Raw genomic sequence first — 395455 nt, 5'->3', positions numbered from 1 at the left:
CGTCAGCTCGTGTCGTGAGATGTTGGGTTAAGTCCCGCAACGAGCGCAACCCTTACCCGTAGTTGCCAGCGCGTCATGGCGGGAACTCTACGGGGACTGCCCGGGTTAACCGGGAGGAAGGTGGGGATGATGTCAAGTCCTCATGGCCCTTATGTCCAGGGCTACACACGTGCTACAATGGGCGATACAAACCGTTGCAAAGTCGCGAGATGGAGCTAATCGGAGAAAGTCGTCCTCAGTTCGGATTGTAGTCTGCAACTCGACTACATGAAGGTGGAATCGCTAGTAATCGTGTATCAGAATGATACGGTGAATACGTTCCCGGGCCTTGTACACACCGCCCGTCACATCACGAAAGCCGGGAGCACTTGAAGAGGGTGAGGTAACCGCAAGGGGCCAGCTCTCAATGGTGAACTTGGTGATTGGGGTGAAGTCGTAACAAGGTAGCTGTAGGAGAACCTGTGGCTGGATCACCTCCTTTCTAAGGAGAGTCGCTTTTAGGAGCGACGAAAGGTCAACGCTTCCGATCGAAATTTCTATCCGGTTTTTAAAGACGCTCGGTCAATCTTTGACGAGCGTGCTTGGGCGTCTGGAAACGGGCCCGTAGCTCAGCTGGGAGAGCGCCTGGTTTGCATCCAGGAGGTCGTCGGTTCGATCCCGGTCGGGTCCACCAACGCCCGCTGAGGCACAAACTGGGGCCTATAGCTCAGTCTGGTTAGAGCGCACGCCTGATAAGCGTGAGGTCGGTGGTTCGAATCCACCTAGGCCCACCATTTATGCAAGGTTTGAGTTGAGTTGAGGCCTTTCGAGGTTTGAATCCAGCTCAAGGCTGACTCAAGGGTCAGTTGCCGGAAGGCAGAGTTGTTTGACAGTCAAATAGAAGGAATAGAGAAGGGTGATCCATGGCGTTGAAGTGACGCTGTGGGCTTAAGGCGAGGCAAGTTTAGCGAAATACTCTTAAGGGTCGAAGTCAATGTAATTCATTGATGGAAGGCCAAGTTACAAAGGGTTGACGGTGGATGCCTTGGCAGATGACAGCGATGAAGGACGTGGTAAGCTGCGAAAAGTCTCGGGGAGTTGCACGCGAACGGTGATCCGGGAATGTCCGAATGGGGAAACCCGTCTGGGTGAAAGCTCAGTCATCTCTCAGCTGAATTCATAGGCTTTGAGAAGCGAACGTGGGGAAGTGAACCATCTCAGTACCCACAGGAACAGAAAACAACAGTGATTCCGGGAGTAGCGGCGAGCGAAACCGGAAGAGCCCAAACCTCTTACGTGTAAGCGGCAGGCGTTGCGTAAGGGGGGTCGTGGGACCTACAGGTTGAGGCTGCCCCTCAACACAGAGTTACAAAACCTCTAGTTAGCGGAACGGCATGGAAAGGCCGGCGATACAGGGTGATAGCCCCTTATGCGAAAGCTACGAGGACTCTGAGTGGTGTTCCCAAGTATGTCGGGGCACGAGAAACCTTGACAGAATTTGCCGCGACCATGCGGTAAGGCTAAATATGTTCATCTGACCGATAGTGAACCAGTACCGTGAGGGAAAGGCGAAAAGAACCCCGATGAGGGGAGTGAAATAGAACCTGAAACCGTCAATCTACAAGCAGTGGAACCACCATGGTTTATCCGGTGGAACCGCGTGCCTTTTGCATAATGAGCCGGCTAGTTATTTTCAGTGGCGAGGCGAAGCCGAAGAGGCGGTGCCGTAGGGAAACCGAGTCTGAATAGGGCGACAGTCGCTGGAAATAGACGCGAAACGGGATGATCTATCCTTGACCAGGATGAAGTCCGGGTGACACCGGATGGAGGTCCGAACCAGTGTGGGTTGAAAACCGCTTGGATGAGTTGAGGATAGGGGTGAAAGGCCAATCAAATTCCGTGATAGCTCGTTCTCCCCGAAATAGCTTTAGGGCTAGCGTCGGATGTTTCGTCGTGCAGGTAGAGACCTGAATGGACTAGGGGGCTTACCAGCTTACTGAATCCAACCAATCTTCGAATGGCACGCCGTGAAGTCCGGCAGTCAGACTGCGGGTGATAAGATCCGTAGTCGAGAGGGAAAGAACCCAGATCGCCAGCTAAGGTCCCAAAATACATGCTAAGTGGAAAAGGATGTGGATGTGCTTAGACAGCCAGGAGGTTAGCTTAGAAGCAGCTATCCTTTAAAGAAAGCGTAATAGCTCACTGGTCAAGCGGGTCTGTGCCGACAATTCAACGGGGCTAAAGCATGTTACCGAAGCTGCGAACGTAAGTGGTAGGGGAGCATTCCCTACGTCTGTGAAGGTTGACCGTAAGGACAGCTGGAGACATGGGAAGAGACTCTGTCGGCATAAGTAGCGTAAAGACAGGCGAGAACCCTGTCCGCCGTAAGACTAAGGTTTCCAACGCAAGGTCAATCCGCGTTGGGTTAGTCGGACCCTAAGCCGAGGCCGAAAGGCGTAGGCGATGGAAGGCTGGTTAATATTCCAGCACCATGAGCATCTCGTTTGTACGATGCAGGGACGCAGGAAGGTAGGGACGCAGAGCTATGGAATGTTCTGCGAAAGGATCCAAGGGTGGTGCTTAGGGAAGTCCGGGCGCCACGAGCCCAAGGTTTCTGACGAAAAGTCCTGATCCTACACTGCCGAGAAAAGCTGCTAAGGAGAGGTGCTTGTGTCCGTACCGCAAACCGACACAGGTAGTCGAGGAGAGAATCCTCAGGCGTTTGAGAGAACTCTGCTGAAGGAACTCGGCAAATTAACCCCGTAACTTCGGGAGAAGGGGTACCACGGTAGGGTTCATAGCCCGAGGTGGTGGCACATAAATGTTCCAGGCGACTGTTTAACAAAAACACAGGTCTCTGCAAACTCCAAAGAGGAGGTATAGGGGCTGACGCCTGCCCGGTGCCGGAAGGTCAAGAGGAGCGGTCAGCGCAAGCGAAGCTGCGAATTTAAGCCCCGGTGAACGGCGGCCGTAACTATAACGGTCCTAAGGTAGCGAAATTCCTTGTCGGGTAAGTTCCGACCTGCACGAATGGCGTAACGATCTGGAAACTGTCTCCAGCAGAGACTCAGCGAACTTGTAGCACCGGTGAAGATGCCGGTTACCCGCACTTAGACGGAAAGACCCCGTGCACCTTTACTACACCTTGACATTGAGGTTGGCGTTGGACTGTGCAGGATAGGTGGGAGGCTATGAAACTGGCTCGTTAGGGTCGGTGGAGCCACTGTTGAGATACCACCCTGTTCAACGCTGATCTCTAACTCGCACCCGTGATCCGGGTGGAAGACAATGTCAGGCGGGTAGTTTGACTGGGGCGGTCGCCTCCTAAAGCGTAACGGAGGCGTACGAAGGTTCCCTCAGGCTGTTTGGAAATCAGCCGCAGAGCGCAATAGTATAAGGGAGCTTGACTGCGAGTCAGACACGACGAGCAGGTGCGAAAGCAGGTTATAGTGATCCGGTGGTCCCGAATGGAAGGGCCATCGCTCAACGGATAAAAGGTACGCCGGGGATAACAGGCTGATCTTGCCCAAGAGTTCATATCGACGGCAAGGTTTGGCACCTCGATGTCGACTCATCACATCCTGGGGCTGAAGCAGGTCCCAAGGGTTCGGCTGTTCGCCGATCAATAGTGGTACGTGAGTTGGGTTCAGAACGTCGCGAGACAGTTCGGTCCCTATCTAGTGTGGGCGCAGGAGATTTGAGAGGACCTGTCCTTAGTACGAGAGGACCGGGATGGACTGACCTCTGGTGTTCCAGTTGTGCCTCCAGGTGCAATGCTGGGTAGCTAAGTTGGGAAGTGAGAAGCGCTGAAAGCATCTAAGCGCGAAACACCCCTCAAGATGAGATCTCCCTATGAGACCCGTGGAAGACCACCACGTTGATAGGTCGCATGTGTAAGTCCGGTAACGGATTTAGCTGAGCGATACTAATCGGTCCACAGACTTGACCTTTCATCAATCAATTGCATCAACTTCATAACCCTCGAGCGCTTAACCGCGCCTCGCCCAAATCCCTTCTCACCCTTCTACCCCTTCGTCGTGGCTTTTCCCCAAGGGTCACACCCGTTCCCATCCCGAACACGGCAGTTAAGACTTGGAGGGCCGATGATACTGCGCCGGACAGGCGTGGAAAAGTAGGTCGCTGCGACGTTAAAATCAGACGGGTCACCCCACCAGGTGACCCGTTTTTCATGTTGAACCCCCGCATCCGCGGGGGTTTTTGCGTTCCACGCCGGATACACTGGAAGTTCCGCGTGGAGGAACTGATGAGTAAAGGTGTTTACACCTTTGGGGGGAACCGCAACGAGGGGGGCGCAGCCATGCGCAACCTGCTCGGTGGCAAGGGGTGCAACCTGGCTGAGATGGCCGGGCTGGGCATTCCGGTGCCTCCGGGATTCACGCTCACGACCGAGCAGTGCGGCGCCTACTACACGAATGGCCGGCAGCTCAGCGAGGGGCTCAAGGCCGAAGTGCTCGAAGCCCTGAGGTGGCTGGAGGGCGTGCGTGGATGCGGTTTCGGTGCCGCCGAAAACCCCCTGCTCCTCTCCGTGCGCTCCGGTGCCCGGGTTTCCATGCCGGGCATGATGGATACGGTTCTCAATCTCGGCCTGAACGACCGCACGGTCGCGGCCCTGGAACGGGCCAGCGGCAATGCCCGCTTCGCCTGGGATTCCTACCGCCGCTTCATCACGATGTACAGCAATGTGGTGCTGGGTGTCGAACATTCGCTCTTCGAGGCAGAGCTGGAGCGCGCCAAGGAGCGCTCGGGCAAGCACCAGGACACGGACCTCGATGCCAGCGACTGGAAGGGTCTGGTGGCGGCCTTCAAGGAAATCGTGCTGGAGGAGACCGGCCAGCCCTTCCCGCAGGAGCCCATGGATCAGCTCTGGGGCGCCATCCGCGCCGTGTTTGAGAGTTGGAACACGGCCCGGGCCATCACCTACCGGCGCCTTCACCGCATCCCGGATGACTGGGGCACAGGCGTCAATGTGCAGAGCATGGTCTTCGGCAACATGGGTGACGACTGCGGCACCGGCGTGGCCTTCACGCGGGATCCTGCCACGGGCGAGCGCCTCTTCTACGGCGAGTACCTCATCAACGCCCAGGGCGAGGATGTGGTGGCCGGCATCCGCACGCCTCAGCCCATCACGCGGGCGCAGGCCGAAGGCACGGGCCTGAAGAGCCTCGAGGAGGCGATGCCCGCCTCGTTCACGGAGTTGGATGCCACCTGCCAGCGCCTGGAACAGCACTTCAAGGACATGCAGGACATCGAGTTCACCATCGAGCGCGGGAAGCTGTACCTGCTTCAGACGCGCAATGGCAAGCGCACGGCCATGGCCAGCATCCGCATCGCCATCGACCTGGTGGACGAGGGCCTCATCGACAGCCGCACCGCGCTCAAGCGCATCGATGCCGATAGCCTCTCCCAGCTGCTGGCGCCGGTCTTCGATCCCAAGGAGAAGGACCGCCTGCGGAAGGAGGGCCAGCTGCTGACGAAGGGCCTCAACGCCGGGCCAGGGGCGGCCACGGGTCGCATCGCCCTCACGGCCGAGCAGGCCGAGACGATGGCGCAGGAGGGCCCCGTGGTGCTCGTGCGCGTGGAGACGAGCCCCGAGGACATCTCGGGCATGGTGGCCTCCCAGGGCATCCTCACGGCCCGGGGTGGGATGACCAGTCACGCGGCCGTGGTGGCCCGAGGCATGGGCAAGCCCTGCGTCTGTGGCGCCTCGGCGCTGCAGATCGATCTCGTCCGCGGCGTGGTGCTGGTGGGTGGCCACGAGCTGAAGGCCGGCCAGGACTGGATCTCCATGGATGGGTCCACCGGCGAGGTCTTCGCCGGCAAGCTCAGCGCCCATCCCTCCGAGGTCAACCAGGTGCTGGTCGACAATCGGCTCAAGGCCGAAGACAGCCCGCTCTACCAGCGTTTCGCGAAGATCATGGCCTGGAGCCACGAGGCCAAGCGCATGAAGGTGCGCACCAACGCCGACACGCCGCACGATGCGGCCGTGGCCCGCGCCTTCGGTGCGGAAGGCATCGGACTCTGCCGCACGGAGCACATGTTCTTCGAAGGGGATCGCATCCTGGCGGTGCGCGAGATGATCCTGGCCAACGATGTGGAGGGTCGCAAGAAGGCTCTGGTGAAGCTGCTGCCCATGCAGCGCGAGGACTTCGAAGGCCTCTTCACGGCCATGAACGGCCTGCCAGTGAACATCCGTCTGCTGGATCCTCCGCTGCACGAGTTCCTGCCCCAGGACGAGCCGGGCCAGAAGGAGATGGCCGAAGTGCTGGGCGTGGACCTTGGCACGGTGGAACGCCGCGTGACGCAGCTCCACGAGTTCAACCCCATGATGGGCCATCGCGGCTGCCGCCTCGGCATCACCTTCCCGGAGATCATCCGGATGCAGGTTCGGGCCATCGCCGAAGCCGCCCTGAATGTGACGGCCCAGGGCATCAAGGCCCTGCCGGAAATCATGGTGCCCCTCATCGGCACCGTGCGCGAGTTGGCCTACACCAAGGCCGAGATGCTCGACGAGATCGCCCAGGTGAACCAGGAGCGCGGCAGCCAGTTCGCGTGCCCCATCGGCACCATGATCGAGATTCCCCGCGCCGCCATCACCTCGGACAAGATCGCCCAGGAGGCCGAGTTCTTCAGCTTCGGCACCAATGACCTCACCCAGATGGGCTTCGGCTTCAGCCGCGACGATGCGGGCACCTTCCTACCGGAATATGTGGGGAAGAAGATCCTGGAGGACGATCCCTTCCAGAGCCTGGATCAGGAGGGCATCGGCGAGCTGGTCCGCATCTCCTGCGAGAAGGGCCGCGCCGCGCGCCCCGGGATCAAGCTCGGCGTCTGCGGCGAGCACGGCGGCGATCCCCGCAGCGTGACCTTCTTCCACCGCGTGGGGCTGGATTATGTGAGCTGCAGCCCTTACCGCGTGCCCATCGCCACCCTGGCCGCCGCCCAGGCCGCCCTGGATTAGGGGCCGCTACAGGAACGCCACGGACTGCGTGGCCGTCGTCACGATGAAGCACCGCTCGTTGTTGGATCGCGGATCGGCCGGGAGCAGGAAGAACCCCGGCCGGTCCGGCTGATAACCCTGGGTGGTGCCCACCAGCACTTCCCCGTCCTTGAAGGTGACCTGGACCTTCCGCCCCGGCGTCGGCGCGAAGGGGGGGAAGTCGTTGGTCTTGTGGTGGTCCGGATCCCCCTCCAGGCGCCGGACGAAGTACACCGCCTTGAGGTCGGGGACCTTGACTTCCTGGGGCTTCGCGCCGTGGCCGGTTCCGGCGAGCAGAATGTGGAAGAGGTTCTTGGTCGGAAGGAAATCGCTGGTCTGGCCCTTCAGGGTGGTTCCATCCAGGAATCGCGCCACCACTTGGTTCATGGGAGTCTCCGCATCGCTTGAGTCCGGGGGAGGGGCCACTGTTTGAATGGATGCGCCAAAATTACAAGCAATCACCTTCGGCTGCAAGGTTTCTGCCTGTGTGAATGCGATGGCAGGCAGGCGCTCCGCCACCGTGGCGACGGGGATCCCCGCGATGGGTTCGGCGGGAAGCGCGATAGAATCACCCTTTTCGAGTGATGACATGGCCAAGACCGCGACCAGGACTCCATCCGATCAGCCCGAGATCATCTATTCGATGATGCGGGTCAGCAAGATCTACAACAACAAGCCGGTCATCAAGGACATCTCCCTCAGCTACTTCTATGGTGCCAAGATCGGCGTCCTGGGTCTGAACGGCTCCGGCAAGAGCACCGTGCTGCGCATCATGGCGGGCGTGGACCACGACTTCAACGGCGAGGCCGTGCTGAGCAAGGGCTACACCACGGGCATCCTGGACCAGGAACCCCAGCTCGATCCCGGCAAGACCGTGCGGGAGATCGTGGAGGAGGGTGCCGCCGAGAAGGTGGGCTGGCTGAAGGACTACAACGCCATCAGCGATCAGTTCGCCGATCCCGATGCGGACATGGATGTGCTGCTGGCGAAGCAGGCCGAGCTGCAGGATAAGATCGACGCCCACGATTGCTGGGATCTGGATTCGCGTCTCGAGCAGGCCATGGATGCTCTGCGCTGTCCCGACCCGGACACCAAGATCGCCGTGCTGTCCGGCGGCGAGCGCCGTCGCGTGGCGCTCTGCCGCCTGCTGCTCCAGGAGCCGGACATCCTGCTACTGGACGAGCCCACCAACCACCTGGATGCCGAGACCGTGGCCTGGCTGGAGAAGCACCTGCAGGACTACAAGGGCACGGTCATCGCCGTCACCCACGATCGTTATTTCCTGGATCATGTGGCGGAGTGGATCCTCGAGCTGGACCGGGGCGAGGGCATCCCCTGGAAGGGCAACTACTCCAGCTGGCTGGAGCAGAAGCAGGGCCGGCTGGCCCGCGAGGAGAAGTCGGACCAGAAACGGCAGAAGACCCTCGAGCGCGAGCTGGAGTGGATCCGCATGTCGCCCAAGGGCCAGCACGCCAAGAGCAAGGACCGCATCGCCAACTACGAGCGGCTGGCGGGCGAAGAGGGCCGCCAGAAGGAGCAGGAGCTGGAGATCTACATTCCCAGCGGCCCCCGACTGGGCGATCTCGTGGCCGAGCTGAACGGGGTCTCCAAGGCCTACGGAGATCGCGTGCTCTTCGAGAACCTCAGCTTCGCCATCCCCCGCGCCGGGATCCTCGGCGTCATCGGTCCCAACGGCGCCGGCAAGTCCACGCTCCTGCGCCTGCTCACGGGCCAGGAGACGCCCGATGCCGGCACCATCCGGATCGGAGAGACCGTCCGCATGGCCTATGTGGATCAGCTGCGCGCCAACCTCAACCCCGACAAGAATGTGTTCGAGGCGGTCTCCGGTGGCTACGAACAGATTGAGCTGGGCGGCAAGCTCATCAATGCCCGGGCCTGGCTGAGCCGCTTTGGGTTCTCCGGCGATTCCCAGCAGAAGAAGATCTCCGAGCTGAGCGGCGGGCAGCAGAACCGCCTGAACCTGGCCCTCACCCTGAAAAGCGAATCCAACCTGCTCTTCTTCGACGAACCCACCAACGATCTGGATGTGAATACGATGCGCGCCCTGGAGGAGGCCATCGAATCCTTCGCCGGCAGCGCCGTCTTGGTGAGTCACGACCGCTGGTTCCTGGACCGCCTGGCCACGCACATCCTGGCCTTCGAAGGGGACTCTCAGGTTCAGTTCTTCGATGGGAACTACAGCCAGTACGAGGAATATCGCAAGGATGTCCTGGGTCTGAAGCCCTTCGATCCCCACCGGATCAAGTACCGCAAGCTGACGCGATGAAGGCCGATTCTGCTTCGGCCTCGGTCTTGGCCCCGGCCACCCGTCTGGCCCTGCTCTCGGTGGGAGCCGATCTCATCCTGGGCGGAGCCGCGCTGGGTCTGGGGCTTTCGGAAGGCCCCATCGCCCTGTGGGGGTTCGGCGCCGCCTCCCTCCTGCAGATCCCACCGGCCCTGAGCCTCAGGGGACGCATCCTCGATGGCCTCGGCAACCGGGGGCTCGATCGGGAGCGGCTGGTCCTTCGGGCCCTCAGCCACCTCCTGCGGCTCCTGGCTCTGGGGCTCGCCCTGGCTGCGATTCTGGCGCTTCGGGAGGGCCCGGGGATGCGGGTCGGTTTCTCGGTCCTGGGGGTGGCCATCCTGGGTCTCGCCTTCCAGGCACCCCTCTGGGTCGCGAAGCGGCGGCTGGCGGGCGTCCATCCGGCCCTGGGGTGGGATGCCGACCGCACCCGTGCCTTGCTGGAACAGGCGACTCTGCTCCTGGTGGGCGGCCTCCTGAGCCACTGGTTCCCCTGGGCCGATGCCATCACGGGCCTGGCGCTGGCCCTCCACCTCTTCATCCAGGGGCAGGGCCTCGCCAAGGGCACCACCCTCCAGGCCGCCGCCTGCGGCGGTTGTGGAAGTGGCTGCGGCTGCGGCTGATGCGCGTCCTGGAACTGTTCTCGGGGCTTGGAGGCTGGCGCTGCGCCCTCCGGGACCGGGGCACCGTGGCCGCCGCCTACGATGTGAGCGAGGCCGCCAATGCGACCTACGCTCTGAACCACGGCCACCAGCCCACGCCCCGGGAACTGGCCGCGGTGCCACAGCAGGAGCTGGCCGCCCATTGTGCCGACACTTGGCTCATGAGCCCGCCCTGCCAGCCCTTCTGCCGCATGGGGAACCACCAGGGCTTGGAGGATCGGCGCTCGCGGGCCTTCCTCCACCTGATGGACCTCTTCCGGGAAGCGCCGCCGGATCATCTGGTCCTGGAGAATGTGGGCGGCTTTCTGGGCTCGGATGCCCATGCGCTGCTGTCGGAGCGGATCCGGGCCCACGGCATGCACCGGTTGGATCTCGAGGCCTGCCCCAGCCGCTTCGGGCTGCCCAACCAGCGGCCCCGCGTCTTCATCGTGGCCTCGCGGAAACCCCTGGAACCGAGGCCGCTGCCGGACCTCCCCCCGCGCCCCCTCGCCAGTTTCCTGGATCCGGAGGAAGACGAGGGGCTGTACCTGGATCCCGACACCCTCGCCCGCCACGGCCACGGCATGGACCTGGTGGAGCCCGGGGACCAGCGCAGCACCTGCTTCATCGGCGGCTATGGCCGTCGCTTCGTGGGCAGCGGCTCCTTCCTGAAGACTGCGCGTGGCGTGCGCCGCTTCTCACCCTCCGAAGCCGCCCGGTTGCTCGGGTTGCCCGAGGGCTTCCGCTTTCCTGAAGCCGTGTCCCTGGAAGTCCGGTACCGGCTGCTGGGGAACGGCCTGTCCATTCCCGTCGCGGCCTGGACCCTGGATCATCTGTAGAATCACGCCATGAGACTCCTGCTGTCCGCCTTCGCCCCCGAACTGGGCTCCCTCGCCGGGGATCCGCCCGCGGGCTGGGAAACGGCCACTGTGGGCGTGGGCGCCGTGACCGCGGCCGCCGTCACGGCCCGCCTGCTGGCGGCGCGAAGCCCCGAGGCCGTGCTCTTCCTGGGCACCTGTGGGCGCTACGATGCCCGTCTGGGCCTGTTCGAGGAGCTGTGGGCCTCCCAGGCCATCGCGACCTCGCTGGAGGAACTGCGCGGGGGGGCCTACCGCCCCGGGATCGAGCGGGTCCGCTGGGATGCCACGCTGAAGGGGCCGCTGCCATCCCAGGGGGTGGCCGTGCCACCCGCCATCACCAGAACCTTGGAAGGCGCGGCCCTGCTCGCTTCCGTGGCGCCGGTGGAGCACCTGGAACTCACCGGCATCTTCGCGGCCTGCCATGCGGCGGGCGTGCCTTGCGCCGGGGCGCTGGTGGTGGTGAACGATGTGGGGCCGGAGGCCCAGGCCCAGTGGACGGCCAACCACGCCGAGGGCAGCCGGCGGCTGGTGGACCGCCTCAGGGCGTCGGGCTTTTTCGCAGGGGCGTGAAGGCCGTCGCACCTTCGCCGGTTTCGATGCGCCAGCCTCCGGCCTGGGCGGAGACGCGAAGGCCCTGGGAGGGGCCCGTGATCCAGGGGATCAGGCCCTCGCGACGGAAGGTGGCCAGCGTCTCCGGGTGCGGATGCTCGAAGCGGTTGTGGAAGCCGGCGGGGATGAGGACCACCTCGGGCTTCAGGGCCGCGACCCAGGCGGGGTCCGAGGCGTTGCGGCTGCCGTGGTGTCCGGCCTTCAACAGGCGATGGGGGAAGGGGCCGGGGTCGCCCAGGTCCAGGAGGTCCCGCTCCTGGGTGGCCAGGGCATCGCCCATGAGCCAGAGCTCCCGGTCCCGCCAGGTGACCCGCAGCACCACCGATTCCATGTTGGCGTCCGGCAGGGCGAAGGCTGAGGAAGGCCAGCAGACGCTGAAGGCCGCTTCGCCTCGGGCCCACGCATCGCCTCGCAGGAGACCCGCAGGATCCGCGCCCGCGGAGGGGCGGAAGGGGAGCCAGGGATCCTCCTCCTCCGCCGTGACGGGCACCGAAGTGGCGGCCAGGGGCCAGAGCCGGGACAGCGTGGCCCAGCCGCCGGCGTGGTCCCCGTGGGCGTGGGTGAGCACCAGGTGGACGGGCTCGCGCACGCCGCGCCGGCTCAGGACGCGGGCGAGGCGGCGGCCGCTCCAGGGCCCCGGACCCGTGTCGATCAGCGTGGCCCCTCCTCCGGGCACCCGCAGGAGCAGGGCATCCCCCTGGCCGATGTCCACGGATTCCAGGGACAGGGTGGCCGGCGCCCGGCCCGTGCCGTGGAAGCCGAGCAGGCCCAGCGACAGGATCACAAGCCCCACGGTCAGGGCCCGGGTGCGCCTCAGGGTCCCCTGCCGGTGGGCGAGGGTGAGCCAGCCCAGCGTCAGCAGGAGCCAGGGCCAGAGGACCCCCGTGGCCAGCGGCGCGATGCCCGTGAGGGCCGGCACCAGCCGATCGCCCATCCAGGTCAGCAGGGCGGCGGCGCCCTGGGTGACCCCCGGGACGGGCACCAGGATCAGGGCCAGGCAGACGGGCGTGAGGAAGGCCACCAGGGGCAGCACCAGCAGGTTGGCGAGGATGCCCCACCAGGGCGCACCCCCATGGAGCAGCGCCAGCAGGGGCAGGGTGGAGAGCCAGGGCGCGGCCAGCCGCCCGAAGGGCAGGGCGAGGCGGCCCAGCATCGGGGAGGCCAGGCCCGCCAGGGGCTCGGCGCCCCAGAGCAGGCCCAGCAGGGCCCACCAGGCCAGCAGGAAGCCTGGTTCTGCGCCGGCGGCGGGATGCCCCAGCAGCCAGAGCAGCAGGGCCAGGTGCAGCCCGGCCACCGGCGGCAGCTTCCAGCCGCTGCTGCGTCCGAGGGCCCAGGCGACGCCCATGAAGAGGCCGCGCCACACCGGCGCGGAAAAGCCCACCAGGGCCGAGTACAGCAGCCCGGCCGCGATGGAGCCGGTGGCCGCGCCGTGCAGGCGCAGGCGTCGCCACAGTGCTTCCAGGGCCGCCATCACCAGGGTCACCTGCAGGCCTGAGACCACCAGGATGTGGAGGGTGCCGCTCTCGGCGAACACGCTGAAGTGGGCCTCGTCCGCCGGGGGGATGCCCAGGGCGAGCGCGCCCCACAGGTCCCTGGCGGTGGGGCCCAGGGGCAGGGCCTCGAAGCGCCGCCGGGCCAGGGTCTGAAGGCGCAGCAGAAGCGAGGGTGCAGGCGGGCCGGTCGCCTCCATCAACTGGGCCGAAGACAGGTGGATGCGCCGGGGCGCTTCGTCGCTGCGGGCCCGCCAGAGCGGGCGCTCCGCGAGGAAGACCGGCGCGGGCTGGATGGGACGCAGGTCCGCGCGCAGGCGCACCGGCGTGCCGGGAGCAGGTGGGGGAAGCTCGCCCTCGGCGGGCACCGTGAGGGGCAGGGCGAGGCCGCGGAGGGTTTCCGGTGCGGACAGCTCGAGCTGGGTGCGCAGCCGTTCGCCCTGCAGCGTCCAGGGGGCCGCGATGCGGCCTTCCACGGCCAGGAAACCCGAGGGCAGGGCGGCTTCCCAGCGGGCCTTGCGGGCCAGCCCCAGGAAGGTGAATCCCGCCAGGCCGAGGGCGAGGGGCACGATGACCCATCGGCGCTGCCGGAGCAGGGGCAAGGTGAGGGCCCAAACCAGAGCGCCGAGGGCGACCCAGCGGCCGGCGAGCTGACCGTCCCAGCGCTCCGGGACCAGCCATGGCACGGTGCAGGCGGCCGCCAGGGCCCAGGCCAGGGGCCAGAGCGAAGCCCCGGACAGGCGCTGCCACAGGCTGGATCTGGAAAGCATGGGGTGAAGTCTATCCAGACTGTCCAAACCTTGACAGGGGGTTCCGGCCTGGGGAACCATTCAGGTATGAATCCAGCCCGGGCTCTGCTGGTGGACGACGATCCCACCATCCTCGAGGTGGTGGGCACCCTGTTATCCCGCCATGGGCACGAGGTGGTGGGCACCGGCTCGGGGCTGCGGGGCGCTCAGTGCCTGCGGCGCGAGCACTTCGACCTGGCGGTGGTGGACCTCATGTTGCCGGATCTGAACGGCCTGGAACTGGCCCGTCAGGCCGTGGCCAATCCCGACACGGTGGTGGTGGTGCTGTCGGGTTCGACTTCCGTCGAGACGGCCCTCCAGGCCATGCGGATGGGCATCTACGACTATGTGCCCAAGCCCTTCCGGGCTGAGGAACTGGAGCACACGCTCCTGCGGGCCATCGAGAAGTCGCAGCTGAACCAGGAGAACAAGCGGCTCCGCGAGCAGATCCAGCACAAGGAGCCCGGCCCCCAGATGGTGGGCCGGTCCGAGGCGTGGCAGCACCTCCAGACCCTGCTCCGCCGGCTGGCGCCGTCGCCCTCCACGGTGCTCATCACCGGGCCTTCGGGGACCGGCAAGGAACTGGCGGCCCGCGCCATCCACCAGTGGAGCCCCCGGGCCCAGGGCCCCTTCGTGGCCATCCACTGCGGGGCCATCCCGGAGACGCTGCTGGAGGACGAGCTCTTCGGCCATGTGCGCGGGGCCTACACGGACGCCCGCACCGACCGCCCGGGGCGTTTCCAGCAGGCCGAGGGCGGCACCCTCTTCCTGGACGAGATCGGCACCATGCCCCTCAGCTTGCAGGTGAAGCTGCTGCGGGTGATCCAGGAGCGGGAGTTCACGCCGCTGGGTTCGGCGCGTACGGTGAAGGCGGACTTCCGCCTGCTGGCGGCCACCAATGAGGATCTGAGCGCCCTGGTGGCGGAAAAGCGGTTCCGCGAGGACCTCTTCTACCGCCTGAATGTGATCCCCGTGCAGCTGCGGCCGCTGCGGGAGCACCGGGACGACATTCCGGTGCTCGTGGCCCACTTCATCCGCAAGTTCGCCCGGGAGCTGGGCCTGCCACTGAAGCAGGTCGAGCCCGCCGCCCTGCAGGCCCTGGAAGCCTATGGCTGGCCGGGCAATGTGCGTGAACTGGAGAACGCCGTGGAGCGGGCCATGGCACTGGGCTCCGATCCCGAGCGGATGCTGCTTCAGGACCTCCCGGCGGCCATCGCCGGCATCCTGCCGACGGCGGCCTACCCGCGTCTGCCCCAGCACCAGGGGCTCGGCCGGTTCCTGGAGGACCTGGAGCGCCACCTGGTCCTCGAGGCCCTCCAGGCCACCGGCTGGAACAAGAGCGAATCCGCCCGCCGCCTCGGCATGCGCCGCACCACCCTGCTGCACCGCCTGAAAGCCCTGGGTATTCCGCTGAACCCCATGGATGAAGCGGAATCGGCCCTGGCCCAGGAGTCCCACGATGCGTGATCCGAGAGGCGCGGCACTGCTGCTGCTGTTGGCCTGCGGGTCGCTGGGGGCCTGGTCCCCGAGGGTCCATGAGGCCCAGACGGCCAAGGCGATCCGGCTGCTGCCCAAGCGCATGGCCACGCTGTTGCGGGCCCACCCCCAGGCCCTGCTGGAGGGGGCCCGGGGGGTCGCCAACGACCAGCCGCCCACGGTGGAGGAGGTGGAGGCCCAGTTCCGCACCATCCTTCGCCTCAGCGAGGAGCGCCGCCGCCCCGAGGACATCGTCCGTGACCTGGGCGTCCTGGCCCATCTGGTCCAGCTGCTGACGGATCCTTCGGCCAGCGAGGGCATGAGCCCCTTGCGGGAGAGCTTCGAAGCGTATGCCGACGAGCACATGGCGCACCTGCTGGTGACCCAGGAGCCGTACTGGGCGGTGGCCGGCGGCCTGGACCCCGTTCCGGCCCTCCGGCGTTTCCTGGCCACCAAGCAGGAGCGGAACCGGCGCCTCCGGGAACATTTCGACGAAAATGCTGGTCGCCGCATCGGTCCCTGGGACGACTTGTCCCTTCCCTTCGCCCAGATGCAGCTGGCTTTTTCCAATGGCGTCCACGCCACGGCCAACCTCTGGATCCTGGCTTGGCGGGCAGCCGGGGACCAGTGGGAGATTCCGCCCGCGCCTGATCCCGCGAACCCGAAAGAACCCTCGATTCGCTAGGCGAATCACGACTTTCAAGCTATCTTTCCAAGCATTCCCTCTGGAGAAAGTCATGGGCACCTATACGCGCCTCGGGTCCTATCTGCTGGCCTCAGACCTGGCTAGCGATCCTTTCGGCGCGATCCATCGGGCCGTCGTCATCACCGGCAGCAACTTCGACCGCCACGCCCTGGTGCGGACCTTCTCGGAGGAGATGTTCCAGGCGGGCATGAACACCCGCTTGTCCGAAGCTGGCCGCGTGGTGCCCCTGCTGGGCGGCGCGCGCATCTACGGGCTGGGCTACCGGGTGGAGAGCGGCAAGGCGCCGCATGTGGCCTGGGACTATGTGCCCGGCCGCAGCCTCGCGCAGCTCATTGAGAAAGCCCGGCAGGAGCAGATCCCTTTCGGCGTCGATCATGCCCTCACGGTGATCCAGGGCGTGGCCCAGGGCATCGTGCAGATGCAGGCCAAGGGCGCCAGCCACGGCGTGCTGAGCCCGCACAGCGTGTGGGTGAGCTTCGAAGGCGCCACCCAGATCGTGGACGCCCCCTATGCCGCTCTGGCCAAGAGCATGCTGGCCAAGGCCCCCACAGCGAAGCGCAAGCTCGCACCCTACCTCCAGGGCCCCGAGAACGATGCCCTCCAGCAGGATCTGTTCGCGCTGGGCGCCGTGCTCTACGAACTGCTCACCTTCGAGCAGCTGCCCCTCGGCGGCGACTTCCAGACCCTCCTGGACAAGGCCACGCTCAAGGCCGCGCAGGAGGAGGCGCCCCTGCCCGCGGAGATCCGCGCCTTCCTGGGCCGCCTGCTGTTGGGCCGTCAGCCCTTCGCCACGGTAGAGGCCTTCAACACCGAGCTGGAGCGGGTGCTCTACGACGGCGAGTACAGCCCCACCACCTTCAACATGGCCTTCTTCATGCACACGCTGTTCCGGGAGGAGAACGACCGGGACGCGCTGGCCATGAAGGCGGAGCAGGGGGACAACTACCTGGCCTACACCGCCGCCGGCGAGACGCTGCGAAGCGGCGCCACCCGCGTGGAGCATATCGACGGGCACGCGGCGGAGGAGGCCAACCAGAAGAACAAGACCCTCCTCATCGGCGGCGGCCTGGCCGCGGTGGTGATCCTCGGTCTGGGCTACATCCTCTTCGGCCGCCCCAAGGTCGATCCAGCCATGCAGAAGCAGCTGGCGGAACTCCAGCTCCTGAAGGTGCAGATCGAGCAGCAGAAGTCCGACCTCGATGCCAAGGCCAAGGCCGAGACCGAGAAGACCGCCCAGCTCCAGAAGCAGCTGAGCGAAACGAAGTCCGTGGAAGAGAAGGCCCGGATCCAGAAGCAGCTGGACGAGGCCCAGGCCCGCAAGCTTGAAGTGGAGCGGCAGCAGAGGCTGGCCGAGCAGAAGCTGGCCGAGCAGAAGGCGGCCGAGCAGAAATTGGCCGAGCAGAAGAAGGCCGCCGAGACCAAGGTGGCCGCCGCTCCGCCCGCGCCGGAGCCGCCCAAGCCCCAGCCCATGCAGGAGGCCCAGCGGCCCGCCGCCGTGCCCACCCAGGTGCCCACGCCCCAGACCGCCGCGCCCCAGACCATGGCCCCGGCCGTCAACAACGACCAACCTGCCCGCGTAACCAGCCAGATCGCGCCGGCCTTCCCCCTCCGGGCCGTCCAGATGCGCTGGGAGACCAACCTCGACCACTTCGTGCGGCTGAAGGTGTTCGTGAGCGAACAGGGCCATCCCCTGAAGGTGTCCGTGATCGAGGGCGTGTCTGGTTCCTACGGGTTCGACGAGGCGGCCATCGAGGCGGCCAACAAGTCCTCGTTCAGTCCCGCCGTCCGCGACGGCAAGCCCGTGCGCGGCTGGACGCCCGAGATCGTCTACAAGTTCCCCAAGCGACGTTGATACGCTCCGGGGGGACCGCCTGCTCGCTTCGCTCGCGATGTCCCCCCGAACCCCCGCTTTCCGGGTCGGGGGAACCCCGCCCCGGAAAGCCTGTCAGCTAGCGAGTAGGGACTGCGCCGCCTCGTTGGCCAGGCGGTCCACCCGCTCGTTCTCCGTGTGGCCCGCGTGACCCTTCACCCAGCGGGCCTCCACATGGTGCCGGGCCAACTGGGCGTCCAGCGCCTGCCAGAGGTCCGCGTTCAGGACTGGCTTGCCGTCGGCCTTCTTCCAGCCGCGCCGCTTCCAGTCCTTCAGCCATGAGGTGATGCCCTTCACCACATACTGGCTATCGCTCTGGAGCAGCACCTGGCAGGGCTTGGTGAGGGCCTCCAGGCCGCGGATGGCGGCCATCAGCTCCATGCGGTTGTTGGTGGTGTCGGCCTCGGGGCCGGAACCTTCCTTTTCCTGGATCCCCGTGGCGAGGTGCACCCTCAGCAGGTACCCCCAGCCACCGGGGCCGGGGTTCCCAAGACATGCGCCATCGCAGTAGAGCTCGATCTTCATCCCACCAGAGTAGGGGAAGCGGCCGCCACTTGTGCCACGGCCTTGCGGAGCAGCTCCACGCCCAGGTCCAGATCCGGGGTCGTGAGGTTCATGGCGGGGCGGAAGCGCAGCCCCTTCACGCCGGTGGAGAGGATCATCATGCCCAGCTCGTGGCCCTTGGCCACCACGGCATTGCGCAGCTCGGGGCTGGCGATGTCCATGGCGCAGAAGAGGCCGCGGCCTCGGGGGTTCGCGGTGAACTCGGGGAAGTCGCGGTGGATCTCCTGCAGGCCCTTGAGCAGGCGCTCGCCCTGCTTCACGCCGTGCTCCAGCAGGTGCTCCTCGCGGATGACCTCGATGATGCGCGTGCCGCGCACCATGTCCACCAGGTTGCCGCCCCAGGTGCTGTTGATGCGGCTGGGTACCTTGAACACGCTGTCCACTTCGTCGAGGCGCCGGCCGGCGGCGATGCCGCAGGTCTGGGCCTTCTTGCCGAAGGCGATGATGTCGGGCTGCACGCCGAACCACTGGTGGGCCCACCACTGGCCCGTGGCGCCGAAGCCCGTTTGCACTTCGTCGAAGATCAGCAGGAATTCATGACGGTCCGCCAGGACCCTCAGCTTCGCCAGGAATTCGCCCCGGAAGTGGTTGTCACCGCCCTCGCCCTGGATGGGTTCGATGATCAGGCAGGCGATGTCGTCGGGATTCTGGGCCACGGCCGCTTCGATGGCAGCCACGGCTTCGGCCTCCGCGGCCTCGATCTTGGCGAGGTCCATGGGGAAGGTGAGCTTGGGGTTCGGCACGCGGGGCCAGGGGAACTTGGGGAAGTACTGGTATTTCCGGGGATCGGCGGTGTTCGTGAGGCTGAGCGTGTAGCCGCTGCGGCCGTGGAAGGCCTCGCGGAAGTGGATGACCTGCGAGCCCTTCTCGCCCCTGCCCGCCGCCAGGTTCTTGCGCACCTTCCAGTCGAAGGCCGCCTTCAGGGCGTTCTCCACCGCCAGGGAGCCGCCGTCGATCCAGAACAGGTGGGGCAGGTAGTCAGGCGCCGCATGGGTGCCGAAGGCCTCCACCCACTCCGCGAAGGCCGTGGTGTAGATGTCCGAGTTGGCGGGCTTGTTGACGGCGATTTCGCCCAGGCGCTGGACGAAGGCCGCCTCCCGTAGGCGGGGGTGGTTGTGGCCCAGGGGGGTGGTGGCGAAGAAGGTATAGAAATCCAGGTACTTCCGGCCGTCCCGGGCATCCACGATCCAGGAACCATGGGATTTCTCCAGGTCCATCACCAGGTGGAACCCGTCCACCAGCATGTGGCGGCCGAGGGTGTCGAAGACAGTGTTGGGATCGATGTGAGGCATGGACATGGCGGACCTCGGGAAACAGTTCAGTGTATGTTTGGGCCTGAAGCGGAGACACGCATGATTCCCTGGATAGCGGTTCAGGAAGCGCCTCTGGACGCGATGGCTTTACGAAGTGTCATGGAAGACCCCCATGCCGGCGCCCTCGTGCTCTTCGAAGGCCGGGCGCGGGATCACCACGAAGGCCGCCCCGTGCTGGAGCTGGCCTACGAGGCCTATGTGCCCATGGCGGAGAAGGAGCTGGGCCTCCTGCGCGAAAAGGCCATCGAGCGCTACGGGCTCACCCGCTGCGCCGTCCACCACCGCATCGGCATGGTGCCCCTCACCGAGGCCGCCGTCCTCGTCGTCACCAGCAGCGCCCACCGCGCCGAGAGCTTCCAGGCCGCGGCCTGGATCATGGACGAGATCAAGCAGCGCGTGCCCATCTGGAAGCGGGAGCGATACAAAGACGGCTCCGAGAGCTGGGTCGAGTGCACGCACCGGTTCCAGATGGAGCCCTGAGACGGGGCGCCAAGGCCTTGTCGCCGCGGGCCCGCTTCAGAAGCTGTAGCGGGCCTGCAGGGCCAGGACCTGGATGCGATTGCGGTAGGTGCCGGAGAGGTTGCCGCGGAAGAAGTCCGGGTTGCCGGGGCTGCCCGCCTTGAGATTCAGGGTGGAATCCTTCACGAAGATGTAGCTGTAGCCCAGGTCCAAGGCGAAGGCCTTGCTGAAGGCGTAGCCTGCGCCGGCACTCAGCCAGGTGCGGTCCGCGTCGGGAATGCGGGGGGTGCGGTAGGCGTCCGAGGTCGCCGCCTGGTCCCTGGCCAGGCCGGCCCGGAAGGTCCAGGTGTCGTTCGGCTTCCAGGTGGTGCCCAGGGACAGGAACCAGGTGTCCTTCCACTTCTCCTCGGTGACGGAGGTGCTCTGGCCCGAGGCGAACTCGATGCGGATGTCCTGGAAGCAGCTCCAGAAGGTCCGGGCAGCCTCCGCCTGGAGGCTCAGGCCCGGGGTGACCTCCCAGGCCGCACCCAAGGAGGCGGTGGCGGGCTGGTTGGCCCGGGGGGTGGCTCCTCCATCCTGGAACGCCGCCTTCAACGCCGCGGGGACACCCTCGTAGTGCACATCTCCCTTCAGGGCGAAGTCGATGCGGGAGTGGTAGGCCGCGCCGAGGCGCAGATCCCGGGTGGGCTCAAAGAGGACCCCCAGCTTGTAGCCGTATTTCCACTGCTTTCCCGTCACCTTCACGGCGCCGTCCTGGGTTCCCGGAATGTAGCCGGGGATGCGAAGGGCCGCGCCCACCGCACCGAAGTCCACGGCGTTGGTCAGTTCGGCGTCCACATACCGGGCCACCACGGCAGCGCCCAGGGACCAGCGGGAATCCACGCGCCAGGCCAGGCTGGGGGCGACTTCCACCACCGTGATCTGGGACTTGATCGCGTGGTACCGGCCGATCCAGTTGGCTTCGTACTCGCTGCCAAGACCGAAGGGGCTGTTCAGGGAAAGGCCCAGCTTCAGGTCTGGGCTCGCGCTCCAGAGCGCGTAAGCGACGGGGAGGACCGCCTGGCGGCCCGCATCGCCACCCGCGGTGCCGCTGACCGGGCTGCCGCCCAGGGGGGTGGCCCTGGAGGCGGAACCGCCTTCCAGGCGGGCTGAGGGGGTGATGCTGCTAAAGCCCAGCACGGCCTGGTTCCCTTCGAAGCGGGTGAGGGTGGCCACATTGAAGAACATGCTGCCGATGTCGGTGCCCCCGGCGCTGATGCCGGCGTAGGCGTTGCCCTGGGCGCTGGGGCTCTGCTCCCGCAACTGAAAGCCCGATCCCAGCAGCGTTCCGGCCGTGGAGCCGGTGATCAGGAAGGCCAGGAGGGTGCGGGAAGGGCGAAGGGGGCAGGCCATGGGAACTCCGGGGGTGGGACAGGGGGAACGGCGGGCCTTGCCGGTGGATGAATGGGGTGCGATGCCCCTTCATGCGAGGCTTTCCGGGCTCGCGAAGGGCCAGTATCCCGGAATTCCAACAGGCGCATAAGTGCGGATTTTGATGGATTAGCCTGTATGTGACCAATGCCGACGCCGCCTTGGCGGAATCGGCCCCACCCCGGGGGCAGGGGTTGATCTCGGGTTGTTTTTCGCTAAAAATTCGCCATACTTGGATCCCCTCTGGAGGTTCCGGTGCTGGCGATGTGGGTTCCCGAACTGCCGTTCCAGCTGGCCTGTGGACGGGATGGCGCCTTGCGGGACCGGCCCTTGGCCTTCCTGAATCCCGAAAGCCCCCGTTCGCCCACCCTCTGGTTCGTGAATCGCCTGGGCCGGGCCGAGGGGTTGGCCCCGGGCCTGCCCCTGGATCAGGCCCTGCGGGTGGCCCCGGGCCTGCGGGTGCTGGATCCGGCCCCCCAGGTGTGGTGGGAGGCCCAGGGGAGCCTGGGCGACTTCCTCCAGCACTGGACACCCCAGGGGCAACTTCTGCGTCTGGGCGAAGCCCTGGTGGAGCTCCAGGGCACCCAGCGGATCTTCGGCCCCCTGGCGGATACCGCCGCGCGCATGTGCCGCGAGCTGACCGACCGGCACGGCTGGGCCAGCCACGGAGGGCTCTCGCTCAGCGCCACCGCCGCCCAGATCGCCGCCCACGCCGAGCATCACCTGGAGTGGGTGGCGGACGGTGCCGAGGCTTCCTTTCTCAGCCCCCAGTCCCTGCGTCGCCTGTCGGACCTGGCGCCCCGCACCCGGGACCGCTTCCACCGCCTGGGCCTCCGCCGCTTCGGCGACCTCCAGCCCGTACCCCTGCCCGTGCTGGCGGAATTGACGAACGCCACGGTGGCGCCGGACCTGCAGGCCCGTGTCCGCGGCGAGGACCGGCCCCGACTGCCCCTGCTCACGGAGCGCCCCGGCCATGCCCGACATGGCTGGCGCCTCCAGCCCCCCTGCCTGCCCGAGGAAGTGGCCCTGGCCGCCCGCTGCCTGGACTGGCTCTGGTCCGATGCCCGCCACCCGCGCCACCTGACCCTGCGTTGGTGGGATGTGGATGGCGAGCCCCACGCCTGGCACGCCGCCCCCGAGGATCTGACGACGCCGCCCTTGGTGCTGGCCCGCCGCCTCCAACAGGCCTTCCTGGCCCTGGCCACCCGTCGTCTCCTCGTGCGTGAGGTGGAGCTGCGTCTGGCCTGGGGCCTGGGTCGCGCACGCGCCCTCTTCGAGGATCCGGCGCACCAGCGCCTCGAACGCCTCGAACCCACCCTCGCCCGTCTCCGCCGGCGCTTCCCGGACAGGGCTGTCCTGCCGGGGTGGATGAAGCAGGGCGCCTGAGAGTCCCATGTTCGCCCTTGGCATCTCCGATTTCTCCATTGGTGAAGGCGTCTACCCGGCAAAGCAGCTCCTTTCGCTGGCGCGCCAGCTGGGCTACCGCGACCTGGTCTGCTGGGACCGGGGCGTGGCGGGCTATCCGAAGCTGCGGGGAGTGCTGGAGTGGATCCACGAGGCTCGGAAGCTGGAGGGCCTGTCCCCGGATCCCCGGTGGACGGGCTTCCGCCTGCACCTGGGCAGCCGCTTCACCTGGCGGGGGCACGGCTACGGCGCGCTGCCCTTCACGGATGCGGGCTACGCCGCCCTGAACCGCCTGCTCTCGGCCCAGGCCCATGACGCGGCGCCGGGGTCGGAGATTCCCGGCCTGGGCGCTCCCGAACCGCCGCAGGACTGCGTGCTGCTGGCCGAGGATCTGGCGGGGCTGGATGCCCTGCTGCGGGAGGGGCTCTACGGCGCCCTGCTGGCCCACCCCCGCCGCGCCCAGGAGGCCCGCAAGGCCCTGGCGGCGGGCCTGGAGGTGGTGGCGCCCCAGGTGCTTCGGTTCCGCACGGCCGAGGGGCTGGAGATGCACCGGCTCAAGCGGGCCATCGACCAGCAGGCCACGCTCGTCCGCACCGAGGCCCTGTGGGACCCCCTGGATGCCGCCGTACCCCGCGCCGACTGGGAGGCCCGCTTCCCCTTCGGCGAGCCCGCCGTAGCACGGGCCACGGCGGCCGTCCTGGAGCGCATCTCGGGCTGGAACATGCACTGGGGGAAGTGGGTGCTGGCCGACCCCCTGGGCCGCGAAGGCGCGGACCTCGACGCCCTCCTGCGGGAGAAGGTGCGGGCGGGCGTAGCGGCGCGGTTCAAGCATCCAGACGGCGAGGTGCTGGTCCGCATGGAGCGGGAGCTGCAACTCATCTCCAGCATGGAGTTCGCCCGCTACTTCCTGCTGGTGGAGGACATCGTGCATGCCGCGCAGGGTGCCATGCCCCGCATCTGCGGCCGGGGCAGCGGCGCCGCCTCGCTGGTGAGCTACGCCCTGGGCCTCAGCAATGTGGACCCCGTGGCCACGAACCTCATGTTCGAGCGCTTCCTCACGAAGGAGCGCAAGGATCCGCCGGACATGGACATCGATTTCGCCTGGGACGAGCGGGAGGATGTCATCCAGAAGGTGTTCGAGCGCTACGGCCGCAACCGCGTGGCGATGGTGGCCAACCACGCCTTCTTCAAGGCCAAGGGCGCCCTGCGGGCCGTGGCCCAGGCCCATGGGCGGCCCGACAGCGAGCTCAAGCAGCTGGCCCGCTATGTCCGCGGTTGGGAAGGGGGCCTGGTCCGCGCCGCCGAGAACCCCGCCTGGGACACGATCCTGCGCCAGGCTCTGGCGCTGAAGGGGCACTTCCACCAGTTCTCCGTGCACCCCGGCGGCACCGTCGTCACGCCCGGTCCCTTCTGGGAGCACGCCGCCTTCCAGCCCGCGCCCGCCAAGGACAATGTGTCCACCACCACCTGGGACAAGGATGGCGTGGAGAACTATGGCCTGGTGAAGATCGATCTCCTGGGCAACCGCAGCCTCGCCGTCATCCGCGATGCCTACGAGGTGCTGGGCGACCGCGTGCCGAAGGATCCCGGCACCCACTCGCGCGGCGACGCCGACACCCAGGCCCTGCTGGCCCGGGGCGACAGCATCGGCGTGTTCTATGCCGAAAGTCCCGCCACGCGGCAACTCCAGCAGCGGGTGCGGAAGGGCGGCTTCGAGACACTGGTGATCCACAGCAGCCTCATCCGCCCTGCCGCCTATCGCTGGGTGGACCGCTATGTGAAGCGCAGTCGCGGCGAGGAGGCCTGGGAACCCAGTGATCCCGTGTTCAACCAGCTGCTGTCCGAGAGCTATGGCGTGCTGGTCTACCAGGAGGATGTCATCAAGGTCTGCGTGGCGCTGGCGGGCTGGAGCCACCACGAGGCCGACCAGCTCCGCAAGCTCTTGGGCCGGTCGGACTGTGAGGAGAAGCTGCCCTACTACGAGGCGCGGTTCCGCGGAGGCTGTGCCGTGCAGGGCGTGCAGCCTTCAACCGTGGATGAGGCCTGGGACATGATCCGCACCTTCCGAGGCTACTCCTTCTGCAAGCCACACTCCGCCAGCTACGCCCAGGTGAGCTTCGAGAGCGCCTGGATCAAGGCCCACCACCCGGCGGCGTTCTTCGCATCGGTCATCACCAACCAGGGCGGCTACTACCCCGCCATCGCCTACCTGGGCGACGCCCGCCGCCACCGCCTCGTGGTGCGGGGGCCCGATGCCAACGCCTCCGCCTGGGCTTTCACGGCGGAGGGCGACCAGGCCTTGCGTGTGGGCCTCATGCAGGTGCAGGGCGCCCTGGCGAAGGAGGTGGAGAAGCTGCTGGAGGATCGGGAACAGCGTGGCCCCTTCGCGGATCTGGACGACCTGCTGGGCCGCGTGAAGCCCTCCGTGACCACTGCCGAGGCCCTCTGCGCCGCCGGGACCTTCGACCGCTGGGCGCCGGATGGCGACCGCACGCGTCTCATGTGGGCGCGGCTCGGTGGCGTGCCCTCCGGGGTGCGCCCACGCCCCACGGACGCCTTCGACCGCGCGGACCTGGAGCTGCAGACCATGGATCTCACCCTGGAGATCCACCCCGCCGCCCTCTCCCGGGTGCGCAAGGGCGGCGGGCCCGACCGTGTGGCGGATGTGGGTCAGAGCAAGCCCGGCCGCGGCCTGAGCTTTTGGGCCCTGGTGGTGGCGGACAAGGAGGTGCGCACGGAGGGGGGTGACCGCATGCAGTTCGTCACCTTCGAGGACGACACCGACCTCTGCGAAGCCGTGGCCTTTCCCGATGTCCTCAAGCGCCGCCAGCGCCCCTTCCGGGTGGGGGAGGTCGTATCCGTCCGCGGGAAGACAACCCTGCAGGATGGGTTGGCGGTGTTCGAGGTGGGGTGATCAGAGAAGCGTGGCGCGCTCGTGATCCCAGACCCTACGGGGTCTCCTTCAGGATCGTATAGGTCGATGTGGCTCCTGTCGTCAGCGAGTCCCGCCCAAAGATGGTCACCCGGCCCGTGTCATCAAAGGCGAGGGCCGGATTCCGCTCGTAACCGATGAAGCGGGGGCTCAAGGCGAGGGGTATCCAGGTGCCCTTGGAGAAGAGGTAGAGAAGGCGGTCGGTGGACGCGTTTGCGAGCAGGGCGATCCGGGACCGGTCGGCGGAGAGAGCAATGTCCCCGTCGTAGCGGAGGCCGAAGACGGAAGCGGCCCCCAGTCGATACGGCGATTGCCAGGTGCCGGTGACCTTTTCGATGCACATCAGGTCCACATCCGGGAGTGGAGGGCCGCTGGGTGCGATCCGGTCGAAGACGAGCAGGGCGCGATCGGGGGCAGGGAACACCAGCTTGCTGAAGGCTCCGCTGCTGGGTTGGGTGATGGGAAGAAGTGAGGAAGTCCAAGTGCCGTCGGAGGCGCGAGACAGTTCGAAGCCATTTCCGTCGGAGCCCCAGATGACGACATGAGGGTCATTCGACGGATCCATGGCGAGCGTCACCCGGTTGTAGGACTGGGCCGCGAGGACATTCAGCGATTCATCGAGCCAGCCTGAGCCGCCCTTGTGGATGTAGACAAGAGAGGTGGTCGACGGTCGCTGTTCCTGGCTTTCATCGAGGAGGAGGTGAATCTGCCCGGACGAATCCAGCTCGAAGGCATTGCCACTGGAAGCAAAGGCGGAGCCGGTGAATACCTTCCGAGTGAGGATGGGCTCGGACTGCCATTGGACCCCGTCGTGCCACTCGTGGATCAGGTCGAACTCCACCCACAACCCGCCCACTGGCTTCAGCGACACGAAGTGGGGATGGTCCGAGGCATCGAATCGGACATAGGGATAGAGCCACAGGGCTCCCAGGGCTGGATGCGCGTCCCAGGTGGACCCGTTGAAGATCCGCACTCCTGGGGAAGCCTTGTCGTCAAGGCTCAGGCAGGTCGTTCCATGGCCTGACCGGAACATCCAGGTCGCGGTCGGAAGCGACAGGACCTGGGCCGACACCATGGGCGCATTGGGAACCTGGTACTGAGCCTGGGCAATCGGGGACCAGACGGAGGCTGTCGCGGTCTTTGTTTCGAGATAGTACTCGTAGGTACCGGGAGTGTTCAGGGCATCCACAAAGGTGCTGGAAGTTGGCGACAGATGCGCGATGTCCGTGACGAAGGTGGACGCGTAGCCATTCCCCGATCCCGGGGACCTCCACACCACAATCTCCGTGGCGAGGCTGCTGCGGTTCTTCCACCCGAGATGGATACCGTCCGCTTGAGCGGTGGCGGAGAAGGCGATCACGGAGGAGACCGGTATGGGAGGCGCGGTGGTCAGCGCCGGAGCGCTTGAAACCGTGCCCTTGGCATAGGTAACCCGGTAGGAGCAGGTGGTGCCTTCCACGAGATCCTGATCGAGGAACGAGACTGCATCGGCACCGAGTTGTGCGAGAGGCTGCCAGCCGCTGAAGCTGCCATCAGGGTTCAGCAAGGCCCTTTCAACCCGGACGGCATCCGCTGCCAGGGAGGCTTTCGTCCAATTGATGAATAACCCTCCCCGAAGCAGGGCCGCCGTCACCTGGGAAGCGGGGCGCAGACCCCTGAAATAGGGAACGGCATTGGTGTACTCGTATTTGACGCCGCCACGAACCGCGCACATCCGGAATTGGAGATCCAGCAGCTCGGGTGTGCTCGGGTCGAAAGTCAGGATGATGCTCTCCCAATTCCCGGGGAGGATGTCGTTCGTCAGCGATTGGAAGGGGCCACCCGCCACGCTGGCCTCGAGCAGGAAGCCGTCGTAGGTCGCGGTGGGTCTGACCCAATCCAACTGGATGATGTCGAAGCCCGAGCCTTGCTTAAGGGTCAGGCTAGAGGCAAAGGTGACGGGTTGCTGCACCTTGGCGGGAGCAGCGGATCCCCCGGACCCGCCGCCGCACCCCGACAGGGCCGACAGGAAGAGGACAGCAGCCACGGCCACCAGCCATTCTTTCAAACCCGCGAGACTCGAGAGCAAGGGCCTAGATGGACGCATGGTGAAGGCTCGGGAGAAAGAAGGTGGTAAGGGCGCGGCCTGGCGGACCGTGAACTAGGGTGTGAGGCAGCCCGCTCATGTCACGGTCTGAGCCGCTCCGCGTGGGAGGTGGAACCCAAGAGTGCAGGGGTGCGGTTCAGGCATAGAGGCGAAGATCTGATTTTATGGTCCCACGAGTGACGAAGCAGGGCCAGAGACCCACCCCTGGAATCGCACGGGTCGTCCCTGTGCCCTTCTCGATCCTGGAGGCTTCGGCCCAGGATTCTCTCCGGAGGTGTTCCATGCGTCGCATCACCTTAACCCTTCTGGGAATCGCCCCCGCGCTCGTCGCCCAGGCGCCGCCACTCACACTTCCCCAGGCCAGCCCCCAGGCGATGGTCCGCCAGACGGTAGGGGTGACGGAACTTGAGGTGTCGTATCACCGCCCTGCGGTGGCGGGCCGCAAAGTCTGGGGTGGGCTGGTGCCCTACGGTCAGGTCTGGCGGGCCGGGGCCAACGAGAATACGGTCGTGGCCTTCTCCACCCCCGTCCGCGTGGGCGGCACGCTGCTGCCCGCGGGCCGCTACGGCCTCCACATGGTGCCCACGGCCACGGCCTGGACGGTGATCTTCAGCAGCCAGTCCCACGGCTGGGGAAGTTACGGTTACACGCCGAAGGAGGACCTGGCCCGCATGACGGTGACCCCCGTAGCCGCCGAGCCCACGGAGCGCCTGGCCTTCACCTTCGACGACCCCACGGAGATGGGCGTCACCCTGTCGCTGCGCTGGGAGAAGCTGCGGGTGCCCATCCCGCTGGCGGTGGACACGAAGCAGGCCGTGGTCCAGAGCCTGCGGGACCAGTTGCGGGGCCTCCACCAGTTCTTCCCCGAAAGCTGGAGTGCCGCCGCGGGCTGGTGCGTCCGCAGCGAGGTGAACCTGGATGAGGCCATGACCTGGGCGGACCGCTCTCTGGCGCTGAAGGAGACCTTTGCGGGGGCACGCGTCAAGGCCGCGCTGCTCGAGAAGAAGGGGGACACCCAGGGCGCCGAGGCCCTGCGGGCGAAGGCCCTGGCGAAGGCCACGGAGCTGGAGGTCAACCAGCTGGGCTACGCGCTGCTGGGACAGAACAAGGTGGATGAGGCCCTGGCCCTCTTCCAGCGGAATATCCAGGATCACCCGGACTCCTGGAATGTCTACGACAGCTTGGCCGAGGCCTATGCCCTCAAAGGCGACAAGGCCCAGGCCATCGCCAACTACCGCCGGGCCCTCGACAAGGTGAAGCAGGAAGACCAGCGCCTTCGCATCCAGGGCGAACTCGACAAGCTCAAGTAGGCGGGGTGGAGGGCATGGCACACGGGGCGCGCCGGTTTGCTATGCTCCGGCCCATGCCTCGCGCCATCTTCGCCCTCCTGTTGCTGCTCGCCGCCCCGGCTTTCGCCCAGGAACCTGCTCCAGAACCCCTGGGCGTGGCGCTGGAGAACCACCCCTATCCCCATCCCGTGCGCTTCTTCCCGGTGACGGTGGAGGGGCAGGACCTGCGGATGGCGTACATGGATGTGGCGCCAACGGGTCCCGCCAACGGCCAGGCGGTGCTGCTGCTCCACGGGAAGAACTTCTTCGGGGCCTACTGGGCGGGCACGATCCAGGCTCTATCGGCGGCGGGGTATCGGGTGGTGGTGCCGGACCAGATCGGCTTCGGCCGGTCACCCAAGCCCGACCTCCACTACAGCTTTGAGCTGCTGGCGCAGACCACGAAGGCCTTGCTGGACAGTCTGGGCGTGGCGAAGGTGACGGTGGTGGGCCACTCCATGGGCGGCATGCTGGCGGTGCGCTACGCGCTGCTCTATCCGGCGGCCACGGTGCGGCTCGTGCTGGAGAACCCCATCGGCCTGGAGGACTACCGCGTGAAGGTGCCCTTCACCAGCGTGGACGCCACCTACAAATCCATGCTCACGCCCACGCGGGAGGGGCTGGACCGCTTCTACCGCACCTACTTTGCCACCTGGAGGCCCGAGTTCGGCCTCTGGGCCGACCTGGCGTGGCGGGCCACGCTCAGCGGCGAGTGGCCCCGGGCGGCCAAGGCTTCCGCCCTGACCTACGACATGATCTACACCCAGCCCGTGGTGCAGGACTTCCCGCGCCTCACGGTGTCCACCCTGCTGGTCATCGGGCAGGCGGACCGCACGACGCTGGGGCGCGGGGCGCTGACGCCCGAGGTGCTGGCCACGCTGGGCCGCTATCCCGAGCTGGGGCGCCGCGCGCAGGCCGCCATCCCCGGTGCGAAGCTCGTGGCGCTCGATGGCGTGGGCCACATCCCCCACCTGGAGGCACCGGAGCGCTTCCACGCAGCGCTGCTGGCGTTCCTGAAGTAGGCGGGCAGGACCTCGGAGGCGGAACCATGAAGATGGGGCGGGGAGCCGGGAAGATCCTCATGGCCCTGCTGGTGCTGACGGCGGCCTGCAGCCGCGCGCCGCGCCCCCTGCCGGAGCGGACCTCGCCGGAGCGGCCCAGGGGCGTGGTCGCGCGAGCCCTCCCCCGCCTGGGCTACACGCTGCAGGCGGGCGCCTTCGCCAAGGTGGAGAACGCCGCGCGCTTCGCGGAATCTCTGCAGGCCCAGGGACTGGAGGCCACCTACTACGCTTCGGGTGAAGGCCTCTACCGGGTGCGCTTCGGTGACTTTGCCACCCGGGAGAAGGCGCGGGCCAGGGGCGAGGCCCTGACGCGCGCAGGCGTGATCGAGGCCTTCTGGGTGGTGGCGCCGGACGGTTCGGCCCCGGGGGCTTCGGGCCGTCCGCAGGTCCACCCGACGGACGAGCGGGGCCTGCGGGCCAGTCTGGTGGAGACCGCCCGGGGCTACCTGGGTGTGCCCTACCTGTTCGGGGGCACCACGGAGCGGGGGTTCGACTGCTCCGGCCTCACGGGGGCGGTCTACCGGCTGAACGGGCTGCGGCTGCCGCGCTCATCCCAGGCCCAGTTCGAGGTGGGCAGCCCGGTGGATCTGGGGCAGGCCCGGGCAGGCGACCTCCTGTTCTTCGCCCCGGGGGGTGGGCGGGTGAGCCATGTGGGGCTCTATGTGGGGCAGGGGGCCTTCATCCACGCCCCCTCGGCCGGGCGCGGGATCTGTCAGGATCAGCTTTCGGACCGCTACTACCAGAAGGCCTTCGTGGGGGCCCGGACCTATCTCTGAGAACTGGCTCTAGAACCGACCCCAGAATCGGGGTTTGAGCATCAATTGCGATTGGCTGTCGATTTTTTGAAAATTGGATGCAGAACCGGCCTATACTGTGGATTGCCCGTCAGTCGTGCGGGCAGAACAAGCGTTGCAGCCTCGCCTGGAAGGAACAATGCATCTACATCCAGGACAAAGAACATAGGTAGGCAACATGGCTCAGGGAACCGTCAAGTGGTTCAACGCCGAAAAGGGTTTCGGATTCATCACCCCCGATGACGGTGGTGCGGATCTGTTCGTTCATCACTCCGCGATCGAGACCACGGGCTTCCGCACCCTGGACGAGAATCAGCGCGTCAGCTTCCAGGTTGGTCAGGGCCAGAAGGGCCCCCAGGCGACCAACGTCAACAAGCTGTAATTCATACTGTTCAACATCGGACCGGCCTCCTTCGGGAGGCCGGTTTGCTTTTGCACCCCGGGATCCTCCTTTTGGCATCCCTTTGGCGGTAGTCCTCCTGTCCCGGTCGCTGGCTGGGCGAGAGGTGCCTAATGGACTCCGGATACTATGTCGCCGCTGGCAGCTTGAAGGCTCGGGCCTTCCAGCTGGATGTGGTGGCGAACAACCTGGCGAATGCGGCGACCGTGGGCTACAAGCCCGATCAGCCCTTCTTCGCCGTCTTCAACAAGGCCGCGGGCAGCGGGCGGAAGCTGCCCCTGAGCGGCAGCGTGAACGATGGGGTGGTGTTCGGGGAGACCGGCGTGGTCACCACGCAGGGTGCCCTCCGGGCCACCGGCCGTTCCCTGGATGTGGCCATCGAAGGCAACGCCTTCCTGATGGTGCGCACCCCCGGTGGAGACCGGGCGACCCGGGATGGCCGCCTCCAGATGGGCCAGGGGGGACAGATCCAGGCCATGGACGGCAGCCCATTGCTGGGCAAAAACGGCCAGCCCATCACCGTCGACCCCAAGAACGGCACGGTCTCCATCACGGCCGACGGCACCGTCTCCCAGAAGGAGCAGGTGCTGGGCCAGCTGGACTTGAAGGCCTATGAGAAACCCGGTGCCCTGAAGCGCACCGGCGCCCTTCGCTTCGATCCTGCCGGGGCGGCGGAGGCCCCCGTCACGGGCACGGTCACCCAGGGTCACCTGGAGCAGAGCGCCGTGGATACGGCCTCCACCATGGTCGAGATGATCCGCCTGAACCGGCTCTTCGAGCTGAGCATGAAGGTGGCCTCGACCCTCACGAACGATCTCGATTCGCGCTCGATCAACGATGTCGCGATCACCCGCTAGTCCTCAGTCTTCAACAATTTCAGTGAATTGACCGGGAGGTTCTCATGATGCGAGCGATGTGGTCGGCGGCGGCGGGCATGAATGTCCAGCAGTACAACATGGACACCATCTCCAACAACCTGGCGAATGTGAACACCACGGGCTTCAAGAAGGCCCGGGCGGAGTTCCAGGATCTGCTCTACCAGACCGTGAACCTGGCGGGCACGAACTCCAGCACCAGCAGCACGATCCCGGCCGGCATCCAGCTGGGCCACGGCGCGAAGCTGCAGAGCCTCATGCGGCAGTTCAGCACCGGCAACCTGCGCCAGACGGCCAACCGCTTCGACATGGCCATCGAGGGCGACGGCTTCTTCCGGGTCACCCAGCCGGACGGCACCCTGGCCTACACCCGGGATGGCGGCTTCACCACGGACCAGAACGGCGCCCTGGTGAATTCGGCGGGCTACCTGCTGGATCCCCAGATCACCATCCCCCAGGACGCCCTGAGCGTGACCATCGCCGGGGACGGCACCGTGAGCGTCACCCAGCCCGGCCAGACCCAGCCCCAGCAGGTGGGCCAGATCACCCTGTCGCATTTCGTCAACCCCACGGGCCTGAACCAGTTGGGCCGGAACCTGCTGCAGCCCACCCTGGCCAGCGGCGAGGCCATCGACGGCACGCCCGGCTCGGACGGTCTGGGCACCATCAACCAGGGCTTCCTGGAAGTCTCCAATGTGGATGTGGCCGAGGAGATGGTGAACATGATCATCGGCCAGCGGGCCTACGAGGCCAACTCGAAGACCATCCGCACCGTGGACGACATGCTCAGCCTGCTGAACAACCTCAAGCGGTAGATCTCATGCGTACCGCGGCCCTGCTCCTCCTCGCGCCGGCCCTGGTGGCTCAGGCGCCCGTCTCCCCGGCCGAGCGCCTGGCCGATGCGGCCGTGGCGTTCGCCCAGGCCGAGGCGGCCAAGCTGGGCGGGGCGCACACCTTCAAGATCGCCCAGCCTCCCCGGGTGCCGGTGGTGCGGGCCGGGGCCCTCACCTTCGAGCCCTCCCACCTGAGCAAGCGCGAGCCCCTGGGCCGGTTCTTCGTGGTGGTGGCCCTCAAGGTGGACGGCGAAAAAGTCGGCATGGCCCGGGTGGATCTGGATGGCAGCTGGGTGGGCACGGTGCTGCGCGCCAAGGGGGACCTGGCCCGCAAGACCGAACTCTCCGCGGACCAGGTGGAGTCCAGCCCCTTCGAGGGCGTGCCCCCGGAGGGGGCCCTGACGGCGATTCCCGAGGGTCAGCGCCTCATGCGCTCAGTGATCTCCGGGAAGATCCTCACCCGGGCCGACCTGGAGCCCGTGCCCCTGGTCCAGTCCGGCGACAAGGTGCGCCTGACGGCCACCCACGATTCGCTCAGCATCACCCTGGACACCACCGCCCGCAGCCGGGGCGGCCTGGGGGACCGGGTGCGCCTGGAGGCTCCCGGGGCCCGGCGGCAGGTCACCGCCGTCATCACCGGACCGGGCGAGGCTAAGCTCCCGTAGGCCCCAGCCAGGGCGGGGCCCCGCACTTATTCCCTTGGCCGGAAAGGGCCCGGGCCGTATTCTGATCCCTTGCGCAAGGAGGAGCCCATGGCTCACGAGGGTCACGAACACGGACCGGACTGCAACCACGATCACGACGATTCCTTCGAGATCGAAGTCGTTGAACTCGAAGACGAGAATGGCGAGAAGGAAGAGTTCGCGATTCTCGAAGAGCTCGAGTTCGAAGGCCGGAACTTCGCCATCCTCGCGCCCCTGGCCGAGCTGCAGGCCCAGGAAGAGGGCACTGCGGATCCCGAGGAGGGCCTGAGCCTGGAGATCTTCGAGGTCAAGGACGACATGTTCACGCCCCTCGAGGACGAAGAGCTGGCCGAGCGCCTCATGAAGCACCTCGACGAGCAGGAAGCCAAGCTCAAGGCCGAGGAAGAGAAGGACTGACCGGAGGCAGAACGCCGGCATGGCAAGGCCCCCATCCGGGGGCCTTGCCATGTCTCGACTTCTGGCCAAACGGGGTGCGCTGATGGTCTAGAGCGTACCCTGGAAGAGCGAGAAGACGGCCCCCTGCGGATCCGCGATGACGGCGAAGCGACCCACCTTGGGGATGTCGCGTGGGGGCACCCGGATGGTGGCGCCGAGGGCCTGGGCCTGGGCGGTCCGCTCATCCACATCCTTGACCATGAAGTAGATCATCCAATGGGAGGGGATCTCCTTCCAGGCCGGCCCCCAGTGCTCGGTGATCTCCATCATGCCGCCGAAGTGGGTTCCCTCCAGCACCCACTCGAAGTAGGGCATGGCGGGGTCGCTGGGCGGCTTGGCGGTCCAGCCGAAGATCTGCGGGTAGAAGGCCTGGGCGGCCTGGGCATCCGTGGTGGCGAGTTCGGTCCAGCAGAAGGCGCCGGGTTCCATGTACGCCGAGGCGCCCTTGTGGTTCCGGGGCTGCCAGATCGCGAAGACCGCGCCAGCCGGATCCTGGATCACGGCCATCCGTCCCTCCTCCATCACATCGAAGGGCCCCGCGAGAATCTGGGCACCCAGTTCCCTGGCCTTCGCGGCCGTCGCGTCGGCGCTGGTGACGGACACATAGGAGAGCCAGTTCGGGGGGACTCCGTGTTTGAGCTGCTCCTCGCCCTGGGCGCAGAGACCCGCCGCCTGCCGGTCCCCCAGGGAGAAGATGGCGTAGTTCCCCATGGAGCTGGGGACCTCGCGGGCGCGCCAGCCGAGCAGATCCCCGTAGAAGGCCTGGGCGGCCTTGAGGTCGGTGGTGGCCAACTCGGGCCAGCAGAAGGTTCCAATCGCGGGAAGAGTGGCCTGGGCCATGATCACCTCCGGAAGTGGGGCCCCAGCATGAAGCGGTTCTCCGAGAGGGACAATACGCAAAAAGGATGAAGGCCGAATGCGATTCACAGGTGTTCAATTTCAGGGCGGCCCCTCGGCCACCACGGGCCTCCGGGTTTCAAGCCGCCCCTGGCGTAAGCTGAACCGATGCTGAACGACCCGATCCTCTTCCCCGGCCGGATCCTCTTCCTGACGGAAGATCCCGCCGCGATGGCGCGTCAGCTGGCTGGCGAGGACCTGGATCCTGCCGAAGCAGGCCCCCTGCGGGACCAGATCAGCACCGACGAGATCACGCCGGCCTTCATCTGCTACCACTTCGACGAGAAGCTGGGCGACTTCCCCTACCTGGGCCTGAAGTGCGGCGAGGTCTTCCCGGTGAAGGAAGGCTCCGTGCGCGCGGGCGGCTTCGCCGTCAGCGTGGCGGGCCGGCGCCGGGGCAAGGGCAGCAGCCGGGAGGCCAGCCCCTACGCCGAGCTGTGCGCGGGCCTCCGCCTCGTGATCGCGGAGAGCTTCGAGCGCATCTACCGTCAGAACGCCCAGAACCTGGGCCTGCTCACCAGCACCGACTTCGGCCTCATTCCGCGGATCCGCCGGGGCGAGGCCATCCCGCTCGCCGAATTCACCGAGGGCCTTGATTCCGTCACGGCGGAGATCGTGCGCCGCGGCGGGCTCTTCGCCTACAACGCCGCCCGTCTGTCCGGAGAGGTGGTGCCGCCCCTGCCCTCGCATGGCCCGCGCCCCATGACCTATGCCGAGAAGCTGCTGGCCCGCCACGCGGTGGTGGACGCGGCGGCCGGGCAGGTGGGGCTTCCGGCGGTGAAGCCCGGCGACGGCCTCTTCGTGAAGGCCGACTGGCGATTCAGCCATGAGTATGTGACCCCGATGGCCGCCCGTTTTCTGGAGAAGGCCCTGGGGCCCGGGGCCGCCCTCCGGGATCCGGCCCGCATCCTGGCCTTCCGGGACCACCTCACCTTCCTGCACCACAGCATGAAGGCCGAGCACCGGGCCCTGGGCCTGCTGAAGGTGGCCGAGGGCCTGAAGCCCGCGCAGGAGGCCTTCTGCGCGAAGCATGGCATCCGCCTGCACGGCGAACTGCCCGACGGTTCCGGCAGCGAGGGCATCTGCCACTCGATCATGACCGAGCGCTACGCCTGTCCCGGCCAGGTCGTGGTGGGCACGGACTCGCACACGCCCCACGCCGGGGCCCTGGGCTGTCTCGCGTTCGGCATCGGCACCACGGACATCGCCTGCGCCTGGGTGACGGGGGATGTGCGGGTCACGGTGCCGCCCACGCTCCGCGTGCGGCTGGAGGGCAGGCTGCGTCCCGGTGTCTCCGCCAAGGACCTGGTGCTGCACCTCCTGGCCCAGCCCTTCATCCGCGAGGGCGGCGCCATCGGCCATGTGGTGGAGTACCAAGGTCCGGCCCTGGCGGACCTCGACACCGACGAGCGGGCCACCCTCACCAACATGGCTGCGGAGATCGGCGGGTTCACGGGGCTCATCGCGCCGGATGGGGAGACGGTGCGCTTCGTGCAGGAGCGCCGCGGCGTGGACCTGGTGCTGGAATCCTGGATGGTCGGCGACGAGGGGGCCGATTACGCCCAGACCCTCACCGTGGACTGCGGGGCCCTGGGGCCCATGCTGGCCCGGCCCGGCGACCCGGGGAACGGGGTGGCCCTGGCGGACCTGGGCGAACCGGTATCCATCGACATCGCCTACCTGGGCAGCTGCACCGGCGGCAAGCGCGAAGACCTGCACAGGGCCTATGAGGTGGTGAAGGCGGCTGCCACCGAGGGGCGGCGGGTGCCCGAGGGCGTGCAGTTCTTCGTCCAGTGCGGCAGCGAGGATGTGCGCCGCCATGCGGCTGAGCAGGGCTGGCTCGCGGCTTTCGAGGCCGTGGGGGCCGTGGTGCTGGGCAGCTCCTGCGGGGCCTGCATCAACGCGGGCCCCGGCATCTCCACCCGCCCGGACCAGGTGACCATCAGCGCCATCAACCGCAACTTCCCGGGCCGCAGCGGGCCGGGCCGGATGTGGCTGGCCAGTCCGGCCACCGTCGCCGCCAGCGCGCTGGCAGGGCGCATCACGGGGCCTTGAGAAAGACCGGCTCAAAATTGTCGGGGAGCCCGGTAAGGTGGCTGGGTAGACCCCGGGGCCCAGGCGCGCCGGGCCACCCGCCGGAGATCCCCACTGATGTCATCCGTCCGCCTTTGTTCTCTGCTCCTGTCCTCGAGTTGGCTGTGGGCGGAAGTCCCGATTCCAAGCCAGGGCGCTCCCATCTCCACCCCGGCCCCCAAGGTTCCGGAATCCGCTCCGGCGACTTTGGCCATGGGTTCCTCTTCGGATCCTGATCGCTTCTCCAATTTGCCCCGGCTGCTGCTGGACGATGCGGGGCATGTCGTCAGCGCCCCGGTGCGCTGGGACCGCTCGGACTGGGTCGCGGTCGGAACGGGCGCCGCGGCGGTGGTGGGCGTGGGTCTGCTGCTGGACCGCTCGGCAGACCGGTTCATGGCGAACCACGCCACCGCCTCCTGGGATCGCGCCGCCAAGGATGTGCAGAAGCTCGGGGGCACGCCCAGCGTGCTGATCGCCGGGGGCACCTACCTCGCGGGAGTGGCTTTCAAGGATCCCGAAGTGCGGGCCACGGGCATCGACACCATGGTGACGATGGGGCTCGCCCAGCTCCTGCTCACGATTCCGCTGAAGACCGTGGCCGGGCGATCGAGGCCCAACGAAGGCAAGGGCACCCACGACTTCCACCCCCTGAACGGCGGGGCGTCCTTCCCTTCGGGTCACACCACCCAGGCGTTTGCCCTGGCCTCGGTCATCTCCGAGCACGCGGACCGTCCCTGGGTCTCCGGCCTTTCCTATGGGCTGGCAGGGCTGGTGGGCCTGTCGCGCGTGGAACAGCGGCAGCACTTCCTGTCCGATGTGGTGGCGGGGGGCCTGATCGGCACCTTCGTGGGCAAGGCGGTGGTGGCCCACAATCAAGCCCTGCGGGCCGATGCGCGCCGGAAGGTGTCCATGTCCTTCTCGCCCATCTTCCAACCGGGCGGCTACGGCGTCAGCGTGGCCATGGTGTTCTGACGGCCATCGACCAGACGAAGGCCAGGAAGGTCCCCACCGCGGTCAGGCTGAAGACGAGGACGGCGCCGGCGGCGCAGTCCTTCGAGATCTTGATGGCGGGGTGGATCTCCGGATGCAGATGATCGAGGGCGTGTTCCAGGGCCGTGTTGAAGAGTTCGGCGGCGAGCACCAGGCCGCAGTTGAGCAGCAGCAGGGCCCACCAGATCGCCGGAGGGCGCAGGACAACCAGCAGTGCCATCACCCCCACCGCCATCAGGCTCTGGAAGCGGAAGCTGGCTTCCAGCTGCCAGGCCGTGCGGATCCCCTGGAGGCTGTACGAGAATCGCTTGGGAAACGGCTGGTTCTTCATGCGGTCCTTGCCGGAAACGATCCATTGTGACAGCGCCGTTTCCCGAGCCTAGCGCTTCTCTTTCAAAGTATGTGAACCTGAGAAATCCGCGGGTCCACCCGTTTTCCCGAGAGTTCTTCGATGCCCGACCCCGTCGCTGCCGCGCGCTACCGTGCCCTCCTGCTGGGGGGTCTTGCGCGCGCAGGGGCGCCGGTGCCGGAGCGAGGCACCAGGATCCTGGTGGTGGACACGGCCCGCCAGCACCTCGGGCTTCTGGAGGATGGCCGGCTTTTGTTCGAAGCGGTCATCTCCACGGCGAAGAACGGCCTGGGCTGCGAGGAGAACTCCTATCGCACGCCCACGGGCTGGCACCGCATCCAGGCGCGCATCGGGGCGGGGGCCGAATCGGGGGCCGTCTTCCGCAGCCGCGTGGCCACGGGTGAGGTGTGGCGGGGGGAGCCGCGCGACGAGGATCTGATCCTGACCCGGGTGCTCACTCTGGATGGCTTGGAGGAGGGTTGGAACCGGGGCCCGGGGCGGGATTCGCTGGCGCGGTTCATCTACCTGCACGGCACCAACCAGGAGTCTCAGCTGGGCTCGCCCGTCTCCCACGGCTGCGTGCGTATGGGCAATGCCGAGGTGGCCGACCTCTTCGAGCGCGTGACGGAAGGGGACCTGGTGCTCATTGCCGAGGATCTTCCCGGCGACGGTCTGGGCCTGGGCCGCCTGCATTTCGCGGGCGTGGCGGGCAGCGGCATGAGCGCCCTGGCTCAGTTCGTGGCCCTCAAAGGCGGGCGGGCCAGCGGCAGTGATCGCAGCTTCGACCGGCTCCAGCGGCCCGAGGCGCGGGCCCAGCTCGAAGCCCTCGGTGTGGCGATCCATTCCCAGGATGGCTCGGGCCTGGAAGGCGATTGCGCCGCGCTGGTGGTGTCCACCGCGGTGGAGGAGGAAGTGCCGGATGTGGTCGCGGCCCGGCGCCTGGGGGTACCGGTGATCCACCGCTCCGAGCTGCTGGCGCACCTCGTGGCGCGCTACCGCACCGTGGCCGTGACCGGCACGAGCGGGAAATCCACCACCGTGGCCATGATCTTCGAGATCCTGCGGGGCGCGGGCCGGGATCCTTCCGTGATCACAGGAGGCGAGCTGGTGGCGCTGCAGCGCGAGGGGCGCTGGGGCAATGCCTGGGCGGGGACCTCCGATCTGCTGATCATCGAGGCCGATGAAAGCGATGGCTCTGTGGTGCGCTACCACGCGGCCGTGGGCGTCATCCTGAACCTGCAGCGGGACCACAAGGAAATGGGGGCCGTGGCGGAGATGTTCCGCACCTTCCGGGCCCAGCTGCGGGAGACCGTCGTGGTGGGCGAGTCGGAGAACCTGCACGAGTTCGCCGAAGGAGGGATGGTCTTCGGCCTCGGGTCCGAGGCCGGCCTCCGCGGGGAGGCCCTGCAGCTGGCGCTGGAAGGATCCTGCTTCAGGGTGCAGGGCGTGCCGTTCCGCCTGCCGGTGCCGGGCCGCCACAACGCCGAGAACGCTCTGGCCGCCCTCGCGGCCTGTCACGCCCTGGGCGTGCCCCTGGCCGCCATGGTGGAACCGCTGGCCCGGTTCCAGGGCGTGGCCCGGCGGTTCCAGGTGCTGGGCACGCGGCGCGGGGTCACCGTGGTGGATGACTTCGGCCACAACCCGGCCAAGGTGGCCGCCTCGATCCGCGCCGCGCACCTGCGCGTGGGGGCCGCCGGTGGTCGCGTGCTGGCGGTCTTCCAGCCGCACGGCTACGGTCCGCTCAAGTTCCTCCGCGCCGATTTCGTGGAATCCTTCGCCGCGGAACTGGCACCCGGCGACCGGCTCTGGTTCCTGGAGGTCTTCTACGCGGGGGGCACCGCCGCCCGGGACATCAGCTCTGCCGAGGTCGTGGCGGACCTCACGGCCCGCGGCGTAGCTGCGGCGTTCGCGCCTTCACGGGAATGGCTGGCGACACAGCTCTCCGAGGGAGCGCGGGCGGGAGACCTGATCCTCATCATGGGCGCACGGGATCCCTCGCTCACCGCATTAGCGATGAACATCTTGCAGGATCTTGAACGATCTGACCCATCTCTGAGGCGAGACTAAGATGTTCCTCGTTCCACTGAGTGTCTGCGTGCAGGTTGCGGATCAGCCTGCCAAGCGTGCCGATGCTGCGGCTGCCAAACTCAATGCCTATCAAGTGAGGGAAACGCCGGGAGTCATTCAGGGCGCGTGGAGGCTTGCTTCTGAACCAGACGCTCCAAGGTACAGATCCTATCTCTACATCACCTTGAGCCACTATGTTCACTTGCCCTACGACAATGTGTACCCCCCGTTTGGGTGGCCCTTGCCGAGCGAATACGGCCGAAGGCTCCGGTTCAATACGCTATCCGGCCGCGAATGGAACTTCCTTGAAATGGGCTGGCTGCTTGATTGGCGGGAAGGGCGGATGAAGCTCTTGGATGATGTGACTTTGGAAATCCGGAGCTGTCGGTCGGATTGGAACGGGGGTTCAGATCGCCAAGAAACGGTGGAAACCTACAAGCGCATCTTGCCTCGCCCAGGTCCGATCGGTTGGGATTTCAGCGTGGGTGAGACACTTCCCCCTGAGCCTCTCGCGGGTAAGTGGGAAGCCGTCGAATCGAACGGGCCAGGACAACTCCTGGAAGTGGAGAAACGGTTTGCCGAGTCGATCAACCGGACGGTGATCCGGTTCACGCCGCGCCAACCTTGGGGGGATGCATCTGGGATGTCTGAGATCGTTTGGACAGGTGGTCGGTTCGTCCCATGGGGTTCCGGTCGGTGGTGGTTTCGGACAGGGTTGGGCCAGGTACAACAGGACGCACTGTTTGAGCTCGGGGCGGAAGGAAGTCTTCGTATCACAGGGACACCGCGTGGGAATCAGCCCCCATCCACAGAACCACCGTCTCAACCTCGCACCTACCGCCGCATCGATTAGGGAGGCCAGCCCTTCGCCCCTCCTCCTGGGGCACTCAGAATGCGAACTCGAAGATGAACTTGAGGGTCCATCGCTCTGACGCGGCGGTGAGCCCGCGGCCGAGACCCACATTGAACACGAGAGGGGCGTGGTCCACATCGAGCGTCAGGAACAGGCGCTGGCTCTGCTCGCGGGAGAGATCCACCTGATTCAGCAGGCCGTGGTCAAGGTAGAGCTCCAGCCCCGGAGCGGCGGTCTTCCACCGGGTGTAGGTGGCCTTCCAGGCCGTGGCGAAATCCGGGGTGCCGCGCCCCTGGCCGTCGGACAGCGGCCAGGTGAAGACCGGGTTCACGGCCAGGAGCCAGTCCTGGCCCTGGATGCCCGCGAGGCCGCGCAATTCGGTCTCCCAGCGCAGGTCGGAGAAGCTGCGGTTTGTGCGGGCCACCTCAAGGTTCAGGCCGAGGAAGGGCCCCGCGGCCTCCTCACCTGCGCCCCGGATGGGCAGCCATTTCAGGCGGAATTTGGGCCCCGAGAACCGGTAGTGGTGGTCCGTGTCGAGGGCCGTGGGCAGGTAGAGGCCGATGTCCAGAGAGGGCAGGAGCCCGTACGAGATCTCGGGGGTGAGGTTCCAGGACCCGTTGAAGGGCAGCCCAGGCGGCGCCTCCTTCGGTCCCTGGAGGATCCGGTTGAGGTGCAGCTCCAGCCCCACTTTCCCGGGTTTCTGGATGTCGTTGGTGTAGACCTGGATCTCGTCTGCGAATCCCTGGGAGCTCAAGGCACTCCCAGGCAGCAGGAGAAGGCACAGCGCCAGGGGGCGGGACCACGCACGGAACATACGACCTCTCGGATGATCGCTAGAAAGTAGTCGAGACAGGTATTTCGTGCCAGGGCTTTTCGGGACCCGCCGCACCGAAAGGGGGCTCTCGCCTACACTGGGACCATGACGCCTTCGACCCTCCGCGCTGTCATGGCCGCGCTCCGCAAGCCGGAGACCGGTTGTCCCTGGGACCTGAAGCAGGACCACCAGACCCTGGCCCGCTACCTCCGTGAGGAGGCGGCGGAGGTGCTCGACGCGCTGGCGGCGCACCGGCCCGGGGATGCCGCCACGGAGGCCCACCTCTGTGAGGAGCTCGGTGACCTCTGGCTGCAGATCGCCTTCCACGCTCAGCTGGCGGCGGATCGCGGCGCCTGGGATCTCCATGAGGTGGAGCGGGCGGTGGTGGAGAAGCTGGTGCGCCGGCACCCCCATGTGTTCGCCGAGGTGGAGGTGGCGGGCGCCGAAGAGGTGCTCAGCAACTGGGCCGCCATCAAGCGCGAGGAGAAGGGGCTGGCGCCCGAATCGGAGCCCCGACTGCTGGAGGGCATCCCGGCTTCCATGTCCCCCATGGACGAGGCCCTGGAAATCGGCCGGCGCTGCGCCAAGGTGGGCTTTGAATGGCCCGATCTCGAAGGCGTCCTCGACAAGGTGAAGGAGGAGGTGGCCGAGCTGCAGGCCGAATCAGACCCCGTGCGCGTGGAGGAGGAGTTCGGCGATGTGCTCTTCAGCCTCATGCAGTGGGCCCGGAAGAAGGGGGTGGATCCCGACGCCGCCTTGCGTCGCCAGATGATCCGCTTCAAGGGGCGCTTCGAGTCCGTGGAGGATGACGCCCAGGCCGCCGGCGGCTGGGACCATCGCGATCTCGATCAGATGGAAACAGCCTGGCAGGCGGCGAAGCGGAAGGCGAAGCCATGATGGCGCTGCTCGCCCCGCGAGGTGGAACCCCGCCGCCGCCCGCCGTGCTGCTGCTCATTCCGGTGGTGTTCCTGGGGGTGTCCTGGCTCACCAACCGGCTCATGGGCCTTCCGGCCCTCTACGCGGCCTTCCCGGCTGATCCCACGGATCCCATCGAGAGGAACCTGGGCTGGCAGCAGATCGAATTCGGGGCCCTGCGGGGGCACTCGCCCATCTCCCTCAAGGTGGGGCGGCGCTGCCTGCACCTGAAGCAGCCCTTTCCCTTCCAGCCCGCCTGGTGGCAGGGGCCGGCCTCCATCCCCTGGGACCAGATCCGGATCGAGAAGGAGGCGAACGCCTCCACCTGGGCCTTCATGAGCGCCGCCGAGTTCCGGCTGGGGCCGGAAGGCCGCCTGATCCGCCTGCGCGGCAGGGCCGCCCGGCGGCTCCAGGACCTGGTGAAACGGCGTCAGGAAGGCGGTCCGCCCGGGGAGGGGCCGATCCGGCCTCGCTGATATCCATGAATAAGGTCGCGCCGCGAGCGCAGCGACCGATCAGTTGAGGTTCAGCCGCAGGACACCCCAGGCGGAGGCGGTGTAGAGAACCCCATTGCGGAGGGCGAGACCCGAGCCGGTGAAGTTCAGGGTGTCGGGCGTGTTGAAGACCGGAACCCGACAGGCCACGCCGCTGGAGGAGATCTGCAAGGGCCCCGGCCCGCCGATGTCCTGGACGAGGATGCTGCCGTTGCGGTCCACGGCGATGCCGGAGGGGGCGTAGAGGAGCTTGCCCCCATCAGCCGCGCTGGCGCTGCCCGCACTGCCCAGGGTGAACCGGAGGGTGGTCACCCCCCCCTCGGGACTGACTCGGCGAATGGCGGCATTGCCGCAGTCCGCCACGAAAAGGATGCCTGATGGATCCACGGCGAGGCCGTAGGGACGGTCGAACCTCGCCGAGGTGCCGGTGCCGTCGGTCAGTCCGGCCTGCCCGGCGGCTCCGGCGAGGGTGGTGACCAGGCCGTCGGGGCCCACGCGCCGGATGGCGTTGCCATCCGTTACATAGAGGTTGCCCTGGGCATCGGCGGCGAGTCCCGCGGGGGCGGTGAACCGGGCCTGGGAGCCCAGGCCGTCCTGCGTCCCCGTAAGGCCGGCGGCGCCGGCCACCGTCGTGACCTGCCCGGCGGGCGTGATCTTCCGAAGGGTCGCGTTCAGGGCATCCGTGACGAAGACATTGCCGGCCCCGTCGACAGTCGTGCTGACGGCCGCGCCGAACAGGGCCTGGGAGGCCGGCCCATCGAGGGCTCCGCTCTGGTTGGGAACTCCGGCGTAGGTGCTGACGGTACCAGAGGGGGTGATTTTCAGGATCGTGTTGTTGCTGGCCGGGAGGAAGGCATTGCCTGCGGCGTCCATGCCGAAGTTCACGGGACCGAAAAGGGCGGGCCTTCGCTGGCCCACCAGGGTGGTCACCTCGCCATCGGGCTTGATGGCGCGGATCGCACTGTTCTGGTAGTCGGCGACCAGCACTTGCCCCGTGGCATCCACGGTCAACCCGGAGATGGTGGAGAACCTGGCCGTGGCCCCGGGACCATCGATCCAGCCCAATTTCCCTTCCGCACCGGCGAAGATCGAGACCGCGCCCGCCGGGGTGATCCTGGCGATGGCGTTCTCTCCGCCCACAAACAGGCTACCGTCGGGGCCGAGCGCCAGGGCGTTGGGATTCCAGAGGGGCAGGGTGGTCGGCCAGGGGGCGCGGGTGGTGACGACCCCTCCTGGGGTGATCGACCGGATGGCCCCGTTGCCGCTGTCCACCACGAGGAGGCTGCCGGAGGCATCCACCACGAGCCCGCTCGGCCGGAGGAACCGGGCCGAAACCCCGGTCCCATCGATGCGTCCCGTCATCCCGGGCGATCCGGCGAGGGTGCTCACCTGCCCCTGGGGCGTGACCATCCGGATGGTGTGGTTCCCGGTGTCCGCCACATAGATGTTCTCGGCGGCATCCACGGCCAGGCCCCTGGGACCGTTGAAGAGGGCCGAGGCCCCCACGCCATCCGCGCTTCCCACCTGGTCGGGAACGCCCGCCAGGGTGGCCGGCGCGCCCCCGGGCCTGAAGCGGCACAGCGAGGATCCCACGAAGAAATAGACATTCCCGGAGGGCCCCATGGTCATGTACGACGGACCTCCCTGGGGCAGGGCAGGGAGCGGCGTCGACACTTGGCCCTGGGGCGAGAGCATGCGGATGGCCCGGTTCCCGTAGTCGGCGATGAGCAGGTTGCCGGAGGGGTCCGCCACCACGGCCGAGGTGTAGTTGAACCTGGCGAAGGCCGCGGGTCCATCGACGACGGGTGCATTGGGGATGCTCGCCAGCAGGCTGGCGGAACCGGCGGTCGCCGGAAAGACTGTCAGCGTGCAGGTGGCGCTGACGCTCCCGCCGGCATTGCTGGCCGTCAGGGTATAGGTGGTGGTCTGGTTGGGATGAACCCAGCAGGTGGAACCGGTGACGGTTCCGATCCCCTGGTCGAGGGTCAGGCTGGTGGCCCCGGTGACCTGCCAGGCCAGCTGGGCCGAAGAGGAGCCACCGAGAAGGTAGGAGGGCGCGCGGAAGGAGCTGATGGTCGGGGCCGGCGTCGGGGTGGGGGCGGCGGCCTGGGTCCCGCCGTTCCGGCTCCCGCAGGCCAGTGCCGCGGCCAATAGAAGGCCCGTCGCGATCAGGGCCAGGGGTTTCCCGAAAAGCCGGCGGCCCTTTTCAGCCTGGATGGTCCAGCAGGAGAGGACGGTCACCATGGACATAGCGGCTCCGGGACAGGGGGAAAGGCCGGAACAGTATAGGCGACTGAGCTCGTCGCGATAGGGTCACACCGCGTCGGCGATGGCCTTGCCCATGTCCGTGGTGCGGGCCTGGCCGCCCATGTCCGGCGTACGAAGGCCGCTGGCGAGGACCGTCTCGATGGCGGCCATGACTGAGGCGCCGGCCTCGGGGCAGCCCAGGTGGTCGAGCATCATCGCCCCGGCCCAGATCTGACCGATGGGGTTGGCGATGCCCTGACCGTAGATGTCGGGCGCCGAGCCGTGGACGGGTTCGAACATGGAGGGGAACTCGCGCTCGGGATTCAGGTTCGCGCTGGGCGCGATGGCGATGGTGCCCGTGCAGCCGGGGCCAAGGTCCGAGAGGATGTCGCCGAAGAGGTTGGAGCCCACCACCACATCGAACCAGTGCGGGTTGCGCACGAACTGGGCGCAGAGGATGTCGATGTGGAACTGATCGACCTTCACTTCCGGGTAGGCCGCGGACATGGCCTTCACCCGCTCATCCCAGTAGGGCATGGTGATGGCGATCCCGTTGGACTTGGTGGCTGAAGTGAGGTGTTTCTTCGGTCGCGACTGGGCGATGTCGAAGGCCACCTTCAGGATGCGATCCACGCCCTGCCGCGTGAAGACGCTCTGCTGCACGGCCATCTCCTGATCGGTGCCTTCGTAGAGCCGGCCGCCGATGCTGGAGTACTCGCCTTCGTTGTTCTCCCGCACCACCATGAAGTCGATGTCGCCCACCTGGCGGCCCGCGAGCGGGCAGGGCACGCCGGGCATGAGCTTCACGGGACGCAGGTTGGCGTACTGGCGGAAGCCCCGACGGATGGGGATGAGCAGGCCCCACAGGGAGATGTGGTCGGGCACGCCGGGAAAGCCCACGGCGCCGAGGAAGATGGCATCGTGGCGGCGGATCTGGTCGAGGCCGTCTTCAGGCATCATGCGGCCGTGCTGGAGGAAGTGCTCACAGCTCCAAGGGAATTCATCCCATCGGAAGCGAAGGCCGTGCTTCGCGGCGGCGGCCTCCAGCACGCGAATGCCTTCGGGTACCACCTCTTTGCCGATGCCGTCGCCGGGGATGACCGCGATCCTGAAATCACGCATGGCGTCCTCCTGTGAAGAAACCTGCAAATGTATCTAATTGGTGTGCGAATGCGGTGGAATCGTAGCGCAGATACCTCTTCACACTATGCGACTCAGGGGTAGACTACGCACCGAAATCCCACCCCATCCTAACCATGGAGGCTCCTTATGAGCCATGAACCCGTTTCCGGAACGGCCCCAGCCGGAGGTTCGTCCGGCTGGCAGGGCGCCAGGCTGGTGCCAACCCTCGCGACCGCCCTCCTGGGTCTGCTCCTGTATTTTGGATTGCCTCGCCTGATGTCCGTGCCGGATGCCAAACTCTTCGCGGGCCAGCCCGCGGCGGCTAAGCCCGCTCCGGGAGCGTCCGTCAAGCCCCCGACCAAGCCTGTTTCGGCGGTGGCTGCGCCGACTCCGGCATCGGCCCAGATGCCGACCCCGGCCAAGCCACTGACCAAGGCTCAGCTGGAGGCCAAGGTGAAGGTGGAGGCCGAAGCCAAGGCCAGGGCCGAGGCCGAGGCCAAAGCGAAGGTGGAGGCCGATGCGAAGGTGAAGGCTGAAACCGAGGCCAAGGCCAAAGGGGATGCCGAGACCAAGCGGAAGGCCGACTGGGTGAAGGGGCTGCACCTCTTCGCCATCTTCGTCACCACCATCATCGGCATCATCGTCAAGGCGCTGCCCATGGGGGCGGTGGCCATGATCGGCATCGCCGTGACGGCCCTGACGGGCACCCTCGGCATCGCGGATTCCATGAGTGGCTTCTCGGATGTGGTCATCTGGCTGATCGTGCTGGCCTTCTTCATCTCCCGCGGTTTCATCAAGACAGGCCTCGGCGCCCGCATCGCCTATACCTTCATGGCCCTGCTCGGCAAGCGGACCCTGGGACTCAGCTACGGCCTGGCCGCTACGGACCTGGTGCTGGCGCCGGCCATTCCCAGCAACACCGCCCGGGGCGGCGGCATCGTCATGCCCATCATGGCGTCCCTGGCCCGGGCCTACGGCAGCAATCCGGGTGACGCCAGCGCCCGGAAGATGGGTTCGTTCCTCACGCTGACGGCCTACCAGGTGAACTGCATCACGAGCGCCATGTTCCTCACCGCCATGGCCGCCAACCCGCTGGCGCAGAAGCTCGCGGGCGACCTCAAGGTGAACATCACCTGGGGCGGGTGGGCCCTCGCGGCCCTGGTGCCCGGCGTGGTGGCCCTGCTCCTGGTGCCCTTCCTGATCTACCGGCTCCACCGCCCCGAGATCACGGAGACGCCGGAGGCCGTGGAGATGGCCAAGGGCCACCTGCGCGACCTCGGGCCCATCAAGCGCCAGGAATGGATGATGCTGGGCGTCTTCGTGATGCTGCTGGTGCTCTGGATCTTCGCGAAGCAGCTGGGCGATCTCAATCCCACCACATCTGCCCTGGCGGGTCTCGCGGTGCTGCTCCTGAGCGGAGTTCTGAACTGGGAGGACATCAAGGCCGAGACCGGCGCCTGGGACACCCTGGTGTGGTTCGCGGCCCTCGTGATGATGGCCAGCTTCCTCAACAAGCTGGGCATGGTGCCCTGGTTCAGCAAGACCATGGGCGGCATGGTGGCGGGCAAGGGCTGGATCGCCGCCTTCCTGGTGCTGGCGCTGGTCTACTTCTACAGCCACTACTTCTTCGCCAGCAACACCGCCCATGTGGCCTCCATGTACGCGGCCTTCCTCGGCGTCTCCATCGTGGCCGGGGCGCCCCCGGTGCTTGCGGCCCTGGTGCTGGCCTTCTTCAGCAACCTCTTCGCGGGCATGACCCACTACGGGACGGGGCCGGCGCCGGTGCTGTTCGGAACGGGCTATGTGGAGCTGGGCACCTGGTGGCGGACGGGGCTCATCGTGAGCCTCGTGAACATCCTCATCTGGGTGGGGCTCGGCGGTCTCTGGTGGAAGGTGCTGGGGCTCTGGTAGGTTTTCCCCCTACGAAAAAGCCCCGCGGCCGCGGGGCTTTTTCGTAGGGAAACAGTTCTCAGCCCAGGATCTTCGACAGCCCGTAGGCGACGCAGGTCGAGACGCTGACCCCGATGAGGCCGGGGATCATGAAGCTGTGGTTGAGCAGGTACTTGCCGATCCGCGTGGTGCCGGTGCGGTCCATGTTGATGGCGGCGAGGTCGCTGGGGTAGAAGGCGAAGAAGAAGTAGGCGTAGCTGGCGGGAATGAGGCTGAGCAGCAAGGGGGTGGGCAGGCCCAGGGCGTAGCCGAAGGGCAGCATGATGGTGAGCGTGGCGGCCTGACTCTTCACGAAGGCGGACACGGCGAACATGGCGAGGGCGAAGGTCCAGGGGGCCACCTGCACCATGGTCTTGATGTTGGCCACCAGGTAGCTCTCATTGGCCTTGATGAAGGTCTCGCTCATCCACGCGATGCCGAAGATGGAAACGACGGCGATCATGCCCGCGATGAAGACGCTGGAGCGGGCAATGTCGGGTGCCTTCACCTTGGTGGCGAAGAGGATGAAGGAGCCGAAGGCCAGCATGATGATCTGCACCACGGTGGTCATGGGCACGACCTTGCCGTTCACCAGGGGCAGGAGGCTCGGCTTCATGGCGATGAGGATGATGGTCAGCACGCCGGCGAAGAAGAGGCCCACGGAGAGTTTCGCGGTGAAGGGGATCTCCATGCCCAGGGTGGTCACATTGGCGTCCAGGGCCTTGGCGAACTCGGGGTCCTTCATGCGCTCCAGGAACTCGGGATCCTCGTCCAGCTCCTTGCCGCGGTTGAAGCTCCAGGCGGCGGCGGCCAGCACGCCGATGATGCCGGCGGGCAGGGTGATGCGGATGATGTCGAAGAGGCCCACGGGATGGCCGTTTTTAGCGGCCATGGCCAGGAAGGTGGTGACGGCGGCGGCCACGGGGCTGGCGGTGATCCCCATCTGGGAGGCCACGCTCGAGATGGCCATGGGCCGTTCGGGGCGGATCCGGGTCTTCAGCGCCACATCGGAGATGACCGGCAACAGCGCGTAGACCGCATGCCCTGTGCCGACGCAGACCGTGAGGAAGAAGGTGGAGAGGGGCGCCAGGATGGTCACATATTTGGGGTGGGCTCGGAGCAGGCGCTCCGTCAGCTGCACCAGGTAGTCGAGGCCGCCCGCGACCTGCAAGGTGGCCGAGGCGGTCACCACCGCGAGGATGATGAGCATCACATCGATGGGGGGCGTGCCCGGGGCTACGCGGAAGCCGAGCACCAGCACGGCCACGCCCAGGCCGCCGATGAGGCCCAACGCCACGCCGCCCTTCCGGATGCCCAGGAGGATGGCCGTGAGCACGAGTACGAACTGGATCCAGAACATGAAGGCTGGGGACATGGTCTCGTTCTCCTTTGAACCAGGCCTGCTGAAACCTGGGACGGCTGGAATCGTAGCAGACGAGTAGGTAATGAATGGAGCGAGTGGCCGGTTTTTTTAGTTGAAAAACCCCAGATGGGTCGGTTCCGGCCCCGACCGGACCGTGTCATCAAGGTGGTCCTATAGGTCCGCCCCGCCAGGTAGATCGGCCAAATAGACCCTCGGGGCAGGTTAGGATGACCCTTCAGGATGGCCTGCCGTGAATGCCCTTCCCTTCCATGTCGTCACCCTCACCCACCCGGTCTGGGACGAGGCCTTGGCCTGCGCGAAGCGCCTGCCCGGAGACGCCCTGCCGGAGCTGCGCCTGGACCTGTTCCCCGAGGCGGACCCCGAGGCCCTGGTGGACGCCTTGAGGCGCCGCTGTCTGGTGACCTGCCGCCGGGTTTCCGAGGGGGGCCGCTGGCCTGATGAGGACGAGGAAGGCCGCCTGGCCCACCTAACCCAAGCGGTGAAGGGACGCCCGGCCTGGCTGGACCTGGAGTGGGACCTGCCCGTACCGGTGGAGATCCAGGCCGCCCGGACCCATGTGCGGCTGCTGCGCTCGATCCATGTGCCGCCCGGTGTCTTCGACCTCGAGACCCGGCTCCAGCACCTGCCGGAAGGCGAGGCCTTCAAGTGGGTGGGCTGGGCGGACCGTCTGGCAGACAACGCCCGCCTGCGGCCCGCCCTGGCCTGGGCCCGGGACCGCGGCTTGGCCCTGTCCGCCTTCCTCATGGGGCCCAAGGGCATCCCGAGCCGCGCCCTGCAGGGGGCCTGGGGCGGGGCCTTCACCTATGCCGCGCCGGATGATGGCCCCGCCGCCGCCCCGGGCCAGCTCCCCCTGGCCACGCTCCAGGCCTGGCGCTGCGCCCGCCTGCACCCCGGACACGGTCTCTGCGGCGTCATCGGCGATCCGGTGCTCCACTCCCGGGGCCCGGCCTTCCACAACCCGCGGTTCCAGCGGGCCTTCAAGGATCTCCTCTATCTGCCCCTGGCCTGCGGAGAGGCCGGGGAGGCGGTGGCAGCCCTGGAGGCCCTCGGCGTCCTGGGTCTGAGCATCACGGCACCCCTCAAGCTCGACCTGCCGCAGGCCCTCGGCCTGGAAGGGCCCCTCAACACCCTCTGGCGGCGGGCGCCCGGCGATCCCTGGCAGGGCGCCAACACAGACGCGGAGGCCTTCGGACAGGCGCTGTCCAGCCTCGTGCCGGGGCCCGTGTTGCTCCTCGGCGCTGGCGGAGTGGCTCGCACCAGCCGCGCGGGCCTGGAAGCCGCCGGTCGGCCCGTGCTCCAGGTCTCGCGTCAGCGGCCCGTGACGACCCGCGAAGTGGCGGCCTTCGGCCCCGTGGGCCTTGTACAGGCCACGAGTCTGGGGATGGCGCCAGAGGATCCGGCGCCCTTCGGCGATCTGCTGGAAGCCGCCCGGCCATCCGCCCGCTGGGCCGTGGAGTGGATCTACAAGGAGGACACCGCCTTCGCCCTCTGGGCCCGGGAGGCGGGTCTGGCGCTGGTGGAGGGGAGCGCTCTCTTCGAGGCCCAGGCGGAGGCGCAGAGCCGGCGGTTCATCGAAGGCTGCGGGGGGGCGCTCTAAGTCACAAGGAGCCGATACCTGATAGCGTCTACCCATGGATCTGCTGCTCGTCGAGGACAAGGACAGCTTCCGCCGCCTGCTGACCCAGGCCCTCGAGGGCTCGGCTTGGTCGGTGCGGGCGGTGGCGGATCCGCAGGAGGCCCTGCGAGCCCTGGAGGCGGCGCCGGCCCATGTGCTGGTGACCGACCTGCGCCTGCCGGGCATGAGCGGCCTGGAGCTGATCCGGCGGGCCCGCCAGCTCCAGCCGGGCCTGCGCGTGGTCCTCATGTCCGCCTTCGGAGAGCCCCGCGACATCGTGGCGGCCATGCGGCTCGGTGCCGACGACTTCCTGCCCAAGCCCTTCGACCTGGATGCGTTCCTGGCTCTGCTGGACCGCCTGCGGGCCCTGGTGGGTGCGCCACCTCCGGATCCGGCCGAACCCTGGATCGCCCACGGCGCGCCCATGCAGGCCCTGGAGAGCGCCCTGGGGCGGGCGGCCGCCACGGCCCTGCCCGTGCTCTTCCGCGGGGAGCGCGGCGCTGGCAAGAGCCGTTGCGCCCGCCGGCTCCATGCGCTGCGTCATCCGGTGGCACCCTTCCTGAGCCTGGCCGCCGGGACCCTGGGGCCCGAGGGGCCGGATCCACGCACCCTGCAGCTGCTCCAGGGCGGCAGCCTGTACCTGGCGGACCTGGCCCACCTGTCGCGGGAGGCCCTGGGGCCCCTGGTCCGGGCCCTGGACGGCCCCCTTGGAACGGGGTTGTGCTGGATGGCCGGCGTGGACGCCGAGGTCGCGTTGCCCCCGGACCTGGCCCAGCGCCTTGGATCGCTGGAGCTGAAGGTTCCCCCGTTGCGCGAGCGCCGGGAGGATCTGCTGGTCCTGGCGCGGCTGTTCCTCGCGCGGGCCGCGCGGCGCGAAGGCCGGCCGGAGCCCTGGCTGGAGCGCGCCGCCGAGCGCCAATTGCTGGATTACGCCTGGCCCGGCAACCTCCGTGAGCTGGAGGTGCTGGCGGGGCGGACGGTCCTCTTCTCCGAAGGGCCCGTCATCCGCGCCTTCCCGGATCTCGGGCTGGACGGGGCGCCCTTGCGCCTGCCCTGGCCGGCGCCCGGAACCCTGGAGGTCATGTTGAAGGCCGTGGCCCGATCGGCGGAGGGCGAGCTGCTGCGGAAGGCCCTGCGGGAAGCGGGCGGAGAGCTCCCCCCGGCGGCGGAAGGGCTGGGGCTGACGGTGCGAAGCCTCGCCCAGCGCTTGCGGGAACATGGCATCCCTCTGGAAGATGGAGATCCCGACTCCGTGCCCCGGAAGGCCCCATGATCCAGGATCCGCCCCAGCCTCCCCCCGTCCTCGCCCCCCCGGTGCGTTCACCCGAAGGCATCCGTCCGGCGGCCCGGGCGGGGCTCGCCGCGCTGCAGGCCGTGGTCGTGGGCAAGGAATCCCAGGTCCGACGGGCCTTCGCGGCCCTCCTCGCCGGGGGCCATGTGCTGCTGGAGGACCTGCCGGGCGTGGGCAAGACCACCCTGGCCAAGGGGCTCTCGCGCATCCTCGGCGGCAGCTTTCAGCGGGTGCAGGGAACCAACGACCTGCTGCCCTCGGACCTGCTGGGGGTGCACCTCTGGGACGCCAAGGAGCAGTCCTTCCGTTTCCAGCCGGGGCCCGTGTTCTGCCATGTGCTGCTGCTGGATGAGCTGAACCGCATCGGCCCCAAGACCCAGAGCGCCATGCTCGAGGCCATGGTGGAAGGGCAGGTGACCCTGGATCGCAGCACCCATCGCCTCCCCGACCCCTTCTTCGTCATCGCCACCCAGAACCCGCTGGATCATGCGGGCACCTTCCCCCTGCCCGAGAGCCAGCTCGACCGGTTCTCCTGCGCCCTCCATCTCGGTTATCCGGACCGGGAGGCGGAGCGGCGCATCCTCAAGGGGGAAGCCGGCTCGGAACGCCTGGACACTCTGCACCCCGCCCTGGATCTCGAGGGCTGGAAGCAGGCCCGCGCGGCGGTCCGGGCCGTCCGGGTGTCGGATGCGGTGCTGGATTATGCTGAGCGCATGGTGGACCGCATCCGCACCGGAGGGGGTTTCTGCTCCACTCGCGCGGCCAAGCACTGGCTGGGGCTGGCCCAGGCCGAGGCTTGGTTGGAGGGTCGCGACTTCATCACGCCGGACGACCTGCAGAGCACCCTGGCCGACACCATGGCCCACCGCGGCAGCCTGGACGAGCGGCGCCTGAGCCGCAACGACCGGCGCGAGCAGTTGGCCCGGCTGCTCAAGGAGCTGCCTGTGGGGTGGGCGGGATGAGAGGGGATGACACGGTCGGCCAGCTCCTCCATGACGCGCGCATGGCCAAGGGGTTGTCGCGCGAGATCCTGGCCCTGGAGCTGAAGCTGCCCATCCGCCACATCGAGGCCATCGAGGCCGACGATTGGGCGGCCCTGCCGCCGGGCCGCTCCCGCCCCCTGGCCCGCCAGCTGGCGGAGCGCCTCGGCGTGGACCTGGAATTCCACACCGACGCCTTCCAGACGGTGCCCGGCGCTCAGGAATGGGCTCCGCCGGATCCACGGCAGGAGCGCCTGGAGCGCGTCGTCATGGGCCTTTTGACCGCGGCCTCGGTCCTGGTGGTGCTGTGGCTGGTGGTCCCTGGCCCGAGCCTGGGGCGGAAGCCCTTGCCCAGCTACCTGTCCGCCCTGCCCAGGGCTGCGCTGCCGCCCCCTCCTCCGCCTTCCACCGCGGCCTATCCGGTGCTGGGCGAGCTGCTGCCCGAGGCCCCCCTGAACGAACAGGGCGTGCTGATCAGCCTCCGGTCCATGGACACCTGCGAGGTGCGGCTCGAACCCCTCCCCGAATCCGGCGAGCAGGCTCAGACCCACACCCTTCGCGTGTCCGAACCCTGGCGGCTCCGGGTGAAGGGGCCCTTCGCGCTGGTGCTCGACAACGCCGGGGTGGTGAATGTGGAGGTGGCGGGTCTGCGGATTCCCCACGGCCAGAATGTGGGCGAGGCCTGGACTGGCCGCTTCGACGCCGAGGGCCGCTGGCTCCGGCCGTCGCCGCCGCCGACCGAGCCACCCGAACCCGCGACCCCCGATGATGACGAGGACGGACCCCGGCCATGAGCATGCACCCCATCGTCGAACGGTTCCTCCAGGGCACCCTCCCCGAGCCCATGGTGGTGGCCCTGGTCGGCGGGAGCCTGCCGGTCCCCGCCAAGGACCTGCTCCAGGCCCTGGCCCATGTGGGCCTGGAGGAGACGCCCCACGCGGCCCGGGCCCTCGGCTTTTTCGCCACCATGCCCGAGTCCATGCTCGCCGGCCTGCTGCTGGAGCCCGTGGAGCCGCCGCGGCCCCTGCAGCTGGTGCTCTGCCACCGCAAGGAGCCGGCCCTGCTCGAGGCGGCCCTCCTCAACCCCTCGCTCACCTCGGAGATCGTCGAGGCCTCGGTGCCGAGCCTGCCAGGCTCCGTGCTCGAGATCGTGCTGAACAACCAGGTGATGTGGATCGAACGCCCGCACATCCTCGACCTGCTGGAGGAGCACCCGGAGGGCGAATATGTCATCAAGCGGCGGGTGAATGAATACCGCTACGAAGTGCTGCGCCTCATCCCCGAGGAGGTCAAGAAGGACCGCCTGGAGATCATCAACGAGGTCGAGGCGGGAAAGCTGGACCGGGCCTGGTCCGAGCTGCCCCTGCCCAAGACCAAGTCGCAGGAGGAGGCGGACGCGGAGATCGAATCCGAGGAACAGGCCGCCGAACGCCGCCTCCTCGCGCAGAAGCCCCTGGTGCACGAGGATGGCCAGGAGATCAACCTTACGGTCACCCAGCGCATCACCAAGCTCAGCACCAACCAGAAGATCATGCTGGCCATCAAGGGGGGCAAGGAGGAGCGCGCCATCCTCATCCGCGAAGCCAACCGCCTCATCCAGGTCAATGTCATCCGCAACGGCCGCATCACCGAATCCGAGATCGCCTACATCGCCCAGATGCGCACCGTGAACGAGGAGGTGCTGCGCATCATCTCCAACAGCCGTGAGTGGATGAAGAAATACCCCATCACCAAGGCCCTGGTCATGAATCCCCGCACGCCCCTGCCCGTGGCGATGACGCACTTCAAGCGCCTGATCGACAGCGACATGAAGCTGCTGATGAAGGACCGCAATGTGCCCGAGCTGATCCGGCGCGAGGCCAAGCGCCTGGTGGAGATGAAGGCCCACGGGAAAGGGTAGGGCGCGGGGGAGGATCCCTCGTCGGCTCCGAAATCAGAAGGCCCCCAACCGGGGGCCTTCTGATTTGGAGCGGGCGATGGGGATTGAACCCACGACATCAAGCTTGGGAAGCAAAGAGTCGCATCGGGTAAGCAGAAGGTTAGATCGAAAAATACGCTGTAAATAAAGGATTTAACTGTTAGTATAAGCATTTTGAGTAGACTAGGGGTTGCCTTGGGTGCTTCGGGGAGTAGACTGGAGTAGAACGAGAGGGGCCGGGGGGCACAGTGGGGAAACCGCACACAGGTAGATCATTGGATCCGAACCGTCCAAACCGTCCGGAGCGTCCGGAATCTAGCAATGACGCACCTTTCGACGCGGACGGTTCCTGGACGGTTGTGGACGGTCTGCCCGCGAGTGTCCATGGCCCCACGCGAACCCAAGGCGCAGCCCGTAAGGCCAAACTGTCTGATGAGGTGATCGCAGGATTGAGGCCAGAGCCGCGTAAATACTATGTTTGGGACCTGAAGAACAGCGGCCTTGGGGTGCGGATCGGAGTCACGGGGTTGGTGGCTTTCGTTTTGAAGGTCAACCTTCCCGGCCGCCGCTCGAAATGGATCACGCTCAAGGCGAAGACATTCCTGGAAGCCGTGAAGGAATACCACCTCAAGCTGGCCGACTACGGAAAGGAAGTCCTAGCTCCGGAACATCGCGCGGACAAGCTTTGGCAGGATGTGGTGGATGATTTCGAGACGGAACACCTCCAAACGGTGAAGTCCACAACGGCAAGCACCTATCGGTCCGCGCTGAAACACATTCGAGAGGCCTTCCGGGATAGGTTTCCCCGCGGCATTGGGTATCAGGATCTCTGGAAGTTCCATCGGAGCATGGAGGAGAACCCCCGCCAGGCGAATGTCTGCATACGGCTTTCAGGCATGATCTTCGACCGATGTGAGTTGTGGGGCCTCCGGGACCGGGGCACCAATCCCCTCGATGACCTCCGCCGCGCGAAATGGAAGCCCTACCCGGAGGACCGCCGGGAGGTGGAGCTGAGTGACGACTATTTGGAAAAGCTCGGGGGAGCGCTCGAGAGGATGGAGGCCAGCGGGAAAGAGAGCCCGTATCCCATCGCCGCGGTGCGCCTGCTCTTTTTCCTGGGAAGGAGGAAGAGGGAAGTTCTGGATCTGGAGTGGACTCAAATCGACTTGAAGACGCGGACGATTCGCTGGAAGGACACAAAGACGGGGGCCGCCTCCGCCCCGCTAAATGACGCAGCCTGGGAGGTGATCAAGTCCCTTGACCGGATCGAGGGGAACCCCTACTTGCTGCCAGGTGAAGGCCGGAAGGCACCCAAGGGCCAGCCGAGGAAACCGGCGCCCATTCAGGACATCACCAAGTTCTGGAACCGGCTCTTGAAAGAGGCTGGCATCACGACCGTCACGGATCGCAACGGGATTGAACGCCGCCCGTATCGCCATGATCTCCGCCATGCTCACGGGGACACCGCCGCGGGGCTGAATATGAGCCAATCCGCCATTGCAGCGCTTCTAGGCCACAGTCAAACGAGCACAACGGACCGCTACTCCAAGCCCCGGACTGATAAGCGCCTAGAAGCTTCAAACACGGTTGCCGGGGACCTAAAGGGGAAGCTGCGGGGGAAGCGATGAGTTCAGCGGAAATTGATAGTCACGAGAACTTAATAGCGTCTCTTATGGGGAAGCCTCTTCTCCAACATCCCAAATTTGGGCCTTTTGGGGATTTGGATCACCTCAGTAGAGCCTTAGAAATGCTTGGCCCTCTCCATGACCTCAAGTCCGGACCCCCCTCTCGTTTGGGAAACTGGGTCAATCCTCTTATGTGGACTAAGCAAGGCATGAGAGGGCGCCTTTGGACAATCGCTCAAAGATTCAATGAGGCCATCACCGTAGAAAATCAAGTTGGCCCGTGGAGCAAAAAGAGAAGAAGGGGGGGCTGGCGGCTTCACGCGGACAGATGTGGTCAGGTGAGGTCTTCCGCCACAGACCTTATAGGGGCATTGGGCCGTCTTCAGGATTGGGAGAAAACGACCCTCGCCATGGGAGCGATAATGCCTCCATTCCCGAGCTCAAAAAAGGGACTTGATTCCTTTGTTCAGCAACTCAGTTGGGTTGTAAAGGTTGCCGAGTACATGGAGGCTGAAACCGAGACGGGCCAGGGGAATCCCTATGTGTTTATGCATGGGCCTTTGTCTCTCCGCTTGGCAGTTGACCTTGTAAATCTATGGAATAGCCACCCGGATGGACGAAAGGCGATGGACTCGAGAACAACCGAAGGGCCAATTTTCCAATTTGTATCGACCATTACTAGGTTTGCACTTCCTACAGATAAAAAAATTCCAACGACTGATGCCGTTAGAGATGCTATTCGAATTATCAAAAATGGAGATCCTCAACCCTATCCGCTATTTGGGACCTCACCATATTTTGGAGTTGATTGGGGCGAGTCTTACATCATCAAAAAGCGTCAAGCTGAAGTCCTTAAACAAAGTGCGACTTCGCCGCCGTGACTGAATCACGCCAAGGGCTGAAACTCACTTCATGAGGTTTGAATCACTTCTACCAGCAACAAAGCGGACGGGCCAACACCGCCAAGTATCGAACCCGTCCACACCATCCCCTAACAGGAGGCACCCGAATTATAGGGCCTCCACCTCAAAAAGGAGGCCAATCATGGCCGACGAATCCACCACCCCCGCGCTGGAGCTGCCCAAGGCCCAGCGTCACCTGACCGACGATGAAGCGGTCATCTTCCTGGGCCTGAAGAGCAAGGGAGCCCTCCAGCGCCTCCACAAGCTCAAGATTGGCCCCCCCTGCGTCATGTTGAGCGCTCGCCGCCGGTCTTACTGCCTGGCGGATCTCCAAGCATGGGCGGAAGCCCGCAAGAACGCGAACTGAGAGGGGACAGACATGGGAATTAAGAAAGCCGCCCCCGCCGGTAAGCCCTCGGCCTACAAATTCGGCAGTTTGCCCATTCCTGAATCAGCCCGCCACCTTGCCGACCAAATGGTGGAGGTAGTGAAGCAGGGCCGAAGTCAAACGGGAACCCAGGAAGCTGCCGCTAACGATCAGCGTTGGGCCTGCTATTTCCCGAGCGCTATCAGCCTCGGCTGGACGCCCGAAGATGTTCACAACAACACCAATGGGGCATTGAACTACCTCGACCGTGCCAACCGCCTTTTCGCCATCGCTGCAAGGTTGGCCGAAGGGAATCCTGGCCTCTGCGAGCTACTCCTCCACGCTTCCGCCGAACTCCGGGCAGGCATGGACACCCTCCAGATGATCCACGGTTTTAATTTCGACCTCGAGGTGGATGTATGAGCCGCATCTACTTCGATCCCGACCCCAAGGATCTGGCCCGCTGTATCACCGCCTGGTGCCGTTCCTGGGACGGCAACGGGGATCCCGCCTGCCAGCCCTCAGCGAGCCTTTCCCGTGCCTACCGGCACGAATCCGGTCAACTGCGCGTCGAACTTCGCAATGCGAACGGGTTCCTTGGCGCATTCAGCGTGACTCCTAAGCGCGTGTCCTTCCTGGGGAAGGTGATGGAATGACTCGCCCACACACTGCCCCTCGATACGCCTGGAGATCCTGGGGTGAAATGCCCGATGAGGATCTGGTGATGATGCCCCGCGCACTGGCCCTCGATCTCGTGAAGGCCCTTAGCATCATGCCTTTCGCTAATGACGCGACGGGAGAGGACCACCAGGGGATCTCCTATGAGCAGAGGTTTTTAGCCCACCGCGAGCGCCTTGAACGGGTGGTCAATACGATCACGGCGCACCTAGCGGATGAGGGGCTGTCCCCTTCCGCAGACCTCATCCTCCGGGCCGTGGTCATCGCCTATGAAACCGCCCCCGAAATCGCGGGAAAGGCGCTCCAGTGACGCCCTCAGCCGCTAGTTTCGCCATGATTCTGCCCCACGGTCTGGAGCAAGCGTATGGCCTCAGATCCATGGGTCAGCTTGCCGAGCCTGGGGGGGATCCGGACTCCGCAGCCCGCCTCCTCCTGGAATTGCTAGACGCCGTTGAGGTGGGCCAATGACCACCACGCTAGAGCAGGAGGTTTGCAGGCTCCAGGCCCTTCTCTCAGACCGGGAAGACGAATGCCGCGAACTGAAAAGTGAGGCGCGGGCCAGCAACGACGAATACCAGTCCATGCTCCGAATCATTGAGGCTGATGATCGGCTGGCCCAGGCTCACGCCGAGGTCAAGCGGTTCGCGGAACTCAACCGGGTCCTCCAGGTCAGATTGAACGGGAAGATGACTGAGGCCGCCGAGCTGATGAAAACGGCGAAGCACTGGATGAACAAGGTCAAACGGCTTGAGAAGAAAGGCGAGGTGTCCCGATGAACCCGGCGCCTCTTCGCGCTTCATTCTTCAAACATGCCCGGGACCCCATCGGCTCGCCTTGGGTCGGTTCCTGGCCCACTCTCCAGGCTGCGCTGGAGCGGACTTTCGCACCTCAACCCGGAAACCCTGGCGGGGACCCCAAGCGGTCCATGCCGGCCATTTCCGGGGCCTTCTACCCACAAGGAAAGCCGCGGGGCAGAGACAATGCGCTTGGGGTTTCCCTGCTGATCCTGGATTTCGATAACTCACGAGAAGAGCCCACCGGAGAGTTCTACGCCGACTCTAATTCGGGCCAGCCCACAGGGCGCCCCAAGGTCCGGAAGGTCTGCATAGACGATCCCGTCACCATGGAGGAAGTCACGGCCGCCCTTGAACGCGCCGGGGTGGCCTCCGTTACCTGGACCACCTGGTCATGTACACCCGAGCATGAGAAGTTCCGCGTTGTAGTGCCTCTGACTGAGCCCGTGCCCATCGATCTTTGGGAACGGGCCGCGGATTTCGCATTGGGGGCCTGTGGCTTGGCTGTGTTCCGCCGGGGGCTTGACCTCCCGGTGTTGCATAACCCCGCTGCCCTGGCCTTCTTGCCTGGAAGTCCCACACCGGAGGCGATCCGTAGGTCCCGAACTTCCGGAACCCACCTATACATTTCTCCCGACGAGCTGCCCGCATCCTGGGCGCCCGCCCTGGCCCCGTGGCAGGCGGAGGTAATGGAATCTCGGGTGGCCGAATGGAGCCGCGGGGAGCGCTGGTTCCAGGCCTACCGCGTGGACGGGCGCCCGGTGGATTTCATGCACCTAGATCTCGTTCCGATTCTGGAGGCCCGCGGGGTGAAGGTCGGCCCGCCCCGACCATTCAAAGACGGGACCAAGCGCCGCGCGCGGTGCCCATGGGCCAGCGAGCACTCAGGAGGTGTGGACGATGACAGCGCCGTGTTAATCCACACGCCGGGCACCTGGCCCACCTTCAAGTGCAAACACAGTGGGCATCAGCATATGGGGCTTCGGGATTTGATCGAATGGGCTTGGGGGAAGCCGTGAGGAAAAAGAAAATCGAAGTTCCGCAGGGGGAAGCCCGGGCCAAAGAATCCGCGCGTCAGAAGGCGGTAACCCTGGCCCGCACTTCCGGAGAGTTCTGGCATACCCAGGGCGATGGCCCCCCCCAGGGGTTCGTTAGCTACAAGCGGAATGGGCATACAGAACATGTGGAGCTGCGGACCACTGCGGGCCGGATGTGGCTTAGTGGCCTCGTATACCGAATGGCGGGTGAGGCTCTATCGAAGCAGGACCTAGACGGGGCTCTGGACAGCCTGGAGGCACACGCGATCCACGATGGCCCCAGGATCCCTGTCCATATTCGAGTGGCGGACTTAGGGGACCGGATCTATCTGGACCTCGCAGACGATGAATGGCGAGTGCTGGAGATCACCGGGAAGGGTTGGAGGGTGATCCCTGGTGAACAAGCACCTGTCCGGTTTCGCCGCCCTTCCGGGACCGGAGCACTTCCCGTTCCTGTTCGTGGTGGATCCCTGTCGGACCTTAGGGAGTTCATCCACACCGACGAACCCGGGCATGTCATGACCGTTACCTGGATTGTGAGCGCCATGACAGACAGGGGACCCCAGCCCGTATTAGTGGTGGGGGGGGAGCACGGATCAGCTAAATCGAGCATGACCCGGGCAACCCAGGGCCTTGTGGATCCGCGTAGCGGTTCTCTGCGCTCTGCCCCGAAGACGGACCGGGACTTGGCGGTGGCCGCGGATAACACCTGGATCATGAGTTTCGATAACCTTTCCAAAATCTCCGCGGACCTGGCGGACGGGTTGTGCCGACTCTCAACGGGTGCCAGTTTCGCCACGCGCCAACTCTACGCCAACCGCGAAGAGGCTATCTTTTCCGCCCGGCGCCCCGTGATTCTCAATTCCATTGTGGATGTTGTGAACCGCGCGGACCTACAAGACCGTGCCGTCCCTGTTCACTTGTTGCGCATTGATCCCTCGGAACGCCGTGAGGAGGCAGAGTTCCTCGCAGCCTACGAGAAGGCCCGCCCGGGGATTCTAGGAGCGCTCCTGGATGTATTGGTGGGGGCGCTGCGGCGCTGGGATTCGGTGAAGATTGAGGAACGCCCTCGCATGGCGGACTTTTATCGCCTTGCCCTCGCTGCTGAGCCCGATATGCCGTGGGCTCCAGGGACCTTCAAGGCTTACTTTGACGAGGCCCGTGCCGAGGCCGTCCACAATGTTCTGGAATCTGACCCCGTGGCCCAGGTGCTCCTCCTCGTTCTTGAGCCCACGAAGCGATGGAAGGGTAGCGCTTCAGACCTTCTAAAGGCGATGAACAAGCTACGCCCAGCGGGTGCTCCAGATTCGACTTGGCCTGCCACCCCGACAGGGCTTGTGGGCAAGCTTCGACGGCTTGCCCCAGCGCTCAGGGAAGATCGGTGGATCGTTCACCTTGGCCTTCGGGATAACACGCCTTCTAGGACTCGCTACATCGGCATAGCGCCATTGGATGAGATCCAGCCCCAGGCCGACACCCTGCACTTTGACCGCGGGTATGCCCGCCATGATGCCGAAGCTAGGGCCATGGAAACATTCTTTGGGCTTGCGTCATGACCCCGCCCTCCAAGAGGCAGACCCCGGAATCAGTGGTGCTCAAGGAAGTGATGGCCTATCTGATGGCCTGCAACCTCGGGACTGTCATCCGGAACTCTGTGGGCATGGTCATGGCGGGGCATCGCCGCCCTGTTCGATTTGGCACCCCAGGGCAGGCAGACATAACAGTCGAACTCCACGGCGATCCACGGGCCGTCCATGTCGAATGCAAGGCGCAGGGCGGGAAGCTCTCAGACAAACAGGTGGCTTGGCTGGAGGACCAGCGCAGGCGCGGGAATGTCTGCATCGTGGCCTTCAGTGTGCAGGATGTGTATCAAGGCCTTACTGACGCCGGGTTCAAGGTGCCCATGCCCAGCCTGCGGGGTGCCGCATGAGTGCGATTCTCGATCACCTGATGGAACGCATGCGGGCCGAATTCGTGGCGGCAATGCCCGGTGAAGAGGATCGGGCACCCATTCTTGCGATTCTGGCCTTTACCGTGTCCCGTGAAACGCTGGCCGGGCATCGTGTCCCGCCTATGGATCAGAAGATCCGCCCGAACAACCGGGCACGGATTCTGGAGCTGCTGAAACAAGGGGTTCGCCCAGCCATGGTCGCCCGCCGGGTGGGGTGCCACCGGGGAACGGTTTACAAACTGCGATCTAAACAGGCCGCTTAAAAATTCTGTCGCGCAGTGAACCGCTACGGCGACAAGCGCGACCGAGGCTTGATGAATAGGAGGTCGCACACTATGCGCACCGCAGGACAAATTCAGGATCTTTCCACCCGCCTCGTAAGCACTTCTAGCCGCCTCGTCAGTGAAGTGCAGGCCCGTGTAGACAAGATCGCCGCAATCAAGAATGCAGAAGGCCGGACCATGGATTGGATTACCGACGAACTCGCCAAGGTGGGCGGATTCCCGGCGATCCAGGCCCTTCACGCCCAGGTTGAAATCCTTCAGTCCGACCTGAAGCTGGAAGAGGAAGCCTGGTCGAATCTTGGTCAGGTGCTCCGCCTCGCTGCGATGCCCGATGGTGCGACCCAGGAGCGAGCCGCCGTGCTGAGCCTGCTCCGCGAAGAGGCTGAGGCCCTGGAGGCTGACCCCTCCGCCCTCCAGGCTGCTCTGGAAGATGCCGCAGTCGGGAAGGATTGGGAGCGCCTTTACGCCCTCTCGCTGGGCCGCCTCGATGCCAACGGTTCGCCGCTTCCCGCGTGGACTGACAAGATCCGAGGCATCCGGTTTGATGCGCTGGATCTTACGGGCCAGGAATCCACGATGGAATCCTTCTATCGCGCCAAGGTGGCTTATCTGGAGGCGGATTTGGCCTTCAGTGATGCGAAAGGCGAGGCTCGAAACTACACCAACGAAATGTTGCTGATCCGGGCCGCTGGTGACTATGAGCGAGCCAAGTTTGATCGTCGCGAGCGATTGCTGAGAACGCCTGCCGCTGCCCTTGCCGCTGCGGAAGCTGAACGGACCGAACCTAGCGCCCGGTTCCAGCGGATCGAAGCCCAGCCCGGAAGCTACGGCATCTTCGACACCCTGACTGGATCGGCCCGATTCGTTGGCATCGAGGAAGGCCCTGCCTACCTTGCCCAGCTTAACGACCCCACCCAGGCCCGCTAATGCGCCATGTCCGAACCGATAACCCCTGGCGACTGATCCTCGGCACCGCTGCACTAGCCGTTTGGATGCTGGCCTGCCTGCTGGTGATCCGATGAAGTTCCCATTCCAGAAACGCCCACTCTCCCAGGATCAAAAGCTCCAGAAGGCTATCCGGAACCTTCCTGCGGGTGGGCGGTGCCTAGTCGTGTTCGAGGGAGAGCGCGTGAGCCCTGAATACACGCGCCACCCTGGGGATGTGGAGTTTGTCATCGTGCGCCACTGGAGGCCCGATGATCAGCCCATCCAATGGCCCATCGAAGCGGAGCCGGGATACCAGCGCCCTGTGAACTGGCGGGAACTTGAAGCCGCTGCGGACAAGAAACCCGGATACGCGGAGTTTGTTTATGAGTGAGGCCCAACGAACAATCCCGGTCATTCTCTACGGGGATATGCGTAAGAAATTCGGCAAGCGGCACGACCTCGCCGTGAACTCACCTGCCGAGGCCATCCGTGCCCTGTGCATCACTAGGCCCGGATTTGACGCCTACCTTCGGGCGCGCCTTGACCATCCATTCCGTGTCCTGCGAAGCGAGGAAGCGCTAGATGAGAAAGGTTGCCTCGCCCCTGTCGGCAGGACTGATGTGATCAAGATCGTTCCAGTCGTTGCGGGTGCCGGTAGTGACGACTTCGGAAAGATCCTACTTGGCGCGGCCATGATCGGCCTTGCCATTTGGAACCCCATGGGCTGGGCCGCTATTGGCTCCGCAGGTGCCTGGGGGCTATCCGCCCTGTCCAACATGGGAATAGCAATGGTGCTGGGTGGTGTGGCGGGATTGCTTGCTACCACGCCCCATGTTGCCAACGCAGGGCTGGACGGATCGAAAAACGAGGAAACCTTCTCATTCTCTGGCCCAACCTTGACCACAGGCCAGGGTGGTGCCGTGCCAGTGCTCTACGGGACCATGCGGATTGGTGGGCATGTAATCAGCTTAGGCATTGACGCCGCAGGCGGTGAACCGGGAGGCATTGCCCGCCACACCTGGCAGGTTGGCGGATTCGACATGGAGGTTTGCGGCACCGCCGATGACGGAGCCCAGCATGGCAACGGGGATTCGATCCCGTGGATGTGGGCGAAGGCTGAATAGGATTGATGCCGCGATGACCATGCCTAGAACCCATGCCCACCATGCCCTGCTAGAAGCCCGGAAACTGGCCTCTGGTGACATGGAAGCTATTCGTCCTTACCGAATGTCTATGACGAACCGGGAAATCAGAAGTTCATCGAATGAAACGCAGGGCTGTCCGACTTCGGCCACAGGTCTCTATTCCCGAGTCCGCGAAGCACCAATTCAACGCTTTGTTTCAGGATCTCATCGTCTGAGGGTGGCTGAATTCCCAAAGCCTTTCCAGTGGCCGCCATGGCCGCACGCGCCGCAATCCGCGAGGCAAACACCACTGACGCAGCCTGCATTACCTGAAGCTTCTGTTCCAAATTCATTCTCGCCTCCTGGAAGTCCAGGGGCACCCTACGCCGAATCACTGAGGAACACCGGCAATACCTCCCGAACGGTGCAAAAAGGGCGACGAACGGAAAAGGTCCAGATGAGAAGAGACTCAATCCTTGCACAAGGGCAAACACGATGGACCTAGCAACGCTTCAAAGTAACGACACACGCACTCTGAAACCGACTCTTCCGATAAATGGGCCACCCGGGAATCCCGCTACAGGGAGCGATTGGCGAGGAACTAAGGGATGACCAAACCCAAATCCCAGCCGCCTGTGACCCGCGAGGTTCGACCTCCAGGGAAGCCGGGGCCTGCGAAAATGGTGATCAACGCAAAGGTCGTTCAAGCCTTAGCCGCAAAAGGGTTATCACATCAGCAGATCTGTGATGCGATTGGGATCAATGTCGCCACCCTCACACGGCGCCGGAAAGAATCAGCCGAATTGGACGATGCGATAAAGGCGGGGCAGGCTCGCGGCATCGCTGTCATCACGAATGCGCTGTATCAGCAGGCCATCAAAGGCAACACCTCCGCGGCGATCTTCTACCTGAAAAACCGTGCGGGATGGCGTGATCGGGTAGAGGTCGAAAATGAGTTTGTATTGCCCGCGCCGTTGATAATCTCCGTTCCAATTGAGACGGAACCCAGGGATATTACCCCCTCAGCTTTCGATAACGGCAATTCTGTCACCTCGAAAAATTTTCCTAAACAGTTGAATGTCAAGGTTTAGAGACACGGCGGTTTCATAATGCGACTGAGATCCAACAAGACTAGTAAGAATCCGCAAAAGGGTCAGAACGGATTACAAGCGGGAATCACACTAACCCCGGCTCAAGCGAAAATCTTCCAGTCTTCGGCTCGATTCAGGGTGGTGGTGGCGGGGAGGCGGTTTGGGAAGACTCATGTCGCTCTGACCTACCTCCTCAAGATGGCCTGCGATCCAGCATCCAAGGGCCTTGTGCTCTGGTATGTTTCGCCCACCTATCGCCAGTCAAAACAGATCGCGTGGCGGCTCTTGAAGAACCTTTTGCCTGTGGGGTGGGAACTCCGCACCGATGAAACCGACCTGTCCATTGAGTTGCAGAACGGCTGTGTCATTGCTTTGCGGGGTGCCGACAATCCAGACTCCCTCCGCGGCGTGGGGTTGGATGCCGTGGTCCTAGACGAGTTTCAGGACACGGGCATGGAGGCTTGGAACGAGGTCATCAGACCCGCTCTAGCGGACCGCCAAGGTTCCGCCTTGTTCATGGGCACACCCAAGGGTTTCAACTGCCTCTACGACCTCTGGAACGCAGCGCAGGCCCGGGACAATTGGGAGGCCTGGCAGTTCACCACCGCGGACGGGGGCAGGGTGCCCCTAGAAGAGCTGGAAGCGGCTCGGGCGGAGATGGATGAGCGGACCTTCAAGCAAGAGTTCCTAGCCTCGTTTGAGTGCCTTGGTGGGCTCGTCTATCAGAACTTCGACCGCAAGGTCAATGTGAGGGCGGACCTGGCGGACACAAACGGGACGCTTCTAGTGGGCTGCGACTTCAACATCGCCCCAATGTCTGCCGTGATCGGCGTGAGGGCAGGGGATCAATTCCACATCCTGGACGAACTGGAGATCAACAACGGCAACACTCAGCTAATGGCCGACGAACTGCTGAGGCGCTACCCCAAGCGACGAATCCATGCCTACCCCGACCCAAGCGGGAACGCGCGGAAGACGAGTGCTCCGGTAGGTCAGACCGACTTCAGCCTACTTAGGGCCGCGGGATTTCAGGTGATCGCACCTGACAAGGCCCCCATGGTGGTGGATCGGGTGAACTGTGTGAATGCAGCATTCAAGAACGCCGCGGGGGACTCAAAGTTGTTCATCCACCCCCGCTGTCGTTCACTGATTCGATGCCTTGAAGGCCTGACCTACAAAGAGGGAACGAATGTTCCTGACAAGGGCCTTGGGCTTGACCATTTGGTGGACGCGCTGGGCTACGCAACCTGGGATCAATTGCCCCTGATTCGCCGGGTGGCCGCATTCCACCCCCTGAATTTCTAGGCATGATGAATGCAATCTGGAGGTAGACATGTCGGACAATCTCATTTTTGTGGCCTTCATCGCTTCGGCGTTGACCATCGCCTGGGCAATAGCGTTGCTAGTAGCCGTCTGGAAGGTTCGGGATGCCCTTGTGGATGAGGACTACCCCGTGGTGGACCTGGAGGGTGGTGGCGTGTCCTACCGGGTCAAGGTGAGCCGGATCCGAGGGCGATTCGGCGCTACCTATCAGCGGAAGGACGGGGAGCCTGTCACCGTGGAGCCAAGGTTCAAGGATCGCGGAGCGGTAATGATCTACATCCGGAAGGCCGTCACATCCGCCTAGAGGTTCGAATTGGTCAATTCATGACCAATCGGTGAGCGTAGACTGAAGATACAAATCAAAAGCACTCGTCTCCGGGCGCATGAGGGGGTGGCATGAGGAACTTAATTGCGATAGCGCTACTCATCACACAAACTCAACAGCCCATGGCGTTTGATGAAAAGGATGGAATCCGGATTGAAATTTCAAAAACGGACAAACTAAGCACCAAAGCGTGTGAGTTTTATTCGGTTATATTCGGCCCCACCCTTCACGAATACAAATCAATCACCGTAGTAGCTTCCATCGCTACTGGGGCAGATTCTTGGGTAGATCTTCCCAAGGTGGAGATTGACCTTCCGTTGGAGAAAGGGAGCTGGTGGGTCAGGGGCGAAGAGGCTGATGTAGCGAAGTGGACTGGCGCAGCAAAGATTCGTATTGTCGGCACCAAGATTAAGCCCGAAGCGATTGAGTCAAGGAAGGCCGCCCTCGAGGCAAAGAGGGCAGAAGCCGAACGGCAAACCCTCATCAAAAAACAGCCAAGGGGCATTCAAAAGCTGCTGTTGGATCGGAAGATCAAGCTGGGGCTCACGAAAGAGCAGGTCCTACTCTCCTGGGGACATCCCAATTCTGTGGTCACGACTGTTAGCGCCCAGGGGTTCACCCAACAGTGGATCTATGGGTTGGGCGAATACATTTATTTCAACGGGGACCGGGTGACTTCCTGGCAAACACATCGTTAGCCACCTAGCTGCCCACAGAACGCAGCACCCATTGAAGGGCTCAGGGCTCACCCCGAAGCGGGGGTTTTCCACGGGGGACATGGGCCCGCGATGCCAATAGTTTTGGGATTATCCGAGAGGCTTTCTCTTGGCTCTTGTCTTCTTTGGCGGAGGGTCGGGCATCGCCAGTGCCTCTGACTCCAAGCGCATTAGGTCCGTTTCAACCTGGAGGCTTGAGAAAATTTGAATCACCGGGAATTTCGCCTGCTGTGCACGAAGCCGAGCCAGTGTTTTTCGTGCGACCCCAATACGGGAGAGTCGAGTGGCCTTGTTCTTTGATGTAGCAGCGATTCGGAGTGATTCGTTTACAACATCCACCATGCGCTGGGCTGTCATCCTCACGATCTCAATATCGCGCTCGGATAGGAGGAGTCGCGCAGAATTATTTTTGACTGCGGGCCTCCGATTGGGCTTAGTCAACGCTTTGAAGAGGGCCCCAAACATTCCCATCTGAATCCCGTGTGATGGGGGAATCCTACCGCCGATTGCCTAGACCATGGCATCCCCGCTACGCCCAAACGAAAAACCCCGCCGGGGAGCGGGGTTCGAGAGGGGCGGAACATGGGGTTTGTCCGCCTTTTGAAAGTATAGGCGCATCGAAGAACCGCGCCAATACTGAATCTGCGCCATCTAAGGAATGAGCGCTGGACACTCTTCTGGACGGTTCTGGACACTCTCAAAACACAAGCGTCCAGGCCTAGAACCGCACCAACGCTACATTCTGGACATTGCGGACGGTCTGGACGGTTCTCCTACATTTCAAAAGTGAAGGAAGAAAGAAGAGGAAAGTAGGGCCACCCGCCGGGGGGCAAACACCCCTTCGGAGTAGACGATGAGTAGAACAGTCACCCCTTGACGCAAATCAGCCACTAGTAAGTGGCTGATTCTATTGGAGCGGGCGATGGGGATTGAACCCACGACATCAAGCTTGGGAAGCTTGCGTTCTACCACTGAACTACGCCCGCGGCAGGCCATCATCCTACCGCAAAGGCCCCGGGTGGGGCCAGTCCAGGCTCAGCCGAGGTAGGCCGCGATCACGCGCTCGTTCCGGCTCAGCTCATCCGGGGTGCCCTCGACGACGATGCGCCCGCGTTCCATGACATAGGCGTAGTCGGCGACCTCGAGGGCGCTCTTGGCGAACTGCTCCACGAGGAGGAGGGTGATGCCCTCTTCCTTGAGGCGGCGGATGGTGCGGAAGACTTCCTGAACGATGACCGGTGCGAGGCCCATGGAGGGCTCATCCAGCAGCATCACCTTGGGACGGGCCATGAGGGCGCGGCCGATGGCCAGCATCTGCTGTTCCCCACCGGAGAGGGTGCCGGCGGCCTGCCGCGTCCGGTCCCGCAGCCGGGGGAACAGGTCGTAGACGCGATCCAGATCGCCTCGGGCCCTGGCCCGGTAGCCGAAGAACCGCGGCAGGCGGCTGTAGGCGCCCAGGAGGAGGTTGTCCTCCACGGAGAGCGGGCCGAAGACCTTCCGGCCCTCGGGGGCGTGGGCGAGGCCCAGGCGGGCGATGCGGGAGGCATCCAGGCCCTGCACCTCCTGGCCGTCGAGCACCACGCGGCCCCGGCCCGGCTTGAGGCCCCCGGAGATGGTGCGCATGGTGGTGGTCTTGCCCGCGCCGTTGGCGCCGATGAGCGCCACGAGGGTGCCCTTTTTCACCGAGAGCGTGGCCCCCGTCAGCACTTCGCTGGCGCCGTAGCCCGCATGGAGATCTTCCACTTGCAGCATGGATCGCTCCTTCAGGCGGGCAGCGGCTCGGCGCCGGCCGCAGTGTCAGTGTCGGTCTCGGGTTGCGGGGGCTGGCCCAGGTAGGCCTCCACCACCTTCGGGTGGCGCTTCACCTCGTCGGGCGTGCCCTCGGCGATGACCCGGCCGCCGTCGAGCACGGTCACGGTGTCGCAGAGCTCGCTCACGACATCCATGTGGTGCTCGATGAGGAGGATGCTGATGCCGCGCTTGTGGATCCGCTTGATGATCTCGATCAGCTGGACCACATCGGGATGGGCCAGGCCCGCGGCGGGTTCGTCCAGGATGAGCAGGTCCGGCTTGCGCGCCAGGGCCCGGGCCACCTCCAGGAAACGCTGGGCGCCGTAGGTCAGGTCCTTGGCCCGGGTGAGGGCTTGATCTTTCAGGCCGACCCGGTCCAGGAGGCAGAGGGCATCGGCCTGGGCTTGCCGCTCCTCGCCCCGGGCGAGCCCCAGCAGCACCAGGGGCAGGGGGCTGCGGTACACCCCCCGGAGCGCCACCATGACATTTTCGAGGGCGGTCAGCTCCGCGAAGAGCTGGAGATTCTGGAAGGTCCGGGCGACGCCGGACTTCGATACCCGGAAGAGGCTGCCCGAGGGCAGCGCCGTCCCGCGAAGCAGGATGCGACCTGCACTGGGCGTGTAGAGCCCGGAGATGACATTGACCACGGTGCTCTTGCCGGAGCCGTTGGGTCCGATGAGGCCGTGGATGCTGCCGGACTTGATGGCCATGGAGAGGCCATCCACGGCCTTCACGCCGCCGAAGTGGCGCCGGAGGTCTTCCAGCACCAGCAAGGGTGCGCCATCGGCCGGGCGGGGCGGCAGGATGGCCTCGATGTCCGAAGGCTCGGGCAGGGGGGCGTGGGGAACCCGGAAGAGCTTCGCCAGGAAGATGGCGAGAAAGCCCATGAGACCTTCGGGCAGGCCCACCACCACGGAGAAGAGCATCAGCGCGAAGATGGCCTTGCGCCAGTCCTCGGTGTTCTCCACGAAGAACCCGCCCACCACAAGCAACCCCATGGCCGCCACGGGGGCCAGGGCCTGGAAGGGACGCGTGGTCTTCTTGATGAGGCCCCGCAGGCCCGCCGCCAGGGCCATGGCAAAGCCCAGGCCCGAGAACACCTGGAAGAGCAGGCGGTTGGAGAGCAGGTTGGGCAGCAGGACGATGACGGAGGCGCCCACGAAGGCGCCCCAGAGGCTCTTGCGGCCACCCAAGACCACGCCCAGCAGCAGGATGATCATCAGGTCGTAGACGAAGCTCTGGGGCTGGAGGTACTGGAAGTTGAAGGCGTAGAGCCCGCCCGCCAGGCCGCCCAGGCCCGACCCCAGGGCAAAGGCCGCCACCTTGTGGCGGTAGGTGCCCACCCCCATGGCATCGGTGGCGATGGGGCTGTCACGCAGGGCCTCGAAGGCCCGGCCCCACTGCGAAGCCAGCAGGTTGCGCATGAGCATCCACACCACGGCCAGCAGGGCCATGCAGAGCCAGTAGAAGAGGGGGGGCGTGAGGGCGTGGCCCAAAACGGGAGGGCGAGTCAGGCTCAGGCCCTGGGCGCCGCCCGTAAGGCTTTCCAGCTCGTTGAGCGCCGTGGTGCTGAGGGCCGCGAAGCTGAGGGTGGCCAGGGCGAACTGGGGGCCTTCCAGGCGCAGGGCCGGCAGGGCCAGCAGGCCGCCCAGGAGCAGCCCCACGGCCATGGCGGCCAGCAGCGCCGGCGCCATGCCGAGGCCCAGCTTGGTGACGACGAGCCCGGCGGTGTAGGCGCCCAGGCCCAGAAAGGCCACATGGGCGAGGTTCACCTGGCCGAGGTAGCCCACGGTCACATCGAGGCCGATGAGCAGGATGCCGTAGATGGCCAGCAGGGTGAGGAGGCCCAGGGCGTAGGGGTTCACCACCAGCAGGGGGATGGTGGCCAGCAGGGCGAAGACGATGAGCTCGGCGCCGCGGAGGAGGAGGATGCGCTTCATCGTCACACCTTCCGGATGGTGGCTTTGCCGAACACGCCCGTGGGCCGCACCGCCAGGGCGAGGATCAGCAGGACGAGACCGGGCGCCTCGCGCCAGCCGCTGCCCAGGTAGAAGCTGGCCAGGCTTTCCAGCGCACCCAGGAACATGCCGATGAGGACCACGCCGAAGCCCGAATCCAGGCCGGCCACCACGGCCACAGAGAAGGCCTTGAGGATCAGCGCCGAGGCCATGGTCGGCCCCACCGTGGTGATGGGGGAGACGAGGATGCCCGCCAGGGCCGCCACGGCGCCGGACAGTCCGTAGGAGAGCATCACCGTTCGGGTGGCGGAGATGCCCATCAGCTCGGCGGCGTCGCGGTCCGCGGACACGGCCTCGAAGGCCTTGCCCAGGAGGGTGCGGCGCTTGAAGAGCTCGATGGCGCCCATGATGGCCAGCACACCCACGGCCACGGACAGCTCCAGCCGCGTGACATCCACGCCTAGCACATGGATGGGATCCGCCGAGATGGGGGTGGGGAAGGGCCGGTCATCGCGGCCCCAGATGTTCTCGGCCGCCGAGAAGAAGAAGAGGCCGATGATGATGCTGAGTAGGATCCAGCCTTCGCTCTTCTGCTCGAGCGCGAGCCGCACGCCGGCCCGCTCGACCACCAGGCCGAGCACGGCGCCGAAGAGCAGGCCGCCGGGGATCATCAGCCAGTAGGGCAGACCGAGGTTCGTGAGGGTGAGGCTGAAGAAGGCCGACACCATCACCAGCTCGCCCTGGCCGAAGTTGATGCTCTTGCTGGTGGCGTAGGTGAGCTGGAAGCCGTAGGCGATGAGCGCGTAGACCAGGCCCATCAGGGCGCCGCTCACGGCCATCTGTCCGATGATCTGGGCATTCATGCGGGCCTGCCTCGAAAGGAGAGGAGGGAAAAAGCGGGGGGCCGAAGCCCCCCGGTTCGCGGGTGCGGAAGCTACTTGGTCTTGGCCTTGCCTTTGACCTTGGCGGGCGTGGCCGTCATGGCGGACTTGCGAAGGCGCTCGCGGTCGGCCTCGTTGCCGAAGACCACGCGGCCATCCTTCACCATGCCCATGACGGTCTGTTCACGGCGGAAGGCCTCGTGGGTGGTCACATCCGCAGGATCCCACTTGGTGTAGGGGTGGTTCCAGGTGGCGATGACGCCCACCACGGGCTCCTTCAGATCCTCCAGGGCCTCCTTGACCTTGCGGGTGTCGGTGGAGCCGGCCTGCTTGACGGCGGCGGCCATGAGGTAGACGGCGTCATAGCCCTGGGCGGCGGCCACGGGCGAGGGGATGCGGCCCACCTTGAAGGTCTTGTGGTAGCCGTCGATGAAGCTCTTCGCCTTGGGGGTGATGGGCTCCTCGATGAAGGTCTGCGGCATCAGCGTGCCGTTGCCGTTCTTGCCGGCGTTGTCGATGTAGTTGGACATGGAGAGCGTCCAGCCGCCGATGAGGGGGGCCTTCATGCCGATCTTGGCCTGGCCGTTGGAAATGGCCGCCAGCTCAGGTCCGATGCCCCAGATGAGAATGGCCTGGGCGCCCGCGGACTTCGCCCGCAGCAGCTGGGCGGTCATGTCCTTGTCGCCGATGTTGAACTTCTCCTGGGCCACCACGGTGAGCTTGTTGCCCTGCTTCTTGATCTGGTCCAGCATGTCGTCGCGGCCGGACACGCCGTAGTTGGTGGAGTCGTAGACCACGGCCACCTTGGTGAACTTGCGGTTGATGGCCTCCTCCACGACCATGGCCGCCTGGATGCCGTCGTGGGCGGCGAAGCGGAAGATGGAGCAGTCCTTCACGCCGGCCTTGCTCCACTGGGTCATGGAGGCCGATCCGGCTGCGGGGCAGATGATCTTGGTGATGCCCTTCTCCTGGAGGTGCTTGTCACCCGCCATGCAGACGCCGGTGTTCACGGTGCCGATGACGCCCGTCAGGTCGCTCATGGCGGCCAGTTCCTGGGCGATGAGGGCGCCCCGCTCGTTCTTGGCCTCGTCGTCGCGCTCGATGATCTCGATCTTCATCTTCTTGCCGCCCACCTGGATGCCTCCGGCGGCATTGATCTCGGCGATGGCGAGCTTGGAGCCGTCCCGCGCAGAGGTGCCCATGGGCGCCGAGCCCCCGCTGAAGGGGCCGGTGAGGGCGATCTTGACGGTGTCTCCACCCGCAGCCTGCAGGCCGAAGGCGGCGGTCAAAAGTGAGACGAAGAAGGTCTTCTTCAGCATGGGTCCTCCCGGGGGGAGATCAGGTTGGAGTGGCTTGGTGGCCGCAAGCATAGCGGCCCCCGCCCGCCCTGGGAAGGCGCGCCGGTTCCTTCCACGCCCGTGGCAAGGCGCGACCACCTACCTGGGCTGGAGGGTCTCGAGTCTGGTGCGCACCCAGGCCAGCAGATCCTCGCCGCCCGCCACGCGCTGCTCGGCGATGAACAGCGGCATCCCGAGGGCCCGGGCGTGGGCCTGGCCGAGCTTGACCGCGTCCTTCTCGGTGCACACGAGCCAGGCGGCACCTTCCGTTCGCGCCTGATCCTGAAGCCGCGCCAGTTCGGCGGGCGAGGGACCTCGGTGGTCGGGAAAGCTGCGGGAGCCCACCCAGGCCACCCCGGCCACCAGCAGGTCGGCATAAAAGGCCTCGGGATGGCCGAGGCCGCACCAGGCATAGGCGGGACCGGCCACCGGGGCGGGGCCGGGCAGGGGGAACCGGGTTTCCGTCCCCCACGCACGGAGGGCGCCGAGGGTGAAATCCACCCAGAAGATGGGACCGCCACCGTAGCGGGACCACCAGGCCTCCACCGCAGCTCGATCCTTCACGCGGCCCGCCCGTGTGACCACCAGCGCATGGGCCCGGCGGGCACTGTCCATGGGCTCGCGGAGGTCGCCCAGGGGCAGCATGCGGCCATCACCCCAGAGACGCACACCGTCCAGCACCAGCAGATCCAGGTCGCGATGGAGGGCCCGGTGCTGGAAGCCATCGTCCAGCAGGAGGCAGCGCAGCCCCGGCCTCTGAGCCAGGGCCCGGAGGGCGGCCGCATGACGCTTGCGCCCCACGACCACGCGACCCGGATCCAGGCGCCGGGCCATGAGCAGGGGTTCGTCCCCGGTCTGCCGGGGATCGGAATCCGCCTCGACGCTCATGGGATCGATGTCCCGACGCCCGCCGTAGCCCCGGGAGAGCACGGCATTGGCCCACCCCGCCGCCTCCAGGCCCTCGGCCAGAAACAAGGTCAGGGGGGTCTTGCCGGTGCCGCCGGCGCTGAGGTTGCCCACGGACACCACGGGCACCCCCGCCCGCCCGGCCCGCTCGGGGTGGGCATCGAAGCTGCGGTTCCGTGCGCGCACCACCCTCCCGTACAAAGGGGCGAGCGGAGCTGCCAGATGGCGCAGAATGGACATGGATCCAGGTTAGCGGAGGGACAGGCATGAGCGAGGGCATCCTGCTGGAGAAGGTGGCGCGGGGCGTTCTGCTGCCCCAGACAGAGCGGGTGGCCCGCCTCGAAGCAGCCCTTCCCCAAATCCTGGCCGCGGTGGCGGGGGAGACCGGCGAGGTCGCGCTGGAGGCCACCCTGGCCTGCCTCCTGTGGGAGGCCCTTCCCCAGACCAACTGGTGCGGTTTCTATCGGCGAGTCGCCGAGGGGATGCTGGCCGTGGGTCCTTACCAGGGGGGCATGGGCTGCCTGCGCATCGCCTTCGAGAGGGGCGTCTGCGGGGCCTGCGCGCGCACCGCCACCACCCAGCTGGTTCCGGATGTCCACGCCTTCCCAGGCCACATCGCCTGCGACGACGCCACCCGCAGCGAACTCGTGATCCCAGTCATGATCGGGGGGCGCCTGGAGGCGGTGCTGGACCTGGATTCCCCCCATCCTGAGGGTTTTTCCGGGGCCGAGGCCCGGCTTCTGGAAGGCCTGCTGGCCCGGACCTTTACCGGTGCGATGAAGGGCTGAGGTTCACCCGCCCGGGGGCATGGGGTAACCTAGGACACTCCCCGGGACCTTCATGGCTGAACCCAGCTTCATCGATCAAAGCAAGCTGCGCTTCCGCGAGGGCGAGATCGTCTTCCGCAAGGGGGAGATGTCCCAGCAGATGTACATCATCCTGGCGGGCAAGGTCCGGCTCTATGTCTCAGAGGAGCCCAAGGGCGATTGGGCGGAAGAGCTGTCCAAGGGGGACTTCTTCGGTGAGGGCAGCCTGCTGGAGGCCCTTCCCCGTCAGCACACGGCCCTGGCCCTGGAGGACTCGGACCTCATCGCCATCAACCGCGGCACCTTCCTGCGCATGATCCGCCAGAACCCGGAAGTCTCCGTGAAGATGATGCAGCGGCTGGCCCAGCGGCACCGGGAAGTGGGCGAGCGCCTGGAGGCCCTGGACGCCCAGCGGCCACAGAAGGCCCCTGGTGGCCCGGTGGCGAACCTCATCTCCGTGCTGGGCGGCAAGCCCCACCCGATCCTGTCCCATGGGTCGCTCATCGGCCGGTTCGACCCCACCACCGGCGTCCACCCCGACATCGACCTCTCGGAGGAGGACCACAACCTGAGTGTCTCCCGGCGCCATGCGCGCATTCTCTGCGAGCACGGCCGCTACTTCCTGCTGGAGGAGCCCGGCGTGGCCAACGGCACCTTCGTGCGCGGTGAGCGGATCCTGCCGGGCGAGCCCCGGGAACTGAAGCACGGCGACCGGGTGGGTTTCGGCATGGTGGTGCTGTTCTTCGAAAAGACCTAACTTTTCCGCGCAGCGGAAAAGGGAAGGAGGAGCCGATGGGTACGGACCTGCATGTGGAACTTTGGCGGGATGAGCATGGGGGCATCCGGGAGTTGGTGCAGTTCGGGCTGGATGAAATCGGCGGCGCTTGCGTCATCCGCGAGCGGAACAGCCTCGATGCCCTGGACGGGGATGTCAACGAGGGCGACACCGTCGTCGCCCGCTTCGGCGATCCGGAAGATGCCCGGGACTTCCTGCGGGACGAGGGCTTCGAGCCTGTGTAATCGTGGATGGGCAGGAGGTGATCGATGCATTCGTTGTTCAACCCGACGGACCGGGACGCCCTGGCTCGCCGGATTGCGGAGCTGGGGCCGGATGCCCCGCGCCAATGGGGGAAGATGGATCCCGCCCAGATGCTGAGGCACTGCGCCATCGCCCTGGGCGATCTCCTGGGTGAGCGTCCGGTGAAACAGGTCTTCCTCGGCAAGTTGATCACGCCCCTGATTCGTGGCCAGATCTTCGGGGACAAGCCCTTCCGCCGCAACTCCCCCACCGACCCGATCTATGTGGTGGCCGATGCCCGCGACTTCGAGGCCGAGCGGGCCCGGTTGGCCACCCTGATCGACCGCGTGGTCCAGCTTGGCGCCGCGAAGACCGAGGGCATGGTCCACCCCTTCTTCGGGCGGCTCAGCGGCCCCCAGTGGGGCCAGCTGATCTACAAGCACTTCGACCATCATTTGAGGCAGTTCGGGGCCTGATGGTGTCCGGGGGGACCGGCTGCTCGCGGTGCTCGCGCTGTCCTCCCCGGAGCCCTCTTACCTCGACCGGGCATAGCCCGGCCTCGGCGTCCGGATCTTTTCCCATCCGCAAAATCGCCCGGCGGAAGCCGGGCGATTTTGCGGATGGGAACGGGGCTTAATTGGAGCCGATCCCCATGGCCTTCGCGGCCTTGGTGAGCTCGGGGACGACTTCGAAGAGGTCGCCGACGATCCCATAATCCGCCAGCTTGAAGATGGGGGCCTCGGGATCCTTGTTGATGGCGACGATGAACTTCGAGCCGCTCATGCCGGCGATGTGCTGGATGGCGCCGCTGATGCCGCAGGCGATGTAGAGGGTGGGGCTCACGACCTTGCCGGTCTGGCCCACCTGCATGCTGTGGGGCAACCCCCAGCCTGCGTCCACGGCCGCCCGGGAGGCGCCGACGACGCCCCCCAGGGCGTCCGCCAGATCCTCGAGGATCTTGAAATTGGCACCGTCCTTCATGCCGCGGCCTCCGCTGACGATGACATTGGCTTCGCTGAGGTCCACCTTGCCGCTGGCCTTGGCGAGGATCTCCTTCACCACGGACTTGAAGTCGCTGGCCGGCACAGCCAGGGCTTCGGTGGTTCCGGCAGCGGCCTTTTCGGCGGCGGGGAACACATTGGGGCGGGTGGTGGCCACCTGGACGGCGCTGGCGAAGGAGGTGGTGGCGAAAGCCTTGCCGGCGTACACCGGACGGACGGCCTGGAGCTTGCCATCGACCATGGACAGGCCGGTGACATCCGAAGCGTAGCCGGCGCCCAGGCGGGCGGCGGCGCGGGGAGCGACATCCTTGCCCACGGCGGTGGCGGCGGCGAGGAGCACGGTGGCGCCCTTGCTCTTCACGGCCTCGGCGAGGACGGCGGCGAAGACATCGCTGGAATAGGAGGTCAGGGCCGGGCCTTCGGCGGTGAGGATCACATCGGCGCCGTACTTGGCGGCCTCTGCGGAACCCGCGCAGGAGGCGCCGGCGAAGAGGGCGCCGAGCTGCTTGCCGGCGGCATCCGCCAGGCGGCGGCCCTCGCTGAGGACCTCGAGGCTGGGTTTGCGGATCTGGCCGTCCTTCAGTTCACAGAACACGAGAATCATGGATGTCATCCTTTCGAATCGGATCAGTCGGCAGAGGGGTGGGCGGCTAGAAGACCTTGGCTTCGTCCTTGAGGGCCTGGAGCAGGGCCTGGGCCTGGGCGGCGGCATCGCCTTCCAGCCTCCGACCCGCGGGCCGCTCGGGGGGAAGGGCCAGGGCGCTGATCTGGGCGCCCGTGGTCGCCGGGGCGGCATCCACTTCCTCGATGGTCTTCTTCTTGGCGGCCATGATGCCCTTCAGGCTCGCGTAGCGGGGTTCGTTGAGCCCCTTCTGCGCGGTGATGACCGCGGGCAGTGCGCCCTCGACGATCTCAGTGCCGCCCTCGATCTCGCGCTCGGCCTTGAAGGTGCCCTCGCCGAGTTCCAGCTTCACGACCACATTCGCCTGGCCGATGCCCATCAGCTCCGCCAGCATGGGGCCCATCGCGGCGTTGTCGCCACCGAGGCCCTTGTTGCCGCAGAGGATCAGATCGAAGCCCTTGTCCTTCGCGTAGGCGGCGATCATCTGCGCCACGGCGAAGGCATCGCCCTGGCCGTCGCCCTTCAGCAGTACGGCGGTATCCGCACCCAGGGCCAGCGCATTCTTGAGGACTTCCTTCACGGAATCACCGCCCACGGAGAGGGCGACCACTTCCGCGCCCTTGCCTTCCTTGATGCGGATGGCCTCTTCGAGGGCGTACTCGTCGTAAGGGCTGGTGATCCACTTGACATCGGCAGGATCGAGCGAGCGCCCATCGGCGGCGACCTTGATCTTGGTCTCGGTATCGGGGACCTGTTTGAGGGCGACGAGGATCTTCATGGGCGCTCCCTGATGCGTCTTGGACGAGCCGGCAGTGGGCCGGCGCAAAAGGGCATTCTAGCGCGAGGAAAGGCTCCACCCCGGTGGGCTTTATCGTTTCTTTGTGCCAGGAATCACCCTTGTCTCCGGGTAGGCACAGTCACGCTTCGAGCCTGGTCCCGGGCATTGTCCCGAGGTAGCATCCGCCGGTGTTCCGGTATGGTGGTCAGATCATGCGCGACCTCACGCCGATCTTCGATGGAGCCCTGGTCCTCACGGGAGGCGGAACCGGCGGTCACTTCTTTCCGGCGCTGGCGCTGGCGGAGGGAGCCCGCGGCCGGTGGTCTGACCGTCCGATCGCCTTCGTCGGTGCGCGCCGCGGCATCGAGGCCCGGGAACTCCCCGCGGGCCCCTGGCCCCATCTACTGTTGGATGTGGAGGGATTCCTGGGGCGCTCGCCCCTGAGGGCGGCGAAGTCCGCCTGGAAGCTGTGGCGCGCCATGGCGCAGCTGAAGTCTTTGTGGCGCCGCGAGCGGCCCTGGGCGGTGATCGGCACAGGCGGCTACGGCGCGGCCCCGGCCCTGCTGGCGGCGCGGGCCCTGGGCATTCCCTTCTTCCTGCACGAAAGCAATGCGGCGCCGGGCGCTCTGGTGAAGCTCGTGGCGCCGAAGGCGCGGCGCGTGTGGTGCGGCCTCGAGGCCGTGCGGCCGATGCTGCCCGGAGCGGACTGCCGGCTGGTGGGCACGCCGGTGCGCGGGGCCTTCCTCCGGGACTTCCGGCGGGCTCAGGAATTGACCGCGCCTTTCCGGCTGCTGGTGCTGGGCGGGAGCGGCGGTGCGCGAGCCATCAACGAGGCGATGCTCGCCATCGCCCCGTCGCTGCTGGAGGCCCATCCGGAGTGGGAGATCCTGCACCAAGTGGGGGCCGCGGAGGCCGGGCGGCTGAAGGATCGCACCCGCCATGCCCGGCATGTCATGGTCCCCTTCATCGCCCGCGTGGACGAGGCCATGGAGTCGGCCAGTCTCATCGTGAGCCGCTCCGGGGCCAGCACCTGCGCAGAGCTGAAAGCCGCAGGCCGGGGGGCCATCCTGGTGCCCCTGCCCACCAGCGCCAACGACCACCAGCGCATGAACGCCCTGGCCCTGGCGCAAGAAGGCCGGGCCACCGTCGTCGAGCAGGCGGCAGACCTCGCCGCGCGGCTGGAGGCGGCCATCTTGCTACGGATGGGGGATGCGGCGATGCGACACGCTCTGTCCAAGGCGCCCGAGCCCAACCGGGCCGTGGACCTTTGCCTGGACGACCTGGCGTCCTACCTGGGCTGACGCGGTTCAGCGGCCCAGGCGACGGCGACGGAGATGAAGTAGAGGCCGAGGAGGACCACGCTGAAGAAGATGGTGGTGACGACGACATCGCCGGGGGTGAAGAAGGCGCTGAAGATCAGGATGGCCATGGTGGCGTGGCGCCAGTACTTCAGCATCAGGCGGGCGGTCACGATGCGGAATTTCGCCAGGAAGAAGAACAGGACGGGCAGCTCGAACATCACGCCGGTGATGAGCGTGGTGGAGATGAAGAGGTCGAGGTAGTCCGAGACATGGAGGTTGGCGCGCAGTCCCGCGGCGGCGGCCTCCTGGAAGAGGATGTCGCCCAGGAACTTGAAGGCCTGGAAGTAGGCGAAGGCCGACCCGGCCAGGAAGCAGCCCGAGGTGACCACCACGAAGGGGATGACGAGGCGGCGCTCCTTGGGCAGCAGGCCGGGCCGGATGAAGGCCCAGAGCTGGTAGAAGAGGAGCGGCGCGGCGAGGAAGGCGGCGGCCCAGAGGGAGAGCCGCATCATGCTGAAGAAGGGCTCGGTGAGATCCGTGAAGGCGAAGGGCTGGAGCTCGGCGGCGGCCTTGCCGGTCTGGCGGGCCATGGCGTCGAGGAAGGGCTTCTGGGCCCAGGTCCAGAGCTTGAATCGGAAGGCGTAGGTCGCCGCGAAACACACGGCCACGATGAGGAGCGAGCGCACGATGCGCACCCGCAGCTCCTGCAGGTGCTCCCAGAAGCTCATCTTGTCGGGCGGCGCGGCCGGAAGCGGCATGGTCCTCTGGGTGGGATGAGGGGGAAAAGGGACCGGCCTCCCTGGGGAGGCCGGTCAATGAAGGGCCTTCAGGCCTACTTCTTGTCCTTGTCGGAGGTGACATCTTCCTTCACGGAATCCGTCAGCTCCTTGCTGGCCTTCTTGAACTCCTGGATGCCCTTGCCGAGGCTCTTGCCCAGTTCCGGCAGGCGGGAGGGCCCGAAGAAGATCAGCAGGGCGATGCCGATCAGCAGGATTTCCATCATTCCGAGGTTGCCCATGGGTGCGCTCCGAGTCGGGTGGTGCGGTGTCAGGGTTTCAGATCGGCCAGGGATACATCGCCGGGAAGATCGAGTTCCATTCTAAGCAGAGCCTGCCCGTGGGTCTTGCCCTGGGCATCGGTTTTCACGCTTTCGCTGCCGCCGCCGCCGAGCGAGTCATGCAGGATGAAGTTGATGGCCTTGAGGTTAGGCACCTCGAAGCGTTCAATGCTGCCTTTGCATATGATTGAAAAGTGATGCTTGACGCGCTCCGCCGTGAGCTCCCTTTGGAGGAGCCGGTAGCCAGCCTCCGTGTAGGCGATGACGCCCACATTGGAGCCGTCCCCCTTGTCGCCGCTGCGGGCATGGGCGATGTCTTCGAGCCGGATGCGGGTCATTTCCCCTCCACGGCCCGGCGGCCCAGGGAGTGGTAGGTCCAGCCCTTGGTCTGCATGGCTTCGGGTCGGAACAGGTTGCGGCCATCGAAGATGCGGCGGGCCTTCAGGGCCTGGGCCACCGCCTCCAGGTCGGCCTCGCGGTACTCGGACCATTCCGTGGCGATGAGCAGGGCGTCGGCGCCTTCGCAGGCGGCCAGCGGCGATTCCGCGTAGCGCACCTTGTCGCCGATCTTGGCCTTCACGGCCTCCATGGCGGCGAAATCGTGCACCACCACCTCGGCGCCCAGGTTCACCAAGCCATCGATGAGCTCCAGGGCCATGCTTTCGCGGATGTCGTCGGTGTTGGCTTTGAAGGCCAGTCCCCAGAGGGCGAAGCGTCGGCCCTTCAGCGGGGCGGGGACGCCGGCCTGCACGCCGAAGTGCGCCTTCACCTTCTTCAGGAGCACCTGCTTCTGATGGCGGTTGGCTTCTACAGTGGCGGCCAGGGTCATGAGGGGGTGGCCCTGCTCGCGGCCCACCTTGAGCAGCGCCTGCAGATCCTTGGGGAAGCAGGACCCGCCGAAGCCGGGGCCGGGGTTGAGGAAGGCGGGGCCGATGCGGTGGTCCGCGCCGATGGCCGTCTTCACATGGTCCACATCCGCGCCCACACATTCCGCCAGGTTGGCGATCTCGTTGATGAAGCTGATGCGCAGGGCCAGCATGGCGTTGGCGGCGTACTTGGTGAGTTCGGCGCTGGGGGGATCCATGCGGAACCACTTGCCGCCGCTGCGGTCCAGGAAGGACTGATAGAGCCCCTTCATGATGGTCTCGGCATGATCCGAGCGGCAACCCACCACCACACGGTCAGGCTCCAGGAAGTCGCCGATGGCCGAGCCTTCCCGCAGGAACTCGGGGTTGCTCACCACCTCGAAGGCGCGGTCGGTGTGGGCGGCGATCTCGGCATGGACGCGGGCGGCGGTGCCCACGGGGACCGTGCTCTTGTCGACCACGATCAGCGGCTTGGCGTCCTTGGCGCGGAGGGCCATGGCATCGCCGATCTGGCCCGCCACGGCCAGCACATACTTCATGTCGGCGCTGCCGTCTTCGCTTTGGGGGGTGCCCACGCAGATGAAGGCCGCGTCCGCGTCCGCGATGCCGGCCTTGAGGTCCGTGGTGAAGCGCAGGGCGCCGGAGGCCAGGTGCTTGGAGAGGAGCTCGTCCAGGCCCGGCTCGAAGATGGGCGATTCACCCCGGGAGAGGGTGGCCACCTTGGCCGCGTCCACATCCACGCCGAGAATGCGGTGCCCCGCTTCGGCGAAGCAGGCCGCCGCCACCAGCCCCACATATCCCGACCCGATGACCAGTACCTGCATGATGTCCTCGCGCAAAGCATCCAGTGTAGCTTGTTATCATTTGGGGGAGGAGACAGCATGGCGATCCTGGCGGCACCCACGGGCAACGAGGTCAACCTGCTGGAGGTCATGCTGCATGCGGGGCCGGTTTCCAAGACGGTGCTGGCGATCCTCGCGACCTTTTCCCTCCTGAGCTGGGTGGTGATCATCCGCAAGGCCCTGCTCTACCGCCGCAGCCGGGCGGTATCCGAGCAGTTCCGCGGCGCCTTCAAGCGCGCCACCGATTGGCGCGAGCTGAAGCAGCAGGTCGAGAAGTTCGCTCTCAGCCCGCTCGTGGGCCTGTTCGTGGCGGGCTACGGCGAGGTGACCTACCAGCTGCGCCAGGTGGGCGCCGATGGCCGCCCGCAACTCCGGAGCATGGAGGCCGTGGAGCGGAGCCTCCAGCGGGCCAGCGTGGTGGAGATGGGCCGTCTCGAGCGCTCCCTCGGGGGCCTGGCCACCGTGGCGGCCGTCAGCCCCTTCATCGGCCTCTTCGGCACGGTGTGGGGCATCATCGATGCCTTCCGCGGCATCGGCGCCACGGGCAATGCCAATCTGGCCACGGTGGCGCCCGGCATCTCCGAGGCCCTGGTGGCCACCGCCATCGGCCTGGTGGCGGCCATCCCCGCCCTCATGGCCTACAACTTCTTCCAAGGCCAGCTGAAGCAGTTCCAGACGGAGCTGGACGACTTCTCCCTTGAGTTCATCAGCCTTTCCGAGCGGAACTTCACCTGAGAGACCACCGGCTTCCGCTCTCCCTGGATTGGGAGGACTGGTTCCAGCTCTGCTGCCCGCCCTATGACCAGCCCGAGGCCCTGGACCGCTTCGAGTGCCGGCTGCCGCTGGCCACGGAACGGTCGCTGGCCTTCTGTGCGGAGCTGGGTGCTTCGGCCACCTGGTTCTGTCTGGGGGACCAGGCTGCGCGCCATCCAGCCCTGCTGCGGCGCATCGTGGCGGAAGGCCATGCCATCGGCCTGCACGGGCTCACCCATCGGCGGGCCTTCGAGATGAGCCGCGCCGAGTGGCGGGCCTCGGTGCGCGACGGCAGGGCCCTGCTGGAAGACCTGTCGGGTCAGCCGGTGGTGGGCTACCGCGCCCCTGAGTGGAGCCTGCGGGGTCCGGCTGCGGACTGGTGGCAGGACCTGCCGGAGCTCGGCTTTCGGTACGACTCCAGCCGCGTGCCGCTCTCGGTCATCGGGAATCCGCACTGGCCCCGCCGTCCCCATCGCCTTCCCAACGGGGTGTGGGAGCTTCCACCCCCGGTGCTCTGGTCGGGGCCGCCCCGGTCGCCGCTCTGGGGCTGGGGCCCCCGGGTGCTGCCCTTCAGCCTGGTCCGCCGGGCCCTGGAAGCCCTGGCCGCCGAAGATGCGGGTACGCCCCTCGTGCTGCATCCCTGGGAACTGGACGAGGGCCAACCCGACCTGCCCGGCGCCTCGTTTGGCCACCGGTTCGCGCACAGTGCCGGACTGCGGGGCCACGCGGGCCACCTGCGGGACCTCTTCGCGGGATTCCGCCTCACGACCCTCGAAGCCTGGGTGGAGGTCCGATGACGGACGCGCCGATCATCCTCCTCGCGCCCTCTGAAGAGAAGGCCCCCGGTGGAGCCCAGGGACATCTTGCGGAGACTGCCGCCCAGCGATGGGTGCGGGAACGGCTGGTGGCGCTGGCGAAAAAGAATGATCCCGAGGCCCTGTGGAAGGCCTTCGATGTCAAAGAGCTTGCCCTGGCCAAGGCCCGGACGGAGGCCCTGGCCCTGGCGGGCGCCGTTCCCGTGCTGCCGGCGCTGGCGCGCTACACGGGCGTCGCCTTCCAGGCGCTCGATGCGGCCACCCTGCCCGCGGAGACCTGGGCCCAGGTGTTCATCCTGTCCAACCTGCGGGGTCTGGTGCGCGGCGACGAGCTTCTGCCGCCCTACAAGCTCAAGGCCGGTGCCATTCCCGGCCTCAGGGCCCACTGGCGGAAGGCCCTGCCGGCCCAGGTGGCGACGATCCCCGCCGGGCCGCTGTGGGAATTGCTGCCCGGCGAGGTGGCCGACCTCCTCAAGGGCTGGGCACGGCCCCGGCACACCGTGGAGATCTTCGATGCCCGCGGCAAGGCCATCAGCCACTTCTCGAAGAAATACCGGGGCCTGGTGGCGCGATGGATCCTCACGCACCGGCAGGGGGACCCGCGCAAGGTGCTGAAGGGGCGGATTCCCGGCTGCCAGTGGACCGGGATGGATGAGAACGACCGGGGCGGCCTGGCCCTCCGGCTGGTGGTGGAATCATGAGCGATGCCTGCAACCAGACCCCTTTCTGGCAGCGCCAGCCGCGGCTGCCCCTGGAGATCCACCGGTTCCTCCAGGACCGCCTGGAGGCGGCGCTGCACGATCCGGAAGCCCGCCAGGCGCTCGTCTGGCCGGTCATCCTCGGGGCCCCAGGACTGCGGAAGCTCCATCCGGCGGGCGTTCCGGAAGGAGAGCTGCTGGTCCATGCCGCCCGGATGCTTGGCGCCCTGGGCCACCACGATCCGCTGGCGGCCTGGGAGACCCATCGTGTGACCTGGCCGGACACGGCGGAGGGCGGCCCCGAGGGGTGGCGCCCGGCCGCGACCTGGGGGGCCTGGGGGCCCCTGGTGAGCCTGCGCTGCGGCTGGCAGCTGGCGGCGCTCACGCCGCTGCCCCTGGGCGAGCGCTATCCGTTGGCCTGTGGTGTCTCTCTCTTCAACCATGGGCTCTACCATGAGTGCCATGACGCCCTGGAACCCCTGTGGGCCGCGGCGGAGGGCGACCTGAAGGACCAGCTCCAGGGGCTCATCCTCCTGGCGGGGGGCTACCACCATCTCCAACTCCAGAATCCCAGCGGTCTGGTGGCCCTGTGGGAGGAGGCCCTGGGCCGGCTGGAGGCGTGCGGGGGCCGTGTGGTCACGCCCTGGGGCGATGTGCGGGCCGAGGCGGCGCTGGACCTGACGGCCCGACGGCTGGACCATGGAAAGCGCATGATGGACGATGCGGACGAGGATGCGCTCTTCGGGCTCCTGTGGGCCCTGGACCGCCCCACCTGGGAGCTGGCATGAGCAAAGCGGCCGATCTGCTGGTCCTGGGTGCAGGCATCGCCGGCTGTTCGGCCGCCCTGCGCGCGGCGGATCTGGGCATCTCCGTGGTGCTGGTGGCCAAGGATGAGCTGGGCGGGAGCAACACCGCCTGGGCCCAGGGCGGCATCATCGGGTTGGCGCCGCCCGAGGAGGGGGACTCCGCAGACCTGCTGGCCGCCGACATCGAAGCCGCCGGGGCGGGTCTGTGCCGGCCTGAGGCGGTGCGGCTGCTCGCGGAAGAGGGTCCGAGGCTCTGCCGTGCCTTCCTGTGGGAACGGCTGGGCGTGCCTTTCGACCTGGGGACGAACGGGACCCCCGACCCCACCGCCGAGGCCGCCCACAGCGCGCGGCGCATCTACCACGCCAAGGACGCCACCGGGCTGGCGATCCAGACCGCCCTCAGCGAGGCCGTCCGGAAGCATCCGAACATCCAGGTGCGGGAGCATCTCTGCCTGGTGGATCTCATCACCAGCCCCCACCACTGCGTCAGCCCCGTGCGGGTGTACGAGCCCATCCGCGTCCACGGCGCCTACCTGTTCGATGCGGTCACGGGGGAAGTGGAAGGGGCCCTGGCCCGGCGGACCCTGCTCGCCACCGGCGGCCTCGGATACCTCTACCTGCACACCACCAATCCTCCGGGCGCCACGGGCGACGGGCTCGCCGCGGCCTACCGGGCCAGTGCCCGCATCGTGAACTGCGAATACCTCCAGTTCCACCCCACCACCCTCTATGTGCCCGGCAAGCCCCGCACCCTGCTGACCGAGGCTCTGCGCGGCGAAGGCGCGCGGCTGGTGAACCGCAAGGGCGAGCGGTTCATGACGAAGTACGCCCCCGAGCAGCTGGAGCTGGCGCCCCGCGATGTGGTGAGCCGGGCCATCTTCCAGGAGATGGCGGCCAGCGGGGAGCCCTGTGCCTTCCTGGACCTGGCCCCCCTGGCGGCGAGGCTGGATCTCGACGAGCACTTCCCCACGGTGATGGCGGCCTGCCGCGCCGAAGGGATCGATCCCCACCGCCAGCCCATTCCCGTGGTGCCGGCGGCGCACTACTTCTGCGGAGGGGTGCTGGTGGACCTGGATGGCCGCACCAGCCTACCGGGCCTCTTCGCGGCCGGAGAGGTGGCCTGTACGGGGCTTCACGGCGCCAACCGCCTGGCCTCGACCAGCCTGCTCGAAGGTCTGGTTTGGGGTTTCCGGGGCGCCGAGGCGGCCGCCCGGGAGCTGGCCGGTGCTTCGGAGCCGGACCCCGGGGACCTCGCCTCCTGGCGCACACCGGAGACCTCGCAGAAAATGGATCCGCTGCTCATCGACCAGGACTGGGGCCTGATCCGCAGCACCCTCTGGAACTACGCGGGCATCGTCCGCACCAAGGCTCGGCTGGAGCGGGCCAAGGCGGATCTGCACTATCTGGCCCACCGGATGGAGCGCTTCTACCACGAGTCCAGCCTCAGCCGGGAATTGTTGGAGCTGCGGAGCGGCATCCTCTGCGCCCGTCTCATCCTCAACGCGGCCCTGCAGAACCCTGAAAGCCGGGGCTGCCACTACCGGGTGGATTGACCCTGTGGATGGGCCGGGCCAATTGATTGCGGAATCGGGGACAATGAGGGCATGACGCTGTCCGTGTTCGACCTGTTCCGAATCGGCATCGGACCCAGTTCCTCCCACACCGTGGGACCCATGCGGGCGGCGCGGCGATTCGCCCTGGCCCTGGAGGGCGCGGGCCTGCTGGAGGCCACGGCGGCGGTCAAGGTTGAACTCTTCGGCAGTCTCGGCGCCACGGGGAGGGGCCACGGCAGCGACAAGGCAGTGATCCTCGGTCTCCTGGGGGAGACCCCGGAAGGCGTGGACATCGAGGCCGTGGAGGGCCTGCTGGCGAAGGTCCGGGGGGCGGAGCGTCTGGCGCTGCTCGGCCGGCGCGAAGTGACCTTCCGGGAACCCGACCACCTCCTCCTGCTGCGGAAGAGTCTGCCCTTCCATCCCAATGGCCTGCGTTTTTCGGCCCTGGATGCCAGTGGGGCCGTGCTGCGGATGCAGGTCTACTACTCCGTGGGAGGCGGCTTCGTGGTGGAAGAAGGAGCCCTGAACCCAACCCCATCGGGGCCGGAGCCGTCCCATCCCTTCCACACGGGGGATGAGCTGCTGAAGCGCTGCCGGGAGACGGGGCTGAGCGTCAGTCAGCTCATGCTGGAAAACGAGCGCACTTGGCGCTCGGAAGCCGACATCCGGAAGGGTCTCCTCGACATCTGGGCGGTGATGCAGGCCTGCGTGCGTCGGGGATGCGCGACCGAGGGCGTGCTGCCGGGCGGCCTGAAGGTGGCTCGCCGGGCTCCCGCGCTCCATCGGCGTCTGACGGAAACCCCCGAAGCGGGTCTGAAGGATCCCCTCACAGCCATGGATTTCGTGAGTCTCTACGCCCTGGCGGTGAACGAGGAGAACGCCGCCGGGGGCCGTGTGGTGACGGCGCCCACCAACGGCGCCGCAGGCATCCTCCCCGCCGTGCTGCACTACTACCGGCGCTTCGTGCCCGGCGCCACAGACGACGGCGTGGTGCGCTTCCTGCTCACGGCGGGGGCCATCGGCGCGCTCTACAAGGAGAACGCCTCCATCAGCGGCGCCGAGGTGGGCTGCCAGGGGGAGGTGGGCGTGGCCTGCTCCATGGCCGCCGGTGCGCTGGCCGAGGTGACGGGCGGGACGCCGGACCAGGTGGAGAACGCGGCCGAGATCGGCATGGAGCACAACCTGGGGCTGACCTGCGATCCCATCGGCGGCCTGGTGCAGGTGCCCTGCATCGAGCGCAACGCCATGGCCAGCGTGAAGGCCATCAACGCCGCGCGCATGGCACTCTATGGGGATGGCCACCACTTCGTGAGCCTGGACAAGGTCATCCGGACCATGCGCGATACCGGTGCCGACATGAAGAGCAAGTACAAGGAGACCGCCCGTGGCGGACTCGCGGTGACCGTGCTTGAGGCCCCGCTGGACTTCACCGTCAACCTTCCGGAGTGCTGATGCGCCGATCCGCTGCCCTGCTGCTCACCGTTCCCGCCCTGCTCTCGGGGCAGCCCGCGGCCCTGGACGGGGGCCGGCTGGAGCCCACTTGGTTCGGCTCGGGCGTGACCTTCCAGTCCTCGAAAGCGCTCGGGTTCCAATGGCTCAAGCCCGGGCTCGACCTCCGCCAGCGGACCCTCCGGCTCAAGGCCTGGGAGCCGGCCGCCTGGGTGCTGGGCAGGCGGGCCCTGAAAGACCAGGCCTTCCTGCAGCGGGTGGAGGATGCCCTTCCCGGACATCTGGAGAAGGGGCTCCGGCGCGGCCTGAAGGGGAGCCTTCCCGTGTCCCCGGCCGGCGGGGATCTCCACCTCATCGCCCGGGTGGCAGATGCCGTCGGTCAGACCGATGACTACATGTCCATGGGGGCGGTCGTCCTCTCCTTCGACCTCAAGCTCGTGGATGGGGACACGGGAGAGCTGCTCGGTGCCTTCCACGACACCCTCGAGGGGACGAACCCCGAGGCCATTCCCGTCCGGTTCGGGCGCTGGTGTGAGGACCTGGGGCGCATGCTCGGCGGGTTTGCGGCTCCCCCGGCGGTTCCCTCGGCGATCCGTCTGGAGGCTCCGAAGCCGGTCCAGGCGGCTCCGCCGCCGCCCGCCTTTGACCTGGAAGGTGCCCTGCGCCGCATCGAAGGGCTCAAGCGCGACGGCCTGCTCAGTGAGGAGGAATACCAGGCCCTGAAGAAGAAGGCGGCCGACCGGGCGAAGTGATCACACCGGCCAGGCGCCTGCGCCCTGCCGCACCAGGATGGGCTCCTCTCCGCAGAGGTCCACGATGGTGCTGGGGACTCCCAGCGGCTGTCCACAATCCACCACCAGGTCGAGGGCGTGGCCAAGTTCCTCCTCGAGTTCCCAGGCGGTGTTCAGCACGGGCTGATCGGGCAGCGCCGCGCTCGTGGTGATGATGGGTTCGCCGAGCATCGCCGCCAGGGCCCGGCAGAACGGGTGGTCGGGGATACGGAGGCCCACCACCTGCTTGTTCTGGAGGTACCGCGGCACCTCACGGCTGGCCGGCAGGAGCACCGTGTAGGGGCCTGGCAGCATCTGTTTCAGGATTCGGAAAGTGGGCGTCTCGAGGTGGCGCGTGTAGCGGCAGAACATCTCCATGTCGGAGCAGAGGATGGACATGGGCTTCTTGGGATCGCGCCCCTTGAGCAACTGGATGCGGTCCACGGCCTTCTTGCGCGACACGAGGCAACCCAGGCCGAAGAGGGTGTCCGTGGGGTAGGCGATGACGCCGTCGCGCTGCAGCAGCTCGACGATCCGTTCGAGGTGGCGCACCTGGGGGGTCTCGGGGTGCAGGGTGAGGATCATGGCGCCCCCAACTGGTCCCACCGGGCCCGGCCTGCGGAGGGATGGTCCTGGGGCCGCTGGAAGAACCGTTCGGCCAGGGTCGCGTCCAGGTCCGCGCCAAGGCCGCTGCGCTTGGCCTGGAGGGCCAGGAGGGCCAGGACCGTCAGGCTGTCGGTGATCTCCCCCGAGAGCACGCGCCGCACGCAGTCCGCGAAGGGTTCGCGGTGGAGCATCAGCTCCTCGTCGTCCTCCGCGTGATGGCCCGCCGTGGGCGTGAGGCCCGTGGCGAGGAAGAGGAAGGCCTCCTCTTCGGTCGAGGAGTTGCTCGTGTGGAAGAAGCAGAGGGGTTCCCACACCTGGGCGGCGAGCCCGGCCTCCTCGGCCAACTCGCGGCGGATGGCTTCGAAGGGGCTCTCGGCCGTGTCGCCGCCCCCTTCGGGAATCTCCCAGGAATAGGCCTCCAGGGGATAACGCCACTGACCCACCAGCACCACGCGATCCGTTTCATCCAGGGCCAGGACGCCGCAGGCGGTGCGACGGAATCCGCAGACGGCGTAGCGGCCCTCGGCGCCCTTGCGGTGCCGGAAGCGGTCCTCGCGGACGCGGATCCAGGGCGAATCGTACACGAACCGGCGCTCGAGGACGGTGTAGGGGTCCGGATGTTCGGGCCGGGGCAGGGGTTTCAGGTCCATCTTCTGAACATAGCAAAACGCCCGCTTGCGCGGGCGTTTTGCGAAGTGGTGAAGGCCTACCGACGAAGGCCGAGGCGCTCGATCAGGGTGGCGTAGCGCTCCTTGCTCTTCTTCTTGAGGTAGTCGAGCAGGCGTCGGCGCTGGCCGACCATGATCATGAGGCCGCGGCGGCTGTGGTAGTCCTTGGTGTGCGTCTTGAAGTGCTCGGTCAGGTCATTGATGCGCTTGGTCAGGATCGCGACCTGGACCTCGGGCGAACCCGTATCCGACTCATGCTGCTTGTAGTCGTCGATGATGATCTTCTTCTGTTCCACATTCAGGGCCATGGTGGCTCCTTTTCGGGGGATCGCCCGTCACCCGAACCCTCAGTCCCGTACCGAAGGTGGGTCGAATCTGGAGGAGGCCAGATGCCTATTGCTTTTCAACGACCATTCTTTTTGCCGACGACGCCGACGAAAAAATGGTGCGGATAGAGGGACTCGAACCCCCACGTCTTGTGAACACTAGTACCTGAAACTAGCGCGTCTACCAATTCCGCCATATCCGCTTGAAAGAACAACCCGGGGCCCGAGGGATCCGGATGTGCCGAACTGCAAGCCTAGCGCGGTTCACCGGCGGAGGCAACAGGCATTCTCACCACTCCCGGTAGGGGATGCCGTTCATGCCGGTTCCCTGCGAGAGGCTGAAGACATCGTAGACATGCCCGCCACCCCAGCTGGTGCTGTTGGCGTCGTCATTGGTGTTCCGGAGGCCCCACTCGGCCTTGCCGGTGAAGGGGTCGACGGGGATGCGGCGCAGGAAGCGCACCTTGCGGCTGATGGACCCGGCGGCCGGGACGCCTTCCACCAGGATCTCCAGGCTTTCGGGATAGAAGTTCGCCTCCGCGGGCGGCGCCTTGATCTTCTGCTGCTCGGCCTGCTTCTTGTAGTCGTCGATGGCCAGGCGCATCTCGCGCAGGGCGCGGCGCAGCTCCAATTCATGCTGGCGCTTGAGGCCGTTGCGGGCCAGAGGCACCGTCACAGAAGCGAGGATCAGCAGCACCGTGGCCGTGATGACCAGCTCGAGGAGGGTGAACCCGCGCTGGCGGCTCACTGCACCGTCACGAGGGCGTTGGACCAGCGCCCGGAGATGGGGAGGTTGCCCACCAGGAACTGACCGCTCTGGATGAGGACCGGCGCGTTTCCGGCGGTGAGGCCCTCCAGCACGAGGGTGGCCAGGAGCCCGCTGTCGACGCCGGCGCCATTGCGCTTGAAGGTGATCTTCAGGGCGCCGTCCTTGCCCGGGAACTGCTCCAGGCTTCCGCCTTCGCCGGTGATGAAGTCGCCGGGGGTGACTGCATTCAGACGGAGACCGGCCGGCAGGCGCAGGTCCATGGAGCCGGAGCTGAGGCCCTTGCCGCCGCTGACGGTGAGGCTGATCTGCACCCGCTCACCGGCCTTGATCTCCGAGGCCACGGGAGACATGAAGATCACCAGGTCCGAGGCCGTGGGAGGGCGCGGTTCCTCGATGGGCTTCTTGTCCTGGATGGCGTCCACCGGAGGGGCCGTGGGATTGGAAGGTGCGGCCGGATTGGTGACCGGGTTGGTGGCCGGGGCAGTCGTTCCGCCGGCGGGACCCGCGGCCGGCGCCGCAGTGGCGGGGTTCGCCGCGGCGGGATCGGTGGCGGGGGCCTTCTTGACGGCCTTGGGCGTGAAGGGACCTGCCTGGGCGGTCGCATCCTCGGGGTTGAAAGCCGACATGTCCTGGTCGCTGATCACGGGCTTCCGCACCAGTACGGCCCGGATGGTGAGGATCACATCGGTCTTGGCCTTGCTGTTGCGCGTGTTGCCGGTCAGCCGCCCGATGAACGGAATGTCGGCGAGGCCCCAGATGCCCTGGAGGCTCTTCTGTTCCTCGTCCTTCAGCAGGCCGCCGAAGATGGCCGTCTCGCCGTCGCGCAGACGGGCGGAGGTCTTGATCTCGCGCTTGCCGAGGTCGGGGCGGCCGGGGGTGGAACCGGACTTGAGGGTCGTGACCAGGCTCTCGATCTTGAGGGTGATCTCGCCGTTGTGGTGGACGCGCGGCTCCACCTTGATCTTCACGCCCACATCCTCGTAGGAGAACGAGGTCTGACCCACGCCGCCGAGCAGGGACGAGGCGTTGGCGGTGCCGGTCGTTCCGGTGGTGGGCAGGGAGAGCTGGCTCTGCGTGGTGGAGATCTTCTCGCCGATGTTGACTTCGCCGGTCTCACCGGACAGCACCCGCACATTGGGGCTGGCGACCAGGCGCGCGTCGCCGTTGCCCTTGAGGAAATCGAGGGCGAGGTTGGGGAACAGCACGCGGATGTCGGCGGTGTGGATCTTGGTGAACCCGGAGTTGGTGTTCATGCCGGAGGTGTTGTTCACCGTGGTGGCGCCCATGCGGTAGGTGCCGGAACTGTCAGAGGCGTTGATGACGGGCAGAAGGCCGATCTGCTCGAGGCTGTTCTCGGTGACTTCCATCAGCTCAAGGTAGACCATGACTTCGGCCTTGGCCTTGTCGAGGCTGCGGATCACCTGGTCGACGATGGTCAGTTCCAGGGGCTTGGCCTTCACGATGATGGCGTTGAGGCGCTTGTCGATGATCACCCGCAGCTGTGGATTGATGGTGTTGAGGACCTGGCGAACATCGTTGGGGTCGGCGTTCGCCAGGTAGATGGTCTTGAGGATCTGGTTCTCGTAGGCCTCGCGGTTCTGCGGCGTGGATTGGAAGACCATGATGGTGTTCTTGTCGATCACCTTGTAGAACAGGTCGTTCTGCAGCATCAGCGTGTCGAGCACCCGCTGGAAGGCCAGGCCCCGCAGGTCGATGGAGATGGTCTGATCCACGAAGGACTTGTGGGGGATGATGTTCACGCCCGAGGCGCGGCTCAGGGTCGCGAAGATCTCCTTCAGGCTGGTGCGGCGGCTGAAATTCAGGTCGATGCCTTCGATGGACCGGGGATTGAGCTGCACGGCGTTGGCGGCGTCGGCCTTGGCCTTCATCAGCTCGAGGTCTTCCAGGGCATCCGCCTCGGCCCGCTCCCGGGCGGCCTTCTGCTCCAGCTTGATGAGCCAGTCCTGGGCGATCTGGTTGTCGGGGTCCAGCACCAGGGCCTTGCGAACCTCCATCAGCACCGTGTCGTTCATGCCCCGCCCTTCGGCCTGGCGGGCCTGGGCGAGGTGGGTCTCGGCGGCGCGCTGGGAGGCCCGCTTGATGCCGATGCGGGCCTTGGTGTTCGAGGGGTCGCTCCGCAGCACATCGCGGTAGGCGACCACGGCCTCGTCGTAGCGGCCCTCGTCGAAGGCCCGGTTGGCCTTGTGCAGACTGCACCCGAGGGTCAGCAGGAGGGCTCCCGCGAGGATCAGGGCGTTCCGGAAGGGGGCGAAGGAGGGAATCGGCATCGGGGGCATCCTTCGGATCAGAATTGATTGACGGGGGCGCCGCCGGAGGCCTCGCGGGCCTCCAGGACCAGCCGCAGGTCCGGGTACTTGGTGTTCTGGAACTCAGCGCGGGTATCGAGGATGGACACCAGCTTCCAGCGTTCCTTGAGGATGGTCCCCTGGAGCAGGGTCACGGGCTCTTCGCCCTTCATGAAGGCTCCGACGAGGCCCGAGGGGCTGCCCTTGAAGAACCCCAGATAGCGGAGGTCCTGGGGCCGCGCGGAATATTCCGCGGCCTTCTCCTGCGCCAGCCGCTGGCGCTCGATCTCTTCTGGCGTGGGGGGCGGCGGGGGCGGGGGCGGCTTTACCTTGACGGGCGGGGGTGGGGGCGCCTCGAAGAGGAAGAGGTCGCGCTGCACCTTGGCGCCGGGAGGAAGCTCTCCCGCCTTGTCCAAGGCGGCGAGATCCGGCAGGCGGCGCAGCCCCTGCATCTGGCGGGGATCCAGCGCGACGGTGGTCCTGGCGGCGGCCGTCCGCCGCGCACGCGGGGCGTCCGGCGCGAAGAAGGAATAAAGGGCGTAGCCGATGACCAGCACGAAGCCGGCGAGGGCCGCCTGCGTCCGGCGGTTGCTGCGCAACTCCTGGGCCATGGCCCGGAAGTCGAAAGCGCCGGTGGGCGCGGGGGCGCTCATGCCTCTTCCTCCCGATCCGGCGTTCCGGCCTTGCGGAAGGCGCGGAGCACGATGTCGAGCCGGGCCCCTTCAGGGCTCTCCTCCAGGCGGCCGTCGCGCACGGCGAAGGGCAGGCCGGAGCCTTCCAGTTCAAGCATGAAGGCCTTGTGGCTGGCGTAGACGCCGATGGCGACGAACTCCACATCGATGGCTTCCAGGTCCGTGCCGCGGGAACCTTCGCGGCTGGGCAGGCCGTACTTGATGGTCTGCAGGCGCAGGCCGTGTTTCTGGGCAAGCTCATGCAGCTGCTTGCTGAGGGTCCACTGGAGTTCGCCGGCGGAGCCCCGGGGCAGGCGGCTCTCGAGGTCGGCGAGGGTTTCCCGGCCCCGGCGGATCCGGTCGGCCAGCTGCTGGAGCTCCTTGAGCCGCTGCACCTGCTGATTCCGGTTCAGCTCCGCTTCGCGCTTGGCCCTCAGCTTCTGAGCCAGCTGCTGGGAGGCGTCGGGCAGCAGAAAGAAGGCCACGCCCAGGCCCAGGGCCAGCCCCAGGCCACCGATGGCGAGGCGCAGGCGGCTCATGCGGAGGGGGCTGCTCATGGGAGGGGCCTCTTCGGGATGCGGGGTTGCCGCCGGGGCCGGCGGGTCTCTTCCTCCTCGTCGGTGGGCGGGGCGGGGCGGACCTGAAGCTTTTCAGCCGCACCCTGGGCGGCCGCGCCCTGACTCAACGCAGGCGAAGGGCGCCCCTGAACGGGGCCCTGGGGACCGGGCTTCGCGGCGGGAGGCGCCGCAGTGGCGGGCCTGAGCCCGGTGGGGATGGCGGCCGGAGCGGCGGGCTTGGTGGCGGTCTTCACGGGTTTGAACTGGAAGGGCGGGGGCACGGTGGCGGCCGGAAGGCTCAGCTCGAAATCCCAGCCTCCACCCTGCCGCTCCGATTCCCGCTCGAGGATCACCTGGGCGAAGACGGGCGCTGCGCGCAGCGCATCCACGAAGGCGACTTCGGCCTGCTGGGTGCGGGCCTCGGCCTTCAGCTTCATCACCACCTGCTGGCCGCTGCTGCGGGCCCGTTGGAGGCCCTTCAGGCGCATGTCGGGAACCATGCACTGCTCCAGCTCGGCGGTGACCCGTGACCAGGGCAGGCTCCGTTCCAGGAGGATGCGCTCGGCGACCTTCCAGCGGGACTGTTCGCGGGCGGCATCCATGTCCTGGAGGGAGGTCTGGAGCTGCTGTTCCTGCTGGGCCGCGCGGCGCGTCTCTTCGGCGAAGCTCACGGCGTCCCGGCCCGCGCGGCCCGCCTGATGGTAGGCCCGCCAGGTGAGGCCGAGGGAGCCCAGCAGGGCCACCGTGCCCAGCCCCAGGGCCGCCCAGCCCAGGGTCTGATGATGCTGCCGCCACCGGCTGGGCCGGGGGGCCAGATTGAGGTGAAGGACGGGAACGGCCATCAGGGCGCCTCTGCCATGGCGAAGCGGTCATCCAGGATGCGGGTGGGGATCCCCGCGTCCGGCCAGCTGGGCGCGCCCCAGACATGGAGGCTCTGTGGCGTCCGGGATTCCCGCTGGAGGAAGGCCGCGCTGGGGGCGATGCGTTCCTCGTTCCAGCCCTGGGGATCCAGGGGTTCGCTCCACTGGCGGAGCAGGCAGAGCGTCCGGCCCCAGGCGACCAGGCTGCCGGCATAGCGGTTCCCGCCCGCGGGGCTCAGGGAGAGGAGCATGCCGGGCAGGTCGAGGGTGGGGGCCAGCAGGTTGTAGAGGTGCAGCCAGCGGGGGGTGATGGCGTGGAGGTTCCGGTCCAGGCGCAGGCCCAGCTGGAGGAGGGAGTCCCGGAGGTCTTCGCGGATGCCCGAGGCCAGCCAGGTTCCGGGCTCGATCTCGATGGCCTGGACGAAGTGGGGCTCCTCCAGGGCCAGGGACTGGCTGAATCTCCAGCGGAAGAAGGCCTCCTGGGCCTCGGCGCCCCGCGGCAGCTCCGCCTGGTCCCTCAACAGCACGGAGGGCGTCCAGAGGTCGTCGACCACCCAGCGCGTGGGCCCCAGGGGCAGGGCGGCCAGGGCCTGGGCCAGCTGGTCCTCCGTGGGGAGGCCGGCCAGGGGCCGCCGATGCGTTCCCGCGGCGAGGCGATGGGCCTCCAGCCAGAGGAGGGAAGTCTCCGGGGCTTGCAGGAAGGGCAGTCTCACGACCTTGCTCCCAGGCTCACGGGCATGGTGGCGGGCTGGCAAGCCTCCGGCCCGACATCCGTCGTCGGGTCGGGCACGGGGTCTTGGAGGGGCTCCACAAGTGACTCCTGACTGGGGCAGAGGGAGAGATCGAGTCTACCGGGCCTGCCCCGGTTTCCCAAGGGGGCCAGACAAACACGAATGGTATGGAATGATGGGGGGAGATGTTCCCCACTGTCACCCCCGGAGCGCTGACCGCGTGCGCCTGATCTCCCTCGAACTCCACGGATTCAAGTCCTTCGCTGATGCCCAGAAGCTCAGTTTCCCCGGCGGCATGACGGCCGTCGTGGGGCCGAACGGCTGCGGCAAGTCGAACATCTCCGACAGCCTGGCCTGGGTGCTGGGCGAGCAGCGGGCCTCCATGCTGCGCGGGGCTGAGATGGCCGATGTCATCTTCGCGGGCACCGCCCAGCGGCGGGCCACGGGCCTGGCCGAGGTGAAGCTGGTCCTGGAGATGCCCGATCCGGCCCTGCCGGGCTCGACCCGGGAGGTGACCATCTCCCGCAGGCTCTACCGCGACACCGGCAGCGAGTACCGCATCAACGGCCGCGAGGCCCGGCTGAAGGATGTCCAGGACCTGCTGCTGGACACGGGCATGGGTACCCGGGCCTACAGCTTCATCCAGCAGGGGCAGATCGACCTCATCCTCAGCAGCAAGCCCAAGGACCGGCGCCTGCTGCTGGAGGAGGCCGCCGGCATCACACGGTACAAACTGCGCCGCGCCGACGCCGAGAAGCGCCTGGACGAGACCCGGGCGAACCTGCAGCGCCTCGACGACATCCTCTATGAACTGAACAAGCAGATGGACTCGCTCCGCCGCCAGGCGGCCCGGGCCCGGAAGGCCAAGGAACTGGACGAGGAGATCAAGGTCACCCAGCGCATCCTGCTGGCCGGCAAGGTGGTGGAGCTGGAGGCGGCCAAGCGGCGCCTCCTCGACCAGCTGGATCAGACTGAGCGCCGGGTGGCGGAACTCACGGCCCAGGTTTCGGAAAAGGCTTCGGAAGTGGAGGCCCTGCGCCTCTCCTTGGACGAGCAGCAGCAGGCGCAGGCCAAGCGCACCAGCGCCATCCTCGGGCTGGATCAGCGTCTGCAGCTGGCGGACCAGGAGCGCAGCTTCCAGGAGGATCGCCGGAGCGAGGCCCAGGGGCACCGGAGCCGGTTGAGCGAGCACATCCAGGCCCTGGCGGCGCGGCTGGCGGAATCCGGGGATTCCTTCACGGCGCTCGAAGCCCAGTTGAAGGAGGCTGCGGACCGCCTCGGTCAGCGGGAGGCTGACCTGGCCAAGGCCGAGGAACTCCTGGCCCTGGCCCAGGGTTCGTTGCGCCACGAGGAAGCGGAGCTTCAGGCCCTGCGGGAGCGCAAGGCCGAATCCCAGAAGGAGGCGCTGGCCCGCCAGAAGCAGCGCCTCGGATTCCAGAGTCAGATCGCCCAGCTCGAAGGCCGGCTGGATGGCCTCAACCATGAAGAGTCGGTGCGTGCCCCGCGCCTGGAGGCGCTCCAGACCGAGGCCGGCCAGGTGGAGCGGACGCTGGAGGGCCTGGTCGCCCAGCTGGAACAGGCGGAGGAGGCTGCGCTGGACCAGCGCCGCCGGGCGGATCAGCTGGAGGAAGTCCAGCGGGCCCTGGCCCAGGATCACCACCGGGCCGAGGCCGAACTGGACGCCGCGGAACGGCGCCTGCGTCAGCTCTCGGACCTGTTGGCCAAGAGCTTCGGCGATGAGGCCATGCAGAAGGGACTCACCTGGCTCCGCGAGCAGGGGGCCCGGCCGCGGGCCCTGGTGGAGCTTCTCACCGTCGATGAGGCCGTCCGGCCGGACCTGGAGCGCCTCCTGGGGAGCTGGCTCCAGACCCTCGCGGTGGAGGCTTCGCTGGTTCAGCGCACCGCCGAGGCTCCGGGCCATCTCCTGCTGGCCCTCGACGGGGTGCAGGCGGTTCCCGCGCTGCCCGAAGGCTGCGAGCCCCTGAGCGCCCATCTCCACTGGGCCGGCTCCGAGCGGCCCCTCGGCCGGCTGCTGGATCGCGCCTTCCGTTGTTCGGACCAGGCCCTTCCGGCCCTGGCCCTGGCCCATCCGGACCTGGCCTTCGTGTCGCCGGGCGCCATCCGCCTGCCCTTCGGCCCCGTCCAGTTGGGCGTGTCCGCGCCGGCAGCCTCGCCGCTCAAGCTGCGCGTGGAGCAGGAGGAGGCCAAAGCCACCCGCGAGGCCCTGCTGGACCGCCTGGAGGACCTGGAGGCCCGGCGCGCCAGCGGAGGCGACGAGACCCGGGCGGCCCGGGAGCGGTCCGTGGAGATCGACGAGGATCTGCGGGTCCTGCGCCGTCGTGCGGACTCGCTGAAGGCCCAGAGGACGGGGCTCCAGGCCCAGCTCTCGGAGATCAACGCCGCCAGCGAGCGGGCCGACGCCCTGTGGGAACAAATCGAAGGCGAGATCAAGCGTCTGCAGGGCCTGCTGCGCGACCTGGAGGCGCATCCCGAGGAAGCGGGCGACGCTGCCCTGGATGAGGCCATCCATCAGGCCGAGACCCTCGTCCGCGAGGCCCGTCAGCGACTGGACGGGCGCCGCGATGAGCGCCTGGAGGTGGCCCGGAGCCGCGATGCGGCTTGGGCGGAGCGCGACGGTCACGAACGCCACCTCCAGCTGGCCCAGCGGGGTCGGTTCGACCTGGAGGCCGAGCGCCAGCGCCTGGAAGCGGAATCCGCCGACCAGGCCTCGCGGGTGGAGGCCTGTGTAAAGCGCCTGGCGGAGCTGGAATCCGAGTCCCAGGAGCTGCTGCGGGAGCGGGAAACCGTTCAGGCGCAGGCGCAGGAGGCCCAGCCGAAGCTGGAACTGGATCAGGAGGCCCTGCGTGTGCAGGAGCGGGGCGCCCGCGAGTTCCAGGAGGCCCTGGAGAACGCCCGGGCCCAGCACCAGGAAGTGCTGATCCATGGGGCCCAGGTGCAGGGCAGCCAGGAGGCGCTGGCCAAGGAAGTGGAACTGGCTCTGGGGCTGGAGATCCCCGCCTTCCTCGCCGGCATCAGCGAGGCCGAGCGCGAGGCCTGGGACGAGGGCGAGCTGGTGCACCAGACCCGCCTCAATGAGCTGCACGGCCGGCGCATGGACCTGGGCGGCGTGAACCCCCTGGCCATCCAGGAACTGGAAGAGGCGGAGACCCGCCTGACCTTCATGAATGAGCAGCGGGCGGATGTCACCGCCGCCATCGGGAACCTGGAATCCACCATCCAGGAGATCAATGCCACCAGCGAGGACCGTTTCCGCGAGGCCTTCGACTTCGTGAACAGCCGCTTCCAGGAAGTGTTCCGGGAGGCCTTCGGCGGCGGCAACGCCCATCTCAGCCTGGAGGATCCGAAGAACCTGCTGGAGTGCGGCATCGAGATCACGGCCCAGCCCCCCGGCAAGACCGCCAAGGCGCTCACCCTGCTGAGCGGCGGCGAGAAGGCCCTCACGGCCATCTCGCTGCTCTTCGCCATCTTCCACTTCAAGCCCAGCCCCTTCTGTGTGCTGGACGAGGTGGACGCGCCCCTGGATGAGGCCAATGTGGGCCGCTTCGCCGCCATGGTGCAGAAGATGAAAGCCGACACCCAGTTCATCGTCATCACGCACCAGAAGCCCACGATGGTCGCCGCGGACACCCTCTATGGCGTCACCATGGAAGAAGCCGGCTGCTCCCGGCTGGTGAGCGTGCAGCTGCGGGAGGCCGAGGCGCTGGTGTGACGAAACGCTTGTGCTGGGGCGCTTTCGCCCCTCTTTCCACGCCGCTCAAGGGCTTTTTGGCTGTCAATGCGAAAGAAAGCGAAAATGTGGAAAACCCCGGTTCCGGTTCGCTCGGCAGATTCTGCTAATGTCGTCAATATAAGTATTGAATATAAACAAGATGAATAGATTGTATTTTCGCTTTCCGGGCTAGGGAAATCCGTCTTTCGACTGGATTTAGACCCTCCGGAAGGCCCCAATCCACAGGCTTTTCCACAGGCCCTCGAGACAGCTTCGTAACTAGCTGGAAAAGCTCGTGTGACAGCAGCGTGACGAAACTGGATCAGCCTTCCATGCCGGCTGCGAGGAATTCCGGCCTCAGCCATTCCCGCAGCGTCTCTTCTCCGACGCCGAGGCTGGCGAGGTGCTCGGTGGCCATCTTCAGGCTCTGGCCTTCGTCGCTGCAGATGAGCAGGCGCTGCTTCCAGGCCTCGATGGCCCGGCTGCGCAGCTCCGGTTCGCCGTTGTCCATGCGCTTCTCGAGGACGAAGCCCAGGTTGTTGGCGGCCTTGCGGTGCTGGGGCTCAAGCGAGAGAGCCTTCTCGTAGGCCTCGGTGGCCTCCTTCCAGCGATCCGTGACTTCCAGGGCCACGCCCCGGGCGTTCCAGACATCGGAATCCTCGGGGGCCAGGGCCATGGCCTGATCCACCATCTTCACCTGATCCTCGCGGCGGTTGGCGAAGCGGTAGACCTCGGAGAGGCCGAGGTAGGCGCTGTACTCGCTGGGGTCGAGCTCGAGGGCCTGGAGGAAGGCCTGCTCGGCGGCCGGGCCCTGCCGCGTCTCCAGGAGGGCGTAGCCGAGCTGGACCTGGAGGTCCGCGGCGTCGGGCTCGCGCATGAGGGCCTCGCGGTAGCAGCGGAGGGCATCCTCCCAGCGCGCGTCCTCGCGGGCCATGTCGCCCAGGGCGGCCCAGGGATTCGAGGCGTCGGGGTCGGTCTCCGTGGCGAGGGAGAAGTAGGACAGCGCGCCATCGCGGTCGCCCATGTCGCGCTTCAGCTCGCCGAGCAGCGCCTGGGCCTCGGCCATCACCGGGGCCGGCGGCGCCAGGAGCATGAGGGTGTGCAGCTGGCCCTGGGCCAGCTCCAGGTGCCCCTGCTCGCTGAAGATCTCCGCGAGGATGAAGTAGCTGGCGGGATCGCAGACATGCAGGCTGCGGGCCCGCTGGATGCAGCGGAGACCTTCGGCGAGATCGCCGCGCTTGAGGAGCAGTTCACCCAGGGCATGCCAGCCCCAGTAGTAGGCGTCCTCGGCCTGGAGGGCCGCCACCAGCTGGGCCTCGGCGCCGGTCCAATCGCCCAGCTGCTCCATGGCGATGGCCAGGAGACGGAGGGTGCGCGGATCCCGGGGTTTCAGGCTGAGGGCCTTCAGGAGCCAGCCCTTGGCCTCCGCAGGGTGGTTGCGGTGCAGCTGCACCAGCCCCGCAAGTTCGAGGGACTTGGGATCCTCGCCTTTCTGCGCGAGGGCCTGTTGTAGGGCGAGTTCGGCGCCATCGAGATCCTGGAGCAGCAGGCGCAGGTACCCGAGGTTGCGGAGATGGCCCGCGTGGCCCGGGTGCTCGTCCCGCAGGGATTCCAGCTGGCCCAGCAGCTCGAGCCCCTCTTCTTCATTGGTGTGGTCGCTCAGGCAGAGGAGCCGCTCGAACCAGGCTTCGGCATGGGAACGATCCTCGGCCAGGAGCTGGTCCAGGATCTCCCGGGCCTCCTCGTGGCGGGCGCGTCCGTTCAGGGCGCGCGCCAGGGCCATGCGCTCGTCGAAACCGGTCCCGATGGCGGTCTTGAGGGCCGTCAGGCCGGGGTCCAGCAGCTTGAGCCAAGGGCGTACCATGGGATGCCTCGTGAGGGAGTCCAGGGTATCACCCAAGGGCAGCGGCGAGTCCGTCGCAAAGCTGACGCGCCATGGCCTCGCGGGTCTCCACGGTGGCGGATCCGAGGTGGGGCAGCAGCACGGTCCGGGGCGCCGTCAGCCAGCGGGGATGGACCTGGGGTTCGCCGTCGTAGACATCCAGGCCCACGCCGCCGAGGCGGCCCGTTTCGAGCAAATCGATGGCGGCGTTCTCATCGAGGATCCCGCCGCGCGCCGTGTTGAGGATCACGGCGCCGGCGGGCAGCTGTTCCAGCGCGGCGCGATCCAGCAGTCCGCGGGTCTGTTCGGTCAGGGGGCAGTGGAGGGACAGCACGGCGCTGCGGGGCAGCAGGTCTGTCAGGGGCAGGCGCGGAGCCTGGCCCGTGCCGAAGTCCACCTGGCCGCCGTGGCCATCGCGGCTCCAGAAGAGGGGCGTCATGCCCAGGACCTGGACCCGACGCGCGAAGGCCAGACCGATGGGGCCGCTACCGAGGATGCCGCAGTCCTTGCCCGCGAGGCCGGTACCCAGCAGCTGATCGGGGGCCCAGCCCTGCCAGGCTCCGGATCGCACGAGCGTCTCGCCTTCCGCCAAGCGGCGGGTCAGCGCCAGCAGCAGGGCCAGGGCGAGGTCAGCGGTGGCATCCGTCAGCACGCCCGGCGTGTTGGCCACGGGGATGCCGCGGGCCTGGCAGGCGGCCACCGGAAGATGGTTCACGCCCACGGAGTAGGTTCCGATCACCTTGAGTCTGGGCGCGGCCACCAGGTCGGCTTCGGTGATGGGCTCGGAAAGCACCACGACCAGGGCTTCGGCTTCGGGCAGGGCTGCGTTCCACTCCGGCGACCGGAAGGGTGCCAGCTGCAGCCCGGGAAAGCGGGCTTGGAGTTCGGCCAGGGCCGGGCCGGTCAGCGAGGGCGTGGCAAGGAGGCGGGGCTTCATCGCTGCAGGGCCTTGAGGGCCTGCCGGATGGCCTCGGGCAGGGCGGGCTTCGAGGCGCGGAGGTCCGCCACCACCGGCAGCACCACCTCCTCCTTGAACCCGAGGTTCGTCAGGGCCGAACGCAGGCTCCCCTCCCAGGGATCGCCCGAGGGCGTGCCCACGAGGCCGTCCAGGCCCGTCAGGCCGCCCATCTTCTCGGACAGCTCGAAGCACATCTTCTCGGCGGTCTTCTTGCCGACGCCGGGAATGCGGGTGAGGGTCTTCACATCCCGGCCCCTCAGGGCCTGCACCAGATCCTCGAGGGACAGCGCGCCCAGGGCCGCCAGGGCCATCTTGGGGCCCACGCCATCGACCTTCACCAGCATCCGGTAGAGTTCCCGCTCCTGGGGCGAGGCGAAGCCCAGCAGCCCGATCTCGTTCTCGCGCACCAGGAGTTCGGTGTGCAGCACCACCTGAGCCCCAGCCTCCGGGAGCAACCCATAGGTGGACAGGCTGATGGCGGCGGCGTAGCCCACCCCCCCGCATTCCACGAGGGCCAGGTTCGGCAGCTTCTGGATGAGTTCTCCGCGCAGGCGTCCAATCATGCCTTCAGCATACAAAAGGGCGACAAGCGGCGTCCGTTTGTTTGATGATGACTTGGCGGGCTTTCCGGCTCGCGGCGCGGTGCATCGACCGGCATCGACCGGCCATGGCCCACAGCGAGCCTCGCAGCCCGGCCCCCCGAGGGCGAGCGCATGCCTCCTGTACCTCCCACCCATCCGCCATCCGACCTCGATCTCGATGGGTTCACCGGCCTCACCGAGGCGGAAGCCATGCTCCGCCTGCAGCGCCTCGGACCCAACGAGCTGCCGTCGCGCGAGAAGCGGGGGCTCCTCGCCATCGTCTTCGAGGTGGTGCGCGAGCCCATGTTCCTCATGCTGGCAGCGGCGGGCATCCTCTACCTGCTGATGGGAGAGCCCCAGGATGCCCTGATGCTCCTGGGCTTCGTCTTCGTGGTCATGGGCATCACCATCGTCCAGGAGCGGCGGACGGAGCATGCCCTGGAAGCCCTCCGCGATCTCTCCAGCCCGCGGGCGCTGGTGATCCGGGGGGGCCAGCAGCGCCGAATCCCCGGCCGCGAAGTGGTGCCTGGCGACATCCTGGTGGTGGCGGAAGGGGACCGGATTCCCGCGGACGGCCTCCTGCGCGCCGGCATCAACCTGGCGGTGGACGAGTCCCTGCTCACAGGGGAATCCGTCCCCGTGCGGAAAGCCGCGTCCGCGGATGCCCAGAGCCTGGACCCTCCGGGTGGGGACGACTCATCATCCCTCTTCTCCGGGACGCTGGTGACGGCGGGGCAGGGGGTGGTGGAAGTCCTCGCGACCGGCCCCCGCACGGAACTCGGGAAGATCGGCAAGGTCCTGCAGCAGGTGGAGCCGGAGGCGACCTTCCTGCAGAAGGAGACGGGCCGCCTGGTCCGGACCTTCGCCCTGGTCGGACTGAGCGCCTGCACCCTGGTGGTGATCCTCTACGCCCTTACCCGGGGCGGCACTTCCCAGGTGTGGAAGGAGGGCCTGCTGGCGGGCATCGCCCTGGCGATGGCCATGCTCCCCGAGGAGTTCCCCGTCGTGCTGACGGTCTTCATGGCCCTCGGCGCCTGGCGCATCTCCCGCAGCCGGGTGCTGACCCGGCGCATGCCCGCCATCGAGATGCTCGGCGCGGCCACCGTCCTCTGCGTGGACAAGACCGGAACCTTGACCCTCAACCAGATGACCCTCAAATGCCTGAGTGTGGACGGCCAGGCCCAGGACCTGGCCGGAGCAGGGTCCCAGCTCCCGGAGTCGGTTCACGAGCTGATGGAATACGCCATCCTGGCCAGCAAGAAGGATCCCTTCGACCCCATGGAGCGCGCCCTCCACGCCGCGGGGAAGCAGTGGCTCATGGAGACGGAGCACCTGCACCCCGACTGGTCCCTGGCGAAGGAATACCCCCTCACGCCGGGGCTCCTGGCCGTGACCCACGCCTGGCACTGCGGCGGAGACCAGGTCACGGTGGCGACCAAGGGCGCCCCCGAGGCCGTGGTGGACCTCTGCCACCTCCCCGCGGAGCGGCGGACTGAGATCGAGGGCTGGGTGGCGGACCTGGCTTCCCAGGGACTGCGCGTCCTGGGCGTGGCCCGCGGCCGCTACGGGGCGGCGGACTTGCCGGAAGGTCACCACGACCTGGAACTCGCCTTCATCGGCCTGCTGGGCCTGGAGGATCCCGTGCGGCCCGCGGTGCGGGCCGCGGTGGCGGAATGCCGGACAGCGGGCATCCGCGTGGTGATGATCACGGGTGATTACCCTGCCACCGCCCAAAGCATCGCCCGGCAGGCGGGCCTCGCCCACTCCGAGAAGGTCATCACCGGGCCCGAGCTGAACCAGATGAGTGATGAGGCGCTGGCGGAGCGGATCCGGGATGTGGATGTGTTTGCCCGCGTGGTGCCGGAGCAGAAACTCCGGCTGGTCACTGCCCTCAAGACCAACCGCGAGGTGGTGGCCATGACCGGGGATGGCGTGAACGATGCCCCCGCCCTCAAGGCCGCCCACATCGGGATCGCCATGGGGGGCCGCGGCACCGATGTGGCGCGGGAGGCCGCGTCGCTGGTGCTGCTGGACGACGATTTCTCATCCATCGTGGCCGCCATCAAGCTCGGACGGCGCATCTTCGACAACATCCGCAAGGCGGTGGCCTTCATCCTCGCCGTGCACATCCCCATCGCCGGGCTGTCCATGCTGCCGGCGTTCCTTCCCGGCTGGCCGCTGCTCCTGCTGCCGGTGCACATCGTGTTCCTGGAACTGGTGATCGATCCCTCCTGCTCCCTGGTGTTCGAGGCTGAGGAGGCGGAAGCCGATGTCATGCAACGCCCACCCAGGGATCCCCAGGAGCGGCTGTTCAGCCTGACATCCATCGGCCTCGGTGTGCTGCAGGGAGGCACGGCCCTGGCGGCCTGTCTGATGGTGTATCTCCTCGCCCGTCTGGGCCATGGCGAGGGGGCCGCCCGTGCCCTGACCTTCGCCGCCCTGGTGGTGTCCTTCCTGGCCATCATCCTGGCCAACCGATCCTGGACGCTCAGCCTCCTCGGCAGCCTGCGAAACCCCAATCCCGCCCTATGGTGGGTGATGGGAGGCACGAGCGCATTCCTGCTCCTGGTGCTGACCTGGCCCTTGGCCCAGCGCCTGTTCCACTTCGCTCCGACCCACGGCAGGGACCTGTGGCTGGCCTGCGCGGCAGGTTTCGCCAGCATCCTCTGGTTCGAGGCGTTCAAATGGTTCCGCCACCGGGGACTCGCCGCATCCCCGGCAGGAGGCTGATCCATGTTCGGATGGAGCAGGCCCTTCTCCCTGACAGGAACCCACCCGTGAACCGACCGCAGGCTGCCGACCCCCTCGACCCCATCCTTCCCGCGCCGGATCGCACCCGCGATTCCATCGCCGCGGTGGTGGCGGGGCTGGCCCGTTCGGGGAGGGCAGGCGAACGCTGGCTGGGCGGGTATGCGGGGAGGAAGGTCCGGATGGATCACCTCTATGAAGCGGCCCTGCCCTTGATACCTGCGGGGACGAAGGTCCTTGATCTGGGTTGCGGCGTGGGCCTCCTGGGCCTGCTGCTGGAGGCGCGGGGATTGGGGAACGAAACCTTCGGCATCGAGTGGGACCGACCCAAAGCCCGGTTCGCCCGGCGGTTGGCCGAAGGGAAACCTGCGATCCGGGTCGTGTGCGGCGACCTGTGGACGGAAGCGTGGCCCGAATGCGCCGTGGTCTCGGCGCTGGATGTCCTCCATTACTTCGCTCCGGAGCGGCAACGGGCGCTGCTGCTCCGCATCGGCGCGCACCTCCCCGCGGGTGGCCGGCTGCTGCTTCGCGTGATGGATGGCCGTGCCGGGGGGATGGCGAGGGTGACGAGGTTCTGCGAACAGCTGGCGGTCGGGTTCGGATGGAATCAGGCGCCGAGCGTGCACTGGCGTTCCCTGGCCGAGGTCCACGGGGACCTCCGGGAGGCCGGGTTATCCATCCTTCCGGCGCCCGGGGGAGGCGACCATGGATCGGGGAATTGCCTGCTGGTCGGAGAGAAGCCGGGAACCCCTCAGGTGCGCTTCGGTTGACCTTCAGGGCGCGGGGGGCGATCGTTCTTCCTTCCTCCGATCGACCGAGATCTCGACGGCGATGGCGGCGGCCTCCTGGGCGGCCACGCCCTCGGTCCGGCGCTCGTATTCCTCTTCGGCAAGGTCATCCCGGGCGCGGAGCACCACATCAGCGTCTTGTTCCTGCTCACCTGGCAACTCGACGCGCAGTTCCTCGATCAGCATCATGACGGTCGCGGCCACGGGCAGCGCGAGCAGCGCCCCCAGCAGCCCCATCAAGGTTCCCCCGGCCATGAGCGCGAAGAACACGACGGAGGAGGGCAGGCGGAGCGCCTGGCCATAGATGCGGGGGATGAGCACGCGGCCCTCGAATTCCTCGTAGGCGAGCATCATCACCAGTACGATGACCGCGGCCGTTGGGCTGTGGCTGAGGGCCACGAGGACCGCCGGGACCACGGAGAGGATGGCGCCGATATAGGGCAGGACATCGGCGATCCCGGCGAAGACCGCGAGGGCCATCGCATTCTTCACGCCGCAGGCCGTCAGCAGGACGAAGGTGAAGGCGCCGATGAGCAGACAAGTCACCAGCTGTCCGCGGATGTAGGCGCCAACGATGGTTTCCAGGTTCAGCATGACCCGGGAGAGGCGGATGTGATGCGTCCGGGGCACCATCGCGAACAGGCCGCCCCGCAGGCGATCCCGGTCGACCATCATGTAGAGCGCCAGGAAGAGGGCGCTCATGCCGTAGGCCGCGATCTCGAAGAGACGCAGCGAGTAGGAAAGCGCGGTGGCGCCCACCTGGCTCCAAGGCGCGCCGTAATTCAGGTTCCTCAACCAGGTCGCGAAGGACGCGCTCAAAGGGTATTGGGCGAGGTGGTCCGCCAGGCTCGCGCGGAAGGCCGGCTCCCGCTCAAGGAGCTCCGTGGCCTGGGCCACGAGCGACGGGATCGTCAGGGTCACCACGAGGACGCCCACCGTGAAGAGCGCCGTGAAGACGATTGCGATGCCCAGGCCGCGCCTGACCCGCCTGGATTCCAGCCACTGCACGGCAGGGCTGAGGGTCCCCATGATGAGCAGGGCGACGACCAGCACGAGAATGACGGGCCACAGCCGGATCAATCCCCAGCACGAAAGGCCCAGGAGGACGAGCTTCAGCAGGGTGGTCGAAGAAACCTCCAGGCGCAGGATGCGCGGCCCGGGTCCCGGTGACGGCTTGGGGTCCGATGCACTCACGGCGTCACAGACAGAACGAGGATGGAGGGTGCCTCTCGCGGAGGCCGTGCCCGGCCAAGCCAGGTCCTGGCGTTCTCATGGAAACGCAAGGCGATCAAACCCGCGGGGTGGATGTCGGTCACGAAGCCCTCGTTGGGCGGGGGAGGCGCGCCCGATGACCCGAAAAGGGTTCACACGGGATTTCCTCGAATCCGCCGGATTCCATGGAGTTCAAAGCAGCTTCCGTTCCGAACTCGAGGAGCCTTGTAACTGGTTGGAAGGGCGGTGCTAATCCGCATATTCGAGAGTCCGGCCGAGGTGTGCCAGGGCGTCAGTTCCATCAAATTGGAAGGGCCTTCCGCTCAATTCGAAGGGCAAGGCCGTGCGCTCCGTGGCCTGATGGTTCCGATGGGGGAGATCCTTCGTCTTGAAGGAGGCTACCCATCAACTTGATTGGACCGAGCCCGGGATGGAGCAGATTTGTATCATATAAGGTATTTATAATAAATAAATTATGATGTGGCCCAAATCGTGCGACTCCAAGGTGCGGATCTTCTGCAAAGAGCGGAGGCATCCGGTGGGCGTGGATCGCATGATCGCTCCCATGACCCTCCTTCCTGCGCGGCAGGAGGAGGTGTTCCAAGTGGACAAACTACCGAGGAGAAGCGATGAGTAACCATGTGCTGGTTCCTGCGTTTTCATTGCTCGTGCTTACGGGGTGCATGGTGGCGCCCAGGCAGGGCGGTGGATTGGAGATCGTTCCCATCCTGCCGGTGGTCGTGGAAGTCGATTCCGACAACTACTACGCCCAGGGCGGATACCACTACTTCTACACCAGTGACCGCTGGTACTACGCGTCTTCCCGGAATGGCGAGCGGCGGGAACTGCCCCGGTCCCATTGGCCGAAAGAGACCCGCCACCGCGGCTGGGATCGACACTAGGCGCATCGGATGGACCGGGATCGCGGTTGGCCTGCCAAGGTCTGATCCACGGTCCCGGTCTGTTCGCGAGGTCGGTTCCCGGTCGGATCTGCGAACGACGATGGATGGTCGGCCTGGAGCTGAGTCGTCGCGTCAGATTGATCGGCTGGGCGGTCATTTTGGTCGCTCCGCAGCGGGCCCGTGTTGATGTAAATAATATAAATCTTTATTAATCAGTTTTTACATCAAGGAATGGAACCTGCTTTACTACCGGGGTCGGGCCTCCACGCACTGTGGTTATCTGGCGAATCCCAAACAGGCAAGCCAATGTCCCGGAAATCGAGGCACCAGGTCTTGCCGCACTCACCGATGACTCTTTCCGGTTCTCTCTGCGGCGACGGAGACGGGCTGTGGGAAAGGGGTATGAGTCGGTGAGGTGCCGCTCGCACCTTCGGTCTCGCGATCCGCAAGACATTTCGCGGTTTCCCCGAGGTCGGCCGTGCGCATTACCCGCCATGAACCCATTTTCCCGAGCCTGGTCATTCCCTTGGCTGAGGGCTTGGCGCAGGCACGGATGAAGCGGCTGTCCAGGTCCAACGGTGCGTGGGCGTGGCAGAAGCCCGCCTGGAGGGCCGAAATCGGGTCGCCCGACTCCCGGGGGAGGGCGACATGCCTCTGAAAGGGACGATGAGAACCCTTCTTTCCCTGGCCGGCGCGAGCCTGCTGGTGGCGCTGCTGGTGGTACCTTCCTTCTGGGCGTTCCGTGAGATCAAGGCGGCCACCCGTGCCCGAAGCCAGGCCCACCAGGCTGTCGTCCACGCAGAGAAGCTGCTGACGACCCTGGGCGAGGTCGACACCGATGTGCGCAGGGGTCTGCCGGCGGGTGCCGGGGCCTCGTCAGAGCTGCAGAAGGCCGTTCGCGAGGATCTTCGCGGCCGCTTGGGGGTCCTTCGCGGGCTGACTCGGGCCCCCGCGGCCCTGGCCCACCTGGAGGCGGCGTTGGCCTCGGTCGAGGCCCCCTGGGCCGAGCCCTCCCAAGCGGCCGCAAGAGGCGGGGACCACCGCAGGGGGCGGACTGGGGCCGTCGCAGGCAGCGGCCCGGGCACCCGGTGGACAGATGCCCTTCGCTCCGAAGCAAGGGCCTACCTCCAACTCGAGGAAGGCGAAGTGGCGACCCATGACGCGGAACTCCAATCCGGCCTGGCCGCCCTCTTCGTCCTCCTGGTTCTCGTCAGCCTCTTCATGATCCTGGCGGTCCTTGCCTTGGTGGTGGCGGTGCATCGGCAGACACAGCAGCGGATCAAGGGGCTCGTTCATCTTGAAACAAGACATCTGCTCCAAAAACAGGTCGATGCGAACAACCGACTGCAGCAGGTCAATGCCACCTTGCAGGAGAGCGAGGAGAAGCTCGTCGTCACCCTCAACTCCATCGGCGACGCGGTCATCGCCACGGATGCCGAAGCCCGGGTCCGGGTCCTCAACCCCGTGGCCGAACAGCTCACCGGCTGGACCATGGCCGAGGCCGTCGGCCATCTGGTGGATGAAGTCTTCCACATTATCAACCAGGAGACCCGCCAGCCCTCGGTGGCGCCGGTCCTGGAAACCCTGGCGCATGGCACGGTGCAGGGGTTGGCCAACCACACCCTGCTGATCGCCCGGGACGGCGGGGAATGCGCCATTGCCGATAGTTGCGCGCCCATCCGCGACCGCGATGGGCGGGTGGTGGGCGCCGTGCTGGTGTTTCGCGATGTCTCCGAAGAATATGCCGTGCAGCGATCCCTGCACGATTCCGCGGCCCTGATCCAGACGATCCTGAACGCCGTGGTGGACGGCATCATCACCCTTAAGGCCCGGGGCGGGATCATCGAGACGGTGAACCCAGCCGCCGAGCGGATGTTCGGGTATGCCGCCAGCGAACTCATCGGCCAGACCATCAGCGTGCTGATCCCCGAGCTGGATCGGGATCAGCCCTCGGGCTCCCTGGAGTATTTCAGTGCCAGCCACGAGGCCCGGGCCGTCGGCCTCGGTCGGGAGGTCCTGGGGCGGCGGAAGGATGGGCAACTCTTCCCGCTGGAAATCGCCGTCAGCGAGATGCAGCTGGGCGGTCAGCGGTATTTCACGGGCATCCTGCGTGACATCAGCACCCGGAAGCAGGCGGAAGAAGCCCTGCTGAAGGCCGGAGCCCTGCAGAATGCGATCTTCAACAGCGCCAACTTCTCAAGCATCGCCACTGACGCCAAGGGCGTCATCCAGATCTTCAATGTCGGCGCCGAACGGATGCTGGGCTTCTCGGCTACGGAGGTCATGAACAAGATCACCCCGGCCGACATCTCGGATCCCAAGGAAGTGATCGCCCGCGCCGAGGCGTTGAGCCTGGAATTGGGCACCCCGATCTCACCCGGCTTCGAGGCCCTGGTGTTCAAAGCCTCGCGCGGCATCGAAGACATCTACGAGCTGTCGTACATCCGGAAGGATGGCAGCCGGTTCCCGGCGCTGGTCTCGGTCACGGCCCTGCGGGATGCCCAGGATGCCATCATCGGCTACCTGCTCATCGGCACCGACAACACGGCGCGCCAGCGGGTCGAGGCCGAGCGGGCCCTGCTCGATCAGGTGCTTCAGGACAAGAACGCCGAGCTGATGAGTGCCAAGATCGTCGCGGACAAGGCCAACCTCGCGAAATCCGAATTCCTTTCCAGCATGAGCCATGAGCTGCGCTCCCCACTCAACGCGATCCTGGGTTTCGCCCAGCTGATGGATTCCGAAACCCCCCCGGCGACACCGCGCCAGAAGGCCAGCATCGACCAGATCCTGCACGCGGGATGGTACCTTCTGGAGTTGATCAACGAGATTCTCGACCTGGCCGTGATCGAATCCGGGAAACTGTCGCTCTCAGAGGAGCCCGTTTCACTGGCCGAGGTCATGCTGGATTGCCAGGCGATGATCGAGCCACAGGGGGCGAAGCGGGGCCTCCAGATGACCTTCCCCCAGTTCGAGGCTCCGGCCTTCGTTCAGGCCGATCGAATTCGATTGAAGCAGGTTCTCATCAACATTCTCTCGAATGCCATCAAATACAATCGTCCAGACGGAACGGTCACCGTGGTGTGCACGACGACCACCCCCGGCCGCACCCGCATCAGCGTGAGGGACACGGGGCTCGGGTTGCCCCCGGACAAGCTGAGGCAGCTCTTCCAGCCGTTCAACCGTCTGGGGCAGGAACAGGGCGGCGAAGAGGGCACCGGCATCGGCCTCGTGATGAGCAAGCTGCTGGTCGAACTGATGGGGGGTTCAATCGGCGTGGAAAGCCGGGTGGGGGAAGGCAGCCTGTTCTGGTGTGAGCTGGATTCCGTCGCGGCGCCCCGCCTTGAGGAGGGCAAGACCGGTCCGGGAACCGTGGTGCGGGCCCCGATCCACCCTGAAGCGCCCCTGCGGACGCTGCTGTATGTGGAGGACAACCCCGCGAACCTGAGCCTGGTGGAGCAGATCATCGCGCGTCGGCCCGACCTGCGCATGGTGAGCGCGGGGAATGGCACCCTCGGCATCGAACTGGCGCGGAAGGATCAACCGGTCGTGATTCTGATGGACATCAACCTGCCGGGCATCAGCGGCATTCAGGCGTTGAAGATCCTTCAGGAAGACCGCGAAACCAGGCACATCCCGGTGGTGGCCATCAGTGCCAATGCCATGCTCGGGGATATCGCCAAGGGCCTGGAGGCGGGATTCTTCCGCTACCTCACGAAACCCATCAATGTCACAGAGTTCATGGCGACGATTGATGAGGCCCTGGACCACGCATCAACCCGACCGAGGCACTCATGATCACTCCCAGGGACATCCTCCACGGCAAGCTCCTGATCGTCGACGATCAGGAGGCCAATGTGCTGCTGCTGGAGCAGATGCTGCGGAGCGCGGGGTACACTTCCATTTCCTCCACCATGGATTCGAGCAAGGTCTGTGAGCTCCACCTCATCCACCGCTACGACTTGATCCTGCTCGATCTCCAGATGCCCGGAATGGATGGCTTCCAGGTGATGGAGAACCTGAAGGAGATCGAGAGGGACAGCTATCTGCCTGTGCTCGTGATCACGGCGCAGCCGGCCCATAAGCTGCGGGCCCTCAAGTCCGGCGCCAAGGACTTCGTCAGCAAGCCGTTCGACCTCGCCGAAGTGCTGTTGCGGGTCCACAACATGCTTGAAGTCCGCCTCCTGCATCAGGAGTCGAAGCGGCTGTACGACCGGATCGCTGCGGAGCAGAAGGTCTCGCAGCGGCTCCTGATGAATGTGCTGCCCACGGCCCTGGCAGCTCAGCTGGCGGCGCATCCCGAAGCCACATCAGGGACCTTCGCGGAGCTGGTCACGGAGAGCTACGCGGAAGTGACGGTGCTGTTCGCCGACATCCTGGAATTCACCAAGTTCGCCGAGGGGGTGGGCGCCGAGGTCCTGTTGGGAGTACTCGAGGACCTCTCCACCCGTTTTGATGATCCGGACGGGCGGTCCCGCCTGGACGAGGGCAGGACCATCGGCAACGCCTATCTCGCCTCCGTCGGGCTGTCGGATGCCGTGGCCGAACACACGATCAAGGCCTCGCGGAAGGCCCTGAGCATCGTCGAGGCCGTGGATCACTTCAACGCGCACAGCCGGTACAAGCTGAAGCTGCGCATCGGCCTCGACCTCGGCGCAGAGGTCTCCAGCACCGTCAGCAGCCGCAAGGTCACCTACGACCTATGAAAGGGCCCGACCCAGCCCTGCGGCGCCCCTCAAGGTGTACCGGGATCAGCTGCCGTGTTGGGCCGAGCGGCTGCTTCCGATCAGGCCGTAGCTCTTGAGCTTGCGGTAGAGCGTCGCAGAGCCGATCTGAAGCTGCTCGGCGGTCCGGGTTTGATTCCCGGCATTCAGGGCCAGGGCCGCGAGGATGTATTCCTTCTCGACCTCCTCCAGCGGCTTGACGGAGCCATCGAGGGCCACGGGAATGGGGCAGGCCCGCCGGATCTCCTCAGGCAAGTCCTCGAGCTCCACGCGGGGCCCCGGCGAAAGTGCGACGGCCCGTTCCATGACATTCTCGAGCTCGCGCACATTGCCGGGCCACGCATGGCGGAGGAGCTGATCGGCCGCGGCCGGGGTCAGGCCCGAGATCTTGCGCTTCATCCACAGCGCGGAACCGGCAAGCAGCACCCGGGCCAGAGGCAGGATGTCATCCCGGCGCTCCCGGAGGGGCGGCACATGCAGCTCCACGACCTTGAGCCGGTAATAGAGGTCCTGGCGGAAGTTGCCATCCATGACGCCCAAAGCCAGATCCCGGTTGGTGGCGGCAATGATGCGCACATCCACCTTCCGGTTCTTGTTCTCGCCGACCCGCCGGATTTCCCGTTCCTGGAGCGCGCGCAGCAGCTTGACCTGCATGCCGGGAGAGACTTCGCCGACCTCATCCAGCAGCAGGGTGCCGCCGTTGGCCGACTCGAAGAGGCCCGGCCGGTCGTGGGTCGCCCCCGTGAACGCGCCGCGCGCATGGCCGAAGAGCTCGCTTTCCAGCAGCGTTTCGGCAATGGCGCCGCAGTTGACTGCGATGAAGGGGCCGGCCGCCCGCGTGGACTCCTCATGGACGAGGCGGGCGACCCGCTCCTTGCCCGATCCGCTTTCTCCCGTGAGGAGGACCGTGGAATCGACCTTGGCCACGCGCCGGGCCAGATCCACGACTTGCCTCATGGCCAGGCTCTTGGCGACGATCCCGAGGATCGGCTCATCCCCCTCTTGGGCCACCGCGACCAGCGCCCGGCGATGCTCTTTGATTTTTCGCTCGGCGGCCTTCAAGGTCTCGGTGACGCGGTGGATCGACACATCGAGGCAATCTGACAGGCGATTCTTGTCATAGAAGCGCAGTTCTTCGGCCCGCGCGTCACCCCACTCCTCCCGGGTGCGCCCGAAGAGGTGGCAACCCGCGTCCCCCTTGCCCTGGCAGCGGTCTTCGAGGACGAAGACCTCCTGGCCCGCGATCCGGCTCAAGTACCCGCTGATGAGACCGCAGATGGTCCAGCACATGGGGGCATCGGCGCGGCCGAAGTGCAGGAGGTGTTGTTCCGCCTCGTAGGAGGTCAGGAGCATCATCCCCTCCTTGGAAAGGGGATCCCTGCTTTCGGACCCGACGCCGAAGAGGCCCCCCAAGGTGTGGATGCGGTTGCCGGCCCGCCGCCATTGGTCATCGTCGTCCCACTTGAATTCGGTCTGGAGGGCTTCGGCCATGCGCCAGCCGTGGGCGAAGCCGAACTGGGTGAGGACCACGCGCGCGGCCATGAGGCCGAAGTTCTCGACGAGGTACTTGCGGAGGAGCCCCATGGCCACGGCATCGAGGAGGATCGCCCGCTGCCCCGCAAAGCGGATCACCCCGCTCTCTGGATGCAGCTCCAGCAGTTCCTTGTGGTCCAGATCATCGGCGCGCATGGGTGCCCTTCATCCTTCGGACTGAAGGAGCAGTCGTTCATCTTGATGGAGAAGGTTAGCACGCTTATCAAATCGAAATAATTTAAAGGCTGAATTAATTGATGTAAGCAATTGGCTCGAAACCTGCCCAGAAGAACTTCAGATGAGGAGTTCCCTATTGAGCCTTCTAGAGGCATTGATTCGAGGCGTCGTTTTCTGGACCGGCATGTTGACGGGCGCTGCCCTTGTGGGTTCCCAGTCCGGATGCGCCCGCCTGCACACGCACTTACCAGCCCCGGGACTCCCATCGCCCCGGTAGCCGTCATGGCTGTCGGTCTGAACGGCTGAGACCGAACCCCCCGAATGACATCCATCCATCGCGTCGATGACTCCCGCCCGCTGGCGGGGGTGGGGCGCCTGACTGAAGTCGTGCACGACGCGTCCATGCAATGCATGCAGGACGCGAATCCACCAAAAGGAGTACCCAAATGAACAGAGTCGAAAGTCTACTGACGCGGTCGATGGTCCCCATGGGATTGCTGCTGATCGCGCTGGCGGCGGGATGCCGAGGGGGCGACCCCATCCTGGGCGGTGGCAGCCTGGCTGCCAATCTCCAGGCTGCGCCCACCGTGACTGCCGTGGCCCCCGTCAATAACGCCACGGCCGTGCCGGTCAACAATACGGTCATCACGGCCAGCTTCAGCGAACCGATGGCCCCGATCACGGGAACGGCGACCTTCACGGTGACCGCCGCCAGCCCGGCGGTGTCTCCCACGGGCACCGTGGCGCTGGACGCCACCAACCGGATCGCCACCTTCACGCTGGCGCCCGCCACCACGCTGGCAAACCTGACGGTCTATACCGCGACGATCACCGGCGCCAAGAGCCTCGCGACGGGCCTTCCGTTGGCGAGCCCCTATGTCTGGCGCTTCACCACGGGGATCGCGGTGGATGCGACCCGCCCCCGGGTGACGCTGACCGTTCCCGCGACGACCATCCCGGGTCCGACGACCGCCGTTCCCACGAATACGGCCATCACCGCCACCTTCACTGAAGACATGGCTCCGGCTTCGATCAGCGCCGCCAGCTTCACGGTGACGACGGCTGCGCCTGGTGTATCCCCCGCCGGCAGCGTGAGCTATGCCGTGGGTGCCCGGACCGCGACTTTCACGCCTTCCACGCCGACGACGCTGGTCGCCGGTACCACCTACACGGCGACCATCACGACGGCCGCCACGGATCTGGCCGGCAATGCCCTCGCGGGCAACCAGGCCGCTTTACCTGCCGCCAGCAACTACATCTGGACCTTCACCACCGCGGCCCTCGTAACGCCGCCGCCGACCATCACCCTGACCAACCCCGCGAACCTGGCCACGAATGTGGCGGTCAACAGCTCGGTCAATGCCACCTTCAGCAAGGCCATGGACCCCTTGACCCTCACCACGGCCACCTTCACGGTCCAGCCCACCGGCCCGCCCTTGGGTTCTTTGGTGGTGGGTGCGCTCACCTACAATGCGGTCACCCAGATCGCGACTTTCACTCCCACCAGCCCCCTGGCCGCCAGCACCTCCTATACGGCCACGATCACGGGTGCCAAGGACCTGTCCGGCAATGCCCTGGTCGCTGGACTCGCCTCCAATCCCTGGACTTTCACCACGGGTACAGTCGCAGCACCCGGTGGCGTTGCGCTGGGTTCGGCCGGCACCTTCGGCATCATGGCGACTGCAGCGATCACCAATACCGGTGCCGGCACGCTCATCAATGGGGATGTGTCTCTGGAACCCGGAACCTCCAATGGGCTGCTGCCCGTTCAGGTCAACGGCACCATCCACATCAATGACACCGTCTCGCATCAGGCTCGTATCGACCTCCTGGTCGCCTACAACTTCGCCAAGAACCTGCCTCCCGGAACCACCATCTCGGCCGGTGCCGACCTGGCGGCCGTCTATCCTCTCGGCGTGCCCCCCGGAACCTACACCTCGGGCAGCACGATCCTGGTCTCGACGCCTCTGATTCTCGATGCGGGTGGCAACGCGAATGCCGTCTGGGTCTTCCAGATCGGCTCCTCGCTGACCACCACGGCCAGCGTGTCGCTCGCCAATGGGGCTCAGGCCAAGAATGTGTTCTGGGTACCCACCCTGGATGCGACGGTCGGCGTTGGAACCATCTTCTACGGAACCATCGTGTCGGGCCGGGATGTCACCGCCAAGACCGGCTCCGTGATCAACGGCCGGATTCTGGCCGGTGCGACGCTCGCTGGAACCATCGCCTTGGACACCAACACCGTCAATGTCCCCGCGCCTTAATGGGCCTTCCAAGAACATTCATCCTTCCTAGGAGAAAGTCATGAAGTTATCTAAAATCTCAGGGATGCTGGGCCTGGTGGCACTCGCGATCGTGGCCAGCCCGCAGGCCATGGCTCAGGATTCGGGTTGGTATGCCGGGTTCAATGTCGGCCAGAGCAAGGCGAAAATCGACGATGCCAGGATCATCAAGGGCATCGTACCGGCCGGGTTCGTCGTTACTTCCATCCACGATGACGACAGCAGCACGGGCTTCAAGGTCCTGGGCGGGTATCAGTTCAACCGCTACTTCGCCTTTGAAGGCGGCTACTTTGATCTGGGCAAGTTCGGCTACAAGGCGACGACCCTGCCGGTCGGCACGCTGAACGGCGAGATCAAACTGAAAGGCTTCAACTTCGATGCCGTGCTGAGCCTGCCCTTCACGGAGAAGTTCTCCGTGTTCGGCCGGGTCGGCGTGACCAATGCCGAAGCCAAGGACGCCTTCTCCGGAACGGGCGCGGTGATCGTGCTGAAACCCAATCCCAGTGAACGGGCCACCAATATCAAATTCGGCGGGGGCCTGCAGTACGATTTCACCAAGTCCTTCGGGATGCGCGCCGAAGTGGAGCGCTACCGCATCAACGATGCCGTCGGGAACAAGGGTGACATCGACATGGCTTCGATCGGGTTCCTCTTCCGGTTCGGCCGGGGCTCCCATGCCGCTGCCCCCTATGTGCCGGCGCCTGAGCCCACCGCCTACGCGCCTGAGCCCTACCTGGCTCCGGTCCCGGTGGTCGTCCCCGCCCCGGTGGCCCGGACCCAGCAGTACTGCACCATCCTCGATATCCAGTTCGAGATCAACAAGGACGATATCCAACGCGAAGAATCCGAACGGTTCGCCGTGATCGGGACCTTCCTGGCGAAATACCCCGACACCACGGTGGTCATCGAGGGCCACACCGACAACATCGGAGCGACGGATCACAACCTCGCGCTGTCCAAGCGCCGAGCGGAGAATGTGGTGACCTACCTGGTCGAGCAGAACCACATCGATCGCTCCCGGCTGACCGCCGTCGGATACGGGGATACCCGCCCCGTGGCGGACAACAGCACGGAGGAAGGTAAGCGGCAGAATCGGCGCATCAACGCCGTGGTTTCCTGCGTCACGGACATCGAGGGCCTGAAGGTGGCCCCCGCCAGGATGACCATGGCCATGGAAATCGAATTCGACCCCTTGAAAGACGAAGTCACGCCGCAGCATCGCGAGGATCTTCGCCGGGCGGCCAATTTCCTCAAGGCCAATCCCTCTGTCACAGCGACGGTGGAAGGGCACGCCGGCAAGGTCGCGGCTACTGATGCCGAGGCCATGGCCATTTCCAAGCGCCGGGCCCAGAACGTGGTGAATTACCTGGTCGACAACTTCGGTGTCGAGCGATCACGCCTGACGGCCGAGGGTTTCGGAAAGACGAGGCGCTTCGCCTACAGCACGACCCTTGAGGGTCAGCAGGAGAACCGCCGGGTCAACATCATCATCAACTACCCCAACACCACCAAGCGCTAGAAGCAGGCCGGGATCATTGAACCGCCACGCCCCAAGGGGCAGAAACGAGAACGAACCATGCGACACATCCAACTCAATCCCCGCGCGGCCCTCATGGCCACCATCGCGCTGACTGCGGTCGGCCTCCCCCTCCGGGCCGCCGACCAGGACCACAAGATCGAGTCCTCCGCCAGGAGCAGCTACAACTTCATGACCTACCTGAAGGACGACAACATCAAGGTGGCCTCCAGCAAGGGCGTGGTCACCCTGACGGGCACGGTTTCCCAGGGGTACCACAAGGCCCTGGCTCAGGACACCGTGGAAGGCCTCGCTGGCGTCAAGAGCGTGGTCAACAACCTCATGGTGGTGGGCGATCAGCCCCCCGAGCGCTCCGATGGCTGGGTGACCATGAAGGTGAAGGGGGTTCTGGCCTTCCACAAGAATGTCAGCGCCAGCGCCACGGAGGTGAACACCAACAACGGCGTTGTCACCCTCAGCGGCAAGGCCGACTCCGAAGCCCAGAAGCAGCTGACCACCGAATACGCCATGGATGTGGAAGGCGTCACGGAGGTCCGCAACAACCTCGTCGTATCGAAGGGGGCCCATCGGACGCTGGGGGCCAAGGTGGATGACACCTCCATCACGACCCAGGTGAAGACGGCCCTGCTGTTCCACAAGTCCACCCATGCCCTGGCGACCAAGGTGACCACCAAGGACGGCATCGTCACCCTCCACGGGGAAGCCAAGAATGCCGCTGAGCGTGATCTGGTGAGCAAGCTCGCCGAAGACATCAACGGCGTGAAGAGCGTCCACAACCGGATGACCGTCAAGTAGTCCGGGCCTTCAACCCCGGTCCCCCGCCACCGCGGGGGATCGGGCTTCACCCCCTCAGAAGGAGGAACCATGCTGTGGACCATCGCCGTCATTTTGATCGTTCTTTGGGCCCTTGGCCTCGTCAGTGCCTACACGATGGGGGGCTTCATCCACATCCTGCTGGTGCTGGCCATCGTCGTCGTCCTCGTCCGGGTCATCCAGGGTCGACGAGTTCTCTGAAGGAAACCTGCATGCCCGAGAACCGCCGAACCTACGAAGGCAGCCTGGAAGCCCAGTTGGAACAGTGGAAGGATGACCTGGCGCTTCTCAGGGCCAAGGCCAGCCGGGTGGGAACCGATCCCGCCCAGTACGAGGAATCCATCGCTGCCATTCAGCACCAGCACGATACGGCCAGCTATCACCTGAGCAGCCTGAGGGGTGCCAGTGATGGCGCCTGGCAGAGCGTGAAGGCCAGCACTGAAACAGGTTGGATGGAATACAAGGCGCTCTAGGATCCAACCTTCGAATCCGCACCCACCCCCTCGGTCATCGCCAAGGTGGGGCTCCGTTCGCCCCGACCTGGATGACCTCCCCACGGAGCCAGACATGAGCAAGCATCAAGCGCGAGCCAGACACATCATGTTCGATGAAAAGACCACGGATGAATTGGTGGTCCTGCTGAACCAGACCCTGGCGGACACGCTCGATCTGGCTTATCAGACCAAGCAGGCCCATTGGAATGTGAAGGGCTACAACTTCTACGGGCTCCATTTGCTGTTCGACAACCTCTACGGTCAGTTGAGCACCTATGTGGATGACTTTGCCGAACGAGCCGTCACGATCGGCGGCCAGGCCCTGGGCACCCTCCGGTCTGCCAGCAGCCGATCCCAGCTCGACGAGTACCCCTTGGATGCCCTGGGCAGCAAGGCCCATGTGGATGCCCTGGTGGACCGCTACGGTGAGTACACCAGCCGGGTACGCCAGGCCATCCGCAAAGCCGAGAAGCTGGGCGATCCCGACACCGCGGATCTATACACCTCCGTGAGCCGCGCCATGGACAAGGCGCTCTGGATGCTCACGGCCCATCAGGAAGTCTGACCCGTTCCGGAGGCTGCCATGCCCCTCGCCCTTGAGATCACGCTCATCCTGGTATTGCTCGCCCTGGCGGTGGGACTGGTGCCGCTGCTCATCCAACTGCGCCGCACGGCCAAGGGCCTGGATCTCTTCCTCTCGTCCACGAGGAAGGATCTGGCCCAGATCGCTGAGGATGTGCACGCCTCCAGGTTGCGCATGGATCACCTGGCCGGATCCCTGGCTGTTTCCCTGGGCGATCTGTCCGCCTTCACGAAGTCCCTCGGAGAAGTGGGGGGAACCGTGAAGGAATGGCATGCCCGCTTTCGCACCACCTTGGAATCCGCCTCCCGCACCATCGGCGGCGTCATCGGAGGGCTCAGCACCGTGCTGGCCTTCTTCAAGAGCAAGCCAACCTCTCACGAACCTGACTAGGACCATGACCATGACCGAATCCAAGACTTCTTCCTACGGCCCCACGCTTCTCACATTCCTCGCCGGTGCTGCCGTCGGCGCCGTGGTGGTGGCCCTGACCACGCCCAAGACCGGTCCCGAACTCCGCGGGAACCTGAAGGACCTCGCCGCCCGCGCGAAATGCAAGGCAGGGGCGCTGGCCGATGAGGCGGGCGATACCTGGGATGACCTGAAGGGCAGGACGACCCTGGCGGCCAATGACCTGAAGCGTGGCGTGGCTGACGCGGCCAGCGACCTGCGGGGCTGATCGATCGAACATTCTGCCGCATGGCCCTCGCCATCCGGGTCCGGAGGCGTGGGCTGACCCATTCATGGACCCTTTGAAGGACCTACACATGATCATGTGGAAAACGATCCCATTCATGACCGCGCTCCTGGTGGCCCAAGCGGGCACTCCGACCGCGGCGCCCACTCCTTACCTCAATGCCGCCCCCTCTCCGCAGGCCCAGTCCACGACGGTGCCCCTGTACCGGGTGACGGTCGTCCAGGGTTCCGCCAAGGCCATCAACTACCGGAACCTGAAGCACTCCACGGAGATCGACCTCCTGGGCACGGTGCTCGTCGCGAACGCCTCCGGCGAGGCCCGGGTGAAGAGTGAAGACGGGGCGATCCAGATCACCGCCAAGTTCAAGAATCTCCCTCCGGCCTCGAGCTTCGGCGGCGAGTTCCTCACCTATGTGGTGTGGGGGATCTCCCCCGAGGGCAACGCCACGAATCTGGGAGAGCTCCTCCTGGAGAGGGGTAAGGGCAAGATCAAGGTCACCGAGAAGCTTCAGACCTTCGGTCTCATCGTGACCGCCGAACCCTATTTCGCCGTCAGCCAGCCCAGCAATGTGGTCGTGATGGAGAATGCGATCCGCAAGGGCTCGAAGGAGCAGTTCGAGTTCATCGACGCCAAATTCGAGCTGTTGAAGCGGGGTCAGTACACCCTGAACCTCGACGCCATGGCGCCGTTGGCCATGGATGAGAAGACGCCGTTCCATGTCTTCCAGGCCCGCAATGCCGTGCGGATCGCCCGTGCCACCGGGGCCCAGGCCTATGCCTCCGAGGCGTTCGGCAAGTCCGAGAGCTACCTCGCCCAGGCTGAAATCAAGGAGGGCGGCAAGAAGGCCCGAGTCATGGCGGCGAAGGAAGCCGTGCAGAGGGCTGAGGATGCCCGCCTGATCTCGGTCCAGAAGCAGAATGTGGAACGGCTGGCCCTGGAGCGACAGGGTGCCCAGGACAAGCTGGATGCGTCCAAGCGGGAGACCGCCATGGCTGCCGCCGCCGAGGATGCCGCCCTTCAGAAGACCCGCCAGGCTGAGCTGGAGAATGCTGGGCTCAAGGCCAGGAACGAGGGGCTCCGGGCCAATAACGAGGGTCTTCGGGCCAAGCTGATGGAGCAGCTCAATGCGGTGCTTCAGACCCGGGCTACGGCCCGCGGATTGATCGTCAACATGTCCGGCGTCCTCTTCCAGAACGGGAAAGCCACCCTGCTGCCCGCCGCGCGGGAGAAGCTGTCGAAGATCGCGGGGATCCTGTCCACCCACAAGGGGCTGAAGGTCGAAGCGGACGGTTTCACGGACAGCAACGGCAGCGATGCCCTCAATCAGCATCTGTCGGAACAGCGCGCCAAGAACACGATGGATTTCCTCGTGAGCCAAGGTGTCGCCAGCGATTCCATCACCTTCAAGGGATTTGGGAAGGAAAGCCCCATCGCCACCAATGAAACGGCTGCGGGCCGGCAGGAAAACCGGCGCGTGGAACTGGTCGTATCCGGCGACGGCATTACCGGACAGAAGAGCGCAGGCCTCTAGGTTCCGCGGGTCCCTTCCGGATCCAAGTCATTCACCCTCCCTCCGACCCACCCGTGAAGATCCAGGCGACTGGCATGGCTTCACGGGTGGACGCACCTTACCTCTGGGCCCCGCATTCATCCGGGATGCGTCTCTGAACCATCCGACGGGGCCTTGCTCTTGAACGATCTCACCAACCATCAATGAGACCACGCCCTGGTGCGTGAAGGACCGCAGGGAGGACCCATGCTCAAGGAAATCAATGGCATCCAGATCGCCTATACGGATGTGGGGGAGGGGTCCCCTCTGCTTTTCGTCCACGGCTTCCCCCTCAGCCGGGGGACCTGGTCGAAGCAGGTGGCAGGCTTCAAGGCCCATCACCGGGTGATCGCACCGGACCTGCGGGGTCTGGGAGAAAGTGCCTCGAGCCCGGGACCGGTGGCGATGAGCCGCTTCGCCGAGGACCTTTACGCCCTGATGCAGCGACTGGCCACGGGGCCGGTCGTCCTCGTCGGCCACTCCATGGGCGGCTATGTGGCCCTGGCGTTCGCGAAGGCCTACCCCAAGGCGCTGCGGGGACTGGTGCTGGTGGGCACGAAGGCTGGCAAGGATTCGCCCGAGGCGGCCGCTGCGCGGCGTGCCACGGCAGAAAAAGTACGGGCGGAAGGCGTTTCAGTGGTGGTGGATGCCATGGCCCCCAAGATGCTCTCCCCCGGCCATGACGATCCGGCCATGGTGTCCTTGGTCCGCGGGTTCATGGCCGGCTCCAGGCCCGAGGGGGTCATCGGGGCCCTGCAGGGGATGGCGGATCGGCCCGACGCGACCGCCTGGCTCGAGCAGATCCGAGTTCCCACCCTCGTAATCACCGGCACCGACGATGCCATCATCCCGCCCAGCGAATCCGCAGCCCTGGCGCAATCCATTCCTGGCGCCAAGCTCCAATCCATTCCGAAAGCCGGTCACCTCGTGGCCTTCGAGCAGGCCGAGGCCTTCAACGCGGGTTTGAGCAACTGGCTGACCTCCGAGAAGGCCACCCAGTGATTCCGAGAGCCTTTTCCAGGGACCCGGTGTGCCCGCTGGGCATCCTTTCGATCCATCGGAGGCACCATGCATGAACCCCGCGAGATCGCCTCTCGCCTGATGGGAGTGTCCTTCGAGGCCCTGGACGAGCGGGCCAAGAAGGTGGCGAAGCATGTGGCTGGTCGAAAGCACATCGTCCGGAACATTTCGGATGAGCTGGAGTCTGGCAGCACCTTCGGCCAGCGGGCCGCCGACGCCGTGGCGACCTTTGGAGGCTCCTGGACTTTTGTCGGCCTGTTTGCCGCCATCATGCTCCTCTGGGTCGGGCTCAACGCCTTCCTTCTGATGAGCCGCGGCAAGACCTTCGATCCCTATCCCTTCATCCTCCTCAACCTCTTCCTGTCCATGCTGGCGGCCATCCAGGCCCCGGTGATCCTCATGTCCCAGAACCGCCAGTCGGAGAAGGACCGGATCCACGCCGAGCACGACTACGAGGTGAACCTGAAGGCCGAGCTCGACATCATGCTGCTGCACGAAAAGATGGATCTGCTCCGGGAGAAGCAATGGGAGGAGCTGTTGGACCTCCAGAAGGAGCAGCTCAAGCTCCTGGCCCAGATGACGCCCGGCGGGACGCCTTCACCATGACCATGGCGGTCTACCCACCGCAGGCCGCGGCCTGGGAGGTGCCTCGGGGCCGGAGCCATGTGGGGAACAGCGTTCGTCCGCCGTCTTGGGCGCGACTCCTCCTCGTGACCGGCCTCCTCCTCTCGGGCTGCGCACGCCTGCCTGAAGTGAACTACCGCAAGGCGCCGCTCGAGGCCCCGGCCACGCCCAGTGTCGTCGACGGCCAGGGGACCCTCAGCGACAAGGACGCTGCTTCGGTGCTCGCCCGGCGTCTCGGGCACTCGCGGGTGAATGCCAGGGTGTTGGCCGGGCTTGAGGAGGCCGCCACGGGGCGGCCGCTCATCGCGGGCAACAAGGTGACGCTTCTCTTCGACGGTCCCAAGACCATCTCGGCGATGATGGCGGCTGCATCCGAAGCCAAAGACTCGATCAACCTGGAAACCTATCTCTTCGACCAGGACCCCCTGGGGATGAAGTTCGCGGAATTGCTCATCGCCAAGCAGAAGGCCGGCATCCAGGTCAGCATCATCTACGACTGCGTGGGCACCCTGGGAACGCCCCAGGCCTTTTTCGACCGCATGCAGGAAGCGGGCATCCGGTTGCTTCCCTTCCAGCCCGTGAGCCCTCTCCACCGTCCATGGCGCTGGCGGATCAACAACCGCGACCACCGGAAGATCCTGGTGGTGGACGGGAAGGTGGCGTTTGCCGGGGGTGTGAACATCACCGAGGCCTATTCACGGGGGTCGTCCTTCCGGTCCCGTTCCCGGCCCATCGTGGCGGCGGGGTGGCGGGACACCCATATCCAGATCGAGGGCCCGGCCGTGGCCGCCCTGCAGTGGATGTTCCTGGACAACTGGGCCAGCCAGCAGGAAGGGAATCTGCCCGAGCGGGACTATTTCCCCGAGCTGCCGTCCATGGGGGACAAGGTCCTGCGTGTGCTGAAAAGCCAACCGGGCAGCAACCATGAAATCTTCAAGGCGTATCTCCTGGCCATCCAGGGCGCGACGAAATCCATCCACATCACCGCGGCCTACTTCATCCCGGACGCCCAGATGTTGAAGGCGCTGCTGGGCGCTGCCAAACGGGGCGTGGAGGTGAAGATCATCCTGCCCAATATCTCCGACAGCTGGCTCTCCAGCCATGCCCGGCGTTCCTTCTACGCCCCGATGCTGAAGGCCGGCATCCGGGTCCACGAGCTCAAGAGCTCGGTTCTGCATGCCAAGACGGCGGTGATCGACGGCGGCTGGTCCACGGTGGGATCCACCAACATGGACATGCGGAGCTTTCTCCACAACAAGGAGGTGAACATCATCGTGTTGGGAGACGGCTTCGGGCGGGAGATGGAGGATGCCTTCCGCGAGGACCTGCGGGATTCCCGCGAGATCACCCTGGTGCAGTGGAACGACCGGCCCCGGGGGCAGCGATTCAAGGAGTGGTTTGCGCGCCTCTTTGCCTACTGGCTCTGAGGCGGGCGGGGTTCCAGATGCCCATATCGCTTCTTCACTTTGAAGGTCACCATCCTTCAACTTGATGGAGTAGCCCCGCGCGTCGCGCTGCCATTGTTGGCATTAATCAAGTTATATAAAGACTAAACAACTGGCACGAATCGCGCTCTTGTCTGGGGGCATATGGGAGGTGAAGACCATGAAGGCATTCGGGCTCATCAACATCGGGATCCTGCCCTTGCTCCTCGAAGCCATGACGCCGGTCTATGCCCAGCGGGAACCGCGCGAACAGGAGCCCCGGCGGCCCAATCAGGAACAGGAAGCCAGGCCCGACAAGCAGCGACCGCAGCCTGCGGCCGCGAGGGAATCCTCTCGCCAGAGGCCGGAGCGGCAGCCGCAGGAGTCCCGACCGGAGCGAGCGCAGCCGCAACCAAGACCCATGGCGCAGGAAAACCCCCGGCGTCCGGTGGATCCCATCCCTGATCGACGGCCTCGAGCGGGTACACCCGTCCGTCCCGATGAACCGCGCCGTTCACCGGCTCCCCAGAGTCGGGGCGGCTACGAGAGTCAACACCGGGGAGCCTGGGGCGACCGTCGTGCGCAGGATTGGCGGGCCGAGCACCGCAGCTGGCAGCAGCGGGGCGGCTACTCCGGCTACCGGATTCCCGAGGATCGGTACCGCAGCTATTTCGGTTCCCGCCATGGGTTCCGGATGTTCAGCTTCCCCCTGGTGGTGGTCGGCGGCTACCCCCGCTTCCAGTTCGGAGGACTGTGGTTCAGCGTCCTGGATCCCTGGCCCGAATACTGGTCCGAGGATTGGTACGGCCGCGATTATCTGTACATCGAGTACTACGGGGGCGGCTACTACCTGCGCAATCGCACGCATCCCCGAGATCGAATGGCGCTCACGGTGTTCATCAACTAGACCCTGCCCGAGACACGCAGCCATGGCTGAGAAGCCACGGCACGGCGGCCCGAGGGAGCGCGAATGGGATGGGAACACCCCATCAACCTGATGAGTCCCGTCGCCTCGGGCCCTCACGCAACCGGGACAAGACCCGTGAATCGTTCAGGTCAGGACGACAACACGGCACCTGCACCATCAACCTGTGGCCAAGGAGGCCTTCATGAACAACCGTTTGGCAAGATTGGCTCTACCCGCCGTGCTCGCGGCCTTCAGTTGCATGCCCGCGTCTGCCCAGATCAGGATCGGCGTGGATCTCGGAGCCATCCGCATTCGGGTCGCCCCGGATGCTCCCCCTCCGCCTCAGCGGGAAATCCGGATGGAGCGACCCAGCCGGAACCATATCTGGATCGCGGGCTACTGGGATCGCCAGGATGACCGCTGGGCCTGGGCCCCCGGCCGCTGGGAACAGCCGGGTCAGCGCGGTTCCAGGTGGGTCAAGCCCCGGTACCAGCCCGAATCTGGAGCCTACCGTTACGAGCCCGGACACTGGTCCCACCAGCGCATGGAAGAGGGCGAGGACTACAGCCGCTGGCGCAATGAGCGCGGCCGTGGGCATGGAAAGCACGGCGATCATGACCGGGATCGCGGGCGGGACGACCGCCAGCGCGACCACTAGGGATCCTGGCATCGACAGGCACGAACCGGACAGGGCAGGGGGATTTCTCCCCTGCCCGCTTTTTTGGGAGCGCGCCGATGGAAAACAAAAAGCCCCTTGATGTCTCAAGGGGCTCATTGGTGGACCTGATCAGGATCGAACTGACGACCTCTGCATTGCGAAAGCGAAAAAAAGGTGATAGGCGAATAATGTCGGAAGGCTTAAGAAACAGATAAAACAGGAACATAGTAGTTTATCTTCCGTTTGCATATTATACGGTTTGGGACTACCTTTTGAGCACCGTTTGAGCACGGAACGGGAGGGCTCAGGATGGCTAAGACCAAGCGCAGCGCCAAATTCGACACTTCAACCGCCCGCAAAAAATTGGCTCGTGGGAAGGTGCATCAGGAGCCCCTGAAGGATGGGCAGTATCTCTGCTACCGGAAACCGGAGAGCGGGGCCGCTGGTTCCTGGTCTGCCCGGTGGCGGTATGAGGGGCAGATCCTCCAGACCAAGCTGGGCGCAGCCGATGATCACCACGCCTCGGATGGGGAGACGATCCTGAGCTACAAAGAAGCGCAGGATAAGGCGAAGAAGTGGTTTCAGGAACGGACAGAGCAGGCCCTTGAAGGTGAGGGCATCACCATTCAAAAAGGCCCCTACACCGTGGCCCAGGCCGTCGCCGATTACCTGCGGGAGATGAAGAACAAGGGGCGCAAGTCCATTGCCACCTCGGAGAGCTACGCGAAAACACACATCATTCCTGCCCTGGGTGAGATCCCCCTGGCGAAGCTGAACAAGCGCAAATTGGAAGATTGGCTTTCATCGGTGGCCGCGAAGCCTCGAATGAAAACCGGATTCGGGATGAGCGAGGCCACTGAGACCTGGGCCAAGAAACCGACCGAGGATCAGCTTCGAGCCCGAAAGAACACGGCGAATCGAATCCTCTCGATCCTGAAGGCCGCCTTGAATCTCGCCCTCAGAAACACCAAGGTTTCGAGCCATCGAGCGTGGATTCACGTTGCCCCGTTTGAGTCCGTGGTGAAGTCTCGCGTCCGGTTCCTGAGTCAGGAAGAGGCCCAGCGCCTTGTGAATGCCTGCCCCCCAGACTTCAAAAGCCTTGTGCAAGGTGCCCTCCTGACGGGAGCCCGATACTCCGAACTGGCAAGGCTTCAGGTGCGGGACTACAACGCCACGGCGGGAACCATCCTCATTGCCGAATCGAAAAGCGGGAAGTCCCGTCAGATCGTCCTGACGGATGAAGGCCGATCCCTACTCGACGGGCTGTGTGCCGGGAAGGTAGCCGATGCAGCCGTGTTCCAGCGCGACACCTGGAAGCGGACACTTCGGAAGGATCTGGGCTCATCCTGGGGGCACTCAGACGCCGCAACCTTCATGGAGGTCTCCTGCAAGGCCGCTAAGGTCGGATCGGTGCGCTTCCATGAACTCAGACACACCTATGCCTCCATGCTCGTGAACGCTGGATGCCCCTTGGTCTATGTCGCTGCCCAGCTTGGCCACGCTGATACCCGGATGGTCGAAAAGCACTATGGGCACTTGGCCCCGAATGCCCTTGCTGATGCCGTGCGAAAGCTGATGCCAGACCTGGGCTTGGTGAAGCGCCCGAAGGTTGCGGGCCTGAAGATCAAGACGGGGGGTGCCTCGTGACCCCTGAGCAGCGCCTTGAAGCCTACTTCCCGCAAGCCCTGGCCATCCTGGGCATCCCTGCCGATCCCCGCGCCTGGACAGACTTTGGAGAGACCCAGGCCCGTGCCTTCGCTGCCTTGGAGCTTCCCCGCCGCCACGCCCGCCAAGATGCTGCCCAGGATGCCGGGGAGCCCCCGCGCCTGGAGCGTGATGAGGCCGCGAAGGTGGCCCGCCTTGCCCGTGATCTACGGGAAGCCCTCCAGGATGCAGGCCCAGACCTTCAACGCTCCATCGCGGGCCTGTGGGAGGGCCGCACAGGTGGCAGAGAGGGTGCCACCTTGGCCCAATGGGCACAGGCCGCCCCTGCGTTTCCCGCTGCCCTGACGGGTGGCCTGGAGGCACTGGAGGGCATCGCACGGGACAGAGCTGAACACCTGCGGGGGAGCATCGCCCGTCAGCACAAGCCGGAGACCCCGGATGCCGCCCTCGTGCGGGAAGCCCTGGCCCTGGCCAAGCGGTGCAGGGTGAGCCAAGAAAAGGGGCTTCAACTGGCCCGCCTCGCGTTCGAGGCCAGCACGGGCAAGGCCCCCAAGGGTGAGGACTGGGGCCGATCTGCGAAGCGTAGGCAGTCCGTCAAGTGACGGAACCTCGCCTCTGATCGCAGGTTTCGACACTTCCAGAGACAGACGGCGGAACACAACCTCTGAGCATCGCGGATGACACCGCTACCGCCCGGAGGAACACATGAAAGCCGCTACCGTCCCAACCCCTGAGCCGTCCCTGGTTCCCGAACGATTGATGACCCTGAAGCAGGTTGCAGACGGGCTCGGAGTCACCCTTTCGACTGTCTACGTCCTGCGAGGCCGTGGCGAGTTTGAAGTGGTGAAGGTCGGGGCCAAGGCCGCCCGTGTCCGTGCAACTGAATATGCCCGCTACATCGGCACCCTGAAGAAAGGGTAGGCCATGACCCCCGCGCCGACTGGGCAGGAGGCGCAACAGAACGACGCGACGACCTCGGGACCGACCACCCCTCTTGCCTTCTTCAAAGTCTGGACACTTGAAGTCCAGGGTGATCCAGCGTTTCAGGCCATGACAGACGCAGACTTGGGCTTCCTCATCCGCTGCAAGTGCGTTGCCGCCCGGAGCGGGGGATTCATCCCAACCGATGGGAAGGCGCTTGGAAGGCTGCTCTCAAGGCGCTCTGATCATGCCCTTAAGAGCCTGTCTAGGGTGGCCTTCCTCTTCGCTGAAGATCCATCTAGACCGGGCTTCCTGTTGATCCCAAGCGTCCTTTCCGAGGTGGCCGCATACGCCAAAAAGTGTGGTGCCAACAGGGAAAACGGCAAAACAGGTGGCCGCCCACGGAAAAACCCAGTGGGTTCCTGTGGTGAAACCCAAGCGGTTTCCAATAAGAAGAACGAAGAAGAAGAAAAGAAAAAGAATCCCCCAAAGGCCCCCAGGGGCACCCGGAAGGGTGAGGTGATCGTCACCTTCCTCCGAGGGGATGAATCCGCTTCTGCTTTCGAGACGACCTGGAAGTCCTGGCCAGCTTCAAAGCACGTTGACCGTGACGGCAACGAATCCATGCGAGTGAAGCGCGGGGATCGCATGGCCGCTGAAAAGTGCTGGCAGGCCATCGTTGATTCAGGAGAGGCCACGCCTGATCAGCTTCGCCGGGTGGCCGAACTCTACGTCACGAAGCACCCCAAGGTGGCCGAAGGCTTTGTTCAGCACGTCAGCACCTTCCTTGCACCTGCCGGTGGCCGTTGGGCCGAAGGTCTGCGAACTCTCCGGGCCTTTGAACATCAACAGGCCGCGCCCCAACCCGAATCCGCCATGCCCTGAAAGGAGCCGCCATGCGAAGCACCGGAACACCCGTTCGAGTCTGCCGAGAACCCGCCCCCCTGATCCTCTCTCGATCCGAGGTGGAAGCCCTGCCACTGAATCACCCCCGCCGCCCTGAACTGTTGGCACAGATCGAGGCCAAGGAAACCGCCGTCAACGCCGCGCACGCTGCCCGTCAGCCCAAACCCTAACCCGGCGCAACCCCGCGCCATCACCGAAAGGAACACCCCATGAAGTCACTCTCTTTCCTCCAGGCCATCCGCGCCGCCGCAAACAAGCTGGCCCTGCAAGCCGAAGAACTCTACGGCACCGTGCAGGGGCAGGCCGAAGTCATCAAGAACAACAACAACCTGTCCACCCTGGGCAAGAATTCCCAGCTTGAGAACCTGTGCGGCCCCACCCGCGACAAGCTGGGCTTCATGCTGGGGCAGGTCCAGGAACTCAAGGCCGAGGCCGAGCCGGAGCGCGAATTCTGGCTGAACAAGGCCCTTGCCTTCCGCAAGGTATTCATCGAAGAGGCCCTGTTCAAGAACCCCACCCTCGTCCTGGCTCTCCAGCAGGAAGCCGCTTCCCTGCCCGCTGACGCCCTCATGCTCCATGCCCGTGATGCTGCCGATACCGAAAGCTGGCTCCGCGTCTGGGCTCTCTCCATCCGTGAGCCCCAGGCCGCCGAACTCTTCCCGACTGCCAACCGCGAAGCCATGGCCCTGCTCGAACTCATTGACGGGCATGTCGCCATCGTTGAACGCGCCTTCCGCATGGTGAAAACCAGCCTCATGGATGCGAACACCTCTGGCGTGAACCTGCCCAGCCATAACGCCGCCATCGGGGAAGCCCGCCGAATCAACCGCATGGTGGCTGCCCAGGCCGTCCTGAGTGGCAACTGACCCCCACTTGCCCCCACTTGCCCACGAGGGGGCCGCGCCCTCTCTTCAAAGTCCGAACGCTTGAAAACATGCACCCAAGGGCCGAAACGCCCGCCCCGCCTGGATCTTCGGCCCTTGGGACTGCATCAAACCGCCCTTAGCTGTCGCGTTTCTGCACTCAAACCGCCCTTGGAGGCCCCCAAATGACACGGACCCCAGCGCCCAAGCAACCCATCCGGGGCCGCAAGCTGGCCACCGCCAAAGACGCCATGAAGGCCACCGCCTGGGCTCTGCGGTCCCTGGAAGCCCGAAAGATCACCCCTACCGCCGCCGCGTCCTACTTCCGAGGGGTTGGGATTCTCTTGAAGGCCCTGGAAGTGTCCGACATTGAAGGCCGCCTGAACCGACTGGAAGAACTCGCCAAGCTGGAGAACCCCGATGCCTTCTGAGACCTTCACCCCGCGCCCCCGTGCAACCCTTCGCCGTGGTCCCACCGGGGCCATCATCGCCGCCTCGATCAAGGTGCATCGCCGCCCTGGTGAGAGTGCCGCCGCCTTCCAATGCAGGCTCCAGAGGGACTTCGGCGCGGTCATGGAGGCCCACCGGGAGCATGAGCCCCTGGCCCCGATGCCCGAAGGGGACTTCGGCGGGGAAACCCCTTCAATCCCCACCGCGCCCGTCTGCAAGGTGGAAGGCTGGATTCGGAACGGATTCAACGCCATCCAGGGTGCCCGCCTGCGAACGCTGGGGCCGAATGGCCGTTCGTTCGAGGTGATGATGCGCGGCATGGATGAGATTGGGGGCCTGTATGGGTTCCTCAATCGCCTCCAGGCCGAACACAACGCCCTGATCCCACAGGATGCCTTTATCGAGGCCCTGGCCCGGTTCTCCTGCCACGAGGATGAGCCGTGACCTACCGCGCCCGCCTTCATCGCCTGGAGACCATCACCCGCCCCGTCTGGGTTTGCGCCTTCTTTCCCGCTGGGAGTGCCGAGCCCACGAGTGCCCACGCCTTCGATGGGAAGCAACGCCACGAGTCATTCACCCGCGCCGATGGTGAGTCTGTGGAAGCCTTCCGGGGCCGCCTCCAGTCCAGAGGGGCAGACCTTCGCCGCGCTGATCTCATGGCCCGCGCCTTCGCCGCTGTGATGCAGGGGGGCTTCATGGACCCCGAACCCGACCCCGACCCGGAACCCGAAGAGGTGATGCCGTGACCTATCCGCCCTGCGAACTTTCCATCCGGCGATCCTGGAAGCTGGAAGCCGAAGGCGGGAACCACGCCGAACAGGTGGACCGCGCTGCCCTGGCCCTCATCCAGATCATTCGGGAGGATGCCGAGCCGGGAGACTTGATCTTCTTGAGGTTCAAACGCTCGAACGGGTTCCCTGAAACCTTGCGCCTTGTGGTTCAGCATGGGCCGCGCCTGCTCTGCCCAGCCCACCCCCCGGAACTTGGTGGGGACACCGTTCGCCGTGTCCAGGCCGTCTATGGGCTCAAGTCTGTGATTCACTTCGCCGCTACCACCTGACCATCGGCCCTGGGCATCGTGAGCCCTGCCCAGGAACCGTGCCCCCCTCCAGACCTGCCCCTGGAGGGGGGTTTCTCTTTGTAGGCATCCAGAGGCCCCAGCGGACCTTCCCCCCTGCGTCAATTTGCCGTGTCTCACCCTCTTGGGGTGTGATGGTGGCCCCGATGGGGTCAACTGGCCTTAAATCGCCTGCTAGGCCCATTCCTGGGCATAATTCCGCCATGTTCCGCCATCTTGCGGGAACACCTAGACCCAGCATCGGCGCGGGTTTGGCCTAGAGAATGGCCCCTTCAGGCACCCCAGAGTAGGGCAGGGGCTCGCCTGTCCTGATGGCCGCTTCCACCCGATCCCAAAGGCCGCCGTCCCACGAGACGAAGCCCCAGGGGTAGAACAGGCAGGCGAACCGCGCCTCGTAAGCCTGCATCAGGGCTTCCATCTCCTGCCCGGTGCGCTCTCTCGTGGCCCCTTGGTTCGACACTCTGCCCCCCCTTTGGTGAACAGGATATGCCCGAAGTCACCCGGCACCATCCGCGTCGATCTGGGACCGGGTTTTGAGCACCGTTTGAGCAGGAGGCCGCGCTCAAAAAAATGATGCCGCTTAAAAACAAGTAGCCCCCTGATTTCTCAAGGGGCTTTTGGTGGACCTGATCAGGATCGAACTGACGACCTCTGCATTGCGAACGCAGCGCTCTCCCAGCTGAGCTACAGGCCCATGAACCTTTAGTCTAACGGGCCGGCATTCGGCGTCAATGGCCGACCGGCGGGGTGCCGGCCGGCCATGGGCACGGGGACCTACATCAGGGACTGCATGATCTCGTTGAGGGTGGCCTCGCTGGGCTTCAGCTGGGCCTCGCCGAGGCTGTTCAGGGGCTCGTCCACCAGGTTCAGCACCTGGGGCAGGGGGGGCTGGGTGGGGTTGATGTAGAGCAGGCCCGTGAGGAACTCGCCCTTGGCCATGGACTCGTGGACGGCCTTCATGGCGCCGAAGCGATCCGTGGGGTCGTAGCCCTCGTGCGTCGCCTTGATGGCGACCTTGGAGCCGTCGGGGAAGGTGACGATCTCGGTCTGTCCGGCGGGGATCTCCACATCCTCGACTTCGGAGTACTGGATGAAGCCCAGGTCGTGGAGGGGAAAATCGTGGTCCTTCACATGCTTGTATGAACGGGTCGAAGCATCGTGGTTGTTGAAGGTGACGCAGGGACTGATGATGTCGAGCACCACGGTGCCTTCGTAGGCGAAGGCGGCCTTGAGGATGGTGTTCAGCTGCTTGGGGTTGCCGGAGAAGCACCGGGCCACGAAGCCGCAGCCCAGCTCGATGGCCAGGGTGCAGGGATCGATGGGCGGCAGGTCGTTCACGGCGCCGCTCTTGAGGTGGGAACCCTTGTCGGCAGTGGCGGAGAACTGTCCCTTCGTGAGGCCGTAGACGCCGTTGTCCTCGATGATGTAGATCATCGGAATGTTGCGCCGCACCGCGTGGACGAACTGGCCCATGCCGATGGACATGGAATCGCCGTCGCCGGAGATGCCGATGTTGATGAGGTTCCGGTTGGCCAGCGAGGCACCGGTGGCGATGGAGGGCATGCGGCCGTGGACGCTGTTGAAGCCCCAGCCCTGGTTGATGAAGTAGGCGGGTGTCTTGGACGAGCAGCCGATGCCGGAGTATTTGGTGACACGGTAGCCTTCGAGGTTGGACTCGAAGGCGGCGTTGATGATCTGGGCCGTGATGGCGTCGTGGCCGCAGCCCGCGCAGAGGGTGGACTTGGAGCCCACATAGTCCTGCTTGGTGAAGCCGAGCTTGTTGGTCGGAGTGGCCGGAGGGTTGGGAGCGGAAGGGGTGGCGGTGGTCATGGTCGGCTCCTTACTTCTGCTCGAAGGCGGTGATCTGATCCACGATGCACTTGGCGTCGATGGCGTGGCCGTCGTAGTGGAGGACGCTCTTGAACTTGGTGGCGTACTCGGGATAGGTTTCGCGGAAGAGGTTGGCCATCTGGCCATCGCGGTTCTGCTCGACGATGTAGATGACCTTCTTCTCCTTCACGAAGGCATCGACCTCGGCGGTGAAGGGCAGGGCGCGCAGGCGCAGGTAGTCCGTCTTCAGACCGGTTTCGGCCAGGATGTCCTGGGCCTCGATGACGGCGGGATCACTGGAGCCGAAGGCCAGGACACCCTTGTCGGATCCCAGGTTGCGGAAGACAGGGCCGGGCACATGGGTCTTGGCGGTCTCGTACTTCCGCTTCAGGCGGTCCACCACGGCGAGGTAGTCCTCGGGCTTCTCGGAGTACTGGGCGTAGGCGTTGTGCCCCGATCCGCGGGTGAAGTAGGCCCCCTTGCCGCCGGGCGTGCCGGGCAGGGAGCGGTAGCAGATGCCATCGCCGTCCACATCCTTGTAGCGGCCCCAGTCCTGCATGTCGGCCAGCTGCTGCTGGTTGAGCACCTTGCCCCGGTCATAGGGCTTGGTGGGGTAGGCGAAGGGTTTGGAGGACCAGTTCTGCATGCCGAGGTCGAGGTCGGTGACGACGAAGATCGGCGTCTGGAAGCGCTCGGCCAGATCGAAGGCGTCGTAGGAGAACTGGAAGCACTCCTCCATGGTCCCGGGGTAGAGGTTGATGTGCTGGGTATCCCCGTGGCTGGCCTTGGCGCAGAGCTCCACATCGGACTGCTGGGTGCGGGTGGGAAGGCCGGTGCTGGGGCCCGTGCGAGCCACATTGAAGAACACGCCCGGGGCCTCCACATAGTAGCCCATGCCGATGAACTCGCTCATCAGCGAGATGCCGGGGCCCGCGGTGGAAGTCATGGATCGGGCGCCGGCCCATCCCGCCGAGAGCACGACGCCCGCAGAGGCGAGCTCGTCCTCCATCTGCACAATGGCCACGGTGGACTTGCCGGTCTTGGGGTCCTTGCGGTACTCCTCGGCGTATTCGATGAAGGTCTCGACCAGGCTGGAGGCGGGCGTGATGGGATACCAGCCCACCACGGTCACGCCGGCAAAGAGCGCGCCCAGGGCGCAGGCCTCGTTGCCGTCCACGATGATGAGGCCCTGGGTCTTGTTGTCGCGGATGACCTTGATGTGGTCCTGGTCCTCGAGGTTCTCCATGGCCCAGTCGTAGCCGGCCGTGCAGGCGGTCTGATTGAGTTCGACGGCCTTGGCCTTGCCCTTCAGCTGCTTGGCGATGGCCTTCTTGACCTCCTCCATGTCGATGCCGAGCAGGCGGGCGGCCACGCCCACATAGATCATGTTCTTCACCAGCTTGTGCAGCTTGGGCTCGGGGCAGGAGGCCGTCACGAGCTTCTGGAAGGGCACGGGGATGTAGGCCAGGTCGCCGCGGAGCTTGTCGAGCTGCAGGGGCTCATCGTAGATCACCAGCGCTCCGGGATCGGCCTTGGCGATGTCGTCCTTGGCGGTCTCGGGGTTCATCAGGATCAGCATTTCGTTGCTGGCCTTGCGGGCCACATAGCCCTTGGCGCTGGCGCGGATGGTGAACCAGGTGGGCAGGCCCGCGATGTTCGAGGGGAAGAGGTTCTTGCCACTGACGAGCACGCCCATCTGGAAGATGGCGCGCAGCAGAACCGTGTTCGCCGTCTGTGAACCCGATCCGTTGACCGTGGCCACCTGGATGGAAAAATCATTGATCCTGGTTTTCGCTCCTCCGGAGGCGGCAGGGGCGGCGAGGGTGGCAGTCATAGGACTCCTTTCTCATCGGGGCAATGGCGACGAAGAGGGCGTAAATGCTTGGCCCGCCACGCCATCGTCCAGTATGGCAGACGCTCCCAGGGCCATCCAGGAAAGGTAATGAAAGGGAGGATCGGACGGGTCTGAAATAAAGCGAAAAAAAAGGGATTGACGACCCAGGGATCGGCTCTTACCTTGGAGCCATGAAAGCCAGTGACCTCACCAAGCGACAGCAGGCCGTGCTGAAGTTCATCCGCACCTTCGTACAGGCGGAAGGACGCAGCCCCACGCTGGCGGAAATCGCCAAGGGGGTGGGTTCCAGTGCGGTGTCCACCATCCACAAGCATGTCCAGCACCTCATGGACAAGGGTTTCCTCGTCCGCAGCCACGGCAAGGGCAACAACCTCGTGGTGGCCGCGGGCACCGGGACCGAGGGGCCCGCGCCGCGAAGCGAGCGCCCCGAGCCGGTACCCGCCATGAAGATTTTCCCCTTCTGCGGCGATGTGGCCGCCGGCTCGCCCATCCTGCCGGAGAGCCGGGCTCTGCCCATCGAGGTGCCCAACAGCATCCACCGCCAGCGGGATGAACTCTTCGTCCTGCGCGTCCGGGGCGACTCTATGGTGGACGATGCCATCCTGGACGGCGACCTGGTGGTCCTGCAGCGCAAGGGCGAGTACCGCAACGGGGATCGGGTGGTGGCCCTCATCGACCGCGAGGAAGTGACCCTCAAGGAATTCCGTCGGGATGCCAAGGGCGTGTGGCTGATCCCCCACAACCCCGAGCTCCAGCCCCACTGCTATCCGCCTCAGCGCATCGACATCCAGGGGCTGCTCGTGGGTGTCATGCGCAGCTGTTGACGAAACGCCCCCGACGAAACGCTACCGGCAATACTCGGCCGGCGGAGCCTTGATGCTGGCTACCGGGGCAGGCGATCGCGGATGGCTGCGCCCATCGCCGCCGTGCCCAGGTCACCCCCGAGGTCCCGGGTTCGGGCGCCGGCTTCGAGGGCACCCGCCACGGCCGTTTCCAGCGCACCTGCTTCCGGCTCCCAGCCCAGGTGCCGGAAGAGCAGGGCGGTACTGAGGAGCATGCCCACGGGATTGGCCAGGCCCTGCCCGGCAAGGTCGGGAGCCGAGCCGTGCACCGGCTCGGCCAGGGCGGCGCAGCGGTGGGGCCGGTGCGGGGCCCAACTCAGGGAAGGCGCCACGCCCATGCCGCCGACGAAGGCCGCCGTGAGGTCGCTGATGAGGTCGCCCAGGTAGTTGTCCGCCGCGATCACGCCGAAGGGGCCTGGATCCTGCACCAGCGCACAGAGCAGGGCATCTGCATGCATGCCTTTGGCGGGCACCTCTGGGAAGGTTTTCTGCAGGTCCTGGAAGACGCGCACCCAGAGTCCATGGCCGTGCTTCAGCACATTGGCCTTGTGGGCCAGGGTCAGGGCGCAGCCACGGGTGCGGGCGCGGGCGAAGGCGGCTTCCAGGAGGCGCCGAACGGCTGGTTCCGTGTGCACGGCCAGGTCGATGGCCCGGCCCGGCTCCGTGGAACCCTGCAGGCAGTAGGGACCCTCCGTGTTCTCGCGGAAGACCTCAATGTCGAGGGTTGGGCCGCTTCCCGGCACCCAGGGCTTGCAGGGGCGGAAGTTCACCGTCAGGTCCAGGCCCTGGCGGAGGCGCAGCAGGATCTCCTCCGCATGGCGGCCGTCTGGCACCCGCGGATCCCCCACGGCCCCGAAGAGAATGGCGTCGCAGCCATCGCGCAGTTCGGCAAAGGCGGAGCTCGGGAGGGTCTCTCCCGTGCGGAGGAAGTGGTCCGCGCCGTAGGGGAGGGGCTGGGTCTCGAGGTTCCGCCCCCGGGATCGGGCCCAGGCCAGGCAGGGAATGGCCTCGGCCATGACCTCTCGGCCGACGCCGTCGCCGGGGATGAGGGCGATGCGAACCATCTTGTCCAAGGCCAGAACTCCCATCGAAGAGCCGATGGTGCCACACTCCACCATCTTCCTGGAGGCTCGCATGGATCGGGGATGGAGGGCTGGCATGGGAATCATCGCGATGCTGGGGCTGGCTTCAGCGGCCGAGGTGGCGGAAGGGACCAAGGCTCCGGCCTTCGAGGCGCGCGACCAGCACGGGGCTCTGGTGCGCCTGGCGGACTTCCAGGGGAAATCGGCGGTGGTGCTCTACTTCTATCCCAAGGACGACACGCCGGGCTGCACGGCCCAGGCCTGCAGCCTGCGGGATGGCTTTTCGGCGATCCAGGCCGCGGGCGCCGTCATCCTGGGCGTGAGCGCGGATACCAGCCAGAGCCACCAGGCCTTCGCGGAGAAGTTCCACCTGCCCTTCAGCATCCTGGCGGACCCCGACCGGCGCATCATCGAGGCCTACGGCGTGAAAATGCCCCTGCTTGGATTCGCCAAGCGGGTTACTTTCCTCATCGACCGGCAGGGCGTCGTCCGGAAGGTGATCCGGGACATCCGCACGAAGGACCACGACCAGCAGGTGCTCGCCCTCCTGAAGGGAATGCCCTAGGGCCGGGAAATCCTGCATTTGCATTGAGCCCGGATGGATTTCCGGGCTAAACTTTTTTCTACCAAGAGGTTCAAGAATGGTGTTCTTCAACCACGCCACCCGGCAGATGACGGCGAAAATCGTCTACTACGGGCCCGGCCTGTGCGGAAAAACCACCAACCTCAACACCATCTACGGCAAGACGAGCCAAAAGGCGCGCGGCGAGATGGTGAGCCTCAACACCGAGACGGACCGCACCCTGTTCTTCGACCTGCTGCCGATGGATGTGGGCATGGTGGGCGGCTTCAAGACCAAGCTCCAGCTCTACACCGTGCCCGGGCAGGTGTTCTACAACAGCACCCGCAAGCTGGTGCTCAAGGGCGTGGATGGCATCGTCTTCGTGGTGGACAGCCAGGTGCCGATGCTGGATGCCTGCCGGGAGAGCTGGCAGAACCTGGAGGAGAACCTCCGGGAGCTGGGCCTGGATCTCCACGACATCCCCGTGGTCTTCCAGTGGAACAAGCGGGACCTGAAGAATGTGGTGTCCGTCGAGCAGCTGGAATCGGTCTTCAATTCCCGCGGACTCCCCAGCTTCCAGTCGGTGGCTTCGGATGGCACCGGTGTGTTCGAGACCCTGCGCGGCGTCACCAAGCTCGCCCTGTCGCACATCAAGACCCATGTGCTGGGCGAGGCCCAGGCGCCCAAGGCCCCCGCGCCGGTCTCGCTGGCCCAGCCGGGCGTGGAGGCGCTGACCCTGTCGGACCTGCCCTCGGTCACCGACCTGCTCGACATGGAGGCCCCCGCCCAGGCTTCAGCCTCTGGAAGCGTGCCGCTGCCCGACGAAGACGACGACACGGGCCTTTACATCGAGGCGCCCCACTTCCTCGACGCCCCCCCGCCGGCGGAGCCGCCCGCGGCGGATGACAGCATCACCTTCCTGTCAGGGGATGAGGCGGATGACCTGTCTCCTTCCTCTCTGGTCCTGGATGAGGAGGAGATGGAAGTCCTTCCCGAGATCGAAGCCTTGCCGGCCTCCGAGCCTGTTCCACCGACTCCCGAGATGCCGCCGGCTCCTGAGATGGCACCGGCTCCTGAAGCTCCGGCTCAGCCCGTCCCCGTTCGTCCGGCGGCCCATTCCACGGCCCGTCCCGCCCCGAAGGTGGATCCGTTGGCGGCCCTCGCCTCGCTGAAGGTGGAGGCCCGGCGCCCCACGCTCCGGCCCAAAGCTGCGGATTCCAAGGACGCCATCTCCTCCCTGATGGGTGAGCTGACACAGGTGGGGCGCCAGGGCGCGCCTTCGGTGCTGCGGCTCGAGGTTCCCCCCGAGACCGATGGCCAGGAGGTCGAGATTTTCGTGCAGGTGCGCCTCAAGGGGCAGATGGTGGCGGAAGGCCAGATCCATCGTCCGGCTCCCGCCAAGGGCAGCACCGCCAAGCTCAGCGTCGAGCTCAAGCGGGGCTGAGATGCGTGCGCTCGCCCTCGTCGCCGTGTTGATGACCCCGCTGTCGGCGGCCCTGCCTGCGTGGTGGACGGCCCTGCCCAAGGTCCCCATCCTCGCCAGCCGGTTCCGCCAGGAGAGCGACAGCGCGGTTTTCGGGAAGCTGGCGAGGGAAGGGGAGCTGCTGCTGGCCCGCGGCGGAAAGCTGCGCGTGGCTTACGATTCGGGTCTGAGGGTGACCTCGGATGGCCGCCACCTCGTGCAGTACGATCCCGACACCCGCACCGCCCAGCGCGTTGAACTGGCCAGGGCCGTGCGCGATTTCCCCCTGCTGGGCCTCCTCCTGGATCCCGCCCGCATTAACCAGCTCTACCGCGCCGAATCCATCGGGAACGACGCCGTGAAGCTGGTACCCAGGGAATCGGGTCTGCCCGGGCTGAAGGCCACGGGCCGCAAGGGCCTGCTGCGCACCCTCGAATGGACCGATCCCACCGGGGCCCAGCAGCGGCTGGAGCTGCTGGATCCGAAGACCCCCGCTTCGGTTGCACCCGGCATCTTCAAGCCCCAGGTGCCGGCGGGCACGCGCTGGGCGACGCCCAACGGCTGAAGGCCTACTCCGAGCGGCTGAAGGCGTCGAAGACTTCGGCTTGGGGGAAGCGCAGCCGAAGCCAGGCATCCAGCTCCGGCACCGTGTCGAAGAGGTGGTCCGCTCCGGCCCTCTGCAACTCCTCATGGCTGCCGTACCCCCAGCCTACGCCGATGGCTTCGAGGCCATGGTTGTGGGCGGCGGTCATGTCCACGCCGCGGTCGCCGATGAAGACGCCGCCGGGCCAGATGGTGCCCCGTTCCGCCAGGCCCGCCAGCACCTCGGTCTTGGGCTGCCACCGGCCCTTCAGGCTGCTGCCGAAGATGTCGTCGAAGATCAGGTTCAGATCGAACTGGTACGCGATGCGGCGGGCGAAGAGGCTGGGCTTGGCGGACACGACATAGATGCGGTGGCCCTGGCGCTTCAGCCGGTGCAGGAGGTGGAAGACGCCGGGGTACAGCTCGTGCTCGAAGACGCCGTCCTCGCGGTAGCGCTCCCAGTAGAAGTCCAGGGCCGCCTCCAGCCGCGCCGGATCCTCCAGGCCCTTCAGGGTGGCCAGGGACTCGCGCATGCCGAAGCCAATCCAGTTGTGGATTGTCGGTTCGTCGGGCATGTCGAGGTGGAAGGCCTCGCAGGTCTTCCGCAGGCAGTTGCGGACGCCGAGCAGGGGATCCACCAGGGTTCCGTCCAGGTCGAAGCAGACGAGGCCCGGGGCCCCGGTCGGATCTTCCATCGCCCGCTACTTCATCTGCTTGTTGTAGGCCTCGATGGAAGCCTGCACGAAGGCGTGGGCCTCGGCCTTGCCCCCCCACCCATCGCTGGCCACGCTCTTGCGCTCCAGGTCCTTGTAGGTGAGGAAGAAGTGCTCGACCTCGAGCAGGAAGTGCGGGGGCAGGTCCGTGCGGGAGGTCACATGGGCATAGGTGGGGTCGTCCGTGGCCACGGCCAGGATCTTGGCGTCATGGCCCTTGTCGTCCGTCATGCGCAGCAGGGCGATGGGCCGGGCGCGGATCACCACGCCGGGATAGGTCGACCCGTTGATGAGCACCAGGATGTCGGCCGGATCGCCGTCGTCGGCCAGCGTGCCGGGGATGAAGCCGTATTCGGCGGGGTAGTGGAAGGGGGAGAAGAGCACACGGTCCACATGCACCAAGCCCGTATGGTGGTCGATCTCGTACTTGATCCGCGAGCCCGTGGGAATCTCGATGATGGCGTTGACGATCTCGGGCGCCTGCTTTCCAGGATCAAGGTGGACCAGGGATGACATGGGGGCGCTCCGCGAAAGCCTTGATTTTCGCATGCCCTGTGACATCCGTCACGGAAGAGTGGCCGCCGCCAGCCTCAGATGGACCGTGGTGCCCCGGCCCACCTGGCTCTCGATGAAGAGCAGGCCGTCATGGGCCACGACGATGCGATGGCAGACCGCGAGACCCAGACCCGTGCCCCCGCCAAAGGTGCTGAAGAAGGGATCGAATACCCGCGACAGGGTCTCCGCTGGGATGCCGCAGCCATTGTCCATCAGGGTCAGGTGCCAGCAGTGGCGCCCTTCCAGGGGCTCCTCGAAGGCGGCGAGGGTGAGCCGGGGATGCTCGGCGTCCTCCAGAGCCCGGGTGGCGTTTTGGAGCAGGTTCTGGGCGACCTGGCGCAGCAGGTCGGAATCCCCCTCCCAGGTGGCGGACTCCGGGATCCGGTTGTCCCAGGGGACGGCTTCGGCCAGCGTCGCACTCCGCAGCGCCTCCTCCCAGAAGGCGCGGAGCGGGATGGACACGCGCTTGGGTTGGAGATCCCGGCTGAACGCGAGCGTGTTCCCCACCACGCGGTTCAGGCGGCCCACGCCCTCCTGCATCTTGCGGGCGAGCTCCAGGGGGCCCTCCTGATCTTGGAGGTCCTCGACGAGCATTCCGGAAAAGAGGGCCAGGCTCCCCAGGGGGTTCCGGATCTCGTGGGCGAGCTCGGCGGCCATCCGACCCATGGCGGCGAGGCGATCCTCCCGGGTGGCCTGCTGGGCGCGGAACACGGCTTCGGTGACATCCCGCAGGGTGACGATGGCGCCGCCGTGCGGGGCCGAACGGCGCTCCTCCTCGAAGATCTGCTCCCGCCCCTCGGCCGTCTTGAAGCGCCGCTGCCCGCCCGGACTGCCGGGTTCCCAGGGCATGGGGCCCTGGAGGAAGCGGCCGTCGAGTCCCTGCGGCCGGTTGGTGAAGCGGAGCGAGCCATCCTCCCCCAGCACCCAGATGGCGAAGGGGACGGCTTCCAGCACGGTCTGCAGCTCGCCCTGGAGCTGGCCGAGCTGAACCTGGAGCGCTTCGTAGCGGGCCTGCAGGTGTTCCGAGGCGGCGGTAAAGGCCTCGAAGGCCTCCAGGAGCTGGCGGGGATCGGGGTGCGCCTCGAGGTGGGTCACGGCGTCACCGGGTGCTTGAGGATTTCCCGGAGGGCCTCCCGGTCCTCACCCCGCGGCTCGGCCTCGACCATGTGGCGGAGGAGTTCCTGCGCCTCGGCGGTTCCCAGGGACCACAGGGCCCGGGCGGCGGCGAGGCGGATGTCGTGGGGCTCCACGCTGGCGAAAAAGCCCCGGCGCCGCACGAGGTCGGCCAGCACCGGCTGGGCCTTGGGGGAGGCGATCTGACCCAGGGTGGTGATGGCCTGCACCCGGAGCGGCTCGAGGATGCGCTTGTCCTGGGCGATCTCGGCGACGGGAGCCACGCTGCCTTCCGAGCGCAGTTGGCCCAGCGCAAAGAGGATCTCCTGAAGCGTCTCGGGGTCCGTGTCCTTCATGCGCGCCACCAGGTGCGGCTCCGAGGCGGGTCCGCCCAGCTTCCAGAGGGCCCGCACCGCCGCGCGGCGGACGCGCGGTTCCGGGTGCCGGAGGATGGGCGCGATGGCGGGCACGGAGCCCGCATTCCCCAGATCCGACAGCAGGGCGAGGGTATTCCTCACCAGGTACCAGGCCGGGGAGCTCAGGGCCTCGGTCAGGGGGGGAAGGGACAGGGGACCGAGGTTCCGTACTGCCTCTACCAGGCGGCCGCGGCGGGTGCGCTCGTTCTCATCGCCCAGCATGGACACGAGGTGCCGGGCCATGGGCGCGCCCACGAACTCGAGGTAGGGATACACCTCGTGGACCACGCGATGCCGATCGGCGTCGAAGATGTGGTTCGCCGCGGCCGCCAGCATCTCGGGTTCCGCGAGGGAGCCGCGCAGGCGTTCCAGGGCCTGGTTCCGCCAGGGCTGCTGCTCCTCCAGGAAGGCACACAGGCCCTCGAGGGCCTGGATGTCGGCGATCAGGTGCCGCAGGTCCCCGCGCCGGACCTGGGCCGAGGCCATCGCTTCCAGTCCCCCGGCGGTCCAGCGGTGGACGGGGGGATCCGGTTCCCAGGCGAAGTGGGCGCGAAGGGCTTCCGCCAGAGGACCCTCGCCGCCGGGGGGAAGGCCGGGATCCTGGATCCAGCGGGCGATGCCGGCCAGGGTCTGGGCGGCGTTCATGCGGATCTCGGCCCGGTCGTTCCGCAGGGTCTCCAGGAGCACTTCCTGCACCCGGAGGAAGGCATCGAAGCGGTGAAGGTCCAGGAGTTCCCGCAGGAAAGCCAAGCGCTGATCGAGGGTCAGCTCGAAGAGATGGCCCTCTTCGAGGACCTTCACCAGCTTGGCCTCAATGGAGAGGGCCTCCCAGTCCAGCCGTCGGAGGAGGGCCTCGGCCTGGCTGGCATCCAGGCCTGAGCTCCGCAGGTGCGACGACAGGGCCCGCACCAGGGCTTCCCGGTCCGGCAGGGGCCGGAGGATGTCCTCCAGCGGGCCCCGGAGGTGGTGCCAGGAGGCGCCCTTCGCAAGAATGGAACTGGTGGCCACGGCCAGGATCTCGCCCGCCAGGGCCTTCACGGCCAGGGCCAGGCCGGCGGGGTGATCCGGGAGCGAAGCCAGGCCGGCGAGGAGGCTCAGCTGCATCTCGGGTTCCATGCCCATCAGGACCTGGCGGAGGATGCCGAGCTGGGCGGGCGTGGGTTGGCCGTCTCCCAGGCCCAGCTCGTACCCCAGGGGGCCGAGTCCGCTCAGATCCGCGGCCTGGAACCCGCGAAGGAAGCCGGCTCCTTCCTCGCCGGCCGGTTCGAGTCCGCCCAGCTCGCCGGACTGGAGCCTGCGGAGGAACCCGACCCCACCCTCACCAGAGGGACCGGGGCCTGCCCCAAGGCCAGCCCTGACCCCAGGCGCGCGGGGGCCGCTGCCGGGAGGGGCGAGGGCGGAGAGCAGCGCCTCGCGAATGGCCCTCATCAGGGGATCTTCGGAAGAGGCGGGCGGGGCGGGGTTGAAGGCCGGGGCCTGGTCCTCCCGGGCGCCCTCCTCGCCTTCATGCACTTCCTGGTAGCGGGTCTGGGAGACCCGGATATGCAGGACGCCCGCATGGCAGAGGAAGGCTTCCAATCCGCCCACCTCCTCGAGCTTCTGGGGTTTGGTGGCCAGGCCCTGGAGGAAGGTGAGGCACTCCTCCTGGGTCACGCCCCGTTCGAAGACGAACCCGCTGACGCCCCGCTCCGAGACCGACCGGACCAGGGCGGCGACATGGGGGTTACGGGCATCCTGCACGACGCCATCCGCGAAAGCCTTCGCACCGGAGACGATGAACTGGAGCCGTTCCTGGGTGGCGAGCCAGCGGTCCAGCACCCGATGGGAGGCCGCCAGGGATTCCTGGGTTCTCGGGTGGGCCGCGGTGTACATCTGCAGCGCCTTGAGGGCCAAGGTCAGGCTCTGGGCAAGCTGCAGGAAGTCGTTCATGCGGGGGTCACCTTCATGGGATCGGACCATTCACGGCTGAGCTGATCGTAGTGGGCCCGGAGGAAGGCCAGCCGGCGGCGGCCCTCCTCCCGGGCGGGTTCCGTGTTGAAGCTGGCGGTGATGGCCTGCGCCAGATCGAGCCAGGCCACGCCACGCCGCAGGATCTCCTCGGTGGTGATGGGCTGGAAGGCGCCGCTGATGCACCCGAAGTGGATGAGGCTGGCCGCGCCGATCTTGCTGAGCTTGTCGCAGTCCCAGAGGCAGGCGGTCTCCAGGGGCTCGAGCCGCTTCGTGAGCTTCAGGCCCACATGGTGCTCGATGGCGTGCCGCACCGCGGGGATCTTCTCCGGTGGAAAATCCGTGCCCGCAAGAATGTCCCCCACCCGGGCCGAGGCATCCTGGGCATGGGTGTCTTTCGCGTGGGGATCCTTCAGGCGCTTCGCCACATCGTGCAGCCAGGCGGCGCATTCCACCACTTCCCCATCCGCCCCCGTCGCGGGTGCGAGCCAGCGCGCCAGGAGCACGGCGGCGTAGGTGTGTTCGAAGCGATAGTTGAAGATGGGCCGGTAAGTGCCCTCCACCTCGTGGCCGATGCCCCAGAACCGGATCGCATCCGCGTCCGAAAATCGCCTCAGCGCTTGCTCGCAGGCGGTCCGCCAGGGGATGGGCTGGGTCATGGGTGGCTTTCCTGGTGGGCCTGGAGGGCCCCGAGGGTGGCGTGGATTTCCTCAAACATGGCGCGGTCGGCCCAGGGGGCGCAAGCCTTCGCCAGGCGGTCCATCAGCGGCTGGAGGCCAGCGGCCGGGGCCAACCCGAGGATGCGGAGGCCCTCGAGGGCCATGCGGGCTTCGATGGCCAGCACCTGCTCCAGCGCATCCACGGCACGGAGCAGCTTGCGGGCGGCGATGGGGCCCATGCTCACATGATCCTCTTTGCCCGCGCTGGTGGGGATGGTGTCCACGCAGGCCGGGTGGGCGAGGCCCTTCATCTCGCTGACCAGGGCCGCCGAAGTGACATGGGCCATCATGAAGCCGGACTCGAGGCCGCCGTTTTGGGTGAGGAAGGCGGGCAGATCCGAGTACGCCGGGTTCACGAGCCGTTCCTGGCGGCGCTCGGAGATGCTGGCGAGATCCGCCGCCGCGATGGCGAGCACATCGCAGGCGAAGGCCGGGTACTGGCCGTGGAAGTTGCCGCCGGAGCGGGACTCCTGGGTGTCGGTGAAGATCATCGGGTTGTCGGTGGCGCTGTTGAGTTCGCGCTCCAGGATGGCGCCGGCGAAGGCCAGGGCATCCCGCGTCACCCCGTGGACCTGGGGGATGCAGCGCAGGCTGTAGGCGTCCTGGACCCGGTGGCAGTCCCGGTGGCTTTCGGCGATGGCGCTGGTGTCGCCCAGGAGGTCGCGCATGCGCTCGGCCACGGCGATCTGCCCGGGATGGGGCCGCGCGGCGTGGATGCGCGGATCGAAGGCGGCGCGGGTGCCGCGCAGGGCCTCCAGGCTGAGGCCCGCGATCTCATCGGCCAGGCCCGCCAGCCGGGTGAACTTCTCCACCGCCAGGTTGCCCAGGGAGGTGATGAGCTGGGTGCCGTTGATGAGGGCCAGCCCCTCCTTGGCCTGCAGGGTCACGGGCTTCAGGCCGGCCTGGGCCAGGGCCTCGCCGCCGGGGATGTGCTGATTTCCTGACCAGGCGAGCCCCTCGCCGACGAGCATCAGCGCCATGTGGGCCAGGGGGGCCAGGTCGCCGCTGGCGCCCACGCTGCCCTGGCTGGGCACCACGGGCACGACATCGCGGTTCAGGCATTCGGTCAGCAGGCGGATGGGTTCGGGCCGGATGCCGCTGTGGGCCTTCAGCAGGCAGTTGATGCGGGCGGCCATGAGGGCCCGGGTCTGGTCCTTCGGCAGGGGCTCGCCCACGCCGGCCGCGTGGCTGCGGATGAGGTTGAGCTGGAGCAGCTGGAGCTGGTCCGGGGGGATGACCACCGTGGCGAACTGGCCGAAGCCGGTGTTGATGCCGTAGACCGTGCGACCTTCCGCCACGATGCGATCCACCACGGCCCGGTTCTCGGCCACGAGCGCCAGCGCGCCTTCGTCCAGGGACACGGCTTCGCCGGAGGCAATGCGCGCCAGCAGAGGCGCTGTGAGGGATCGTCCATTCAGCAGGATCATCGGGTTTCCTTGCGGGTGAGCGTGAGGGCGAGCGCCAGGGCCAGGGCCAGCGTAAAGCCGGCCACGGCGTAGGTCGTGTGGCCGCCCCAGCGGGCAAAGGTGAAGGTGCCCACGGCAGGACCGATGATGCGGCCCATGCCCGTCATGGCATTCATGACCCCGAAGAGGCTGCCCTGGTCCTCGGGCGGCGTCAGCTGGCTGGCGAGGGCGGAGCCGGCGGTGTTGCCCATGCCGCTACCCCAGGACAGGGGAATGAGCAGCAGCAGGAACGGCCACATCCAGTCCGCCCTGGGCATCAGGGGCAGGGCCGCGCCCATCAGCACCAGGCCCGTGATGAGTGCGGCGCGTTCGGGGACGCGCTTGGAGATCGCGCGGACCAGACCGCCCTGGTAGATCACGAGAAGCACGCCGATGCCGGCGAAGAGGTAGCCCACCTCCCGCTGGTGGAAGTTGAAGCGCTGGTGGACCAGGAGGGCGAAGGTGCCTTCCATCATGGAGAAGCCGGCCATGGCGAGCAGCGATACGCCCAGCAGCTGGGGCATGCCGGGGCGCTTCAGGGCCTTCACCAGGGCGTGGCCGCGGCTTTCAGAGGCCCGGGCCCGGGCGCGCACTTCGGGCGTGAGGGTCTCGGGCAGCCAGAGCAGCACCATCAGCGAGGCCGTCAGCGACAGGCCGGCCGCCACGAAGAAGGGCAGGTGCCAGCCGCGGGTCTCCAGCAGGTGGTGGCCGAAGGCGCTGCCGCTGAGGACGCCCGCCAGGGCCGGGCCGAGCACGAAACCCAGGCCGAAGGCGGCCCCGATCATGCCCATGACCTTGGAGCGTTCGCTCGGATCGGAGGTGTCCGCCATGGCCGCCTGGGCCACGGAGATGTTGCCGCCGGTGATGCCGTCGAGGATCCGGGCCGCCAGGATCCACTCGAAGCGGCTGGTGAGGGCGAGCATCATGTAGCCGATGGCCGACCCTGCGAGGCTCATCCACAGCACGGGTTTGCGGCCCGACAGATCCGAGATCCGGCCCAGGATCGGCGAGGCGATGAACTGCATCAGGCTGAAGCTGAGAAAGGCGACCCCGGCCCAGAAGGCGCCCGGAGTCGTGCTGCCCCCGCCGAGGCCGAGGAAGTGATTGACGCTCTCCATCCAGTGGCTGGGATGGTCGGCGATGGCCTGTGCGTACAGGGGCAGGATGGGAATGACGATGCCGAAACCCAGGAGGTCGACGAACACCGTCAGAAAGATCGCCGTCCTGGCGCGTTTGGAAGACTGCATGGGGTTCTCCAGCCATCCAGTGTAGCCAAGAGCGTCTGTCTCAGTCGCCCAGGGCCTTCTGGATCGCGGCCCGGAGGTCCTTGAGCTGGTAGGGCTTCTGGAGGAAGGCCGCGGGGCTTCCTCCCTGGAAGGCCAACCGGGAGTCCTGCTCGGTGAAGCCGCTGCTCAACACCACGGGGATGCGCGGGTCGAGATCGCGCATGGCCTGGAAAGCCTCCCGGCCGTCCATGCGCGGCATGGTGAGATCCATGAGCACCAGGCGGAGGTCCGCCCCATGTTGCCGGAACCGCTCCAGGGCCTCCAGCCCATCGGTGGCGGTCACCACCTCGAGTCCCAACGAGGCCAGGGCCGATCCCGTGGTCTGGAGGATCTGCGGCTCATCGTCGACCAGCAGGACGAGCCCCCGGATCGGCGGGGAACCCGTGGAGGACCCCCCCGGGGGCGTGGGAGAGGCCGGTTCGCTGGCGGCCGGGAAGCAGAGGCGGAAGGTGCTGCCCTGGCCCACTTCGCTGGTGATGCGAAGCCCGGCGCCATGGCCCCGGAGGATGCCCAGCATGGCGGAGAGGCCAAGGCCCCTGCCCGTGGCCTTGGTGGTGAAGAAGGGATCGAAGATCCGCTCCATCACCTCGGGGGTCATGCCGCTGCCCGTGTCCTCCACCTCGAGCACCACATGGCGACCGGGGACGGGGGCCTCGATCCGGTACCGGCTCCGGAGATCCCGTTCGTCGAGGTCCTCCAGGGAGGTGGAGATGTGGATGGCCCCCTCGCGGTCTCCGATGGCATCCGAAGCGTTGGTCACCAGGTTCATGACCACCTGCTGAAGCTGGGCCACATCGGCCTGGATGGCCGGAAGGCCGGGCTCCAGATCGCAACGGAGGCGGACCTTCTTCGAGATGGATACCTCCAGCAGGTGGGCCAGGTCCCGGACCACGGCGTTGAGGTCGTGGGGTCGCACCATGAAGTGGCCCCGTCCCGAATAGGCCAGCATCTGCTTTGTCAGCTCCGTGGCCCGCAGCACGCTGGCTTCCATGTTCGCCAGGTAGGGGCGGGCGGGGGAGGTGTCCGGCAGGTGCATCTGGGTGAGGTTCAGGTTGCCCAGCACCACGGTGAGCAGGTTGTTGAAGTCGTGGGCGATGCCGCCGGCCAGAACCCCCAGGCTCTCCAGCTTCTGGGTCTGGCGGAGGGCCTCCTCGGCCTGGCGGCGGTCGGTGATGTCCAACAGATAGCCCAGGTGATAGGCGGGCGTGGTGCCATGGCCCGCCACCGCCGTGCTGAAGTCATAGAACCAGCGATACGACCCGGCGGCAGTGCGGAGCCGGTACTGCTGCTCGTAGTGGGTGAGGCCCCGGGCCTTGAAGGCGGCGGCGGTGGCGTGGGCCGATTCCAGGTCCTCGGGGTGCACCAGGTCATCGTAGGCGAGGCGGCCGCTGATCAGATCTTCCGGGGGGAAGCCCAGGATGGCCTGGACATTGGGGGAGATGTACTCCACCGGCCACCCTTCCGCGCTGCTCCATTTAATGACCATGACCGGGCCCCCCACGAAGAGACCCCGCTCCGCCCGGAGCGCCGCCTCCACCCGCTGGCGCTCCGTGATGTCGGTGGCGATGCCGATGATGGATTCGAGGCGCCCGCCCTCGTCGAACACGGGCGTGATCAGGTTGTCGAAGAGGCGATCCCCCCCCTGGGTGACCTCCCGCGAGGCCTTTCCGGCCATGGCCCGGCGGATCTGATCGGCGACCAGGGACTCAGCCCCATACATCTCGATGGCCGAACGACCGACCACCTCGCCTGGGCGGAGGCCGAGTTCGCTCAGGCCCAGCCCTTCGGAAAGGGTGAAGCGGCCCGTGGGATCCAGCTGGTAGATGATGGCCTGGGAATTGGACAGGACCGTGCGCAACCTGCGCTCGGTCGTCCCCAGAGCCTGTTCGGCCGTCTTCCGTTCCGTGATGTCCCGGGTGACGGACAGCAGGCAGGGGAGACCATCCACCTCCATGACCTTGCCGGACATGAGCCCGACGAGCGTGCTCCCGTCCTTCCGGCGGAAGAGGGCTTCCAGCCCCGTGAACTCCCCGCGCTCGTGGATCAGCTGGACGGCCCGGGCACGGTCCCCGGGGTCCACCCAGAGGCCCAATTCCAGGGCCGTCTGGCCGATGACTTCCTCGGGGGCCCACCCGGTCAGGCGGGTGAAGCCTTCGCTGACATCCAGATAGGTCCCGTCGGCCAGCCGCGTGATGTTGATGGCATCGGGGCTGGCATGGAAGGCGCGGGAGAACTTGTCCTGGCTCTGCCGCAGCGCCGACTCGATGGCCTTGCGCCCGGTGACATCCCGGGTGATGGTCAGCAGGCAGGTTTCGCCAGCCATCTGGATGAGGGTTCCCGAGACCAGCCCGGTCCGGAGCGAGCCATCCTTCATGCGGAAAAGGGCCTCCAGCCCCACGAAATGCCCCTCAGTCTGCAGCATCTGCTGCATCCGGTCGCGGTCCGCCAGATCGGCCCAGAGGCCCAGCTCCATCGTGGTGCGCCCGAGGGTCTCGTCCCGGCTCCACCCGCTGAGGGCCGTGAAGGCCGGATTGACATCCACATAGGTGCCGTCGAGGCGGTTGATGTTGATGGCGTCGGGGCTGGCCTGGAACGCCTTCGAGAATTTCTCCTCACTGGCCCGGATGGCCTGTTCCGAGGTCCGGCGCTCCGTGATGTCCCGGACATTGGTGAAAATGGCCTCGTGGCCCTCGAAGGCGAGGAAGCCGCTGCTGATTTCCACAGGGAGGAGGCTCCCGTCCTTCCGCCGGTGGAAGGTCTCCTCCCGGTTGGAGCCGAACTGCTTGATCTTCTGCCACCGGTCGGGCCAGGTTTCGGCCGACACGGTCGGGTCCACATCCAGAACGCCGAGGCGGAGCAGTTCCTCCTGGGTGTATCCCAGGGATTCGCAGGCGGCCCGGTTGGCGAAGATGAAGCGCCCGGATTCCTCCATGCCGAACACGGGATCGGCGGACTGGTCCATGGCGGCCGTCAGGATGCGCTGTTGGGCCTCGGACCGCTGGCGTTCCAGCGCCAGGGCCACCTGGCCCGAGACGAAGACCAGCAGGTCCCTTTCCTGGGCCGTGTAGCGACGATGGCCCTCGTAGATCTGGATCACCAGGGCCCCAAAGACGCCCTGCTCGCCCATGAGGGGGACGCCGAGCCAGTCCAGGGAGCCGGTACCGATGGGTTCGATCTCGCCGGCCGCCTCGAGCCGGGCCAGAACCTCGTCGTCCACCAGCAGGGGTTGCTCGGTCCTGAGCACATACTCCGTTAGTCCCCGGCGGAGCATCCTGGGCTCGGGGGCCGGGTCCAGGGCATCCACCCAGTACGGAAAGGAGACGAGGCCGGAGGCCCGGTCCCAGAGGGCGAAGTAGAGGCTCTCCGCCGGCATGAGGTCGCGGACGATGGCATGCACCCGGCCGAAGAGCTCCTGGAGGTTCTGGGCTCCCGCCGCGGCCTTCGCGATGCGGTAGGTGGCCCCCAGGTACCGGCGTACCATGACGAGGGCTTCGGCCGGATCCTGGGGCTCCCGCAGCGGCTGCATGGGCTTGTTATCGGCGGCCCCCCGAACTGCACAAATATCGTACTGACGGTCAGGCCCAGCGGAATCGGCGGACGGCCAGGGCGAAGGCGGCCAGGGCCCAGGCCGCCACGATGGCGAGCCCGGTTCCGTGGCCCACGAGGCTCCCGCCATCGTTGAAGACGGCCCGGAGGGCCCGGAGGAAGGGCGCGAGGGGGAGGATCGCCACCGTGTGCTGAAGCCAGGCCGGGGCCGCATCCAGCGTGAAGTAGACGCCGCTGAGCAGCATGAGGGGGAAGAAGACCAGGTTCGAGATGGCGGCGTAGCCTTCGGAGGTCTCGGCGAAGCCGCTCAGGGCGAATCCGAAGGCCATGAAGCAGCCCGTGCCCAGGGTCATGATGAGCAGCAGGTCGAGGAAAGAGCCCTGGTTCTGGATGCCGAAGGCCAGGCGGCCCACCAGCAGCAGGATGGCCGCCTGGATCACGGTGACCGTGAGCCGGTGCAGCACCTGCCCCAGCAGGAAGACCCACTTCGGCAGGGGCGTCACCGCCAGGCGCCGGAACTTGCCCTTCTCCCGGTAGGAGACATTCACCATGCCCACGCTGAAGAGGCCCATGCTGACGAGGTTCAGGCCCAGCAGGCCGGGGAGCAGGAACGAGGCATAGTTGGTCGAGCGCTTGTGGCCGGGGCTTTCCACCTGGACCGGGATGCGCTGGGGCTCGGGCGCTCCGCTCAGGCGGGCCTGGGCCACCAGCCAGGCCTGGTTCACGAGCCCGGCCGTGGCCCCGGCCTGGGCCATGAGGTAGCTGTTCAGCCGCAGGCGGTAGCCTTCGCCGTCCGGTTCGAGCTGGGCGGCGGTCTCTCCGCGCGTCCATCGGGCCTCGGCCTCGGCTTTCGGCAGGGTCTGGACCTTGAGCTGGAGGTCCGTGAGGGCCTGATCCAGGGCCGCATCGTGGGCGGAGGGGGCCGGGGACTGCACCCGCACCACCGAGAGCTTCGGCCCCCCCCCGTCCCGGAAAATCGTCCCGAATCCCATGAGCAGGATCACCGGGAAGGCGAAGGTCCAGAACATGGCCACGCGGTCACGGCCGTAGAGCCGCCATTCCATGGCGAATTGCCTCCATAGCAGCATGGTCACTCCCTCAGGCTCCGGCCCGTGCGGTGCAGGAACACATCCTCCAGCGTGGCGCGGCGGATGTGGACCTGCTGGAAGGGGACGGCGGTGGCTTCGGCGGCCTCCAGCAGCCGGGGCAGCAGGGCCTTGGGATCGGGCGTGGGGATCTCCCACAGATCGGCGCGGGGCTCCACGGCCTGGCCCAGGCGCGCGGCGAAGGCCGCGGGGTCGGGGGCGGCCCCCTCGAAGGTGAGCTCCACCACGCTGGGAATGGCCAGATCCGCGATGAGCGAGGCGGGCGTGCCCGTGGCGATCACCTTTCCGTGATCCATGATGGCCAGCCGGTCGCACAGGGCCTCGGCCTCGTCCATGTAGTGCGTGGTCAGCACCACGGTCCGGCCTTCGCCCTTCATGCGCCGCACCACATCCCACAGGCTGCGGCGGGCCTGGGGATCGAGGCCGGTGGTGGGCTCATCCAGGAACACCAGCTCGGGGTCGTTCACCAGGGCCAGGGCCAGCGCCAGGCGCTGCTGCTGGCCGCCGCTGAGGGTGATGTGGTGGGCGTCGGCCTTCTCCTGGAGCTGCACCAGCTCCAGGAGATCTTCGGTGCTCCGCCGCTTGGGGTAGTAGCTGCCGTAAAGGTCGAGCGATTCCCGCGGCGTGATCTTGTTGAAGAGGCTGGTGCTCTGCAGTTGGACGCCGATGCGGGCTCGGATCTCCTGCCCCTGGTTTGCCCAGGTCAGGCCGAGGATCTCGATGTCGCCGGCATCGGCCTCGGTCAGGCCCTCGATGATCTCCAGGGTGGTCGTCTTGCCCGCGCCGTTGGGGCCCAGCAGGCCAAAGACCTCGCCCCGGGCCACTTCCAGATCCACGCCATCCACCGCGAGGACTTTGGGGAAGGACTTTCGCAGGCCGCGGATGCGGAGGGCTGGAGCGGACATGGATTCCTCCGGAACGACCATCATGCCCGGGTTCGACCTCTGTGGGCACAGCCAAAGAGGTCTGAGCCGGGGCGCGGCCATTTTATCGGCGCCCCTCGCCGGTGTTCGGTTCAGACGCGCCAGAGTCCCCAGCCGGGCCGTTCACTGGCAATCCGCCCGGCCGCGGCATCCCGGGCCTGGATGGTGTCGTACCGGGCAGCCCAGCAGCTGCCGGAGCCGCACAGCAGCGGCTCGCCGCCGGTGTCGCGCAGGGCGTCGCGCACCTCGGCCAAAGGCGGACAGACCCACAGAGCAGCGCCCGTGAGGTCGTTCCGCCAGGGAGGGGCGGTGCCCCCGGGTTGCGAAGCCAGGGCCTCGGGGAAGGGATAACCGACATCCTGGAGGGCCCGATAAACACTCGGGGTACTCACATGCAGACCCGGATGGGCCAGCAACAGGGGCTCCAGGGGCACGGGGCGAAGCGGGAACACGCGCTCGCCGCGGCCCAGGCCCAGGACCGTCCCTCCCAGCAGGAACAGAGGGACATCGCTGCCGAGGCGACCCGCCATGCGCAGCAGCTCGTCCTCCTGCAGGCCCAGGGCGAACAGTCGGTTCCCCAGCCGCAGGGCCGCCGCCGCATCGCTGCTGCCGCCGCCGAGCCCGGCCCCATGGGGGATGCGCTTCACCAGGCGCAGCGCGGCGGGCAGCGGGCGCTGCGCCGCCGCCTCCAGCAGGCGCCAGGCCTTGATCACCAGGTTGGACTCATCGGCCACCAGCCCCTCGCCCATGGGACCGGAGATGGTCAGGGTCAGGTCGGGGGCGGGCTCGCCCTCCAGCGAATCCGTCAAATCCGCCACGCCCTCCAGCACGGTGGTGACCAGCTCCAGTTCGTGGAATCCATCGGCGCGCCGCCCGAGCACGGCGAGGAAGCGGTTGAGTTTGGCGGGGGCCTGGATCGCGGGAACCATGGCTCCACGGTAGCGTAACGAGCCGCTAGGCTGATTGGATGGTTCTGCTCTTCCGCACCCTCTGGAAAGCCCTCACGCTCTGGCGCCGAGCGCCCCTGGAGCCGCTGGGCGCCTCAGTGCTCCGCTTCCGGGTGTGGCCCAACGACCTGGATGTGAATGTCCACATGAACAACGGGCGCTTCCTGAGCGTCATGGACCTGGGCCGCTTCGACCTCAGTTTCCGCACCAAGCTGGGTCGGGCCATGCTGCGGAACCGCTGGAAGCCCCTGGTCGGCGCGATCACCATGCGCTACCGCCGCAGCCTCGACCCCTTCGAGAGCTATGAGCTGCACACGCGGCTGCTGGGGTGGGACGAGAAGTGGGTCTTCCTGGAGCAGCGCTTCCTGAAGCACGGCGGCGAGCTGGCGGCCGAAGGCGTGGTGAGGGCCCTCTTCCGGGGAAAGAATGGCAATGTCCCGGTGGCCGAGATCCTCGAGCAGATGGACTATGAGGGACCTCGGCCGGATCTTCCTGACTCTGTCCGCCGGTGGGCCGAGGGCTGACTTTGAAGTCATTTGGCGAGGATGTCGTGACCTTCCCCTCTGGAACCTACCGGATTTCCCTGGACCCCTCCGACCTGCAGTTCGAGGTGATCCACGGCTACCTATCCAGGAGCTACTGGTCTCCGGGCATCCCCCGGGAGGTGGTCGAGAAGGCCGCCCGCCACAGCCTCTGCGTGGGTGCCTACGGCCCCGGCGGCGCCCAGGTGGGCTTCGCGAGGATGGCCACCGATCACACGACCTTCGGCTACCTCGCCGATGTGTTCGTGCTGGAGGAGCACCGTGGGCTCGGCCTCTCCCAAGCGATGGTGAAGGCCCTCATGGACCTGCCGGAAGTCCAGGGCATGCGCCGGCTGATGCTGGCCACCCGGGATGCGCACGGCCTGTATGCCAAGCTGGGATGGACGCCCGTGACTGACTCCACGCCCTTCATGCAGATCCAGCGGAAGAACCTCTACCTGACCCCGGAGGCCGGTGGCTGAAGGCTTTACAGCCCGTCTTCCAGTTCGAATTCGGGATCCGGGATCGAGAGGATGTCCGGGCCGTCCTTGGTGATGGCGATGTCGTGCTCGAACTGCGCGGACAAGGCCCCGTCGCGGGTGCGCACGGTCCAGCCGTCGGGCTCTACCAGGCACTTGTACGACCCGATGTTGAGGATGGGTTCGATGGTGATGGTCATGCCCGGCTCCATGCGGAAACCGGTGCCGGGACGCTGCTCGGCGAACACCACCTGCGGATCCTCGTGCAGATCCCGGCCGAGGCCGTGGCCGATGTATTCGCGGACCACCGAGTAGCCGCGTTCTTCCGCGAAGGTCTGGACGGCGGTGGCCATGTCGCCCAGGCGCTGGCCGGGGCGGCAGTGTTCGATCCCCACGAACATGGCGAGCTGGGCGGTCTGGATGAGGCGGCGCGCTTCCTCGGTGATCTGGCCCACGCCCACGGTCAGGCAGGTGTCGCCGTGGTAGCCGTCCAGCTTCGCCCCGCAGTCGATGGCGATGATGTCACCTTCCTGGAGGATGTATTTGCTGGGGATGCCGTGCACCACCTTGTCGTTGACGGAGGTGCAGAGGGTGCCGGGGAAGCCGTGGTAGCCCTTGAAACTCGGGGTGGCGCCCTGCTGGCGGATGTAGGTCTCGGCAATGCGGTCCAGCTCCAGCAGGCTCACGCCCGCCTTCGCGGAGCGGGCGGCCAGGCGCAGGGCATTGGCCGCCACACGGCCCGCCTCGCGAAGCTTTTCAACCTCTTTGCGGCTCTTGTATCGGATCTGTTCGCGGATCAGGACCATGTGCCCCTCGACCCCCAGTCTAACGGGTAGAATGTCGGCATGGCGCGACCTTCGCAGATCCTGGTGATGACAACCTTCTCCCTGGGGCTCCTGGTGGCCTGCCGGGGCGTTCCTGCCCGGCCCGCCGCGGTGCCCGCCGAGGCCCAGTGGGCCGGCGAGGGCCGCCGGGGCGTCTTCCTCAAGGTCGGCACCCATCAGGGCACCCTCTGGCAGCTGGAAGTCTGGGACCGGAAGGGGAAGGTCCTGGGGGCCGGGCCTTTCCGCCTGAGGGGCTTCGCGAAGGCCGAGATCGTGCCCGACGAGGTGCTGGCCTGGGAGAACGGGGCCCTGCAGCTGAAGGACGGCACCTGGCTGGTGCCGGAAAAGCCCTGATGCCCTATACCCGGGAGGAGAAGGACTGGCTGGAGCGCGAGTGGGCCTTCCGGGCCTGGGGCCGTGCCGGCCTGCTGTCCACGGACGATTACCGCCAGGTGCTGGCCTGGGAGGCCGCCGGTGTGCCCATGGATCTGGTGGTGTCGGCCCTCAACGCCTTCTTCGACCGCCGCGATCAGCGCGAAAAGCCGCGCACCTTCGTGGCCCTCAAGCACCTGGACCGCGATGTGGCCAAGGCCGTGAAGCTCCGGGAATCCCTGCTGAGGGCGGGCCCCGAACTGGACCTGGGCCAGGGCTGGGCGCAGGTGAAGGCGCCGCTGCGGGACGATCCCGCCGCCAAGGCCGCCTTCGAGACCTGGCAGCGCCTCCGGGCCGCCGCGCCCTCCCCGGAATCTGCGGGCTATCTGGCCCACCACGACCAGGAGCGGGAGGCCCGCACAGCGTTGCTGGCGCTGGCCGAGGCGGCGCTCGGTTCTGCCGCGGAGCCCCTGCGCGGTGAGCTTCGCCATCGCCTCGAGGCCTCCGACATGAAGGAAGGCGGTCTGGTGTGGAAGCGCGCGTGGTCCCACCACTGGGCCCGCCTCGTGGCCGCCGCCTGGGGCCTGCCGCTGGAGGGTGCATGACCGTCGAGGCCCGCTGGCCGCAGGAACTGGAAACCCCCACGGCGGGGTTCTTCGAGGCCTTCGCGGCCCAAGTGGCTGCTCCCGACGGGGTGCGCGACGGGGTGCGTGAGGCCGTGAAGGCGCTCATTCCTCGCATCGACTGGGAAACCTACCAGCCCCATGTGCCGCACGGCATCCTGGGCTTGAGGTCCGTGCTGCGGCTGAGGCCCTTGTTGGACGAGGCGAATTTCCTCCGGGCCTTGGCCACCCAGCTGCACATGGCGGCACACGAGGGGCGGCGCTCCGCCGCCGCCACTGCGCAAGTGGCCGCGGCCAAGGGCAGCGGCAGCTGGCGGAACCTGGAGGCCTTCATCCAGGCGCGGAAGCCCAGCCTGGCGTATGCCGAAGCCCAGGGCTTCGACCTGCCGGAGGCCGCGGACTTCCAGCGTCTCGGAGCGCTGGTCGAGGCGGACATGGCCAATGTGGGACACAAGGGCATCTTCGCGTGGCACCTCGGCGATCTCCATGAACGCCTGGAGCGCCCCCGGGCCACGGGACGGCGCCTGTTCGGGCTGGTGGCCTGGCTGGCCGCCACGCAGGAGGACACCTTCTGGTGCCGCCGTGCGGCCAAGCGGCTGGAGGGCGCCGAGCCTCGCGTGGCTTCCGGTTCCGCGCAGGGGGCCGCCGGAGAACGGGATTCCCGGGAGCTGGATGCCGGGGAACTGGAGGCGGCCGTCCGCGAGATCTGCGATCTGGGGCTGGTGGGGCTCATGGCGGCTTTCACGGATCGCTTGAAGCGGGGGACTCCTGCGGAAGAGCTGCTGGCCGCGCTCGCCCTGGCGGCCGCGGAAAAGGTGCGCGACGCCCGCCGCGACCTGGAGGGCAAGACGGCCTGGATCTTCGGGTACCTGGCCATGCTGGTGGAGACCCATGCGGAGGACCCCCGCACCTGGGCCCAGGCGGCGGCCCTGGTGAACCTCTTTCCCACCGACGAGGCGGATGAGCGCATGCAGCCCCGGTCCGCCGCCGCGCCCAGCGCCGAGGGCCTTCTCAATGCCGTGCTGGACGCGGAGGTCCCCGAGGCCATGGGCCAAGCCCAGGGCCTCTGCCGCCTGGGGCAGGCCGAAGCAACCCTCCGGACCTTGGCGGCGGCTGCCACCTTCAACGACCCCAGCTTCAACCATGCCTCGCACCTGCTTGCCGTGGCCTCCGCCGCGGACCTGCTGCCCGCCTTGCCAGGCCAGGTCGGCGAAGCCGTGCTGGTGGCCCTGGCCAAGAACCTCGCCAACAGCCAGGGCAGCGGTGATCTGGGCCGGCTGGCGGACCGGGCGCTCGCGGGGGGGAGGGGGCTCCGCGCCGGGACGGAATGATTCCCCAGGCTCCGGAGCGGGTCGCTATCCTCATCGGGATTCCCCGGGAGCTTTGATGCGTTCGACCCTCGGCCTGGCCTTCGTCGGTTTCGGTGCCGTAATGTCGGCGCAGATCCCCTCCTCCGGGGGTCCCACCGCGCAGGTGCTGGACCGGCGGCTGCGCGACATCAAGGGTGGCCTGCTGGTGGTGGTGGACGGCCCCAAGGGGGAATGGAAAGCCAAGGTCGATGCCCTGAACGCCGATCCGGATTGGCTCGAGCTGGATCTCGGCCTGGCCTACTACGGATCGAAGGCGGCGGAGGTGGAGGCGCTCCTGCGGCAGAAATACCTGGCAGGGCCCCGTCCCCAATGGGTGCTGTTCGGCGCGGGGCCGCGGGTGGTGGCCACGGGGGGCGGCGTTCCTGAGGCCAAGGCGTTGGCCAAGGCCGTCGAGGAAAGCGGCATCCGCTCCACCATCCAGATTCTGAGGGAGTTCGCGCGGCGCAACCCGGAGCACCTCGAGGCGCGGCAGGCCCTGTGCGCGGAGCTGCGGTCCAGGGCCGCGAAGCGGACGCTGGTGCGCACCGGCGGGAAGGTGGATCCCCTCCGGTCGGCAGATGAGCCGTTCGACTTCGCCCAGTTCCAACGGGAGCGGGAGGCGAAAGAGGAGGCCAAGGCGCAGGACTCGCAGGAAGAGAAACCGCCGGTTCAGCTGGAGCCGGAGGAGGACCGGGCCATCTGGGGGGAACTGGCTGACCTGCTGGGGCGGACCTTCCGCAGCGGAGACTGGCTCGAAATGACGAATTGGTCCATCGTGCCCGACGAGACGGCGGTCCACAGCCCCCTCATGCGAAGCATGAGCCGGGCCGTGATCCCCGAAGTGGAGCGGGCCCTGGCGCGCAACCCCGGGACCTGGAACCTCTGGCAGATCTGGCTGGGACTGACGCGGACCGATGGGGGAAAGCCGATCCGCCCCCTTCTGGACACCTTGGTTCCGTTGCCGACCTACTCCCCCCTGGCGTGGCCGCCCTATCCCGTGCGCGACGCCTATGTGAAGGATGCCCGCCAGCGGAAGGACTGGATGGCCATCCGGGACCTGCTGCTCCCCCAGATTGAATCCAACAAGCTCTGGGAAGCGGCGCAGGGAAAGACGGAATTCGTGTTCAAGAGGGACGGCAAAATCCAGGAGGTCACGGAGACCGGGGACTACTGGCGCGGCACCTTGGAGCCGCTGGTGGAGGCTCTGATCCGGCTTGGGGATACGGGGCTGGCCGATGACCTGGTGCGCAGCCGGTTCTCTGAACATCCCTGGACGGGCCTGCCGAAGCGGGCGGAGTCCCTGGCCCTGCGGTGCGGCCAGCCCCACCTGGCGGCCCAGTGGGGCGCCCTGGGGCAGGGCCGATAGGGGCTGGGATGCGGAAGACCTTCGCCTTCCTCCGCGCCATCAATGTGGGTGGCCACACGGTCACCATGACGAAGCTGCGGGACCTGTTCGAGGGCTTCGGGCTCCGGGGCGTCGAGACCTTCATCGCCAGCGGGAACCTGTTTTTCGAGGCTGGCCGGGAAGGCGAGGCCACCCTTACCAAGCGCCTGGAAGCGGGCCTGGAGGAGGCCCTGGGGTACGAGGTGATCGTCTTCCTCCGTTCCGAGGGCGAACTGGCGTCCCTGGTGGCAGGCTGTCCGTTTGGAGAAGCCGATCAGGCGGCGGCGAAGGCGATGAATGTGGCCTTCCTCAAGGCGCCGCTGGGGCCGGCTGAAGCAGCGGCGCTCGCGGCCTTGCGGACACCGGTCGATGACTTCCAGGTCCGCGGCCGTGAGGTCTGGTGGCTCTGCCGGATGAAGCAGAGCGAATCCACCTTCTCGAACGCGGTCTTCGAGCGGGCCCTCGGAGTGCGGGCGACCTTCCGCGGGTTCAATACTTTGCAACGGCTGGCGGCGAAGGCGGGGCTCAGAACCGCCAGGTGAGGCTGCCCGCGAAGGAGGCGTCGTCGGTGTTTTCATGGTGGGTGATGTTGTTGATGTAGCGGAAGGTCAGGGTGGCGCGGCGGTCAAGGTGGACATGCACGCCCAGATCATGCTGAAGGCTGCCCTCGTGGAGTTTGGCGAAGGGCCGAGGCGTGCTGAACCCACTTAGGAAGTAGAGCTGGACGAAGGGCTGCACGGCCCGATTCCGCCGTCCCTGCCAGGTGAGGTGGGCCCCCAGGTCCGAGGTGTAATCCAGATCGTTGTAGGCCTCGTTGCCGCGCCCCCGGTGGGTGTAGGCGGCCCCGGCGTAGAGGGTCTGGGTGGGAGTGAAGTCCCACCACCCGCTCAGGCCGCCCTCGAGGTCCCATCCGGCCTTGTAGGATCCGTAGGTGGTCACCAGCGGCGGCTTGACGGTGAAGGTGGCGCTCAAGCCCGTGGCCTCGCCTTGGTGGATCTGGTGAATCACGCCCAGGAGCGGATCCTGAAGGCGGGTCGGCTGCGAGCCCTCCCGCACGAACTCCAACCGTCCGTGGCGGATGGTGGCCACCACAGCCTGGTTGCGGGCCACTTCGGTGCGACCCCACTGGGCGAAGCCCAAGGCCTTGTGGAAGGTCTCGATGGGGCTATCCAGATCCCCGCCTCCATGGCGTTCCGCGGGCAGTTCGATCCAGACATCCGTGCGATCCGTGAGGCCGTGCCGGACCTGGAGGGTCGTCCGGGCGATCTCCTCGTCGAAATAGAACACGAAGGGGGCGTTGGGATACTCGGCGGCCAGGGCTTCCAGGGAGGCGCGATCCATGCGGTGGCGGCCCTGGAACCAGGAGGGGGGCCGCTCTTTGATCAAGTCTGAGAACTCGAAGACATTGGCCCGCACATGGGTGAGGGTCGCCTGCCAGTGCCCGGCGCCGATGGGGCGGGGCGCCTGGGGCTGGTAGGTCATGGGGGCCTGGAGGAGGGTGAACATGTTGCGGGTGGGCAGGGGGCCCATCTCGGGATAGGCCGTGTCCTGGGCCTGGAGGGACAGGCCGAGGGCCAGCGCGAGCATGGCGCGCATGGGGAACTCCTGGGGGATGGCGAGCGGGCAGACCCGCCCCTGCTGGGCCGAGGCCCAGGCGGTGACTGAACTCAGATGCCGGAGGCGCCGGCGCGTGCTTTCTTTCGGGAAGCCTATTTCCCTATGAAAGCAATAATGAGCAACGGACTTCCCCTTGTCAAGTGACTTTCTTTGAGATAGCTTTTAGGGGACCCACCCTGGGTCGTGGACGATCCATGGACCTCCCTGAGACTGATCGCTGCCGCTGTTTCCGCATGGCCATCGATGTGCTGGCCAAACCCTGGACGGGTCAAATCCTGTGGATCCTCCAGGAGGGGCCGCTGCGCTTCAATGAGCTGGTCACCCGGGTGCAGGGCATCGGCGAGAAGGTACTCTCGGCCCGGCTGAAGGAACTGGAATGTCAGGGCCTGCTGGTGCGCCGCGTCCTGCCCACCACCCCGGTGAGGGTGGAGTACGAACTCACCTGCAAGGGAGAGGGCTTCCGCCAGGTGGTGGAGGCCGTCACCCAGTGGGGGACCGAGATCGTCGATCCGGACGCTCAGGCCCGGTAGTTCGGCATCACCTGGCCCTTGGCCCACTCGAAGATGAGGCTGGTCTGGATGTGGGCCACCTCGGGCCGCGTGGTGAAGGCATCCAGGGCCAGGTCCCGCAGGTGATGGGCATCCCGCACGGCCACATGCACCTGGAAGTCGTGCGTGCCGGCCACATGGAAGACCGCCAGCACTTCCGGAAGCCCCAGGACATGTTTCCAGAAGGCCTTCACCTGGGACCGGCTGTGCTGGCGCAGCTGCACGGCGATGAGGGCCTGGAGGCCGACGCCGAGCGCCTCGGGATCCACCTCGGCGTGGGCGCCCCGGAGGACCCCTTCGGAGCGCAGGTGCTGCACGCGGGCCAGGCAGGAGGATGGTGCCAGACCCACGGCGGCAGCCAGTTCCTTGTTGGATAGCCGAGCATCCTTCTGTAAGAGGTTCAGAATGTCGCAGTCGATTCGGTCAAGATTCATGAATGACATCATTCCACGAAATAAATTCGGGAGATTGCCGAATTATTGAAACCTACATTGGGGACAGGAGCATCCCCATGTCCAAGCCCATCGCCTCGACCTCGCTGGAAACCCAGGCCGTCCATACCGGCCGTGAAGTGCTGCACGAGCAGGGCATCCACGCCATGCCCATCGACCTCAGCAGCACCTATCCCGTGCAGAATCTGGATGAGGGTGGTCGCAGCCTCGAAGCCATGGCCATGGGGGGCCTGCCCATCGGCAGCCCCGTCTACTCCCGCCTCTACAACCCCACGGTGGCCCGGTATGAGCAGGGCCTGGCCCAGCTTGAAGGCGCGGAGGAATGCGTGGCCTTCGGTTCCGGCATGGCCGCGGTGACGGCCTGCCTCATGGCTGCCAAGCAGCGGGGTGGCCATATCGTGGCCGTGCGCCCCCTCTATGGCGGCACGGATCACCTGCTGGCCTCGGGCATGCTGGGCCTGGAGGTGAGCTGGGCCGAGGCGGATGGCATCGCCGCCGCCATCCGCCCCGAGACCGCCATGGTGATCGTGGAAACCCCCGCCAACCCCACCCTGGCCATGGTGGACCTGGAGGATGTGGTCCGCCAGGCAGGCAAGGTGCCCGTGCTGGTGGACAACACCTTCGCCACCCCCATCCTGCAGAACCCCATCAAGCAGGGCGCGACGCTGGTGCTCCACAGCGCCACCAAGTTCCTGGGTGGCCATGGCGATGTGCTGGCGGGCCTCGTGGCCACCAACAACGACTGGGCCACGGAGCTGCGCAAGGTGCGCGTCATCACGGGCAATGTGCTGCACCCGCTGGCCGCCTACCTGCTGCATCGCAGCCTCCCCACGCTGCCCCTGCGGGTGCGTGCCCAGCAGGAAGGCGCCAAGGTCATCGCCGAGCGGCTGGCCAAGCACCCTGCCGTCTCCGCCGTGCACTTCCCCGGCCTCCAGGGGCAGGACCCCAAGGGCCTCCTGGGCCGCCAGATGAAGGGGCCCGGTTCCCTCATGGCCTTCGAGTTGAAGGGCGGCTTTGAGGCCGCCGCCATCGTGATGGCCGAGGTGAAGCTCATGACGCCCGCCGTCTCCCTGGGCAGCGTCGATACGCTGATCCAGCATCCGGCGGCGCTCACCCACCGCGTGGTGGACGCGGAGGCCCGGGAGCACAGCGGCGTCTCCCAGTCGCTCATGCGGCTGTCCGTGGGGCTGGAAGGCCCCGAGGACCTCTGGGCCGATCTGGAGCAGGCCCTGGCCAAAGCCATGGCCGGGATGGCCATGGGCGCCTCTCGTTGATGTGAAAAAGAAGATAAAAATGCAGGATTGATCCAGTTCGTCCGGGTCGTATGCTGGGTTTCATTCTGGAGCGACCCATGGTGGACCTGACGGCGGCGGACGCGTGGCTTCCCACGAAGGTCTGATCCATCTCCACTGCGGGGATGTCTCCGCCGCCGTGCATCGGCGCTCCGGCCTGCCCGGAGCCCTCCAGGTGTGGCGGGACTCCCCCGCCGTGGGTCCCTGGACCTCGGATCCCGCGCACCTTCCGGTTCTCCGGGCGGCCTGGTGGGGCGTCACCGGGCCGGAGACGCGGGGGCTCGGCGCGCCCCAGAATCCGGCCCGCGCCCCCGAACCCGTACTTTGGTTCGGTCCCGATCCCTGGGAGCAGGCCTGCCTGCTCTGGGTGCTGGCAGAGCTGCCCGGCGACACCCTGCCGGATCTGGTGCTGCTGGATCGCAGCGTGGGCCAGCTGCCGCCCACGGCGCTGCCACCGCTGTTCGCCCAGCGGATGCTGATGGACGGCGCAGTCATCGAAGCGGCCCGGGACCTCTGGATCCGCTTCCTCGAGGGAGGATGGGGGGCCCTGGGCGGCTGTCGGATCCCGAGCCTTCCCCACCTGGCCCCGGCCTTGGCGCGCCTGGCGGAAGACCACCCGGCGGTGGGTCCCGGCCGTACCCGGCGGCAGCTCCAGGGCCTGGTGGCCCAGGGCGTGCGGGACCTGCCCAGCCTTCTGGTGGAACTCCGGAAGCTGGAGGACCCGCGCCACGGCGCCTGGTACGGCGATCTCGTCGTCGCGAAGATGGTGGATGCGATGGGGGTACGGCTAGGCTGAACCTTCCGTGATGTCGCTTGCCCCGCTCCCCCTGTCGTCCAAGGTCACGGTCCTCCGGGGCCTGGGACCGGCGCGGGCGGCCGCGCTGCAGGAAGCCGGCATCGACAGCCTGCGCGACCTGCTGTGGAGCCTGCCCTACCGCTATGTGGACCGCGGCAGCCTGCGACCCCTGGGCAGCCTCGAGATGCGGGGCTTCGAAGCGGCGGACCCCGGCCTGGTGACGGTGCTGGGCACTGTGCGCGACCTGCGGCAGAGCACCACGCGGGTGCAGCGCATGGCCCTCACCGAGGCGCTGCTCGACGATGGGACCGGCACCCTGCGCCTGATTTGGTTCAACCAGCCCTACCTGGCGCGTGCGCTCAAGGTGGGCGACCGCGTGCTGGCCTTCGGCTCACTCTTCGTGGGTCGCCACGGCCTGGAGATGCGAGGGCCACAGTTCGAGCAGATGGGCCGGGAGGAGGACATCGGCTGGGTCCGGCGCTACCTCCCCCTGTACCGGAAGCTGGGGCCGCTCACGGGGCGGGTCCGCCAGAAGCTGGCCCAGGAGGCTCTAGGGCGGGCCCATCCGCCGGAAGAATGGCTGCCGCTGGAGCTGTCCAGGGACCTTCCTGAGCCCCTGGCCGCCTTCCGCCTGCTGCATGATCCACCCGACGACAGCGATCCCGCGCTGCTGGAATCCGGCGACTCACCGGCCCATCAGCGGCTGGCCGCCGAGGAGCTCTTCGCCTTTTCGCTGGGCGTGGCCCTGCGCCGGGCCGGCCGCCTCAAGCGCCAGGGCCTGGTGGTGCCCACTTCGCCCGAGCTGCGCGAGCGCCTCAGGTCGTTCCTCCCCTTCCGGCTGACCGGGGCCCAGCGGCGGGCCTTCAAGGACATCGTGGCCGACCTCACCTCGGGCCGTGTCATGAACCGCCTGCTCCAGGGCGATGTGGGCAGCGGCAAGACGCTGGTGGCTTTGCTGTCGATGGCGATGGTCGCGGAGACCGGAGGGCAGGGGGCGCTGCTGGTGCCGACGGAAGTGCTGGCCCGCCAGCACGCCGCCAGCTTCCGGCGCTACCTGGGCGACCGGGCCGATTCTCTTCAACTGCTGCTGGGCGGCATGAAGGCGGCGGAGAAGCGGGCTGCGCTCGCCCGCATCGCCAGCGGCGAGGCCCGCTATGTGGTCGGCACCCACGCGCTGTTCCAGGAGACGGTCGCCTTCCATCGGCTGCAGCTGGTGGTGGTGGACGAGCAGCACCGCTTCGGGGTGAAGCAGCGGGAGGCCCTGAAGGAGAAGGGGGGCGACCCCCACTGGCTGGTGATGAGCGCCACGCCCATCCCGCGCTCGCTCGCCCTGGCGGTCTTCGGCGATCTGGACCAGAGCGTGCTGGATGAGCTGCCGCCGGGCCGCCAGCCCATCACCACCAAGCTGCACAAGCCGGACGCCGCCGAGCGGGCCTGGGAGCAGGTGCGCCGCGAGCTGGCCGAGGGCCGCCAGGCCTTCGTGGTGAGCCCCAGCATCGATCCCTCCGATGAAGGCAAAGTGCAGTTGCGCGACATCCAGGCCATGGAGGCCCTGCTGCGAAGCATCTTCCCCGACGAGGGGATCGAGGTGGTCCATGGCCGCCTGAAGGCTGACGAGATGGCGGCCCGCATGGGGCGCTTCGTGGCGGGCGAGGCGAAGATCCTCCTGGCCACGACGGTCATCGAGGTGGGGGTGGATGTGCCCAACGCCACGGTGATGGTGGTGGATCACGCCGAGCGCTTCGGCCTGAGCCAGCTCCACCAGTTGCGGGGCCGGGTGGGCCGCGGCGCCCACCGCAGCCACTTCCTCATGATCAGCGGTTCCGAGACCGAACGGCTGCAGACGCTGGTGGAGACCCAGGATGGCTTCCGCATCGCCCAGCGCGATCTGGAACTGCGGGGGCCCGGAGAGTTCTTCGGTGTGCGCCAGGCGGGGCTTCCTCAGTTCCAGGTGGCCGATCTGGTGCGGGACCGTCGCCTCCTGGCCCGCTGCCGGGAGGCCGCCGACCGCACCCTGGCCCTGGGCCTCAGCGACGCGCAGGCAGCCTGGCTGAAGCGGGAACAGGTCCGGCTGAGGCTGGCGGAGATCAGCTGAAGGCGCTCCCCCCAGGGAGGTGCCGTTATTTCACCGGGGGGGCTTCCGCCCGGTTCCATAAAGCCTAAATTAAGTTTCAATGCCACCTGAAGCCGGTCCAGGTCTCGGATCAGAGAGGTTCTATCATGTCGTACGATTGATTTAAGTATTGATATTAATAATATTAATTAAATTAGCAATCTGCGATTCCAACCGATCCAGGTCGCAGCTTCGACCCTCGAGAGTTCCCGTCAAGCCATGCAGCAACATCAGCCATGTCCAAAGGAGGTCGTATGAAACCCGTCACACGCAAGGGGTTCTGGGGTCTGGCCGTGGCGGTCTCCCTCACCCTGGCGATCGCCGGATGCAGGGGATCGGCCGGACAGAACGGCCTCAACGGAACGAACGGGACCAATGGCACCAACGGGTCCGACGGTTCCAACGGCGCGCCGGGCGCGGGATACGCCATCGATGCCACCACCTACACGCCCGACGAGTGGGGCGCCCTGACCCTCAAGGCCACGGTCACCAGCATGCAGATCAGCTCTCCGCCGGTGGTGACCTTCACCGTCACCGACGGCCACAATGTGCCGGTCAAGGGCCTCGGGTTCAAGAGCCAGGCCTCCTCGGCGGCCTTCGCCAGCTATGCCAACATGGCCTTCGGGCTCGCCAAGCTGGTGCCCGGCGCCAATGGAAGCCCGAGCATCTGGGTCAATTACATCGTGACTGCCAACCCGACGGCCGCGGCGCCCGCGACCTGGGTTCCCACCCGGCCCACCACGGACAACATCGGAACCCTGGTCGACAATGGCGACGGCTCCTACCGCTACACCTTCCGCCGGGACATCACCCAGACCCAGGCCCTGCTGGATGCCGCGACCTACACAGGCGCCAACATCAAGGCCGACCTGGGCGATGTGAGTTACAACCCCAACCTGACGCACCGCCTGACCGTATTCGTCGGCGGTACCGCTCGTGGCACGGGCACCAACACCCCGGATGCCTTCAACAGCGGTGTCGTTTCGGTACCCATCCTGAATCCGGCCAACGCAGCCTATGACTTCATCCCCGCCACGGGTGCCGCGGTCACGGCCGCCAACGAGCAGCGGGAGATCGTCGATGTGTCGTCCTGCTTCAGCTGCCATGCCAAGTTCGAGTTCCACGGCAGCGGTCGCCAGGACACCCGCTACTGCGTGATCTGCCACAACGATCAGCGCAAGTACGGGCGGGCCGAAGCCACGGTGACCGCCATCACGGTGTCCGGCGAGACGGGCAAGCTCAACGGCCACGCATCGGGCGACTTCCCCTCCTTCATCCACCGGATCCACATGGGGGAGGAACTGACCAAGACCGGCTACGCCTATGGCGGCATCGGGTTCAACGAGGTCACCTATCCCCAGGATCACCGCAACTGCGTGAAGTGCCACAGCGCCAGCGCAACCACGCCGCAGGGCGACAACTGGTTCAACAATCCCAGCCGCTTCGCCTGCGGCGGGTGCCATGACCGCGTGGATTGGACGACTGGCGCCAACCATGCCGGAGGCGCGGCCACCTCGGATGTCAACTGCTCCAGCTGCCACGGGGCCGCGGGCGTCAAGCTCAACCACCTGCCCGTGGTGCCACCGGATCCCGCCAACATCTGGAATACGGGCGGGACCAACAACAACACCAACGCGTCGTTCGTCGGAGCGTTCCTCAACAACCTGCCTCCCGGGGCCAGCAAGGTGACCTGGGATCTGAAGAGCGTGACCCTCAACGCCGCCGCCAAGCCGGTCTTCACCTTCCGGTTCCTCAAGGATGGCGCGCCCGTGGTCTTCAACACCTACGCTGCGGGCTCCGTCACGGAGATGATGGACAACTTCGTGGGAGGCCCCAGCTTCTACATCGCCTTCTCCGTGCCCCAGGACGGCATCGCCAATCCGGCAGACTGGAACGCCACCGCCAGCACCTACCTCAAGAACATCTGGCGCGGCGACAACCTGGACATGGGCGGGGCGGCCCTGGCGGCCTCGGCCCAGGGCACCCTGAGCGCCACTCCGGATGCGAGCGGCTACTACACGCTGACCATGACCGGCGTGAACATCCCCACCAGCGCCGGGATGGTCACGGGGGGCATCGGCTACACCTACGCCCTGACGCTCACCCAGCCCCTGACCCAGACCAATGTGCCCGGATACCCCTATATCCCGCGGGTCGCGGGCTCGCCGGGAACAGGGCAGGGCGGCCTCAGCGTGCCGGCCCCCAATGTCTCGAAGGTCATCAGCGGGACCCTGCCTGCCGGTTTCCCGCTCAACGCCGGAAGCACGACCACGGGGCCCGCGAACACCGCCCGACGCACCATCGTGGCGAACGCGAAGTGCCTGGACTGCCACGGCGCCATGGGCGTGTTCACCACCAAGGCCTTCCATGCGGGCCAGCGCAACGATCCCCAGACCTGCGAGTTCTGCCACAACGGCCAGCGGGTGAACAACGGCTGGGGCGTGAACATGAAGGACTTCGTCCACGCCATCCACGGCGCGGGCAAGCGGCAGGCCAAGTTCTCCTGGGAAGCCTCCGCGGGTGATACCTACTGGAAGACCACCTATCCGGGCGTTCTGAACAACTGCGAGGCCTGCCACCTTCCCGGCACCTACGACTTCGGCCTCTCCACCAATGCGGGCGAGCTGCCGGACCTGCTCTGGACCACCGTCGCCACCGGCACGGTCCCCACGCCGGTGAATGTGGTCGTCACGGGCAGCGAGCCGATCCCCGGTGTCTACTGGTCCCCCTACGCGGCGGCCTTCGGTTCAGGCTTCGCCTTCGGGACCGGCTTCAGCTACAACGCCAACACCGGCGCCACCACCGCGGCCGCAGGCACCACCCTGGTGAACTCCCCGTATGTGGCCGCCTGCTCCAACTGCCACGACAGCTCCCTGGCCATCGCGCACATGCAGACCAACGGCGGCACCTTCTACGGCAGCCGTGCCAGCGTCACCGCCGGGGGCAAGTTCGTGCGGCAGGAGCAGTGCTTCCTCTGCCATTCCGCCGGCAAGATCGCTGATGTGCGGGTGGTCCACATGACCTTCAAATGAGGAAGCCGAGGGGGCGGCCCCGGCCGCCCCCTCGGCTTCTACCCCTTGAGGAGCCGCTCCGAGATGCGGGTCCGCAGGATCTCGGGCACCAGTTCCGACAAGTTGCCGCCCATGCTGCCGATCTCACGGACGAAGCGGCTGCTCACGGCGCTGTACTTTTCCTTGGGCATGAGGAAGACGGTCTCCAGCTCCGGGGCCAGCTTCCGATTCATGAGAGCCATCTGGAACTCGTATTCGAAATCGCTGAAGGCCCTCACGCCCCGGATGATGAACTGGGCGTTCTGCGCCTTGGCGAAGTCCACCAGCAGGCCATGGAAGGTGGTCACTTCCACCTGGGGCAGGGTGGCCGTGAGTTCCTTCAGCATGGCGACCCGTTCATCCACGCTGAAGGCGGGGGACTTGGCGGGGTTGTGGAGGACGGCCACCACGAGCCGGTCCACGAGCTTCGCCGCCCGCTGGATGAGGTCCCAGTGACCGAGGGTCACGGGATCAAAGGAGCCTGGATAAATGGCCGACCGCACGGTCACTCCGACAAGGATGGGGAATCAGCCTAGCGCATCCGGGCTGGCCCCAGGATCAAAGGTCCCTCCGGCCTGCCTCAGCGTTTGAGGATCCAGGTGCGGAAGCGGCCCATGCCCTCGGCCTCGCACCAGCAGGGAAGGCCCTCCTGTCGGAACTGCTCCAGCAGGGGTTCCGGGCGGAAGGGGCTCAGGAGCTGCAGCGCCTCGCCGGGCGCCAGGGTCAGCAGGGCCCGGCGGGTGCGGGCCAGAGGGTGCTCGCCCGCCGCCAGCAACCCATCGGCATCCAGGGTGGAGCGCACGGAGGCAGGTTGCGCCCACTCGGGCCGGGGATCCTCAACCGGGATCTCGTCGGCCCGGCCGGGGGTTGCTGTGGTTTCGCCGGTCAGCTCCCGGAGGAAGCGCACGAGCTCCGCGGTGGGGAGGCCCGCGACGCGGGCCGCCTGCTCCACGGTGGCCAGCTTCGCCACCGTCCTGCGGAGGATGGGGTTCCGCAGCTTGGCGAACTCGGGAACCCGCGCGATGAGGGCCTCCTGCAGCTCGGGGTGGGCCTCAAGGAAGGCGCCGATCTTCGTTTCGGGCGTGATGTTCATGGGGGCCTCAGGCCTGGGCCGGGGCGTCGTATTCGAGCAGGCGGCGATCCCCCTCCAGGGCCCGCAGGCGCGTGAGGTCCTGGGTCACCTCGAGGGTGCCCAGGTAGGCCCCGGCCTCGTCGCGCACAGCGAAGTAGCGGATGTGGATGAACTTTCCCTGCATCTGGATCCAGAATTCCGCCACGGTCTGGCGGCCAGCCTTGAAGTCGCTGAGGATGCGCTCCACCACATCCACGCTCTTGGGTGGGTGGCAGTGCTTCACTTCGCGGCCCAGGATGGTGCGGCTGCGGGCGAAGACCCGGTCGGGCCCCTCGCTGAAGAAGGCCACGCGGTCGTTCGCGTCCACGAAGGTGATGTCCACGGGCAGCGAGGAGAAGATGCCGATGAGCTGCTGGAAGCTGAGGGAGCCGCTGGGGAAGGCCACGGCCGAGGCCTCGGGCAGGTGGATGGGATCCTCGGGGAGGGTGGCTACGGGCGGCGCGTAGCCCGCGGCGGGCTCCACCAGGCACCAGCCATAGCGCGGGCTGTCCCGCCAGACCTCGCCCCATTCCTCCTCGGTGAAGAGGCCCAGGCACATGGGCAGCAGGATGGTCTCCTCCTTGTAGATCATGGATTCCAGCGCGGCCAGGGCGGGACGCAGCACCGTGGGGACGAGGATCTTCAACTCAGCGCCGCTGAGGCTCTCCTCCCGCAGCACTTCGATGGCCCCTTTGAGGAGGTCGCGCACCTCGTCGTCCTTGGCCCACATGACCTTGGAAGGGCCGGTGTTGCCGTGGCGCTCCAGGACGGAGAAGACCAGGTGCTCCTTGCGCTGGTAGTGCTTGTCCACATCCATGAGGGCGTTGAAGGCCCCCAGCACGGCCAGTCGCTCGGTGGTCGGGTAGGCCTGGTCCGCCACGGACTCCAGGGCCGCAACCTGCTCCCGGGCGGTGCCGATGGCGCTTTCCACAGCCCGGTTCTCCCGGCGGAAGGTGTCCACGGGATGCCCCGCAGGCAGCGCCTGGGCCTTGGGCTGCGTCACGGTGTCCTGGAGCACCTCCGCGTGGAGGTCGCACATGGACTTCACCTCCTCGGGGCTCATGCCGTCGGCCATGAGGGACTGCTCCATGGCGGCGATCTCACTGGCATCCACCTCACCCACCAGCTGGGCGAGGCGCCCCTTCACCTGCTCGGGCGCCTCACCCCGGTGCAGGTGGAGGATGACCTCCTTGAGGGTGGCGATCCGGTGTTCCCGGTTGTTGAGGAGTTCGCTCATGGTGTCTTCCCGTCGGGGGGCCATCCCCGGGAAGAAGAAATAACATAGTAAATAAATCAACAATTCTTAAATGTGATCTGCGTCGTTCCAGACCTGGATCCCCGGCCCGAGAGGGGCCGTGACCGAGTGCTAAAGTGGGACCATGAGCGAGAAACTGAGCGTCGGCCTTCTCTTCGGCGGGGAATCCCCCGAACACGAAGTCTCCATCGTCACGGCCCGGGCCATCGCCGAACACCTGGATTCGGTGCGGTTCCAGGTGCGGCCCATGGGCATCGCCCGCAATGGCGTGTGGGCCGTCCTCGGCGATCCCTTTGCTCGGCTGGCGGCGGGCGAGCTGCCGGAGCGGAGCGACCACCCCTTCCTGCCCTTGGAGAAAGGCGCGGAGGCCTCGCCGCTGCCGGATGTCTTCTTCAATGCCCTGCACGGCGCGGGAGGCGAGGATGGCCAGATCCAGGGCTACCTGGAGCTGCTGCACCGGCCCTACACGGGGGCGGGGCTGCTGGCGATGGCCGCAGGCATGGACAAGTGGATCACCAAGCGCCTCTGGGAATCGGAAGGCCTGCCCGTGGTGCCCTATGTGGGGCTCACGGAGGAGCGGTGGCAGCGCGAAGCCGCGGTCTGCCTCGCGGAATGCGCCAAACTCGGCCTGCCCCTCTTCGTGAAGCCTGCCAACCTGGGCAGCAGCATCGGCGTGGAGAAGGTGAAGCGCGCCGAAGACCTGCCGGCGGCCCTGGATCGGGCCTTCACCTTCGATCGCCGGGTGCTGGTGGAGCAGGGGCTGGATGTCCGCGAGATCGAGGTGGCGGTGCTGGGGGGCGACGAGCCCCAGGTATCGCAGCCGGGCGAAGTGATCGTGGCCGACGAGTTCTACACCTTCGAGGACAAGTACCTCCACGGCAAGAGCCGCACGGAGATCCCCGCGAACATCCCCGAGGAACTGGCCGACCTGGTGCGCAAGCTGGCGGCCAGGGCTTTCGCGGCCTCGGATGGCTACGGCATGGCGCGGGTGGATTTCTTCCTGGAGCGGCTCACGGGGCGGGTCTTCCTCAACGAGCTGAACTTCATCCCGGGGTTCACCAGCATCTCCATGTATCCCAAGATGATGGCGGCCAGCGGCGTGCCCTATGCGGACCTGCTGACCCGGCTCATCGACCTGGCTCTGGCCCGGCACGCCCAGATCGTGGTCAAGCAGAAGGGGTTCCAGTCCGGCAGCGACTGGTTCCGGGGCGCTCAAGGTTAGGGCGGGTCTGGCCGATACCAGCTCCATGGATGGATTTGGCATCGCCCTCTCGGGACTGCGCGCGGCCAGCGCGGGGTTGGCCGTGCAGGCGAACAATGTGGCCAACATCCAGTCCGATGGCTTCCGGGCGAAACGGGTGGCCTTCGTGGCCGAACCCGGTGGCGGCGTCCGGGTGCAGGGCGCGCCCGAGGATCAGGCCCCGGGAGTCCCCGGCGCCTCGAATGTGGATCTGGCCTCGGAAGCGGTGCAGGGCATGGGCTTCGACCTCATGTACAAGGCCAACCTCAAGGTCCTGAAAGCCGAAGACGAGCGCCTGAAGGCCACCCTCGATCTGAAGGCGTAGCCGCCGGGCGGAATAAGCCCCTACACTGAGGCCATGCACGCCCGCACCTGGCTCTCCGTCTTCTCGCTTCCCCTCGTGACTGCGTTCACCTTGCCGGTGCTCCAGCAGGGCACGCCGCCCAAGGTGGTGGCCAAGCCCGGGGGCAGGCCCGTGCCGCAGGATCCGCTCGCGGGCCTGTCCGATATCCAGGATGTGCTGGCCCTGGTGCAGCAGAACTATGTGGATGCCCCGGACATGGAGAAGGTCGTCTCCGGCGGTGTCCAGGCCGTGCTCGAGCGATCCCACCCTTTGAATGCCTACTTGTCGGCGGAGGATCTGCGCCTGCCGGATCCCGGCCCCGCCGAGGCCGGGCTCACAGTGATGAAGCGCGGCAACCTCTATGCCACGGTGTTGGCGGTGGTGCCTGGCGGACCCGCGGCCAAGGCTGGCATCCAGGCGGGAGATGTGATCCGCAAGGTCGATGGGGATTCGGTGGGCCGACTCAGTTCTTGGGCGCTGGAACGCCGCCTGCGTGGCGAGGAGGGCTCGACGCTGGATCTCTACCGCTATTCCAACGCCACGGGCGACCTGGCCAAGACCACGCTCCATCGGCAGCGCCTCGCAGCGGCCCCCGCGATCCTCAAGCAGGGCGCCGGCGCGACGCTGCTGACCCTGCCCGACCTGGCTCCCGGTCGCGCCGAAGAGCTGAAGAAACTCCTGGCTTCCGTGGACCGCAGCCAGACGCTGGTGCTGGACCTGCGCCAGTGCGCCAAGGGATCGATGGAAGAAGCGGCGGCCGTGGCCGGCCTCCTGGGGGCCAAGGAGACCTTCGGCACCCTCCAGGAGGCCGGTAAGCCCGATCGTCCGGTGGCGGTGGTCGGCTCCGGCGCGCCCTTCGCGCGCCTGGCGCTGCTGATGGGCCGCTCCACGCTCGGTGCCTCCGAGGCCCTCGCCGCATGCCTGAAGAAGGGCGGTGCGAAGGCTTTCGGCGAGAAGACCCTGGGCCTGGGCGTCGAGCGGAGCCGTTTCCCACTGAAGCAGGGCGGGGCCGTGGAACTGGTCTCCCGCCGCTGGCTCGGCGCGGGCGGTGAAAAGCTCGATCGCCAGGGCGTGGCGCCGGATCAGGTGCTGCGGCTCGCCGATGCGGACGATGCGCTGGCCAAGGTGCTGACCGCCCTCCAGGCGCCGCCGCCCGCTGCCAAGCCCGTCGCGAAGGCCTCCTAGTTGGCCCGAGGGAAGGGGAAGCGCACCTCCACCCTGGCCCTGGTGGCCTGGGGGGCCTTCACGCTGCTGCTGGGCCTGGGCGTGGGCCTGTTGCTGGGCCAGCAGGGGTGCGGCAAGCGGGAGGCCCCGGCCAAGCGGGAGGCCCCGAAGCCCGAGCCCAAAAAGCCCGAGAAGAAAAGTGCCGAGCCCAAGGTGACCCCCGCCCCGGAAGCCACCAAGCCCCCGAGCCCGGAGCCTGCGCGCCCCCTGCCGGTGCTGGCCCTGGTGATCGACGACCTCGGCTATGTGCAGCCGGAACTGGTGACGCGGCTGTGCAGCCTGCCCGTGGCCTTCAGCGTGGCGGTCCTGCCCTACCAGGAGCACACGCGGGTGAGCGCCGACATCGCCTATCGCCTGGGCAAAGAGGTGATGCTGCATCTGCCCATGGAGCCCATCGGCTACCCCGGCCCCAGCCGTGATCCCGGGCCCAACGCCATCCTCTACAACCTGCCCGAAGCGGAGGTCCGCCGCCGGGTGCGCATGGCCCTGGAGGAAGTCCCCCACCGCGTGGGCGTGAACAACCACATGGGCAGCCGCATCACGCCGGACCGCCTGCGCATGGGCTGGGTGCTCCAGGAGATCAAGGCCCGGAAGTATTTCTTCGTGGACAGCCGCACGGAGAAGGACAGCGTGGCCTTCGATGTGGCGGAGAAGCTGGGCATCCCCACGGTCCAGCGGCGCGTCTTCCTGGATGACGACAAGGCCTTCCCCGAGATGGAGAAACAGTGGGACCGGGCCATCAAGCTGGCGGAGAAGGACGGCTCAGTCCTCATCATCGGCCACATCTACCCCGAGACCGTGGAGGCCCTCGAGAAACTCGTGGCGCGCAGCAAGGGGCTGGTGCGCTTCGTGAAGGCAGGCGACCTGGCCAAGTGATAGGCTGATTCCGGCGATGGCGTCCGCCCCATAACCGCCTGGATGGCTGATGACGCCTGTGGATCCTGGAGGACACAGGCATGGGCGTTCATTCTTTTCTCGCGGTCGGCGTGGGCGCGGCGCTCGGGGCTTGGCTGCGCTGGGGCCTTGGCGCGCTGCTGAATCCCCTGGTGCCGAGCCTTCCCCTGGGTACGGTGGCGGCGAACCTGCTGGGGGGCTACCTTGTGGGCGTGGCCGTCGCCGTGTTCGCCCAGCACCCGGGCTTGGCGCCCGAAGCAAGGCTCCTCATCATCACGGGGTTTCTGGGGGGGCTCACCACCTTCTCGACCTTTTCCGCCGAGGCGGTGCACCTCCTGACCCGCGGAGAATACGCCTGGGCTGCCGGCCACATGGCGATCCACCTGGCGGGTTCCCTGTCCATGACGCTGCTGGGCCTGCTGACGGTCAAGGTCTTCGTGAAAGCCTGAGGAGGCGTCATGAGAGGCACCTATCTGATCTTCTATGTCCAGGAGGACCGCACCCGGCACGGGATCCTGGTCTACGAGTGGCTGTTGAAGCACGCCCGCGGGCTGGGGCTGAAGGGGGGCTCGGCCGTGAAGGCCATCGCCGGGTTCGGCCGCCACGGCCTCATCCACGCGGACCACTTCATCGAGCTGGCGGGGGACCTGCCGGTGGAAGTCTCGTTCATGGCCTCGGACGAGGAGGCGGACCGCCTGCTGGCCTCCATCGAGCGCGAGGGCCTCTCCGTGTTCTATGTCCGGATTCCGGCCGAGTGCGGCGTGCTCAATCCAGAGGCCCATCCGTAGCCACGGTCAGTGCCCGCAACCGCAGCCGCCGGTGAAGGCCGCGCTCCGGGCCGCGCGGATCATGCCGAGGCCCTCCTTCCCGATGAGCAGCGCCAGGCCCAGCGCCGCGGCGGCATCCACCCACCAGAGGGCGGGCAGGAGCAGGAACAGCAGGCTGCCGGCGAAGAGGACCACGGACAGCTGGATGCAGGCCAGGCTGCAGGCCGCATCGGCCTCCACGGTGGCGCTGTCCAGGGCCCGGGCCACCCGGAGCTTCGCGCGCCACAGGAAGACCATGAAGGTCAGGGACAGGGCCGAGATGACCAGGCCCGGCAGGGTGGTGGGTGGATGGACGCGGGTCGTGAGCTGGAGGAGGGCCCCTCCGGCGATGCCCAGGGCCAGGGCCAGGAACAGCCAGCCGATGCTCCGGGTGGCCTTGCGCTCACGCTCAAGGTTGCCGTGATCCAGTAGCTTCCACAGCACCAGCAGGGCTGAGGCCACCTCGATGAAGCTGTCGGCGCCGAAGCCGAAGAGGGCCACCGAATCGTCCGCCCAGCCGAAGGCCATGGAGACGAGTCCTTCCGCCAGGTTGTACCCGATGGTCAGGGCGGAGAGCCAAAGGGCCCGGCGGCGCCAGTCCACCTGGTTCGGGCCCGAATTCACGGATGGGGCTCGCGGACCTTGCGGGCCTTCACCAGCACCAGGGTCGATCCCTGCGGATGGCGCTCCATGTGCACCTCGTCCATGACCTGCCGCATGAAGAAGACGCCGCGGCCACCAGGCTTGAGCAGGTTCTCGGGCAGGTTCGGGTCGGGCAGGGCCTCCAGATCCACGCCCGGGCCGCGATCCTCGATCCGGATCTCGAAACGATCTACCTTGGGCGTGAAGGTCACCTTCACGGGCTTGTCCTTGACCAGCTTGTTCCCATGGCGCATGGCGTTGGCGATGCCCTCCTGGATCGCCAGCCAAAGACGCTCGCCATCCTCCTGGCTGAAGCTGAGGTGCTTCAAGAATTCCGCGCCCACCACCTGAATGAGGTCGATGAAGCGCAGGTCCGTGTTGCAGGTGAGGACGACGGGCAGAAGGGCGGGATGGGCCATGGGCTAGAAATCCCTTTCAGAGATCAGGGGAACCAAAGCCAAGGTACTTGGAATCCCGGCCCCGGGGCCAGAGGTTTTGCCAGGGCCCGATGGGCGCCCGGGCTGGAAGGTGCGTGTCCGAGATCACAATTAAGAATACATGGTCCTAAATATGGAAAATTGTGGAACACTGCTTCCCGGCGCCCGGTGAGCGCGCGAGATGGAGGCTTCGATGAAGGCAAGGTGGTGGCTGGTGTTGCTGGTGCTCCTCGCGGGCTTTGGCGTGTTGGGCCTGGGAGGGCGGCAGATCGCCCAGAATGCCCCGCCCATCCCGCAGCGCGTGGTGGCCGAGGATGGCACCCAGCTGGTGGGCCCGGGGCAGATCCTCGAAGGCCAGGTCAGCTACCTGGGACACGGTGGCCAGCACATCGGATCCATCTGGGGTCACGGTGCTTACCTGGCACCTGACTGGTCGGCGAAGGCCCTGCACCAGTGGGCCGCGCACACCCTCGAGGGGGTGAAGGTCCAGGGTGTCTCCGCCGCCGATGCCAAGGCCAGCACCATATCCATATTTCAGAGCAACAGGTATGAATCATCCACCGGCACCCTGACGCTGAACGCGGCGCAGGCCAAGGCCTACCTTCAGGCCCGCGCTGAACTGGCGAAGGTCGCGGTGGAGGGCGACAAGGGCGCCGCCATTCCCGCTCGATGGATCCCCACCTTGGAGGAAGGTGAGCGCGTGGCCGACTTCTGGCTGTGGACCGCCTGGGCTGCTGCGGCCCGGCGTCCCGGTGCGGATCACAGCTACACCCAGAACTGGCCCCAGGAGCCCCTGGTGGGCAACGCCATCACGCCCATCAGCCACCTCTGGAGCATCCTGTCGATCATCCTGCTGATCCTGGGGGTGGGTCTCATGGTGTGGCACCACGCCCACCAGCCTGCGGAGGAGTTCCCCGACCCCAAGCCCATCCCACCCGCCCCGGCCACGCCCAGCCAGCGCTGGTCTGCCCTCTACTTCGCGGTGGCCATGGCCCTGTTCCTGGTGCAGATCGGCATGGGCGTCATGACGGCCCATGATGCGGTGGAAGGCAACGGCCTCTACGGATTGGATCTGTCGCGCATCCTGCCCTATGCGGCCTCTCGCACCTGGCACCTCCAGCTGGCGGTCTTCTGGATCGCCACCTGCTGGCTGGCCACGGGCCTCTACCTGGGCCCCAAGCTCAGCGCCAAGGAGCCCAAGGGCCAGTGGCTCGGCGTGGCCGGCCTGCTCGGTGCCCTCGTGGTGGTGGTGGTCGGCGCGCTGGCCGGCGCCCACCAGGCCATCCTGGGCAAGCTGTCCGGTTCCTTCATGTTGGGCCACCAGGGCTATGAATATGTGGAACTGGGCCGCCTCTGGCAGATCCTGCTGACGGCGGGCATGGTCATCTGGCTGGTGCTGGTGCTCCGGTCCCTGCTGCCCGCGCTGAAGGGGGAGAAGGGCCGCCTGGGCCTGCTCAAGCTCTTCGTGCTCTCGGCCATCGCCATCCCGCTCTTCTACTCCGCGGGCTTCATGTACACCCGCGAGACCCACATCGCCATGGCCGAGTACTGGCGCTGGTGGGTGGTCCACCTCTGGGTGGAGGGCTTCTTCGAGGTCTTCGCCACCGTCGCCATCGCGCTGCTCTCCACCCGCATGGGCCTGCTGCGCGAAGGCACCGCGCTCCGCGCTGTGAGCCTGTCCATGGGCCTGTTCCTGGGCAGCGGCGTCATCGGCACCTTCCACCACCTCTACTACACGGGCTCCCCGGCCTCCATCGCGGCCCTGGGCTCCGTGTTCAGCGCCCTGGAGATCGTGCCCCTCACCATCGTGGGCTTCGAGATCGCCATGAGCCTGAAGGCCGGCCGCGCCCTGGGCAGCGGCTACGAGTGGCCGTTCAAGTACTTCGCGGCGGTCTGCTTCTGGAACCTGCTGGGCGCCGGCGTCTTCGGCATGCTCATCAACCCGCCCTCGGTGCTCTACTTCGGCCAGGGGCTCAACACCACGCCCATCCACAGCCATGCCGCCCTCTTCGGCGTCTACGGCTTCCTCGCCATCTCGCTCATGCTCTTCGCCCTGCGCGGCATGACGCCGGACAAGGCCTGGGATGAGAAGTGGCTGAAGTACGGCTTCTGGGGCCTGAACCTGGGCCTCGTCATGATGCTGGCGTTCTCGCTGGTGCCCAGCGGCTTCTACCAGATGGCGCAGAGCCTCGAACACGGCACCTGGTACGCCCGTAGCGCCGAGGTGGTGCAGAGCCCCCTCATGCGTGCGTTCACCTGGATGCGCGTCCCCGGGGATACCCTCTTCGGTCTCGGCGCCCTCGCCGTGATCATCTTCACCTTCAAGGCTGTCATCGGCGCCTGGGGCTGGAGGACCGCCGAGGAGACCCGGCCGGTCCGCGAGGCCACGGACGCGGCCCCCGCGTTCGCGGTGGTCGAAGACTGATCCGACGCCACACCAACGCTGCACAAACCGGGGCCCCTGCTGGAAGGCGGGGGCCTCGCCGCGCCAGGTACCGGGCGCGCCGGCGGGTGGCGTCAAGCAGGCCTGTTAACCTGACTCGCCTTGGAGGTGCATTGTGGTTCTCATCGCCGTCCTACTGCTCGTGGTTGGTGTTCTGGCCTGGCGATGGAAGACCAAGGTGGAATTCCCCCTGTCGGCCCGTCTGGCCATTCTGCAATGGATCGGCCTGGGGCTCGGGGCGGTCATGTTCCTGGCCTCCATGGCCGTGGTGGTGCCCCCGGGGCAGGCGGGCATCCAGGTGCTGTTCGGCAAGGTGAACCCCGAGCCGCTGCCCTCGGGCCTCCACTTCATCAACCCCTTCGCCCAGGTGGTGGAGATGGAGGTCCGCACCCGGAACTACACGATGTCGACCGTGTCAGACGAGGGACAGCACAAGGGCGACGATTCCATCTCCGTCATCAGCAGCGACGGCCTCACCGTGAAGCTGGATGCCACCATCTTCTACTCGCTGCAGCAGGCCCGCCTGCCGGAGATCTACCGGACCATCGGACCGGATGTGGAGGCGCGCATCGTGCGCAGCGAGATCCGGGCCAGCCTGCGGGATGCCGCCGCCAGTCTCTCCGCCACGGAGCTGTACACCTCCAAGCGCCAAGCCTTCGTGGATCAGGTGTCCAAGACCCTTCGGGCCGCCTTTGAAGGCCGGGGCATCACCCTGGAGCAGATGCTGCTCCGCAATGTCATCCTGCCGGACCAGATCACCAAGTCCATCAACGACAAGATCAGTGCCGACCAGGACGCCCAGAAGATGGCCTTCGTCCTGCAGAAGGAGAAGCAGGAGGCGGAGCGCAAACGCATCGAAGCCGAAGGTCAGGCCCGGGCCCAGCAGATCGTGAGCCAGAGCCTGACGCCCCAGATCATCGAGTACCAGCGCATCCAGGCCCTGCGGGACATTGGGGCCAAGGGCAACCTGATCATCACCCCCATGGGGGGCGCCACGCCCATGATCCAGGTGCCCGCCAAGAAATAGGGCCCCCGGTTCTATTCGATGTATTTCCCCCGCTCCGTGTAGTGCGTGTGGAGCAGGCGGTGGCTTCTGGTGCCGCAGGGCCCTTCCTTCAGGAACTCGGAATAGATCCTCAGGACATCCGGGTTCTCGTGGGATTTGCGGATCGGATAGGCGGAATCCTCGGCGTAGATGGCCCTGGCCCGGGCTTCCCGGATCTCGGGCGAGGTGGGGATGGGCTGGCCGCCCCCGCCGATGCATCCGCCCGGGCACCCCATGAACTCGATGAAATGGCACTGGCTGAAGAGGCCGCCCGCCTTGATGTCCTCCATGACTTTCTTCGCGTTGGCCGTGCCGTGGGCCACCGCGACCTTCAGCGTGGCCCCCCGGAGGAACTCCCAGCTCGAGAAATGGTCCGCGAGGATCGCCGGGACGGGCCCCACCTCCGGAATCGGGATCTCCGCATAGCGGATGCCCTCGAAACCCCGGACAGGCTTGATGTCGGCATGGGCGAAGAGATCCTCCACCTTGACGCCGGACACCAGTTCGAGGACCGAGCGGAGGGCCGCCTCCATGACGCCTCCGGTGGCGCCGAAGATCACGCCGGAGCCGGTGGCGGTCCCGAAGGGCGCGTCGAACCCGGTCTTCGGCATGTCCGGGAGCCGGATGCCGGACTCGCGGATCATCTTGGCCAGCTCCCGGGTGGTGAGGCCGTAGTCCACATCCTTGAAGCCGCTGGCGTCCATCTCGGGCCGGTTGCATTCGAACTTCTTGGCCGAGCAGGGCATCAGGGCCACGGTGACGATGTCCTCGGCGGGGATGTGATGGGTCCGGGCGTAGTAGGTCTTGATGATGGCGCCGAACATCTGCTGCGGACTCTTGGCGGTGGAGAGGTTCGGGATGTACTCGGGATAGAAGTGCTCGAGGTATTTCACCCAGCCGGGGCTGCAGCTCGTGAACTGGGGCAGGGCGACGGATTCCTCCTGTAGCAGTACTTTCTTCAGCCGGATCAGGAGTTCCGTGCCCTCCTCGAGGATCGTGAGGTCCGCCGTGAAGTTGGTGTCGAAGACCCTGTCGAACCCGGCGCGCTTCAGGGCCGTGTTGAGCTCAAAGGTGAGGGCGTGCCCTGCGGGGAGGCCGAAGCATTCCCCGATGGCGGCGCGCGGGCTGGGCGCGGTCTGGATCACCACATGCTTGCCCGGGTCGTCGATGGCGGCCCAGACCTCGTCTGTGTAGTCCTGGGCATGGAGCGCGCCGGTGGGGCAGCGGTTGATGCACTGCCCGCAGTTGATGCAGACGACATCGCCCAGCGGCTTGCCGAGGTACGGGGCGATGTGGCTGTGATCCGACCGTCCCAGCACCTCGATGGCGCCCACCTCCTGGAGGTCGATGCAGGTGCGGACGCATCGGCGGCACATCACGCACTTGTTGTTGTCGCGGACCACCGAGTAGGAGGATCCGTCGATCTCATGGCGGGGCCGCTCAGGGTGGCCGAATCGGAACATGTCCACGCCGTATTCCCGGGCCAGATCCTGGAGTTCGCAGTTGTTGTTTCTCCGGCAGGCGTAGCAGTCGCCATAGTGGTCGCTCAACAGGAGATCGACGATGTGGCGCCGGGCCAGCCGGACCTTCTTGGAATGGGTCCTGACCTGGATGGGAGCCGTCACCGGGAAGGTGCAGGCCGCCTGGAGCGCGCGCAGGCCCTCGACCTCGACGGAGCAGATCCGGCAGACGCCGGCCACGCAGAGATCCGGGTGGTGGCACAGGGTGGGGATGTGGGTTCCCAGCTTCCGCGCCGCCTCGAGGATGCTGGTCCCGACAGGCACCTTCACCTCCTGCCCGTCGAGCGTGAGGGCGACTTCAGCTTCGCTGCCCAGGGGGCCGGGGGGTGGGGCGTTCTGGTTCTGCTGACTGGCCGGGGCCCGGCGGGGGCGCTCAGAGACGGTGGCTTCGGTCATGGTCGATTCCCCTTCACTCACGCGTGGACCAGGGGGTGGGCGCGTCCCATGAGTTCCTCCCGGAAGTTGCGGACCACGGAGAGGAAGGCGCAGGGACTGCTCTGCCCGAGCCCGCATTTGGAGGCGATCATCATGGTCTCGCCGAGGGCGCAGAGCTCATTGAGGTAGGCCATGGAGCAGGTGCCCGCCTTGAGCATCTTCACGCCCTCCAGCAGCTTCCGATTCCCGAGTCGGCAGGGCGTGCACTGGCCGCAGGACTCGTCGGCGAAGAAGCCGAGGAAGTTCTCGATGACATCCAGCATGTCCCGCTGGGGGCCGAAGACGATCACGGACCCACCCGTCGGGATGTCCTCGAAGGCGATGGCCCGATCGAACTGCGAGGCCGGGATGCACTGGCCCGAAGCGCCCCCGATCTGGACGGCCCGGGCGTTCTCCCCGCCCACATTCCGGAGCAGCTCCTTGACGGTGATGCCCATGGGAAACTCAAAGACGCCCGGCCGTTCGCAGTCGCCCGAGATGCTGAAGATTTTGATGCCCGTGCTCATCTCGGTTCCGACCTTCCGGAACCACGCCGCCCCCTTTTGCAGGATGCAGGCCGCCCAGGCCAGGGTCTCCACATTGTTGACGACCGAGGGACGATCCAGGAAGCCCTGGTGGACGGGGTAGGGCGGCCGGTTCCTCGGCTCGCCGCGGAACCCTTCGAGGCACTCGATCAGACCGGTCTCCTCGCCGCAGATGTAGGCGCCGGCCCCCATGAAGATGCGGATGTCGAACCCCGGCTGGAAGCCGAGGATGTCCTCCCCCAGCAGGTGCCGGCTCCGGCGCTGCTGCAGGACGGCTTCGAGGTGGGCGCGCAGGTAGGTGTACTCGCCCCGGAGGAAGAGGATCCCTTCTTTCGCTCCGACGGCGAGCGCGGCGATGGTCATGCCTTCGAAGACCAGGTCCGCGTGTTCCTGGAGGATCACGCGATCCTTGAAGGTCCCCGGTTCGCCTTCATCCGCGTTGCAGAGGATGAACTTCTGGTCGGAGGGCGCTTCGGCCGCCAGGGCCCACTTGGTGCCGGTGGAGAACCCGGCGCCGCCGCGGCCCTTCAATCCGGAGGCGGTGATCTCCTGGACGATCTCCGCCGGGGTCCGTCCCAGGGCCCGCTGCAGGCCGATGTCTGGGGGCATGTGGCTGAAGGTCGGAATCTGGCTCATGCGAGGTGAACCTCCTTCCGTTCCGTGGCGTGCTGTCCGAAGGCCCGGCGGCACTCCTCGAGGATGGCGTGCACGGATTCCGGGGTGACGCGGGTGAAGACGCGCTCGTTCACCAGCAGGGCGGGCCCCTGGTCGCACATGCCGATGCAGTTGGCCCATTCCAGGGTGAATTTCCCGTCCGGCGTCGTCTGCCCGAAGAAGATGCCCAGATCATTCTCGAGCTGCCGCATGACCCGGGCCTTTCCCGCCATGTCGCAGGAGATGGTGCGGCAGAGGCGGATCACATAGCGGCCCTGGGGGCGGTCGCCGAGGAAGGCATAGAAGGACACGACGCTGTTCACTTCCACCGGATGGATGCCGAGCAGGTCGGCCGTGACCTGCATGGCATAGCTGTCGATCTTGTGGTACTTGCGCTTCACCTCCTGGAGGATGGGCACCAGGGAGGTGCGCTGGCGGCCGTACTTGTCGACCAGGTTCTGGATTTCCGCCGCCAGGAATTCGCGCTCCGTCATCAGCATGTCGGTTCTCCTTGGTCTGGGGCATGCGTGGCCGGCCCGCCCTCAGGCGGGGGCTGGTTCACAGGGAGGGCGCATGGGCGGGTGCTCACGGCCCTCCCGGACGGGCTGAGGGGCCGCCATCCTGCCTGTTCGTCGAGAGGAAGCCGCATCCATCTGGACCACCACAGGGGCCGACGAGACTCTACTCCCGGAGGCATCGGGGTTCCAGTTAATGATGATTCATGGGTAATGAATAATTTCCGAGGCGGGAACCCTGAGATCGAGCCCTTGTTCCCGCCTCTGCGCTATGATGAATAACTTGACCAATGTGGTCAGGATTGTGGGGCTGCCATGAAGGTGATCGTCGCCAAGACCGCGGGTTTCTGCTGGGGCGTGAAACGCGCCATGGACGCGGTGCTGGAGGCCTCGGTCCGCAACGACGGCCGCGCCGTCCAGACCCTGGGTCCGCTCATCCACAACCCGCAGGCCCTGGATCTCATCGGCAAGCGGGGCGTGGCTGTGGCCGAGACGCCTGACAAAGTGCAGAACGGCACGGTGGTGATCCGGGCCCACGGCATTCCCATCCAGGACCTGCGGGGGCTCAAGGAGCGCCAGGCGCGGGGCGAAGTGAAGATCGTCAATGCCACCTGTCCCGAGGTGGCCAAGGTCCACCACAAGATCAAGAAGTGGAGCCCCAAGGGCTACTTCACGGTGATCCTGGGCAGCCACGGGCACGCCGAGAGCGTGGCGCATCGCAGCTTCGCAGAGAGCGGCTCCGTCATCGTCGCGAACATGGCCGAGGCCCAGGCGCTGACGGATGACCAGCTGAAGAAGGTGCTGGTGGTGGCGCAGACGACCTTCACGGTGAAGGACTACCACGCGATCTCGGATTACATCCGCACCCGCGCGGGCGATGCGGTCTTCGAGAACACCATCTGTGAAGACACCTGGATGCGGCAGGACGAGGCCAAGGAACTGGCCCGCACCGTGGACACGGTGATCGTCGTGGGGGGCAAGGCCTCCAGCAACACGAAGCACCTGGCCGAGCTGGCCCACCACTACGGCAAGCCGGTGCAGTATGTGGAGACCGCCGCGGAGCTGGACCTCAGCGCCTTCACGGGCCGCGAAACCGTGGGCGTGCTGGCGGGCGCCTCCACGCCCACCTGGCTGGTGGACGAGGTCGTGGATGTTCTGGAGCAGCTGGGGGATGGCCCCAGCCGCTGGCGCAGCTTCGCCCAGGCCGCCTTCGGCAGTTCCTCGCTGCTGGCGATGGGCGCCGGCCTCATGACCCTGGGCGTGCATAAGTGGTTGGGCCTGCCCCTGGGATGGCGCTATCCGGTGCTGGCCGCGACCTATGTGCTGGCCATGTACCTCCTCACCCCGTTTCTGGATCCACTGGGCCTCGGCGCCAAGGGACCGGCCCGGGCCCGGTTCCTGCAGCGCAACCGGATCGCCCTGCTGGCCTCGGCCGGAGCGGCCCTGGTCGCGACCCTCGGCCTGGCGGCCAGCCAGGGGCTGAAGGCCCTGGCCGTGGCGGCGGGGGCCTCGCTGGTGGGTGCCGCCTACAAGCAGCGGTTCCAGGTCGGCAGGCGGATCCTGAGCCTGCGGAACATACCGGGTTCCAAGGATGTGGTGGTGGCCCTGGCCCTGGCCACGGTCGCGGTCGTCATGCCGGTCTGGCAGGAGGGGCGCGCCTGGGATCTCCGCGCCTTCGCAGCCGTCTTCCTGGTGGGCGTCCTGGCCTTCGTCCGCACGGTGATCTACGAGATCCGGGACATGCAGAATGACCAGATCGTGGGCAAGGAGACCCTGCCGATCCTCATGGGCAAGATGGCCACGAAGGTGGTGCTGGTGGGCCTCCTCGGCTCGCTGCTGGCGGGCACGCTCTGGCTCACCTTCGACAGCCGCCAGCAGGGAGGGCATCCCCTGGCCGTGGCCGTGGTGCTGGTGATCTGCGCGGCCTATCCAGTGCTGTACCTCTGGCTCTATCACGAACGCTTCACGACCGGGAAACACCGCTTCGAGTTGAGTGTCGACCTGAGCTTCTACCTCGTCGGATTGCTGGCGCTGGTGTAGTGCTTGTCAACCCCGGAGAGGCTGCTAGCCTTGGGGCACCTTTTCCAAAGGAGAGCCCCATGCGCATGAAGTCGCTTGCCATCCTGTCGGCCACGGCCGTGCTCGGCGCCGCCCTCGGCTGGGCCGCCGCTGCCGCCAGCTACCAGAAGACCGGCACGGTGAAGGAAGTCGCCGCCGACAGCTTCACCCTGGACCTCGGCAAGGAGGAATGGCGCTTCTACACCGACGGCGGCACGGCCGGGAAGGATGCCCTCAAGGCCGGCGACAAGGTGACCGTCACCTACAAGCAGGTGGCCACCAAGATCGAGAGCAAGGGCGGCGCCAAGAAGGAAGCGGCCAAGGCCCCGGCCACCAAGAAGAAGTAGCTCCGCCGGAGGCGGCACCAGCAGAACGGGGCGCGCTCGCGCCCCGTTCTGCTGGTGTGTGGAAAGATGAATGGATGCGGAACTGGGTTCTCATCACAGGGTGTTCGACGGGCATCGGGCGGGCCCTGGTCCCGCTCTGCCGTCAGGCGGGCTGGGGCGTGGTGGCCACGGCCCGGAAGCCAGAGTCGCTGGCGGACCTGCCGCCCGGCGAGGACCTGCGCGTTCTTTCCCTGGATGTCACCGAGGACGCGAGCGTCGCGCTGGCGGCTGCGGCCTGCGCCGACCTGCGCCTGAAGGCCCTCGTGAACAATGCCGGCTACGGCCAGGTGGGCCCCCTGGAACTCCTCCGTCCCGAGGAACTCCGGGCGCAATTCGAGACCAATGTGATCGGCCTCCACCGGGTGACCAACGCCTTCCTGCCGTTGCTGCGGCGCCAGCCCGGCGCGCGGATCCTGCAGGTGGCCTCCATGCTGGGGCGCCTGTCCATCCCACTGGCGGGCCCCTACAACGCCTCCAAGCATGCCGTGGTGGCCCTGGCGGAGAGCCTGCGCCTGGAGGTGGGCCGGGAAGTGGCGGTGGTGCTGGTGGAACCGGGCGCCATCCGCACGGCCTTCCGCGAGACCCTCGCCACGGCCTGGGGGGATCTGCCGGAGCGGGCCCGGGGCACCCGGTACGAGGCCGTCATCGGCCGCTACCTGGCCCTGCGGAAGGGGCAGGCCGAGCGGTTCGCCATGGACGCGGAAGACTGTGCCCGCAAGCTGCTTCACGCCTTGAATGCCGTGCATCCCCCGCGCCGGGTGGTCGTCGGCCGGGACGCCTTCTGGGTGGCCAAGCTGAAGGCCCTCCTGCCAGTCGCCTGGTGGGAGGGCCTGCTGCGCCGCCAGTACGGCCTGGATTGACCTACTTGTAGATGCCGCAGCCGACGACGATGCCGCCTTCCGCCAGGCAGAACGAGGTCTTGTTCTCGACCTTGCCCGTGGCGGGATTCTCGACCTTCATGTCGGCCCAGCCGCCGCCTTTCTTCTGGCCGGTCTTGATGATCTCCTGGATGTTGTAGACGCCGTCCGGGTCCTTCACATTCCAGCGGTTGACGCCGAGGAGGTTGGCCCGGGCCCCGTGGGCCAGCACCACGCCCTTGAGGTCATAGACGAAGAGATACAGGGTCCCGCCCTGCTTCACATGGAACCGGCCCTGGGGCTTGTGGACCTCGGCCAGGAAGGCCTCCTTCCCGTTGGCCTTCAGGAAGGCGATGCCCTCCTTCACCATGGCTTCGGCCTTGGGACGCTCTGCAGGCTGAGCAAGCAGGGCGGTGGTGATCACGAGGGCAGCGGGCAGGGCCAGCAGGCGGCGCGGGTGGATGCTCATGGGCAATCTCCTTCTCAAGCAAACAGGGACTCTTTCCCTCCCATTCATCGGCCGGAGTTCAAACTACCTTAAGCTCTCATTTAAAATCTATTTATAGGCACCACAGCCGATGACCCAGCCTTCCATCAGCTCCACATATGAGACTTTGGTCCTGACTTTGCCCGTCCCGGGGTGGGGGTATTTGTAGTCCACCCAGCCACTGCCCTTGGCCCGGGCGACGGCGATCATGTCCCGGAGGAAATGCTTCCCATCGGGGTCCCGCAGGCCGATCCGGTTCGTGCCCACCATCTGGCTCTGGAAGCCGATGGCCTGGCAGACGCCCTGCAGATCGTAGACGAAGATGTAGAGCTCATCTCCGCTTTTCACATGGAACCGGCCCTGGCCGTGGTTGATCTCCCTCAGCAAGGCCTCTCTCCCGTGGCGTTTGGCGAACGCCACCGCCTCCTTCACCAGGGACAGGGCCCTGGCCGGCTGGTCCTGGGCCAAGAGGGGCGGCGCGGCCATGCAGAGAATGGCCGGAATCCATGCATTCCCAGCGTGCACAAGAGCCTCCTTCGGAGGAGAACGGCTACACCTGTAGAGATCGTCCACTCTGGGGGAAGCATGAATCCCGGCGGGGCCTGCCAGACTGGGGGGATGCCCGACGACCACCTTCGCCTCATCGAGACCTTCGCCTTCATTTTCTCGGCATCCGCTTCGGGGATGCGCGAGACCTCGCCGTTGAACAGGGAGGTGGGCCGTGGCTGAGGATCGCCTTTATCTGATCGACACCTTTGCCTTCATTTTCAGGGCCTATTTCGCCAATCCCCGGCTGAAGAACGGGGCGGCCTACACCTTCACGCGGCTGGTGCTGCAGCTGCTGGAGAAGCACAAGCCCACCCACATCGCCTGTGTGTTCGACACGCCGGAGCCCACCTTCCGGCACGAGATCTATCCCGAATACAAGGCCAACCGCGACGCCATGCCCGAGGACCTGCGACCGCAGATCCCCATGATCCGGCAGCTGGTGGAGGCGTTGAACATCCCCATCGTGGAACTGCACGGCTACGAGGCGGACGATGTCATGGGCACCCTGGCCCGGGAATCCGCGGCCCTGGGCCTTCCCGCGGTCATCGTCAGCCCCGACAAGGATCTGCTGCAGCTGGTGGACGACGGGCTGCGCATCCAGGTGCTGAATACCAAGGATGGCGAGATCTGGCACGACCGCGAGGGTGTGAAGACCCGCATGGGTGTGTGGCCCGAGCAGGTGGTGGACTTCCTGAGCCTGGTGGGGGATGCCTCCGACAATGTGAAGGGCGTGCCGGGCATCGGCGAGAAGGGGGCGGCCCTGCTGCTGGAGAAGTTCGGCAGCCTGGACGGCGTGATCGCCGCCAAGGCGGACCTGAAGCCCAAGCAGCGGGAGGGGTTGGAGGCGGCCTCCGCGTGGCTGGACCTCACCCGGCGCCTGGTGACCGTGGTGACCGACCTCCACCTCTCGCTGCATCCCCGGGATCTCGCCTATCCCGGCGTGGACGAGGCCAAGGCCCGGGAGACCTTCAAGGCCCTGGGCTTCCAGACCCTCACCAAGGAGTTCACGCAGAGCGCCGAGCAGGCGGGCAGCGCGCGGACCTACCGGGCCGCCTCCACCCTGGCGGACCTCGAGGCGGCCGTGGCGGCCTGCCGCGCGGCCGGCCGCTTCGGCCTCGATACGGAGACCACGAGCATCGACCCCACGCGGGGGCACCTGGTGGGGCTGAGCTTGGCCTGGGCCCCCAACGAGGGGCTCTATGTGCCGCTGGCCCATCTGAAGCCCGCCACTGCGGACACGGAAGGCTCCCTGCCGGGCCTGCTGCCGGACTCGGGCCTGCCCGAGTCGCTGTTGGACCTGCAGGGCGATCCGGTGGCCTTCTTCGCGGAACTGGCACCCCACCTGGATCCCCGCAATGTGCCCTTCGAGGGGGCCCGGCGCGTCCTTGCGCCGCTGCTGGCAGATGCCTCCGTCGGGAAATGCGGCCAGAACCTGAAGTACGATTTGCAGGTGCTGGCCCGTCACGGCCTGCCGGTGGCGGGACTGGCGGACGACAGCATGGTGCTGAGCTTCCTGCTGGAGAGCGGCGTCCGCCACAACCTGGATGACCTGTCCGTGCGGCTGCTCGATGTGAAGCCCATCGCCTTCGAGGCGGTGGTGGGGAAGGGGAAGAGCCAGAAGCGCTTCGATGAGGCGGGGTTCGAGCAGGCGGTGCAGTACGCCGCCGAGGATGCGGATCTGGCCCTGCAGCTCTGCGACAAGCTGCGGGCGAAGCTCACCGACGACCGGATGAAGCGCCTCTACGAAGAGGTGGACCTGCCGCTGGTGGATGTTCTGGCGGCGCTCGAAGGCCATGGCGTTCGTCTGGATTTGAATGTCCTTTCCCAGCTCGCTGTGCGCATGCACGGCGAGCGTGAACGCGCCCAGGCCCGTGTCATCGAACTCGCAGGCGAGCCCTTCAACCTGAACAGCCCCACCCAGCTGGGGGCGATCCTCTTCGGCAAGCTGGGCTACAAGCCCGTGAAGTACACGGGCAAGACCAAGGCGCCCAGCACCGACGAGGATGTGCTGCAGGAATTGGCCAAGGCGCAGGGCGCGGAGATTGCCAGCGAGCTGCTGCGGCACCGCCAGATGGTGAAGCTGCTGGGCACCTATGTAGAAGCCCTGCCGCAGATGGTGAACCCCGTGACGAAGCGCGTGCACACGCGCCTGCACCAGGCGGCCGTGGCCTCGGGGCGGCTGGCCTCCAGCGACCCCAACCTGCAGAACATCCCCATCCGCACCGAGGAGGGTCGGGCCATCCGCGGGGCTTTCGTGCCCGAGCCCGGTTGGGTCCTGCTGGACGCGGACTACAGCCAGATCGAACTGCGGGTGGTGGCGGCCCTGGCCGACGATCCCGTGCTGCTGGGCGCCTTCGCCGCGGGCGAGGACATTCACCGCCGGACGGCTTCCGAAGTCTTCGGTGTGCCCATGGAGACCGTCACCTCCGACCAGCGCAGCGCCTCCAAGGCGGTCAACTTCGGCTTGCTCTACGGGCAGGGGGCCTTCGCCCTCGCCGCCAACATCGGCGTCAGCCAGAAGGAGGCCAAGGCCTTTATCGAGCGCTACTTCGAGCGCATGCCGAAGGTGGCCGCCTGGATCGAGGGCGCCAAGGAGCGGGCCCTGGCCGAAGGCCTTGTCCGCACCCACTGGGGTCGCATCCGCCGGATCCCCGAGTTGGAGAGCCCCAACAAGCAGTTCCAGGCCCAGGGACTGCGGGAAGCTGTGAACACCATCGTCCAGGGCACCGCCGCCGACCTCATGCGCCGGGCCATGGTGCGCCTGCACCGCAGCCTCCAGGCCTCGGGCCTCCGGGCCAGGCTGCTGCTCCAGGTCCATGACGAACTCTTGATGGAGGCGCCACCGGAAGAAGTGGACCAGGCCGCCGCCCTCTTGAAGGATGCCATGGAAGGCGCCGACGACCTGGGTGCCCTGGGCGTGAAGCTGGCGGCAGAAGTCCGCACCGGCGACAACTGGCTGGCCTGCAAGTAGGCGGCGCTGAAAGCGGGGAAACATGAACCGCAGAGATGTCTTTTCCGCTCTCCGAGGCTCCTGGGGTTAAACCTTCAATTCCGTCCCGGCGCCGCCTGGATCTTGAGGGCGGCTGGTGGAGGGTTTGACACTTTGTCGGGGGTTGTTCCCGGATCAGGCGATTTCTGGGGGTTTTGTGATGGCTGTCCGGGCTCAAACTTAACGGGGAGGTCATGATTGGCGGGTCTGGTGCGGGAGCGCACCGCAGCCCCAGTCCCCTTCCTGCAGGAGTCTGAACATGAGCCAGTTCAACATCGCCTGGTTGCCCGGTGACGGCGTGGGCGTCGAGGTCATGGAGGCCGCCAAGATCTGCCTGGATGCCCTGAAATTCGATGCGAAGTACACGCACGGCGACATCGGCTGGGAGTTCTGGTGCAAGGAAGGTGAATCCTTCCCCCAGCGCACCATCGATTTGCTGAAGAACAGCCACGCCGCCATGTTCGGCGCCATCACCTCCAAGCCCGTGAAGGACGCCGAGGCCGAGCTGGTGCCGGAATTGAAGGGGAAGGGGCTCATTTACCGCAGCCCCATCGTCCGCATGCGGCAGATGTTCGACCTCTACACCTGCCTGCGACCCTGCAAGGCCTATGCGGGCAACCCCCTGAACTACAAGGAAGACATCGACATGGTGATCTTCCGCGAGAACACCGAGGATCTCTACGCCGGCGTGGAATTCAGCCCTGTCCCTGACGAGCTGAAGGCAACCCTGAAGAAGCTCAGCAAGCCCTTCGCCCACTTCGCGGAGATTCCCGGCGACCAGTTCGCCATCACCTGCAAGGTGAACACCCAGAAGGGATGCGACCGCATCATCCGCGCGGCCTTCGAGTACGCGAAAAAATTCGGCTATCCCAAGGTCACGGTCATCCACAAGGCCAATGTGGTGCGGGCCACCGAAGGCATGTTCCTGGAGACCGGCAAGCGCATCGCCAAGGAGTACCCGGGCATCGCGATGGATGATGCCAATGTCGATGCCATCACCATGTGGATGCTCAAGAACCCCAAGAACTACGGCGTCATGGTGGCCACGAACCTCTTCGGCGACATCGTCAGCGACCTCGCCGCCCAGATGGTGGGCGGGCTTGGCTTCGGCTGCTCGGGGAACATCGGCGAGAAGCTGGCCGTGTTCGAACCCAGCCATGGCAGCGCGCCGAAGTACGCCGGCCAGTACAAAGTGAACCCCATCGCCACCATTCTGGCCGCCAAGATGATGCTGGATTGGCTGGGCGAGACCGAGAAGGGCGCCCGCCTCGAGGCCGCCACCGCCGCCGTCATCGCCGAAGGCCAGGTCCGCACCTACGACATGGGCGGCAAGGCCACCACGCTCGACATGGGCGAGGCGATCGCTCGGAAACTTTGATGGGTGACCGCAGAGGGCGCATGGAAATGCCCCGGCGTTTTCCTCTGCGCCCTCTGCGGTTAAAGAAGAGAGCTCTTCCATGAACAACATCCTCATCCATGAAGTTGGCCCCCGCGACGGTCTCCAGGCTGAAAGCGTGGTCGTACCAACGGAAACGAAACTCGACTGGATCCGCCGCACCGCGGATTCGGGCGTGGACATCGTCCAGGTGGGTTCCTTCGTGCGGGGCGACAAGATGCCCCAGATGGCCGACACGGATGAGCTGTTCCGCATCCTCGGCCGGGAGCCCCACCGGGCCCTGCTGTCGGGCCTGGTGCTCAACGAGAAGGGCCTGGAGCGGGCCCTGGAGGTGGGTGTACCACTCATCTGCATGGGCGTGTCCGCCTCCGAGACCCACAGCCGCAAGAACACCGGCATGGGCACGGAGGACGCCACGCGCCGCATCATCGCCACCGCCCTGGAAGCCCGCAAGGCCGGGCGGAAGGTGCAGGTGAGCGTGCAGAGCGCCTTCGGTTGCGGCTTCGAAGGTCCCATCGACGAGGCTCGGGTCCTGGGCATCGTGGCCGCCTACCTGGAGGCCGGGCTGACCTCCATCAGCCTGGCGGATACGGCGGGCCATGCCCATCCGGCCCAGGTGCGGCGCTATGTCCAGAAGGCCCTGGGCCTGGACCCCGCCGCCGAAATCACGGCGCACATCCACAACACCTACGGCCTGGGCATGGCCAGCGTCTACGCCGCCATGGAAGCCGGGGCCCGGGCCATCGAGACCAGCTTCGGCGGGCTCGGCGGCTGCCCCTTCACCAAGGTGGCGGCCGGCAATGTGGCCACGGAGGACCTTGTCCATGGCCTCCAGCGAACGGGCCAGCGCATGGACATCGACCTCGCGGCCCTCATCGGGGTGACGAAGGATGTCGCCGCCCACTTCGGCCGGGAACTGCCCGGCTGCGTCTACCGAACCGGACCTCTCGCTGCAAAGGTGACGGCATGAGCAGGAAGATCCTCGAAGGCATCAAGGTCCTGGATCTCACGAATGTGTTGTCCGGACCCTTCACCACGCTCCATCTGGCCCTGCTGGGGGCCGAAGTCATCAAGGTGGAGAATCCCAAGGACGGCGACCTGGCCCGGAAGCTGGGCATCGTTCCCGACCTGAACAAGAAGCTCATGGGCACCAGCTTCCTGGCCCAGAACTGCAACAAGAAGTCCATCACGCTCAATACCAAGTCCCCGGAAGGCAAAGAGATCTTCCGGAAGCTGGTGAAAGATGCGGATGTGGTGGTGGAGAACTTCCGGCCGGGCGTCATGGATCGTCTGGGGTTGGGCTACAAGACGCTGGCGGAGCTCAACCCCCGGCTCATCTATTGCGCCATCTCCGGCTTTGGCCAGACCGGCCCCGACGCGCTCAAGCCCGCCTACGACCAGATCATCCAAGGTCTATCCGGCGAGATGGCGGTGAACGGCGATGAGCGCCTGAACCCCCTGCGCACGGGCTTTCCCGTCTGCGACACCGTGGGCGGCCTGAACGCGGCCTTTGCCGTGATGGCGGCCCTCTTCCACCGGGAGCGCACGGGGCAGGGGCAGGCCATCGACATCGCGCTGCTCGACAGCATCATGCCGCTCATGGGCTGGGTGGCGGCCAACCTGCTGATCGGCGGCGAACAGCCGGTCCTCATGGGCAACGACAACTTCACGGCGGCGCCCAGCGGCACCTTCCGGACGCAGGATGGCCACATCAACATCGCGGCCAACAAGCAGGAACAGTGGGAGGCCGTCTGCGAGGTGCTGGAGGTGCCCGAGCTGAAGACGGATCCCCGCTTCCAGGAGCGCGATACCCGGAAGAAGAACCGGCGGGAACTGACGCCGCTTCTGGAGGCCCGGCTGGTGCAGAAAGCGACCGCTTTCTGGGTGGAGGCCTTGAACGCGAAGGATGTGCCCAGCGGTGACATCCTGAGCCTGGAAGACGCCCTGAGGCAGCCTCAGGTGCAGCACCGGAAGGTGCTCCAGAAGGTGGCAGTGGCGGGCGTGGGTGAGGTGGAAGTCTTCGGCCTCACGGCCCTTTTCGAGAAGACCCCGGGCGAGGTGGAGGCCCCTCCGCCGGCGCTGGGCGAGCACAATGCCCTGGTCTACGGGCACCTGGGCCTGGGCGAAGGCGAACTGGCCGAATTGAAATCCAAAGGCATCATCTGAGGAGGTTCCCATGGGCATGACCGTCGTCGAAAAGATCCTGGCCCGCGCAGCGGGGCAGGCCTCCGTGAAGGTGGGGGATGTGGTCGAACCGAAGGTCGACCTCGCCATGTCGCATGAAAACGCGGCGCTGGTGATCAACCAGTTCATGGAGGTGTTCGAGGGAACCGGCCGTCCGGCGAAGGTGTGGGACCCCTCCCGCATCGCCATCATCTTCGACCACCGGGTACCGGCTGAATCCCCCAAGACCGCCACCAACCACAAGAAGATCCGCGGCTTCGTGGCAGCCAACGGCATCACCAAGTTCCACGATGTGCGCGGCGATGTGGGCGGCATCTGCCACCAGATCCTCCCCGAGTACGGCTATGTGCGGCCCGGCTTCGTGGTGCTGGGCACGGATTCCCACACCACCAGCCACGGGGCCCTGGGCGCCTTCAGCTTCGGCGTGGGCGCCACGGAGATGGCCTCGGCCTGGAGCCTGGGCATCGCTGTGAACATCGAAGTGCCCGCCACCATCAAGGTGGTGGTGAAGGGCGAGTTTCCGCCCCTGGTCGGCCCCAAGGACCTCATCCTCCACCTGATCGGCAAGCTCACCGCCCAGGGCGCCAACTACAAGGTGCTGGAATTCCACGGCGAGACCATCCGGAAGATGAGCACCAGCGGCCGCATCGCCATCTGCAACATGAGCGTAGAAGCCGGGGCCACTTCGGGCATCGTGCCCGGCGACGAGGAGACCGTGCGCTACCTCCGGGAGGAGGCGGGTGTCACGGAAGCCATCTCCTGCACGACGCCGGATGCGGATGCCACCTATGTTCAGACCGTGGAGATCGATGTCTCCTCCCTCGCGCCCCAGATCGCCTGCCCCCACATGGTGGACAATGTGAAGTCCATCGATCATGTGGTTGGCACCAAGGTCCAGCAGATCGTCATCGGCAGCTGCACCAATGGCCGCCTGGATGATCTGGCGGATGCCGCCGCCATTCTGCGGGGCAAGAAGGTGGCGGAGGGCACCCGCATGCTGGTGTTCCCGGCCTCGAGCAAGATCTTCGCGAAGGCCCTGGACATGGGCTACATCCACGACTTCATGAAGGCGGGCGCCGTGGTGATGAACTCCGGGTGCGGGCCCTGCCTGGGCGTGCACGAGGGCGCTTTGGGCGATCATGAAGTCGCCCTGAGCACCACGAACCGCAACTTCAAGGGCCGCATGGGGAACCCCACGGGTGAGGTCTACCTCTGCAGCCCGGTGGTGGCCGCGGCCTCGGCGATCACCGGCGTCATCACCGATCCGCGGAAAGGAGCCTGACATGGCCAAGGTCATCATCACGCTCGGGAACGACATCAGCACGGACGACATCTACCCGGGCCGCTTCATGGCCACCGTGCTGCCGACGGAAACCCCCCAGTTCGCCTTCTTCGACCGCACCGAATTCAATGCCAAGCTCAAGGCCAAGGCCTTTCCGCCAGGATCGATCATCGTGGGCGGCGAGAACTTCGGCTGCGGCTCCAGCCGGGAGCAGGCCTGCTCCACCCTCAAGGGCCACGAGGTGGCCGTCGTGGCCAAGAGCATCTCGCGCATCTTCCTGCAGAACAGCATCAACCTGGGCCTCCAGGTGGTGATCTGCCCCAGCCTCGAGGCCAGCGAGGGCGATGACCTGGAGATCACCGCGGACCAGGTGCTCAACAAGACCACCGGCAAAACCTTCGACCAGGTGAAGCTGCCCGCCGCCCGCAAGGGCATCATGGATGCGGGCGGGCTCATCCCCTACACCCGCGCGCGGCTGATGGCGACGAACGCCTGAAGGCCAGCGAACGAAACGACCGGCCGGGGCGGTTGCGCTCCGGCCGGTCATTTCTATTCCGTCGTCTCGAGGGCATCCTGCGGGCAGGGATGGTGGTGGTTCCGGATGGCGTGGATGGCCATGTCGTAGTCCGGCTCATGCGTGAGCTCGGACACCAGCTCGGTGTGGACGACGGTGCCGTTCTCGTCCAGCGCCACGACAGCCCGGGCCAGAAGGCCCCGCAGTGGGCCGTCCACGAGGGTGACGCCGAACGAGGTCCCGAAATCCGGGTGCCGGAAGGCGGAGACGGGTACGGCCCGCTCCAGCCGCTCCGTCCCGCAGAAGAGATCCAGGGCGAAGGGCAGGTCCATGGAGACGCAGAGCAGCACCGCGTCGCTCAGATCCGCCGCGAGGGCGTTGAAGGTCCGCATGCTCTGGGCGCAGGTGGCCGTGTCCAGGCTGGGGAAGATGCTCAGCACGATGCGCTTCCCCTCCAGCTCCACGCTGGTGATGTCGCGGAGATCCGTGCGGGTGAGGGTGAACGGGGGTGTGGCGAAGCCGATGGTGGGCAGCTCGCCGCAGGTATGGACGGGGTTGCCGTTCAGGGTGATCGTGGCCATGGTGACCTCCCGGCGGGCCCATCCTACTCCCGATGAGGGAATCCGTATCGGCATTCCTGACCGATTGATCACCTCTGAGTGGAAGATCGCCCCTGGAATGCCTCGGCTCGCCCCAGCCCGCTGGCGGGAACTCCTTTGTGTCTCTAGGCTTGGGGCATGGAACCCGCGGTTGGGAAGTGGCGCTGGTACTGGGGCATCTGGGCCCTGATGGGGCTCTACATGGCCACCTGGGACCTGGCCATGTACCCGTCCGCCCCGGTTCTCCGGATCGTGGTGATGAACCTGCTGCAGAACGGGGCCTGGGGCCTGCTGGGCCTCTTCCTGATCTGGCTGGCCAACCGGCGGCCCATTGAATCCTTCGCCTGGTCCCAGTGGCGGACCTGGACCCTGCACCTGCTGGCCAGCGTGGTCGTGGCCGCCCTGGGGCTCTTCGTGGCCTACCTCATCTCCCTCCGACTGGATTCCTGGGACCAGGGAAAGGCGCTCGACCTCGCGAGGTTCCTCAAGGGCCTCCCGCGCTTCTACCGGGCCTACTTCCACACGAACCTCCTCTTCATGTGGGCCGTGGTGGCCGCCTTCCATGGGCTGCGGATCTACCGGAAATACAAAGCCCGCGAGGTGGAAGCCGCGAAGCTGGAGGCCCGTTTTGCCGAAGCCCAGAACCTGGCCCTCCGGATGCAGCTCCAGCCCCACTTCCTCTTCAACACGCTCAACTCCATCTCCGCCCTGGTCCACGCCAATCCGGAGGGCGCGGACGACATGATCAGCCGCCTGGGGGATTTCCTGCGCATGACCCTGGATGCCCCGCCCGACCAGCTGGTGACGCTGCGCAAAGAGCTGGCCTTCATCCAGGCCTACCTGGCCATCGAGCAGGTGCGCTTCCAGGATCGCCTCCAGGTCCGCGTGGACATCGCCCCCAATCTGCTGGACCTGAGGGTGCCCAGCTTCATCCTCCAACCCCTGGTGGAGAATGCTCTCAAGCACGGCCTGTCCGACCGTCCCCAGGGCGGCACCCTGCAGCTGCGGGCCCACCGCGACTCCGAGTGCCTGGTGATCGAGGTCCAGGACGACGGCGAGGGATTCAGGCCGGGCCGCGAGGGCGTGGGCCTCGGCAATGTCCGGGCTCGCCTGGGGCTGCTCTACAAGGGCAGGCATCAACTGGATCTGCTGGGCGCTCCGGGCCGGGGTACCCTCGTGGTGTTGCGCCTTCCCCTGGATCAGCCGGGACCGGAGGTTGGATGACCTTGCGTGCCCTCATCGTGGATGACGAATCGCTGGCCCGGCAGCGCATCCGCCATCTGCTCCGGAAGGCGCCGGACATCGAGGTGGCCGCCGAATGTGCTCATGGCCTTGCGGCTGTGAAGGCCATCGAGGACCTGGCGCCGGATCTGGTCTTCCTCGACATCCAGATGCCGGAGCTGGACGGCTTCGGCGTGGTGGAGGCCGTGGGGGCGGACCGCATGCCACCCACCCTCTTCATCACGGCCTATGACCAGCACGCGCTCCGGGCCTTCGAGGTCCACGCCCTTGACTACCTGCTCAAGCCCTTCTCGCCCGAGCGCTTCCACCAGGCTTTGGAGCGGGCCCGCCGCTGGTGCACCCAGAAAGACGGGGGGAGTGGACCCGACCTGGAGGCCCTGCTGGCGGGCCTGCGGAAGGAGCGGCCCTGGGTGGACCGGCTGCTGGTGAAGCAGGGCGACCGCCACATTCTGGTGAAGACCGCGGGCCTGCAATGGGTAGAAGCCGAGGACAACTATGTGCGCCTCCATGTCGAGGGCACTTCCCACCTGCTGCGGCAGACCTTGTCGGGACTGCTCACCCGGCTGGATCCCGCCCAGTTCCGCCGCATCCACCGCTCGGCCATCGTGAACCTGGACTGCATCAAGGAATTCCAGCCCTGGACGGGCGGCGATCATCTGGTGATCATGCGCGATGGCACCCGCCTCACCCTGAGCCGGACCTACCGCGAACAGTTCGGAGAGTGGCTCTGACCCTGATTCCGGCCAAGAGAACGGCCCGGCGGGGGCCGGGCCGTGGCAGACGGGTCGTGGGGTCATTCGGCGCTGTGCACTGCGATGGTGGCCATGCCCTCCTGCCGGAGTACCAGGGAGGCCTTCTGGGCCAGGGCCCGGTTGGGCAGGATCACATCCACGGTGCCGATGAGGCGGTCCGTGACGAGCACTTCGCCCTGGGTGCCATCACCCACGCTGAACACCGCGCCCTGCTTCAGGGCCACGGCCGTGGTTCCGATGGCGGGCACACCCCGGAGGCCCAGCTGGCTGATGGCGAGGGTGGCGCCGAAGGAACCATCCCGGAACGGGCGGTCGCCGGGGAGCAGCACCAGGTAGTCGGCCTTGTGGTTGGCGATCAGGTGAGCCGCCGAGGCGGCATACTCGGGCCGACGGGTGTCCGCCACAGTGATCAGCGAGCCTTCGCCCGCGGCCTTCGCCAGGGCCATCACCTGGGCCTGGCTGGCGTTGTAGTCGCAGATCACGCCGATGTGCTGCTTCTCGGGCCAGGTGGTGCGGGTGGCCTTCATGAGCGGCTGGAAGTCCTCGGCCTGGAGCGTCAGGCCGGCGAAGGCCGCCACGGCCACAGCGAGGGATGTCGAGATGCGGTTCATGTTGCCTCCGAACGGGAAGGGCGCCGGAGCCGGAGCGCCAGCGGCGAGTGGAATGGGAGCCCGGAGCGGCGGTCCGACGGGCGGGGATGACGCCGATCAACATGCGCAGGACGCCCCTTCGGGGCCACGGATCTGGGGCGAACCGATCCGTGGCCGGGCGAAGGGGCGCCCGTCAGGGGCGAGCCGGAGGTGGGAACTACCAGGCCAGGGCGGCCACCAGCATCAGGGTCAGGAAGCCGCCCGCCGCCAGGGTGATGGCGAGCATCCTCTCACCGGCAAGGCGGGTCCAAAGCAGGGTTCCGCTCACGGTGAGGAAGACCAGGGCTCCCGCGAAGGCGTCTGCGAGGAGGATCCAGGGTGCGTGACCCGCATCGGACTTGTGCATGCGCTGGAGGGTGCCGACGAGGTCGGCCCGGCGCGCCTCCACATCCACCGTGCGGTTGCCCGGCAGGTAGGTGGCGCGGGCCTGGCGGCGGTGGGTGCCCAGGAGGATGGTCCAGGTGCCGGCCGTGGTGACGGGAGCCCCACTGAACCGCACCGGCTTCGCGGGCTGGACCTGCCAGCGGGCCCGCTCGGGCGCGAAACCGAAGCGGAGGGCCAGGTCCCGGGCCAGGGACTCGGGTGAGGCCGGGGCTTCAGTGAGTTCCAGCTGGATCCTCTCGGTTTCGATGCGGCCTCCCGGAACCTTCAGGACCGCCCGATGGTTCAGCAGAAAGCCGGTGGTTCCGAAGAGGAGGCCGAGGGCTGCGCCCGCCAGGCCCACCCAGGCGTGGACCTTGCGAAGCCAGACGAGGAAGCGGCGGGGGCGGGTCATCGGCTAGAGCCGCAGGCGCAGGCTGAGGTCGGCGCTGAAGGGCGCCCCGGGGACCAGCAGCAGGTCGCTGGCCCCGTGACCGGCGGCGATGTACTTCCGGTTGGTGAGGTTCTTCAGGTTCAGGGCCAGATCCCAGCGGGTGGTCCGGTAATAGACGGCCCCGTCGAAGGTGGTGTAGGAACCCAGCCGCACCAGGTTGCTGTTCGAGGCGAACCGGTCTCCGGAGGTGTTCAGGCCGAGGCCGGCGCCCCAGCCGGGGTTGATGTCCCAGTTGATCCAGAGGTTGCCGCTGTCGAGGGGCGTGAGGCTGGGGCGGTGGCCTTCGATGGCCACGCCGCTGACCTTGGTGCCGGGTGTGGAGCCGGTGATGCGGCCGTCCAGGTGGGCATAGCCCGCGCGGATCCGCCACCCCTCGGCGATCTCGCCGCCCAGGCTGGCTTCCAGGCCGTTGGTCCGCTGGGTGCCCACGGGGATGAGGAGGGTGGGGTTGGCGGGGTCGGTGCTCTTGATGCCCGTGCGCTCGAGGTTGAAGAGGGCCACCGTGGCCGCGCCCTTGCCTGCGAAGAGGTCGTACTTGGCGCCCAGCTCCCAGTTGCGGGTGCGCTCGGGGTCGATGGCCGTGTTGTTCGCGGCCAGGGCCAGGAGCTCGGCGGAAGGCTGGAAGCTGCGGCTGAAGGAGAGGTAGTAGGACTGGATCTCCGTGGGCTGGAAGACCAGCCCGGCGCGGGGACTCCAGGCCGTATCGGTGCGCTCCAGCGTCTTGAAGATCTTGAAGTCCTGGGTGGACTGGTCGAAGCGGTCCCACCGCGCACCGACGAGGGCCTTCCACTGCGGCGTGAACTCGACGAGATCCTGCACATAGCCGCTGAGGCTCTTCTGGTGGCTCAGGCTGTCGCCGGCGGGCACCGCGTAGTTGAAGGCGGGCAGGGGCTTCAGGACGGGGTCGTAGAGGGAGACGGTGACGGCGTTGGCGAAGGAGAAGTTGCGGGCGCCCTTGCGCTGGACGCCGATCTCCAGTCCGTACAACAGCTGGTGGTGGATCGAGCCGGTGGAGAGGCGCTGGACCAGCTCCAGCTGATCGAAGACGCCCCGTTCCTGGCGGCGCAGATCCCCATGGGTGAGGGAAACCGTCCCCGCGGCCTCGTTCACGCTGCCCACCAGCGTGTTGTGGCGGTCCAGGTCGAAGTCGTAGGCCCGCATGGCGTTGCGGAGGCTGAGGCTGGAGCTGAAGCGGTGCTCGAAGGTGACGGTGGTGCCGAAGACTTCCGACCGGCTGTAGTCGTCCTTCCGGGCGTTGGCGGATCCGTAGTAGGTTTCGCGGGGGACCTCCACGGGGCGGCCCGTGCTGAGGAGGCCGGGAAGACCGAAATCCGTGACGCGCTTGTCCCGCAGGTAGTCGAACTGGACGGTGAGCCGGGTGTCCTTGGAGAATCGCCAGCCGAAGGAGGGCGCCAGGGCCTGGCGCTCCAGGAAGGACTGGTTGCGGAATCCACCGGAATCCTCCAGGGCCCCGGTCACGCGGTAGTTGGTCCCGGCCGCGGCCCCGCCCAGGTCGAAGCTGCCGCGGCGCTGGCCCAAGGTGCCGGCGGTCAGCTCGACCTCGCGGAGGGCGAGGCCGTCTGGCTGCTTGGTGATGCGGTTGATCATGCCGCCGGAAGAGCCGCGGCCGTAAAGCACGGAGGCGGGCCCCTTCAGCACCTCGACGCGTTCGACATTGCTGAGGTCGCGGAAGTAGAGCCCGTCGTCGCGGATGCCGTCCACGAACTGGTCGCCGATGGCCGTGAAGCCGCGAATGCTCACCTGGTCGCGCTGCCCGTCGCCGCTGCTGAAACCCACGCCCGGCACATTCTTGAGGGCGTCCTGGAGGGAGCGCGCCCCCTGATCCTTCAGCAGGGCCGCGGGCACCTGATCCACGGTCTGGGGGATGTCCTTGAGGGGGGCCTCGATCTTGGTGGCGGTGCGGACCGTCACCGCCTGGTACTCACGCGTTTCCGGCTTGACCTTGGTGGCCTTCACCTTCACTTCGGACAGGGTGGGGGCGGGAGCGTCCGACTTGGTGGGTTCCTGGGCCCGGACGGGGGGGTGGCCCAGGGCGGACAGGACGGCGACGCAAGGCAGAACTCGGGCGAGAAGCATGATGGCTCCGGATGGGGCGGGTGATTGGGGATGTTGGCGGTGGGTGGCGCGGGATCCTGGGATCAGGACTCGAGGTTGAAGCGGATGGGAACGAGGACCCAGGCCGCCAGGGGCTCCTCCCCGCGCATGGCGGGGGCGAAGCGCCATCGGCGCACGGTCTGGAGGGCCGCCTGGTCCAGGCGGGGGAAGCCACTGCTGGCCTGGAGCTGGATATCCCGGGGCAGGCCCTCGGGGGAGATCAGCACCCGGAGGATGATCCGACCCTCTTCCCCCAGGCGGCGGGAGAGCGAGGGGTAATCGGGAGGGGGGTTCTGCAGGTAGGCCGCGTCGAAGCGCGGCGGCACGATGCCCCCGACCGTTCCCCCGACGACCCCGCCCACCGTTCCGCCGGCGACACCCCCAGCCACGCCGCCGGGAACGCCGGGGCCCGAGCCCTGAGTCGGCACGGTACTCGCGGGCAGGGACGATTCCACAGGCGAGCTGGGCGTGGAAACGGGGGCGACCTGCGGTTCCTGGGGTGTGGTCGAGGTCTGGCCGGTGCTGCGGGTGGCCTGGGCGCCCGCCGGAGGGGGCGGTGGCGCCAGCAGGGGCGCTTCTTCCAGCAGGCTGATGGTCACGGTCTTGGATGGCGCCATCAGCGCCGTGGCTGAGCGGGCGCTGAGGATCAGGCCCGCCGCGCCGAGCAGACCATAGACGGCAAGGCTCAACCCCAGCACCCGCTTCCGGTCCCCGCGGCGGAGGGGCGCATCGGAGGCGACCAGGCTGGCCCGGTAGACCAGGTCCTCCAGGGAGGGCTTGGGTTCCCGGGTCTCGGGTTGGGTCCGGGCGGCAAAAGGGATCGGGAGGGTCTGGAGCATGGCTCATTCCAAGAGTGAGACTTAGTCTCAATATTGATAAATTAGGGACGACCGGATCCGGTGTCAACGGTTTTCCGCTCGGGCGCGACGGATGTGACGCAGGTCTCCGTCCCCGAAAATGCCCAGAGGGCCGCCAGCCGGCGTTCGCCGGTTTCGGGGATGGGGACCTTTCCTGGATACTGAAGGGCTGGAGGCGGTATGAAGATCCTGCTCCTCGGCTCTGGCGGCCGGGAACACGCGCTGGCCCTGAAGCTGAAAGCCTCCCCGATGCTGGTGGAGCTGGTGTCGGCCCCCGGGAGCGATGCCCTGGAAGAGCTGGGTACCTGCGTCCACTTGGATCTGGAAGATGCCCGGGGCGTGGCCGCCTGGTGTGCCGCAAACCGCCCGGACTTGGTGGTGGCCGGGCCGGAGCTGCCCCTGGTGGCAGGCGTGGCGGACGCGGTACGGGCCCTGGGCATCCCGGTTTTCGGGCACGATGCCGAGACGGCGAGGCTGGAAGGCAGCAAGGCGGTGGCCAAGGCCTTCATGGAACGGCACGGCATTCCCTGCGCCGCCAGCTGGACCGTGACCGATCAGGCCGAAGGGGAAGCCCTCATCCACGCCTGGCCGCACGGCTATCCCATCGTGCTGAAGGCCGATGGCCTGGCGGCGGGGAAGGGCGTGGTGCTGGCCGAGACCGAGCGCGAGGCCCTGGCCACCTTCCGGGCCTTCATGGCCGGCCAGTTCGGGGAGGCCAGCCGCACGGTGGTCTTCGAAGAGCCCCTGGTGGGGATGGAGCTGTCCCTGCATGTGCTGGTGGATGTGGATGCCGATCACGCCGCGTTTGCGGTGCTGCCCGCCTGCCAGGACCACAAGCGCATCTTCGAGGGCGACCGGGGTCCCAACACCGGCGGCATGGGGGCCTTCGGGCCCATCCCCTTCCTGCGGGCCGAGGATGTCCAGCGCCTGCGCACGGTGCTGGTGGAGCCGACGGTGAAGGGACTGCAGCGCGATGGCCTCAAGGCCCGGGGCGTGCTGTTCCTCGGCGTCATGTGGACGGCCGCAGGTCCGAAGCTGCTTGAGTACAATGTGCGCTTCGGCGACCCGGAAACCCAGGTGCTCATGCAGCTTCTGGACGAGGATCTGACGGCCCTGCTGCTGGAAGTCGCCGAAGGCCGCCTCGTCTCCCGCAACCTCAAGCTCAAGCCCCACACGGCCATCACGGTGGTGCTGGCCGCCGAGGATTACCCGGAAGGGGCCAAGAAGGGCGTGCCCATCTCCATCGCGCCCACCGCCGTCACGGTGATCCATGCGGGAACCCGGAAGCAGGATGGACAGTGGCTGACCCATGGTGGCCGGGTGCTGAACCTGGCCACCTCCGCGCCCGATCTGGCCACGGCCCGGGCCGCCATCGAGACCGCCCTGCCGCAGGTCCAGTGGCCCGGCATGCAGGTGCGCCACGACATCGGCCTCAAGGCCCTGAAGCACGCGGAGGCGGGGAAGACCGTTCAGGATCCCTGGTGATCAGCGCCGGTCCCGCAGGAACCACACGGCCAGCGTGAGGACCGTCAAAGCGAGGGTGAGGGCGCCGGCGGTGCGGTGGACCCGCGGGATCGCAGCGCGCTCGCTGCGCCCCTCCCGCCAGGCCAGGGCGGCGCGGCCCAGGAGCAAGGTCGTCCCGGCCGCGACCAGGAGGGTCAGCCACAGGGCGAGATGGTGACTGGCCAGAGCCCGGGGATGCAGGACGACCCGGAGGAGGAGCACCGTCACGGTGGCCGCCATGAGGTGGCCATGCAGGCGGTGGTCCCCTCGACGCACTGCGCGCAGCGCGAAGGCCAGGAGGATCGCGGCGGGAATGAGCAGCAGGTCCAGCATGGCCGACAGACTACAACGGTTGGGTTACAGGGGCAGCGCTTCCTGCCGCTTCTCGCCCTCCCAGCGGTAGAAGCCGGAGCCGGACTTCCGGCCCAGGCGCCCGGCGGCGACGAGCTGGCGCAACACCGAGGGGGCCTTGAAGCGGGGCTCCCCGAAGGCCTCGAAGAGCACTTCGGCCACGCTCTGCATGGTGTCGAGGCCGATGAAGTCGCTCAGGTGCAGCGGTCCCATGGGGTGGCCGCAACCCAGCTTCATGCCCGTGTCAATGTCCTCCACCGTGGCCAGCTTCTGCTCGGCGCAGCGCATGGCGTCGAGCAGGTAGGGTACCAGCAGGCGGTTCACCACGAACCCCGGGGCGTCCGGCGCCAGGACGGCAGTCTTGCCGAGCTTGGCGACAAAGGCCCGCAGGGTGGCCAGGGTGTCTTCACCCGTGGCCAGGGTACGGACGACTTCCACCAGGGGCATGACGGGCACGGGGTTGAAGAAGTGGAGGCCCGCCAGCCGGCCCAGCCGGTGTGGAGAGAGGGCCGGGCTGATCTGAGCCACGGAGAGGCTGGAGGTGTTGGTGCAGAGCAGGGCATCCGGGCCCAGCACGCGGTCCAGCTCTGCGAAGGTCTGGAGCTTGAGGTCCATGCGCTCCGGCACGGCCTCCACCACCAGGTCGCAGGTTGCCAGGGCGGCGAAGGTGGTCGTGCCGTTCAAGCGGCGGCCCAGGCCGGCCTTCTGGTCTTCGGTCAGCTTGCCCTTCGCCACGGCGCGCTCCCAGGCGCCCTGGATGCGGGCCAGCCCTTTGGCGAGGAGCGGCTCGTCGGCCTCCTTCACCCAGATTTGGTAGCCGGCCTCCACGGCGCACTGAGCGATGCCCGAGCCCATAAGTCCGCAGCCGACGATGCCGATGTGCTGGATGTCCATATCGAGCTCCCTGATGGAATGGTGATGGTGTGGTCTCCATGTTCCACCGGATGGGTTTGGGACAGGATGGTGACCTGCGGTAGGTTTCTTTCGCTAGAATCCGACCATCCCGGGAGGGACCATGATCGGCCTGCTGAAGGATCTGCTCGGCCACCAGGCCTGGGCGGATGCGATGTTCTTTCATGCCTGGGGCAAGTCACAGGTTCGCGACGATTCCGAGTTGCGCACCCGGGTGGGGCACCTGGTGGATGTGCAGGAGGCCTTCCTGAAACTCCTCAAGGGGGAAGGGGTGCCCATGGAGGAGCGCCCCTTGCCTGCTTTCGGGGATCTATGGCTCCGCTGCCAGGCCAGCCACGAGGTCTTCCGGGCCCTGGGCCGCAGCCTGGACGACGCCTCGCTCGCTCGCATCGTCCAGGTGCCCTGGTTCCCGGATCCGCCCTGCCTGGTGTCCGTGACGGACGCGCTGGTCCAGGTCTGCCTGCACACCCAGCACCACCGTGGGCAGAACATGACCTGCCTCAAGGCTCTGGGGGCGGCGCCGAAGAATGTGGACTACATCATCTGGCTGTGGAAGCAGAAGCCCGAGGCACGCTGGGATTCTTGAGCGGTGAGACAATGGTGCGGACCTATTCGGGGGATGCGCCATGGAGACGGAGGCCGATGCCAGGTTCATGCGGCGGGCCATCGAGCTTTCCCGCATCCACATGGAGGAGGGGGCGGGCGGCCCCTTCGGCGCGGTCGTCGTGAAGGATGGCGCCATCGTGGGCGAGGGCTGGAATCGGGTGACCTCCGGCCACGATCCCACGGCCCACGCGGAGGTGGTGGCCATCCGCGCGGCCTGTGCGCGGCTCGGGACTTTCGAGCTGCGGGGCTGCGCGATCTACACCAGCTGCGAGCCCTGTCCCATGTGCCTGGGCGCCATCTACTGGGCGCGGTTGGATCGCCTCTGGTACGCCAACGGCCGCGCGGACGCTGCGGCGATCCAGTTCGACGACGCGTGGCTCTACCATGAAGTGGCGCTGCCCCCCGGGGAACGGAGCCTCCCTGCGGAACAGCTGCTGCGCGACGAGGCCCTCGAAGTCTTCCGGGCCTGGGACCGGAAGACCGACAAGGTCCGCTATTGAAGGCTCAAATTTCCAAGTAGGTGTGGAGCTTCCGCTCTTCCGTCAGCAGGGCGCGGAGGGCCTCGGCGGCATCATTCTTGGCGCTGGCCTTGCGCTTGGTCTGGGGCCCCTGGATGAGTACATCGGGATCGTAGTGGACGCTGCGGAGGACATGGTCCACCGTGTCGCCCTTCACGATGTGCTGGACCTTGAAGGTGTCGTCCTCGTGGACCACGATGTGCGCCTCATTGGGCGCGCCGAAGAGGTTGTGCCGCATGCCCAGGATGTCCTGGTAGGCGCCCGTGAGGAAGAAGGCCACATAGTAGGCCTCGCCGCCCCGGGGTTCGTGGAAGGGGATCTCGTCGCGGACATCCTTCAGGTCGATGAACTTCTCCATCTTTCCGTCGCTGTCGCAGGTGATGTCGCACAGGGTGGCCGACAGGGCGGGCTTCTCCTTCAGCCGGTGGATGGGCATGACGGGGAAGAGCTGCTCGATGGCCCAGTGATCGGGCATGGACTGGAAGATGCTGAAGTTGGCGATGAGCTTGTCCGCCAGGCTCTTGTTGAGATCCTGGAATTCCTCGGGCACATACTTCAGGCTCTTGCTGCTGAGGATGCGGGAGAGTTTCCGGCAGACCTCCCAGAACAGGGTTTCGCCCTTACTGCGATCCTCGAGGCCCAGGTAGCCCAGGTTGAAGAGCGTGAGCAGTTCGTCCTTCTGGGTGATGGCATCGTGGTACATCTCGGCGAAGTTCTTCACGGAGATGTTGTCCCGGGTGTAGGCCAGCTCCTTGAGGATCTGGGGCTCGTTCCCGGTGAGGGTCACCGAGTACTTGGTGTGCGTGGTGTCGATGAGGCCGATGATGTCCACCACCACCACCTCGTGGTAGGCCACGATGGCGCGGCCCGACTCGCTGAGCAGGTCCGGCATGGGCACCTGCTCCTGGGTGCAGATGTCCTTGGTGGTGTAGACCACATCGGCTGCGTACTCGGCGATGGTGTAGTTCATGGAGCTGCTGAAGGTGGTCTTGCTGCCATCGTAGTCCACGCCGAGGCCGCCGCCGACATTGAGGTAGCGGATGGGCACGCCCATCTTGCGGAGCTTGGCGTAGATGCGGGTGGCCTCCTTCATGGCCGACTTGATCTTCCGGATGTCCGTGATCTGGCTGCCGATGTGGAAGTGCAGCTCGATGATGCTGTCCAGCAGGTCGCGCTTCTCCAGGACTTCGATGGCGTCGAGGATCTCGCGGGTGGTGAGGCCGAATTTCGCATGATCCCCGGCGCTGGTCTCCCACTTGCCACTGCCCTGGGCGTTGAGCTTGGCGCGCAGCCCGATGAGGGGCTCCACTTTCAATTCCTTCGCCACCTTCAGGATCAGCGGCAGTTCCGTCATCTTCTCGACGGTGATGACCACCTTGCGGCCGGCCTTGCGGGCCAGCAGGGCCATGCGGATGAAGGATTCGTCCTTGTAGCCGTTGCAGAGGACCAGGGCCTCGGGATGCAGGTCCAGGCTGAGGGCGATCATGAGCTCGGGCTTGGAGCCGGCTTCCAGCCCGTAGTGATATTTGTTCCCGGCCCGGATGATCTCCTCGACCACTTCCTTCGTCTGGTTGGTCTTCACGGGGTAGACGCCCTGGTAGCCGCCCTCGTAGCCGAACTCGATGATGGCGTGGCGGAAGGCCTCGTTGACCTCGACGACGCGGTGGGCCAGCACCTGCGGGAAGCGCAGGTTCACGGGAGTGCGGATGCCCTTCTTCTTCAGATGCTGGACGATCTCGTAGACGTCGCAACTGAGGGACTCGTCCTTGGTGGGGGTGATTTCCAGATGGCCCTTGGCATTGACGCCGAAGTAGCCGCTCCCCCATTCCTTCACGCCGTACAAAGTCACGGCGTCCTGGACCGTCCAGTGCTTCATGGGCATCCGAGGGGCCTCCTCAAACCGGGGCGGCCACCTTTGGCCGGAAGTTCGTTTATATGGGAAAAACCCAACATTTCCAATGAAAATATCAGGCCCCGAGGATTCGGATCAGCGTGGCCCGCCAATGGCGGTCCCGGACGCGCCGGAGGGCCGTCCGCCGGGTGAGCTTTCGCCACTGGGCCGCGCCTCGGGGCAGGTCCGCCGAAGCCCGGGTGTGGAGGGGGCTGGGGCCGCCCCAGAGGGCCGGATCGCCCCAGACCGGCGCCCGGTTCCAGGGGCAGACCTCCTGGCAGGCGTCGCAGCCCGCTGCCCAGCGGCTGCTGGCCAGGGCCGTGGCGATGTCAGGAGGGGGCTCGGCCTCGGTTTCAATGGTGTAGGTGGTGAGGCAGCGGGCCGGATCCAGCCGGAAGGGCTCCAGGGCTCCGGAAGGGCAGGCCTCCAGACAGGCCGTGCACGACCCACATTGTTCGGTCAGGAAGGGCGCATCCGGCGGCAGGTCCACGGACAGCAGCAGTACGCCCAGGAAGCCCCAGGAGCCGTCCTTGCCGGCGATGAGAAGGGTGTGCTTGCCCTGCCAGCCCAAGCCCGCTCGGGCCGCCAGCTGACGCTCCAGCAGCGGCGCCGTATCCACACAGACGCGGCCCTCCAGGTCCGGCCATCGGGTCTGGGCGGCCTCCAGCAGCCGGGCCAGCCGAGGCTTCAGGATCATGTGGTAGTCGGGTCCCCACAGGTAGCGGCTCAATTTCAGGCTGTCCGGGGCCGCGCCCGGGATGGCCCCGGGCTGCGCGTAGGGGAAGAAGCCCACCAGGGCCGAGCGGGCTTGGGGCCATAAGGCCCGGGGATCCAAGAGCATGGTGGGATCCAAGTAGGGCAGCAGGGCCCCCCGGCCCTGGGCGAACCAGGTCTCCAGGTGCGCCCCCTCGGCCTCGAAGGGCCCGCTGTCGGCGAAGCCCACCCGGGCGAAACCCGCGGAAAGGGCCTCGGAGCGAAGCCAGGCCTTGAACGCCAGTGGATCCGGGTGTTCAACTGGCACGCGAAGGCCACCTCCCATGGATATCCTCACCCTCGAACTGCTCGATGTCACGGTCTTCCAGGCCCTGCTGGAATTGCGCTCGCTTCTGGCCGAACAGCCCGGGGTGCCTCTGCGCATTCTCGGCGAGGACGAGATGCTGCGCATCAATGTGGCCGGCTTTCTCGAGAAGCAGGGCCGCGTGGCCCGGCTGGTGCAGCAGGGCCCCCAGTGGGAGCTGCTGGTGGCCGCGGGGGCGGTTCCGTCTCCCCTTCCCGCCAGCGCCCCCCCGCCACCGGCCCCGCCCGCCCTCCCGCCCGTGCTCCTGCTCCGCAGTGCCTTCGCGCCGGGGGACCGGGCCCTGGGCCGGCGCCTGCTCCTGGAGACCCTATCGCACCTGGATTCGGGCACGCCCTGGGTTGGGCTCGCCCACCAGGCCGTGGAACTGCTCGAGGATCCCCTGGCAGTGGCAGCTTTCGAGACACTCCAGGCCCGGGGCATCCCCGTGCGAGTCTCCGCGGCGAGCCTCGCCCATGCGGGGGCGGGGGCGGGGGCGGGGACAGGGATCGGGGATGGAACCGGAGCCGATAGGTTCGAGCTCATGGCGGATGCGGTCTGGCAGAAGCTGCTGGCGCGCGGCGGGGTCACGGTCCTGTAATCGCGGTAGGCTGGAAGCGGAGCTGACCGTCCGCCATGAACCTGCCCAACCTCCTGTCGCTTGCGCGGATCCTCATGGTCCCGGTCCTGGTCGTGGTCCTCATGACCAAGGTGACCAACCACGAGGTCATCGGCGTACTGGTCTTCTGGGCCGCCTCCATCACCGATGCCCTGGACGGCTACTTCGCCCGGCGCTGGAAACAGGTGACCACGCTGGGGAAGCTGCTCGATCCCCTGGCGGACAAGCTGCTGGTGTCCGGCGCCCTGATCTCCCTGGTGGAGCTGAATCTGGCTCCAGCGTGGATGACCTTCATCATCCTGGCCCGGGAGTTCGCCGTGACCGGGCTGCGCGGCATTGCCAGCGAGGAGGGCATGACCATCCCCGCGGGCACCATCGGGAAATGGAAGATGGGTTTCCAGGTGGCGGCCATCTCCTGCCTCATCCTCGGTCCGCGCCTCGACTACTGGCTTTACGAGTGGACCCACAAGGACATCTTCCACCTGTTCATCCAGCTCAACCGGCCCTACAGCTTCTTCTGGGGCATGGGCGTGCTGCTGCTCTGGGGCGCCGTGATCCTGGCCATCTGGAGCGCGATGTCGTACTTCCACGGATTCTGGAAAGTGGTGGGACCCCGCATCATGGCCGAAGACGGCCGCCTCACCGGGCACAAGGACTCTGAATGATCCGCAAATACCTCGTCGCCGGCCTGTTTACGCTGCTCCCCCTGGTGGTGACCGTCTGGATCCTCAAGGGCATCTTCAACGCGCTGGTGGGCATCTTCCGGGGGCCGCTGACCTGGCTGGCCCACGCGATCCAGCTTCCCGATCCCCCGACCTGGGGGCTGGCGCTGTTTTCGGCCCTCGCCACGGGCCTGCTGCTCCTGCTGGTGGGAGCCCTGGTGGGCAACTTCGTGGGGCGCCAGCTGCTGGACTGGCTGGACGAGCTGATGATGCATGTTCCCGTGGTCAAGACCATCTACGGGGCCACACGGCAGCTCATGGGGGCCATCCAGTCGGGGCAGGGCGGCAGCTTCAAGGAGGTGGTCCTCGTCGAGTGGCCGCACCCGGGCTCGTTCACGCTGGGCTTCGTGGCCCATCGGGACTGCTCCTGGGCCGTGGCCGGCGGGGAATCCATGGTGGCGGTCTATGTGCCCACGGCCCCGAATCCGACCTCGGGCTATGTCGTGATGATCGAGACCACGAAGGTCCGTCCGGTGGATCTGAGCGCCGATCAGGCGCTGACCTGGGCCGTGAGCGGTGGTGTGGTGGTGCCGGCCCGGGCTCCCCGCACCATCGGACGGGCCCCGGAGCAGCCTTGAGCGCCCTCCAGGGCAGGCGCCTCCTTGTCACGGGTGCCGGGAGCGGCATCGGGCGGGTGGCGGCCCGGCTGTTCAAGGATCGTGGGGCGGACCTGGTGCTGGTGGGGCGCCGCCTTGAGGCCCTTCAGGAGACCCTGCCGGACGCGCTCCACGCGGCCTTCGACCATTCGGACGAGGCGGCGGTGGCGGCCTTCGCCAGGGACTGCCCAACCTTCGATGGATTGTTCCTGAACGCGGGCCATCTCCTGACGGGCTCGGTGGAATCCACCTCGATCTCGGATTTCGACGCCATGATCGCCGCCAACCTGCGCGGCCCCTGGCTCATGGCCCACCATCTGGGCTCGAGGCTGAAGGATGGCGCCAGCGTGGTGCTGGTGGGGTCCAACATCGGCCTGCGGGCCATCCCCGACAGCGCCGCCTACAGCGTGGCCAAGGCCGGCGTCCACATGCTGGCGAAGGTGCTGGCCCTGGAGTGGGCGCCCAGGGGCATCCGCTGCAACGCCCTCGCGCCGGGCCCCATCCGCACGGCGATGGTGGAGGCCCGCCTGGCCGCGAGCGCCGATCCCGCGGGCTACCTCGCGGAGCTGTCCACCGTGAATCCCCTGAAGCGCCTGGGCACGGAAACGGAGGTGGCGGCCTTGGCCGCGTACCTGCTGGGCGGCGAGAGCGGGTGGACCACCGGGACCGTGATCCCGATCGATGGCGGGGCGGACGCCGTCTACTAGACCCGCTTGGCTATTCCACGAAGTCCAGGTCCCGGCCGTGGGTTTCCGGCAGGCCCCACAGGGCCCCGAAGGCCAGGGCGAAGCAGATGAGGCCCACGGCCCAGGCGGACCCCACCAAGCCCAGAGAGCTCCGGAAGGCCAGGAAACCGCCGGTGATGAGGGGGACAGCGCCACGCACAAAATTCGGCACGGTGGTGGCGACCGTGGCCCGGAGGTTGGTGCCGAACTGCTCGGCGGCCACCGTCACGAAGACCGCCCAGTAGCCGGTGGCCAGCCCCAGATAGCCCGCCAGCAGGTAGAAGAGCCCCGGCGTCAGGCCCCGGGCGGTGAGGTAGACGCCGACGCCCGCCAGGGCCGCGGCCACGAACCAGCCGACCACCTTCTTGCGGGTGTGGCAGGCCTGGCTCAGGAAGCCGCTCAGCACGCTGCCGAGGGTGATGCCTGTGTAGCAGAAGGCGACCGCGGTCCCCGCGCTCACGGGGCCCGTCACCTTCAACACCGGGGCGAACTCGGGGGAGAAGGTGATGAGGATGCCCACCACGAACCAGGTGGGCAGGCCGATGAGGATGCAGCGGACATAGCGCCCCAGGCGGCCCCAGTCCGTGAAGAGGCTGAGGAAGTCGCCGCGGGCCACCGTGGCCTCGTGCGTCTTCGCGAACATGAAGCTCTCGCGGATGCCCACGCGCAGGAAGAGCAGGGCCACGCCGAGGCCGCCGCCCACGGCGTAGGTGACGCGCCAGGGGAAGAAGTCCCCCACCAGCTTGGCCGTCACGGCGCCGAAGATCCCCACGGCCGCCACGATGGCCGTGCCGTAGCCGCGAAGGTCCTTGGGAAGGATCTCGGAGACCATGGTGACGGCGGCACCCAGTTCCCCTGCCAGTCCCAGCCCCGCCAGGAAGCGCCACATGGCATAGGCCGGCACCGACTGGACGAAGGCGTTGCCGAGGTTCGCCACGGAATAGAGGGCGATGCTCCCGAAGAGGGTGGAGAGCCGCCCCTTCTTGTCGCCCAGCACGCCCCAGAAGATGCCGCCGAGCAGCATGCCCGCCATCTGCCAGTTCAGCAGGCTGGCGCCGACCTCAATCTGCAGGCCGGGCGGTACGCCCAGGGCGGTCAGGCTCGGCTGGCGCACGATGGGAAAGAGCAGCAGGTCGAACATGTCGACGAAGTAGCCGAGAGCAGCCACCAGGACGGTGAGGTTCAGGACAGAACGGAGGCGCGTCAGGTTCATGGTGGCTTCATTGAATCACAGGGACGCGGCACACTGCTTCTGAGGTACCCATGACCGACAGCCCCTGGCCCGCGCCACCCCAAGGCACCTGCGGCCTGCCCCCCGCGCTCGAAGTGGAAGTGGCCATTCTCGGCGCCGGCATCCACGGCGCGGCGCTGGCCAGGGAGCTGACGCTGCGGGGTGTATCCTGCGCGCTGGTGGACAAGGGCGAGGTGGGTGGCGGCACCAGCCAGTGGTCCAGCCAGCTGCTGCACGGCGGCATCCGCTACATGCTCACGGGCGACATCCGCCAGATGCGGGAGGGCCTTGCCGAACGCGCCACCTGGGCGCACATCGCGCCCCACCGCTGTCGCTGGGAGGCCTTCTGGATGCCCCATCGGTTCGGGCTGGAGGGCCTGGCCCACCGGATCGGCATCGGGCTCTACGACCATTGGGGTTCGGAGCGCCCAGGTTGGCCGCCGGCTCTCCACCTGGGCCATGTGCCGCGGGCGGCCTTCGAGGCGGATCCCCGCAGCGCCCGGGGGCCCTTCGGCGGCGCCACGGCCTACGCCGACCTCATGACCTGGGATCGCGAGTTGACGCGGGACCTCGCCGCCTCCAGCGCGGCGCTCCGCCTCGACTTCCACGAACCGGAAGGCTTCGAGGACGCCGGCACCAGCCTGAAGTCCCTGCGCTTGCGGGACCGGAGGGACGGGATGGCCCGTCGGCTCACCGCGCGCCGCTGGGTCTTCGCGCTCGGGCCTTGGACGGACGGTGCCATGGCCCAGTGGTTCGGGGAAAGCCGCAAGCGGCTGCGCCTGTCATCCGGCATCCACCTCTGGTTCGACGCGGTCCCCGGCTGCGAGCGGCCCTGGGCCATCCGCCGGCCCAAGGGCCGCATCCTCTTCGTGATTCCCCGGGACGGGAGGCTCCAGGTGGGCACCACGGAGCGGGAGGTGGACGACGGATGGGTGCCCATCGTCGAGACCGAGCGGGCCGAGCTGTTCGAGGCCCTGGAAGCCTGCCTGCCGGCCATTCCCTGGCGGGGCCTGCCGGTGCGCGCCGAGGAGCTGGGCGTCCGGCCCCTGGTGGCCGCGGGCGGAGCCACCACCCACCTGAGCCGCGAGGCCGTGCTGGAGCGGCATGCCCGCTTCCAGAACCTCACCCTCGTGCTGGGCGGCAAGCTCACCACGGCCCGGGCCCTCATGGATCAGCTGGCCACGGACCTCACCGGGATCAGCTGCGAAGCCTCCAGGACCGAGCCTCTGAGGCTTTGGGATGGACAGCCGGCGGAGATCCGGTAGAATCATTTCTTCAGTGCGGTCCCGTAGCTCAGCTGGATAGAGCATCAGACTACGAATCTGAGGGTCGGGCGTTCGAGTCGCTCCGGGACCACCACTCAACGAAATACAAAGCCCCTGAAGCCTAGTGCTGACGGGGCTTTTCCATGTTCAGCCGGTTTGTCGAAGATCCACCACTTCGCCTCGAAGTTGTAGGTTCAATGTAGGTCAGGTGCAATAGAGGTGCAAGTGAAAATCGCTCTAAATCCGCATGGTTGCTAGGTTTGCGCTGGATGACGGTAGCCGGGGAGTGCAAATGGGTTGGCGGTTAGGCTTCCAACCCTTCCTCTCGTGCCTCCCACCCCCCGGGAGGGGTTTTTGAGACTTGCTCCAGGACCGAGACGAAACTAGCAGGGGTGGTCCACCTACTAACCGACCCCGGACCTACCTCTGCTTCGCCACCTCGAAACTGTCATCGAGGAACTGGGCGATCACTGGATTCTTAATGCGGAATATGGTCTGTAAGGGACGGAAGCTGCTGCCGGTTTCTGACTCGATCGCCGCACAGGACAGGGGGCGAACCGGACTTGTCTTTAGGTCGGTAATCTTTCGACTGAACTCGCCCTTGTGTTGCATACCGAAGATGTCATTGGAGGGGTAGGGTCCGCTGTGGTCGAAGGTTGCCTTCGCGATGATCCCGACCCCCTTCTTGTACAGGAATACTTTGTCCCCCTCTTCTGGACGACTTAGCTTTGCCTCTGCTCCGAATCTCTCGCCCCATGCGGCGACGCATGATCTGGAGATCATTTTCCGATCTGCACCTTGCCCCTCTAGTTCCGCCTCGTCGGTGTTGAGGACCCAATACTCCATGGATGTCTCCTGACTGTTGTAACTTCCATCATCCATTCTGAGATATCCACGCGCCTAGTCTCTGCCAATCTCCCAGTTGCAACTCTCGGGACCGATTGACCAGTCCGAGGGGACCGCAATGGTAGAAGGGGAACCAGACAGGCTTCCCTGGGCGTTGGATCGGACCGAGTTGGTGGACCTGACCGAGAGGAGCACCAATTGGGATCTGGGCATCCCGCCCTCGCCCGTAAAGCGCCAATCTCGTCGCACGATATGCCGCTGTCCCCAGCGACACCACCGCACGGGGTTGGACGATGCCAAGGACCCCCGCTAGATAGGGAAGACTGTCTTCGACCCATTCAGCGGGCGGGGTGCCTGATTTGCCCTTCTCCGCTCGAATCCCGAGGACGGCATTGGTGAAGAAGAGGGGTTGGGATTTGGGATTGCGAGGACTGCCTAAATCCCACCCGGCAGCAAGCGCCATGGATCTCAGGTTCGTGCAGGTTTGCTCGCGTTCATCATCACGCCCCTCATTCCTGAGGAAGTAAGGCAGGTCTCCCCAATCCTGACCGACGATGACTACTTGAGCGTTGATGTCACCCTGCCAGCAGGTCCACGGACCGAGGTGTGGGGAGTCGAATACTCCGCCACGGATCTCGGCAGGATTCAGCAGCAGATCGGGGAAGCGATGCGATTTTCTGTGGGCAACGAGTTCGGCGTATCGGGTCCGGCGGTCCATTGGGTCTCCATGGGTTGGGCAACGAATGTCCCCAGGAGTAAAGTTCGCAGCATCTATTGATCGCGCAAGTGATGATAACAATATATTTAAATTAGAGTTTCTCTCCGCCCTCTAGCGCCGACGATTTGATATCTCTTTCCGCAGATCGCCTGACAAATTGAGGTCCAAAATCAACAGGGTCAGACCCCGAGCACCGCTGCCCTAAAACCCGGTGATTTGACGCCCTTTTTGCCTAATCAGAAGTCCGTTGCAACCTTAGGGCAAACAGTCTGAACCCCTCGGCAACGTCAACGCCCTACTCTCATCGGTTAGGTGTCGAGCCCGTCAAATAGCGATGGACCTTGATCTCGCCGCGCACGACGGCATACGCCCTTCCATATTTTTGATGCAACTTCGGTCGAGCAGTGTGAGGCGAAGATCAGATGATATTCACCTTCTACCCAGACGTACTCAGCACCCGGGATAGGGCTTGTGCTCACACCGTGCTGCCAGGAGTAACCTGCCACTTGCTTAAGGCGGACCTCATAGGATTCGAGCAACTGAGCAGCATTCCTTCCCGCAAGAGGTTCACCGATCCATCGTTCGATATGAGCAGCAGCCCGAGCATGACCTTGAGCATCACGGCGATCTGAGGCGCATGACTCTTGGCGTCAACGGCAGCAAGGAACTCTGGGACGCGCGACGCAGGGACTGTCGGTCGGGGCTTCTTCTGAACCCGGAGCGGTTTGACCTTGAAGGGGACCGACTCAATGAATTCTGCGGCGACTGCATGATTCCACAACAGTTTCACCACCCTGAGCAGGTGGTTCGCAGTCGCCATGGATCTCCCCGCCTCCAGCATTCGGGATCGGGTTTCGAGGATCATCCCGCGAGTCACTTGGTCGATGCGGTAGGTGCCAATGTGCGGCGTCAACCAGATTCGGGAGATGTGTTCTACACCTCGAAGGTGACCAGTCGAGGTGGTTCGGGCATGAGTCGAAAGCCAGTCCTCAACGAGGGCGGCGAAGGCGGGGGCTTCCTTTTGGACGGACGGCTTACCCAGGAGAGCTTCCTGGCGTTTGCTCTCCAGGATCTTCTTTGCCGTCTGGTGGTCATGGGCGCGTGTGCTGCCCTTGAACTGCTTCCGATTGATCCTGAAGCAATAGTGGTAAACGTCTCCGACCTTCTGGAGCCCGTTCTTGAAGCCAGCCATGTTTCCCTCCGGGGATGGGGAGGGAAGGGGAGGACTTCGACTGACCGGCTGGAGGCTCCAGGTGCAATAGAGGTGCAACTCGTGGAGTCGGGGCTCATGGTGTGGGGTGGTTGCGTCGGGTAAACCCTGTGATATAAAGGGTTCTTTCAATGCGGTCCCGTAGCTCAGCTGGATAGAGCATCAGACTACGAATCTGAGGGTCGGGCGTTCGAGTCGCTCCGGGACCACCACTCGCTAGACCTGCAAACCCCCTGAAGCCTTGTGCTGACGGGGGTTTCTTGCGTCCACCTATCTTTCAAGCCATCCGCCCCTTCGCCTCGAAGTGGATCGTTCAAAGCGTGGCGGGTGCAATCGAGGTGCAAAGCAAGGAATGGGACACCGGGGAGACGCTTCCCCTCGCCTTTGCTGGCCTTTCGCGGGTGCAGCTCTGATGTCCTCCCTGAAAACGGGACCGTTGATTTGGGAAGCAGAGTCAGCGAGCACCTGGGTCTGCCGGGTGGGCCGGAATGGGACTGGAACGGGCGCTGAAATCACCGGATCGTGTCAGCTCGCAGGGACGAGCTTCAGGGCCTCGAGGACCCGTTCGGGCGTGAACGGCACATGGGTGACCCGCGCACCGGTGGCGTCGAACACGGCGTTGGCCAGGGCGGCGGCCACGGGCACGACGGGGGGCTCGCCGATGCCCTGGGTGACGGAGGTGGCGTTGTCCGCGAACACCACCTGGATGCGGGGGATGGCGGAGAAGCGGGGCAGCAGGTAGGTGTCGAAGTTCTTGTCGAGGATGCGGCCACCCTTGAAGTGGATCTCCTCGCTGAGGGCCTGTCCGATGCACATGGTGATGGCGCCCTCCACCTGCTGGCGGGCCCCGTCGGGGTTCACCACCAGGCCCACATCCACGGCCTCGAGGAAGCGCTTCGTCGTGACCTTGCCCGTGGTCTTGTCCACGGCCACCTGGGCCACGGCCACCACGAGGCCCTGGCGCCAGGCCCCGCAGGCCAGTCCGATGCCCCGGCCCGTGGGCCCGGGGGCGGGCTCCCAGCCGAAGGTCTCCACCGCCAAGTCCAGGAGGCGCAGGAGGCGGGCCTCGGTGATGAGGCGGCGACGAAGGGTCACGGGATCCAGGCCGGCCTTGGCCGCCAGGGCATCCAGCTGGCTTTCCCGGGCGAACGCGTTGGTGTGGGCGTTGGGGGCGCGCCAGGCGCCGACCTTGAGGGGATGGAGGTTGGGGACCGCCGGGGCCTGGTACCGGTTCGACTGCATCTCGTAGGCGAGCTCGGCCTCACCCTGGGAGACGCCGGCCACGCTGCTGTCCCAGAAGGTGATGGCGCCGCGCCCCGCATCCAGGCCGGAGCGGAGCTTCACCACGGCGGCCGGCCGGTAGCCATCCAGGAAGAGATCCTCCTCACGGTTCCAGGCCACCTGGATGGGCACGCCGGGAACCTGACGGGCGATCCGGGCGGCCTCGATGGCCCCGGGGCCCACGAGCTTGCCGCCGAAACCGCCCCCCACGAACTGGGCGATGATGCGGACTTTGTCCGGGCCCAGCTTGAGAGCCTCGGCCACGGTGTCGCGGAAGACGAAGGGCGACTGGGTGGAGGCCCAGACCGTCATGCGGCCGTCTTCCCACTTGGCGACGGAGGTGTGGGGTTCGAGCGTGGCGTGGCTTTCGTAGGCGTTGCGGTATTCCCCCTCCACCACGGTGGCGGCCCGCTTCTCACCCGCCGCGATGTCGCCGCGGGAGATCACCACGCGCTGCCCGGGCGCTGCCTTGTCCACGAGGTGCTGATAGATCCGCACATCGTCCACATCGGGTTCGGTCCCCTCGAAGGTGCCCTTCACGAGGGCGAGCGCCTTGCGGGCGGTGTCGGGTTGAGGGTGGAGCACGGCCAGGAGGGTGCTGTCCCGCACGACGCGGACGCCAGGAATCCGTTCGGCGGCCGCCGTGTCAGCGGTGGTCAGGGCCAGGCCGTGGGCCGGGGGCCGCAGGATGCAGGCGTGGAGCGTTCCGGGAAAGCGCAGATCGCCCGCATACTTGGCGGCGCCGGTGACCTTGGCGAGGGCGTCCTTGCGGGGGACGCGGCGCCCGATCAGCGTGCAGTCCGAGAGGGGCTTGGGCTTGACCTTGCCCAGGTGCCGCTCCATCTTCCGACCCTTGACCAGCTCGCCAAAGGTGGTGCGGCGCGCGGGGACCGCCTTCACCCAGATGGCGCCATCCTTCAGAGCCAGGTCTGAGACCGGGGCGCCCAGGGCTTTGGAGGCCATGCGCAGGAGCACGGCCCGCGCCTCTGCCGCGGCGCCCCGCAGGACCGGGGCCGTATGCCACATGGTGAGGGAGCCGCCGGTGGGCATGTCCCAGGGGCAAAGGTCCGTGTCACCCAGGATCATGTCCACCTGGGCGGGATCCAGCTCCAGTTCCTCGGCGACGAGCATCGCCAGAACGGTCATGGCACCTTGCCCCAGCTCCACCTTCCCCACCAGGCAGCTCACGCGGCCGTCGGCCGAGATCTTCAGGTAGGCATTGAAGTCCTCGGGGTAGGTGCCGGGTCGGGTCGGCACGATGGGCGCCGCCCCGGCGGGGGTGGCGAAGAAGAAGGTGAGCGTGCCAGTAGCGACGCCCTGGAGGAAGTCCCGGCGCCTCATCGCACACCTCCCATGGCCTTGCCTGCCGATTCGACCGCGTCCAGGATCCTCACATGGGCCCCGCAGCGGCAGATGTTCCCCTCCATGGCCTCGACGATCTCGGTTCTCGTGGCCTTGGGTTTCTTCTTCAGGAAGGCCCAGGCGGCCATGATCATCCCGGAGGTGCAGTAGCCGCACTGGAAGGCGTGGTGCTCCTGGAAGGCTTCCTGAACCGGATTCAGCTTCCCGTCATGGGCCAGGCCCTCGATGGTGAGCACCGACTTCCCAGCCACATCTCCCAGTGGCGTGGAGCAGGAGAGCACCGCCTCGAAGTCGACGAGCACGGTGCAGGCTCCGCAGAGTCCGGCCTCGCAGCCCACCTTGGTGCCCGTGAGCCCCAATTCGTCGCGCAGAACCCATACCAGCATGCGATCACGGGGACTCGCGACGGTGACTGGCTTGCCGTTCAGCGTGAATGAGACGGTGGCGTTCATCGGGAACCTCCCGGGAAGAGTGCATGGCGCGGGGATGTCCCATTCTATTCTTGAAACCGAAGATCAAGGCTGAGGATAGAAGATGATGTCCTCCCGAAAATCGAGGCCAGGGAATTGGCGAGGGCCGTCTCATGACCGAGGCCCCAGAGGCCTTCAGGCATGGTGATTGATTCAAGGACATGAGCCAGCCTGCGAGGCTGAGGATCTGGCTGGTACCGCATTCAAGCACCACCGAGGCGGCATGAAGCGGATCCCATGGAACATCCATGAAGGTGGGAATAAGCAAGGGCTGACCGACGCATGTCGGCTACGCAAGGAACCTCCCGCTCATTCAACGCCTATTCCACATGCCACCAAGCCATCGGGCGGAGAGCTTAGGATGGGTTTGCAGGGCGTATGGACTTGGGGGTGCGGATGAGCGGGGACCTTTCCGGGTGGGCGGCCGCCTATGTGAACCTGGTGCTGGCGGTGGGGCGCCACGACCCCCATTTCGTGGATGCCTACTACGGTCCGCCGTCGTGGAAGGACGCCGCTGAGGCCGGGAGTCCACGGGCCCTCCCCGAACTGAGGGCCGAGGCGTGCCGGATCCAGGATGGGGTGGCCGCGGCTGCACCCGCCGATGAACACCTGCGCCGTGATTACCTCCTCGGTCAACTCCAGGCCGTGGCGGCCCACCTGGACCGCCTCGGGGGGCATCGCTTCCGTTTCGACGACGAAGCCGAGGCGCTCTACCAGGTCCGTCCTCCCGGCATTCCGGAGGCGGCCTTCGAGTCGGCCCTGGCCCGGCTGGATCATCTCCTGGCGGGTCCTGGCACGGTCCAGGAGCGTTACCAGGAGGCGCGAGAGCGGGTTCTCATCCCCGGTGCTCGGGTCGATGCCGTCTTCCAGGCGGCCATTGCGGAGGCCCGGGAGCGCACGCGAGCCCATGCGGTCCTGCCGGCCTCCGATCACTTCCGCGTGGAGTATGTCACCGGCAAGTCCTGGTCAGCCTACAACTGGTACCAGGGGAGGGGCACCTCGGTGATCCAGGTGAACCTGGATCTGCCCATCGCCATCGACCGGGCCCTGGATCTGGCGGCCCACGAGGGCTATCCGGGCCACCATGTCTACAACGCCCTGCTGGAGCAGCGCTTCGCCCAGGGACCGCCGGGGGGCCGGGGCTGGGTGGAGTTCACGGTCTATCCGCTGTTCTCACCCCAGTCCCTCATCGCCGAAGGCACCGCCAACTTCGGCATCGAGGTGGCCTTCCCAGGCCCGGAAAAACAGGCCTTCGAGCGCGAGGTGCTCTTCCCCCTGGCGGGTCTTGATCCTGCCGAGGCCGAGCGGTGGGCGCAGGTGCAGGCGGAGCTGAAGGTGCTGGCCTTCGCCGACAATGAGGCCGCCCGGGGCTATCTGGATGGCCACCTCGCCCGGGCGGAAGCCGAGGCCTTCCTGGTCCGCTACTCCTTGCGAAGCCCGGCCCAGGCGGCCCAGCGCCTGCGTTTCATCGACACCTATCGCAGCTATGTCATCAACTACAACCTCGGTGAGCAGCTCGTGCGCGAGTGGGTCGAGAAGCGGGGAGGCACCGCCGAACACCCGGACCGGCGCTGGGCGGTCTTCATCGATCTGATCTCCAGCCCCCGGCTGCCCAGGGCTCTGGGGCTCTAGGAACCGGGTCCTCCCCTACAATGGGAGCTGAGCCTTGGAGTCACCCTGCGCCTGATCATCGCCGAGAAACCGAGCATGGGCCGCGCCTTGGCGGAGGCCCTGGGCCTGTCGGGACGGGGCCGCAGCCTCATCGAAGGAAACGGCCTGGTGGTGACCTGGTGCGTCGGGCACCTGGTCGAGGCCCTGAATCCCGAAGGCTATGATCCGGCCTGGAAGGCTTGGCGCTGGGACCGACTTCCCATTTTCCCCGAGCCCTTCCGCTACACGCCCATCGAGCAGACGAAGGAACAATTCGAGATCGTGGCGCGCCTGATGAACCGGGCGGACATCACCGAGGTGGTGAACGCCACGGACGCCGGGCGCGAGGGGGAACTGATCTTTGATCTCGTCTACCGTCTGGCGGGGTGCACCCGGCCGGTCCAGCGTTTCTGGACCTCCAGCCTCACACCGGAGGCGATCCAGGCCGCCTACGCCGCCATGAAACCCGGCGAAGCCTACACCGGCCTCCGGGATGCCGCGCGCAGCCGCCAGGAGGCGGATTGGCTGGTGGGCATCAATGCCACGCGGGCGCAGACCCTCCGCATGCGCCGCGCGGGGGCCGAGGAGGGCGTGTGGAGCGTGGGCCGGGTACAGACGCCGACCCTGGCTCTGCTGGTGCGCCGGGAGCTGGACATCCGCGACTTCAAGCCCCAGCCCTTCTGGACCCTGCGGGCCCGGTTCGCCCATGCCAACGGGGAGTACGAGGGGCGGTGGTTCAAGGAGCAGGACGGGCAGACGCAGGAGCGCTTCGGCACTGAGGCGGAGGCCCGGGCCCTGGCGGCGAATCTCGAGGGCCGGCCCGGAAGGATCAAAAGTGCCACGGGCAGGACGGAGAAGAAGAAACCGGACCTGCTGTACGACCTCACCAACCTGCAGAAGGAAGCCAACAAGCGCTTCGGCTTCACCGCCGAAGGCACGCTGGGCTTGGCGCAGAACCTGTACGAAAAGCAGCTCATCTCCTACCCCCGTACCAACAGCCGCCACCTGACGGAAGCCGATGCCCTCAAGGCCCCGCAGTGGATCAAGGCGCTGGCTCAGGGGCAGCTCACGGATCTCCAGCCCTTCCTCGAGCAGCTCCGTCAGCGGTGGCCCGTGAAGCTGGACAAGCGCTTCGTCAACGACCAGGAAGTGGAGGACCACGCGGCCTTGGTGCCCACAGAGAAGCCTGCGAAGGGTCTCGCGGGTGACGAGCTGCGGATCTACGACCTCATCGCCCGGCGCTTCCTGGCGGCCTATTTCCCGGATCGGGTGGAGGCCAAGACCACGATCATCACGGAAGTCGAGGGCGAGACCTTCAAGACCAATGGCACTGTGGTGAAAGAGGAGGGATGGTCTGCCATCGATCCTCCCTATCGCCGGAAGAAGGTGGAGAAGGCCACCGAACCTGCCGAGGCAGACGAGGACGGCGACGAGGAACTCGAGGGAGGGCTGCCCGTCGTGAAGAAGGGCGAAACGGTGGAAGTCGCTTCGCTGCAGCCCAAGGAAGGGAAGACGACGCCTCCCAAGCGCATGAGCGAGGGCGACCTCCTGTCCGCCATGCAGGGGGCGGGCAGGGAACTGGACGATGAAGCCCTGCGCGGGGCCATGCGGGATTGCGGTCTGGGCACCCCGGCGACGCGCGCCAACATGATCGAGACGCTCATCAAGCGGGCCTACATTGAGCGTAAGCGCAACATCCTGCTGCCCACGGACAAGGGCATCCGGCTCATCCAGGGGCTTCCGGCCGAAGCTCTGCGCAGCGCGGAGTTGACGGGCAGCTGGGAGGCCCGCCTGGAGCGGATGCGGCGCGGGGAGGAAACCCGAACCGCCTTCATGACCGATATCCGGGGGTTCGTGTCCAGCGTGGTGGCCGAACTCGAAGAGGCGCCGGCCCCTCAGGTCCACGGGGCTCCGTGTCCCACTTGCGGGCAGCCCATGCGGATCATCCCCAGCACCCGGCGTGGGGACTTCTTCCATCGCTGCGCCTCCTGCAACCTCACGGAACCGGTGAAGAAGCCGGTTCTCGGGAAAGCGGCCCCCTGACGCCCGATCTTCGCCTGGCGTTCAGACACCTCGCCGAGGGGAGGAGCAAGAGGCGACCCGCCGGCAGGCCGGCGGGTCGCAGGGGCTGGCTCAGGAGGCAGATGGTTTGCTTGCCGCCGAAGCAGGTTGGGGGGGCTTGGACGCAGCGGGGCGCTCGGAGGGATTCCAGCCGCCGCCGAGAACCTTGTAGAGGCTGACGAGGTTGCCGTATTTGGCCTGGCGGAGGGCGATAAGCCCCTGCTGGGCGGCATAGAGGGAGCGCTGGGCGTCCAGGACGCTCAGATACCCATCGATGCCCGCCGCGTAGCGGGCCGTGGCCAGGCGGTGGGTTCCTTCCAGGGCCCGCGTGAGCGTTTCCTGGGCGGCCAGCTGGTCATCAAGGGTGCCGCGCTGGGCCAGCGCATCAGCGACTTCCTTGAAGGCCACCTGGATGGCCTTCTCGTACTGGGCCAGGGTGATATCCCGGTCGGCGTTGGCTGCCTTGAGGTTGGCCCACCGGGCGCCGGCATTGAAGATCGGCAGGACGATCTGGGGCGAAAAGGCCCAGGAATCCGAGCCGGTCTTGAAGAGCCCGGAAAGCTCGCTGCCCATGGTGCCGATGTTCGTGGTGAGGGAGATGCGGGGGAAGAAGGCCGCCCTCGCCGCGCCGATGTTGGCGTTGGCCGCCTTGAGCTGGTTTTCGGCCATGAGGATGTCGGGCCGGCGCGTCAGCACCTCGGAGGGTAGCCCGGGGGTGATGTCCTTGAGGGCAGTCACGCTGCCCAGGGCCTCGGGAAGCCATTCCGCAGGTACGGCGGAGCCCACCAGCAGCCTCAGCGCGTTTTCATCCAGGGCCACGGTGCGGGTGTACCGGGCCACATCTCCCCGTGCCGTCTCGACGCTGACCTGGGCGCGGTAGGCATCGATCTCGGAGGAGGCACCGACTTCAAAACGGCGGTGGATCAGCTTGTAGGAAGCCTCCTGGTTCACGAGGGTTTCCTGGGCGAGCTTCAGACCTTCGCGGTCGGCGCCGAGGGCGAGGTAGACATTGGCGACTTCCGCCAGCAGCGAGATCTGCGCGCTGTTGCGGGCCTGCTCCGTGGCGAGGTACTGCTCCAGAGCCCGGTTCTTCAGGCTCCGGACGCGCCCGAAGAAGTCCAACTCCCAGGCGCTGATGCCGACATTGACCGTGTCCTGTTCGACGACGACCGATCGCCCGACCCCCGAGACGCTGGCAGGGAGCCGTTGGCGGGTTCCCGCCCCGACGGCGTTGATCGAGGGCAGCAGCTCGGCCCGCTGGATCCGGTAGTAGGCCCGCGCCTTCTCGGTGTTCAACGCCGCGATCCGGAGATCCCGGTTGTTGCGGAGGGCGAGGTCCAGGACCTTCCGCAGCTGCGGGTCGACGAAGAAGTCCTGCCAGGCGAGGTCAGCGGCCGGTTGCCCGGCGGTACCAGTGGTATTGGGGGCCGCCTTGTAGGAAGGCCCTTCGGGCCAGGCCTTCGGCACCGGCGGTTCAGGCACCCGGTACTTCGGGGCCATGGAGACGCAGCCCACCATGGTGAAGGCGAGGGGAAGGACGGACCAGGTTCTGAGCGACCTCATGGCTGCCCCTCCTCGGAATTCCCGGCACTTGCGGGGACAGGCTCCTGGCGCTTCTTCCTGAACAGTTGGCTGACCAGGACGAAGGACAGGGGGATGTAGAAGATGGCGATGAAGGTGGCCGTCAGCATGCCGCCAACCACGCCGGTGCCGATGGCGTTCTGGGCCGCCGCGCCGGCCCCCCGGGTCAGGGCCATCGGCAGCACGCCGAAGGTGAAGGCCAGCGAGGTCATCAGGATGGGGCGGAGACGGAGGCGGGAGGCTTCCATGGCGGCTTCGAGAAGGCCCACGCCTTGGGCCATCTGCTCCTCGGCGAACTGCACGATGAGAATGGCGTTCTTGGCGGTGAGGCCGAGGGTCGTCAGCAGGCCGATCTGGAAATAGACATCGCTGGAGAGGCCCCGTCCCCAGGTGGCCAGCACGGCACCGAAGACGCCCACGGGAAGCACCAGGAGGATCGAGAAGGGGATCGTCCAGCTTTCATAGAGGGCGGCGAGGCACAGGAAGATCACCAGGATGGACACGGCGTAGAGCGCCGGGGCCTGGGAACCTGCCTGCCGTTCCTGGTAGGAGAGGCCCGTCCACTCGAAGCCGATGCCGGCAGGGAGCTTCTTGACGATGTCCTCCATGGCCAGCATGGCGTCGCCGGTGCTCTTGCCGGCGGCGGGTTCACCCTGGATGTTTACTGAGGGGAAGCTGTTGTAGCGCTGGAGGTTGGGGGACCCATAGCTCCATTCGCCGGCAGAGAAGGCGGAGAAGGGCACCATCGCCCCGGCGGTGCTCCTGACATAGAGCTTGTTCAGGTCCTCCAGCTGCATGCGGAAGGGGGCATCGGCCTGCATGTAGACCCGCTTGACCCGGCCCCGGTTGATGAAGTCGTTCACATAGGAACCGCCCCAGGCGCTGGCCAGGGTGTCGCTGATGGCCGGCAGGGGGACCCCCAGCGTGCCGGCCCGGTCCTGGTTGAGCCGGACATTGTATTCCGGCTGATCATCCAGGCCGTTGGGGCGCACGGCCTTGAGGTTGGCGTTCTGGGCCGCCAGGCCCAGCAGCTGATTCCGGGCCTCCATGAGCTTGGCATGGCCGACGCCGCCGCGATCTTGCAGTTGGAAGTCGAAGCCCGTCGCGTTGCCGAGCTCCAGGATGGCGGGGGGCGCCACGGCGAAGACCATGGAATCCCGGCGCGCGGAGAAGGTGCGCATGGCCCGCCGGATGACGGCTTCCGCCTTCAGGTCGGAGCGGTCCCGGAGGTGCCAGTCCTTGAGCTTGACGAAGGCCATGCCGTTGTTCTGACCACGACCGGCCACGCTGAATCCGCCCACGGTCAGGCAGGAGGCGACAGCCTCCTTCTCGTCGTTCTGGTAGTACTGCTGGACCTCCGACATGACCTTCTGGGTCTGCTCCAGGGTGGATCCGGCGGGGAGCTGAACGAGGGTCATGATGATGCCCTGGTCCTCCTCGGGGAGGAAGGCGGTGGGCAGGCGCATGAACAGGACGCCCATGCCGACCACGATCACGCCGTAGATAACGGCATAGCGACCCCACTTGGAGAGGACGCGCTCGAGCTGGCCCACGAAGATGTGGTTGATCTTGTTGTAGAAGTGGTCGAACCACAGGAAGAAGGGACGCGTGACCTTCCAGCCCTTCTCGGCGGCCTCATGGCCCTTCTCGATGGGCTTCAGGAAGGTGACGCAGAGGGAGGGCGTGAGGACGAGGGCCACCACCACCGACAGCATCATGGCGGTGATGAGGGTGAAGGAGAACTGCCGGAAGATGATGCCCGTGGACCCGCCGAAGAAGGCCATGGGGCCGAACACGGCGGACAGCACCAGGCCGATGCCGACCAGGGCGCTGGTGATCTGGCCCATGGATTTCCGGGTGGCCTCCAGGGGTGACAGGCCCTCTTCGTGCATGATGCGTTCGACATTCTCGACCACGACGATGGCGTCATCCACCAGGAGGCCGATGGCCAGCACCATGGCGAACATGGTGAGCATGTTGATGGACATGCCCACATATTGGAGGATCGCGAAGGTGCCCAGGAGCACCACCGGGACCGCGATGGTCGGGATCAGGGTGGCGCGGAAATTCCCGAGGAAGAGCAGCATGACCAGGAAGACGAGGACCACGGCCTCAATGAGGGTCTTCACCACCTCGTTGATGGCCACGGTCACGAAGGGGGTCGTCTCGTAGGGGTAGTCGACCTTGACCCCCGGGGGGAAATAGGGGGAGAGCTCGTTGAGCTTGGCCTTGACGAGCTTGGAGGTGTCCAACGCGTTGGCGCCCGAGGCCAGGCGGATGAGCATGCCGGCGGCCGGCTGCCCGTTGAGCTTCGTGTCGCTTTCGTAGGACTCGGTTCCGAGCTCGGTGCGGGCCACATCCCGGAGGCGGATCGTGGAGCCATCCGCGTTGATGCGGAGGGGGATGGCCCCGAACTGCTCGGGCGTCTGGAGGAGTTCCTGCACATTCACGGTCACATTCAGCCGCTGGCCCTGGACGGCAGGGAGGCCGCCCGCCTGGCCGGCGGAGATCTGCGCGTTGTAGGCCTTCACGGCCTGGCGGATGTCATCGGGCGTGATGCGGTAGCCCACCATCTTGTCGGGGTTGAGCCAGATGCGCATGGCGTACTGGGTGCCGAAGGACAGCACCTCACCGACGCCTTCCACGCGGCTGATGACATTCTCCACATTCGAGGCCAGGTAGTCGCGCAGGTCCTCGGCATTCATGCTGCCGTCCGCCGAGGAGATGGACAGGATCATGAAGATGTTCTTCGTGGACTTGGTGACCGCGATGCCCATCTGCTGCACGACCTGGGGCATCAGGGGCTTGGCCAGCTCCAGCTTGTTCTGGACCTTGGCCCAGGCGGCATCGGGATCGGTGCCCGGCTGGAAGGTGAGTGTGACGCTGCCGTGGCCGGCAGAGTCGCTGCTGGCGGACATGTAGAGCAGCCGGTCCAGGCCCGTCATCTTCTGCTCGATGATCTGGGTGACGGTGTTCTCCACGGTCTTGGCGGAGGCCCCGGGATAGAAGGCGTCCACGGAGATGGAGGGCGGGGCGACGGGCGGGTACTGGGAGATGGGCAGGGTGTTGATGGCCAGGAGGCCGGCCAGCATCATGACGATGGCCACCACCCAGGCGAAGATGGGTCGATCGATGAAGAAATTGACCATGGAGTGGCTCCTCTACTTCGCAGCCGCAGGAGCGGGCTTGGCGCCGAGAGGCACGACCTTCACGGCCACGCCCGGGCGGACCTTCTGCAGGCCTTCCACGATCACCTGGTCCCCGGCATGGAGGCCTTCGACCACCAGCCACTTGGAGCCGATGGCGCGGTCCAGCTTGAGGGTGCGCTGCTCGACCTTGCCGGAGCCATCCACGACCATGGCGATGGCGTTGCCCTTCGGATCGCGGGTGACGCCCTGCTGCGGCGCCAGGATGGCCTGCTCGGCCACGCCTTCCTCGACGATGGCCCTGACATACATGCCCGGCAGCAGGACATGGTTGGGGTTCGGGAAGACCATGCGGAGGATCTGGGAGCCCGTGCTCGGGTCCACGGTGACATCGGAGAACTTCAGGATCCCCGCCGCCGGATACGGCGTACCGTCCTCCAGGAGGAGCTTCACCTTGGTCTGATTCGTGCTGCCCTTGATGCGGTTCGAGGCCAGATTGCGCTGGATGCCCAGCAGGGTGGTGCTGGACTGCGGAGAATCCACATAGACCTGGTCCAGCTGCTGGATGGTGGTGAAGGCGGGGCCCTGATAGGCGGTCGCCAGGGCTCCGGGAGTGACATTGGACTTGCCGATGCGGCCCGAGATCGGCGCGGTGATGCGGGTGTAGCCGAGGTTGATCCGGGCGGATTCCGCGCTGGCCTTCAAGGCCTGGACTTCGGCTTCGGCCTGCTTGGCGCCGGCGGCGGCGTCTTCGTAGTCCTGTTGCCCCACGGCATTGACGGTGAGCAGTTCCTTGAACCGCTCGGCGCGCTTCCGGATGGCGGGCAGGTTGGCCTCCGCCCGGGCCAGGGCCGCCGCGGCCGTATCGTAGGCGGCCTGGTAGGGTCTGGGATCGATCTGGTAGAGGAGTTCACCCTCCTTCACATCGCTGCCCTCCGTGAAGAGGCGCTTCTGGACGATCCCGTTCACCTGGGGATGCACCTCGGCCATGAGGAAGGCCGAGGTCCGTCCGGGCAGCTCGAAGGTGAGGGCCACGCGCTCGGGCTGCAGGGCCACCACCGACACCTCGGGAGTCGCCTTAACCTGCTCCTTCTTGCCGCAACCGATCAATAATCCGCCGGCCACGAGGGCTCCGGCGATGGAGATCATTCCGCCTCGATGGTGGGTCTGCATGGAAGTGCTCCTTAAATGGAATGTCCTGATGGGCGGTGACGGGATTCGATTGTCAAAGCGGGATGCCTGCTGAGAAGTTTTTATGACAGGGAGCCTGGCCGCGTGCCACTCGTTTCAGGCGTTCTGGAGGCCGTGGTAGACGAAGTTCGTCAGGTGGGTGGCCATGTCCTCGAGGGGCAGGGAGGGGTCGGTGGCGGTCCACACCAGGCGGTTGAACTCGGACCTCAGGGCGTGGCTGACGCAGCTGCCTTGGATGGTGATCCCCCAGAAATCGATCTCCGCCGGAGACAGGTCCGGCCGGATGCTCCGGATGCAGGCCCGGAGCTCCTGCACGGAGGGCTCCATGCGCTCCCGGATCAGGTCCTTCACCTCTTCCTTGGGGAACTGGATCTCACTGAGGAACAGCCGGATGGCCGCATCCTGCACGGGATCAGCGGATTGGAAATGAGCCTCCACCTCGACCAGGATCCGACGGATCAAGGCGTGAAGCCTCGGCCGGCCCTCCAGGGGCTCCGCCGCGACCTGGCCGGAGATCGGGGTCTCGACGGGGCTCGCCCCAAACAGGGTCAGCAGATGCCGGAAGACCTCCCGGTACAGGCCCTCTTTACCCTTGAAATAATAAGAAATAAGAGACGAGTTCTTGCCTGCCATGGACGCTATGAGGCGGATGGAGGTCGCGTCGTAACCGTACTTCGCAAAACAGCGCAGGGCCGCCTGGATCAAGCAGTCGCGGGATTCGAAATGAGCTGTCGTGGGGAGGGGAGCCGCGTTCGTCATGAAATCTCTCGGGCGTGATCGTACGACCGATCACAATAATCAATTGATCAACCAATTGATGCAAGATATTTTTTATAATAAATATTAAACTTAAAAATTAATAAAATGATAAATAAAATCATATCATAATCTCTTGACAAGGTTATTTTATGTAATTAATTTTAAACCAAGCATTGGTCAAACGACCGATGGAATTCAATCTTGAGGCGTCGAAACACTTGACTGCCTCCCTTCTTGCCCGTCTGGGCACCAGGAGTCCCCCATGAAATCCCCCCATCGTCTGGTGTTCTGCCTCACCGGCCTCGCGCTGGCCAGCAGCCCTCTCCTCGCTCAGGACCTCAAGTTCGGCCTCCAGGGCACGATCGCCTATCCCACGAGCGATCTGGGCGACAAGGGGTTGCTGGACAACTCCCTCGGCTATGGGCTCGGCGCTCACATGGTGATCGGTTTCTCCGGTGGCCACGCCATCGTCCCGCGGCTCGACTACATCTATTTCGAGAAGACCAGCCCCACCCGCAAGGTCCAGACGCTCCAACTCGGAGCCGACTACAACTACTACTTCTCGAAGCAGGTCAACAAGGGTTGCTTCGTGGGCGCGGGCGCCGGCTTCGGCCTGGCCAAGTTCGACATGAACCTGCCCGGGATGAGCGATGACGACACGCCGAACACTTTCTACGGCTCGGTTTCCGCGGGCTACATGTTCACGCCGAACATGGGCGCCGAACTCCGGTACACCTACGCGAAGTACGAGCCCGAGCTCTTCGGGGCCAAGCCGGACATCACGGCGCCGACCCTCAACGCCACTTTCATCTATCGGTTCTGAACCGGGAGTGCGTCGCTCTCCATTCACGACTCGTCCACGCCAGGGGGCCGGGATCGCCCGGCTCCCTGGCTTTCGACACGGGCATCCAGGGGCCTTCCACCACGCCTTGGCCTCGATCTGGTCCCGATTCGTCAGGCCCGCTGCCTTCGCCATCCTGCTGGCTGGCCTGGGCGCACCTTCCGGTCGATCCCAGGAAGCGTCCATCGGTCTGGGGCGCCTGCATGGCCTTGGCCACGAATCGATGACCTATTCCTGGCAGCTCCAGTACCTTCGGCCTGTCCGCGAAGGTTGGGCCGGAAGCATCGGCTGGTTGAACGAGGGGCACATCCCCGATCATCATCGCGATGGTCTCTACATCCAGGGCTGGCGTCTGCATCGGATGAAGGGGAATGACCTTCGCTTGGGGCTTGGCGTGGGCGCGTATCGATTCTTTGATACGACGGAAGGGGGAGCCGGTTCGGTCTTCCAGAATCACCACGGAATCAAGTCCCTGTTCAGCCTTTCGGCCCAGTACCCTCTTCCAGGTGGAGCCGTGGAAGCCTTCGTCCGGATCAATCGAACCTTCGGCTCCGGCTTGCCTCAGACTCAGGCAGTCCTGGTCGGGATCAGCATTCCCTTCACGCCCCGCGATCCGGCGGCAAGGCGGGACGCACCGCCCCCTAGGGACCGCCGGGAGGTTCCATCCGACCCGGATAACGAACTGACCATCTTTCTCGGCCAGACCATCCTCAACAGCTTTGAAAGCGAGGCGACTGAGCTGTTGGGTGCCGCGGCCATCGAATACCGGCGAAGGTTGCAAGGCCATTTTGATCTGTCGATTGGTTATTTCGATGAGGGTGGGCTCGATTCCGTGCGGCGCGATGGGATTGCCGCCCAGGTCTGGTTCTCGCAGCGGTCAGCGGATGGTCGCTGGCTGATCGGGTTCGGGGCGGGTCCCTATGTCAGCCGCGACTTTCCGGAAGAGGAGCGCCGGAACGCCGGATCTTCGGTCACCATCCGCACCAGCACCCGGTATTCGATGGTCATCGGTCGTCACATCTGGGGTCACTGGGCTGCGCGCCTGCAGTGGAATCGGACCCTGACGCGGTATCACCGCGACACCGATGTGCTGATGATGGGCCTCACCTACCAATGGTGAAGCGGATGGGAGCCATTCTCCCCAACGGGCGCCGCCCTTCGCCTTGCCGTCGGCGGGAAGGTCCCAGCGGCCTAGTCGCCCGGGGCGGTCGCCTCCAGGCCATGCAGGCAGAAGTCCACGAGCAGTTCCGCCTCCTGGAAGTGGCTGCCGAAGGGGGGGTATTGCCCCCAGAGCACCTGGTGAAGGCCCCGCATCGTTCCATGACCGGCCACCTGACTCGTGATCGAAGCGCCGAGGAAGGCCACCTGCGCTGCATTCAACTCGGGCCGGAGGACCTGGATGCAGGTCCGGATCAGCTCGGCCGCGGGGCTGAGGTACTGCCGGATGATCGGGTGGAGGCTGGGCCGGGGAGAGCGGAATTCCTGCACCCAGAGGCGGGCCCGGTGCTCTTGGAAGGGCCTGGCCGCCGCCGCATCCGGCGCCGCCTGCTGGTACATGAAGTGGATCTGTTCCCGCAAGAGCCGGACGGCCCCCTGCGCATTCCGCGGGTTCAGGTTGGCCACGAGCGAGGGATCGACTGTCTCGGGGGCCGAGGTCTGGAGGATGTACTTGAACACTTCCAGGTAGAGCCCCTCCTTGTTCCCGAAGTAGTGGGAAAGCAGCGAAAGGGGGCGCCCGGCCCGCTCTGCGATCATCCGCATGCTCGTGCCATCGAACCCGTGGTCGGCAAAGCAGACCAGGGCCGCCTGGAGCAAGGAGGTGCGCGTATCGAGGGGGGTGGGTTCCATGGTGGGTTCCAGGATATCAACACTTGGATTCAATCCGGGGGTAATGGCCGGGTAGCATGGGCCGAAGCGCACCCCGCGCCTCCACGCCCCTTCCTTGAGGGCACGGCATGATCCGAAGCTGCATCGCCTCCCTCGGACTTCTTCTGGCCCTCCCCCTCCTGGCCGGACCGGAGGAACCCTGGCCCGACCCGGGGCCTCCCTCGAGCCGCGACCTCTTTCCCCTGAACCTGGTCCCGCTGACCTACCGCCCACTCGGGGCGGACACCGTCGGGAAAGGGCGCTGGCGCGTCTCGTTCCAGGTGACGCGCTCCAATACCTTCGAGTTCTCCGATCTGATCAAGGACCGCCTCGGCCGCGACACCTCGGGGCGCATCACCGTGGGGCCGGCGGGGACGGCCCAGTTCGCGGCCTCCCTTCCGGACGAGCCCCTGTTGTTCTTCTTCGACGCGGAAGTCCAGCGCACGGATCTCGGTTTCCGCTATGGCCTGACGCCGGATACCGATGTGGCGGTGAACCTGGGCTGGCAGAGCATCGACGGCGGCTTCATGGATGGGCTCATCGAGGGCTTCCACCAATTCGGATTCGAGCAGACGGGCCGGACCGCCATCGCCCGGGACCAGCTCACCGCCGTCATCATCCAGAAGGGCCGGGTGGTCCACTTCACCCAGACCGCGGTCCGCGCCCGCCCCGTGGATCCCGCGGTGGCGGTCATCCACCGCTTCTACGCCGATCCGAAACTCTCCATCAGCTTTCTCGGTGCCTTGCAGATTCCCGCCACCACCTTTGCCGGGGAATTCCGGTCCGATTGGGATTCCAGTGCCGGCTTGAGCTTCCAGTGGCGGCCCACGCCCCACCAGGCCATCCACGGGGGTGGAGCCTACCTGCGCCGCGGCATGACCGGAGGCACCGGCCCGAACCCCTTCCTCATCAAGGACCAGATCGCCGGGCACCTGGGCTGGGAGTGGCACGGCTGGCCCCGGGTCCGGCCCTTCCTCGTCCTCGTCTACCATGACGCGCTCACATCCCAGGGACCGGGAGCCACCTTGGACAAACCCTCCGTGATCCACGACCTCGGCGTGCATGTCCGCCTGGGCCCGCGCTCCGCCCTGACCTTCAGCTACCTCAACAACATCACCCACAACGAGAACACCGCCGACATGGGATTGGCCTTGCGGATCACGGTCACGCCCTGAGTGGGGGACCGCCTTCTCCGCGGGCATCTGGATTCCAGCAGGCGTCGAGGGCGTCCAGCAGCCGCGCGACGACATCCCGGTTGCGGCGGGTCCGCGCCGCTTGGCCGGCAAGCTCCGCAAAAGCGGGTTCGGGATCCTGCAGGTCGGAGCCGATTCCCAGCCCCAGCAGCGCATGCCAGCGGTTCAGCCAGGCTTCCGGCAGGCGCTGCGGAACGGGAAGCTCCATGATCGTGAGGTAGAGGATGGCCCAGACGCGGGCCACGACCTGTGCCTCGTAGCCGCCCCCGAGGGTGAAGAGCGACCGGCCCTGGGTATGGATCTCTGCAAGATCGAGAATCCTGTGGTAGAGCTTCTGGAAGCTCTGGGTGGTGAGGGCGAGATCCCCCAGCGGATCGGCGAAGTGCGCGTCGGCTCCGGCCTGGACCACCAGGACATCCGGCGAGAACCAGGCGAGCGCCCGGGGGATCACGGCCTCGAAGGCTTCCAGGTAGTCCCCGGATTCGGTGAAGGGCTCCAGGGGGATGTTCACACTCAGGCCCCGTGCCGGGCCATGGCCCAGCTCCTGGATGTGGCCGGACCCGGGATAGAGGTAGTGCCCGGATTCGTGCAGGCTCAGGGTCAGCACCCGCTCGCTGTCGTAGAACAGGCTCTGCACCCCATCTCCGTGGTGGAGGTCGAGATCCAGATAGGCCACGCGCCAGCCATGGTCCGCCATGGCCTGGATGGCCACCGCCAGGTCGTTGTACAGGCAGAAGCCCGCCGCCCGATCCTTCTGGGCATGGTGGAGGCCGCCTCCCAGCTGGAGCACGCGATGCTCGACGCCGCTCATCAGCAACCGCGCCCCGTGCAAGGTGCCCCCCACCAGCCAGCGGGCCGCGAGGTCCATGCCCGGGAAGACGGGATTGTCAGGCGTGCCCAACCCGAAGCGTTCGGCCTCGGGTCTCGGCTCGCCCCGGTCCAGGGCCTCGACCATCGCCACATAGGCCTCATCGTGGATGGACAGGATCTCGTCCCGGGTGGCGGCCGGCGCCTGGATGGGGTCCACCGCATGCCCCAGGCTCCGGATCAGGTCCAGGAGCATCCCCAGCCGCGCAGGCGTGAAGGGGTGCTCGGGCCCGAAGTCGTACCCGGCATATTCCGGGCGGTGGATCAGTGTGGCCATGGTTTCGGGAGGGGCCACAGGATCTGGAACCCGACCGCCCGCAGGGCCTCCGCCAGGGGGCGGGCCTGGCTGGAATCCAGCCTCAGCACGGTGCGCACGATGCCGTTCGGAGCGGGGCAGGTGAGGATGGAGTGGATGTTGACATGACGCTCCGCCAGGAAGGCCGTGAGGCGGGCCAGTTCACCGGGCCGGTCCGCGAGGGCCACCTCCAGCCGCGAGGAGGGCCGGGTGACGCCAGTGAGCTTCATCAACGCATCCAGCAGATCCATGCCCGTGAGGATTCCCACCAGCTCTGTCCCATCCACCACCGGCAGGCAGCCGATCTTGCGCTCCCGCATGATGCGGGCCGCGTCCTCCACGGGGTCCAGAGGGTCGGCGGTCAGGACCGGGCTGCTCATGGCGAGGGACACGGGATCCCCAGCGGTCCTCGGCGTCGGGCAGAGGGTGCTCATGGCGAAGCGCAGGTCCCGATCCGTGAGCACTCCCACCAATCGACCCTGGTCCACCACCGGCAGGTGGCGGAAGCCCCGGGCCTGGAAGATCGCATGGGCTTCCCCGAGGGGGGCGCTGGCCGGGATCACCGTCACCGGACTCCGCATCATGTCGCTCACGAACAAGGCTGCCTCCTGGTTTCAAGGCGTGCGGAAACCGACCTGCGAGAACGCCATCGTCAGGCCGGGCTGCAGGGGAAGGGCGCCGGGGGGTGCGGCCTCGGCCAGGGGAACCGCAACCTGGGCTTCCAGCGTGGAGATCCAGGGCAGCTCCTCCACCAGCTGGGTGAGGCGGCCCAGGGTCTCGGCCAGCCCGCAGGCCGGAGGCAGGTGGAGCCTGGCGATCACATCCGCGATGTCGAGATCCGTAAGGGGCGTGATGCGGAGGATGGAACCCACGCTGGGGCGCCGGAACCGCCAGATGGGGCCGAAATCCGGATCCGCCGAGAGGCTCAGGACCACCTGGGTGCTCCGGGCGGCGGGATCGGCGGGAAGGGGCTCGGCGACGGTGATGCCGAAGCATGTCAGGAGGTCCCTGGATTGTGCCTCTGTGAAGGCGGGAGGTGCCTGCGGCAGGGACTCCTCAAGGTGGCGCTCAACGGTCTGACGAGCCTCTCCGGCTTCCAGGCCGTCGTAGGCCAGGATCCGGCCGGGGGGCTGCAGGCGGACATGGGCGTATTCCACCACCTTGGAAAGCGCCAGCGCGGCCGATTCCGGGAACCGGTACGAGGGGAAGGTCCGGTGTACGCCGCCATGCCCGTTCTGGGACGCGGTGCCCACGGGTACGGCCCCGCTGACGCCCATCAGGGAGAGCAGGGTCGGCTTGGCGATGCCGGTGCTGCGTTCCGCGCGCACGGCGGCCCGGCGGATGGCCCGAGCCACGGTGGCGGGATCGCAGGCCCCCACGCAGGCGAAGGTGGCGATGAGGGCATCCACCTCCGGGTGCTCGAGCGCCTCCAGGCAAGCCCGCTCGTAGTGTTCCGCCGTGGCCAGGGCGTGCAGGTCCACCACGCCGGGGCCCGAGATGCGCATGCCACGGGATTCGCAGGCGTCCGCGCAGATGGTCGCCACTCCCCCGGAATTGCTGACCACGGCCACGCGGTTTCCCCGGGGCAGCGGTTGATGCGAGAGCAGCAGGGCGATGTCGAACAGCTCTTCCAGGGTGTCGGCGCGGATCACGCCCGCCTGGTGGAACAGGGCTTCCACCTCGGCATCGTTCCGGGGGCTGGCGGCGATGTGCGCCTGGGCCACGCGCCGCCCGGCGTGGCTGCGGGCGCTCTTGACGCACAGCACGGGTTTCCGGCGCGAAATCCGGCGGGCCAGCCGGGCGAAGCGGCGGGGGTTCCCGAAGGTCTCGAGGTAGAGCAGGGCCACATCGGTGTCCGGATCCTCCTCCCAGTACTGGAGCAGGTCGTTTCCCGAGACATCCGCACGGTTTCCGGCCGACACGAAGCTGGAGAATCCCAGTCCCCGCTCGGCGGCGTACTGCAGGATCACCACCCCCAAAGCCGCCGAATGGCTGAAGAACCCCACGCGGCCGCGGGGCGGCATCGCCGTGGCCAGGCTGGCATTCAGCTGGACCGTCGCATTCGTGTTCAGCAGCCCGAGGCAGTTGGGCCCCACCAGCCGGGCCCCGCGGCTGCGCACCAGCCGCACCAGCCGCTCCTGGCGCCGGGCCCCCTCTGGGCCGGTCTCGGCGAAACCTGCGGCCAGGACCAGCAGGCCCCGAGCCCCTTTGTCGAGGGCCTCCTTGGCCAGCGGGATCACCTTGGTGGCGGGGACCGCCAGGACCACCAGGTCCGGCGAGTCCGGCAGGGACTCGAGGGAGGCATGGGCCTGCACCCCTTCGATGGCCTGGGCCTTCGGGTTCACGGGATAGACCGTGCCCTTGAAGCGGCTCTGGAGGATGTGGCGGAAGATGGCATTGCCCATGGAGGCGGGGTCGCGGGAGGCGCCCACCACGGCCACCGTCCTTGGCCGCAGGAGGGGCACCAGGGAATTGGCCGCAGCCACCCGCTCGCGCATCTCCGCCCGCTCCCGCTGGGCCTGGGGGGCGCTCAGGGGGAACTCCACATGGATGATGCCGCCCTCCATGGCCCGGCGGGTCTCGAAGCCCGAGTCGCGGAACACATTCGTCATCTTCTCATTCCCATAGAGCACATCCGCCTCGAAGCCCACATAGCCCGCGCCGGCGGCGAGCCCGGCCAGGCGCTCGAGCAGCAGGGTGCTGATGCCCCGGCCCTGGTGCGGCTCGGCGACCATGAAGCCGACTTCGGCGATGGCGCCACCCTTGCCGATGTAGTTGCCCAGCCCGAGCACCCGCTGATCGGCCTCGTCGCCCTCCACGGCCAGCAGACACGCCCGCTGGTGGGGGCTTTCGTCGCACAGTTCCTCGATGTAGGTCCGGGACACGCCCGCGACGCCGCCCATGAAGCGCATGGCGAGGGTCTCTCGGGAGAGTCCGCGGATGAAGGCCTCCACCCGTTCCACATCCTCGGGAAGGGCGGTCCTGAGGAGGATCCCCTGGCCATCCTTCAAGAGGACGAACTCCCGGTAACCTGCGCCGTCAGAGATGATGCTGAACACAGGAACCTCGTGGATCCGCTAGGACGCGACCACCCTACCATGGGCCGGCCCCGGACTCCCGCGCCGGGGCCATCTTTCTTGTCCCGCGCGTCATGTTTGGTCCTGGACGGTCGGCCGGCGCCACTCTAAATTGACCTATCACCCCAGCCACCAGGAGAGTCCCATGAATGAACGCGAAGCGTTCCTCCAGGCCCGGAATGTATTGTTCCAGCACCGGGACGACCGGGCTGCGGCCCTCCGCGCATTCCGCTGGCCGACCCTGGAGACCTTCAACTGGGCACTGGACCACTTCGATGCCTATGCCCAGGGCAACCACCAGCCGGCCCTGTGGATCGTGGAGGAGAACGGCAGCGAGGTGAAGGTCAGCTTCCAGGACCTCTCCCGGCGCAGCAACCAGGTGGCCAACGCGCTGCGGGCCATGGGCGTCCGACGCGGCGACGGCGTGCTCATCATGCTGGACAATGTCCTGCCGCTCTGGGAGATCATGCTGGCCTGCATCAAGCTGGGGGCCGTCCTCGTCCCGTCCACCCTCCTGCTCTCCCAGGCGGACCTGCAGGACCGCATCGAACGGGGCGGGATCAGGCACCTGGTGGTCGATGCCGCGCAGACGGCCAAGTTCGAGGGCATGGATCCGGGCCTGACCCGCATCAGCGTGGGAGGCGAGGTGCCCGGCTGGCATGGCGTCGCGGAGCTGTATGAGGGGGCCGAGACCTACGCGCCCGACGCGCCCACCCGGGCCACGGATCCCATGCTGCTCTACTTCACCTCGGGGACGACGGCCAAGCCCAAGCTGGTGCTCCACACGCACCAGTCCTACCCCGTGGGCCACCTCACCACGATGTACTGGGTCGGGCTCAAGGAAGGCGACATCCACTACAACATCAGCTCCCCCGGCTGGGCGAAGCATGCCTGGAGCAGCCTCTTCGCGCCCTGGAACGCCGGGGCCTGCATCTTCGTCTACCGGTCCGCCCGGTTCAGCGCGGCGGCCACCCTCAAGGTCATCGTGGACAAGGGCGTCACGACCCTGTGCGCGCCCCCCACCGTGTGGCGCCTGTTCATCCAGGAGGATCTCGCCTCGTACAAAGTCCGCCTGAGGGCCCTGGTGGGCGCGGGCGAGCCCCTGAACCCCGAGGTCATCAGCCAGGTGGAGAAGGCCTGGGGCCTCACCATCCGCGATGGCTACGGCCAGACGGAGACTTCGGCCCTGGTGGGGAATTCGCCGGGCCTGCCCGTGAAGTCGGGATCCATGGGGCTTCCTCTGCCGGGCTATGCGGTAGTGCTGCTGGACCTTGACGGCAAGGAGGCCGAGGAGGGCGAGATCGCCCTGAAACTCGATCCCCGGCCCCTGGGCCTCATGGCCGGGTACAAGGATGATCCCTCCAAGATGCAGAAGGCCGAGGCGGAGGGGTTCTACCGCACCGGCGATGTGGCCACCCGGGATCCGGACGGTTACCTGTTCTTCGTGGGGCGGGCGGACGATGTCTTCAAGAGCTCCGACTATCGGATCAGCCCGTTTGAGCTCGAATCTTTCCTCATCGAGCATGAATTCGTGGCCGAGGCCGCCGTGGTGCCCAGCCCGGATCCCCTGAAGCTGGCCGTTCCCAAGGCCTACATCATCCTCCGGTCCGGCTGTGAACCTGATCGGGCCACGGCCCTGGCCCTGTTCCGGTTCATCCGGGAGCGGCTCTCGCCCTACAAGCGCATCCGTATCCTCGAGTTCGGCGATCTGCCCAAGACCATCTCGGGCAAGATCCGGCGCGTGGAACTGCGGAAGCGGGCGGCGGAACAGACCCATTCACCCACGGAATTCCGTGAGGAGCAGTTCCCGGAACTGAAGTGACCTGGGCCGAACCGATGTGACCCGGGGTAGGTGCGCCTGATGAGGGCGGCTTGTCGCATGATGTCCCTACTCATCCATTGCCTTCGGGAGGCCCCATGAAATACCTCGACGATGACCGTGATGTCCGGTTCAACCTCTTCGAGTGGCTCGACCTCGATGCCCTGTTGAAGGCCGGCCCCTACGAAGAGGTGGATCGGGATCAGCTGGGCATGGTGTTGGACGAGGCCCTGAAGGTGGCCCGGGGCAGCGTCGCCGCCTGCAATGAAGTGGGGGACCGGGTCGGCGCCCAGTTCGAGAACGGGAAGGTGAAACTGCCCGAGGGCTTTGCTGGGGCCTTCCAGGATCTGGCTTCGGGCGGCTGGATCAGCGCCACCATGAGCCCGGAATTCGGCGGCATGGGACTCCCTGAATCCGTGGGGACCGGCATCAGCGAGTTCCTGATGGGGGCGAACACGGCCCTGGGCCTCAAGGCGCTGCTCACCCGCGGCGCCGCCCACCTGATCGAGGTCTTCGGGAGCGACGATCTCAAGGCCACCTACTGCGAGCGGATGTACACCGGGGAGTGGACCGGCACCATGTGCCTCACCGAGGCCGGGGCCGGCAGCGACCTGGGCGCACTCACCACCAAGGCGGTGAAGCAGGGCGACGGCTCCTACCTCATCACCGGGGAGAAGATCTTCATCACCAGCGGCGATCACGAACTGACGCCGAACATCATCCACGCCGTGCTGGCCCGGACGCCGGGCGCCCCGGCCGGGCCCAAGGGGCTCAGCCTGTTCGTGGTGCCGAAGGTCCGCGTGAACCCGGACGGTTCCCTGGGCGCGGCCAACGATGTCGCCTGCGCCGGGATCGAGCACAAGCTGGGCATCCACGGCTCGCCCACCTGCAGCCTGGTATTTGGGACCAATGGCGGCTGCCAGGGGTTCCTCCTGGGCCAGGAGGAACAGGGGCTCGCCCACATGTTCCAGATGATGAACGCCGCGCGGTACGAAGTCGGCGTCCAGGGTCTGGGCAATGCCTCCGCCGCGCATCAGGCCGCCCTGGCCTATGCGAAGGAGCGCTTGCAGGGTCGCGGTCCCAGCGCGGGCAAGGGGGCGAGCCAATCTCTCATCATCGAGCACCCGGATGTGCGGCGGATGCTCCTCATGCAGGCCGCCTATGTGCAGGCCATGCGGGCCATGGTGTCCTACACGGGCTGGTGCATGGACATGGCGCACATCACAGTGGGGGAGGACCACGACCGCTGGCAGGGGCTCGTCGAGCTGTTCACGCCGGTCTGCAAGGCCTGGTGCTCGGACTGGGGCTTCCGCGTCACCGAATGGGCGCTGCAGACCTTTGGGGGCTACGGCTACACCATGGACTACCCGGCGGAGCAGTACCTCCGGGACTGCAAGATCGCGTCGATCTATGAAGGCACGAACGGGATCCAGGCCCTGGATCTCGTCGGCCGCAAGTTCCGGATGCAGGATGGACGGCCCGTGAAGCACCTGCTCGGCCTCGCGGGGACCACGGCCCAGACCATGGCGGCGGACCCGGTCCTCGGCGCGTCCGCCCGGCAGCTGGCGGATGCGGTGAAGGCCCTGGGCAGGGTGCTCCAGGGCGTTCCGGCCCGCGAGAACGCCCAGCTGCTGACGGTCCTGAATGCCGTTCCCATCCTGGACATGCTCGGCCATGTGGTGGCGGGCCACCTTCTGCTCCAGCAGGCCGCCCTGGCGAAGCAGAAGGGCCTTGAGCTCCTTCAGGCCCGGGGAGTGGATCCCGCGGATCGGTCCGCGGTCCAGGCCCTGCTGGCGAGCAGCCGCGACGCGGCCTTCTACCAGAACAAGGTCCAGGCGGCGATCCACTTCGCCCACCGGGGCCTGCCCCTGGTGGCGGCCCATGCGGTGGCGCTCCAGGCGGGGGAAACGGCGCCCATGGAGGCGGTCTTCTAGGCTGGTTTCCCGGTACGAAAAGGCCCCTGATTGATCAGGGGCCTTTTGCTTTTCAGGAGGGGCGTCGAGGTCAGAACGCGACCAGGAAGGCCGCCACGAGGGTGTTGCCGCCCTGCTCGCCGGTCTGGGTGCCGAAGGGCTTCAGGAAGTTCTTGCTGCGGGCGATGTAGTTGAGCTTGAAGTTGGCGACCTTGGCCTTTGCGGGGATCCAGGCGTAGGTGTAGCCCAGGGTGGCCTCGGTGAACTTGGGGGAGTAGTCCACGGGAGCCCCGTTCACCAGGAGGGGCGTCCCGGGGGCGCTCTGGGTGTAGGGGTTGTAGGCCGTGTACCACTGATCGCCGCTGTTCATGTTCATCAGGTCGTACCGCGCCAGGAAGGTGTGGTTCCCGGTGGTGTAGCCACCGGTGAGGTAGTAGCCGGTGAACTTCTGGTCGAGGTGCTCGCGCTTCACGGTGGGTGCACTGGCGGCCAGGGTGGCGAAGCGGCGGCCGAGCAGGCCCGTCATGTACTCGGCGGTGACCGTCCAGGTGCCGTCCTGGTAGGCGTAGAACGCGCCCAGGTTGGTGGTCTTGTCCTTGCTGTCGTAGATGGCGGCCTGGGAGGGCCAGGCCCCGCCGGGGTTGGCGGCAATGGAGGCGGGAGGATTGCCCTTGTCGGGCACATCGGTGGAGCCCTGCAGGGTGTACACCCCGAATTTCTGGGCCTTGCCGAGGGCAAAGTCGAGGCGGACGACGAAGTCCTTCGCGGCATTGGCATCGTTGGCCTTGCCGGCAATGGCGTCGTTCATTCCGTTGAACACGGCCACCGTGGCCTTGCCGGAAAAGTCCTTGGGGTCGCCGAAGCTGGCGCCGAAGGCCACGCCGCGGTCCCGTTTGTCGCCGAAGGTGCGGCCCAGCTGGCTGCGCTCGGCGAAGAGGATCTCGGTGGAGCTGGTCAGGCCCTCATAGGTCTGGAGGTTCTTGAACTGTCCGGCTTTCACATCGATCCCGGCCGCGGGCTTCCAGATGAGGAAGGCGTCCTGGAGGATCATGGGGTTGGTCGTCCCGGTCGAGATGGAAGGATCGAACATGACCTCGTAGTCGATGCCCTCGAGCAGGTTTCCGGAGACCTTGATCTCCGCGCGGCGGACCGTCAGGGTGTTCTCCTTGAACTCGCTGCGGAGGTTGTAGTACCCGCCGGGAGCTGAGCTGTTGTACCGGAGGTTGCTGTCCATCATCTGGGTGTACCAGAGCTGGAGGTCGCCGCCGATTTTCGCCGTCTGGGCCGAGAGGGGCAGGGCGGCGAGGGCGGCCAGACCGAGGGTGGGGATGCGCTTCATGGGGTCTCCTAGAGGCCTGAGGCCTGGTGGAGCAAGGTTCCCGACCTGGTGTGACTTTCCGAGGAAGGCTCTGCGGAAGAGCTGTGTCCGGCGGGTGAATTCCTCCTGGAGCCGGTATTTGACTGGCCGTGCGGCGGAGCCTGAGGGGTTCCGAGACGGGCCAGGGGGGGAAGCGGCGGCGCTCCCGGTGAGCTGCAACCCGTTCATTACAAGGAAGTCCCGACAGCTTTGTGTCCTTCATCACAAGGGGGGGAACTTTTCGGTCGTTTTTGATAGACGAGGGGATTTCCCGCGTTTAGCTTGAATCCGTTTGATCCACTCTCAGAGATTGGTCGACTGGTGTCTGGGACATCAGGTGGTCTGACCAGTCCCTCCCGCCGTCATCACCCTCCACTTCCACTTCCACCATCCCTCCCAACCCTCCCCAATAGGAGCCTACCCATGAAGATTTCCCGCCTCGCCGGTGTCGCCGCGCTGCTTGCAGCCGGATTCGCCCAGGCCCAGACCCCCACCGTCAAGATCGACGGCCTCCTGATGGAGTTCTGGGCCACCCAGATGATGGACAGCAACCTGCGCCTCAACACCACGGCCGCGGCCGGTGCCTCCAAGTACTACGGTCTCGATTCCCGCTTCCAGGAGAACGGTTTCGCCGTCAAGCGCGCTGAAATCTACATGAGCGGCACCGTGACGGACACGATCAGCTGGAATGTGATGTTCGATCCGAACAACAGCAACACCACCGCCGTGCCCAACGCCGTCCTCCAGGACTTCGTCATGACCTGGGCCCCCATCAAGGGCTTCGCCCTGAAGGCCGGCCAGTTCAAGATGCCGACCACCTACGAAGCCACCATGGTCGCCGCCCGCGAGATCCTCTTCTTCGAGCGCAACCAGATCAACCGCAAGTTCGGGGATGCCCGCGATCGCGGCATCTGGGCCAGCTACGCCTACGGCGATCCCAAGGGCTTCCAGGGCAAGCTGAATGTCGCCATCTCCAACGGCACCACCGATGACGGCAGCGGCGGCAAGAACAACGAGAACACCCTGGCCGGCTCCGGCAACGCCCAGAAGGACTACACCTTCCGCTTCGAGGGTGGCTACGGCTCCGCCCACAAGTTCGGCTTCTACTACCGCGAAGGCGTGACCGGCCTGAAGGATTCCACCCTGGTGACGGCCACGGTTCCCGCCACCTGGACCGTGGGTGCTCCCACCCCCGCCCAGATCAAGGACAACAAGGACAAGACCACCCTCCAGGGCATCTACTACGCCTTCAAGAACGACACCTGGCAGGCCAGCGCCGAGTACGCCACGGGCCTTCTGGGCCGCCGCTACCCGACCCTCTTCACCGCGGCCGCCGCTCCGCTCCGCGAGCACCTCGACCAGAAGTTCGCCGGCTATGTGGTGGATGGCGCCTACAAGATGGGCAGCCACTGGATCACGGCCCGCTACGATGTGCTGAACTACAACTCCGGTGACGACTGGTACACCGCGACCAGCCCCTACAAGACGGCCACGGCCGATTACAGCCCGAAGTACACGGAAATCACCGTGGGCTACAACTATGTGTTCATCCCCACCAAGCAGGCCGCCGGCAAGCTGAAGCTGGACTTCGTCAAGCGCAGCGACAACTTCCTGACCCCCCGCGCGGGCCAGACCGGCGAGCAGGGCGGCAACAGCATCGTCGCCTCGATCATGCTGTCCTACTGAGCCAGCATTCCTAGCTGATCCTTCTCAGTACCAAGCCACGGAACTTTTGGGTACCCCCCACGAGTTCCGTGGTTTTTTTTGGCCGGATGAGTGTAGTATTCCCATACATTCCACCAACATCTCTTTTGAACCGGAGCTGCCATGCGAAAGCACCTCTTGGCCCTGGGCGCAACTCTCGCCCTCTCTCCTTGTCTCCTGGCGCAGAAGATCGGCGTCATCAATTCGATGAGCGGCCCCGAGGCGCCCATCGGAGAGAACATCACCAACGGCATCAAGCTCGCCGAGGAGGATCTCAAGAAGAAGGGCATCAACCTCCAGTTGGTGTGGGAGGACGATACGGGCAAGCCGCAGATCTCCATGAGTGCCATGGAGAAGTTGGCCACCCGGGACAATGTGGTGGGCGTGGTGGGCCCCTACACCTCGGCCTGCTCCAACGCCGTCGCCAAACTGGCGGAGAAATACCGGGTACCGCTGCTCATCCCCGCCGCGGCCAAGGAGGAGATCACCCGCCAGGGCCTGAAGCATGTCTTCCGCATGAACGCCCCCGCGGATCAGTACGCATCCAGCCTCATCGATGCCGCCGTGAGCCTCGGCAAGCCGAAGACCATCGCCTTCGTCTACGAGAACACGGACTTCGGGACCTCCACCACCAAGACCGCCAAGGACTATGTGGGCAAGAAGGGCATCCAGGTGGTGGCCGATGAGCCCTATCCCAAGGGCGCCGCGGACTACCGCTCGACCCTGGCCAAGGTGAAGTCCAAGAACCCCGACCTGGTGTTCATGGTGTCCTATGTGGCCGACGCCATTCTCCTCATGCGGCAGTCGAAGGAAGTGGGCCTTCAGCCCCAGGCCTTCCTGGGCGCCGGTGCCGGGTTCACCACCGTGGAGTTCGCCAAGGAGCGCGCGATCTCCGAGAGCGTCATCTCCTGCACCCAGTGGACGAATGATGTGAACTGGCCGGGTGCGAAGGAATTCGGGGCCCGCTACAAGGCCAAGTTCGGCAAGGAACCCACCTATCATGCGGCCTGCGCCTACGCCTCGATGGTGATCATGGCCGAGACCGCCAAGAACGCCGGCGGTGACCGCGCGAAGACCCGCGAGGGGCTGAAGAACGGCAAGTGGAATGGCGTGATGGGCGAGGTCAAGTTCGCCGATTACGACGGGTTCACGAACCAGAACAATCACCAGATGCTCGTGCAGCAGATCCTCTCCGGGAACTACGAGACGGTGCTGCCTTCCCAGTTCGCCACGAAGAAGGCGGTCTATCCCTTCCCCAAGTGGAAGTGAGTTGACCCCGTCCGGGGTGTTCGCGCCGCGCGCGCACCCCCAGGGCCACCGCGCCCCAGTCTGGCGAAGCCGGGCTGGGGCTTACTCCCAGGAGATCTGAGCACCCATGGCTGTCTTTCTTCAGTCCCTCATCAGCGGCATCCTGATCGGTGGGGTGTACGCGCTCATCGGCATCGGTCTCACGCTCATTTTCGGCGTGATGCGGGTCGTCAACTTCGCCCACGGCGACATCATGATGGTGGGGATGTACCTCACCTACCTGCTGTTCACGATCCTGGGCATCGACCCCTTCGTGTCCGTGCTCATCAGCTTCCCGCTGATGTTCCTCTTCGGGGGCTTCCTCCAAAAGACCTTCATCAACCGGGTGCTCAGCGCCGTCGCCCAGAACCAGATCCTCCTGACCATCGGCCTCGGGCTCATCATGAGCAACACGGTGATGCTGATCTTCACCTCGGACTACAAGATCCTCACGACTTCCTATTCCTCCTCCACCATCCAGGTGGGCGGTGGGGTCTCGATCTCCACGCCGCTGCTGATCTCCTTCCTGATCACGGCGGCCATCACGGCGGCCCTGGGCTGGTTCCTGCTGAAGACGGACACGGGCCAGGCCATCCGGGCCACTTCCCAGGACCGGGATGCGGCCCAGCTGATGGGCATCAATGTGAAACGGATGTCCATCATCGCCTTCGGCCTCGGCTCGGCCCTGGCGGGCACGGCCGGCGCGCTCATCTCCCCGACCTACTACATCTTCCCCCAGGTGGGTGGGGTGTTCACGCTGAAGGCCTTCGTCATCACGGTGCTCGGCGGCATGGGCAGCGTGGTCGGTGCGACGCTGGGTGGCGTGCTGATCGGCATCACCGAATCCATGAGCGCGGTCTACATCTCCTCCGGCTGGAAGGATGTGGTGGTCTTCGTGCTCTTCCTGCTGGTGCTCCTCTTCAAGCCCTCGGGCCTGATGGGCAAGTCGCGGACCTGAGGGGGACGACCATGACCAAGACCATCCTCAAGTCCGCCGCCGGCCTGCTCGTGCTGGTCCTCCTGCTGGCCCTTCCCAGGTACATGCAGAGTCCCTACGCCCTGCACATGATGATCCTGCTCTTCCTGAGCGTGTCGCAGGGCCAGAGCTGGAACATCCTCGGCGGGTACGCCGGCCAGCATTCCGTGGGCCACGCCGCCTACTTCGGCGTGGGGGCCTACACCACCATGATGCTCATGCATACCTGGCAGATCGTGCCCTGGATCGGGGTCTGGGCCGGCGTGGGTCTGGTGGTCGTGGTGGCGCTGGCCATCGGCAGCATCTGCTTCCGCCTGCGCGGCCCCTACTTCGTGCTGGCCTCCATCGCGGTGGCAGAGATCCTCCGCCTGTCGGCCATCAACCTGACCACCCTCACCAATGGGGCCGAGGGCATCCTGGCCACCGAGATCCCCGCCTTCAAGATCGGCGAGCGGGTGGTGACGGACTTCCTCACCAAGGTGCCCTTCTACTACATCGGCCTGTTCCTGGCCCTGCTCACCATCGCCATCACCTGGCTGGTGCAGCACTCCAAGCTGGGCTACTACTTCCAGGCCATCCGGGAGGACCAGGATGCCGCCCATTCCCTGGGCATCCACATCGCCCTCTACAAGAACATCGGCCTGGTCATCTCAGCCATCCTGACCTCGCTGGCCGGGAGCTTCTATGGCATCTATGTCGGCTTCGTGGATCCCCCCACGGTGCTGGGCCTGGATGTGTCCGTCCAGATCATGCTCATCTGCATCATCGGGGGCATGGGCACTCTGTGGGGACCGGTGCTCGGCTCCCTGGTGCTCGTTCCGCTCTCCGAGGCCCTGCGCAGCAACCTGATCACCGAGGGCCTGGTGAAGATCGGCCTCGTGAGCGCGGATTCGAGGATCGGGATCTTCCTCAAGGAGAACCTCTCCCATGCCCATGTCCTGCTCTACGGCATCCTCGTGGTGCTGGTGATCCTCTTCATGCCGGACGGGCTCATGGGCTTCGTCAAGAAGCTGGCTGTGCGCCGGAAGCGGGAGGCGGTCTGATGGCCATCTTAGAAATCAAGAGCGTCAGCAAGTTCTTCGGCGGCCTGGCGGCCAATTCCAATGTCTCCTTCGCGGTGGAGGAGGGGATGATCATGGGCCTCATCGGGCCCAACGGCGCGGGCAAGACCACCCTCTTCAACTGCATCACCGGCTACTATCCCCCGTCCAAGGGCGAGGTGGTGTTCGATGGCCGGCGCATGAACGGGCTCCAGCCCGACAAGGTCTGCAAGCTGGGCATGGTGCGGACCTGGCAGAAGGTCCGGCCCCTGGCCAAGCTCTCCGTGGTGGACAATGTGATGGTGGGTGCCCTGGCGCGGACCTCCTCCCTGAGGACCGCTCGGGAGGTGGCCATGGAGCAGCTGAAGGTGGTCCGCATGGAGCACCGGGCGGATTTCCTCGCCGGCGGCCTGCCCATCGGGGAGCGGAAGAAGCTTGAGGTGGCCCGCGCCCTCGCCACCCAGCCGAAGCTCCTGCTGCTGGACGAAGTCATGGGCGGCTTGAACCCCGCCGAAAGCGAGGAGATCATCCAGCTCATCCTCGACATCAAACAGCATGGCCTCACGCAGATGGTCATCGAGCACGACATGAAGGCCATCATGCGGATTTCCGACCGGATCGTCGTCCTGACTTCGGGCGAGAAGCTGACCGAAGGCACCCCCCAGGAGGTGGTGAGCAACCAGGACGTGATCGATGCCTACCTGGGTGAGAGCCATGCTTAAGATCGAGAAACTGAACTTCGCCTATGGCGATCTGAAAGTCCTGTGGGATGTGGATCTGGAAGTCCACGAGGGCGAGATCGTCACTGTGGTCGGCGCCAATGGGGCCGGGAAATCCACCACGCTCAAGAACATTTCCCGCCTGGTCACGCCCACCTCAGGGAGCATCACCTTCCAGGGCAGAGACCTCGGCAAGATGCAGCCGCACCATGTGGTCGAAGCGGGACTGGTCCAGGTCCCCGAGGGGCGCCGCATCTTTCCCGAGATGACGGTGATGGAGAACCTCCGCATGGGCTCCTATGTCAAGGCCACCCGGCCGGACCGCCAGAAGAACATCGACTGGGTGTTCGAGCTGTTTCCCCGCCTCAAGGAGCGGGAAAAGCAGCTGGGCGGCACCATGTCCGGCGGCGAGCAGCAGATGCTGGCCATCGCCCGGGGCCTCATGGCCAACCCGAAGGTGCTGCTGCTGGACGAGCCTTCCCTGGGCCTGTCGCCCCTGCTGGTGAAGAACATCTTCGACATCATCACCGGCATCAACAAGCAGGGCGTTACCATTCTTCTGGTGGAGCAGAATGTCTACCAATCCCTCCGCATCGCCCACCGGGCCTATGTCATGGAGACGGGGCGGGTGGTGCTGACGGGCACGGGAGAGGAACTGCTCAACAACGACCACATCAAGAAAGCCTTCCTGGGCATGTGAGGAGATCCCAATGACCACCGTCGAAAAGTGGATGACGAAGAATCCCATCACCATCGAGCAGGACGCCTCGATCATCGAGGCCATCCACCTCATGAAGGAGAAGGGCATTCGCCGCCTGCCCGTCATGGCCCAGGGCCAATTCACCGGGCTCATCACCGAGCGGATGATCAAGGACTACACCCCGGGCAAGGCAACCTCCCTGGATACCTGGGAAGTGCACTACCTTCTGTCCAAGACCCCTGTGAAGGATGTGATGAATCCGAACCCCCGGACCGTCACGCCGGATGTGGATCTGGCCACGGCGGCCCAGGCCATCCTCGACCACAAGCTCTATGGGCTCTGCGTGGTGGATGGCGCGGGCAAGCTGGTGGGCATCATGTCGGTGGGCGACATGCTCAAGGCCGTGGTGGAGTTCGCCAAAGCCCGGTGATCCCCCTCCATGCGAAAAGGCGGGCCGGAGTCGGCCCGCCCTTTCGTGTCCAGGCCAGGCCCGCCTACTTGATGTGCTTGGCCTTCAGGAAATCGATGTAGGCCAGATCCACTTCGCTGATGTGGTGTTTCAGCCAATCCGCCAGGAGGGCCGTCACTTCCATGGCCACGGGACGGCCGGCATCGCTGTCCGCCTTCAGGCTGGCCACCCGCGCCACCAGCTGGGCGTGGGCGGCGGCATGGGCGGCGTAGCCCTGGTAGGCGTGGCGCCGCATGTGATCCTCCTCGGTGCGGAAGTGATCCACCGTGTAGTCGAGGAGGAAGTCGATGGCCTTCCGGACCTGCTCCTGGCCGTGGCCCTGGCGGAAGGCCTCATGGAGCTGGTTGACCGCCGTGAAGAGCTGCTGGTGCTGGCGATCGATGCTGTCGATCCCGGTGGCGAACCGGTCGCTCCAGATGGCAAGTGGCATGGCGGGCTCCTCGATTCGGATGGTTCAGGCACGGCTTCTGGAAACTACCGGACGCCTCCCATGAGCCGCTTGATCCTGGGGGTGAAGAGCGCCAGGATCACCGCCGCGGAAGCCGTGGCCAGGAAGAGACTGCCATAGATGCGGGCGAGGGGCATGGTCTCGAAGAGGCCTGCCACCTTGCCGGCGAGCTTGCTGCCCAGGCCGAGGGACACATACCAGACCCCCATCATCAGGCCCTGGTACCGGGCTGGAGCCAGCTTGGTGGTGGTGCTCAGGCCGACGGGGGACAACAGCAGCTCCCCGACCGTGTGGAGTCCGTAGGTGCCCACCAGCCACCACGGCGCCACGCGGGCCGCCCCGGTCGCCACCCTGGCCGCCGGGACCAGGAGGAGCATGCCCAGGCCCACGAAGAGCAGACCCAGGGCGAACTTGGCGGGGCTGGAGGGATCCCGGTCGCCGAGCTTCACCCAGAGCCAGGAGAGGAGAGGGGCCAGGAGCAGCAGCCAGGCGGAGTTGACGCTCTGAAACCAGGTGGAGGGGAAATGCCACCCGAAGACCTCGGAGCGGGTGAGGCGGTCGGCGAAGAGGTTGAGGCTCGAGCCGGCCTGCTGATAGGTCATCCAGAAGATCACCGAGAAGATGAAGAGGATGGCCACCACCAGCAGCCGCTTGCGCTCCTCGGGGCGGAGAGGTTCCCGTGTGCTGGTGTGTCCATGCTCCATCTGCTGGGAGCCCGGCTTCAGGCCGGCCTCGCCGAACTTCCGCTGCTGCAGCCCGAACTGGATGAGGCCCAGCACCATGGCCACTCCGGCTGCGCCGAAGCCCCAGCGCCAGCCGCTCGTGGTGGCCAGGCCGATGCGGGACAGGAAGCCGAGGAAGCGTGGGTCCTGCGCCAGGAAGCCGCAGATGATGGGGGCGATCAGGGCGCCGAGGTTGACCCCCATGTAGTAGATGGTGAAGCCAGGGTCGCGCCGGGCGTCGTTGTCCGCATAGAGCGAGCCCACGAGGGTCGCGCAGTTGGTCTTGAGCAGGCCGGTGCCGGCCACGATCACCGCGAGTCCTCCGTAGAAGACGGCGACCGTTCCGGAGGCGGCGAGGATGAATTCCCCGAGGGCGATGAGCACGGCGCCGAGGGCCACCGCCTTCCGCTGGCCCAGCCACCGGTCGGCCACCCAGCCGCCCGGCAGGCTGGCGAGGTAGACGGACATCTCGTAGGTGCCGTAGATGCTGGCGGCCTTCACCCCGCTCATCCCGAGCCCCCCCTTGTCCGGGGGGGCCACGAGGAAGAGGATCAACAACGCGCGCATGCCGTAGTAGCTGAATCGCTCCCACATCTCGGTGAAGAAGAGGACCATCAGGCCGCGCGGATGGCCCGCGATGCCCTGGTCATCGAGCAGACGGGGATCCTGGGTGGCTTCGCTCATGAACATCCTTCGGACTTAATGCTGAAGACTGAAGATTGAATACAGAATATTGAAGACTATAAAGAGCCTACAGGTTCTTCGAGATGAAGTCCCACATGGCCTGGAAGCGCGCCCAGGCATGCTGGGGGGCGCGGGGCACATGGTCAGAGCCCGGCAGCAGCACGAGTTGGACCGGATGGCCCGCCTTCTGGAGGGCATCGATCAGCATCACGCTGTTCTGGGGGTGCACATTGTCATCCAGCGTTCCATGCAGCAGCAGCAGCCTGCCCGACAGGTTCCCGGCGGCCTTCACCACGGAGCTGGCTTCGTAGCCGGCCTTGTTGTCAGAGGGCAGGCCCATGTAGCGCTCGGTGTAGATGCTGTCGTAGAGGCGCCAATCCGTCACGGGCGCCCCGGCGATGCCCAGCTTCCAGGCTTTGCTGTGGGTGAGGGCATAGGTGACCATGAAGCCGCCGTAGCTCCAGCCATCCAGGCAGAGCCGGTCCAAGTCGGCCCAGCCATGCTGCTTCAGCCAGGCGTGGCCGTCGAGCTGGTCCTGGAGTTCCTGGGCCCCGAGGTTGCGGTGGATGCCGTAGGCGCTGGCCAGCCCCTTGGCCGAGGCGCTGCGGTTGTCGCAGGCCCAGACGACGATGCCCTGCTGGGCGAGGAACTGGTACCAGAGCATGTCCCGGCCCCAGGCATTGCGCACCGTGGGTGTTGCCGGCCCCCCGTAGACCTCCTGGAAGACGGGGTAGCGTCGGGAAGGATCGAACCCGGGGGGCAGCACCAGCATGGTTTCCATGGGGAAGCCATCCCGGGTCTTCACCTGCTGGAAGCTGACCTTGCCGCGCTTCAGGGCTTTCCAGCCCTCGCTGGGGTTGGCGTCGATGAGGCGCAGCTGCTTCCCGGCCCCATCGTGCAGGGCCTGCTGGGGCGGTGTCTGGACATCGCTCCAGACATCGAGGAAGGCCGTGAAGGTCGCGTTGAACCTGGCGCGGTGGGTGCCCGGCCGATCCGTGAGGCGCGTGAGGCCTTTGCCGTCGAGGCCGATGCGATAGGCGTCCAGGCCGATGGGGCTGCGCTCCGTGGCGTCGAAGTAGAGGCAGCCGGCCTTGGCATCCACACCGTGCACGCGCTTGACATCCCAGTCACCGGCGGTGATGGCGCCGGTCAGGCTTCCGTCCTTCCCGTAGCGATAGACATGGTGATGGCCGGTGCGGCCCGATTCCCAGAGGAAGCCGCCATCGGGCAGGAAATGGGGCAGGGGCAGCCGCTCCTGCCAGGCGCGGCCGTTCTCGTGGAGGAGCCGTTTCGAGCCAGTCGCTTCGTAACGGCGCAGATCCAGCCAGCTCTGGATGCGGTCCTGATGAATGGCGAGCAGGTGCCCCTGAGGATCCCAGCCCACCTGCACGATGAGGGTCTCCTGGCCGGGGTAGGGGTCGTCCATCCAGGCGGTGCGCCCATCCAATTCCACCACGCCCAGGCGGGCGATGGGATTGGGATCCCCGGCCTTGGGATAGCGGGCGGCCTGGGCCTTCTGGGGCTGGTGGCGGTCATCCATGAGGGTGAAGACCGGCACCTTGGTCTCATCCAGCTGCAGGTAGGCGATGCGCCTGGAATCCGGCGCCCACCAGAAGGCCCGGAAGCTGCCGCGGCCATAGACCTCCTCCTGGTACACCCAGTCCAGGCGGCCGTTGAACACCGTCTCGCTGCCGCCGGTGGTGAGCCGGGTCTCCCGGCCCGTGGCCACCTCGGCCCGGTAGAGGTCGTTGCCGCGGAGATAGGCCACCTGCCGGCCATCGGGGCTGAAGGTGGGTTCGTCGACCTTCCCGCTCGCGATGCGCTTGGCCCTGGCTGCCTTCACCTCCACCTGGAAGAGGTCGCCGTCGGCCTCGAGCAGGAAGGTGCTGCGGTCCTCATTCCAGATGAACCCCCCGCGTCCGAGGGCGGTCCTTGCGGCGATGTCGGCAGCTCCGGCGGCGACCAGGGCGGCCTGGAGGCGGCCCGCTTCGAGCAGGGGTGTCGAGGCCCAGGTGGCGGGATCCACCCGCAGGAGGGACACCTGGTCCCCTTCTCGCCGCGTCTGCACGAGGGCCCCATCCGGCAACCAATCCAGGCGCGTGGTGGGCATGCCGGCGTAGGTCACCTTCTTTGTGGGGTGGGCGATGGCTTCCAATGTGAGCTGGCCGGAGGCCCCTTCCGGGAATTGGCCCGGGACGCGGCTCGGAGTCTGGCCCAACAGGGACGCGGTGAGGATCAGGCTGGCCAGAAGGGCGCGGACGGGCATGGTGGCTCCGGAGATCCCTAGGTATATCGCAAAGCGAGGCTCTTTGGAGGGCCAGGTGGGTTATCCCTGAAGGGATCAGGATTTGAGAGGAGGTGGCCGCCTTTCGATAAGGGATGGAAATGGGACTGAGTCGATTAAGGGAGGTGAATCCATGGCACTCCTGGATCGGATGAAACCGCAATCGCTGGCCGGAAAGATCCTGCTGGTGGGTCTGGGCCCGCTCGTGATCGTGTTCTTCGCCTCATGGCTGTTGCTGGTGCCAGCGGTGGAGAGGGGTATCCTGGACGCCCGGAAGGCCGAGCTCCGGAGCCTCACGGAAACGGCCCTGGGACTCCTGGCGGCGCAGGAGGGAGAGGCGGTCGCCGGCATCATTTCCCGGGAAGAGGCTCAGCGTAGGGCCATCGCCCAGATCAAAACCATTCGCTTCGCCGGCGGCAACTACTTCTATGTCTTCACCCATGAACCCCGCATCGTCACCGTGCCCATCCGTCCCGAGATGGAGGGCAAGCTGGTGGATGACTACACCGACAAACAGGGAACACGGATCTACATGGAACTGCGTCAGCTGGGACGCCAACCCCAGGGGGGATTCCTGCAGATCTGGTTCGGCAAACCCGGCGCGGAAGGGGTCTATCCGAAACTGAATTATGTGAAGTCCTTTGAACCATGGGGTTGGAACATCGGCACCGGCGTCTACATCGACGACCTCCAGGCCCAGGTGCGGGGCTTCACCTGGTCCATCCTGGGCGGACTACTGGCCCTCTCAGGAGTGCTTTTCTTCGTGGTCCGAAATTTGGCCCGTCGCATGTCCCGGCCTTTGGGCGAACTCGTCGAAGGCCTGAGGCACAGCGATCTCACCCGGGAGATCCGCATCGATACCAGCGATGAGATCGGGGAGGCTGCCAAGGCATTCAACGCCTACAACGCGGAACTCCGCGGCCGGGTGCTGGAGATCTCGGGTTTTTCGAGCCGCGTGGCCTCGGGTAGCACGGAATTGGCTGCCAGTTCCGAAGAGATGACCCGCGCCGTGGACGAGATCGCCAAGGTCAGCGAAGAGTTGAAGTTGGCCGGCGAGCGCGTGGCCCGGGCCATGGCCGGGCTGGCCGAGGAATCGGGCTTGGTCGCGAAGCACAGCGAAGAGGGCGGCAGAGAGGGTGCCGCGGCTGTGGCGGAAACGGTGCGCAGCGCAGAGACCGGCGAAGCCGCCGTTCAGGGCATGGGGGAGATCCAGGGGGCTACGGCGCAGATCGTCCAGGCGGTGCGGGTCATCCAGGAGATTGCCCGGCAGACCAATCTGCTTTCGCTGAACGCCGCCATTGAGGCGGCCAAGGCCGGGTCCATGGGCAAGGGTTTTGCCGTGGTGGCCGAAGAAGTGCGGAAACTGGCCGAGCGGAGCCGCACCTCCGCCAAGGAGATCGAAGAACTCATCCAGCGCGCCCAGGAAGCCGTGTCAGGAGGTGTTGCCAGCGTGCAGGGCACCATGCAGAGCCTAGAGGCCATTCGGCAACGCATCCAGGAGGTGGCCAGTCGCGTCTCCCAGATCGGCACCTTTGCGCGCGGCCAGGCTGGCACCAGCGCGGAGGTCACGCGGATGATGGACCAGACCAGTCTCGGCCTCGCCCAGAATGCCACCGCCACGCATGAACTGGCGGCCACCGTGAAGGAGATCGCCAAGACCTCCGAGGACCTCGCCCAGGTGGCCGAAGGTCTAAGGGCCCTGGCAGACAGCTTCCGGCTCTAGGCTTCTTCCTTCAGCGGAATGTCCACCCAGGCCAGGGTGCCGGCGGTGAGGGGCTGGAATCCGATGCGTCCGCCCAGGCGCTCGATGAGGCCCGCGGCCAGAGGCAGCCCGATGCCCAGTCCGCCGCGGCGGCGGCGGAGGCTCTGCTCTTCCTGCTCGAAGGGCCTCATCAACCGCTCCCAGTCGAGGGGCAGGCCGGGGCCCTGATCCTCAATCTCGAAGCGCAGGTGCCAGGTGCGTCCTTGAGATCGGGCTGCCATCCGGAAGCTGATGGTTCCGCGATCCGAGAAGCCGATGGCGTTGTCCAGCAGAGCCTCCAGGGATTGGATGAGCCGCGCCGCATCGCAGACCAGGGGGTGGGGCAGGGGATCCATCGCCACCTGCATCACCAGCCCCTTGGCGTGGGCATCCGCTTCGGCGCGCCGGGCCAAGCTGGCCAGGTAGGTTCCGAGGTCCGTGAGGGCCGGACGAATGGCAAGGGTTCCCTGGCCCAGGCTGGAGAGATCCAGGAGGCTCTGCACGAGATGGCTCAGGTGGGCGGCGGTCTGCTGGGCCTGATGGAGAAGGGTCGTCTGTTCGGGCGTGGGGTCCAGGTCGCTGAGCATCTGGAGATGACCAGACAGGATCTGCACCGGTGTGCGCAGCTCGTGATGCGCGTTGTCGGTGAAGGCTTCCTGGGCTCGCCGGAGGCGCCGCTCTCCTTCGAGGGCCTTCCTCTGTTCCTGGAGAACGCGGTTCTTCCCCTGGACCACGCTGAAGAGCGCGAGCCAGCTGAGCAGCATCACGACGATCGTCGCGAGGCCGAAGATCAGGAGGAGGTGGACTTCCTGCATAGGAACACCTTGGCCAGGGCGAGCTCGTAGCAGACGATCACGATCCCGTTCACGATCCAGGGAACATGGACCATCTGGGCCGAGAGGGTGCGGAGAAGGTAGTTGGAAGTGGCGCTGAAGATCAGGGCCGAGGATCCGTAGATCAAGAGCGCGGCGGCCAACCAGAACTCGGGCCGGTCCGGCAGGGGCCGGTCGTCCTCGGAGTTGAAGAGCCGCCGCAGCTCGTAGGTTCCCAGGCCCATGTAGATGAGGCTCTGAGTCGTCATGAACAGCGCATTGCGCCACAGCAGGCCATTCACGAAGATGCCCGTCACCGCCGCGGCGAGCCCAACCCCGATGCAGATGAGGTAGAGGCGCGTGCGCCGGGTTCCTTCTTCGGCCGTCCTGGCGAGCGTCCAAAGGAGACCGGTGAAGATGATGGGTTGGACGATGTGGCGGAACCACTGGTTGTTGTGGTGTGCCATGGCGATGGCGATGAAGATCACGCCCTGGATCAGATCAAGGACTTGGACGCGAAGGAACGGGCGAAGCCAGGGGGGACGCTGGTACCCGCCGCGGAAGCGGCTCCAGGCATAGGCGGCCATCGGCGCCAGGATGGATGGATCGATGATGTAGTGGAGGATCCATCGATGAACGGTTTTGGCATCCATGGGCCGGGATCAGGGAAACTTCGACAGGCGCGAGCCGGCACAGTCGGGTGGGCAGTCGTGGGAGTTCTGGGCAAAGACGCATGTCGGCGCGTCGAGGTCCACGCCCTCCGAGTCCACCGCCACCATCACCATCGTGGGTGATCCGTCCTCGTGCTGGGCCCGGTAGATGCGGATGCCTGCGGCCCCGGGCTGGGCGAGGAGCTGCTCGAAGGCGCTGCGGTTGAAGGCGGAGGCGTGGTGGGTTCCTGGGCCGGCTCCGGCCTGGAAAGCCAGGATCAGGCCGGCGGCCTCCTCTCGGCTGATGCGATGGTTGCGGGTGGGGTCGAAAGCCTCGGAAGACACGAAGACGCTCCTCGAAACGGGGTGGAGGGGCCAGAAATGGAAGGGCGGAGTCTTCCCATCAGACCCGAAGGCAGGCCGGGCCACAAGGCAGAACTGCGGAATCGAAGCCACAGGAACTGCCCTGTTGACGGACGGTTGGCGAAGGTGAGCTCGTTTTTATCCGTCCCGGTGATCGGCGGGTGGAGGTTCCCGATCAGTTGGGCAGGTGCGGCCGGGTGAGGTTGCGATGTCCGCCGGGAGTCACCAGCAGGTTGTCCTCGATGCAACGGGGCCCCCTCCGCGAAGCCGGAGGCTGAGTGGGAGCACAGCGCGGGGCGCTGTGCGATCGGGGGGTAGTCCGGATCCGCAGCTCAGTTGGGCAGGTGCGGCCGGGTGAGGTTGCGATGTCCGCCGGGAGTCACCAGCAGGTTGTCCTCGATGCGGATCCCGCCGCAGGGGGTGAGCTCATCGATGAGCGTCCAGTTGAACTTCGCCCGGTCCTCCCCCGCGCGGAAGGGACGGAGCAACATGGGAATGAAGTAGAGGCCGGGTTCCACGGTGAAGACCTGCCCCTCATCGATGGTACGGGTGGTGCGCAGGGTGGGGTGCTGGGCTGGCGGAGGCGCGAGGGTGCCGTCCGGTCCACCCTGCCGCCCGGCCACATCGTGCACCTGGATGCCCAGGTGATGGCCCAGGCCGTGGGGGAAGAAGGGGCGGCTGTAGCCTTTCTCCACGGCCTCTTCGGGGCTCGCGTTCAGGAGGCCGTGATCCTTCAGCAGACCCGCGATGGCAAGATGCCCCTGATGATGCAGGTCGCCGTAGGGCAGCCCCGGCTTCACCAGGTCGCAGAGCTGGAGCTCGATCCTCTCCATGCCGTCCACCAGGGCCGCGAAGCGGCCGTCGCAGTGGGGTGCGGCCACGGTGCGGGTGATGTCGGAGGCATAGCCGCGGACCTGGGCGCCGGCGTCGATGAGCATGACGAAGCCGTTCTTCAGGGTGCGCTTGCCCTCGTAGTGGAGCGTGGCGCCCTTCTCGTTGAGGGCCACGATGCTGCCATAGGGCAGCTCCTGATCCACGATGCCCACGGCCTGGACATACGCGTGGTGGATCTCGAGCTCGCTGGCTCCGGCCAGGAAGGCGGCCTTGGCGGCCAGGTGGCCCCGTGCGGCGAGCACCGTGGCCTCCTCGATGCACTGGACCTCATAGCTTGACTTGGTGGTGCGGTGCCAGTCCAGACGGGCCGTGAGTCCGGCCGGATTGGCCTCGAGGCCGGCCGCTTCCGCGCGGTCGGTCTCATTGCCGATATAGGCCGCCCGGGTGGGGTTTCCCAGGAGCTTCCAGACCTCGTCGACTGTGCCCGCCTCTTGGAGCTCGAAGGCCGGCGCCCAGAAGGGATTCCCCAGGGGGGCCTGCTCGTACCAGAAATCCTCGGGAGCGTAGCGGATGAGCCGTGGCTTCTGGCCGGGACGAATCACGAGGAGGTGGTGCGGTCCCGCCACGGGACACCAGTGGGCGAAGTGGGGAACGGGGTGGAAGGGGGCGTCCTGATCGTCGGCGAAGTGCGTGTAGACCTTCCCGCTGGAAATCACCAGGGCATCGAAGCCCGTCTCGGCCAGGGCCTCGGCGGTGGTGCGCTGGCGCTCGGCGATGTGGGTGAGGTAAAGAGCCGCGAGATCGGTCATGGGAGTCCTTGGGGTGGGGGATCGGGCGCTGGGGTGGCCCGATGATCAGAATGGCTGGCGATCAGAGAAACCGCAGGGGCTTTTCCTCGGGCGCAAAGCCGTGGCGCACGGCCTTCTCGAAGAAGAGGGCGAGGCTTTCCCGTTCGGCTTCGCCCAGGGTGTAGCTGATGTTTTCCGTGAGGTACTCGTGCAGTTCGATCTTGGTCCAGCCGATGGTGCGGCGGGCCTCCTCGATGATGGCGGGCAGCTGGGCCTGGCCGATCTCGTAGCTCCTGTGGAAGAAGGAGGCCACGCCGCCGGGCACGGGCAGCTGCGGGGCGCTCTTCCGGACCAGCCACAGGGCGAAGACGAAGGGCAGGCCGGTCCAGGCATGCCACTCCTCGGCCAGATCCAGGACGAAGAGTCCCTGGCGGGGGGCCCGCATGGCGGAGTCCCCGATCATCAGGGCGGCATCGTGGGCCTCGAGCATGGCAGGCAGGTCGGGGCCCATGTCCGTGATCTCGGGGCTCACACCGTAGCGCTCCCGGAGGATGAGCTGCCCCAGCACCACGCTGGTCCGGCTGGAGGTATCCAGGGCCAGGCTGCGGATCTGCTCCGGCGGCACCTTGGAGAGGATCACCACGCTGCGGACCCGCTTCGGGGAGGCGATGCAGAGGCCCGGCACGATGAGGAGATCGGGGATCCGCAGGTATTCGATGGAGCTGACGATGCCGGCATCCACCTCGCCGGATCGCAGGCGGTCGGCGCAGGCCGAGGGATAGTGGAACTTCAGGTGGAAGTGCTCCCAGCCAAGGCCGTGCTTGAATCCGTGGTTGAGAGGGGCGGCGTTCAAGTAGTCGATGATGGACAGGCGGAAAGGTTCGGTGACCATGGAAACAGTCTACCGACCCTGCGATGATTCCCTGATGGTCCTCTGGCATTACGAGCTGAATACCCCGATGGGGCCGATGCGAGCCGCTTTCGACGGCCGGGGACGGCTGCGGGAGCTGGCGGTGGAAGGTCTTGATCCCCGCAAGACCAGCCCCCTGCCGCCCAAGGAGCAGCGCGAAGCCAAGCGGTTCCTGGATCGGCAGCTGGAGGCCTACCTGGCCGGCACCCTGCGGACCTTCACCATTCCTGTGGATCCCCAGGGCTCGGCCCTGGAGCTCCGCGTCTGGGATACGGTCCGGACGATTCCCTACGGCCAATCCAGGCAGCCCTCGGATCTGGCGGCCTGGCTGAGCCTGGAGGAGGATCTGATCATCATGGCCTGCGCCGCCAATCCCATCGCCCTGCTCGTGCCCACGCACCGGGTGCTGCTGCCGGGGGAGGGCCCCCTGGCCAGGGCGCTGCGGGATCTGGAGACGGGCATGGGATGGCGGCGGCCCTAGCTTGGGACCGATGGCGCGGGATTTGCACCTAAGTCTCCTGATTCTGCCATTCTTGTGCCCATGAACGGGTCCTTCCATCCGCTGTCCACACCCCTGGGAGATCTGGGCGCGGCCTTCGATGGGGAAGGGCGCCTGATCCACCTGGTACGCCTGCATGGGCGGCCGCCCCTCCAGCCCGAAGGGCCCGCGCCGAGGAGCCTGCCCTACCTGAAGCGCCAGCTGGAGGCCTACTTCTCGGGAAACCTTCGGGACTTCAACATCCCCATGGTGGCCGAAGGCACGGATTTCCAGCGGCGGGTCTGGAAGGAACTGCAGAAGATTCCCTACGGCCAGGCCATCTCGTACCTGGAGCTGGCCCGGCGCCTGGGAGACGAGAAGTGCATCCGCGCCGCGGCCCGCGCCAACGGCGCCAATCCCATCGCCATCCTCATCCCCTGCCACCGCGTGATCGGATCGGATGGATCCCTGGTGGGCTATGCCGGGGGCCTGGACATGAAGGAGTTCCTGCTCCGCCTGGAAGGCGTGCTGCCCAAGGCTCCACCCCAGCCGGCCCTGCCGCTGGTCTGGGATTGAGCGGACAGGAATTCCGGCGCCGTCCAGCGGAGGACTTCCCTTTCCGGGACCCGTAGCATGAAGCCATGCGCTGGTCGGATGAGCACCTCTACGAACGGATCCTGGCGAAGGATGCCTCCTTTGACGGACGGGTGCTCACGGGCGTCCTCACCACCGGGATCTACTGCCTGCCCTCCTGCCCGGCCCGCAAGCCCCTGGCCCGCAATGTGCGCTTCTTCGCGGATGAAGCGGCGGCCCATGCGGCGGGTCTCCGGCCCTGTAAGCGGTGCCGGCCTGATGCCTTCTACCGGGGCGAAGATGCCGACCTGGCCCGGTTGGAAGACGCCATGGCGCAGGCCGCGGCGGATCCGGCGGCCTTTCCGGAGGTGGAAGCCCTGGCCGAGGCCGCCGGCGTGGGCCTCACCAAGCTGAAGACCCTGTTCCGGGATCACGCCCAGGCGCAGCCTGCGACCTTTCTGCAGCGGATCCGCATCCAGGCGGCCTGTGCCCGGCTCGCGGCAGGTCAGGGAGACCTGGGCGACTTGGCCTTCGCATCGGGCTACGAAAGTGCCTCGGGGTTCCACGAAGCCTTCCGCCGGCAGACGGGCCTGAGTCCTGGTGCCTACCGCACCATGCTGGGCTCCGACGGATTCACACTGCCGCAACCCGCGGGACTCCGCGTAGAGGATGTGCTGCGCTTCCACGGCCGGGATGTCGCCAGCGTGTCCGAGCGGGTGGAGGGCCCGCGCCTCGCCAAGGCGTTCCTCTGCCAAGGCCGGGCCTCCGTCCTTGTCCTGACCTTCGGGGCGGGCGCCGTGGAGGTGTCGCTCAAGGGCGCCGGGGGACCTGCGGCCATGAGCCAGGCCCACGGCGCCGCACTCCGGCTGCTGGGGTGGCAGGAGGAGCCCGCGGCCTTCGAGGCGGCGCACCCGGACCTGGCCCGGGGGCGCGAGGGTCTGAGGGTGCTGCTCACGCTGGACGCTTTCGAGGCGCTGGTGTGGGCCATCTTGGGCCAGCAGGTGAACCTGGCCTTCGCCTATGCCCTGCGGCGCGACCTGATCCGCCGGGCCGGGACGCCTGCGGCGGAAGGGCTCTTCGCCCACCCCGAGGCTGCGCAGATCTCCGAGCTGCAGCCCGAGGACTTGCTGGCCCTGAGGTTCTCCCGGCGCAAGGCCGAGTATCTGCTCCACGCCGCGGCCGAGGTGGCTGCGGGCCGGCTGCGACTGGAGGCTCGGGCCACCGCCACCGGCGCCGCCAGGGACCTGCTCGCCCTGCGGGGCTGCGGCCCCTGGACGGCCCAGTATGTGCTGATGCGGGGCCTCGGCTTCCGCGACTGCGTGCCCGTGGGGGATGCGGGACTCACCCTGGCCCTCCAGCGTTGGTTCCGTCTGGAGACCCGGCCGGATGCCACCGAAACGCAGCGGCTCATGGCGCCCTTCGCGCCGCATCGCAGCCTGGCCACCTTCCACCTCTGGTCCAGCCTGAAGGGAACCCCCGCATGAACGGAATTCACCGGATCGACACCTCCCTCGGGCCTGTGCAGGCGGCCTTCGATGCCGAGGGCACCGTCCTGTACCTGGGCTTTGCCGGGCATGAATTCCGGGCCCCGCTGCTGGCGAAGCTCGCGCGCCTCGAACCCGTCGCGCGTCCCGAGGCGAGTTCGGTGGATCGCCTCCGGGAACAGTTGGAAGCCTACGCTGCCGGGCGGAGGCGGATCTTCGAAGTGCCCTTCCGCCTCCACGGCAGCGCCTTCGAGCAGCGGGTCTGGGCGGCCCTCCAGCGCATCCCCTTCGGCGAGACCCGCAGCTACGGACAGCTGGCCGCGGACCTCGGAGATGCCAATCTCAGCCGGGCCGTGGGGCGGGCCAACGGCGCCAACCCTGTGTCGATCCTCGTCCCATGCCACCGTGTGATCGGGGCCAATGGCACGCTGACAGGTTATGCGGGTGGCCTGGCCATGAAGGGGCGGCTGTTGCGGCTGGAGGGGGCGATTACGGGCTGACCGTCCGGAGGGGGCCTCGTTCCAATTCGAGCCGGGTTTCCGCCTGGGCGTCGAAGGCCGCCTTCAGACAGGCCAGGCCGCGGTCCATGTCCACGCCGCCGCAGCTGAAGAAATCCACGGCGGCGAAGCCGTATTCGGGCCAGGTGTGGATGGCCAAGTGGCTTTCCGCGATGATCACCGCACCGCTGACGCCGTGGGGGCTGAAGTGGTGGAAGCTGTGGGTGACGATGGTGGCGCCGGAGACCCGGGCGGCCTCCAGCATGGCGGCGGTGACTCGGTCCAGATCGGCCAGGACCGCGGCCTCGCAACCCGTGAATTCCACGAGCAGGTGGTGGCCCAGCGCGCTCATGGACGCTTGGTCATCAGGGCCACGCACTCCACATGGCTGGTGAGGGGGAAGAGGTCGAGCACGGCCACCTTCTCCAGGTCCCAGGCCTCTCCGAGGCGCTTCACATCGCGGCAGAAGGCGGCGCCATCGCAGCCCACCAGCACCAGCGTCCCGGCCCCGGCGGTGCAGAGGCGGCTGCTGAGTTCCGGTTCGAGACCGGCTCGCGGGGGGTCGAGCAGGATCACATCTTCCGGGTGACCCAGCCCTTCGGGCACCCAGGCGGCCACATCGCCGACCAGGCAGTCCGAGGGCAGACCCAGGGCTTCCAGGTTGCGCCGGGCCCAGGCCACCGCCGCCTCACCCGATTCCACGAGTACGCGCTGGTCGAACTGCTTGCCGAGCAGGGCGGAGAAGAGGCCGACGCCGCCGTAGAGGTCGTAGAGGGTGCGACCATTCACGCCCCAGGTTTCCAGCAGGCCGCCGAAGGCCTCGGCCGCCCAGGGCGGGCTCACCTGGAAGAAGGCCCCGGGCTCGTGCCGAAGGGCGATCCCGCGCAGCTGGTGCCGCAGGGGCTCTTCGCTGCGGTGCCAGCCATCGGGCTCGAGGCACCAGGATCGGCCGCGCTCGTCGGTCGCGAGGATCGTCCCTGCCGGGGTGCCCGTGGACAGTTCCCAGCGGCCCGGGCGAGTCGTGAGGGCGCGGCCGATCAGGGCCTCCTTCAGTCGTGGAATGGCCAGGGACAGGGGCTCGGCGGCGGCGGGGCAGGCGGCCACCGGCACGAGCGCGTGGCTGTGGCGGCGGAAGTAGCCGAGTTCCGTGCCGTCCCAGTGCAGCTGGATGCGGTGGCGGCGGGCCTCCTCCGGGGCGGGGCGCCAGTCCCAGGCGACGCCTTCGCCCAGCTGGCGGCGCAGGAGGTCGGCCACCATTTGCCGTTTGAGGTCGGGGGCGTGGCGCCCGGCCTCCCAGAGATCGCAACCGCCACAGGTTCCGGCGACCGGGCAGGCCGCCACGGTCCGGCGGGGGTCCCGGGTGATCCACCGGGTGACACGGCCCTCGCCGTGGCGGGCCTTCCAGATGACGGTGGCCTCGACCACCTCGCCCGGGAAGAGGGCCAGGGGGGCCTCCAGCAGCAGCAGGCGCCCGTCTGCCGCGCGGCCCACGCCCTTGCCGCCCCAGGCGAGCCGTTCGACGGGGCCTTGCCAGCTTTCAGTCGGGGCAGGGGAATTCCGATATGCTGGCGGCACCTTCGTCTTCGTTTTTTTGGAGCTTGATTCCGCCTTGCGATTCACGGTGGCCGTCCCCCCTGAGCACCGTAACACCCTCCTGGACCGCACTGGCGGGGAGATGCGCCGTGCGCTGGTCTTCCAGGATGCCGGCCCCGCCGATGTGGTCCTGGGCGTGCCGGGCGATGGGATTTTCGCGGACTGCGAGGCCTGGCCCGGCCTGGAGGCGGCGGAGGCCCTGGTCCGGGCGGCCTGGGCCCGTCTGCAGGACCGGCGAGACATGGAGCGGCTCCACGAGGTGGGCCGGGCCCTGGCTTCGGAGCAGAACCTGGACCGCCTGCTGGATCTGATCCTGACCAAGGCCCGGGAACTGCTGATGGCCGAGGCCGGCTCCATCTACCTGCTCACCGGGGCGGAGGACGACCCGGAGCTGTTGTTCGCCCACACCCAGAACGCCCGCGTCAGCCTGCCCTTCCACCGGGTGGCCATGCCCATCTCGCGGGGCACCCTGGCCGGGTTCGTGGCCCTCAGCAAGGAGAGCCTGAACCTCCCGGATGTCTACCGGATTCCGGCCGAGGCCCCCTACCGCTTCAACGACAGCTTCGACCGCCAGGCGGGGTACCACACCACCTCGGCCCTGGTGGTGCCCATGGTCGATACGGAAGGGCAGGTGCTGGGGGTCCTGCAGCTCCTCAACCGCCTGGATGAAGAGGGGAGGACAGTCGCCTTCTCCACGGCGGATCAGAGGCTGGCCCAGAGCCTGGCAGGGCAGGCGGCGGTGGCCGTGAAGAACGCCCAGCTCCGGGAGGAGATCGAGCGGCTCTTCGAGGGGTTCGTGGCCGCTTCCGTGACCGCCATCGAGGCCCGGGACCCCGTCACCAGCGGCCATTCGGGCCGGGTGGCGGACCTCACCGTGGGGCTCGCGGAAGCGGTCAACGCCACGCCCAACGGGCCCTTCGGCAGCCTGTCGTTCTCGGATCGGCAGCTGCGGGAGCTGCGCTATGCGAGCCTCCTGCACGATTTCGGGAAGGTCGGCGTTCGCGAGCAGGTCCTGGTGAAGGCCAAGAAGCTCGATCCGAGCCAGCTGGAGATCATCCTCCAGCGGCTGCGCCAGCGGGAACTGGAAGCGGCTCTCGAGACCCTGGCCAAGGCCTGGAAAGGCGGGGGGAGCTTCGAGTTGTGGGAGCGGACCCTCCAGGACCGCCAGGCCGAGTCCGAGCAGCTCATCCACCTGGTGCGCCAGAGCAACGAGCCCACGGTGCTGAACCAGGAGGTGGCCGAGGGGCTGGGCCTGCTGGAAAGCCTCACCTTCACCCACTGGAGCGGTGAGTCCCGCACCGTGGTGGCCCCGGCGGATGTGGCCAGCCTCCGCATCCGCAAGGGCAGCCTGTCCGAGGCGGAACGCCTCGAGATCGAAAGCCATGTCACCCACACCTTCCGCTTCCTGGAGCGCATCCCCTGGACCCGCGACCTGGCGGGCATCCCCGACATCGCCTATGCCCACCATGAGCGGCTGAGCGGCCGGGGCTATCCCCGGAAGCTGACGGAACCGGATATTCCGGTCCAGAGCCGGGCCATGGCCATCGCCGATGTCTTCGACGCCCTCACGGCCCAGGACCGGCCCTACAAGGGCGCCGTGCCCCTGGAGCGCAGCCTGGCGATCCTGGACGACGAGGCCCGGGACGGGGCCCTGGACCGCGGGCTCCTGGACCTCTTCATCGAGGCTCGGATCTTCGAGCGGACAGCTCGGAAAGCCTGAGGCTGGAGGCCCGGGCCCGGAGGCGGTAGGCTAGAAGATTGGAGTGCCCATGCCCGAACACGAACCGCGCACCATCGATCTGCAGGGGATCATGGACCTGCTGCCCCACCGCTACCCGATGCTGCTGGTGGACCGGATTCTCGACTTCGAGCCCAAGCAGTGGATCAAGGGGCTGAAGAACATCAGCTTCAACGAGGGGGTCCTCCAGGGGCACTTTCCCAGCCGGCCGGTCTATCCGGGCGTCTACATCGTGGAGGCCATGGCCCAGACCGGCGGCTGCCTGCTCATGCGTGAGTTCGAGGACCGGGCCCGGAAGGTGATCTATTTCATGGGCATCGATGCGGTGAAGTTCCGCAAGCCGGTACTCCCCGGCGACCAGATGGTCATGGAAGTGAAGGTGATCCAATTCAAGGGTCGCATCTGCAAAATGCGGGGCGAGGCCTTCGTGGACGGCCAGAAGGTGGCCGAGGCTGAATTCATGTCCATGCTGATGGACTTGGCTGAAGGGGAAGGTAAATGAGCGCTCAGATCCATCCGAGCAGCGTGGTGAGCCCGGAGGCCCGGCTGGGCGAGGGCGTGGTCGTGGGCCCCTTCTGCGTCATCGAAGGCAACGCCATCATCGGCGCGCGAACCCAGCTCCGCAGCCATGTGGTCATCGGCCCGCACACCGAGATCGGCGAGGACAACGACATCTATCCCCACGCCACGCTCGGCATGGGTCCCCAGGACCTGAAGTTCAAGGGCGCCCCCACGCGCCTGCGGGTGGGTCACCGGAATGTGATCCGCGAGGGCTGCACCCTGCACCGGGGCACCGAAGGAGGCGGCGGCCTGACCACCCTCGCCGATGACAACTTCCTGATGACCGGTGCGCACATCGCCCACGACTGCCATGTGGGCCACAAGAACATCTTCGCCAACTCCGCGACCCTGGCGGGTCATGTCGAGGTGGGCGACGGCTGCAACATCGGCGCCTTCTCCGCTGTCCACCAGTTCTGCCGCGTGGGCGATCACGCCTTCATGGGCGGCTTCACCGTGGCCACCCAGGATGTGCTGCCCTTCATGAAGACGGCGGGCGCCCGCGACACCAAGAGCTATGGCGTGAACACCATCGGCCTGCAGCGGAAGGGATTCTCCCTCGAGGTGGTGGAGGGCCTGAAGAAGGCCCACCGGCTGCTGTTCCACGCAGGCCTGCTTCGGGAAGAGGCCATGGCCCAGGCGGAGAAGGAAGTGGGCCACATCGCCGAGGTGGCCTATCTCCTGAAGTTCATTCGCGAGGCCAAGCGGGGCGTGCATCGTGGCTGACCATTCCGGCACGGGCCCGAACCGGCGCCACGCGACCCTCGCCATCATCGGCCTCCCCAATGCCGGCAAGTCCACCCTGCTGAACGCCCTGCTGGGCCAGAAGCTGGCCGCCACCAGCCAGATTCCCCAGACCACCCGCACCAAGGTGCTGGGGGTCATGGACCGCGGCGAGGTGCAGCTGGCCTTCCTCGACACGCCGGGCATCCACCTGCCCAAGCACGCCCTCAATGAACGCATGATGGCTCATGTGGACCAGGCCCTCGAGGAAGCCGACATGCTCCTCTGGGTGGTGGATGCGGACGACTACCTCGGCACCGGGGAGCATGCCCTGGCCAAGCGCCTGCGCAAGCTGGGCCGGCCGACCTACCTGCTGCTGAACAAGATCGACCTGCTGTCCAAGGGGCGCCTGCTGGAGAAGATCGCCACCTACAAGGATCTGCTCCCCTTCAAGGAGATCGTCCCCATCGGCGCGAAGATGGGTCTGAACCTCGATCCCCTCTGGACGATCCTGGAGCGGGATGCGACCCAGCCCGGCTGGCCCTACGGCGAGGAGGTCTTCACAGACCAGACCGAACGGTCCCTGGCCTCGGAGTTCATCCGGGAGAAGGTGCTGCGCAAGACCCGAGAGGAAGTGCCCCATGGCGTGGCCGTGCTCATCGAGCAGTGGCTGGAGCCGGGCCAGGAGGATTACCCCGAGGATCTGGGCCCTGAAGGCGTCTTCATCGCCGCGCGCATCCTGGTGGACCGCGATGGGCACCGCAAGATCCTCCTGGGCAGCGGCGGCGAGATGATCAAGGACATCCGCCAGAGCGCCCAGCGCGAGCTGAAGAGACTGCTCCAGCGCCCCGTGAGGCTGGAGCTCTTCGTCAAGGTCGATGAGGGCTGGCGGGATCGGCCCGAGCGGCTGGACCGGCTCTCGATCTGAAGCGGTCGGCTAGATCGACAGGTCTGTGGCGCGGTGTTCCGGGGCCAGGGGCTCCAGGCCCGCGGTGCCCGTGACAGAGGTGTATTGACCCCGTTCCGGATCGAAGGCGAAGACCTCGCCGGTCTCGATCTTGTAGACCCACGCGTGGAGGTGCAGCATCCCGCTGGCCATGGCCTTGGCCACGGAGGGGTGCGTGCGGAGGTTTTCCAGCTGGACGAGCGCGTTCTCCTCGACCGTGGCGTGGAGGAGCTGGTTCCCTTCGAGGTGGCCGTAGCTCTGCCACATGATTTGCTCCGTCTTCCGGGCGTGGGCCAGCCAGGCCTTGGTGGCCGGCAGCTCGCCCAGCTGGTCCGGCTCCAGCAGGGCCTTCATGGCGCCGCAGTTGGAGTGGCCGCACACGATGATGTCCTTCACCTGCAGCACGGTGACGGCGAATTCGATGCCCGCGCTCATCCCGCCCATGTGTTCGTACGGGGGCACGAGGTTGCCCACATTGCGCAGGATGAACAGCTCGCCTGGCTGGGTCTGCGTGATCAGGTTCGGGCTGATGCGCGAGTCCGAGCAGGTGATGAAGAGCGTTTCGGGCGCCTGGTCCTTGTCCAGCCGCTCGAAGAGCTCCTTGTGGGAACTGAAGATCTGGGTCTGGAACTGGTGGATGCCTTGGACGAGCTTCTGCATCCGACCATTCTACCTGAGGTCAGGCTCAGAGGCTCAAGTGGGCCATGTGCTCTTCGGAGGTGATGGGCGTGTTCGGCTCATCATGGATGATCTTGCCGTCGCGCAGCTTCACGATCCGGTGGGCATGCCGGGCGATGTCCTCCTCGTGGGTGACGAGGATGATGGTGTTGCCTTTCTGGTACAGGTCCTCGAAGAGGGCCATGATCTCGATGCTGGTCTTGGAATCGAGGGCACCCGTCGGCTCGTCGGCCAAGAGGATGGAGGGATTGTTCACCAGGGCCCGGGCGATGGCCACGCGCTGGCGCTGACCGCCGGAGAGTTGGTTGGGCATGTGGTCGCTGCGGGTGCCCAGGCCGACATTCTCCAAGGCCTTCAGGGCCATCTGGTGCCGCTCGACGGGTGTCTTGCCGGCGTAGATCAGCGGCAGCTCCACATTCTGCAACGAGGTGGTGCGGGCCAGCAGGTTGAAGGTCTGGAAGACGAAGCCGATCTCCTCGTTGCGGATCTGGGCCAGGTTGTCGTCCGTCATGGCCGAGGCCAGCTTGCCGTTCAGCTCATAGGTGCCGGTGGTGGGCGTGTCCAGGCAGCCGATGACATTCATCATGGTGGACTTGCCGGAACCGGAGGGCCCCATGATGGCCACATACTCGCCGCGGTGGATCTCCATGGAGACACCGTCCAGGGCGCGTACTTCCATGTCTCCCATCTGGTAGACCTTGGTGATGTCGGTGAGCCGGATCAGGGGAGCATCGGTCATGGGATCCTCGAAGGGCCGCTGACGGCCCTGCGTTATCTTCGCAGATGTCCCCGGAGGGGTTTAGGGTCCCGTCGGGATTCCCGCTACAATCCAGAACTCGCCCGCATTTAGCATGTAGGTTCCATTCACGATGATCGCCCCCTTGATCCGAGCCCTGGGTCGGCCGCTGTTGCGGCTGCGCTATCGAATCCAGTTCGAAGGGACGGGGTCCCTTCCTGAACCCGGGAGGCCGGGCATCCTGTTCCTGGCCTCCCATCCGACCCTGGTGGATCCCTTTCTGCTCGCGACGGCCCTCCATGGCCGTTTCTCGCCGATCCTGGTGGCGGGCCGCGACCATGCGGCCTCGGCTCCCCTGCGTTGGCTGGCCCGGTTGCTGGGTTCCCGCTCCCTGCCGGACCCTGCGGACCACGGGGACCGGACCCGCCAGATTCTGGACCGGGAGCTGACCGCCCTGGCCGGGCACCTGGCCTCGGGCGGCAACCTCATCCTGTTCCCCGGGGCCCGCCTGGCCCGCCAGAAGGTGGAGGACCTCTCCGACAACAGCACGGTGGCGTCGATTCTCCAGCAGGCTCCAGGGGCCCGGGTGGTGGTGATCCGCTTGCGGGGACTCTGGGGCAGCCGGTTTAGTGCAGCCTCGGGTCGGCGCCCTTCCATCGGTCTGGAACTGCTGAAGGGGGTGGGGTACCTCGCAGCGAATGCGCTGTTCTTCATGCCCAAGCGGGAAGTCCAGGTGGCCTTCGAGGAGGTCCGCGACCTGCCGCTGGCCGAGGGAAGGCAGGCCATCAATCGCGCCCTGGAGGCCCGGCTGAATGCCGAGGCCGCGCCGCGGCTCTTCGTGCCCTACCTGGTGTGGAAGAACCACGAACCCCGCATCCTCCCCGAGCCCCCCCGGCCCCGAGTGGAGGGGAATCCCCGCGCCGTGCCCCCCCAGGTGCGCGATGCGGTGCGTCGCCACCTCCAGGCCGTCACGGGCCAGGCCGACATTCAGGACTCCCAGCACCTGGTGCGGGACCTGGGCCTCGACGCCCTGGGCCACCGGGAGCTGGAGCTTTGGCTCCAGCGCGCCTATGGCTATCCCTGCAGCGATCCCGCCTCGCTCCAGACTGTGGGGGATCTCCTGTTGGCCGCCACCGGAGCTGCGGTGTCGCTGCGCCAGGGCGAGCTCAAGGCCGTACCCCACGCCTGGTTCCACTCCCCCACGGACCTTCCCATCGACATGCCGGATGGCGACACCATCACCGAGGTGTTCCTGAAGCAGGCCCGTCGCAATCCGGGCCGCGTGGCGCTGGCGGATCAGCTGGGCGGGGTCAAGACCTACCGGGATGTCCTCACGGCCGTCATGGTCCTCAAGCCCATCTTCGAAGGCCTGGAGGGCAGCCATGTGGGTCTCATGCTGCCGGCCTCTGGAGGCGCCAGCATCCTGTATCTGGCCCTCCTCTTCGCGGGCAAGACCCCTGTGCTGGTGAACTGGACGGCCGGGGCCCGGAGCATGGGGTACGGCCTGGATCTCGTGGGGGTCAAGCAGGTGGTCACCGTCTCCACGCTGGTCAGTCGCCTGGATGCCCAGGGCGTGGACCTCTCGGCGGTGAAACACCGGTTGCTGCTGCTCGACGAAGCCGGGAAGAAGATCTCCCTGGCCACGAAGCTGGCTGCGGCTTTCCGCGCCCGCTTCAACTGGACTTCCCTGCAGGGGGCCAAGCCCCCGGAAACCGCGGCCGTGCTGTTCACCAGCGGCAGCGAAAGCCATCCCAAGGCCGTGCCGCTCACCCACGGGAACATCCTGGCGAACATTCGGGATGCCGCGCAGGCCCTCCATTTCCGCCAGGACGAACGGGTGATGGGCTGCCTGCCGCCCTTTCATGCCTTCGGGCTCACCACCACCACCATCCTTCCGCTGCTGCTGGGCCTGCGCGTGGTCTACCACCCCAACCCCACCGAGGGGCGGATGCTGGCCCGCATCATCGAGGCCTACCACGCCACGCTGCTGGTGGGGACGCCCACCTTCCTCGGGGGCATCATCCGCGTGGCGGAGGACCGGCACCTGGAATCCCTGCGGATCGTGGTCTCAGGGGCCGAGAAATGCTCTGAGCAGATCTACGCGACCCTGGCGCGCCGCTGGCCGAAGACCACGGTCCTCGAGGGCTACGGCATCACCGAATGTTCGCCTGTGGTGTCGGTGAACCGGGAGGACGATCCGCGGAACGGCAGCATCGGCAAGCCGCTGGTCTCTGTCGAGTGGGCCATCGTGGACCTGGAGACGGGCCGCCGGGCCGAGCCGGGGCAACCGGGCATGCTGCTGGTGCGCGGCCCCAGCATCTTCTCCGGATACCTGAACCCCGATGTGGAGTCACCTTTCGAAAGCTTCGAGGGCCGCGACTGGTACCGGACGGGGGATCTGGTCCGCCAGGATCGCGGCGTCCTGGTCTTCGCGGGGCGCCTCAAGCGATTCGTCAAGCTCGGCGGCGAGATGGTCTCCCTGCCGGCCATTGAAGAGGCCCTTTCGCAGCGCTTCCTGGGCGACGACGAAACCGAGCCGCTCCTCGCGGTGGAAGCCGGGGTGGAGGAACTCAACCCCGATCTGGTCCTCTTCTCGGTCGCCGGGATCGCCCGCGACGAGGCCAACGCGGCCATCCGGGCCGCGGGCCTTTCGTCGCTGCACAACATCCGCGCCGTCCGCCAGATCGACCAGATCCCGACCCTCGGTACCGGCAAGACCGATTACCGGGCGCTGAAGGCCCTGCTGGCCGAGGCCGAAGCCTAGCGTTCCACCTCGAGCAGCAACGCCAGGCCCAGCCCGCCGCCGATGCCCAGAGTCGCCACGCCCAGGCCGCCGCCGCGGGCTCTCAGCTGGTGGATCAGGGTGACGACGATGCGGGCCCCGGTGGCGCCGATGGGGTGTCCCAGGGCCACGCCACCACCGGCCACATTCAGGCGATCCTGGGGGATGTCGAGCTGCCGCTGGCAGACCAGGAGCTGGGCGGAGAAGGCCTCGTTCAGCTCCCAGAGGTCGATGTCGGTGACGGCCAGCCCCCGGGCCGAGAGCAGCCGCTGGACGGCTGGGACGGGTGCTTCACCCATGTCGAGAGGGTCCACTCCGGCCTCGCTCCAGCCCAGGATCCGCGCCAGGGGCAGGGCTCCGTCCGCCTGGTCCCGCCGGGCCACAAGCAGGGCCGCGGCGCCGTCCGAAAGGGTGGAGGCGTTTCCGGCGGTGACCTGGCCCTGGGGGGTGAAGACCGGCGCCAGCCGCGCCAGCGCTTCGACCGAGATGTCTGGCCGGATGGCTTCGTCGTGATCCAGGTTGGGGTGAGGTAGGAGTTCCGTGCGGGTGTCCGCGGCCGCCGCGCGGTGGTGGCTGCTGGTGGCCCAGGCATCGGCCTCGGATCTGGAGATGCCGCGCTTCGTGGCCAGCCGCTCGATGGTCTCGCCCATGAGCAGGCCGGTGACGGGACAGCGCAGGCCATCCTGATGCATGACATCGGGCAACTGGCGGTGGCCCATGCGGAACCCCCAGCGCAGACCCGGCACGAGGTGCGGCGTGTCGGACATGGCCTCGCTTCCCCCCGCGAGGATGGGGGCTCGGGCCCCGCCCTCCAGGCGCTGGGCGGCGAGAATGAGGGCCTGGAGGCTGGAGCCGCAGGCCATGTTGATCGTGAAGGCCGGTGTGTCGTGGGGCAGACCCGCCTTCAGGACCAGGGTGCGGGCGGGGTTCATCCCCTGGGTGTGGCTGCGGGCCATGCCCCAGATCAGGTTCCCGGGCCGGGGCAGGGGACCCTGGGCCAACAAGCCCTCCATGGCCGTCAGGCCGAGCCCCACGGCGCCCAGGCCCGCCAGGCTGCCGCCGTAGCGTCCCTGGGGCAGCCGACCCGCAGCGAGGATCAGAAGGTCATGGGGTGCCCTCACTTGGGCGGATCCCAATCATCGGGCGTCGGTTCCCGGGGGCCCAGCCGGGCGTCGGGGGGGAACCAGGCGTCCCAGAGCGCCCGGTGGCGGGCGATGTACTCCCGGATCCAGTAGCGGAGACGGTTCCCGACGGGGCGATCCTCTGTGGAGGCGGGCACCCCCCAGGCCTGGAGGCCCATGCGATCCGCCAGATAGAGAGCCCGGGGCAGGTGGAAGTCCGAGGTGACGATGACCACCTGCGGCTGCCCGAAAACCACCTGGGCACGCCTCAGGCTGTCCCAGGTCCGGAGCCCGGCATAGTCGCTGACGATGCGGGTCGGGGGGACGCCCTGTTTCACGAGCCAGCGTCGCATGGCCTGGGGTTCGTTGTAGGAGGGGTGTCGGTTGTCGCCGGAGACCAGGAACCATCGGATCTTGCCGGAGCGGTAGAGTTCCAGGGCCGTGCGGAGCCGACCCTCCAGGATCGAGGTGGGTTCGCCGTCCCCGTACACCCCGGCCCCCAGCACCAGAACGGGGCCCCCCACGGGTGGAAGGGCCTCGGCCCGGTAGATCTGCTGGTGATGCATGGCCGGGAACCTTCCGAGGGTCCAGAGCAAGTCTCCCAGGAGAGGGAGCGCCAGGGCCAGCAGCAGGGCCCATCGGTGCAGCCAGCAGCGATGAAGGAAGGCGGAGATCGGCATCGTGAGTTAGCATAGACCTTTCGTCCGCCTTAGACCCATGGACCTCCCGCCCGAACGAGACGCCTTGATGAACATGAGCCTTGCCCCCGTTGTCTTCCCGTCCCGCCGGGCCCCCCGCCGCGCGCCCCTGATCCTGGCGCCGCTGGCCCTGATCCTGGCCGCGGGTGCGACGGGTTGTTTCCGGGCGACCGGCGTGTCCCGTCCCACGGTGGCCGTGGAGGAGATCCCCGCCTCCGGCGGCGACCGCATCCAGGGACTGAAGGCCACCTCCGGCCCCGGCGACTTCTACCTGGGCAACGACGCCGTCCAGCTCGCGGTGGACGGGGCGGCATTCGGGGATCGGGAAGGCCAGTTCGGCGCCGCTTCGGGCGGGGCCATCCTCGATGTGGGGACCATCTCCCTCGACCAGAGCTTCAAGCGGGTGTCCATGCCCACGGACCTGGTGGAGCGCCTTGGGCCGGTGGCCAACCAGGATCCTGACCTGCCGCTGGTCTTCGATCGGTATACCCCGGGCACCGGCGTGAACACCGTGAGCCTCGAGATGCAGGGCTACCTGCTGGATCCCAAAGGCAAGCTCGGCGTGCCCACGGACGGCCAGGGGCGCGTGTCGGGCGTGACTGTTCTTCACCGCATCCGCCTCAACCAGGGCGAGACCTTCTTCACCCTGGAGACCACCCTCAGCAACAACGGCACCTCGGCCCTCCCGGTCCGCAGCCTTGGGGATTTCCTCTCCCAGCGCGGCGGCGGCTTCCGCCTTGTGGTGCCGGCCGTGTCCACTTTCAGTGGAGCGCCACTCAGCAGTTGGGGCACGGAAATCCCCGGATCGGACTTTGCGGCCCCGCTGACCAGCAGCGTCGTTGCGCCGATGGTGGCCCTTGTGGGTGCCGAATCGGCCGGCAGCACCCTGGATTCGCATGCCTCCCTGGGCATCCTGCCCCTGGATGTGGACCAGGTCCTGGTGGCTTCGGATCCTCAGCACGCCCTGACCGAACTTCGCCCTGTGTTTCCGGGCCGCCTGGTCGTGGGCAGCCCCGCGGCGGCGAGCCTGCCGGCGGGCCAGACGCTGACCTACCGGCGGCGCCTCTATGCGCTCGGCGGGCCCGATGTGGTTCTCACCAGCCAGGGTTTGGCCCCGCATCCCTTCTACCCCAGCCAGGGAACCGTGGTCTTCAACGAGATGGCCCAGGCCCGGAGCGGACTCCGCGGCGGGGATTTCGGGATCCTGGCCTTCGACACTTTCGGCACCGCCCTGCGCGGCGGTCCCCTCCAGACGGAATTCCGGTTCGAGCGCTACACCGGCACGAACCCCGCCGTGGATCCGGCCGCGGATGCCGATCCCTCCCATTGGGTGCTGGAGCGGGTGGAGTGGCGGGAGCCCAGTGACATCCCCGTCAGCAGTCCGCCCCTCGCGATCCTGCTGCCGGCGGTGCCGGATGTCCGGGTGGCGGGGCAGAACCAGCCGTACCGGATCACCGCCACCAACGCCCTGCAGAGCCACACCCTCTATCTCGGTACCAACATCCTGGATGCCAACCGGCCGTACCTGGCCACGCCCATCACGCCCTCCAAAAGCCAGTCTTGGCACTTGGCCGAAAGCCTGACGCCCGAGCGCGCCGAGATTGTGGACGCTTCGGGCAATGTGACCAAGCAGAAGCAGATGGTTCACGGATTCTCCGTGCGCCAGGCAGGAACGCTGGAATTCGCGGGTCTCAACCCGCTCCGGATCACCTTGGCCGGCCTGGGCGGCGTCCCTGATCCCCACATGCAGCGCGTCCGGCGCATGGCCAGCTACTACGACCAAATCTACAAGGGCAAGGTGCTCCTGAGCGCCAACATCGCCGCCTACCAGTACACCGCCGGAAACGAGGTCTTCGGATCAGCCTTCAGCTATCCCTCCGGAGCCGCGGCGGCCTATTTCCCCACGGGCGACTACCTCGCCTATGGCACCCGGGGACCGCTGTCCTATCTGGATGTGCTGCCGGTGAAGTCGTTCGACGGGCAGCAGGACATCTCCCACGGATTTGTGGCCCTGCCTTCCCCCCTGCCCACGGGCTGGACCAGCTTCGACATCCCCGGCCCCACCCAGGCGACCACGGGCGGCCTCAACCCTGGCGAGATGCTCAGCTCGGCCCTCGCTGAGGGGGTGCAGGTGGTGACCCGCACCGAAGAGGATGTGCTCACGGATCCGGCGGCGCTGCGATCCGAATTCCGTGCGGAAATCGAGAGCCTGGCCGTCACCGACGCCCAGCGCGCCCCCATCGGCCAGGATCCCTTCGTGGTGGGCGGCCGCAGTTCGCGCCTGTCGGACGGCTTCGTCACGGCCCTTTTCACGCCATCCCCCACGGGAGATCGCAACGGCGGGGCCCGGCCCTCCAAGGGATGGACCCTGGCGGATTTCATCACCCAGGCCGAAGGTGGCTTCACGGTGGTCCACCGTCCCCGGGGCCCCCAGGGGCTGTTTACGGTGCGCGGTTTCGATCCCGCGGTGGCGCTCGGCAGCGGTGTCAATGCCTGGTGGACCCAGACGGGCCCCGTGTCCCTCGGCAAGCGCCAGGGCGATTTCGATGCGTTGGAGCTGATTCGGGCCGAGGGTTGCGATCCCGCTGACCCCAGCGCCTGGTTCGCCGAGTTCAAGGCCGTGCGGGCCGATTGGTTCTCGCTGCTGAAGCAGCAGGGACCCGGGGCCTTCACCAAGGGGCTCGGGCTCTCCTCCTCGCGGTTCAGCTTCGACACCCCCGTGGGGCTGGCCCGCACTTACCTGAAGCTGGGCGGCAGCCTCGACCAGAACACCCTCACGCCCCTGGTGGAGGCCCTGCGCACCGGGGCGGCGGTCGCCTCCACGGGGCCCATGCTCGATGTGACGGTCAACGGCGTCGGACCCGGAGGTCTGGTGTCCGGTCCGGCGGCCGCCGTCAATCTCTCCATCTCGCTCTACGCCCCGGATTGGGTTCCGGTGGACGAGGTCCGCGTGGTGGTGAACGGGGTGGCGCAGGTCATTCCCATGAGCAGCTTCACGCCCTCCACCACGGACTTCCGCCTCCGCACCGCCACGGTATCGGGCCTGGCCATGCCCGCGGGCAAGGATGCCTGGGTGGTGGTCGAGGCCGGTGTCCCCCTGGCGACCAGCGGCGCCTACCGGGCCGGGACGCCCTGGAGCCGGATCATGAGGGGCATCTACCCGGTGGCGGTCAGCAACCCCATCTTTGTGGATGTGAACGGCGGCGGATACACTCCTCCGGGACTCTAGAATCGGCAGGAGCGGCGATGGCGGACTGGCTTCCGGAACGGCTTCCGGAGGATATTGATGCGGAGCGGTCGTTCCTGGCGACCTGCTGCGCGCCGGGGGCGGGCTTCGCCGCCAGCGAGGCCGTATTCACCCTGGCCGAGGAGGACTTCGTCCACCCCGCCCATCGGGCCGTGTTCCGGGCGCTGCGGGTCCTTATCGAGGCTCAGGTCGAGGTCAACTCCCTCACGCTGAAGGACGCCCTGGACCAGGACGACAGCCTGAACAAGGTGGGCGGCTATCCCGGCCTGGTGGAGCTGCTGGCCGGCGAGGATGTGGAACGGCCGCAGGTGCTGGCCGATGTCATCCGCCGCAAGGCCAAGCTGCGGCGCCTGGTGCACCTCGGCGCCCAGCTGGTGCGCCAAGCCGCCGAGGAGGACGAGCCGCCCGAAGTGCTGGTGGACCAGACGGCCCAGAGCCTCTTCCACCTGGCCCAGGGGGATGCCAAGGCGCGGGGGCTGCTGTCCATCCAGGCCGTGGCGGATGACGCCATGGAGCGCCTGCACGAGCGCCTGGAAGGGCGTCTCTCGCCTGGCGTCCGGGTGGGGTTCACCCGTTTCGACGAGCTGACCCAGGGATTCCAGCCCGGCAACCTCATCGTGCTCGCCGCCCGCCCGGGCATCGGCAAGACCGCCCTGGCCCTGAACTGGATCCTGCGGGCCGCGCAGGAACGCGACGGCCGCCCGGGGCACTGCGGAGCCTTCTTCAGCCTGGAGATGAGCCACGAGGAGGTCTTCATGCGCCTCCTGGCCGCCAAGAGCCAGACCAACATGAAGGATCTCCAGGCCGGCCGGGCGGCCGGAAAGATCGATCATGTGCTCCAGGCACGCGACGAGCTGGTCCAGATGCCCCTGTTCATCTGTGATCAGGCCTCCATCACCGTGCCGCAGATCCAGAACATGATTGTGAAGCAGGGCAGCCAGAGCAACCGCCGCGTGGAGTTCGCGATCATTGATTACCTGCAGTTGCTCAGCAGCCCCGAGGGCAGCCGCGGCGCCAAGCAGAACGAGGCCGTCCGCATCGGCGAGATCAGTCGAGGGCTCAAGCTCATGGCGAAGGATTTCGGCATTCCCGTGGTGGTGCTCTCCCAGCTGAACCGAGAGGTGGAACATCGCACTGGCGGCCGTCCCCAGCTCAGCGATCTCCGCGATTCAGGCGCCATCGAGCAGGATGCCGACATGGTGGCCTTCATCCACCGGAAGATGATCCCCTCGGCCAACGAGGAGCCGGATCCCTCCGCCGAGCTGATCGTCGCCAAGCACCGCAACGGCCCCACCGCCATCATCCAGCTGCACTTCCAGGGCGAGTACGCGATGTACCGGGAGATGGTCAGGGAGACTTCCTCCTACGCATGAAAACGGCGGCCCGCAGGCCGCCGTTTTCATGCACGGAGCAGGCCCTATTCCAACCCGAAGGTGGAGTTCTCCAGCTCCTTTCTCTCGGTATCGCCCCCAAAAAAGCGGGGGCGATACGCGAGACATCTCTCCTGGTCCTAATGGGTGGATCGCTCGGCCGCTATTCCAACCCGAAGGTGGAGTTCTCCAGCTCCTTTTTGGCGAAGGCCATGAACAGGTCGGCGGTGGCTCCGTCGACGATCCGGTGGTCGAAGCCGAGGCTGCTGAACATCATCTGGCGGATGGCGATGAAGTCGGTGCCGTCAGGGCCGGTGATGACCACGGGGCGCTTCACGATGGCGCCCACCCCCTGGATGGCCGCCTGGGGCTGGTTGATGATGGGCAGGCCGAAGGTGTCGCCGTAGACGCCCGGATTGGTGATGGTGAAGGTGCCGCCGCTGATCTCATCGGGCTTGAGCTGCTTGGTGCGGGCGCGCTCGGCCAGATCGTTGAGGCTGCGGGCCAGGCCGCCCAGGTTCATCATGTCGGCGTTCTTCACCACGGGGACGATGAGGCCCCAGTCCAGGCTCACGGCGATGCCGAGGTTGATGTCCTGCTTGTAGACGATGTTGTCGCCGTCCACGGAGGCGTTGGCGATGGGATAGGCGCGCAGCGCTTTGCAGGCCGCCATCATCACGAACGGCATGAAGCTGAGCTTCGTGCCGAACTGGGCCTCGAAGGCCTTCTTGTGCTTGTTGCGCAGCTGGGCCACATGGGTCATGTCGATCTCGAAGATCGTGTAGGCGTGGGCCGAGGTGCGGCGGCTGGCCACCATGTTGTCGGCGATGATCTTGCGCATGCGGCTCATGGGCTCGACCTTCACCCGCTCACCCGCGGCGAAGGCCGGCATGGCGGGGGCGGGGGCCACCGAGAGGGCGGGGCTGATGCCCAGCGTGGGCGCGGAAGGATCGTGAACCGCGGGCAGGACCGGCGCGATGGTCGCGGGTGAGGAGGGGGCCGGGGAGACCGCTGTGGGCCCCTTGGCCAGATGCGCTTCCATGTCCTCCTTGGTGACGCGCCCGGCTTGGCCCGTGCCCTGGATCCGGGCGAGATCCACGCCATGCTGCTTGGCCATTTCGCGGACGAGGGGGCTGCTCTTGGTCCGGAGGCGGCCCTCGAGGCTGTTGTCATCTTCGTCGGCCAGGGGCGCCGTGGCGGCGGCAGAAACCGGGGCAGCCACGGGCGCGGAAGCAGTTGGAGCGGCGGCGCCCGCGGGCTTCTCAGAGGCGGCGCCGATGCGGGCCACCACAGTGCCCACGGGAACCGTGGCGTTGACTTCCACGAGGATCTCCAGCAGGGTGCCGGCGGCGGGGGCGGGGATCTCCGCGTCCACCTTGTCGGTGCTGATCTCGTAGAGCGTCTCGTCCTTGGCGATCACATCACCGGCCTTCTTGTGCCACTTCAATACGGTGGCTTCCGCAATGCTCTCGCCCATCTGGGGCATGACGACATCAAAGGCCATGGTTCGCTCCTATGCGGACAGGGTCGGGGTTTCGAGGTGGTGGCGGGTGGCGGACTGGAAGGCGTGGGCCGTCTCGAGGAGACGGACATCCGACAAGGCAGGTCCGATGAGTTGGATGCCGACGGGGAGGCCGCCGGTGAAGCCCGCGGGCATGGAAAGGCAGGGAAGCCCGGCCAGGGAGGCGGGAACAGTGAAGGCATCGGCGAGATACATGGCCAAGGGATCCTCCGTCTTGGCGCCGAACGGAAAGGCCGTGCCGGGGCTGACGGGGGAGGCCAGGATATCGGCCTCGGCGAAGGCGGTGCGGAAATCTCCGGTGATGAGCGTGCGGGCCTTCAGGGCCTTCAGGTAGAAGGCGTCGTAGTAGCCCTTGGACAGGCAGAAGGTCCCGAGCAGGATGCGGCGCTTGACCTCCGATCCCAGGCCCTGGTCCCGGGTCTCGGCGATCATCTCCGGCAATCCGCCCTCGGCGGGGCGGACGCGGAGCCCGAATCGCACGCCATCGAAGCGGCTGAGGTTGCTGGACACCTCGCTGGTGCAGAGCAGGTAGTAGGTGTCGATGGCGCAGCGGGTGTGGGGCAGGCTCACCTCCACCAGCCGTGCGCCGAGGCGCTCGAATTCCTGGAGAGCTTCATTGAGGGCGGCCTGGACTGCGGGCTCCAGCCCCTCGGCGAAATATTCCTTCGGAAGGCCGATGCGAAGGCCCTTGAGGTCGGCGGCCTGGAGTGGAGCCAGCCGCTCAGCCCCCGGCAGGTCCACCGAGGTGCTGTCCTGGGGATCGATGCCGGCCATGACCTGGAAGGCCAGGGCCAGATCCTCGGCGGTGGCGGCGATGGGGCCCACCTGATCCAGGCTCGAGGCCATGGCCGTGAGCCCGTAGCGGCTGAGGACGCCGTAGGTGGGCCGGAGCGCCGTCACATTGCAGAAGCTGGCGGGCAGGCGGACGGAGCCGCCGGTATCGCTGCCCAGGGCCAGGGGGGCGTAGCCGGCGGCCACGGACACCACGGATCCACTGCTGCTGCCGCCGGGCACCCGCGAGGGGTCCCAGGGGTTGCGGGTGGGGCCAAAGGCGCTGTACTCGCCGCTGGAACCCATGGCGAATTCGTCGAGGTTGGCCTTGGCGATGGGAACCGCGCCGGCCTCGAGCAACCGGCGCACCACCGTGGCGTCGTAGGGCGCCACATAGCCGTCCAGCACGCGGGAGCCGCAGGTCATCGGCAGGCCCGACCAGTGGAGGTTGTCTTTGAGCACGATGGGCAGCCCGAGGACAGGGGTTCGATCTCCGGCGCCCAGGCGGGCATCGGCCGCGCGCGCCAGGGCCAGGCTTCGGGGCTCATCCAGGGCGAGCAGGGCGTGGAGGTTCCCGTCCAGGGCCCGGATCCGGTCGAAGGCGGCGCGGACCAGGGCCTCGGAGGACAGGTCGCCGGCATCCAGGCCCTCGCGCCAGTCCATCGCCGTGCCCAACCCCATGCCCGCTCCTCTGGAACCTTCTACTTTGCCATCACGAGGGGGTCTCTTCCAGTCTCGGCCACCGGGGTGGAGACAGCATCTCCCCGGAGGAATCCAGCGAGCACGATAGCTCTGGACCTGCATTCGGATCGGAAATAGGCTACCATCCTCTGCTCAAGCCCTGTTCTTCCACTCGCATGCGCTGCACCGACCCGATAGGTACCGCGGAATCCCATGAATCCATTCGATGTGCTGGAAATCCCGCCGGATGCCTCACCCGAGGACATCAAGACGGCGTATCACCGGCTCGCCAAACGGTGGCATCCCGACCGGTTCACCGGGGCCGAGAAGGCCGAGGCGGAGGCGAAGTTTCGTGAACTGGCCGAGGCCTTCAGCATCCTGAAGGATCCAGGCAAGCGGCTGACGGCCCTGCAGCAGATGCCGCGGGCCGCGGCGGCACCGGCCAAGGAGAAGGAGCGGGAGCCCGAATCCGCGCAGGAGCGGACGCCCGAGGACTGGGCGGCCATGGCCAAGGCGGCCCTGGACGAGGGACGGGTGGATCAGGCCCGGGCCCTCATCCACTACGCCATCCGGCTGGACGAAAAGAAACCCCAGTACCACGCGCTGCTCGCCGCCATCCTCGAACGGGAAGGCAGCGACCTCCGGGCCGTGGTGAAGGCCCTCGAGGCGGCTGTCCGCCTCGCCCCCCTTGATGTGGAGAGCCACATCCGGCTGGCGGGACACTTCCAGACGCTTGGAATGACGGCGCGGGCCCAGCGGCACCTCCAGAAGGCCCGGGAGATCTCGCCCAACCACCCCAAGCTGCGGCAGTCCGCCCCCAAGGGCGGGCAGGGCGCCAAGGCGGGAGCCGGGCAGGGCCCGAAAGGCAAGGCTGCTGCGGCTGCGCCGAGTCTCATGGATCAGCTAAAGGACCTCTGGGGCCGACTGACGGGAAAGGGTTGATCATGAGGATCCAAGCCGCTGGCAAGACGGATGTCGGTTGTGTTCGCAAACACAACGAGGACAGCTTCCTGGCGGACGAGGGTCTGGGGCTTTTCGTGGTGGCCGATGGGCTGGGCGGCCACGCGGCCGGCGAAGTCGCCAGCCAGATCGTGGTGGAGACCATTGCCCGCTTCGTGGGCGAGACCTTAGAGAAGGACCGCACCTGGCCCCTCGAGTACGATCCCTCCCTTTCCTATGACGGGAACCGGCTCCGGGTGGCCCTGATGCTTTCGGATCAGGCCATCGCGGAGGACATTCGGCGGAACCCTGAGCGGGAGACCATGGGCTCCACCGTGGTGGCGGGCCTGTTCCACGGCGCCAAGGTGACCCTGGCCCATGTGGGGGACAGCCGGGCCTACCTCTTGAATGCCGAGGGCATCCATCAGGTCACCCGGGACCACAGCTGGGTGGCGGAGCAGGTGGCCAACGGGATCCTCACCCCGTCCGAAGCCCGGGTCCACCCCTTCCGGAATGTCATCACCCAGGCCCTGGGCAATGGGGGCGAACTGGATATTGAGATCCAGGATTTGGAACTGGGCAAAACGGATCGACTCTTGCTTTGCTCCGATGGCCTGTCAGGAATGATCGGTGATAAACAGATCTGGGACATCGTAGAGCAGTCAGATAATCTCCAAACTGCTGTGGAATCACTTGTTTTCATAGCACGGGAGCACGGCGGTGAAGACAATATCACCGCCATCCTGGTCGGTTTGGACGCGGAGGATTCTTGATGCAAGCGCAGTTAACCTTGACCTAATCCATTCCGGCGGTACCCTTCCAACTACCTAAATTCTCCAAGTGAGGCGTCCGGTGGGTCTTTTCGGAAGCAAAACCAAAAGTCTGGTCGGCTTGGATATTGGCTCCAGCTCGGTGAAAGTCTGCGAACTTCAGCAGATCGGGAAGGGCAGCAATATCCGTTACCGCCTGCAGAAGCTCGGGCAGGTGCCCCTCCCGGCCGACGCCATCGTGGATGGCGACATCATGGATAGCAACGCTGTGTCGTCGGCTATCCGTCAGGTTCTGGCAGAACAGAAAATCAAGGCCAAGGATGTGGCCATCTCAGTGTCAGGCCAACAGGTGATGGTCAAAAAAGTGACATTTCCCCTGATGAGCCAGGCCGAATTGGCTGAATCCGTCCGCTGGGAGGCGGAGAGCTTCTTCCCCGCCGGCCAGGGGCTGGATTCCTACGCGCTGGACTACTACCTCATCGAGGAGCGGGCGGCGGACGGCAACATGGATGTCGTCCTGGTGGCCTGCCGGAAGGACAAGCTCGAAGCCTATGTCAGCTGCGTGGCCCAGGCCGGGTGCAGCCCCAAGGTGGTGGATGTCGATGTATTCGCGGTCCAGAACGCCTACGAAGCCAACACTTCGGGCATGGGCCGGGAAGAGGTTGTCGCCCTGGTCAACATGGGCGCCACCTTCACCAACCTCACCATGATGGTCGGTGGGAAGTCGGTGTTCTGGCGCGACATGGCATGGGGCAGCGGCCGCTACTCCGAAAAGCTCATGGAGGATTGGGGCGTGAGCCGTGAAGCGGCCGAGCGGCTGAAGCGGAACCAGGCCTCCGAGGGGCGGGAGCCGGAGGAGATCCAGCCTTCGATCAACGCGGTGTCCGATGCCTTCGCCGATGAGCTCAGCCGCACGCTCGACTTCTTCAAGAGCAGCTTCAAGGTGGACCGTCTCGACCGCGTGCTGGTCAGCGGCGGGGGCTCCATGATCCACGGATTGATGGATGTGCTGAGCGATCGGCTCCGGGTATCGGTGGATCGCTTCAATCCCTTCCAGCTCATCGAAATCGACGGCCGGACCGAGGATCCCGTCACGGTCCGGGAGATCGGCGGCGGCGCTGCCGTTGTCGTCGGGCTGGCCTTGCGCCAAGTGGGGGACCGATGATCAAGATCAACCTGCTGGGTGACGCGCTGGCTCAGGGCGGGGCCAAAAAGGGAGCGGACAAGGCTGCGGCTGAGCCGGTCCAGATCTATACGGGCGAGGGCGGAAGCCGCTCCAGCCTTCCCATCGCGGGCGTGGTGGTCGGCCTTCTGTTCGCGGCCTTCGGTGGCATCTACTACATCTGGCTGAACAGCGAGTTCACCAAGGCCGAGAAGCACAAGGCCGAGCTAGAACGCGACAAGAAGCTCTATGAACCCTACATCGCCCTGGAAAAGACCTTCCGGGACAAGAAGGCCGCCCTCCAGAAAAAGGAAGAGGTGATGACCGCCCTCAAGCGCCAGCAGTCGCTGCCGGTGCATTTCCTCGAAGAGCTCGCGAGCAGCCTGCCGGACGATGTGTGGTTCAAGAAGGTCTCCCAGAAGGGGGCCGTCATCACCATCGAGGGCGAGGGCAGGAACTTCGAGTCCATCAACTCCTTCTACGGTAACCTCCAGTCCCGCACCCGCTGGTTCAAGAAGATCAACTACCCTGGCGCGAAACGGGGGAGCACCGGCTCCTTCGACTTCACGATCTCCTTCGAACTCCAGAACGCTGTCTGAGGCAGGCCATGAATCCCCAACTTCAGAAACAGATTGGCGTGGGCGCGGTGGCCGGCATCGTTCTGGCCGGGCTGGTCTACTTCCTGCTCGGTGGGAAACGGGGCGAACTGGAGACCATCCGGGCCGATGTAAACACCCTTCAGGCCGAGGTGGACAAGGGCAAGCTCCTGAAGGCCAACTACGAAAAGCTCCGCGAGGAAGTGGCCAAGCAGGACAAGCGCATCGACGAGCTCATCAAGATCATGCCTTCAGAAGCGGATTACGGTGAAATCCCCTACCGCATCAAGAAGATTGCCGATGATGCCGGCATCGATCAGGTCTCGTTCGCCCTCAAGCCGGAACGGAAGGACACCTACTACACCGAGAAGCCAGTGGAATTCGAATTCCGGGTGGGGTACCACTCCTTCGGTCAGTTCGCTTCGCTGATCTCGGGGTACGACAAGATCATCAACATCTCCAACATCGAGTTCACCCGCAAGACCGACAACCGCAGCGTCTATCCGGCCGCGGTGAAGTGCACGATCAGTGCCTTCGTCTACAACCCCGAACCTCCCCCGGCCGAGCCCGTCAAGAAGCCCACCCCGGCTCCGGCTCCCAAGGGCGGCGCCAAGGAGGATTGAGGAACAGCCATGATCCAGAGACTCCTGTACCTCCCCCTTCTCACCGGCACCCTCCTGAGTGCCCAGGCCGGTCCTGCCGCCAAGCAGGCTGAGTCCCCGGGTGCCGAGCCGGTCCCCCAGGATGTGGCGATCGTCAAGATCACCCCCTACAAGCCCTCCATCCTCCGGGATCCCTTCTCCGCCCCCAGCGACGAGCGGCCCGTCGACGCGCTCGATGTCATCGAAGACATCGCGGTCAAGGGGATGATCCGGAAAGATGGCAAGAATTTCGCCATCGTTTCGGACAGCCGCGGCAATGTCCGATGGCTTCCCGTGGGCCATCGATTCAAAGATGGGGAAATCACCAGCATTTCCGATAAATCGGTGACTTTCCACCAATGGGAATTGAACACCACCAACCGTTCTGTATTCCGCACCATCACGAAGACGTTCAAGCGTGAGGAGGGTAAACGATGAATGCTCGCCTGAGTTCCTTGCTGGTTGCAGGGGGCGTGGTCCTGGCGGGGATCCACACGGGATCCCTCCTTGCTTCGCCGGCCGCCGAAACCTCGATCTCGAAGGCCACCCTGGTTTCGGCGATCCTCGAGTCCGCCGGCCCGGGCGCCAAGGTGTCGCTCGGCATCCCCGGGATGTCCGCTCAGCCGGGCGTCCAGGTCTTTTCCAATCCGCTCCGCGTGGTTCTGGATCTGCCTGGCGTTGATCGCGGCTCTGCCGTCACCAAAAAGGACCTGCTCCTCCTGTCCCATCCCCTGATCCAGAAGGCCCGCCTGGCCCAGTTCGCGACCTCGCCCAAGCCAGTGACGCGCCTGGTGCTCGAAGTCGCCCCTGGGACCCAGGTGGTCGTCGGTTCCGGCCCCAATGGTGTCCAGCTGGTGCTGACCCCCGGTGAGGGCCGCGTGCAGGCCCGCCTCGAAGGCTCCTTCGTTCCTGCGGCACCCGCACGGCTGCTGCCGGTTCCTGCCGAGACGCTCGTCGCCTCCGCCCCGGTCACCGTTTCTCCGGTGATGGCACCTGCCGCCTCGGCTTCCGCCTCCTCATCCGTCAAGCCCTTGGCCAGCCTGCCTGCCTTTGGCGGCGGCTTCCAGATTCTCCCCCAGCTGGCGGCCTCGACGGCCCTGCCGGTGGCGAGCCCGGAGGCAGTCCAGGTGCCCGAGGCCGAAAAGCCGCATGCCGCGGCACCCTCCCAGTCCCGGACCGGGCGGACCCTGGGTGAGACCACCACCCGCTACACCGGGGCCAAGATCACCATCGACCTCCAGAACACCGAGATCCGCGACTTCCTGCGGATCCTCGCGGACACCGGGAAGCTGAACCTCGTGATGGATCCCGATGTGCAGGGCAATCTCGGGATCAAGTTCACGGACACTCCCTGGGATCAGGTGCTGGATGTGGTCCTGAAGAACGCGGGCCTCGGCAAGGAAATCCAGAACGGGGTGATGCGCGTCGCCAAGATGGACAAGCTCCAGAAGGAAGAGGAGGAGCGCAAGAAGCTCGAGGAGACGAAGGCCCTGTCCGGCGAGCTTCAGACCATCACCCGTCCCCTTTCCTACGCGAAGGTCGGGGAGGTCCAGAAGATCCTCAAGGAGATGCTCACCAAGCGCGGCTCCGCCATTCTGGATGACCGCACCAACACGCTCATCATCACCGACTTGCCGCGCAACATCTCCCTGATCGACGACCTCCTCCAGACCCTCGATGTGCAGATCCAGCAGGTTCAGATCGAAGCCCGCGTCGTCGAGGCCAACAAGGACTGGCAGCGGGAATTCGGGGTCAAGTGGCCCACGGCCAACAGTGGTGCTGCCTCGATCACCGGCGGAACAGGTTCGACGGGCACCCCCTGGGTTGGCACCCAGTCTCCCTTCTGGAACGGCGTTCAGGGCTTCAACCGGCCCGCATCGGGTCAGCAGGCGGCCGTTGCCTGGGCCCCCGGCAAGGATGGCGTAACCTCCCTGGCGGCTCCCGCCGGCGAGATCTGGCTGTCCTTCCTCAGCAACCGCTTCAGCATCAACGCGGTGCTGCAGGCCCTGGAATCCAACGGCACCGTGAAGATCGTGTCGTCTCCGAAGGTGGTGACCCAGAACAACAAGAAGGCCACCATCCTCAGCGGCGAGAAGATCCCCTATCCCACCCAGCAGGGTGGCGCCCAGGGCGGCGCGATCACCGTGGCCTTCGTGGATGCGAACCTGCAGCTGGATGTCACGCCCCAGATCACCAACGAGGGCACCATCATCATGGACATCAAGCTGGAGAAGGCGGAAGCCGACTTCAGCCGCACGGTGCAAGGGACTCCCACCATCCTTCGCAAGGCCCTGGAAACCCAGATGCTGGTTCGGGATGGCGGCACGGCGGTGCTGGGCGGCGTGTATGTCACCAACTCCACGCAGGGCCAGGCAGGCGTTCCCTTCCTGTCCAAGATCCCCCTCCTCGGATTCCTCTTCCGCAAAGACACCAAGGCCGAAAAGAACAGCGAACTGCTGATCTTCATCACGCCGCGGGTGCTCCGCCAATAGGTCCTTCTCCACCTAAAGCAACGGCCCCAATTGGGGCCGTTGCTTTAGGTGGAACGAAGAAGGAATTATTTGGCGATGGGGAGGGTGCGGACGAGGCGCTTGCAGCTATTGCAGAGGATGGTGTAGTTGTCCGCCTGCTCGAAGTGGTATTTGAACCCGGGATCTTCGGCGACCTTCTCCAGGCGACCGAAATGGTACTCGGCAATGCGCACGCTCTGGGGGGCGGTCAGATCGGCGCCGCAGTGGGTGCAGGAGATGGCGGCCATGCTTGCTCCTCGAAGGCTGGGAATTCAGGAATGGAAGAGGTTCCAGAGCCCCCAGCTTACCAGAGCCAGCGCGGCCAGGCCCACGAAGACCCGCAGCAGGACCTGGCCGATCCGATATGCGACATAGATCACGAACAGGATGACCAGCCCGCAGGCGATGAGGACGGGGGTGTTCACAGGCGCCTCCCTTGCGCATCCCATGGGAAGAATCCCTGCCCGGCGGCGCGTCCGGTTTCGCCCTGGGCCACCTTCTTCCGAAGAAGCTCCGGTGGGGCGAAGCGCGGGTCCCCGGAAGCCTGGAACAGGCCCTCCGTGATGCGGAGACGCAGGTCGAGGCCGACGCGATCTGAAAGCTCGAGGGGCCCCACCGGGTGGCCATATCCGAGGGTCATCAGGGCATCCAGATCCTGGGCCGTGGCCACGCCGGCCTCCAGGAGCCGCATGGCCTCCAGGCCCTGGACCAAGGCCATGCGGGCGGCGGCGAAGCCGGGTTGGTCCTTCACGATCACCACACGCTTGCGGAGGGAACGGCCGAGGGCCTGGGCCTGGAAGACCAGCGCTTCCGGCATTCCGGCGGGTACCGCCATCTCCACCACGCCCATCCGGGAGACTGGGACGAAGAGATGGAAGCCCAACAACCGGCCCTGGAGTCCAGCGGCCTCGGCAAGGTCCGAGATGGGCAGGGCGGAGGTGCCGGAGAGCAGCAATAGGTCCGGAGGCCCCCAGGTTCTTGCCGAGGCCAGAGCCACAGCTTTACCGTCCATGGCCTCGGGAAGGGCCTCCAGCAGCGCGGAGGCCCCATCCAGGGCCCGGGGGCCGAAGGCCTCGGCTCGGATCCGGCCCCGGGCCTGGTCGACCTCGGCAGGGGTCAGGAGACCCTTCCTCGTGGCGGTGGCCCATCGGCCTTCCACCTGGCGCAGGCCGCGCTGGGCATGGTCCGAGTCCCGGCCGAGTAGACGCACCTCCACACCGCATTCGGCGGCCCACTGGGCGGTGGAAAGGCCGAGGACGCCGGGGCCGAGAATGGCCAGGGGGCCCGTCAAGGTTTTTCCCCGGTGCCCGGGATGCGGCATTCCAGGTGGTCCCGGCAGAGCCCCTCCCACACCACGGCGCGGCCAGTGTTGAAGGCCTTCACGATGGAGCCCTTGCCGCCAGCCACCAAGTCCCCGGCCAGATAGAGGCCGGGGACGGTGGAGTGGAAGCGGTGGTCCACCCGCGGGTGCTTGCCATCCAGCTCCACCCCCGCCTGCCGGAGGAACCCCTCGGGCGTGGTACCCCCCAAGGCGAACAGGACATGGTGGAACCGGGCGATCCTGCCGTCCTTGAAGGTGGCTTCGATGCGGGGCGCCTCACCGGCATCCCGCAGCGCGGCGATGCCGGCGTTCCGCCAGACCGCGGCCTGGCCTGCGGCCTCCAGGTTCTGGAGAATCCGCTGGTTCACACCATTGGCCTTGGTGAACTCGGCCCCCCGGTAGGCCAGGGTCACCGGGCGCTCTCCATAGAGGTATTCCACATACTCCAGGGCGGTGTTCCCACCCCCCACCACCAGCACGCTCTCCCCGGCAGGGATCTCCTCGGTGAGGTCGAAATGGACCAGGCCTTTCAAGCTGGACGGAATGGGGTGGTCGGGCCTGTTGGGGCGCCCGTAGACGCCGATGGCAATGACCACCGTCCGGGCCCGGTATCGGGTGTTGCGGGCATCCAACACCTCGAATCCGCCCCCTTCCATGGGCGCGATGCTCGCGACTTCGGTGTCGCTCTGCACCTCCAGCCCGTGTTGCCGCACGAACCCGTCCAGGGTCTCCAGGACGGTCTCCCGGGTGCCATCCACGATGCACACGGCACCTTCGCAATCGATCTCCTGGCCCAGGTAGACCTTGTCCACCCGCTTGCCGGGCGTGTAGAGCTTCTCGATGGAGAAGCTATGGTTCGGTCCCTTCTCCAGCAGCATGATGCGCTGGATGCCAGCCTGCCGGGCCTCCACGGCGGTGGCGATCCCCGCGGGCCCCGCCCCCACGATGAGCAGGTCCAGAAGATCCGCGTCCGCAGGTCCTTCGTCCATGGATTCCCCCCTCCACCCGCTATGATGAACGGAAAGGGCTTCCCGTACCTCACCGCACTCCGCCTCCCGTCAGGGCCGTCTTCCCCTCATGCTGATCGATTACGCCGCCATCACCCATCCGGGCAAGGTCCGGAGGAACAACGAAGATGCCTACCTCCTCAGCGCGTTGGACGGCGAGGAGCCCATCATCAACGGCCCGGCCCAGCCCCTGAAGGTGGGCGAACCGGGGTTGCTCGTGGCCGTGGCGGACGGCATGGGCGGCGCGGCGGCTGGCGAGGTGGCGAGCCGCGAGGGGCTGGCCGCGGTGGCGCTGCATCTCTTCGGGCACTGGGGCCGCCTGGCGCCCGGCAAGGGCCGGGAGGCGGATCTGCTCAAGGCCCTGGAATCGGCCGTGGAAAAGGCCAGCGATGCCGTGCTGCGCTACTCCGACGATGACCGCACGGCCCGGGGCATGGGTTCTACGCTGACCGCCGCCGTGCTCTGGAATGGCTGCGCCTACATGGCGCAGATCGGTGATTCCCGGGCCTACCTGCTGCGGCAGGGCGTGCTGCACCAGATCACTGAGGACCAGACGCTGGTGAACGACCTGGTGGCCCAGGGCACCCTCACCCGCGAACAGGCCAGGACCCACCCTCAGCGGAACATGATCACCCAGGCCCTGGGCTCACCCCAGCCGCTCCGGGTGGCCCTGTCCCGCCTCGTCCTTCGCCGGGGTGACCGCCTGCTCTGCTGCTCGGACGGCCTTCACGGCGAGGTGACCGATGAGCGCATTGGCCTGGTGCTGGGCCAGAGTCCCAGCCCTAGGCACGGCCTCGAGCGGCTCCTGGAGGAGGCCATCGCGCACGGCGCTCGGGACAATGTCACGGGCGTCGTCCTCGTTCTCAATGATCCCGGTCTGCCCCTTCCCGGGCCGGGTGAACCCCTCGATCTGGCGCATCCCCAGGCCCAGACCGCAGGTCGCGGATTTTGGGACCGCCTACGCGGGCTTTTCGGAGGGGGTGCCTCGTGAGCATGCTCCAGGGGACTGTGTCCCTCAAACGCTTCCTGGTTCTGGGGCCGGTCCCGGATCCCAAGGACCTGCAGGCCGGGCTCGAACAGGACCAGTTCCGCCCTTTCCAGGATGGGGTGGACGAAGAGCGCATGGGCTGGTGCGATTGGCGGAATCCGCTGATCACGCCGCCGGACCCCGACTGGGTCAGCCAGGAGCGCTTCGCCGTCCTGGGCCTGCGCATCGATACGCGCCGCGTTCCCCCGACGCTGCTGAAGGCCCATATGGATCTTCGCCTCCAGACCCTCCAGAAGGAGAAAGACCTGGCCTTCATCGGCAAGGAAGCGCGCATATCCCTGCAGGATGAAGTGAAGGAGGAACTGCTGCGCAAGGTCCTGCCCACGCCCAAGGTGGTGGAAGTGGCCTGGGACCTGAAAGGCGGCATCCTCTGGACGACGGCCTCGTCCAGCAAGGCCCAGGGTGCGTTGACGACCCTCTTCATCAAATCGTTCGGTTGCGAGATCCATCCCCTGGCGCCCCTGGTGCTGTCGGGGCGGCTCTGCCCTGAGCTGCCCGTGGAAGCCCTGATGGCCTTGGATCCGCTGGATCTCGAACTCGAGGAAGCCTGAGATGAAGCCTCTTGAACTCATGGAACAGGGGCGTTTCCTCGGCGAGGAGTTCCTGCTGTGGTTGTGGATGCGGAGTTCCGTCGAGGGCGGCGCCAGCGGCGAAGACGGCGATGGTTCCGGCTGCTTCGTGGATGATGCCATCCAGCTGGCCTCGGAGCGGGGCGAGGTGAAGGAGATCTCCCTTCGCAAGGGCAGCCCCGCCGAGAGCCGCGAGGCCTTCGAGGCCCTCAGCCGGGGCATGCGCCCGACGAAGATGAAGCTGCGCCTGCTCTCGGGCGACCTGGAGTGGGTCTTCACCCTCAACGCTGCCACCCTGGACATGGGCACGCTCAAGTTGCCCCCCAGCACCGGAAAGGCGCCTCACGAGCGTCTCCACGATCGGCTCTTCCTGCTGGAGGAGGGGGCGGGCCATCTGGAGCGCCGCCTGAAGCTGTTCCTCCGCGCGCGTGCCGAAGACCCCCAGAGCCTCCAGGAATCACTGCGGACCTGGGTGCGCGCCGGCAAATCCGGCGAAGCCCTGCCTGCGGGCGAAGCACCGTGGGAGGCCTGATCGGCCGGAGCCTTCTGCTGGTGCCCGTGGCCTTCGCCGCGGCGGCGCAGGAGCCCGCGCCCATCCTGGCCCACGCGCGGACGCCCGAGGGACGGGCCATCCTCCTCCGCTTCCAGTTCAAGAAGGGCCTGAGCGTCGAAGGAAAGGCCCTGCCGAGGGCCTTTCTGGCCAAGGGCGTGGATCCGGGCGGGTGGGTGCCTTTCGAAGGCCTGAGCCCCGAAGGGAAGCGCTGGGCTCTGGCCGCGCTGTTCCCGGAGGACCAGTGGCGCCAGGGTGAAGTCCGCCACATCATCCGTCACCCCGAAGTGGAATCGGTCTGGACCCTGGCGGCCCTGTTCACGGGCCATGGCCAGAATTACGACCGCCTCATGGCCGAGAATCCGGACCTGCCGGAGAAGCTGCGGGATGGGGACACCTGGCGAATCCCGCGCAGCCTCCTGTCGGTGGATCTGGGCGGCACCGGGCGGGGGCCCGACCGCTCCCAGCCCGAGGACGACCTGGACGACGAGGCACGGGTGGCGGCCTACCGCGGGCTGCTCGCGTTCGGCGAGGACGCGCAGGGCAAGTACGCGGCCTACCGCATGCGCAAGGGCGAGGCGCTGTACTCGAGCGTGGTCATCCGCTACACCGACCGGGTGGATCCCAAGGGCGTGAGTGAACTGGCGGACCGCATCGCCAAGCGCAGCGGCATCGCCGATGTGCGCGGCATCCAGCCCGGTCAGCTCATCAAGATCCCCGTCGCCTTCCTGGCCGACCCGTTTCAGTCCGAAGGCAGCTCGGGGCTGGCGGAGGATCGTGAGATCCGAGCCGAGGTCCGTCGCACCGTGCGCGTAGAGGCCGGTCCCAAGCTCAAGGGGGTGCGGATCGTGCTGGATGCCGGCCATGGGGGTGTGGACCCCGGCGCCCGGGCCAACGGCCTGTGGGAGTCCGATTTCGTCTACGACATCGCCATGCGCGTCCGCCGTCTTCTGGAACAGGAGACCGAGGCCCAGGTGAGCAGCACCATTCTCTATCCCGGCCTTGGACTCAAGAGCCGCGAGCTGATCCGGACCCCTAGCCGCACCGCGGAGATCCTCACCAGCCCGCCCTTCGCGGTGGATGGGGAGAGCCCTTCAGCCGTGAGCGTCCACCTGCGATGGGTGCTGGCCAACGACCTCTTCGCCGCCTTCCGCCGGACCAAGGGCGACGCCCAGAAGACGCTGTTTCTGAGCTTCCACGCCGACAGCCTCCACCCCTCGGCCCGGGGCTCGATGATCTATGTTCCCGGCGCGGCCCTGGTGCCCACGACCTTCGCCCTCGGCGGCGCGAAGACCGCCCGCGTGGCCGAGGGGAGGCGCTCCTCCCGCGTGGCCTTCACCGGGCGGGAGAAACTGCAGGGGGAGGCCCGCAGCCGGCAGTTCTCCGAGGCCCTCTTGAACGCGCTGCACCGGGACCGCATCCCCGTCCACGCCAACCGTCCCATCCGCAATGTCATCTACCGGGGCGGCGGAAAGTGGGTCCCCGCCGTCATCCGCTACAGCACGGGCGCCACCAAGGCCTTGATCGAAGTGGCCAACCTCACGAACGAGGATGATGCGGCCAACCTTCGTGATCCCGAGTTTCGCGAACGCTACGCGGCTGCGGTCGTTAACGCGATTCGGGCGTACTACCGGAAATAGGCTCAGCGCAGGGTCGCCATCAGCAGATCCGCCAGGGGCCGGATGCGCCCGGGTTCACTGAGGTAGGCCCCGCGGGCGGCCACGAGGCGGGCGGAAGACCGACCCAGCACGGCCGTTTCCACCAGGCCGTGGGCCTTGAGGGTGCCGCCGGTCTGCACGAGGTCCACGATGGCATCCGCCAGGCCCAGCAGGGGTGCCAGTTCGGCGCTGCTGCTGAGGGGCACCAGCTCGGCGGTGAGGCCCTCCCGGGTGAGCCAGGCCTCGGTGGCCTTGGGGAACTTGGTGGCGAGGCGCAGGTGAGGCTTGGCGCGCAGGGCGTCCAGCGTGATGCCCGCCTGGGCGCAGAGGGACAGACGGCAGGCGCCGAAGCCGAGATCCGCCAGTTCGAGCAGATCCATGTCCAGCTCGTCCAGGGTGTCCGAGCCCACGATGCCGAGGGATGCCACGCCGGCCGCCACATAGCGGGGCAGGTCGGCGCCCTTGAGGAGCAGCGCGGCGACGCCCGGCGTGGCCGTGGGGATGCGCAGCACGCGGGATTTCAGGGCCTGGGCATCCAGGGCCAAGGGGGTGCCCGCGAGCTTCGGCACCAGCTCGTCGCCGAGGCGGCCCTTGGGGAAGGCGATGAGCAGCGTCTGGAGCGTCATCGGGGCTCCTCGAAGAGGTCAGGGCGGGTGTCGGCGAGGTCGAGCAGGCGGGAGAGCCGCACGCAGAATCCGGCGGCCTGCCAGGGGCGGCCCAGGTCGGGGAAGAGGCGGTCGTAGCGCCCGCCCGCAGCCAGTTCCTGCTGAGCGCCGGGGGCCCAGAGCCGCAGGGTGGGGCCCGTGTAGAAGCCGAGTCCCGCCACATCGGCGAGGTCCACCCGCAGCTCGAGGTTGGGTGGGAGGATGGGCAGCAGGGCCTGGAGGGCTCGGTCCATGTGCTCCCGCTCGGCCTCCAGCAGACCCGCATAGGGGCTCGATTCCAAGGCATCCAGGGTGCCGGGGCCATCGAGCTCGGACAGCAGGGCCTCGGCATGGGCGGCCAGCCGCGCGGCGGAAGGATGGCCATCCAGGGCCTCCCGCACCCGGTGGGGGGCGCGGCGCGAGAGGGCCGCCACCACGGCGTCGGAGAGGGCCCCGAACAGCCCCTCCGCCTCCAGGGGCCGTCGTACCAGGGCCGCGTTGCCCAGGTGCAGGATGGCGCTCTTCAGGCCAAGACAGCCGGGAATGGCCATGAGCAGGCGGGCCAGCTCCACATCGGCCTCGGCCGAGGCTTCGCCCTCCGGTTGGATGCGCTCGCAGCCCACCTCGAAGCGCTCGACGGCTTCCCAAGGCTGCACCGGGCGGCGGAAGACCGCGCCTGCGTAGGCCACTCGGGGCGGGGGCTCGGGGAAGCCCCGGGCCAGCAGGCCTGCCAGCGCCACGGTGAAGTCCCAGCGCAGGGCCACGAGGTCATCGCCGTCGAAGAAGCGCAGGGCGCCCTCTGGAACGGCTTCCCGCAGCACGAGCGAGGGATGGAGTTCGCGATAGCCGTGGGATTGGAGGAGGCCCATGAGGGCATCCTCCCAACGGCGGAGGCGAGCGGCGGAGCCGAAGAGCAGGTCGGGGAAGTGGGGGGTGCGGACGGGCATCAGGCGGGCCCCCCGGAACGGTCCGCATGACGGTGGTGGAGCACTTCCACGACTTCGAGCAGGCTGGCGCCGCGCTCCAGGAGCAGGAGCTCCAGATGGAACAGGAGATCCGCCGCCTCGCCGAGGAAGGCCTCCCGGTCATCGTTCTTGGCGGCGAGGATCACTTCGCCCGCCTCCTCCACGACTTTCTTGGCGATGCGGTCCACGCCCTGGGCGAAGAGCTTCTGGGTGTAGCTGCCATTGAGGTCCGCCGAGGCCTTCCGGGATTTCAGCAGGGCCTCCAGTCGGCCCAGCCAGGGCAGGGTGGCGGGCCAGGGCTCCCCGTCAAAGCAGCTCTCTGTGCCCCGGTGGCAGCTGGGCCCCTCGGGATCGGCCACGATGAGCAGGGCGTCCGCATCGCAGTCGGGGCGGATCTGGACGAGTTTCAGCCGGTTGCCGCTGCTTTCACCCTTCACCCACAGCGCCTGTCGGGAGCGGCTCCAGAAAGTGACGAAGCCGGTGTCGAGAGTGAGCCGGAGGGCCTCGCGGTTGAGCCAGGCCATCATGCGGAGCTCGCCGGTGCGGCTCTGCACGAGGCCGGGGATGAGGCCGTCGGCGTCGAATCGGAGGGAATCAAAGGTCATGGGAGATCCGTACGGAGATGTCGTTCTGGGCGAGGTAGGCCTTGAGCCTGGCGATGGGCAGGATGCCTTCGTGGAAGAGCGTGGCGGCCAGCACGGCGTCCGCGCCGTGCTCCAGGGCCTCCAGGAAATGGATTTCGAGGCCCGCGCCGCCGGAGGCGATGAGCGGGATGGGCAGTTCGGCGGCCTGCTCGAGCAGTGGCAGATCAAAACCATCACCGGTGCCGTCGCGATCCATGGAGGTCAGCAGGATCTCGCCGGCCCCCAGCTCATTGAGCTCCTGCAGCCACTCCAGGGCGGACCGGTCCGTAGGCTCGGTGCCGCCCTTCAGAACCACCCGCCACCCGAGATCCTCATCGCGCTTCACATCCACGGCGGCGACCACGCATTGCCGCCCGAAGGCGTCGGCCAGTTCGGAGACCAGGGCCGGGCGGAGGGCGGCGGCGGTGTTGATGGCCACCTTGTCCGCGCCTGCGCGCAGCAGGGCGCGGGCATCGTCCACGCTGGAGACGCCCCCGCCCACGGTGAACGGGATGCTCAGCTCGTGGGCCACTGCCCGCACCCACCCCTGGCGGGTTCCGCGCTGTTCCAGAGAAGCGGCGATGTCGAGGAAGACCAGTTCGTCGGCACCTTCGGCGTCGTAGCGGCGGGCCAGGTCCACCGGGTGGCCCAGATCGCGGAGATCCTTGAACTGGACGCCCTTCACGACGCGGCCCTGCTTCACATCCAGGCAGGGGATGATGCGCTTGGCAGGCATCAGGCGCCTCCTTCCAGCGCGGCCCGGGTGAGCGGGGCGTCCAGCGGGATGAAGCCTTCCATCAGGGCTTTGCCGCTGATGGCGCCCACCACACCGGGGATTTCCGTCAGGGGAGCGAGATCGGATAGATCCTTGACTCCACCGGAGGCCTGGACCCGGAATCCCTCCCCCGCCACCCAGGCTGCCGCTTCCACGCCGGGGCCTTCCAGCGTTCCGTCGCGGCTCACATCGGTGACCAGGGCACGGTCGAACCCGAGGGTGAGCAGGGCCTCGAAGACATCGGTGGAGGCGCAGGCGCTGGAAGACTGCCAGCCGCGGGTGACGATGCGATCGCCCTTGAGGTCGAGGGCCGCGACGATGCGATCCCCGGGCAGCCCCCGGAGGGCCGTGGGCTGCTCCACGGCCAGGGTGCCCACCACGGCGTCGAATCCGAAGCCGAGAACCTCCTCGATGGCCTGGCGGTCCCGGAGACCGCCGCCCAGCTGGAAGCGGACTTCAGGGAACCGCTCCGGGAACCGGGTGAAGGCTCCCTGGCGCGATTTCCCGAAAGCGCCGTCCAGATCCACCAGGTGGATGCGCCGGGCCCCGGCAGCGATCAGCCGCACCACCCAGGCCTCCGGCGTCAGGTCGTAGAAGGTGGCCTGTTGTGGATCGCCGTGACGGAGCCGCACCAGGCGGCCCTGCAAGAGGTCCATGCTCGGGATCAATTGCATGGCGCCTCCGGTGTGGGCGCGGCAGCGCCCATCCAGACCAGGGCCGCCTGGAGGAGCATCAGCCCCGCGGCGCCGGATTTCTCGGGGTGGGGCTGGAAGCCCATGACATGGCCCCGGGCCTCGATGGCCGCGAAAGGCCGACCGTGGTCCGCGATGCAGACCGTCTCTACGCTGGGTTCCAGGGCATAGCTGTGGACGAAATAGAGCCAGGTGTCCTTCGGATCCGGCAGGCCCGGGTGGGGGTAGTTCTGGCGCACCTGGCTCCAGCCCATGTGGGGTACCTTCACGCCGGGGCCCAGCCGCCGCACGATGCCGGGAATCAAAGCGAGGCCCGAGGCGCGGGGCGCCTCCTCGCTCCCCTCGGCCAGCAGCTGCAGGCCCAGGCAGATGCCCAGCAGGGGCCGTCCTTCGGCCACCAGCCCTGGCAGCACGCGCCACCAGCCGCGCTCGCGCAGGGATTTCTGGGCCGCTTCGAAGTGCCCTACGCCGGGGAGCACGATGGGGCCCGCCTCGGCGGCCTGATCCGGCGACGCCGCCCGCACGAAGGGCAGGTTCAGGCGCTCGAGGGCGCCCTCGAGGGAGGCCAGGTTCCCCGCGTCGTAGTCGATGAGGGTGATGGTGCTCATGCGGACAGGGTCCCCTTGGTGGAAGGCACACCGCCGCCCTCGGTCCTCGTGGCCTGGCGCAAGGCGCGGGCCAGGGCCTTGAAGAGGGCCTCGACCTTGTGATGGGTGTTCACGCCCCGCAGAAGGTCCGCGTGGATGGCCAGCCCCCCGCGCACGGCCAGGGCGATGAAGAACTCGCGGACCATCTCCACCTGGAACCCATCGCCGAGGACGATGGGGGGCAGGTCCGCGTGGAATTCGCACCAGGGACGGCCCGAGAGATCCACCACCACCCGGGCCAGCGCTTCATCCAGGGGCACATAGGCATGGGCGAAGCGCACGATGCCGGCGCGGTCGCCGAGCGCCTCCTTCAGCGCGTCACCCAGGCAGAGGCCCACATCCTCCACCAGGTGGTGGCTGTCCACGGGCAGGTCCCCCCGGGCCTCGACCTCCAGGCCGAAGCCGCCGTGCTTGGCCAGCTGCAGCAGCATGTGGTCGAAGTAGCCGAGACCGGTGCGGATGCGGGCCTCCCCGCCCTCAAGGCGGAGGGTGACCTTCACATCCGTCTCGGCGGTGGCGCGGTGCAGGGTGGCGGTCCTCATGGCAGCTCCTGGCAATTGGAAAACGGGGCCTGATTCAGCATCGGCAGAAGGTCGCGCAGGCTCGCGGACTGCACATCCTGGAGGGCGGCGAAGCGGGCGCGATCCGGCCCCAGGGCCGCAAACCGCCAGGCGAGTTCGGGGCGCGCCGCCACGGCCGCCCGCAGGCAGGAGGCATCGTCGACGGTGTCGCCCACGAACAGGATCTCCTCGGCCCGGAAGGCATCGGCCAGCTGCAGGAGCCCGGCAGGCTCGGGCTTACGGAGATGGGGGGCGGCATCGCAGACCGCCGGCAGCTGGAAGCCGAGCACGCGCCAGGCCAGCTCGAGTTCCTCCGGCGGACGCCCGGTCAGTACGGCCAGATCCCAGCCCGTGGCCTGGAGGTCCTCCAGCGAGGCCAGCGGCCGCTCCAGCTGGATGGTGTCGGCGTAGTGTTTCTGGACGGCGGCCTGGGCGGCGGGTTCGAGCGCCTGGATGCGGGCTTCGAGCTGCGGGAAGCCCCGGCCGGCGGCGCCTTCGACAAGGGCCTGAAGATCCCCGTCTCCGAAGGCTTCGGCCAGAGCCAGGGCGCCCGCCGCGAGGCGGAAATCGTTGTTGAAGCCCCCCAGGCGCTTGAAGGCCCGGTAGGTCCCCTCGGACCAGGCCAGGGACGGGCGCAGGTCGGCCAGGGCGCGGCCCACCGCTTCCAGGAAGCTGCGGTCGGCATCAATGAGGACGCCGTCGATGTCCAGGACCAGCAGGCGGCGGCGGGGCCGGGGGGCCGGGGCGGGCAGCGAGCCGCCGAGCGCCGAGGCGACGCGCTGGGTGTCCGCCTCCGTGCCGAGGGTGACGCGGGCCGCATCGGTGCCGGGCAGGCGGCGCACCTTCATCCCGGCGGCTTCCAGGAGGGGCGAGGGATCCGGGGACAGGTGCAGGAAGTTGGCGGCGCTGGGGGCCGCCCGGTGAGCCGGCAGCGCCGCGGAGAGGCGGTCGCGGCGGTCGGGCAGGGCGCGCACGGCGGGCTCGAATTCGGCGGCGAAATCGAGGGCCACATCCAGCGCCTCCAGGCTGGCGGCGGTCAGGGAGTAGGGCAGCTGCAGCGCGGCGAGCTTCGCGACCAGGGCGGGATCGCCCAGCAGGTAGCCGATGCGCCAAGCGGCGGAGGCCAGCGCCTTGCTGAAGGTGCGGAGCAGCACCAGGTTCGGGTAGCGGTCCACCGCCAGGCGGTGCGTGGCGGGGGCGAACTCCGCGTAGGCCTCGTCGATCACCACCAGGGGCGGCTCGGGCCGGGCCGCGGCGGCTTCCAGCAGCGGTTCCAGCGCTGCCGGGGAGATCCAGGCGCCGGTGGGGTTGTTCGGCAGGGTGAGCCAGATCTGGCGGCAGTCGAGGGCGCTGAACCAGGGCTCCAGGGAGAAGCTGGTGCCCTGGGGGATGGCCCGCACCTGACCGCCGTTTCGCCGCACCAGCATGGGATAGAGGCTGAAGCCGGGATCGGGGATGGCCACCGCATCGCCGGCGCTCAGGCCCGCCGTGGCCACCAGGTCCAGCAGGGCGCCGCTGGAGGGCCCCAGCAGCAGGCCGTTCTCTGGCGCGCCCACGCGTTTCCGCAGCCGCTCCGTGAGTTCGTCCTGCCGCTCGGGATAGAGGTGGAAGGGCAGGTCCCTGAGCCGCGTCAGCAGAGCCTCCCGCGCGGCCTCGGGCCAGTCCGAGGCCGCCTCGTTCATGTGCAGGCGCAGGCCGGTGGGGGGCTCGGGAGGCCGCCGGTAGGCGGGCAGGTCGGACAGGTCGGGTCGGAGCAGGGACATGGGGAACTCGGGATGAGGGTAGGAGAAAACCAGGCTTCCGGGTGAAGAAGCGATGCGGAGCGCTCGGCGAAGAGGCGCTCCCTAGGGGCGATGATGAGCGGGGAGGCCGGCGCCGGCCGCGCGGAGCGCCGCGCTGCGGCCGTGGTGCACGAGGCCTTCGGCTTCCGCGAGCCGTTCCACCCAGGGGGCCATGGCCGCGGCATCGGAGGAAGCAAGGCGCAGCAGGCTCTGGCGCTTGAGGAAGGTGGCCACGCCCAGGGGGCTGGTGTAGCGGGCGCTGCGGTTGGTGGGCAGCACATGGTTCGGTCCTGCACCGTAGTCGCCGAAGGCCTCGGCACTGGCGTTGCCGATGAACAGGGCACCTGCGGCGGTGAGCGCGGGCAGCCAGGCTTCGGGGTCGGAGACGCAGAGCTCGAGGTGCTCCGGGGCCCAGGCCTGGGCCAGGGCGATGGCCAGCTCGCGCTCCGCGCAGACCAGGCGTCCGTGGGTGCCCAGGCTCTGTTCGAGGACGGACCGCCGGGGGGAGGCGGCCACTCGCGCTTGAAGCTCCGCGGCCACCGCCTGCAGCAGGGCCCGGTCAGCGCTCACCAGCACGGCGGCGGCATCGGGATCGTGCTCGGCCTGGGCCAGCAGGTCCTCGGCCACCCAGGCGGGGTCCGCGCTGCCGTCCGCGATCACCAGCAGCTCCGTGGGCCCCGCCAGGGCATCGATGCCGCAGGTGCCGATCAGCTGCCGCTTGGCCTCGGCCACGAAGCGGTTTCCGGGGCCTGCGACGAGATCCACCGCGGGCTCACCGTAGGCCAGCCAGCCCAGGGCCTGGGCCCCGCCGAAGGGATAGAGTTCCGTCAGACCCAGTTCCGCCGCGCAGGCCAGCACCAGCGGGTCGATCCCCCAGGCACCCGGCAGGGTGGGCTCGGGCCTCGGAGGGGTGACGCCCACGATGCGCGCCACACCGGCCACTTGGGCGGGGATGACCGTCATGGCGAGGGTGGAGGGGTAGAAGGCCCGGCCGCCGGGGATGTAGACGCCCGCGGTCTTCAGGGGGCACCAGCGCTCGCCGACGGTGCCCCCCCCGGGGAGGGGCAGTTCCAGGTCGCGCAAGCAGTCGCGCTGGCCCTCCGCGAAACGGCGCACATTCGCGATCATCTCCCGCAAGGCGGCCATGAGGCCCGGCTGATTCCGGTCCAGGTCCGTGCGGGCCGCCTCGAGTGCCGAAGCCGGGATGCCGAGGGCCGTAGGGTCCAGCCGAACGCCATCCAGGCGAGCGGTCCAGTCCACTGTGGCCGACAGGCCGTTCCGACGCACATCGCCCAGGATGGCCGCCACGGCCTTCCGGGTGTCCTCTTCCATCTCTCCGCTTCGGGCCAGTGCGGCCACCCACCCGGGCACATCCGCCCGGTTCGTCAGGTCACTGATGGAGATGAAGTAACACCTATGCACCTCGTTGGGTGAAGGATCCATCCTGGCAGCACGGAATGGGGAACGGCAACTGGAAATCCCGCTGGGCCGCCCAATCCCTAGCTGGGCCCTCAGGCGGGCTGGGCCACGAGGGGATGGAAGAAGAACTGCACATTGGCGGGCTCGGCGTTCTCGGTCCACTCCCAGCAGTTGGGGCTTGCCAGGATGGCCTGGACCAGGGCGACATGCAGGGCGTGGCCGGCGGCGTGGGCTTCCACGAGGCCCAGCAGGGGCGCGCCGAGGAGGGCCAGGTCGCCCACCAGATCGAGCATCTTGTGGCGCACGGCTTCGTCTTCGAAGCGCAGGGAGTCGTTCAGGGGCCCATCGGCGCCGAAGACCACAGCGTTGTCCAGGCTGCCCCCGAGCGCAAGGCCCCGGGAACGCATCATGTCGATCTCCTGGGCCAGGCAGAAGGTGCGGGCGGCACCCAGCTCGCGGCGGTATTTCTCGGGGGTGAGGCTGAGCTCGCGGCTCTGCCGCCCCAGGGAGGGGATGGGAAAATCGATGACATAGCGCAGGCGGAGGCCATCAAAAGGCAGGGCTCGAATCCAGCGATCCCCGTTCCGCACTTCGACGGGCTGGGTGATCTTGAGGAACCGGCGACGGCCCTGGAGGCCCTTCGTGCCGGCCTGCAGGATGGCGTCCACCCAGGGGGCGGCGCTGCCATCGAGAATGGGGAGTTCCTCGGCATCGACCTCAATGCGGAGGTGCTCGACCTCCAGGCCGGACAGGGCCGACAGGAGGTGTTCGATGGTCTGGAGGCGCACGCCATCCTTCAAGAGGGTGGTGGACAGCACCAAGTCGCCCGCCAGGCTGGCCTTGGCGGGAATCTCGGTGCCCGTGGGGGTGTGGATGAACACCAGGCCCGTGGGGGCGTCCACCGGCACCAGCCGCACCGAACAGGGGCGGTTCCCATGCAGGCCATGGCCCGAGATGGTGATCTCGCGGCTCAGGGTCTGGGGAGTGGTGCTGCGGGGCATGGTTCGTCCTCGCAGATTGGAAAGCCAGATTTGTGCCGTTTTATTACTTTATTTATTTCAATATTAGGGTGACCGCAAGAAAGGGAAAGATGTGGGTTCATCCACCACACACCGTGGTCAGGGATCAGTGGGGGCGGGTCCGGTCCCAATCTTCGGGCGTGGTGAGCTTCAGGTTGGTGCCGGGGCTGGTGACCAGCTTCACGGCAAGGCCCAGCCGCTCCAGGAGGGCCACATCGTCCGTGGCGGTGAACCCGGCCTCATCTGCGGCCTGGAAGGCCCGGAGCCAGGTGCCCAGCCGGGCGATCTGGGGTGTCTGGGCGCGGAAGAAGGCCTCCCGGGGCTCCGTGCCCAGCACGCGCCCCTGGGCATCCACCCGCTTCAGGGTGTCCGTGGACGGCTCGCCGAGCAGCACCCCATCAAAACGGTTCAGGGCCTCCAGGGCCTCCCAGAGGGGAGCCGAGGGGGGGAAGGGGCGCACGGCATCGTGGATCATCACTGGGGCCAGGGGTTCCTCGGGCAGGGCGGACAGCGCCGCCCACACGGACTCCTGCCGGGTGCCGCCCCCGGTCACCACCCAGCAGGGCGCACTGAAGGACCAGCCGCGGACTTCTTCCAGGTGGGACTCGGGCACCGCCAGGGCGATGCCGGCCAGATGGGGCATGCCTGGGGCCAGAAAGGCCTCGACGGTCGCTTGCAGCAGGGGCCGCCCGCCCCAATCGCGGAACTGCTTGGGCAGGCCTCCGCCCATGCGAAGCCCCCGGCCTCCCGCCGGGATGACCAGGTAGGGACGCGGGGGATCAGTGCTGGCGGGTGATGAAGGGTTCGACACCGCGATCCTTCAGGTGCTTGGTGATTTCTTCGGCGGCCTGCTCGGCTTCCTGACGGCTGGTGTAGCTTCCCACCCGGACACGCTTCACCGACAGGCCGCCGCGGGTGACGGTGTCCTGGAGGCTGACAGGCCCGAAGGTGTTTTCAAGTTCGCGCGTAAGTGAGTCGATGTTCTTGGGATCCGAAAGGGCGGCAACCTGCACGACGAAGGGATCGATGCGATCCACGGCCGGATCGAGGGCCGTGGGAAGACCCATGGCGTTCACAGACCGGATCCGGACCCGGGTGGTGCCTTGTCCCGCGAAACCCAGGTCCTGGGCACCTCGCTTGGACAGATCCAGCACCCGGCCCTTGACGAAGGGGCCACGGTCGTTCACCCGGAGCACCGCCCGCTTGCGGTTGTCGAGGTTCTCCACCTCCACGAAGCTGCCCAGGGGCAGGGTGCGGTGGGCGCAGGTGTACTGTTCAGGGTCGAAAATTTCTCCACTGGCCGTTGGCCTGCCAGCGAATCCGTCTCCATCGCCGCCGTACCAGCTGGCCACGCCTTCTTCCACATAAGCCTGGCCATCGGCCGACGAGCCGCCCCCCAGGGGGCCAGCCGTCGGAGAAGGAAGGTAGGCCGGCGGGCGGGTGCAGTGGAGGGTGAAGCTCAGGGCCACCAGGACCGCCACCCGGGGCGTGCTCCAGCGCATGAGCCTCAGGAGGCCACCCTTTCCGGGCACCACTGGGACTGGAGGATCGAAGGCGACATGGATCTCGTGGATCCAGAGCGCGCAGGCCTTGCTCCAGTTGGTGGGGGGGAAGGGCGACAGCATCGGGCTCCACAAAGAACAGGGGGCCAGAATTAATGAACCCCCTCATATACATATAAAGTATAGTCGGCGCTAGGCCGTTTGTAAAGGATCTGAAATAACAGTTGGTATATATACAGCGGTCGCACGATTTATGACTACTGCCGATCGGGGATCTGGGCCACTCGGAAGGGCTTGGGACGGTTGCCTTCGGCCAGGAAGGGGGCAGGCAAGCGTCGCGCGGCGTCCTTGGCGGCAGCCTCGGAGCCGTAAGCCCCCAGGAACACCTGATAGCAGGTGCGTCCGTCCCGCATGGCCATGGGCACCAGGAACAGGTCCGGATCCAGACCCTTCAGCAGGCTGGCCGCATGTTGCACGGTGCTGCCCTGGCAGGCGATCTCCAGGCGGAGGGACCATTTCCCCTGGATCGCCTTCCGCTGGCCGGCGCCCTGGGCGAGGGCCAGCTTCCAGTTCCCGTCCAGAATGGCCTGGAGACGATCCACCTTGGAAGGAACCGCGGTCGGCTTGGGATCGGCTTTCGGTTCAGGCTTGGTTGCAGTCTTGGGTTCGGTCTTGGGCTCGGCCTTGGTCCCGGCCTTGACCTCGGCGGCTGGGGGCGGCGGCTCTGCCGGGGGGGTGGCCTCGGTTTTGGGGGCGGGGTCTGGGGCGGGTGGGTTTGCCTTCTCGGCCGGTGCCCCAGGCTTGAGGGGGCTGCTGGGTGGGACCAGCGCACGAGTGACCGACCTCTGCTTATACCAGCGCAGACCGCCCCAGAGCCCGAGGGCCGCCACTAGAAGCAGAAGGAGCACCAGGGGGCGTCGGGAGGGAGAGGCTGCTTCAAGCTCCGGCGGCTCAGAGCTTTCCGTGCTGCCTTCGGCCTCGTGGTGAATGGGGACGGCAAGCACCGGGCGGGGTTCGGGCTCGGGGTCGGGGGGGAAGGGATCCTCGACCTCATCCTCGGGGCCCAGCTGGTCCAGCGCTTCGGACAGGTGCTCCAGGTTGGTCGTGGGCCGCTGGCTGGCGTGGATTTCCGCGAACAGCGAAGGGGGCGTCGGGGTGGATTCCGGCAGGGCGGGGGTGATGGCCGCCTCGGGAGGGTCCAGGGCCATCTCCAGCGCCCGGCGGTCAAGAGGGGGCAGCTCGTGGAGCCGGGCCCATCCCATCTCCCGTAGAAACAGCACGAAGGCGCCGAGCCGAAAGGGCTCCACCCCGGATTCGCGGCTCAGTTCCATGAGGGTCCGGCTACCGTCCAGGAGGCCGGGGATGCGGACCAGGTCTGGGGGCAGGGTGAGCTCCTGGTGGCGCCGGCCCTCAAGCACCACCACCTGGTTCAGGGGACCCAGCTCCTCGAGCAGGCGCTCCCGGTCGCGCAGGTTCAGCACCCCCGCCAACAGCATGGCCGGGGTGTCGAAAGGCAGTCGAACGGTGTTGGTCTCCAGCTCTTTGGCTTCAAAGGTGGGGGTTTCGGCACCTTCGGCCATGCCGGCCCAGACCACCCGCTCCACCTGGGCCCGGGCCACATCCAGCAGGTCGCGCTGGGTGATGAAGCCCATCTCGATGAGGTTCTTGCCGATGGACATGGCCGGGTTGAGGTTGGCCATGGCGTAGTCGAGTTGGGCCTGGGTGATCTTCCCCCGCTCGACCAGCAGGTGGGTCAGGCGATCCAGGGGGTGGGTGCTGACGGCGAAGACCACATCGCCCGATTCGATGAATACCGTGCGCTGGGGCTCCTGGCCCAGGCGCCACAGGCCCGTGGCCCGGCCACGGTGCCGGGCGAAGAGATCCTTGAGGGCCGGAAGGCTCATGTGACCACCCATCGCTCGAGCTTGAGTTTGCCCACCTTCACCAGCAGGGACTGGCCGGACTGCAGCGCCAGCCGCAGGGTGGCCTCCCCGACCTTCTGGCCATCCAGGCTCACGGCGCCCTGGCCGAGGAGGCGCTCGGCCTCCTTGCGGCTGGCGGCCAGGCCCCGGTCCACCAGCAGGCGGCTGAGGGGGACCTCGCCGTCCGTGGGGGCCACGGCGACCTCGGGGGCTTCCTCCTGGCTGCGCTCGGAGAAGCGGCGGACCCACCGATCCTCGGCTTCGCGACCGGCGGCGGCGCCATGGAAATCCGACACGATCTGCCGGGCCAGGGCTTTCTTGGCGTCCATGGGGTGGCCCTGCTTGAGGGCCTCGATCTCGGCGGGCAGCTTGTCCGTCAGGAGCAGGTACCAGTCCCACATGAGGGCGTCGCTGGCACTCATGGCCTTGCCGAACTGGGTGTCGGCGTCCTCCATGAAGCCGATGTAGTTGCCCAGGGACTTGGACATCTTCTCGACGCCATCCAGGCCCAGCAGCAGGGGGACGGTGAGCACCACCTGGGGCTTCTGGCCCGACGCCTCTTGGAGGATGCGGCCCTGCATGAGGTTGAACAGCTGATCGTTGCCGCCCAGTTCCACATCGGCCTGGAGGGCCACGGAATCATAGGCCTGGGTCAGGGGGTAGAGCAGTTCGTGGAGGGAGATGGGCTCGCGGGCGTCCATGCGCTTGGCGAAGTCGTTGCGCTCGAGCATCTGGGCCACGGTGAAGCGCGAGGCCAGGCGGATCCACTGCTCGCCGTGGAGCGGTTCCAGCCATTCGCTGTTGAAGCGGACCTTGGTCTTCTCAGGATCCAGGATCTTGAAGACCTGGGCCTTGTAGGTTTCGGCGTTGGCCAGCACTTCCTCTCGGGACAGGGGCGGGCGCGTGGCCTTCTTGCCGGTGGGATCGCCGATGAGGCCGGTGAAATCGCCGATGAGGAAGGTGACCTCGTGGCCCAACTTCTGGAATTGGGCCATCTTGCGGATGAGTACGCCATGGCCGAGATGCAGATCCGGCGCGGTGGGATCGAAGCCCGCCTTGATCCGCAGGGGCCTGCCTTCCTTCAGCTTCGCCTCCAGCTGTTCCACCTTGTGGCAGGTCACAGTGCCCTTCATGAGCAGGGCGAGGGCGTCAGATACGGATCCGGAAGCTGCGGTCATGCTTGAATCTTGGCGGAAAAAGCCCGCGGGCTCAATGCGGATCGGCGCGGATCGGCGCGGATCCTGCCCCAAATCCGCGAAGGCCGCCTTCAGCGGACATCGAGCCCCGTGACCCGCCGCGGACCGGTGTCACCGGCTTTCCGGGCTCCTTCAAAGGTGACATAGACGGCGGGGCCCGACTTCGGGCTCCAACCCACCTCCACCTTGCCTCCGAAATCATGGTTGATGCGGAGCCCCTGATGATCCATCAGCTCTGGGGTCAGATCGGGGACGGGGGCCAGATCCTTCTGCCACTTGGAGGATGCCTGCAGGAAATCGGATTCCGTCGCCCAGGTCTTCGCCAGTCCCGGGTTGGCGGCGTAGAGGGCGCGGCAGCCCTCGGGAGTGCGCAGCTGCTCCACCACGGCGCGGAAGTCCTCCCAGTCCGGGCGCACCTTGTCGGCTACGAGGTTCATGGCCTTCTGCTTGAAGCCTTCGGGGTCCTTCTTGACCTTGTTGGCGATGAACGCCACCCCGCCCACGCAGGTCACCAGGGCGACGAGGAAGGCGATGCCGCAGCCCAGGGCGATCTTGCCCCAGAGGGGCAGGCCGGTCTTGAGCGGAACGCCGTGGCCGCCGTTGTCCCAGGAAGAGTCAGCCATGGCGGCCTCCTACAGCAGGTTGCTCGCGAGCTCGGCCAGCTTGCTGCGCTCGCCCTTCATCAGGGTGACATGGCCGGAAACATCGAGGTGCTTGAAGTGTTCCGCCAGGAAGCTCAGGCCGTTGGTGCTGGCGTCCACATAGGGGTTGTCGATCTGATGCGGATCGCCCGTGAAGATGACCTTGGTGCCTTCGCCAGCCCGGGTGAGGATGGTCTTGACCTCGTGGGGCGTGAGGTTCTGGGCCTCGTCCACCACCAGGTACTGCTTGGGGATGCTGCGACCCCGGATGTAGGTGAGGGGCTCCACGCTGAGGTAGCCCGCCTCCTCCAGCTGGCCCGCCGTCATGGTGGTGCGCTTCCGGGCCTCGGTGTTGGCGCCCACGATGAACTCGAGGTTGTCGTAGATGGGCTGCATGTAGGGCCGCAGCTTTTCACTGATGTCGCCGGGCAGGTAACCCAGGTCGCGGCCCATGGGCATGACCGGGCGGCTCACGAGGATCTTGTCGTAGGACTCGTCATCCACCACCTGCTGGAGGCCCGCGGCAATGGCCAGCAGGGTCTTACCGGTGCCCGCCTTGCCCAGGAGGGTGACCACCTGGACATTGGGATCCAGGAGCAGCTCCATGGCGAACTGCTGTTCGCGGTTCCTGGGCTTGATGCCCCAGGGCCAGGCCTCCATGCGCTTCAGGGGGCGCAGGAGCCCCTCGCCGGCCATGAACCGGGCCAGGGCGGTGTGGCTGGGGTTGGTTTGGTCCACCAAGGTTAGGAACTGGTTGGGTTCGAGTTGCAGCTCAGGGTCGGGCTGGAGGCCGCCGTCATAGAGCAGGTCCACCTTGGCGGGATCCACTTCCCAGGACTTGTGGCCGGTGTAGAGTTCGTCCATCTCCACCCGGTCGGTGGTGTAGTCCTCGGCCAGGATGCCGATGGCATCGGCCTTGATGCGGAGGTTGGTGTCTTTGGTGACCAGGACCACCTTCTCTTTGCAGGTGGTGAGGAGCTGCTTGGCACAGGCCAGGATCTGGTTGTCGGCTTTGTGCTTGTCCGCGGACAGGATGCCGATGTCCAGGGGATGGTTCTCCACATCCACCTTGAGGGAGCCGCCACCCTCCAGGGGCACGCCCCGGCTGAGGCTCCCGCTGGCCCGAAGCTTGTCCAGCATGCGCGAAACCGTACGGGCGTTCCGCCCGATTTCAGTCTGATCCTTCTTGAAGTGATCCACTTCCTCGATCACCACGATGGGCAGCACCACATCGTGTTCTTGGAAATGGAGGATGGAGTTCGGATCGTGCAGGAGGACATTCGTATCCAGGACGAAGACTTTCTTGCTGGATGGCGGGACCAAAGAGACCTCCAGGGCTGCACGCACCCTACCACCAAGCGGCCGGGCTTGCACGGCTGGGATTCGGATTCGGATTGGTGTGAAAATGGCTGCCCGCTCGGAGGCTCGTCGCATGAGGATTCTTCCCATGGCCCTCGCCATCACCACCGCCCTGTCCGCCCAGACTCCCCTGACCTATCCGGCCACCCGAAAGGCCGAAGTTGTGGAGGATTTCTTCGGCACGAAAGTGGCCGATCCCTACCGCTGGCTTGAGGATGACAACAGCGCCGAAACCAAGGCCTGGGTGGAGGCTCAGAACAAGGTGACCTTCGGCTACCTGGAGCAGATCCCCGCGCGGGCGAAGATCCAGGAGCGCATCACCCGCCTTTGGGACTTCGAGAAGTTCAGCGCGCCCTTCAAGCGCGGCAAGCGGTATTTCTACTCCTACAACACCGGGCTCCAGAACCAGTCCGTCCTGTTCGTCACCGAGGATCCCAAGGCCAAGGGCCGGGTGCTGCTCGATCCCAACGCCCTGAGCAAGGACGGCACCGTGGCCCTCAGCGGCGCGAGCTTCACGGAGGATGGCCGACTCATGGCGTACTCCATCTCCGTCGCCGGCTCCGACTGGCAGACCTGGAAAGTCCGCGATGTGGCCACGGGCCAGGATCTGGCCGATGAGATCCGCTGGTCCAAGGCCAGCGGGGCCTCCTGGCTGAAGGATGGCAGCGGCTTCTTCTACAGCCGCTACGAGGCCCCCAAGGAGGGCGGGGCGCTCACCGGCGTCAACAACAACCACATGCTCTGCTTCCACAAGCTGGGCACGCCCCAGAGCGAGGATGTCCTCATCTACCAGCGCCCCGACCAGCCTGAGTGGTACCTGGGTGGGTCCGTGACGGAGGATGGCCGCTGGCTGGTCATCTACGGCAGCAAGGGCACGAACCCTGAAACCAGCGTGTTCCTCAAGGATCTGTCCCGGCCCGGCAGCCCCGTGGAGCCCTTCCTGGACCGCATGGACGCGTCCTACGGCGTGGTGGACAACGAGGGCGACCGCTTCTTCGTGACCACCAACCAGGGCGCGCCGCGCAACCGCCTGGTGGCCATCCGCAAGGGGCACGCCGATCCGGCCGCCTGGGCCGAGATCATTCCCCAGGCCAAGGGCAAAGATGTGCTGGAATCCGTGTCGCTGGTGGGGGGCCGCTTCGTCGCCACCTGGATGCGGGATGCCCATTCCGCCGTGGAGTTCTACGACCTCAAGGGCAAGAAGACAGGCACCCTGGCCCTGCCGGCGCTGGGCACGGCGGGCGGATTTGGCGGACGCCGCGAAGATGCCGAGACCTTCTACACCTTCGGCAGCTTCGCCTATCCCGGAACCATCTACCGTCTGGATCTGAAGACGGGAAAGAGCTCCGTCTTCCGCACGCCGAAGGTGGCCTTCAAACCCGCGGACTTCGAGGTGAAGCAGGTCTTCTACTCCAGCAAGGACGGCACGAAGATCCCCATGTTCCTGGTGCACAAGAAGGGGCTCAAGCTCGACGGCCAGAACCCCACGCTGCTCTACGGCTATGGCGGATTCAACATCTCGCTCACGCCCGGGTTCTCCGTGTCCCGGATGGTCTGGCTGGAGATGGGCGGAGTCTTTGCCATGCCCAACCTGCGCGGCGGCGGCGAGTACGGCCTGGAGTGGTACGACGCCGGAAGGAAGGACAAGAAGCAGAATGTCTTCGACGATTTCATCGCGGCCGCTGAGTGGCTCATCGCCCACAAGATCACCTCCACGCCGAAATTGGCCATCAACGGCGGCAGCAACGGCGGCCTGCTGGTGGGTGCCTGCCTGACCCAGCGCCCCGACCTCTTCGGCGCGGCCGTGCCTGAGGTCGGCGTCATGGACATGCTGCGCTTCCACAAGTTCACCCTGGGCTGGGGCTGGAAGAGCGACTACGGCAGCAGCGAGACGAAGGAGGGCTTCGACACCCTCATGAAATATTCGCCCCTGCACACCATCAAGCCGGGCGTGAAGTATCCGCCGACCCTCGTCACCACCGGCGACCACGATGACCGGGTGGTGCCCGCCCACAGCCACAAGTTCACGGCCACCCTCCAGGCGGCCCAGGCGGGTCCGGCGCCCATCCTCACCCGCATCGAGACGAGTGCGGGCCACGGGGCCGGCAAGCCCACCGCCAAGGCCATCGCCGAGCGGGCCGATGTCTATGCCTTCCTCGTGAAGAACCTGGGCATGAAGCCCTGAAGGGCTGTTCCAACCTTGTGTTACGAGGTATTCTGAAGGGCATCCCCCCATGCCCTTCAGGAGGCCTTCCCATGCCGCGATCCCTGCCCCGAACCTGCCTGCTGCTGGCCCTCGCCGCCACGGCCCTGGTGGGTCAGATGCCCCCGTCTCAGGCGCCACTGGCCTATCCCGCCACCCGCAAGGGCGATGTGGTGGATGACTACCATGGCACCAAGGTGGCCGATCCCTACCGCTGGCTGGAGGATGATCACTCCGCCGAGACCGCCGCCTGGGTGGAGGCCCAGAACAAGGTGACCCAGGCCTACCTCGCGCAGATTCCGGAGCGGAAGGCCATCGAAACCCGGATGACGCACCTCTGGAACTACGAGAAGTACGGCGCACCCAGCAAGCACGGAAAGTACTACATCTATTCCTACAACTCGGGACTCCAGAACCAGGCCGTCGTCTACCTTACGGAACGCCTCGAGGAGAAGGGTCGGGTGTTCTTCGATCCCAACGCCCTGAGCAAGGACGGCACCGTGTCCCTCGGGGGCATGCGCTTCAGCGAGGATGGCGCCTTCGTGGCCTACAGCCTGTCCAAGGGCGGCTCTGATGTGAGCACCTGGAAGGTGCGCAAGGTGGCCACGGGCGAAGACCTGCCGGATGCCTTCCCGGCCGGGCGCCTGGGCGTGAATGCCTGGGCGAAGGATGGCAGCGGCTTCTACTACACCGACTACCCGAAGGTGGAGGCGGGGAAGGCCCTCACCGCCGTCTACAAGAATCAGAAGCTGTTCTTCCACAAGCTGGGTGATCCCATCGAGAAGGATGCGGTGGTTTACGAGCGCCCCGATCAGCCCGACTGGGGTTTCGGCGCTGCCGTGACCGACGATGGCCACTGGCTGGTGATCTCCCAGCGCCAGGGCACCGAGCGGAAGAATCGCGTCTTCCTGAAGGATCTCCGGAAGGCCGGCAGTCCTGTCGTTCCCCTGTTCAACCAGTACGATGGCGCCTACGCCATCCTGGGCAACGACGGCGACACCTTCTATGTGCATACCGATGCCGGCGCTCCGCGCCACCGCATCGTGGCCGTGGACCTCAAGGATCCGCAGCCGAAGGCCTGGAAGGACCTCATTCCGGAAGGGAAGGGGCGGGATGTCCTCGCGGCGGCGGATCTCTTCGGCAACACCTTCGCCGTCACCTGGAAGATCGATGCCCTCAACATCGTGAAGCTCTATGACCTGAAGGGTCGCTTCCTCAAGGAGATCAAGGCCGGCGGCCTGGGCAACCTCAGCGGTTTCAACGGCCGCCGCCAGGATACCGAGACCTTCTACACCTTCACTTCGTACAACCAGCCGCCCACCCTCTACCGCTACGACCTGAAGACGGGGACGAGCACCGTGTTCCGCCAGCCCAAGGTGGACATCAAGCCCACGGACTTCGAGGTCAAGGAGGTCTTCTACCCCAGCAAGGACGGGACGAAGGTGCCGATGTTCCTGGCCCACAAGAAGGGGCTGAAGCCGGATGGCACCAACCCCACGCTGCTCTACGCCTACGGCGGCTTCAACATCGCCCAGTCCCCCAACTACTCGCCCGTGGCCCAAGTCTGGATGGAGATGGGCGGCGTCTATGCCGTGGCCTGCCTGCGGGGCGGCAGCGAATACGGGAAGACCTGGTGGGAAGCGGGCCGGCGGGAGACGAAACAGAATGTCTTCGACGACTTCATCGCCGCGGGCGAGTGGCTCATCAAGGAGAAATACACCAGCACGCCCAAGCTCGCCATCCACGGCGGCTCCAATGGCGGCCTGCTGGTGGGCGCCTGCATGACCCAGCGCCCGGACCTCTTCGGCGCCTGCCTGCCCGCTGTGGGCGTCATGGACATGCTGCGGTACCACACCTTCACCATCGGGTGGATGTGGAAGAGCGACTACATGTCCAGCGACACCCCCGAGGGCTTCGCCAACCTCATCAAATATTCCCCGCTGCACAACTTGAAGCCCGGCGTGAAATACCCACCCACCCTGGTGACCACCGGCGACCATGACGACCGCGTGGTGCCTGCCCACAGCCACAAGTTCATCGCCACCCTGCAGGCCGATCAGGCTGGCCCGGCCCCTGTGCTCACCCGCATCGAGACGAACGCGGGCCACGGCGCCGGCAAGCCCACCGCCAAGCAGATCGCTGAACGCGCCGACCAGTGGGCCTTCCTCGTCAAGAACCTGGGCATGAAGCTGCCCGCCGGCTTCGGCCAGTAGTTGATTCCCACGGCCTCCCAGGGCAAACTGAGAGGCCAGCGCCAACTTAGCTCAGCTGGTAGAGCAGCTGATTCGTAATCAGCAGGTCGCAGGTTCGAATCCTGTAGTTGGCTCCATCAATACAACACTTAGGCCACCGTCGCTGGTGGCCTTTGTTCTGAAAGCGAGCGTATAGCGAGCGCTGGTGGCCAGAATCGAATGTTCCTTGCCGGTCTCGAACCTTTATTCTTGATGGCCACTGACCCCGCAGGGTCGCCACCACTTGAGAAGCGGGGCCATTGGGGCGGAGCCTAGCGGGTGGACCGCCATAAATAGACCAGGCTCGCGATGACCGCCACCGCAGCCAAGGGACCACCTAGAATCATCGACAGAAGTTGGATGGCGAAGATACAGACTGGGAACCCGAAGACCAGGAAGATTGCCCAGGGAAAACCCGTATCGGGTTTCATGCCCTGATATGTTTCCCGGTTCGTGCTCTGGTCTGTGTCCATCATGAGAGCCCCAACGGGGGAATTATACGCTCACAGAGCGAACCACCATGAATGGCTAGGCAGGGGCAAGAAGAGGCTCAGGAACGCCCGCCTGCGACCCCCCGGGGGCAGGGTCCAAGGCCCCCCGGGGGGTGGGGTCAACAATCCAGCCCTCTTTCATCGCGGCTCTGAAAAGAATCCGGGCTCTTGCCTCTCGCGTCCTCCACGGCATTTTTCAACATGTCGATCAAGGAGGGTTCAGAGAACCGGCCCATCACGAAGCACCCTGGTCATGCGTGCATGGAGGGTGGATGGGCACGATGTGATCGAGGGAACCAGTAACAATCGATACCCTGACCAAGCGCCCAATCAATTCCGCCCCTGGTAGCTTCTTCTTACCGCCGGATGCACTCAGCGCCTTGCTACATCTCGCTTCCGCCCCTGGAGTGACCCGCCCCATGTTTGAGCAGACCTTCAAGAACATCGACGACATCCTGCGCAAGGACGCGGGGTGCACCAGCGAGTTGGACTACACCGAGCAGTCCTCTTGGCTGCTGTTTCTGAAGTATCTCGATGCCTTGGAGCAGGACAAGGCCACGGAAGCGGCCCTGGAGGGGAAGTCCTACGCCTTCATCCTCGACAAGCCCTACCGCTGGGGGACTTGGGCGGCACCGAAGGGCAAGGACGGAAAGCTGGATCACAACGCCGCCCTGACCGGCGACGACCTGCGCGACTTCGTGAACCTGAAACTCTTCCCCTACCTGCACGCCTTCAAGCAGAAGGCTAGCGGGCCGAACACCACGGAATACAAGATCGGAGAGATCTTCGGTGAGATCAAGAACCGCATTCATAGCGGCTACAACCTGCGCGAGGTCATCGATCTGGTGGATGAGCTGCGGTTCCACTCTCAGAAGGAGAAGCACGAACTCTCCCACCTCTACGAGGCGAAGATCAAAAACATGGGCAATGCCGGGCGCAACGGTGGCGAGTACTACACGCCTCGGTCGCTAATCCGGGCCATCATCCAGGTTGTGCAGCCGAAGATCGGGGAGCGCATCTACGATCCGGCTTTGGGGTCCGCGGGCTTCCTCTGCGAGTCCTTCGAATTCCTGAAGAAGAAGCATGGGCTCACCACGGCGGATCTGACCACCCTCCAGAAGCGCACTTTCTACGGCAAGGAGAAGAAGAGCCTGGCCTATGTCATCGGGATCATGAACATGATCCTGCACGGCATCGAGGCCCCAAACATCATCCACACGAACACCCTGGCCGAGAACCTTGCCGACATCCAGGAGAAGGACCGCTACGACATTGTGCTGGCCAATCCGCCCTTCGGGGGGAAGGAGCGCCAGGAGGTCCAGCAGAACTTCCCCATCCGGACGGGCGAGACGGCCTACCTGTTCCTCCAGCACTTCATCAAGAGCCTGAAGGCCGGGGGCCGGGCGGGCATCGTCATTAAGAACACCTTCCTCAGCAACACGGACAACGCCTCCGTGTCCCTGCGGAAGAAGCTGCTGGAGGAGTGCAACCTCCATACGATCCTAGACTGCCCTGGCGGCACCTTCCAGGGCGCGGGCGTGAAGACTGTGGTGTTGTTCTTCGAGAAGGGCGCGCCCACCCAGAAGGTCTGGTACTACCAGCTTCGGCCGGGGCGGAACATGGGGAAAACCAACCCCCTGAACGACGAAGACCTGGTTGAGTTTCTGGCCTTGCAGAAGACCCGCGCAGACTCACCCAAGTCCTGGTCCGTGCCCATGAACACCCTCGACCAGGTCACATTCGATCTATCGGTGAAGAACCCCAATGGTGGCGAGGAAGTCACCCTTCGGAGTCCCGAGGACATCCTCGATGAGATCGCGGCCCTAGATGCAGAGAGCGCCGAGGTCCTGGCGACCATCCGGGGTTTGTTGTCATGAGCCCATGGCCTATGAAGAATTTGGGAGATGTCTGCCAAGTCGTTGGAGGCGGGACACCCTCAATTTCAATCGCCAGATATTACGAGGGGCAGATTCCATGGGCCACAGTGCGGGATCTGCGATCGGACATCGTCACAGAAACAGAACGAAGCATCACCGAGGAAGCCGTTAGGAATAGTGCCGCAAACATAATCCCAAGCGGGAATGTGGTGATCGCAACCAGGGTTGGCCTGGGGAAGGTCTGCATTATTAAGCAGGACACTGCGATAAATCAGGACCTGCGTGGAATCATTCCGAATGACCCGACCAAAATTTCTACCCGGTTTCTCTACTACTGGTTCAAGCGAGTGGCGCACCTGATTGTTGGGGAGGGAACCGGAGCCACGGTACAAGGGGTGAAAGTCCCATTCATCAAGGCACTTCAGCTTCCTATCCCACCATTCTCGGAGCAGCAGCGTATCGTCACCATCCTAAACATAGCTTTCGAGGGCATTGACACCGCCAAGGCCAACGCCGAGAAGAACCTTCAGAACGCATATGAGGTGTTCGAGAGCGAACGAGAGTCCAAGCTGTCCGGGAATAAATCAGGATGGCGTTCAGCCCCGCTCTCGGAGCTTTGCAGCATCAAACATGGATTCGCATTCCAAGGGGAGCACTTCAGGTCCGAGGGAAGGTATGTCTTGCTTACTCCAGGCAATTTTATCGAGGCTGGTGGCTACCGAGATAGGGGTGAGAAGCAGAAGTATTACATTGGTGAGGTCCCTGATGGTTTCATCTTGTCCAAAGGCGATCTTCTCATTGCGATGACAGAACAGGCCGCTGGCCTGCTGGGCAGCCCTATCCTGGTTCCAGCGTCTGATAGGTTTTTACACAACCAGCGATTGGGGCTTGTTAATGGGAATCCAGGTGTTCCCTGGTGTAACGAGTTCTTCTTCCATGTCTTCAACACCAAAGGACTTCGTGCGGCCGTTCACGCAAGTGGCTCTGGGGTAAAGGTCCGACACACTTCTCCCTCCAAAATTGGCGATGTGATTGTGTCTTACCCAACAAAGGTCGCGACGCAATTGGAGATAGCGGAAGCCATCCAGGCATTACAAGATGAATGCGATAAGCTGGCTAGTAACTACTCTCAGAAGCTAGAAGCCCTGGATGAGCTTAAGCAGTCCCTCCTTCACCGCGCCTTCAACGGCGACCTGTGACAGGGCGAAGACCGTGAACGAAGCCGAAACCCGAGCTGAGCACATCGACCCCGCGCTGAAGGCGGCGGGGTGGGGCGTGGTCGAGGGCAGCCGCATCCTGCGGGAATACGGGATCACCCAGGGGCGGCTTCAGGGCGGCGGCCAGCGGGCCAAGGCTGAGATCGCGGACTATGTGCTGGTCTACCGCAACACCAAGTTGGCCGTGGTGGAGGCCAAGGCCTGGGACAAGCCCTACACCGAGGGCGTGGGCCAGGCCAAGAGCTACGCCGCCAAGCTGGCGGTCCGCTTCACCTACGCCACCAACGGCCAGGCAATCTACGGCATGGACATGGCCCTGGGGCAGGAAGGGGATGTGCCCGCCTTCCCCAGCCCTGATGAACTCTGGGACTGGACCTATGCCGAAGCGAATGCCTGGCGGGACCGCTTCGCCGCCGTGCCCTTTGAGGACAAGGGCGGCTCCCACCCGGGCCGCTACTACCAGGACATCGCGATCGAGCGGGCCCTGGAAGCCATCGCAGCCGGGAAGGACCGCCTCCTGCTCAACCTGGCCACCGGCACGGGCAAGACCTTCATCGCCTTCCAGATCGCCTGGAAGCTCTTCCAGAGCCGGTGGAGCCTTAGCGGGGAACCCACCCGGCGCCCCCGCATCCTCTTCCTGGCGGACCGGAACATCCTGGCGAACCAAGCCTACAACGCCTTCTCGGCCTTCCCGGAGGACGCGCTGGTCCGCATCGCCCCCGATGAGATCCGCAAGAAGGGCAAGGTCCCAAAGAACGGCAGCATCTTCTTCACCATCTTCCAGACCTTCATGAGCGGCCCCGGTGACACGCCCTACTTCGGGGAGTATCCGCCCGACTTCTTCGACTTCATCGTGATCGACGAATGCCACAGGGGCGGGGCCAAGGACGAGAGTACCTGGCGGAGCATCCTCGACTACTTCGCCCCGGCGGTGAAGCTGGGCCTCACGGCTACACCCAAGCGCACGGACAATGTGGACACCTACGCCTACTTCGGGGAGCCGGTGTTCGCCTATTCGCTGAAGGAAGGCATCAACGATGGCTTCCTCACGCCCTTCAAAGTGAAGCAGATCAGCACCACGCTGGACGAATATGTCTACACGCCGGACGACATCCTGCTGGAAGGGGTGGCCGAAGAAGGGAAGCGCTACACCGAGTCGGACTTCAACCGGATCATCGAGATCAAGGAGCGCGAAGACTATCGGGTGCGGCTCTTCATGGACCTGATCCACCAGGATGAGAAGACCTTGGTGTTCTGCGCCAGCCAACCCCACGCGCTGGCGGTGCGCGATCTCATCAACCAGGTGAGCCGCAGCACCAACCCCCTCTACTGCGTCCGGGTCACGGCCAACGATGGGGCCCTGGGCGAGCAGTACCTGCGCGACTTCCAGGACAACGAAAAGACCATCCCCACCATCCTGACCACCTCCCAGAAGCTATCGACCGGGGTGGATGCGCGGAATGTCCGCAACATCGTCCTCATGCGCCCTGTGAACTCCATGATCGAGTTCAAGCAGATCATCGGGCGAGGCACGCGGCTCTTCGAGGGCAAGGATTACTTCACCATCTACGACTTCGTGCAGGCCCACCACCACTTCAACGATCCCGAGTGGGACGGGGAGCCGGAGGAGCTTGAAACAGAAGACGGGAAAGGCCCATCGCGGCAGGTGGAACGGGCTGCCCCCGATCCCAAGCCCGAGGGGGAGGAGCCTGAGCGGAAGCAAAAGACCCGCATCAAGCTTGCGGATGGGAAGGAACGGACCATCCAGCACATGCTGTCCACCACCTTCTGGAGCGCGGACGGGCGGCCCATGTCGGCGGCGCAGTTCCTGGAGAATCTGTTCGGGGCCCTGCCAGCCTTCTTCAAGAACGAGGCCGAACTGAGGGCCATCTGGAGCAAGCCTGATACCCGGAAGGCCCTCCTGACTGGACTTTCGGACCAGGGCTATGGCCGGGACACCATGACCGAGATGCAGCGGATCATCGAGGCCGAGAACAGCGACCTGTTCGATGTGCTGGCCTATGTCGCCTTCGCCCTGAGCCCCCGAACCCGTGAGGCCCGTGCCGACCAGGCCAAGGTCCTCATCCACGACAGCTACTCCGACAAGCAGCGGGCCTTCCTGGAGTTCGTCCTGGCCCAGTATGTGAAGCAGGGCGTGGACGAACTCGACCAGGAGAAGCTCTCGCCCCTGCTCAGGCTGAAGTATCACGACGCTATTTCAGATGCCGTGGCTGACCTGGGCAGCGTGGAGGAGATCCGGGATGCGTTTTCGGGATTCCAGCGATTCTTGTACGAGTCGGTGGGGTAGGGCATTTTCGAGTCACCCCGAGCGGTAGTGGGACCTGGGCCTCTTAGACATCGCCCCCGAGCTGCTTCGCCAGAGTGAGATAAACCCGCCCCCGCACATCCTTGGATGGCATCAAGGCCCTTGCGGGCACCCATGCCCCCCGATGGGTGACCCTCATTGGCCCATGCTTGGGCCGCCTATGCCAGGCCCGGTGGATCGGAACCCAGCCGTGCCTCCGACGCTCTGCCGCGTCCCTCTGCCAACCCTTCTTCTTCGCTCGGCAGGCCTCGCAGACCTTCAGCTTTAGGCCGTGATTGCGCCGGGATTCTTCGGGGGTGAGGTGGGTTGCACATTCGGTGCAGCGGCCTTCCTGGGCCAGTTCTGATCGCCTGCGGGCCATGTTGTCTGCCTTCATGCCGAGGCATCGCCTGCACCTGGACTTCCCCTCCACACGGGGCCGCTTCCGACACTCCAGGCACCGTCCCCCGGTGTCGCAGGCAAACCATCGGGCGTTGCGCTCGGACAGTTCCAGGAGGCAGGGGTAGCAGTGGTGGAACCCCTCCTCCATGACGGGCCTGCCGTAGCACCAGACGCACTTCTTCATGCCCGTATGGTAGGGCTTGGAAAGTTAGTCTGCACGCCACTCTTTGACTCTTGGGTGGCGGGGCGAAGTCTGTAGTGCCGCACAGTAAATAAGAGTAAAATGGAAAATGAAGATGAGCCTTTACCCTGCCGGGGCAGAGTTAGGGATGAAGGGGAGGATGCCCAACCCACGGGTAAGCATCCGTTGTCCATTCACGCGGCAAAGCAAAGAGACGGGAATGAATTTGATTCCAGCCAAGGAGGCCGCTATGCCCAAAACGCCGCAAACCCAGATGCCGCCGAAGCCTACTGGAGACAGTGAGAACTCAGCCGTGGAGCGATCCAACCGGGCAAACGAGCGGGTGAAGGCGCGAATGGCCAAGCTGTTCGCTGAGGGGAAGCTGCGCCCCGAGTGCTACCTGGACCCGAAGACCGGGCAACCCAAGTAGGACGAGGCAAAAGGTTTCACATCGGACGGAGATTACAGCTATGGGCAAGATCACCTGGAAAGGATCGGTTCCGGCGAACGACCCGATGTTCTTCGAAGGACCGTTGATCGCGTCTACCCAGCGATCCAGCGCGAAGTCCACGACCGCGCCCGACGCGAGTTCGGGTGGGGCCGACCTGCCGAATCCGATGCAGGAAGTCGAGGACGGGATGGAAGCCTGGCTCCAGGCCGAGATGGAGAAGGGTTCCAGGCTCGCACAGGCGGAGAACACTCCGTCGCCGCAGTCGGGTTCCACTACTCTCCCCAAGGAGGACTGACGACTGCCCGGCAGAGTGGGTCATTCCCTGTATTCCTGCCAACAGGCTCCCACCAAACCGCCGCTGAACCTTCGGATGACTGCGAGGTTCTTCAGATTCACCAAGCCCAAGGCCCGCCCCTGGAGGATGGCCTGCTCCTGCCGGGTAAATTCCTCCCAAATCTCCAGGCATTGGCGGTAGCGGGCCAGGCCCTCCAGATCCACCTTGGGGTCCCGACGCAGGATGGTCCCCCTCTGCTCCTCCGTTATGCCCAGCAGGGCGATCAGCTCGGATTTGAGGTCGCGGGCCATGTTCAACCCAGACGGGTCCAGGGCCTCGGCTGGAGACCCGTAGATGCGTTCGCCGTCCCCCCTCCACCTCACATCCGCCCGGGCCAGGAGAAAGACTTGGGAGGCCATGACCCGGCTCACAAGGCGACCTCTCGGGCATCTTCCGGGTGGAAGATCGCCCCGGCCACCAAGGAGGTCGGATCTTCCGCTTCTTCCGCCCCCCATCTTCCGCCCGGAAGATCCAATGCTTTCGGGCCTTCTGACTCGATGTGGCCATCCTCGATCTTCCGCCCGGAAGACGATTCGCCCGGGTTGGGGGTGATCTTCCTTCCCTTCCATCCCCCTAGGGAACCGGAAGGGAAGGGAGATCCAGAACCCAGCGTCTCCACCTTGGCCAGGCCAAGGTCTGTGAGGCGAATCTCCCCCAAGAGTCCGGCCTTGCGGAGGGCGTGCAGGGATTTGTCCCACTGTCCCCTGGGGTTCCCTGAGTCTGGCCAGATGAACGGGGCCGCCACCTTGGGGTCCAGGCCCCCCAGTCCCCCGGCTTCCGCGATGGCCAGCAATACCTCGTCCCGCTTGGTCAGTTTGAGGACGGCGGAGGCCCCCTGGATCAAGGTCAGGATCCGTTCGGAATCAGGGTGCAAGCCGAGGAACCCCGCTCCGGGTTCGTCCGCCTGCCTGCGCTCAAGCAGGATGGTGTCGCCCTTCTCCGAGGCACTCATCTTGGATAAGTGCAGGGCAACATACCCGCCCCTAAGTGCCCGGTCCACTTCCAGGCCCGTGGCCTGGGCCTCTGAGGGCGACAGGGCGGCCATTTGGATGATGAACCTGGCCGCAGCCTCCACCGCGCTGGATCCTCGCAAGGCCTCCGGGTGGAGCCGTTGCCAGAGTTTCTTGTCTGAAGGCGCGTCGTTCCCCTTGCCGACATGGTGAATGGACAGCACGGCGGCCCCGGTCGCCTGGGCCAGAGCCGAGACGGCCTCATTGAATGGGCGGATGTCTGAGGCTTTGTTTTCGTCTCCATCGGCCATCCGCGCCAGGGTGTCCAGAATGATGAGTCCGCAGCCGCCGGGGATCGCACTGGCCATGTCTGCCAGGTTCCGCCACTGGTCCTCAAGGTAGAGGGATTCACCAGAGGTGCGGTTCGGGAACAGAGGGCGCAACCGCCGGAGCAAGCCACCCTCACGGCCCTGTGTCCACTCCGGATCTTCTTTCAGGAGCTCAAGGCCCCGGGCTAACCGCCTATGGAACTCCGCCTCGTCATCCTCAAGGCCCACGAAGAGGACGCCACGGGCTTCCTCCATGCTCACGGGCCGCCCCATCACACCCAGACCGGAGGCGAGGCCCATGCCGATGGACAGGGCAGTCATGGACTTCCCGGCCCCGGCCCTCGCCGCCAGAACACCCGGCACGCCACCGGGGATGAGGCCCTCCACCAGCCACCGAACCGGGGGAGGGGATTCGGTCAGCATGCGTCGAACATCTCCCACGATCCATGGTCCAGCACCTCCGCCATTGGCAGAGGGTAGGGGGAGCGTGGGGTGTTCCCTGGCCATGCACCTCTCTCTGGCGGCCTCTTCGATAAGGGCGAGCGCCGCCTCTGCATCCAGATCAGGAACCGGGCTGGTCTCCAGGTCTGCCAAGTCCCACTTCTCCGGCAGACCATCGGGAAGTGCCACGATGCCCGCGCTGGCCACTCCCAGGGCCTGGAGGGCCTGGTGGACCTCTTCTGCATACTTGCGGCCCGGATCGTCGGCATCGGGCCAGATGGCCACCCTACGGCCCGCCAGCGGGCTCCAGTTCGCGGCCGTTGCGCTGGTGGCGCTCCCACTGGTGGTGACGACCCAATCGGGAAAATGCTTGGATGCGGCATCGGCGGCCTTCTCACCCTCGACAACCAGGACGGGGGCCTTCGAGTTTTTGGCCAGTTTGTGCAGGTTGTAGATGGCACGCGGGGCAGGGGCCGCCTTGAGCTGCCATGCCATCGTTCCATCTGGGATCTGCCATAGAGTGGCCGGGCGGATGATCTTGTGCCCGCCTGGAGGGTCGAACCTCAGCACAGCGAAAAGGGGGAAACCCGCATCGTTCCTGTAGACAGACACAGAGGACGGTTTCCCGAGGCGGGGCCATGAGAGCGGCAGGGATGGGGCACCCTTGCGGGCGGGCATGATGAGGCTGGGCTCAGTGGGCTGCATTTTTACCCCACATCATGCGGGCCAGTTCACGGGCCGCCTCGCCTTGAGGAAGCACTTTGATGTAGGCCACTAGGGAGATGAGGTCTCCACCCCGCTCCCCGGTAGCGAACTCGCACCAACGCCCCGTCATGAGGTTGATGCTGAAGCTCCCCGCCCTCCGGTCCTTGCGGGTTGGGTTTCTGACGATGTACTCCTGGCCCTGGATGCGGCCACCAGGCAGGAACTCCATCAGTAGGGGTAGGGACTGGTCCAGTGCCTCGCGCGCGATGTGCTTGAAATCAATTTTCCCCATGGGTTCCCCCTTGGCCGAGGCCATCAAGCCAATCGCGACCTTCATCCATGACGATTCGCAGCTCAGATGGCAGGAGTAAGACCACGCCATCCGGGGTGCTAACCCGGAACTGAGGGACGGGGATCGCTGGGCCGCAGCTGAAGGTGTCGCGTTGCTGTTCGCACATCACTCCACCCCCCCAGAGGGGGTGTCCCGAGTGTGCTGACGAGTACGGGCCTCGGTCCACGCTTGGAGGTCTGCCATCCGGTACCGGCAGAGGTGGCCAACCTTAACGAAGGCGGGGCCACCTCCACGGATGGCCCAAAGCTCCAGCGTCCGTGGGCTAATGGCAAGGAAGGACGCGGCCTCGCGTCGGGTTAACAGTGCTTCGTAGTTCATAAGAATCCCCCTTGAGTCAGCGGCGCTAACCGCGCTCAAGAGGGAGCATCAGTGTTGGATCGGGCACTAACTACGCAGGTTTGCTATGGCAGTTCGTGCGTTCGCACGGGTCATTCAATGGCCCAAATCTGCGTCAGCATTGGCTCTTATTGTCGCGGCTTTGCCTTCCTGCCGGGCTTCCGCTTCACAACCCGCTCTCCGGCAGGCCGAGCAAGCTCTCGATGGACGGCCCTCAAGATGTTGCGCCGGATGTCGCCCTCCATGGCCCCCGGGAGTCCGATGGCCTCAAGGCACCCGAGCAACATCGTTTCCCAGGGGCCATACTCCGCTTCATGGACCAGGCCGCCCCCGCCCGGATGGCTCCTGGGTGGCGTAGGCACTCCGGCCCAATCGTAGTGAAGTAGCCACAGGCTGCTACACATGACCTCCATCGCAGTCGGATTCTCTTTCAACCCCCATTGAGGAGGGCCATGGGTTCCAGTCTTTCGCACCTTGTCCCACCGTTCCTTGAGTGCGCGATCAGTGGCCCCCCGGAGAAGCGGAACTGCAAGGGGTATGGGGCCCAGGTGGTGACCCGTAGCTGCTGGCCCTCTCAGCCGGATCCACTCGATCCTTTGGATAGCCTCGTCTGGCAAACCGTCGATGGCCTCCAGGAGAGCGCGGAGGCTGGATTTGATCTTCTCGTTCTGGTGGCCTTCCTCGGATTCCTGGAACCGCTCAACGATGTCCCGAACCTGCCGTTCCGCATCCTGGCGCGTGAACCCCTTGTGTTGCCGGAACCCAAGCCGTGCATTTGGCGGGGCTCCAGATGCCAGATATACCTTGTGGGCCGCGATGAGTGCATCCACGGCCCGCTCGATACCTGTTGGCTTGGTGGTGGTCACGCGGCAGCCCGTGCCTGCCGTGCTACCAGGTCCAGGAGCGTGATGGCATCGCTCACCTCCTCGCGTGATGGCTCCTTGCCGTCCTCGATGGCACCGAGGAGGAGGTTGGCCACGGCATCAACGGACGAGGCCACGCGGTTGAGTTCGTCCCGCAGATCAAGGGTGGAGGGGGTGATGGTGCTAGTGGTCATGGTGTCTCCATGAAAAGGGGTGATAGATGGCATGAACCCCATGCTGAGGGGTAGTGGGTTTGTGGTGGTCAGGCTTGCTTATTGAGTTTCTTGGCCATCGCGGAGCCGATCTTTGCGCTGGCCTCCGCTCGCTTCTTGCCTGCGAGCCGGGCGTAAATGGCGGTTGTGCTGGTCTGCTTGTGGCCTAGCACCTTGCCAATCGTTTCATGGGGCAACTCCACATCACCGGCTCCCACCGTCCCAAAGGTTCGGCGGATGTCGTGGATCGTGGGTTTGATGATGTCGTTGCCGCCCTTCTTCCAAACCCCAGCGGTCTCCAGGATCCGCTCCCAGGGTTTCATCAGATTGACCCAGGGCTTTGGCTCGGGCTTTTTCTCGCCGGGCTTGGGTTTCTCAGGCCTGCCTGGGAACACATAGGGGTTGCCTAGGATTCGGTGCGCCAGTGCCGCCTGGAGGACCTCCAGCATTTGGTCGTTGATGTCTACCGTCAGACCGCCAGTTTTGGTCTCAAGCCTGATAGTTCGGGCATCCATGTCCACGGCGCTCCACCTCAGAGTCAACGCCTCCGACTTCCGCCTGCCAGAGAAGAGAAGGAACTTGATGGCAAGAATGGCCTGGATGTACTCCGCATCGATGGCACGGGCCGCTTCCTTCTTGCCCTGCCGCTGAAGTTTGAGTTTCTGCTCGGCTGTGGCCTGTTCTGTGTCCAGAGCCTCGCCCACGGCCATGAGTTCCGCATCGGTCAGGAACCGATCCCGGGGTTCCTCCTTGAACTTGTCCAGCCCACGGCAGGGATTCGATCCTGGGGGCCGATGGCCCCAGCGCTCCGCCATGTTGAAGAGCTTGGAGAGTAGGGCGTAAACACGGTTCCACTGGGTTTTGGTCTTCCGCAGCTTGTTCAAGGCCGCTGACACATCCGCCGTGGTGATGTTCGCCACGGCCCGCGTGCCTAGAACTGGCAGGACAAATTTCTTTAGCTGGCTGGTGTAGTTCCGCACAGTGGCGGGCTTCTTGGTGGACACATGCTCTTCCGTGAATTGGTCCACCAGTTTCTGAACGGTGACGGCCTCGCGCTTCTTGTCCCTGGTCTCCGCAGGGTCCAACCCCTTGGCCGAATCCCCAAGGATGCTCTTGGCCTGGATCCGGGCCTCGTCAGCCGTGTTTACCGGGTGCTTCCCTACCTTGGCCCATTTCTGCTGGCCCATGTCATTCCGGTAGCGGGCCAGGTAGACCTTGGACCCGCCCGGGTTCACTCGGACGCAGAAGCCCGGTAACTCACTGTCCCAGAAGTACCCAGGCTTTTTCAGCCGCTGGACGCGGGCGGTTGTGAGCTTTTCCTTCTCGGGTTCTACCTTCTTGCCTGCCATCCCGCCCCCCCATTCATCGTTCCCAGCTCGGCTCGCAAGCGAGCATATAGCGAGCATAATTGATCGAAGTAGAATGTAAGCGAGCGTAAGTCATCGTGCAAGGAGTAGAAACTTGCAGTTTGTAAGTATTGTTATTATGATAAATAAAAGTACATGATCGAAGGTGAACGAAAATGGCAAAATATCTGACACATTGATTCGTAATCAGCAGGTCGCAGGTTCGAATCCTGTAGTTGGCTCCAGTAAAAAGGCCCCCGCGTGCGGGGGCCTTTTTACTGGAATGAATCCCTTCGGGATTCGAATCTGCGAGTGGGACCGCCCGAGTGGGTAGGCGCTCCCTCTCAAACCCCCGCAGCGGGACCCTCGACGGACAGCGCCGGATGCCGTTCGATTGGCGTGGGGTGCTTGGACGGCTCGATCGTCAGGCTGATGCGAAGGCAAAGGGCAATGAGGGCGCAGCGTTCGGCGTATCTTAAGAACATGCCTGTGGATGCTGCGGCTCAGACGCCCCGCCCTGTCTGTTCCTGGACCTGCCGGGGGCACTGTCCGACTTGCCAGGCGCAGGCCCTTCGATCACAGACGGCTCAGGGCTTGCGCCTGAAGGGCACGACATTGCCGGCAGACTCGCCCTCTGGTTCTGCGGAGGGCGCGGCGGCTTCGATGTCTTCGATCCGGTAGCTGTTCTCCACGCCATTGTCCCAGCGAATGTAGTACGGCCTGGGGGCAGCACCGGGCTTGTGGGGGCGGTCCTCGGCGGCCAGCACGGTGCCGGGGGTTCCTCCGCCCTGGCCCTGCGGGATGAAGTGCGGCCAAGCACCGCCATAAAAGGTCACACCCACGCGGGTGAGACGGACCCGGTCACCAGGTTTGAATTCGAAGGCCATGGGCATGTCCAAGCGGGGTGAGGAGGCTAAGCGATATTTCCGGCAATGTACTGTGAAACGAATTCTTTGAATCTGCTAACCTGCTCCCCAACACCCCCACAGCTCCGGAGGACCCATGCCGCCCGGAAACATGCGTACCAAGGCACCCGCCAAAGTGATCGAGCGATCGACCGCCGAAGCCTGCATTTCCATTGCCCGGCGGGTGCAGCAGGCCCAGCAGCTCTCGGGTGACGAGGCCGGCTCCACGGCGGCGAAGCAGATTGCGGAAGTCATCCGCGAGGAGCTGCTGCGCGAAAGCTAGGCGGAGGGGCCTTCAGACCCGGAACGAATCAGGCCGCCAGGTCTGGATGCGCTTCTTGACGGCTTCTCCGCTCAGGTTCTGGTCGAGGACTTCCTGGACACGATCAGCCAGTTCCGCGTCCGAGGCGAAGCGGAGGCCCACCATCTGCTTGACGGTCAGCTCTTGGATGCGGGTTTGCAGCCCCGGAGGGAGCAGGCGCTGCATCCTGAGGGTCTCCTCCAGGCGGATCAGCCGATCCTGCACCTTCAGCGCATACCCGCGCACCTGCAGGGCCAGCAGCAGGATCGCGATGGCCAGGACGGCCACCCAGGTGGCATGGAGGCTCGGGAATTTGAAGAGATGCCGGATGGTCGCGACGACCGTGACCAGGAAGACCGGGATCAGGATGAAGTGCATGAGGGGATCGAAGCGACGGTGATTCGCGTAGGTCTGGGGCGCGGACATGGGGTCTCCGGAGGGAAGCCCCAGCTTACTCCAGCGGGCCGCTGCGGTGCCGTTTGAGGTGCGAAGCCCGCTTCTTGGCGTCCAGCCGCCGTTCCTTCGAGGCCTTCGTGGGACGGGTGGCGCGCCTCGGAATGGGGCGCACCAGGGCTGCCCGGATGGCTTCCGCGGCCTTCTCCCGGGCATCTTCGAGATTCTTCAACTGATCGCGGGTGCGATCACTGATCACGATCCACAGGCCTTCCGCATCCATCCGGTTGCGCTGCGAGGTGCGGAGGCGGAGCAGCGCGTCCTCGGGCAGTCCCTCAATGGCGGCGAGGTCGATGCGCAGTTCGACCTTGGAAGACACCTTGTTCACATTCTGCCCGCCGGCGCCACCGGCACGCACCGCCTTGAAGCGGATCGCGTCGCCGGGAACGCGGACAGAGGCGGTGACTTGGATGGGATCGGCCATGAAGCGATCCTAACGCCCCTTTCAGCGCATCGCCTCCATGGGGCTGAGGCGCATGGCGCGGAAGGCGGGGTAGAGGCCGAATACCAGGGCCAGCGCCAGGGCCACGATCCAGGCGGTGATCAGGCCGATGGGGTTCACCACCAGGCCGTAGGGGAAGTTAGCGGAAAGCGCCTGGCAGAGCAGACCGCCGGAGAGGGTCCCGAGCAGGGCGCCGATGGCGGCCAGCACCACGGCCTCCAGGAGGAACTGGATGAAGATCTCGTGATCGGAGGCCCCCAGGGCCTTGCGGAGGCCGATCTCGAAGCGGCGGTCGCTGAAGCTGATGAGCATCACGGACAGCACTCCCACGCCGCCCACCAGGAGGACGGTCCCGGCCAGGCTGAGCAGCACGACCTGCCAGCCATGCATCTGCTCAAGGAAGTTCTGGTAGGCCTTGGCGGCCTCGGCGTCCAGATCCACGATCTCCGCGTCCTCGATGCCGTGGTGCGCCTGACGGACCCGGCCCAGCAGCATGGCGGAGACCTCCCCCATGTCCTCGGTGCGGCGCAGCTTCACGGTGACCTGGGCCAGCTTGTGAGCCGGGTCCATGCGGTCCATGTAGGTCTCGAGGGGAATCAGGATGCCGTTGGCGTCGGTGTAGTTCTCCTCGTTGAAGATCTGGCCCGGCGCCTGCACTCCCACGATGCGGAAGGGGACGCCCTCCACCACCAGGTCGCGGCCCACGGGATCTCCGCCACCGAAGAGCTTGGATGCGAGCGTGGCGCCCACCACGGCCACGGTGGACCGGCGGCGCTGGTCGTCCTCGGTGAGGCCGCGGCCGAGGCCGATGGGTCGGTTCATCCAGGCGGCGTAGTCCGGGGAGACACCCGTGACGAAGATGCGTTCCGTGTCTCCGGTGATGCGCACGGACGAGGTGCGCTGGGCCCGGGGCAGGAAGGCCAGCACCTTGGGATGGGGGGTCGTGAGGCGGGGGACATCCTCGTAGCGCAGCCCGGGGCTCATGTTGAAGCGCTTGCGCTCTTCTCCGGTCTCGGGGGTCTTCTGGGTGATGCGTACGGTCCCGTCCCAGCTCATGCCGGCGAAACCTGTGCTGATCTTGTCCATGATGCCGTCCAGCACGGAGGTCATGACCACCAGGGCGAAGACGCCGAGCATGAGCAGGGTCAGGGTGAGCAGGCTGCGGACTTTGTGGGCCCAGAGTTCCACCAGGCCCGTGCGGACCACCTCCCAGAGCATGCCCGCGCTGAAGCCGCGGGTGCGCGCCGCCGGAGCGGGCGCCTCGCCATCCAGCAGGGAAGGGCCGGGGGAACGGAGGATGAAGGTCTCGTCACTCATAACGGAGGGCCTCCATGGGGGACAGCCGCGAGGCCTTCCAGGCGGGGTAGAGCGCGAACAGGAAGCCGAAGACGGCCGCCAGCCCATAGGCCCAGAGGAAGCTGGCCGGGGTCATGTAGAGCGGAATCCCGATGCTCTTGGTGATGATCCAGGAGAAGCCGACGCCGAGCACCAGGCCGGCCAGCCCGCCCAGGGCGGTGAGCAGCAGGGCCTCGGTCATGAAGCCTTTGAATATCTCGCGGCCCGAGGCCCCGATGGCCATCTTCACGCCCACTTCGCGCACACGCTCCTTGAGGCCGGCCATCTGGATGTTCACATTGACGATGCCGCCGCCGATCAGGGCCAGCACGCCCGAGAGCATGAAGATGATGTCGTAGACGCTTTCCTGGCTGTCGCGACGGCGGATGCGGGCGGCCACATCGTCCAGCCGGAAGTCCTCCTGGAGGCGGTGGTTGGCCTTCACCAGGTTGGAGAGTTGCTTGGAGAAGGCGCCCATGACATTGAGGTCGGGGATGCGGAAGGTGACCCGGTCCACGCGGCGGTAGGCGTCTCCGTTCATGCGGCGCTGCACCAGGTTGGCGGGGACGGCGATGATGCGGTTCCGCCACCAGAACTGGTTGCGCTGATTTTCCCGGAAGCGGAAGACACGCTCCCGGAAGGTGCCGATGACGGTGACGGGAATGTCCCCGATGCGCAGGGTCTGTCCCAGGGCATCGCCCTTGGGGAAGAAGATGCTGGCGGCCTCGGTGCCGAGGATGACGACCGGGGCGCCCACTTCCATCTCGGCATTGGAAAAGCCGCGCCCCTGGGCCACTTCGTAGCCATTGGTCGGAACGAAGTCGCCGGCGATGCCGCTGATCTGCCGATCCTGGTCCGCATAAGCCGAGACCACCCGCGAGCGGGCGTTCTTCTGCCGACTCACGCCCTGGATGGCATCGGCTTTCAGGGCTTCGCCGCCGATGGCGTCCGCGTCGCGCAGGCCCAGGTTGGCCTGCTGCATCGCCGTGGGGCGCCCATCGCGCACGGCCGCCTTGGGTTGGACATTCAGTTTGTCGAGGCCGCCCATCTTGATGTACATCTGGTCGGCGCGCTTGCGCTGGCTGTCGGAGATGGAGAAACCACCCAGCACCGAGGCCACGCCCAGCAGCACGCCCAGGGCCTGCAGGATGGAGCGGCCGAGGTTCTCCCGGATCTCGACCCAGGCCCCGAGCAGCCGCTCGCGGAAAGCGCCGGTGGCCGCCATCTAGGCTGCTCCCTCAGCCTGGGCGATCAGTCCGTCCCGGATCTCCACGCGGCGTTCGGCCTGGGCGGCGATGGAGGGGTCATGGGTGACGAGCAGCAGTGTATTCCCCTGTTGATGAAGCTCCCGGAAGAGATCGAGGACCTCTGCGCCAGTCTTGGAATCCAGCGCGCCGGTGGGTTCATCCGCCAGCAGGAGGGCGGGTTCGTTGGCCAGGGCGCGGGCCACGGCCACACGCTGCTTCTGTCCGCCGGAGAGGGTGCCCGGCAGCTTGTCGGCCTTATCCGCGATGCCCACTTTCTCGAGCAGAACCAGGGCCCGCTCCCGGCGTTCCTTCCGGCCCACCCCCGCGTAGAGCATGGGGAGTTCCACATTGCGGGCGATGCTCGCCTTGGGCAGGAGGTTGTAGCTCTGAAAAACGAAGCCGACCTTCTCGTTGCGGATCCGGGCGAGCTCGCCGCCGGAGAGCCCCTGGACCTGGCGGCCATCCAGGGTATAGCTGCCCCCGGTGGGCAGGTCCAGGCAGCCCAGGATGGCCATGAGGGTGGATTTGCCCGAGCCCGAGGGGCCGATGAGGGCCACGAACTCGCCCTTCTCCACGGTGAGGTCGATGCCACGCAGGGCGTGCACCGCCGTGCCGTTGGCGCCGTAGACCTTGGTGAGGCCTTCTGTCTGGATGATCGTGGACATGCGATTCCTCAGTGGAGCAGGGCCCCGAGGGAGGCGGAGGCCGGCCGAAGGGCGGGGGTGCGGGGGGACATCGCGAACGAAGCGAGCAGGCGGCCCCCCCGCGGAGCATCAGTTGTTCTCGTCATCCTTCTCGACCTTCTTCTTGCTGGGGTCTTCGAGGCTCACCTGGTCGTTGGCCTTGAGGCCCGAGAGGATCTCCACGCGCTCGAGGGTGGCGATGCCTGCCTTCACGGGCACCACCTCGAAGTAGTCCTTCCAGTGGTCGGAGAGCCAGATGAACTTGCCGCGGCCGCTGAGGCCCTCCTTGGCCTTGGCGAGATCCTGGGGCGAGAGGTTCTCCTTCAGGCGGTAGACCACGGTCTGGCCGTCGCGGCGCTGCAGGGCCTCGAGCGGCACGCTCACGGCCTTGTCGCGCTTCTCGCCGAGGATCTCCACATTGGCGCTCATGCCGGTCTTGAAGGCCTCGGTCAGCTCATCCAGGGCCACCTCGACCTTGAAGACCTTGATCTTCTCCACCAGATCCGCGGCCGGGGCCACGAAGCGCACCTTGCCGGTGAAGGCCCGCTGGGGATAGGCGTCCAGCGTGATGCGGACGGGCTGGCCCACCTTCACCTTGGCGATATCCACCTCGTTGAGGTTCACCTTCACGATGAGCGAGCCCAGGTCCGCCACGGTGAACACGACGGTTCCCGCATTGAAGGAGCTGACGCCGGAGGTGATGGTGTCGCCCAGTTCCACCCCCTTCTTGATGACCACGCCGTTCATGGGGGCCGTGACCCGGGCCTTCTGGGTGGAGGCGTTGCCGCTGATGGGGATGCCCCGGTCTTCCACAATCTGATAGCGGGTCTGGGCGCTCTTGTAGGTCTCCTCTGCGAGGTCCCGCGTGGTGCGGGCGGACCGGAAGACCTGATCCGAGATGAGGCCTTCCTTGAAGAGGGCCGACTGCTGGGCGAAATCGCGCTCCGCATTCTTGAAGCTCACCCGGGCCTGGGAGACGCTGCCCTGCACATCGGACAGGGTCTGGGCCTGGTTCACATCCGGCTCGACCTCCGCCAGCACCTCGCCCGCTTTGACGGTGGCGCCCTCGCGGACCTTCAGGCCCACGATGCGTCCCGACACAGTGGATTTCACATCCACCTTGGTGAGGGGATCCACCATGCCGACTTCGCGGACGCTCACCTGGAGATCCTCGGCCTGGACCTTCCCCAACCGGAACGGGGTGCTGGCCTCGGCCTTCTTGCCCTTGCCGTCGCTGCCCTTGAGGGTGAAGAACATGCCGGCCGCCAGGGCGGCTCCGGCCACGGTGATGATGACCCATCGCTTCTGCATGGAACCCCCAGATGGGAAAGACGCCGGACCTGCCGGGATGATGGAATGCCTACGGCTCAGAGTCTGAGGCCGTTTAGGGGGTGCCCAAGGCGGTCTTCGGCGGGCTGTCGGAGGGTGCCGGTCAGCGGTCGGGACCTCCGGGGAAAAGCCTGTGTGGCGTCTCGCCACGCACGATGTGGCAACGATCCACAAAATAGCCATTAAACCTTATTTAAATTAAATTAAATCCAATACTTATAAAATGGCATGAGGGCGGCATGAAGGACCGCGGGACGATTCCCCATCGCGGCCAGGCCGCATCGGAGCACACCATGTCCAACACCTCGAAGCGCGTGGCTCTCATCGTGGCGGCCGGCCTCATCGGCGCCTCCCTCATGGCCCAGGCTCCCGCCCTCCCGCCGACGGGCCAGCAGGTGGAGCGGAAAGGCGAGCGCATCGAGCGCCGGGGCGAGGTCCAGGAACGCAAGGGTGAGCGTCAGGAGCGGCGCGGTGAACGGAACGAGCGTCGGGGCGAGCGCAAGGAACGGCAGGGTGCCCGCATGGAGAAGAAGGGCGAGGCCCTCGAAGCCCAGGGCAAGGTGAAGGCCGGCGAGGCCCTCGAGCGCAAGGGCGAACGCCGTGAAGCCGTGGGTGCCGCCCAGGAAGCCAAGGGCGCGCGGCAGCAGGTCCGTGGCGAGCGGAATGAGCGGCAGGGCGAGCGCAAGGAGCGCCGGGGGGAGCGGGTGCAGCGCAAGGGCGAGGCCCTGGAGGCCAAGGGCAAGTAGCGTTTCAGTCCTTCATGAAAGCGGCCCCCGCGGATGGGGGCCGTTTTCGTGAGCCGAGAAACGGGCTATCGCACGGTCTCACGCGCGATCATCAGCTCTTCGTTGGTGGGAACCACCGTGACGACCACGCGGGAATCCGGGGTGCTGATGATCCGTTCACCGGTGCCGTGCTCGTTGGCCTCGGGATCGAGCTTCACGCCCAGGAAGCCGAGCTTGCTGCAGACCTTGGCGCGGACATAGGTGCTGTGGGTGCCGATGCCGGCCGTGAAGGTGATGGCATCCACGCCATCCAGGACGGTGGCGTAGGATCCGATGAACTGGCGCACATTGTAGGTCAGGAGGTCGCGGGCCAGGCGGGCGCGGTCATTGCCACTCTCGGCGGCCAATTCGATCTCGCGGAAGTCGGAGGACACGCCGGAGATGCCCAGGAGCCCCGATTTCTTGTTCAGCAGGTCGGTGATGGCGGAGTAGTCCAAGTGCTCGTATTCCATGAGCATTTCCACCACGCTGGGATCGATGGTGCCGCAGCGGGTGCCCATGATGACCCCCTGGAGCGGCGTCATGCCCATGCTGGTGTCCACGCTCTTGCCGTGGTCCACGGCGCAAATGCTGGTGCCGTTGCCGATGTGGCAGGTGATGATCTTCAGGGCCCGGAGGGGGCGGCAGAGCAGGATGGCGGTGCGGGCCGCCACGAAGGCGTGGCTGGTGCCATGGAAACCATAGCGGCGGATGCCGTACTTCTGGCTCAGTTCGTAGGGGATGCCGTAAGTGCGGGCATGGTCCGGGATGTTGTGGTGGAAGGCCGTGTCGAAGACCGCCACATGGGGCACATCGGGGAAGGTCTCCTTGGCCACCCGGATGCCCAGGGCGTTCGCGGGGTTGTGGAGCGGGGCGTACATCGCGAAGGCCTCGATGTCGCGCAGCACCTCGTCGGTCACCAGCACGGAATCGCCGTATTTGGGACCGCCATGCACCACCCGATGGCCCACGGCGTGGACGGGCGTGTCGTGCAGGACGCCGGTGTGGAGGCGCTCCAGGATGGCCTCCAGGGCCTCCCGGTGGGTCGGCAGAGCCAGGGTCTCCTTCCGCTTCTCCCCGTCGATGGTGCAGGCGAGGATGGCGTCATTGAGGCCGATGCGCTCGGCCATGCCCTCGGCGATGGAGACTTCCTTCCCCATGTCGAACAGGTTGAATTTCAGACTCGACGAGCCGGCATTCAGAACGAGAACGAACACGGTATCCCCCATAGTCGGACCAGTCTACCGGTCTGACCATGTGACCAGAGCCGCATTGTCGATGGACCGGTCGTCATGAAAGCCGGAAGCGGTGGGTGAGGGTCTGCAGCTGCTGGGCGAGGTTGGCCAGCTCCTCGGTGGTCCGGGCCGTCTCCTGGACCGTGGCCGACAGCTCGGTGGCAGCGGAGGCATTGCGCTCCACCATCTGGGTGGCAGATCCCATGGCCTGCACCACCTCCTCGCTGGCCCGGCCCTGCTCATCCATGGCGCTGGCGATCTCCTTCAGCTGGCCTGCGTTGTCCCGCACATTCCCTTCGATGCGTTCCAGGCTCCGGGCAGCCTCCTTCACGGAGGCAGTGCCGTGGCCGACGCGCTCGCTGCTCTCTTGGATGAGGGCCGTGATCTCCTTGGCGGCGGCGCCGCTGCGCTCGGCCAGCTTCCGCACTTCCTCGGCCACCACGGCGAAGCCCTTGCCCATGGTTCCGGCCTTGGCCGCTTCGATGGCTGCGTTCAGGGAGAGCAGGTTCGTCTGGCGGGCGATGTCGGTGATGACAGTGGTGATCCGGCTGACCTTCGAGGAACTCTCCTCGATGGCCTCCATGGCCTTGCCGGTCTCCTGGACCGAGGTCAGGCCGAGGCGGCCCGCCTCCTGGGACCGGGAGGCCAGCTCCTCGGCGCGCTGGGTGCTCTGCTTGACCTGCTGGATGTTGGCGTTCATTTGCTCCAAGGCGGCAGAGGACCGCTCCATGGCCAGGCGCTCCTGTTCCGTGCTGCGCCGGAGCTCCTCGGTGGTGCGGTTCACCTGCTCGGTGGTGGCGGCCAGCTCCGTCGCGCTGGAGGCCGTCCCCTCGGCGGACTGGGCGATGGCCTGGATGTCGTGGCGGAGGCCCTCGATGACATGGCGGAGTCCCGTGGCCACCTGGGCGAGTTCATCCTTGCCCGCGACCTGGGGAAGCTGGGTGAGGTCCCCCTTGGCAAGGCCGTCCATGACCGTCTCGATGGTCTGGGCCTTCTGGCCCACCTGGGATCCGATGGTGCGGCTCATGAAGGCGCCGAGGAGGATGGCGGCGGCGCTGACGCCCAGAATCCAGGCTTTCCCGAGGGCGGAATGGCGGGCGTCGTCCTTGATGCCGGCTTCCGCGGCCACTTCCGAAGCTTTCTGGAGCTTGAGGATCCGGTCCCGGGAGGTCCGCATGATGTCCACATTCCCTTCCAGCAGACTGGAAATGGTCTTGGGGTTCCGATCCGCGCGGGCCTGGGCCAGCAGGGCCGGGAAGGCCGCGTCGTATTTCTTGAAGGACTGAACCGCCTCATCGAGGAGCGCGCGTTCATCACCGGACCAGGAGAGGGTCTGAAGGGTGGCCATGTCCTTCTGAAGGGTGTCCGAATATTCCTTCAGCTTTCCTTCGCGGAGCGTGATGTAGTCGGCATCGGCGGCCCCGCCGATCATGCTGGTGTGGAGCGTCCTGAAGAGGTTCATGCCGTTCAGGACCCGGGAGAGGGTGGCGGTCTTCACCAGCTGGACGGCCACATCCCGCTGGCCGGCCTGGAGCTCGTCCACGGTGAACCACCCGAGACCGCCCACCAGGGCCAAGGCGAGAATCTGAATGCCGAGGAGAAGGTTGAATTTCCCCCGCATTTTCAGGCTGTCTGTGATTTTCCCGATGCCCATGACCCACCTCGATGCTTCTTTATCGGGTAAGTCGCGCGCCCGGTTGAATCAGGGCACGGTGATTTCAGGCTGAAAAAAGGCCCGATTCCAAAGAACTGGGATCCGGCCAGGGAGCCTCCAGGGCTGCTTCGGCGGCAGCCAGGAGCTTAGCTTCCAGCCGGGTGGCGAGATCGGGCTCGGGAACCCAACCTCGCTGGTTCAGCCAGGCCACGAAGCGGGGCAGGGGGTCCTTGGCTTCCCACTCCGCCAGGAGCTGTGGATCCACATAGCGCTGATCGTCGTGCTCGGCGTGCCCCTTCATGCGGAAGGTCTCGCAGACGAGGAAGACCGGGCCGTCGCCCGCCAGGCAGCGCTGCCGGGCCTGGAAGGCGGCTTCGTAGACCGCGGGGGCGTCGTTGCCGTCCACGGCGAGGGTGAAGGCGCCCTGGGCGCGCAGCGACATGCCGCCGGCCATCTGGCGGTCGGGAGGCGTGGAAAAGGCGTAGCCATTGGCTTCACCCACCACGATCAGGGGAAGCTTCTGCACCACGGCGAAATTGAGCCCCTCGTAGAAGGCGCCGGTGGAGCTGCCTCCATCGCCGATCCAGGTCATGGCCACGCGCCGCTCGCCCTTCTGCCGGAAGGACAGCGCGACGCCGGCCATCACGGGGATGAGGGCCCCGAGCATGGAGGTGGGCGCGATGATCCCCCGGGCCACCGAGCCGAAATGGTTGTTGTGCTCGCGGCCCCCCGAAGGGCTGGTGGCGCGGCCCAGGTACTGCAGGAAGATCTCGTCCGGCGTCACGCCGCGGACGAACATGGAGCCCAAGTTGCGGATCATCGGGGCGATGACATCGTCCGGACCCAGGGCCAGGGCCGTGGCGCAGGCCGTGGCTTCCTGTCCCAGGCTGCGGTAGACGCTCCCGAGGGTCTGGCCCTGGCGGAAGAGTTTCACCAGGCGCTCCTCCGTGAGTCGGGTGAGCAGCATGGCCTCATGAAGGCGCAGGGCGGTGTCGCGGTCCATGAGGGTAGGATAAACGCATGCTGACCCTCCGTCCCGCCGTTCCCGCTGACGCCCCGCTGATCCTCCAGTACATCCGCGAACTGGCGGAGTACGAGCGGGAACCGGAGGCGGCGGTGGCCACGGAGGCCGACCTCCACCGCTGGGCCTTCTCGGAGCATCCCCTGGTGAAGGTGACCATGGCCGAGTGGGCAGGCGAGCCCGCCGGATTCGCCCTCTGGTTCCTGAACTTCAGCACCTGGGAGGGGAAGCCTGGCATCTACCTCGAGGATCTGTTCGTGCGTCCGGCCTTCCGGGGCAAGGGCATCGGCAAGGCCCTGCTGCAGCACCTCGCAGCCCTGGCGGTGAAGGAGGGCTGGACGCGCTTCGTCTGGCAGGTGCTGGACTGGAACACGCCGGCCATCGAGTTCTACGAAGCCCATGGGGCCAAAGTCATGCGGCCCTGGCTCACCTGCCGGGTGGAGGGCGAGGCCCTGGCCAGGCTGGCCGAAGGCGCCGGCTGATGTGGGAGCCCCTGCTGCGCCTGAAGGCGGCCCTGGGGCCTGAGGCGGAGCTGGTGGTCGTGGGGGGTGCCGTCCGGGATGAGCTGCTGGGGCGAGCTCATGCCGACTGGGATCTGGCGACGAAGCTGCTGCCCCGGGTCGTGATGACGCGGGCCCAGGCCGCGGGGCTCCGGGCCATCCCCACCGGCCTTCAGCACGGCACGGTGACGGTGCTGCTGGAGGACCGGCCCGTCGAGATCACGACTTTTCGCAGCGACGGTGATTATCTGGATGGGCGCCATCCCGATTCGGTGCGGCTGGGCGTCACCTTGGACGAGGATCTCTCCCGGCGCGATTTCACCATCAACGCCATGGCCCTCCCCGTGGGGGGCGGCGACCTGGTCGATCCCTTCGGCGGCCAGCGGGATCTTGAGGCCCGGATCATCCGGGCCGTGGGCGCGCCTCTGCAGCGGTTCGCGGAGGACGGGCTGCGCACGCTGCGGGCCTGCCGCTTTGCGGCTCAGCTGGGCTTCGAAGTGGAGATCGCCACCCTCGAGGCCATTTCGGAACGGCTCCCCGTGGCCCGAAAGGTATCCGTGGAGCGGGTCTGCACGGAGCTCACCAAGTTGCTCTGCGGGGCGGAACCCCACCGAGGGCTGGACCTCCTCGCCCGGACGGGGCTGCTGGACCTCTGGCTGCCCGAGCTCCGGCCCATGCTCGGGTGCGGCCAGAACCGTCATCACCGCTTCGATGTGTGGACCCACACCCTGGAGACGGCCCGTCTGGTGCCGGCGGGCTCCGGGCTGCGTTGGGCGGCCCTGCTGCACGATGTCGGCAAGCCGGCCACACGCGCCCTCGGGCCGGACGGCGAGGTCCACTTCCATGATCACGAGCGCCAGTCGCTGGAGGTCGCGGCGCGGATCCTGGGGCGCCTGAAGGCCGCCCAGGCGCTGCAGAAGGATGTGCTCGCCCTGGTGCGGCATCACGGCGCCCATCCCCTGGCGGAATGGAGCGATGCGGCCTGCCGGCGCTTCCTGCGGCGCCTGTCGGACGATGGCCTCGACCTGGCGCGCTGGGCGGCCTTTCGTCTGGCCGATCAACGCGCCAAGGGGATGGACCTGGCAGCCCGGGAACGGGACCACGCGGCCATCTTGAGCCGCCTGGACGCTCTGGCCGCGGCCGCGCCGCCCCTGTCCGTGAAGGCGCTTGCCCTGGACGGCGCGGCCCTCATGCGCCTGGCGGGTCGGGGGGGCGGCCCCTGGCTGGGAGAGCTTCAACGGCAGCTGCTCGAGGCCGTCCTTGAAGAGCCCGCCCTCAACTCGCCCGAGGCTTTGGCGGAGCTGGCGAAACAGAAGCTCTCCGCCGGTGGCCTCTAAAGCCGCTGGAATCAGATCCGCTTGATCAGCACCACGGCCTGGGCGGCCAGGCCCTCGCCCCGGCCGGTGAAGCCCAGCTTCTCCGTCGTGGTGGCCTTCACATTCAGGGCTTCGACGGCGAGGCCGAGCAGCGGCGCAATGCGCTCGCGCATGCGATCTCGGTGGGGACCGATCTTGGGGCGTTCACCGATGAGGCACACATCGGCGTTCATGACGCGCCAGCCGCGCTCGGAGAGATCCTCCATCACGCGTCGGAGCAGCAGGGCGGAATCCGCCCCCCGGTAGGTGGGATCGGTATCGGGGAAGTGCTGGCCGATGTCGCCGAGGCCCGCCGCTCCGAGCAGGGCGTCCATCAAGGCGTGGATCATCACATCCGCATCACTGTGCCCGGCGAGGCCGCGATCATGGGGGACTTCGCAGCCCATGAGCATCAAGGGGCGCCCTTCTTCCGGGGCGGCGAAGCGGTGGACATCGAAGCCCTGGCCGATCCGGAAGCCGGTCATGCGGGCCCCGCGCCCAGGTTGCGGTGCTCACCCGTGGACTGTTCGGAGACCTTGATCGCACCGGTGATGGGGTGGTCGGGAAGCAGAACGATGACCTCGGTACCCATGCCTTCCTCGCTGACGAACTCCAGGGTACCGCCATGTTCCTCGACAATTTTCTTCACGGTGGCCATGCCGAGCCCCGTCCCCTTCTTCTTCCCATAGCTGAAGAAGGGTTCGAAGATCCGCTTGATCACGCGCTTGGGGATGCCCTTGCCCCGGTCGCGCACGCGGATCTGGACGCCGCCGGTGACCTGGGTCCAGGACACGAGCACTTCACCCGTCATGTCGGTGGTGGCATCCAGCGCATTGGCCAGGAGGTTCTCCATGACCCGGGTGAACCGGCTGGGATCGAGCTTGATCAGGCAGGGCGGGCCTTCTGCGCGAAGAGCAACTCCCATCTCCGCAGCCCGCGACATCATCGGTTCGACGATCCCCTCGAAGAAGGGCAACAGGTCCACCGTCTCCCGGTTGGGCTCCCGGATTTTCGCGAAGTCCAGCACATCCTGGCTGAGGTGGGTGAGGCGGTCCACGCACTCCAGGATCTTCCGGCAATGGTGGCGAACCTTGGTGTCGTCGGTGGAGAGATCCAGAAGATCCGCATGTCCGCGCAGCACGAACAGGCCATTCTTGAAGTCGTGGACGATGGAGCTGGCCACCTGCCCGACGGTCGCCAGCACATGGCTCCGAAGGTTCTCCTCGGAGAGCCGGGTGCGTTCGATGGCGATGGCGCAGAGCGAGACGATGGCCTCGAAGGTCTCCCGGTCCGGCGGTTCTGTGATGGGGCGGCGGCTGTCGAGGTAGACCACGCCGATGCGCTTGCCCTGGAGCACCAGCGGCAGGCAGAGGATGGTCTTCAACTCCAGCCGCTGGATCGAGTGCTGGCTGAGCAGGAACTGGTCCTCGGCGACATTCAGGATCCAGACGGGGTCGCCGGTCTCGAAGACCTTGTGGACGCTCGACATGGACAACTGGATGTGGCCCTCCAGCTCCTGGCCCAGATTGCGCTGCACGCGGCTGGTCAGCTCGCCATTCTCCAGGAGCATGAGGAAGCCGCGATCCGTGCCAGAAATGGAGAGCAGGCGATCCAGGGACTGCTCCAGCAGATCCTCAAGGTCGATCTCCTGGGCCAGGAGCTGGGCCGTTTCGAGAATGGCCTGGAGGTGGAGCTCGGAGCTGGTCTGGTCCGTCCGCATCAGGGTCAGGGTGTAGGCCCCGTCCGCCAGGCGCAGGGGCGTTCCCGGCTCCCAGGTCACGCGCCCCAGCTGCTGGTCCTTGTAGAAGCTGCCGTGGGTGGTCTGGAGGTCTTCGGCCCACCAGGCGTCGTCCTTCAACTCCAGGCGCAGGTGGTTCCGGCTGATCATGTTGTCGGACAGCACCACATCGCAGAGGCTCTGGCGTCCGAGGGTGACGGAACGGGTGAGCGGCACGGTGCGCTCGAACCCATGGCGGTCTCGAATCAGGAGCTGGTAGCGCTGGGCCACGGCATCTCCCGGGCGGGGGTCAGGGGGGAGGGGCGATTGGGAAATTCGGCTGCGAACCCAAGATTATCCGGCCATCGGCTGGACACAAGTGGAAGTCCCGTGAGGGAATAGAGGTCATGCACCGGCACCCCGACCTCGATCCCTCCACCGGCCAGGAGGACCCCATTGAATACTCGCTGCGGCCGCAGCGACTTCAGGAATATATCGGCCAGGCTAAGGTTAAAGTCAGGTTGGAGATCGCCCTGCAGGCCGCGAAGAAGCGCGGGGATGTCCTCGATCATGTGCTGCTGTTCGGGCCTCCGGGCCTGGGGAAGACCACCCTGGCCCATGTCCTGGCCAACGAAATGGGCGCCTCCTGCAAGGTGATCCAGGCTCCGGCGCTGGAGAAGAAGGGCGACCTGGCCGCCATCCTCACCAACCTGGAGGCCGGCGAGTTCCTGTTCATCGATGAGATCCACCGCCTGTCCGCCCCCATCGAGGAGATGCTCTACGCGGCCATGGAGGATCGCAAGCTGGACATCCTCATCGGGCAGGGCCCCAGCGCCCAGACCCTGAAGGTGGACCTCAGGCCCTTCACGATGGTGGGGGCCACCACCCGGGCCGGATTGATCTCAAAACCCCTCCACGACCGCTTCGGCATGGTGCATCGCCTCGAGTTCTATACCCGCGCGGACCTGGCCATCATTGCCCGCCGGTCGGCGGACCTGCTGGGCATCCACCTCGCTACCGAAGGGTCCGAGGCCATCGCCCGCCGGAGCCGGGGGACGCCGCGCATCTGCAACCGCCTGCTGCGGCGCTGCAGGGACTATGCGGAAGTGAAAGGGGACGGCACCATCACCGCCGCCGCTGCGGAGGCCTGCCTGAAGCTGCACGAGGTGGACGACCTGGGCCTCGACGCCCTGGACCGGGACTACCTCCAGGCCCTGTGCCACAAGCACCGGGGCGGGCCCGTGGGCCTGCGGACGCTGGCCGCGGCCCTGGGCGAGGACGACGGCGCGCTGGAGGATCTGGTGGAGCCCTACCTCATGCAGGTGGGATTCCTCGACCGCACCCCGCAGGGCCGGAAGGCCACAGATGCAGCCTATGCCTACCTCGGCGTGAACTCGGACCCGGGGCCCCTGTTCCGCTGAACCAGGGCTGCGGATCAGTACTTGCTCTCGAGCTTCTTGAGATCCTTGTCCCCGGGCTTGGAGAGGGGCAGGACCCCACCCTTGGCCGCGCCATTCACGCCGCTGCCGGTACCGGCATCCAGATTCCGGGTCTGGTCCTTGCGGATGCAGACCCCCTGGAGGGTGCCCCCCTCGTCGACGACGAGGGAGCCCACTTCCACATCGCCTTCGACGAAGCCGGTGCCGTGGATCTCCAGGCAATCCGTGATCTTCATGGTGCCTTCGGCGCGGCCGGTCACCACCAGGTGCTTCGCGAAGATGGTGCCCTTCACCAGGCCGTTGGGGGCGATGGACACCTCGCCGGTGGAGTGGATGATCCCGTCCACCACCCCTTCGACACGGAGGCTGTGAGCACCGGTATGGATCTCGCCGGTCAGGGTCACTTCCTTGCCCAGCAGGGAATGGATGGCGGGGGCGGCTTCGGATTTGGACTTGCTGCTGCGGAAGACGGCCATGGGGCGCTCCTTCAGGACGGCTTGCCGAGGGCCTTCAGCCACTGCCGCTGAAGGCGAAGGTAGGGTTGGGGATTCACGGCTTTCCCGTTCCGCCGGACCTCGTAATGAAGATGGACGCCGGTCGCATTGCCCGAGCGTCCCATGGTCCCAAGGATATCTCCCCGGGAGACCTGCTGCCCGACTTTCACATTCAGGTGGTTCATGTGGGCGTAGAGGGTTTCCTGGTCATCCGTATGGCGCACGCGGACGCCCCAGCCGTAGCGATCCATCCACCCCGCCTCCACCACTTCGCCATCCGCCGTGGCCTGGATGGGGGTGTCCAGGACATTGCTGATGTCGATGCCCGAGTGGTAGCCCAGCAGGCCGTCTCCCGTCTCGTTGCCCCGGGAGAAGGGGCTGACGCGGACACCGAAGCCTGAGCTCATGTAGCCGGCCGTGGGCGGAATGGAGGGCGTGTGGCTCCAGGAGCGGAGCACGGGCGCCATGCGGGCGCGCACGACCGCGGCCTGCTTGGCGGTGTAATCCAGATCCTGGCGCAGCCGGGAGAGCCGTTCCCGGGCCCCTGGAGGCGGTGGCGTCGAATCAGGCTGGTTCGGCGGGGCGGGGAGGGGCGAGGTGGCCGGAGCCTTGGGGTCCAGCAGCTTGAGCAGTTCCGTGTGCTGCTGGCGGAGGGTGGCGACCTCGGCTTCCAGAGCCTGGGCCTGGTCCAGGGAAGACCGGATCAGTTGCTGCTGTTCCTGGGTTTCCTGCTGGAGGCGGCCGAAGCTCATGATCTTCTTGGTGGCCCAGAATCCGTAACCGGAGCCGATCATGGCCAGGGCCGAGAAGCCGGCCACGCAGCCGAGGACCCAGAGCATCGTCTGGCGGGTCAGCGACCAGCGGAAGGTGCGGTGGCTGAAGACCACCATGACCGTGAGCCACCGCACGGAATCGGGGCGGCTGGAGCGCACAGCGCGGCGGCGTTCGGGCGGTTGGCTGGACATGGAATCCCAGCATACCTGGGAAGCCGTCGAGGATCGAATCGTCTTCTTACAACGAACGATCTAGATCGGAGCCAGCATCGACTTTGAAAGCCACCATTCCAAAGCATGGCCCAAGAAAAACACGAGCCCCACAAAACTGTTCAGGGTGAAGAAAGCCTGGTCGATGCGGGACAGGTCTCCGCCCCGGACCAGCCACTGCTCCCGGGCCAGCATGGCCGCAACCGCCGCCCAACCGAGCCAGGGCAGGGCATGGCTGCCCATCTGGAGGTTGAACAGGGCCCAGGCCACCAGGGCCAGCCCGTGGAGGGCGCGGGACAGCGCCAGCGCCCCCGAGGTCCCCAGGCGCGCGGGTACGGAGTGGAGGCCCTTCGAGCGATCGTAGCCCTCATCCTGCAGGGCATAGAGGATGTCGAACCCCGCGGTCCAGGCCAGTACGCCGGCCGACAGCCACAGGGCCGGGGCCTCGATCCGGCCCGACACCGCGATCCAGGCGCCCAGCGGCGCCCCGGCCAGCGACAGCCCCAGCACCACATGGGCCCAAGTGGTGAAGCGCTTGCAGAGGGAATAGCCGAGGATGATGATCAGCGCCAGCGGCGACAGGGCCCAGGTGAGGGGGCCGAGGGCGCCGGCCGCCAAGCCGAAGAGGATGATGCCGGCGCCCATCAGCGCCATGGCCCCGGCCTTGGAGACCCGGCCGGCGGGAAGGGCCCGACCCGCCGTCCGCGGGTTCTCGGCATCCAGGTCCGCGTCCACCAGCCGGTTGAAGGTCATGGCCGCCGTCCGGGCGCCGACCATCGCCGCCAGGATCCAGAGGATGGTCTTCAGCGGCGGCACTCCCTGAGCGGCCCCCAACGCCCCCAGGAAAGCAAAGGGCAGGGCGAACACGGTGTGCTCGAACTTGATCATGTCGAGCAGTTCGATACATTGGTTGTAAATAGCTGATTTGTTTTCTCGAGATGAAAGCATGCGAAGGCTGCGCGAACCCGCTTCAGGCGGTCCGGTTTCGTCATCCGAGTGCACTTTCCCGGATGAAGCGGGATTCTGGGGGTGATTGGAGTGATCCGCCGGCTTATCCATGGGAGACATGATCCAGTGAATCGGGGGCCATGTCTCCGGTTGGATGAAGGGTCGTTCGTCGCACTATCGGGGGGTGCCCGTTTGCCCTGACTCATGGGATGAGAGGGGTCTTGGGGGTTCGCCGACGGAGAAGGCCAGGCGGAGGTAGGTGTAGGCGGGTGCCTCGCAGAGGGCACCTCCTTCTTCGCTGAAGAGGTAGACCTCGTTCGTCCCAGGAACAGGCATAACGGCTTCGGGGCGGCACAGCCCTTCGAATTCAGGAAACCAGATGCGCTCCGTCTTCCCCTTCAGCGAGCACAGCCAGAGGGAGTAGCCTGCGGCCTTGTCCACGGGTCCGCCGATCACCAGGTAGGCACCCAGGGCAGGCACATATTGAATGTCCCGGATGCCGTGGCCATCCAGGTCGATCGGCTGCATCCGCACCCCGGGCCGATCCGAGAACGGCTTCGAGACGAAGGCCAGGAGGGCCTTGCCGTGGTTCAGGGCGAAGGCCTTGCCGAAGGTGGGGTCTCCGAAAGCGGGGCCATACAGTGGCGACCTCAGGCCGATCACCAGGGTCTCCGGCTGCTCCGGAACCCAGGAGAGGCCCTCGGTGTTGAGTCCGCCCCTTACGCCGAAGGTGGCGGCCACCCTCGAGTACCAATGCTCGTCGGGGAGGCTCTTGAGGCCTTCCAGCAGCAAGTCGCGGATGACGGTGGCGCGTTCCTGGTGGACGAACCTCCGGGTGGGATCCAGGGTGAAGGAGGTCAGCAAGCGGTAGGACTCGGTGTCTTCGTCCGCCTGGGCCTGGCTGGAGAGCACATAGAACTGGCCCGTCTGGAAGGTGATGCCCTCCAGGTCCTTCTGCTGCACCACTCGGGGCAGGACGACGCCCGCTTCCTCCAGGCGGTCCAGGTTGGCCACCCGGATCTCCGGGTGCTCCGAGTTGAGCCCTCCGTCGTAGGCCAGGTAGGCCTTTCCATCCACGCAGACGGCGCCGCTGAGATCCTGACGCCGGGGGCCTTCCTTCGCGAAGGAAGGTGTCCTCCCCTTGGCGAGCACACGGAAGGTGGGGACGGCACCCCGCGCCACCCCCATCGCCAACAGCATGAACACAATCAGGCGCATGAGGTGGGGCATGGCATCTCTGTCGGGCATGGGGTCGCGGCGTCACAGGAAGAAGACGGAATACAGGATCGAGAGTACCGCCAGGGGGATCATCCCCATGGCCGCCAGGTTGGCGGTGTGCCGTGTTCCGAACATGTAGGTATAGGCCACCTTCAGCAGGTTGTTGCTGGCGCTGGCGATGATGATGGCCTGCAGGATCTGAGAAGTGCCGATGCCCAGGTTGCCCTGCAGGACCGAGACCACGAAAGGCGTGATGTCGGAACAGCCCACCAGGAAGGACAGCATGCGCAGGCCCATGCCCTTGTAGTAGAGCAGGGTGTACTTCGTGGCCAGCGAGACCGCCACGAACATGACGGCGAAGAAGAGGGCCGAATTGATCTCCAGGGGGTTCTTGTGCAGGGCCGGCTCCTCACCCTCGGCGGGTGTGGGGCCTTCGCCAGGAGCTTCCACGGGCATCGCCTCGGGAATGGGGGTGACCGCTGCCGCTGACTGGTCTCGGCGGATCCAGAAGGCGTACCCGGCGGCCAGGCCCGCAAGCACCAGCAGCGCCGGTCCCACCTGGAGGGCTGAGCTGATGCGGAAGATGGAGACCAGCACCAGGAGGCGCAGGTACATCATGCAGACCGCCAGCAGGATCGCTGCGGCGGCCTCCTGGTCGTGCCCGGGGTGGCGCTTGGATTTCTTGGCCAGCACCAGCACGGCCACCGTGCTGGAGTAGACCCCGCCGATCAGGCCCGTCAGCAGCATGCCCTTGCGGGGGACGAGGTAGGTCTGGAGCACATAGCCCAGGTAGGAGATGGTCGTGGTGATCACCACGGCCATCCAGATCTGCCGGGGGGTCACGGGCAGCACTGTGAAGATCTGGCCCATGGCCCCGGAAGTCGGCGGCAGGCTCGGGATCAGCGGCAGCACCACTCCGGCGATTGCGAGGAACTTGCAGGCGGTGACCACCTCGCCCGTCTCCAGCCGGTCGGTGAATTGGCGGATCCGCCCTTTCGAATGGAGGATGAACAGGATCGAGACGCCGAAGAGCACCAGGAACCAGTGGGGCTGGTGGAGTGCCACGGGCCCTGTGGTGTAGGTGAGCAGGGCGATGAGCACACCGATGAGCCCGGGGCTCTTTTTCTGGTGCACCTTGTTGCTGTAGTAGACCAGCAGGAAGGGGACCACCGCGGCCATGCCCAGCAGGAACGCGATCTGGCCGACCCCGGGGATCTGGTAGAGCATGAAGCCCAGCATGCCGAGGAAGACGAAGGTCCGAACTGTGCCGAAGGTGTCGAACTTCTTTTCGCTCTCGTAGTAGTCCCGCAGACCGATGCCGATCAGGGTGCTGATGGCGAGGGTCAGCAGGAAGGGCGCCACCTGGGGTGGAAGCATGGGGACTCCGGGACGGTGGAACAGGAGGAAGGGGCAAGCGTCGGGGAAGGGTCCCTATGCAGGCCCCGGAGCGGCTCCCCCCGAAGCCGCCCCGGGGTGGGGCATGGAGGTGGGGTGAAGCTATTCCATGCCCATGACGCGCTTGGCCGCCTTCAGGTAGTTGGTGTTCGGCATGGCACAGATGCCGAGGCCCTCGATCACCTGGCGCATCCCATCGTAGTTCTCGCTCTCCGCGCAGGCGGATTCCACCATGGCGCCGTTGAACCAGACCTGGGCGTACTCGCAGATGATGCCGTCAATGGTGAATCCGTAGCGCATCTTCTCGACTGCCACGGGAACCAGGTCGGGGTGCTTGCGGGCCATCGCGATGAATTCATCGATGGTGTAGACCTCCTTGTCCAGGACCATCTCGACCTTGAGGTGGGACAGGATGGTGGCCAGATCTTCTTTCTTCACGGGGAACTGGAACTTCCCGCGGGGCTGGAAGATCTCATAGCCTTCGGGGGTCTCGCCCACCTTGGTCTTGATGTCCAGCAGGCCGTCGCGCACCTTCACATTGGCGTCGTTCGTCTTCGCGCTCAGGAAGTAGGTCTCCTTCGGCATGCGGCGGGCCTGGAAGAGGACGGTCTTGCCGTTCCACATCTTTTCCTTCACGAACTCGATGATGCCAGGCCCGAAGACCCGGAACTCGGCGCGGGGAATCACCTTCAGGGCGTCTTCGGCGGAAGTGGCAGTGTTCTTGGCAAACACATCGGACATGGGGTTGCTCCAGTGAGGGGTGGATGGGAGATCCATCCAGGGCGGGTGCCCCTGGGGGCAGGGGCGGGAAGATGCCGCCGGGCCTAGAAGGCAACGGCGGCGTAGAGGAAGGAGAGGCCGACGATCCCCGCCATGCCGAGCGCCGTGAGGCGGGCGGTCTGGCGGTGACCGAAGGCGAAGGTGTAGGCGGTCTTCATCACATTGTTCGAGGCGGTGGCGATGACGATGGCCTGGAGGATCTGGTGCGTGCCGATGCCGAGGTTCCCCTGCAGGACTGACACGATGAAGGGGACGATGTCGGAAGCGCCCACGAGGAAGGAGAGCATCCGGAGCCCCAGCTCCTGGAAGCGCAGCAGAACGAACTTGGTGACCAGGGACACGGTGACGAACATGAGGGCGAACAGCAGTGCGGCGTTCAGCTCAAGCGGGTTGCGCTCCTTGACTTCCACGACCTCGTCACCCTCAGTTGGATCGGTGGCGGGGGCTCCGCCACGGCGCAGCCACCAGGCATAGGCACCGGCCATGAGGGAGAAGATCAGGAAGGGCGGCACGAGCTGGATGGCACCCAGGGGCATGAAGGCTGCAACCAGGAAGAGGATGCGGAGGTACATCGTGGGGGTGGACAGCATGATGGCCGCGGCGGCCTCCCGGGCCTGGTGGCCGTGGGCACGGGTCTTCTTGGAGATCACCAGGACCGTCATGGTGCTGGAATAGAGCCCCCCGATCAGGCCCGTCAGCAGCAGGCCCTTCTTGGGGTAGAGGTAGGTCTGCAACACATAGCCGAAGTAGGAGATGGCGGTGGTCACCACCACGGCCATCCAGATCTGATGCGGTCCGACGGGAAGCACGGCAAAGATCTTTCCGCCCAGGCCATCCGTGGGCGGTACCGCCGGGATCAGGGGCAGGATGACGCCGGCGATCGCCAGGAATTTGCAGGCGGTCACGACTTCGCCAGTTTCCAGCCGGTCCGTGAACTGCCGGATGCGGCCCTTGGAATGCAGCACGAAGAGAATGGTGACAGCGAAGGCGACGAGGTACCAGTGCGGCTCGTGGATCACCACCGGGCCCACGCTGTAGGTGAGGAGGGCGATGAGCACGCCGATGAGACCAGGACTTTTCTGCTGGCTGACCTTGTGGTTGTAGTAGATCAGGAGGAAGGGGCCCACCACCACCATGCCCACCAGGAAGGCGTAGGGGCCGATGACCGGGATCCGGTAGAGCATGTGACCCAGCAGCCCGAGGAAGATGAAGGTCCTGACCGTCCCGAAGGTGTCCCGCTTTCCTTCCTGCTCGTAGTATTCGCGCAGGCCGATGCCGATCAGCGAACTGATGGCGACGGTGAGGAGGAAAGGGGTGAACTGGGGTGGGAACAAATGACGCTCCAAGGCGGCCGGGGCCGGCTGCGGGTTGATCGCGGTTGTGGGGATCGGGCTAGGACCGCTTCCTGGACACGAGATCTTTGAAGTGGACGAGGTAGAGCCCCGCGAGAACGATGCCGGCGATCAGCCAGCCGAAGGACCGGCGCCTTGGCACCACCTCCACGACCATGGAGGTGTCATCGCCCTGACGAAGGCCCGTGAACTGCAAGATGGCGGCCTGATGCCCGTCCAGCTGGGTGAGCAGCACCCGGGGGCCGACTTCTGCCTTCTTCAGTTTCGGCAGTTGCTCGCGGATGGCCTGGGCCATCATGTCCTCCGGGAAGAGAAATTCGAACCGGTAGCTCCCGATGGCGGTTTCCTGGGAGTTCACGAAGGCATGCCGGAAGAGGCGGCTGTTTGCCGGGAGGGTGGTCCGCTCGCCCGGCCCCAGCTGAACCTCCTGGATGGCCCGCTTCACCTCGAAGGCGACGCGCAGGGTGGCCGTGTCCGGGATGCCCTCGGGCAGGTGGAACCGGAGGGTGGTCATGCCGTTTCGCGGCCCGCATTCCAGGCCCACGCCGGCTGGCGCTTCCACCAGCCGCGGATTCTCAGGGGAGGGAAAGCCGAGCGGCAGGCTGAGCGTGCCGGGCATTGCGCCCGTGAGGACCACCGTGGCCGTGGCCTGGCCAGTCCCCTGTTCGTCGGCGTGGAGCCGCACCACATAGGACTGGATGTCCGTGGCCATCAGCAGGCAGGGCGCCAGGAAGGGAAGAAGCCGAAGGATCCTCATGGTGCCACCGCCCAGAACGCGGGCGTGATGCCCAGCCAGTGGAACCAGGTGGCCCCGGAGATCACCAGGATCAGCACTCCTAGGGTGCAGGTGAGCATGCCGTACTTGAAATTGTCCGAAACCGTGAACTGGTTGGTGGAGAAGAGGATCACATTCGGCTTGCCGCTGATGGGCAGGCCCACCACCCAGTCGATGCAGAGGGCGGCAGGAAGGGCCAGCGACAGCGGATTCCAGCCCAGGGCCTTGGCCAGGGTGATGATGATCGGAATCATGATGAGGGTACGGACGGTCTTCGAGGTGGTGAGCAGGTGGCTGTACATCATCACGGAGATCACCACGGTGTAGGTGATCCCGAAGGGCACCCCCTGGAGGTTCATCCCCCCGAAGAGCATCCGGACGCCCCACTCGGCTGCCCCCGTGTCATCCAGGGCCAGGCCGCCCGCGTAGGCGCCCGCGCTGAAGATCAACAGGTGCCACGGAATGTCCGCCTCGGCCCAGGACAGGATGCCCCAACGGGGGAAGAGCACGATCACCGCCCCCAGCAGTGCGGCGAAGGGCGCGCTGATCTCCACGCCAAACCATCGCATGTGGAAGATGTCGGTCATCCATAGGAACAACACCATGCTGAAGATGGCGATGGCCTTCTTCTCCTGGAAGCTCAGGGGGCCCATGGCCCGGTACTGCTCCCGGACCAGATCAAGCCCGCCCTCCACCTGGGGAACCTGGTCTTCGGGCCGGATGCGGAAGAGGAGCTTCTGCCCGAGGATCCACATGAGCAGCATGGTGACGATGGCCACCGGCGCGCCCAGACGCATCCAGTCCATGTAGTAGACCCGGTGCCCGCCCATGTTCTGGATGAGACCCACTGCGATGAGGTTGGCCGAGCTGCCGGTCATGGTGATGGACGAGAGCACCGAAATGCAGGCCAGGTTGAGCAGCATGATGTTCTTGCCAAAGGCGTTCGGCGTGGCTTCCGTGGAGCCATAGATGGTGGCGACCACGATCATGAGGGGCAGGGTCATCACGCACCGGGCGGCCGTGGCGGGGATGAGCGGCGCGAGGGCCAGCTGCAGGACGACGAAGGCCAGCAGGGCCCAGCTGGCCTTGTGGCCGAAGCGCAGCACCAGCCACAGGGCCATGCGCTTGGCCAGGCGGGTCTTCACCAGCATGGAACTCAGGATGAAAGCCAGCAGGTTCAGCCAAATCACCTCCATCCCCAGGACATCCATGATGGCTTTGGCGTTCGAGGTGCGCGTCACCAGCAGCAGGAACATCAGGACGAGAGAGGTGACATAGGTCGGGAAGGGTTCAGTCACCCACCAGACCAGGGCGAGCATGAAGCAGGCCGCGCCGGATTGGGCCGACGCGCTCAGGCCGGCGCCGGCGGGCAGGTAGTAGATGAGGAGGAACAGCAGGATGCCGCCCGGGAATCCCAGGTAGCGCATCCACTGTTCGGTGGGGCTCTGCGCCTCCCTCACCTTCGAGGAGAGTGTCATCTTCTCCATGTCCAGGAGCTCCTGGAGGGTGGGCGAGGCGTTGGCGGGTCGTGCTTCGGAATTCATGCCGGAACCTGAAAGTGCGGGCCACCGATGGGGTGGCCCGCGGGAGAGGGATTAGGCCTTGGTCCAGTTCTTGAAGGGGTGCTTCAGGAGGTTGGAGTTGAAGTAGCGCGGATCACTGGATACCTCCTGGCCGACCCAGTCCGGCAGCATGATCTTCTCGCCTTCGGAGGCCAGCTCCACCTCGGCCACCACCAGGCCTTCGTTTTCGCCATGGAAGACATCAATCTCCCAGGTCTTTCCCCCGTGTACTTCCTTGTGGCGGTGCTTGTCGATGAGCGGCTGCTCGCAGAGGTTGTCCAGGAGGATCGCGGCATCCTCCCCGGGGATCAGGTACTCGAACTCGGCGCGGGTGACGCCCGTGGTGATGCCCTTGATGGTGAGTTTGGCCTTCGTCCCCTCGATGCGCACGCGCACAACCCGCTCCTTCTGCGAGTTCAGGTAGCCCTGCTTGAAATGCGTGCCTTCGCCCTGGGGTTTCCAGGCGGCGAGGTTGACGAGGTACTTCCGTTCGATTTCCTTGGCCATGTCGAGGCTCCGATTCAGTGTCTGGGGATGGGGTGGATTCGCAGGGCGTCTTTGAGTCCCTGCGGGTAACTGGTGTTGCCTCGCGCTCGGAGTCCCAGGCGGGCGATGACCTGGAGGGTCAGGCCAGGATCTTCGTGCTCCACGGAAAGGCACTCGACCCTGGCGTGGCGGATTGTCAATCGGTCGAATTCGCCGCTGACGCCATCCAGTTGAAACATTTCGGATTGCTTCAAGATGCTGACGGCACGGACCTCGGGGGTGTGCTGTCGGACGGTTTCCAGGAACTGCTCTTGGGTGTACTCGGATCGGTCCAGCTTCGGGGTCGGGAGGCCCCAGGCCTCGAAGAGTCGTGCCACCACCGCTGCCGGGCAGGGAAAGGCGGCGGAGAGGACCGGATCCCACAGTTCCAAGCCGCCGGGTCCCGTTTCCTTGCGCCACTTGAGCCGCACCGCGCCCTGCTGGATCTGGACATCGTGCATGCTCATCCGGCACAGGAGGCAGACATCCTGCGAAGTGACCGTTGGCGAGACCAACAACTCAGGGTGGTCCCGTCGGAATGTGTCGAAGGACGGAGCGAAGGATCGCCATTCCCAACGGGGCATGTCTAGGGGAGCGGCCTTGCTCATGGATATCCCGGAGGCCAGAGGGTGATGGGTTGAGTTCGTGCCTCCCGGAGACGGGCGGAGGGGGCCACCGCGATGGATGGCCCCTCCAGGCCGGATCCAGGATTAGAAGTTCACCTGCAGGCGGAGGCTGGTGAAGGCGAAGTCGTCGTTCACGATGCCGCCGTAGACGCCCTTGGGCTTGGCGTTCTCGTTGTTGTCCACCTTCGTGTAGTCCATCATCCAGCGGATGTTCTTGTTCATGTAGTAGGTCAGGCCGAGGCTCATGTTCTTCGCCACGCCGCCCTTCACCGCATCCAGGGCCGTCAGGTCGTCCTGGTCCATCTTGCTGTAGCGGGCCACCACTTCCCAGGCGCCGTTCTTGGAAGGCACCACTTTGCCGAAGAGGCCATCGCTGACCTCATAAGTGCGCTGCCCGCCGAAGACCCACGACACCTGGCCGTAGTAGGTGGCGAAGCTGTGATCCACCACGCTGGCCAGGGCCGCGGCGCCAGTACCGACCGCGGCGCGGCGGTAGACCTTGGTCTGCTGATACTCACCCTGCCAGGAGAACGGGCCCCAGACGCCCGCCAGCTCAGCGCCGTACTGCTTCCAGTTGTCCACATTCGAGATCTTCGCGTTCAGGAACTTCGCTTTGCTGATCTTCCCCGCCTCGGGCCGGCCGGAGAGATCCACCACATACTGCAGGCTCGCCAGGGGGGTGAGCGTGGTGGTGCTGTAGTCGGCGTTGGGCTTGCGGTAGGTGGTGGCCACGCCCAGGTGCACGGCCTTGGTTTCCGAGACCAGCACGGGCGCGAAGGTGAACCGGCCGGCGTAGCCCCAGCCCTGATCCGAGCCGTTGGCGTCGAGGGAACCCGCGTTGTTCGTGTCGTCAATGGCCTGGCCGAAGAAGTTCAGCTTGGTCTGCCAGCGCTCGCCCCAGGTCTGGTAGGCGACGCCCACATGCCGGTCCGGTGTCCAGACATCGCTGTACGAGCGCTCCGTGAACCAGATCGCGTTCGAGGAACTGAGGGTGTCGAAACCGAAGGGGGCCTTGAACTGGCCCACCTGGATCAGCGTGTTCTTGAAGCCCTGGTAGCCAATCCACATGTCCTTGATGGACGCGGTGCTGTCGGCGAAGTCGTAGTCGCCTTCGCCCAGCCAGTTCTTCCCGAAGGTGGCCTTGAAGCTGATGCGGGCGCGGCGCAGCTGGGTGCCGTTCGCCAGACGGTTTTCGTTGCCATTGAAGAAGACGGAATCGAGGTGGAAGCGGCCACCGAACTTCACGGTGAATCCGCTGTCCTTGGCGTCGTCCTTCCTGGTCTCGAGCTTCGTCAGCTTTTCGATCTTCTTCTCAAGATCGGACAGGCGCTGGTCCGTATCCGCCGATGTCTGGGCGAAGAGCGGGCCGGCCATCAGGGCCAGGGCCAGGGGGGAGAGGAGAGCTTTCATGGGTTCGCTCCTAGGTGAGCTTGAACGCAGGTCACGCGGGCCTGCCGGTGGGGGAGTAGATGTGTCGCCCCTGGCGTGGACCCGGGGCCAATTCCTCAACAGCAAGCCCCGAGCCATTCTCTACCAGAAGGTTAATTTCTTTGATTACCTTTAGATAGGACATTGGCATCCGCACTGCGGCCTCGGCTTTGCGCGGAATCTCGCACACCCCATGCGGGGTTCCGCTCGCGGAAAGGGCGGGCCCCTGGATCGGTATCAGCGTGGCGAAGGGCGCCCAGCCTCCACCCAGGCTGCCAGTAAGAGGTCGCCGGTGCGTTCGCCAGATCGCCGGAGCTGGCGCTCGGCCACCGCCTTCTGTTCGTGCCATGGGCCTTCTTCGGCCGACGCGGTCCCTCGGAGTCCGTGCCGGGGGGTCGCCGAGTCCGCCGCCAGCAGGGTCTGCACGAGGGCGTGGCTCTCGACCACCCAACTGGACACGGCACGGTGAAGATCCGCTGGCGCCACGGCCAGACGGGGATCGGGGAGGTTCTCGACACCCTGGCGCAACAGATCGATCTCCCAGCGCCGGTGCACGCCCTTCTGCCCGGTCAGCTTGCCGTTCCGGTTCCGGGTGGTGTGGAGGGGCACCTGGGCATCGGCGACATAATGGCAAAGCCAGCCGCTGGCCGTCACCACCGCTTCGAGTCGCCTCGACCGGAAGGCTTTTACGAGGAGGGCGTACCGCTCGGCGATCACCCATGGGAGTTGACCGCTCTGCTCGAAGGCCCAGGCACCCACCTGGGTGCGGGCTTCCGCGATGGTCAGCGGCACCCGGGTGGCGCCCCCGTAGGTTTCGCTGTAGATCCGATGGCGGCCGACTTCAGCGGGATCCTGGTCTTTCCAGAGATCTGGTTCCAAGGCCGCCAGGAGAAATTCTGGCTCCCTCCCGGTGTACCAACTCCGGAGGCCAGGCGGCAGGCTGGAGAGAGAGGCCGCCGCAGCCAATCGATGGCCTTCTGGTCCCCAGGGCAGCAGAGGCAGGCCCGTGGCCAGCAGAAGGACTGCGACCGCCGGCCTCACGGCTTGGCCTCCTGGGCGGGCGCTGGGTCCGGGGGCAGGGGCCGCTGTCGACATTCCTCCAGGCTTGGCGTTCCGTCGCCGGGTTTGACCCGGAGCACCCAGAAGCGGTCAAATCCCGCGACCTCCGGAAAGGTGTCCGGGTACCCCAGGGCGCTCACCAGATCCGTCAGGGTGTCCGAATGGCCGCAGACCACTATGACCTGGCCCGGATGCTGGATGAGGAGGTGCCGGCCGAGCGCGCCCTCGCTTCCCCGCGTGTAGACCCGGATCGGAAGGCCGAGCCGCTTCGAGAGGGGTGCCAAGGTCTGCTGGGTGCGGATCAGGTTCGAGGCGAACAGGGCCGTCGGATGATAGGCAGCCAGGTCGCCGGGAAGCGCTTCAGCGCGGCGGCGGCCCTGGGCCGATAGCACGGCGGTGTCGCCCCGGTGGGCCTTCTCCGCGTGCCGGAGGAATACGACCACGGTGTCCTGGGCGCCGAGGGTGAGGCAGAGGGTCAAGGTGAGCAGCAGGGAACGGAGCACTCGGGCCTCCAACTGGAAGGGGGGAGCGATAAACACGCTCCCCCCGGTGATCAGCCTGGCTGGAGGACCGGGCTAACCTTCGTACATGCCGCAGCAGATGACCATACCGCTCTGGAAAGCGACCAAGGTCCGCTTCACCTGGGTCTGCATGTTGGCGGGATTGATCTTCGTCTCCTCGACCCAGCCACCGCCCTTCTTGCGGGCGAGGCCGATCCGCTCCTGGATGTAGAGCTTCCCGGATTTGTCCTTGGCGGCGAACTGGTTGCCGCCGACTTCCTGGGTCTTCTTGCCGTGGCCAATGACCTTGCCATCGAGATCGTAGACCGTGAGGTAGAGCCGCTTCGTCTTCTGGACATTGAACCGCCCGGTGGGGCGCGACACTTCGTTCAGGAAGGCGTCACGGGAATTAGCCTTGGCGTAGCTGACGGCCTCCTTCACGAAGGCCTCGACCTCCCGGGTGTCCTGGGCCACCAGGACGGGACTGACCAGGGCGATGGGCATGAGCCAATGGGTGACTGACATGGGGACTCCTGGTGAGGCGGCGATCACTCGCCCAGGTTCTTGGCGCCGGCCCAGCGGTACAGGCGGGGGTTGCCCTTCTCGTCCAGGGTCCGCTTGTCGGCCTCGGTGACCACGGAGCGCTCGTAGTCGAGGGCCGCGTCCCCGATGAGCCGGATGGCCTCGGCACGCCCCTTGAAACCGGGTGAACTCAGGATCAGGTTGCCCTTCTTGTCCCGCCCTTTGTACGAGGTGAACCAGGTTTTCAGGATCGTGGTCGCCCCGGGGAATTTCGCGTCCAGCTCGTCCACACTCTTGCAGCTGGCGAAGGGGCTCCCTTCCGGGACGAGAATGACCTTGTCGTCAATCTCGCCGCCGTCGACGAGGCTGAGGATCCCGATGGGGCGCGTCTTCACCACGGATCCGGTGGGGATCGCGGGACCGAGCACGAGGACATCCACGGGATCGCCATCCCCGCCCTTCTGCTTGGAGAGGATGGTGCGGGGGATGTTGCCGTAGTTGCAGGGATAGCCCAAGTACTGGACGAATCGGGGGGCGCCGTTCTTCTGCTCCAGCTCGATGAGGCCGGTCTTGATGCTGACTTCGTATTTGGCCGTGGTGCCCGCGGGGATCTCGATCACGGCGTTGACCGTGCCATCCACATTGTGGGTGTCATAGCCCGTGAAGAAGTTCTTCTCCCCCTTGAGTACGGAGACCTGCGGGGTTACCCCGGGCCCAGGTTCGGCACCGGACAGGGGAAGGGCGCTCAGCCCCCAGCTCGTGGAAAGGGCCAGGCCCAGTCCGAACAGGGTGGCAACGGTCTTTTCTAGCGGTGTCTTTCTCATCTCTGCTCAACTCCATGGAATGGTTGGAAGGCGCGGTCGGGACATGCCTCAGGACGGATCGTCGTTGTTGGCTGCCTTGGGCTTCTTGGCCTTCTTCCCCTTCACGGGCTCGGCCTTGGGCGCGGGGGCCTTGGATGCGGCGACGGCGGGCTTGGCTTCGGCCTCTTCTGCTTTGACTGCGGGCTTGGCCGCCTTGGGAGCCGCTGGTGCCGCGGGCATCACGGTGAGGTGCGGCCGGCTCTTCTTGGCCGCATCGTCATAGGCCACATCGGGCCGTTTCAGGCTTTCCTCCCGGATGTCCTCGGGAGCGTATTCGAGCAGGTAGAACACCGGACCCCAGGTGGCGGAACCCGGATCCACCACCTCGCGGATCAGCGCGGCGGCATTCACCAGCTGCTCGGGGGTGCGGTCCGCGTTGTTCTTGGAATATCGGCCCGACTTGTTGTTCACCGTGAAGGTGTTCGTGCCCTTGTCGTAGAGGATCTCGCCACTGATGCGACCCATGCCGCCCGCCAGGGCCGAGACATGCCCGTAGTTCTCCGTGGTGCCGGGCTTGCGCTTGGACTTGTCCTCGGGCCGGTAGAAGCCCTTCTCGTAGGTGCGACCCAGGGGATGGGCAGCTTCCTGGATGATGCCCACACGGCCTTCCGCATCAATCACCCAGTTGTACGGCGCGTGCTTGGGATCCAGGATGCCGGGGTGGTCCTTCGTGGCCACCTGGAGGTAGGGGTTCAACAGGACTTTCCCGCCCTTATCCGCCTCGTAGTGCTTGATGTAGGCGGGCTGCTGGAGGGTGCCGTACTGCTTGTCCAGAAGGTCGGGATCCTGACCGCCGAAGGCGGGGAGGAAGGTGCAGACCAGGGCGGTCCGCAGCAGAGACGGGGTGAGCGACATTCGCATCGCGGGGGTTCTCCTTCGAAAGGGGTGATTGGGGGCCCTTGGCTACTGGCCGATGGGCCGCTTCATGAGGACGCGCACCTTGGAGCCGCCCCACTTGCCGTCATCGGCAAGCGCCAGGCCGGCCAGCTCGCCGCGCAGGACCTTGCTCAGGAACCGCTCGCCCTGGAGGTGGGTCTCAGGGCTCTCGTAGAGCGTCAGGTCTTCGTAGCCGTAGGAAAAGTCGTAGAGGAAGATCGGGCCGTCCTCCTTCATCGCCCAGCCTTCCATGGAGACGCCGCAGGGCTCGGTTCCCGGCAATACCACATAGCCTGGGCGGACGCGGTAGGAGTAGGCCTTGCTCGAAATCAGGCGCGTCCCCGCCGGCAGGCCGAGCTTCAGGAGCTCAGGCATGTACTTCCCGAAATCGCCCAGGGTGAGGCTCCCGAGGTCGTCCAGCGGCACCGAGAAACTGGCGCCCTTCTCGATGTAGCCGACGAGCTGGCCTTTGGGGCCGGAGCCGACATTGTCCTGGCACTCCTGCTCACCCTTGACCCCCACCACTTCCAGGGGCGCGGCCAAGGTTTTGGCCACCTCCTCATGGATGGCCTTCACGGTCACCTTGCCGTTCGCATCGGCGATGCCGGCCTTGTATTTGGTGGTGATGCGGATGAGGTAGCCCCGCTTCCAGAGGGCCTGATCGGCCGTGTCCAGGTACTCCTTCGTGGTCATCTCGACCTTGAGCGGAGCCTTCTCCTTCTCGGTGACCGTGAAGCCTTCCTTGGCGGCGGCGGCCTTCACCCGGGTCCAGACCGCCTTGAAGGCCTCCGCCGGCGTGCCCTTGGCCTTGGCGGGATCCACGAGGAATTTGTATTCCCGGCCACTCACATCTTCAAGCATGGGGGCGGGATGGATTGCGATCTTCCGCTTGAAGAGCGGCGTGGGGTCGTCTCCAGCCGTGACCAGGGCGCAGGTCGCGGCCGCCAGGGCCAGAAGCAGGTTCCTGAATGGCTTGATCATGACGCGTGCCTCCCTATGGCTGGGTCGCCCTGGAGCCAGCTCAGGGCGCATTCCGGATGGATTGAGCACCATCCGGCCCCGGGACGGGCCGGGGATCAGACAAGGTCGAGCAAGGGTCGAGCCATTCCCGACCTTGTGGTTAATTTATAGTAATTCACCCAATTACGCAGACCTGCACGAGCGGCGCACGGTCCACCTGAGCGGAATCCCGCACCTCCAGTGCGGGGTTCCGCTCAGTCTTTCCCGGTGGCGATGCCCAGGGCCTTGAGGCGGTCGTAGAGGGTCCGGCGGGCCAGCCCGAGAATCTGGGCGGCGTCCGTGACATTTCCGCCGCTGCGCTGCAGCACCTTCTCGATGTGGATCCGCTCCATTTCCTTGAGCGTGACAAGGCCGGCTTCCGTGGCGACCTGGCTCGGACGCCGCCCGCCCAAACCCAGATCCGCCGCTTCGAGGCATTCCCCCTTCTGCAGGATCATGGCCCGCTCCAGCACATTGGCGAGCTCGCGGATGTTGCCCGGCCAGGCGTATTCCCTCAGGGCCTCCAGGGCCCGGGCGCTGAACTGGACCTCGGGCCGGCCCATGCGACTGCAGACGCTCTTGAGGATGGTCATGGCGAGGACGGGGATGTCCTCGGCGCGTTCCCGCAGGGGCGGAATCCGGAGGGTGAGGGTGCTCACGCGGTAGAAGAGGTCGTCCCGGAATTTCTTCGCCCGGACCATCTCCTCCAGATCGAGGTTGGTGCTGGCGATGAGCCGGATGTCCACATGGCGGTCCCGCACATCACCCAGGCGCCGGAAGGTCTTCTCCTCCAGGGCCTTCAGCAGCTTCGGCTGGATGGCGGGGTCCATGTCGCCGATCTCGTCCAGGAAGACGATGCCCCGGTGGCCCACCTCCAGCAGGCCCTGCTTGGCGGCGATGGCGCCGGTAAACGCACCGCGCTCGTGGCCGAACAGCTCGGATTCCAGGAGCTCCCGCGTCAAACCTGCGCAGTTGAGGTTCACGAAGGTCTCTTCCCGTCGCGGCCCCTGGGCGTGGATCCACCGGGCGAGCACGCCCTTGCCGGAGCCGGTCTCGCCGAGGATCAGGACTGGGCTGTCCCACTCGAGCATCAGCCGCGCCTGTTCCTCCAGCCGCCGGATGGAGGCGCTTACGCCCTGGAAGGGATTCATGAGACCGGGCTGTTCGCGGCTGGCCACCTCCTGGCGCTTACGCAGGCGCTGCTGCTGCAGGAGGCGCTTCACGAGAACCAGGAGGGTCTTGGATTCCACGGGCTTGGTGAGGAACTGCTCGGCCCCCTCCTTGATGGCGCGAACCGCCAGATCAATGGAGCCGTGGGCCGTGAGGATGATGAAGGGGGTGTCTTCGCTCAGCCGCTTGAACTGCGGCAGCAGGTCGAGGGAGGTCCCGTCGGGCAGGCTGTAGTCCGCCACCACCACATCGTAGCCGCCGCTGCGGAAGAGCTCCGTCGCCTTCTGGCAGGTGTCCGCCTCATCCACCTCCATCTCGTTGGCACGCAGAAAGGCGGTCATGCCGTGGCGTACCGCCGGGTCGTCTTCGATGATCAGGATCTTCGGCTTAGCCACGGGGCTCTCCAATCAGTTCCATGCGACGACGGGGAGCCGGAAGCCTGAGGGTCACTCGGGCACCACCACCGGAGGCGTTCTCCACGGCCACTGTCCCGCCGTGCTCCTCCACGACCCGCTTCACGATGGACAGGCCGAGGCCGGTGCCGCCTTTCCGCCGTGTGAAGAAGGGTTCAAAGGCCCTGGCGAGGCTCTCGGGATCGAAGCCGGACCCTTCGTCTTCCACCGAGAAGGTCCACCAGTCATGGCCTTCGTCGCGGAGGTGCCGCCCGCGCACCGACACCGTCCCGTTCGAAGGGGAATGATGCAGGGCATTCTCGATGAGGTTCCGGAACACCTGGTGCATGCGCCGGGCATTCAGGGGCAGCACCAGCGCCTCATCTTCCAGGGCCAGGCGCACCTTGCAAGCGCGGCTGACCTGCAGGGTCTCGCAGGAACGAAGGGCATCTTCCAGCAGGGAGCGGACGCGACAGGGTTCGGGGTTGAGCGTCCTCGGCTCACCATAGTCGCGGAGGTCGTTCATCAGGCCCTGGATGCGGTCGGAACTCTCCCGCAGGGCCGAGAGGAAGGGGCGGTAGCGGGGTTCCTCGCCGAAGGTGGCCTCCAGGGCATCAAGGTTGATGGAGATGCCATAGACCGGGTTGCGGATCTCGTGGACCACGCCTCCCACCAGGGCCCGCAGGGATTCTTCGGCGCGGCGGCGATCGGTGATGTCCGTGCACATGCCCGCCATCCGCGCCGGCTGGCCATCGCTGCGCCAGGCGACGACCTTGCCCGCGTCGAAGACCCAGAGCCAGTCGCCGGACTGGGTGCGAAGCCGATATTCCACTTGGAGGCCCGGAAGCCGGCCCTCCAGGTGGGCGTTCAAGGCGGCTTCGGTCTGCAGGCGGTCCTCGGGATGGATGAGGTCGAAGCCCGCCTGCAGGGTGGAGGCAATGGCTCCCGGCTCATAGCCCAGCATCCCGAACCAGCGCGGACTGCGGTAGATGTTCCCGGTCTCCAGGTCCAGGTCCCAGAGGCCCTGCTGGGTGCCGTCCAGGGCATGGTTCAGCCGCTCTTCGCTGGCCCGAAGTTCCGCCTGGGCCACCTTGAGGGCGGTGATGTCCCGGGAGATCCCGGCGATGCGGTGGATGCGCCCCCACTTGTTTCGGACGGGGGTCAGGATGGTCTGGAAGGTGCGGACTTCCCGGGCGATGGGGTGCTCCTCCTCGAACTGGAGGGGGGTGCCTCCCTGGAGGACTCGCTGGAAGTGGGCGATCAGCTGGGTCGCGCTGCTGCTGGTGAGGCAGGACTCGGGTGAGCGGCCGGCAAAGTCCGGATTGAGGAAACTGCCTGAGGCGTGGAGCGGCGGATTCACCGTCTCGAAGGTCATCTCCCCCTGTTCGGAAATGCCCACGACATAAATCCAGTCATACAGGTTCTGGAAGAGCCCGTCGAACCGGTAGGGATCCTCTCCCCTGGCCAGACCTGAACTGCTCTGGGCCTGGCCCCGGGGTCCCATCAACCTCGCCCTGCCGCGGCGGAGCGCTTCGGGAGCCTGGGCGGCGGTCACATAGGTTTCGTGGAACCCCTCCCGCAGCATGGCTTCGCCGATGGCTGAATCGCCCTTGGGGATTCGCACCAGGGTGGGAAGGTCGGGATGATGGGCTCGGAATGTCCGGATCCTGATGTTCCAGGCCTCTGTCGCCGCGGGCCCCCAGAGCAGCAGCGCATCACCCGGGCCACAGACGAACGAGTCCAGCTCCGCCTCGGACCAGCCGCTGATGTCAATGCAATCCGGAACAGGCTCCCCAACCGCCATGAAGGCCCGGCCCAGGGCCCGTCGCATCGCCGCGGGCACCCCCACCGTCAGTAGCTGAAAGGAGGTGGTGGCTGGATTTGAAGGACTTTCCATCTCAATGACCTCGTACTCCAACCGATCATCGCATCATCTTTGCGGCAGCGGGGTGGAGGTCCAAAGCGCCTTCTCCTGCGTTTATTGGGTCCAATCCAGGCGAGAGGCAGCTATTAATACTTACGAGAACTATTGTCCTGTGTTGGTCGTTGGCCTATTTTCCGTAAAATATAAATATTCATTTTAAGAAGTAACTTCCACTCTTTAGAATATATTGTCGCTTTTAATCTTGGAATAAGTGTTCGTGCGTATTTATAATTGGCCGATAGCCTGTAGAATTAGAGTTAATTTTTTCCTTCTAACCCATCGAAATAAAACGCCCGGCGGATGCCGGGCGTTTTAGGCGGATGAAACAGGCGATCAGCCGGCGCCACCGCTGGTGGTGGCGGGACGATAGGTGAGGCTGGCCTTGATGAAGTCGCGGTTCATGCGCGCGATGTTCTCCATCTTGATGCCCTTGGGGCAGGCGGCCTCGCACTCGCCGTGGTTGGTGCAGGTGCCGAACTGCTCGGCATCCATCTGGGCGACCATGTCGCGAACGCGGATGTAGCGTTCGGGCTGGCCCTGGGGCAGCAGGCCCAGGTGGGTGACCTTGGCGGACAGGAACAGCATGGCGCTGGCATTGGGGCAGGCGGCCACGCAGGCGCCGCACCCGATGCAGGCGGCAGCGTCCATGGAGAGCTCGGCCTTCTCCTTGGGGATCGGCAGGGCATTGGCATCCTGGGGCGAGCCGGTGGGCACGCTGATGAAGCCGCCGGCCGCGATGATGCGGTCGAAGGCGCCACGGTCCACCATCAGATCCTTGATGACGGGGAACGCCTCAGCGCGCCAGGGCTCGATGGTGACGCTATCGCCGTCCTTGAAGCTGCGCATGTGCAGCTGGCAGGTGGTGGTGCGCTCGCGGGGGCCGTGGGGGCGCCCGTTGATCACCATGCTGCAGGTTCCGCAGATGCCTTCGCGGCAGTCGTGGTCGAAGGTGATGGGTTCCTCGCCCTTGCGGATGAGACCCTCGTTCACGATGTCGAGCATCTCCAGGAAGGACATGTCGGGGCTGATGTTCTCGGCGGGGTACTCGACGAACTTGCCGTCGCACTTGGCGTTCTTCTGCCGCCACACATGGAGGGTGAGATTGAGGTGCTTGGACATGGCTCAGTTCCTCACTTGTAGCTGCGGGTCGCGAGGTGGACATTGTCGAAGGTGAGCTGCTCGGTGTGGCGCACCGGAGCCTGGCCTTCGCCCTTGTACTCCCAGGCGGCCACATGGGCGAAGTTCTCATCGTCGCGCAGGGCTTCCCCCTCCGCCGTCTGCCATTCCTCGCGGAAGTGGCCGCCGCAGGACTCGCGGCGCTGGAGGGCATCCAGGCACATCAGCTCACCGATCTCCAGGAAGTCGGCCACGCGGCCGGCCGTCTCAAGAGACTGGTTCAGGTCGTTGCCGCTGCCCGGGATGCAGAGGTTCTTCCAGAACTCCTCGCGGATCTGCGGAATGAGCTCCAGGGCCTTCTTGAGTCCGGCCTCATTGCGGCCCATGCCGCACATTTCCCACATGACCTTGCCGAGTTCGCGATGGAAGTGGTCCGGAGTCTCCTTCCCGCCGATGGACATGAGCTGGCTCATCCGTTCTGAAACGGATTGCTCCGCGGACTTCACGGCCGGATCGTCAGCCTTGATGCGGGTGCCGGGCTTGATGCCCGCCAGGTAGCCACCGATGGTGTAGGGGATCACGAAGTAGCCGTCGGCCAGGCCCTGCATGAGCGCCGAAGCGCCCAGGCGGTTGGCGCCGTGATCAGAGAAGTTGGCCTCGCCGAGGACGAAGAGGCCGGGGATGGTGCTCATGAGGTTGTAGTCCACCCACAGGCCGCCCATGGTGTAGTGGCTGGCGGGGAAGATGCGCATGGGGGTCTTGTAGGGGTTCTCGTCCGTGATGCGCTCATACATCTCGAAGAGGTTGCCGTATTTTTCCTCGATCTTGGCAGCGCCCAGGCGGTTGATGGCGTCGCTGAAGTCGAGGTAGACGCCGAGCCGGGTGGGTCCGACGCCCCGACCCTCGTCGCAGACCTGCTTGGCGGCGCGGCTGGAGACATCCCGGGGGGCAAGGTTGCCGTAGGAGGGGTACTTGCGCTCCAGGTAGTAGTCGCGGTCCTCCTCGGGGATCTGGTTGGCGGGCTTGCCGCAGTCCTCCTTGCGCTTGGGCACCCAGATGCGGCCGTCGTTGCGCAGCGACTCGGACATGAGCGTGAGCTTGCTCTGGTGATCGCCGGTGACGGGGATGCAGGTGGGGTGGATCTGGGTGAAGCAGGGGTTCGCGAAAGCCGCCCCCTTCTTGTAGGCGCGCCAGATGGCGGTGCCGTTGCAGCCCTTGGCGTTGGTGGACAAGTAGAAGACATTGCCGTAGCCGCCGGTGGCGAGGCAGACCGCGTCCGCCACATGGGACTCGACCTTCCCGGTCACCATGTCCCGGGTGATGATCCCCTTGGCCACGCCGTCCACCACGATCAGCTCCAGCATCTCGTGGCGCGGGAACATCTTCACCTTGCCGAGGCCGATCTGGCGTTCCAGGGCCTGATAGGCGCCGATGAGCAGCTGCTGGCCGGTCTGCCCGCGGGCATAGAAGGTGCGGCTCACCTGGGCGCCGCCGAAGGAGCGGTTGTCGAGCAGTCCGCCGTATTCCCGGGCGAAGGGCACGCCCTGGCCCACGCACTGGTCGATGATGTTGTTGCTGACCTCGGCCAGGCGATGCACATTGGCTTCGCGGGCGCGGAAGTCGCCACCCTTGACCGTGTCGTAGAACAGGCGGTAGACGCTGTCGCCGTCGTTCTGGTAGTTCTTGGCGGCGTTGATGCCGCCCTGGGCCGCGATGGAGTGGGCCCGGCGGGGGCTGTCCTGGTAGCAGAAGCATTCCACTTCGTAGCCGAGCTCGGCCAGGGAGGCGGCGGCGGCGCCGCCGGCGAGGCCGGAGCCCACTACGAGTACCTTGTACTTGCGCTTGTTGGCCGGGTTCACGAGCTTGAGATCAAAGCGGTGCTTCTCCCACTTCTTGTCAATCGGGCCGTCTGGGATTCGGGCATTGAGTTCCATGGAGCGCTCCCTGGGATCAGTGGATGAAGCCGGTCAGGACGGCGATGGGGTAGGAGATGTTCACGCCCACGACGAGGACGGTCAGGCCGGTGGCGAAGTTCCGCCGGAGGCCGTCGTAGCGGGGATGCGCCAGGCCCAGCGACTGGGTGAAGCTCCAGACGCCGTGCCACATGTGGAGGCCGAGGCAGAGCTGGGCCACGATGTAGAAGCCAGCGGCAGCCGGAACCTTGAACCCGTTCACGAAGTTGGCGTAGGGGTTCGCGTGATCGAAGTTGGGATGGACGGTGCCGGTGGTGAGGTGGAGCAGATGGTAGACGATGAATGCGGCGAGGATGACGCCGCTCCAGCGCATGGTGCGCGAGGCCCAGGTGGAGGCCTGCGTGTGCTGGTTGCGGTAGCCCAGGGGGCGGGCGGCGCGGTTGTCGAGGGTGAGGGTCACGGCGGCCCAGATGTGCAGGCCGACCGCGCTGAGGAGCACTGCCCGGAACACCCAGATGCCCATGCCATGGATCATGGTGTGCAGGAACTCGGCGTAGTGGTTCATCGCCGTGGCCCCCATGTAGGAGGTCAGGTTCCCCAGCATGTGGACGGTGACGAATCCGAAGAGGAGGACGCCGGTGACGGCCATCAGGACCTTGCGTCCGACCGAGGACGCCATGAAACCGCGGCCGCGCGCTTCCGCGCCCGCGATGCTCTGTTCAGCAACGGACATAGGGGACTCCTTGTGAAATCGGGGAGGTGGGGCCGGGCACCCGCGGCTGACGGCGGGGCCCGCTTTCAATGACGGGGCCATATCTGACCCAAGTATCCTCGGAGGTGTCTCGAATCCCAAGCCCTAAAGGTGAATGCCCAGGTTCCAGGGGGCTGGCCGCCAGGGCCCGGTGGAAAGGCTGTTCCGAGAGCAATCCATCACACCCGGGCGGCCCGCTCTTGCAGTCGGAGCCTGTTCCCAGCTATCTTTGGTCACGATCTAGAGATGATCAAGGGTGGTTTGCCTCCGGGTGGGGGCTCAGGCCGCATCAAGGCCAGCCATCGAGAGCCGTATGACTTCCATCACTAATTAATTCGAGTGCCCGACTGACCCTTTCTTGAGTCCATATGGAGGAAACCATGGAGACGATGAAACGCGTGCTTGGCGCCCTGGCGTCAACCCGGATCTTTAGAGGGGGGCTGACCGCGCTCTTCCTCCTTCTTCTCGCGCCCCCGGCCTTCGCCGGCGGCGAGGCCGAGCTGAAGATCCCCGCCTTGCAGGGCAGCTTCATGGGCATGACGGGCCACAACCTGTTGCTGATCGGGCTCTTCATCTGCCTGCTCGGCATCGGTTTCGGCCTTGTGCAGTACGCGCAGATCCGCGATCTCCCGGTCCACAAGTCCATGCGGGAAATCTCGGAGCTGATCTACGAGACCTGCAAGACCTACCTGGTCACGCAGATCAAGTTCATCTCCCTCCTCTGGGTCTTCATCGCGTTCATCATCGTCGCCTACTTCAAGTTCCTGGCCCACACGCCCATGGGCTGGGGCCAGGTGATCGTGATCCTGCTCTTCTCGATCATCGGCATCCTCGGTTCCGTGGCCGTGGCCTGGTTCGGCATCCGCATCAACACCTTCGCCAACTCGCGCACGGCCTTCGCCAGCCTGGGGGGCAAGCCCTTCCCGACCATGGCGATCCCCCTGAAGGCGGGCATGTCCATCGGCATGCTGCTCATCTCGGTCGAGCTGATGCTCATGCTGGCGATCCTGCTGTTCATCCCCGGTGACGCCGCCGGCCCCTGCTTCATCGGCTTCGCCATCGGCGAGTCCCTGGGCGCCGCCGCCCTCCGCATCGCGGGCGGCATCTTCACCAAGATCGCCGACATCGGCTCCGACCTGATGAAGATCGTCTTCAAAATCAAGGAAGACGATGCCCGCAACCCCGGCGTCATCGCCGACTGCGTGGGCGACAACGCCGGCGACTCCGTCGGTCCCACGGCGGACGGCTTCGAGACCTACGGCGTCACGGGCGTCGCGCTCGTCACCTTCATCCTGCTGGCCGTGCCGAGCCCCGCCATCCAGGTGTCCCTGCTGGTGTGGATCTTCGTCATGCGCGTGGGCATGATCGTCACCTCCGCGGCCTCCTACTGGCTGAACGGCATGTGGGCCAAGGCGAAGTTCGCCACCGCCGCGAAGTTCAACTTTGAGACCCCCCTGACCACCCTGGTGTGGTTGACCTCCCTCGTCTCCGTCGTGATGACCTATGTGCTCTCCAAGGTGCTCATCAGCGACCTGGGCGACGGCATGTGGTGGAAGCTCTCCACGATCATCACCTGCGGAACCCTCGCGGGCGCCCTGATCCCTGAGCTGGTCAAGGCCTTCACCTCCACCAACTCGGGCCATGTGCGCGAAGTGGTGACGGCCTCCAAGGAAGGCGGTGCCTCCCTCAACATCATCTCCGGCATCGTGGCGGGCTACTTCTCCGCCTACTGGATGGGCCTCTGCATCGTCGCCCTCATGGGCGCCGCCTATTTCGTGTCCATCGGCATCCCGGCCGGCGTCATGGCCAGCACCGCTGCACCCATCTTCGCCTTCGGCCTCGTGGCCTTCGGTTTCCTGGGCATGGGCCCCGTCACCATCGCAGTGGATTCCTACGGCCCGGTGACCGACAACGCCCAGTCCGTCTACGAGCTCTCCACCATCGAGACCATCCCCGGCATCGAGGCGGAGATCCAGAAGGATTTCGGCTTCAAGCCTGATTTCGAGGAAGCCAAGATGTTCCTCGAAGAGAACGACGGCGCCGGCAACACCTTCAAGGCCACGGCCAAGCCCGTGCTCATCGGCACCGCGGTCGTGGGCGCCACCACCCTGATCTTCTCGATCATCCAGGTGCTCAACGGCAAGTTCGGCGTGGAGAATGTCTTCCGGGGCCTCTCCATCATCAACCCCCTGTTCCTGCTCGGCCTGATCACGGGCGGCGCAGTCATCTTCTGGTTCTCCGGCGCGGCCTGCCAGGCTGTGGCCACGGGCGCCTACCGGGCCGTGGAGTTCATCAAGCAGAACATCAACCTCGATTCCGGGGCCGAGAAGGCCTCCGTCGAGGACTCCAAGAAGGTCGTGGAGATCTGCACCCAGTACGCGCAGAAGGGCATGTTCAACATCTTCCTGGCGGTCTTCTTCTCCACGCTGGCCTTCGCCTGCGTGAACCACTACTTCTTCATCGGCTACCTGATCTCCATCGCGGTCTTCGGCCTCTACCAGGCCATCTTCATGGCCAATGCCGGTGGCGCCTGGGACAACGCGAAGAAGCTCGTGGAAACCGAGCTGAAGGCCAAGGGCACCCCCCTCCACGACGCCTGCGTCGTGGGCGACACCGTGGGCGACCCCTTCAAGGACACCTCCTCCGTGGCCATGAACCCGGTCATCAAGTTCACGACCCTCTTCGGCCTCCTGGCCGTGGAGCTGGCCATCGAGCTGAATCCGGCCACGGCCCACATGGCGGCCTTCGTCTTCTTCCTGGTCTCCACGGTCTTCGTGTGGCGCTCCTTCTACGGCATGCGCATTCCCACCGTGGAAGCGAAGTAGGCCACTTCGACGAACCTGACGAAGAATTAACAGCCGGGCCCCTCAACCGAGGGGCCCGTTCTTTCGTGGTACGGTAGACACCGTGATTTCCAGGAGCCCATCATGCCCTCTCGTTCCTTCCGCCCCTTGGGTCTGGCGGCCCTGGTGAGTGCCGCCCTGAGTCTGGCCGCCCAAGGCCCCGTCCCGCCTCTGGCCAAGCAGGTCGAGCACCTCTCCGTCTGGCACGGCGAGAAGGTCAATGACCCCTGGTTCTGGCTGCGCGAAAAGGCCAGCCCTGAGGTGGTGGCCTATCTGAATGCGGAGAACGCCTACACCGAGGCCATGACCGCAGACCTCAAGCCGTTCTCAGAGGCGCTGTACAAGGAGATGCTGGGCCGCATCAAGCAGACGGACCTGAGCGTTCCCGTGCGTCGCGGCGCCTTCTACTACTACTCACGCACGGAGGAGGGGAAGCAGTACCCGATCCAGTGCAGGCGGAAGGCCGCGAAGGGCGGGACCTACGACGAGAAGGCCCCCGAGGAGGTGCTGCTGGACCAGAATGAGCTGGCCAAAGGGCTGAAGTTCCTGGGGCTGGGCGGCATGTCCGTCAGCGATGATGACCGCACCCTGCTCTTCAGCACGGATACCACGGGTTTCCGGCAGTACAAGCTCTTCACCAAGAACCTGGCCACGGGCAAGGTGAGCGCCGCCCTCGCGGAGCGGGTGACCTCGTCCACCTGGGCCTCGGACTCCCGCCACATCTTCTTCGTGACCGAGGACGATGTCACCAAGCGCTCGAACCAACTCTGGCGGCTGGACCTCGCCTCCGGCAAACCGGAACTGGTCTTCGAGGAGAAAGACGAACTCTTCGGGATTCATGTCAACCGGACCAAGGACCGCAAGTTCGTCGTGGTGGAGAGCCGGTCCACGGATACCTGGGAGAGCCGGTATCTCTCCGCCGCCAAGCCTGGCGGCGCGTTCAAGGTGCTCCTGCCTCGGGAGAAGGGTCACAAGTACGACATCGAGCATCGCGAAGGCACCTTCTATATCCGCACGAACAAGAACGCGAAGAACTTCCGCCTGGTCACGGCCCCCGTGGCCACGCCGGGTCCCAAGCACTGGAAGGCCTTCCTCCCCCACCGGCCGGAGGTGCTGCTGGAAGGCATGGAGCCCTTCCAGGATTTCCTGGTGGTGGCCGAGAAGAGCCAGGGCCTTTCGCATTTCCGCTTCCAGGACCTCAAGACCGGCCGCTGGCAGGATGTCCGCTTTCCCGAAAGCGTCTACGCAGCCTTCCCCGGAGGAACGCCGGAGTACACCTCGAAGACCTTCCGCTTCGTCTACCAGTCCATGGTCACCCCCCAGAGCATCTACGATTGCGACATGGGTTCGGGCAAGCAGACCCTGCTGAAGCAGATCGAAGTGCTGGGCGGCTACGACAAGTCCCAGTACGCCACCGAGCGCCTGTGGGCCCCGGCCCGGGATGGCGTCAAGGTGCCGCTGTCCGTGGTCTACAAGAAGGGGATCAAGCGGGACGGCACGGCGCCGCTCTTCCTCTACGCCTACGGCTCCTACGGCTACGGCCAGTCCGCGACCTTCTCCATCCCGCGCCTGAGCCTGCTGGATCGCGGCATGGTCTATGTCATCGCGCACATCCGCGGTGGCAACGAGATGGGCGAGGCTTGGCACGACGACGGCATGCTGATGAAGAAGATGAACACCTTCACGGATTTCATCGACTCCGCGGAGTTCCTGGTGAAGGAGAAGTGGACCGCTCAGGATCGCCTCGTCATTGAGGGCGGCAGCGCGGGCGGCCTGCTCATGGGCGCTGTCACCAACCTGCGGCCCGACCTCTTCAAGGCCGTGCACAGCGCCGTGCCCTTCGTGGATGTGATGAACACCATGATGGACGCCAGCCTGCCCCTGACCGTCGGCGAGTACCTGGAGTGGGGCAACCCCAACGAGAAGGCGGCCTTCGACTACATGCGGGCCTACAGCCCCTACGACAACCTGAAGAAGGGCGCCTATCCGGCCATCCTCGTCACCACGAGTTTCAACGACAGCCAGGTGATGTACTGGGAACCCGCCAAGTACATCGCCAAGCTGCGCACCCTCAAGACCGATTCCAACCCCCTGCTCCTGAGGATCAAGATGGATCCAGCCGGACACGGGGGTGCCTCCGGCCGCTACGACGCCCTGAAGGACAAGGCCTTCGAGACGGCGTGGATGCTGAAGCAGGTGGGCATCGCCAAGTAGCCGCTCCATGCTCCAGGGGGCGCGTGGGCGCCCTCTGGAGAAAGTGAAGGAGGAAAAGATGGTTGCACCCATTCCTGCTGGCTACCACACGGTCACGCCCTATCTGGTCGTGCCCAACGGCTTGGCCTTCCTGGCCTTCGTTGAAAAGGCTTTCGGGGCGGTGGAGGAGAGCCGGACCCTCCGTCCCGATGGCACCATCGCCAATGCGGAAGTGCGCATCGGCGATTCCATGGTGATGATGGCCCAGGCCCGGGATCCCTGGAAGCCCATGCCGGCGGGCTTCTACCTCTATGTGCCCGACACCGACGCCACCTACCAGGCCGCTCTCGCGGCGGGTGGGGCCTCCCTGATGGAGCCCTCCGACCAGTTCTACGGGGACCGCAATGCCGGGGTCCAGGATCCCTGGGGCAACAACTGGTGGATCGCCACCCACATCGAGGATGTGGACGAGGCGGAGATCCAGCGGCGGATGGCGGCCCGGGGTTGAGTCCACACCGTTCTCGCGGGACAATGGAAAGGCGCGGCGAACGCCGCGCCTTTCTATGTCCAGGGGAACCATGTCCCTCTCTGAGGAAATCCAACGGCGGCGCACTTTCGCCATCATCAGCCACCCCGATGCGGGCAAGACCACGCTGACGGAGAAGCTGCTGCTCTACGGCGGCGCCATCGATCGGGCCGGCAGCGTCAAGGCCCGGGAGGGCGGGGCCGCGGCCCACTCCGATTGGATGAGCATCGAGCAGGAGCGCGGCATCAGCGTCACCTCCGCGGCCATGCAGTTCGAGTACCAGGGCCGGGCCATCAACCTTCTGGACACCCCGGGTCACCAGGATTTCAGTGAGGACACCTACCGGGCCCTCACGGCTGCGGATGCCGTGGTGATGCTCCTGGATTGCGCCAAGGGCGTGGAAGAACAAACCAAGAAGCTGTTCCGGGTGGCCAGTGAACGCAAGCTCCCCATCTTCACCTTCGTGAACAAGCTGGACCGCCCCGGTCGCGAGCCGGTGGAACTCATCGACGAAGTCGAGGAGCTGTTCGGCCTCCACGCGGTGCCCATGACCTGGCCCATCGGTTCGGGCACGGACTTCAAGGGCGTCTATGTGCGCGCCACCGGCCAGATCCAGGTCTTCGAGCGGGCCAAGGCGGGTCAGAAGGCCCGGGTGGCGGGGAAGGGCGGCCTGGATGACCCTGAGATCGCCGCGCTGCTGACCCCCGCCGAACTTCAGCAGCTGAAAGACGATGTGGACCTCATGGACCATGTGCTGCCCGCCTTCGACCGGGAGGCCTTCCTGCGGGGGGAACAGTCCCCCATGTTCTTCGGCTCGGCCGTGAACAATTTCGGCGTCGCGGAATTCCTGGAGGAGTTCCTGGAGCTGGCGCCGGCCCCCGGGGCCAGGCCCCTCATGAACGGCGGCGAGGTGCTGCCCGAACAGCCCTTCACGGCCTTCGTCTTCAAGGTGCAGGCCAACATGAATAAGGCCCACCGGGACCGCGTGGCCTTCGCCCGCATCGTGTCGGGCCGGTTCGAGCGCGGCATGGATGCGCTCCATGTGCGCGAGAAGAAGTCCATCAAGCTGAACTATCCCCATATGTTCTTCGGGCGTGAGCGGCAGATCGTAGACGAGGCTTACCCGGGCGACATCCTGGGCCTCATCAACCCCGGCCTCTTCCGCATCGGTGATGTGCTCAGCGCCCAGGGCGCCGTGGAATTCCATGCGGTGCCCCGGTTCTCGCCGGAGCAGTTCGCTTCCGTGCGGCTGGCGGACCCGGGCGCCCGCAAGGGCTTCCTGAAGGGGCTGGGCCAGATCGCGGAAGAAGGCGTGGTGCAGGTCTTCTGGCCCAAGGGCGGCGCGCCCCTGCCCATCCTCGGCGCCATCGGCCGCCTCCAGTTCGAGGTGCTGCAGCACCGCCTCAAGGAGGAATACGCCTGTCCGGTGCTGCTGGAATCCCGGGGTTTCCAGATGGCCCGCTGGATCGGGGGTGGCTGGCCCGAGCCCAGCCGCTTCTGGGGCGAGCTGGTGGAAGACGCCGAGGGCAACCCCGCCATCCTCTTCGAGAACGACTGGCAGCGGAGGACCACCGCTGAGAAATGTCCCGGTTTGACTTTCCGGGAGCATCCACCGAAGTAGGCTCGTCCGGCTCGGAATGCGGCATTCCGAGTGGGGAAGAGATGAAAGGCCAGCATGGAAAGAGCGGCGCATTCGCGCCGCTCTTTCCATGCTGGGAACGCAAAGCGTTCCTAGCGGCTATTTGGCCTTCGCGAACGCATCCATGACGGAGTGCAGCAACTGGATGGCCTCGACCTTGGGGCGCTGGAAGGCGTTGCGGCCCATGATGGAACCGAATGCGCCGCCGGCGGCGATCTCGGCCACTTCCTTCAGGACTTCGTCGGTGCCCTTGGCTTCGCCGCCGCTGAAGATCACGATGCGGCGGCCATTGAAGGCGCTCTGCACCACATGGGCGATGCGGTCCTTCAGGCTGGCGGTGGGGATGCCGAACTTCTCGTAGACCTTCTTCGCCTCGGCCTGTTCCACATGGTCCTTGGGCGGCTTCACCTTGATGATGTGGGCGCCCAGCTGGGCGGCGATCTGGGCGGCATAGGCCACCACATCCACGGCCGTCTCGCCTTCCTTGGAAAGGCCCGCGCCGCGGGGATAGGCCCACAGGACAGTGGGCAGGCCCACGGCCTTGGCCTCGAGGATCAGCTCGCGCAGGTCCTGGTACTGCTCATTGCGGGCGCCGCTACCGGGGTAGATGGTGTAGCCGATGGCGGCACAACCCAGGCGCAGGGCATCTTCCACGCTGCCGGTGATGGCGCTGCAGGGCTCGTGGCCCTTGCTGAGGCTGTCGCTGTTGTTGAGCTTGAGGATGAGGGGGATGTCCCCGGCGTAATCCGAGGCCACATGCTCGATGAAGCCCAGGGGCGCGGCGTAGGCGTTGCAGCCGGCTTCGATGGCCAGCTCGATGTGGTAGCGGGGATCGTAGCCACCGGGGTTGGGTGCGAAGCTGCGGGCGGGTCCGTGCTCGAAGCCCTGGTCCACGGGCAGGATCACGAACTTGCCGGTGCCGGCGAGCCGGCCCGTATTCATGAGGCGGGCCAGGTTGGCCTTCACGCCGGGGTTTTCAGAGCTGTACCAGGACAGGATCTCGCGGACTTTCGCCGTGGCCATGATGTCACCTCGCATGAATTCAAACGGCCATTCTACCTGTAAAAGGGCCCGTTCGGCCCGTCTCAGGCCTTGCCGTAGTCGTAGAACCCGCGCCCGCTCTTCTTTCCGAGCCAGCCGGCATCCACATATTTGATGAGCAGGGGGCAGGGGCGGTACTTGGGATCGCCCAAGCCCTCATGCAGCACATTGAGGATGAAGAGGCAGGTATCCAAACCGATGAAGTCCGCCAGGGTCAGCGGGCCCATGGGGTGGTTCATGCCCAGCTTCATGATCCCGTCGATGCTCTCCACCGTGGCCACGCCTTCGTAGAGGGCGTAAATGGCTTCGTTGATCATGGGCAGCAGCACGCGATTGCTGACGAAGCCGGGGAAGTCGTTGCAATGGATGGGGGTCTTGCCGAGCTGCTTCGAGAGGTCCATGACCGCCTCAAAGGTGGCATCGCCGGTGGCCAGGCCGCGGATGACCTCGATGAGCTGCATGACCGGCACGGGGTTCATGAAGTGCATGCCGATGAAGGCCTCGGGGCGCTTCGTGACCGCCGCCAGCTTGGTGATGGAGATGCTGCTGGTGTTGCTGGCCAGGATCGTGCCGGGCTTGCAGACCTTGTCGAGGGTCTCGAAGATCTGTTTCTTGACCTCCCACTTCTCGGTGGCGGCCTCGATGACGATATCGCAGGGGGCCAGGTCTTCGAGCTTGGTGGTAGTGCGGATCCGGCCCAGGACGGCTGCCTTCTCGTCGGCCGTCATCTTGCCCTTGTCCACGCCCCTCTGCAGGTTCTTGTCGATGGTGGCCACGCCCTTGGCGGCAAAGGCCTCACTGATGTCCTGCATCAGCACGCTGAAACCCGCCTGCGCGAAGACATGGGCGATGCCGTTGCCCATCTGGCCTGCGCCGATGACGCCGATGCTCTGGATGCTCATAGGGATCTCTCCTTGCCTCCAAGCATAGCGGAGGAAGCGGTCACCAGCCTGCGAGCAGGGTGGGCAGCTCCCGGATGGACTCAAGCACGGGGAAGGGGGACTCCCCGGAAGCGGTCACCACTTCATGCGCCCAGGTCAGGTGATAGGGAATATGGACGGCGCGGGCCCCCAGGGCCAGGACGGGGAGGATGTCGGATTTCACGGAGTTGCCCACCATGGTGAAGGAGGCGGGGGCGATCCCATGGCGCTGGAGGAGGGCCGCGTAGGTGGCCTCGTCCTTCTCCGACACGATCTCGACCTTGGAGAAGTGGTTGCCCAGGCCCGATTTCGCGAGCTTGGTCTCCTGGTCGAAGAGGTCGCCCTTGGTGATCACCATCAACTCAAAGGTTCCGGTCAGCTCCGCCAGGACCTCGGCGACGCCCGGCAGGGGCTCCACCGGCTTGTCCAGCATGGCCTTGCCCAGGTCGAGCACCCGCCGGAGCCCCGCGCCGTCGAGACGGTCCTCCGTGAGTTCCAGGGCCGTCTCAATCATGGAGAGGGTGAACCCCTTGATGCCGTATCCGTACTGGCCCAGGTTCCGCATCTCGGTGTCATGCAGGCGGGCATCGATCCAGGCATCGTCGTGGAAGGGGCGCAGCAGGGCGCGGAAGGCCTCCTGGGTCTCGGCGTAGTGGGTCTCGTTGTGCCAGAGGGTGTCGTCGGCGTCGAAGGCGAGGGTGCGGAGCATGGCGGTCCCGTGGAAGAACTCCCAGCCTACAATGATGGATTCCCGGGGATTCCATGGCCGCTTCTAAAACCCGTACCGACTGGGCCCTTCTGCTGCTCCGCCTCGCCGTGGGCGGCATGGCGGTGGTGCAGGGGTTCGAGGTCCTCCGCCGCGCCCACGGGGCGATCTCGTTTGCTCATGCCTCCACCTGGGGCCTGGCCCTCGGGGAGCTGGTCTGCGGCGCGTTGATTCTCCTGGGCCTGTGGGTCCCCCTGGCGGGTGGCCTCCTAGTGGCGGTACTGGGCTGGCCCCTGGTGCATGGCTGGATGCACGGCACGGGGGTGCTCGGGAATCTCGGGGGCCTCTTCCGCCTGCTGGTGGGCCTGGCCTGCGCCGTGGGTGGCGGGGGCAAGTGGGCCCTGGGGCGCTGACCATGCTGCGCCCCCCGCATCATCAGCTCTTCGCCTTCGACGCCGAGTGGGTGCCGGATCCGGCGACGGGCCGCCGGGTGCTGGACCTGCCGAGGGACATGCCGGACGACGAGGTGATCACCCGCCTCTGGGCCTACGGTGGCGCCACCGAGGCCGACCCCCGGCCCTACCTGAAAACCATCCTCTGCCGAGTGGTGTCCATCGCCGCGGTGATCCGGACTGTGAAGCACGGCGAGGTGCAGCACCGCCTCTATGCGCTGCCGGAGGGACCCGAGGCGCTGCCGGAGGACGAGCTGCTCCGCCGCTTCCTGCTGGCCATCGGGGACAAGAAGCCGCAGCTGGTGGGCTTCAATTCCAGGGACTCGGACCTGCCCATCCTGGTGCAGCGGGCCATGGTCCACCGATTGTCGATCCCGGGGCTGGGGCGGAGCGCCGAGAAGTGGGCCGCGGGCGATTTCTTCGACCGCTACGGCAACCAGCACATCGACCTGCGAGAGATCACCGGCGCCTGGGGCAAGGCGTCCTCCACCCTCCATGAACTGGCGACGGCCTGTGGCATTCCCGGCAAGCTGGGCACGGATGGCAAGAGCGTCATCGACCTCTGGCGAGCCGGGGACTTGGCCGGCATCGTCCGCTACAACCAGTTCGACGCCCTCACGACCTTCCTGGTCTGGCTGCGGGCCATGACCCTCTCCGGCCACCTGACTCCAGAGCAGATGGAGGCCGAGGAGGCCCAGATCCGGGCCCTGGTCCAGCAGAAGGCCGCCGTCGATCCGGGCTTCAACCTGTATCTGGAGGGCTGGACCCGCCTTTCCTGACCCGTTCCGCTTGAATCCCTCCCGAAGGCCGCTAGACTGGCCGCACCATTCCAGTCGTTGCGTTTTCTTCCAAGGGGGGATGTGTGAATAAGCGGCTTGCGGCGGAATTCTTCGGGACGCTCTGGCTGGTGCTGGGCGGGTGCGGAAGCGCGGTGCTGGCCGCGGCTTTCCCGGGGGTGGGCATCGGGCTCCATGGCGTCAGCCTGGCTTTCGGCCTCACGGTGCTCACCATGGCCTTCGCCATCGGGCCCATCTCCGGCTGCCACCTGAACCCCGCCGTGACCCTGGGACTGGCCGTGGGCGGGCGTTTTCCCTTCAAGGACCTGGCGGGTTACTGGATCGCCCAGGTGCTGGGGGCCGTGGCGGCCTCGGCCATCCTCTATGTGATCGCCACCGGCAACGGCTCTGCCATCGGTGGGTTCGCCAGCAACGGATTCGGAGAGCACTCCCCCGGGAAGTACGGGCTCGGCGCGGCCCTCCTCACGGAAGTCGTGATGACCTTCTTCTTCCTCATGGTGATCCTGGGCAGCACCGCCAAGAAGGCGGCGCCGGGCTTCGCCCCCATCGCCATCGGCCTTTGCCTGACGCTCATCCACCTCATCAGCATTCCCGTCACGAACACCTCCGTGAACCCGGCCCGCAGCACGGGCCCGGCCCTGTTCGTGGGCGGGTGGGCCCTGTCCCAGCTCTGGCTCTTCTGGGTGGCTCCCCTGATCGGAGCGGCCTTGGCCGGTTTCGTGTTCCCGAAACTCGAGGATTGAGGGGCCTGGAGGCCCCGGCTACAGCAAACCCCGCTTCGGGCCGATACACTCTTGACCCGAGGAGCCGCCATGACCCAGGAGATCCGCCCCGAGGACCTCATCGTCACCGAACAAGACGGTACCCGCCGCATCAACCACGATGTGATCGAGAGCTATGGCCTCTTCAACCTGCCCCGCGCCACCATGCGCCAGGCCCTGATGGTCTATTACGACAACGCCAGCCGGCAGGGCCGGGGCCCGGCTCAGACGGTGCGCGTCTTCATCACCCTGGCCAGTTCCATCACCCGCTTCCCCCGGCAGGTGGCCATCAACTTCACCCGGGGCGTGGCCTACCGGCGGAACATGCGGATGCTGAGGCGCTTCAGCCGCTGACCTCGCTGCGCGGGTTCAGGAGCAAAAGGATCAAAGGCTGCGTTGGAGGCGCACGATCGAGGTGGCCTTGCGACCTTCGGTGGTCACCAGCACCGCGTGGAGCTGGAGATCGCCTTCGGCGACCTCGTACCGGGGGCGCTGCACTTTCAGGAAGCGGCCCAGGCTGGCCTCCTTCTTCATGCCGATGACGCCGTCGTAGGGGCCGGTCATGCCGATGTCGGTCACATAGGCGACGCCGCCGGGCAGCACCTTGGCATCCAGGGTGGGGACATGGGTGTGGGTGCCCAGGACGGCGGCGGCGCGGCCATCCAGGTGGTGACCCATGGCCTGGGCCTCGCTGGTGGCCTCGGCGTGCATGTCCACGAGCACCAGGTCGGCTCGCTCCTTCTGGAGGATGGCATCGACGCAGCGGAACGGGCATTCGCAGGGAGGCATGTGCACCCGGCCCATGAGGTTGATGATCAGCACCTCAGCGCCGGAAGGCGTGTGGAGCTTCACCCAGCCGTTCCCGGCCGTGTCCGGGGGGTGGTTGGCGGGCCGGAGCAGGCGGGGCTCCTGTCGGAAATAGCCGTCGATGCCCTTCACATCGAACGCGTGGTTGCCCGTGGTGATGACATCCACGCTGTACCGATCGAACCACTCCCGGGCGATGGTCTCCGTGATGCCGTGGCCGTGGGCGGCGTTTTCGCCATTCACGACCACCAGATCAGCGCCGGTCTCCCGCCGCAGGTCGGGCAGGAAGGCCTCCACCAGCCGCCGCCCCGGCTCTCCCACCACATCGCCCAAGGCCAGGATTCGCATGCCTCCAGACTAACGAAAAAAGGGCGGCGCAGGTGCGCCGCCCTTTCGTGGTGCGGTTGGAACTAGAAGGCGAAACGGGCGCCGATCTGGATCTGGCGGGCGGCGCCGATCCAGGTCTGCTGGGGGGTGGGCGCCGGGTTGACCGCATCGATCGTGGAGGCGTTGCCAACCGAGGGGGCACGGTAGGACAGGTAGGTGTCCTGGCGGTTGAGCAGGTTGAACACATCGGCGGACAGGGTCATCTTGATCCGCTTCGTGAAGAAGAAGTCGCGGCGCAGGCCGAGGTCGAAGGTCAGGTTGGAACCTCCGCGCAGGGTGTTGCGGCCGGGATCGACGCCATTCTGGAAGACGCGGTCATTGGTGCTGTTGGCATCGCCGTTCACATCGGTGCTGTAGGTCAGGGTGTAGGGCGTGCCCGTCTGGTAGCGGATGGAGACGGAGGTCAGGATGCCCGTCACTTCCTTGTCGAGGAAGCTGAAGTAGCCGGTGAGCACCTCGCGGCGGTCAGTATCGGCATAGCCCCACTGGGCACCCAACCGGCCCTGGTCCTGGATGCCGATGCCGGAGTAGTTGCGCTCGTTGGAGTCGCTGTCCTTGTTGATGGCGTAGGTGTAGTACAGCTGGGCATCGAAGGGGCTGCCGTCCTTGTGGTACTTCATGCTGGCCGTGTAGGCGTGGTACTGGCTGGTGGCATCGGACAGATACAGACCCATGGTGCCGTAGGCGGCGTTGGGGCGGACCGCCGTGTAGGCACCGGAGGCGCTGATGGTGCTGGGGTAGATGAGGCGGCCCGAGGCATTCGGGGTGGGGTTGCCGAGGTTCAGATCCGCCGTGCGCTCAAGCTGCTTGGCCTTCGCGTAGGTTGCGGACAGGCCCAGCACCAGATCGCCGAAGAAGGGGCGCTCGGCGCCGATGTTCACGCGGTCGGTGTAGGGGTTCTTGAAGTCGGGGCTGAAGCTCCAGATGTTGAACCCGGAGAGGGTCACGCCCGCGGGCATGGCCGAGATCCAGTAGGGATTCGCGGCATTGAAGGACGCGCCGCGGGGGATGCCGTAGGTGGCCGCTTCGGTCGGCTGGAAGTCCTTGGAGCCCGTGCGGATCCCGTTGGCCGCGAAGGCCTGGTAGAGGAACACGGCGGGGGTGGTGCTCACATAGCGGCCCACGCTGCCACGGACCACGGTCTTGCCCTGGTCGAAGGCGGGGGTCCAGGTGAAGGACACGCGGGGGGAGAACTGGCTGTCCGTGGGGATCTTGGCCGTCACGGGCATGGTGGTCGCGAGCCGGTTGCTCATGTCCAGGATCGGGAAGTCGGGGTTCTCCTGGCGGTCCCAGCGGACGCCGACGCCCAGCTTGAAGGTGTCGGTGAGGCGCCAGTCGGTCTGGATGAACGCGGCCAGCTGCTTGTAGCTGGTGTCGAAGAGGCCCGCCTGCTGCACGGGGCTGTTCAGGCCGAAGTTCTGGCGGTAGTAGGACCAGTTGCCCGCCCGGAAGTTGGCGAGGGAGCTGAACTGGTAGACACCCTGCCAGTTGCCGGCGAAGAACTCAGACACATTGATGTCGTTGTAGTCCACGCCCGCCTTCACCTGGAAGGTCGGCGTCACATAGCTGATGTTTTCCTGGAACTGGGTGCGCTTCGTGCTGTAGGTGCGGTCGAAGGGATAGGCGCCGTAGTAGCCCACATTGGAGATGCTGACTTCGGGGATCTTCGAGTAGGTCGACCGGGGCATGTCGTCCTTGGTGTGGCTGATCCGGAACTCGTTCATCCAGTTGCCGTTGATCACCCAGTTCCATTGGAGGACATAGGCGTCGGTCTTCACATCGTCCGAGGCGAGGTTCTCGTAGGCCGCCATGCTGCTGGCGCCGGTGACGCCCTTGAAGCTGGAGTGGTTGACCCGGAACTGGATGTTCTGGTCGATGGTGGGGTTCCAGTCGAAGCGGATGAAGTAGACATCCGAATCGAGCTTGTTGGAGTAGCTGCCGCCCTTGGCGAGCAGCACCGCATCATTGGCCTGGCCCGGGAGCGCGGGATTGAGGGTGACCGGCGTGTTGCCACCCCAGACCTGGTTGATGGGGGACTTGTAGCGCTGGGCGTCGTAGGCCACGAAGTAGAAGAGCTTGTCCTTGACGATGGGGCCGCCCACGCTGAAGCCGAACTGCTCCTGCTGGAAGTCGCCGACGGGATTGGTGGTGGTGCTGCCATTGGGCTGGCGCAGCGTCGGGCCGGCTTCCACCCAGCCGCGGGGGCGCATGTAGTAGAAGAGGCTGCCGCTGAGGTCGTTGGTGCCGTTCTTGGTGATGGCGTTCACATAACCACCGCCCATGCGGCCGAACTCGGCGCTGGCGCCGTCCGTGACGACCTGGTACTCACGGATCGCTTCGATGGAGATGGTGAAGGGGGTCTTGCCTTCCGCCGCGCCGGTGGCGCCGCCGAAGAAGGGCTCATTGTTGTCGCCGCCGTCGATGTTGATGGAGGTGTTCACACCACGCTGACCGGCGATGGCGAGGTTGCCGCGGCTGCTGTCCACCACGACCTGGGGGGCCAGCGTCGCGAGGTTGGTGAAGTTGCGGTTGAAGACGGGCAGATTGGTCAGGTTGTCGGGGGAGACGATGGCGGCGGCGCTGGCGCGCTCGCTGTCCACCTGGCTGGCGGCGGCTACGACTTCCACCACGGCGCCGGTCTCGGGAGCCAGGCGGATGGCCAGGGGGGCGGCATCACCCAGGTTGAGGTTCACCTTCACATTGCTGGCGGTCTGGAAGCCGGCCTTGGTCACGGTGACGCTGTAGGGGCCCACCGGCAGGAGGGTGGCCAGGTAGCGCCCTTCGGCGTTGGTCTGCGTGGTACGGGTGAGACCGGTCTCCGTGTTGCGGATGGTCACCGTGGCACCCGCCACGGCCGCGCCCTTGGTATCCATGATCCGGCCACCCAGCTGGGCAGACACGCCCTGGGCCATAAGGGGAGCCGCCGCGACCAGCAGGGCCACCAGGGTTGAGCTGTTCAAATGCCTTGAACGCATGGGAAGTTCCTCCGTGATCCAAGAGTAGCCTCAGACCCCCTCGTAATAAAAGGACCGGTTGGTCAAGGAACGAAAATGTCACCCCGGGCACCTGAAGGTCACAGGGGCGCCCATTCGGAGGCCGTCCCGGTTCCCGGGACAGCCCTGCTAGGCTTCATTCTTTCCTTGAGATGTCGATGAAACTGGTCGCCCTTGCCTTCACCCTCCTCTTCGGTGCCTCCCTGTGTGCCCAGGGGCCAGCCACCATGGGCGCGTCCGAGATCCGCGCCGGCATGAAGGGGTATGGCCGGACCGTGTTTCAGGGCGGCAAGATCGAGCGGTTCGACTTCGAGGTGCTGGGCGTCCAAAAGAACGCCGCGCCGGGCCGCAGCCGGATCATGGTGAGGGCATCAGGGGGGCCCTTGGCGGAAACCGGCATCCTGGCCGGGATGAGCGGCAGCCCCTGCTACATCGACGGCAAGCTCATCGGGGCCCTCAGCACGGGCATCGCCTTCGAGAAGGAGGCCATCGGGGGCATCACGCCCATCGCCGAGATGCTGGATCAGCTCCGGGACATCCCCGAGACCGCCCCGAGCCGGACCCCCCTGATCCTGCCCAAGCTGGAGCCGCCGAAGGTCCTCAAGTCCGCTCTCACGGGTCAGATGCTCGATTTCCGGGCCCTGATGGGCGACCCGGACCCCCAGGCGCTGTCCATGTCCATCGCCGGCAGCGCCCTGGGTGCCGAGGTCCAGCGCCTCTGGGCAGGGCTGCCGGTCACCTTCGCCGCCGCCCCCGTGATGTCCGGGAGCCGCGAGGAGGCCAGCCCGCTGGAGCCCGGCGGCATGGTGGCGGTCACGCTCATGCAGGGTGACCTGGATCTGGCGGCCGCGGGCACCATCACCTATGTTTCGGGCAAGCGCATCCTGCTCTTCGGCCACCAGCTGTTCAACCTGGGCCCGGTGGACCTGCCGCTGTGGTCGGCCACGGTGGCGAGCACCGTGGCCAGCTATCAGAGCTCCTTCAAGATGGCCATGCCCGTGGCGCCCATCGGCGCCCTGCGCCTGGATCGCAGTTCGGGCGTGGCGGGGCTGCTGGGGGCCGAGGCCCGCATGGTGCCCCTGCGCATCGGCCTGAACCTGGGGGGCAAACGGACGCTGAACTTCCGCTTCGAGATCATGGACCATCCCGTGGTCACGCCCGCGCTGGCGGCCACGGCCGTGGCCCAGACCCTTGAGGCCCATACCCGCGGCCTCGGATTCCAGAGCCTCTCCATGCAGGGGAACATCAAGCTGGCCGGGCATCCCGCCATCCAGATCGAAAATGTCATCGCGGACCTGAACTCCCTCCGGATGGCGCAGTATGTGGGCGGCATCCTGCAGGCCGTGAGTTTCAATCCCTTCGAGCGGCCCGTGTTCGAGGGCATCTCGCTCACGATCAAAGCAGAGGAGCGGCTCGACCTCACGGGCATCGCCGGCATCCGCCTGCTCAAGGCCCGGGCCAAGCGGGGTGAGGTGCTGCCGGTGCTGGTGACCCTCCAGAACATCCAGGGCGTGCGGGAGACGGCCACCTTCAACATCCAGGTGCCTTCCTCGGCCGCCAAGGGCAAGGCCATCCTCATGGTGGGCGACGGCTTCAGCCTCATGGCCGCGGATCCGGACGAGCGGATGATCGAGGTGGCCAGCCTGAACGACATGGTGCGGATCCTGAACGGGGCCCTCCGGAACAACCACGCCTACGCCCTGCTGGTGCAGGCACAGCCGGGCGCCGGCCTCCGAGGCAGCCGCATCGAGGGGATCCCCCCCACCGTGGCCAGCCTGGTCGGCGGCGACGGGGCCAGCAGCGACAACCGCCTGCAGCGGCGGATCGTGGGCCGAGCCGTGCTGCCGCTGGAGCGGGAAGTCCGCGGCCTCAGCCAGTTGGAAGTGGAGATCGAGTGATGAGCATGAGAGGAAAGGGTTCTATGCGCTGGCTGACCATGCTGCTTCCCACCGTCCTGAGCGTGGCCGCCTTGGCGGACCAGCCCATGGCGACTTTTTCGGGATTCAACGACTGGCTGGGGTCCGAGACGCGGGGTGTCCGCATCGGCGCCGACGGCCGCCTGCGCCTGGCGCCGAACCTTCGGCGCGTGGGCCAGCTGCCCGAGGGCGTCATCTGGGCGGCGGTGTCGGACGGAGCTGGCGGGGCCTACCTGTCGGCAGGCACGGATGGCAAGCTCTTCCACTACGCGGGCGGCCAGGTGAAGCCGCTTGGCCAAGTGAAGGGCGGCATCGTGTTCGCCCTGGCGCGGCTGGGGCAGGATCTGGTGGTGGCGCCCACGGGCGAGGGCAAGCTGTTCCGGGTGTCTCCCGCCGGCGAGGTGAAGCCGTTCGCCGACATCGAAGCCCGCATCGTCTGGGCCCTGGCCGTCGAAGGCGACGCGGTGATCGTGGCCGGCGGGGCCGAGAAGGGGGCGGTGCTGCTGCAGGCGAGGGAAGGCTCCAGCCGCCGCCTGGCGGAACTGGCGGATGAGACGGCCTTCACGGCCATGACGCCGGACGGGCAGG

Annotated in this window: 360 protein-coding genes, 8 tRNA genes, 3 rRNA genes, 2 pseudogenes and 1 riboswitch (1 of these 374 only partly in view); of the genes and pseudogenes, 198 read left to right on the top strand and 175 right to left on the bottom strand. The window is 66.3% G+C overall.

Annotated elements, in window-relative coordinates:
• The 6 genes from QZ647_RS09470 to ppdK all read left to right on the top strand — a co-directional run.
• Positions 1 to 481, top strand: a 16S ribosomal RNA gene (locus QZ647_RS09470); the annotation flags it as partial.
• 116 nt (positions 482 to 597) lie between these two features.
• A tRNA-Ala gene (locus QZ647_RS09465) sits at positions 598 to 673 on the top strand.
• Between the two features lie 22 nt (positions 674 to 695).
• Positions 696 to 773 (top strand) — tRNA-Ile (locus QZ647_RS09460).
• A 219-nt stretch (positions 774 to 992) separates the two neighbouring features.
• Positions 993 to 3929, top strand: a 23S ribosomal RNA gene (locus tag QZ647_RS09455).
• Positions 3930 to 4012: 83 nt separating this feature from the next.
• Positions 4013 to 4128 (top strand): 5S ribosomal RNA (gene rrf / locus QZ647_RS09450).
• Positions 4129 to 4243: 115 nt separating this feature from the next.
• Complete coding sequence (gene ppdK / locus QZ647_RS09445; RefSeq protein WP_291271916.1) at positions 4244 to 6958, top strand: pyruvate, phosphate dikinase; 2715 nt, start codon at positions 4244 to 4246, stop codon at positions 6956 to 6958.
• A gap of 6 nt (positions 6959 to 6964) precedes the next feature.
• On the opposite strand, the gene QZ647_RS09440 is transcribed toward ppdK, so the two are convergent.
• Positions 6965 to 7363, bottom strand: coding sequence for a hypothetical protein (locus tag QZ647_RS09440; RefSeq protein ID WP_291271915.1), 399 nt, complete (start codon positions 7361 to 7363; stop codon positions 6965 to 6967).
• Positions 7364 to 7565: 202 nt separating this feature from the next.
• Here QZ647_RS09440 and ettA point away from each other — a divergent pair, with 202 nt between their 5' ends.
• From ettA to QZ647_RS09420, 4 genes are read left to right on the top strand one after another with little or no spacing between them, the layout of a single operon-like run.
• Entirely contained in the window at positions 7566 to 9263 is a 1698-nt protein-coding gene (gene ettA / locus QZ647_RS09435; RefSeq protein ID WP_291271914.1) for an energy-dependent translational throttle protein EttA, read from the top strand.
• Positions 9260 to 9901, top strand: coding sequence for a hypothetical protein (locus QZ647_RS09430; RefSeq protein WP_291271913.1), 642 nt, complete (start codon positions 9260 to 9262; stop codon positions 9899 to 9901). The genes ettA and QZ647_RS09430 overlap by 4 nt, the downstream gene beginning before the upstream one ends.
• Entirely contained in the window at positions 9901 to 10758 is an 858-nt protein-coding gene (locus QZ647_RS09425) for a DNA cytosine methyltransferase (protein ID WP_291271912.1), read from the top strand. The genes QZ647_RS09430 and QZ647_RS09425 overlap by 1 nt, the downstream gene beginning before the upstream one ends.
• A gap of 9 nt (positions 10759 to 10767) precedes the next feature.
• Positions 10768 to 11349, top strand: a complete 582-nt coding sequence (locus tag QZ647_RS09420) for a phosphorylase (RefSeq protein ID WP_291271911.1) — start codon at positions 10768 to 10770, stop codon at positions 11347 to 11349.
• On the opposite strand, the gene QZ647_RS09415 is transcribed toward QZ647_RS09420, so the two are convergent.
• Entirely contained in the window at positions 11318 to 13648 is a 2331-nt protein-coding gene (locus QZ647_RS09415; RefSeq protein WP_291271910.1) for a ComEC/Rec2 family competence protein, read from the bottom strand. The two genes, QZ647_RS09420 and QZ647_RS09415, sit on opposite strands and share 32 nt — an antisense overlap.
• A gap of 66 nt (positions 13649 to 13714) precedes the next feature.
• Between QZ647_RS09415 and QZ647_RS09410 the strand changes: the two genes are divergently transcribed.
• Genes QZ647_RS09410 through QZ647_RS09400 form a run of 3 tightly spaced genes read left to right on the top strand, consistent with a single transcriptional unit; the run spans position 13715 to position 17700 of the window.
• The gene (locus QZ647_RS09410) at positions 13715 to 15133 is read left to right on the top strand and encodes a sigma-54 dependent transcriptional regulator (RefSeq protein ID WP_291271909.1); all 1419 of its coding nucleotides are present in this window, start codon (positions 13715 to 13717) and stop codon (positions 15131 to 15133) included.
• Positions 15126 to 15827, top strand: coding sequence for a hypothetical protein (locus QZ647_RS09405; protein WP_291271908.1), 702 nt, complete (start codon positions 15126 to 15128; stop codon positions 15825 to 15827). Before QZ647_RS09410 ends, QZ647_RS09405 begins: the two co-directional genes overlap by 8 nt.
• Before the next feature lie 52 nt (positions 15828 to 15879).
• The gene (locus QZ647_RS09400; protein ID WP_291271907.1) at positions 15880 to 17700 is read left to right on the top strand and encodes a TonB family protein; all 1821 of its coding nucleotides are present in this window, start codon (positions 15880 to 15882) and stop codon (positions 17698 to 17700) included.
• A gap of 93 nt (positions 17701 to 17793) precedes the next feature.
• Here the strand turns inward: QZ647_RS09400 and rnhA are convergent, their stop codons facing one another.
• Entirely contained in the window at positions 17794 to 18243 is a 450-nt protein-coding gene (gene rnhA, locus QZ647_RS09395; protein ID WP_291271906.1) for a ribonuclease HI, read from the bottom strand.
• The gene (gene lat, locus QZ647_RS09390) at positions 18240 to 19580 is read right to left on the bottom strand and encodes an L-lysine 6-transaminase (RefSeq protein WP_291271905.1); all 1341 of its coding nucleotides are present in this window, start codon (positions 19578 to 19580) and stop codon (positions 18240 to 18242) included. Before lat ends, rnhA begins: the two co-directional genes overlap by 4 nt.
• A 27-nt stretch (positions 19581 to 19607) precedes the next feature.
• Between lat and QZ647_RS09385 the strand changes: the two genes are divergently transcribed.
• On the top strand, positions 19608 to 20075 hold the full coding sequence (locus QZ647_RS09385) for a molybdenum cofactor biosynthesis protein MoaE (protein WP_366526144.1): 468 nt from the start codon (positions 19608 to 19610) through the stop codon (positions 20073 to 20075).
• A 36-nt stretch (positions 20076 to 20111) separates the two neighbouring features.
• Here the strand turns inward: QZ647_RS09385 and QZ647_RS09380 are convergent, their stop codons facing one another.
• Positions 20112 to 21446, bottom strand: coding sequence for an outer membrane protein transport protein (locus QZ647_RS09380; protein ID WP_291271903.1), 1335 nt, complete (start codon positions 21444 to 21446; stop codon positions 20112 to 20114).
• 282 nt (positions 21447 to 21728) lie between these two features.
• Between QZ647_RS09380 and QZ647_RS09375 the strand changes: the two genes are divergently transcribed.
• Both QZ647_RS09375 and QZ647_RS09370 read left to right on the top strand, forming a co-directional pair.
• On the top strand, positions 21729 to 22850 hold the full coding sequence (locus QZ647_RS09375; protein ID WP_366526166.1) for a hypothetical protein: 1122 nt from the start codon (positions 21729 to 21731) through the stop codon (positions 22848 to 22850).
• A 7-nt stretch (positions 22851 to 22857) separates the two neighbouring features.
• Positions 22858 to 25782, top strand: a complete 2925-nt coding sequence (locus QZ647_RS09370; RefSeq protein ID WP_291271901.1) for a hypothetical protein — start codon at positions 22858 to 22860, stop codon at positions 25780 to 25782.
• 34 nt (positions 25783 to 25816) lie between these two features.
• On the opposite strand, the gene QZ647_RS09365 is transcribed toward QZ647_RS09370, so the two are convergent.
• A complete protein-coding gene (locus QZ647_RS09365; protein ID WP_291271900.1) occupies positions 25817 to 27886 on the bottom strand; it encodes a hypothetical protein in 2070 nt (689 codons plus the stop codon).
• 281 nt (positions 27887 to 28167) lie between these two features.
• On the opposite strand from QZ647_RS09365, the gene QZ647_RS09360 reads away from it, so the two are divergent.
• The 8 genes from QZ647_RS09360 to QZ647_RS09325 all read left to right on the top strand — a co-directional run bounded on the left by QZ647_RS09360 (position 28168) and on the right by QZ647_RS09325 (position 34277).
• On the top strand, positions 28168 to 29196 hold the full coding sequence (locus tag QZ647_RS09360; RefSeq protein ID WP_291271899.1) for a DUF2911 domain-containing protein: 1029 nt from the start codon (positions 28168 to 28170) through the stop codon (positions 29194 to 29196).
• Positions 29197 to 29210: 14 nt separating this feature from the next.
• The gene (locus QZ647_RS09355; protein ID WP_291271898.1) at positions 29211 to 30236 is read left to right on the top strand and encodes an alpha/beta hydrolase; all 1026 of its coding nucleotides are present in this window, start codon (positions 29211 to 29213) and stop codon (positions 30234 to 30236) included.
• A 26-nt stretch (positions 30237 to 30262) separates the two neighbouring features.
• A complete protein-coding gene (locus tag QZ647_RS09350) occupies positions 30263 to 31051 on the top strand; it encodes an NlpC/P60 family protein (protein ID WP_291271897.1) in 789 nt (262 codons plus the stop codon).
• A 196-nt stretch (positions 31052 to 31247) separates the two neighbouring features.
• On the top strand, positions 31248 to 31451 hold the full coding sequence (locus tag QZ647_RS09345) for a cold-shock protein (RefSeq protein ID WP_286355577.1): 204 nt from the start codon (positions 31248 to 31250) through the stop codon (positions 31449 to 31451).
• A gap of 131 nt (positions 31452 to 31582) precedes the next feature.
• Positions 31583 to 32326, top strand: a complete 744-nt coding sequence (locus QZ647_RS09340) for a flagellar hook-basal body protein (RefSeq protein WP_291271896.1) — start codon at positions 31583 to 31585, stop codon at positions 32324 to 32326.
• A gap of 44 nt (positions 32327 to 32370) precedes the next feature.
• The gene (gene flgG / locus QZ647_RS09335; protein ID WP_286355579.1) at positions 32371 to 33159 is read left to right on the top strand and encodes a flagellar basal-body rod protein FlgG; all 789 of its coding nucleotides are present in this window, start codon (positions 32371 to 32373) and stop codon (positions 33157 to 33159) included.
• A 5-nt stretch (positions 33160 to 33164) separates the two neighbouring features.
• Complete coding sequence (gene flgA / locus QZ647_RS09330; RefSeq protein ID WP_291271895.1) at positions 33165 to 33842, top strand: flagellar basal body P-ring formation chaperone FlgA; 678 nt, start codon at positions 33165 to 33167, stop codon at positions 33840 to 33842.
• An 87-nt stretch (positions 33843 to 33929) separates the two neighbouring features.
• Positions 33930 to 34277, top strand: a complete 348-nt coding sequence (locus tag QZ647_RS09325) for a DUF1292 domain-containing protein (RefSeq protein WP_257308213.1) — start codon at positions 33930 to 33932, stop codon at positions 34275 to 34277.
• An 87-nt stretch (positions 34278 to 34364) separates the two neighbouring features.
• Here the strand turns inward: QZ647_RS09325 and QZ647_RS09320 are convergent, their stop codons facing one another.
• Positions 34365 to 35156 carry a VOC family protein gene (locus QZ647_RS09320; protein WP_291271894.1) on the bottom strand — a complete coding sequence of 264 codons (792 nt, stop codon included), beginning with the start codon at positions 35154 to 35156 and terminating at the stop codon, positions 34365 to 34367.
• Positions 35157 to 35321: 165 nt separating this feature from the next.
• Here QZ647_RS09320 and QZ647_RS09315 point away from each other — a divergent pair, with 165 nt between their 5' ends.
• Together QZ647_RS09315 and QZ647_RS09310 are read left to right on the top strand one after the other, a co-directional pair.
• Positions 35322 to 37268, top strand: coding sequence for an aconitase family protein (locus QZ647_RS09315; protein ID WP_291271893.1), 1947 nt, complete (start codon positions 35322 to 35324; stop codon positions 37266 to 37268).
• A 231-nt stretch (positions 37269 to 37499) separates the two neighbouring features.
• A complete protein-coding gene (locus tag QZ647_RS09310; RefSeq protein WP_291271892.1) occupies positions 37500 to 38258 on the top strand; it encodes a phosphatase PAP2 family protein in 759 nt (252 codons plus the stop codon).
• On the opposite strand, the gene QZ647_RS09305 is transcribed toward QZ647_RS09310, so the two are convergent.
• The gene (locus tag QZ647_RS09305) at positions 38236 to 38607 is read right to left on the bottom strand and encodes a diacylglycerol kinase (protein ID WP_291271891.1); all 372 of its coding nucleotides are present in this window, start codon (positions 38605 to 38607) and stop codon (positions 38236 to 38238) included. The genes QZ647_RS09310 and QZ647_RS09305 overlap by 23 nt on opposite strands.
• 120 nt (positions 38608 to 38727) lie before the next feature.
• Between QZ647_RS09305 and QZ647_RS09300 the strand changes: the two genes are divergently transcribed.
• Positions 38728 to 40692: a L,D-transpeptidase family protein gene (locus tag QZ647_RS09300; protein ID WP_291271890.1), complete on the top strand. Its 1965-nt coding sequence runs from the start codon at positions 38728 to 38730 to the stop codon at positions 40690 to 40692.
• A gap of 887 nt (positions 40693 to 41579) precedes the next feature.
• Here QZ647_RS09300 and QZ647_RS09295 read toward each other — a convergent pair.
• Complete coding sequence (locus QZ647_RS09295) at positions 41580 to 42359, bottom strand: hypothetical protein (RefSeq protein WP_291271889.1); 780 nt, start codon at positions 42357 to 42359, stop codon at positions 41580 to 41582.
• Positions 42360 to 42464: 105 nt separating this feature from the next.
• On the opposite strand from QZ647_RS09295, the gene mazG reads away from it, so the two are divergent.
• Positions 42465 to 43256, top strand: coding sequence for a nucleoside triphosphate pyrophosphohydrolase (gene mazG / locus QZ647_RS09290; protein WP_291271888.1), 792 nt, complete (start codon positions 42465 to 42467; stop codon positions 43254 to 43256).
• A complete protein-coding gene (locus QZ647_RS09285) occupies positions 43256 to 43750 on the top strand; it encodes a hypothetical protein (RefSeq protein WP_291271887.1) in 495 nt (164 codons plus the stop codon). Before mazG ends, QZ647_RS09285 begins: the two co-directional genes overlap by 1 nt.
• Before the next feature lie 39 nt (positions 43751 to 43789).
• Here QZ647_RS09285 and QZ647_RS09280 read toward each other — a convergent pair whose 3' ends face one another.
• A complete protein-coding gene (locus tag QZ647_RS09280; protein ID WP_291271886.1) occupies positions 43790 to 46018 on the bottom strand; it encodes a hypothetical protein in 2229 nt (742 codons plus the stop codon).
• 63 nt (positions 46019 to 46081) lie between these two features.
• On the bottom strand, positions 46082 to 47137 hold the full coding sequence (locus QZ647_RS09275) for a tartrate dehydrogenase (RefSeq protein WP_291271885.1): 1056 nt from the start codon (positions 47135 to 47137) through the stop codon (positions 46082 to 46084).
• 147 nt (positions 47138 to 47284) lie between these two features.
• Here QZ647_RS09275 and QZ647_RS09270 point away from each other — a divergent pair, with 147 nt between their 5' ends.
• A complete protein-coding gene (locus QZ647_RS09270; RefSeq protein WP_291271884.1) occupies positions 47285 to 49048 on the top strand; it encodes a DASS family sodium-coupled anion symporter in 1764 nt (587 codons plus the stop codon).
• Positions 49049 to 49106: 58 nt separating this feature from the next.
• On the opposite strand, the gene QZ647_RS09265 is transcribed toward QZ647_RS09270, so the two are convergent.
• A complete protein-coding gene (locus tag QZ647_RS09265; RefSeq protein ID WP_291271883.1) occupies positions 49107 to 50441 on the bottom strand; it encodes an anaerobic C4-dicarboxylate transporter in 1335 nt (444 codons plus the stop codon).
• A 238-nt stretch (positions 50442 to 50679) separates the two neighbouring features.
• On the opposite strand from QZ647_RS09265, the gene QZ647_RS09260 reads away from it, so the two are divergent.
• The 18 genes from QZ647_RS09260 to QZ647_RS09175 all read left to right on the top strand — a co-directional run bounded on the left by QZ647_RS09260 (position 50680) and on the right by QZ647_RS09175 (position 65943).
• Entirely contained in the window at positions 50680 to 52047 is a 1368-nt protein-coding gene (locus QZ647_RS09260) for a type I 3-dehydroquinate dehydratase (RefSeq protein ID WP_291271882.1), read from the top strand.
• A gap of 34 nt (positions 52048 to 52081) precedes the next feature.
• Positions 52082 to 53338 carry a response regulator gene (locus tag QZ647_RS09255; RefSeq protein ID WP_291271881.1) on the top strand — a complete coding sequence of 419 codons (1257 nt, stop codon included), beginning with the start codon at positions 52082 to 52084 and terminating at the stop codon, positions 53336 to 53338.
• Complete coding sequence (locus QZ647_RS09250) at positions 53335 to 54318, top strand: AAA family ATPase (RefSeq protein WP_291271880.1); 984 nt, start codon at positions 53335 to 53337, stop codon at positions 54316 to 54318. The genes QZ647_RS09255 and QZ647_RS09250 overlap by 4 nt, the downstream gene beginning before the upstream one ends.
• Positions 54315 to 55130 (top strand): helix-turn-helix transcriptional regulator, encoded by an 816-nt coding sequence (locus QZ647_RS09245; protein WP_291271879.1) that lies wholly within the window; start codon positions 54315 to 54317, stop codon positions 55128 to 55130. The genes QZ647_RS09250 and QZ647_RS09245 overlap by 4 nt, the downstream gene beginning before the upstream one ends.
• The gene (locus QZ647_RS09240) at positions 55127 to 56236 is read left to right on the top strand and encodes a hypothetical protein (RefSeq protein WP_291271878.1); all 1110 of its coding nucleotides are present in this window, start codon (positions 55127 to 55129) and stop codon (positions 56234 to 56236) included. The genes QZ647_RS09245 and QZ647_RS09240 overlap by 4 nt, the downstream gene beginning before the upstream one ends.
• A gap of 455 nt (positions 56237 to 56691) precedes the next feature.
• A complete protein-coding gene (locus tag QZ647_RS09235; protein ID WP_291271877.1) occupies positions 56692 to 57882 on the top strand; it encodes a tyrosine-type recombinase/integrase in 1191 nt (396 codons plus the stop codon).
• 419 nt (positions 57883 to 58301) lie between these two features.
• Complete coding sequence (locus QZ647_RS09230; protein WP_291271876.1) at positions 58302 to 58760, top strand: hypothetical protein; 459 nt, start codon at positions 58302 to 58304, stop codon at positions 58758 to 58760.
• Between the two features lie 163 nt (positions 58761 to 58923).
• The gene (locus QZ647_RS09225) at positions 58924 to 59148 is read left to right on the top strand and encodes a hypothetical protein (RefSeq protein WP_291271875.1); all 225 of its coding nucleotides are present in this window, start codon (positions 58924 to 58926) and stop codon (positions 59146 to 59148) included.
• Between the two features lie 12 nt (positions 59149 to 59160).
• Positions 59161 to 59571, top strand: a complete 411-nt coding sequence (locus tag QZ647_RS09220; RefSeq protein WP_291271874.1) for a hypothetical protein — start codon at positions 59161 to 59163, stop codon at positions 59569 to 59571.
• Complete coding sequence (locus tag QZ647_RS09215) at positions 59568 to 59804, top strand: hypothetical protein (RefSeq protein ID WP_291271873.1); 237 nt, start codon at positions 59568 to 59570, stop codon at positions 59802 to 59804. The genes QZ647_RS09220 and QZ647_RS09215 overlap by 4 nt, the downstream gene beginning before the upstream one ends.
• A gap of 47 nt (positions 59805 to 59851) precedes the next feature.
• Positions 59852 to 60136: a hypothetical protein gene (locus QZ647_RS09210; protein ID WP_291271872.1), complete on the top strand. Its 285-nt coding sequence runs from the start codon at positions 59852 to 59854 to the stop codon at positions 60134 to 60136.
• 154 nt (positions 60137 to 60290) lie between these two features.
• Positions 60291 to 60602, top strand: a complete 312-nt coding sequence (locus tag QZ647_RS09205) for a hypothetical protein (RefSeq protein ID WP_291271871.1) — start codon at positions 60291 to 60293, stop codon at positions 60600 to 60602.
• A gap of 1741 nt (positions 60603 to 62343) precedes the next feature.
• On the top strand, positions 62344 to 63213 hold the full coding sequence (locus QZ647_RS09200; protein ID WP_291271870.1) for a hypothetical protein: 870 nt from the start codon (positions 62344 to 62346) through the stop codon (positions 63211 to 63213).
• Positions 63214 to 63248: 35 nt separating this feature from the next.
• Positions 63249 to 63587, top strand: a complete 339-nt coding sequence (locus QZ647_RS09195; protein ID WP_291271869.1) for a hypothetical protein — start codon at positions 63249 to 63251, stop codon at positions 63585 to 63587.
• Positions 63584 to 63871, top strand: coding sequence for a helix-turn-helix domain-containing protein (locus QZ647_RS09190; protein WP_291271868.1), 288 nt, complete (start codon positions 63584 to 63586; stop codon positions 63869 to 63871). Before QZ647_RS09195 ends, QZ647_RS09190 begins: the two co-directional genes overlap by 4 nt.
• 72 nt (positions 63872 to 63943) lie before the next feature.
• A complete protein-coding gene (locus tag QZ647_RS09185; RefSeq protein WP_291271867.1) occupies positions 63944 to 64819 on the top strand; it encodes a hypothetical protein in 876 nt (291 codons plus the stop codon).
• A 202-nt stretch (positions 64820 to 65021) separates the two neighbouring features.
• On the top strand, positions 65022 to 65210 hold the full coding sequence (locus QZ647_RS09180) for a hypothetical protein (RefSeq protein ID WP_291271866.1): 189 nt from the start codon (positions 65022 to 65024) through the stop codon (positions 65208 to 65210).
• Positions 65203 to 65943, top strand: coding sequence for a hypothetical protein (locus tag QZ647_RS09175; protein WP_291271865.1), 741 nt, complete (start codon positions 65203 to 65205; stop codon positions 65941 to 65943). Before QZ647_RS09180 ends, QZ647_RS09175 begins: the two co-directional genes overlap by 8 nt.
• A gap of 125 nt (positions 65944 to 66068) precedes the next feature.
• Here QZ647_RS09175 and QZ647_RS09170 read toward each other — a convergent pair whose 3' ends face one another.
• Entirely contained in the window at positions 66069 to 66296 is a 228-nt protein-coding gene (locus tag QZ647_RS09170) for a hypothetical protein (protein ID WP_291271864.1), read from the bottom strand.
• Between the two features lie 255 nt (positions 66297 to 66551).
• Between QZ647_RS09170 and QZ647_RS09165 the strand changes: the two genes are divergently transcribed.
• The 4 genes from QZ647_RS09165 to QZ647_RS09150 all read left to right on the top strand — a co-directional run bounded on the left by QZ647_RS09165 (position 66552) and on the right by QZ647_RS09150 (position 69380).
• Complete coding sequence (locus QZ647_RS09165; protein ID WP_291271863.1) at positions 66552 to 67034, top strand: hypothetical protein; 483 nt, start codon at positions 66552 to 66554, stop codon at positions 67032 to 67034.
• A gap of 18 nt (positions 67035 to 67052) precedes the next feature.
• Positions 67053 to 68339, top strand: a complete 1287-nt coding sequence (locus QZ647_RS09160) for a terminase family protein (RefSeq protein ID WP_291271862.1) — start codon at positions 67053 to 67055, stop codon at positions 68337 to 68339.
• A gap of 28 nt (positions 68340 to 68367) precedes the next feature.
• On the top strand, positions 68368 to 68661 hold the full coding sequence (locus QZ647_RS09155; RefSeq protein WP_291271861.1) for a hypothetical protein: 294 nt from the start codon (positions 68368 to 68370) through the stop codon (positions 68659 to 68661).
• A gap of 92 nt (positions 68662 to 68753) precedes the next feature.
• Entirely contained in the window at positions 68754 to 69380 is a 627-nt protein-coding gene (locus QZ647_RS09150) for a hypothetical protein (RefSeq protein WP_291271860.1), read from the top strand.
• 929 nt (positions 69381 to 70309) lie between these two features.
• On the opposite strand, the gene QZ647_RS09145 is transcribed toward QZ647_RS09150, so the two are convergent.
• The 6 genes from QZ647_RS09145 to lpxK all read right to left on the bottom strand — a co-directional run bounded on the left by QZ647_RS09145 (position 70310) and on the right by lpxK (position 76511).
• Positions 70310 to 70384: transfer RNA gene (locus tag QZ647_RS09145), tRNA-Gly, on the bottom strand.
• A 49-nt stretch (positions 70385 to 70433) separates the two neighbouring features.
• Positions 70434 to 71150, bottom strand: coding sequence for an ABC transporter ATP-binding protein (locus tag QZ647_RS09140; protein ID WP_291271859.1), 717 nt, complete (start codon positions 71148 to 71150; stop codon positions 70434 to 70436).
• 11 nt (positions 71151 to 71161) lie between these two features.
• Positions 71162 to 73129, bottom strand: a complete 1968-nt coding sequence (locus tag QZ647_RS09135; RefSeq protein WP_291271858.1) for a branched-chain amino acid ABC transporter ATP-binding protein/permease — start codon at positions 73127 to 73129, stop codon at positions 71162 to 71164.
• Positions 73130 to 73131: 2 nt separating this feature from the next.
• Positions 73132 to 74010, bottom strand: coding sequence for a branched-chain amino acid ABC transporter permease (locus tag QZ647_RS09130; RefSeq protein WP_286355600.1), 879 nt, complete (start codon positions 74008 to 74010; stop codon positions 73132 to 73134).
• Positions 74011 to 74081: 71 nt separating this feature from the next.
• The gene (locus QZ647_RS09125; protein ID WP_291271857.1) at positions 74082 to 75347 is read right to left on the bottom strand and encodes an ABC transporter substrate-binding protein; all 1266 of its coding nucleotides are present in this window, start codon (positions 75345 to 75347) and stop codon (positions 74082 to 74084) included.
• A 117-nt stretch (positions 75348 to 75464) separates the two neighbouring features.
• Entirely contained in the window at positions 75465 to 76511 is a 1047-nt protein-coding gene (gene lpxK / locus QZ647_RS09120; protein WP_291271856.1) for a tetraacyldisaccharide 4'-kinase, read from the bottom strand.
• A 26-nt stretch (positions 76512 to 76537) separates the two neighbouring features.
• On the opposite strand from lpxK, the gene QZ647_RS09115 reads away from it, so the two are divergent.
• Genes QZ647_RS09115 through QZ647_RS09100 form a run of 4 tightly spaced genes read left to right on the top strand, consistent with a single transcriptional unit; the run spans position 76538 to position 78571 of the window.
• Positions 76538 to 77059, top strand: a complete 522-nt coding sequence (locus tag QZ647_RS09115) for a GAF domain-containing protein (protein ID WP_291271855.1) — start codon at positions 76538 to 76540, stop codon at positions 77057 to 77059.
• A gap of 52 nt (positions 77060 to 77111) precedes the next feature.
• A complete protein-coding gene (locus QZ647_RS09110) occupies positions 77112 to 77834 on the top strand; it encodes a cyclic nucleotide-binding domain-containing protein (RefSeq protein WP_291271854.1) in 723 nt (240 codons plus the stop codon).
• Between the two features lie 35 nt (positions 77835 to 77869).
• On the top strand, positions 77870 to 78097 hold the full coding sequence (locus QZ647_RS09105; protein WP_291271853.1) for a hypothetical protein: 228 nt from the start codon (positions 77870 to 77872) through the stop codon (positions 78095 to 78097).
• Positions 78098 to 78121: 24 nt separating this feature from the next.
• The gene (locus tag QZ647_RS09100) at positions 78122 to 78571 is read left to right on the top strand and encodes a DUF1569 domain-containing protein (RefSeq protein WP_291271852.1); all 450 of its coding nucleotides are present in this window, start codon (positions 78122 to 78124) and stop codon (positions 78569 to 78571) included.
• 157 nt (positions 78572 to 78728) lie between these two features.
• Here QZ647_RS09100 and QZ647_RS09095 read toward each other — a convergent pair whose 3' ends face one another.
• Both QZ647_RS09095 and QZ647_RS09090 read right to left on the bottom strand, forming a co-directional pair.
• Positions 78729 to 79709, bottom strand: coding sequence for an electron transfer flavoprotein subunit alpha/FixB family protein (locus QZ647_RS09095; RefSeq protein ID WP_366526143.1), 981 nt, complete (start codon positions 79707 to 79709; stop codon positions 78729 to 78731).
• Between the two features lie 37 nt (positions 79710 to 79746).
• Positions 79747 to 80496, bottom strand: coding sequence for an electron transfer flavoprotein subunit beta/FixA family protein (locus tag QZ647_RS09090; protein ID WP_291271850.1), 750 nt, complete (start codon positions 80494 to 80496; stop codon positions 79747 to 79749).
• 212 nt (positions 80497 to 80708) lie between these two features.
• On the opposite strand from QZ647_RS09090, the gene QZ647_RS09085 reads away from it, so the two are divergent.
• On the top strand, positions 80709 to 81797 hold the full coding sequence (locus QZ647_RS09085; RefSeq protein WP_291271849.1) for a UDP-N-acetylglucosamine--N-acetylmuramyl-(pentapeptide) pyrophosphoryl-undecaprenol N-acetylglucosamine transferase: 1089 nt from the start codon (positions 80709 to 80711) through the stop codon (positions 81795 to 81797).
• Here QZ647_RS09085 and tatC read toward each other — a convergent pair.
• The 4 genes from tatC to QZ647_RS09065 form a co-directional block, all read right to left on the bottom strand.
• The gene (gene tatC / locus QZ647_RS09080) at positions 81785 to 82555 is read right to left on the bottom strand and encodes a twin-arginine translocase subunit TatC (protein WP_291271848.1); all 771 of its coding nucleotides are present in this window, start codon (positions 82553 to 82555) and stop codon (positions 81785 to 81787) included. The genes QZ647_RS09085 and tatC overlap by 13 nt on opposite strands.
• A gap of 74 nt (positions 82556 to 82629) precedes the next feature.
• Positions 82630 to 82815, bottom strand: a complete 186-nt coding sequence (gene tatA / locus QZ647_RS09075; RefSeq protein ID WP_286355611.1) for a twin-arginine translocase TatA/TatE family subunit — start codon at positions 82813 to 82815, stop codon at positions 82630 to 82632.
• 29 nt (positions 82816 to 82844) lie between these two features.
• Positions 82845 to 83192 (bottom strand): hypothetical protein, encoded by a 348-nt coding sequence (locus QZ647_RS09070; RefSeq protein WP_286355612.1) that lies wholly within the window; start codon positions 83190 to 83192, stop codon positions 82845 to 82847.
• The gene (locus QZ647_RS09065; protein WP_291271847.1) at positions 83189 to 84544 is read right to left on the bottom strand and encodes a UDP-glucose/GDP-mannose dehydrogenase family protein; all 1356 of its coding nucleotides are present in this window, start codon (positions 84542 to 84544) and stop codon (positions 83189 to 83191) included. The genes QZ647_RS09070 and QZ647_RS09065 overlap by 4 nt, the downstream gene beginning before the upstream one ends.
• Before the next feature lie 57 nt (positions 84545 to 84601).
• Between QZ647_RS09065 and QZ647_RS09060 the strand changes: the two genes are divergently transcribed.
• Genes QZ647_RS09060 through QZ647_RS09030 form a run of 7 tightly spaced genes read left to right on the top strand, consistent with a single transcriptional unit; the run spans position 84602 to position 91388 of the window.
• Positions 84602 to 85297 carry a MotA/TolQ/ExbB proton channel family protein gene (locus QZ647_RS09060; protein WP_291271846.1) on the top strand — a complete coding sequence of 232 codons (696 nt, stop codon included), beginning with the start codon at positions 84602 to 84604 and terminating at the stop codon, positions 85295 to 85297.
• On the top strand, positions 85294 to 86112 hold the full coding sequence (locus tag QZ647_RS09055; RefSeq protein ID WP_366526165.1) for a DUF3473 domain-containing protein: 819 nt from the start codon (positions 85294 to 85296) through the stop codon (positions 86110 to 86112). Before QZ647_RS09060 ends, QZ647_RS09055 begins: the two co-directional genes overlap by 4 nt.
• Positions 86109 to 86831, top strand: a complete 723-nt coding sequence (gene yaaA / locus QZ647_RS09050) for a peroxide stress protein YaaA (protein WP_291271845.1) — start codon at positions 86109 to 86111, stop codon at positions 86829 to 86831. The genes QZ647_RS09055 and yaaA overlap by 4 nt, the downstream gene beginning before the upstream one ends.
• On the top strand, positions 86828 to 87616 hold the full coding sequence (locus QZ647_RS09045) for a DUF309 domain-containing protein (protein ID WP_291271844.1): 789 nt from the start codon (positions 86828 to 86830) through the stop codon (positions 87614 to 87616). Before yaaA ends, QZ647_RS09045 begins: the two co-directional genes overlap by 4 nt.
• A complete protein-coding gene (gene nadB / locus QZ647_RS09040; RefSeq protein WP_291271843.1) occupies positions 87613 to 89187 on the top strand; it encodes an L-aspartate oxidase in 1575 nt (524 codons plus the stop codon). Before QZ647_RS09045 ends, nadB begins: the two co-directional genes overlap by 4 nt.
• A gap of 51 nt (positions 89188 to 89238) precedes the next feature.
• Positions 89239 to 90639, top strand: coding sequence for an L-serine ammonia-lyase (locus QZ647_RS09035; protein WP_291271842.1), 1401 nt, complete (start codon positions 89239 to 89241; stop codon positions 90637 to 90639).
• On the top strand, positions 90639 to 91388 hold the full coding sequence (locus QZ647_RS09030) for a hypothetical protein (RefSeq protein ID WP_291271841.1): 750 nt from the start codon (positions 90639 to 90641) through the stop codon (positions 91386 to 91388). Before QZ647_RS09035 ends, QZ647_RS09030 begins: the two co-directional genes overlap by 1 nt.
• On the opposite strand, the gene QZ647_RS09025 is transcribed toward QZ647_RS09030, so the two are convergent.
• The 10 genes from QZ647_RS09025 to QZ647_RS08980 all read right to left on the bottom strand — a co-directional run bounded on the left by QZ647_RS09025 (position 91389) and on the right by QZ647_RS08980 (position 98882).
• Positions 91389 to 91991, bottom strand: coding sequence for an L-threonylcarbamoyladenylate synthase (locus QZ647_RS09025; protein WP_291271840.1), 603 nt, complete (start codon positions 91989 to 91991; stop codon positions 91389 to 91391).
• Positions 91988 to 92662 (bottom strand): NUDIX hydrolase, encoded by a 675-nt coding sequence (locus QZ647_RS09020; protein WP_291271839.1) that lies wholly within the window; start codon positions 92660 to 92662, stop codon positions 91988 to 91990. Before QZ647_RS09020 ends, QZ647_RS09025 begins: the two co-directional genes overlap by 4 nt.
• Before the next feature lie 56 nt (positions 92663 to 92718).
• The gene (gene rpsO, locus QZ647_RS09015) at positions 92719 to 92988 is read right to left on the bottom strand and encodes a 30S ribosomal protein S15 (RefSeq protein WP_243293268.1); all 270 of its coding nucleotides are present in this window, start codon (positions 92986 to 92988) and stop codon (positions 92719 to 92721) included.
• Between the two features lie 135 nt (positions 92989 to 93123).
• Positions 93124 to 93209 (bottom strand) — tRNA-Leu (locus QZ647_RS09010).
• An 86-nt stretch (positions 93210 to 93295) separates the two neighbouring features.
• Positions 93296 to 93754 carry a type II secretion system protein gene (locus tag QZ647_RS09005; protein WP_291271838.1) on the bottom strand — a complete coding sequence of 153 codons (459 nt, stop codon included), beginning with the start codon at positions 93752 to 93754 and terminating at the stop codon, positions 93296 to 93298.
• On the bottom strand, positions 93751 to 96063 hold the full coding sequence (locus tag QZ647_RS09000; RefSeq protein WP_291271837.1) for a secretin N-terminal domain-containing protein: 2313 nt from the start codon (positions 96061 to 96063) through the stop codon (positions 93751 to 93753). Before QZ647_RS09000 ends, QZ647_RS09005 begins: the two co-directional genes overlap by 4 nt.
• Positions 96064 to 96080: 17 nt before the next feature.
• Positions 96081 to 96734, bottom strand: coding sequence for a hypothetical protein (locus QZ647_RS08995; RefSeq protein WP_291271836.1), 654 nt, complete (start codon positions 96732 to 96734; stop codon positions 96081 to 96083).
• Positions 96731 to 97309, bottom strand: a complete 579-nt coding sequence (locus QZ647_RS08990; RefSeq protein ID WP_291271835.1) for a hypothetical protein — start codon at positions 97307 to 97309, stop codon at positions 96731 to 96733. Before QZ647_RS08990 ends, QZ647_RS08995 begins: the two co-directional genes overlap by 4 nt.
• Positions 97306 to 98151 carry a hypothetical protein gene (locus tag QZ647_RS08985; RefSeq protein WP_291271834.1) on the bottom strand — a complete coding sequence of 282 codons (846 nt, stop codon included), beginning with the start codon at positions 98149 to 98151 and terminating at the stop codon, positions 97306 to 97308. Before QZ647_RS08985 ends, QZ647_RS08990 begins: the two co-directional genes overlap by 4 nt.
• Positions 98151 to 98882 (bottom strand): hypothetical protein, encoded by a 732-nt coding sequence (locus QZ647_RS08980; RefSeq protein WP_291271833.1) that lies wholly within the window; start codon positions 98880 to 98882, stop codon positions 98151 to 98153. The genes QZ647_RS08985 and QZ647_RS08980 overlap by 1 nt, the downstream gene beginning before the upstream one ends.
• A 238-nt stretch (positions 98883 to 99120) precedes the next feature.
• Between QZ647_RS08980 and smc the strand changes: the two genes are divergently transcribed.
• Complete coding sequence (smc, locus tag QZ647_RS08975) at positions 99121 to 102630, top strand: chromosome segregation protein SMC (protein ID WP_291271832.1); 3510 nt, start codon at positions 99121 to 99123, stop codon at positions 102628 to 102630.
• A gap of 322 nt (positions 102631 to 102952) precedes the next feature.
• Here the strand turns inward: smc and QZ647_RS08970 are convergent, their stop codons facing one another.
• From QZ647_RS08970 to ruvA, 3 genes are read right to left on the bottom strand one after another with little or no spacing between them, the layout of a single operon-like run.
• Complete coding sequence (locus QZ647_RS08970) at positions 102953 to 104494, bottom strand: tetratricopeptide repeat protein (protein WP_291271831.1); 1542 nt, start codon at positions 104492 to 104494, stop codon at positions 102953 to 102955.
• Positions 104495 to 104522: 28 nt separating this feature from the next.
• On the bottom strand, positions 104523 to 105449 hold the full coding sequence (locus QZ647_RS08965) for an NAD(P)-dependent oxidoreductase (protein ID WP_291271830.1): 927 nt from the start codon (positions 105447 to 105449) through the stop codon (positions 104523 to 104525).
• Positions 105446 to 106033 carry a Holliday junction branch migration protein RuvA gene (gene ruvA, locus QZ647_RS08960; RefSeq protein WP_291271829.1) on the bottom strand — a complete coding sequence of 196 codons (588 nt, stop codon included), beginning with the start codon at positions 106031 to 106033 and terminating at the stop codon, positions 105446 to 105448. Before ruvA ends, QZ647_RS08965 begins: the two co-directional genes overlap by 4 nt.
• A 150-nt stretch (positions 106034 to 106183) precedes the next feature.
• Between ruvA and QZ647_RS08955 the strand changes: the two genes are divergently transcribed.
• A complete protein-coding gene (locus QZ647_RS08955; protein ID WP_291271828.1) occupies positions 106184 to 108781 on the top strand; it encodes a cation-translocating P-type ATPase in 2598 nt (865 codons plus the stop codon).
• 47 nt (positions 108782 to 108828) lie between these two features.
• Positions 108829 to 109569 carry a methyltransferase domain-containing protein gene (locus tag QZ647_RS08950; RefSeq protein WP_291271827.1) on the top strand — a complete coding sequence of 247 codons (741 nt, stop codon included), beginning with the start codon at positions 108829 to 108831 and terminating at the stop codon, positions 109567 to 109569.
• Positions 109570 to 109572: 3 nt separating this feature from the next.
• On the opposite strand, the gene QZ647_RS08945 is transcribed toward QZ647_RS08950, so the two are convergent.
• A complete protein-coding gene (locus QZ647_RS08945) occupies positions 109573 to 110781 on the bottom strand; it encodes an AI-2E family transporter (RefSeq protein WP_291271826.1) in 1209 nt (402 codons plus the stop codon).
• Between the two features lie 647 nt (positions 110782 to 111428).
• On the opposite strand from QZ647_RS08945, the gene QZ647_RS08940 reads away from it, so the two are divergent.
• The 4 genes and pseudogenes from QZ647_RS08940 (at position 111429) to QZ647_RS08930 (ending at position 116404) form a co-directional block, all read left to right on the top strand.
• Positions 111429 to 111701, top strand: coding sequence for a hypothetical protein (locus QZ647_RS08940; RefSeq protein ID WP_291271825.1), 273 nt, complete (start codon positions 111429 to 111431; stop codon positions 111699 to 111701).
• Between the two features lie 648 nt (positions 111702 to 112349).
• Positions 112350 to 113447 (top strand): annotated as a pseudogene (locus tag QZ647_RS15600) (PAS domain-containing protein); the annotation flags it as partial.
• Positions 113448 to 115496 (top strand): PAS domain S-box protein, encoded by a 2049-nt coding sequence (locus QZ647_RS08935; RefSeq protein WP_366526164.1) that lies wholly within the window; start codon positions 113448 to 113450, stop codon positions 115494 to 115496.
• Positions 115493 to 116404: a response regulator gene (locus QZ647_RS08930; protein ID WP_291271823.1), complete on the top strand. Its 912-nt coding sequence runs from the start codon at positions 115493 to 115495 to the stop codon at positions 116402 to 116404. Before QZ647_RS08935 ends, QZ647_RS08930 begins: the two co-directional genes overlap by 4 nt.
• 45 nt (positions 116405 to 116449) lie before the next feature.
• Here QZ647_RS08930 and QZ647_RS08925 read toward each other — a convergent pair whose 3' ends face one another.
• Positions 116450 to 118111, bottom strand: coding sequence for a sigma-54-dependent Fis family transcriptional regulator (locus tag QZ647_RS08925; protein WP_291271822.1), 1662 nt, complete (start codon positions 118109 to 118111; stop codon positions 116450 to 116452).
• A gap of 467 nt (positions 118112 to 118578) precedes the next feature.
• On the opposite strand from QZ647_RS08925, the gene QZ647_RS08920 reads away from it, so the two are divergent.
• The 23 genes from QZ647_RS08920 (at position 118579) to QZ647_RS08810 (ending at position 136268) form a co-directional block, all read left to right on the top strand.
• Positions 118579 to 120396 (top strand): Ig-like domain-containing protein, encoded by a 1818-nt coding sequence (locus QZ647_RS08920; RefSeq protein WP_291271821.1) that lies wholly within the window; start codon positions 118579 to 118581, stop codon positions 120394 to 120396.
• Between the two features lie 40 nt (positions 120397 to 120436).
• Complete coding sequence (locus QZ647_RS08915) at positions 120437 to 121933, top strand: OmpA family protein (protein ID WP_291271820.1); 1497 nt, start codon at positions 120437 to 120439, stop codon at positions 121931 to 121933.
• Between the two features lie 57 nt (positions 121934 to 121990).
• A complete protein-coding gene (locus QZ647_RS08910) occupies positions 121991 to 122746 on the top strand; it encodes a BON domain-containing protein (RefSeq protein WP_291271819.1) in 756 nt (251 codons plus the stop codon).
• A gap of 69 nt (positions 122747 to 122815) precedes the next feature.
• On the top strand, positions 122816 to 122965 hold the full coding sequence (locus QZ647_RS08905; RefSeq protein ID WP_291271818.1) for a lmo0937 family membrane protein: 150 nt from the start codon (positions 122816 to 122818) through the stop codon (positions 122963 to 122965).
• An 11-nt stretch (positions 122966 to 122976) separates the two neighbouring features.
• Positions 122977 to 123237 (top strand): hypothetical protein, encoded by a 261-nt coding sequence (locus tag QZ647_RS08900; protein ID WP_291271817.1) that lies wholly within the window; start codon positions 122977 to 122979, stop codon positions 123235 to 123237.
• 94 nt (positions 123238 to 123331) lie between these two features.
• Positions 123332 to 123823 carry a DNA starvation/stationary phase protection protein Dps gene (dps, locus tag QZ647_RS08895; protein ID WP_291271816.1) on the top strand — a complete coding sequence of 164 codons (492 nt, stop codon included), beginning with the start codon at positions 123332 to 123334 and terminating at the stop codon, positions 123821 to 123823.
• 18 nt (positions 123824 to 123841) lie between these two features.
• Positions 123842 to 124231, top strand: a complete 390-nt coding sequence (locus QZ647_RS08890; RefSeq protein WP_291271815.1) for a hypothetical protein — start codon at positions 123842 to 123844, stop codon at positions 124229 to 124231.
• A 10-nt stretch (positions 124232 to 124241) separates the two neighbouring features.
• The gene (locus QZ647_RS08885) at positions 124242 to 124517 is read left to right on the top strand and encodes a YtxH domain-containing protein (RefSeq protein WP_291271814.1); all 276 of its coding nucleotides are present in this window, start codon (positions 124242 to 124244) and stop codon (positions 124515 to 124517) included.
• Positions 124518 to 124632: 115 nt separating this feature from the next.
• Positions 124633 to 126066, top strand: a complete 1434-nt coding sequence (locus QZ647_RS08880) for an OmpA family protein (protein ID WP_291271813.1) — start codon at positions 124633 to 124635, stop codon at positions 126064 to 126066.
• A 225-nt stretch (positions 126067 to 126291) separates the two neighbouring features.
• The gene (locus QZ647_RS08875; protein ID WP_291271812.1) at positions 126292 to 127086 is read left to right on the top strand and encodes an alpha/beta fold hydrolase; all 795 of its coding nucleotides are present in this window, start codon (positions 126292 to 126294) and stop codon (positions 127084 to 127086) included.
• 66 nt (positions 127087 to 127152) lie between these two features.
• On the top strand, positions 127153 to 127710 hold the full coding sequence (locus QZ647_RS08870; RefSeq protein ID WP_291271811.1) for a DUF1003 domain-containing protein: 558 nt from the start codon (positions 127153 to 127155) through the stop codon (positions 127708 to 127710).
• Positions 127707 to 129155, top strand: a complete 1449-nt coding sequence (gene cls / locus QZ647_RS08865) for a cardiolipin synthase (RefSeq protein ID WP_291271810.1) — start codon at positions 127707 to 127709, stop codon at positions 129153 to 129155. The genes QZ647_RS08870 and cls overlap by 4 nt, the downstream gene beginning before the upstream one ends.
• A gap of 178 nt (positions 129156 to 129333) precedes the next feature.
• Positions 129334 to 130059 carry a hypothetical protein gene (locus QZ647_RS08860; protein ID WP_291271809.1) on the top strand — a complete coding sequence of 242 codons (726 nt, stop codon included), beginning with the start codon at positions 129334 to 129336 and terminating at the stop codon, positions 130057 to 130059.
• 202 nt (positions 130060 to 130261) lie between these two features.
• Positions 130262 to 130717, top strand: a complete 456-nt coding sequence (locus QZ647_RS08855; protein ID WP_291271808.1) for a hypothetical protein — start codon at positions 130262 to 130264, stop codon at positions 130715 to 130717.
• A 309-nt stretch (positions 130718 to 131026) separates the two neighbouring features.
• Positions 131027 to 132364, top strand: a complete 1338-nt coding sequence (locus QZ647_RS08850) for a site-specific integrase (RefSeq protein WP_291271807.1) — start codon at positions 131027 to 131029, stop codon at positions 132362 to 132364.
• A complete protein-coding gene (locus tag QZ647_RS08845) occupies positions 132361 to 132984 on the top strand; it encodes a hypothetical protein (protein ID WP_291271806.1) in 624 nt (207 codons plus the stop codon). The genes QZ647_RS08850 and QZ647_RS08845 overlap by 4 nt, the downstream gene beginning before the upstream one ends.
• Before the next feature lie 103 nt (positions 132985 to 133087).
• Positions 133088 to 133303, top strand: coding sequence for a helix-turn-helix domain-containing protein (locus tag QZ647_RS08840; protein ID WP_291271805.1), 216 nt, complete (start codon positions 133088 to 133090; stop codon positions 133301 to 133303).
• 3 nt (positions 133304 to 133306) lie between these two features.
• Positions 133307 to 134188 (top strand): hypothetical protein, encoded by an 882-nt coding sequence (locus tag QZ647_RS08835; RefSeq protein ID WP_291271804.1) that lies wholly within the window; start codon positions 133307 to 133309, stop codon positions 134186 to 134188.
• Positions 134189 to 134199: 11 nt separating this feature from the next.
• Positions 134200 to 134379 (top strand): hypothetical protein, encoded by a 180-nt coding sequence (locus QZ647_RS08830; protein ID WP_291271803.1) that lies wholly within the window; start codon positions 134200 to 134202, stop codon positions 134377 to 134379.
• A gap of 39 nt (positions 134380 to 134418) precedes the next feature.
• Complete coding sequence (locus tag QZ647_RS08825) at positions 134419 to 135075, top strand: hypothetical protein (protein WP_291271802.1); 657 nt, start codon at positions 134419 to 134421, stop codon at positions 135073 to 135075.
• 182 nt (positions 135076 to 135257) lie between these two features.
• A complete protein-coding gene (locus tag QZ647_RS08820) occupies positions 135258 to 135503 on the top strand; it encodes a hypothetical protein (protein ID WP_291271801.1) in 246 nt (81 codons plus the stop codon).
• Complete coding sequence (locus tag QZ647_RS08815; protein ID WP_291271800.1) at positions 135493 to 135966, top strand: hypothetical protein; 474 nt, start codon at positions 135493 to 135495, stop codon at positions 135964 to 135966. Before QZ647_RS08820 ends, QZ647_RS08815 begins: the two co-directional genes overlap by 11 nt.
• A complete protein-coding gene (locus tag QZ647_RS08810; RefSeq protein ID WP_291271799.1) occupies positions 135963 to 136268 on the top strand; it encodes a hypothetical protein in 306 nt (101 codons plus the stop codon). The genes QZ647_RS08815 and QZ647_RS08810 overlap by 4 nt, the downstream gene beginning before the upstream one ends.
• Positions 136269 to 136856: 588 nt before the next feature.
• Here the strand turns inward: QZ647_RS08810 and QZ647_RS08805 are convergent.
• The 4 genes from QZ647_RS08805 to QZ647_RS08790 form a co-directional block, all read right to left on the bottom strand.
• Positions 136857 to 137006: a hypothetical protein gene (locus QZ647_RS08805; RefSeq protein ID WP_291271798.1), complete on the bottom strand. Its 150-nt coding sequence runs from the start codon at positions 137004 to 137006 to the stop codon at positions 136857 to 136859.
• Positions 137007 to 137218: 212 nt separating this feature from the next.
• Positions 137219 to 137294 (bottom strand) — tRNA-Ala (locus tag QZ647_RS08800).
• Between the two features lie 80 nt (positions 137295 to 137374).
• The gene (locus tag QZ647_RS08795; protein ID WP_291271797.1) at positions 137375 to 138430 is read right to left on the bottom strand and encodes a 2-oxoacid:ferredoxin oxidoreductase subunit beta; all 1056 of its coding nucleotides are present in this window, start codon (positions 138428 to 138430) and stop codon (positions 137375 to 137377) included.
• Between the two features lie 10 nt (positions 138431 to 138440).
• Positions 138441 to 140264 (bottom strand): 2-oxoacid:acceptor oxidoreductase subunit alpha, encoded by a 1824-nt coding sequence (locus QZ647_RS08790; protein ID WP_291271796.1) that lies wholly within the window; start codon positions 140262 to 140264, stop codon positions 138441 to 138443.
• A gap of 191 nt (positions 140265 to 140455) precedes the next feature.
• Between QZ647_RS08790 and lexA the strand changes: the two genes are divergently transcribed.
• Positions 140456 to 141109: a transcriptional repressor LexA gene (lexA, locus tag QZ647_RS08785; RefSeq protein ID WP_291271795.1), complete on the top strand. Its 654-nt coding sequence runs from the start codon at positions 140456 to 140458 to the stop codon at positions 141107 to 141109.
• A 59-nt stretch (positions 141110 to 141168) separates the two neighbouring features.
• On the opposite strand, the gene QZ647_RS08780 is transcribed toward lexA, so the two are convergent.
• Positions 141169 to 142191, bottom strand: a complete 1023-nt coding sequence (locus tag QZ647_RS08780; protein ID WP_291271933.1) for an isocitrate/isopropylmalate family dehydrogenase — start codon at positions 142189 to 142191, stop codon at positions 141169 to 141171.
• A 94-nt stretch (positions 142192 to 142285) separates the two neighbouring features.
• Here QZ647_RS08780 and QZ647_RS08775 point away from each other — a divergent pair, with 94 nt between their 5' ends.
• The 3 genes and pseudogenes from QZ647_RS08775 (at position 142286) to QZ647_RS08765 (ending at position 144798) form a co-directional block, all read left to right on the top strand.
• Positions 142286 to 142774: a peroxiredoxin gene (locus tag QZ647_RS08775; protein ID WP_291271794.1), complete on the top strand. Its 489-nt coding sequence runs from the start codon at positions 142286 to 142288 to the stop codon at positions 142772 to 142774.
• A gap of 76 nt (positions 142775 to 142850) precedes the next feature.
• Positions 142851 to 143426 (top strand): annotated as a pseudogene (locus QZ647_RS15595) (GTPase domain-containing protein); the annotation flags it as partial.
• Positions 143427 to 144216: 790 nt separating this feature from the next.
• On the top strand, positions 144217 to 144798 hold the full coding sequence (locus QZ647_RS08765) for an outer-membrane lipoprotein carrier protein LolA (protein WP_291271792.1): 582 nt from the start codon (positions 144217 to 144219) through the stop codon (positions 144796 to 144798).
• A gap of 4 nt (positions 144799 to 144802) precedes the next feature.
• Here QZ647_RS08765 and QZ647_RS08760 read toward each other — a convergent pair whose 3' ends face one another.
• From QZ647_RS08760 to ispE, 11 genes are all read right to left on the bottom strand, one after another.
• The gene (locus QZ647_RS08760; protein WP_291271791.1) at positions 144803 to 145510 is read right to left on the bottom strand and encodes an HAD hydrolase-like protein; all 708 of its coding nucleotides are present in this window, start codon (positions 145508 to 145510) and stop codon (positions 144803 to 144805) included.
• A gap of 6 nt (positions 145511 to 145516) precedes the next feature.
• On the bottom strand, positions 145517 to 146044 hold the full coding sequence (locus QZ647_RS08755) for an inorganic diphosphatase (RefSeq protein ID WP_291271790.1): 528 nt from the start codon (positions 146042 to 146044) through the stop codon (positions 145517 to 145519).
• Between the two features lie 48 nt (positions 146045 to 146092).
• A complete protein-coding gene (locus QZ647_RS08750; RefSeq protein ID WP_291271789.1) occupies positions 146093 to 147178 on the bottom strand; it encodes an ATP-binding protein in 1086 nt (361 codons plus the stop codon).
• Positions 147175 to 149541: a HEAT repeat domain-containing protein gene (locus QZ647_RS08745; RefSeq protein ID WP_291271788.1), complete on the bottom strand. Its 2367-nt coding sequence runs from the start codon at positions 149539 to 149541 to the stop codon at positions 147175 to 147177. The genes QZ647_RS08750 and QZ647_RS08745 overlap by 4 nt, the downstream gene beginning before the upstream one ends.
• Positions 149538 to 150218, bottom strand: coding sequence for an HD domain-containing protein (locus QZ647_RS08740; RefSeq protein WP_291271787.1), 681 nt, complete (start codon positions 150216 to 150218; stop codon positions 149538 to 149540). The genes QZ647_RS08745 and QZ647_RS08740 overlap by 4 nt, the downstream gene beginning before the upstream one ends.
• Positions 150215 to 151705: a histidine ammonia-lyase gene (gene hutH / locus QZ647_RS08735; RefSeq protein ID WP_291271786.1), complete on the bottom strand. Its 1491-nt coding sequence runs from the start codon at positions 151703 to 151705 to the stop codon at positions 150215 to 150217. Before hutH ends, QZ647_RS08740 begins: the two co-directional genes overlap by 4 nt.
• Entirely contained in the window at positions 151702 to 152970 is a 1269-nt protein-coding gene (locus QZ647_RS08730; RefSeq protein WP_291271785.1) for an MFS transporter, read from the bottom strand. The genes hutH and QZ647_RS08730 overlap by 4 nt, the downstream gene beginning before the upstream one ends.
• Before the next feature lie 40 nt (positions 152971 to 153010).
• Positions 153011 to 156535, bottom strand: a complete 3525-nt coding sequence (locus tag QZ647_RS08725; RefSeq protein ID WP_291271784.1) for a PAS domain S-box protein — start codon at positions 156533 to 156535, stop codon at positions 153011 to 153013.
• 49 nt (positions 156536 to 156584) lie between these two features.
• Positions 156585 to 157643, bottom strand: coding sequence for an ABC transporter permease (locus tag QZ647_RS08720; RefSeq protein ID WP_291271783.1), 1059 nt, complete (start codon positions 157641 to 157643; stop codon positions 156585 to 156587).
• Positions 157644 to 157645: 2 nt separating this feature from the next.
• Positions 157646 to 158566: an ABC transporter ATP-binding protein gene (locus QZ647_RS08715; protein ID WP_291271782.1), complete on the bottom strand. Its 921-nt coding sequence runs from the start codon at positions 158564 to 158566 to the stop codon at positions 157646 to 157648.
• A 110-nt stretch (positions 158567 to 158676) separates the two neighbouring features.
• Positions 158677 to 159513, bottom strand: coding sequence for a 4-(cytidine 5'-diphospho)-2-C-methyl-D-erythritol kinase (gene ispE, locus QZ647_RS08710; protein ID WP_291271781.1), 837 nt, complete (start codon positions 159511 to 159513; stop codon positions 158677 to 158679).
• A 38-nt stretch (positions 159514 to 159551) separates the two neighbouring features.
• Here ispE and QZ647_RS08705 point away from each other — a divergent pair, with 38 nt between their 5' ends.
• Complete coding sequence (locus QZ647_RS08705) at positions 159552 to 160055, top strand: thioesterase family protein (RefSeq protein WP_291271780.1); 504 nt, start codon at positions 159552 to 159554, stop codon at positions 160053 to 160055.
• Positions 160056 to 160081: 26 nt separating this feature from the next.
• Positions 160082 to 160534 carry a GNAT family N-acetyltransferase gene (locus QZ647_RS08700; protein WP_291271779.1) on the top strand — a complete coding sequence of 151 codons (453 nt, stop codon included), beginning with the start codon at positions 160082 to 160084 and terminating at the stop codon, positions 160532 to 160534.
• A gap of 5 nt (positions 160535 to 160539) precedes the next feature.
• Here QZ647_RS08700 and map read toward each other — a convergent pair whose 3' ends face one another.
• Positions 160540 to 161337 (bottom strand): type I methionyl aminopeptidase, encoded by a 798-nt coding sequence (gene map / locus QZ647_RS08695; protein ID WP_286355654.1) that lies wholly within the window; start codon positions 161335 to 161337, stop codon positions 160540 to 160542.
• A gap of 39 nt (positions 161338 to 161376) precedes the next feature.
• Between map and QZ647_RS08690 the strand changes: the two genes are divergently transcribed.
• From QZ647_RS08690 to QZ647_RS08670, 5 genes are read left to right on the top strand one after another with little or no spacing between them, the layout of a single operon-like run.
• On the top strand, positions 161377 to 161709 hold the full coding sequence (locus tag QZ647_RS08690) for a hypothetical protein (protein ID WP_291271778.1): 333 nt from the start codon (positions 161377 to 161379) through the stop codon (positions 161707 to 161709).
• Complete coding sequence (locus tag QZ647_RS08685) at positions 161709 to 162332, top strand: hypothetical protein (RefSeq protein WP_291271777.1); 624 nt, start codon at positions 161709 to 161711, stop codon at positions 162330 to 162332. Before QZ647_RS08690 ends, QZ647_RS08685 begins: the two co-directional genes overlap by 1 nt.
• Positions 162329 to 163681, top strand: a complete 1353-nt coding sequence (locus QZ647_RS08680) for a hypothetical protein (RefSeq protein WP_291271776.1) — start codon at positions 162329 to 162331, stop codon at positions 163679 to 163681. The genes QZ647_RS08685 and QZ647_RS08680 overlap by 4 nt, the downstream gene beginning before the upstream one ends.
• Before the next feature lie 55 nt (positions 163682 to 163736).
• The gene (locus QZ647_RS08675) at positions 163737 to 165065 is read left to right on the top strand and encodes a hypothetical protein (RefSeq protein ID WP_291271775.1); all 1329 of its coding nucleotides are present in this window, start codon (positions 163737 to 163739) and stop codon (positions 165063 to 165065) included.
• A gap of 8 nt (positions 165066 to 165073) precedes the next feature.
• Entirely contained in the window at positions 165074 to 165625 is a 552-nt protein-coding gene (locus QZ647_RS08670; protein ID WP_291271774.1) for a DUF1697 domain-containing protein, read from the top strand.
• On the opposite strand, the gene QZ647_RS08665 is transcribed toward QZ647_RS08670, so the two are convergent.
• Positions 165609 to 166679 carry a DUF3187 family protein gene (locus QZ647_RS08665; protein ID WP_291271773.1) on the bottom strand — a complete coding sequence of 357 codons (1071 nt, stop codon included), beginning with the start codon at positions 166677 to 166679 and terminating at the stop codon, positions 165609 to 165611. The genes QZ647_RS08670 and QZ647_RS08665 overlap by 17 nt on opposite strands.
• A gap of 215 nt (positions 166680 to 166894) precedes the next feature.
• On the opposite strand from QZ647_RS08665, the gene QZ647_RS08660 reads away from it, so the two are divergent.
• Complete coding sequence (locus QZ647_RS08660; RefSeq protein WP_291271772.1) at positions 166895 to 167230, top strand: helix-turn-helix domain-containing protein; 336 nt, start codon at positions 166895 to 166897, stop codon at positions 167228 to 167230.
• On the opposite strand, the gene QZ647_RS08655 is transcribed toward QZ647_RS08660, so the two are convergent.
• Positions 167218 to 167682, bottom strand: a complete 465-nt coding sequence (locus QZ647_RS08655; protein ID WP_291271771.1) for an Lrp/AsnC family transcriptional regulator — start codon at positions 167680 to 167682, stop codon at positions 167218 to 167220. The two genes, QZ647_RS08660 and QZ647_RS08655, sit on opposite strands and share 13 nt — an antisense overlap.
• A 77-nt stretch (positions 167683 to 167759) precedes the next feature.
• On the opposite strand from QZ647_RS08655, the gene QZ647_RS08650 reads away from it, so the two are divergent.
• The 4 genes from QZ647_RS08650 (at position 167760) to QZ647_RS08635 (ending at position 174933) form a co-directional block, all read left to right on the top strand.
• A complete protein-coding gene (locus QZ647_RS08650) occupies positions 167760 to 168974 on the top strand; it encodes an aminotransferase class I/II-fold pyridoxal phosphate-dependent enzyme (RefSeq protein ID WP_291271770.1) in 1215 nt (404 codons plus the stop codon).
• Between the two features lie 103 nt (positions 168975 to 169077).
• Positions 169078 to 169788, top strand: a complete 711-nt coding sequence (locus tag QZ647_RS08645) for a hypothetical protein (protein ID WP_291271769.1) — start codon at positions 169078 to 169080, stop codon at positions 169786 to 169788.
• A 10-nt stretch (positions 169789 to 169798) separates the two neighbouring features.
• Positions 169799 to 171883 (top strand): ATP-dependent DNA helicase RecG, encoded by a 2085-nt coding sequence (recG, locus tag QZ647_RS08640; RefSeq protein WP_291271768.1) that lies wholly within the window; start codon positions 169799 to 169801, stop codon positions 171881 to 171883.
• A gap of 272 nt (positions 171884 to 172155) precedes the next feature.
• Positions 172156 to 174933, top strand: coding sequence for an OmcA/MtrC family decaheme c-type cytochrome (locus tag QZ647_RS08635; RefSeq protein WP_291271767.1), 2778 nt, complete (start codon positions 172156 to 172158; stop codon positions 174931 to 174933).
• A 38-nt stretch (positions 174934 to 174971) separates the two neighbouring features.
• On the opposite strand, the gene coaD is transcribed toward QZ647_RS08635, so the two are convergent.
• The 3 genes from coaD to QZ647_RS08620 form a co-directional block, all read right to left on the bottom strand.
• On the bottom strand, positions 174972 to 175454 hold the full coding sequence (coaD, locus tag QZ647_RS08630; RefSeq protein WP_286355667.1) for a pantetheine-phosphate adenylyltransferase: 483 nt from the start codon (positions 175452 to 175454) through the stop codon (positions 174972 to 174974).
• 77 nt (positions 175455 to 175531) lie between these two features.
• Complete coding sequence (locus tag QZ647_RS08625; protein ID WP_291271766.1) at positions 175532 to 176044, bottom strand: DUF1858 domain-containing protein; 513 nt, start codon at positions 176042 to 176044, stop codon at positions 175532 to 175534.
• Positions 176045 to 176051: 7 nt separating this feature from the next.
• Positions 176052 to 177299 carry a DUF438 domain-containing protein gene (locus QZ647_RS08620; protein WP_291271765.1) on the bottom strand — a complete coding sequence of 416 codons (1248 nt, stop codon included), beginning with the start codon at positions 177297 to 177299 and terminating at the stop codon, positions 176052 to 176054.
• Positions 177300 to 177441: 142 nt separating this feature from the next.
• Here QZ647_RS08620 and QZ647_RS08615 point away from each other — a divergent pair, with 142 nt between their 5' ends.
• From QZ647_RS08615 to QZ647_RS08590, 6 genes are all read left to right on the top strand, one after another.
• Complete coding sequence (locus QZ647_RS08615; protein ID WP_291271764.1) at positions 177442 to 178539, top strand: D-alanine--D-alanine ligase family protein; 1098 nt, start codon at positions 177442 to 177444, stop codon at positions 178537 to 178539.
• A 25-nt stretch (positions 178540 to 178564) separates the two neighbouring features.
• A complete protein-coding gene (locus QZ647_RS08610) occupies positions 178565 to 178882 on the top strand; it encodes a flagellar basal body rod C-terminal domain-containing protein (RefSeq protein WP_291271763.1) in 318 nt (105 codons plus the stop codon).
• Positions 178883 to 178915: 33 nt separating this feature from the next.
• A complete protein-coding gene (locus tag QZ647_RS08605) occupies positions 178916 to 180085 on the top strand; it encodes a S41 family peptidase (RefSeq protein WP_291271762.1) in 1170 nt (389 codons plus the stop codon).
• On the top strand, positions 180086 to 181000 hold the full coding sequence (locus tag QZ647_RS08600; protein WP_291271761.1) for a divergent polysaccharide deacetylase family protein: 915 nt from the start codon (positions 180086 to 180088) through the stop codon (positions 180998 to 181000).
• A 3-nt stretch (positions 181001 to 181003) separates the two neighbouring features.
• Positions 181004 to 181066, top strand: a riboswitch (Fluoride riboswitch).
• A gap of 14 nt (positions 181067 to 181080) precedes the next feature.
• Positions 181081 to 181467 carry a fluoride efflux transporter CrcB gene (gene crcB / locus QZ647_RS08595; protein WP_291271760.1) on the top strand — a complete coding sequence of 129 codons (387 nt, stop codon included), beginning with the start codon at positions 181081 to 181083 and terminating at the stop codon, positions 181465 to 181467.
• 9 nt (positions 181468 to 181476) lie between these two features.
• Positions 181477 to 181806 (top strand): DUF190 domain-containing protein, encoded by a 330-nt coding sequence (locus QZ647_RS08590; RefSeq protein WP_291271759.1) that lies wholly within the window; start codon positions 181477 to 181479, stop codon positions 181804 to 181806.
• Between the two features lie 6 nt (positions 181807 to 181812).
• On the opposite strand, the gene QZ647_RS08585 is transcribed toward QZ647_RS08590, so the two are convergent.
• The gene (locus QZ647_RS08585) at positions 181813 to 182448 is read right to left on the bottom strand and encodes a cation transporter (RefSeq protein ID WP_291271758.1); all 636 of its coding nucleotides are present in this window, start codon (positions 182446 to 182448) and stop codon (positions 181813 to 181815) included.
• Positions 182445 to 182885, bottom strand: a complete 441-nt coding sequence (locus QZ647_RS08580) for an ATP-binding protein (protein WP_286355677.1) — start codon at positions 182883 to 182885, stop codon at positions 182445 to 182447. The genes QZ647_RS08585 and QZ647_RS08580 overlap by 4 nt, the downstream gene beginning before the upstream one ends.
• A gap of 211 nt (positions 182886 to 183096) precedes the next feature.
• On the opposite strand from QZ647_RS08580, the gene QZ647_RS08575 reads away from it, so the two are divergent.
• A complete protein-coding gene (locus QZ647_RS08575; protein WP_291271757.1) occupies positions 183097 to 185328 on the top strand; it encodes a nitric-oxide reductase large subunit in 2232 nt (743 codons plus the stop codon).
• Positions 185329 to 185461: 133 nt separating this feature from the next.
• The gene (locus QZ647_RS08570) at positions 185462 to 186373 is read left to right on the top strand and encodes a prohibitin family protein (protein WP_291271756.1); all 912 of its coding nucleotides are present in this window, start codon (positions 185462 to 185464) and stop codon (positions 186371 to 186373) included.
• 11 nt (positions 186374 to 186384) lie between these two features.
• On the opposite strand, the gene QZ647_RS08565 is transcribed toward QZ647_RS08570, so the two are convergent.
• The 3 genes from QZ647_RS08565 to QZ647_RS08555 are packed head-to-tail and all read right to left on the bottom strand — an operon-like array spanning position 186385 to position 190024.
• On the bottom strand, positions 186385 to 188307 hold the full coding sequence (locus QZ647_RS08565) for an NADH-dependent [FeFe] hydrogenase, group A6 (protein WP_291271755.1): 1923 nt from the start codon (positions 188305 to 188307) through the stop codon (positions 186385 to 186387).
• Between the two features lie 17 nt (positions 188308 to 188324).
• Positions 188325 to 189506 carry an NADH-ubiquinone oxidoreductase-F iron-sulfur binding region domain-containing protein gene (locus tag QZ647_RS08560; protein ID WP_291271754.1) on the bottom strand — a complete coding sequence of 394 codons (1182 nt, stop codon included), beginning with the start codon at positions 189504 to 189506 and terminating at the stop codon, positions 188325 to 188327.
• Positions 189503 to 190024: an NAD(P)H-dependent oxidoreductase subunit E gene (locus QZ647_RS08555; protein WP_291271753.1), complete on the bottom strand. Its 522-nt coding sequence runs from the start codon at positions 190022 to 190024 to the stop codon at positions 189503 to 189505. The genes QZ647_RS08560 and QZ647_RS08555 overlap by 4 nt, the downstream gene beginning before the upstream one ends.
• A gap of 330 nt (positions 190025 to 190354) precedes the next feature.
• Between QZ647_RS08555 and ispH the strand changes: the two genes are divergently transcribed.
• The 3 genes from ispH (at position 190355) to QZ647_RS08540 (ending at position 193343) form a co-directional block, all read left to right on the top strand.
• On the top strand, positions 190355 to 192079 hold the full coding sequence (gene ispH, locus QZ647_RS08550; RefSeq protein WP_291271752.1) for a 4-hydroxy-3-methylbut-2-enyl diphosphate reductase: 1725 nt from the start codon (positions 190355 to 190357) through the stop codon (positions 192077 to 192079).
• A 59-nt stretch (positions 192080 to 192138) separates the two neighbouring features.
• Positions 192139 to 192444 (top strand): hypothetical protein, encoded by a 306-nt coding sequence (locus QZ647_RS08545; RefSeq protein WP_291271751.1) that lies wholly within the window; start codon positions 192139 to 192141, stop codon positions 192442 to 192444.
• A 74-nt stretch (positions 192445 to 192518) separates the two neighbouring features.
• Positions 192519 to 193343, top strand: coding sequence for an SDR family oxidoreductase (locus tag QZ647_RS08540; protein ID WP_291271750.1), 825 nt, complete (start codon positions 192519 to 192521; stop codon positions 193341 to 193343).
• 1 nt (position 193344) lies between these two features.
• Here QZ647_RS08540 and QZ647_RS08535 read toward each other — a convergent pair whose 3' ends face one another.
• Positions 193345 to 193809 (bottom strand): cache domain-containing protein, encoded by a 465-nt coding sequence (locus QZ647_RS08535; RefSeq protein WP_291271749.1) that lies wholly within the window; start codon positions 193807 to 193809, stop codon positions 193345 to 193347.
• A gap of 87 nt (positions 193810 to 193896) precedes the next feature.
• Positions 193897 to 194352 (bottom strand): cache domain-containing protein, encoded by a 456-nt coding sequence (locus QZ647_RS08530; RefSeq protein ID WP_291271748.1) that lies wholly within the window; start codon positions 194350 to 194352, stop codon positions 193897 to 193899.
• 196 nt (positions 194353 to 194548) lie between these two features.
• Between QZ647_RS08530 and polA the strand changes: the two genes are divergently transcribed.
• The 6 genes from polA (at position 194549) to QZ647_RS08500 (ending at position 202723) form a co-directional block, all read left to right on the top strand.
• On the top strand, positions 194549 to 197347 hold the full coding sequence (polA, locus tag QZ647_RS08525) for a DNA polymerase I (RefSeq protein WP_291271747.1): 2799 nt from the start codon (positions 194549 to 194551) through the stop codon (positions 197345 to 197347).
• 277 nt (positions 197348 to 197624) lie between these two features.
• Complete coding sequence (locus QZ647_RS08520; RefSeq protein WP_291271746.1) at positions 197625 to 198743, top strand: isocitrate/isopropylmalate dehydrogenase family protein; 1119 nt, start codon at positions 197625 to 197627, stop codon at positions 198741 to 198743.
• A gap of 79 nt (positions 198744 to 198822) precedes the next feature.
• Positions 198823 to 199731, top strand: a complete 909-nt coding sequence (locus QZ647_RS08515) for a hydroxymethylglutaryl-CoA lyase (RefSeq protein WP_291271745.1) — start codon at positions 198823 to 198825, stop codon at positions 199729 to 199731.
• Entirely contained in the window at positions 199728 to 200927 is a 1200-nt protein-coding gene (locus QZ647_RS08510; RefSeq protein WP_291271744.1) for a CoA transferase, read from the top strand. Before QZ647_RS08515 ends, QZ647_RS08510 begins: the two co-directional genes overlap by 4 nt.
• Before the next feature lie 10 nt (positions 200928 to 200937).
• Positions 200938 to 202227, top strand: coding sequence for a 3-isopropylmalate dehydratase large subunit (locus QZ647_RS08505; protein WP_291271743.1), 1290 nt, complete (start codon positions 200938 to 200940; stop codon positions 202225 to 202227).
• A 1-nt stretch (position 202228) separates the two neighbouring features.
• The gene (locus QZ647_RS08500) at positions 202229 to 202723 is read left to right on the top strand and encodes a 3-isopropylmalate dehydratase (RefSeq protein ID WP_291271742.1); all 495 of its coding nucleotides are present in this window, start codon (positions 202229 to 202231) and stop codon (positions 202721 to 202723) included.
• Positions 202724 to 202776: 53 nt separating this feature from the next.
• On the opposite strand, the gene tpx is transcribed toward QZ647_RS08500, so the two are convergent.
• Positions 202777 to 203322 carry a thiol peroxidase gene (gene tpx, locus QZ647_RS08495; RefSeq protein WP_291271741.1) on the bottom strand — a complete coding sequence of 182 codons (546 nt, stop codon included), beginning with the start codon at positions 203320 to 203322 and terminating at the stop codon, positions 202777 to 202779.
• 156 nt (positions 203323 to 203478) lie between these two features.
• On the opposite strand from tpx, the gene QZ647_RS08490 reads away from it, so the two are divergent.
• Together QZ647_RS08490 and QZ647_RS08485 are read left to right on the top strand one after the other, a co-directional pair.
• On the top strand, positions 203479 to 204564 hold the full coding sequence (locus tag QZ647_RS08490) for a histidine kinase (protein ID WP_291271740.1): 1086 nt from the start codon (positions 203479 to 203481) through the stop codon (positions 204562 to 204564).
• Positions 204561 to 205313 (top strand): LytTR family DNA-binding domain-containing protein, encoded by a 753-nt coding sequence (locus QZ647_RS08485; RefSeq protein WP_291271739.1) that lies wholly within the window; start codon positions 204561 to 204563, stop codon positions 205311 to 205313. The genes QZ647_RS08490 and QZ647_RS08485 overlap by 4 nt, the downstream gene beginning before the upstream one ends.
• A gap of 62 nt (positions 205314 to 205375) precedes the next feature.
• Here QZ647_RS08485 and QZ647_RS08480 read toward each other — a convergent pair whose 3' ends face one another.
• From QZ647_RS08480 to QZ647_RS08465, 4 genes are all read right to left on the bottom strand, one after another.
• Complete coding sequence (locus tag QZ647_RS08480) at positions 205376 to 205945, bottom strand: hypothetical protein (RefSeq protein WP_291271738.1); 570 nt, start codon at positions 205943 to 205945, stop codon at positions 205376 to 205378.
• Between the two features lie 196 nt (positions 205946 to 206141).
• Complete coding sequence (locus QZ647_RS08475; RefSeq protein ID WP_291271737.1) at positions 206142 to 206759, bottom strand: PepSY-associated TM helix domain-containing protein; 618 nt, start codon at positions 206757 to 206759, stop codon at positions 206142 to 206144.
• Between the two features lie 3 nt (positions 206760 to 206762).
• Complete coding sequence (locus QZ647_RS08470) at positions 206763 to 208895, bottom strand: TonB-dependent siderophore receptor (RefSeq protein WP_291271736.1); 2133 nt, start codon at positions 208893 to 208895, stop codon at positions 206763 to 206765.
• Between the two features lie 62 nt (positions 208896 to 208957).
• On the bottom strand, positions 208958 to 209752 hold the full coding sequence (locus tag QZ647_RS08465; RefSeq protein WP_291271735.1) for an energy transducer TonB: 795 nt from the start codon (positions 209750 to 209752) through the stop codon (positions 208958 to 208960).
• Positions 209753 to 209950: 198 nt separating this feature from the next.
• On the opposite strand from QZ647_RS08465, the gene purD reads away from it, so the two are divergent.
• Positions 209951 to 211255: a phosphoribosylamine--glycine ligase gene (purD, locus tag QZ647_RS08460; protein ID WP_291271734.1), complete on the top strand. Its 1305-nt coding sequence runs from the start codon at positions 209951 to 209953 to the stop codon at positions 211253 to 211255.
• Here the strand turns inward: purD and QZ647_RS08455 are convergent, their stop codons facing one another.
• Positions 211256 to 211606 (bottom strand): hypothetical protein, encoded by a 351-nt coding sequence (locus QZ647_RS08455; protein ID WP_291271733.1) that lies wholly within the window; start codon positions 211604 to 211606, stop codon positions 211256 to 211258.
• 24 nt (positions 211607 to 211630) lie between these two features.
• Entirely contained in the window at positions 211631 to 212518 is an 888-nt protein-coding gene (locus QZ647_RS08450) for a 3-hydroxyacyl-CoA dehydrogenase family protein (protein WP_291271732.1), read from the bottom strand.
• Between the two features lie 121 nt (positions 212519 to 212639).
• Here QZ647_RS08450 and QZ647_RS08445 point away from each other — a divergent pair, with 121 nt between their 5' ends.
• Together QZ647_RS08445 and QZ647_RS08440 are read left to right on the top strand one after the other, a co-directional pair.
• Positions 212640 to 213122 carry a DinB family protein gene (locus QZ647_RS08445; RefSeq protein ID WP_291271731.1) on the top strand — a complete coding sequence of 161 codons (483 nt, stop codon included), beginning with the start codon at positions 212640 to 212642 and terminating at the stop codon, positions 213120 to 213122.
• A 40-nt stretch (positions 213123 to 213162) separates the two neighbouring features.
• The gene (locus tag QZ647_RS08440; protein WP_291271730.1) at positions 213163 to 213642 is read left to right on the top strand and encodes a nucleoside deaminase; all 480 of its coding nucleotides are present in this window, start codon (positions 213163 to 213165) and stop codon (positions 213640 to 213642) included.
• Between the two features lie 4 nt (positions 213643 to 213646).
• Here QZ647_RS08440 and speA read toward each other — a convergent pair whose 3' ends face one another.
• Positions 213647 to 215536, bottom strand: a complete 1890-nt coding sequence (gene speA, locus QZ647_RS08435) for a biosynthetic arginine decarboxylase (protein WP_291271729.1) — start codon at positions 215534 to 215536, stop codon at positions 213647 to 213649.
• Between the two features lie 91 nt (positions 215537 to 215627).
• The gene (gene queG / locus QZ647_RS08430) at positions 215628 to 216572 is read right to left on the bottom strand and encodes a tRNA epoxyqueuosine(34) reductase QueG (RefSeq protein ID WP_291271728.1); all 945 of its coding nucleotides are present in this window, start codon (positions 216570 to 216572) and stop codon (positions 215628 to 215630) included.
• A 16-nt stretch (positions 216573 to 216588) separates the two neighbouring features.
• On the opposite strand from queG, the gene QZ647_RS08425 reads away from it, so the two are divergent.
• From QZ647_RS08425 to QZ647_RS08410, 4 genes are read left to right on the top strand one after another with little or no spacing between them, the layout of a single operon-like run.
• Positions 216589 to 217206, top strand: coding sequence for a hypothetical protein (locus QZ647_RS08425; RefSeq protein WP_291271727.1), 618 nt, complete (start codon positions 216589 to 216591; stop codon positions 217204 to 217206).
• A 35-nt stretch (positions 217207 to 217241) separates the two neighbouring features.
• Positions 217242 to 217889: a CDP-diacylglycerol--glycerol-3-phosphate 3-phosphatidyltransferase gene (pgsA, locus tag QZ647_RS08420; RefSeq protein WP_291271726.1), complete on the top strand. Its 648-nt coding sequence runs from the start codon at positions 217242 to 217244 to the stop codon at positions 217887 to 217889.
• Entirely contained in the window at positions 217886 to 218524 is a 639-nt protein-coding gene (locus QZ647_RS08415) for a DUF502 domain-containing protein (protein WP_291271725.1), read from the top strand. The genes pgsA and QZ647_RS08415 overlap by 4 nt, the downstream gene beginning before the upstream one ends.
• Positions 218521 to 219249, top strand: a complete 729-nt coding sequence (locus QZ647_RS08410) for an SDR family oxidoreductase (protein WP_291271724.1) — start codon at positions 218521 to 218523, stop codon at positions 219247 to 219249. The genes QZ647_RS08415 and QZ647_RS08410 overlap by 4 nt, the downstream gene beginning before the upstream one ends.
• A 10-nt stretch (positions 219250 to 219259) precedes the next feature.
• Here the strand turns inward: QZ647_RS08410 and QZ647_RS08405 are convergent, their stop codons facing one another.
• Positions 219260 to 220480, bottom strand: coding sequence for an MFS transporter (locus QZ647_RS08405; RefSeq protein WP_291271723.1), 1221 nt, complete (start codon positions 220478 to 220480; stop codon positions 219260 to 219262).
• A gap of 50 nt (positions 220481 to 220530) precedes the next feature.
• Here QZ647_RS08405 and QZ647_RS08400 point away from each other — a divergent pair, with 50 nt between their 5' ends.
• Together QZ647_RS08400 and QZ647_RS08395 are read left to right on the top strand one after the other, a co-directional pair.
• Positions 220531 to 221763, top strand: coding sequence for an FAD-dependent oxidoreductase (locus QZ647_RS08400; protein WP_291271722.1), 1233 nt, complete (start codon positions 220531 to 220533; stop codon positions 221761 to 221763).
• A gap of 17 nt (positions 221764 to 221780) precedes the next feature.
• Positions 221781 to 221857: transfer RNA gene (locus QZ647_RS08395), tRNA-Arg, on the top strand.
• A gap of 326 nt (positions 221858 to 222183) precedes the next feature.
• Here the strand turns inward: QZ647_RS08395 and QZ647_RS08390 are convergent.
• On the bottom strand, positions 222184 to 222609 hold the full coding sequence (locus tag QZ647_RS08390; RefSeq protein WP_291271721.1) for a hypothetical protein: 426 nt from the start codon (positions 222607 to 222609) through the stop codon (positions 222184 to 222186).
• Between the two features lie 1193 nt (positions 222610 to 223802).
• Entirely contained in the window at positions 223803 to 224519 is a 717-nt protein-coding gene (locus QZ647_RS08385) for a hypothetical protein (RefSeq protein ID WP_291271720.1), read from the bottom strand.
• 153 nt (positions 224520 to 224672) lie between these two features.
• Here QZ647_RS08385 and QZ647_RS08380 point away from each other — a divergent pair.
• Positions 224673 to 224749 (top strand) — tRNA-Arg (locus tag QZ647_RS08380).
• A gap of 313 nt (positions 224750 to 225062) precedes the next feature.
• Here the strand turns inward: QZ647_RS08380 and QZ647_RS08375 are convergent.
• Together QZ647_RS08375 and QZ647_RS08370 are read right to left on the bottom strand one after the other, a co-directional pair.
• Positions 225063 to 227159 (bottom strand): molybdopterin cofactor-binding domain-containing protein, encoded by a 2097-nt coding sequence (locus QZ647_RS08375; RefSeq protein WP_291271719.1) that lies wholly within the window; start codon positions 227157 to 227159, stop codon positions 225063 to 225065.
• Complete coding sequence (locus tag QZ647_RS08370) at positions 227156 to 227632, bottom strand: (2Fe-2S)-binding protein (RefSeq protein WP_291271718.1); 477 nt, start codon at positions 227630 to 227632, stop codon at positions 227156 to 227158. Before QZ647_RS08370 ends, QZ647_RS08375 begins: the two co-directional genes overlap by 4 nt.
• Before the next feature lie 414 nt (positions 227633 to 228046).
• On the opposite strand from QZ647_RS08370, the gene QZ647_RS08365 reads away from it, so the two are divergent.
• Together QZ647_RS08365 and QZ647_RS08360 are read left to right on the top strand one after the other, a co-directional pair.
• On the top strand, positions 228047 to 229282 hold the full coding sequence (locus QZ647_RS08365) for a hypothetical protein (protein ID WP_291271717.1): 1236 nt from the start codon (positions 228047 to 228049) through the stop codon (positions 229280 to 229282).
• 27 nt (positions 229283 to 229309) lie between these two features.
• Positions 229310 to 231343 (top strand): DNA topoisomerase 3, encoded by a 2034-nt coding sequence (locus tag QZ647_RS08360; RefSeq protein WP_366526163.1) that lies wholly within the window; start codon positions 229310 to 229312, stop codon positions 231341 to 231343.
• Positions 231344 to 231433: 90 nt separating this feature from the next.
• Here the strand turns inward: QZ647_RS08360 and adeC are convergent, their stop codons facing one another.
• From adeC to QZ647_RS08340, 4 genes are all read right to left on the bottom strand, one after another.
• Positions 231434 to 232924 carry an AdeC/AdeK/OprM family multidrug efflux complex outer membrane factor gene (adeC, locus tag QZ647_RS08355; RefSeq protein ID WP_291271716.1) on the bottom strand — a complete coding sequence of 497 codons (1491 nt, stop codon included), beginning with the start codon at positions 232922 to 232924 and terminating at the stop codon, positions 231434 to 231436.
• Complete coding sequence (locus QZ647_RS08350; protein ID WP_291271715.1) at positions 232921 to 236091, bottom strand: efflux RND transporter permease subunit; 3171 nt, start codon at positions 236089 to 236091, stop codon at positions 232921 to 232923. Before QZ647_RS08350 ends, adeC begins: the two co-directional genes overlap by 4 nt.
• 12 nt (positions 236092 to 236103) lie before the next feature.
• The gene (locus tag QZ647_RS08345; protein ID WP_291271714.1) at positions 236104 to 237261 is read right to left on the bottom strand and encodes an efflux RND transporter periplasmic adaptor subunit; all 1158 of its coding nucleotides are present in this window, start codon (positions 237259 to 237261) and stop codon (positions 236104 to 236106) included.
• Positions 237262 to 237375: 114 nt separating this feature from the next.
• Entirely contained in the window at positions 237376 to 238038 is a 663-nt protein-coding gene (locus QZ647_RS08340) for a TetR/AcrR family transcriptional regulator (protein WP_291271713.1), read from the bottom strand.
• Between the two features lie 262 nt (positions 238039 to 238300).
• On the opposite strand from QZ647_RS08340, the gene QZ647_RS08335 reads away from it, so the two are divergent.
• A complete protein-coding gene (locus QZ647_RS08335) occupies positions 238301 to 238861 on the top strand; it encodes an outer membrane beta-barrel protein (protein ID WP_291271712.1) in 561 nt (186 codons plus the stop codon).
• Between the two features lie 106 nt (positions 238862 to 238967).
• Positions 238968 to 239999 carry a hypothetical protein gene (locus tag QZ647_RS08330; RefSeq protein ID WP_291271711.1) on the top strand — a complete coding sequence of 344 codons (1032 nt, stop codon included), beginning with the start codon at positions 238968 to 238970 and terminating at the stop codon, positions 239997 to 239999.
• A gap of 71 nt (positions 240000 to 240070) precedes the next feature.
• Here QZ647_RS08330 and QZ647_RS08325 read toward each other — a convergent pair whose 3' ends face one another.
• A complete protein-coding gene (locus QZ647_RS08325) occupies positions 240071 to 240727 on the bottom strand; it encodes a TetR/AcrR family transcriptional regulator (protein WP_291271710.1) in 657 nt (218 codons plus the stop codon).
• Between the two features lie 107 nt (positions 240728 to 240834).
• On the opposite strand from QZ647_RS08325, the gene QZ647_RS08320 reads away from it, so the two are divergent.
• Positions 240835 to 241920 carry a DUF3187 family protein gene (locus tag QZ647_RS08320; RefSeq protein WP_291271709.1) on the top strand — a complete coding sequence of 362 codons (1086 nt, stop codon included), beginning with the start codon at positions 240835 to 240837 and terminating at the stop codon, positions 241918 to 241920.
• On the opposite strand, the gene QZ647_RS08315 is transcribed toward QZ647_RS08320, so the two are convergent.
• The 3 genes from QZ647_RS08315 to QZ647_RS08305 are packed head-to-tail and all read right to left on the bottom strand — an operon-like array spanning position 241910 to position 246159.
• On the bottom strand, positions 241910 to 243082 hold the full coding sequence (locus tag QZ647_RS08315) for an acetoin utilization protein AcuC (protein WP_291271708.1): 1173 nt from the start codon (positions 243080 to 243082) through the stop codon (positions 241910 to 241912). The two genes, QZ647_RS08320 and QZ647_RS08315, sit on opposite strands and share 11 nt — an antisense overlap.
• Positions 243070 to 243684: a CBS and ACT domain-containing protein gene (locus tag QZ647_RS08310; RefSeq protein ID WP_366526162.1), complete on the bottom strand. Its 615-nt coding sequence runs from the start codon at positions 243682 to 243684 to the stop codon at positions 243070 to 243072. The genes QZ647_RS08315 and QZ647_RS08310 overlap by 13 nt, the downstream gene beginning before the upstream one ends.
• 30 nt (positions 243685 to 243714) lie before the next feature.
• The gene (locus tag QZ647_RS08305) at positions 243715 to 246159 is read right to left on the bottom strand and encodes a GNAT family N-acetyltransferase (RefSeq protein ID WP_291271707.1); all 2445 of its coding nucleotides are present in this window, start codon (positions 246157 to 246159) and stop codon (positions 243715 to 243717) included.
• Between the two features lie 163 nt (positions 246160 to 246322).
• Between QZ647_RS08305 and QZ647_RS08300 the strand changes: the two genes are divergently transcribed.
• Positions 246323 to 247999: an AMP-binding protein gene (locus QZ647_RS08300; protein WP_291271706.1), complete on the top strand. Its 1677-nt coding sequence runs from the start codon at positions 246323 to 246325 to the stop codon at positions 247997 to 247999.
• Positions 248000 to 248094: 95 nt separating this feature from the next.
• Entirely contained in the window at positions 248095 to 249930 is a 1836-nt protein-coding gene (locus tag QZ647_RS08295) for an acyl-CoA dehydrogenase (protein ID WP_291271705.1), read from the top strand.
• A gap of 70 nt (positions 249931 to 250000) precedes the next feature.
• Here the strand turns inward: QZ647_RS08295 and QZ647_RS08290 are convergent, their stop codons facing one another.
• Positions 250001 to 251248 (bottom strand): porin, encoded by a 1248-nt coding sequence (locus QZ647_RS08290; protein WP_291271704.1) that lies wholly within the window; start codon positions 251246 to 251248, stop codon positions 250001 to 250003.
• A 441-nt stretch (positions 251249 to 251689) separates the two neighbouring features.
• Here QZ647_RS08290 and QZ647_RS08285 point away from each other — a divergent pair, with 441 nt between their 5' ends.
• The 7 genes from QZ647_RS08285 (at position 251690) to QZ647_RS08255 (ending at position 258122) form a co-directional block, all read left to right on the top strand.
• Positions 251690 to 252952, top strand: coding sequence for a porin (locus QZ647_RS08285; RefSeq protein ID WP_291271703.1), 1263 nt, complete (start codon positions 251690 to 251692; stop codon positions 252950 to 252952).
• 141 nt (positions 252953 to 253093) lie between these two features.
• On the top strand, positions 253094 to 254239 hold the full coding sequence (locus QZ647_RS08280; protein WP_291271702.1) for an ABC transporter substrate-binding protein: 1146 nt from the start codon (positions 253094 to 253096) through the stop codon (positions 254237 to 254239).
• 106 nt (positions 254240 to 254345) lie between these two features.
• Positions 254346 to 255215, top strand: a complete 870-nt coding sequence (locus QZ647_RS08275) for a branched-chain amino acid ABC transporter permease (protein ID WP_291271701.1) — start codon at positions 254346 to 254348, stop codon at positions 255213 to 255215.
• Between the two features lie 11 nt (positions 255216 to 255226).
• Positions 255227 to 256276 carry a branched-chain amino acid ABC transporter permease gene (locus QZ647_RS08270; protein WP_291271700.1) on the top strand — a complete coding sequence of 350 codons (1050 nt, stop codon included), beginning with the start codon at positions 255227 to 255229 and terminating at the stop codon, positions 256274 to 256276.
• Positions 256276 to 256995, top strand: a complete 720-nt coding sequence (locus QZ647_RS08265) for an ABC transporter ATP-binding protein (protein ID WP_291271699.1) — start codon at positions 256276 to 256278, stop codon at positions 256993 to 256995. The genes QZ647_RS08270 and QZ647_RS08265 overlap by 1 nt, the downstream gene beginning before the upstream one ends.
• On the top strand, positions 256988 to 257692 hold the full coding sequence (locus tag QZ647_RS08260; RefSeq protein WP_291271698.1) for an ABC transporter ATP-binding protein: 705 nt from the start codon (positions 256988 to 256990) through the stop codon (positions 257690 to 257692). Before QZ647_RS08265 ends, QZ647_RS08260 begins: the two co-directional genes overlap by 8 nt.
• A 10-nt stretch (positions 257693 to 257702) precedes the next feature.
• Positions 257703 to 258122, top strand: coding sequence for a CBS domain-containing protein (locus tag QZ647_RS08255; protein ID WP_291271697.1), 420 nt, complete (start codon positions 257703 to 257705; stop codon positions 258120 to 258122).
• A 64-nt stretch (positions 258123 to 258186) separates the two neighbouring features.
• Here QZ647_RS08255 and QZ647_RS08250 read toward each other — a convergent pair whose 3' ends face one another.
• The 3 genes from QZ647_RS08250 to QZ647_RS08240 all read right to left on the bottom strand — a co-directional run bounded on the left by QZ647_RS08250 (position 258187) and on the right by QZ647_RS08240 (position 262281).
• Complete coding sequence (locus QZ647_RS08250; RefSeq protein WP_291271696.1) at positions 258187 to 258591, bottom strand: bacteriohemerythrin; 405 nt, start codon at positions 258589 to 258591, stop codon at positions 258187 to 258189.
• 44 nt (positions 258592 to 258635) lie between these two features.
• On the bottom strand, positions 258636 to 260015 hold the full coding sequence (locus tag QZ647_RS08245) for a peptide MFS transporter (protein ID WP_291271695.1): 1380 nt from the start codon (positions 260013 to 260015) through the stop codon (positions 258636 to 258638).
• Positions 260016 to 260082: 67 nt separating this feature from the next.
• Complete coding sequence (locus tag QZ647_RS08240) at positions 260083 to 262281, bottom strand: S9 family peptidase (RefSeq protein WP_291271694.1); 2199 nt, start codon at positions 262279 to 262281, stop codon at positions 260083 to 260085.
• 151 nt (positions 262282 to 262432) lie between these two features.
• Here QZ647_RS08240 and QZ647_RS08235 point away from each other — a divergent pair, with 151 nt between their 5' ends.
• Positions 262433 to 264022 carry a cache domain-containing protein gene (locus QZ647_RS08235; protein WP_291271693.1) on the top strand — a complete coding sequence of 530 codons (1590 nt, stop codon included), beginning with the start codon at positions 262433 to 262435 and terminating at the stop codon, positions 264020 to 264022.
• On the opposite strand, the gene QZ647_RS08230 is transcribed toward QZ647_RS08235, so the two are convergent.
• The 5 genes from QZ647_RS08230 to QZ647_RS08210 all read right to left on the bottom strand — a co-directional run bounded on the left by QZ647_RS08230 (position 264019) and on the right by QZ647_RS08210 (position 268379).
• Positions 264019 to 264855 carry a HAMP domain-containing sensor histidine kinase gene (locus QZ647_RS08230; RefSeq protein WP_291271692.1) on the bottom strand — a complete coding sequence of 279 codons (837 nt, stop codon included), beginning with the start codon at positions 264853 to 264855 and terminating at the stop codon, positions 264019 to 264021. The two genes, QZ647_RS08235 and QZ647_RS08230, sit on opposite strands and share 4 nt — an antisense overlap.
• Positions 264831 to 265505: a hypothetical protein gene (locus QZ647_RS08225; RefSeq protein ID WP_291271691.1), complete on the bottom strand. Its 675-nt coding sequence runs from the start codon at positions 265503 to 265505 to the stop codon at positions 264831 to 264833. The genes QZ647_RS08230 and QZ647_RS08225 overlap by 25 nt, the downstream gene beginning before the upstream one ends.
• 9 nt (positions 265506 to 265514) lie before the next feature.
• Positions 265515 to 265847: a hypothetical protein gene (locus QZ647_RS08220; protein WP_291271690.1), complete on the bottom strand. Its 333-nt coding sequence runs from the start codon at positions 265845 to 265847 to the stop codon at positions 265515 to 265517.
• Between the two features lie 350 nt (positions 265848 to 266197).
• Positions 266198 to 267508 (bottom strand): Xaa-Pro dipeptidase, encoded by a 1311-nt coding sequence (pepQ, locus tag QZ647_RS08215; protein ID WP_291271689.1) that lies wholly within the window; start codon positions 267506 to 267508, stop codon positions 266198 to 266200.
• Between the two features lie 61 nt (positions 267509 to 267569).
• Positions 267570 to 268379 (bottom strand): menaquinone biosynthesis protein, encoded by an 810-nt coding sequence (locus QZ647_RS08210; protein ID WP_291271688.1) that lies wholly within the window; start codon positions 268377 to 268379, stop codon positions 267570 to 267572.
• A 76-nt stretch (positions 268380 to 268455) separates the two neighbouring features.
• Here QZ647_RS08210 and QZ647_RS08205 point away from each other — a divergent pair, with 76 nt between their 5' ends.
• The 4 genes from QZ647_RS08205 (at position 268456) to QZ647_RS08190 (ending at position 271432) form a co-directional block, all read left to right on the top strand.
• Positions 268456 to 268878: an MGMT family protein gene (locus QZ647_RS08205; RefSeq protein ID WP_291271687.1), complete on the top strand. Its 423-nt coding sequence runs from the start codon at positions 268456 to 268458 to the stop codon at positions 268876 to 268878.
• 60 nt (positions 268879 to 268938) lie between these two features.
• Entirely contained in the window at positions 268939 to 269451 is a 513-nt protein-coding gene (locus QZ647_RS08200) for a methylated-DNA--[protein]-cysteine S-methyltransferase (RefSeq protein WP_291271686.1), read from the top strand.
• Between the two features lie 65 nt (positions 269452 to 269516).
• Positions 269517 to 270932, top strand: a complete 1416-nt coding sequence (locus tag QZ647_RS08195) for an Ada metal-binding domain-containing protein (protein WP_291271685.1) — start codon at positions 269517 to 269519, stop codon at positions 270930 to 270932.
• Positions 270929 to 271432: a methylated-DNA--[protein]-cysteine S-methyltransferase gene (locus QZ647_RS08190; protein ID WP_291271684.1), complete on the top strand. Its 504-nt coding sequence runs from the start codon at positions 270929 to 270931 to the stop codon at positions 271430 to 271432. Before QZ647_RS08195 ends, QZ647_RS08190 begins: the two co-directional genes overlap by 4 nt.
• On the opposite strand, the gene speD is transcribed toward QZ647_RS08190, so the two are convergent.
• Positions 271422 to 271781, bottom strand: a complete 360-nt coding sequence (speD, locus tag QZ647_RS08185) for an adenosylmethionine decarboxylase (protein WP_291271683.1) — start codon at positions 271779 to 271781, stop codon at positions 271422 to 271424. The genes QZ647_RS08190 and speD overlap by 11 nt on opposite strands.
• Positions 271778 to 273004 carry a hypothetical protein gene (locus QZ647_RS08180; RefSeq protein ID WP_291271682.1) on the bottom strand — a complete coding sequence of 409 codons (1227 nt, stop codon included), beginning with the start codon at positions 273002 to 273004 and terminating at the stop codon, positions 271778 to 271780. The genes speD and QZ647_RS08180 overlap by 4 nt, the downstream gene beginning before the upstream one ends.
• Before the next feature lie 100 nt (positions 273005 to 273104).
• Here QZ647_RS08180 and QZ647_RS08175 point away from each other — a divergent pair, with 100 nt between their 5' ends.
• From QZ647_RS08175 to era, 4 genes are read left to right on the top strand one after another with little or no spacing between them, the layout of a single operon-like run.
• Positions 273105 to 274742 carry an HD family phosphohydrolase gene (locus QZ647_RS08175; protein WP_291271681.1) on the top strand — a complete coding sequence of 546 codons (1638 nt, stop codon included), beginning with the start codon at positions 273105 to 273107 and terminating at the stop codon, positions 274740 to 274742.
• A 49-nt stretch (positions 274743 to 274791) separates the two neighbouring features.
• Positions 274792 to 275262, top strand: a complete 471-nt coding sequence (fabZ, locus tag QZ647_RS08170) for a 3-hydroxyacyl-ACP dehydratase FabZ (protein WP_286355757.1) — start codon at positions 274792 to 274794, stop codon at positions 275260 to 275262.
• On the top strand, positions 275259 to 276044 hold the full coding sequence (gene lpxA, locus QZ647_RS08165) for an acyl-ACP--UDP-N-acetylglucosamine O-acyltransferase (RefSeq protein WP_291271680.1): 786 nt from the start codon (positions 275259 to 275261) through the stop codon (positions 276042 to 276044). Before fabZ ends, lpxA begins: the two co-directional genes overlap by 4 nt.
• On the top strand, positions 276037 to 276969 hold the full coding sequence (gene era / locus QZ647_RS08160) for a GTPase Era (RefSeq protein WP_291271679.1): 933 nt from the start codon (positions 276037 to 276039) through the stop codon (positions 276967 to 276969). The genes lpxA and era overlap by 8 nt, the downstream gene beginning before the upstream one ends.
• A gap of 9 nt (positions 276970 to 276978) precedes the next feature.
• Here era and QZ647_RS08155 read toward each other — a convergent pair whose 3' ends face one another.
• Together QZ647_RS08155 and QZ647_RS08150 are read right to left on the bottom strand one after the other, a co-directional pair.
• Entirely contained in the window at positions 276979 to 277647 is a 669-nt protein-coding gene (locus tag QZ647_RS08155) for a carbonic anhydrase (RefSeq protein WP_286355760.1), read from the bottom strand.
• Between the two features lie 25 nt (positions 277648 to 277672).
• Complete coding sequence (locus tag QZ647_RS08150; protein WP_286355761.1) at positions 277673 to 278404, bottom strand: ABC transporter ATP-binding protein; 732 nt, start codon at positions 278402 to 278404, stop codon at positions 277673 to 277675.
• A 130-nt stretch (positions 278405 to 278534) separates the two neighbouring features.
• Between QZ647_RS08150 and QZ647_RS08145 the strand changes: the two genes are divergently transcribed.
• Positions 278535 to 281165, top strand: a complete 2631-nt coding sequence (locus QZ647_RS08145) for an AMP-binding protein (protein ID WP_291271678.1) — start codon at positions 278535 to 278537, stop codon at positions 281163 to 281165.
• Here the strand turns inward: QZ647_RS08145 and QZ647_RS08140 are convergent.
• Together QZ647_RS08140 and QZ647_RS08135 are read right to left on the bottom strand one after the other, a co-directional pair.
• Positions 281162 to 282304 carry a thiolase family protein gene (locus tag QZ647_RS08140; RefSeq protein ID WP_291271677.1) on the bottom strand — a complete coding sequence of 381 codons (1143 nt, stop codon included), beginning with the start codon at positions 282302 to 282304 and terminating at the stop codon, positions 281162 to 281164. The genes QZ647_RS08145 and QZ647_RS08140 overlap by 4 nt on opposite strands.
• Positions 282301 to 282984: an ElyC/SanA/YdcF family protein gene (locus tag QZ647_RS08135; protein WP_291271676.1), complete on the bottom strand. Its 684-nt coding sequence runs from the start codon at positions 282982 to 282984 to the stop codon at positions 282301 to 282303. The genes QZ647_RS08140 and QZ647_RS08135 overlap by 4 nt, the downstream gene beginning before the upstream one ends.
• Positions 282985 to 283057: 73 nt before the next feature.
• Between QZ647_RS08135 and QZ647_RS08130 the strand changes: the two genes are divergently transcribed.
• Both QZ647_RS08130 and QZ647_RS08125 read left to right on the top strand, forming a co-directional pair.
• Positions 283058 to 286231 carry a hypothetical protein gene (locus QZ647_RS08130; protein ID WP_291271675.1) on the top strand — a complete coding sequence of 1058 codons (3174 nt, stop codon included), beginning with the start codon at positions 283058 to 283060 and terminating at the stop codon, positions 286229 to 286231.
• A 17-nt stretch (positions 286232 to 286248) separates the two neighbouring features.
• A complete protein-coding gene (locus tag QZ647_RS08125; RefSeq protein ID WP_291271674.1) occupies positions 286249 to 287622 on the top strand; it encodes a replicative DNA helicase in 1374 nt (457 codons plus the stop codon).
• A gap of 160 nt (positions 287623 to 287782) precedes the next feature.
• Here the strand turns inward: QZ647_RS08125 and QZ647_RS08120 are convergent, their stop codons facing one another.
• Both QZ647_RS08120 and gatA read right to left on the bottom strand, forming a co-directional pair.
• Positions 287783 to 289123 (bottom strand): dihydrolipoamide acetyltransferase family protein, encoded by a 1341-nt coding sequence (locus tag QZ647_RS08120; protein ID WP_291271673.1) that lies wholly within the window; start codon positions 289121 to 289123, stop codon positions 287783 to 287785.
• Positions 289124 to 289132: 9 nt separating this feature from the next.
• Positions 289133 to 290593, bottom strand: coding sequence for an Asp-tRNA(Asn)/Glu-tRNA(Gln) amidotransferase subunit GatA (gatA, locus tag QZ647_RS08115; protein ID WP_291271672.1), 1461 nt, complete (start codon positions 290591 to 290593; stop codon positions 289133 to 289135).
• A 213-nt stretch (positions 290594 to 290806) separates the two neighbouring features.
• Between gatA and QZ647_RS08110 the strand changes: the two genes are divergently transcribed.
• The 7 genes from QZ647_RS08110 (at position 290807) to pilQ (ending at position 297193) form a co-directional block, all read left to right on the top strand.
• Positions 290807 to 291535 carry a DnaJ domain-containing protein gene (locus tag QZ647_RS08110; RefSeq protein WP_291271671.1) on the top strand — a complete coding sequence of 243 codons (729 nt, stop codon included), beginning with the start codon at positions 290807 to 290809 and terminating at the stop codon, positions 291533 to 291535.
• 2 nt (positions 291536 to 291537) lie between these two features.
• Positions 291538 to 292305 carry a Stp1/IreP family PP2C-type Ser/Thr phosphatase gene (locus QZ647_RS08105; RefSeq protein ID WP_291271670.1) on the top strand — a complete coding sequence of 256 codons (768 nt, stop codon included), beginning with the start codon at positions 291538 to 291540 and terminating at the stop codon, positions 292303 to 292305.
• Positions 292306 to 292372: 67 nt separating this feature from the next.
• The gene (pilM, locus tag QZ647_RS08100; protein WP_366526142.1) at positions 292373 to 293467 is read left to right on the top strand and encodes a type IV pilus assembly protein PilM; all 1095 of its coding nucleotides are present in this window, start codon (positions 292373 to 292375) and stop codon (positions 293465 to 293467) included.
• On the top strand, positions 293464 to 294063 hold the full coding sequence (locus QZ647_RS08095; protein ID WP_286355772.1) for a PilN domain-containing protein: 600 nt from the start codon (positions 293464 to 293466) through the stop codon (positions 294061 to 294063). Before pilM ends, QZ647_RS08095 begins: the two co-directional genes overlap by 4 nt.
• Positions 294064 to 294071: 8 nt before the next feature.
• Positions 294072 to 294683 (top strand): type 4a pilus biogenesis protein PilO, encoded by a 612-nt coding sequence (gene pilO / locus QZ647_RS08090; RefSeq protein ID WP_286355773.1) that lies wholly within the window; start codon positions 294072 to 294074, stop codon positions 294681 to 294683.
• A gap of 9 nt (positions 294684 to 294692) precedes the next feature.
• Positions 294693 to 295139, top strand: coding sequence for a hypothetical protein (locus tag QZ647_RS08085; RefSeq protein WP_291271669.1), 447 nt, complete (start codon positions 294693 to 294695; stop codon positions 295137 to 295139).
• Complete coding sequence (gene pilQ / locus QZ647_RS08080) at positions 295136 to 297193, top strand: type IV pilus secretin PilQ (RefSeq protein ID WP_291271668.1); 2058 nt, start codon at positions 295136 to 295138, stop codon at positions 297191 to 297193. Before QZ647_RS08085 ends, pilQ begins: the two co-directional genes overlap by 4 nt.
• A gap of 65 nt (positions 297194 to 297258) precedes the next feature.
• Here the strand turns inward: pilQ and QZ647_RS08075 are convergent, their stop codons facing one another.
• From QZ647_RS08075 to QZ647_RS08060, 4 genes are read right to left on the bottom strand one after another with little or no spacing between them, the layout of a single operon-like run.
• Complete coding sequence (locus QZ647_RS08075; RefSeq protein ID WP_286355776.1) at positions 297259 to 297459, bottom strand: hypothetical protein; 201 nt, start codon at positions 297457 to 297459, stop codon at positions 297259 to 297261.
• Positions 297460 to 297483: 24 nt separating this feature from the next.
• A complete protein-coding gene (locus QZ647_RS08070) occupies positions 297484 to 297636 on the bottom strand; it encodes a hypothetical protein (protein WP_291271667.1) in 153 nt (50 codons plus the stop codon).
• Entirely contained in the window at positions 297633 to 298502 is an 870-nt protein-coding gene (locus QZ647_RS08065; protein WP_291271666.1) for a 3-hydroxyacyl-CoA dehydrogenase family protein, read from the bottom strand. Before QZ647_RS08065 ends, QZ647_RS08070 begins: the two co-directional genes overlap by 4 nt.
• Positions 298499 to 299521, bottom strand: coding sequence for an NAD(P)-binding domain-containing protein (locus QZ647_RS08060; RefSeq protein WP_291271665.1), 1023 nt, complete (start codon positions 299519 to 299521; stop codon positions 298499 to 298501). Before QZ647_RS08060 ends, QZ647_RS08065 begins: the two co-directional genes overlap by 4 nt.
• Before the next feature lie 88 nt (positions 299522 to 299609).
• Between QZ647_RS08060 and QZ647_RS08055 the strand changes: the two genes are divergently transcribed.
• From QZ647_RS08055 to QZ647_RS08040, 4 genes are read left to right on the top strand one after another with little or no spacing between them, the layout of a single operon-like run.
• The gene (locus tag QZ647_RS08055; protein ID WP_291271664.1) at positions 299610 to 300530 is read left to right on the top strand and encodes a protein phosphatase 2C domain-containing protein; all 921 of its coding nucleotides are present in this window, start codon (positions 299610 to 299612) and stop codon (positions 300528 to 300530) included.
• Positions 300531 to 300532: 2 nt separating this feature from the next.
• Positions 300533 to 301138 carry a recombination-associated protein RdgC gene (gene rdgC, locus QZ647_RS08050; RefSeq protein WP_291271930.1) on the top strand — a complete coding sequence of 202 codons (606 nt, stop codon included), beginning with the start codon at positions 300533 to 300535 and terminating at the stop codon, positions 301136 to 301138.
• A 1-nt stretch (position 301139) separates the two neighbouring features.
• Complete coding sequence (locus QZ647_RS08045; RefSeq protein ID WP_291271663.1) at positions 301140 to 301688, top strand: hypothetical protein; 549 nt, start codon at positions 301140 to 301142, stop codon at positions 301686 to 301688.
• Positions 301676 to 303346, top strand: coding sequence for an N-acetylmuramoyl-L-alanine amidase (locus tag QZ647_RS08040; RefSeq protein ID WP_291271662.1), 1671 nt, complete (start codon positions 301676 to 301678; stop codon positions 303344 to 303346). Before QZ647_RS08045 ends, QZ647_RS08040 begins: the two co-directional genes overlap by 13 nt.
• A gap of 2 nt (positions 303347 to 303348) precedes the next feature.
• Here QZ647_RS08040 and hisG read toward each other — a convergent pair whose 3' ends face one another.
• From hisG to QZ647_RS07960, 16 genes are all read right to left on the bottom strand, one after another.
• Complete coding sequence (gene hisG / locus QZ647_RS08035) at positions 303349 to 303990, bottom strand: ATP phosphoribosyltransferase (RefSeq protein WP_286355784.1); 642 nt, start codon at positions 303988 to 303990, stop codon at positions 303349 to 303351.
• Positions 303987 to 304955: an ATP phosphoribosyltransferase regulatory subunit gene (locus tag QZ647_RS08030; protein WP_291271661.1), complete on the bottom strand. Its 969-nt coding sequence runs from the start codon at positions 304953 to 304955 to the stop codon at positions 303987 to 303989. Before QZ647_RS08030 ends, hisG begins: the two co-directional genes overlap by 4 nt.
• Complete coding sequence (hisIE, locus tag QZ647_RS08025) at positions 304955 to 305578, bottom strand: bifunctional phosphoribosyl-AMP cyclohydrolase/phosphoribosyl-ATP diphosphatase HisIE (RefSeq protein WP_291271660.1); 624 nt, start codon at positions 305576 to 305578, stop codon at positions 304955 to 304957. Before hisIE ends, QZ647_RS08030 begins: the two co-directional genes overlap by 1 nt.
• Positions 305568 to 306332, bottom strand: a complete 765-nt coding sequence (hisF, locus tag QZ647_RS08020; protein WP_291271659.1) for an imidazole glycerol phosphate synthase subunit HisF — start codon at positions 306330 to 306332, stop codon at positions 305568 to 305570. The genes hisIE and hisF overlap by 11 nt, the downstream gene beginning before the upstream one ends.
• Positions 306332 to 307045, bottom strand: coding sequence for a 1-(5-phosphoribosyl)-5-[(5-phosphoribosylamino)methylideneamino] imidazole-4-carboxamide isomerase (locus QZ647_RS08015; RefSeq protein ID WP_291271658.1), 714 nt, complete (start codon positions 307043 to 307045; stop codon positions 306332 to 306334). The genes hisF and QZ647_RS08015 overlap by 1 nt, the downstream gene beginning before the upstream one ends.
• Positions 307036 to 307671, bottom strand: a complete 636-nt coding sequence (gene hisH / locus QZ647_RS08010; protein WP_291271657.1) for an imidazole glycerol phosphate synthase subunit HisH — start codon at positions 307669 to 307671, stop codon at positions 307036 to 307038. The genes QZ647_RS08015 and hisH overlap by 10 nt, the downstream gene beginning before the upstream one ends.
• Positions 307668 to 308252 carry an imidazoleglycerol-phosphate dehydratase HisB gene (gene hisB / locus QZ647_RS08005; protein WP_291271656.1) on the bottom strand — a complete coding sequence of 195 codons (585 nt, stop codon included), beginning with the start codon at positions 308250 to 308252 and terminating at the stop codon, positions 307668 to 307670. The genes hisH and hisB overlap by 4 nt, the downstream gene beginning before the upstream one ends.
• Positions 308249 to 310033 (bottom strand): aminotransferase class I/II-fold pyridoxal phosphate-dependent enzyme, encoded by a 1785-nt coding sequence (locus QZ647_RS08000; protein WP_291271655.1) that lies wholly within the window; start codon positions 310031 to 310033, stop codon positions 308249 to 308251. The genes hisB and QZ647_RS08000 overlap by 4 nt, the downstream gene beginning before the upstream one ends.
• Positions 310034 to 310114: 81 nt before the next feature.
• Entirely contained in the window at positions 310115 to 311494 is a 1380-nt protein-coding gene (hisD, locus tag QZ647_RS07995) for a histidinol dehydrogenase (RefSeq protein ID WP_291271654.1), read from the bottom strand.
• A 68-nt stretch (positions 311495 to 311562) separates the two neighbouring features.
• Positions 311563 to 312471, bottom strand: coding sequence for a UDP-3-O-acyl-N-acetylglucosamine deacetylase (gene lpxC / locus QZ647_RS07990; RefSeq protein WP_291271653.1), 909 nt, complete (start codon positions 312469 to 312471; stop codon positions 311563 to 311565).
• Between the two features lie 124 nt (positions 312472 to 312595).
• Entirely contained in the window at positions 312596 to 313300 is a 705-nt protein-coding gene (locus QZ647_RS07985) for an IspD/TarI family cytidylyltransferase (protein ID WP_291271652.1), read from the bottom strand.
• Positions 313269 to 314114 (bottom strand): SPOR domain-containing protein, encoded by an 846-nt coding sequence (locus QZ647_RS07980; RefSeq protein WP_291271651.1) that lies wholly within the window; start codon positions 314112 to 314114, stop codon positions 313269 to 313271. The genes QZ647_RS07985 and QZ647_RS07980 overlap by 32 nt, the downstream gene beginning before the upstream one ends.
• 134 nt (positions 314115 to 314248) lie before the next feature.
• Positions 314249 to 315895, bottom strand: coding sequence for a DUF4388 domain-containing protein (locus QZ647_RS07975; protein ID WP_291271650.1), 1647 nt, complete (start codon positions 315893 to 315895; stop codon positions 314249 to 314251).
• On the bottom strand, positions 315892 to 317091 hold the full coding sequence (tyrS, locus tag QZ647_RS07970; RefSeq protein WP_291271649.1) for a tyrosine--tRNA ligase: 1200 nt from the start codon (positions 317089 to 317091) through the stop codon (positions 315892 to 315894). Before tyrS ends, QZ647_RS07975 begins: the two co-directional genes overlap by 4 nt.
• A gap of 89 nt (positions 317092 to 317180) precedes the next feature.
• Positions 317181 to 317732, bottom strand: coding sequence for a hypothetical protein (locus tag QZ647_RS07965; RefSeq protein ID WP_291271648.1), 552 nt, complete (start codon positions 317730 to 317732; stop codon positions 317181 to 317183).
• 9 nt (positions 317733 to 317741) lie between these two features.
• Entirely contained in the window at positions 317742 to 319097 is a 1356-nt protein-coding gene (locus QZ647_RS07960; protein WP_291271647.1) for a PhoH family protein, read from the bottom strand.
• Positions 319098 to 319182: 85 nt separating this feature from the next.
• On the opposite strand from QZ647_RS07960, the gene QZ647_RS07955 reads away from it, so the two are divergent.
• From QZ647_RS07955 to QZ647_RS07925, 7 genes are all read left to right on the top strand, one after another.
• Positions 319183 to 321294: a prolyl oligopeptidase family serine peptidase gene (locus QZ647_RS07955; RefSeq protein WP_291271646.1), complete on the top strand. Its 2112-nt coding sequence runs from the start codon at positions 319183 to 319185 to the stop codon at positions 321292 to 321294.
• A gap of 71 nt (positions 321295 to 321365) precedes the next feature.
• The gene (locus QZ647_RS07950; protein WP_291271645.1) at positions 321366 to 323525 is read left to right on the top strand and encodes a prolyl oligopeptidase family serine peptidase; all 2160 of its coding nucleotides are present in this window, start codon (positions 321366 to 321368) and stop codon (positions 323523 to 323525) included.
• 40 nt (positions 323526 to 323565) lie between these two features.
• Positions 323566 to 323641 (top strand) — tRNA-Thr (locus tag QZ647_RS07945).
• A gap of 812 nt (positions 323642 to 324453) precedes the next feature.
• Positions 324454 to 325911 (top strand): N-6 DNA methylase, encoded by a 1458-nt coding sequence (locus QZ647_RS07940; protein WP_291271644.1) that lies wholly within the window; start codon positions 324454 to 324456, stop codon positions 325909 to 325911.
• A complete protein-coding gene (locus QZ647_RS07935; RefSeq protein WP_291271643.1) occupies positions 325908 to 327110 on the top strand; it encodes a restriction endonuclease subunit S in 1203 nt (400 codons plus the stop codon). Before QZ647_RS07940 ends, QZ647_RS07935 begins: the two co-directional genes overlap by 4 nt.
• Before the next feature lie 13 nt (positions 327111 to 327123).
• The gene (gene hsdR, locus QZ647_RS07930) at positions 327124 to 329436 is read left to right on the top strand and encodes an EcoAI/FtnUII family type I restriction enzme subunit R (protein WP_291271642.1); all 2313 of its coding nucleotides are present in this window, start codon (positions 327124 to 327126) and stop codon (positions 329434 to 329436) included.
• Positions 329437 to 330486: 1050 nt separating this feature from the next.
• Positions 330487 to 330762, top strand: a complete 276-nt coding sequence (locus QZ647_RS07925) for a hypothetical protein (RefSeq protein WP_291271641.1) — start codon at positions 330487 to 330489, stop codon at positions 330760 to 330762.
• A gap of 20 nt (positions 330763 to 330782) precedes the next feature.
• On the opposite strand, the gene QZ647_RS07920 is transcribed toward QZ647_RS07925, so the two are convergent.
• From QZ647_RS07920 to QZ647_RS07890, 8 genes are all read right to left on the bottom strand, one after another.
• Entirely contained in the window at positions 330783 to 331160 is a 378-nt protein-coding gene (locus QZ647_RS07920; protein ID WP_291271640.1) for a hypothetical protein, read from the bottom strand.
• Positions 331161 to 331168: 8 nt separating this feature from the next.
• Complete coding sequence (locus tag QZ647_RS07915) at positions 331169 to 333016, bottom strand: AAA family ATPase (protein ID WP_291271639.1); 1848 nt, start codon at positions 333014 to 333016, stop codon at positions 331169 to 331171.
• A gap of 196 nt (positions 333017 to 333212) precedes the next feature.
• On the bottom strand, positions 333213 to 333518 hold the full coding sequence (locus QZ647_RS07910; RefSeq protein WP_291271638.1) for a hypothetical protein: 306 nt from the start codon (positions 333516 to 333518) through the stop codon (positions 333213 to 333215).
• Between the two features lie 165 nt (positions 333519 to 333683).
• On the bottom strand, positions 333684 to 333896 hold the full coding sequence (locus QZ647_RS15590) for a helix-turn-helix domain-containing protein (RefSeq protein ID WP_366526141.1): 213 nt from the start codon (positions 333894 to 333896) through the stop codon (positions 333684 to 333686).
• A 146-nt stretch (positions 333897 to 334042) separates the two neighbouring features.
• Positions 334043 to 334780, bottom strand: coding sequence for a hypothetical protein (locus QZ647_RS07905; RefSeq protein ID WP_291271637.1), 738 nt, complete (start codon positions 334778 to 334780; stop codon positions 334043 to 334045).
• On the bottom strand, positions 334777 to 334971 hold the full coding sequence (locus QZ647_RS07900; protein WP_291271636.1) for a hypothetical protein: 195 nt from the start codon (positions 334969 to 334971) through the stop codon (positions 334777 to 334779). The genes QZ647_RS07905 and QZ647_RS07900 overlap by 4 nt, the downstream gene beginning before the upstream one ends.
• Before the next feature lie 68 nt (positions 334972 to 335039).
• Complete coding sequence (locus QZ647_RS07895) at positions 335040 to 336338, bottom strand: tyrosine-type recombinase/integrase (RefSeq protein ID WP_291271635.1); 1299 nt, start codon at positions 336336 to 336338, stop codon at positions 335040 to 335042.
• A gap of 584 nt (positions 336339 to 336922) precedes the next feature.
• Complete coding sequence (locus tag QZ647_RS07890; RefSeq protein ID WP_291271634.1) at positions 336923 to 337222, bottom strand: hypothetical protein; 300 nt, start codon at positions 337220 to 337222, stop codon at positions 336923 to 336925.
• Positions 337223 to 337337: 115 nt separating this feature from the next.
• Here QZ647_RS07890 and QZ647_RS07885 point away from each other — a divergent pair, with 115 nt between their 5' ends.
• Positions 337338 to 337523 (top strand): hypothetical protein, encoded by a 186-nt coding sequence (locus tag QZ647_RS07885; protein WP_291271633.1) that lies wholly within the window; start codon positions 337338 to 337340, stop codon positions 337521 to 337523.
• Between the two features lie 12 nt (positions 337524 to 337535).
• On the opposite strand, the gene QZ647_RS07880 is transcribed toward QZ647_RS07885, so the two are convergent.
• The 6 genes from QZ647_RS07880 to QZ647_RS07855 form a co-directional block, all read right to left on the bottom strand.
• On the bottom strand, positions 337536 to 337967 hold the full coding sequence (locus QZ647_RS07880; RefSeq protein WP_291271632.1) for a DUF6526 family protein: 432 nt from the start codon (positions 337965 to 337967) through the stop codon (positions 337536 to 337538).
• A 25-nt stretch (positions 337968 to 337992) separates the two neighbouring features.
• Positions 337993 to 338418 (bottom strand): alternative ribosome rescue aminoacyl-tRNA hydrolase ArfB, encoded by a 426-nt coding sequence (gene arfB, locus QZ647_RS07875; RefSeq protein WP_291271631.1) that lies wholly within the window; start codon positions 338416 to 338418, stop codon positions 337993 to 337995.
• A gap of 21 nt (positions 338419 to 338439) precedes the next feature.
• Positions 338440 to 339753 carry an ABC transporter permease gene (locus tag QZ647_RS07870; protein ID WP_291271630.1) on the bottom strand — a complete coding sequence of 438 codons (1314 nt, stop codon included), beginning with the start codon at positions 339751 to 339753 and terminating at the stop codon, positions 338440 to 338442.
• Positions 339746 to 340996, bottom strand: a complete 1251-nt coding sequence (locus tag QZ647_RS07865; protein ID WP_291271629.1) for an ABC transporter permease — start codon at positions 340994 to 340996, stop codon at positions 339746 to 339748. Before QZ647_RS07865 ends, QZ647_RS07870 begins: the two co-directional genes overlap by 8 nt.
• Positions 340997 to 341683 (bottom strand): ABC transporter ATP-binding protein, encoded by a 687-nt coding sequence (locus QZ647_RS07860; protein ID WP_291271628.1) that lies wholly within the window; start codon positions 341681 to 341683, stop codon positions 340997 to 340999.
• Between the two features lie 108 nt (positions 341684 to 341791).
• Entirely contained in the window at positions 341792 to 343012 is a 1221-nt protein-coding gene (locus tag QZ647_RS07855; RefSeq protein ID WP_291271627.1) for an efflux RND transporter periplasmic adaptor subunit, read from the bottom strand.
• A 311-nt stretch (positions 343013 to 343323) separates the two neighbouring features.
• Between QZ647_RS07855 and QZ647_RS07850 the strand changes: the two genes are divergently transcribed.
• Positions 343324 to 343776 carry a hypothetical protein gene (locus tag QZ647_RS07850; protein WP_291271626.1) on the top strand — a complete coding sequence of 151 codons (453 nt, stop codon included), beginning with the start codon at positions 343324 to 343326 and terminating at the stop codon, positions 343774 to 343776.
• A 65-nt stretch (positions 343777 to 343841) separates the two neighbouring features.
• On the opposite strand, the gene QZ647_RS07845 is transcribed toward QZ647_RS07850, so the two are convergent.
• From QZ647_RS07845 to QZ647_RS07835, 3 genes are all read right to left on the bottom strand, one after another.
• Positions 343842 to 345011, bottom strand: coding sequence for an acetate kinase (locus tag QZ647_RS07845; RefSeq protein WP_291271625.1), 1170 nt, complete (start codon positions 345009 to 345011; stop codon positions 343842 to 343844).
• 73 nt (positions 345012 to 345084) lie between these two features.
• The gene (locus QZ647_RS07840) at positions 345085 to 346683 is read right to left on the bottom strand and encodes a methyl-accepting chemotaxis protein (protein WP_291271624.1); all 1599 of its coding nucleotides are present in this window, start codon (positions 346681 to 346683) and stop codon (positions 345085 to 345087) included.
• A gap of 64 nt (positions 346684 to 346747) precedes the next feature.
• Complete coding sequence (locus QZ647_RS07835; protein ID WP_291271623.1) at positions 346748 to 347650, bottom strand: thiamine pyrophosphate-dependent dehydrogenase E1 component subunit alpha; 903 nt, start codon at positions 347648 to 347650, stop codon at positions 346748 to 346750.
• A 53-nt stretch (positions 347651 to 347703) separates the two neighbouring features.
• Between QZ647_RS07835 and QZ647_RS07830 the strand changes: the two genes are divergently transcribed.
• Positions 347704 to 348186 (top strand): GNAT family N-acetyltransferase, encoded by a 483-nt coding sequence (locus QZ647_RS07830; protein WP_291271622.1) that lies wholly within the window; start codon positions 347704 to 347706, stop codon positions 348184 to 348186.
• The gene (locus QZ647_RS07825) at positions 348186 to 349541 is read left to right on the top strand and encodes an HD domain-containing protein (protein ID WP_291271621.1); all 1356 of its coding nucleotides are present in this window, start codon (positions 348186 to 348188) and stop codon (positions 349539 to 349541) included. Before QZ647_RS07830 ends, QZ647_RS07825 begins: the two co-directional genes overlap by 1 nt.
• An 11-nt stretch (positions 349542 to 349552) precedes the next feature.
• Here QZ647_RS07825 and ispF read toward each other — a convergent pair whose 3' ends face one another.
• Together ispF and QZ647_RS07815 are read right to left on the bottom strand one after the other, a co-directional pair.
• Positions 349553 to 350044, bottom strand: a complete 492-nt coding sequence (gene ispF / locus QZ647_RS07820; protein WP_291271620.1) for a 2-C-methyl-D-erythritol 2,4-cyclodiphosphate synthase — start codon at positions 350042 to 350044, stop codon at positions 349553 to 349555.
• Entirely contained in the window at positions 350041 to 351567 is a 1527-nt protein-coding gene (locus tag QZ647_RS07815; RefSeq protein ID WP_291271619.1) for an ATP-binding protein, read from the bottom strand. Before QZ647_RS07815 ends, ispF begins: the two co-directional genes overlap by 4 nt.
• Positions 351568 to 351683: 116 nt before the next feature.
• Between QZ647_RS07815 and ruvB the strand changes: the two genes are divergently transcribed.
• Positions 351684 to 352697, top strand: a complete 1014-nt coding sequence (ruvB, locus tag QZ647_RS07810; RefSeq protein ID WP_291271618.1) for a Holliday junction branch migration DNA helicase RuvB — start codon at positions 351684 to 351686, stop codon at positions 352695 to 352697.
• 14 nt (positions 352698 to 352711) lie between these two features.
• Here the strand turns inward: ruvB and QZ647_RS07805 are convergent, their stop codons facing one another.
• From QZ647_RS07805 to QZ647_RS07695, 23 genes are all read right to left on the bottom strand, one after another.
• Positions 352712 to 353191: a polymer-forming cytoskeletal protein gene (locus QZ647_RS07805; protein ID WP_291271617.1), complete on the bottom strand. Its 480-nt coding sequence runs from the start codon at positions 353189 to 353191 to the stop codon at positions 352712 to 352714.
• A gap of 11 nt (positions 353192 to 353202) precedes the next feature.
• On the bottom strand, positions 353203 to 354174 hold the full coding sequence (locus tag QZ647_RS07800; RefSeq protein ID WP_291271616.1) for a M23 family metallopeptidase: 972 nt from the start codon (positions 354172 to 354174) through the stop codon (positions 353203 to 353205).
• Positions 354175 to 354234: 60 nt separating this feature from the next.
• The gene (locus QZ647_RS07795) at positions 354235 to 355080 is read right to left on the bottom strand and encodes a UbiA-like polyprenyltransferase (RefSeq protein ID WP_291271615.1); all 846 of its coding nucleotides are present in this window, start codon (positions 355078 to 355080) and stop codon (positions 354235 to 354237) included.
• Between the two features lie 234 nt (positions 355081 to 355314).
• Positions 355315 to 356370, bottom strand: coding sequence for a hypothetical protein (locus QZ647_RS07790; RefSeq protein ID WP_291271614.1), 1056 nt, complete (start codon positions 356368 to 356370; stop codon positions 355315 to 355317).
• A 30-nt stretch (positions 356371 to 356400) separates the two neighbouring features.
• Positions 356401 to 357735, bottom strand: a complete 1335-nt coding sequence (locus QZ647_RS07785; RefSeq protein WP_291271613.1) for a DUF4010 domain-containing protein — start codon at positions 357733 to 357735, stop codon at positions 356401 to 356403.
• Between the two features lie 120 nt (positions 357736 to 357855).
• Positions 357856 to 358494: a hypothetical protein gene (locus QZ647_RS07780; RefSeq protein WP_291271612.1), complete on the bottom strand. Its 639-nt coding sequence runs from the start codon at positions 358492 to 358494 to the stop codon at positions 357856 to 357858.
• Positions 358495 to 358577: 83 nt separating this feature from the next.
• Positions 358578 to 359867 (bottom strand): DUF4010 domain-containing protein, encoded by a 1290-nt coding sequence (locus QZ647_RS07775; protein WP_291271611.1) that lies wholly within the window; start codon positions 359865 to 359867, stop codon positions 358578 to 358580.
• A 58-nt stretch (positions 359868 to 359925) separates the two neighbouring features.
• Entirely contained in the window at positions 359926 to 360642 is a 717-nt protein-coding gene (locus QZ647_RS07770) for a hypothetical protein (RefSeq protein WP_291271610.1), read from the bottom strand.
• Positions 360639 to 362204, bottom strand: coding sequence for a DASS family sodium-coupled anion symporter (locus QZ647_RS07765; protein WP_291271609.1), 1566 nt, complete (start codon positions 362202 to 362204; stop codon positions 360639 to 360641). The genes QZ647_RS07770 and QZ647_RS07765 overlap by 4 nt, the downstream gene beginning before the upstream one ends.
• Positions 362205 to 362255: 51 nt before the next feature.
• On the bottom strand, positions 362256 to 362729 hold the full coding sequence (locus QZ647_RS07760) for a CYTH domain-containing protein (RefSeq protein ID WP_291271608.1): 474 nt from the start codon (positions 362727 to 362729) through the stop codon (positions 362256 to 362258).
• Positions 362730 to 362743: 14 nt separating this feature from the next.
• Positions 362744 to 363208 carry a hypothetical protein gene (locus QZ647_RS07755; RefSeq protein ID WP_291271607.1) on the bottom strand — a complete coding sequence of 155 codons (465 nt, stop codon included), beginning with the start codon at positions 363206 to 363208 and terminating at the stop codon, positions 362744 to 362746.
• 249 nt (positions 363209 to 363457) lie between these two features.
• Complete coding sequence (locus QZ647_RS07750; RefSeq protein WP_291271606.1) at positions 363458 to 364783, bottom strand: porin; 1326 nt, start codon at positions 364781 to 364783, stop codon at positions 363458 to 363460.
• 255 nt (positions 364784 to 365038) lie between these two features.
• The gene (locus QZ647_RS07745) at positions 365039 to 365842 is read right to left on the bottom strand and encodes a zinc dependent phospholipase C family protein (protein ID WP_291271605.1); all 804 of its coding nucleotides are present in this window, start codon (positions 365840 to 365842) and stop codon (positions 365039 to 365041) included.
• On the bottom strand, positions 365839 to 366363 hold the full coding sequence (locus tag QZ647_RS07740; RefSeq protein WP_291271604.1) for a phosphoglycerate mutase family protein: 525 nt from the start codon (positions 366361 to 366363) through the stop codon (positions 365839 to 365841). The genes QZ647_RS07745 and QZ647_RS07740 overlap by 4 nt, the downstream gene beginning before the upstream one ends.
• Before the next feature lie 72 nt (positions 366364 to 366435).
• Positions 366436 to 366885, bottom strand: coding sequence for a cache domain-containing protein (locus QZ647_RS07735; protein WP_291271603.1), 450 nt, complete (start codon positions 366883 to 366885; stop codon positions 366436 to 366438).
• 23 nt (positions 366886 to 366908) lie between these two features.
• The gene (locus tag QZ647_RS07730; RefSeq protein ID WP_291271602.1) at positions 366909 to 367706 is read right to left on the bottom strand and encodes an inorganic diphosphatase; all 798 of its coding nucleotides are present in this window, start codon (positions 367704 to 367706) and stop codon (positions 366909 to 366911) included.
• Positions 367707 to 367754: 48 nt separating this feature from the next.
• On the bottom strand, positions 367755 to 368606 hold the full coding sequence (locus QZ647_RS07725; protein WP_291271601.1) for a hypothetical protein: 852 nt from the start codon (positions 368604 to 368606) through the stop codon (positions 367755 to 367757).
• 42 nt (positions 368607 to 368648) lie between these two features.
• Positions 368649 to 369602 carry a hypothetical protein gene (locus QZ647_RS07720; protein ID WP_291271600.1) on the bottom strand — a complete coding sequence of 318 codons (954 nt, stop codon included), beginning with the start codon at positions 369600 to 369602 and terminating at the stop codon, positions 368649 to 368651.
• Between the two features lie 233 nt (positions 369603 to 369835).
• On the bottom strand, positions 369836 to 371185 hold the full coding sequence (locus QZ647_RS07715) for a sigma-54 dependent transcriptional regulator (protein WP_291271599.1): 1350 nt from the start codon (positions 371183 to 371185) through the stop codon (positions 369836 to 369838).
• Entirely contained in the window at positions 371178 to 373013 is a 1836-nt protein-coding gene (locus tag QZ647_RS07710; protein WP_291271598.1) for an ATP-binding protein, read from the bottom strand. Before QZ647_RS07710 ends, QZ647_RS07715 begins: the two co-directional genes overlap by 8 nt.
• Positions 373014 to 373439: 426 nt before the next feature.
• Positions 373440 to 374225 (bottom strand): succinate dehydrogenase/fumarate reductase iron-sulfur subunit, encoded by a 786-nt coding sequence (locus QZ647_RS07705; RefSeq protein WP_286355839.1) that lies wholly within the window; start codon positions 374223 to 374225, stop codon positions 373440 to 373442.
• Positions 374226 to 374236: 11 nt separating this feature from the next.
• Positions 374237 to 376156 (bottom strand): fumarate reductase/succinate dehydrogenase flavoprotein subunit, encoded by a 1920-nt coding sequence (locus QZ647_RS07700; protein WP_291271597.1) that lies wholly within the window; start codon positions 376154 to 376156, stop codon positions 374237 to 374239.
• Between the two features lie 16 nt (positions 376157 to 376172).
• The gene (locus QZ647_RS07695; protein WP_291271596.1) at positions 376173 to 376868 is read right to left on the bottom strand and encodes a succinate dehydrogenase cytochrome b subunit; all 696 of its coding nucleotides are present in this window, start codon (positions 376866 to 376868) and stop codon (positions 376173 to 376175) included.
• A gap of 407 nt (positions 376869 to 377275) precedes the next feature.
• Here QZ647_RS07695 and QZ647_RS07690 point away from each other — a divergent pair, with 407 nt between their 5' ends.
• From QZ647_RS07690 to QZ647_RS07675, 4 genes are all read left to right on the top strand, one after another.
• The gene (locus QZ647_RS07690) at positions 377276 to 379711 is read left to right on the top strand and encodes a sodium-translocating pyrophosphatase (RefSeq protein WP_366526161.1); all 2436 of its coding nucleotides are present in this window, start codon (positions 377276 to 377278) and stop codon (positions 379709 to 379711) included.
• A 102-nt stretch (positions 379712 to 379813) separates the two neighbouring features.
• Entirely contained in the window at positions 379814 to 381943 is a 2130-nt protein-coding gene (locus tag QZ647_RS07685) for a S9 family peptidase (RefSeq protein ID WP_291271594.1), read from the top strand.
• Between the two features lie 58 nt (positions 381944 to 382001).
• Positions 382002 to 382430 (top strand): VOC family protein, encoded by a 429-nt coding sequence (locus QZ647_RS07680; RefSeq protein WP_291271593.1) that lies wholly within the window; start codon positions 382002 to 382004, stop codon positions 382428 to 382430.
• A gap of 70 nt (positions 382431 to 382500) precedes the next feature.
• Positions 382501 to 384069 (top strand): peptide chain release factor 3, encoded by a 1569-nt coding sequence (locus tag QZ647_RS07675; protein WP_291271592.1) that lies wholly within the window; start codon positions 382501 to 382503, stop codon positions 384067 to 384069.
• 117 nt (positions 384070 to 384186) lie between these two features.
• On the opposite strand, the gene QZ647_RS07670 is transcribed toward QZ647_RS07675, so the two are convergent.
• The 3 genes from QZ647_RS07670 to QZ647_RS07660 all read right to left on the bottom strand — a co-directional run bounded on the left by QZ647_RS07670 (position 384187) and on the right by QZ647_RS07660 (position 386757).
• Positions 384187 to 385110 carry a class I fructose-bisphosphate aldolase gene (locus QZ647_RS07670; RefSeq protein ID WP_291271591.1) on the bottom strand — a complete coding sequence of 308 codons (924 nt, stop codon included), beginning with the start codon at positions 385108 to 385110 and terminating at the stop codon, positions 384187 to 384189.
• Positions 385111 to 385172: 62 nt separating this feature from the next.
• Entirely contained in the window at positions 385173 to 386030 is an 858-nt protein-coding gene (locus QZ647_RS07665; protein ID WP_291271590.1) for a 3-hydroxybutyryl-CoA dehydrogenase, read from the bottom strand.
• A gap of 40 nt (positions 386031 to 386070) precedes the next feature.
• Complete coding sequence (locus QZ647_RS07660; RefSeq protein ID WP_291271589.1) at positions 386071 to 386757, bottom strand: HAD family hydrolase; 687 nt, start codon at positions 386755 to 386757, stop codon at positions 386071 to 386073.
• 53 nt (positions 386758 to 386810) lie between these two features.
• Between QZ647_RS07660 and QZ647_RS07655 the strand changes: the two genes are divergently transcribed.
• The 4 genes from QZ647_RS07655 (at position 386811) to QZ647_RS07640 (ending at position 389118) form a co-directional block, all read left to right on the top strand.
• Positions 386811 to 387167: a hypothetical protein gene (locus QZ647_RS07655; RefSeq protein WP_291271588.1), complete on the top strand. Its 357-nt coding sequence runs from the start codon at positions 386811 to 386813 to the stop codon at positions 387165 to 387167.
• Between the two features lie 2 nt (positions 387168 to 387169).
• Positions 387170 to 387985, top strand: a complete 816-nt coding sequence (locus QZ647_RS07650; RefSeq protein ID WP_291271587.1) for a hypothetical protein — start codon at positions 387170 to 387172, stop codon at positions 387983 to 387985.
• A gap of 83 nt (positions 387986 to 388068) precedes the next feature.
• On the top strand, positions 388069 to 388746 hold the full coding sequence (gene aqpZ / locus QZ647_RS07645) for an aquaporin Z (protein ID WP_291271586.1): 678 nt from the start codon (positions 388069 to 388071) through the stop codon (positions 388744 to 388746).
• Positions 388747 to 388815: 69 nt separating this feature from the next.
• Positions 388816 to 389118, top strand: coding sequence for a hypothetical protein (locus tag QZ647_RS07640; RefSeq protein WP_286355852.1), 303 nt, complete (start codon positions 388816 to 388818; stop codon positions 389116 to 389118).
• A gap of 30 nt (positions 389119 to 389148) precedes the next feature.
• Here the strand turns inward: QZ647_RS07640 and QZ647_RS07635 are convergent, their stop codons facing one another.
• Both QZ647_RS07635 and QZ647_RS07630 read right to left on the bottom strand, forming a co-directional pair.
• On the bottom strand, positions 389149 to 389919 hold the full coding sequence (locus QZ647_RS07635) for a TIGR00282 family metallophosphoesterase (protein ID WP_291271585.1): 771 nt from the start codon (positions 389917 to 389919) through the stop codon (positions 389149 to 389151).
• Positions 389920 to 389981: 62 nt separating this feature from the next.
• Entirely contained in the window at positions 389982 to 392933 is a 2952-nt protein-coding gene (locus tag QZ647_RS07630; RefSeq protein ID WP_291271584.1) for a TonB-dependent receptor, read from the bottom strand.
• A gap of 176 nt (positions 392934 to 393109) precedes the next feature.
• Here QZ647_RS07630 and QZ647_RS07625 point away from each other — a divergent pair, with 176 nt between their 5' ends.
• Both QZ647_RS07625 and QZ647_RS07620 read left to right on the top strand, forming a co-directional pair.
• The gene (locus tag QZ647_RS07625) at positions 393110 to 394849 is read left to right on the top strand and encodes a SpoIVB peptidase S55 domain-containing protein (RefSeq protein WP_291271583.1); all 1740 of its coding nucleotides are present in this window, start codon (positions 393110 to 393112) and stop codon (positions 394847 to 394849) included.
• A 23-nt stretch (positions 394850 to 394872) separates the two neighbouring features.
• Positions 394873 to 395455: the 5' end (the start) of a hypothetical protein gene (locus tag QZ647_RS07620; protein ID WP_291271582.1), read on the top strand. Its footprint extends 1523 nt past the window's final position; only the first 583 of its 2106 coding nucleotides appear in the window; its start codon is at positions 394873 to 394875; its stop codon lies beyond the right edge, outside the window.

It is taken from the genome of Geothrix sp. (assembly GCF_020622065.1).
Lineage (GTDB): Bacteria > Acidobacteriota > Holophagae > Holophagales > Holophagaceae > Geothrix.
This window is presented reverse-complemented; position numbering and strand designations above follow the sequence as displayed.

What these genes read in the sequence shown, in the direction of transcription:
- QZ647_RS08615 (WP_291271764.1), top strand. Translation starts at nt 177,442, where the DNA reads ATGAGCGAGAAACTGAGCGTCGGCCTTCTCTTCGGCGGGGAATCCCCC.
- QZ647_RS08425 (WP_291271727.1), top strand. Translation starts at nt 216,589, where the DNA reads ATGGATATCCTCACCCTCGAACTGCTCGATGTCACGGTCTTCCAGGCC.
- QZ647_RS07765 (WP_291271609.1), bottom strand. Translation starts at nt 362,204, where the DNA reads ATGAATTCCGAAGCACGACCCGCCAACGCCTCGCCCACCCTCCAGGAG.
- QZ647_RS07980 (WP_291271651.1), bottom strand. Translation starts at nt 314,114, where the DNA reads ATGCTGTCGCCCTTCCCCCCCACCAACTGGAGCAAGGCCTGCGCGCTC.
- QZ647_RS08440 (WP_291271730.1), top strand. Translation starts at nt 213,163, where the DNA reads ATGGAGACGGAGGCCGATGCCAGGTTCATGCGGCGGGCCATCGAGCTT.
- QZ647_RS09225 (WP_291271875.1), top strand. Translation starts at nt 58,924, where the DNA reads ATGGCCGACGAATCCACCACCCCCGCGCTGGAGCTGCCCAAGGCCCAG.
- QZ647_RS08230 (WP_291271692.1), bottom strand. Translation starts at nt 264,855, where the DNA reads ATGCAGGAAGTCCACCTCCTCCTGATCTTCGGCCTCGCGACGATCGTC.
- gatA (WP_291271672.1), bottom strand. Translation starts at nt 290,593, where the DNA reads ATGGGGTTGGGCACGGCGATGGACTGGCGCGAGGGCCTGGATGCCGGC.
- QZ647_RS09085 (WP_291271849.1), top strand. Translation starts at nt 80,709, where the DNA reads ATGCGCGACCTCACGCCGATCTTCGATGGAGCCCTGGTCCTCACGGGA.
- QZ647_RS09295 (WP_291271889.1), bottom strand. Translation starts at nt 42,359, where the DNA reads ATGTTCCGTGCGTGGTCCCGCCCCCTGGCGCTGTGCCTTCTCCTGCTG.
- hisB (WP_291271656.1), bottom strand. Translation starts at nt 308,252, where the DNA reads ATGAGGACCGCCACCCTGCACCGCGCCACCGCCGAGACGGATGTGAAG.
- QZ647_RS08995 (WP_291271836.1), bottom strand. Translation starts at nt 96,734, where the DNA reads ATGAGCGCCCCCGCGCCCACCGGCGCTTTCGACTTCCGGGCCATGGCC.
- QZ647_RS08805 (WP_291271798.1), bottom strand. Translation starts at nt 137,006, where the DNA reads ATGCAGGCTTACGAGGCGCGGTTCGCCTGCCTGTTCTACCCCTGGGGC.
- QZ647_RS09210 (WP_291271872.1), top strand. Translation starts at nt 59,852, where the DNA reads ATGCCCGATGAGGATCTGGTGATGATGCCCCGCGCACTGGCCCTCGAT.
- QZ647_RS09410 (WP_291271909.1), top strand. Translation starts at nt 13,715, where the DNA reads ATGAATCCAGCCCGGGCTCTGCTGGTGGACGACGATCCCACCATCCTC.
- QZ647_RS08910 (WP_291271819.1), top strand. Translation starts at nt 121,991, where the DNA reads ATGCGACACATCCAACTCAATCCCCGCGCGGCCCTCATGGCCACCATC.
- QZ647_RS08260 (WP_291271698.1), top strand. Translation starts at nt 256,988, where the DNA reads ATGCTTAAGATCGAGAAACTGAACTTCGCCTATGGCGATCTGAAAGTC.
- QZ647_RS08775 (WP_291271794.1), top strand. Translation starts at nt 142,286, where the DNA reads ATGGGAATCATCGCGATGCTGGGGCTGGCTTCAGCGGCCGAGGTGGCG.
- QZ647_RS08635 (WP_291271767.1), top strand. Translation starts at nt 172,156, where the DNA reads ATGAAACCCGTCACACGCAAGGGGTTCTGGGGTCTGGCCGTGGCGGTC.
- QZ647_RS08475 (WP_291271737.1), bottom strand. Translation starts at nt 206,759, where the DNA reads ATGACCCGCCCCCGCCGCTTCCTCGTCTGGCTTCGCAAGGTCCACGCC.
- QZ647_RS07800 (WP_291271616.1), bottom strand. Translation starts at nt 354,174, where the DNA reads ATGTCCAGCCAACCGCCCGAACGCCGCCGCGCTGTGCGCTCCAGCCGC.
- QZ647_RS09325 (WP_257308213.1), top strand. Translation starts at nt 33,930, where the DNA reads ATGGCTCACGAGGGTCACGAACACGGACCGGACTGCAACCACGATCAC.
- QZ647_RS08575 (WP_291271757.1), top strand. Translation starts at nt 183,097, where the DNA reads ATGAAGGCAAGGTGGTGGCTGGTGTTGCTGGTGCTCCTCGCGGGCTTT.
- QZ647_RS08240 (WP_291271694.1), bottom strand. Translation starts at nt 262,281, where the DNA reads ATGCCCGTCCGCGCCCTTCTGGCCAGCCTGATCCTCACCGCGTCCCTG.
- QZ647_RS08275 (WP_291271701.1), top strand. Translation starts at nt 254,346, where the DNA reads ATGGCTGTCTTTCTTCAGTCCCTCATCAGCGGCATCCTGATCGGTGGG.
- QZ647_RS08235 (WP_291271693.1), top strand. Translation starts at nt 262,433, where the DNA reads ATGGCACTCCTGGATCGGATGAAACCGCAATCGCTGGCCGGAAAGATC.
- QZ647_RS07915 (WP_291271639.1), bottom strand. Translation starts at nt 333,016, where the DNA reads ATGGCATGGCAGCTCAAGGCGGCCCCTGCCCCGCGTGCCATCTACAAC.
- QZ647_RS07860 (WP_291271628.1), bottom strand. Translation starts at nt 341,683, where the DNA reads ATGTCCACGATCATCCAGACAGAAGGCCTCACCAAGGTCTACGGCGCC.
- QZ647_RS08375 (WP_291271719.1), bottom strand. Translation starts at nt 227,159, where the DNA reads ATGAGGCGCCGGGACTTCCTCCAGGGCGTCGCTACTGGCACGCTCACC.
- QZ647_RS08560 (WP_291271754.1), bottom strand. Translation starts at nt 189,506, where the DNA reads ATGAGCCAGATTCCGACCTTCAGCCACATGCCCCCAGACATCGGCCTG.
- ispF (WP_291271620.1), bottom strand. Translation starts at nt 350,044, where the DNA reads ATGACCGGCTTCCGGATCGGCCAGGGCTTCGATGTCCACCGCTTCGCC.
- pepQ (WP_291271689.1), bottom strand. Translation starts at nt 267,508, where the DNA reads ATGACCGATCTCGCGGCTCTTTACCTCACCCACATCGCCGAGCGCCAG.
- QZ647_RS09110 (WP_291271854.1), top strand. Translation starts at nt 77,112, where the DNA reads ATGGCTGAACCCAGCTTCATCGATCAAAGCAAGCTGCGCTTCCGCGAG.
- QZ647_RS07890 (WP_291271634.1), bottom strand. Translation starts at nt 337,222, where the DNA reads ATGGCCTTCGAATTCAAACCTGGTGACCGGGTCCGTCTCACCCGCGTG.
- QZ647_RS08680 (WP_291271776.1), top strand. Translation starts at nt 162,329, where the DNA reads ATGACCGTCGAGGCCCGCTGGCCGCAGGAACTGGAAACCCCCACGGCG.
- QZ647_RS08650 (WP_291271770.1), top strand. Translation starts at nt 167,760, where the DNA reads ATGTCCAAGCCCATCGCCTCGACCTCGCTGGAAACCCAGGCCGTCCAT.
- QZ647_RS09030 (WP_291271841.1), top strand. Translation starts at nt 90,639, where the DNA reads ATGCGCCGATCCGCTGCCCTGCTGCTCACCGTTCCCGCCCTGCTCTCG.
- QZ647_RS08060 (WP_291271665.1), bottom strand. Translation starts at nt 299,521, where the DNA reads ATGGACGAAGGACCTGCGGACGCGGATCTTCTGGACCTGCTCATCGTG.
- QZ647_RS08780 (WP_291271933.1), bottom strand. Translation starts at nt 142,191, where the DNA reads ATGGTTCGCATCGCCCTCATCCCCGGCGACGGCGTCGGCCGAGAGGTC.
- QZ647_RS09090 (WP_291271850.1), bottom strand. Translation starts at nt 80,496, where the DNA reads ATGAAGATCCTCGTCGCCCTCAAACAGGTCCCCGATACCGAGACCAAG.
- QZ647_RS08290 (WP_291271704.1), bottom strand. Translation starts at nt 251,248, where the DNA reads ATGAAGCGCATCCCCACCCTCGGTCTGGCCGCCCTCGCCGCCCTGCCC.
- QZ647_RS08110 (WP_291271671.1), top strand. Translation starts at nt 290,807, where the DNA reads ATGAATCCATTCGATGTGCTGGAAATCCCGCCGGATGCCTCACCCGAG.
- tatA (WP_286355611.1), bottom strand. Translation starts at nt 82,815, where the DNA reads ATGGGCAACCTCGGAATGATGGAAATCCTGCTGATCGGCATCGCCCTG.
- QZ647_RS09175 (WP_291271865.1), top strand. Translation starts at nt 65,203, where the DNA reads ATGAGTGAGGCCCAACGAACAATCCCGGTCATTCTCTACGGGGATATG.
- QZ647_RS08880 (WP_291271813.1), top strand. Translation starts at nt 124,633, where the DNA reads ATGACCGCGCTCCTGGTGGCCCAAGCGGGCACTCCGACCGCGGCGCCC.
- QZ647_RS07660 (WP_291271589.1), bottom strand. Translation starts at nt 386,757, where the DNA reads ATGCTCCGCACCCTCGCCTTCGACGCCGACGACACCCTCTGGCACAAC.
- ispE (WP_291271781.1), bottom strand. Translation starts at nt 159,513, where the DNA reads ATGGTTCCCGCGATCCAGGCCCCCGCCAAACTCAACCGCTTCCTCGCC.
- QZ647_RS08515 (WP_291271745.1), top strand. Translation starts at nt 198,823, where the DNA reads ATGAACAACATCCTCATCCATGAAGTTGGCCCCCGCGACGGTCTCCAG.
- QZ647_RS08195 (WP_291271685.1), top strand. Translation starts at nt 269,517, where the DNA reads ATGCGCTGGTCGGATGAGCACCTCTACGAACGGATCCTGGCGAAGGAT.
- QZ647_RS07955 (WP_291271646.1), top strand. Translation starts at nt 319,183, where the DNA reads ATGAGGATTCTTCCCATGGCCCTCGCCATCACCACCGCCCTGTCCGCC.
- QZ647_RS07910 (WP_291271638.1), bottom strand. Translation starts at nt 333,518, where the DNA reads ATGGGGAAAATTGATTTCAAGCACATCGCGCGCGAGGCACTGGACCAG.
- QZ647_RS08390 (WP_291271721.1), bottom strand. Translation starts at nt 222,609, where the DNA reads ATGGAGTATTGGGTCCTCAACACCGACGAGGCGGAACTAGAGGGGCAA.
- QZ647_RS07850 (WP_291271626.1), top strand. Translation starts at nt 343,324, where the DNA reads ATGTCCAACACCTCGAAGCGCGTGGCTCTCATCGTGGCGGCCGGCCTC.
- QZ647_RS07795 (WP_291271615.1), bottom strand. Translation starts at nt 355,080, where the DNA reads ATGATCAAGTTCGAGCACACCGTGTTCGCCCTGCCCTTTGCTTTCCTG.
- QZ647_RS08280 (WP_291271702.1), top strand. Translation starts at nt 253,094, where the DNA reads ATGCGAAAGCACCTCTTGGCCCTGGGCGCAACTCTCGCCCTCTCTCCT.
- QZ647_RS09100 (WP_291271852.1), top strand. Translation starts at nt 78,122, where the DNA reads ATGCATTCGTTGTTCAACCCGACGGACCGGGACGCCCTGGCTCGCCGG.
- QZ647_RS08445 (WP_291271731.1), top strand. Translation starts at nt 212,640, where the DNA reads ATGATCGGCCTGCTGAAGGATCTGCTCGGCCACCAGGCCTGGGCGGAT.
- QZ647_RS09095 (WP_366526143.1), bottom strand. Translation starts at nt 79,709, where the DNA reads ATGACATCCATGATTCTCGTGTTCTGTGAACTGAAGGACGGCCAGATC.
- QZ647_RS08030 (WP_291271661.1), bottom strand. Translation starts at nt 304,955, where the DNA reads ATGCCCGTCCGCACCCCCCACTTCCCCGACCTGCTCTTCGGCTCCGCC.
- hisH (WP_291271657.1), bottom strand. Translation starts at nt 307,671, where the DNA reads ATGAGCACCATCACCCTCATCGACTACGACGCGGGGAACCTGGCCTCC.
- QZ647_RS09140 (WP_291271859.1), bottom strand. Translation starts at nt 71,150, where the DNA reads ATGCTGCAAGTGGAAGATCTCCATGCGGGCTACGGCGCCAGCGAAGTG.
- hisIE (WP_291271660.1), bottom strand. Translation starts at nt 305,578, where the DNA reads ATGACCTTTGATTCCCTCCGATTCGACGCCGACGGCCTCATCCCCGGC.
- QZ647_RS07625 (WP_291271583.1), top strand. Translation starts at nt 393,110, where the DNA reads ATGAAACTGGTCGCCCTTGCCTTCACCCTCCTCTTCGGTGCCTCCCTG.
- QZ647_RS07695 (WP_291271596.1), bottom strand. Translation starts at nt 376,868, where the DNA reads ATGTCCGTTGCTGAACAGAGCATCGCGGGCGCGGAAGCGCGCGGCCGC.
- QZ647_RS07760 (WP_291271608.1), bottom strand. Translation starts at nt 362,729, where the DNA reads ATGGCCAAGGAAATCGAACGGAAGTACCTCGTCAACCTCGCCGCCTGG.
- QZ647_RS08915 (WP_291271820.1), top strand. Translation starts at nt 120,437, where the DNA reads ATGAAGTTATCTAAAATCTCAGGGATGCTGGGCCTGGTGGCACTCGCG.
- speD (WP_291271683.1), bottom strand. Translation starts at nt 271,781, where the DNA reads ATGAGCGCGCTGGGCCACCACCTGCTCGTGGAATTCACGGGTTGCGAG.
- QZ647_RS09270 (WP_291271884.1), top strand. Translation starts at nt 47,285, where the DNA reads ATGAGCCATGAACCCGTTTCCGGAACGGCCCCAGCCGGAGGTTCGTCC.
- QZ647_RS07690 (WP_366526161.1), top strand. Translation starts at nt 377,276, where the DNA reads ATGAAACGCGTGCTTGGCGCCCTGGCGTCAACCCGGATCTTTAGAGGG.
- QZ647_RS08860 (WP_291271809.1), top strand. Translation starts at nt 129,334, where the DNA reads ATGAAGGCATTCGGGCTCATCAACATCGGGATCCTGCCCTTGCTCCTC.
- QZ647_RS08520 (WP_291271746.1), top strand. Translation starts at nt 197,625, where the DNA reads ATGAGCCAGTTCAACATCGCCTGGTTGCCCGGTGACGGCGTGGGCGTC.
- QZ647_RS07805 (WP_291271617.1), bottom strand. Translation starts at nt 353,191, where the DNA reads ATGGCCGTCTTCCGCAGCAGCAAGTCCAAATCCGAAGCCGCCCCCGCC.
- QZ647_RS07785 (WP_291271613.1), bottom strand. Translation starts at nt 357,735, where the DNA reads ATGCTTCCACCCCAGGTGGCGCCCTTCCTGCTGACCCTCGCCATCAGC.
- yaaA (WP_291271845.1), top strand. Translation starts at nt 86,109, where the DNA reads ATGACGGACGCGCCGATCATCCTCCTCGCGCCCTCTGAAGAGAAGGCC.
- QZ647_RS09020 (WP_291271839.1), bottom strand. Translation starts at nt 92,662, where the DNA reads ATGGACCTGAAACCCCTGCCCCGGCCCGAACATCCGGACCCCTACACC.
- QZ647_RS08565 (WP_291271755.1), bottom strand. Translation starts at nt 188,307, where the DNA reads ATGACCGAAGCCACCGTCTCTGAGCGCCCCCGCCGGGCCCCGGCCAGT.
- QZ647_RS08465 (WP_291271735.1), bottom strand. Translation starts at nt 209,752, where the DNA reads ATGCTCCAGACCCTCCCGATCCCTTTTGCCGCCCGGACCCAACCCGAG.
- QZ647_RS08105 (WP_291271670.1), top strand. Translation starts at nt 291,538, where the DNA reads ATGAGGATCCAAGCCGCTGGCAAGACGGATGTCGGTTGTGTTCGCAAA.
- QZ647_RS07750 (WP_291271606.1), bottom strand. Translation starts at nt 364,783, where the DNA reads ATGAAAGCTCTCCTCTCCCCCCTGGCCCTGGCCCTGATGGCCGGCCCG.
- QZ647_RS07835 (WP_291271623.1), bottom strand. Translation starts at nt 347,650, where the DNA reads ATGCTGCTCACCCGACTCACGGAGGAGCGCCTGGTGAAACTCTTCCGC.
- QZ647_RS08720 (WP_291271783.1), bottom strand. Translation starts at nt 157,643, where the DNA reads ATGCTGCTATGGAGGCAATTCGCCATGGAATGGCGGCTCTACGGCCGT.
- tatC (WP_291271848.1), bottom strand. Translation starts at nt 82,555, where the DNA reads ATGCCGCTTCCGGCCGCGCCGCCCGACAAGATGAGCTTCTGGGAGCAC.
- QZ647_RS08150 (WP_286355761.1), bottom strand. Translation starts at nt 278,404, where the DNA reads ATGACCGATGCTCCCCTGATCCGGCTCACCGACATCACCAAGGTCTAC.
- QZ647_RS08925 (WP_291271822.1), bottom strand. Translation starts at nt 118,111, where the DNA reads ATGCGCGCCGATGATCTGGACCACAAGGAACTGCTGGAGCTGCATCCA.
- flgG (WP_286355579.1), top strand. Translation starts at nt 32,371, where the DNA reads ATGATGCGAGCGATGTGGTCGGCGGCGGCGGGCATGAATGTCCAGCAG.
- QZ647_RS09315 (WP_291271893.1), top strand. Translation starts at nt 35,322, where the DNA reads ATGCTGAACGACCCGATCCTCTTCCCCGGCCGGATCCTCTTCCTGACG.
- QZ647_RS07650 (WP_291271587.1), top strand. Translation starts at nt 387,170, where the DNA reads ATGCTGCGCCCCCCGCATCATCAGCTCTTCGCCTTCGACGCCGAGTGG.
- nadB (WP_291271843.1), top strand. Translation starts at nt 87,613, where the DNA reads ATGAGCAAAGCGGCCGATCTGCTGGTCCTGGGTGCAGGCATCGCCGGC.
- QZ647_RS08670 (WP_291271774.1), top strand. Translation starts at nt 165,074, where the DNA reads ATGCGGAAGACCTTCGCCTTCCTCCGCGCCATCAATGTGGGTGGCCAC.
- lat (WP_291271905.1), bottom strand. Translation starts at nt 19,580, where the DNA reads ATGTCCATGCCTCACATCGATCCCAACACTGTCTTCGACACCCTCGGC.
- QZ647_RS09190 (WP_291271868.1), top strand. Translation starts at nt 63,584, where the DNA reads ATGAGTGCGATTCTCGATCACCTGATGGAACGCATGCGGGCCGAATTC.
- QZ647_RS09385 (WP_366526144.1), top strand. Translation starts at nt 19,608, where the DNA reads ATGTTTGGGCCTGAAGCGGAGACACGCATGATTCCCTGGATAGCGGTT.
- QZ647_RS09105 (WP_291271853.1), top strand. Translation starts at nt 77,870, where the DNA reads ATGGGTACGGACCTGCATGTGGAACTTTGGCGGGATGAGCATGGGGGC.
- QZ647_RS08310 (WP_366526162.1), bottom strand. Translation starts at nt 243,684, where the DNA reads ATGATGCGGAGTCCGGTGACGGTGATCCCGGCCAGCGCCCCCCTCGGG.
- QZ647_RS08655 (WP_291271771.1), bottom strand. Translation starts at nt 167,682, where the DNA reads ATGAATCTTGACCGAATCGACTGCGACATTCTGAACCTCTTACAGAAG.
- QZ647_RS08885 (WP_291271814.1), top strand. Translation starts at nt 124,242, where the DNA reads ATGACCGAATCCAAGACTTCTTCCTACGGCCCCACGCTTCTCACATTC.
- QZ647_RS08350 (WP_291271715.1), bottom strand. Translation starts at nt 236,091, where the DNA reads ATGGTCAATTTCTTCATCGATCGACCCATCTTCGCCTGGGTGGTGGCC.
- QZ647_RS07675 (WP_291271592.1), top strand. Translation starts at nt 382,501, where the DNA reads ATGTCCCTCTCTGAGGAAATCCAACGGCGGCGCACTTTCGCCATCATC.
- QZ647_RS09250 (WP_291271880.1), top strand. Translation starts at nt 53,335, where the DNA reads ATGATCCAGGATCCGCCCCAGCCTCCCCCCGTCCTCGCCCCCCCGGTG.
- QZ647_RS08045 (WP_291271663.1), top strand. Translation starts at nt 301,140, where the DNA reads ATGAAGCCTCTTGAACTCATGGAACAGGGGCGTTTCCTCGGCGAGGAG.
- QZ647_RS07865 (WP_291271629.1), bottom strand. Translation starts at nt 340,996, where the DNA reads ATGGCGGCCACCGGCGCTTTCCGCGAGCGGCTGCTCGGGGCCTGGGTC.
- QZ647_RS09305 (WP_291271891.1), bottom strand. Translation starts at nt 38,607, where the DNA reads ATGAAGAACCAGCCGTTTCCCAAGCGATTCTCGTACAGCCTCCAGGGG.
- QZ647_RS08130 (WP_291271675.1), top strand. Translation starts at nt 283,058, where the DNA reads ATGAGCCTTGCCCCCGTTGTCTTCCCGTCCCGCCGGGCCCCCCGCCGC.
- pilQ (WP_291271668.1), top strand. Translation starts at nt 295,136, where the DNA reads ATGAATGCTCGCCTGAGTTCCTTGCTGGTTGCAGGGGGCGTGGTCCTG.
- QZ647_RS09065 (WP_291271847.1), bottom strand. Translation starts at nt 84,544, where the DNA reads ATGCAGGTACTGGTCATCGGGTCGGGATATGTGGGGCTGGTGGCGGCG.
- QZ647_RS07705 (WP_286355839.1), bottom strand. Translation starts at nt 374,225, where the DNA reads ATGTCCAAGCACCTCAATCTCACCCTCCATGTGTGGCGGCAGAAGAAC.
- QZ647_RS08620 (WP_291271765.1), bottom strand. Translation starts at nt 177,299, where the DNA reads ATGAGCGAACTCCTCAACAACCGGGAACACCGGATCGCCACCCTCAAG.
- QZ647_RS09415 (WP_291271910.1), bottom strand. Translation starts at nt 13,648, where the DNA reads ATGCTTTCCAGATCCAGCCTGTGGCAGCGCCTGTCCGGGGCTTCGCTC.
- QZ647_RS07720 (WP_291271600.1), bottom strand. Translation starts at nt 369,602, where the DNA reads ATGATCAAGCCATTCAGGAACCTGCTTCTGGCCCTGGCGGCCGCGACC.
- QZ647_RS09035 (WP_291271842.1), top strand. Translation starts at nt 89,239, where the DNA reads ATGACGCTGTCCGTGTTCGACCTGTTCCGAATCGGCATCGGACCCAGT.
- QZ647_RS08590 (WP_291271759.1), top strand. Translation starts at nt 181,477, where the DNA reads ATGAGAGGCACCTATCTGATCTTCTATGTCCAGGAGGACCGCACCCGG.
- QZ647_RS07940 (WP_291271644.1), top strand. Translation starts at nt 324,454, where the DNA reads ATGTTTGAGCAGACCTTCAAGAACATCGACGACATCCTGCGCAAGGAC.
- QZ647_RS08815 (WP_291271800.1), top strand. Translation starts at nt 135,493, where the DNA reads ATGCCTTCTGAGACCTTCACCCCGCGCCCCCGTGCAACCCTTCGCCGT.
- QZ647_RS08840 (WP_291271805.1), top strand. Translation starts at nt 133,088, where the DNA reads ATGAAAGCCGCTACCGTCCCAACCCCTGAGCCGTCCCTGGTTCCCGAA.
- rnhA (WP_291271906.1), bottom strand. Translation starts at nt 18,243, where the DNA reads ATGAAGATCGAGCTCTACTGCGATGGCGCATGTCTTGGGAACCCCGGC.
- QZ647_RS08725 (WP_291271784.1), bottom strand. Translation starts at nt 156,535, where the DNA reads ATGCAGCCGCTGCGGGAGCCCCAGGATCCGGCCGAAGCCCTCGTCATG.
- cls (WP_291271810.1), top strand. Translation starts at nt 127,707, where the DNA reads ATGACCATGGCGGTCTACCCACCGCAGGCCGCGGCCTGGGAGGTGCCT.
- QZ647_RS09370 (WP_291271901.1), top strand. Translation starts at nt 22,858, where the DNA reads ATGTTCGCCCTTGGCATCTCCGATTTCTCCATTGGTGAAGGCGTCTAC.
- QZ647_RS08790 (WP_291271796.1), bottom strand. Translation starts at nt 140,264, where the DNA reads ATGACTGCCACCCTCGCCGCCCCTGCCGCCTCCGGAGGAGCGAAAACC.
- ruvA (WP_291271829.1), bottom strand. Translation starts at nt 106,033, where the DNA reads ATGATTGGACGCCTGCGCGGAGAACTCATCCAGAAGCTGCCGAACCTG.
- QZ647_RS08250 (WP_291271696.1), bottom strand. Translation starts at nt 258,591, where the DNA reads ATGCCACTTGCCATCTGGAGCGACCGGTTCGCCACCGGGATCGACAGC.
- QZ647_RS08055 (WP_291271664.1), top strand. Translation starts at nt 299,610, where the DNA reads ATGCTGATCGATTACGCCGCCATCACCCATCCGGGCAAGGTCCGGAGG.
- QZ647_RS08015 (WP_291271658.1), bottom strand. Translation starts at nt 307,045, where the DNA reads ATGCAATTGATCCCGAGCATGGACCTCTTGCAGGGCCGCCTGGTGCGG.
- arfB (WP_291271631.1), bottom strand. Translation starts at nt 338,418, where the DNA reads ATGGCCGATCCCATCCAAGTCACCGCCTCTGTCCGCGTTCCCGGCGAC.
- QZ647_RS08415 (WP_291271725.1), top strand. Translation starts at nt 217,886, where the DNA reads ATGATCCGCAAATACCTCGTCGCCGGCCTGTTTACGCTGCTCCCCCTG.
- QZ647_RS08540 (WP_291271750.1), top strand. Translation starts at nt 192,519, where the DNA reads ATGCGGAACTGGGTTCTCATCACAGGGTGTTCGACGGGCATCGGGCGG.
- QZ647_RS09070 (WP_286355612.1), bottom strand. Translation starts at nt 83,192, where the DNA reads ATGACCCGCATCCGGCTCGAAGACATCGCCCATGCCCGCAGCGGCGAC.
- QZ647_RS08685 (WP_291271777.1), top strand. Translation starts at nt 161,709, where the DNA reads ATGCCCTATACCCGGGAGGAGAAGGACTGGCTGGAGCGCGAGTGGGCC.
- QZ647_RS08755 (WP_291271790.1), bottom strand. Translation starts at nt 146,044, where the DNA reads ATGTCATCCCTGGTCCACCTTGATCCTGGAAAGCAGGCGCCCGAGATC.
- QZ647_RS09185 (WP_291271867.1), top strand. Translation starts at nt 63,944, where the DNA reads ATGCGCACCGCAGGACAAATTCAGGATCTTTCCACCCGCCTCGTAAGC.
- QZ647_RS07755 (WP_291271607.1), bottom strand. Translation starts at nt 363,208, where the DNA reads ATGCACGATGTCCAGATCCAGCAGGGCGCGGTGCGGCTCAAGTGGCGC.
- QZ647_RS07825 (WP_291271621.1), top strand. Translation starts at nt 348,186, where the DNA reads ATGTGGGAGCCCCTGCTGCGCCTGAAGGCGGCCCTGGGGCCTGAGGCG.
- QZ647_RS08890 (WP_291271815.1), top strand. Translation starts at nt 123,842, where the DNA reads ATGCCCCTCGCCCTTGAGATCACGCTCATCCTGGTATTGCTCGCCCTG.
- QZ647_RS09165 (WP_291271863.1), top strand. Translation starts at nt 66,552, where the DNA reads ATGACCAAACCCAAATCCCAGCCGCCTGTGACCCGCGAGGTTCGACCT.
- tpx (WP_291271741.1), bottom strand. Translation starts at nt 203,322, where the DNA reads ATGGCCACGATCACCCTGAACGGCAACCCCGTCCATACCTGCGGCGAG.
- QZ647_RS08265 (WP_291271699.1), top strand. Translation starts at nt 256,276, where the DNA reads ATGGCCATCTTAGAAATCAAGAGCGTCAGCAAGTTCTTCGGCGGCCTG.
- QZ647_RS08490 (WP_291271740.1), top strand. Translation starts at nt 203,479, where the DNA reads ATGGAACCCGCGGTTGGGAAGTGGCGCTGGTACTGGGGCATCTGGGCC.
- QZ647_RS09215 (WP_291271873.1), top strand. Translation starts at nt 59,568, where the DNA reads ATGAGCCGCATCTACTTCGATCCCGACCCCAAGGATCTGGCCCGCTGT.
- QZ647_RS08990 (WP_291271835.1), bottom strand. Translation starts at nt 97,309, where the DNA reads ATGAGCAGCCCCCTCCGCATGAGCCGCCTGCGCCTCGCCATCGGTGGC.
- QZ647_RS07680 (WP_291271593.1), top strand. Translation starts at nt 382,002, where the DNA reads ATGGTTGCACCCATTCCTGCTGGCTACCACACGGTCACGCCCTATCTG.
- QZ647_RS07830 (WP_291271622.1), top strand. Translation starts at nt 347,704, where the DNA reads ATGCTGACCCTCCGTCCCGCCGTTCCCGCTGACGCCCCGCTGATCCTC.
- QZ647_RS08965 (WP_291271830.1), bottom strand. Translation starts at nt 105,449, where the DNA reads ATGAAGCCCCGCCTCCTTGCCACGCCCTCGCTGACCGGCCCGGCCCTG.
- QZ647_RS09340 (WP_291271896.1), top strand. Translation starts at nt 31,583, where the DNA reads ATGGACTCCGGATACTATGTCGCCGCTGGCAGCTTGAAGGCTCGGGCC.
- QZ647_RS08830 (WP_291271803.1), top strand. Translation starts at nt 134,200, where the DNA reads ATGCGAAGCACCGGAACACCCGTTCGAGTCTGCCGAGAACCCGCCCCC.
- QZ647_RS09220 (WP_291271874.1), top strand. Translation starts at nt 59,161, where the DNA reads ATGGGAATTAAGAAAGCCGCCCCCGCCGGTAAGCCCTCGGCCTACAAA.
- QZ647_RS09205 (WP_291271871.1), top strand. Translation starts at nt 60,291, where the DNA reads ATGACCACCACGCTAGAGCAGGAGGTTTGCAGGCTCCAGGCCCTTCTC.
- QZ647_RS08075 (WP_286355776.1), bottom strand. Translation starts at nt 297,459, where the DNA reads ATGGCCGCCATCTCCTGCACCCACTGCGGCGCCGATCTGACCGCCCCC.
- QZ647_RS08745 (WP_291271788.1), bottom strand. Translation starts at nt 149,541, where the DNA reads ATGAACGACTTCCTGCAGCTTGCCCAGAGCCTGACCTTGGCCCTCAAG.
- rdgC (WP_291271930.1), top strand. Translation starts at nt 300,533, where the DNA reads ATGCTCCAGGGGACTGTGTCCCTCAAACGCTTCCTGGTTCTGGGGCCG.
- QZ647_RS07770 (WP_291271610.1), bottom strand. Translation starts at nt 360,642, where the DNA reads ATGAGGATCCTTCGGCTTCTTCCCTTCCTGGCGCCCTGCCTGCTGATG.
- QZ647_RS09115 (WP_291271855.1), top strand. Translation starts at nt 76,538, where the DNA reads ATGAGCGAGGGCATCCTGCTGGAGAAGGTGGCGCGGGGCGTTCTGCTG.
- rpsO (WP_243293268.1), bottom strand. Translation starts at nt 92,988, where the DNA reads ATGGCCCTGAATGTGGAACAGAAGAAGATCATCATCGACGACTACAAG.
- QZ647_RS08855 (WP_291271808.1), top strand. Translation starts at nt 130,262, where the DNA reads ATGAACAACCGTTTGGCAAGATTGGCTCTACCCGCCGTGCTCGCGGCC.
- QZ647_RS09320 (WP_291271894.1), bottom strand. Translation starts at nt 35,156, where the DNA reads ATGGCCCAGGCCACTCTTCCCGCGATTGGAACCTTCTGCTGGCCCGAG.
- QZ647_RS08835 (WP_291271804.1), top strand. Translation starts at nt 133,307, where the DNA reads ATGACCCCCGCGCCGACTGGGCAGGAGGCGCAACAGAACGACGCGACG.
- QZ647_RS08085 (WP_291271669.1), top strand. Translation starts at nt 294,693, where the DNA reads ATGATCCAGAGACTCCTGTACCTCCCCCTTCTCACCGGCACCCTCCTG.
- QZ647_RS08740 (WP_291271787.1), bottom strand. Translation starts at nt 150,218, where the DNA reads ATGACCCAGCCCATCCCCTGGCGGACCGCCTGCGAGCAAGCGCTGAGG.
- QZ647_RS08825 (WP_291271802.1), top strand. Translation starts at nt 134,419, where the DNA reads ATGAAGTCACTCTCTTTCCTCCAGGCCATCCGCGCCGCCGCAAACAAG.
- QZ647_RS08405 (WP_291271723.1), bottom strand. Translation starts at nt 220,480, where the DNA reads ATGAACCTGACGCGCCTCCGTTCTGTCCTGAACCTCACCGTCCTGGTG.
- QZ647_RS07700 (WP_291271597.1), bottom strand. Translation starts at nt 376,156, where the DNA reads ATGGAACTCAATGCCCGAATCCCAGACGGCCCGATTGACAAGAAGTGG.
- QZ647_RS08870 (WP_291271811.1), top strand. Translation starts at nt 127,153, where the DNA reads ATGCATGAACCCCGCGAGATCGCCTCTCGCCTGATGGGAGTGTCCTTC.
- QZ647_RS08505 (WP_291271743.1), top strand. Translation starts at nt 200,938, where the DNA reads ATGGGCATGACCGTCGTCGAAAAGATCCTGGCCCGCGCAGCGGGGCAG.
- QZ647_RS08665 (WP_291271773.1), bottom strand. Translation starts at nt 166,679, where the DNA reads ATGCGCGCCATGCTCGCGCTGGCCCTCGGCCTGTCCCTCCAGGCCCAG.
- lpxK (WP_291271856.1), bottom strand. Translation starts at nt 76,511, where the DNA reads ATGTCCATTCTGCGCCATCTGGCAGCTCCGCTCGCCCCTTTGTACGGG.
- QZ647_RS08715 (WP_291271782.1), bottom strand. Translation starts at nt 158,566, where the DNA reads ATGTCCGCTCCAGCCCTCCGCATCCGCGGCCTGCGAAAGTCCTTCCCC.
- QZ647_RS09160 (WP_291271862.1), top strand. Translation starts at nt 67,053, where the DNA reads ATGCGACTGAGATCCAACAAGACTAGTAAGAATCCGCAAAAGGGTCAG.
- QZ647_RS08985 (WP_291271834.1), bottom strand. Translation starts at nt 98,151, where the DNA reads ATGGCCGTTCCCGTCCTTCACCTCAATCTGGCCCCCCGGCCCAGCCGG.
- QZ647_RS09135 (WP_291271858.1), bottom strand. Translation starts at nt 73,129, where the DNA reads ATGAAGCGCATCCTCCTCCTCCGCGGCGCCGAGCTCATCGTCTTCGCC.
- QZ647_RS07635 (WP_291271585.1), bottom strand. Translation starts at nt 389,919, where the DNA reads ATGCGAATCCTGGCCTTGGGCGATGTGGTGGGAGAGCCGGGGCGGCGG.
- QZ647_RS09420 (WP_291271911.1), top strand. Translation starts at nt 10,768, where the DNA reads ATGAGACTCCTGCTGTCCGCCTTCGCCCCCGAACTGGGCTCCCTCGCC.
- QZ647_RS09285 (WP_291271887.1), top strand. Translation starts at nt 43,256, where the DNA reads ATGGCGCTGCTCGCCCCGCGAGGTGGAACCCCGCCGCCGCCCGCCGTG.
- QZ647_RS08385 (WP_291271720.1), bottom strand. Translation starts at nt 224,519, where the DNA reads ATGGCTGGCTTCAAGAACGGGCTCCAGAAGGTCGGAGACGTTTACCAC.
- ppdK (WP_291271916.1), top strand. Translation starts at nt 4,244, where the DNA reads ATGAGTAAAGGTGTTTACACCTTTGGGGGGAACCGCAACGAGGGGGGC.
- QZ647_RS09380 (WP_291271903.1), bottom strand. Translation starts at nt 21,446, where the DNA reads ATGGCCTGCCCCCTTCGCCCTTCCCGCACCCTCCTGGCCTTCCTGATC.
- QZ647_RS09355 (WP_291271898.1), top strand. Translation starts at nt 29,211, where the DNA reads ATGGCACACGGGGCGCGCCGGTTTGCTATGCTCCGGCCCATGCCTCGC.
- QZ647_RS08555 (WP_291271753.1), bottom strand. Translation starts at nt 190,024, where the DNA reads ATGCTGATGACGGAGCGCGAATTCCTGGCGGCGGAAATCCAGAACCTG.
- QZ647_RS07725 (WP_291271601.1), bottom strand. Translation starts at nt 368,606, where the DNA reads ATGCGAATGTCGCTCACCCCGTCTCTGCTGCGGACCGCCCTGGTCTGC.
- QZ647_RS07730 (WP_291271602.1), bottom strand. Translation starts at nt 367,706, where the DNA reads ATGAGAAAGACACCGCTAGAAAAGACCGTTGCCACCCTGTTCGGACTG.
- QZ647_RS08730 (WP_291271785.1), bottom strand. Translation starts at nt 152,970, where the DNA reads ATGCAGTCTTCCAAACGCGCCAGGACGGCGATCTTTCTGACGGTGTTC.
- lpxA (WP_291271680.1), top strand. Translation starts at nt 275,259, where the DNA reads ATGAGCGCTCAGATCCATCCGAGCAGCGTGGTGAGCCCGGAGGCCCGG.
- QZ647_RS07885 (WP_291271633.1), top strand. Translation starts at nt 337,338, where the DNA reads ATGCCGCCCGGAAACATGCGTACCAAGGCACCCGCCAAAGTGATCGAG.
- QZ647_RS07975 (WP_291271650.1), bottom strand. Translation starts at nt 315,895, where the DNA reads ATGAGCCTTCCGGCCCTCAAGGATCTCTTCGCCCGGCACCGTGGCCGG.
- QZ647_RS09150 (WP_291271860.1), top strand. Translation starts at nt 68,754, where the DNA reads ATGAGGAACTTAATTGCGATAGCGCTACTCATCACACAAACTCAACAG.
- fabZ (WP_286355757.1), top strand. Translation starts at nt 274,792, where the DNA reads ATGCCCGAACACGAACCGCGCACCATCGATCTGCAGGGGATCATGGAC.
- QZ647_RS08455 (WP_291271733.1), bottom strand. Translation starts at nt 211,606, where the DNA reads ATGCTGGACCTGCTGCTCATTCCCGCCGCGATCCTCCTGGCCTTCGCG.
- QZ647_RS09275 (WP_291271885.1), bottom strand. Translation starts at nt 47,137, where the DNA reads ATGCGTGATTTCAGGATCGCGGTCATCCCCGGCGACGGCATCGGCAAA.
- QZ647_RS07895 (WP_291271635.1), bottom strand. Translation starts at nt 336,338, where the DNA reads ATGGCAGGCAAGAAGGTAGAACCCGAGAAGGAAAAGCTCACAACCGCC.
- QZ647_RS08905 (WP_291271818.1), top strand. Translation starts at nt 122,816, where the DNA reads ATGCTGTGGACCATCGCCGTCATTTTGATCGTTCTTTGGGCCCTTGGC.
- QZ647_RS08955 (WP_291271828.1), top strand. Translation starts at nt 106,184, where the DNA reads ATGCCTCCTGTACCTCCCACCCATCCGCCATCCGACCTCGATCTCGAT.
- QZ647_RS08535 (WP_291271749.1), bottom strand. Translation starts at nt 193,809, where the DNA reads ATGAGCATCCACCCGCGCCGCCTGCTGGCCCTGCCCGCTGCCCTCGTG.
- QZ647_RS09265 (WP_291271883.1), bottom strand. Translation starts at nt 50,441, where the DNA reads ATGTCCCCAGCCTTCATGTTCTGGATCCAGTTCGTACTCGTGCTCACG.
- tyrS (WP_291271649.1), bottom strand. Translation starts at nt 317,091, where the DNA reads ATGACCGCAGCTTCCGGATCCGTATCTGACGCCCTCGCCCTGCTCATG.
- QZ647_RS08940 (WP_291271825.1), top strand. Translation starts at nt 111,429, where the DNA reads ATGAGTAACCATGTGCTGGTTCCTGCGTTTTCATTGCTCGTGCTTACG.
- QZ647_RS08480 (WP_291271738.1), bottom strand. Translation starts at nt 205,945, where the DNA reads ATGAACCGCATCTCGACATCCCTCGCTGTGGCCGTGGCGGCCTTCGCC.
- hisF (WP_291271659.1), bottom strand. Translation starts at nt 306,332, where the DNA reads ATGCCTGCCAAGCGCATCATCCCCTGCCTGGATGTGAAGCAGGGCCGC.
- QZ647_RS08365 (WP_291271717.1), top strand. Translation starts at nt 228,047, where the DNA reads ATGAGCGGGGACCTTTCCGGGTGGGCGGCCGCCTATGTGAACCTGGTG.
- QZ647_RS15590 (WP_366526141.1), bottom strand. Translation starts at nt 333,896, where the DNA reads ATGAACTACGAAGCACTGTTAACCCGACGCGAGGCCGCGTCCTTCCTT.
- QZ647_RS08205 (WP_291271687.1), top strand. Translation starts at nt 268,456, where the DNA reads ATGCGAGCCGCTTTCGACGGCCGGGGACGGCTGCGGGAGCTGGCGGTG.
- flgA (WP_291271895.1), top strand. Translation starts at nt 33,165, where the DNA reads ATGCGTACCGCGGCCCTGCTCCTCCTCGCGCCGGCCCTGGTGGCTCAG.
- mazG (WP_291271888.1), top strand. Translation starts at nt 42,465, where the DNA reads ATGACGCCTTCGACCCTCCGCGCTGTCATGGCCGCGCTCCGCAAGCCG.
- QZ647_RS07630 (WP_291271584.1), bottom strand. Translation starts at nt 392,933, where the DNA reads ATGCGTTCAAGGCATTTGAACAGCTCAACCCTGGTGGCCCTGCTGGTC.
- QZ647_RS08485 (WP_291271739.1), top strand. Translation starts at nt 204,561, where the DNA reads ATGACCTTGCGTGCCCTCATCGTGGATGACGAATCGCTGGCCCGGCAG.
- QZ647_RS08370 (WP_291271718.1), bottom strand. Translation starts at nt 227,632, where the DNA reads ATGAACGCCACCGTCTCATTCACGCTGAACGGCAAGCCAGTCACCGTC.
- QZ647_RS08175 (WP_291271681.1), top strand. Translation starts at nt 273,105, where the DNA reads ATGCGCCGTGCGCTGGTCTTCCAGGATGCCGGCCCCGCCGATGTGGTC.
- recG (WP_291271768.1), top strand. Translation starts at nt 169,799, where the DNA reads ATGTCGCTTGCCCCGCTCCCCCTGTCGTCCAAGGTCACGGTCCTCCGG.
- QZ647_RS09130 (WP_286355600.1), bottom strand. Translation starts at nt 74,010, where the DNA reads ATGAATGCCCAGATCATCGGACAGATGGCCGTGAGCGGCGCCCTGATG.
- ispH (WP_291271752.1), top strand. Translation starts at nt 190,355, where the DNA reads ATGAAGGTGATCGTCGCCAAGACCGCGGGTTTCTGCTGGGGCGTGAAA.
- QZ647_RS08820 (WP_291271801.1), top strand. Translation starts at nt 135,258, where the DNA reads ATGACACGGACCCCAGCGCCCAAGCAACCCATCCGGGGCCGCAAGCTG.
- QZ647_RS08335 (WP_291271712.1), top strand. Translation starts at nt 238,301, where the DNA reads ATGAAATCCCCCCATCGTCTGGTGTTCTGCCTCACCGGCCTCGCGCTG.
- ruvB (WP_291271618.1), top strand. Translation starts at nt 351,684, where the DNA reads ATGCACCGGCACCCCGACCTCGATCCCTCCACCGGCCAGGAGGACCCC.
- QZ647_RS09430 (WP_291271913.1), top strand. Translation starts at nt 9,260, where the DNA reads ATGAAGGCCGATTCTGCTTCGGCCTCGGTCTTGGCCCCGGCCACCCGT.
- QZ647_RS07925 (WP_291271641.1), top strand. Translation starts at nt 330,487, where the DNA reads ATGGGCAAGATCACCTGGAAAGGATCGGTTCCGGCGAACGACCCGATG.
- QZ647_RS08340 (WP_291271713.1), bottom strand. Translation starts at nt 238,038, where the DNA reads ATGACGAACGCGGCTCCCCTCCCCACGACAGCTCATTTCGAATCCCGC.
- QZ647_RS09310 (WP_291271892.1), top strand. Translation starts at nt 37,500, where the DNA reads ATGGGTTCCTCTTCGGATCCTGATCGCTTCTCCAATTTGCCCCGGCTG.
- speA (WP_291271729.1), bottom strand. Translation starts at nt 215,536, where the DNA reads ATGAAGCACTGGACGGTCCAGGACGCCGTGACTTTGTACGGCGTGAAG.
- lpxC (WP_291271653.1), bottom strand. Translation starts at nt 312,471, where the DNA reads ATGCCCCGCAGCACCACTCCCCAGACCCTGAGCCGCGAGATCACCATC.
- QZ647_RS08900 (WP_291271817.1), top strand. Translation starts at nt 122,977, where the DNA reads ATGCCCGAGAACCGCCGAACCTACGAAGGCAGCCTGGAAGCCCAGTTG.
- QZ647_RS07965 (WP_291271648.1), bottom strand. Translation starts at nt 317,732, where the DNA reads ATGGCTGACTCTTCCTGGGACAACGGCGGCCACGGCGTTCCGCTCAAG.
- QZ647_RS07665 (WP_291271590.1), bottom strand. Translation starts at nt 386,030, where the DNA reads ATGAGCATCCAGAGCATCGGCGTCATCGGCGCAGGCCAGATGGGCAAC.
- QZ647_RS07640 (WP_286355852.1), top strand. Translation starts at nt 388,816, where the DNA reads ATGACCCAGGAGATCCGCCCCGAGGACCTCATCGTCACCGAACAAGAC.
- QZ647_RS07870 (WP_291271630.1), bottom strand. Translation starts at nt 339,753, where the DNA reads ATGAGTGACGAGACCTTCATCCTCCGTTCCCCCGGCCCTTCCCTGCTG.
- QZ647_RS08920 (WP_291271821.1), top strand. Translation starts at nt 118,579, where the DNA reads ATGAACAGAGTCGAAAGTCTACTGACGCGGTCGATGGTCCCCATGGGA.
- lexA (WP_291271795.1), top strand. Translation starts at nt 140,456, where the DNA reads ATGAAAGCCAGTGACCTCACCAAGCGACAGCAGGCCGTGCTGAAGTTC.
- QZ647_RS07710 (WP_291271598.1), bottom strand. Translation starts at nt 373,013, where the DNA reads ATGCGACGGGCCCTGGGCCGGGCCTTCATGGCGGTTGGGGAGCCTGTT.
- QZ647_RS08875 (WP_291271812.1), top strand. Translation starts at nt 126,292, where the DNA reads ATGCTCAAGGAAATCAATGGCATCCAGATCGCCTATACGGATGTGGGG.
- QZ647_RS08190 (WP_291271684.1), top strand. Translation starts at nt 270,929, where the DNA reads ATGAACGGAATTCACCGGATCGACACCTCCCTCGGGCCTGTGCAGGCG.
- QZ647_RS09280 (WP_291271886.1), bottom strand. Translation starts at nt 46,018, where the DNA reads ATGTCCATGGTGACCGTCCTCTCCTGCTGGACCATCCAGGCTGAAAAG.
- QZ647_RS09360 (WP_291271899.1), top strand. Translation starts at nt 28,168, where the DNA reads ATGCGTCGCATCACCTTAACCCTTCTGGGAATCGCCCCCGCGCTCGTC.
- QZ647_RS08675 (WP_291271775.1), top strand. Translation starts at nt 163,737, where the DNA reads ATGCGTTCGACCCTCGGCCTGGCCTTCGTCGGTTTCGGTGCCGTAATG.
- QZ647_RS07950 (WP_291271645.1), top strand. Translation starts at nt 321,366, where the DNA reads ATGCCGCGATCCCTGCCCCGAACCTGCCTGCTGCTGGCCCTCGCCGCC.
- QZ647_RS09440 (WP_291271915.1), bottom strand. Translation starts at nt 7,363, where the DNA reads ATGAACCAAGTGGTGGCGCGATTCCTGGATGGAACCACCCTGAAGGGC.
- QZ647_RS08200 (WP_291271686.1), top strand. Translation starts at nt 268,939, where the DNA reads ATGAACGGGTCCTTCCATCCGCTGTCCACACCCCTGGGAGATCTGGGC.
- QZ647_RS08285 (WP_291271703.1), top strand. Translation starts at nt 251,690, where the DNA reads ATGAAGATTTCCCGCCTCGCCGGTGTCGCCGCGCTGCTTGCAGCCGGA.
- QZ647_RS08500 (WP_291271742.1), top strand. Translation starts at nt 202,229, where the DNA reads ATGGCCAAGGTCATCATCACGCTCGGGAACGACATCAGCACGGACGAC.
- QZ647_RS09400 (WP_291271907.1), top strand. Translation starts at nt 15,880, where the DNA reads ATGGGCACCTATACGCGCCTCGGGTCCTATCTGCTGGCCTCAGACCTG.
- pgsA (WP_291271726.1), top strand. Translation starts at nt 217,242, where the DNA reads ATGAACCTGCCCAACCTCCTGTCGCTTGCGCGGATCCTCATGGTCCCG.
- QZ647_RS08255 (WP_291271697.1), top strand. Translation starts at nt 257,703, where the DNA reads ATGACCACCGTCGAAAAGTGGATGACGAAGAATCCCATCACCATCGAG.
- QZ647_RS08450 (WP_291271732.1), bottom strand. Translation starts at nt 212,518, where the DNA reads ATGGACATCCAGCACATCGGCATCGTCGGCTGCGGACTTATGGGCTCG.
- QZ647_RS08155 (WP_286355760.1), bottom strand. Translation starts at nt 277,647, where the DNA reads ATGCAGAAGCTCGTCCAAGGCATCCACCAGTTCCAGACCCAGATCTTC.
- QZ647_RS08125 (WP_291271674.1), top strand. Translation starts at nt 286,249, where the DNA reads ATGGCGGACTGGCTTCCGGAACGGCTTCCGGAGGATATTGATGCGGAG.
- QZ647_RS07685 (WP_291271594.1), top strand. Translation starts at nt 379,814, where the DNA reads ATGCCCTCTCGTTCCTTCCGCCCCTTGGGTCTGGCGGCCCTGGTGAGT.
- QZ647_RS08295 (WP_291271705.1), top strand. Translation starts at nt 248,095, where the DNA reads ATGAAATACCTCGACGATGACCGTGATGTCCGGTTCAACCTCTTCGAG.
- QZ647_RS08135 (WP_291271676.1), bottom strand. Translation starts at nt 282,984, where the DNA reads ATGCCGATCTCCGCCTTCCTTCATCGCTGCTGGCTGCACCGATGGGCC.
- QZ647_RS07880 (WP_291271632.1), bottom strand. Translation starts at nt 337,967, where the DNA reads ATGTCCGCGCCCCAGACCTACGCGAATCACCGTCGCTTCGATCCCCTC.
- QZ647_RS08320 (WP_291271709.1), top strand. Translation starts at nt 240,835, where the DNA reads ATGATCCGAAGCTGCATCGCCTCCCTCGGACTTCTTCTGGCCCTCCCC.
- QZ647_RS09025 (WP_291271840.1), bottom strand. Translation starts at nt 91,991, where the DNA reads ATGATCCTCACCCTGCACCCCGAGACCCCCCAGGTGCGCCACCTCGAA.
- QZ647_RS07735 (WP_291271603.1), bottom strand. Translation starts at nt 366,885, where the DNA reads ATGTCAGTCACCCATTGGCTCATGCCCATCGCCCTGGTCAGTCCCGTC.
- QZ647_RS09375 (WP_366526166.1), top strand. Translation starts at nt 21,729, where the DNA reads ATGTGGGTTCCCGAACTGCCGTTCCAGCTGGCCTGTGGACGGGATGGC.
- QZ647_RS09245 (WP_291271879.1), top strand. Translation starts at nt 54,315, where the DNA reads ATGAGAGGGGATGACACGGTCGGCCAGCTCCTCCATGACGCGCGCATG.
- QZ647_RS08545 (WP_291271751.1), top strand. Translation starts at nt 192,139, where the DNA reads ATGCGCATGAAGTCGCTTGCCATCCTGTCGGCCACGGCCGTGCTCGGC.
- QZ647_RS09045 (WP_291271844.1), top strand. Translation starts at nt 86,828, where the DNA reads ATGAGCGATGCCTGCAACCAGACCCCTTTCTGGCAGCGCCAGCCGCGG.
- QZ647_RS08345 (WP_291271714.1), bottom strand. Translation starts at nt 237,261, where the DNA reads ATGCAGACCCACCATCGAGGCGGAATGATCTCCATCGCCGGAGCCCTC.
- QZ647_RS08930 (WP_291271823.1), top strand. Translation starts at nt 115,493, where the DNA reads ATGATCACTCCCAGGGACATCCTCCACGGCAAGCTCCTGATCGTCGAC.
- QZ647_RS08760 (WP_291271791.1), bottom strand. Translation starts at nt 145,510, where the DNA reads ATGGAAGATCCGACCGGGGCCCCGGGCCTCGTCTGCTTCGACCTGGAC.
- QZ647_RS07790 (WP_291271614.1), bottom strand. Translation starts at nt 356,370, where the DNA reads ATGCCCCACCTCATGCGCCTGATTGTGTTCATGCTGTTGGCGATGGGG.
- QZ647_RS08315 (WP_291271708.1), bottom strand. Translation starts at nt 243,082, where the DNA reads ATGGCCACACTGATCCACCGCCCGGAATATGCCGGGTACGACTTCGGG.
- map (WP_286355654.1), bottom strand. Translation starts at nt 161,337, where the DNA reads ATGGTCCTGATCCGCGAACAGATCCGATACAAGAGCCGCAAAGAGGTT.
- QZ647_RS07670 (WP_291271591.1), bottom strand. Translation starts at nt 385,110, where the DNA reads ATGGCCACGGCGAAAGTCCGCGAGATCCTGTCCTGGTACAGCTCTGAA.
- adeC (WP_291271716.1), bottom strand. Translation starts at nt 232,924, where the DNA reads ATGAGGTCGCTCAGAACCTGGTCCGTCCTTCCCCTCGCCTTCACCATG.
- QZ647_RS08795 (WP_291271797.1), bottom strand. Translation starts at nt 138,430, where the DNA reads ATGACCACCGCCACCCCTTCCGCTCCCAACCCTCCGGCCACTCCGACC.
- QZ647_RS08300 (WP_291271706.1), top strand. Translation starts at nt 246,323, where the DNA reads ATGAATGAACGCGAAGCGTTCCTCCAGGCCCGGAATGTATTGTTCCAG.
- QZ647_RS07920 (WP_291271640.1), bottom strand. Translation starts at nt 331,160, where the DNA reads ATGGCCTCCCAAGTCTTTCTCCTGGCCCGGGCGGATGTGAGGTGGAGG.
- QZ647_RS09170 (WP_291271864.1), bottom strand. Translation starts at nt 66,296, where the DNA reads ATGAATTTGGAACAGAAGCTTCAGGTAATGCAGGCTGCGTCAGTGGTG.
- QZ647_RS09350 (WP_291271897.1), top strand. Translation starts at nt 30,263, where the DNA reads ATGAAGATGGGGCGGGGAGCCGGGAAGATCCTCATGGCCCTGCTGGTG.
- QZ647_RS08245 (WP_291271695.1), bottom strand. Translation starts at nt 260,015, where the DNA reads ATGAGCGAAGCCACCCAGGATCCCCGTCTGCTCGATGACCAGGGCATC.
- QZ647_RS09060 (WP_291271846.1), top strand. Translation starts at nt 84,602, where the DNA reads ATGGCGATCCTGGCGGCACCCACGGGCAACGAGGTCAACCTGCTGGAG.
- QZ647_RS07900 (WP_291271636.1), bottom strand. Translation starts at nt 334,971, where the DNA reads ATGACCACTAGCACCATCACCCCCTCCACCCTTGATCTGCGGGACGAA.
- QZ647_RS08145 (WP_291271678.1), top strand. Translation starts at nt 278,535, where the DNA reads ATGATCGCCCCCTTGATCCGAGCCCTGGGTCGGCCGCTGTTGCGGCTG.
- QZ647_RS08470 (WP_291271736.1), bottom strand. Translation starts at nt 208,895, where the DNA reads ATGCTTCTCGCCCGAGTTCTGCCTTGCGTCGCCGTCCTGTCCGCCCTG.
- QZ647_RS08400 (WP_291271722.1), top strand. Translation starts at nt 220,531, where the DNA reads ATGACCGACAGCCCCTGGCCCGCGCCACCCCAAGGCACCTGCGGCCTG.
- QZ647_RS08325 (WP_291271710.1), bottom strand. Translation starts at nt 240,727, where the DNA reads ATGGAACCCACCCCCCTCGATACGCGCACCTCCTTGCTCCAGGCGGCC.
- QZ647_RS09000 (WP_291271837.1), bottom strand. Translation starts at nt 96,063, where the DNA reads ATGCCGATTCCCTCCTTCGCCCCCTTCCGGAACGCCCTGATCCTCGCG.
- dps (WP_291271816.1), top strand. Translation starts at nt 123,332, where the DNA reads ATGAGCAAGCATCAAGCGCGAGCCAGACACATCATGTTCGATGAAAAG.
- QZ647_RS08850 (WP_291271807.1), top strand. Translation starts at nt 131,027, where the DNA reads ATGGCTAAGACCAAGCGCAGCGCCAAATTCGACACTTCAACCGCCCGC.
- QZ647_RS07855 (WP_291271627.1), bottom strand. Translation starts at nt 343,012, where the DNA reads ATGCAGAAGCGATGGGTCATCATCACCGTGGCCGGAGCCGCCCTGGCG.
- QZ647_RS09255 (WP_291271881.1), top strand. Translation starts at nt 52,082, where the DNA reads ATGGATCTGCTGCTCGTCGAGGACAAGGACAGCTTCCGCCGCCTGCTG.
- hisD (WP_291271654.1), bottom strand. Translation starts at nt 311,494, where the DNA reads ATGGATCCTTCACCCAACGAGGTGCATAGGTGTTACTTCATCTCCATC.
- QZ647_RS08510 (WP_291271744.1), top strand. Translation starts at nt 199,728, where the DNA reads ATGAGCAGGAAGATCCTCGAAGGCATCAAGGTCCTGGATCTCACGAAT.
- QZ647_RS07840 (WP_291271624.1), bottom strand. Translation starts at nt 346,683, where the DNA reads ATGGGCATCGGGAAAATCACAGACAGCCTGAAAATGCGGGGGAAATTC.
- QZ647_RS09155 (WP_291271861.1), top strand. Translation starts at nt 68,368, where the DNA reads ATGTCGGACAATCTCATTTTTGTGGCCTTCATCGCTTCGGCGTTGACC.
- QZ647_RS08270 (WP_291271700.1), top strand. Translation starts at nt 255,227, where the DNA reads ATGACCAAGACCATCCTCAAGTCCGCCGCCGGCCTGCTCGTGCTGGTC.
- QZ647_RS08705 (WP_291271780.1), top strand. Translation starts at nt 159,552, where the DNA reads ATGGTTCTGCTCTTCCGCACCCTCTGGAAAGCCCTCACGCTCTGGCGC.
- QZ647_RS08610 (WP_291271763.1), top strand. Translation starts at nt 178,565, where the DNA reads ATGGATGGATTTGGCATCGCCCTCTCGGGACTGCGCGCGGCCAGCGCG.
- QZ647_RS09125 (WP_291271857.1), bottom strand. Translation starts at nt 75,347, where the DNA reads ATGCTGAAGAAGACCTTCTTCGTCTCACTTTTGACCGCCGCCTTCGGC.
- QZ647_RS08120 (WP_291271673.1), bottom strand. Translation starts at nt 289,123, where the DNA reads ATGGCCTTTGATGTCGTCATGCCCCAGATGGGCGAGAGCATTGCGGAA.
- QZ647_RS09405 (WP_291271908.1), top strand. Translation starts at nt 15,126, where the DNA reads ATGCGTGATCCGAGAGGCGCGGCACTGCTGCTGCTGTTGGCCTGCGGG.
- purD (WP_291271734.1), top strand. Translation starts at nt 209,951, where the DNA reads ATGAAGATCCTGCTCCTCGGCTCTGGCGGCCGGGAACACGCGCTGGCC.
- pilO (WP_286355773.1), top strand. Translation starts at nt 294,072, where the DNA reads ATGAATCCCCAACTTCAGAAACAGATTGGCGTGGGCGCGGTGGCCGGC.
- QZ647_RS08225 (WP_291271691.1), bottom strand. Translation starts at nt 265,505, where the DNA reads ATGGATGCCAAAACCGTTCATCGATGGATCCTCCACTACATCATCGAT.
- QZ647_RS07780 (WP_291271612.1), bottom strand. Translation starts at nt 358,494, where the DNA reads ATGTCCGATGTGTTTGCCAAGAACACTGCCACTTCCGCCGAAGACGCC.
- QZ647_RS08765 (WP_291271792.1), top strand. Translation starts at nt 144,217, where the DNA reads ATGCGTGCGCTCGCCCTCGTCGCCGTGTTGATGACCCCGCTGTCGGCG.
- QZ647_RS09240 (WP_291271878.1), top strand. Translation starts at nt 55,127, where the DNA reads ATGAGCATGCACCCCATCGTCGAACGGTTCCTCCAGGGCACCCTCCCC.
- QZ647_RS08970 (WP_291271831.1), bottom strand. Translation starts at nt 104,494, where the DNA reads ATGGTACGCCCTTGGCTCAAGCTGCTGGACCCCGGCCTGACGGCCCTC.
- QZ647_RS09230 (WP_291271876.1), top strand. Translation starts at nt 58,302, where the DNA reads ATGCCTCCATTCCCGAGCTCAAAAAAGGGACTTGATTCCTTTGTTCAG.
- crcB (WP_291271760.1), top strand. Translation starts at nt 181,081, where the DNA reads ATGGGCGTTCATTCTTTTCTCGCGGTCGGCGTGGGCGCGGCGCTCGGG.
- QZ647_RS08210 (WP_291271688.1), bottom strand. Translation starts at nt 268,379, where the DNA reads ATGGTCACCGAACCTTTCCGCCTGTCCATCATCGACTACTTGAACGCC.
- QZ647_RS08000 (WP_291271655.1), bottom strand. Translation starts at nt 310,033, where the DNA reads ATGTCCCTGCTCCGACCCGACCTGTCCGACCTGCCCGCCTACCGGCGG.
- QZ647_RS08690 (WP_291271778.1), top strand. Translation starts at nt 161,377, where the DNA reads ATGGCGCGACCTTCGCAGATCCTGGTGATGACAACCTTCTCCCTGGGG.
- QZ647_RS08625 (WP_291271766.1), bottom strand. Translation starts at nt 176,044, where the DNA reads ATGAACATCACGCCCGAAACGAAGATCGGCGCCTTCCTTGAGGCCCAC.
- QZ647_RS08605 (WP_291271762.1), top strand. Translation starts at nt 178,916, where the DNA reads ATGCACGCCCGCACCTGGCTCTCCGTCTTCTCGCTTCCCCTCGTGACT.
- QZ647_RS09365 (WP_291271900.1), bottom strand. Translation starts at nt 27,886, where the DNA reads ATGCGTCCATCTAGGCCCTTGCTCTCGAGTCTCGCGGGTTTGAAAGAA.
- hutH (WP_291271786.1), bottom strand. Translation starts at nt 151,705, where the DNA reads ATGATCCTGCTGAATGGACGATCCCTCACAGCGCCTCTGCTGGCGCGC.
- ettA (WP_291271914.1), top strand. Translation starts at nt 7,566, where the DNA reads ATGGCCAAGACCGCGACCAGGACTCCATCCGATCAGCCCGAGATCATC.
- QZ647_RS07655 (WP_291271588.1), top strand. Translation starts at nt 386,811, where the DNA reads ATGGCCGCTTCTAAAACCCGTACCGACTGGGCCCTTCTGCTGCTCCGC.
- QZ647_RS09300 (WP_291271890.1), top strand. Translation starts at nt 38,728, where the DNA reads ATGCCCGACCCCGTCGCTGCCGCGCGCTACCGTGCCCTCCTGCTGGGG.
- hisG (WP_286355784.1), bottom strand. Translation starts at nt 303,990, where the DNA reads ATGACGCTCCAGACGCTGCTCATCGCCTTCCCCAAGGGCCGCCTCGGC.
- QZ647_RS07935 (WP_291271643.1), top strand. Translation starts at nt 325,908, where the DNA reads ATGAGCCCATGGCCTATGAAGAATTTGGGAGATGTCTGCCAAGTCGTT.
- QZ647_RS08580 (WP_286355677.1), bottom strand. Translation starts at nt 182,885, where the DNA reads ATGGCCCATCCCGCCCTTCTGCCCGTCGTCCTCACCTGCAACACGGAC.
- QZ647_RS09425 (WP_291271912.1), top strand. Translation starts at nt 9,901, where the DNA reads ATGCGCGTCCTGGAACTGTTCTCGGGGCTTGGAGGCTGGCGCTGCGCC.
- QZ647_RS08095 (WP_286355772.1), top strand. Translation starts at nt 293,464, where the DNA reads ATGATCAAGATCAACCTGCTGGGTGACGCGCTGGCTCAGGGCGGGGCC.
- QZ647_RS09345 (WP_286355577.1), top strand. Translation starts at nt 31,248, where the DNA reads ATGGCTCAGGGAACCGTCAAGTGGTTCAACGCCGAAAAGGGTTTCGGA.
- QZ647_RS08660 (WP_291271772.1), top strand. Translation starts at nt 166,895, where the DNA reads ATGGACCTCCCTGAGACTGATCGCTGCCGCTGTTTCCGCATGGCCATC.